This window comes from Serratia sp. CY81684, from assembly GCF_052166595.1.
Classification (GTDB): Bacteria; Pseudomonadota; Gammaproteobacteria; order Enterobacterales; family Enterobacteriaceae; genus Serratia; species Serratia nematodiphila.
Genome location: NZ_JBJNOO010000003.1, coordinates 111,155 through 560,207, shown reverse-complemented (window position 1 = coordinate 560,207; position 449,053 = coordinate 111,155). Strand labels below are relative to the sequence as shown.

Genomic DNA, 449,053 nt, shown 5'->3' with positions numbered 1-449,053 from the left:
ATTGAAACAATTAGCAAAAAAGTCGTTTCTTCTTAGCTATGTCATTTTTATACTGAGAACAATTGACTATTAGGCTTGCCGTTCGGCATGCCGGGGATCGGGCTGGATATTGACGGCGCGATACAGCAGGCGCCGCAGTCGCTGCGACAGTCCATCAGCGCTACTCCTGGTGGGCTGGGGGGAAAGAAGCGCGACAATAGCAGCCGCAAGCGGCCACCCCCAGCAGAATCCCTGCGGCCCCGCGATCTTTACACTCAGCGCTCTGCGCCGGCCGGCTGCACCCGATGGCGAATAAACGCCCAGCAAACCTTGATTTAAAGAAAAAAACGCGTGAAACGTGCAATTCCTTCGCTTTACATGCGCCATGCGCCCATGTACTATTGAGCTAGTACAAAAGAACTTCTTCCCTCAGGAGCACGCATGTCTACGGACACCATTCAGAAGCTGGCCCGCCCTTCCGTCCTCGGCGGCGCGATGATCATTGCCGGAACCGCCGTTGGCGCCGGCATGTTTTCCATTCCGATCGTCACTTCCGGTGTCTGGTTCAGCGGCTCCGTCGCGCTGCTGGTGTATACCTGGGCCTGCATGCTGCTGTCCGGCCTGATGATCCTCGAAGCCACGCTGCACTACCCGAGCGGCGCCAGCTTCAACACCATGGTCAAGGATCTGCTGGGCAAAGGCTGGAACGCCGTGAACGGCCTGTCGGTGGCGTTCGTGCTGTACATCCTGACCTACGCCTATATCTCCGCCGGCGGCTCGATCATCGCGCACACGCTGGAGGGCATCGTCGGCGTCGGCCAGACTACCGCCGGCCTGGTGTTCGCGTTGGTGGTGGCGTTTATCGTCTGGCTCTCCACCCGCGCGGTCGACCGCCTGAGCACCATTCTGATCGGCGGTATGGTGATCACCTTCGTGATGTCGGTGGGCGACATGTTTACCCACGTGCAGCCCGCGGTGCTGTTCAACACCGGCGACGATCGGGCCAGCTATCTGCCTTACGCCCTGGCGGCGCTGCCTTACCTGCTGACCTCGTTCGGCTACCACGGCAACATTCCCGGGCTGGTGAAGTACTACCACAAGGACAGCGGCTCCGTGGTGCGCAGCCTGGTGTACGGCACCCTGCTGGCACTGGCGATCTACATCCTGTGGCAGTATGTGATTCAGGGCAATATCGCGCGCGACGCCTTCAAGCAGGTGATCGCCGAGGGCGGCAATATCGGCAGCCTGCTCAAGCAAATGGGCAACGTCTCCAGCAGCCAGACCGTCAGCCAACTGCTGAACGCCTTCTCCTATATGGCGCTGGCCAGCTCGTTCCTCGGCGTGTCGCTGGGCCTGTTCGATTATCTGGCGGACTTCTGCAAGTTCAAGGACGACGCCGTCGGGCGCAGCAAGACCGCGCTGGTGACCTTCGTGCCGCCGACCCTGGCCGCGCTGCTGTTCCCGAACGGTTTCCTGTACGCCATCGGCTTCGCCGGGCTGGCGGCCACCGTCTGGGCGGTGATCGTGCCGGCGCTGATGGCGCGCGCCAGCCGCCGCCGCTATCCGCAGGCCGGTTACCGTGCACCGGGCGGCAACGGCGTGCTCCTGTTCGTGATCCTGTTCGGGTTGATCAACGCCGCCGCACATATTCTGTCGCTGTTCGGCCTGCTGCCGGTCTTCCGGTAATCCTCGAAGGGAGAGCGCCTGCTCTCCCTTTCCTGCACTGTTTTTACGCCGGGCTATTGCCTGAAATCGGCGGCGCGAGTACCTTGTCGCAACTTCTCTAATACTCTTCATTGCGGATGAATTGAAATGGCAAGAGCTAACGAAATTAAGCGCGGCATGGCGATCAGCTACAACGGCAAGCTGCTGCTGGTAAAAGATATCGACGTGCAGAGCCCGAGCGCCCGCGGCGCCAGCACCCTGTACAAAATGCGCTTCTCCGACGTGCGCACCGGCCTGAAAGTGGAAGAACGCTTCAAGGGCGACGATATCCTGGACACCATTTCCCTGTCGCGCCGCAAGGTGAACTTCTCCTATATCGACGGCGAAGAATACGTGTTCATGGATGACGAAGACTACACCCCGTACATTTTCAAGAAAGACCAGATCGAAGACGAGCTGCTGTTCATTCCAGAAGGTGGCCTGCCGGGTATGCAGGTGCTGACGCTGGATGGCCAGGTGCTGGCGCTGGAGCTGCCGCAGACCGTGGATATGGAAATCGTCGAGACCGCGCCGGGCATCAAAGGCGCTTCCGCCAGCGCCCGCAACAAACCGGCCACCATGGCGACCGGCCTGGTGATCCACGTGCCGGAATACCTCAGCGCCGGCGACAAAATTCGCATTCATATCGCCGAACGCCGCTACATGAGCCGCGCAGACTAGTCGCGCCTACGGGGCCGATACTCGGCCCCGTTTCATTTTCCGCTACGGCAATTCCGGGAAAAAGCGCCGCTTGAGCGCCAGCTCGACGCCGCGCAGCTCCGCCAGCCCTTTCAACCGCCCGATGGCCGAATAGCCCGGATTGGTTTTCTTTTTCAAATCGTCCAGCATCTGATGCCCATGATCGGGGCGCATCGGGATCGGCCGCCGATCGCCCGCCCGCTGCCGACGCTGTTCTTCGGTCAGGATCGCTTCGATCACCGCCACCATGTCAACATCGCCCTGCAGATGCGCCCCCTCGTGGAAGCTTTTCGGGTTCTCCTCGCGGCAGGTGGCGCGTAAGTGGGTAAAGTGAATGCGATCGCCGAAGGTTTCAATCATCCGCACCAGATCGTTGTCGGCGCGCACGCCGTAGGAACCGGTGCACATGGTGAAGCCGTTATGAATGCTGTCGACGGTCTGCTTCAGCCACTGCATGTCTTCGATCGTGGAGACGATGCGCGGCAGGCCGAGGATCGGCCGCGGCGGATCGTCGGGATGCACCGCCAGCCGGATGCCGGCCTCTTCCGCCACCGGCACGATGGCGCGCAGAAAGACCGCCATGTTTTCGCGCAGTTGCGCCTTGTCGATGCCGTCGTATTCCGCCAGGCGGCGACGGAACTGCTCCAGCGTGTAGCCTTCTTCCGCACCCGGCAGCCCGGCGATGATGTTGCCGGTCAGCGTGGCTTTCTCCTCCTCGCTCATGGCGGCGAAATAGGCCGCCGCCTGACTGCGCTCTTGCGCCGTATAGTCCGCCTCGGCGCCGGCGCGCTGCAGGATGTGCAGCTCGAACGCGGCGAAGGCTACCTGATCGAAACGCAGCGCTTTGGAACCGTCCGGCAGCGGATAGGCCAGATCGGTGCGCGTCCAGTCGAGGATCGGCATGAAGTTGTAGCAAACGGTGTCGATGCCGCAGGCCGCCAGATTGCGCAGTGACTGCTGGTAATTGGCGATGTACCGCCGCCAGTCGCCGCTGTGGGTTTTGATCTCCTCATGTACCGGCACGCTCTCCACCACCGACCACACCAGCCCCTTTTCCGCCAGCAGCGCCTGCCGCGCGCGGATCTCGTCGATCGGCCAAACTTCGCCGTTCGCAATATGGTGCAGCGCCGTGACCACCCCGGTCGCCCCGGCCTGACGCACGTCATCCAAAGAGACCGGATCGTTCGGGCCATACCAACGCCATGTTTGTTCCATGTTGTGTCCTTATGCCTGTCTCGCATCGCGATGTTGTTATACCAGTTTAATTTAGATGTCAGCTAGCTTTAACTTACTATTTCGCCGCGCGCTGTCAAAATTGAACCGTTCATTGGTTGATCCGCTTCACGATTCTGGCTTATTTTGGCCTGACCAATTCCCTTAACCTGCCGACAACTTTAGACTGGTGGCAGTTTTTTATCGTCAGCGCGCCCTTGTTGATGGGGCGACAAACTGGTCCGCTAACTTGACGCAAGTGGCCCGCCAGCTGTCTACTCGCTTTGGAGATGAGATGAATACGATCGCCAACACCCCGCTGCCGGGCGCCGTCCGGCAACCGAATTATGATCGCCGGGCCCTGCGCAGCCGCATCGTGCACCTGGGTTTCGGCGCGTTCCACCGCGCGCATCAGGCGCTGCTGACCGATCGGGTGCTGAACGCCCACGGCGGCGACTGGGGCATTTGCGAGATCAGTCTTTCCGGCGGCGTGCCGCTGTTTGAGGCGCTGCGGCAACAGGATCATCTGTACAGCGTGCTGGAGAAAGGCGCGGACGGCCATCAGGCCATCGTGATCGGCGCGGTGCATGAGAGCCTGCACCGCAGACTGGAGGGCATCGCCGCGGTGCTGGAGAAGCTGGCCGAACCGCAGGTGGCGATCGTCTCGATGACCATCACCGAAAAAGGCTACTGTATCGAGCCCGGCAGCGGACGGCTGGACCGACAGCATTCGGGGATCGTCGCCGATCTGGCGTGGCCGCATCAGCCGCAGACCGCGCCCGGCATTTTGGTGGAAGCGTTGCGGCTGCGGCGCGAACGCGGCCTGTCCGCCTTCTCCCTGCTTTCCTGCGACAATATTCCGGAGAACGGCCACGTGTTGCGCCGGGCGGTGCTCGATCTGGCGCAGGCGCGGGATCCGTCGCTCGCCGACTGGATCGCCACCGCCGCCACCTTCCCCTGCACCATGGTGGATCGCATCGTGCCGGCCGCCACGCCGGCCACGCTGGATGAGATCGCCGCCGCGCTGGGCGGCGTGCGCGACGAATGCGCCATCGCCTGCGAGCCCTTCATTCAATGGGTCGTGGAAGACAACTTCACCGCCGGACGCCCGGCGTGGGAGTTGGCCGGCGCCCAGTTGGTCAGCGATGTGCTGCCGTTTGAACACATGAAGCTGCGCATGCTGAACGGCAGCCACTCGTTCCTGGCTTACTTAGGCTACCTGGGCGGCTACCGCTATATCAACGAGTGCATGGCGGATGAGCACTACCGCCGCGCCGCCCTGCGGTTGATGCTGGACGAACAGGCGCCAACGCTGAGCGTCACCGGCATCAGCCTGCCCGATTATGCCGCACAGCTTATCGCGCGCTTCAGCAATCCGGCGCTGCAACACCTCACCTGGCAGATCGCCATGGACGGCACGCAGAAGCTGCCGCAGCGGCTGCTGGATGCCGTGCGCTGGCATCTGCGGCACGGCGGCGACTATAGCGGGCTGGCGCTGGGCGTGGCGGGCTGGATGCGTTACGTCGGCGGCGTCGATGACGCCGGTGAGCCGATCGACATTCGCGATCCGCTGGCAGACCTGCTGCAGCAGACGATCGCCGCAACGCAGGACGATCGACGGCGCGTAGCGGCGCTGTTGGCGTTGAAATCGGTATTCGGCGAAACGCTGGCGGCGCATGCGGCGTTTAGCGAAGCGGTGACGCAAGCCTATTTATCGCTGCGCGATCGCGGCGCGCGTGAAACGGTGAAGGAGTGGGTGATGCGGTGAGGAGCCTGCAGGGCCGAGAATAACCATGCCGGCGTAACGTTACGCCGGCATGGCGGAACGACTTAACGATAAACGACCGTCATAACAGCGAGTTTCTTCTGTTGGTCTACCCACTTCATTTCGGTTGTGCCTAGATTTAGCGGAAGTTCTTTGCGTGTAGTATCAAAACCTGACAACGCTTGCTGGGCCTGATAATGCTGGCCGTTGCGGTAACATTGCGTATTCGCCTTAGAATCTGCAATCTTGACCGTGCAAGGACTTTCAACGATAGAGCCGACGAAGCGAATTACCCCGCCGGCCACTCCTGCCTGACTCACTGCCGTCCATGAAAACAACATTCCTACGATCAAAAATAACCGAAAGGTATTCATGGCAACCTCATTTTTAGTTAAGCCAATTTAACCATAGAGGATCTTGTTAGGAATAATCGCAAGGAAAGGGACGAGATTTGATCGTTAATCTCGTCATTAACAATGTAAAAACAAGCTACTAACAAAAGTTAACCGCATCTAATACAGGGTTTTATCTAAGAATTTTCTTGTTATAAACGGTGGATTTTGTCGGTTGAAAAGCGCATGGTGACGTGCAAAATTTGCGAGATAGAGCACAAATTAAATCGCGGCCGTTTCACCGACACGGCTGCGTAACTCATTTATTAAGCAGGTTAATTTTTGCGCCAGGAATTATTAATGACCAAAACCAATTTGATTACCGGTTTCCTCGGCAGCGGCAAAACCACCACTATCCGCCATTTGCTGGCTCATAAGCCCGAACATGAACGCTGGGCGGTATTGGTCAATGAATTCGGCGAGATCGGCATCGACGGCGCGCTGCTGGCAGACAGCGGCGCAGTGCTCAAAGAGATCCCCGGTGGCTGCATGTGCTGCGTCAACGGCCTGCCGATGCAGGTGGGCTTGAATATGCTGTTGCAGCAGGCCAAACCGGATCGGCTGCTGATCGAGCCGACCGGGCTCGGGCATCCGAAACAAATCCTGTCGCTGCTGACCCAGGAGAGCTATGCCGGCTGGATCGATCTGCAGGCCACCCTGTGCCTGCTGGATGCCCGCCAGCTCAGCCAGCCGCGCTACCGCGACAACGAAAACTTCCGCGATCAGCTGGCCGCGGCCGACGTTATTTTGGCCAGCAAAAGCGATACCTACCGGCCGGAAGACAGGCTGGCGCTGGAGGCCTGGAAGGCGCAAGACCCGCTGCAGCGGCCCTGCTACGCCATCGCGCAAGGCGAAGCGGATGTCGCGCTGTTGTCACTTCCGCGCACGAATCGTACAGAATTGCCGGACGCGCAGCATCATCATGGTCAGGCGAAAAAGCAGGGGCTGGCGGCGCTGCGGCTGCCGGAGCACGCCCGCTGGCGGCGAGCGTTGAATGAAGGGCAAGGCTTCACCAGCTGCGGCTGGATTTTTGACGGCGATACCCGGTTCGACACCGTCGGCTTCATGGAATGGGTGCGACTCGCGCCGGTCGAACGCGCCAAAGGCGTGGTACGCATCCCCGAAGGCACATTGCTGATCAATCGTCAGGGGCAGGATCTCAACATCGAAACCCGCCCGGTCGCGCCGCTCGACAGCCGAATTGAGCTTATCCACAGCGAAAATGCCGATTGGAATGCCCTGCAATCCGCCTTGTTTAAGATTCGTTTAAGTTAGACCCCGTACCGTTGCCCCCCGGTTGCCGCAGGGTAGCCGGGTTTTATTTCGTTTTCATTTTTCCAACAGGTTATGTCATGACACGCCGCAATTTACCCCTCATTCTCTTCTTCAACTTACTGGGCGTTGCGCTGTTTCTGTCCTGGTTCCTGCCGGCCAATCACGGCGGCTGGTTTACCCTGGATTCGGCGATTTTCTTCTTCTTTAACCGCCATCTGGCCACCGACCCGGCGTTTTTACACCTGGTCGCCATCACCAACAACCGCGCGTTCGATGTGATTTCGCTGCTCGCCATGGGGCTGCTGTATCTGTACTTTTATCTGAAGCAGGACGCCGCCGGCCGCCGCCGTCTGGTGATCACCGGCGTGGTGATGCTGCTGACCGCCGTGGTGCTGAACCAGCTTGGCCACCTGCTGCCGGTAAAACATCCAAGCCCCACCCTGACCTTTGACAATATCCATCGCGTCAGCGAGCTGACCGGCATCCCCACCAAGGACGCTTCCGGCGACAGCTTCCCCGGCGACCACGGCATGATGCTGATTATTTTTTCCTGCTTTATGCTGCGCTATTTCGGCCGCGGCGCCTTCGCCGTCGCCCTGCTGATTACGTTGGTCTTCTCATTGCCGCGCGTGATGATTGGTGCCCACTGGTTTACCGATATCGCCGTCGGCTCATTGTCCGTGGTGCTGGTTGGCGCCAGCTGGGTGCTGATGACGCCTTGCAGCGACTGGATCGTCGATCGGTTGAATCGCCTGTTGCCCGGTAAGCACCGCCCCGGCCAACCATAATTTGTGTCTATGACTCATGCCGGGAGGCTTACGCCTCCCGCCCTCTTCCCCTCGCCGCGCGCAAAAATTTCCCCGCCGTTCGTTAACGCTTTTGCAACCTGATTTCACGCCAGATTCATACATCGGACAATTGGCGTTTTTTATATGAAGATTTACATTATGTTACATCACAAATTCATATAAAAAAGACGGGAAAAAGGCTCGCAATCCCCTATTGGTTCCGGTAATCTCAGATGCGTTTGTGCCTGGTTTAAGTCGAATCAGTATGAAATCCGATAAAAATGTGCGTTCTCGCACGTTTTCAACGGTAACTGGTTGTCGATGCAACAGGTGCGGACTAGGCTCGTTTCGTTTGGCATTTTTCAGGTAGCGACTTTCGTCGTTAAGGACTTCAAGGGAAAACAACAACAATGGTCAAATCTCAACCGTTTCTGAGATATTTTTTGCGGGTAGTCCCTGCAATTGCCGCTGCGGTTATGCTGTCAGCGTGCAGCTCGACTCACACTTCGAACTTGAATAACGCACAAACTGAGATGCGTGCAGTTAATGACAAAGACGGTCTTTTACTGCAAGCCTCTCAGGATGAATTCGAAGCGATGGTCCGCAACGTTGACGTCAAGTCAAAGATTATGGATCAGTATGCGGATTGGAAAGGCGTTCGCTACCGCTTAGGCGGTGACACCAAGCGCGGCATCGATTGCTCGGCGTTTGTACAGCGCACCTTCCGCGAACAGTTCGGCATGGATTTACCGCGTTCGACCTATGAACAGGAAGATCTCGGCAAGAAAATTCAGCGCACCAAGCTGCGCGCCGGCGATTTGGTGCTGTTCCGCGCCGGTTCTACCGGGCGCCATGTCGGCATCTATTTAGGCAACGATCAGTTCGTTCACGCCTCCACCAGCAGTGGGGTCATGATTTCCAAGCTGACCGATAACTATTGGAATAAACGTTATCGAGAAGCGCGCCGGGTGCTGACCAACGGTTAACGGCGCAACGCCCTGAAGATCCTGAATACCAAACGAGCGATAAGCGCCGCCCACGGGCGGCGTTTTTTTTGGTTGTCGAACAGGTATCATCAAAATTGATCCCTGCCTTATCGTCACCTTTCCCTGCTTAACGCCGCCGCACGCCATTATTTTGATAAACTGTTGGCGGGAAATCGCCCCGTCGAGGAAAAACTCGCCTATTATCGTCAGATGACGGCAACGGCGCCCCGGCGTTATTTAAAACGTTTCCGCTGATATTATGCGCATGATATTTCTGTCGGCGACGCCGCATATTTAAATGGCGCCGCCGGTTGGTACGGGATAAAAAGGCAAAAATGAAAAAAAAGCCGTTGGCACAATCCATTAACTGGCTGCGCGACACGCCTGACGCCCGGTTGCAGAGGACTCGGTTATGGGCTTGAAAAGAGCTTTCGCCCGCAGCGTGTCTCACCGACAACGCAGCCTGGCTAAAAGCGTTGTCGCCGCCCTGGTATTTTTTACGCTATTCACCGCGGTCACGCTTTCTTTGATCAACCACCAGCGCACGCAATATCAACATAAGGTCGAAGCGCGCACGCAAAAGTTCACGCTGGGTTATATCTCGCATCTGACGGCGGTGATGCGGCAAATGATGCCGCTGCTGGACAAGCCTTGCCTCTCCAGCCAGTCGGATATTACCTACCAGGCGGCCTTTACCAGCGGCGTGCGCACCTTCCTGTTGGTGAAGGACGGCTACGCCTATTGCTCCTCCGCCACGGGCGACATGATGTTGCCGATGAAAAATATCTACCAGGATATCGACTGGGATCTGTCTCTGGATCTCAAGCTGCAGCAGGGTACGCCGATGGTGCCAAATAAACCGGCGGTTGCGGTTTGGCTGCGACATCCCGGCGAAAAGGCCACCGGCATCCTCGCTACGCTGGACATCGATCTGATGCCCTACCTGCTGTTCACCTCGCACGACGAACAGGCGCCGGGCATCGCCATCGTGATGGGCAACCGCGCGCTGACCACTTTCAGCCCGAACCTGATGCCGGTCAATCAGCTACCGAAGGGCAAGGCGGATACCCTGACGCTGCCCAATCTGCCGCTGACCATCCTGTTCTACAACGAGAAACTGACCCCCAACGACATTCGCCTGACGCTGCTGGGCAGCCTGGTGCTGTCATTGATGACCGGCGTACTCTGCTACTACATGCTGCTGCTGCGGCAAAGCCCGGAACGCGCGCTGCTGCGCGGCATCAAGCGCAACGAGTTCTTTATCGAATACCAGCCGGTGTTCCATACCGATAGCAACAGCATCGGCGGGCTGGAAGCGCTGATCCGCTGGCAGCATCCGATCGAGGGCCGCATCCCGCCCGATGTCTTTATCCCCTACGCCGAAAGCAACGGGCTGATCGTGCCGCTTACCCGCCACCTGTTCAGGCTGATCGCCGAAGATGCGCCACAGCTCGCCAAAGCGCTGCCACGGGGAGGTAAAGTCGGCCTCAACATTTCCCCCGCCCACCTTAGCGCACCGTCGTTTCACCAGGACGTGTATGAACTGTTGACGCAGCTGCCAGGCGATTACTTTACGCTGGTGTTTGAAATCACCGAACGCGGCATGGTGGAAGAAGAGAGCGCGCTGACGGAGTTTGACTGGCTGCACAAACAGGGCATCGAGATCGCGGTGGATGATTTTGGCACCGGGCACAGCGCGCTTATTTATCTTGAGCGCTTCACCATGGATTATCTGAAGATTGACCGTGGCTTCGTCAACACCATCGGCCAGGATACGGTCACCGCACCTGTGCTGGATGCGGTGATCTCGCTGGCGAAAAAGCTGAAAATGCTGACGGTGGCCGAAGGCGTGGAAACCGCCGAGCAGATGCAGTTTCTGCAAGAACACGGCGTCAACTTCATGCAGGGGTACTACTTCAGCAAGCCGCTGAGCATCGATGATTTCGTCGCTTACTGCAATGCTAATCAGGTCTTTGATTATCAGGAAAAAAATAGTTAATCTTTAAGCATCTTTACCCTGCGCCCGTCCGAAGAATGTTATGCTGGGCGCAGGTTGTACCTTATTCCACAGCAGGAGCTTACCGTCTGATGTCCGTGCGCATTTTCGCTGCTCTGGTGCTCTCGGCACTGAGCTTCGGTCTGCGGGCCGAAGCCCTCAACGAAAGCTACGCTTTCGCCCTTCTCGGTGAACCGAAATACGCCACCGACTTCAGCCATTTTGACTACGTCAATCCGGCGGCGCCCAAGGGCGGCGACGTGCGACTGGCGGCCATCGGCACCTACGACAACTTCAACCGCTTCGCTACCCGCGGCGTGCCCGGCGAGCGCACGATGGAGCTGTACGATACGCTGTTCACCAACTCCGACGACGAACCCGGCAGCTATTACCCGCTGATTGCCGAATCGGCCCGTTTCCCGGCCGACATGCGCTGGATGGAATTGGATATCAACGCCCGCGCGCGCTTCCAGGACGGCAGCCCGATCACCGCCGCCGACGTGGCCTTTACCTTCAATAAATTCATGACCGAAGGCGTGCCGCAGTTTCGCTCCTATTACAAAGGCGTCACGGTCAAGGCCATTTCCCGGTTGACGGTGCGCATCGAGCTGCCTAAGGCGAACCGTGAGCAAATCCTCAGCCTGCTCAGCCTGCGCGTATTGCCGGAAAGCTTCTGGAAAAACCATAAGCTCAACGAACCGCTCAGCACCCCGCCGCTCGCCAGCGGCCCGTATAAAATCGGCGATTATCGCCTCGGCCAGTACATCACCTATCAGCGGGTGCGCGACTACTGGGCCGCCAATCTGCCGGTAAACCGCGGCCGCTACAACTTCGACAGCATTCGCTACGATTATTATCTGGACGATAAGGTATCGCTGGAAGCCTTCAAGGCCGGCGCCTACGATTTCCGCATCGAGCCGTCGCCCAAGAGCTGGGCCACCCAATATCAGGGCGGCAACTTCGCGCGCAACTACATCATCAAGCAGGACGAGACCAACCAGGCGGCGCAGAATACCCGCTGGCTGGCGTTCAATCTGCAAAAACCGCTGTTCGCCGATCGTCGGGTACGGGAAGCGATCGGCCTGGCTTTCGATTTTAACTGGATGAACAAGGCGCTGTATTACAACGCCTATCAGCGCGCCGACAGCTATTTCCAAAACACCGCCTACGCCGCCCGCGGCTACCCGGACGCCGCTGAACTGGCCTTGCTGGCACCGCTCAAGGGCCAGATACCGCCGGAGGTATTTACCAGTATCTACCAACCGCCCTCTTCCGACGGTAGCGGCAACGATCGACAAAATCTGCTGAAGGCGACCCAACTGCTGAAAGAAGCCGGTTGGGTGGTCAAAAATCAAAAGCTGGTCAACGCCAAAACCGGCCAGCCGTTCACCTTTGAACTGATGCTGCTGAGCGGCAGCAACTTCCAGTACGTGCTGCCGTTCCGCCACAACCTGCAGCGGTTGGGCATCGAGATGCAAATCCGCGAGATTGACGCCTCGCAGTACACCCGCCGCATGCGCGAGCGCGATTTCGACATGATGTCGACGGTGTATATGGCGATGCCGTTCCCCAGCGCCGATCTGCAAATTCTGTGGGATTCGCAGTACATCGATTCCAGCTATAACACCCCCGGCGTCAAAGATCCGGCGGTCGACAGCCTGGTCAGGCAAATCGCCGCCCATCAGGGCGACGAAAACGCCCTGCTGCCGCTCGGCCGCGCGCTGGACCGGGTGCTGACCTGGAACAACTACATGCTGCCGATGTGGTACTCCAGCCACGATCGCTACGCCTATTGGGACAAGTTCTCCACGCCGTCGGTCCGCCCGGCCTATGCGATCGGCTTCGACAACTGGTGGTACGACGTCAACAAGGCGGCGCGCTTACCGGCTCAGCGGCAATAAGGAGTCGGAATGGCGGCCTATCTGATACGCAGACTGTTATTGGTGATCCCCACGCTGTGGGCGATCATCACCATCAACTTTTTTATCGTGCAAATCGCCCCCGGCGGTCCGGTCGATCAGGCCATCGCCGCCATCGAACTGGGTCAGGGCAGCGGTTTTGGCAGCGGCGGCGTGAGTGAAGGCCTGGGCCACGCCCGGACGGGCATCGCGGCTGGCGACGGCCAATATCGCGGTTCGCGCGGCCTGGATCCGGAGGTGATCGCCGAGATCACTAAGCGTTACGGCTTCGACAAACCGCTGCACGAGCGCTACTTCACCATGCTGTGGAACTATATGCGCTTCGACTTCGGCGACAGCCTGTTTCGCGGCGCTTCGGTGATGCAGCTGATCGGCCAGAGCCTGCCGGTCTCCATCACGCTGGGCCTCTGGAGCACGCTGATCATCTATCTGGTGTCGATCCCGCTCGGCATCCGCAAGGCCGTCCACAACGGCAGCGCGTTCGATACCTGGAGCAGCACGCTGATTATCATCGGCTACGCCATTCCGGCTTTTCTGTTCGCCATTCTGATGATCGTGCTGTTCGCCGGCGGCAGCTACCTGGACTGGTTCCCGCTGCGCGGCCTGGTATCGAGCAACTTCGACACCCTCTCCTGGCCGGCGAAGATCGCCGACTACCTGTGGCACATCACCCTGCCGGTGCTGGCGACGGTGATCGGCGGTTTCGCCACCCTGACCATGCTGACCAAGAACTCATTCCTCGACGAGATCCGCAAACAATACGTCACCACCGCCCGCGCCAAGGGGCTGGACGAGAAAAAAATCCTCTACCGCCACGTGTTCCGCAACGCCATGCTGCTGGTGATCGCCGGTTTTCCGGCCACCTTTATCAGCATGTTCTTCACCGGCTCGCTGCTGATCGAAGTGATGTTCTCGCTCAACGGCCTGGGGCTGCTGGGCTACGACGCCACGCTGCAGCGCGACTACCCGGTGATGTTCGGCACGCTGTATATCTTCACCCTGATCGGCCTGCTGTTGAATATCCTCAGCGATATCACCTACACCCTGGTCGATCCGCGCATTGACTTCGAGGCCCGCCAATGAGCCGCCTTAGCCCGATCAACCAGGCGCGCTGGGCGCGTTTTCGCCGCAACCGCCGCGGCTACTGGTCGCTGTGGATCTTTTTGGTGCTGTTCACTCTGAGCCTGGCCGCCGATCTGATCGCCAACGACAAACCGCTGTTGGTGCGTTATGAAGGCCGGTTGTACCTGCCGTTTATGATTAGCTACAGCGAAACCGCCTTCGGCGGCGAACTGAATACCGAAGCCGACTATCAGGATCCGTTCGTGCAGCGGCAGATCGAACGGCACGGCTGGGCGGTCTGGGCACCGATCCGCTTCAGTTACGACACCATCAACTTCGCCACTGAGGTGCCCTTCCCTTCGCCGCCTTCGCGGCACAACCTGCTGGGCACCGACAGCAACGGCGGCGACGTGCTGGCTCGGGTGCTGTACGGTTTTCGCATTTCGATGTTGTTCGGTCTGGCGCTGACGCTGTTTTCCAGCCTGATCGGCGTGTGCGTCGGCGCGACGCAGGGGTATTACGGCGGGCGTTTCGATCTGTGGGGACAGCGCTTTATCGAAGTGTGGTCGGGCATGCCGACGCTGTTTCTGATCATTCTGCTGTCGAGCATCGTCCAGCCCAATTTCTGGTGGCTGCTCGGCATCACCATCCTGTTCGGCTGGATGAGCCTGGTGGGCGTGGTGCGCGCCGAATTCCTGCGCACCCGCAATTTTGACTATATCCGCGCCGCGCGCGCCATGGGCGTGCCGGATCGGGTAATCATGTCCCGCCATATGCTGCCCAACGCCATGGTGGCGACGCTGACCTTCCTGCCGTTTATCCTCTGCGGCTCGATCACCACCCTGACGTCGCTCGATTTCCTCGGTTTCGGTCTGCCGATAGGTTCGCCGTCGCTCGGCGAATTGCTGCTGCAAGGCAAAAACAATCTGCAGGCGCCGTGGCTCGGCATCACCGCCTTCCTGGTATTGGCTGTGCTGCTGTCGTTATTAATCTTTATCGGCGAAGCGGTGCGCGACGCCTTTGACCCCAGCAAGGCGCATTGATATGGCCACTCCTTTGCTCGCTATTCAGGATCTCAGCATCGCCTTCCGTCAGGGCGACACCGTCACGCCGGTGGTCAACGAACTCTCGCTGCAAATAGCGCCGGCGGAAACGCTGGCGCTGGTAGGGGAATCCGGCTCCGGCAAAAGCGTCACCGCCCTGTCGATACTGCGTCTGCTGCCCGCGCCGCCGGTGGTGTACCCTGCCGGCGATATTCTGTTCAACGGCGAGTCGTTGCTGCATGCGCCGGAGACTGACCTGCGCAAGGTGCGCGGCAATCAGATCGCGATGATCTTTCAGGAACCGATGGTGTCGCTTAACCCACTGCACACCATCGAGAAACAGCTGGCGGAAGTGCTGATGCTGCACCGTGGCCTGCGGCGCGAAGCCGCGCGCGCAGAGATCGTCGAATGCCTGGAGCGCGTCGGCATCCGCCAGGCCAAAAACCGGCTGCAGGACTATCCGCATCAGCTGTCCGGCGGCGAACGCCAGCGGGTAATGATCGCCATGGCGGTGTTGACCCGCCCGAAACTGCTGATCGCCGACGAACCCACCACCGCGCTCGACGTGACTATCCAGGCGCAGATCCTGACGCTGCTGCAAGAATTGAAGCAGGAGATGGGCATGGGGTTGCTGTTCATCACCCATAATCTGAATATCGTGCGCCGCCTGGCAGACAACGTGGCGGTGATGCGCCAGGGGCGCTGCGTAGAGCAAAACGGCCGCGCGCAGCTGTTCAGCCGGCCGCAGCATCCCTACACACAGCAGCTGCTGGCCGCCGAAGACGTCGGTGAGCCGCTGCCGCTGCCCACCGCGCGCCCCGGCGACGAGCGGCCGCTGCTCAAGGTGGAAGATCTGCAGGTGCGCTTCCCCATCCGGCGCGGCCTGCTGCGCCGCGCGGTGGATTATCACTATGCGCTGAAATCGTTGAGTTTCGAGCTGTGCGCAGGGGAAAGCGTGGGGCTGGTGGGAGAATCCGGCTCGGGTAAAAGCACCACCGGGCTTGCGTTATTGCGTCTGCTGGCCTCGCAGGGCGCCATCTGGTTCGACGGCGAACCGCTGCACCCGCTCACGATGAAGCAGATGCTGCCCTACCGCAGCCGAATGCAAATCGTCTTCCAGGATCCCTATTCCGCCCTGAATCCGCGCCTGAACGTGCAGCAGATCATCGCCGAGGGGCTGGAAGTGCACCAGCGGCTTAGCGCCGAGCAGCGGGAACAACGCGTGATCGAGGTGTTGCGGGAAGTCGGCCTGGATCCGCAGCTTCGCCACCGCTATCCCACCGAGTTTTCCGGCGGCCAGCGCCAGCGTATCGCCATCGCGCGCGCGCTGATCCTGCAACCGCAGCTGCTGATCCTCGACGAGCCGACCTCTTCACTGGATAAATCGGTGCAGGCGCAGATCCTGACGCTGCTGAAATCGCTGCAGCAACGCCACCGGTTGGCTTATCTGTTCATCAGCCATGACCTGCAGGTGGTGCGTTCGCTATGTCACCAGGTCATCGTACTGCGACAGGGGGAAGTGGTTGAACAGGGAGACTGCCGGGCGATTTTCGCGGCGCCCGCAGCCGACTATACCCGTCAACTGCTGCAGTTGGCGGATTAGCGGCGAATTCAGAAGGGGTATTGCGCGCTGAGCGGTTCGGCGATCGCGGCACCGACGTTTTTCAGGCGGCACATGGTGGCGCTCTCGTCGCTGCGCTGCACGAACAGGCAAGGTTCCCCTTCCCATTCGACGATCGCACAGTCGACCTGAATCTCCTGCAGCGACAGATTGAGCTGTTGCATGACCTGCCAGGCCTCGGCCCCTTCATGGCTGAGCAGCTTCAGCCCAATCAGGTTGTTATCTTCGTCTATTCCGTTAAACGGAATCGGTTCGACCTTCACGCCGGTGAAACCGGATAGCCAACGATAACTTTGCGGCAAGCGATGCACTACCGAAAGTTGGATACTCTCCACATGAAATCCCTAGTTTGAAAAGGTGAAACACTTTTACCTGACAGGGTTACTAAGTTATAGCCGTTGACTCCCGACTCTGCCGCGCACAAATGTTATTTAAATGTAAATTTTGCCGCAAGCCATTAACCTGACCCCGTGCTTGCCGATGCCGTGCCACTTTTTGGCGCGCCGTGCGGTGTTATTTCACGGCATTTTGCGACTCAGCTCGCATTTTTGCGTTATATGTAACCCTTTCCCGCAGCGATCTCAACTCTTTTTTCTTGCAATGCGACTACTTTTTCGTCGCCATATTTTTACAATGAAGAAACATCTTACCCGTCACGTTAGCGCCGCCACCGCTGCTAATACCTTGATTTACATCAATCCTAATACAAACCCCCCGCGCGGCTCAGCCGACAGCGCACTGCGCCTCCCGGGGAATATTGGGCGGCACGACGGCGGAATTTTTTAACAAAAAGCACACAGGTGAGAAAGTGGCCAGTTGATTAGCTTGCGTATATTTAGCAACAAATTTTTCATTGCCGGTTGCACCCTGAAATGGCAGGGCGCAACCCCGTGATGATGCGGAGCGACACGCCCCGAATCGGGAGAACGTCAGGCTGCGCGATCGCGCGGCCGGCGGGCGTAAACATAGAACAGCACCGCCACGATGCTGCACAGCGCCATCGAGGTGACCATTGGCCAAGCGCTTTTGCCCGGCGCCATCGACAGCACCGCCCCCACCAGCGCACCGATGCTGAAGCGCAACGTGCCGGCCAGGGAAGAAGCGGTGCCCGCCATATGCGGAAAATCATCCAGGATCACCGCCATGGCGTTGGAGGAGATCATCGCGATGCACCCCAGATAGACCGCAACGCCGATCACCAGCGCCCAGAAGCCCAGGCCCACGGAACTCACCGCCATTAGCCACAGCCCCATCGCCAGCTGTACCAGCAGCCCCAGCTTGAACATCTTGACCGCGCCGAAGCGCCGCACGTTGCGGCTGTTGATCAGCGTCGTCAGGAACAGGAAGACGATGTTCAGCGCAAAATAGTAACCGAAATGCTGCGGCGAAACGTGGTTCAGTTCGATGTAGACGAACGGCCCGGCGCTGAGGAACGAGAACATGCCCGCAAACGAGAAGGCGCTGGCCAACATGTAACTCAGCACCCGCTTATGGCGGAACAGCGAACCGAAGTTGCCCAGCGTGGTGCGCAGGTGGAACCGCTGGCGCCGCTCTTTCGGCAGCGTCTCCTTGATGAACAAGGCCACCAGCAGCGAACCGATCAGCGCCGCGGCGCCCATGGTCCAGAAGATGGCGTGCCAGCTGAACCACAGCAGCAGCGCACCGCCGATCATCGGCGCCAGCAGCGGCGCAATGGTCATCACCAGAATGACGAACGACATCATGCGCGAGAACTCATCCTTGGTGAACATATCGCGCATCAGGGCGTTGATCACCACGCTGGCGGCGGCCGCCGCCAAACCGTGCAGGAAACGCAGCCCGATCAGTTGATCGATCGACTGCGCCATGGCACAGGCGCAGCCGGCGATGGCGAAGATCAGCGTTCCCCACAGGATCACCGGCTTGCGGCCGATGCTGTCCGACATCGGCCCATAGAACAGCTGCCCGAAGGCAAAGCCGAGCATATAGGCGCTGAGCGTCATCTGCACGCTGCCGGACTCGACGCCAAACTGAGCAGCGATCACCGGCATACTGGGCAGGTACATGTCGATGGCCAACGGCATCAACATGGACAACAGGCCCAGAATGAAAATCAAACCGAGATGAGAGGTTCGGTTCTGTTGCACGTTCCACGACTCCTTAATCGGCCGCAATCAATGATCGGTTATCAGTCCTGCAGGTGCGGCGCGCCCACGCTGGCGATCTCTTCTTCTGTCAATGGGCGGTATTCGCCCGGCACCAGATCGTCATCCAGCACGATGGCGCCGATGCGCTCACGGTGCAACGCGATCACCCGGTTGCCGACGGCGGCGAACATCCGCTTCACCTGGTGGTAGCGCCCTTCGCTGATGGTCAAGCGCACCACGTGTTCGTCGACCTGCTCCAGCGTCGCCGGCCGCGTCAGATCTTTCTCGTTGTGCAGTTGCACCCCTTCAGCGAAACGCTGCGCGGTGTCTTCCGCCAACGGGTGCTCCAACGTGACCAAATAGGTTTTCTCGCAGTGGTGGCGCGGCGACGTGACACGGTGCGACCATTGACCGTCGTCGGTCATCAGCACCAGCCCGGTGGTGTCGATATCCAACCGCCCGGCGGCGTGCAGCTTGTACGCGACCGGCTCATCGAGGAAATACAGCACCGTCGGATGATCGGGATCGTCGGTAGAGCAGACGTAGCCCTGCGGTTTGTTGAGCATGAAATAGCGCGGGCCGTTCTGCTGCTGCAGCGGATTGCCGTCGAACGCCACTTCTTGCTCCGGGCTCAGTTTGACAGCCCCGCTCTTCACTACCTCACCGTCCACGGTGACGCGTTTAGCCCGAAGTTCGCGCGCGACCAGCGCACGGCTGATGCCTAACTGCTGAGATAAAAACTTGTCCAATCGCATGGGATCTGCTTTGCCTGTCGTTGTTATGATCGCATTGATCGTATTGCCAAAATATGACGCCCGCCGTTGCACCGGGTGCAAATAGCAGGTTCAGGGGGGGAATCGCGTGGGGGAACAGCGATTGCTGTCACACAAGTATAGCGACACAACGCGTTGCCCGACAGAGGTAATTTTCACGCTTCTCGCACCGCGCGTGCGCAGAAGGCATAATAGTAGAAATTTTTCGGCCGCCCGGGGCGTAAAATGTCGCTGTTTCTGTGGGAACGGGGGCGACAAGACCTGTACCCGGCGGCCCATTCCACTCTACGGCGTTCATTTTATGGCCTTTACCCTACGCCCCTACCAACTGGAAGCGGTCGAAGCCACCATCAACCATTTCCGGCGGCGTCCCGAACCGGCGCTGATCGTGCTGCCGACCGGCGCCGGCAAAAGCCTGGTGATCGCCGAACTGGCGAAGCGCGCCCGTGGGCGGGTGCTGGTGCTGGCGCACGTCAAGGAACTGGTGGCGCAAAACCACGCCAAATACTGCGCCTACGGCCTGGAGGCGGACATCTTCGCCGCCGGTCTGCAACAAAAAGAGAGCGCCGGCAAAGTGGTGTTCGGCAGCGTGCAGTCGGTGGCGCGCAACCTGCCGCTGTTCGACGGCGCCTTTTCGCTGCTGATCGTCGATGAATGCCACCGCATCAGTGACGACGACGACAGCCAGTACCAACAAATCATCCAGCATTTGCAGAAAACCAACCCGCAACTGCGGCTGCTGGGGTTGACCGCCACGCCCTATCGTCTGGGCAAGGGCTGGATTTACCAGTATCACTACCACGGTTTTACCCGCGGCGACGGCGCCAGCCTGTTTCGCGACTGCATCTATGAGCTGCCGCTGCGCTATATGATTAAGAACGGCTTCCTGGTGCCACCTGAGCGGCTGGACATGCCGATTGTGCAGTACGATTTCAGCCGGCTGGAGGCCAGAAGCAACGGCCTGTTCAGCGAAGCGGATCTGAACCGCGAGCTGAAGCGGCAAAACCGCGTCACGCCGCACATTATCAGCCAGATTGTGGAGTACGCCGACGATCGCAAAGGGGTAATGATCTTCGCCGCCACCGTCGAGCACGCCCGCGAGATCCACGGCCTGCTGCCGAACGGCGAGGCCGCGCTGGTCAGCGCAGAAACGCCGCCCGCCGAGCGCGATGCGCTGATCGAGGCGTTCAAACAACAGCAGTTGCGCTATCTGGTCAACGTAGCGGTATTGACCACCGGTTTCGACGCGCCGCACGTCGATCTGATCGCGATCCTGCGTCCGACCGAGTCCGTCAGCCTGTATCAGCAGATCGTCGGCCGCGGGCTGCGGCTGGCGCCCGGCAAGGAGGATTGTCTGATCCTCGACTATGCCGGCAACCCACACGATCTGTTCACGCCGGAGGTCGGCGTCAGCAAGCCGCACGGCGACAGCCAGCCGGTGCAGGTGTTCTGCCCGGCCTGCGGCTTCGCCAATCTGTTCTGGGGCAAGTGCACCGAGAACGGCGATATCATCGAGCACTACGGCCGCCGCTGTCAGGGCTGGCTGGAAGACGACGACGGCCACCGCGAACAGTGCGATTACCGCTTCCGGTTCAAGAGCTGCCCGCACTGCGGCGCGGAGAACGACATCGCCGCACGCCGCTGCCATCAGTGTCAGGAGGTGCTGGTCGATCCCGATGACATGCTGAAAGCGGCGCTGAAGCTGAAAGACGCGCTGGTGCTGCGCTGCGGCGGCATGGAACTGCAGAGCGGCCGCGATGACAAGGGCGAATGGCTGAAGGCCACCTATTACGACGAGGACGGCACCAGCACCAGCGAGCGCTTCCGCCTGCAGACGCCGGCGCAGCGCAAAGCGTTCGAGATGCTGTTCCTGCGCCCGCACCAGCGTGCGCCGGGCGTGCCGTTCGCCTGGCACACCGCCGCCGACGTGCTGGCGCAACAGCAGGCGCTGCGCCATCCGGATTTCGTGGTGGCGCGCAAACGCGGCCAGTTTTGGCAGGTGCGCGAGAAAGTGTTCGATTATCAAGGCCGTTTCCGCCGCGCCAATCAATTGACCTGAGCGAACGGTCCCCAATCTGGACAGGTTTTCGTTGCCCTGCAGGCGGCTTTCCGTTAAAATGCCGCGCGCTTTACCTGGGCCTGCCCAGCGTTAAAGTGGATTTCCGAACTTGCTACTTGGGTCGCCTGTAGCAGGGTAAATTTTCTTTTAAGAGAAAAAACAATGTTCACTATCAATGCAGAAGTACGTAAAGACCAGGGTAAAGGTGCGAGCCGCCGCCTGCGTGCAGCAAACAAATTCCCAGCTATCGTTTACGGTGGCAAAGAAGCTGCAGTTTCCATCGAATTGGACCATGATTCTGTTAAGAACATGGAAGCTAAACCAGAATTCTACAGCGAAGCAGTAACTCTGGTTATCGACGGTAAAGAAACCAAAGTTAAGGTTCAGGCTGTACAGCGTCACCCGTTCAAGCCAAAACTGGCTCACATCGACTTCGTTCGCGTTTAATCGCTACGTTTTCGAACCTTTCGGGACGCCGAAATAAAGAACGCCGCAATTGCGGCGTTTTTTATTGTCTGCGATCCGGCGCGCTTACTTGCCGCTGCCGGTCCGGCGCTGCAGCTGATCGCGCAGGTTCGGCGGCGTGCCTCTGATGGTCAGCGTGTCGGTGGCCGCATCCCAGAAAATGCGCTCGCCCAACAGCATGGCGTCGAAATTCAGGCTGATGCCGCCGCCGCTGCCGGCAAATTTGGTCAGCTGGCGCAGCGTGCCGCGATCCGCCGGGAAGCTTTCCTCCAACTCATACCCTTGCTCGCTGGAGAACTGCATGAAGTCTTTCTCACCGACCGGCGACAGCTCCTGCGACAAGGCCTGCAGTTCAATCTCTTCGCCCGCCTGCAGCTGTTCGTTGCAGTAGCTGTACACCTGTTGGCGCACCGACTGGCGCTCGTTCTTGTCCAACTGCGCATCGGCACAGTAGTCGTCCACCGCCTGCAGCAGCCCGCGGTTTTGCGCCTTGGTGTCCAACCCTTCGGACGCCGCCAGGAAATCCATGAAGAAGTCGGCGACCTTGCGGCCTACGCGCCCGCGCAGGAAGGTCAGATAGCGGGTCGATTCCGGGTTGGTTTCCCATTCGGTCAGATCGATGCGCGCGACGATATCGGCGTTGTTGATGTCCAGATAGTGCGTGGTGTTGATATCCAGCTCTTCGTTGACGCGCATGCTGTTACGGCTGTTCAGCACCGCGATCAGCAAGTACTCCACCGCCAGATAACGGTATTGGCCGAACAGCACCACGCCGCCTTCGGCAAACGGATACTTCGCCAGTTCGTCGCGCAGGCGGCCGGTCGCCGCGCGGCTGAAGGCCAGAAAGTCCTTATCGTCCTTGCGGCAAGTGCGCAGCGCTTCCGCCAGTTCGCTGCCTTCGTTGAACAGGCCCAAGGCCTTGCTCTTGGCGCTGTAGACGCGATGCAGTTCCGTCATCATTTCTTCCACCGCCGCGTTGGTGGGAAGCAAGGTATCGCGCAACACCACGTCCAGCGTTTGCTCGTCCCGTTTCACCAATTGGTGCAGAGCGATCTGGTCGATATCCAGACTCATGATAAATCCTCCTGTTCTTTAGGCGCGTATTCAAACACTGAAGACCCCGCCCTGCAATACTAAAAAGCTGTGGCCAACCGGAAAGGCGCAGCGGGGCCCCGCCCCGGCGCGGGCGAACAATTTCCCGAATGACAGGAAGTGATAAAAGAGCGGAAAATCACTGCCCTATACGGTAAGATAGGGCACTTTGCAGATTACTAAGCGCAATTTTATGCCACAATCATCCCGTTACAGTGACGAACACGTTGAACAACTGCTCTCAGAGCTGGTCAATGTTCTGGAAAAACACCATACCCCCACCGATCTTTCCCTGATGGTGCTGGGCAACATGGTCACTAATTTGATCAACACCAGCGTTGCCCCCGCGCAGCGGAAAACCCTGGCGAGATCGTTCGCGGAAGCCTTGCAGGCTTCTGTCCGTGAAGATAAAGCACATTAATATTGACTTATGGTGACAAACCGTCAGCGTTATCGTGAAAAAGTCTCCCAGATGATCAGCTGGGGGCACTGGTTCGCCTTATTCAACATCCTGCTCGCCCTTGGGCTGGGCAGCCGCTACCTGTTTGTCACCGACTGGCCCGCATCCCTGCTGGGCCGGGTCTATGCCTTTGTCAGCCTGCTGGGGCATTTCAGCTTTATCGTGTTCGCCGGCTATTTGCTGGTGATCTTCCCGCTCACCTTCGTGGTGATGTCGCAGCGGCTGCTGCGATTTATTTCCGCCGCGTTGGCCACCATCGGGCTCACGCTGTTGCTGGTCGACAGTGAAGTGTTCTCCCATTTCCACCTGCACCTCAATCCGGTGGTGTGGGATCTGGTGGTCAACCCGGATCAAAGCGAGCTTTCGCGCGACTGGCAGCTGATGTTTATCTGCGTGCCGGTGATCTTCCTGGTGGAGATGCTGTTCGGCACCTGGAGCTGGCAGAAGCTGCGCAGCCTGAACCGCCGCCGCTTCGGCAAGCCGCTGGCGGCGCTGTTTATCAGCGCCTTTTTCGCGTCGCACCTGATTTATATCTGGGCCGACGCCAACTTCTATCGCCCGATCACCATGCAGCGGGCCAACCTGCCGCTCTCGTACCCGATGACCGCGCGCAAGTTCCTCGAGAAACACGGCCTGCTCGACCAGCAAGAGTATGAACGCCGTCTGGTGCAACAGGGCAACCCGGAAGCGGTGTCGGTAGAGTATCCGCTCAGCGATCTCAGCTACGGCGATAAAGGCAGCGGCTATAACCTGCTGATGATCGTAGTGGACGGCATTCGCGCCAAAGACGTGGCGCAGGACATGCCAACCCTGACCCGCTTCGCCCAGGAAAACGTGCGTTTCAGCGATCACTACAGTTCGGGCAACCATGCCGATACCGGGCTGTTCGGCCTGTTCTACGGCATTTCCCCGACCTATCTGGACAGCGTGCTCGCCGGCCGTAAGCCGTCGGCACTGATCAATGCGCTCGGCGATCGGGGCTACCAGCTGGGGCTGTTCTCCTCCGATGGCTTCAATGCCAGCCTGTACCGCCAGGCTCTGTTGACCGACTTCTCGCTGCCGACGCCGGCGCCGCAAAGCGATGCGCAAACCACGCAGCAATGGCAACGCTGGCTGACGGATCAGGGCGACAAAGAGCCGTGGTTCTCCTATATCAACTTCAGCGGCGCCGAGCCGACCGAAGGCGACAAAAAACCGGTTCCTGCCGACTTTATTCGGCGCTACCGCACCGGCGCGCAAGATGTGGACGCCCAGATAGGCCAGGTGCTGGACACGCTGAAACAGCGCGGCCTGCTGGATAAAACCGTGGTGGTGATCACCGCCGAGCACGGCGTCGAGTTCAACGACAGCGGCAAAGGCCAATGGGGCGCCGGCACCGCCTTCAACCAGGCGCAGCTGCAGGTGCCGTTGGTGATCCACTGGCCGGGCACCCCGGCGCAGACCATCAGCAAGCTGACCGGCCATAACGACGTCATGCGCACCTTGATGCAACGCCTGCTGCACGTGAAAACCGCGCCGAAAGACTATTCGCAAGGCGAGGATCTGTTCACCGCCCAGCGCCGCAACAACTGGATCGCCACCGGCGATGGCAACCAGCTGGTGATAACCACGCCGACACAAACGCTGATGCTGGACAACAGCGGCAACTATCGCGTCTACGATCAGAACGGCGATGAAATAAAAGACGAGAAACCGCAGCTTGCTCTGCTGTTGCAGGTGTTGACCGATGTAAAACGCTTTATCGCCAACTAACTGCTTAAAACTAAAGCAATCAAATGGCGAGGCGCTTGCATTAACATCGGGAATCGGTAGTATGATTTTTCATAGCGTCGGCATGTAGCGCAGCCTGGTAGCGCACCGTCATGGGGTGTCGGGGGTCGGAGGTTCGAATCCTCTCATGCCGACCAAATTCAAGAAAACCTGCTGTTACAGCAGGTTTTTTTTTCGTCTGCACTTTGAGAGGATGAGAATCTCCGAAGGAGGTTTAAGCCGAACGAAGTAAGACCACGTTGCTTTAGCAACGGCCCGCAGGGCAAGCATCGAAGATGCGCAAAGAACCAACAATCAAGATCTGGCGGGGGCGGTCGACGTGCCGGCGCTAGCGCCCCCATCGGCGACACGAACGCGCTACAACACGGCGAGCGAAGCCGGCGGGCATTCTTGCCGCTGTTCGATGGCGAGACATTACTCCGCTGGAGTCCTGCGAATTTGCCATCTGGTAATTGCCGAGTGTGTGGAGGGCTGTGGCGTAATATCCCCATCCCCTGCCTCTGACTCGCAGCCTGTCGCGTACCGATGCTGCTGGACGGCATCATGCGGCAACATACCAATGGCATGGTTCGGCTGGAGAAATCCGAGGCCAAATTAACGCCTGACATAGCCAGATTGGAATTGGTGCGGACAAGGGTTCGCCTTGCTCAAGCAAAAGCCGCCAGGCGCTCAGTAATATTTTGATCGAAGTCTGACAGGGCGCGAAGCCCCTCCGTAGCATAATGAGTGCGAATTCCCTTTTGTTACTTTTAAGCCCCCCTTTAATGCGGTTGCCTAACTTAATTCATTCATTTTGGTACGCGCACCGAAGCAAATGATAAATATGAGTACGATACCTACCAGCTGCGGCCAAGTTACACCACAAAAGAGTTAATTCATAAAATACTTTTATACTTAACGCAATAATATTTCGTGATAGCTATGAGCAATTAATTTAAATTTGACTACCCGCTGAAAATAGCTAATCATAAAAAGCCTTACAAAGGTTTGTACAAGGTAAACTTATTAATCAAAAGGAGTTATTTATGAAAGTCATTGATTTCTCAATGCTGGATTATATTGCTGGTGGCCGTGGCAATAATGGCGGTGACCGTGTTGATAATGGTGGCAGAACTAGCAACGGAAAAAGTGGGAGAAGTAACAATAGCAACGGTAACTATTACTCAAAACAAGGTGATGCCATAACCAATTGTAATAACGGCATTATCGGTGGGATGATTGCAGGATCGCTCGGAGGAGTACCGGGTCTCGCTGTTGGGCTTATCGGCGGCGCAATAGCTGGCGGTTGCTTCAATAATCAAGGTTCCAATGGGGGGCAGAGTAACAATGCAGGCAGTAAAAACAATTGCAACAACTCAATAGGCGGTTCTTGTAAGGTTTAACTTTACCTTCAAGAACATAACATTACAATATCAGACAGGACTAAGACGGTGACAAGGATTATCAGTTCATTAATTGTGTTTTTATCCATCCTGGCCGGTTCTTTTTTTCTGAGTGGTGCTGGGGTAATTGGTTACCAACCGTGGTTTTCTGCACCCGTGAATTTGTCAAAATTTGTGATTATCGTTGTCACCTACTGCTCTTTTGTTTACGGCGCATTAAGTATTTATAGAAAACTTAAAAAATAAACCCCATAAGAAAGCCATAAAACAGGCATGCCATTTAGTTTTGGGTTAAAGAATAGAATTAACTATAAATTAACCCTCGATAATTCAGTTTTTCGTCTGCCGTTTACGCGGAAAGTTTGACGATCGCCGCCGGAATACCCTGACGCACCGCCGCACCGGTCACCCAATCCAGCCAGGTATTCGGCACTTCGCGCGTCGGATCGGCAAACCCCAGATCGTTGAGGTTGATGCCGGCGGCGATGCGCTCATCCATCGCCAGCGGTTCGCCATCCAGGTAGTGCTGGCTGGCCCCCATCTCCCGGTGGCCGTAGCCGTGTTCCACCGCGATCACGCCGGGCATCACCCCCGCCAGCAAACTGATCTGCGCCTCGCGGCTGCCGCCCGGCGTGCTGATGCGCACCCAATCACCGTGTTGAATGCCGAAACGCGCTCCGTCCGCCGGGTTCAAGGCCACCAGGTTCACCGGCTTCACGTCGTGCAGGCGCCGGATCACTGCGGTGGAGCTGCTCATCACATTCGATTTGAAGGACATCAGGCGCAACGGCCACTGCCGTTCTGGGTAGAGCGCTTCCACCGCGCGGCCGTCCGACAAACGCGCCGGGTAGCAGGTGGGGCAGCCGCTGAAACGCTCGCCGGTGATCGCATGCCGGTGCTTCGCCACTTCCGCATTCCAGATCTGCAGCGGTTTCTCCCAGCGGTTGCCCACGCTGCCGTCGCGGCGGCCACTGTCGTGATCGGCGAAGCGGCCGCCGCGGCTGTAGATAAACGCCACGCGGTCGATCTCATCGGCGCGCAGCGTCTGCGCCAGCTGCGGCAGCAAGCGATCGACACCGCTCAGCGCCAGTTCGTCCGCCCTCGCGGCCGGCACCGGCGCCTTGCCGGCAAACGCCACGTTGGCGGCGGCGCGCAGATAATAATCCTCGGCACGGTTGAGCGGCAGCAGCCCGCCCTGGCCGTCGCCGATAGCGCGATCGCCGAACCCCGGCAATGCCAGGCGTTTGGCGACGGCAATGCAAAACGCCTCCATGGAAATCGGCTGCCCTTGCGCCGTTTGCGCAGTCGCCGGCGTCACTATCGGCCAGCGCGCGGTGGTAGTCTTACTGGCGACGCCGCCCCAGGGGGCGCTGAATCCCCAACTCTCAAAATTATGGGTGTCCGGGACGATATAGTCGGCCAGCGCCGTCGTTTCGTTGATAAACGCATCGATAGCGATAAACAGCGGCAAACGCGCCGGATCTTTCAGCCGCTCCTCCGCCACGCCGCGCAACCCGGCGATACCGTACAAGGGGTTGGTCATGTTCGAGATCCAGGCTTTCAGCCCATACGGGTACCCTGCCAGCGCCGAGGTCAGCAGCTCGGTCAACTGCCCGGCGACGAACGGATACCAGGGCGCCCTGGCCGGCCAGGGCGAAACGCCCGCCGCCACTTTTTCGCGGTATTCGTCGGAGGTTTCATAGGCGGCCTTGCTGCGCGCGATATTCAGCCCTTTCGGTTTTACCAGGCCAGGAAACTCGACCAGGTTATAGCGCGGCCCCTCGGCGAAGCCGTTGAATTTACCACCGCCGACGAACACGCCCCCCGCCAGGCTCAGGTTGCCGATCAGCACGTTAAGCATCATCACCGCCCAGGTATTGTAAAACCCGTTCGCCGCCATCATCCCGCCATGGGCGATCACTGCCGCCTTGCGCCCGTGGCCGGTAAAGGCCTCGGCCAGTGCCGCGATGCGTGCCACCGGCACGCCGCATTGCCGGCTGTACACCTCCGGCGACAGCTTGTCCGCGGCCTCTTTCAAACACTGGAAGCCGCTTTTCACCTCCACCTGCGCGCCATCGTGCAGCGTCACCGTACGGGTTACCCACAGCTCGGCGCTGTCGCACGTCTCGGCCGCCACCAGCTCACCCGCGCCGTTGACCACCAGCGGCGACGCCGACCCGGCGCCGTTGAGATCGGCCAGCGTCAGATGCTGCCCCGCGCGCGGATGCTCGCTCTCGGCGATCACCAGATGCGTGGCATTGGTCCAGCTCTTCTCGCCGGCGCGTTGCATGGCGGCCTCCGACGGGATGGCGAGATAATCGGCCTGATAACGCCGGTGGTCGAGGATCCAACGGATCATCGCCATCGCCAGCGCCGAGTCGGTACCCGGCAATATCGGGACCCAATGGCCATGATCGTCCGCCAACGTGGTGGTCAGCGGCAGCGCCGGCGCCACCACCGCATAACGGAATTCACTGCGCAATCTGGCGCTGGCCAATTGCCGGGCCTGGCGCTTGAACGGGTTGCCGGACTGCGCCGGTGAGGTCCCCATAAACAGCGCGAATTCGACCTGTTCCCAGTCCGGTTTCACGTGCGGGTTCTTGTCCAGATCGTTCATCAACGCGCCGGAACCGGCACGGTAGGCCAGCCCGCAGTAAGCGCCGTGCGCGCCGAAGTTTTTGCTGCCGAAACTGTTCTGGGCGAAGCGCCGCAGGAAGCTATCGCGCCCGTCGTCACCGGCGTTGGTCACCAATAGCTGGTTGGCTTTCGGCCCCAGCCCCGGCCGTCGGGCATCGATCGGCGTCTCCAGATCGCGGATCGCCCGCAGGCCGTCCACATGCCCCTCGCCGAACAGATTGCCGCCCTCCACCACTTCGGCGATCAACTGCTCAAAGCTGATGCGCTGCCACTTGCCCTCGCCGCGTTTGCCGACGCGCTTCATCGGCTCCAGCACGCGCATCGGGCTGTAAAGCCCCTCCAGCAGCGTGGCGCCGCGTGCGCAGGCGGTGGAGCGGGCATCGAGGCCGCGTTCGCCACCCAACTGCGCCAACGCCTCCTGCAGCGGCAACGCAGAGTCGACGTGCCGTTCCTGAGACAGCGGATGATAAGGGTTGCCGGCAATGCGCAATACCCGGTCGGTCTGCCTGTCCACCCGTACCCGCACGCCGCATTGCGTCCAGCAACCAAAACACTGGGTCATCGAGATGGCCTGTTGCGGATTGCCTTGCCATTCCGGCATTGCCCGCCCTTCGGGCGGCAGGGAGTTACCGTTGATGCGATCCAGAGTCACCCACCCTGAGGTGCCGTGAATCAAGCCGTCGATCGCCCGTTTGGCGACTTCACGATAGCTCAGGCCGAAAGCGGACAATCCGCCGAAGGCCAGGCCCACTTTCAACCACTGACGCCGGGTGAGTTTAGCCATGTTGTTTTCTCCGCAGTAAAAACGCCTGTGCTTCACGCACCATGATCATTAACGCCAGCCACAAGCCGAAGGTGCCGACGATCGCCAGCAAACCGTCGGTGCCGAGCGGCAGGCTATAAGGGGAGTTAGACGCGTTGTATTTCGGAATGGTTTGTACCTCGATCAACAGCGTCCAGCGCATCAGCCAGCTCAGCACCAGAGCACCGGCCACCAGCAGCGGCGCGCCGCCGCGCGGCAAGCGCCGATAGCCGGCCCAGGCGGCGCACGCCAGCGTCAGCCCCCATAGCGCAATCCATCCCGCGGCATACCGGCGCGCCATCGCCTGCGTCTGCAGCCAGTGGCGTACCGCCGCGCCGGATAACATATCGCCGCATACCCACAGCAGGATCGCCCCGCCGAGCAGCAGCAGTGTCAGCAACATCCCGCGCGCCAGCGGCGCCTGCAGACCGGGCCGTTCGCGCATCGCCAGCAGCAGCAAAGCCAAGAGCGCCTGCAGCGCGCTGAGGAACATCACGATCGGAAACCCGTAGCTGAACCAAATTGGGCGGGCGCGCACGATGGAAACCTCTCGCCCGGTGTACAACAGCAGGCCGATAGCCAGCAGCGCGCAGGCGGGCGCTATCCCACGCAACAGCGCAACCGGTCTGCCCGTCAGCCGCGTAAATTCAATCGCGATAAACCACAGGCCGATCAGCAGGGTAAACAGCGGCAAGAACAGCGCGCCCCACGGCATCCACGACCAGGGCGTCGGGTAGGCGTAGAAATGCCAGAAACGGGCGGTTTGATGCAGGTCGGCGGTCAACGCCAGCGGCGCGGTAATGGCACACGTCAGCCCGATAAACAGCGCCATGCGCTCCAGATGCGCGGCGTTATCTCCACCGCGCCAGCGCCACACGCAGGCCAGCAGCGCGGCGCAGGCGGCGATGCCGATAAAGAAAAAATATTGCACGGCCCACGGCAGCCAGCTCACCGCCTGCGGCTGGCTCAGCACTTCTGCGATCATCAGTTGGCGGCTCATCGTCTTTCTCCCCATAAGGCGACCTGCGCCCGCCCCGGCAGCGGCGTGACGAAGGCATCATCCAGCCCCAGATAGAACACGTGGGGCGCGGTTTGGTTCTCCGGCTTGAGGACTTTTATCTCGGCCTCGTGGCGCCGCAGCAGCTTGCTCAGCGTGCTGTGCGGATCGCGCATATCGCCGATAATCCGCGCTCCTCCCACGCACGACTCCACGCATGCCGGCAACAATCCCGCCTCCAGCCGGTGCACGCAAAAGGTGCATTTGTCCGCCGTTTGGGTCGTGTGATTGATAAAACGGGCATCGTACGGACAGGCCTGTACGCAATAGGCGCAACCCACGCAGCGTTTGTTGTCGACCACCACGATCCCGTCCTCGCGCTGAAAGGTGGCCTGTACCGGACATACCGGCACGCAGGGCGGGTTGTCGCAGTGATTGCACAGCCTGGGCAACAGCACGTTGGTCGCAGCGGCTTCGCCTTCGAGGCTGACCTGATACTGGTTTACCGTGGTGCGAAACTCCCCGTGCGGCGTCTGGTTTTCAATGGCGCAGCTCACGGTACAAGCCTGGCACCCTACGCAGCGCCGCAGGTCGATCAGCATCGCGTAACGGCGGCTCGCATCCCCCTCGCGCCGCGTCGGTGCTAACGTCAGCCCGGCCTCCGCCACGGAGATCAGCGAAGCCCCCGCCGTCAACACGCCCAGCCGCTGTAAAAACTGCCGTTTACCGAAATCCATGCGCCTCTCCCACGTCCTGGGCATCACCCCGATCACGCTATTGATGCCCGTTAGATGAATAAACAATGTCGATGATTTACAGTGTAAAAATGACATTGGGCTCAGCTCTATTGTGGTTAACCACATACCGGACCTAACGTTGATCTAAAACAAGTGACGGCAGGCAGATTGCCCATCAGGAGGGGCCGTGAGGGTCGTGTTATTACTGCTGCTCAGTCTCGGCTGGGGGATGGCGGCACAGGCGGGCGAGTGGTCGGTCGGCGTACTGGCGATGCGCGGCGATGCGGCGACCGCGCGTGACTGGCAGCCGCTGATCGACAGGCTCAACGGCAGCGTCGGCGGTGAGCGCTTCCGCCTGCAGCCGCTCGATCTGGCGCAGATGCGCGAAGCGGTCAATCGGGGCAGCGTGCAGTTCGTGGTCACTAATCCGGCGCAGTTCGTGCAGTTGAACAGCCACTATCATCTGCGCTGGCTGGCGTCGTTGCGCGCCGCCAACGGCGATCGGGCAACGGGCAACATCATCGGCAGCGTGATTTTGGTGCGGCGCGACAGCGGCATAACGACGCCGCAGGCGCTGATGGGCAAAACGGTGGGCGCCATCGATCCGCAGGCCTTCGGCGGCTATCTGACCGGCTATAAGGCGCTCAGCGATGCCGGTATGCGGCCCGAGCGCGATTTTCACCTGCGCTTTACCGGTTTCCCTGCCGACGCCCTGCTCTATCTGTTGCGCGAGCGCGCCATTCAGGCCGCTATCGTTCCCGTCTGTCTGCTGGAGAAAATGGGTCAGGAAGGCTTGATCAACCCGTCGGATTTTCGCCCGCTGTTGCAACGGCCCACATCGGTTCCCTGCGTCACCAGCACGCCGCTTTATCCCAACTGGTCGTTCGCCGCCCTGCCCGGTCTGGATAACTCACTGGTGGATGCGGTGGCAAGAGCCTTGCTGACCGCACCGCCGCAGTCTCCCTTTCAGTGGGGCGCACCGGCCTCGACCAGCGCGGTGGAAGCGCTGCTGCGCGCCGTCAATCAGCACCCGGAACAGCGGCGCCTGTGGCTGGATATCAAGAGCTGGCTGATCCAGCATCAGACGGCCGTCAGCCTGTCGCTGGCGGTGCTGGCGCTGTTGATCGTCAACCATATCTGGATCGCGCTGCTGGTGCGCCGGCGTGGGCGACAGCTGCTCCATGCCGGAGAACAACTGCGCCGTCAGGAGCAGGCGCTGGAGAACGCCAGGCAGTTGAACGTGCTGGGAGAGATGGCCTCCGGCTTTGCGCATGAGCTCAACCAGCCGCTGGCAGCCATTCGCCACTATGCGCAAGGGTGCCTGATCCAACTGCGCAAAACGGACGCCGGGCACCCGCTGCTGACGCCGCTGGAAAATATTGATCGGCAGGCGCAGCGCGGCGGCGAGACGATTCATAACCTGCGCCAGTGGGTGCAGCCCCCCACCGAGAAGGTAGACAAGGCGAGCTGGCGCCCCATCGCGGTGAACGAAACCGCCGAGCGGGTGTGGGCGCTGCTGCGCCTGACGCAGCGCTATCCCGACCTGAAACTGTTCAACAACGTGGCGCCTTCGCTGACGCTAACCCTGCCGCCGGCGCTGCTGGAACAGCTGCTGGCGAACCTGCTGCTGAATGCGGCGCAGGCCGGCGCCAACGCCGTCTGGCTTTCCGCCGACGAGCACGAACGGGCGCTCGATGTGCGTTTGCAGGACAACGCGGGCGGGATGAGCGCGGCCGGGCTGGAGCAGGCTTTCCGCCCCTTCAACACCACCAAGACCGGCGGCATGGGGCTGGGGTTGGCCATTTGCCGCCGCCTGGCCCGGTATGGCGGCGGCGAGATCCAACTGGCTAACCGCCCCGCCCCCGACAGCCGCAATGGGCTATGCGTCACCCTGCATTTCATATTTAACGATGAGGAAAACCATGTCGCTAATTCATCTGGTGGATGATGACGTCGCCGTCACCGACGCCTGCCATTTTTTACTGACCAGCCTCGGCCACGACGTGCAATGCTGGAATGACAGCACCGACTTTTTGGCGCAGGCCGATCTGTTTCAGTCCGGGATCGTCTTGCTGGACATGCGGATGCCGAAGTTCGATGGCCACCAGGTTTACGGGGAGCTGCGCCGCCGCGGCGGCACGCTGGCGGTGGTGTTCCTGTCCGGCCATGGCGACGTGCCGATGGCGGTGGAGCAGATGAAGTACGGCGCGGTGGACTTCCTGCAAAAACCGATCGCCGCTGAACCGCTGATCGCCGCCCTCGAACGGGCGCGGCAGGTCTCGGCCAAAGCCTGGCGACGCCATGAAACTTGCGGCCGCTACCGCACGCTCACGCCGAAAGAACGCGACATCGCGCAGCTGGTGGTGCGAGGCATGATGAACAGGGAAATGGCGGAGCGGTTGAATATCGCCCTGCGCACCGTAGAGGTTCACCGGGCGAAAGTGATGGAGAAAATGCAAGCCGCCAGCCTGGCGGAATTAGTGATTCAGTTGCAGGGGTTACCGCACGCCGCGCAAGAATGATCGCATCATGCAAAATTCCGCCCCCCTCTTGCCAACCGGCCTTCCTCAGGCCAGAATACTGTACATTAATTCAGTGTTTACAGGTGAGTCATGTTTGTAGAATTGGTGTACGACAAACGCAACGTCGCTGGGCTGCCCAACGCCGCCGAGATTATTCGCAACGAGCTGGAAAAACGCGTGCATGCGCTGTTCCCGGAAGCTGACGTGCGCGTGAAACCGATGCAGGCCAACGGCCTGAACTCCGACGCCAGTAAAAGCGATCGTGAGAAGCTGAACCGAATGTTGGAAGAGATGTTCGAAGAAGCGGATCAGTGGCTGGTCACTGATATTTGACGGGCAGTAACCCCCAGCGGGAACCTTGCCAGGCGGAACGGGCTGCGTGTTTGCCCGAGCCTCTCGGTGATAATGCCGGCGCCGATGCATTAGGCGGCCAATAACCTACTGCACCGGCATTTTACCTGGCATCCACTTTATTTATGAAACCGCGTTGGTTTCCGATGACGTGTCATCGTTTGATACCAGCGCCTCCGGCGGCAGCACTTCCACCCTTTCGCGCGCCGGCATGGCGAGTCGCAGATCGATCCAGCGCCCTTCAGGGATATCCATCGCTTCGCCAGCCACGACCGTTGCGGTATCGATGTCAAAACGACGTTTGCTGATTTTCACCGTAATGACGCCGTCGTTATCGGTGGCGGTTTCCACAAAGCACAGGCGGTTGCCGTTCACGTCCTGCGGCACTTCGATAGTCCAGCCCTCCTTTGCCAACCCCAGTGAGCCATTCAACTGATAAAGGCCGGTAGCGATTCGTTCCGCGCTCACCCCGTCCGCCTCACCATTAACCGCCGCGCAACCGGCCAGCGCAAAGCCGCCTTCCAGATAGTCAGCCTGCATATGCTCAGGCGCAGCGGACAATCTGGCGATCGGCGAGGCTTTCTTGATAAAACCGTTGGCGTCAACGGTAGTATTGCGCTCTCCCCATAGATACTGCCAAGTGATGGTCTTTACAGAACCAAACGAACTTCCAACCCACGCACCACGTGTAGCATTAATTGCAAAATAAGCGCAGCTCGGTTCTCCACTCATCGGTAAAGCCAGTACAGCGCCGATATCTTTTATTGGCGCGTTGACTGATGCCGCATTAAACCGGTTGATGAACGATGTGTTTTCTTGTGCGTATACATCAGCACGATGAATTGGCCCGGAACCAAAGCCCGCACTTGTTACAGGTTTCACGCTGTTTGCCGCGTTCTGCTCGCTGACTTTTGCCGCTGCTGCTGATGCTGCTGATGTGTCGGCGGACAAAGCCGCCTCTGCGCGTAGGCGATCGACGGTTTGCACAATCTCAGGCGTAACATCATTTTCTCCAGGGCGGCGCAGAAAATCATTGAGCGTGCCGGGCAAGGAATCGTTATAAACCTCGATAACTCCCACCCGTTCCGGCTGTGCGCCGTACACAGAGATAATGACCTCGTAAGCTCCCGGCTCCACGGATAGAGAGTATTTACCGCTATCATTCGTAACCGATTGTGATTTAGCCAGGCCCAATACCGTTGACGAGGTTCTGACTGCACGCATGGTAATGGTTACGCCGGAACGGGGATCGCCGTAAGGCCCTTTTAATACGCCGCTGATTAATGTCATTCGATTTCTCCATGAGAATTACTAGAGGATTTTATATTATTAACCTCAATAGACAGCTCTTTAACCGCTTCAATCAATAACGCAACAACACCATTTATATTAATATTAAGACAGTCATCAATGATCTCTCCATTTTTCTTATGAAGCGGCGATGTGGAAACAGACTCCGGGACAACCCTCTGTACCTCTTGCGCTATAACTCCAGCCTCTGGCCGCCCCTCTTTTAAATATGTATAACCCCCTATGCTTTTGAGCTTATTTAGCGCATTAGATATGTTATTTATTTCTGTTTTTAACCTTCTATCTGAAGATACATTCCACGAACCTGGTGCATACGCATCACCGCCATTTCTAAATTCATAATAAGAATTCGCACCACCGCCATAGACATGCATCCCAAAGAGATGGTGCTGACCAACTCTTTCATAATGGTATAGATCAGCTCGCAAATCGCCGTTACCAATAAATCTAAACCCACCGACTATATTGGTTCTATCTGATTCTTTTATTACATGGGACTTCGATACATAATCCCAACCGTCAATAGATAGATTTCCGGATAGAGCAACATCTGATGTTACTCTCCCTCCGCTCTTATTATTAACGGTTCCAAGTCTGCCATCATCACCAGCTGCAACGGTTCCAGATGTTGTGCCAACGTTTCTCGTCGCAGAGTTGCCAAGACCAAGGTTTGCACGTGCAGTCGCTGTGTCTTTTGCTCCCGTCCCGCCTTGAGCAACGGTGATAGCCGTGCTCAGCGCAGACAATTGAGTTATGTCGTTGTTTACCCCTTTAGCGGCTTTATTTTCCAATGCAGCAGTAATGCCATTCCAGGGCGGGCCGGTAAACGTGCTGCCGTCAGGTAACGTAACCGTAATGTTTCCGGTGCCGCTGAATACCTGCTGCCAGTTGCTTTTATCGAGATTCAACCCACGCAAGGCTTTTGCCGTCTCGGCAGCCAACTGGGCGGTGATGGCGTTCATCGTGTCGCGCGGAACGCCATACCATGCTGCGCCCGCCTGCGTTGGGCCATCATAGGCTTTAATCAGCGTGACCTGGGTGGCGCTATCAACGGTTTTTACCGGCAGCGTATAGGTGACACCACCGACCACGCTCACGATGAAATCACCGGCTTTCATCTCGGTGTTAAACGCCGTACCTGTGCCTTTCACTACGGCGGAATTGTTCGTTAGGGTAAGAGTGCCTGCGGGCATAATACTCTCCTGAATTTGGCAAAAAAAAACCGGCGGCAGGCCGGGTTGTTAAAGGTCTTTAGGTGTTAGAAATATTTGTCCGAGTCCAAAATTATCATGCGGTGATTCAGTGTCATTGTTCTTCCGATTAGGTTTTTACCTTCGCCAAACTTTGCCCCTTTTCTTCCATAAACTCTGCCACCTTGCATGCCTACGCCGAGATAGAAAAGATAAGTCCAGTTAGATGTCCCCTCGCCCAGAAAGCCATAATTCAGCACCGGAACCATCGGGCGGGATAATCCCGTTTCAATAGAACCCGTTCCATTCATTATTTGATAGGAACTATATGAAACTGGGGTATAACCCGTAGTGAAAACCAAGTCCCCAGCATTATTCCAGATAGCAATCCCATAATCAGGCATCTGCAAATCGGGTACAGTCGCCACAACACATATTCGCATCGTGGCACTAATGCCGTCACTGGTAGCGCCGTGACCATTATTGATGATCCGCCAGCCTCGGATTGCGTCTGTATATAGACCATTCCCATCTAGCATAATAGTTAATTCACCGTTTGCATTGAACCAGCTAACATAGATTACAGAATTTTCACGCCCCTGAACCCAGTCAGGTATACGCCAATATCCCGTAAAGTTAATTTCTTCCATATGTGTAATATATGAAATCTGAGATTTACCCAGTGTTGCAAACTGAACTGAATCTGTCATGAGCATGCCGTACTCCGGCGGGTCACTCGCAGGCAACGTTTCGAATACCTTTCCTCGAAATGAAATATTAGTTGCACCACCTCTGTAACTGTCAGACCACGTCTTGATACCGTCATTCTCCCTGACATAACCGGTGAGGTTACTTATGTTAGGTATTTCATAATAATACCGTTCCATCGGAACTAAAAAAATGTCGCTGCCTGGTGAAATTCCCGGCAATGGCGTCCATGCGTTACCATCGCGAAGGTTTACATTGATTGGGCCATCATAAACCTGCCTGATCATGCGCAGCCCGGAGTTAAACTCAATCATTTTCCCGTTTTGCGCGCGAGTCAGAATGCCGTACTCTTCCGCCATACCTGTTACCTCAGTTTACCGATACGCAATACCAGCTGATTCGAGCTGTTGTAATAATCATCACGGATGTTCGTCATCACTCGGCGTCCCTGACCAGGGCTATTGCCGTTCATCTCAAATTCACCATTTCTGAAGTTAATGCTCAACCCCTGCTGGCCCGGCTGATAGTTATCAGATGACAGACGATCTGATAGTTTCGCCGTCCCAATTGAGGCATCCGCAATTTTTGCTGACGTGATTGAAGCATTCCGAATAAACGCGTCGCTAATAAACACCTGCCCATCCACAACAGCAAACGGCGAATACTGATTGCTGTTGTTGCCGCTCATCAGCACGAACTGGTTGGCGTTAAAGCCGACGCGGGTGGTGACCGGCCTGCCGTTTTCCGCCAATACCGCGATCGACATGCCGGCGTTATAGAAGGTGCCGTTCACCCGCACGCCCGCTTTCAGCGTATGGATGGCCGTGGCGCCGTCGGCGTCTACCGTCGCCGTCAGTTTGTCTTCCAGCACCGCCGCCACGTCGTCAATCTGCGCCTGCACCTGGGTTTTCATCTCGGCCAGCCCGCGATCGACCTCCGCGATGGTGGTTTTCACCACCATGATATCGGCGCGCACCGTGCCGTACTGCGCCCACTGGTGATCCACCGTCGCCTTGTTGGCCAGCGCATTCTGTAAGATGGCGTCGATGTTGGTGTCGATATCGCCCACCAGCCGCTCGCCGTCTTTCGCGGTCAGAAGATCGTCGCCGATGTTCTCGAGATAGTCGCCGGCGTCCGCGTTCGCCTGCCCGGCGCTCCAGCCTGTCCAGTCGCCCTGATTGCCCGTGCGGTCTTGCAGGCGCGCGCGGAACCAGAAGCCCTGTCCCGCTTTCAGCCCGGTCATGGCGTGGGTGTGCAGCGGATACGGGATATCGGCCAGCAGCATCGCATTATTCCCGGCGACGTTGTCCGCATACTGAATTTCGGTCTTGAGCGTATCTTCAGCGCCGATGGGGAACGCCCAGTCGAGCTGGATGCCCCACAGCAAAGGCGATGCCTTGAAGTCGACCGGCATCGGCGGTTTACCCTCTTTGCCCTTGAGGTAGGTTTCCATCGAGGTCGCCCAGACAGACGACACATTGCTGGCGTTGATGGCCCGCACCCGCACCCGATAACGACCGGCGTAAATCCCCGGCACTTCAAAGCCGAGCGCCGAGGTGCGCGGCACCGACACCCAGTTGCCGTTATCTTTGCGCCATTCCGCCTCATAGGCGATGGCATTTTCAACCGCGCCCCAGGCGGCGCGCAGGGTGGTAATGGCGATACCCTGGCTCACCGAGGAGTAGCTGTCGATGGTGATGTTTTTCGGCGGCGCCTGCACGCCGGGCGGAATGATGGAGATCGGACGATCGTCGATACGCGCGCCGGTATCGATGCGGGCGTACTTGTTCGGATCGTGTTCCGCGGCGTTGACGGTATAGGTGTTATCGCCGTTGTCGGCGATGCCCACCACGCGGTAAAGCTGCACCGCCAGGTCGTCCGCGTCGATGGACCAGGCCGCTTCCGGCGTCGGCGTCTCGCTGTAGGCCGTGGTGACGGTCACTACGCGTTCATTCACCGCCTGCACGGTGCGCGCCTGCGCCCGGCCGGAAGGCAGGTTGACGATCAGGCGATCGCCGGCTTTAGCGCCCGGCTTTCTGTCCAGCGTCAGTTTACGTCCGTCCACGCCGCTGAGGCGCCCGCCAATCACTCGTCCGGCCAGCATCTGGTCCGCCACGCCGACGATATGCCCCGGCATGGGGATCATACCGTCCAGCCCCACGGAGAAGCTAACCGTACGATCCTTGCTGTTAGTCAACAGCGCCCAGCGGCCGCGGCGGTTCGCTTCACTCGGCGTGGTGCAGCCGATAGCCGTCAGCTCGGTCTGGTTCACGTCGTAGCGGCGCACCAGATCGCTGTCGAATACCGCCTCTATCGCATCGGCGTAATGGTTGCCCGGATCGGACCAGCTGACCATCGCCGTACTGTAGCGGGTGCGTTCGCTGGCGGACGAGTAGGTAAACTTGCCGTCGATCACGTTGGCGCGGGTGTAGGTGAAGTCCATATCGCGCGGCATGTCCGCCAAGGCGACCATTTGGTTTTGCCCCCAATAGGTCATGCCGCGGAAGATGCCGGCCAAATCGCTCAGCACCGTCCAGGCCTCTTCCCGTGACTGCAGATAAACGTTGCAGGTGAAGCGCGGCTCCATGCCCTCGCCGCCGCGCCCGTCCGGCACCGGCTGATCGCAATACTGCGCGATGCGGTACAGTTCGGACTCGGAGACCTGGGAGGCGTCGATGCGATCGCCCAGGCCAAAGCGCTCGGCCAAAATAATGTCGTAAAACACCCACGCCGGGTTATCGCTGTAGGCCCACTTAAAGCCGCCGCTCCAGATGCCGGTATAGCTGCGCGTTTGCGGATCGTAATTGTCCGGCACGCGGATCAGGCGGCCGCGCGGTTTACAGGTGATCTTCGGGATGTTGGGGAACTGCTTTGAATCAAACTCAACGTAAAGCAGCGCAGTGTTCGGGTAGCGCAGCTTGGCGTCGATGATTTCGGTCAGCGCCACGATGTTCATCCGGTCGGCGATCCGGGCGCTGTTGGCGTTAGGCGTCAACCGGCGCACGCGCAGCTGCCATCCCGTGGTGGCCTTCGGCAAATTGATGCGGTGCGAGCGTTCATACAGCGAGGTGGTTTTATCGTCGATCGCCGCCGTTAACACCTCCTGGTAACTGCCGCCGTCGGTCGCCACGTCGATGGCGTACTCGATGCGATAGCCGTTGACGTCGCCGTTGTCCGCCTGCTTTTGCAGCATGGGCCAACCCAGGCGCAGGCGGACGGCGGAAAGTTGCAGGTTAGAGACGGAGCGCACCCACGGCGCGCCGCTTTTCAGTTCGCTGCCGACCGAGATCTCATTCTCAACGGCGGGAATGCCCTGGATATATTCCTGCGCCTGCGAGCCAGGGCGGAACTCCCAGCGGAAACCGGGAAAGTTTTCCGTTCCATCGCTGCCCAGCACCGGCGTGCCATCAACAAAAATGTTTGTGCCATCCAGCCCGCCGGCAAACTCCCCTTCCCCCAGTGCGAACAGCATCTTCGCTCTGGCGATCGACTGAATGCTGTCCGGCGATTCTACCGGCGTGTGGCCGCCACCGCCGCCGCCTTTTCGCCCACGGATCATGTTCTGTGCCATATTTCGCCCATAAAAAAAGCCGCTATTGCGGCTGTCTGTTCAAACGGATGTCGTTATTGCTGGTCTTCGGTATAAATACCTGCGGAGATAATCGCCCCGCCAATTTCACGCGTGCCGTACAGCACGCCGACGGGGTTGCCCTGCGCCGTGGTGTTGACCGGCCCGCCAAAGGCATAGCTCGGTTTATTTTCCGGGCCTTGCCGCATGCGCAGCCCGCCCATTTGCGGGGAAAGCATTTGGACGACGCCGCCGAGGGCCATTGCGGCACCGCTCATTGCCAACACCCCACCGAACGTACCAGTCGAACCAAAAGCCGCCCACCCAGCAGGGCCGGTTAGCATCGCAGCCCCAATCAAAGCGATACCTAAAATAGTTTGGAATAGACCTGCACGTTTGCTCCCAATCACGACAGGAACAAGGTGAATATCTTCCGTCCCTTTGGTTAACTCCAGTTCCTCCTGCCCGACATTGCGCTTACCAACGAAAACTGAAAATGTCAGACCGCGTTTGTGAGCTTCAAGCATGTAGCGCTCAAAGCCGGGCAGCAGATTTTTCATGGCATCAATAGCCTTTGGTACATTGCGAGCACGATACTCAAATTTTTTTCCAAATATGCCAACCATCGGGCCATGGAATCGTATTGTTCTCAATGGTATTTCAATAAAAGTCATAAGGCCTCGAAAAAATATTTTTAAATCCCTACAAGCAAGATTTAATCGCTATTAAGGTCACTTTTATTCTCCGCTCAGGAAAAAGAACGGACCTTGTCCCTTCGCCATAATAAACAACTTTCGTTCCGGTATTAATCTTAAGTAAATCGATAAACTCCAGCCCAGCCAGTGGAACTAAAGTTACTCCATTTTCTAAAGGCTTAACTGTCGTATTAATTGCAGGCCCATTATAAGTTTCACTATCTAATTTTGGAATTAAACATGTTTCCATTTGCTCCAGTGTTTTGGTTGTCGAAAAGGTTTGCGTTGGATTTTTTCTAATGTCTGTATAACTCATTGCACATCCCGCCAAACCCAGTACCACCAGCCCAATCATTAACTTTTTCATTACCTTTTCCTTAAGCTGAAAAGTGGAATGATAGCATCACATCAGGGCTTTGTGGCGCAACACCTTCACCGTTCGCTCCTTCCAATAACCACCGTAAGGCACCCGCTGGCTGAGCATGCCATACATATGGTGCAGCAACAGGCCATCTGCCAGCAGAATGCCGGCGTGGTTGGCCACCGGCGCCGAAACCTGCATGACCGCCATGTCGCCTGGGCGCGGCGGGCCATCGAACTCGCGAAAGCCGCAGGCATGCCAGTTATCCAGATAGCGGTTTTCACCCCGCTCCCACCACGGATAATCAACCCGATAATCATGCAGCGCCAAGCCGTGCTCCTGCCGGTAATAGCTCATGATCAGCCCCCAGCAGTCGGTATGCCCCAGCACGAACTGGCGGCCCACCAGCGGCAGTTCGCCGCGCGGCAAAATGGTGCGCAAATCCCCCTCCGGCCAGCTGACTATCGCCCAGGGCAACTCCATCGCGTCGCACTGCGCCTTGTCCAGCTCACTCGGCTGCGTGGTGGCGTCCGGGTGGCTGTGCACAATAAGGGTGATGGTGCCCCATTCGGCGGCGGCCACGTAGTCTTCCGGCGCCAGATGAAACTGTTCGGTGGGGTTGTCCGCCAGGTTGCGGCACGGGAAATAGCGCTCCACGCGGGACTTTTGCGCCACCACACCGCAGCATTCGCGCGGATACTCAGCCCTGGCGTGCGCCATAATGGCCGCCGCGGTTTTTTCTTTCATGCTCGCCCCCTACTGCCGGATCAACGCCGCGCCGGGGAAGCCGCCGAACGGCAGCGGCTCGTGCTCGCCAAAGCGTTTTTGGCAGTCGCTCAACAGCCCGCCGCAGCGATCCTGGCTCGGGTCATCCACCGGGTTGCCCTTGTCGTCAAAGTAACGGCTACCGGCGTAATCGCAGCCCTTGCCGGTGCGATAGCCACCGCGCGAGCACCAGGTGCACAGGCTGTGGATTTGCCGGGTCGGGATGCGCAATCCCCGCAGGTCCGCCGGGCTGGAGAGTTCGAACTCCACCGCTTCGTCGCTTTCTGTCGCCTTGCGATCGATGTAGAACACCTGCAGCTTTTCCTGCAGCGGATCGGCCGAAGAGTTCCCTTGCGGGAAGTTGCGGGCATCAAGGTAGTGCACCAGCGTGTCGTGGATCCGCACCTTGGCCTGCGCCATGTCCTCAAACTGCAGGCAGAGCGCGCTGATCAGGCCGTTGATATTGGCGACCGACAGCTTAGGCGCGTTGCCCTGGCTGTCGGCGGAAATCTCCAGCCCTTCAACGCTAAACGGCCACGGGCCGTACTCCAGCCCCTGCCACCAGACCGATTTCGCCGGCAGTTTGCTTTCATCACCGCCGGCGGCGGCCAGCTCTTGCGGCGTAAACGGCAGGGTATCGCAATGAAAGCGCAGAATATCCGCGCCAAACCGGGTGCCGTCCACCTCAATCAGGCGGATGCGGTTGCCCGGCTCCAGCTTTTGCAAATCTGAATTCAGCATCATCTCCCCCGGTTAAACGTGAAAAGCCTCGGTAAACGTGGCCGTCAGTGAATAGTTGTCCCCGCCCATGGCGACAGGCTTATAGCCCTCGCAGCGGTACAGGCCGGGAACCTGCGTTGGTGGCGTCCATTGGAAGGACTTCACCCCGTGATGATTTTCCAGAAAGACGATGATCGGCGTGATGTAGTCATACTTGCCGACAAAGGTCAGATCCCAGGAGCGTACGATCGGGTTAATGCCGTCGCCGGAGACCTGCGCATAGCCGTCGCCGAACTGCGCCTTTCTGACGCGAAAGCGCATATCGCCGGCGGCATTGACGCGCGCCGGAAATTCAAATGTCTGAATGCCCATTACATCCCCTTGATTGCTTTCCAAATCGGCTGGCCCGGCATCAGGTTACGGTTGATTACCTTTTGGCTTTCCTGCGCAGCAATATTGCCCATCCGTTTACCGAACTCGCCCCATCCCGGATCGGCCTGCGAACTGACGTTGCCGCCGTTCTCGATGGTGATGTAGACATTCGGCGCCGCCGCAGACTGTTGGCCGCCGCCGATCGCCCGCACGCCGAGCGAACCGTCCGCGCCGCGTTTGAGCGGCATGATGGCCTCCGGCCCGGCTTCGCCCATCAAACCGGCGCCTCTGGCGAACGCGAACAATGTAGGATTGCTGACGATCTGGCCGCTGAATGCGCTCAGCGAAGGCGAGGCGTATACGCCGCCTTTGGCGTTGGGGACATAGCCTTGCCAACCGGTCGGCATGCCCATCGCGCCTGAACCGGCCGCGCCCGCGCCGGCGCTTGCAGCCCCGCCCAGCAAACCGCCGCCGATGCTCATAAAGGTAGAAAGAATGGTTCTGGTCAACAGCGCCTGCATCGCCAGATCGATCAGTTGCTGAATGATGGACTGCGTCATGGAGGTCATCAAACCGAGCATGCTTTGCTTAAAGTTTTGCGTCCCGGTCAGCAGATCGAACATCATGCCGGAGGTCCGTTCCCGCGTCATGTCCACCAGCCCCAGCGCCATCTTGTGCACGCGGCTCTGCCCGCCGAACAGGCTCAGCGCCTGCTGATACTGAGCGTCCGACGATTCTTGCGTCGCCGCCTGCATCAGCTGTTCATAGCGCTGTTTATCCAGAATGCCTTGCTGGTAGTAAGCCTGGTATTGCGCCTGCTGCTGCACTAGCTGGTTGTTAAGGCGAGCGACCGGATCCACATCACCGGCAATGTTCATACGCGGCGCGGCAAGCGCGTCGGTTTCGGCCTTCAGCCGCTGGCGCGTCGTTTCTTGCTGTTGCATCCGGCTGGCGGTATGGTACTCGCGTTCGGTCAACAGCCGCCCGTCATACAACGCCTTCAGCTCCTTGCCGACCTCTTGCTCTTTACGCACCGCCGCCTGCCCTGGCGCGTATTGTTCAGCGAGCTGTTGCCGCTGCCGCTGGTACTTCTCGGCGTTCAGCGCCATCGCACGCTGCACATCGGCCTGCCCGGCACCGGCCGCCTTGGCCGTTGACGCCAGCTTGGCCTGCGCGCTTTGTTCATCCTGGGTGATTTTTTCGAGGCTGCTCAGATGCGCCTGCTCGATTTCCTGACGCAGCTGTTGGTACTGATCAAGAGCCTGCTGCTTACCGTTATCGTTTAAAATACGACCGACAGGAGGAGCGCTAGTTTGATGGCTCTTAGGCTTAACAGGTTTGATCTCAACATGGCTATCATTGCCATTCTGTGCATTAACGGCATTGCTTCGCCGAAGCCGGATCGCTTTCTCGCCCTTAATGACATCTTCCAACTGCGCTTGCAAGGCGTTCCGTTCTTTCTTCACCTCTTTGGGATCAGAATAGAGGAATCCCAACAACCCTTTGCTTCGCCGCTCTAAGCCAGCAATTCGGATATCGCTCCTGCGCGCCAGTTGGTTTTCGATCTTGGCTTTTTCCTCACTGAGCGTCTTTAGCTGATCGTCGAAGGTATCAATTTTGACGGCGAGCTTTGCCTTGGAGAGCTTGCTGAGATCTTCGGCCGTCTCGACCGCCGCATCTTTCAATGCCAAAGCCGATTGACGGGCCAATTGGTTTTGCTCATGGAAGTACAGCATCGCCAATCCCGCCTGGATGGCGACACCGATCGGGCCGCCAAGCGCCCCCAGCGCGACATTGGCGACACGAGACGCCGCGCCGACGCCCGATGTCGCCTGAGCCGCCCCGCGCGCTGCCGCAGCCTGATCGCGCCAGGCCGCCGCGCTGTCATTCAGGCCGCCGGCCAGTTTCAGCATCTCCTCCGCCCGGCTGCCGCCTTCGCCGGAAGCGCTGCTCGCCTGGCGGGCCGCATCGTCCAACTGTTTCATCTGCGCCGTCGCGGCGACGGTGATGGACGCAAGTTCGGTGAGCGCCTGCCCATACTGGCGCGAGGTGGCGGCGAGGCCCTGCAGCGACAGCTCAACGCCGGCCAGCCCAGCCAGTTTCCCCGCCAGGCCGCCAAGCGTGCCGTCGATGCGTTGATACGACTCGTCGGTCTTCTTCGCATCCTGCTGAGCCTGGCGGTTAAATTTGGCGGATTGTTCCCCGGCGGTGCGGTAAGCCGCCGTCAGTTTGTTTTTAAAGTTGGTGTCATTCAGTTGCAACCCGACGACCAACTGTGCGGTATCAGCCATTTCCCAGCACTCGCATAACGTCAGCACACTGCATATCAATACTGCTTTGCGCGGGCTGACCGGATTGATGAACGGGGGCACTCTCCGCCGCATCGGCCGTCATGCCTTGCAGTTTGAAGTATGCCCGCCAGTGATTCAGGATGTGCGCCGGCATCGCGGCGATCTTGCGAGGATCCGACTCACCCCAGCGATCGGCCAGTTGGAACACCAACATCAGCCAGGGCGAGTCAGTCAGTTTTTTTCCGCTTCCTCCAGGCTACCGACCGCATGGCGCTTGACGGCACCGATGGCTTCGACCAGCGTTGGGTTGTCGTGCGCCGCCAGCAGATCGTCAACGCTCGGCAAGGTGCCGGCCGGGATGCGTTTGCCGTCCGGCGTCATCAGGCAAGACAGCAGCAGCTGCACGTTGAGCTGCGCGGCTTTGCTCATGTCACCGCTGTCGATGGCGGCCTTCATGCCGTCTTCGTTTTCCTGCAGTTCCGCCGCTTTCAGGCGGCGAATAAAGGCTTTGGCGCCAAAGATCTGCGTTTCAATCACGTGATCGTCGGATTTCAGCAGCGCCGCTTTCAGCGCTTTCAGATCGTATTTCTCACTCATCGGTTTTTCCTTGTTCAATTCGGTTTACTCTGTACATCAGCGGGTTGCCGCAGACCGCATAGCCCGCGGCGGAGGCGATCGCGCCGAACGCCCTCAGGCGTTAACCCAGCGCGATCGTCGGCTCGTCACACTTTCGGGGTGACCGTGCCCCAGGTGTTGCTGTTTTGCTTGCCCTGGACGGTAATCTGAATGACTTCGCTCGCCGGGGCGGTGATCTCATTCATTTTCCAGCCGGACAGCGACAGGATGGAGGTGGAGGTGCGGCCGTTCGGCAGCTCGACGTAGAACTGCACCGTTTCACGTTTGTCCGCCGCATTCAGCAGAGCCGCGAAATCGGCGTTGGACGGATCGTCGATGAAACCGATGGATTTCTCCGCGCCTTCCGGCAGGTCGGAAATAAACTGCTTGGCGGTATCCAGCAGCGTGGTGCAATCGACAAAACCGCCGGTTTGCCCCATTTCACCCACCGCTTTACAGTTGGTCAGCGCCTTCATAGCCGTCGGTGCAGCCCCAACGGTGCCCCATTTGACGATAGTGCCGGCAGGCAGCATGGCGTATTCTGGCGAAGTTTTATCAGCCATAGTTTTTCTCTCTCTTTTTTGATGATGGATGGTAGCGGTCGCTACCGGTTTTCGATGCCATAGCGGACGTTAGCCGCCAGGATGCGTAACATTTGGTGTTTGTGGTGATCCAGCGCAGGGCGAATAAACGGGGCGGCGGCCTGCGTTGCCGTGCCGTACTCCTGCGCCAGGGCTCTGTGGTAATGCTGTTTACTGGGGCCGACACACAACGTCACCGCGTTCCATCCGGTAACGGCCGGACGTATCGCGATGCCGGCGCTCAGCGATGGCTCGCTGTTTGACGCCCCCCGCTCGGCACACTGCCGCATCGTGCTGAGCAGCGGCGCCAGCGCGGCGTGGCCTGCCTCCGGCAGAATGTGACTGGCGACCTCGCGCCGAATCGCTTCCAGGCGGCGAGCCAATTCCGCCATGCCGGAAACGTTTATGGCGATCACGCCGCCACCTCGGAATGGGTAATGAGGTAATCGCGCGCCATCCGATACTGAACGCGGTTATCCGCCAAGGGCGTGGCGCTCTGCAAAAGGGTGCTGCGCATAACCGCCTGTACCGGCCATTGGCCGATGTGGCCATGCCGAACCCCTTCCCAGGCGTTCAAAACCGCCTTATCCAGAGCGATCAGCCGGGAGTAATCGTCGATCACGTACAGCACGATCTGAAAACGGCTCTGCACCAGCGAGCTGTCAACCAGACCGGTGTTCACTTTCAGATCGCTGATCTTCTGATAGGTCGCACCTTCTTGCTGCGGATCCGGCAAGATCAGCGGATGAACCGCCAGGTGGGTTAGCGCGGCCAGCGAGCGTTGGATTTCATCTTCAATCATTTGGGCAAGGTCTCCGTCGTTTTGAGGGGGAATCGTTTTACAGACGCATTCAGGCATCAGGAAAGGAACAGCGCGCGTTCCGCCGCACGCCGGGCAACCAGCCCATCGAGCCGCACACCGCCCGCATTCACCCATCGGCCGAACTGGTCGGCCGCCCCCTGCCGATCGCCGGCGTTCAGCCGGCGCAGCAGCGTCGATTTCTCCAGCGCGCGCAAGCCCAGGTTATAGGCGAAGCTCACCAGCGCATCGAACTGCCCCTGCGTGATCGTCACCGCCACCAGCCGTTCGACGCCCTGTTCGAATTGGGCGACACCGCACACCAGCAAACGCTCGGCCGTTGCGGCATCGATCGCCATGCCGGCACCCACTTTTCGTCCCGCTACCGGTTGAGTCCACCCGTAGCCGATGGTCCAAACGCCGACCGAGTCCTGATAAGCCTGCAACCGCAGGCCTTCGAAACGCTTAATCAGCGCCATGCCGTCGTCACTTATCTTCATGGTTTCCTCCTGACGCTTTATTGAGAAATCGGCGTTCCAATGCCTTGATCAGCGATGCTCCCGACCACCCCGCCATGCCGCATACGCCGCCCATCACCTCCGAAGGCCAGTCGTAATGCAGCGCAATCATCACCATGGTCAAGCCGGCGAAAATAGAGACGAACAGCTGCAAAAACAGCGTCCTCCAGCTAAAGGTTTCGCCGTTCAAAACCTTGAAGGAATAGCTGGCGATCGCCCCCAGCAGCGTCATACCGAAAGCAAGCAGCATTGAAAGGATGTTTGGTTCATTTTTCCAAGGCATAGTCATCACCCTCCCCTTACCGGGGCATAGCCCGATCGTCGGGAGTCATGGAAAAGAGCGGCGAAATGCGGCCCCTAACCGTCATTCCTGTTCCATTTAAAAAACGGCCATTTACGCTGTCGAAAATGGCTTATCCGTTCTGCCCAACCTGAGCAGATAAATAAGGATTGCGCCGTTTTATAAAGGAGAAGGATTAGCCTCCCGTCGTGGCCATTCAACGACAGTCATTATTCAGTGAGTGATTGACCGTTTTGACAAGGAGGCTAAAAATGAAAAACCCCGCCGAAGCGAGGTTTATTTTTCGTGCGGCGGCGCCGGCAACAATTCAGTTTTATCAGATTACGCGCTTATTTGCGTACGCGTGAGTCTTTTATTATAAAAAAACAAAACCCCGTCAGAGCGAGGTTTAGTTATCGCGCGGCGGCGCCGGCAACGACTCAGTTTTATCAGATTACGCGCTTATTTGCGTACGCGTGAGTCTTTTATTATAAAAAAACTAAACCCCGCCGGAGCGAGGTTTAGTTATCGTGCGGCGGCGCCGGCAACGACTCAGTTTTATCAGATTACGCGTTTATTTGCGTACGCGTGAGTCTTTTATTATAAAAAACAAAACCCCGCCTGAGCGAGGTTTAGTTATCGTGCGGCGGCGCCGGCAACGATTCAGTTTTATCAGATTACACACTTATTTGCGTACGCGTGAGCCTTTTATTAATTATTGCAACGCGCATGCGCTATTGTTATTCCTGACGCAATAGGGAAACGAGAAATAAACCCTCATCAACTTCAACGACAGCAGTTTCAGCGATCCATACTCAACTTTATATCCAGCATCGCCAGGCATCCCCCGATGAATCCCTCAGCCGTTTGCATCTCTTTGCGTATCGTACCGTCTGAACATTTCCTTTTCAGGGCGATCTTACGCAGAGATATGCCATAAACATGGTGGGCAATGATGAGATCGAACTCTTCGGGTTTGTATTTCTTCAATCTGCCCACGCAACCGTCGATCACTAGGCCATCATCATCGCAGCAGGAACGTTCACCTTTCGATTTATAGGACAACAGCCCTCTGAACCCGGCAGCAATGGGGGAATAATCGATGCCGCTATTATCCCTGGCCCATACGCCCCACCGCTCCAACACTTCATTCATATCTCTCATGCTTCCACCTCCTTTGGGCGTTTGCCACATCGCCAGGGCTCCATGTCGTTGACCGACGTCGGTCGAGCCGCTCTTCTGCTCGGCGTGCGCCAACACGCAACAACCGCTCCGCCCGGCGTGCTCGCCGAGGGTATTACACCAAATACTGTATAAATAAACAGTACCAAGTATACCCAGAGGTATCTTTTTTTCAATAGCGAAAATCCATTTACCTATAGGTAAATTTAGGTACGATGGCCTCATGAAAAACGAGCAAAAAATGCACCTCCAGGAGATGCGGCGAGAGCGCCTGATCATCCTGATCGATAACCTCGGCGTCGGGGGGCAAAAGCGCCTTGCGGAGGCGCTCGGTATTGCCGCAGACTATGTCTCTCGCCTGCTCTACCCGCCGGGCAAGAAAGGCAAAAAGGGCATCAGTGGCGATATGGCGCGAAGGATTGAACAGTACTTTGCCGTGCAAATCGGCTGGCTGGATGGCCTGGAGCAAATCGGGCTACGCCCCGCCAGGCAGAAGACTTCGCAGACCTTGGGTAAAACGCTGCCGCTGCTGGCGTGGACATTGCCGTTGTCTCATGAACAGCTGCGCAAAGGAACGACCGTCCACTACCCGGCGATGGTGCAATGCAGCGCTCAGGCCTACTGGTTGCCGGTGCGGGATGACACGATGAACGGCTCTGCCGGCGCCAATTACCCAAAGGGCGCCTTGATACTTGTCGAACCCGTTACTGCCGGCATAACCGAGCTCATGTCCGGCGATAAGGTGATAGCGAAACGCTGTGACAGCGCGGAACTCATCTTTAGAAGGTATGTCGAGGAAGCCGGGCATCGATGGCTTAAGGGAAGCATGCCGGGTTGCCCGGCGCAGAATGCCGATGAGTACGCGATTATCGGGGTGGTGCTTGGCGCCTGGCTGCCCTAACCCATGCGTGCCGCGTTGAGAACCGCATAAAGCAAAAAACCGCCAACCTTGCGGCTGACGGTTTTTTGGCACTCATGGTGCCGGCTACCGGAATCGAACTGGTGACCTACTGATTACAAGTCAGTTGCTCTACCTACTGAGCTAAGCCGGCTGAATTTGGCGGAAGGACAGAGATTCGAACTCTGGGAGCTGTTACACTCGACGGTTTTCAAGACCGTTGCCTTAAACCACTCGGCCATCCTTCCAATGGGCGCTGATATTAGCGATACCGTTATGAAATGTCTATCATTTTGATGCAAAAAAATGGCATGGGCGGTGCAGTTGCCTAAACTTCAGGCCTTAAACGCTTAAAAAATGAAAAGCCCCGCAAAAGCGAGGCTTTTATGTTCGGCTGAAACGCGATTACTTCGGCTGCGAATCGTAGTCGGAACAGGTTTGATAGCCCTTGTTCATGACATGGCCCGTGTCGTTGTAGCTGACAAAGTACGTTTGCACTTTGCCATCGCGCGGCGCGACCGCATAGGTATCGCAAGTGCCTTGCGCATGAATCAGCGTGGCAGACGTCGACGGCGGACCGGCAATCGCCCGCACCTGCTGCTTGGTCATCCCTACTTTGACATCGCTGACCACCGGCTCATTGACATAACTGGTTGCACGGTCATAGGCGGTGCAGCCGGCAAGAATGGAAAATACCGCTGCAGTACCGACGGCCAAAACCAACTTCTTCGTCATAGCTTGTCCTCTTGGAGTACGTTTGTTGTCCCCTAAGTCTAGAAGTGGAAAGGCTTTTCTACAAATTCCCGTTTGTCGATCGGTGCGGTTTACGCTCGTCGATCAGCGTTTGACGTTTTCCTGTCGTTTCAGCTGCTCTTCAAACCCCTGCTGTGACTCCTGCACGTAACGCTGCAGCCCTGCGGGATCGATAAATGCCTGCGTATCGCCGGCCTGCAAACGCCGCCATTTGTCGGCTAAAGCGAAACGCGTCCCTTTATTGGCGATAAATATATCCGCCTGCACCCGCGCCAAACGGGCGAAACTGCCGCGAATGTCCTCAATCAGCTGCGGATAGTTTTTGTTGCCGATCAGGTAGTAATCCGGTGTAGCCAGGCTGTCAGCATAGATAAAGCGATACAGCTTGCCGTTATGCCGTAGCGTGGTCAACCACGACGTCGCGCCCGGCAGATGCCCCGGCGTCATCATCGCGGTCAGCGTCAGGCCGCCAAGGGTGATGCTGTCGCCATCGGCAACCACAATATCCGTTTGCACGGCCGGGAAAGTGAGCGTATCCCCCAACGCGAAATCCTGCCGTCCACCTAACGCCAACTGGCGCGCATTGGCCGCGCTGGCCACCAGCCTCGCGCCGCTCCAGCGTTTCAGCTGCGCAATGCCGCCGGCCTGATCGAGCCTTGCATGGCTGTTCAGGATATATTTCAGATCCTTAATGCTGAACCCCAGCCGTTCGATATTCGCTTTGATGCCCGGCGCACTGCTCTCCAACCCCGCATCGATCAAAATCAATCCCTGCGGCGTGCTCAACAATACCGACGACAGGTTGCTCGTGCCGACGTAATACACCTGCTCAAAGATCTGGAACGGCGCTATCGGCTGCGCCCACTCTTCAAACAGCGAGTATGGCGGAGCGCTAGACAACGGCTGCGCCGGGTCTAACTTCGCCTGCGTGGAGAAGCTCAAGGAAAAGGCCATCGCCATCAGATAATGCATGCTTTTTTTCATTTTTCTCTTCTGTCTGTGTCAACCGGGCAGGAGTATACTCGGCCTGATATTGAACAGTATTCAATAAAAAAAAGGACAATTGATGAATATTCTACAAATGGACATGAATCTGCTGAAAGTGCTGTATCTGCTGATGGTAACGGGTTCCAGCCGTAAAACCGCCGAGCGGCTGGGCATCAGCACCTCCGCCGTCAGTCATGCGCTGGCTCGCCTGCGGGAAGTGTTGGATGACCCGCTGTTTCGCCGAGAAGGACATCGCCAGGTTCCCACCCTGTTTGCACTGTCGTTGAAAGACAAGTTGGCGCCGCTGTTCTCCTCGCTGGACAGTGAAATGTTCGGCCAACAACCGCAGGCGCCGCGTCGCTTCACGCTGGTGGCGCCCCCCGCTCTGCACCCTATTCTGTTGCCTTTGCTGGCGGAAAAGGGCGCCGCTTGCCATGCCGATATTCACTGCCAAAACTTTGAACGACGCGCCTGGCGCGAAGAGCTGCTTGAGGGGAGCGTCGATCTGGTGCTGGCGGTGGGCGATCATCAACAACGCACCAGCGCACTGCATTATGAAGCGCTTGGGCGCACTCGCCTGATTGCGCTGTATGGCCCGCCGCTATACCCAGTCCTGCAAGATAAACGCGCGCTGGCCTTCAGCGAACTGGCGGATTACGCGCATTATTATTGCCATCCGTGGCCACAAACGGAAAACGAGCTGGATCGGCAGCTTGAGCGCCAGGGGTTGCACCGCCGCATTGCCCTGAACTGCGCCGACTACGCACAACTTCCACCGGTGCTGCGCCGCGCGCCGTTGCTGGCGGTAGTGCCTCAACCATGGTTTACCGCCCAGCCCGACAAGCACGGGTTAAGCGCGCTGCCGATTAGCGATAACCTGGCTATCGGTCACCTTTTTTCTCAATACCGAAAAGGCGAGCCGGAGTGGCGAAAGCGGCTGATTTCCGCCATCCACGCCGAGCTGCGACACTACTACCGCTAAGTAGGATCAGAAACCGAAATCGCTCAGCGCCGGGACATCGTCCGGGCGCCGACCGAACGGCCAATGAAAACGCCGATCCTGTTCGCGAATCGGCATGTCGTTGATGCAGGCATGGCGGTTAATCATCAATCCATCCTGATTAAACTCCCAGTTTTCATTGCCAAAGCTGCGATACCAGTTGCCGGAATCATCGCGCCACTCATAGGCGAAACGCACCGCGATGCGCGCGCCGTCAAACGCCCACAGTTCCTTAATCAGCCGATACTCCAGCTCTTTCGCCCACTTGCGTTGCAAAAATGCGACCACCGCCGCGCGGCCGTCGACAAACTCTGCGCGATTACGCCAATGGGTATCGAGAGAATAGACCTGCGACACCCGCTCAGGATCGCGGCTGTTCCAGGCATCCTCCGCCAACCGCACTTTTTCGCTGGCCGATTCACGGGTGAAAGGCGGCAATGGGGGTTTAATGCTCATGATCATCTCCTGCGTAATAATGTAGACAACTCTGTCTACATTATTACGCTAGCGAATGTAGACAGAGTTGTCTACAATCACTCGAAAATAGCTTGGAGAAAATGATGACCGCCGATCGCAATACCTTACCCGCCCGCCAGCGCATCCTGCTAACGGCTCACGATCTGTTTTATCAGGAAGGGATCCGCGCCACCGGCATCGATCGCATCATCAAGGAATCAGGCGTCACTAAGGTGACGTTTTATCGCCACTTTCCCAGCAAGAACGATTTGATTACGGCGTTTTTGGCCTATCGCCACCAGCAGTGGCTCACCTGGTTCAGTACAGCGCTGGATCGCCATGTGGCACAAACCGGCGGGTTGCTGCCAGCGCTGGCGCCCTGCCTGGCGGAATGGTTCGACGATCCGCGCTTTCGCGGCTGCGCGTTTATCAATACGGCGGTGGAAATCGCCGATCTGCTGCCGGAAAGCCTGCAAATCGCCGGCCGGCATAAACGGCAAATGGAGGATGAACTGGCGCGTCACCTGCCCGCCGGCCCACAGCGGGAACAGCGGGCGGCAATGCTGGCGATGCTGATCGACGGCGCCATCGTCAGAGTGCAGATAGAGCGGCAACCGCAGGCCGCGCTGCAGGTGCTGAATGCCGCGTTGGACATGTTGGCGCAAGGCGGGTTCGATCAGTAATTGGCCCAAATGCCCGGCGTCACCAGTTCCAACAGATGGGCGTCGGGATCGCGAAAATAAATGCTCTCCCCGCCGTGTTCCCAGCGCATCCGCCCCTCAATCTCCACGCCGTTGGCCACCAGATACCGTTCCCAGTGCGGCAACTGCTCTTTCGCCACCGCCAGCCCGATATGCGCCGGCCCCACGCCATCGTGCGCAGGAATAAACCCGGTCGGATAGTGCGCCCCGCGCAGCGAATCACCTTCGATAAACAACAACAGTACGCTCCGATCGCCGACGTTGTAGGCGCGAAACCGTTCGTTGGCGGCCATCGTCGGCAGCTTCAGCACCTCCTGGTAAAAAGCGTCCGCGCGTTCAATATCGCTGACGTACAGCACCGTTTCTATCACCCTGTCGATCTTGAGTTCCATAATAGCCTCCGCTCTGTTTTCCGTTCTGACAGCGTAGGTCGAACGGAGGCGAGCCGAAGCGCTTCCCGAGCCGACAATGGATCAATCCGTGCTTTTTACCAGCAAAAAAAAACGCGGCCCGAAGGCCGCGCTGTGTGATTCACACGCTGGTGCTTAGAACTGGTAAACCAGGCCCACGGCAACCACGTTGTCGGTGTTGATGCCGGCAGCGTCGGTGAAATCGTTGTTGTCCACCAGGTTGATTTTGTAATCAACATAGGTAGACATGTTTTTGTTGAAGAAGTAGGTCGCACCCAGGTCGACGAATTTGACCAGGTCTTGATCGCCGTAGTCCTTGCCGTTGCCGGCGCGGCCCAGGTCTTTACCTTTGGTCTGGTTATAGCCCACAAACGGACGCAGACCGAAGTCGAACTGGTAGTGCGCATAGGCTTCGAAGCTCTGAGCCTTATTGGCGTAGCCGTAAACGCTGCTGTCGGAGCTGCCGAAACGCGCCGCGTTATAGGACTGGGTGAACATCACCGCCAGGTAGACATCGTTGGCGTCATATTTCAGACCGCCGGAGTAACCTTCAGCCTTGTCGCCGCGGCCCATGATGTTCTGGTGACCGTTAGCGCCGTTCTGCTCGCTGGTGCGGCGAGAGTTGAAGAAGGCGCCCGCGGCGCTGATGCCGTAGCCCATGTCATAGCTCATGGACATGCCGTAGCCTTCGCCGTTTTGGCCCAGAACGTCACGACCGTTGTTGGTCTCTTCGCCGTTGCCGTTTTTACCCTGGTACTGCAGGGCGAAGTTCAGGCCGTCAACCAGACCGAAGAAGTCGTTGTTACGGTAGGTCGCCAGGCCGCTGGAACGCTGGAACATGAACTGGTCGGCGCCGTAGGTCATACCGTCGAACTCGGGCTGCAAGTCGGTATACGCCGCGACGTCGTACAGCACGCCGGTGTTACGGCCGTAGTCGAAGGAGCCGTAGTCGCCGAATTTCAGACCGGCGAAGCCGTAACGGGTGAAGTTCTTGTTGTCCTGGCTTTCAGCGTGGTTCAGGTTCGCCTGATATTCCCACTGGCCGTAACCGGTCAGCTGATCGCTGATTTGCGTTTCGCCGCGCAGGCCAAAACGCATATAAGACTGATCGCCGTCCACGCCGTTGTTGCTGGAGAAATAGTGAAGCCCGTTTACTTTACCGTACAAATCCAGTTTATTACCGTCTTTGTTGTAGATTTCCGCCGCGCCTGCTGTGCCTGCAACCAGCAGTGCGGGTACCATCAGAGAGAGTACTCGAAGTTTCATCGTTATTATCCTCGTTAATTATGTCGAGCTACGGCCACTGCCCTTTTCGAGCATTATTAGCACGACTGTGCATTACCATTCTGGTAACAAGGGTTATATTAATCCAGAAAGAAAATGATACCAAGTATCCGATAGTGTTTCATTGTAATTAATAAAGGTTTCAAAATGTAAATACGCGCGAACTTTCACAAAACATTACCGACAAACAAAATAAAGCACTTAAAGATAAAAAATAGACTAATTGATAAAAAATCATGTAGTTATACATATCTTTAAGAAAAAAAAGCCAACCATACAATTGAGCGAAGCAATAAGCACATTGTGCCAAAACGCGAACCATGCGCAGCCGCTATAATCACCTCGCTATCATCATTATTTTCATTATTACCTTCATTATCCGAAGATAATTTCTGCATTCCTTTAACCGGCTTCTGGCCGGTTTTTTATTTTCCTCCCTACTCTCCTCACAATTTCGGCCCGTACAAATAGCACGCAAATAAATAACCTAATGATATAGTTTCATTAATTTACTTTCGCACTAATTGCTAATCTTTTTCCTTATTTTAGTCTACAAATTGAACTTGCTTTTCATTTCGTGCTTTATCTCATCGATTATTTCCCGCCGCAGGCACAATTAGCCGCAGAGATTCAGTTCTGGTAATCTGAAAAAAGCGCACCTTCAGCGAGTAAAATTCATGATGCCCTTTCAACCCGACGTGCTGTGGCGGCGGCTGCAAAGTTCCCCCTTCCGCGCTCGCTTCCGTTTAAATGCCAAGGACCAGACTTATCTCGAGGGTAAGGGATTGCCGCTGATCCTCAGCCATGCCCGCGATTTTATCGACCGCCGCCTGGCCGCCGCCCACCCTAAAAACGACGGCAAGCAAACCCCGATGCGTGGCCACCCGGTGTTCGTCGCCCAGCACGCCACTGCCACCTGCTGCCGCGGCTGTCTGGAAAAGTGGCACGGCATACCGCAGGGCGTCGCGCTGGACGAACAGCAAAAGGACTATATTGTCCAGGCTATCGCGCTGTGGCTGGTGCGCAGAGGCGGCGCCAGGGATGTGTCAGGCACGAATATTTTCGACCCGGATCGCGGATTGTGATAAAAACTGTCAGTAACTTTCACCATTCTTTTGACCCAAGATCCTGACGCTTACATGACAGCCACCTTGTGCAATGAACAGCAAACGCCCGGCGTTCCTCAACAGATCGCCACCCGCCTGGCCTTTTTCGTCGCCGGTCTCGGCATGGCCGCCTGGGCGCCGCTGGTCCCCTTCGCCAAAGCGCGCATCGGTATCGATGACGGCTCGCTCGGCCTGTTGCTGCTCTGTATCGGCGCCGGCTCCATGTTGGCGATGCCGCTGACCGGTTTCCTGACCGGCAAACTGGGTTGCCGTGCGGTGATCCTGATGGCCGGGCTCGGGTTGTGCATCGATCTGCCGCTGTTGGCGCTGATGGACTCCCTCGGCGGCATGGCCGCGGCGCTGCTGCTGTTCGGCGCGGCGATCGGCATGATCGACGTAGCGATGAACGTGCAGGCGGTGATCGTCGAACGCGCCAGCGGCAAGGCGATGATGTCCGGTTTTCACGGTTTCTTCAGCATCGGCGGCATTGCCGGCGCCGGCGGCGTCAGCGCGCTGCTGTGGCTGGGGCTGACGCCGCTGCAATCCACCCTGCTCACCGTGCTGGCGGTGATCGCGCTGCTGACGCTGGCCAGCCGCCATCTGCTGCGTGAGAGCGGCGCCGATGACGGCGGGCCGATGTTCGTCTTGCCGCGCGGCTGGGTGATGTTCATCGGCATTTTGTGCTTTATCATGTTTTTGGCGGAAGGATCGATGCTCGACTGGAGCGCGCTGTTTCTCACCACATTGCGCGGCGTCGAACACAGCCAGGCCGGTCTAGGCTATGCGCTGTTTTCCATCACCATGACGCTTGGCCGGCTCAATGGCGATCGGGTGGTTAACTCGCTGGGCCGCTACCGGGTGCTGCTGCTGGGCAGCCTGTGTGCCGCTCTCGGCCTGAGCCTGGCCATCGCCTTCAATCACGCTACCGTTTCGCTGGTCGGTTTCATGCTGGTCGGCCTGGGCGCCTCGAACGTCGTGCCGATCCTGTTCAGCGCCGCAGGCAACCAGCGCGACATGCCGGCCAACTTGGCGATCGCTTCCGTCACCACCGTCGGCTATGCCGGTATTCTGGCCGGCCCGGCGCTGATCGGCTTCATCGCTCAGTTTTCCAGCCTGACGGTGGCCTTCGCTTGCGTAGCCGCTCTGCTGTTGGCGGTGGCCGCCAGCGCCAGGGCCGTCACTCGCTGATTCAGGAATGCGCAGCCACTATGCAAAATAAACAATTGACTATAAGCTCCAGCAACATTACCCGCTGCTTCCTGCTGTTTATCGTGCTGCTGACGATCGGCATCGGCCTGTATGGCTACAACTACACCAACGCCTGGCTGGCGGAAAAGAAGTACACGCTGAACAGCATCGCCGGTTCGCTGCAAAAGCGTATCGATGCCTACCGCTATATGACCTATCAGGTCTATGACAAATTCGGCAATGCGCCGGCGCAGAATGTCGATCCCGGTTTGCAGGAAACCCGCCTGCGGCCCGATGTCTATTATGTCGAGAAACCGCACAAGAAAACCGACGCGGTGATCTTCGGCAGCCATGACGAAAACACGCTGGCGATGATCGCCAACATCTCGGACTACCTGGACACCCGCTGGGGCGCCAAGACCGAGAACTACGCCATGTATTACCTCAATGGTCAGGACAATAGCCTCAGCCTGATCACCACCCAGCCGCTCAAAGAGCTGGCTTCGCGCTTTCGGGAAAGCTACCTGACCACCTCGGCGGACGAACGCCGCGCCGAGATGCTGCAACAGGCCAATATGCTCGACGAACGCGAGAGTTTTTCCGACCTGCGCAAGCAGCGCTTCCAGAACGCCTATTCGTTCTCGATTCGCACCACTTTCAATCAGCCGGGGCATCTGGCGACGGTGATCGCCTTCGATTTGCCAATCAACGACATCATTCCGGCCAATCTGGCCCGCGCCAATTTCCTGCTGCTGCCGGACGATGTCGATCTCGACGATAGCGCCATCCCGGCGGAAACCGTCCTTGGTACCCATGCAACGATGAGCGGCGGCTGGGTGGAGTTCAGCGCCGCTCTGCCCAATGCGCCGCTGAAGGTGATGTATCGCGTTTCGGCCATCAATCTGGCCATCGATCTGCTGCGCAACAATATTTGGCTGATCGCAGTCAACTTGCTGCTGCTGGCGCTGTCGATGCTGAGCATCTACTTTATCCGCCGCCAGTACATTCGCCCGAGCGAAAACATGGCGGTAGAGCTGGAGGCCGAGCGCGCGCTGAATCAGGAGATCGTCTCCAGCCTGCCCTCCGGCCTGCTGGTCTACAGCTTCGCCAACAATACGGTGATCGCCAGCAACAAAATCGCCGAGCACCTGCTGCCGCACCTCAGCCTGCAAAAGATCGCCCATATGGCCGAACAGCATCACGGGGTGATCCAGGCGACGGTCAACAACGAGGTGTATGAAATCCGCATTTTCCGCAGCCAGCTGTCGCCGGACACCTACCTGTTCCTGATGCACGATCAGGATAAAGAGGTGATGGTGAACAAGCGGCTGCAGCAGGCGCGGCGCGAATACGACAAAAACGTTCAGGCGCGCAAGCTTATGCTGCACAATCTTGGCATCGAACTGAATCAGCCGGTGCGCCAGATGCACGATCTGGTCGACAGCCTGCGCAACCAGCCTGATGAGGAACAACAGCAGGCGCTGCTGGGCCAGCTGACGGCGGCGTCGGCTTCGGTGCTGGAGTTGATCGATAACATCACCCTGCTGACCCGGCTGGAAACCCAGGACTGGCAACCCACGCGCGAACCGTTCAACCCGACGGCGATGATCGACGAGTTGCTGCTTGAGGCCCTGCCTGCCCTTAATCAGAAGGGGCTGGCGCTGTTCAAGCATTTCCAGCTGGACGTCGAGCAGAACTATATCGGCGACGCCAACGCGCTGCGCAAGGTGATCTCGCTGCTGGTGCATTACGCCATTATCACCACCGCCTGCGGCAAGGTTTCTCTGGTTATCGACCATGAGCCCGAGCACCCTGACCGCCTGATTTTCCAAATCAACGACACCGGCTCCGGCATCTCCAACGAAGAGATCAGCAACCTTAACTATCCGTTCCTCAGCCAGACGCTGGTGGATCGCTTCAACCACGGTTCCGGCCTCACTTTCTTCCTGTGCAATCAGCTGTGCAAGAAGCTTAACGGCCAGTTGGACATTCGCAGCAAGGTGGATATCGGCACTCGCTACACCATCCGCGTCGCCATGGAGATGGAGAAAAAAGAGCCGCAGGAGCAGGAAAAGCTGCTCGACGGCGTCACCGCCCTGCTGGACATCACGTCAGATGAAGTGCGCGGCATCGTGACCCGTCTGCTGCAGGCCTATGGCGCCGACTGCCTCGTCGCCGAAGATCGCGCGGTCAATCGCGATTATGACGTGCTGCTGACCGATAACCCGCAGCGCGCCGATGATTACACCCTGTTGCTGGCGACCGATGAGCCGGGCTGGCAAGCGCTGGATAAACGCTACATTCGGGTGAACTATAATCTGAACGGCGCATTAATCGACGCCGTGCTGATGCTGATCGAACAGCAAATGGCCGCGCTGGAACAGGAAGAAAGCCCGCTTTCATTGAGCTCAGAAGATATCCAACTCTATGAAAAACAATTGAAATCAAGTGATTACTATGGGCTGTTTGTCGATACAGTACCCGACGATGTCAAAAAACTGTATACTGAGGCGGGCAGCAGTGATTTCAATGCGCTGTCACAAACCGCACACCGCTTGAAAGGCGTGTTTGCCATGTTAAATCTGCTTCCCGGCAAGCAGCTGTGCGAATCGTTAGAACAGCGCATCGCAGAAGGTGATGCGCCCGAGATCGAGAATAACATCAGTCAGATTGATTTTTTCGTCAGCAGACTGCTGAAGCAAGGTAGCCAACAACATGAATAACCTGAACGTAATTATTGCTGATGACCATCCTATCGTACTGTTTGGCATCCGGAAGTCACTTGAGCAAATTGAATGGGTGAATGTCGTTGGGGAGTTCGAAGACTCAACCGCACTGATCAACAATCTGTCCAAGCTGGACGCCAACGTGCTGATCACCGATCTGTCGATGCCGGGTGACAAATATGGCGACGGCATCACGCTGATTAAATACATCAAGCGTCATTATCCGCAGTTGTCGATCATCGTGCTGACCATGAACAACAACCCGGCGATCCTGAGCGCGGTATTGGATCTGGATATCGAAGGCATCGTGCTGAAACAAGGCGCGCCGACCGATCTGCCGAAGGCGCTGGCCGCCCTGCAAAAAGGCAAGAAGTTCACGCCGGAAAGCGTCTCCAAACTGCTGGAGAAGATCAGCGCCAGCGGCTATGGCGACAAACGCCTGTCGCCGAAAGAGAGTGAAGTGCTGCGTCTGTTTGCCGAAGGTTTCCTGGTGACCGAAATCGCCAAGAAACTCAACCGCAGCATCAAAACCATCAGCAGCCAGAAGAAATCGGCGATGATGAAGCTGGGCGTCGAAAACGACATTGCCCTGCTCAACTACCTCTCGTCCGTCAGCATGACGCCGTTGGACAAAGACTAAAGCCCGCCTCACGGCAGGTTAACGCCAAACAGGCACGGCATCCGCCGTGCCTGTTTGCTTTTCAGACCTCGCTGCGGTTGTAGCGTACCTGCTGGCTGTAATAAGCCAGCGTCTGCTCCAGCGTCTCCAGCGTAACCGGCTTCGACAGGCAATTATCCATGCCCGCCTCGAGGCAGCGCTGTTTCTCTTCCGCCAACGCGTTCGCCGTCACGCCGATCACCGGCGCGCTGAACTGCATCTGCCGCAAGGCCTGCGTCAGACGATAGCCGTCCATGTTCGGCATATTGACGTCGGTCAGCACAATATCGACGTGGTGCTGTTTCAGCACGCCGAGCGCGTCGACGCCGTCGTTGGCGGTCACCACCTGATACCCCAGCGACCCCAGCTGATCGGAAAGCAGGCGACGGTTGATCGGATGATCGTCAACCACCAGCAGATAGATATCGCCGTTGTCCGCCGCACTGGCCTTGGCGGGCACCGGCAGCTGTACCAGCGCCTCTGCCGCGCCGTTGCCGACGCCGAACAACCGGTTGATTAAGGTCAGCGTTTCACGCGGCGTAGAGGTGCTGTGCATCCAATAGCCCGGCCGGGTTTCCTGCGATGGACCGATATGTTCGGTGGAGAACTGGATCTGAGCCAGCAGCGGCGTGTTCAGCATCAGCGGGTAATCGCTGAGCATCACCTCGCCGGCGGCGGTATCCTGCCCGTCATAGCGCTGGATATCGGCGCCGTAGCCGCCCAGAATCGCCATCAGGTAACTTTCCAGGCGCTGATTGCGGATATCCAGCCACAGCCGCCGGCCCTGCCAGGTATCGCTGGCCTGCGGGATCGGGAACTGGGCGTTAAACAATGGAATGCGAATGCTGAACAAGCTACCCAGCCCCGGCTCGGACTCGACGGAGACGTCACCGTCCATCAGGTTGACCAACTTCTCGCAGATCGCCAGCCCCAAACCGGTTCCCTGGAAGTGGCGCTGCACGCCGGTTCCCACCTGGAAGAACGGATCGAACAGGCGCGAGATTTCCTTCTCCGGGATACCGACGCCGGTATCGCGCACGCTGAACTCCAGGTAACTGCCGCGGGTGCAGACCTGCAGCACGATACAGCCGGTATCGGTGAACTTGATGGCGTTGTTCACCAGGTTGGAGAGCACCTGCTGCAGCCGCACCGGATCGCCGAAAATGCGCTCCGGCACGTTCTGTTCGATAAAGCAGTACAGTCCCAGACGTTTCTTCACCACCAGCGGCAAATAGTTGCCGGCGATATGAGTGATCACCTCCAGGCAGGAGAACTCGCGCGGTTCAATCTTCAGCTGCTCGGACTCGATTTTGGAGAAATCGAGAATATCGCTGATGATTTTCAGCAGCAGGCCGGAAGAGTTATTCATCGCATTGACCAGCCGATCGACCCCTTGCGGCAGCGCCTTGGTCTGCAGCAAATCGAGGTTGCCGATAATGCCGTACAGCGGCGTGCGCAACTCATGGCTGACGGTAGCCAGGAACATCGATTTGGACTGGCTGGCCTGCTCCGCCGCCGCCGCCATCTCCTGCAGCGACTCTTCCATCTTCACGCGCGCGCTGACGTCCACCAGTACGCAGATCGCCACTTCTTCGTTGCGGTAGCGCGAGTGGACAAAGCTGATCTGCAGGTTGTTATTATTGCTGGTCATCACATCGACGAAATTCGCCTGCTGTTCGCAAATGATGCGCGTAATGCGATCGCGATCTTCGTGGGTCAACAGGTTGATGTAGTTGTGCGCCAGTTCGTTACTCAGGATATTGGTGCCGTCGCTGATACGCAGGATGCAGATGCCCACCGGCGCCGAGGCGACAATCTTGCGGTTGAACTGCTCGTGTTCTTCCAGACGGAAGGCGTTCTCCTCCGCCGGCAAGAACATCTTGCGCTCAAACAGCCAGGCCAGCGTGAACAGCACGATAGCCGATAACAGGTTCAGCAACAACGCGTTGAGGATCAGCATCTTGAAGCGTTCCACCACGCTTTTCACCGGCAGCGCATAAACGATGCTCAATGACGAAGGCGGCAACGCTTTCTTCAGGATCAGGTCGCGGTAATTGTCGACATAGCCGAAGTAGGCATGATCTGCGGGATAGTGGTTCAGTGAGGCGGCATAGCGATCGCCGTCCGCCAGGCGCAGCACCGGCTCGTTATTCTCATCCAGCAGCGTGACGCCGATCGGCAGGCTGCCGGCGGTGACGAAATCTTCCAGCCGGACGGTTTGCTCGATGCCCAGCAGCGCCTCCAGCTTATTACCGATATAGAGAGGCGTCAGCACATACAGATAACCGATGTCGGGCCGCTGCGCACTGGGGCTGATCCAATACAGGTTGTTGTCTTTGTCCAGATTCTTGGCGTTGCGGTATTTCAGAATGCGCTCATGCAGGGACTTCAGCACGTTTTCCCGATTGGCGCTCGCGTTGCCGCCGCCGAATTCCGCCATGCACAGGCTGTCGCCGCCGATGAAGAACACCCGGTTAAGATCGTAGGCCGCCACGAAGTTCTCTTTCCAGTACTGGATCAGGCCACTCAGCGAATCGAGCGAACTGCGGTAGGTGGTGCTCAGCGTGCAGTTGGACTCCGGATACAGCGGAAAGAATTGCGGCGGGCTGCCTTTGCCGGGAAACACGCCGCTGAACATGTCCAGGCTGCTGACCGAACCGTTGAGGCGATTCTCCGCCATATACTTGATGTCGCGGATGATGTCGGCGGAGTGACGGATGTAGCCCTGCGCCTGATCGAAGTTGAGGTTGTACTCCTGCCGGATGTCAGATTCTTTCTGATGCAGGATATTCAGAATATAAAAGGTGGTGAGCAGCGCCCCCAACGACCACAGCAAAATCGCCAGTACCCGGAACAGATAGCGGGATATCTTCAGCGTAGTTCGAAAAGAGGCTAAGTATTTCAATCGGATACCATACGAAAGTCAGTGGCGGCGCGCGTTGTCGCCGGCGCGGCGGCCGGCGGCTCGGTGCGCCAATTAAACCATATAACTGAAAAAGGGCCTAGCATCGCTGCCAGGCCCTTTCGTCTCAGTGCATTACGGTGTCGGCATGCCGACGCCCTCACCTTGCTTAAACGTTGTCGTCGTCCATCGGCTCAGCCGCGTCGTCGCCATCGTCCAGCGGCGTGGTGTCTTCTTCCACCGCTTCCGCGCCCGGTTCCAGGCTGTCCAGCTCTTCGTCTTCCACCGGTTCGGCCACGCGCTGCAGACCGACGACGTTTTCGTCTTCCGCCGTGCGGATCAGCGTCACGCCCTGGGTGTTACGACCGACCACGCTGACTTCCGAAACGCGGGTACGCACCAGCGTGCCGGCATCGGTGATCATCATGATCTGGTCGCTGGTTTCCACCTGTACGGCGCCGACCACCTGGCCGTTACGCTCGCTCACCTTGATGGAGATAACCCCCTGGGTGGCGCGTGACTTGGTCGGATATTCGGTCACCGCGGTGCGTTTACCGAAGCCGTTTTGCGTCACGGTCAGGATGTCACCCTCGCCGCGCGGCACGATCAGGGAGATCACGCTGTCGCCTTCGCCGAGGTTGATGCCGCGCACGCCGGTTGCGGTACGGCCCATCGAACGCACCTGCGTTTCCGGGAAGCGCACCACTTTACCGTTGGCGGAGAACAGCATCACTTCGTTGCTGCCGTCGGTCAGATCGACGCCGATCAGCTCGTCGCCCTCGTTGAGGTTGACGGCGATGATGCCGGCGCTGCGTGGGCGGCTGAACTCGGTCAGCGCGGTTTTCTTCACGGTACCGCTGGCGGTGGCCATGAACACGTGGCGCCCTTCTTCATACTCGCGCACCGGCAGAATGGCGGTGATACGCTCGTCGGCTTCCAGCGGCAGCAGGTTGACGATTGGGCGACCGCGCGCGCCACGGCTGGCTTCAGGCAGTTGGTACACCTTCATCCAATACAGGCGGCCACGGCTGGAGAAGCACAGGATCGTATCGTGGGTGTTGGCCACCAGCAGGCGATCGATAAAGTCTTCTTCTTTAATACGCGCGGCGGACTTGCCTTTGCCGCCGCGGCGCTGCGCTTCATAGTCGGACAGCGGCTGATACTTCACGTAACCCTGGTGAGACAGGGTCACCACCACATCTTCCTGGTTGATCAGGTCTTCGATGTTGATGTCGGAAGTATTGGCGGTGATCTCGGTGCGACGGCCGTCGTTGTACAGCTCTTTGACCGCCACCAGCTCTTCGCGGATCACTTCCATCAGGCGCTCTGGGCTTTCCAGAATAAAGATCAGCTCGGCGATAAAGTTGAGCAGTTCTTTATATTCGTCCAGCAGCTTCTCGTGCTCCAGGCCGGTCAGTTTCTGCAGGCGCAGATCCAGAATCGCCTGAGCCTGCTGCTCGGTCAGGTAGTATTTGCCGTCGCGGATGCCGAACTCCGGCTCCAGCCACTCAGGGCGAGCGGCGTCGTCACCGGCGCGTTCCAGCATGGCGCTGACGTTGCCCAGATCCCACGGCTGCGCCACCAGCGCGACTTTCGCTTCCGCCGGGGTCGGCGCACGGCGAATCAGCTCGATGATCGGATCGATGTTAGCCAACGCGATAGCCAGCGCTTCCAGGATATGGGCGCGGTCACGGGCCTTGCGCAGTTCGAAGATGGTGCGGCGGGTGACCACTTCGCGGCGGTGACGCACGAAGGCTTCGAGGATATCTTTCAGGTTCAGCAGCTTAGGCTGCCCCTGATGCAGCGCGACCATGTTGATGCCGAAGGTAACCTGCAGCTGCGTCAGCGCATACAGGTTGTTCAGCACCACTTCGCCAACCGCGTCGCGTTTGACTTCGATCACGATGCGCATGCCGTCTTTATCGGACTCGTCACGCAGCGCGCTGATACCTTCCACGCGTTTTTCTTTCACCAGCTCGGCGATCTTTTCGATCAGACGCGCCTTGTTCACCTGATACGGGATCTCGTGAACGATGATGGTTTCGCGCCCGGTTTTGGCGTCGGCTTCCACTTCCGCGCGCGCGCGCAGGTAGACTTTGCCGCGCCCGGTGCGGTAGGCCTCTTCAATGCCGCGACGTCCGTTGATGATCGCCGCCGTCGGGAAGTCCGGCCCTGGGATGTGTTCCATCAGCCCTTCGATGCTGATGTTTTCATCGTCGATATAGGCCAGGCAGCCGTTGACGACTTCCGCCAGGTTGTGCGGCGGAATATTTGTGGCCATGCCCACGGCGATGCCCGACGAGCCGTTGACCAGCAGGTTCGGGATCTTGGTCGGCATGACGGCCGGGATCTGCTCGGTGCCATCATAGTTAGGCACGAAGTCGACGGTTTCTTTTTCCAGATCCGCCAACAGTTCGTGAGCAATCTTGGACATGCGCACTTCGGTATAACGCATCGCCGCCGCGGAGTCGCCGTCGACGGAACCGAAGTTACCCTGGCCGTCCACCAGCATGTAGCGCAGTGAAAACGGCTGAGCCATACGCACGATAGTGTCGTAAACCGCGCTGTCACCGTGCGGGTGATATTTACCGATCACGTCCCCGACGACACGGGCCGATTTCTTGTATGGTTTATTCCAGTCGTTACCCAATACGCTCATCGCGTACAGAACGCGGCGGTGAACCGGCTTCAGTCCATCACGAACATCTGGCAGCGCACGTCCGACAATAACGGACATCGCATAGTCCAGATACGAGTTTTTCAACTCGTCTTCGATGTTTACCGGTGTGATTTCTCTGGCAAGGTCGCTCATGGAGCTGCTATCCCTCTACTAATGATTCATCTGCCCGCTGCCATAGTGGCAAAGGTGTAAAACTATATCACAAAGCACGCTTTACGGGAAAATAACCGCCGCTGTTTCACGGAAATTGTGCAGATAAGTGCGCTAAAAACGCATCGGCACAGACGATGCCGCGCCGGAACATGTATAATCCGCGCAACGAGAACAAGGAGCCAGACAAGCCCATGAACGCAGAATCATCCAGCCGAGTGCAAAACGTTGACCACCAGGAAATCGCCAAGTTCGAGGCCGTCGCCTCCCGCTGGTGGGATCTGGAAGGCGAGTTCAAACCGCTGCACCGCATCAACCCGCTGCGCCTGAACTACATCATGCAGCGCGCCGGCGGCATTTTTGACAAGCAGGTGCTCGACGTGGGCTGCGGCGGCGGCATTCTGGCGGAGAGCATGGCGCGCGAAGGCGCCAAGGTAACCGGGCTGGACATGGGCGCGGAGCCGCTGCAGGTCGCCCGGCTGCACGCGCTGGAAAGCGGCATGGACGTCACCTATGTGCAGGAGACGGTGGAAAGCCACGCTCAGGCCAACCCGCAGCGCTACGACGTGGTCACCTGCATGGAGATGCTGGAGCACGTGCCGGATCCGGCCTCGGTGGTGCGCGCCTGCGCCCAACTGGTGAAACCGGGCGGCCACGTGTTCTTCTCCACCATCAACCGCAACACCAAAGCCTGGCTGATGGCGGTGATCGGCGCGGAGTACGTGCTGAAGATGGTGCCGCAGGGCACCCACGATCATAAGAAGTTTATTCGCCCTTCCGAATTGATCGGCTGGGTCGACGGCACGCCGCTGCGCGAAAAGCACATGATCGGCCTGCATTACAACCCGATCACCGATCATTTCAAGCTTGGGCGCAACGTTGACGTGAACTACATGGTGCACACCCAGCACGAAGGCTGAGCGCTGTAAACCGCGCCGGCCCTGCGTTATCGGGGTTCGGCGCCAACGCGCTGTTAGGAAAAATACCTAATTTCCGCGACTTCGATCAAAATCGTGGTTGTAGACAGTTTTTTAGAATATTAAATCAGATCAATATGCCGTTTTTTTCTAACGTTTAATAAAGCGCCAAACGATCGGTTTTTTCAGTTTTTCAGTAAAATCTGATCTCGCTTATTGACAAGCTTGTCGCGCCAGTCACGGCGCGCACTGCGAACGGCAAGTTACATTTCACCCCCAAGTTATCCACAAATTAGGCCGGTTTTGTTCACTTGCAAACGCCGTTTTTTCTCACTATCTTGTTACCTCACCGACATACAACCCCTATATATAGTGTTTACATACTGAGCAGAGCGACTACACTTCTGCTTAGGGGCACCATACGGACAGGTAAAACACCACATGAACCAAAGTCTGCTTGTAACTAAACGCGATGGCCGTAAAGAGCGCATCAACCTCGACAAAATCCACCGGGTCATCGATTGGGCCGCAGAAGGATTGCACAACGTCTCGGTTTCTCAAGTAGAGTTGCGTTCCCACATTCAGTTTTATGACGGCATCAAAACCGCCGACATTCACGAAACCATCATCAAAGCCGCTGCCGATCTGATCTCCCGCGATGCGCCGGACTATCAGTACCTGGCCGCTCGCCTGGCGATCTTCCACCTGCGTAAAAAGGCTTACGGCCAGTTCGAACCGCCGAAGCTGCACGCTCACGTGACCCGCATGGTCGAGATGGGCAAATACGATAAACATCTGCTGGAAGACTACAGCGCTGAAGAGTTCGAGCAGATGGACTCCTTTATCGATCACTGGCGCGACATGAACTTCTCTTATGCCGCCGTCAAGCAGCTGGAAGGCAAGTATCTGGTGCAGAACCGCGTCAGCGGCGAGATCTACGAAAGCGCCCAGTTCCTGTACATGCTGGTGTCTGCGTGCCTGTTCTCCAACTACCCGCGTGAAACTCGTCTGGACTACGTCAAACGTTTCTACGACGCGATTTCCACCTTCAAGATTTCGCTGCCTACGCCGATCATGTCCGGCGTACGCACCCCAACCCGCCAGTTCAGCTCCTGCGTGCTGATCGAGTGCGGCGACAGCCTGGACTCCATCAACGCCACCTCCAGCGCCATTGTGAAATACGTTTCGCAACGCGCCGGCATCGGCATCAACGCCGGCCGCATCCGCGCGCTGGGCAGCCCGATCCGTGGCGGGGAAGCTTTCCATACCGGCTGCATCCCGTTCTACAAACACTTCCAGACCGCCGTCAAATCCTGCTCGCAGGGCGGCGTGCGCGGTGGCGCGGCAACGCTGTTCTACCCGATGTGGCACCTGGAAGTGGAAAGCCTGCTGGTGCTGAAAAACAACCGCGGCGTTGAAGGCAACCGCGTGCGTCACATGGACTACGGCGTGCAGCTGAACCGCCTGATGTACCAGCGTCTGATCAAGGGCGAAGACATCACCCTGTTCAGCCCGTCCGACGTGCCGGGGCTTTATGACGCATTCTTCGCCGATCAGGACGAATTCGAGCGTCTGTACACCCAGTACGAAAAAGACGACAGCATTCGCCAGAAGCGCGTGAAAGCGGTTGAGCTGTTCTCGCTGATGATGCAAGAACGCGCCTCTACCGGCCGCATCTACATCCAGAACGTCGACCACTGCAACACCCACAGCCCGTTCGATCCGCAGATCGCGCCGGTGCGTCAGTCCAACCTGTGCCTGGAAATCGCCCTGCCGACCAAGCCGCTGGAAGACGTCAACGACGAGAACGGCGAAATTGCGCTGTGCACCCTGTCCGCCTTCAACCTGGGCGCGATCGACAGCCTGGACGATCTGGAAGAGCTGGCGACCCTGGCGGTGCGTTCACTCGACGCCCTGCTGGATTATCAGGATTATCCGATCAAGGCCGCGCACCGTGGCGCGATGGGGCGTCGCACCCTGGGCATTGGCGTGATCAACTTCGCCTATTACCTGGCGAAGAACGGCGTGCGCTACTCCGATGGCAGCGCCAACAACCTGACCCACAAAACGTTCGAAGCCATTCAGTACTACCTGCTGAAAGCCTCCAACCGCCTGGCTCAGGAACAAGGCGCTTGCCCGTGGTTCAAAGAAACCACCTATTCGCAGGGTATCCTGCCGATCGACACCTACAAGAAAGACCTGGATGCGATCTGCAACGAACCGCTGCACTACGACTGGGAAACCCTGCGTAAAGAGATCCAGGAAACCGGTCTGCGCAACTCGACGCTGTCCGCCCTGATGCCGTCGGAAACCTCTTCGCAGATTTCCAACGCCACCAACGGCATCGAGCCGCCGCGCGGCCACATCAGCATCAAGGCGTCGAAAGACGGCATCCTGCGCCAGGTGGTGCCGGAGTATGAGCGTCTGAAAGACAACTACGAGCTGCTGTGGGAAATGCCGAGCAACGACGGCTATCTGCAGCTGGTGGGGCTGATGCAGAAATTCATCGACCAGTCGATTTCGGCCAACACCAACTACGATCCGACCCGCTTCCCGGGCGGCAAGGTGCCGATGAAGCAGCTGTTGAAAGACCTGCTCACCACCTACAAGTTCGGCGTGAAAACGCTGTACTACCAAAACACCCGCGACGGCGCGGAAGACGCCCAGGAAGATTTGCAGCCTGCCAAGGCCGGCGATGACGACTGCGAAAGCGGCGCCTGCAAGATCTAAAGTTTGACCTAGCGGGCCGGAATTTTCCGGCCCCTTCATTTAGCCACGTTACGATGGATTCAGGCTTATGGCTTACACCACTTTTTCTCAGACCAAAAACGATCAGCTGCAAGAGCCGATGTTCTTCGGCCAATCGGTAAACGTTGCGCGTTTCGACCAGCAAAAGCATGAAATCTTCGAAAAACTGATCGAAAAACAGCTCTCCTTCTTCTGGCGCCCGGAAGAGGTTGACGTCTCTCGCGATCGCATCGATTATCAGGCGCTGCCGGAGCACGAGAAGCACATCTTCATCAGCAACCTGAAGTATCAGACGCTGCTGGACTCCATTCAGGGCCGCAGCCCGAACGTCGCCCTGCTGCCGCTGATCTCGATCCCTGAACTGGAAACCTGGGTGGAAACCTGGTCGTTCTCCGAGACCATCCACTCCCGTTCCTACACCCACATCATCCGCAACATCGTCAACGATCCGGCGCTGGTGTTCGACGACATCGTCACCAACGAAGAGATCAAGAAGCGCGCGAAAGACATTTCCGGCTACTACGACGATCTGATCGAGATGACCAGCTACTATCACCTGCTGGGTGAAGGCACCCACCAGGTGAACGGTAAAACCGTCACCGTCAATCTGCGTGCGCTGAAGAAGCAGTTGTACCTGTGCCTGATGAGCGTGAACGCGCTGGAAGCGATCCGCTTCTACGTCAGCTTTGCCTGCTCCTTCGCGTTCGCCGAGCGCGAATTGATGGAAGGCAACGCCAAGATCATCAAACTGATCGCCCGCGACGAAGCGCTGCACCTGACCGGCACCCAGCACATGCTGAACCTGATGCGTTCCGGTGCGGACGATCCTGAAATGGCGGAGATCGCCGAGGAGTGCCAGCAAGAGTGCTACGATCTGTTCGTGCTGGCCGCTCAGCAGGAGAAAGAGTGGGCGGAATACCTGTTCCGCGACGGCTCGATGATTGGCCTGAACAAAGACATCCTGTGCCAGTATGTGGAATACATCACCAATATCCGCATGCAGGCGGTCGGCCTCGGTCTGCCGTTCGAAACCCGCTCCAACCCGATCCCGTGGATCAACGCCTGGTTGGTGTCCGACAACGTGCAGGTAGCGCCGCAGGAAGTGGAAGTGAGCTCCTACCTGGTTGGCCAGATCGACTCGGAGATCAACGCCGACGACCTGAGCGACTTCGAACTGTAAGCGATGGCGACGCCAACCGTAACGCTGCGCGCCGCCGGCACGCAGCTCTCTTGCCCTAACAGTGAGAACTGCCTGCTCGACGTGCTGGAACGGCACGACGTGCAGGTGGAGTACCAATGCCGCTCCGGCTATTGCGGCGCCTGCCGCCTGAAGCTGGTGAAAGGCGAAGTGGCCTACCGCCAACAGCCGCTGGCGTTTATCAACGCCGGTGAAATCCTGCCCTGCTGCTGCATGCCGCTGACGGATATCGAGCTGGAAATGTAAAGTCGGGTGCCGGAAACCGCGCCTGGAGACCAGAAGGCGGGGTTGCCCCCGCCCTAGGATTACCGCTTCACCTCACACGCCAACCTGATCAGGATAGTGATATTTTCCTGGTAGATTTTCAGCTCGCACAGCGAGTCTCTTATCATCCAGATAAATAACAAAACCGTAATACATACAACGGTTAGCGAGTGAAACACATGCCTTAAGCGCATGCTTGCCTCCTTGCTGTGAAGGGGCTACCATACCGGTGTCTAGGCGGTATGTGCAGCCCCATTCTGATTGAGAGTCAGTCTGGGGCTTTCATCTATCCGCCTTGTCACACAATGCCCAAGACGAACAGTCTCAAGCACCCGTCAAGAGAGTAACAGCATTCCCTCACCGCGAATATCCCCTATAAGATTATGATTAATCAGGGATATATAACTATCCTCAAAGTATCTCGCTTAGCGCCCCTTTCCCGCCGATGTGGAAAAATAACGCGCCGGGGAATCGCCGAAGGCTTTACGAAACATGGCGATAAAATTGCTCGGCGAGGCATACCCCAGCGCCTCCGCAATCTGCAGCACCGTTTCGCCTTCGGCCAGCTTCGCCAATGCATATGACAACCGGGCCTGCTGACGCCACTGGGCAAAACTCAACCCCGTCTCGCCGATCATCAGCCGCCGCAGGGTACGCGGCGACATCGCCCCCCATTCAGCCCACGCCTCCAGTGAACGTTCGCTCCCCGGTTGCGCCAGCAAGGCCTGCAGAACGCCGGCCAGGCGCGGATGGGACGACATCGGCAAATACAGCGGCTCCGTCGGCGCCTGACGTATCTCATCCCGCATCACCTGCGCCATACGATCCTGCTCCAGGGTAAGCGCGCAGCGTTTATCCCAGCCTTCCGCACGCTGAGCCAGCGCCTGCAGCACGGCGCTGATGCCGATAACGCAAGGTGTATTCGACAGATCGTGGCAGGCCTCCGGCGCCAGCAGCAAACTCCAGCCGCTCAGCGCGCCGCAGACCTGCACCCGGTGCTCCGTCGCCGGCGGGATCCAACCCGCCCGCTGCGGCGGCAGCACCCAATCACCCTGCGCCGTGCGTACATGCAGCAAGCCGCTTTCGACGCACAGCAACTGCCCGCGCACATGCTGATGCCAGTCGTATTCTCGCGTGCCCAACCGATACTCCCGGCCTGCCGCGTCGCGGCCGCCAAGAGCGATAAGCCAGGGGCCCGCGGACCATTCGCTGCAGTCAGCGTCGAGGGCGTGAAGGTTCGCATTCATATTGGCCACTAATCACTATTTTTAGTCCAGATACCGTTATACCAACCTTTTCCCGCGCCGACATAATGAAATGCTTCCGGCCGCGACCGTCTGTGGCCACTGTTTCACGAGGGAACATGATGACAACACTCAGCATTGGCATTATCGGCGCAGGGCCCGGCGGCCTGTGTCTGGCTCAGGGACTGCGCCGCTTCGGCATCCACGCCACGGTATTTGAACGCGACGCCACACCGCAGGCGCGCGATCAGGGCTACCGGCTGCGCATCGATCCGTCGGGCCAGCAGGCGCTGGCCGCCTGCCTGCCGCCGGCACACTACCGGTTGCTCTGCGCCGGCAGCGCGCAAAACAGCGGCGAGAGCAATCTATGGGATCCGCAGCTTGCCCCGCTCATCGGCCGGCGCCCCGAGCACTGGTTGCCCTCCAGCCAGCACCAAACGCAAGAACCGGGCGGCGATCTCGGCATTCATCGCCAAACGCTGCGCGAGATCCTGCTTGCCGGCCTGCAAGACCGGGTGCGTTTCGGCCATACCTTGCGTGAATTTGCACAAACGCCGCAGGGTGTGGAACTTCAGTTCGCCAACGGCGAACACGTGCGGGTCGATGTGCTGATCGCCGCCGACGGCGTCAACTCGCTGGTGCGGCGGCGCTGCCTGCCTGAGGCAGGGCCCAAAGACAGCGGCGCGGTCACCCTTTACGGTAAAACGCCGCTAGATGCGGCGACCCGGGCCCAATTGGCCCTTGAGCTGCTGAACGGCGTATCGGTGATCTTCGCCGACGGCGTGTCGCTGGTGGTTGAACCGATGCGCTTTCAGGCCCCCATGGCGCAACTGGCGGCCGACTACGCGCCCGATTGCCGCCTCTCGCCGGTCGACGACTATCTCTATTGGGCCTGTATCGGTTCGGCTGAACGTCTCGGCGGAGCCCCGGGACTGGAGGAGAACACCGCGTTGCAGGCGCGCGTACGGCATATCTCGCAAGGATGGGCGCCCGCCTTGCAAACGGCGTTAGCGCTGGCGGATCCCCTGTCGCTCAGCGTGCGGACGGTACAGGTTACGGCGGCGATGCCGGAATGGCACAGCGAACGCATCGCCTTTCTCGGCGACGCCGTGCACGCCATGAGCCCGGCGGGTGGGCTCGGCGCCAACACCGCACTGGTAGACGCCGCCAGCCTGGCGGCGCATCTGGCGCACTCAGACAGCGCCGCGCAGGCGCTCAGGAACTACGGTACAGAGCTGCAAACGCGAGGCGCCGCGGCAATACGTCTTTCACGCCTGGCGTCCGAACGGCTACAACAAAACAGTGAGGCAGACAACTCAGCGCCATGAGCGTCACTCGATAATTTCCACCACCTCCAGCCAGGCGTTTTTACCGCACGCCTGGCCCCCATTCAGCCAGCGGCGCAGCATATCCAACGCCAGCATCGCCACCGACTCCTGACGCAGCCGCAGGCCGTGGCGCGACGCGCGATAACGCACGGTCTGGCCAATGCCGCCGCGAGGCGTGTGCAGCGCAATACTCACCTGCTCATCGCGCATGGCGCTGACCGCCAACGCCAACGGCGCGCCGGTCAATTCTGCCAGCGAGCGGGCGCGCGCCAGCGTCGTTTCCAGCGTTTCGATGCAGTGCGCCGGCAGCAGCTCGCCACCCGCCAGCGGCGCCCCTTCGCTCTGCAGTTGCAGATTGATCAAACCACCGCTGAACTGCTCGCTCAACGCCAGCTTCAGCCCTTGCTGATTCAGACGCTGCGTCAGCGTCGCCGGCAACCCGTCGGTGCCTTCAAAGATGCAGTTGTCCCCCGCCACTTCGCGCACGCGTCGCCAGGCCAGCTCCATCTCCGCACGCCGGCTTTCCGGCCCGGTCAGCTTCAGTTCGATGATCGGGCTGGAGGAACGGTAACCCAACACCACGTCCGGCGGCAGCGGCATGCCGTCCAGCTCGGCGGCCAGATCGCTCTCGGAGGTGCCGAAGGTCGTCAGGCGCAGGCACAGCGGCGGCGCCGGCAAGGTGAAGCGCTGGCGCAGACGCGGCACGATCTGCTGTTCAACCATCACTTTGAATTCCGACGGCACGCCGGGGGTGAAGAACATCAGGCATTGGTTCAGCTGCAGCGCGAACCCGCAGGCGGTGCCCACCGGGTTATCCAGCATTTCCGCGTTGGCCGGGATCTGCGCCTGCTTGCGGTTGGAAGGGGCCATCGGCCGCCCGCGCTCGGCGAAATAGGCTTCCATGCGCGCCACCCAGTCGGCCCGTTCGACCAGCTCTACGCCGCTGGCTTTCGCGGCGGCCAGCGCGCTGAGATCGTCGCTGGTCGGCCCCAGGCCGCCGTTGACGATCAACACATCGGCGATGTGGCTGCGTTCCTGCAGGATCTCGATCAACGCAGAGAGGCTGTCCCCGACCGTTTCCCGCCCGCTCATCGGCACCCCCTGCTGGAACAGGTAGTCCGCCAGCCAGGCGGCGTTGGTATCAATAATTTGCCCGTGCAGCACCTCATCGCCGGTGCTGAGCATCTCCACCCTTAACATTGATCTCTCCCACATTTTTTGGTCATTCCACTATAGAAGCCCGTAAATAACTTTTCACTAGCCGCCTGCGGATAATTTCAGCCATGGGTTCGTTTCTCATGTGCCATGCCGGTCGCCACGATGTAAACATTTATGTACACCGTGCGTAACGCCGGTTTGACACAAATTAGGGCTTCCACTATCCTGCCATCCTCATAAATCGTTACCTATAATTTTCAAAATCTTTCGGCTGGTAGAGAAAAAACGTGAAGAATCGCACTCTTGGCAGTGTTTTTATCGTGGCGGGCACCACCATTGGCGCCGGGATGCTGGCGATGCCACTGGCGGCGGCCGGCGTCGGCTTCGGCGTCACGCTGGCCTTACTGGTCGGGCTGTGGCTATTGATGTGTTACACCGCGCTGCTGCTGGTAGAGGTTTACCAGCATGAGCAGGCGGATACCGGTCTGGGTACCCTCGCCAAACGTTATCTCGGCGGCGGCGGCCAATGGCTGACCAGCTTCAGCATGATGTTCCTGATGTACGCCCTCACCGCCGCCTACATCAGCGGCGCCGGCGAATTGCTCGCCACCAGCATCAGCCAATGGACATCGCAGGACTTCCCGGTGTCGCTCGGCGTTCTGTTGTTCACCCTGGTGGCCGGTGGCGTAGTGTGCATCGGTACCCACTCGGTCGACTTGTTCAACCGTATCCTGTTCAGCGCCAAAGTGGTATTTCTGGTGGTGATGCTCGGCCTGATGTTGCCGAATATCCACCAAACCAACCTGATGACGTTGCCGCTGGAGCAAGGCCTGGCGCTGTCGGCCATTCCGGTGATCTTCACCTCCTTCGGCTTCCACGGCAGCGTGCCGAGCATCGTCAACTACATGGGCGGCAACATTCGCAAACTGCGCTGGGTGTTTATCATCGGCAGCGCCATCCCGCTGATCGCCTATATCTTCTGGCAGCTGGCGACGCTGGGTAGCATCAGCTCCGACACCTTCGTCGGCATTCTGGCGCAGCAGGCCGGGCTGAACGGCCTGTTGCAGGCGGTGCGTGATGCAGTAGCTTCGCCGCACGTTGAACTGGCGGTGCACCTGTTCGCCGATCTGGCGCTGGCGACCTCGTTCCTCGGCGTGGCGCTTGGGCTGTTCGATTTCCTGGCCGACCTGTTCAAGCGGCAAGATAACGTGCGCGGCCGCCTGCAAACCGGCGCCATCACCTTCCTGCCGCCGCTGGCCTTCGCGCTGTTCTACCCTCGTGGTTTCGTGCTGGCGTTGGGATTCGCCGCCATCGCCCTGTCGGTGCTGGCGCTGCTGCTGCCTTCGCTGCTGGTGTGGAAAACCCGCCAAAAACATCAGGCGCAGTATCGCGTCTGGGGCGGCACCCCAGCGCTGGCGTTGGTGTTTGTCTGCGGGGTAACGGTGATCGCCATCCAACTAGGCATCGCCAGCGGCATGCTGCCGGCGGTCGGGTAAGCGACGAAAGACAAGAAATGATAAAGAGAAAGGGGCCGCAATGGCCCCTTTTTGCTGAGCGTCAGAAGCTCAGACCGACACCGACATAAGGGCCATCGGCCAGGGTGTTGTCGCGACGCCCGTCTTTGCCTTCCATCTGCATGTAACGGTAGCCCACATCCACGCTCAGCGGACGGAACTTCCAGCGCAGGCCGCCGCTGGCTTCGTTATAGGCCTTCACGCCGCTGGTGAAAGACTCAGGGGCAAAGTAACCTTCGCCGTGCAGGCTGAAGTAACGGTTAATCTCCCACTCCAGGCCGCCGCCCAGCGCCACCGCCCCGCCGCTCTTCCCGTCTTTCGGGCTGAGGTACAGCGCTTTGGCGCCCACGGTCGCCGTCAACGGCCCCAGCGGCACGCCGAAGTTCAACCCCACGCTGCCGACGTTGCCGTCATGGTCGCTGCGCGCCCAGTTGCCGGTCAGGCCCAGACCTGAAGAGCCGGTGCTCATGCCAACGCCCAGGTTGGTGTAGTGCTGCCCGGCTTCGCCCGACACGCTGATGGCGTTCGCCGCGCCGGTCACCAACAGCAATCCTGCCGCGCACGCGACCCAAGTCTTTTTCATCATCTTTCCCTCTGGTTTGTCATCCGTACCGAATGATCGAATCAACGCATAATAATAACGTCACGAGTCTATACCAAAGCGCAATGCGTATTTAAGGGATAAAAGCGAAAAAATTCTTCAATAATCAAATAAATGTAAAAATTTGCAAACAAAAATCCATATTCGTCAAGGCGATGCCAACGATAACCGAGACCTATTTGCCGTCGCTCGGCAATAGGGCTACAACTAGTAGTGGCTTTGACCAAGGTCAGGGGAAGAAGCCCCGCCAAAGGACTATGCTGATGAACGCTTAAACCGCCCGAGTCTTTACTTAACTGCACTACGATAAGGAGCAAGTGATGAGCAAGAAAGGACTGACCACCGCAGCCGGCGCCCCGGTTGTCGATAACAATAACGTGATCACCGCAGGCAAACGCGGCCCGATGCTGTTGCAGGACGTGTGGTTCCTGGAAAAACTGGCCCACTTCGACCGTGAAGTCATCCCCGAGCGCCGCATGCACGCCAAGGGATCCGGCGCCTACGGCACCTTTACCGTCACCCACGACATCACCCGCTACACCCGCGCCAAGATCTTCTCCGAAATCGGTAAGCAGACCGACATGTTTATCCGCTTCTCCACCGTCGCCGGTGAACGCGGCGCCGCCGACGCCGAACGCGACATTCGCGGCTTCGCCATGAAGTTCTATACCGAAGAAGGCAACTGGGATCTGGTGGGTAACGATACGCCGGTGTTCTATCTGCGCGATCCGCTGAAATTCCCCGATCTCAACCACGTGGTGAAACGCGATCCGCATACCAACCTGCGCAACCCGGTCTACAAGTGGGACTTCTTCTCCCACCTGCCGGAATCACTGCACCAGCTGACCATCGACTTCAGCGATCGCGGTATTCCGAAGTCCTACCGCCACATGCACGGCTTCGGCAGCCACACCTTCAGCTTTATCAATGCCGCCAACGAGCGCTTCTGGGTGAAATTCCACTTCCGCTGCGAACAAGGCATTGAAAACCTGATGGATGAAGAAGCGGAAGCGATCATCGCCAAGGATCGCGAAAGCTCACAGCGCGATCTGTTCGAGGCGATCAAACGCGGCGACTTCCCGCGCTGGAAGCTGCAAATTCAGATCATGCCAGAACACGAGGCCTCGCAGACGCCGTATAACCCATTCGATCTGACCAAGGTGTGGCCGCACGGCGACTACCCGCTGATCGACGTCGGTTATTTCGAGCTGAACCGCAATCCCGACAACTACTTCTCCGAGGTCGAGCAGGTGGCGATGAACCCCGCCAACGTGGTGCCGGGCATCAGTTTCTCGCCGGATAAAATGCTGCAGGGCCGTCTGTTCTCCTATGGCGATGCGCACCGCTACCGTCTGGGCGTCAACCACCACCAGATCCCGGTGAACGGCGCCAAATGCCCGTTCCACAACTATCATCGCGACGGCGCGATGCGCGTGGACGGTAACAGCGGCAACGGCGCCACCTACGAGCCGAACAGCTTCGGCCTGTTCCAGGAGCAGCCGGACTTCAGCGAACCGCCGTTGAGCATTGAAGGGGCGGCCGACCACTGGAACCATCGTGAAGACGACGATTACTACAGCCAGCCGCGCGCGCTGTTCAACCTGCTGAGCGCCGAAGAGCACCAGCGCATGTTCACCCGCATCGCCGGCGAACTGTCGCAGGTGCCGGAACAGATCCAGCGCCGTCAGGTCGAGCTGTTCACCAAGGTGCACCCGGACTACGGCGCCGGCGTCGCCAAGGCGTTGGGGCTGAAATAACCTCCTGCTGCCATCCACTCAGCCGCCCTTTCGGGCGGCTTTTTTATGCCTGGGAGAGACGCTGCGCCACCCACTGCTGCAACTGGCGGCGCGAAATCTTGATGCCGCCGTTTTTCAGCTCCTCAGGCAGCGGAAGCAATGCCGCCGGGCGTTGGAAATTGGCCAGCTTATCCTGCGACCAGGCGAGCAGCGCCCCCAACGACAGCCCCGGTTCGCCGTCGATCACCGCCACCGGCCGCTGGCCGAATTCAGCGTCCGCCATCGGCACCACAAACGCCTGCGTGATCTGCGGGTGCGCCGCCAGCACGCGTTCGATATCCTCGGGCTGCACCCCTTCGCCGCCGCTGAAAAACAGGTTGTCCAGCCGGCCGAGAATGCGCAGTTCCCCCTCCGCCATCACGCCGCGATCGCGGGTCGCGAACCAGCCCTGCTCATCGGCCAACGGCTGCAGATGCCCATGACGCCAATAGCCGAGCGCCAGGCTGTCGGCGCGGATCCAGACCTCTTCGTCCACCAGCTTTACTTCGCGGCCGCCGAGCGGCAGGCCGACGCCCGGCCGCGCATCGGCGCGCTTGGCGCACACCGTGGAGGCCAGTTCGGTCAGCCCGTAGCCGCACCAGCAGCGGATCCCCGCCGCCTCCGCCCGTTCGGTCAGCTCCACCGGGATCATCGCGCCGCCGAGCAGCACCGCTTTCAACGTCATGCCCGTCAGCGGTTGCGCCAACAGCCGCCAGAGCTGCGTCGGCACCAGCGAGGCGTGCGTGCAGCCAGTCAATGCCTCGGCCAGCGGATGCATTTCGCGCACTGCCAGCCGCGCGCCCGCCGCCAACCAGCGCCAGACGATGCCCTGGCCGGAGACGTGAAACAGCGGCAGTGACAACAGCCAGCAATCCTCGCGTTGAAAATCCATCAGCTGCAACACCCCGGCGGCGCTGGCCAGATGGTTGGCGTAGCTGTGTGCCGCCGCCTTCGGCATGCCGCTGGAACCGGAAGTCAACGTCAGCGTCGCCAGACGCTGCGCATCCCACGTCGGCAGGTCTGGCCAACGCGGCTCGGTCGAGGGCGGGGTCAATCGAATCACGTCCTCCGGCAGCGCCGGCAACGAGTCCGGGCCGAAGACAAAGGTCATATCCAATTCCGGCAACAGCTGCGCCAGCAGCGGTGCTGGCAAGGCGGGATTGAGCGGCAACAGACGCGCGCCGCACTGCAGCAGCGCCAGATAGGCCAGCAGCAGCGGATAGCTGTTTTTACCACACAGCGCCACGCCGCAGCCCGGTTCTACGCCCTGGTGCTGAAAATCCGCCGCCAGTTCATCCACCTGGCTTTGCAACGCCAGCCAGCTCAGCGGTTGTTCGTCGAGCAACAGCGCCGTCGCCTGCGGCTGAAGGCGCGCCCAGTGCCGCCACGGCCAATCGTTCAACGGCGCCATAGGCACTCCAGCGCCGAAACATCCAGCAGCGGCAACGCGCTGCCCGGCCACGGGCGCAGCACCTGCGCCTGCATCAACCCCAGCGTGTCCAGCCCCGGCACGGTGTCTGGCGTCAGCCAATGGGCGATGCGCGCCAGCTGGGTCAACCCCAGGCTGGATTCGAGGCTGGAACTGATCACCGCCGTCAGGCCCGCCGCGTGCGCCTGCGCCACCAGCGTCTGGCAACGCGCCAGGCTGCCGACCAGCGTCGGCTTGATCACGATGGCCGCCACGCCCGGCTCGGCCTGCACCACAAAGTCCGCCTCCCGCACGCTCTCATCCCAGGCGATGGCGATACCGGTCGCCCGGGCGAAGTCGCGCGATTCATCACGGGTCTTGCAGGGCTCTTCCAGGAAGGCGATGCGATCGCGCCACGCTGGGTTAACGTACCTGGCGAAGCCGTCGGCCTTGGCGCGGGTCCAGCTGCGGTTGGCGTCCAGCCGCAGCCGCAGATCCGGCAGCGCCTCCAGCAGCACGTTGACGATCATGCCGTCGCGCACCGCCTCATACAGCCCGACTTTCACCTTGGCGACTTTCTCGCCCGGCAAAGCGCTCAATGTCTCGAACAGCTCGTCCGGATCGCCAGTACACAGCGGCGCCTTGCGGAAATCCGCCTGCGTCGGCAAACGCTGCTCCAGCTCGGCCTGCGCACAGCTGAGCCCAAAGGCCACCGAGGGCAGCTCGCTGTCATCCGGTTCGTTGCCCGCCAGCCACGCCTGCAGCCAGTCCAATGCGGCTCGTTCGGCCTGTTCCAGCGTTTCCCGGCTGAACTCCGGCAGCGGCGCGATCTCGCCCCAGCCTTCACGATCGCCCTGACACAGCTGCACCACCCATCCGTCACGCGTTTTCAACCGCTGATTGCGCAGCACCACGCCCGCCTCCATCGGCAGGCTGTAACGGTATAGCGCCGCGCTGCGGTTTGCCCCGCTCATTACGGGTTACGCTTGAATTTGCTGAAATCCGGCTGGCGCTTCTCGTTGAACGCGTTGCGCCCTTCCTGCCCTTCGTCGGTCATGTAGAACAGCATGGTGGCGTTGCCCGCCAGCTCCTGCAAACCGGCCTGGCCGTCGCAGTCGGCGTTCAGCGCCGCCTTCAGGCAGCGCAGCGCCATCGGGCTGTTCTGCAGCATTTCGCGGCACCAGCGCACCGTCTCTTTTTCCAGATCGGCCAGCGGCACCACGGTATTGACCAGCCCCATGTCCAGCGCGGCGGCGGCGTCGTACTGGCGGCACAGGAACCAGATTTCGCGCGCCTTCTTCTGGCCGACGATGCGCGCCATGTAAGACGCCCCCCAGCCGCCGTCGAACGAGCCCACTTTCGGGCCGGTCTGGCCGAAGATGGCGTTATCCGCCGCGATGGTCAGATCGCACATCATGTGCAACACGTGGCCGCCGCCGATCGAATAGCCGGCCACCATCGCCACCACCGGTTTCGGGCAGGTGCGGATCTGGCGCTGAAAATCCAGCACGTTGAGGTGGTGTACGCCGCTGTCGTCGCGATAGCCGCCGTAGTCGCCGCGCACTTTCTGATCGCCGCCGGAGCAGAAGGCCTTATCGCCGGCGCCGGTGAGAATAATGACGCCGATGCCGTCGTCGTAACGGGCGTTGGCCAGCGCGTCGATCATCTCTTTGACCGTGCGCGGGCGGAACGCATTGCGCACCTGCGGCCGGTTGATGGTGATTTTGGCGATGCCGTCGGCGGACTTGTGATACAGAATGTCTTCGAAATCGCCGGTGCAATCCTGCCAGGCGATGGCGGCATACAGCTGTTCTTCATTCGGATAAAGCATGTTCGGTTCCTTTAACCAGGGTTAACGAGAAAGGTCTGCAGCTCGGCGACGAACTCCTGCGGATTGGCCAGATGCGCGTTGTGGCCGGCCTGCGGCACGATGCGCAACGGCAACCCGGCGTCGCGCGCCAGCCGTTGAAATTTGGGGTCGTTCTCACCGCACAGCACCCGCAGCGGCACGGTCAGTTGGCGCAGCTGCGGCGCCAGATAGGGCTGCCGCCCGAGCGATGTGGCTTCGAGCATGTCGGCGATCGCCGGGCCGTTGTTGACCGAGCGCGCGGCGATCAGCGCCTGGCGGTGCACGTGGCTGAGCTCTTTGAACACCGGTTGCTGATACCAGTCCGCCAGGACTTCGGCAATCGGCTCACTGCGAAAACGCGCCGCCCACCGCGCATCCTGCTCGCAACGGTCGCGGCGCAGTTGTTCGTCCTCTAGCCCTGGATTGCCGCCCTCGACCAGCACGCCTTGCAGACCGTCGTGGCGTCCGTGGCAAGCGTGATACATGGCGATGCGCCCGCCAAGCGAGTAGCCCACCAGCCAATAACGTTCGATATTGCGCAGTTGCAGGGTCGCGGCGATTTGCGCGCTGATGTCGTCGAAGCCGCGGCAGCTCACCGCCACGGAATCGCCGTGGCCGGGCAGATCGATGGCCAACGACGGCCATTCCGGGCAGCGCGCGGCGATCACCCGCCATTCATTGTTGTTGCCGAGCAGGCCATGCAACCATATCAGCCAGGGGCGGCCCGCTTCGCCCTGTTGCAAAATTCGCGTCGCCAGCATCATTGCACCGCCATCTGTTGCACCAGGTCTTGCAGGCTTTCGGCCCCTGCGCTCGGCGACACCTGCAGCTCTATCAACGTGGCGCCGCCGCGCCGCCAGCCTTGCTCAACCGCCTGTTGCAGCTGGCTCCAGTTTTCCGGCCGCGCATAGTCAAGCTGGAACATCGCCGCCGCGTGGCTGAACTCAACGTTCTGCGGCATGCAGTAAAAGCGCTGACGCTCCTCTTCCGGCGTCGGCAGCAGCGAGAAAATTTGGCCGCCATTGTTATTGACGACGATCAGCACCGTCGGCGCCGAACAGTGGCGCAGCAGCGCCAGCGCATTGAGGTCATACAGGGCGGAAAGGTCGCCCACCACCGCCAACGTCGGCCTGGCGGTGGCGCGCTGTACGCCGGCGGCGGTGGAAATCAGACCGTCGATGCCGCTGGCGCCGCGGTTGCTGAATACCGGGTAAGCGGCAGGCAGCATCGTTAACGCGTCGATCAGTCGCACCACCAGGCTGTTGCCGAGAAACAGCTGGCCGTTCTCCGGCAGCAGTTCCGGCAGGCGGTGCGCCAGCTGCGCTTCGCCAAAGTTATCGTGCAGATGCGTGGACGCCGCCGTCAGCGCTTTATCCGCCAGCGCTGCCAGCCCGGCGGCCCACGGCGCGCGCGGTTGCGCGGGATGCTGCGCCAACCACTGCGCCACGCCGGCGCGCAGGCGCCGCCCCCGGTGTTGGGCCGGATCGAGCCGCCCCGGCAGCTCGTCGATAATCCAATATTCTTCCGGCTGACACTGCGCCTGCCATTGCAGCAGGCGTTTGCCGGTCAGGCTGCCGCCGAACTGCACCACCAGCTGCGCATCTTGCAGTACGCGCTGCGCCTGCGGATGCGCGAGCCACAAATCGGCGCAGGGCAGCGGTTGCCCGGTCTGCGACAGCACATCGCCGATCAGCGGCCAGCCCAGCGTTTCGGCCCAGTCGGCCACCTGCGCGCCCTCTTGTGCGCTCATGCGACCGGCCAGCACCACGCCGCGCTTTTGCCGCCAGGAGAACCAGTCCGGCTGCGGCGACGGCGCCGTACGCGTCTCGCTTTCCTGCAGCCACGGACGATCGCTCTGCCACCAGTCGCCCAGCGCGGCGGACCAATCGGCATAGTGACGCTCATCGCCGCCGTACAGCGGTTCGGCGAACGGGCAGTTGATATGCAAAGCGCCATGCTGCAGGCGCGCCATCGCGCTGTCGATGCTGGAGGCCAGCCACGCGGCCGGAATATCCGGCGTCGGACGCGGCAGATCGATCGCCAACATCGGGTGGCTGCTGTAGAGACCGTTTTGACGGATCGCCTGATTGGCGCCGCAGTCGATCAATTCCGGCGGCCGATCGGCGGTGAGAAACACCAGCCGTTCACCGGTCAGGCCGGCTTCGATCAACGCGGGATAAAGGTTCGCCGCCGCGGTGCCGGACGTAACGATCACCGCCACCGGCTCACGCGCCGCCTTCGCCAGCCCGAGCGCCAAATGGCCGAGCCCGCGCTCATCAAAATGGGTATGGCAGATAAACGATCGGTTGGCCGCGGCGGCCAGCGTCAGTGGCGTGGAGCGCGATCCCGGAGCGATACAAACATGCCGCACCCCATGGCGGGCCAGCGCCTCGAGCAGCACAGCCGCCCACCGGCGATTAAAAACACTTGTCGACATAGTTCGCTCACAAGTCAGTTAGCAGAGATCGTCCCCGGCGCAGCCGACGGACGCCGCGCCTGTAGTTACGTTCTGTATTATATGAGGTGTTATTTTCACGGCTTTTGCGCCAGCGCAAGAACGCCGTATATCCCTGGGTGTTTACACCAGATAATTGTTTGATTTAGAACAAAAAACAAACAATTAAAACACAAATACTTTACACTTGCGGCGACGCCGGCTCAATCCGTCCATACAAAAACAAGGGAGATAAAGGCGCTCCAACGGCGGCCAGCGGGAAGTATAGGCGGGATAAGGGAAAGCCAGCGGGGAAACAGCGAGATGAACAACACAGTCTGCAGAAAAGCACGAGGCGGCCTGCGCCGCCCCGATGCCGTCATTATTTACGGGCCAGCAGCAGCCCCAGCACCAGCCCGACGGTGGCACCGATGCCTACGCTGTGCCAGGGTTTATCCCGCACGTAGTCGTCGGTGCGGTGCACCGCTTCTTTGGCGCGCGCATAGTAGGATTCGCCGGTGTTCGCCCAGCGCGCCTTGACCTCACTCAGCGCCTGCTCGGCGTGCGACTTGATGTCAATGTAGGCCTGATCCGCGCGATCGCCGGTGTATTGCAACACTTCTTCCAGCGTCTCGGTCAGCATTCTCAGATCGTCATCCAGCGTAGTTTGCTCAGCATCCGAATGTCTTGCCATAGTGAGATCTCCGTGGTTGAAAAATTAAGCGTTCCTACACTATAGACAAGGATCGTCGCCTGCGGCCATCGGACTTTTACCCTAAAACACCAATTGCACCTTGGCGGCCTGGCGCTTGTCGCCGGCAAACTCCAGCGCCTGCGCCAGTTGGTCCCCGGCGAATTCCGCCGACAACAGCGGCAGCGGATCGACCACATCGCCGGCCAGCCAGGCCACCGCCAGCGCGAATTCCGCCACGAAGCGAAACGATCCGAGCAGGTTCAACTCTTTGGCGATCAACAACATCAGCGGGAAATCAGGGAAACCGCCGCCCATGCCGACCTGCACCACGGTGCCTTTGGCGCGGGTGATCTCCAGACAGCGCTGCAGCGACAGCGGATGTCCCGCCACTTCGAAGGCGACATCGAAATAGCCCTTGTCCTGCTGATAGTCGCTAAAATCGTCGTCCGCGGCATGCAGGCACCGATTGGCCCCCATTTGGCTGGCGATCGCCAGGCAGCGCGGACTGAGATCGGCGCAGACAATCTCGGCGGCGCCCAGCGCTTTCAGCGCCGCCACCAGCAGACAGCCGATCGGGCCGACGCCGGACACGAAGATCTTTTTCCCCGCCACATCGCCGGGCTGCTTCGCCGCGTGAACAGCCACCGCCAGCGGTTCGGCGAACACCATCACCCTGTCGTCGCGATCGGCGGCGTAAGGAATGCACTGCGCGCTATCCACCACTTTGTATTGGGTAAAAGCGCCGTCGACGTGCGGAAAATACATCGCGCTGCCGAAAAAGCGCATCTCGACGCATTGATTGCTTTGCTGCTCCAGACAGTATTTGCACTGCCCGCAGGGTTTGCTGGGATTGAGCGCCACCTTCTGCCCGGCCGGCAACTGCGGCGAATCGCTGGCGACCACCTCACCGATCACCTCATGGCCCAGCACCATCGGCTGACGCACCTGAAAATTGCCGACCTTGCCTTCCTGGAAGTAATGCAGATCCGAGCCGCAGATGCCGCCGCGGCTAATTTTCACCAGCGTTCCCTGCCCTCGATAATCCACTTCTTGCGCGATCACCGCCACGTCTCGCTTGCCTTTGACCACGCAGGACTGAGTTTGAATTTTCATCGCAAGACTCCACGGAAAAAGATTACACCGCCGCCGACATGCCGCCATCGACAAACAGCAGTTGCCCGTTGACGAAGGCGGAGGCGTCGGCAGCCAGGAACACCGCCGCGCCGATCAGCTCCTGCGGATCGCCCCAGCGCGCGGCGGGCGTGCGTTGGGTCAGCCATGCGGTGAAGGCCGGATCGTCGGCCAGCGCCTGCGTCATCTCGGTTTTGAAGTAGCCGGGGGCAATGCCGTTGACCTGAATGTTGTAGCGCGCCAGCTCCACGCACATGCCGCGCGTGAGCATTTTCACCGCCCCTTTGGACGCCGCATAAGGGGTGATGGTGTCGCGGCCCAGCTCACTTTGCATCGAGCCGATGTTGACTATCTTGCCGCGCCGGCGCGGCACCATGTAACGCGCCACGGTCTGCGACACGATGAAGACCGCCTTCTGGTTGACGGCAATGATGTCGTCCCAGTCTTGCTCCGGAAACTCGGTGAACGGGTGGCGGCGCTGGATGCCGGCGTTGTTGATCAAAACGTCTATCGCGCCGATGTCCGCTTCGATACGGTCGATGGCGGCATGCACCGCCTGGGAATCGGTGACATCGAACGCCGCCGCCTCGGCGCGCAGCCCCTCTTCGCGCAAACGTTCGGCGGCGTGCCGGGCATGCTCTTCGGTGGTGGCGTTGACCAGAATATGCGCGCCTTGCTGCGCCAGGCCGCGTGCCAGCAGAAAACCGATGCCGCGCGAGGCGCCGGTGATCAAGACGGTCTTGTTATCCAGTGAAAACAGATTGTTCATAGTGATTCCCGGCCATCAGGCCTCCAATCGGACAGGCTTCTATCTCAGCCGATTGTTACCGGTAAAAACGTGATGGAAATCACTGAAAATCATGTTACGAAACCCTGTTACCCTTAACGTGATCTCACGCAGGCAGTCAGCGGGTAAAACTTATCTATCCGATTGAAAAACGGTTATTTTCAATAGAAGTACATTCATTGTTATCGCTAAATTGATGGGTTAACATGCCGCTATCCCCCTTGCCGCGCCGCCCGTGAAGGCCACCGAATGAAACACCTCCGCGTTACGCGACAGGACATCGCACAATGGGCCGGCGTAACCCAAACGCCGGGTAACCAAACGCTGGTGGTGAACTGCCGTCTCTCACTCGGCGGCACCGTTTGAGCCGGCATTCGGACCAATCTGCGGCGTAGCGCGGGCTTTTTCGCTGCGCGCCGCCCACCACAGACCGCTGTTTTTCATCGCATAGCCGAATAGCAGGCCCACCAGCAGGGAAAGCGTCACCAGCGGCCAATCACCGCCGCCGGCGAAGGTCGCACAGGCGCCGATAAAGGTGCCGGGCACGAACCCCAGCCACTGCTGTTTGGCCTGAATGCACATCAGGAACGCCACGACGCCGGTCAGCAGATACCCCAGCAGATTCCACTGCGGCGCCAGTTCGCTGCCGTGGATGATCGCCATTGCCCAGAAGACGCCGCTGCAGCAGGTCAACGCGCCGATCAACAGCCCTTTCAGCCCGCCCTGCGGGCAGGCGAAATATGCCGTGCAGCCGAGAAAACCGGCCCAACCGATCAGCCCCAGGCTGACGGCAACCCAGCCCCAAACGCCGGAGAGGATCCCGGTAGTAACGGCAATGGCGAAAAGAACGTTCATAAAGTGACCTGCGGAAAAAATAAAGCGCGCAGTTTACCCGAAGCGAGTGATTTTTTCGTGACTAAAATCACGAAAAAAATGCAAATAAGGAAATGTAAATATCAAAAAAGCAATTTGTATCACAAAAAAAGCCAGCGTGACGAGCACGCTGGAATAACACAACACCAGGGAAATCACGATCTCAAATGAAATGCCTACATGCGACGCCTGTCGCCCCCCTCCCGAACGCCGGTTTCAGCGAGGGAAGCCCGCACGCGTTACCATGACGCTCAACATCAAACAAATCACGGCGCTGCTCAGGAATAACAAGTGGGTCGCCAAATGCAAATCGGCGTGGTCGATCACAACGCCCAACAGGATCGGCACCCAGTTAGCGATATACGCGATCACGTAGAACAGGGAGATCAAACGCGCATGGCTGGCTTTCGGTGAAATCAGATTCACCAGCGTGGCGCTGCCGACGAAGATCGCGCCATAGGCGTAACCGGCGATCACCATGCCTGCGGCGGCCAGCGCCAGCGAATGGATCTGAATCGCCACGGCGAACACCCCGACCGACAAAGCCTGAGCCAGGCAGCCGAACATCAGCGAATGGCGGGCGTTGATGCGACGACTCAAAATCTGGCTGATGCCGGCAATCACCAGATAGACGGCGACCACATAGCCAAAGACGCCACGGCTCTGCATATCCAACAGTTTTTCGGCGACGCTCGGCCCTATCGCCAGAATGCTGGCGGCAACCGCCCAACAAATGAACAATGCCCCGGCGCACAGGAAGAATTTGCCGCCGGTCGCGCGCAGGCCATCCGCCAGAGAGCTTTTCGCCACCGGCGCGTTATCCGCCGCTGCACTATCGGCCTGCGCCGCCACCGCCTCTCGCGGCCAGCGCAGCATCACGCCCAGTGCGGCGACGGCGGCAATGGCCATGATGATGATGAACGGCAATGACGTGGTATGAAAACCGGTTTGCAGTGCGACGCCGCTAAAGATCGGGCCCAGGGCCAATCCGGTGGTAAAGGACAGCGTCGCGATCAACGCCGCATTTTTTCCGCCGTCCTGCGGCCCGAAACGCACCAACGCGATATTCGCCGCACCGGTCAGGGCGCCGGTGCCGACGCCGGCCAGCAGCCGTGCCATAAACATCATGAAGAACGACGACGCCACCGAAAACAGCAGCGCGCCAAGCAACACCACCAACAGCGCCGGCACGATCATGCTGCGCAGGTCTTTTACTTTCCCCGCCATATTGCCTACGCCGAACAGCGAAATCAGCACGCCGGCGGCATAAGCGCCGTAGATGATCGTCAGGCTGACCGAGCTCAACGCCAGCTCATGTTGATAAAGCGGATAAAGCGGCGTCGGCGCGCTGCTGTTCAACAGCGCTGACATCAATGCCAACGCCAGAAACAGCAAGATAGCGAAATGCGATGTACCCGCCTTCGCTTTAGCCGTTTCTTCAACGGCGATACTTTCTGACATGTTCAACTCCCGAATCGATCAGGCATTCGCCCTAAATAAATGCGTCTTCCCGCATGCCTCGCGGCTTCAGGAAGCGCGCTTATCATAGCGTTGGGCTATCACGCCCAAAATAACCAAGAATGCATCATCGTGATTCATTAATGCAGCATCGCAGCGTCAGGCATGCATTTCTGCAGCATGCGACACCGCCAAGCGATGGCGCAACCGCCCAATGCCACGCCATACACTGCATGGTTGGCCAGGCTGGCGATCAGCAAAGCCGGATTTTTGCCGGCCATTCCCCAAAGCCCCAACCCCACCGAGGGATAAATGAAGCACAGCGAGATCAGCGAACAGGCCAGGCCATACGTCAGCGCCCCGACGAGCAGGCCGCCCCCCGACTTAACGCGCGGGCAGATCAGGCAATAGAACGGGATCGCCAGGCTAATGCCGGCAAAATAGTGCGCGCCGTAGCCCATCATCAGAGCCTCTGGCACATCGGGAATGTCGCCAGGCCGCAAAAACCAAAATCGCCCCTGCAGCCATTGATTCATCAGTTTGCCGATGAAGGCCAGGTTGAGCTTGCCGATGAGACCGACGCTGGAGGCAACACTGTTCACCCCATCCATCGTCAGCGTCGCCACTATGCCAAACAAGACCGCCATCGCCATGACGCCAACCGGACGCATGTTCATTGTTTCGTTCCTTATCACGTTATGCCACCGCCGCCTGCTCGGACTTGGCCGAAGCACGCTTGCGCACCGCCAACGCGCCGGACAACACGATCAGCGCCATACCGGCGGCGGCGATATAAGACAGCTGCTCGCCAAATATCAGATAGCCAAGCAGCGTAGAGAAAATAATGGTGCTGTAAGAGAGAATGCTGACAATCACCGCATTGCCGCCCCCGTAGGCGCGAGTCATGGCGATCTGCCCCAGACTGCCGAAGACGCCAATGGCGCAGACGCACAGCAGCATTGCGCCGTCCAGCAAGGAAAAGCCCAGCAACGCAGTCATCAGGCCGCCAACCAGCGTTCCCACCAGCGAGAAATAGAACACCACGCGCAGTTCCGGCTCACCGCGCCGCACCAGCTTGCCGACGTTAAAGTAAGCCAGCGCGGTCAACAAACCGGCCGCCAGCCCGACCAGCGTGGCAACGTACTCCCCGTTGGGGGCGTCGGGGCGCAGCAAGACCAAAATGCCGGTAAAGCCCAACAGCACGGAAAACAACAGCCGACCGGTCAGCTGCCCTCGGGTCGTGATGAACGCGATCGCTGACTGAAAGAGGGGGTTGGTATAACCCAACGTGGTGGCGGTGGCGATCGGCAGATGTATCAGCGAATAAAAACCGCAGTACATCGCCGCATTGCCTATCGCCGCCCGCTTCATATGCAATCCGAGATGACGGGTGCGAAAACCGAGGCGCTGGATCTTGATCAGCGCCGCGACGATCAGCACATTGATGAGAGAACGATAAAAAATGATGTCGAAAAATCCGACCGTCGTCGACGCCAACTTGATGCAAGCACCCATCAGCGCAAAGAATCCGCTGGCGACGACCATCCACAAAGCTACCATGATCTTCTCTTATTAACGGCCTTTGGACAGGGCCGTATCAACACTACCCGGCGGCTTTCACCGTCAACGGTTTATCGTCCGCGCAAGCGAAGAACACCAGCATTTCGGCGCCTTGCTCGCCGGAAACGCCCTGATGCACGATATCCACGGTATCGGTAAACGAATCCCCCTGCCGGAACGTGCGGCGTTCACCGGTTTTCCTGACGGTGAGCGAAACGCTGCCGCCGCTCATGTACACTGCGCTGATGCAAGGATGCGTATGCCAGGCCAGTACCTTGTTCGGCTCTACCGTCACCTTCAGCATGGTGATCTGCGGCGCGCCTGCGGGATACTGACGATATGCCGAGCCCTCCCATGCGCTGTCGGTCTTGAGCAACGTCGTTTTGACGATGCCTTCGCCATGCCCCTCGGCAGCCTGAACCGGCCCCTGAAATACTGCCAACAATGCCAAAATGCCCCACTTAACCATCTTATCGCTCCCTGACTGCCGCGAGTAAAAATGCCAGGCGCCGCGCGCGGTGAACCTGGCGAGTTGAAAAAACAGCGTTGTGCTACAGTCCTTTGATGCGCTGCTCGTATTCTGCGATGCTCTCGGCGTAGTAGCGGTTAGGCGCCGCAAAGTTGCCCACCATCACTTCGATGAGGTACGGCCCCGGATGTTTCGCTGCGGCGCCGAGGGCCTCGTCCAGATCCTCCAGCGTCTCCGCCTTCGCGGAGGCGACCCCCAGGCTGTTGGCAAACGCTTTCCAGTCATGGTTGGGCAAGGCGGTATAGTCGGCGGAAATGCCGCGATTTTGCAGCGTGTCGATGTGCATGGCGCCGTGCGCGCTGTTGTTCATCACCACGAACACCACCTTCACGCCATAACGCGCGGCGGTCTGAATTTCGATGCCGTGCATCAGCATGCAACCGTCGCCGGTCACCACGAGGCAATCCCGCTGCGGTGCCGCCAGCTTGATGCCGATGCCCGCGCAAATGGCCCACCCCATCGGCGCCAGGGAGCTGGAGGTGTGATAATCCCCCCGCCCGGCCGCCAGCCAGTGATGCGCCATGAAAATGCGGTGTGCGCCCGAATCGACCACGACGTTGGTATCCGGGTTCATGCGGCTGCGAATGTGTTTAATCGCATCGCCGGGATACAGCCGGCTTTCGCCCTGGGCGATGCGCGCCTGCAACGTCGGCTGCGGCTGTTCCAGCGGCAGTGCGCGAACCCCTTCCAACCAGGCGTCACGCAGGTGAGCCGCGTCGCCAAGACGCGCGTCCTCATCGCCAACCGCGGCCAACAAACAGTGCAACGTACCGCTCAGGCTGGAAAATATCTGCAGATCCGGCTGGTAATGCGAGCTCACTTTGTCGAAGTCTTCATCGATCGCCACCAGCGTTTTATTGCCGTGCAGTCTCGGGTTCCAGTTCAGACTGTCGCGCTGGCTGAGATCGCAGCCCAGCACCAGCAGCACGTCAACGCCTTCACCGTTGAGGGTTTCTACCGCGCGGGCATGGCCGGCAAAACCGTAGACCCCTAATGCCAGGGCGTGCCCTTCGGGAAACGCGCCCTTGCCGGACAACGTCGTGGCGACAGGCAAGCGGTATTTTTCCGCTACCCGCAACAACAGCGCGGCATCCTGCGGATTGTTCATCCGGTTGCCCACCAGGCAGGCGACGTTGAGACCGCGCAGCAGATAATCATGCAGCAGCTGTTCCACCGCTTGCACATCCACGGCCGCTTCACGGTGCTGCGGCACTCGCTCAGGCTGGTCGCGACGATCGCCGAACGCGGTTTTCTTCTGCATGTCGACCGGCACGCTCAGATAGGCGCGCCCTTTCCGCTGTGGGTTCAGGCTGGAGAGGCTGCGGCGCAGCTCATGCTGCAAGGTCAGGTTGTTTTTCGTTTCTATCGCGGCGCAAAGCAACGGTTTGACGATGGTCAGCTCATCGATGCCGCTGTTGCTGCCGTCCTGAAAAGCGCCCTGCGCCTCATGATAGGTGGCGATGCTGCCGGCCAGGTACAGCACGGGGATCTTATCGGCTTGCGCGGCGGCCATCGCCGGCAGGAAATTCATGGTGCCGGGGCCTGAAATGCCCAAACAGACGCCAAACTTTCGGCTGGCGCGGGCATAGCCATCGGCCATAAATCCGCATGCGGTTTCATGGGCACCGACGATGCCGACAATCTCGGAACGGTCAATAGAAGTGATTAACGGATAAACCAGTTTGCCAGGGACCAAAAAGATATGTTGAATGCCGCGCGCTGCAAGGCCTTGAATAATGACATCGGCGTTGTTGCGTTCCATCTTCTCGGCGCCTGGCGCCACGGTAACTCTGACTCCGTCCTCCGTCGCCAACGCAACGGGGGGGCACAGCATCTCTGCGTGAGACTCCATTTTTTTATATCCAGTCATATCATCGTGAGCTAACTTGATTCAGAGTCGATCCCACTTGGCGGTCGCCCAGAAATAACGGGAACCGGCTCTTATTCGTATTGCTTATGCATTAGGGTGGCCTTGGTGTAAAATGTGCGTCGGGTCGCAGCATAAGCGCCGATAAGAATAAGCATTACCAGACAAAAATAAAGGTGCAAAACCGCTTCACGGTGATGCATTTATACATATCCTGAAACATTATAAATAATGATGATACGAAGCATTTTTTTCGGTCTCCACACCAGAATAAACACCGCATCACACCGCTTCCTTCCCCCTCCCGCCAGTCTGTACAGAGGAGGTGCGCAATGAACTGGGACGACGCCCGATTTTTTCTCGCCGTTGCGCGCTGCGGCACGCTACGCAAAGCCGCCAGCCAGCTGCATGTCGATCAGGCGACCGTCGGCCGACGGCTTTCCGCTTTCGAAGATGCGCTCGGCTCCAAGCTGTTTATCCGCACGCCGAAATCCTTCGCCCTCAGTCCGCTGGGGGAAGAAATGCTGGCGGACGTGATGAAGATGGAAAATGCGGTGCAGGCGATCAACCGTAAAGCCGCCAGCGGCGACGAAAGCCTGTGCGGCAACGTGCGCATCGCCACCACCGATACCCTGGCCGAAGCCTTCGTGATGCCTGCGCTGCAAGATCTGCGGGAACGCTATCCGGCCATCACCGTCACGCTGCTGACGGCGGTCAACATCGCCGATATTTCTTACCACGGCGCAGATCTGGCGATCCGCGGCGCCCGTCCCGATGACGATGAGCTGATCATCAAACGGTTAGCCACCATCGAAATGGGCCTGTATGCCACTCAGCACTACTTGGCACGGCGCGGCATGCCGGTCAAGGGCGAGCAGTTGCGCGGCCACGATCTGCTGATGTTCCCGCGCGAGCTGGTGCCGCGTCACTGGAACAATTTCTGCGGCGAGGCCCTGCACGAGCCCAACGTCGTGCTGCAATGCAATTCGCAGCTGCTGCTGCGTTCCGCCACCCGCAGCGGGCTGGGCATCGGCCTGCTCTCCGCTTTTTTGGCGGACAAAGACCCGGAACTGGTGCGTCTGTTCCCGGAGAACAAAGACTGGGTGGATATCTGGCTGGTGCTGCATCCCGATTTGCAACGCGCCGCCCGCGTGCGCGCGGTGGTGCAGGCGCTGGAAACGTCGTTTAGCGCCCATTACGGCTGAGTGCCGTTTCGCCCATAAAAAAAGGCCGCCGAAGCGACCTTTTTACCGTCTGAAGCGTTATCAGAACGTCGGCTGCGCCATCTGCACCAGCGAAATCAGCGGCTGCGGATAAACACCCAACAGCAGCACCAGCGCGGCGGAGATCAGCACCACGACGCCACCGGCGGTCAACGCCCAGTTGTTCGGGGTGTCGCGCTGCAGCGATTCCGGCGCGCTGAGGAACAGGCTGACGGTCACGCGCAGGTAGTAGTACAGACCGATGGCGCTGCCTACCACGACTGCGCCGGTCAGCCACCACAGGTGTGCGCTGACGCCCATCGCGATCACGAAGAACTTACCGATAAAGCCCAGCGTCATCGGAATACCGGCCAGCGACAGCATCATCACCGTCATCACCGCGGACAAGATTGGCTTATGCCAGAACAGACCGCGGTAAGAGAACAGCGAATCCGCATCCGGGCCGCGGTACGGGCTGGACATCAGGCTGACCACGCCGAAGGCGCCCAGGCTGCTGAACAGGTAACCGGCCAGGTAAACGCCGGCGGTTTCCAGCGACAGCTGATGGGTTTGCACCGCAATCAGCGCCACCAGCAGGTAGCCCAGGTGAGCGATCGACGAGTAGCCCAGCAGACGCTTGATGTTGGTCTGGCTGATGGCCATCAGGTTGCCGAACAAGATAGAGCAGAACGCGATGATCGACAGCACCATGCGCAGCGCTTCGTTGTCGGCGGCCGGGGCATACAGGAACAGACGCATCACGACCGCGAAGATTGCGATCTTGCTGGCGGTCGCCAGGAAGGTCGAGACCGGCGCAGGCGCGCCCTGATACACGTCAGGCGTCCACAGTTGGAACGGCACCAGCGACAGCTTGAAGCCCAGACCGACGATCATCATGCCCATGCCGGCCAGGATCAGCGGCTGGTGCATCATGTTTTCCTGCAGGCTCTTGCCGAGGCCGGCCAGCGACAGATCGCCGGATTCAGCATACAGCAGCGCCATGCCGAACAGCAGGAACGACGACGCGGCGGCGGACAGCAGCATGTACTTGATGGCGGCTTCCAGCGGGCGCTTCTGGCGATAGGCGTAGCCCACCAGGCCGAACAGCGGCAGCGAGATAAGCTCGATACCGATGAACAGCGAAGCCAGATGGTTGGCGCTCGCCAGCAGGATGCCGCCCAGGGCGGCGATCAGCACCAGCAGGTAGAACTCTTCGCGGTTATCCGGATAGCCGACCAGCCACGGATAGGCGAAGGTGCAGGTCGCCAGACTCGCCAGCAGCACCAGCCCGGTGTAGAACATCGAGTAGCCGTCAACCCGCAGCAGCGGGGTGACGTCCATTGGGCCTGCCTGGCCGACAAAGTACAGCGAAAGCAGCGCCAGGTTGAGACCGATCACGGTCAGGGTGGCGTTGATAAAGTGGTCGCGTCGCCACGCAATGCCTAGCATCACAACCACCACCGTCAATCCGACGATCAACAGCGGCAGCAGTGCGATCAGTTGTTGAGGAGTTATTGTCATGGCGAATTACGGCCTTGTTGTTGAAATTGCTGAAACTGACGAACCAAACCAGTGTTGCACGTTGCTCATCGCCGCGTTGGAAGTATCCAGAATCGGCTGCGGGTAAACCCCCAGCAGAACCAGCAACACCACCAGCAGCAGAATGATGAACAGTTCGCGCGCGGTCATGCCCTGCAGCGGCTGGTCTGACTTAGGCGCACCGTAGTAAGCGCGCTGCATCATGATCAGCGAGTAAACCGAAGCGAACACCAGACCGAAGGTGGAGATCACGGTGATCACCGGCACCACCTGGTAGCTGCCGAACAGAATCATGAATTCGCCGACGAAGTTACCGGTACCCGGCATCCCCAGCGTAGCCACGGCGAAGAACAGCGACAGCGCAGGGATGAACTTGATACGCCCCCACAGGCCGCCCATCTGACGCATGTCGCGGGTGTGCAGACGTTCATACAGCTGGCCGCAGATGATAAACATGCCGGCGGCGGACAGACCGTGCGCGATCATCTGGATCACGGCGCCCTGGTAAGCCAGCTGGCTGCCGGTGTAGATGGCGATCAGCACGAAGCCCATGTGCGAGACCGAGGTGTAAGCGATAAGACGCTTGATGTCGGTCTGCGCGAACGCCATCCAGGCGCCGTAGAAGATACCGACCACGCCCAGCCACATGGCGATTGGGGCGAACTCGTGTGAAGCCTCAGGGAACAGCGGCAGGCTGAAACGCAGCAGGCCGTAGGCCGCGGTTTTCAGCAAGATGCCCGCCAGGTCGACGGAACCTGCGGTCGGCGCCTGGCTGTGCGCGTCCGGCAACCAGCCGTGCAGCGGCACCACCGGCATTTTCACCGCGAAGGCGATGAAGAAGCCCAGCATCAGCAGATATTGCACGTTGTGGGACATCGGCGTTTGCAGCAGGTCTTCGTAATCGAAGGTCCACACGCCGGTGGCGTTGTAGTGCACGAACACCAGGCCCAGGATCGCAATCAGCATCACCAGACCGCTGGCCTGGGTGTAGATGAAGAACTTGGTCGCCGCGGTGATGCGGGTTTTACCGTCCGACGCCTTGTGGCCCCACAGCGCGATCAGGAAGTACATCGGCACCAACATCATTTCCCAGAAGAAGAAGAACAGGAACATGTCGATGGCGAGGAACACGCCGATAACGCCGCCCAGGATCCACAGCAGGTTGAGGTGGAAGAAGCCCTGATACTTCTGGATTTCACGCCAGGAACAGAGGATCGCCAGCACGCCCAGCAGACCGGTCAACACCACCATCAGCAGCGACAGACCGTCCAGCGCCAGGTGGATGGAGATGCCGAAGCGCGGGATCCACGGCAGCAGGAATTCGCTCTGCCACTGCGGAATGCCTTTCGGCGTGGTCAATGTATAGCCGCCCTGCATCCACAGCTGCAGAGAGAGCGCCAACGTCAGCCCCATTGCGATCAGCGCTATCCAGCGCGGCACCTTAGTACCGAAGCGCTCAAGCTGCCAGCACAGCAGACCGCCGATAAAGGGGATAAGAATTAGCCAAGGTAATAGCATGGCGTTTTGTGTCCCTTATACGAATAATTTCAAACTTTGTACGTAGCGCCTGCCCGGCGCTACGCCCGAAAAATGCGTCTGTTTAAATTATTCAATTAAACCAGAATCAACAGAGCCAATACGACCACTGCACCCACACCCATAGACGCTATATACCAACGCACCTGGCCGTTCTCGCTCACCGTCAGACCGCGGTTCCCCCAGCGGGAGAAGACGGCCGGCAGGTTCATCAGCGAGTTCAGCGGATCGCGTTGCAGCAGCTTCGCAATGCCCAGATACGGCTTGACGAATACTTTGTCATACAGCCAGTCGAAGCCCCAGGCATGGAACCACCAGGTCGAGAAGAAACGCCCCGGCGCGCTGTTGGCGATGCTGTTGACCAGGCTGCGTTTGCCCAGCCACAGCGCGGCCGCCAGCAGAATGCCGACGATAGCCACCACGCCGGAGGTGATTTCAAGCCGCAGCACGCTGCCGTGCGCCAGCTCGGTCGTCTCCGGCAGCACGCCCTGCAACGGCGGCACGATCATCGCGCCGACGAAGGTGGACAGCACCAGCAGAACCAGCAGCGGCAGGTGGTGAGTGATGCCTTTACCGGCATGCGCTTTGATTTTCTCTTCGCCATGGAACACGATGAAAATCATACGGAAGGTGTACAGCGAGGTCATGAACGCACCGACCAGGCCGGCAACCATCAGGTTGATGTGGCCGTTGGCCATCGCGCCCGCCAGGATCTCGTCCTTACTGAAGAAGCCGGCCGTGACCAGCGGCAACGCAGACAGCGCCGCGCCGCCCACCAGGAAGCAGACGTACACCAGCGGGATGCTCTTGCGCAGGCCGCCCATCTTGAAGATGTTTTGCTCGTGGTGGCAGGCCAGGATCACCGAACCGGACGACAGGAACAGCAGCGCCTTGAAGAACGCGTGAGTCATCAGGTGGAAGATCGCCGCGTCCCATGCCTGCACGCCCAGCGCCAGGAACATGTAACCGATCTGGCTCATGGTGGAGTAAGCGAGCACGCGCTTGATGTCGGTCTGCACCAGCGCGGCGAAGCCGGCCAGCAGCAGAGTGACCGCACCGACGATGCCCACCAGGTGCAGCACTTCCGGCGCCATCAGGAACAGGCCGTGCGTGCGGGCGATCAGGTAGACGCCTGCGGTCACCATGGTTGCCGCGTGGATCAGTGCGGAAACCGGGGTTGGGCCCGCCATCGCGTCCGCCAGCCAGGTTTGCAACGGCAGCTGCGCCGATTTACCGACCGCGCCGCCCAGCAGCATCAGCGTCGCCCAGGTGATGGCCGTATCGCCCACCGCCAGTTTCTGCGGCGCCAGGATCATCAGCTCGCGGATGTTCAGCGTGCCCAGCTCGTTGTAGAGGATGAACAGCGCGAACGCCAGGAACACGTCGCCCACGCGGGTGACGATAAAGGCTTTCATCGCCGCCGCGCCGTTGGCCGGATCTTTGTAGTAGAAGCCGATCAACAGGTAGCTGCACAGGCCCACGCCTTCCCAACCCAGATACATCAGCAGCAGGTTGTCCGCCAGCACCAGGACCACCATGCTGGCGATAAACAGGTTGGTGTAGGCGAAGAAGCGCGAATAGCCCTCTTCACCGCGCATGTACCAGGAAGCGAACATGTGGATGAAGAAGCCGACGCCGGTGACCACCGACAGCATGGTCAGCGACAGGCCGTCCAGCACCAGAGTCACGCCGATATTGAAGTTGCCGACGGCCATCCAGGTCCACAGGCTTTGCTCGAACAGCTGCACGCCGGCGGCTTTCTGGGCGAAGAAATCCATCGCCACATACACCGTGACCAGCGCAGCCAGGCCGATAGAACCCACGCCGACGGTGGCCGCCGTGTTCTCAGACCAGCGACCGCGGGAAAATGCCAACAGCAGGAACCCGATCAGCGGTAGCAGAATTGTTAAATATAATAGGTTCATCCGCGCATCTCACTGACAGTATCAATATTCAGGGTATGACGACGACGGTAGAGCTGCAGCAGCAGCGCCAGGCCGATACTGGCCTCGGCTGCCGCCAGGCTGATCGCCAGGATGTACATCACCTGCCCGTCCGCCTGGCCCCAGTAGCTTCCCGCCACGATAAACGCCAACGCCGCAGCGTTGATCATCACTTCCAGGCTGATCAGCATAAACAGCAGGTTGCGGCGCACCAGCAGCCCGGTCAACCCGAGCACAAACAGGATAGCCGCCAGGATCAGGCCGTGTTGAAGAGGGATCATGCTTGCTCCTCCGATTTTCTTCTCGCCATTTCGCCACCCACCGGCGCGTTGCTCAGCACCTCGCCAGGCTTGTGCTCGCGGCCGATATGGAAGGCGACAACCAGACCCGCCAACAGCAGCATTGAAGCCAGCTCAACCGCCAGTACGTAAGGCCCGAACAGGCTGATGCCCACCGCCTTCGCGTCAACCATCTCACCGCTGATGCCCTGATCGGATACGCTGCGGATCGCAACGATCAATACCACCAGCAGCGCCAGTGACAGCAGGCCAGGCCCGATCCACACCGTCGGCTTCATCCAGTCGCGCTCTTGCTGCTGCACGTTGCCGAGGTTCAGCATCATCACCACGAACACGAACAGCACCATGATGGCGCCCGCATAAACGATGATTTCCAATGCGGCGGCAAAGTAGGCGCCGAGAGAGAAGAAGACTGCCGAGATCGCCAATAACGAGACGATCAGATACAGCAGCGCATGCACAGGGTTGGTATGGGTGATCACGCGAATCGTCGCGGCCACCGCAATCAAACCTGCCAGATAAAATGCAATTTCCATGCTTGCTGGCTCCTTAGGGCAACAGACCTTTGACGTCGATCGGTTTGGCTTCGTTTTCGGCTTCGCCTTTGGCTTTGCCGTCAATCGCCATACCGGCCATCCGGTAGAAGTTATATTCCGGATATTTACCCGGCCCCGAGATCAACAGATCTTCTTTTTCGTACACCAGATCCTGACGCTTGTACTCGCCCAGTTCGAAATCCGGCGTCAGCTGGATAGCGGTAGTCGGGCAAGCCTCTTCGCACAGGCCGCAGAAGATGCAGCGCGAAAAGTTGATGCGGAAGAACTCCGGATACCAACGGCCGTCTTTCTGTTCTGCCTTTTGCAGCGAGATACAGCCGACCGGGCAGGCAACCGCACACAGGTTACAGGCGACGCAGCGCTCTTCGCCGTCCGGATCGCGCGTCAGCACGATGCGGCCGCGGTAGCGTGGCGGCAGGTACACCGGTTCTTCCGGATACATCTGGGTTTCGCGCTTGGCGAAGGCATGCATGCCAATCATCCAAATGCTGCGCATCTGGGTGCCGAAACCAACCACTAACTCTTTCAATGTCATGGTTTATTCACCCCTTATTGAGCGTTGTACAAAATGACCGCGGCGGTTGCCAGCAAGTTCAGCAGCGTCAGCGGCAGGCACACTTTCCAGCCGAAGGACATCACCTGGTCATAACGCGGACGCGGCAGCGCGGCGCGGATCAGGATGAACATCATCATGAAGAAGGCCGTTTTCAACGCGAACCAGATGAATGGCGGCAGGAACGGACCCTGCCAGCCGCCGAAGAACAACGTCACAATCAGGGCGGACACGGTGACGATACCGATGTATTCCCCCACGAAGAACAGACCGAACTTCATGCCGGAATATTCGATGTGGTAACCGTCGGCCAGTTCCTGCTCGGCTTCCGGCTGGTCAAACGGGTGACGGTGACACACCGCCACACCGGCGATCGCGAAGGTCACGAAGCCGAAGAACTGCGGAATGACGTTCCAGACGTGCGCCTGAGATTCAACGATGGCCTGCATGTTGAACGAATCCGCCTGCATCACCACGCCCATCAGCGACAGGCCGATGAACACTTCGTAGCTCAGGGTTTGCGCGGAGGCGCGCATCGCGCCCAACAGCGAGTATTTGTTGTTGCTCGACCAGCCGGCGAACAGCACGGCGTACACCGCCAGGCCAGCCATCATCAGGAAGAACAGAATACCGATGTTGAGATCGGACACCGCCCAGGTCGGGCTGACCGGCACGATGGCAAATGCCAGCAACAGGGAAGTAAAGGCGATCATCGGCGCCAGGGTGAAGATCACCCGGTCGGAGAATCTCGGCACCCAGTCTTCCTTGAAGAACATTTTGATCATGTCGGCGACCAGCTGCAGCGAGCCGCCCCAGCCTACGCGGTTCGGTCCGTAACGGTTCTGGAACAGGCCGAGCAGGCGGCGTTCGCCGAAGCTCATGAATGCCCCGCACGCCACGACCACCAACAGGATCACGACCGCTTTAAGAATGGCGATCAAGATGTCGATCACCTCAGGGGTAAACCAGCTCATCGTGCCGCCTCCCGCAGATTGTCTACCTTAGCACCCACCAAAATCGGCGGGATCCCTGGCAAGCCGAGCGGCAAACCAACCTGGCCCTGGGTCAGGGTTTCACTCAGACGCACCGGCAGACGCAAGGTCTGGCCCGCACAGCTGAACTCCACCAGGCTGCCCGCGTTGACGCCAAGCGTCGCCGCGTCGGCCGGGTTGACCATCACGTAGGCTTCCGGCATGCGCTGCTGGATCACGTGAGAGCGCTGCGACATTTCATCGCTGCCGAACAGGTGGTAGTAAGGCGCGACACGCCAGCCGTCGTTCGGATTGAAGGCGGCTGGCACGCGGTCGAAGTAACCGAGGCTGCCCTCCCCCGCTTCGATCAGGCGCACGCCCGGATCGCCGTGGCGCAGTTTGCCGCCCACTTCGGCCTGGAACTTGTTCCATGCCTGCGGTGAGTTCCAGCCTGGCGCCCAGGCGAACGGGATCTGCTGACGATCGGCCAGCGGGCTGTTGTTCCCTTCCATCGAGAAGGCGAACATGGTGTCTTTATCCTGCGGCTGACGCGGCTCGTGCACGCTGATGTTGGCGCGCATGGCGGTACGGCCGCTGGAACGGTGCGGCGAACGCGCCAGCTTCTGACCGCGAATGCGGAACGTCGCGTCCGGCGCGGCATCGACGATGCCCTGCAGCTGCGGCAACGCGGCGACGCAAGCGGCGATCACGTCATCGAGCTGGGTCCAGTCCACGTGGCGGCTGGTGTAGGTGGAGTGCAGCGAGTGCATCCAGCGCCAGCTTTCCAGCATCACGGTGAACTGATTCTTCTTGGCGTCGTCGTAATAAGCCGGATCGTATACCTGGAAGAAGCGCTGCGCGCGGCCTTCCTGGTTGATCAGCGTACCGTCGCTCTCGGCGAAGCTGGCCGAGGAGAGGATCAGATTGGCTTTGTCCATGATCGCGGTGCGCTGGTGATCGGCGACGATCAGGTTATTGACCTTGGCCAACGCCGCGTCCACCTGCGCCGCCGGCGCATGGCGATAGAGATCGTTTTCCATCACGATGGCGGTGTCGGCTGCGCCGCTCGCCAGCTGTTCCAGCGCCTGATCGAGCGAACCGCCGCCGATCATCGCCAAACCCATGCTGTTGGCTGCGCCCGCCACGAAGGTGATGCCGACATCGGAACCGCGGCCCTTCAACGCTTTGGCGATGTTGGCCGCCGCTTCGATGATGGCTTCGCTGCCGGCGTTGCTGCCGGTCACGATCAGCGGTTTGCGTGCGCCGGTCAGCGCCTGCACGATGATGTCGACTTTCTTGTTCAGGCCTTCAGCCAGATCGTTCACCGCCGGTGCCGCGCTATCCAGCGCGTGCGCGATGGCGAAGCCGAAGCGCGCCTGCTCGTCTACCGGCGCGCGGTAGTTCCAGGCGGCGATGTCGTCCAGGCGGGTGTTGTCGACGTTGGTGGTAAACAGCGGGTACTTGGCGTGCTGACCGATGTTCTGCACCGCCGCGATCTGCCAGTCGGCCACGCGTTGCGCCGCCGCCATCGCGCGGGCTTTGCCCTTGACGGCCTGGCGCACAGACAGCGCGATGCGCGCGCCGGTTTGCGTCAGGTCTTCGCCCAGCACCAGCACCGCGTCGTAATCTTCGATCTCACGCAGCGCCGGCGTATGAACGCCGCCGTTCTTCAGCACGTTCAGCATCAGCGCCAGGCGTGATTGCTCCGCCTGAGCGATACCGGTGTAGTAGTTCTCGGCGCCGACCAGCTCGCGCAGCGCGAAGTTGCTTTCCAGGCTGGCGCGCGGGGAGCCGATGCCGATGGTTTTCTTCGCCTGACGCAGGATGTCCGCCGCGCCCTGCATCGCCTGCTCGGCGTTCAGGATGATCCAGTCGTCGCCGCGCAGCTGCTGCGGTTGACGCGGACGATCTTTCTGGTTGACGTAGCCGTAACCGAAACGGCCGCGGTCGCACAGGAAGTAGTGGTTCACGCTGCCGTTGTAACGGTTTTCGATACGGCGCAGCTCGCCATAGCGCTCACCCGGGCTGGTGTTACAGCCGATGCTGCACTGCTGGCAAATGCTCGGTGCGAACTGCATGTCCCATTTACGGTTGTAGCGTTCGGAGTGCGTTTTGTCGGTGAAAACGCCGGTCGGGCACACTTCCACCAGGTTGCCGGAGAACTCGCTTTCCAGCGTGCCGCTTTCCGGGCGACCAAAGTAGACGTTGTCGTGCGCGCCGTACACGCCGAAGTCGGTGCCGTCCGCATAGTCTTTGTAGTAACGCACGCAGCGGTAGCAGGCGATGCAGCGGTTCATCTCGTGCGAGATAAACGGCCCCAGTTCCTGGTTGTTGTGGGTGCGCTTGGTGAAGCGGTAGCGGCGGAAGCTGTGGCCGGTCATTACCGTCATATCCTGCAGGTGACAGTTACCGCCTTCTTCACACACCGGGCAATCGTGCGGGTGGTTGGTCATCAACCACTCGACCACGCTTTCACGGAACTGCTTCGCTTCGCCATCATCGATAGAGATGAAGGTGCCATCGGATGCCGGGGTCATACAGGACATCACCAAACGGCCGCGCGTATCTTCCGCGTTTTGGTATTGCTTTACCGCACATTGGCGGCAAGCGCCGACGCTTCCCAGCGCCGGATGCCAGCAAAAGTAAGGAATATCAAGGCCGAGGGAGAGACAAGCCTGCAGCAGGTTGTCCGCCCCGTCTACCTCATACTCTTTGCCGTCTACATGAATCGTAGCCATAGTCAGCATGCTTCCAAGTGGCCTGCCTTGCGGCAGGCGTTAATCAAAAATTCTGGCCGTGTTCGGGCGAATTCGGCTTACCAGCGCTGCTTCAGCAGATTGTTCGGCTGAATGCCGCCAATCGCATGGGCGTTGCCGAAGTGCTGCACGGCGATACCCGCCTCGAACTCTTCACGGAAATATTTAATCGCGCTTTGCAGTGGCTCTACGGCACCTGGCGCGTGGGCGCAGAAGGTTTTGCCCGGGCCGAGGGAACGGCACAGCTGTTCGAGGGTTTCGATATCCCCCGGCTGCCCTTCGCCGTTTTCCAACGCACGCAGGATCTTCACGCTCCACGGCAGGCCGTCGCGGCATGGCGTACACCAGCCGCAGGACTCGCGGGCGAAGAACTCTTCCAGGTTGCGCACCAGCGGCACCATGCCGATTTCGTGGTCTACCGCCATCGCCAGCGCGGTGCCGAGACGGCTGCCGGCTTTGCCGATTGCGCCGTATTCCATCGGCAGATCGAGGTGATCGGCGGTCAGGAAGTCGGTGCCCGCGCCGCCCGGCTGCCAGGCTTTGAAGCGCAGACCGTCGCGCATGCCGCCGGCGTAGTCTTCCAGAATTTCACGCGCGGTGGTGCCGAACGGCAGCTCCCAGACGCCCGGATTTTTCACCCGGCCGGAGAAGCCCATCAGCTTGGTGCCTTTGTCTTCACTGCCGGAGATGCCGGTGTACCACTCCACGCCGTTCGCCAAAATGGCCGGCACGTTGCACAGCGTTTCGACGTTGTTGACGCAGGTCGGCTTGCCCCACACGCCGGCGCTGGCCGGGAATGGCGGCTTGGAGCGCGGGTTGGCGCGGCGGCCTTCCAGCGAGTTGATCAGCGCGGTTTCTTCGCCGCAGATGTAACGGCCGGCACCGGTGTGCACGATCAGCTCGAAATCAAATCCGGTGCCGAGAATGTTCTTGCCCAGATAGCCGGCTTCGGTGGCTTCCGCGATGGCGCGACGCAGGTGCGCCGCCGCTTCGATGTACTCACCGCGCAGGAAGATGTAGCCACGGTAGGCTTTCAGCGCGAACGCGGAGATCAGCATGCCTTCCACCAGCAGGTGCGGCAGCTGCTCCATCAGCAGGCGGTCTTTATAGGTGCCCGGCTCCATCTCATCGGCGTTACACAGCAGGTAACGGATGTTCATGGATTCGTCCTTCGGCATCAGGCTCCACTTCAAACCGGTGGAGAAGCCCGCGCCGCCGCGGCCCTTCAGCCCGGAATCTTTCACCAGGCTGACGATCTCGTCGGGCGCCAGGCCCTTCAGGGCCTTTTCCGCACCGGCATAGCCGTTTTTGCTGCGGTATTCATCCAGCCACAGCGGCTGCTTGTCATCGCGCAGACGCCAGGTCAGCGGATGCGTTTCGGGAGTGCGTACAATGTGCTTGGTCATTGATACTGCTCCAGTAGCGTCTCGATATCTTCAGGCTTCAGCTGACTGTGAGTGTCCTCATCAATCATCATGGTCGGCCCTTTATCGCAGTTGCCCAGACAGCAGGTCGGCAACAGCGTGAAGCGGCCATCAAAGGTGGTTTGACCCGGTTTGATGTTCAGCTTCTTCTCGATAGCGGCCTGAATGCCCTGGTAACCGGTGATGTGACAAACAACGCTGTCACAATAACGGATCACGTGACGTCCTACTGGCTGACGGAAAATCTGGCTGTAGAACGTGGCCACGCCTTCTACGTCGCTGGCGGGGATGCCCAGCACTTCCGCGATGGCGTAAATCGCACCGTCCGGAACCCAGCCGCGCTGCTTCTGCACAATTTTCAGTGCTTCGATGGAAGCGGCGCGCGGATCCTCGTAATGGTGCTTTTCGTGCTCGATCGCATCACGTTCTTCCGCGCTCAGTACAAATGCATCAACGCCGCTCTGAGGAGCGGCTGCGTTGATGGGCTCGAGCGCATCATTGACTGCGTGATTGTCTTTTTGATCATGCATAGTTAGCGGTCCACATCTGACATTACAAAATCGATACTACCCAGATAGACGATCAGGTCGGAAACCAGGCTGCCTCGGATGACCGATGGGATCTGCTGCAGGTGCGCAAAGCTCGGCGTACGTACCCGGGTGCGGTAGCTCATGGTGCTGCCGTCGCTGGTCAGGTAGTAGCTGTTGATCCCTTTGGTGGCTTCAATCATCTGGAATGATTCGTTGGCTGGCATCACCGGGCCCCAGGAAACCTGCAGGAAGTGGGTGATCAGCGTTTCAATGTGCTGCAGCGTGCGCTCTTTCGGCGGCGGCGTGGTCAGCGGGTGATCGGCCTTGAACGGGCCTTCCGGCATGTTGTTCAGGCACTGTTCGAGGATGCGCAGGCTCTGGCGCAGCTCTTCCACCTTCAGCATCACGCGGGTGTAGCAGTCGCTGGTGCCGTCGCCGACCGGCACTTCGAAGTCGAAGTTCTCGTAGCCGGAGTACGGACGCCATTTACGCACGTCGAACTCAACGCCGGTCGCGCGCAGGCCGGCACCGGTCACGCCCCACTCCAGCGCTTCTTTGGCGTTGTAAGACGCGACGCCGATGGAGCGGCCTTTCAGGATGCTGTTCTTCAGCGCCGCTTTCACGTAGGAGTCCAGACGCTTCGGCATCCAGTCGAGGAATTCACGCAGCAGGCGATCCCAGCCGCGCGGCAGATCGTGCGCGACGCCGCCGATGCGGAACCAGGCCGGGTGCATACGGAAACCGGTGATCGCTTCCACCAGATCATAAATCTTCTGACGGTCTGTAAACGCGAAGAACACCGGGGTCATCGCGCCGACGTCCTGAATGAAGGTGGAGATGTACAGCAGGTGGCTGTTGATGCGGAACAGCTCGGACAGCATCACGCGGATGGTGTCGACGCGCTCAGGCACCTTGATGCCGGCCAGCTTTTCAACCGCCAACACGTAAGGCATTTCGTTCACGCAGCCGCCGAGGTACTCGATGCGATCGGTGTACGGAATGTAGCTGTGCCAGGATTGACGCTCGCCCATCTTCTCGGCGCCGCGGTGGTGATAGCCGATATCCGGCACGCAGTCGACGATCTCTTCGCCGTCCAGCTGCAGAATGATGCGGAACGCACCGTGCGCGGACGGGTGGTTCGGGCCGAGGTTGAGGAACATGAAGTCTTCGTTCTCGGTGCCGCGCTTCATGCCCCAGTCTTCCGGCTTGAAGGTCAGCGCTTCCATCTCCAGATCTTCTTTCTGCTTGGTCAGCACGAAAGGATCGAATTCAGTGGCGCGCGCCGGGTAGTCCTTACGCAGCGGGTGCCCTTCCCAGGTCTGCGGCATCATGATGCGCGACAGGTGCGGGTGGCCGTCGAAGGTGATGCCGAACATTTCCCAGGTCTCGCGCTCATACCAGTTGGCGTTCGGGAACACCTTGGTCGCCGTCGGCACGTGCAGGTCTTTTTCAGACAGCGCCACCTTCAGCATGATGTCGCGGTTGCGTTCGATGGAAATCAGATGGTAGAAAACGGAGAAATCCGCAGCGGGCAGGCCGTCGCGGTGGGTGCGAAGACGTTCGTCCACGCCATGCAGATCGAACAGCATGACATACGGCTTCGGCTGTTTTCTCAGGAACGTCATTACTTCCAGTAACTGGTCAGGTTTAACCCATACCACGGGCATGCCGGTGCGGGTGGCCTGAACAGTAAAGGCTTCCGGCCCAAAACGGTTGCGCAGTTCGCCGATCACCGGGTCGTCAAGGTGATCTCGGGTCTGCCAGGCAGGCAAGGCGTCGTGCGTCGTCAAATCTGTCATAATTTTTTTTCACCACACTAAAGGGTTATTCGCCGCAAGTTTCACTTTTCGCTGTGTTAACCAATAGCGCACTAAGATGGACGTTAAATGAACGTCTTAAATCTCGTCAGGCGTCCGGAGGTTGGTCACCGCGATGCGCTCGCCGTGTTTACGCTCTCTTTCAGACTGCATATTGGCGCGGTAAACGCCCTGATCGCCGACAACCCACGACAGCGGGCGACGTTCTTTGCCGATGGATTCCTGCAGCAGCATCAGCGCTTGCATGTAAGCTTCCGGACGCGGTGGGCAGCCGGGAATGTACACGTCGACCGGCAGGAACTTGTCCACGCCCTGCACCACGGAATAGATGTCGTACATACCGCCGGAGTTGGCACAGGCGCCCATCGAGATCACCCACTTGGGCTCCAGCATCTGCTCGTACAGGCGTTGGATGACCGGAGCCATCTTGGTGAAGCAGGTGCCGGCCACCACCATCAGGTCAGCCTGACGCGGGGAGGCGCGCAACACTTCCGCACCGAAACGCGCCACGTCGTGAACGGCGGTAAACGACGTCACCATCTCCACGTAACAGCACGAAAGGCCGAAGTTATACGGCCAAATAGAGTTTTTACGCCCCCAGTTCACCATGTCATGCAGCGCATGTTCGAGTTTACCCATGTAAACCGTGCGGTGAACCTGTTGTTCCAGGGGATCGGCGACGATCTCCTGTTTTTGCAGGGGATAACGGTCGTTCTCACCGTTCGGGTCTATGCGGGTGAGCGTATAGTCCATCTTAATGCCTCGCTGTTACTGCGGATGACTGTTGGTGTTAGTGATCGTGCTCGGTTTGCTGCGGCGTTGGGAACGCGCCGGAGTCCAATCCAACGCGCCGATGCGCACCAGATAAACCAGACCGGCCAATAGCACCAAAATGAAAATGGCGGCTTCGATAAAGCCCACCCAGCCGCTCTCGCGAATCGAGACCGACCAGGCATACAGGTATAAGGCTTCAACGTCGAAAATAACGAAGAACATGGCCACCAGGTAAAACTTGGCGGACAAGCGCATGCGCGCCGTGCCGACGGAGTCGATACCTGATTCAAACGGGGTGTGTTTGGCGCGCGCCCGGGCTCTCCCGCCCAAGAAGAACGCACCCAGCAGCATTAAGCCGCAAAGCCCGATAGCCACGACGAGAAATACGGCGAGCGCCCAGTGATGAGCGATAACTTCAGTGGTTGTTGACATACTCTATGCTTACTCATCAAAAGTGGCGTCGATCGCACTGCTCTTGTCACCGGCAGTTAGTGCGCCACATCGATTTAAGGGAAGGATAAATAACCACACAAACAAACTGCTTTTACAGCGAGTTAGGCAGCGTTTTTCTGTGGGCTTTTTACTCCTTTCTATAACCTTTTGTCAACTTTGACAAAAGTATCTACACACTAGTTTACATACGTATCATTTGATTAACATTTGATGCGCCAGGGACAGGCTAAATCGTGTCAGTTAATTTTTGTGTAGAAACAGATAGATATAAACCAACATGCACATTTCAGTTTTACTATACCATTGTCTCAGGAATTCCCTGTTCTTCCACTCACTACCTAGGGGTATTTTTTTGATCCAGGACACGTTTTCAGCATAAATCCTCAAAAAAAGTGTGGCCCTTTAACAATTTTCCTCAAATTAAGCCGCAAAAACGGCCGTCATAAGCTAACAAAATAACCCTGCTATTACCATGCCTTTAACTCATTCAATCTTATTGTTCAAAAAATAAACCCAGCATCTTAAACCCGGTCAAATTCTCTTTTCAGCAACGCTTAAAAGTTAACAAAACAGCCAACTCATAACAAAATCGTCATTAAACCCCTATAACAGTAAAAATCGCCAAAAAAAGGGCAAAAAAAACCTCCGCCGAAGCAGAGGTTTTTCATCAGATATCACGCCGCGGCGTTATTCTTCTTCGTCCACCAGGCTGGCATCATCCTGATCGCCCTGGAGACCGGCTTCCGCGCCGTTGAAGCCATAGCTGTCATTGCCGCCCTGCATCGCGCTGAAGATGGCCATTGCCAGTTCGTTGCTGCACTGCGCGTTTTTGCACAGCGCATACTGGGTATCCGGCAGCGGCGGCAAACCTTCCACCGCGCCCAGCACCCGCAGATCGGGGCTCATCATCTCGATCGGCCGCGCGGTCACGCCCAGGCCAGCCTTACAGGCCGCCCGCACCGCAGACAGCGTGGAGGCGACGTAGGCGATACGCCACGGGATACCGGCTTCGTCCAACTGTTTGATCGCCAGCGCGCGGAACGGGCTTGGTTCATCCATCACCACCAGCGGGATAGGTTCGCCGGCCTGATAGTGGTAATCGGCAGCGCAGTACCACAGCGTCGGCGACGTGCGCAGCACGATGTGCGGGTGCCCGGCCGGATCGGCCGTGGTCACCGCCAGATCGATCTCACCCTCTTCCAGCAGATCGACCATCGTCGTGCTGCGCTTTACGCGCACGTCAATGGCCAGCTTCGGATAGATGGCGGTCACGCGGTTCAACAGGAAAGGCAGAATGGTATCGGCGGTGTCGTCGGAAGCGCCGATGGTCAGAACACCTTTAATATTGTTGTACATCAGCGAGGTACAGGCTTCGTCGTTAAAGCGCAGGATCTTCCTGGCATAACCGAGAAGCTGAATACCATGCTCAGTCAGGAGTTTGTTGCGCCCATGGCGGGCAAACAATTCTTTGCCGACCAGTTGCTCTAATCGCTGCATTTGTTGGCTGACGGCTGATTGCGTACGGCAAACGGCAACAGCCGCCGCCGCGAAGGTATTCAAATCAGCAACCGCAACAAAGGTTCTTAGCAGATCGAGGTCGAGATTAAGTATCGGACGATTTGCAGTTGTCATAGTGTATTCTTCACTTTTTTAAATTCTAATTTACGAACTACTACCCTGGTGTGTTTCTCAGACGCCGTTGAAAAGGACGGAGCCTGTTATGACAGTACCCCACTCATAAGTGGAGGGCAAAAAAATTACTTATGATTCGTTACCTCTATCGCCTTTTAAAATGCGATCTATCGATGGTGCTTATAGAACGCGGGGGACTGAATACCGGTGGAAAGGGAAAACCCCCACCGAACCTGAGATTTTACTCATTGATACCGCCTAATTTCCACTCCATTCGTGCTACTGAGAATCCTTATCAACCGGCGTTCAGACTGCATTTACGAGCAAGAAATATAAATAATTAACGGCACCCACTTCGTGTTATCACTCAATGAATTTAATAAATTCAATCAGTAAGATTTTTACTTTAAATAATAATCCTATAACCACATAAACAATGCTTAAGCTGAAATATAAAGTAAAGCTAATGTAAATATGCCATTTTCTTAGTGTGGTGCGCTAACCGGCAACCCGCTATCAGACAACTCCGGTATTATCGTTCCTTTACAGTTTATTGAAGCCCATTCTCACTTTCGGCTTATCATTTCACTGCTACCGGCCGCGATCGCCGGCACGTCTCGTTTATCGACACGCAATTTCACAGAACAAAACCCTAGTAAAATTATAGTTCATGAAATTATGAACCACAAAATAACTTTACCTTTGCTTATCATAACTAAAATCCCCCGTTACGACATGCATTTGCACCAAAGGCGTGCAAAACCCTTCAAAAGCAACTACGCCAGGAGTACATTGGGCGGGTTGCGGCGTCCCACGGTAGGAGCGCCCCTATCCCAGCAAAAGGCTCAACTTTTTATGTCCCCCATTGAGAAATCCAGCAAACTGGACAACGTCTGCTATGACATTCGCGGCCCGGTGCTTAAAGAAGCTAAACGTCTTGAAGAAGAAGGCAACAAAGTCCTGAAACTGAACATCGGCAACCCTGCCCCGTTCGGTTTCGACGCCCCGGACGAAATCCTGGTCGACGTGATCCGCAATCTGCCCACGGCGCAAGGTTACTCCGATTCCAAAGGCCTCTTCTCGGCGCGTAAAGCGATCATGCAGCACTATCAGGCGCGCAACATGCGTGACGTGACCGTTGAGGATATCTACATTGGCAACGGCGTCTCCGAGCTGATCGTTCAATCCATGCAGGCGCTGCTCAACAGCGGCGACGAAATGCTGGTGCCGGCGCCGGACTATCCGCTGTGGACCGCCGCGGTCTCGCTGTCCGGCGGCAAGGCCGTACATTACCTGTGCGATGAGCAGGCCGGCTGGTTCCCGGATCTGGACGACATCATCAGCAAGATCACCCCGCGCACCCGCGGCATCGTGATCATCAACCCGAACAACCCGACCGGCGCGGTGTACAGTAAAGCGCTGCTGGAGCAGATCGTCGAGATCGCCCGCCAACACAACCTGATCATCTTCGCCGACGAAATCTACGACAAGATCCTGTATGACGAAGCGGAGCATCATTCGATCGCTGCGCTGGCGCCGGATCTGTTGACCGTGACCTTCAACGGCCTGTCGAAAACCTACCGCGTGGCGGGCTTCCGTCAAGGCTGGATGGTGCTGAACGGGCCGAAGAAGCACGCCAAAGGCTATATCGAAGGGCTGGAGATGCTGGCTTCGATGCGCCTGTGCGCCAACGTGCCGATGCAGCACGCCATTCAGACCGCGCTGGGCGGTTATCAAAGCATCAGCGAATTCATTCAGCCCGGCGGCCGTCTGTACGAACAGCGCAACCGCACCTGGGAACTGCTCAACGACATTCCGGGCGTCTCATGCGTGAAGCCGCAGGGCGCGCTGTATATGTTCCCGCGCATCGATGCCAAACGCTTCAATATCCATGACGACCAGAAACTGGTACTGGATCTGCTGCTGCAGGAAAAAGTGCTGCTGGTGCAGGGGACCGCATTCAACTGGCCCTACCCGGATCACGTGCGTATCGTCACCCTGCCGCGCGTAGACGAGCTGGAAATGGCGGTCGGCAAGCTGGGCCGTTTCCTTGAAGGTTACCATCAGTAATCGCCTGGGGTGCAGCGCCTTGCTGCGCCCTTCTCTCATTGCCCGGTTGCAAAATTCGCCGTCACTGCTTCACAATGGGGCCCTCACTTGCCGTTAAAGAGAGCACCATGAGCCAGAGCCATTTCTTCGCCCATCTGTCCCGCCTGAAACTGATCAACCGCTGGCCACTGATGCGCAACGTGCGTACCGAGAACGTCTCCGAACACAGTCTGCAGGTGGCCTTTGTCGCCCACGTATTGGCGGTGATCAAGAACCGCAAATTCAACGGCAATCTCAACGCCGACCGCGTTGCCCTGCTGGCGATGTACCACGACGCCAGCGAAGTGATCACCGGCGACATGCCGACGCCGATCAAGTACTACAATCCGCAGATCGCCCACGAGTACAAGAAGATCGAGAAGATCGCCCAGCAAAAGCTGCTGGACATGATCCCCGCTGAGCTGCGCAACGACTTCCGCACCATTCTCGATGAGCACTACTACAGCGAAGATGAAAAACAGGTGGTAAAGCAGGCGGACGCATTGTGCGCCTACCTGAAATGCCTGGAGGAGCTGTCCGCCGGCAACAACGAATTCACCCTGGCCAAGGCGCGGCTGGATAAAACCCTGGAGCAGCGCCGCAGCCCGGAAATGGACTACTTCATGGAGGTGTTCATTCCCAGCTTCAGCCTGTCGCTGGACGAAATCAGCCTCGACAGCTCGCTGTAACCCCGCCGGCGCAGCCTCGCTGCGCCGTTAAAAACCGTAGAGCCACGGCACCACAATCACGCTGACCGCCATCACCAACAGGGTGAACGGCACGCCGAGCCGCACGAAATCGCCGAACTTGTAATTGCCCGGCCCCAGCACCAGCGTATTGACCGGTGAAGAGACCGGCGTCATAAAGGCGGCGGACGCGGCGACGGCGATAATCATCGCGAACGGGTATGGCGAGACGCCCATTTCGCGCGCGGCGGCAATGGCGATCGGCGCCATCAGCACCGCCGTCGCGGTATTGGAAATAAACAGGCCGATGGTGGCGCACAAGACGAACAGGCACAGCAGCATCACGCGCGGCCCCGCGCCACCGGCGACGTCCATCAGCCCGCTGACGATCAGATCGACCCCGCCGGTCTTTTGCAGCGCCTGCGCGAACGGCATCATGCCGACGATCAAAATAATGCTCGGCCAATGGATCGATTTATAGGCGCTCTCCATGTCGATGCAGCGGAACTTGCCCATCAGCAAACAGGCGATCAGCGCCGCGATTGGGTTGGGGATTTCGTCGGTCAGCATCATCGCCACCATCAGCGCCAGACAAAACAGCGCGTGCGGCGCCTGCGTGATGGCCGGTGCCACTTCGTCCACCTCGGCCGGCAGATTGAGCACGATAAAGTCGTGGGTTTTGGCCTGCAGCTGACGGATCGCCTTCCAGTCGCCGATCACCAGCAAGATGTCGCCCAGTTCCAGCGGCTCGTCCACCAATTTGCCGCCCAGCGTCTCGCCGTGACGGCGGATACCCACCACGTTCAGATCGTAGCGGCTGCGGAACGCCGCTTCGCGCAGGCTTTTACCCAGCAGCGCCGAGTCCGGGATCAGCGAGACCTCCGCCATGCCGACGTTGCGCGACTGTTCAGAGAAGTAATCACCGCGCAGCACCATCGGCTCCAGCCGCTGTTCGCCGCAGAATTCGCGCAGATCGACCTGGCTGTCCGACATGTCGATCAAGAGGACGTCGCCCTCGCGCAGCTCGGTGCTGCCGGAGGCGCTGACCATCACCCGCCGGAAGCGTTTCCAGCGCTCGATGCCCACCACGTTGGCGCCATAGCGCGCACGCAGGTGCAGCTCGTCCAGCGAACGCCCGATCAGCGGCGAAGCGCTGCGGACAGCCAGCCGCCGCGCACGGCCGGTCAGCTTATAATCGCGGATAAGGTCACGGAAGGAGCGGCGCTGCCAGTCGTCGCCGGCTTTACCCGTGTCACTGCTGCCCAGCCAACGGCGGGCGATCAGCATGTAGCCGACACCCAGCGCCAGCACCGCCAGGCCGATCGGCGTCACGCTGAAGAAACCGAAACCATGGATGCCTTCGCGCACCAGTTCGCTGTTGACCACCATGTTGGGCGGCGTGGCCACCAGCGTCATCATGCCGCTGATAAGCCCGGCGAAACTGAGCGGCATCATCAGCCGCCCCGGCGCGATCTTCATTCTCGCCGTCACGCTGAGCACCACTGGGATAAAAATCGCCACCACGCCGGTCGAGCTCATAAATGCCCCCAGCCCGGCGACCGTCACCATCAGCAGCATCAACATTTTGGTTTCGCTGCTGCCGGCGACTTTGACCAGCCAGTCGCCCACCTGATAAGCCACGCCAGTGCGCACCAGCCCTTCGCCGATAACGAACAGCGCGGCGATCAAAATCACGTTGGGATCGCTGAAACCGACCGTCGCCTCCTGCAGGCTGAGCGTGCCGCTCAGCACGAAAGCGATGATCACCAACAGCGCCACCACGTCCATACGCAGCTTGTTGGTGGTAAACAGCACGATGGCAATCAGCAGTAAACTCAGCACCCACAGTAATTCGCTGTTCAAAACGGCCTCATCCGGCAAATGTCCAAAGGCCTAAAAAATAGCATAAAAAAACCCCGCCGAGGCGGGGTCTAATCAATTAGGGTGAAGATAATGCCACTCAGGCCAGCCGGCGAACGATCGCGCCCTGCGCCGTTTTATCGACGGCGATCTGCGCCAGCGAATCCAGCCGCAGGTCGACCTGCTCCAGCTTCGGCGCATCGGCCGGGGCGTTGACCGCAATCACCTGGCAACCCGCCGCCAGGCCGGAGAGAATGCCGGCCGGTGCGTCTTCGACCACCACGCACTCGTGCGGCGCCAGGCCCAGACGCTCGGCGCCCAGCAGATAGGCGTCGGGCTGCGGCTTGCCATGTTTAACCTGCTCGGCGGTGATAAACACCGCCGGCTGCGGCAAGCCGCCGGCCTGGCGGCGAGCGCCCGCCACCGGCACCGAACCGGAGGTGACGATCGCCCAAGGGATGCCGAGCGCGTTCAGGCGCTCCAGCAATGCAATGGCGCCCGGCAGCGCGCGAACGCCGTCGGTATCCTGCGCTTCCACCTGCTCCAGCAATTGGAATTCACGCTGAATTTCCGCTTCGCTTTCGCCCGGCATAAAGTGGCGCAGAGAAGTAATGGCCTGTTTACCGTGAATGAAGTCCAGCACCGCTTGCGGGTCGACGCCGCGGCGCTCGGCCCAGTGCGTCCAGGCGCGCTCTACCGCCGGCAGCGAATCCACCAGGGTGCCATCAAGATCGAACAGAAAACCCTTACACTCCACAGAAAACCTCTTCTTAATCAAGCATTGATGATTTGCGCTATCTCAACGGCGCTCAAGTGATACTGGCGCGGGCAGGCCTGCCAAATCGCCAGCATACGCTGATATTTTTCCCACATTTTGGTTTGGGCGTTAAAACCGTGGCTGCCGGAATCAAAGTGAGTATAGCGCCCCTCGGTGCTGACCAGGAAACGCACGTAACTCAGGTAGCGCGCCTCGGTCGCGGCATCGAAACCGAGAAACGCCAGGCGGCGCTCGTCCAGATCCTGCTTCTCTTTCAGGTTGCCCCAGGAAACCTGCAGCGCATGATGCATCTCCATCACGTTGATGATGGTGCGGCACACCTCTTCGCTCAGTTCGCCGAAGTCGCGATCCAGCTCGCGCATTTGCAAACCGAAGCCGCGTTCGACGATGGTTTGCAACCGGCGATAACGATCGCCGTTGTCCGGATCGAGCAGGGTCATCATCTTGTACTGATTCGACAGGATCAGCCGCTGGGCGTTGGTCATTTCCATCAGGATTTCCTCATTTCTGTGTGATGGCGGGAGCATCGCACAGCGCAAGAACGCAGGAAATCACAACTCGACCGTTCTTTGATTTAAACCGGGGTTATTGCCGCTTAGACGAAAAAGGCCGCACAGCGCGGCCTTTTTTCATTTACAGATCGTCGAGGAAGGTTTTGTCCAGCTGCTTGAAGGCACGCTTGAGCAAATCAGCCAACGTCTGATAGGTCGGCGTGCCTTCGAGCGGCGCCACCGCCTGCCCGGCTTCCGTCAGCTTGTTGCGCACCTCATGGAACCATTGCAGCAGCGTCGGCGGCAGCGGCGTGACCGAACGGCGCCCCAGCCACCACAAGCCCTGCATCGGCAGGCTGCAAGCGAACAGCGCGGTGGCGATCGCCGGGCCGAGCTGGCCGCCGAGCGCGATCTGCCAGGTCAGCGTGAAAATCGCCAACGGCGGCATGAAACGAATAGCGAAACGGGTGGCACGCGCAACGCGGTTCTCCGGAAAGACCGGTGCCAGACGTTTGTCTGACGGCCAGGTTTTCATATAATGCTGCCCGCGCTGGAAGACCTGAAACCAGCTTACGGAACCGGACGGTTTGCTCGTCATTGCGTACCTCAACGTCACGTAAAGAAACTAAAAGCGTGCTGCCAGAGACCATACTAAAAAATTTGAAGCTTTAAATTTATTTTGTGTTTGCACCGGGCTATCGGTATCCTAAGCCGGCCTTGTGGCCGGTAGAAGATGACGTAAATTTTGTCAACTTTTAGCCCTATAAAAATCAAGATTATTTAAACCGCAGAGAAATCATCGGTTTTTCCATCATCCTGTGATTTGTGCACTTCACATGATGTTAATCATAAATGTCATCGGCACTATGCGCTACGCTTGTTGTCTGATTGACGATTAATTCACCACGTGTGTTCGATTTTCTTTTAACAACACGACTATTTAAGTAGGTACTTCCATGTCGAGTAAGCTAGTACTGGTTCTTAACTGCGGCAGTTCTTCTCTGAAATTCGCCATCATCGATGCCGTTAACGGCGACGAATTCCTCTCCGGTTTGGCCGAGTGTTTCCACCTGCCTGAAGCTCGCATCAAGTGGAAAATGGACGGCGCCAAACACGAAGCTGCCCTGGGGGCCGGCGCTGCACACAGCGAAGCGCTGAACTTCATTGTTAATACTATTCTGGCACAAAAACCAGAGCTTTCCGCGCAGCTGACCGCCATCGGCCACCGCATCGTGCACGGCGGCGAGAAGTTCACCGCCTCCGCCGTGATCAACGACGAAGTTCTGCAGGGTATCAAAGATTCCGTGCCGTTTGCACCACTGCACAACCCAGCTCACCTGATCGGCATCGCGGAAGCGCTGAAATCCTTCCCTCACCTGGCTGACAAGAACGTTGCCGTGTTCGACACCGCGTTCCACCAGACCATGCCGGAAGAATCTTACCTGTACGCCCTGCCGTACAGCCTGTATCGCGACCACGGCGTTCGCCGCTACGGCGCACACGGCACCAGCCACTTCTACGTGACTCAGGAAGCCGCGAAGATGCTGAACAAGCCGGTGGAAGAAGTGAACGTGATCACTTGCCACCTGGGCAACGGCGGTTCCGTCACCGCAGTGCGCAACGGCCAGTGCGTTGACACCTCCATGGGTCTGACCCCGCTGGAAGGCCTGGTAATGGGCACCCGCAGCGGTGACATCGATCCGGCTATCATCTTCCACCTGCACGATTCTCTGGGCATGAGCGTTGATCAGATCAACAAGATGCTGACCAAAGAATCCGGTCTGCTGGGCCTGACCGAAGTCACCAGCGACTGCCGTTACGTTGAAGACAACTACGACAGCAAAGCCGACGCCAAACGCGCCATGGACGTGTTCTGCCACCGTCTGGCCAAATACGTCGGCGCCTACAGCGCGCTGATGGAAGGCCGTCTGGACGCGGTGATCTTCACCGGCGGCATCGGCGAGAACGCCGGCATGGTGCGTGAGCTGACCCTGAACAAACTGGGCCTGCTGGGCTTCGAAATCGACCACGACCGCAACATGGCCGCTCGCTTCGGCAAATCCGGCGCCATCACCAAAGACGGCAGCCGCCTGGCGCTGGTGATCCCGACCAACGAAGAGTTGGTCATCGCGCAGGACGCATCCCGCCTGACCGCGTAATGCTCTCAAAACACCGTCAGCCCAGGCTGACGGTGTTGTTTTAGCCTCATGTTAATCGTGAAGAGGACTATTCTGTGTCACGTACTATTATGTTGATCCCCACCGGCACCAGCGTCGGCCTGACCAGCGTCAGCCTGGGTGTCATCCGCTCCATGGAGCAAAAAGGCGTTCGTCTGAGCGTGTTCAAACCTATCGCTCAACCGCGCACCGGCGACAACGCACTCGACCAGACCACCACCATCATCCGCAGCAACTCCACCATCCCGGCGGCCGAACCGCTGCGCATGGATTACGTTGAGGGCCTGCTGAGCTCCAACCAGCAAGACGTGCTGATGGAAGAGATCGTGGCGCGCTACCACGAGAACACCAAAGACGCGGAAGTGGTGCTGATCGAAGGCCTGGTGCCGACCCGCAAACACCAGTTCGCCAACGCGCTGAACTACGAGATCGCCAAAACCCTGAACGCCGAGATCGTCTTCGTGCTGGCGCTGGGCAACGACTCCCCGGCGCAGCTGAAAGAGCGCATCGAACTGGCGCGCACCAGCTTCGGCGGCAGCAAGAACAAAAACATCACCGGCGTGATCATCAACAAGCTGAACGCACCGGTCGACGATCAGGGCCGCACCCGTCCTGACCTGTCCGAAATCTTCGACGACTCCACCAAGGCCAGCATCGCCCATGTCGATCCTGCGCAGCTGTTCGCCAACAGCCCGCTGCCGGTTCTGGGCTGCGTGCCGTGGAGCTTCGATCTGATCGCCACCCGCGCCATCGACATGGCTCGCCACCTGAAGGCCCGCGTGGTCAACGAAGGCGACATCATGACCCGCCGCGTGAAGTCCGTGACCTTCTGTGCGCGCAGCATTCCGCACATGCTGGAACACTTCCGCCCAGGCTCCCTGCTGGTGACCTCCGCAGACCGTCCTGACGTACTGGTCTCCGCCTGCCTGGCGGCGATGAACGGCGTGGAAATCGGCGCTATCCTGCTGACCGGCGGCTACGCCATCGACGAGCCGATCAAGAAGCTGTGCGAACGCGCCTTCCAGACCGGCCTGCCGGTGTTCATGGTCGACACCAACACCTGGCAGACCTCGCTGAGCCTGCAGAGCTTCAACCTCGAAGTGCCGGCGGACGACCACCAGCGCATCGAGAAAGTGCAGAACTACGTGGCCAGCCACATCAGCACCGAGTGGATCGATTCGCTGACCGCCACCTCCGAGCGTTCACGCCGCCTGTCTCCACCGGCGTTCCGTTACGAGCTGACCGAACTGGCGCGTAAAGCCGGCAAGCGCATCGTGCTGCCGGAAGGCGACGAGCCGCGCACCGTGAAAGCGGCGGCCATCTGTGCCGAACGCGGCATCGCGGAATGCGTGCTGCTCGGCAACCCGGACGAGATCCAGCGCGTCGCGGCGGCGCAAGGCGTTGAGCTGGGCAAAGGCATCGAAATCGTCGATCCGGTCGCCGTGCGTGAAAACTACGTGCCGCGTCTGGTTGAGCTGCGCAAGAGCAAGGGCATGACCGAAGTGGTCGCGCGCGAGCAGCTGGAAGACAACGTGGTGCTCGGCACCCTGATGCTGGAACAAGGCGAAGTCGACGGTCTGGTCTCCGGCGCGGTTCACACCACCGCCAACACCATCCGTCCGCCGTTGCAGCTGATCAAAACCGCGCCGGGCAGCTCGCTGGTATCCTCCGTGTTCTTCATGCTGCTGCCTGACCAGGTACTGGTCTACGGCGACTGCGCGATCAACCCGGATCCGACCGCCGAGCAGCTGTCTGAAATCGCCATCCAGTCTGCGGATTCCGCCGCCGCCTTCGGCATCGAGCCGCGCGTAGCGATGATCTCCTACTCCACCGGCAACTCCGGTGCGGGCAGCGACGTCGAGAAAGTGCGCGAAGCGACCCGTCTGGCGCAGGAAAAACGCCCGGACCTGATCATCGACGGCCCGCTGCAGTACGACGCCGCCATCATGGCCGACGTTGCCAAATCCAAGGCGCCGAACTCACCGGTGGCCGGCCAGGCGACCGTGTTCATCTTCCCGGATCTGAACACCGGCAACACCACCTACAAAGCGGTACAGCGTTCCGCTGACCTGGTCTCCATCGGGCCGATGCTGCAAGGCATGCGCAAGCCGGTGAACGACCTGTCGCGCGGCGCACTGGTTGACGATATCGTCTACACCGTTGCGCTGACGGCGATCCAGTCTTCCCAGGCTGACGCTGCCGCCGCCAAGGCCTGATATTCTTCAGGTTGAGCGATAAAAAAGCGCCGGTCATTGACCGGCGCTTTTCTTTTGCGTTCCCTAACGCGCCAGCAACTGCCCGGCGGCCTCCAGAATATGTTCGGCGGTTAGGCCGTACTCCTGCTGTAAAAACGCCTGAGTGCCCACCTGGCCGTAACGCTCCTTCACCCCCACGCGCCGCATCGGCGTCGGGCACTCCTCCGCCAACACCTCCGCCACCGCCGATCCCAGCCCGTTATGAATGCTGTGGTTTTCACAGGTGACGATGCGTCCGGTCTTGGCCGCGTAGGTTGTGATCAGTTCACGGTCGATAGGCTTGAGGGTGAACATATCGATCACCGCCGCGCTGACGCCCTGCCGCGCCAGCATCTCCGCCGCCTTCAGCGCCTCCGCCACCATGATGCCGTTGGCGATCAGCGTGATATCGTCACCGTCGCGCAGCAGGTTGCCCTTGCCGATGGTAAAGCGCGAGCCTTCCTGGTAGATGCGCGTCGCCTGCTTGCGGATGGTACGCACCCAGTAGAAGCCGCGCAGATCCATCAGCTGGCGCAGAACGTCGGCGAACATGGTGGCGTCGGTCACCTCCAGAACCACCGAATGCGCCAGCCCGCGCACGATGCCCATGTCTTCGAACGACATGTGGGTGCCGCCGTTGTGGCAGGCGCTCACCCCCGCGTCGGAGGCGATCACCTTGACGTTGTTGCGCTGGTAATCCAGCGACATGAACAGCTGATCGAAACAGCGGCGGCTGGCGAAGGCGGTGAAGGTGTGCACGAACGGCACCCGGCCGGTCAGCGACAGCCCGGCGGCGACACCGATCACGTTGGCCTCCATGATGCCGCAGTTGATCACGTGCTGCGGGTGATCCTGGTGCACGCCGTCCATCGCCATCGAGCTCATCAAATCCGCCTCCAGCGCGATGATCGGCGCGCCCGCCTCAATCTGCCGCCGCACCGCGCCGGCGTAAACTTTGCGCATTTCGACGGTGTCGTTTTCCAACTTCGTCACTACGTTAAACATGGGCGGCCTCCAGTTCGGCGATGGCTTTTTCGATCTCCAGCTGCACGTCCGGCGTCAGGCGCAGGTGGTGTGAGTTCGACAGGTTTTCCAGATAGGTCACGCCCTGTCCCTTGATGCTGTCGAGCACGATCGCCAGCGGCCGCTGTTCACCGCCGCGCGCCGGCGCTACCGCCGCCAGCAGCGCCGCGATGTCGTCGCCCTTGACAGTCTGCACCTCAAAGCCGAAGGCGCGGAACTTGGCGGCCAGATCGAACGGTTGGATCACCTCGTCCAGCGCGCCGTCCAGCTGTTGCTTGTTGTAATCGATGAACAGCGTCAGGTTGTTCAGGTTGTGGTGGGCGATAAACTGGAACGCCTCCCAGCACTGTCCTTCGTTCAGCTCCCCGTCGCCGAGGATGCTGAACACCCGGTTGCGCCGCCCCGCCAGCCGATGGGATAACGCCATGCCGGCGGCGATCGACACGCCCTGCCCCAGTGAGCCGGTGGTGGCGTCCACGCCGCGCGTACGCAGCCGGTCCGGGTGGCTCGGCAGGCGCGTGCCGTTCTGGTTGAGGGTCTTCAGCTCCGCCAGCGGGAAGTAGCCCTTGATCGCCAGCGTGCTGTACAACGCCGGGCCGGCGTGCCCTTTCGACAGCACAAAGTCATCGCGCTCCGGCCAGTCCGGATCCGCCGGATCGATACGCATCACGCCGCCGTACAGCACCGCCAGCGTCTCCACCACCGACATGCAGCCGCCATAGTGGCCGAAGCCCAGCCCGGTCAGCGCTTTCAGCGTTTCCAGGCGGATCGCGCGCGCCAGGGCACGCAGCTCTTCAATCTCCGTTTCGCTCGTTGTGTCGTTCATCAGTCTGCCCTCGTTATTTCTCGACGCGGTCAGCGGCCGGCGCGCCTTTGCGTTTTCCCAGGAAGTTATGCGCCACCAGCAGCGCGAACACGGCGACGATCGCCAGCATGATCATCTCCTTCGACATAAAGCGCGCCATATTGCCCAGCAGGATGCCGATCGCGCCGAAGTCGGCGTCGGAGAAGGTGGTGTTGGCAAAACCCAGCGCCCCCAACACCGGCAGCAGCAGCACCGGCAGGAAGGTGATCAGCAGCCCATTGGCAAAGGCGCCCAGCATCGCGCCGCGCCGCCCGCCGGTCGCGTTGCCGAACACCCCGGCGGTAGCGCCGGTGAAGAAATGCGGCACCACGCCGGGCAGGATCAGCACCATCTTCAGTTGCCCCAGCAGGAACAGCCCGGCCAACCCGCCAAGGAAGCTGAACAGGAAGCCGATCAGCACCGCGTTGGGGGCATAGGGATAAACCACCGGGCAATCCAACGCCGGCCGCGCGTTAGGCACCAGTTTTTCCGAGAAGCCGGTGAACGCCGGCACGATCTCCGCCAGAATCAAGCGCACGCCCTGCAGAATGATGAACACCCCGGCGGCGAAGGTGATGGCCTGGATAATCGAATACACCAGGTAGTTCTGGCCGCCGCTGAGCTCGCTTTCCACATAGGCCCGCCCGGCGCAGATCGCCAGGATCAGGTAGATGACGATCATGGTCATCGAGATCGAAATGGAACTGTCGCGCAGGAAGCTGAGATTTTTCGGCAGGTTCATCTCCTCGGTTGAGCGCGAATTTTTGCCCACCTTCGAGCCGATCCAGCCGGACAACACATAGCCCAGGGTGCCAAAGTGGCCGAAAGCGATATCGTCGTTGCCGGTGATGCGGCGCATATAGCGCTGGGCAATCGCCGGGAAGAACGCCATCACCAGCCCCAGGGTCAACGCGCCGGTAAACACCAGCTGCACGCCCTCGAAGCCTGCCACCGTCAGGATGATGCCGATCATGCAGGCCATGTAGAAGGTGTGGTGGCCGGTGAGGAAGATGTATTTCAGCCGGGTGAAGCGCGCCACCACGATGTTTGCCACCATGCCAAACGCCATGATCAAGGCGGTGGAAGCGCCGTATTTCTCCAACGCGATAGAGACGATCGCTTCGTTGTTCGGAATGATGCCCTGAATATTAAACGCGTGTTCGAACATGCCGCCCAACGGATTGAGCGACCCGACCAATACCGTGGCGCCGCCGCCCAAAACGATAAAGCCGAGAATGGTTTTTACCGTGCCTTTCACCACGTCGGAAAAGGATTTCTTTTGCGCCAGCAAACCGATCAGCGCAATAAGCCCGACCAGCACCGAAGGCACCTTTAATATATCCACCACAAACTTGAGCGTTTCCTGGATAAACATATCCACCTCGCCAATCGTTTTATTCAGAGGATTGAGTGGGCTTCGAAGTAAGCGCGCAGCTTGGCTTCCAGCTCATTGATGTCGATGATGTTGCTGATCACCACCAGCTGCTCGGCCGGCACGCTGGCGCTGTCGGCAATGTCTTTCGCCATCACGAACACGTCGGCCGCGCCGGGAGTGGCGGACGACAGATCGGAGTGTTCAACCTCGGCCTCCACCCCCATCTTTTTCAGCACCTTTTTAATGTTCATTTCCACCATAAAGCTGCTGCCGAGACCTGAACCGCAAATCGCCATGATTTTCATGATATCCACCTGTTGAATTTAGCGTGTAGGGTAGCGCCGCCGGTCATATTCCCGGCGTTGTTAGCATTAATAATGTTCCTGGTGATTAAACGTTAATAGCGGGCGATAATATCCTCGATTTGCCGTTTATCTTTGGCGTGAAATAACGCCTCCATGGCCTGGTTATCGGAAAATAATTCCGCCAGTTGCGAAATCAATTCGATGTGGCTGTTGCCGTCGGGTGCGGAAAGCATCACCACCACCTGAACCGGATCGTTATCCGCGGAATGAAAGTTCACCCCCTGATGGATCTTCAACAGCGATAACCCCAGCGCGCTGGCGCCTTCCTCCGGCCGGGCGTGTGGCATGGCGATGCCCGGCGCCAGGACAAAGTAAGGGCCGAGCTTCTCCTGCTGATGAAAGATGGCCGTCAGGTAATTCGGCGTAATCACACCGTCTTGCAGCAGCGGCTGCGCGCTCAGCGTTACCGCCTGGCGCCAGTCCTCCACCCGTTCGCACAGCTGTATATGATCGGCGGTCAGCCACTCTTTCAGCACGTTACCCTCCCGAGAGTCGATGATTGCGGCCGGTGATTAATTCACCGGCGACGGTAAAACTTTAATCAACCCCTCCTGGCCACACAGTGATGGATATCACAAAGATAGCGCTACCAAAGCGCTATCATGCAGATCTGTGATAGCGCTATCAAAACGCCGTGCTGCGGTATGACGTTAACCACAATTTTTTCTCGCTCTTTCGGGTAACGGGGTAGAATGTGCCGCATACGGGGATCGTCGAAGCCGCGCCGTCGGCTTCCCACCCTCACCATTTTTATGCGCCGCGCGCGCATTTCAGTCGGGATTTGGCATGTCGATCGGTAAAAAACGACGCAGCACGGGCAGGGTGACGTTGGCTGATGTAGCGCAGCTGGCGGGCGTCGGCACCATGACGGTGTCGCGCGCGCTGCGCACGCCGGAGCAGGTTTCAGACAAACTGCGCGAGAAGATTGAAGCCGCGGTGAGCGAGTTGGGGTATCTGCCCAACCTGGCCGCCAGTTCGCTGGCGTCGGCCTCCTCTTACACCATCGCCATGGTGGTGCCCAGCCTGTCCGAATCCGGCTGCGCCGAGATGTTCGCCGGGCTGCAGAAAGTGCTGCAGCCCGCCGGCTATCACATCATGCTGGCGGAGTCGCAGCACCACCTGGAACGCGAGGAGAAACTGCTGGAGACCCTGCTCTCTTACAACCTGGCGGCGGCGGTGCTGCTCAGCGTCGAGCATTCGCAAAATGCCCGCAACGCGTTGATCGCCGCCAACATTCCGGTGGTGGAGATCGGCGCCGTGCGCGCCGATCCGATCGACATGAGTATCGGCATCGATTACGTGGCGGCCATGTATCAGCTGACGCAAACGGTGATCGCCAGCGGCTATCAGAACATCGGGCTGCTGTGCGCCAATCAGGAACAGTGGATTTTCCAGCAGCACCTGCAGGGCTGGCACAAGGCGCTGCTGCGCAACCATATGTCGCCGCATCGGGTGATCAACGCCGCGCAGCCCGCCAGCTTCAGCACCGGCGCGCAGCAGCTGCCGGAATTCTTGCTGGCCTGGCCGGAGCTGGACGCGCTGGTGTGCGCCTCGGACGAACTGGCGGGCGGCGCGCTGTATGAATGCCAGCGGCGGCGCATCAAGGTGCCGGACAATCTGGCGGTGGTGGGATTCGGCAACAGCGAGTTCAGCCGGGTGTGCCAGCCGCCGCTGACCACCATGACCATTCCGCATCGCGATATCGGTATTCAGGCCGGCCAGGCGCTGCTGGCGCGGCTGAACGAGCAACCCTGGCAGCCGGCAGGTTCCCTGCCCGCCACGCTGTGCCGCCGCGACAGCTGCTGAATCCGCGCCATAAAAAAAGCCGGTCGATGACCGGCTTTCTCACGCGTTGGCGTCTCAGTGGTTGTCGAGCGGCTTACCGTAATCCTGCTCGTTGTTGCGCGTCAGCCACAGCGACAGCGCCTTCAGCGAATCCGGGGTAAATTCGTCGCAGCGCGCGGTGATCTCTTCCGGCGTCAGCCAGCACACCTCGGCCACTTCTTCTTCCTGCAGCGCGAACGGGCCGTGGGACACGCAGCTGAACAGCGCGCCCCACACCCGGCACTGCTCTTCTTCGAAGTAGAACAGACCGTGTTCGGCGAAAGGAACGCCGGCGATGCCCAGCTCCTCTTCCGCCTCGCGGCGCGCCGAGTCCAGCACGTTTTCACCGCTTTGCACTACGCCACCCGCCGTCGCGTCCAGCCAGCCCGGGTAGAAGTCCTTGTTCTCGGTGCGACGCTGCACCAGAATTTTTCCCATCCCATCATGCACCACAATATAGGTAGCACGATGACGCAGCCGCTCCGCCCGCATCTGTTGACGACTGGATTGCGCAATCACCTCGTTTTGCTCGTCGACGATATCAACCCATTCGGTATCTGCAGCCTGACCCTGTTCCGCCATCCTCTAAAACCTTCTATTTTGGCGCGATGCATCCCGCGCGCTGGTTAATCAATGAGTGTTTTTCAAAGATTTTTATTGTGTGTGTATAAATTAGTGCGTTTAGCGTGTTAACGCCACCTCCGCGACGACCTTGCCGTCGTCGAGCGCCAGCACGCGCAAAGTGCCCCGATCCAACATGCCGTAGCTGGCCGGAAAACCCCCTTTCGGGATGCTGACCGAGCCCGGATTGAAGTAATAGATCTCACCCTGCCGCTCCGCCTGCGGCAGATGCGTATGGCCGTAGGCCAGGACGTCACCGCGGGATAACGGCGGCAGTGCCGAGGGATGATAAAGGTGACCGTGGGTCAAAAACAATCGTCTTTTTTGCAGTACAACCTGTTGCCAGGGCGCCTCGATAGGGAACGTCAGCAGCATCTGATCGACCTCGCTGTCGCAATTGCCGCGAACGGCGATGATCTTGTCGCTATAGCGATTCAATCGTTCGGCAACCTGAGCGGGCTGATACCCGGCCGGCAGCGCGTTGCGCGGGCCGTGATTCAGCAAATCGCCCAGAAGAATCAGCCAGTCGGCGCCCTGTTGTGCGAACAATTCCAGCACGCGTTCGGTAGCCGGCAGCGATCCATGGATATCCGAGGCGAACATCAGCTTCATAACCTTGTCCTATAGAGGGAAATAAGCGCCATTTTACCGCGCCGGCGCCGTGCGGCAAACCGCCGCCCGCTCCGGTGGAGAATTGTGATCCAACTGCGCAGATAGCATCGGACGAATCCCACATAGCCTGCTATCCTTAGCTGCTATTGTTGGATCTCTGATATACCTTTGTGCGCGGCGAAGACCGCAGCAACGTGTAATGAATTACAGATCACCTTACCGCAGGAGGCAACATGATTGACCTGTATTACGCGCCTACTCCCAATGGTCACAAGATCACCTTGTTTCTGGAAGAGGTCGGCTTGCCCTACCGTATCCATCGCGTAAACATCAGCGCCGGCGAGCAGTTCAAACCGGACTTTCTGAGCATTTCTCCCAACAACAAAATCCCGGCGATTGTCGATCAGCAACCGGTGGACGGCGGCGCGCCAATCAGCCTGTTCGAGTCCGGGGAAATCCTGCTGTATCTGGCGGAGAAGACCGGCAAGCTGCTGAGCAAGGGCCTGCGCGAACGCGCCGCCACCCTGCAGTGGCTGTTCTGGCAGGTGGCCGGGTTCGGGCCGATGCTCGGGCAGAATCACCACTTTAACCACTACGCGCCGCAGCCGGTGCCTTACGCCATCGAGCGTTACCATCTGGAAACCAAACGGCTGTACGGCGTGCTGGACGCTGAACTGCAAAAACACCCGTACCTGGGCGGCGATAACTACAGCATCGCCGATATCGCCACCTACCCGTGGGTGGTGTCGCATCCGCGCCAGCGCATCGATCTGGCAGATTACCCGGCGGTGCGCAACTGGTTCGAGCGCATCAGCAACCGCCCGGCGACCGAGCGCGCCTACAAACTGGCCGAACAAGCCTAATCGCCTCCTCCGACTCCCCGTCGGCCGGGGAGTCACATCGTCCTCACGTTATCATTTCCTTACTTTCCGTGTATTCTGAACGCTAATAATCAGACCTATGGAGAATCTCTGATGTCTTTCAGTCAACCCGACGCCGTTATTCGCATTAAAAATCTGCGGCTGCGCACGTTCATCGGTATCAAGGAAGAGGAAATCAACAACCGGCAGGACGTTCTGATCAACGTGGTGATCCACTACCCGGCGGACAAGGCGCGCAACAGCGAAGACATCGCCGACGCGCTCAACTACCGCACCATCACCAAAGCGATCATCCGCCATGTGGAAGATAACCGTTTCGCGTTGCTGGAAAAATTAACGCAGGATGTGCTCGACATCGTAAAAGAACACGCCTGGGTAACCTATGCTGAAGTGGAGATAGATAAACTTCTGGCTCTGCGCTACGCCGATTCGGTCTCCATGACCATGAGCTACCGCCGGGGCTAACTCAGGGAGGTAGACCATGCGGATCCTGATCACCGGCGCAACGGGATTGATAGGCAGCAGCCTGACGGCAAGACTGCTGGCGCTTTCTCACCACATTACGGTACTGACCCGCGACGAGCGGCGCGCCCGAGCCAAACTGGGCGACCGGCCGAGCTATTGGCAAACGCTGGACGACCGGCAGTCGCTGGATGACTTCGACGCGGTGATCAACCTGGCCGGCGAACCTATCGCCGACAAGCGCTGGAGCGCGCAGCAGAAAGAGCGCCTGTGCCGCAGCCGCTGGGATCTGACCGAACGCCTGGCACAGCTGATCAAAGCCGGCAGCACACCGCCCGGCGTGCTGATTTCCGGTTCCGCCGTCGGCTACTACGGCGATCAGGGGCAGGCGGTGGTCACCGAAGAGGAGCCGCCGCACGACGAATTCACCCACCAGCTGTGCCAGCGCTGGGAAACGCTGGCGCTGCAGGCGCAGAGCGACGCCACCCGCGTCTGCCTGCTGCGCACCGGCGTGGTGCTGGCGCCACAGGGCGGCGCGCTGGCCAAAATGCTGCCGCCGTTCCGCTTCGGGCTCGGCGGCCCGATCGGCGACGGCCGCCAATATCTGCCGTGGATCCATCTCGACGACATGGTCAACGGCATTATTTATCTGCTGGATCACGCCACGCTGACCGGCCCGTTCAACATGGTCGCCCCCTACCCGGTGCATAACGAACAGTTCGCCGCCCAATTGGCCAACGTGCTCGATCGCCCGGCGTTTCTGCGGGTGCCGGCATTCGTCATGCGTTTGTTGATGGGGGAAGCGGCGGTGCTGGTACTCGGCGGCCAGCGGGCGGTGCCGAAGCGCCTGGAAGAAGCCGGCTTCCACTTCCGCTATCTGGAGTTGGAACAGGCGTTGGATGACGTTGTCAATCAGCGGGCCGAAGCCCGCTGATCTGAGGTTACTTCAACGCGCCGGACAGGAACTGCTGCAGGCGCGGGCTTTTGGGGTTGCCGAACAGCTCGGCCGGCGGCCCCTGTTCTTCAATCAACCCTTTGTGCAGGAAGATCACGTGGTTGGAAACGTGGCGCGCAAACTCCATTTCGTGCGTCACCACCACCATGGTTTTTCCCTCCTCCGCCAACTTCTGCATGATGCGCAGCACCTCGCCCACCAGTTCGGGATCCAGCGCCGACGTCGGTTCGTCAAACAGCAGCACCTCCGGCTCCATCGCCAATGCGCGGGCGATAGAGACGCGCTGCTGCTGGCCGCCCGACAGGTGCACCGGGTATTTTCCGCGCGCCCGCTCGTCGATGCCCACTTTGTCCAGGTAGCGCACCGCGCGCTCGTGCGCGTCGGCCTTGCTCAGCCCCAACACCTGCACCGGCGCTTCCATCACGTTCTCCAGCACCGTCATGTGGCTCCACAGGTTAAAGTGCTGGAATACCATGGTCAGGCGGGTACGCAACAGCTGCAGCTGCTTCTTATCGAATACCTTCAGCTGGCCGTCCTTGTCGCGCACCATGCGAATATCTTCGTTGTTCAGACTGATCGAACCTTCGCTCGGCTTCTCAAGGAAGTTGATGCAGCGCAGAAAGGTGCTTTTGCCGGAGCCGGAGGAGCCGATGATGCTGATCACATCCCCGGCGTTGGCCGCCAGCGAGACGCCCTTTAGCACTTCGTGGTCGCCATAGCGTTTGTGCAGTTCCGTGACGGCTAATTTATTCTCAGACATGGTTTTCTTCCCGTCATTTATCAGTGACTAACGTGTGCCATCCAGCGTTTCTCAGCCTTGCGGAACAGGCTGATTAACACGTAGGAGATGATCAGATACAGCACCGCCGCGATGCCGAAGGCGTAGAACGGCTGATAGGTCGCGGCGTTGATGTCGCGCGCGATCTTCAGCAGATCCGGCACGGTGGCGGTAAACGCCAGCGCGGTGGAATGCAGCATCAGGATCACCTCGTTGCTGTAAGCCGGCAGCGCGGTGCGCAGTGCCGAAGGTAAAATGATGCAGCGGTACATCTTGAAGCGCGAGAAACCGTAGGCGTTGGCGGCCTCGATTTCACCGTGCGGCACCGAGCGGATCGCCCCGGCGAAGATCTCGGTGGTATAGGCGCAGGTGTTGAGCGTCAGCGCCAGGATGGTGCAGTTGAGCCCGCTGCGGAAAAACGCATTGAGAAACTCGCTGCCGCGCACGATCTCAAGGCTGTACATGCCGGAGTAGAACACCAGCAGCTGCACGTACAGCGGCGTACCGCGAAACACATAGGTGTAGAGCCACACCGGGAAACGCACCCAGCGAAGGGAAGACACGCGCGCCACCGCCATCGGGATCGCCAGCAGCCCGCCCATCACCACCGAGGCGATCAGCAGCCACAGCGTGATCGCCACGCCGGTGAAGCGGTAGCCGTCGCTCCACAGCAGCGACTGCCAATACTGTTGCAGGATCTCAATCATAGCTCGGCCCTCTTGACGCCCAGTGAGTAACGCCGTTCAAGCCACAGCAGCACGCCGTTGGAAACGGTAGTGAAGACCAGATACACCACGCCGGCCACGATGGCGAAGAAGAACGGCTGATAGGTGCCTTTCCCCGCCAGCTGAGTGGCTTTGACCACGTCGTTTAGGCCAAGGATCGACACCAGCGCCGTCGCCTTCAGGATCACCTGCCAGTTGTTGCCGATGCCCGGCAGGGCAAAACGCATCATCGCCGGGAACAGAATGCGCCGGAAGATCTGCACGCCGCTGAAGCCGTAGGCCGTCGCCGCTTCGATCTGCCCTTTCGGCACCGCCAGATAAGCGCCGCGGAAGGTCTCGGTAAAATAAGCGCCGTAGATAAAGCCGAGGGTTATGATGCCGGCACCGAGCGGATCGATATCGATCTGCGCGAAGCCCAGCAGCGTGGTGATATTGTTCAGCGCGATTTGCAGACCGTAAAAGATCAGCAGCATCAGCACCAGATCGGGCACGCCGCGGATCAGCGTGGTATAGGCGCCGAACAGGCCGGAGATAAAGGGGTTATGAGACAGTTTGCCACCGGCGCCGATCAGGCCGATCACCACCGCCAGCAGCACGGAACTGAGGGCCAGCTCCAGCGTCACCAGAGCCCCCTCGAAAATCAGTTGGGAATAGCCTTGCAGCATCTACTTCACCCTGTGGTCTAGGATCCGAACCATCGGGGCCGGCACGCCGGCCCCGCAGTCACAGCATGGAACGGTAAGCGGATTACCCGCCGTAGACGTCAAAGTCGAAGTACTTTTTCGCGTATTTGTCGTAGGTGCCGTCTTTGCGCATCTCGGCGAAGGCTTTGTCCAGCGCCGCTTTCAGCTCGGTATCGGTCTTGCGCAGCCCCATGCCGGTGCCGACGCCGAAGAACTTGTCATCCTTCACCGATTCGCCGGCGAACGCATAGTCTTTGCCCGGCGGCTGTTTCAGGAAGCCGTCGCTGCCCGCCACTTCATCCTGGAAGGCGGCATCGATACGGCCGGAAGCCAAATCGGCGTAAACCAGATCCTGGTTCTGGTAAGGCACGACGGTGATGCCCTTCGGCTGCCACATGGCGTTGGCGTAGGCTTCCTGGGTAGTGCCCTGCAACACGCCCACGCTCTTGCCTTTCAGGGCGTCCACGGTAGGCAACAGCTTGGATCCTTTCGGCGCGATCAGACGCGCGTTGGCGGCATACAGCTTGTCGGTAAAGGCGATTTCCTGCTGGCGTTTTTCGGTGATGGACAGCGAAGAGATGATGGCGTCGATTTTCTTCGCCTTGAGGGATGGGATCAGCGCGTCGAAGTCGCTCTCCACGAAGGTGCATTGGGTATTGATGCGTTTGCACAGCTCTTTGGCCAAATCGATGTCAAAGCCAACCAATTCGCCTTTGGCGTTTTTGGATTCAAACGGTGCGTAAGTCGGATCGGTGCCAATCTTCAGCGTGGAAGGAATGGCGGCAAAGGCGCTGCTGGCGGCGCTCAAAGCCAGAACTAACGGCAAAATCAAAACCCGCTTTTTCATAAATTACCCTCAAATTGATTTTTTTGATGCCACTACGGGCATTACTTTTCCCCACCAAATCAATTTGCAGTAATCGTGCCACATTAGGTGCTACGGGCGGAGGGAACGGCTCCGGCCTTCACAATACTGTTTCCTGGGACGATAACCGCAAAATTAAATCGGCCGCTCGGGGCCGCGCCACTGGCAGCCGCGATAAGGCGGCGCCATGAAACAGTGAACGTGATGAAGTGGGATCATTATGGTGCATGCGCCGCCCTAATTCAGTGCGGTGTTGCACAAATGTACCAATTTGGGGATGAAAATGTTAATCAGCACCCTGCCAGCGGGTGAACAGATCGGCCGGCAGTTCGATATCAAACTGATCGATCACCCGATTGACGGTCTGATCGATGATGTCTTCCACGCTTTTCGGCTGGTGGTAAAACGCCGGCACCGGCGGCATGATCACCGCCCCCATCTCCGCCGCCTGCGTCATCAGCCGCAGGTGCCCAAGGTGCAGCGGCGTTTCCCGCACGCACAGCACCAAACGGCGGCGCTCTTTGAGCACCACGTCGGCGGCGCGGGTCAGCAGCCCGTCGCTGTAGCTGTTGACGATGCCGGACAGGGTTTTGATCGAACATGGCAGGATCGCCATACCCAGGGTTTTGAAAGAGCCGGAGGAGATGGCGGCGGCGATATCGCGCGCATCGTGCACCACGTCGGCCAGCGCCTGCACTTCACGCAGGCTGTACGGCGTTTCCAGCGCCAGCGTCTGCCGTGCAGCGTTGCTCATCACCAGATGGGTTTCCACCTCTGCGACGTCGCGCAAAACCTGTAACAGGCGCACGCCGTAGATAGCGCCGCTGGCGCCGGAAATGCCGATGATGAGTCGTTTCATGGAAAATGGCCTCTGCCGTAAAAAGTAAGATCAGGCAGACTTTGCCGCAATGGCGAGGGATAAGCAAGTTCACAGGAGCAAGGCGCACCGCCGCAGACGCGGCGATGCCCCCTGATGGATCAACGCAGGCGGTTAGCCTTCGTTATGCAGTTCCAGATTTTCCGCTTCGGTTTGTCCCCGCAGCGCCTTGGCGTCGTCGCTGCGCAGCGACTCCAGGTATTCCAGATAGCTTTGATCGACGTCTTTGGTCACGTAGATGCCGTTGAACACCGAGCATTCGAACTGGGTGATGTCCGGGTTCTCTTCGCGCACCGCTTCGATCAGATCGTCCAGGTCCTGGAAGATCAGCCCGTCGGCGCCGATGATCTGGCGGATTTCATCCACTTCACGCCCGTGGGCGATCAGTTCGTTGGCGCTCGGCATGTCGATGCCGTAGACGTTAGGGAAACGCACTTCCGGCGCGGCGGAAGCCAGATAGACGCGCTTGGCGCCCGCTTCGCGCGCCATTTCGACGATCTGCTCCGAGGTGGTGCCGCGCACGATGGAGTCATCCACCAGCAGCACGTTCTTGTCGCGGAATTCGGCGCGGTTGGCGTTCAGCTTGCGGCGCACCGACTGACGACGCGCCTGCTGGCCCGGCATGATAAAGGTGCGGCCGACGTAGCGGTTCTTCACAAAGCCCTGGCGGTAGGGCTTCTCGAGAATACGCGCGATCTCCAGCGCGATGTCGCAGGAGGTTTCAGGGATCGGGATCACCACGTCGATGTCCAGATCTTCCCATTCGCGGGCGATCTTCTCACCCAGCTTCTGGCCCATGCGCACGCGGGCGCTGTAGACCGAGATCTTGTCCATAAAGGAGTCCGGGCGAGCGAAATAGACGTATTCGAACAGGCACGGGTTGGTTTTCGGGTTCTCTGCGCACTGGCGGGTGAACAGCTGGCCCTTGGTGGTGATGTACACCGCTTCGCCCGGCGCCACGTCGCGCAGGAACTCAAAGCCCAGGGTATCCAGCGCCACGCTCTCGGAAGCCACCATGTACTCGCTGCGGCCATCCTCCAGCGTGCGCTTGCCGATCACCAGCGGGCGAATGCCGTTCGGATCGCGGAACGCCAGCAGGCCATGGCCGATGATCATCGCCACGCAGGCGTAAGCGCCGCGCAGTTGCTGATGCATGGCGGCGACCGCGGTAAAGATGTTGTCGGCCTCCAGCGGGTAGTGCGGGAAGCGATCCAGCTCGCTGGCCAGCACGTTCAGCAGGATTTCCGAGTCGGAGGTGGTGTTGACATGGCGGCGGCCGCTTTCGAACAGCTTTTGGCGCAGCTCATGGGCGTTGGTCAGGTTGCCGTTGTGGGCCAGCGTAATGCCGAACGGCGAGTTGACGTAGAAAGGCTGGGCCTCAGAGGCGCTCGAGCTGCCGGCCGTCGGGTAACGCACATGGCCAATGCCCATGTTGCCCTGCAAGCGTTGCATATGGCGCGCCTCAAACACATCTTTCACCAGGCCGTTGGCTTTACGCAAACGGAACCCGTTGTGGGCGTCAATGGTGACGATGCCTGCGGCATCCTGGCCACGGTGCTGAAGCACCGTCAGCGCATCATAAATCGACTGGTTTACCGGCATGAAACCGGCGATACCGACAATACCGCACATGTTGTCTTTTCCTCATCAGCGCTACCGCCCCGGCAATTGGGTCGGCAAGAAACTCGACGTGCTCTGCAGGTAGTCAAAGAACCACCTGATGACGTAACTGAACTGGGGAATGAGCTGCGACTGTTTCCAGTCGGCACTCTGTGAAAAGCCGGTAAAGGTATCCAGGAAGAACAGGATCGCTGCGACGATCAATACTCCGCGCAGCGCGCCGAAGCAGATGCCCAACACCCGGTCGGTGCCCGACAGCCCGGTTTTCTCTACCAGTGAGCTAATCACATAGTTAACAATAGCCCCTACGATCAAGGTCGCGATGAACAAAATCGCGATCGCGATGCCGTTTCGCACCAGTTCATCTTCAAAACGAGTGAAATAGACCGCAAGGTAAGAGTAGAAATGGCTGGCAACAAAAAACGCACATCCCCATGTCACAAGTGACAATGCTTCGCGAACAAACCCTCGGATCAGGCTCACCAGAGCCGAAAATCCAATCACCGCTATAATGACGTAATCAATCCAGACCATGAACTATTCCAATGATGAATCGCCCCTGCATCCAATTCGCGGCGAATTCTAACAGAAAAAGAAAACGTTTGCGTAGGGGATTTCCTACCACGTTACAAATAAAAAGCGGCGATCAAAAAATTCCCAATCGCCGCGCCTACATAGGTGATTTCGCCTGTAAAAGGCGCGGTTTTTCTCGCTTTCTCTCCACCACTCCTTAATTCAGGGGCGCATCGTGCTGCGCCCCTGCGGGGTTTAACGGCCGTACGGCTTCACCTGCCCGCTCAGCCCGCTGATCGAGTTCAGCGACGGCAGCGCCGCCTGCAGCTTCTGCTTGGAGGCATCCGGGCCGACGTAGATGCGGGTGATCTGCCCCTGCACCGGCGTTGACGGCACGGTAAAGGCGCGATAGCCCGAGAGGCGCAGCGAGGCCACAATCTCGTTCGCCTTGGCGGCATTTTTCAACGCCCCGAGCTGCACGACGTAGGCTTGCCCGGCCGGCGCTTTTTCTTCCGCCGGTTTCGGCTGCGGCGTCGGTTCAGGTTTCGGCGTCGGCTCCGGCTTCGGTACCGGCTTCACTTCCACCGGTTTCGGTTGCGGCGCCGGTTTCGGTTTCACTTCCACCGGTTTGGTTTCTACCGGTTTCGGCTTGGGCTGCGGCACCGGCTGAGGACGCGTCTCGACCGGCGGCGGCGCCACCTGCGCCGGCTGCTGAGCACCTTGCCGCACCGCCTGTTGCGCCGCCGCTTCATTGGCCGCCTGCTGTTCGACCAGCGCGCCCGCCCCTTCCGGCGGCTGCGCCGGCAACGGTTGCGTCACCGGTGGCAGCACGTCGTTCTCTTCGACGTCGCCCGCCTTCGGCACCAACGGAATGGCCGCGAATTCATCCTCGTAATGCTTCTTTTTACCGTCCAGCAACCCTGGCAGGATGATCACCCCCAGCGCCACCAGAATCACGGTTCCGACCAGTCGGTTCTGAAATTTACTCGCCACTCACACTCCCCGCATCTCGTCTGACGCCGCCATCACCTGCGCCACGGTGTGGAACGATCCACAGACGATCACAATATCCTGTTTATCAGCATCCTGCATAGCCTGCCGCCAGGCAGTTTCGACATCATTAAAGCGGCGCGGTTCCGTCAGATGTTGCGCCAGCTGTTCGACGCTGGCGCCGCGCGGCCCGTCGAGCGGCGCGCAGTACCATTCATCCACCTGCTCGCTGAGGCAGGCCAGCGTGCCGGCGATATCCTTGTCCGACAGCATGCCCACCACCGCGCGCACCTTGCCGCCGTTGCGCGGCAGTTTGGCCAGACGCCCGGCCAGGTAGCCGGCGGCGTGCGGATTGTGCGCCACATCGAGGATCAGCGTCGGCTCACGCCGCACGATCTGGAAGCGCCCCGGCAGCGTCGCCTGCTGCAGCCCGGTGAAAATCGCGCGTTCGTCGATTTCCAGCGGAGAACAGTTGAGCGCCGCCAGCGCGGTAGCGGCGTTGGCCAGCGGTACGTTCGGCGTCGGCAGATCGGTCAGCAGCGTGTCGCCGCCCTGCCACTGCCAGCGATCACCCTGCTCGCTGAAGCGCCAGGCTTCGCCGCGGCGAGACAGCGGCGCGCCCAGCGTTTCGGCAACCTGGCGAATGCTGTCCGGCATGTCGGGTTCACCGACCACCGCCGGTTTGCCGCTGCGAAAAATACCGGCCTTTTCACGGCCGATGCTTTCGCGATCGTTGCCCAGCCAGTCGGTGTGATCGAGCGCAATACTGGTGATCACCGCCACGCTCGGATCGACGATGTTAGTGGCGTCGAGGCGCCCGCCCAGGCCCACTTCCAGGATCACCACGTCGAGCCGCGCCTGTTTGAACAGCTGCAGCGCCGACAGGGTGCCAAATTCGAAATAGGTCAGCGACGTTTCGCCGCGGCCGGCTTCAATGGCGGCGAACGAGCGGCTGTGCTCCGCTTCGCTCAGCTCTTCCCCCTGAATGCGCACGCGTTCGGTATAGCGCACCAGATGCGGCGAACTGTAGACGCCGACGCGCAGGCCGGCGGCCAGCAGAATAGCTTCAAGGGTGCGACAGGTGGTGCCTTTGCCGTTGGTGCCGGCAACGGTGAACACCGTGGGTGCGGGGGTCAGTAAATCCAGATGCGCCGCGACGCGCTGTACGCGCTCAAGGCCGAGTTCGATCGCCTGGCTGTGCAGACGTTCCAGATAATAAAGCCACGAGCTCAATGGCGACGTGGCTTGGGGAATTTGGTGGTTTTGCATGAGTCCCATCACTGAACTTGGGTTCATTAATCCATCAGGGCACCACCCTCACCGCGGTAAAGGCGATGCGCTTCGTGACTGCCGCCAGCCTGCCAACCGCAGCGGATAGGCTACGGCCGGCGGAGAGCGGGCATCAGCCGTCACTTAGCCACAAAGTGGCGGCTGAACCCGGGCGGGATCTGTCTTTGCCTCAGGCGTCGGCCTGCTGCTCCGGCTCAATGACCGGCGCGGCCTCATCGAAATGCGGCTGCGGCTGGTTGGTCAGCTTGGACAGAATGCTCGCCAACGTTTGGCGCATTTCCGGACGGCGAACGATCATGTCGATCGCGCCTTTTTCGATCAGGAACTCGCTGCGCTGGAAGCCTGGTGGCAGTTTCTCGCGCACGGTTTGCTCGATAACGCGCGGGCCGGCAAAACCGATCAGCGCTTTCGGCTCGGCGATGTTGATGTCGCCCAGCATCGCCAGGCTGGCGGAGACACCGCCCATGGTCGGGTCGGTCAGCACGGAGATATACGGCAAGCCGCGCTCCTGCATTTTGGCCAACGCCGCGCTGGTTTTCGCCATCTGCATCAGCGACATCAGCGCTTCCTGCATACGCGCGCCGCCGCTGGCGGAGAAGCACACCAGCGGACAGTTGTCCTCCAGCGCCTGCTCAACCGCACGCACGAAACGCGCGCCGACCACGGAAGACATCGAGCCGCCGATGAAGGCGAATTCGAAGGACGCGGCGACGATCGGCATACCGTACAGCGTGCCCTTCATCACCACCAGCGCGTCTTTCTCGCCGGTCGCTTTCTGTGCGGCGACCAGACGATCTTTATAGCGCTTGGAATCCTTGAATTTCAGAACGTCCTTCGGCTCCAGATCGCTGCCCAGCTCCACTTCGCTGCCTTCATCCAGCAGGGTATGCAGACGCGCGCGCGCGCCCATACGCATGTGATGGTCGCACTTCGGGCACACTTCCAGATTCCGCTCCAGCTCGGCGCGGTAGAGAACCTGGCCGCAGCTGTCGCATTTAGTCCAGACCCCTTCAGGAATGCTCGCCTTACGGGTTTGTGTGATATTGCTCTTGTTAAGAATTCGTTCAATCCAGCTCATCGATGACCTTTCTGTTTGAACCTGGCACACGCCAGTCCGCTGTTCATGCTTTAACAATCCCCCCGAAAACACCCCAATGAAAAAATGCCCGTTCGCGGCGCGGCAAGCGCGGCGACTGAGGCATCGGCTTCAGGGTTGTTCGCAGGAACAGACCATAATGTCGCTCATTAAACCATATCGGCCCGACGCTGTGGACAAAAAACTGGTCGAACCGACAGGTTAAGCGATGTTTTTACTGTTTTTGCTGGCGGGCGGCCGCGCGCTTGTGGCGCCAAATTTCAATCACGCCCGGCAGAATCGAAACGATGATGATCCCGACGATCAACAGTTTCAGGTTCTCCTGCACCACCGGCAGATCGCCGAACAGGTAGCCAGCATAAGTGAAGAGCAGCACCCAAACCAGTGCGCCAATCACGTTGTAGGCGGCGAAGTGGCGATAGGACATATGCCCCATACCGGCGACGAACGGCGCAAAAGTACGCACGATCGGCACGAATCGCGCCAGAATAATCGTTTTCCCGCCGTGCTTCTCATAAAACTGATGCGTTTTATCCAGGTAGCTGCGGCGGAAGATTTTCGAATTCGGGTTGCTGAACAGCTTCTCGCCGAACAACCGCCCGATAGTGTAGTTCACCGCATCGCCGATGATCGCCGCCACGGCCATCAACGCCACCATGGTGTGCACGTTCAGATCGTTGGTCGGCAACGCCGCCAGCGCGCCGGCGACGAACAGCAAAGAATCCCCCGGCAGGAACGGCGTCACCACCAGACCGGTTTCACAAAACAGGATCAGGAACAGAATAGCGTAGACCCACATGCCGTATTGTGCGACCAGTTCGGCCAAGTGCACATCAATATGCAGAATGAAATCAATAATAAACTTGATGATATCCATAAATTCTCTCATTGATGCCGGGCGTTTCAATCACCCGGCAGAAGCACAAGGGAGCGACGCTTTCAGGCGTGCCGGCGTTTAATCGTCGGGCAAAAACAGCGGCCCCATCGGCGGCCGCGGCAGACCAAAGTGGTCAGGGTAATCCACGGCAACCAAATACAGCCCCTCGGCTCGCGCCGTCGCCGCCGCCAGATTGCGATCCTTCAGCGCCAGCAACTCGGCCATCCAGTTCTCACCCTGATTGCCACAGCCGATCTCCATCAGGCTGCCGACGATGTTGCGAACCATATGATGCACAAAGGCATTCGCCTTGATATCTACCACAATATATTCGCCGTAGCGCGTAACCTTAACGTGTTTTACGCAACGCCACGGGGTGCGCGACTGGCATTGCACCGCGCGGAACGACGTGAAATCGTTCTCGCCCAGCAGCGCCTGCGCCGCCCGATGCATGCGATCGGCGTCCAGCGGGTGATAAAAATGCGTTACCCCCTGCTGCAGCACCGCCGGCCGGTAGCGATGGTTGAAAATGATATAGCGGTAGCGGCGCGCGGTGGCGCTGAAACGCGCGTGAAAATCGTCGGCGACGGGGCTCACCCAACGCACCGCGATGTCCGGCGGCAAATGGGTATTCACCCCCATCGTCCAGGCGGCATCCTTGCGGCGCGCAGTGGTTTCGAAATGCACCACCTGCCCGGTGGCGTGCACCCCGGCGTCGGTGCGCCCGGCGCACAGCACGGTAATCGGCGCATCCGCCACCTTGCTCAACGCCTGCTCCAGGCGTTCCTGCACGCTGGCCACTTCTTGCTGCCGCTGCCAGCCGTAGTACCGGCTGCCGTCATATTCGATGCCCAGCGCTACCTTCAGCGTCGGCTGAGCGGGCGAGACCACCTCAGACATCAGTACATCTGCTCCTGCACCAGACGCTCGGCGGTTTCGATAGCCATCAACGCGCCGCCGAAGCGCACGTTGTCCGCTACCGTCCAGAACTGCAGCAGCTCGGGGATGCCGTAATCGTTACGCAGGCAGCCGATGCTGAGCGCATCGCTGCCGGAAGCGTCGGTGACCTGGGTCGGGTAATCGTCCTCTTCGCTCAGCTGAATGTCTTCAACCTCTTCGAGCTCGCTGCGCGCCTCTTCGGCGGACAGCGGGCGCAGCGCTTCCAGGTGCACCACCTGCGCGTGGCCATAAAACACCGGCGACTGAACGCAGCTCACCGAAATCGGCAGCCCTTCATCCTGCAGCACCTTGCGCACCTGATCGACGATCAGGCGCTCTTCGCGCACGCTGCCCTGCTCGTCGGCGACAAGCGGCAGCAGGTTGAACGCCAGCTGTTTACCGAAAACGCCTTCCTCGGCCGGAATGCCGTTCAGCAGGCGCGCGCTCTGGCCGGCCAAGTCGTCCACCGCCACCTTGCCGCGCGACGATACCGACATCAGCGTGGTGACGTGCAGACGCGACAGCCCCGCCTGTTCGGTCAGCGGTTTGATCGCCGTCAGCAGTTGGCTGACCATGCTGTCGGCCACCGCCACGATATTGCGGTTACGGTAATCCGCCAGCACCTGCGGGTTCACGCCCGGCACCACCAGCGGCACATCCGGCTCCATGGCGAACAGGCCGCTGGTGTCGATCACCAGGCAGCCCATGTTGCCGGCTTCTTCGGCATAGCGCGCGGAAGCGTCGCTGCCGGCGACGAAGAAGGCCAGCTGCGCCTGCGACCAGTCGAACTCTTCGGCGTTTTGCACCAGAAGAGACTTGCCGTTGAAGCGCACATTGGCGCCCGCGCTGCGCTCGCTTGCCAGAGGATAGAGCTCACCCACCGGGAACTGGCGTTCCTGCAACAATTCCAGCAACGCTTCACCTACCGCGCCAGTGGCGCCGAGCAGCGCGATATTCCAGCCGTCAGACATCGGGTTTTCTCCAGAGTATTTCATTCATAAAAGCACACGGGCAGTGCAATCACCGCCCGATAATCTTTACCGCTCACTGTAGCGGCGTTGGCTTAAGACAACCTTACGCCCTACGCCACGCTGAAGCCCAGCTTGCCGAGCAGCTCGGCGCTGGCGCTGTCATCGCATTGCACGACCAGCGAAGACCACTCGCGGCGCTCCTGGTAGTGCTTGCGCAGGCGATCGAATTCGCCCGGTTGCCCGGCGACTTTGCGCAATGGCGCATCATCGCGGCGCACATCATACACCAAGTGCATCAATCGTTTTAACCGCGCTTCATCCAGCGGCCCGTTGAGGCGGATCTGGCTGAACTCCGGCACCGGCAGCAGCGAGGCCAGCGCCACCTGCTGCGGCTGCCCCAGATGGCGGCTGAACGCTTCGAACACCTGGGTGGTGCCGCGCGCCTTGCCTTCCAGCGTATACCCGGCGATGTGCGCGGTACCAATATCCACCCGCGCCAGCAGCGGCAAGGCGAGATCCGGCTCCGGTTCCCACACGTCCAGCACCGTGCTCAGCTTTTTGCCCTTTTCCAGCACCTGCAGCAGCGCGGCGTTATCCACCACCGGCCCGCGGCAGGCGTTGATCAGAATGCGGTTGTCCGGCAGCGCCGCCAACAGATCCGCATCCGCCAGATGCAGCGAATGGTAAGGGCCGGATTTATTCAGCGGCGTATGGAAGGTCAGCACATCGGCCTCGGCCACCAGCTTCTCCAACGGCCAGAACTCCCCGGCGTCGCCGCGATCGGCGCGCGGCGGATCGCACAGCAGTGTGCGCACGCCCAACGCTTTGAGGCGCGCGTCCAGGCGGGAACCGACGTTGCCCACGCCGACGATGCCGACGGTTTTATCCCGCAGGTGGAAGCCGTCGCGTTCGGCCAGCAGCATCAAGGCGGAGAACACATACTCGACCACCGCGATGGCGTTGCAGCCCGGCGCGGCGGAAAACCCGATGCCCTGCCGTTGCAGCCAGGCGTCATCGACGTGATCGGTGCCGGCGGTGGCGGTGCCGACAAAGCCAATGCGGCTGCCGGCCAACAGGGCTTCATTGACCTTGGTGACCGAACGCACCATCAGCGCATCGGCATCCGCCAGCGCCTCAAGCGGGATCGGACGCCCCGGCACCGCCTGCACGTCGCCCAGGCGGCTGAACAGCTCGGCCGCGTACGGCATATTTTCATCAACCAGAATTTTCACTGCGTTCTCCGACGGTTTACGGCTATTGGTCTGCGAAATAGTGTGCCACTGAATCAGGCACGGCGAAAGCGCTCAGGGGTGGTGCCGGCGATCTGCTGGAACATGACGATAAAGGCCGACGCGGAGCTGTAGCCGACGTCCAACGCCACGTCCTGCACGGTTTTGCCCTGCTCGAGCAACGACACGGCATGCAGAAAACGCAGGCGCTGGCGCCACTCGCTGAACGACATGCCCAGATCCTGCTGGCAGCGGCGCGACAGCGTGCGCTCGGTGGTGTAGACCCGCGCCGCCCACGTCGCCAGCGAGGTGTTGTCCGCCGGGCAATGCTCCAGCGCTTCCAGCACCGGCGCCAAAAATTTGTCGTCCGACGACGGCAGATAGGTTTGCTGACGCGGCGACAGGCGCAGCTGGTCGATCAGCACCTGACAGAGGCGCAAATCCTCCTCCGCCTGTGGGATGTACTGCTTGCGCGCATAGAAATCCTCGGCGATGGCGCGGAAGATGGGCGTTACGCTCACCAGACAGGGGTCGGCCGGCATGCCGGCGCACAGCGCCGGCATGATGTCCACCATGCGGCACTGCGCCAGTCGCTGGTTGTAGCAGGAGTGTTCGATGCCCGCCGGCGCCCACAACACGAACTCCGGCGGCGCCAGAAAGCGCTGCCCGCCGATGCGCAGCACCATCACCCCGGCTTTGACCCACATCAACTGGCCCCAGGTGTGGCTGTGCGGCTGGAATTCGGTGCGCGCGTTAAACTCTTCACAGCGGAACTGCACCGGGTTGGGCGCCGGGATCAGCGACTCAGGGAAATGGCGGATTTCTGGCATGGTTTCGTCCCGTGATTTGTCTTGTTTACGCCGATTTTTGTCTGGATATCGCTATATATGATAAACCGGACACGCGTAGACTAGCCAGCATGTTGGACGTTATTGAGAATAATTATCATGAATATGCTCTTCCCGCTGTTGGCCGTGCTGATATGGTCGATTAACGCCGTCGTCAGCAAACTCTCCGCCACCGCCATCGATCCGGCGGCCATTTCACTTTACCGCTGGCTGCTGGCGCTGATCGCCCTGACGCCGTTCGTGCTGCCGGGCGTGCTGCGCAATTGGGCGCAGGTGCGCGCCAACTGGTGGAAACTAATGATCCTCGGCTTGCTGGGCATGGTGCTGTATCAAAGCCTGGCCTATTACGCGGCGCACAGCGTCAGCGCGCTGTTTATGGGCATCATCGTGTCGCTGATCCCGCTGCTGACCATCCTGATCAGCATCGTCCTGCTGCGCATTGCGCCGACCGTCGGCGTGCTGCTCGGCAGTATTCTCTCCTTCGGCGGTTTAATCTGGCTGGTCAGCGGCGGCCAGCCCGGCGTGCTGCTGCAGCACGGTATCGGCAAGGGGGAATTGATGATGCTGCTCGCCACCGCCTCTTACGCGCTGTATGGCGTGTTGACCAAACGCTGGGCCATCGCGCTGCCGAACTGGCAATCGCTGTACGTGCAGATCCTGTTCGGCGTGCTGCTGCTGCTGCCTAATTTCCTGATGGCGCAGGATGTCGGCTTGAACGGCCATAACCTGCCGCTGGTGCTGTTCGCCGGCATTCCGGCTTCGATCATCGCCCCGTTCCTGTGGATCCAGGGCGTGATGCGCCTGGGCGCCAACACCGCCTCGATCTTCATGAACCTGGCGCCGGTGTTTACCGCCGCTATCGCCGTACTGTTCCTGCATGAGCAGTTGCACGGTTATCACTTGATCGGCGGCGGCATTACCCTGCTGGGCGTTATCCTGTCGCAGCGGCTGCGCACGCCGCTGACGCGTAAAGCCAAAGCCCCGGCGGCCGACGTCGAGTCCTGCAAAGAACAGGCTTAAGGCAACAGCCTGAAACGCACCCGCACCAACAGGCCGCCCAGCGCGGCGGAGCTCAACAGCTCCGGGCGGGTGCCGTGATAGGCGGTGATGTCCTTCACCAGCGCCAGCCCCAGGCCGGCGCCCGGCTGATCGCCCACGTTGTCCAGCCGGTGAAACGGCTGCAGCGCCAGCGCCTTGTCCTGCAAGGCGATGCCGGGGCCGCTGTCTTCAATCTCCAGCACGCCTTCCCCCGTCGCCTTCTCCTGCGTGAGGCGAGCGGTGACCACGCCCTGACGCGGTGTGTATTTCAACGCGTTGTCCAACAGGTTGGCGCACAGCTCGGCCAACAGCAGCGGTTCCCCCGCCACCTGACACGCCGCTTCACCTTCGAAGCCGAGATCGATCTGTTTGCTGCGCGCCTGCGGCAAGCGGGAAAAACAGGCGTCGCGCAGCACCTGCGCCAGGTTGACCGGCTGCAGCTTGCGCTCGGCCTGGTGCTCGCTGGCCTTCAGGCGTGAGAGATACAGCAGGCGGTCGGTCAGTGCCACGGTATTGTCCAGCGTCGCGCTCATCGCCTGCAGGCTTTCGCGCCACTGCTGCGGCCGATCGCTGGCCAGCGCCACCCCGACCTGAGTCTTCAACACCGCCAGCGGCGTGCGCAGCTGGTGTGAAGCGTCGGCGCTGAAACGTTCCTGACGCGCTACCATCAGCCGCAGCCGTTCGATATAGCGATTGAACGCCACCAGCAGCGGCTGCATCTCCGACCACGGCAATACCCGCGGCAAGGGCGTCAGCTCGCCCGGATCGCGGCGCAGCATGATGCCGGAGAGTTTACGCATCGGCTTCAACACCCGCTTGAGCAGCGCGAACGCCAGGATCAGGGTCAACACCACCACCGTGCCCTGGCTCAGCAGCGCCGCGATCATCATCTGCCGCGCCAGGTAACGGCGCGACTCCAGGGTTTCCGCCACCAAAATGGTCGCCATGCCGCTCACCCCCGACTCGTTGACCGGCTGAAACAGCGCCGCCACGCGGATCGGCCGGCCGAGGTATTCCGCATCGTAAAAATGCACCAGCGCCGGGTAGAGCGTGGAGCGCGGGATATGGGGCGGCAGCGACGGCAAATCGTCATAACCCGAGATGCTTTTTCCCTGCGGCGAAATCACCTCGTAATACAGCTGATCGTTCATGTTGCGCTCGAAGCTGTCGAGCACCACATAGGGCACATCGACCGCCAGCTTGCCTTCGCGCACCACCAGTCGCTCCGCCACGGTGCGCGCCGACGCCAGCAGCGTGCGATCGTAAGCCAGAGTGGCGGCGCTCATGGCGCTGAAGTAGTGGGTGTAGATAGAGATGCCGCCCAACGCCAGCAGCGGCAGGCCAAAAAACAGCAGCAGTTGATAGAACAGCGAACGCGGGGCGTTAAACCACCGCATTGCAGAGCTCCAGGCTGTAGCCCAGACCGCGCAGCGTGACGATCGCCACGTCGCTGCCCTGCAGCTTTTTCCGCAGGCGGTGTACGTAAAGCTCGATGCTCTCCGGATTGGCCTCGTCGGACAGCGTAAACACCTGCTCGAACAGCTGTTGTTTGGCCACCGGGCGGCCGCGCCGATGCATCAGCGCGGTCAACACCGCCAGTTCGCGCGGCGTCAGCGCCAGCGGCTTGCTCTCCAGCAGAAAATAGCCTTCGTCATGGTAGGTCAACGCGCCGTACTGCAACGCCGGCTGCGGGGCACCGACGCTGCGGCGCAGCAGCGCCCGAATGCGCGCCTCCAGCTCGTCCAATTCGAACGGCTTGGTGAGGTAATCGTCCGCCCCCAGATTCAGGCCCCTTACCCGATCGGCCACGTCGGTGCGCGCCGTCAGCAACAGCACCGGCAGATCCTGCCCACGCTTGCGCAGGCGCGCCAGCAAATCCAGGCCGTTCAAACGCGGCAGCGCCACATCCAACACCGCCAGCGCATAACGCTCGTTGAGCAACAGATGATCGGCCGCCACGCCGTCCGGGGCGACGTCGACGGCAAACCCGGCACCGGTCAGCGCCTTTTGCAACCAGTGAGACAGCTCGGGGTGATCTTCAACCAATAACAGTCGCATGTTCCCATTCCATTGATTTACCTGAACAACCTGGCGCCGACACGGCGTCCGTTAACAGGCTGATAACAAAGGATGGCATGGAAAATAAGGGGATAAAAGAGCGCCGCGCCGCCAGTTTTGGGAGCTGGCACACAATTATGCGTATGGAGCGCGATCGCAGGGCGGCGTCAGATCAGCGGAATGGGGCTATCGGCAACGGCAATGTCCAGCACCGGGCGCAGCTTGTCGGAGGTAAACGGCGAAGAAACCAGCACGGAGCGGTTGTTGGCGGCAAACACCAGATCGATGCCGGTCACGCAGGCGGTCATCTGACAGGCATACTTTTCACCGTCGGCGTTAACGAAATGCAGCTCAAACACGCCAACCTCGGCGCGCAGGCGCTTCAAACGACACTGCCCGCTTTCTCCCGCCATCTCGGCGTAGACCTCAGGCAACCGTTTAATTGCGCATACTTTGGCGCTGTCCCTGCCACCAAACAATTTCCCTAACGAAAACATATTACTGCGTCTCTATTCATTTCACTGATCATGATTTTATCGCAAAAGCAGAACGGCAAACCTGATATTACGCAGGATTTTGGCCGGTTTAGCGCCCTGTTCTTGCCCTCGTTTCTATGGTAGCGCACCCGCCATTCGCTGGCGACAAGAGACCCTAATCACAGACTGGAAACTTTTCCGGCCACTGAAAGGTAAATGAAAGGTTGTTGTTTTAACAATCCTGCAACCGCACCCGGCGGGATTTCACAACCAGAACAATACCGAGGGCAAGTCACAATGAAAAAAATAATGACCCGAACCTTTACCGCCGCCGCCCTGTTGCTGGCGGCCTCTCAGTCCTTTGCCGCAGAGGCGCCCAAACGCACCGAATGCATTGCGCCGGCCAAACCCGGCGGCGGCTTCGATCTGACCTGCAAACTGATTCAGGTGTCGCTGCAGGATACCAAGGCCATCGATAAACCGATGCGCGTCACCTATATGCCCGGCGGCGTCGGCGCGGTGGCCTACAACGCCATCGTCGCGCAGCGCCCGGCGGAGTTCGGCACCGTGGTGGCCTTCTCCGGCGGCTCGCTGCTCAATCTGGCCCAGGGCAAGTTCGGCCGCTACAACGTGGACGACGTGAGATGGCTGGCGGCGGTCGGCACCGACTACGGCATGATCGCAGTGCGCGCCGACTCGCCTTACAAAACCCTGAAAGACCTGATGGACGCTTTCCAAAAAGATCCCAACAGCGTGGTGTTCGGCGCCGGCGCCTCCATCGGCAGCCAGGACTGGATGAAAACCGCGCTGCTGGCGCGCGAAGTCGGCGTGGATCCGCGCAAGATGCGCTACGTGGCGTTCGAAGGCGGCGGCGAGCCGGTCACCGCGCTGCTGGGCAACCATATTCAGGCGGTTTCCGGTGACCTGAGCGAGATGGTGCCTTACCTGCAGGGCGACAAGATCCGCGTGCTGGCGGTGTATGCCGAGCAACGCCTGCCGGGCCAGCTGGCCGACATTCCGACCGCCAAAGAGCAGGGATACAGCCTGGTGTGGCCGATCATTCGCGGCTTCTACGTCGGGCCGAAAGTCAGCGATGAAGAGTATCAGTGGTGGATCGACACCTTCCAGAAAATGATGGCGACCGACGAATTCAAACAGCAGCGCGATCTGCGCGGCCTGTTCGAATTCAACCTGACCGGCAAAGAGCTGGACGCCTACGTGAAGAACCAGGTTGCCCAATACCGTGAGCAGGCGAAAGTGTTCGGCCTGGCCAAATAACCGCAGGGGAAAACCATGAGCGATCGTATTTTTGCCGGCTTTTGGCTGCTGCTGTGTATCGGCGGGCTGTTCATCGGCTGGGGTATCCAGAGCGAATACAGCTATGAACCGCTGGGGCCGCGCCCGTTCCCGCTGGCGATCCTCAGCCTGATGGCGCTGTGCGCGGCCCTGCTGTTGCTGCGCCACCCGCAGGCGGTGGAGTGGCCGCACAGCAAGGTGTTGCAGCGGCTGCTGGTGCTGGTGATCACCCTGGTGCTGTATGCCTGGGGCTTTGAATGGCTCGGCTTCCCGCTGGCGACCGCGCTGCTGACGTTCAGCATCGGCCTGTTGTTTCAGGCCAGCCTGCCGGCGGCGGCCATCTCCGGCGTCATCATGGGCGCAGCGTTGTACTACGCCTTTGACCAACTTCTCGATGTCACACTGCCGCTCGGCGCCTGGCTGAGCTAACGGGAGCGATGATGGATACCTGGATGTATTTGACCCAAGGGTTTGAAGTGGCGCTGGTGCCGCAGAACCTGATTATCGCCCTGATCGGCTGCTTCGTCGGCACCATCGTCGGCCTGTTGCCGGGGCTGGGGCCGATCAACGGCGTGGCGATCCTGCTGCCGCTGGCGTTCGCCCTCAAACTGCCGGCCGAATCGGCGCTGATCCTGCTGGCGACGGTGTATATCGGCTGCGAATACGGCGGGCGCATCTCGTCGATTCTGCTCAACGTGCCGGGCGACGCGGCGGCGATCATGACCGCGCTGGACGGCTACCCGATGGCGCAGCAGGGGCGCGCCGGCGTGGCGCTGTCCATCTCGGCGGTCAGCTCGTTCGTCGGCTCGATGATCGCCATCGGCGGCATCATTCTGTTCGCGCCGCTGCTGGCCCGCTGGTCGCTGGCCTTTGGCCCGGCGGAGTATTTCGCCCTGATGGTGTTCGCCATCGCCTGCCTCGGCAGCATGATGAGCCAGAACCCGCTGAAATCGCTGCTGGCGGCGCTGATCGGCCTGGGGCTGGCGACGGTGGGCGTCGACGCCAACACCGGCGTTTACCGCTTTACCTTCGACAGCGTGCACCTCTCCGACGGCGTGCAGTTTATCGTGGTGGTGATCGGCCTGTTCTCGGTCAGCGAAATCCTGTTGATGCTGGAAAGCACCAGCGCCGGGCAAAAGCTGGTGCGTAAAACCGGCCGGTTGCTGTTCAACCGCAAAGAGGCGGCGCAGTGCGCGGGCCCGACCCTGCGTTCGTCGGTGATCGGTTTCTTCGTCGGCATTCTGCCGGGCGCCGGCGCCACTATCGCCAGCGCGCTGACCTACATGACCGAGAAAAAAATCAGCGGCAACAGCGATACCTTCGGCAAGGGCGATATCCGCGGCGTCGCGGCGCCGGAAGCGGCCAACAACGCCTCGGCCTGCGGTTCGTTCATTCCGATGCTGACGCTGGGGGTGCCGGGTTCCGGCACCACGGCGGTGATGATGGGCGCGCTGACGCTGTACAACATCACCCCCGGCCCGGCGATGTTCACCGAACAGCCGGATATCGTCTGGGGGCTGATCGCCGCGCTGCTGATCGCCAACGTCATTTTGTTGATCATGAACCTGCCGCTGGTCGGTCTGTTCACCCGCATGCTGACCATCCCGCTGTGGTTCCTGGTACCGGCGATCGCCGCGGTTTCGGCGGTGGGGGTTTATGCGGTGCACAGCACCACCTTCGACCTGCTGTTGATGGTCGGGTTGGGCGTGTTCGGCTACATTCTGCGCAAAATGCATTTCCCGATGTCGCCGCTGATTCTGGGCTTTGTGCTGGGTGAGATGCTGGAACAAAACCTGCGCCGCGCGCTGTCGATCAGCAACGGCGAGTTCGGCATCCTGTGGAGCAGCAGCATCGCGCAAACGCTGCTGGTATTGGCGGTCGCGGTGCTGGCGTTGCCGCCGCTGCTGCGCCTGATGCGCAAACGCCGCCAACCGGCGGCCGAGGCCAAGGCCGAGTAACGCGAAACGGGCGGGGATCCCCCGCCCGTAGTGTTTAACGGCGCAAGGCCGCCATTCCCCTTTCCAGCGCCCCGATATCGTTATCGGCAAGCAACGGCTGGATCGCCGCAAACTCCGCCTCGGACAAGTCATAGAGGCGCAAGGCAAGCAACCGTGCGATGACTTCCGGCGCGAACCGCCAACGGATAAACCTCGCCGGGTTACCACCGACGATGGCATAAGGCGCAACATCGCCGGCCACCACGCTACCGGCGGCGACGATCGCCCCCTCGCCTATCGAGATCCCCGGCATCAGCATCGCCCGCATGCCGATCCAGCAGCCGTCGCCCAGCCGGGTATCACCTTTGGGACGGTATGCCTGCTTGATGGTTGCCATAAACGGGTACAGGCTCAGCCAGTCGATGCGATGGGTGTGATTACCGCCCATCAGGATCACCGCTTCGGCCGCGATGCACACATAATCGCCGATCAGCAGGCGATCTATTTCGCCCAGCGGCTGCCATTGGCGGCTGACCGCGTCGCCGTGCAGATAGCGCACCACCGAGCGTTCGAAGCCGTTATCCCAGCAGTCGCTGTAGTAGCTGTGGGTGCCTTTGACGATGATATTCGGGTTGGTCACCGTCTGATGCAACAGTTCGGTTTGGGACCAGTGTTTTTCGGACATGGCGTATTCTCTTGTTACCGGAATAAAAGCCACGGAACGGAATGTCTGTGGCCGTGTTGTCGTTCACTCAACACGGCCATTCAAGCGATAAGCGCTCGTTTCAATCTCGGGTTATTCATCATTAGTGCCTCCCTTGCGAGGCACAAGGGTAACCGATCACGCCTCGGCGGTCTTGCTTTTCAACAGCAGCACCCCGCCCATCACCAATGCGCTGCCCAGCAGCTGCAGCTGATTCATGCTTTCCCCCAGCAGGAAATAGGCGATCACCGCGGTGAACACCAGTTCCAGCGACAGGATCAGGTTGGCCACCGCCAGCGGCAGCGTTTTCAGGCTGATGTTATACAACCCGAAGCCCAACAGCGTCGGCCCGGCGGCCAGTGCCAGCAGCAACAGCCAGCCGCTCCACTGGATGCCTTGCGCGCCGTGCGACAGGAACCACAAATCGCCGGCCATGCCGTGGAACGCCGCCAACGGGAACGCCGTCAGCGCCGCGTTGAACGCCAGCTGATACAACGCCGAAAAACCGAACACGTACAGGATGGTGTTCCACACCGGATAGCCGCGTTCGCTGGCCACCCGCCCGCCGAGGGTATACAGGGTATAGCCGATGCCCGACAGCATCCCTACCAGCAGCCCCAGCAGATCGAAGTGGCTGTTCCCCATGCTGTCGCCGTTGCTGACCAGGAAGCAACCGCCCAGGCTGATGGCGATCACCAGCAGTTGGCGCAGCGTCAGGCGCTCGCTGTACATCACCCAGCCGAGGAACACGGTAAAGCCCACCGAACAGTAGGTCAGTATGGTCGCCACCGACGCGCCATTCAGCGCTACCGACAGCGTCCACAGGCTGTTGAACAGCGCCAGCAGCAGCCCGTAAAGCGCGTAGAACACCACCTGCTCACGGCGCAGACGCGCCCACTGCGGTTTCACCAGCAACAGCAGCGGCAACAGCACCAGCGCCACCAGCGCCGCGCGCCAGAACGCCAGCACGAAGGTCGGCAGCTGATAGTACTCGGTCAGCGCGCGGATGATGATAGCGGTAAAGGCCAGCAGCATGGCGCTGATAATGGCGATGACGTAACCCTGGTGGCTGCCCTGCAAGAGGCGCGCGCCGGGCAACGCCGGCCGGGCGGAAACGCCTGACGGTAATGACATGAGATCCTCGGGAAAATGGCGACATAAATGCTCAGGCGCACAGTGTAACGCGGCCATTTTTTCCCACTATAGCCACTTTTTGGCGTTGTCATGCAGGCCACTTTTCTGCGCTTGAAGCCCTGTTGACATGGGGTATAGTAAAAAGCCATCTCCCTAACCGGGCCAATTTCGCATGCACATCCCGTTAGATCGCGAACAGGACGTTCCGCTGTATTTGCAGATCGAAGAAGCGCTGCGGCGCGCCATCCTCACCGGCGTGTTCGTGGATGGCGACAAGCTGCCCTCGACACGCACGCTGGCTGCCGAATTGGCGGTCAGCCGTTTGACGGTGGATAACGCCTATGCCGAACTGGCGGCCAAGGGCTTTTTGCACCAGCGGCGCGGCAGCGGCGCCTATGTCGCGCACCCGCAGGCGCAAACGCGCCCGGCCCGGCCGACCAGCAACGCCCCTTTCCCGCTGGAGAGCTTCACCACCCTCACCTCGCGGCTGGACGGCTACGCCGACGCCCCGCTGCCGGAGGGGCTGATCAACTTCGCCGCCGGCGTCGGCAGCCCCAAGATATTTCCGCTGGAGGCGTTTCGCAAAGTGCTGCTGTCGGTGCTCAGCCGCCACGCGGAAGAAGCCTTCAGTTACGGCGAATACTGCGGCTACTACCCGCTGCGCGATACGCTGAGCCGCATTCTCAGCGCCCAGGGCATCCCCACGCAGGCCGAACAGGTGCTGATCACCAACGGTTCGCAGCATGCCATCAGTCTGGTGGTACAAAGCCTGCTGGCGCCGGGTGATACGGTGATCGTCGAAGAGCCGACCTACGCCGAAGCGCTGGGCCTGCTGCGCCAGCACCGCATCAATATCGTCTCCGTGCCCGGCGATCGCCACGGCATGCTGGTCGATCGACTGCCCGAACTGCTGGAACGCCACCGCCCTAAACTGATCTACACCATCCCCAACTTCCACAACCCGACCGGCCGCTGCCTGAGCGAGGCCCGCCGGCGGCGCCTGCTGGCGATCGCCCAACAGGCCGGCGTGGTGATCCTGGAGGACGACTTCGTCGGCGATCTGCGTTATCAGGGCAAACAGCTGCCGTCGCTGCGAGCGCTGGCGCAGCCGGGCGCGGTGATCTACGTCAGCACCTTCTCCAAAATGCTGCTGCCCAGCATGCGCATCGGCTATCTGGTGGCAGACAGCGAACACTATCAGCGTTTCGCCAGGCTGAAACACGTCGACAGCTTCACCAGCTCCAGCCTGATCCAGCGCGCACTGGACGCTTTCGTCACCGTCGGCCGTTACGACAAGCAACTGCGGCGCGCCGGACGCGTCTACCGCCTGCATCTGGAAGTAATGATCGACGCGTTGCAACGGCGGTTGCCGCCGGGGTGCCGTTTCGAAACGCCGCAAGGCGGCTTGTTTATCTGGCTGACGCTGCCGGAGGCGGTGACCACCACCGAGCTGATGCCGGTGGCCTGGCGACACGGGGTGACCTTCGCGCGCGGCGAATGCTTCTATGCGCAGGAACAGCTGGGCGCACACGGCCTGAGGCTGAATTTTGCCGCCAACTCGCCGCCGCAGATTGAAGAAGGTATCGCCCGGCTGTGCCGGGCGATTGAGGAGGTAATAACGGAGAAAAACGCGGGTTAGACGGCGGCCCACCACAGCCGCAGCTTCATCCCCCAGTAGCTGGTCCAGCCGGTGGTGCTTTGCACCACCTTGCCCTGCGAGATCACCACGAAGGTCGGCGTGACGCCAATCCGCCACTGCGCCGACAGCGCCCCGGCCGGATCGTTGACCACCGGCAGCGCCAGCCGTTTACGCGCCAGCCACTGCTTCACCTGGGCATCATCGCCCGATCGCAGCGCGACGGTCAGCACGTTGCCGCCCGCCGCCTGCAAGCGGGCGACGTCCGGCGTGGTGAAGCGGCAAACGCCGCACCAACTGGCCCAGAAGTAAACCAGCAGCGGCCGATCGTGGCTGAGCTGCGCCAACGACACCTTCTCGCCGTCCAGCGTGGTCAGCGTCTGAGCATCGAAGGCTGGCGGCGCCTGCGGCGCGTTCAGCCAATCCATCACCGTCACCACCGCCAGCGCGATCAGCGCCAGCAGCAACAACTCGCGCCCCCAGCGCTTGAGCTTAGCCATTTTTGGCCTTCGCCAGCTGCTGTTTCACCATCGCTTCCAGCTCTTCATACGACACCGCCCCCGGCAACATCCGATCGCCGATCAGTGTCGCCGGCGTCCCCTGCACGCCCAATTGCTCCGCCAATTCCATATTGGTGCGCAGCGTGGTCATGCTCTGTTCGCTGGGCGCCTCCGCCTTGACGCCGGTTTTCTCTTGCGCAGCGGCGATGCTGGCATTGTCGTGGAAGCCCTTTTTCGCCATCAGCCGCTGGTGCAGGGCCCAGAATTGATCCGGGTGCTGCTGCCAGGTGGTGAGCGCCACGCGCGCCGAACTGACCGAGCTTTCGCCCTTGAACGGCAGCAGTTTCACCACCAGCGCCACATCCGGGTATTGCTTGACAATCTTCTCCAGCATCGGATCAAAACGCTTGCAGTACGGGCAGTTATAGTCGGTAAAGGTCACCAGCGTCAGTTTGGCGTTGGCGGCGCCCAGGCGCGGGCTGGCCGGATCCTGGTACAGCGTTTTGGCGTTCTGCTTGATAGCCTGGCTGATTTGCTCGCCGGCGGTTTGCTGCTGCCAGGCGTCCACCGCCTGCGCCAGAATGTCCGGGTTGGACACCAGCGTTTCGCGGATCATCTCTTTGATACGCGCCTCTTGCGCCGGAGTGAAAGGTTCGGCGGCCCACGCCGGGGCGGCGATAATCATCAGTAAAATCAGTAATTTTTTCATTTTTCGGTTCCTTTGGCATGGGAAAGCGTTTGCAGCACGGCGTCACGGGTCAACAGCGGGGATAACACCTCGCCGTCCGGGCTGCCGGGGCCATAGACTTGGTTGAAGGGCACGGCGACGCTGCCGCGCTTTTGCAGGAAGGCGCCGATGTCGGCCGACGGACGGCTCCAGTCGCCGCGCAGCGCGACCACATCGTCGGCGCTCAGCGCGCGCTGTACGTCATCACGCAGCAGCACATTGAACTTGTTGGCTTTACAGGTCACGCACCAGTCGGCTGTCACGTCGACGAACACCCGCTTATGCTGCGCCAGCGCCTCGGCGATCGCTTGCTCGCTCAGCGGTTGCCACTGCACCCGATCTTGCAACGGTTGGCGCCACAGGCCGGCGGTCAGCGATCCGGCCAGCAGAACCACGCCCGCCAGCACCACAGTGCCTGCCGCCAGCTTGGCCGCCAAGCGTGCCCCCTGTTGGCGCCACACCGCCAGCAGCAACGCCAACAGCGCCAACGCCCCCAGCCACAGCGTGGCCTGCACGCCGATATGGTTGCTCAGCAGGCTCAGCAGCCACAGCGACGACGCCAGCATCAGCAGCCCCATCGCCAGCTTGACGGTATTCATCCAGCGGCCGGGGCGCGGCAATCGCAGCGCCAGCGACGGCCAGGCGGCGATCAGCAGCCACGGCAGGCTCATGCCGATGCCAAGCGCGATGAACATGCCCCACAGCACCGGCAGCGACGCCGCCAGCGCGAAGGCCACCGCCGTGCCGAGAAACGGCGCCGAGCACGGCGTCGCCAGCAGCGTGGCGAACGCGCCCTGCCAGAAATGGCCGCTCAGACCGCGCCCGTTATGGGTCGCCAGCGAGGTATTCAGATCGGACGAGAGACGTAAATGGAACAGGCCGAACAGGTTGGCGCTGAACAGCAGCGTCACCAGCACCATAAAGCCGATAAACCACGGGTTCTGGAACTGAATGCCCCAGCCGAGCGCGTGGTTGCCGAGCCGCAGCAGCGTCATCAGCAGGGCCAGCGCCATAAACGAGGCGACGATGCCCAGCGACGACGCCAGGAACTGCAGACGAACGCTGCGCCGATCGCGCCGCTCCACCTGCAGGATGGAGCCGAGCTTGATGCCCAGCACCGGCAGCACGCATGGCATCAGATTGAGGATCACCCCACCCGCCAGCGCCATCAATACCGCCTGCCACAACGGGAACGCCGCACCGGCGGGCGCGGCCAACGCATCGCCAATCGGCAGCGTAATCTGCTGCGCCATGCCGCCGTCGTCGATCACCAGCGTCAGCGTTTTGCCGCGCAGATCCGGCGCCGCATCGCCCCAGCCATCGCTGACCGGCACTCGCGCCAACAGCTGATCGCCGTCGGTTTCAACCTGCGGCTTGCCGAGATCGGCATCCGCCAGCGTATCGAAAAACAGCGCAGGTTGTTGCCAGCCGGCGGCGCGTTCGGCGGCAATCTGCAGCTCGCCGCTGCGATACCCGGCCTTGACGCTTTCCGTCAACCCGGCGGCGATCGGCACCTGCCCCATCGCCTGCGCGAAGTCGTGATTAAACTGCGGATCGTTCGGCGTCGTCAGATCCAGACTGAACGGGTAGTCGGTCAGAATGCAGACGTTGCTGCAGGTGGACAGCGTCAGCGTACCCGCCAGCGGGCCGGATACCTGGCCTGACATCACGATCGGCAACGTGACCCGATCGTGATAGCCCTGGGTGGAAATGCCGGCCACCTCGAAACGCTGCGGCGTCGGCCAGTGCCAGGTCGCCGGCGGTGGGTTGCCTTGCCAGACGATAGCCGGCGCGATGCCGCCTTCGCCCGGAGAGCGCCAATAGGTTTTCCAGCCTTTTTGCAGCTCGACCGACAGCAGCAGGCGGGTCTCCCCCGGCTGTGACGTGTCGGCGCGCAGCCGCACCTTGGCATGATCGTTGGCCGGATTTTGCAGCCAGCCGCTGTCCGCCGCCTGCAAGGCAGGCAACCACAGCATAAACAGGCAAGCGCAGGCCAGCCTGATGATTTTCAACATGTTAATTCTCCATAAATGATTAATTCACCACGAAAAACGGGCGATTAACTCATTCACGGAAGACGCATAATCGAAGGTGCACCCTGAGGGTGGGGGGTGAAATGGCGCGAGGAGGAGGAATGCGCAGACGCGCGGCAATGGTCGGCGCCAACAGAGCCAGCAGCAGACCCAGCCCGAACAGCACGGCTTCGAACATCACCGGCGGCGCGGCCAGCAATGACTTGGCGCTCAGCTCACAGGGTGTCGGCTGCGCTTCGGCGGCCTCATCGCCGGATTGAACGGCGGTGGCGGCCGGGATCCCCAGCGTTTGCTGCAGCGCATGCAGGCCCGCCATGCGCTGGGTCATGCACGTCAGCACCACCAGGCAAGCCAGGCATAAAAACCATTTTGCAATCCGCTGCCGTTTAACCATGCCATCCTCATGTTCAGATCTGGGGTTATCTTAGCGGCGCAGACGCGATTAGCAACGTTTTGTCGGTAAAGAAATGTCTGAGCGGCGGTATTGATGGCGGCGATTTACAGGTATCATAGTGGGTAAGCCTGCGCTTTTCGCCGGGTACGATGACGATTCTCTCCTCCAGGCATTCTGCGGGGATACACAGCGAAGGACTGGTGATATGCAACCTTTGAGTGGGCCGGGCACCCCAATCGCCGGCGAACGCCCCCCCTCCCCGGGCAAAACGGCGGCCACTGACGATCAACCCCTCTCTCCGGCGCAGCGCACGACGCTGGAAAAACTGATCGTGAAAATCATGACGCTCAGCCCGGTCAAATCGGCGGAGATCTGGGCGTCTCTGCGTCACGATCTCGGCGCCGACAAAGGCGGCGAACTGCTGGCGCGCCATTTTCAACCGGCGGAACAGCTGCTGCAAACGCGCCTGACGCAGGCGCAACAAAACCATGCCGGGCGCCAACTGCTGCAACAGCTGGCCGAATTGCTGCCGCAGGGCAATAACCGCCAGGCGGTCAGCGACTTTATTCGCCAGCAGTTCGGCCATACGGTGTTGAGCCAACTGAGCCCACCGCAATTGCAACAGGTACTTAATCTGTTGCAAACCGGCGGCCTGACCATTCCCCAGCCGCAGCAAACCGCCACCAGCGATCGCCCGCTGCTGCCCGCAGAGCATCAAAGCCTGCAGCAGCAGATCACCAAACTCAGCGCCGCCACCGGCGAAGCGCCGGCTAAAATCTGGCAAACGCTGTTCGATCTGGCGGGCGTGAAAACCAACGATCCGCTGCCGGCGCGCCACTTCCAGCTGCTGAACCAGTTTTTACAGGTGAAGGTGGCGCTCAGCCCGCAGAACGCGCCGACGCTGAACAACCTGCTGGCGGCGCTCAAGCAGCCGGCGGACGAGCGAGAACTGCAGCAGATGAACGACTATTGCCAGGCGCGCTTCAACTGCGGCGCCAATGCGCCGCTGACGCATCCGCAAATGAGCGACGCCATTCATCAGCTGTTTGCCCGCCGTCTGGATAAAGCCGGCCAGGCGCAGCCGATCGCCAGCCACCCTGTCGAACCGCAGCCGCTGCTCAACCCGCTGATCGCCGCCTTGCCTCTGCCGCTGCAAAAAGCGCTGAGCAAGCCGGCCGTGGCGCTGATCCTGCTGCTGTTGGCGTTGGCGATCGTGCTGGCGCTGGTGTTTTAACGCCTCAGGCGCAGCCGCAGTCCTCAGCAGCCGCCCGATCGCGCAACGATCCCGGCTGTTCTCCGATGGCCAATGGATGGCCATCGCGCAGCCAGAAGTCCAGCCCGCCGATCAGCTCCTTCACCCTGAATCCCAGTTTCGCCAGCTTGTAAGCGCCTTTGGTGGATCCGTTGCAGCCAATGCCGTCGCAGTAGGTCACATACACTTTCCGGCGATCCAGCTGCGCCGTGCCAGCTTCATCCATCAGGCGATGCGGCAAACTGAGCGCACCGGGGATATGCCCGGCGGCGTACAGCGCCTCCGCGCGGGTGTCGATCACCACCATCCCGTCCACGCCATTGCGCAGATCTTCCGCCACGTCCCAGGCATCCGCATAGCGGCTCAGTTTGGCCGCCAGATAAGCCAGGCTTTCTTCCGGCGCCGCCGGCGGAAAAGCCAGCACCAATGATTCTTTCGACATATCACTTACTCCCGTGCATCAGACAGATGACAATAGTGCCCCATTTTGGTCTTATGATTGATACCCATTATCCACAGATGATAAGACCCATTATGCGGCACACGCTGATCACGCTGTTTCAGCAATCGCCCCAGGCCATCGGCACGCTGCGCGAACGTCTTTGTGCGGCATTGCGGCAGGCCATCCACCACGGCGCATTGAGCGTTGGGCAACGCCTGCCCTCCAGCCGAGTGCTGGCTGGGGATCTGAAACTCTCAAGGGTGACCGTCGAAGCAGCGTACGGCCAGTTGGAGGCGGAGGGGTATTTGCAGCGCCGCGTCGGCCAGGGCACATTTGTGGCTATCCGCATCGCCAAATCGCCGCCGCCGCTGCCCCGCACCGCCATGCCGCGCCTTTCGCAACGCGGCCAACAGATCGTGCAAACCGGCGGCTGCCGCGATCCGCAGCAGCCACAGGCGTTTGCCGCCGGCTCGCCGGATCTGCGCGCGTTTCCGCTAGCCTTGTGGAAGCAACTGACCGCACAGCGCCTGCGGCTACAGGGAGAAAGCCTGCTGCGCTACGGCGACCCGCAGGGCTATTTGCCGCTGCGTGAAGCGATTGCTGCCCACGTCAACCAAACGCGCGGCGTAATCTGCGATGCAAACCAGGTTATCGTGCTGACCAGTTCACAGCAGGCGCTGCAGCTGATCGCCACGTTGCTGCTGGACAGCGGCGACAGCGTCTGGATGGAAGAACCGGGTTACGCCGGGGCGAGAAACGCCTTTATCAGCGCCGGCGCCGCCCTGACGCCGGTGGCGGTAGACGGCGACGGCCTGCGCGCTGAGCCCTCCTTGCCCGAGCCGCGTTTGATTTATCTGACGCCCTCGCACCAATACCCAACCGGCGCAGCGCTCAGCCTGGCGCGCCGCTTGGCACTGCTGACGCTGGCGGAAAAGCAGCAGGCCTGGATCATTGAGGACGATTACGACAGCGAGTTTCATTACGACGGCCTGCCGATACCGGCGATGCAGGGTCTGGATCGCCGTGGCCGGGTGCTGTACCTCGGCACCTTCTCCAAATCGCTGTTCCCTTCGCTGCGGTTGGCGTACCTGATCGTACCGCCCACGCTGGTTGAAGCGTTCGTCACCGCACGCACGGTGTATGACGGCCACAGCGCCCAACTGATGCAGGCGGTCACCGCCGAATTCATCCGCCAGGGGCACTTCGCCGCGCATATCCGCTACATGCGCCAACTCTACCATAGCCGGCGCGATGTGTTGCTGGCGGCAGTACGCGAAAAACTCGACCACTTCGCCACCCCCGCTCCCGCCGCCGGCGGCCTGCAGCTCAGCGTCTGGCTGCCGCCCGGCCAGGAGGCGGCGCTCAGCCGGCAGGCGCGGCGGCTCGGCATCCTTACGCCCGGGTTAACAGCGCAATACCAAACGGTTCAGGCGCAGCGCGACGGGTGGCTGCTGGGCTTTTCGGCGCTGACGCCGGGCGAGATCCGCTGCGCCGTCGAGCGGCTGGCGCGGATCACCGTGGCTTAGCCTGGCCCCAATGGGACGCCGATCGGCTTATTGTTCGGTCAGGCGCATCTCCGCCACCAGCGGCAGGTGGTCGCTTACCGCCGGCCAATGCACGCCGTTCCAGTCGCCGCTGGCGTTCGGCACCGTCAGGCTGTCCAGATGCCAGCGCTGCGCGTTGCCGGTGAAGATGTAATCCACCTTGATCTCGGCGTTTTCCGCCGGCCAGCTGCGGCCGTCCTGCCCGTTGGGCATGATATCGTTCCAATAGCGGCTCAGCTCCAGCCAGGTGACGCTGCCCGGCACATCGTTCATATCGCCGAACAGCAGCTTGATGCCGCGCACTTCGATGGTGCGATCGTTCAGCTCCCGTACCTGATCCAGACGCATCGTCGGATCTTCCTTGGTATCGAGGTGGGTGTTGAACAGGGTGATCGGCGTCGGGAACTCCGGCACATCGACCTTGGCGCTGAAGGCGATGCGCTGTTCGCGCTGGCCGGACGGCAGCGGATAGATCACGGCATCGTGCAGCGGATACTTCGAGAGAAACGCCAGGCCGTATTCGCCGCCGTCGAAATCGATCGCCCGGCCGAACACCGCCTGCATGCCGGTCAATTTCGCCAGTTCCGCCGCCTGATCGACCCGCCCGCTGCGGGCGGTGAGTTTATCCACCTCCTGCAGCGCCACCACGTCGACATTCATCGCGCGAATCGCCTTGGCGATGGCGGTCATGTCGCTGACCTTGCCGGCGGCGATATTGAAGCTGGCGACGCGGATCTTCGGCGCCTGCTCCAGTTCGTAGGTTTTGTTCTTCAGGCCGCCCAACGCGCTGGCCACTTCGCGGCTGTTGGCGTTGCTGTTGGCGTGCCCGGTATCGGCAGACGACCAGGCGCTGTGAGAGATGCCCAGGGACAGTAAGGTGATAAGCAGAGCGTGACCGGTGTGCATGAATTCTCCTTGAGGGACAGATAAGTGTTATGTGGGCGCTTCCTGGCCCACAGCTAACACCGATTTTGCCGCAGAAACCTGCGACTATTTCCTAGTTGCACCGCTATTTTTCGTTTCTGCGCGATGCTTCGCATTCTGGCGGTTTACGCATTGCACCGTTGGACAAACGGCTGATTTCGTTTTAAAACCGGTAGATTGCCAACCGCGAGGAGTTCCGATGACCAGCCCGATTGCCGAACAGCTTACCGAACGTTTCTTACGCTATCTGGCGGTGACCAGCCAGAGCAACGCCGCCGCAGCCACCCTGCCCAGCACGCCGGGGCAGCATGAGATGGCGCAACTGTTGGCCGACGAGCTGCGCCGGCTCGGCCTGGCTGACGTGCAGATCGACGAGCACGCCACCGTGACCGCCCGCAAGCCCGGCACCCAACCCGGCGCGCCGCGCATCGGCTTCATCACGCATATCGACACCGTGGACGTCGGCCTGTCGCCCGAGATTCGCCCGCAGCGCCTGCGCTTCACCGGCGAAGATTTATGCCTGAACGCCGAGCAAGGCATCTGGCTGCGTACCGCCGAGCATCCGGAGATCCTGCCCTACCGAAACGAAGAGATCCTGTTCAGCGACGGCACCAGCGTGCTGGGCGCCGACAATAAGGCGGCGGTCACCGTGGTGATGACGCTGCTGGCCAACCTGACCGCGGCCGATCGCCACGGCGATATCGTGGTGGCGTTCGTGCCGGACGAAGAGATCGGCCTGCGCGGCGCCAAGGCGCTGGATCTGCAGCGTTTCCCCGTCGATTTCGCCTACACCATCGACTGCTGCGAACTGGGTGAAGTGGTGTACGAGAATTTCAACGCGGCGGCGGCGGAGATCCGCATCGAGGGGGTGACCGCCCACCCGATGTCGGCGAAAAACGTATTAATCAACCCGATACGCATCGCCAACGACATCATCAACCGATTCGACGTGCAGGATACCCCGGAGCACACCGAGGGGCGCGAGGGCTATTTCTGGTTCACCGATCTGGCCGCCAACGCCAATCAGGCGACGCTGAAGGTGTCGATTCGCGACTTCGATCGCGCGGCGTTCGAGGCGCGCAAGGCCCGCCTTGAGGAGACGGTGCGCCAGGTGGCGGCCAACTACCCGCGCGCCAACGTCAGCTGCAGCGTCAGCGACATCTACAGCAACATCAGCAACGCCATCGGCGAAGACCGGCGCGCTATCGATCTGATCTTCGGCGCCCTCGCCGCCCACGGCATCCCGCCGAAGGTGATCCCGATGCGCGGCGGCACCGACGGTGCGGCGCTCTCCAGCCGCGGCATCCTGACGCCCAATTACTTCACCGGCGCGCATAACTTCCACTCGCGCTTCGAGTTTTTACCCGTCAGCGCCTTCGTGAAATCCTATCAGGTGACCCGCAGCATTTGCCTGCTGGCCGCGCGGCAAAGCGGCCAACCGGCTTAGCTCATCACCCAGCCGAGCAACGCGGCCCATGCCAACAGCGGCAGCGAATAATAGTGGAAGCGCAACCAGATCTTGCGCTCCCCCGCCATGCGCAACGCAATCAGGTTGGCGAGCGATCCGATCGCCAACCCGAAGCCGCCGGCGTTGACCGCATAGGCCAGCTGAGCGCTGGAGGGAACATAGTTGAGTAACAGTATGGTGGCCGGCACGTTGCTGACGATCTGCGACAGCCCGACGCCCAACGCATACACGCTCCCCTCGCTCAGCCCGGCGATGGCGGCGAACGCCGGCTGAAGCGGCGGCAAACGGGTAAACAGGCCGACATCGATGAACATGGCGGCGAACACGAAAATCAGGCTCCAGTCGATCTGCAACAGCACCCGGCGCGCCAGCAGCAAGAAACCGGCGAACACCGCCAGCAGCCCATACAACGGCAGATCGAAATCGAGACACAGCAGGAAAACCGCATACAGCCCTACACAGCTCAGCAACAGCGGCCGCTGATAGGGATAGCCCTCGGTATTCGGTGCTTTCACGATGTCGCGCGCCGGGAAGCTGAACCAGGTCAGCGCCAGCAGGCTCAACATCATTGCGGCACCAAACGGCGCCATCTGGCCGATGAAACCGAGGAAAGAGAGGCCGGAGCGGCTCCACAGCAGGATATTTTGCGGGTTGCCGATCGGCGTCAGCAGCGAACCGGCGTTCACCGCCAGCGCCTGGAAGATGATCAAGCGGCCGACCGGCAGCGCCGACAGCTTTTTCAGCGTGATGGTGAGCGGTATGACGATAAACAGCGCCACGTCGTTGGTAAGAAATGACGACAACAGCGCGGCGGAGAACACCAGGAACAGCGCCAGCCGCCGTTCGCTGTGCAAGCGATTGATAATCTTGCGGCCGACAAAATCGAAGTAGCCGCTGACCTCCACCCCTTTGGTCAGCAGCATCAGCCCCAACAGGGTGATAAGGGTGCGGCCGTCGATGAAACCACCCAGCGCTGCCAGCGGCTGCGGATGAAAGGCGAACATCGCCACGCCGGCCAGCAGCAATGCATGCAAGAAACGGTCTTTGGCAAAGGGATGGATGAGCCGGGAAATGGCGGTTGAACTCATAGCGGCAGTGTGAACCTCACCGAAAAGAATGGGCAGACGTTAGCTCAGACGCGGCTTCAGCGCCAGCAAAATGCTATTTTACCTTTATCCGCTTTTCATTTGCCGCGCTTTACTTTATTTGTAGCGGCTTTCACGGTTTCAAAGGACATGTTATGGCTTCCCTGTTCGCCAAAGGAGCGCTGTTGAGCGCCTTATGCGCCCTGCTCGCCGCCTGCGACGACGCCTCCTCCCGCCCGCAAATCGATATTGACGGCAAAACCATGGGCACTTTCTACAGCGTAAAAGTCAGCGGTGACGTCGCGATCGGCAAACAAGAATTGCAGCGGCAGATAGACAAAGTGCTCGAGCAGGCCAACGACGATATCTCGACCTACCGCGCCGACTCGGTGCTGTCGCGGTTTAACCACAGTGCCAGCCTCGAGCCGCAGCCGATCCCGCGCGGCATGGCGGACATCGTGCTGATGGCTCAACGCATCGGCCGCGATACCGGCGGCGCCATGGACATCACCGTCGGCCCCTTGGTGAACCTGTGGGGGTTCGGTCCCGACAAACATCCGGTCAAGGTGCCGGAACAGGCGCAGATCGACGCGGCAAAGCTGCGCACCGGCCTGCAGCACCTGAAGCTGATCAGCGACAACCGCGGAGAGTGGCTGCAAAAAGATCTGCCGGGCATGTATGTCGATCTCTCGACGCTGGGCGAAGGCTATGGCGCCGATGAGTTGGTGCGCCTGATGAACCGTCACGGCATTACCAACTACCTGGTATCGGTCGGTGGTGCGGTCTCTTCACGCGGCGTCAACGGCCAGGGCAAGCCCTGGCGGGTGGCGATCCAAAAGCCGACCGACCGTGAAAATGCGGTACAGGCGCTGGTGGATCTGCACGGTTACGGCATCAGCACCGCCGGCAGCTACCGCAACTACTTTGAACAAAACGGCCAGCGCTACTCTCATGTCATCGATCCGACCACCGGCAGGCCGATCAACCACCGGCTGGTTTCCGCCACGGTGATCGCCCCGACCGCGCTCGAGGCCGACGGCTGGGATACCGGTTTGATGGTGCTGGGCCCGGAGAAAGCGTTGCAGCTCGCGGAAGAGAAAGGGCTGGCGGTCTACCTGATCAGTAAAACCGACGACGGTTTCAGCGCCGTGATGACGCCGCAGTTCAAAGCGTTTTTGGTGCAGTGAGATAAAAAAAGCCCGGCGCGCAATGGCCGGGCTTTGTCCTGTTCCGCGCCGATCACTTGGTCAGCGCGATGATGCCGAGGGTCAGACCGGCAACCGCCGCCGCGCCGCCGGCGATCGCGCCCGCGGTTTCCCAGTTATCCTGAGTGGTGCCCTTCATGCAGGTGTTGGTGTGCACCAGACGCCCCTGGTCATCATAGACCGGCACGCAGGGAGAATCGGTGGCGCATCCGGCCAACACGGCCGACAGTAACCCAACCGCAATTAACTTTTTCATACTTCTTGCCTCAATGTTCGATCACTTTAGAAAGCTACGCCGAGCGATAATCATGCTACCAGGCTATTGTATGCCCAACGCATGTAATGGCGAGGTAATGATGTGTCAGGGGATGTGATTTGGGAAAACTCCGAGCGCCCGTCAAATGGGCTTAGGGCAGTAAAAAGCCCGCGAAAACGCGGGCTTGATGGCGAGGTGAAGCTCAGGCGGAATTATTTCGCCAGTTTGCGCATCACCAGGGTGGCGTTGGTGCCGCCGAAGCCGAAGCTGTTGGACATCACGGTGGTCAGCTCGCGCTGAGTCGGCTGAGTCACGATGTTCATGCCGACCGCCTGTTCATCCAGGGTTTCGATGTTGATGCTCGGTGCGATAAAGCCGTGCTCCAGCATCAACAGGCTGTAGATCGCTTCCTGCACGCCCGCGGCGCCCAGCGAGTGACCGGTCATCGCCTTGGTGGAGGAGATGGCCGGGGTATTGTCGCCGAACACTTCGCGAATGGCGCCCAGCTCTTTCACGTCGCCCACCGGTGTGGAGGTGCCGTGCACGTTGATGTAGTCGATCGGCGCGTCCAGATCCTGCATCGCCATCTTCATGCAGCGCACTGCGCCTTCGCCCGAAGGTGCAACCATGTCGGCGCCGTCAGACGTTGCGCCGTAGCCAACGATTTCTGCGTAGATATGTGCACCGCGCGCCAGCGCGTGCTCCAGTTCTTCAACCACCACCATGCCGCCGCCGCCGGCGATGACGAAACCGTCACGATCGGCGTCGTAGGTGCGGGAGGCTTTTTCCGGCGTGTCGTTGTACTTGGTGGACAGCGCGCCCATCGCATCGAACTCGCAGGCCATTTCCCAGCACAGCTCTTCGCCGCCGCCGGCGAACACGATGTCCTGTTTGCCCAGCTGGATTTGCTCAACCGCGTTGCCGATGCAGTGTGCGGAGGTCGCGCAAGCGGAGCTGATGGAGTAGTTCACGCCGTGGATTTTGAATGGCGTCGCCAGGCAGGCAGAAACGCCGGAAGCCATGGCTTTGGTGACCACATACGGGCCAACCGCTTTCAAGCCGCGCGGGCTGCGCATCGCATCGGCGCCGAACACCTGGAAGCGCGGAGAACCGCCGCCGGAACCGGCGATCAGGCCTACGCGTGGGTTGTTTTGATACTCTTCTTCCTTCAAACCGGAAGAAGCGATCGCTTCTTGCATCGCCAGGAAGGCATAAATGGAAGCATCGCTCATGAAACGCACCGCCTTGCGGTCGATCAGGCCGGTAGTGTCGAGCTTAACTTGCCCCCATACGTGACTACGCATGCCGGAATCTTTCAGCTCCTGGGAGAAAGTGATCCCAGAACGTCCTTCCTGCAGGCTTGCCAGGACCTCCTGCTGGTTATTACCAATGCTGGAGACAACTCCCAGGCCAGTAATCACTGCACGTTTCATTCAATACCTCTTCCACTATTAACCTACGGGATTTTGCATCGCACTTTAGCGTACAGATGTAAGCCGAACAAGTCCGATCAGCGTTTTTCAGCTTTATTGTTGTCCAGTTTGCGCCGGGGCGCCAGCGCCGTTAGAATTCGCGGCATCCCTTGAATTTCGAGCCATTGACCGTGAACCACGCCCCCATCCAAACCGCAACGCTAACCTGGAACGAACAGGGTACACCTGTTTCGAAACAGTTTGATGACGTCTATTTTTCCAATCAGGATGGGCTGGAAGAAACCCGCTACGTCTTCCTGCACGGCAATCGGCTGCCGCAGCGTTTCGCCGCCCACCCGCGCTCGCTGTTTGTCGTGGCGGAAACCGGGTTCGGCACCGGGCTCAATTTCCTCACGCTGTGGCAGGCCTTCGCCGGCTTCCGCCAGGCCGAGCCGGACGCGACGCTGCAGCGCCTGCACTTTATCAGCTTCGAAAAATTTCCCCTGCAGCAGGCTGACCTGGCGGCGGCGCATGCGCGCTGGCCGGAGCTGGCGCCTTACGCCGACGAACTGCGCGCCCAATGGCCGCTGCCGTTGCCGGGGTGCCATCGCCTGCTGTTGGCCGAAGGCCGCATTACGCTCGATCTGTGGTTCGGCGACGTCAACGATCTGCTGCCGCAGTTTGACGCCAGCATGAATAACCAGGTAGATGCCTGGTTCCTCGACGGCTTCGCGCCGGCAAAAAATCCCGACATGTGGACCGATCAACTGTTCGCCGCCATGGCGCGTTTCGCCCGGCCGGGAGGCAGCTTCGCCACCTTTACCGCCGCCGGCTTCGTGCGCCGCGGCTTGCAACAGGCCGGTTTTCAGGTCAATCGCTGCAAAGGCTTCGGCCAAAAGCGTGAGATGCTCGCCGGCGAGCTCCCGGCCGATGCGCAGCCCGCTCCCCACCCGGCCCCCTGGTATCAGCGGCCGGCGGCGGACAACACCGCCGATATCGCCCTGATCGGCGGCGGCGTTGCCAGCGCGCTCACTGCGCTGGCCTTGCTGCGGCGCGGCGCCACCGTCACGCTGTACTGCGCCGACGAGCAGGCGGCCGAAGGCGCATCCGGCAACCGCCAGGGCGCGATTTATCCTTTGCTGAACGGCAGCGGCGACGCGCTGGAGAGTTTCTTCAGCGCCGCGTTTCCCTTCGCCCGCCGACAATACGACGCCCTGTTGCAACAAGGCGTCGCCTTTGATCACCAGTGGTGCGGCGTCAGCCAGTTGGCCTATGACGAAAAGAGCGGCGCCAAGATCGCCAATATGCTGAAAACCGACTGGCCGCAGGCCTTGGCGACGGCGGCCGACCGCGAGACGCTCAGCGATCGGTGCGGCGTCGATACCGGCTTTGGCGGCATCACCTACCCGCTAGGCGGCTGGCTGTGCCCGGCCGAGCTGACGCGCGGCGCTATCGCGCTGGCGCAGCGTCAGGGCTTGGTCTGCCACTACCGGCACGATGCACAGAGGCTGACGCAGGAAGAAAACGGCTGGCGCATCGATTTCGCCAACGGCGACAGCCGGCGCCATGCGACGGTGATCCTGGCCAACGGCCACCGGTTGGCCGAACTGGCGCCGACGGAAGCCCTGCCGCTGTATTCGGTACGCGGGCAGGTGTCGCATATCCCAAGCTCGCCGGCCCTCGGTCAATTGAAACAGGTCTTGTGCTACGACGGCTACCTGACGCCGGCCAACGCCAACAACGGCCAGCACTGCATCGGCGCCAGCTATCAGCGCGGCGACACCGCCACCGACTACCGCGAGCAGGAACAGCAGGATAACCGCGAGCGTCTGCTGCGCTGTCTGCCGGAACAGGCCTGGCCGCAGCAGGTGGACGTCAGCGCTCATCAGGCGCGCTGCGGCGTGCGCAGCGCCACCCGCGATCATTTGCCGATGGTCGGCGCACTGCCGGACTATCAGGCCACGCTGGCGCAGTATCAGGATTTGCAGCGGCAGAACCAGCGCGGCGAAACCGTCGCCGATGCGCCGGTCTATCCCGGCCTGTTCGCTATCGGCGGGTTAGGCTCGCGCGGCTTGTGCTCTGCGCCCCTGGCGGCGGAAATTTTGGCGGCGCAGCTGTTCGGCGAGCCGTTGCCGGGCGATGCGCGCCTGCTGGCGGCGTTGAATCCGAATCGGATGTGGGTGCGGAAATTGCTGAAAGGACGTGCAGTTTAATCAACCTTGAGGGGCGCGGCGACGCGCCCCGGTATGACGATCAGGCGGCAGGGGTTGCAGCCTGATAGAGGTTTTCCCACATGCCGCGCACCAGGATCTGATCCGGCGGCGAGAGTTCCCCGGCGGCGATCGCTTTGTGCAGGCTCTCCTCCACCCGCGCTTTCAGCGCTGCGGCGGTGTGTTCGCCCTGCTCTTCCGCTTCGGCCACCGCCAGCGTCAGATGACCGCGCAGGTAGCCACCGGCAAACAGTTCATCATCGCTGGCGTGCTCTACCATGTCATCAATCAGCGCCAAAATGCGCGCTTCAAATTCTGCGATCATCAAATTTCCTCATTAAATAACGGGCTGTGGCGTCAGTTGAGATCTTCCGGATACGGAAAATGCTCGGCCGCCAACGGTGGCGTATTGTAGAACGATTGCAGCGCCTGAATAAAGCGCGCAGGCCTTGTGGGTATTCCCTGCTCCAGCAGCGCCAATACCCGGGCGCGCACCTTGCGTTGGAACGCAATGCGATCCGGCTCGCAGTCGCCGTTCAGGTTGTCGCAGCTGACGTTGAACGGGAAACCGGCCGCCACGCAGAACATCCATTCCAGTGCCTGCGGTTTGATCTCCACGGCTTCGAATTCGCTCTGGGTCTGCGCGTCGCGCCCGTCCGGGCAATACCAATAACCGAAGTCCACCAATTGACGGCGCGCTTCACCGGCGATGCACCAGTGCGAGATTTCGTGCAGGCCGCTGGCGTAGAAACCGTGGGCGAACACGATGCGGTGATACGGCAGTTCATCATCGGCCGGCAGGTAAATGGGTTCGTCGTCGCCCTTCACCAGGCGGGTGTTATAGTCATCGCTGAAGCAGCGATTGAAGATCGCGATCAACTGCTCATAGTGATGACGGGTCTGCGTGTCTGACATAAAAACTCTATAACCACAAAAATAAAGAGGCCATTATACCCGATAAGACAGGGCGCGTAAGCAGCGCACCCTCTTCATCTTTAACCGTGCAAGAAGGCGGACAGCCACTGCTGAATCTCTGCGCCGTGATTGTCGTAAAGCAGCTTGAGGCTCATCACCAGCGAGACGATCACGATCATCGGCCGAATCAGTTTCTGCCCGCGGGTCAGCACCATGTGCGCGCCCAAACGCGCCCCCAGCACCTGCCCCACCAGCATCACCAGACCGATGCTCCACACCACCTTGCCGCCGATGATGAACAGCGCCAACCCGCCGACGTTGGAGGTAAAGTTCAGCACTTTGGCGTGCGCCGTAGACTTGGCGAGGTTGAAACCGCACAGCGTCACGTAGGCCAGCGCGTAGAATGAGCCGGCGCCGGGGCCGAAGAAACCGTCGTAAAACCCGACGCAGCCGCCGGCCACCAGCCCGAACGGCAAGGCGCCGAGGCGGCGTTGACGATCTTCCTCACCCAGACGCGGCATCAGCAGGAAGTAGAGACCGATGCCGATCACCAGCAGCGGCAACATCTGCCGCAGCATATCGGCGCGCATATGCTGCACCAGAATGGCGCCGGCGATCGAGCCGATCAGCGTCAGAAAAATCGTCAGCTTCTGGTCGTTGAGGTTCACCGCTCGCCGACGAATGAAGTACAGACTGGCGGAGAAGGAGCCGCCGACCGACTGCAGCTTATTGGTCGCCAGCGCCTGCGCCGGAGGAACCCCCACTGCCAGCAAGGCCGGCACCGTCAGTAATCCGCCGCCGCCGGCGATGGAGTCGATAAACCCCGCCAGCAGCGCTACCGCAAACAACACCCCGAGCATCTCGGGGCCAATGACGAACCAGTCCATGTGTTATTCCGCTGAGAAATGGTGATCCAGCAATGCCTGACAGGTCGGCGGTAACGGCGGCGGCACGGGTTTGCCCGGCTTCGCGTTCGGCTGATGCGGCACGAACCAGCTCGCCAGTTCGGCGCCGCAGCCATCGCCCGGCGGCGGCGTATCCTGCTCCTGGCACTCCAGGCTGCCGGCCGGGCAACGCAGGCGCACGTGCATGTGCGCACGGTGGCCGAACCACGGCCGCACCTTGTGCAACCAGGCGCGATCGGCGCCGGCGTCCAGACACAGACGCTGCTTGATCGCCGGGTTGACGAAGATACGCGTCACCTCCGCATCCTGCGCCGCCAGCTTGATCAGCGACTCAATTTGCGGTTGCCATTGGCTCGCCACCACCTGCTTGCCGTCGCCCGACACCAGGTCGATCGGCTGCGGCTTGAGCAATTGCTGCGCGCTCCAGCGCTGGCGCGGCAGCTGCAGCCAGATGTCGACGTCGAGCCCAGACTGGTGGCTGGCGTGGCCGCTGCTGAAGCGCCCGCCGGCCGGCATTGCCATGTCGCCGATCAGCACCGTGCCCAGCGCTTTCTGGTTCGCTTTGCTGCTGAGGCGCTGTATGAACGCCAGCAGATCCGGATGGCCGAAATAGCGGCGCTGGTCGGTACGCATCACCTGATAATCCGGTGAATTCAGCGGCAACGGCTGCGCGCCGATGACGCAGCCGTTGGCGAAACCGCCCACCGCCTGCGGCGCGCCGGCCACCGGATGATCGATTTTCTGCCACGGCGTCAGCGCCATGGCAGAGGCGGAGGCCGTCAGGGCCACCAGGCCCAACATCCAGTTTTTCATGGCGATTACCAGCGCGGTACGTCGGAAACCACATCACCGTTTTGCGCGCGCTGGCGCAGCAGGTGATCCATCAACACGATCGCCATCATCGCTTCGGCGATCGGCACGGCGCGGATGCCCACGCACGGATCGTGGCGACCGCGGGTGACCATTTCCACCGCTTCGCCCTGGCGATTGATAGTGCGCCCCGGCACCATAATGCTGGAGGTCGGCTTCAGCGCCAGATGCGCGATCACCGGTTGGCCGCTGCTGATGCCGCCGAGAATGCCGCCGGCATGGTTGCTCTGGAAGCCTTCCGGGGTGATTTCATCGCGGTTTTCGCTGCCGCGTTTGGTCACCACGGCGAACCCGTCGCCGATCTCCACGCCTTTCACCGCGTTGATGCTCATCAGCGCGTGCGCCAGATCGGCATCGAGGCGGTCAAACACCGGCTCACCCAGGCCAACCGGCACATTTTCAGCAATCACGCTGACCTTGGCACCGATGGAGTCACCCTCTTTTTTCAGCGCGCGCATCAGTTCGTCCAGCGCTTCCAGCTTGTCCGGATCCGGGCAGAAGAACGGGTTCTGTTCGACCTGATCCCAGTCTTTCAGCTCGCAGGTCACGTCGCCAATCTGCGCCAGATAGCCGCGCACCTGCACGCCGAACTTCTGCTGCAGGTATTTCTTGGCGATAGCACCCGCCGCGACGCGCATGGCGGTTTCACGCGCCGAAGAGCGGCCGCCGCCGCGATAGTCGCGCAGACCGTATTTCTGTTCGTAGGTGTAGTCGGCATGCCCGGGACGGAACACGTCTTTGATGGCGCTGTAGTCTTGCGAGCGCTGATCGGTGTTTTCAATGATCAGACCGATGCTGGTGCCGGTGGTCACGCCTTCGAATACGCCGGAGAGAATGCGCACCTGATCCGGTTCACGGCGCTGGGTGGTGTAACGCGAGGTGCCCGGACGACGGCGGTCCAGATCGTGTTGCAAATCGGCTTCGGTGAGCGGGATGCCGGGCGGCACGCCGTCGACGATACAACCCAGCGCCACCCCGTGAGATTCACCGAAGGTGGTGACGCGGAAAATCTGCCCAATACTGTTTCCTGCCATCACGGCTCCTTACCGTTAGTCTTTTATCGTTATGAGGCCCGCCATGCGGGCCTTGGAAATGCGGCTTAGCTGCGATAGAGGCTGAAGTGATCCTTGCAATCCACCAGCTGCTGTTTGGTCAGCATGAACACGCCGTCGCCGCCGTTTTCGAATTCCAGCCAGGTGAACGGGATGTCCGGATATTGTTCCATCAGATGTACCATGCTGTTGCCCACTTCACAAATCAGCACGCCGTCGTCGGTCAGGTAGTCCGGCGCGCACGCCAGGATGCGGCGCACCAGCTTCAGGCCATCGCTGCCCGCCGCCAGCCCCAGTTCCGGCTCAAAGCGGAACTCCTGCGGCAGATCCGACATGTCTTCCGCATCGACGTACGGCGGGTTGGTGACGATTAGATCGTACTGGATCGCGGGAACGTCGCGGAACAGATCGGAACGGATCGGGATCACCTGATGTTCGACGCCGTGCGCCTGAATATTGCGCTCGGTTACCGCCAGCACGTCGCTGGAGATGTCCACCGCGTCCACTTCCGCTTCCGGGAAAGCGTAGCCGCAGGCGATGGCGATGCAGCCGCTGCCGGTGCACATGTCGAGGATATGGCGCGGCGGGTGCGGGATCAGCGCGCTGAAACGATCGTTGATCAGCTCGCCGATCGGTGAACGCGGCACCAGCACGCGCTCGTCGACGTAGAATTCCATGCCGCAGAACCAGGCCTTGTTGGTCAGATAGGCGACCGGGATGCGTTCGTTGACGCGGCGGATCACGCGCTCAACGATGCGATGGCGCTCGCTGGAAGTCAGACGGGCGGTGTGCATGTCCTCCGGAATGTCCAACGGCAGGAACAGGCTTGGCAGCACCAATTGCACCGCTTCGTCCCACGGATTATCGGTTCCGTGACCATAATAGATATTGGCGGCGTTGAAGCGGCTTACCGTCCAGCGCAGCATATCTTGAATGGTGTGCAGTTCGTTCACTGCTTCGTCGACGAAAATTTTGTCCAATTTGCCCTCCGGCAGGCGCTGTGTTTCATGATTTAGCCGCATAGTTTGCCATGAAGCCCGCGACAAATCACGCTTGCCCCTCGCGCTTTTCACTCTGGCCCGAGTTTTGCGTCGACAGCGCTCATTCACAAGGTAAACTAGCGAAATAAACGATTTCCGGTGAATGAAGCATGAAGAACAAGCCCCCTCTGAGCAAAGACGAACAACAGCTCTTCAGAGAGTCGGTGGCGGGCGCGAAAAAGCTGCGCCAGGACACCATCGTCCACCGTCCGCCGAAGCCCAAGGTCAAACAGATTGCGCCGCAGCGATTGCTGCAGGAGCAGGTCGATGCCAGCTATTATTTTTCAGATGAATACCAGCCGCAGCTGGAAGAGGAAGGCCCGACGCGCTACGTGCGCCCCGGCAGCAGCCCGTATGAGCTGAAGAAGCTGCGGCGCGGCGATTACTCGCCGGAGCTGTTTCTCGATTTGCACGGCCTGACCCAACTGCAGGCCAAGCAGGAGCTGGGGGCGCTGATCGCCGCCTGCAAACGCGAGCACGTGCACTGCGCCTGCGTGATGCATGGGCACGGCAAGCACATCCTCAAGCAGCAAACGCCGCTGTGGCTGGCGCAGCACCCCGACGTGCTGGCGTTCCACCAGGCGCCGAAGGAATGGGGTGGCAACGCCGCCATCCTGCTGTTGGTGGAGCTGGCTGAGTAACCCCCCACAGAAACGACTCAGGGCGATGTCAGACATCGCCCTGAGTTTATTCCGCACCGCATCCGCGGTTCACACTTTGGCCATCACCTGCGATGGGCTGACCTGCCATTCAAACTTGCCGTAGCTGCCGTCCGCCGGCAGATCGACGTTGGCAATCGCCGAGGTCGCGAACATCGGCGGGCACTCGCCCGGGCACAGTTCGGCCACCAGATACCCCACCAGCGGCAGGTGCGACACGATCAGCACCGAGCTCACCCCTTGCATCGCCAGCGCCTGCAGATAGCTGCCGACCTGTTCGGCGTTGCCGCCCGGCGTCAGCTCGGGCAGCACTTCTTCGCCCTCCGGCAGCGTCAAGGCTTCACGCACCGTCGCCAGCGTCTGTTCGGCCCGCAGATAGGGGCTGACCAGCACGCGTTCAATATCCACAGACTTGGTGTTCAACCAGGCCGCCATCTGACGGGACTCGTCGCGGCCGCACAGGGTAAGGGGCCTTACCGCATCGCTGGCTGCCTCGAGCGCCGCCTCTCCGTGACGCATAATCAAAACTTGCATATTGCACCGCTGTTGTTGACAAAGTAACGCTATACAGAAACGCCGTGCGTGCTGTACCGCCGAGTTTTCCAACCCAAAGCCAAAGCTTTAAAACGATAACGCGCCGTCTCTTTATGGCGGCCGGGCATTTTGCCTGAAAGTTTGCCTAAAGAAAACGCTGTTTTTTACAGCAACCCTCCCCGGGCAAACCTCGATTGCTCACAGAACAATCAATTCAACGGGTTAAATTTTAACCTTGCCGCCATGAAATTTATTGATGGCGGTCAAGCTAACTTACCGCTGCCTCAGCCTTGCTGTACAGCCTCACCGGCTGACGCTGTCGCAAGGAGTGATGGCGATCACAACGCGACCCTGTTGCAACTATAGTGCAAATCGGGCCGCCCTGCGTTCAGCTCCCCAGCGGGTAAAAGCGCTCGCCCTGCTGCGCCATGCGCTGCAAGCGCTCGCACGGCGCGAAGTGCTCGCCGTGCTGCTGGCGCAGGTAGTCCAGCGTCTTCACCACTTTCTCGGCGCCGAGCTCGTCCATATAGCGGAACGGGCCGCCGAGGAACGGCGGGAAACCGATGCCGAACACCGCACCGATATCGCCGTCGCGCGCGCTGCGGATCACGCCTTCATCCAGGCAGCGCGCCGCTTCGTTCAGCATCATCATCACGCAGCGCTGGGCGACGGTCGCCGGCAGCATGTGCGCCTTCGGCGTGACACCGAGCAACGTATACAATGAGGTATCCGCACGTTTACGCCGCTGCCGCTGCTGCCCTTCGCTCGGGTAGAGATAGAAGCCGCGGCCGTTCTTGCGCCCTTTACGCCCGTCCTTCAGCACCGCATCGAACGCGGCCGGCGCGGCGAAACGCGGCCCCAGCGCCTCAACCAGCACCGGAATGATTTTGGTGCCGACGTCGATGCCCACTTCATCCAGCAGGGTAATCGGGCCGACCGGGAAACCGAAGTCCACCAGCGCCTTGTCCAGCGACTCAATCGGCTCGCCTTCCAGCAGACAGCGCGCCGCTTCGTTGATGTACGGCGCCAGGATGCGGTTGACATAAAAACCGGCGCTGTCGCCCACCACGATGGCGGTCTTGCCCTGCTTGTGCGCCAGCGCCACGGTGGTGGCGATGGTCTCTTCGCTGGTGCCGGCGTGCGGGATCACTTCCACCAGCGGCATTTTGTCCACCGGGCTGAAGTAGTGCAGACCGATCACCTGCTGCGGCCGCTGGGCCTGTTCGGCGATGTGGCCGATAGGCAGCGAAGAGGTGTTGGAAGCGAACACGGTATGCGGCGCGCAGTTCGCTTCGACCTCGGCCACCATTTTCTGCTTCAGCGCCAGATCCTCAAACACCGCCTCGACCACAATATCCACCTGCTCAAAGCCGGTGTAATCGGTAGAGCCGGAGATCAGCATCATCTGCTTTTGCCGCTCCGCCGGGCGCATGCGCTTGCTGCGTACCCGTTTGCCGAGCACGTCCCAGCTGTATTTTAGCGCGTGATTGATGCCGGTTTCATTGATGTCTTTGATGCGCACCGGCAAACCGCCGCGCGTGGCGGTGACACAGGCGATGCCGCCGCCCATCAGGCCGCCGCCGAGAATGCCGACGCGATGCAGGGCATGCGGCTGAGCATTGCCGCCCCGCTCTTTTTTCAGCGCGGTGGAGGCGAAGAACAGGCTGCGCAACGCCGCCGACTGCGGCGTCATCGCCAGCTCGCCAAAGGCGCGCGCTTCGGCCTCATAGCCGCTGGCGCTGCCGTGATCCAGCCCGGTTCGCACCACCTGAATAATGCGCTCCGCCGCCGGGTAGTTGCCGTGGGTTTTCGCCAACGTTTTCTTGCGCACGATGCTGAACAGCAGATTTCTACCCAGCGGGCCATTGAGCAGGCGATCCTGCCACGGCAGCTCGCGCTGATGTTTCCAGCCCTGTTTCACCCGCTCGATGGCGGTCTGCAACAGGATCGATTGCGGCACGGCGTCGTCCACCAGCCCCATGCGCAGCGCCTGGCGGGCGCGAATGTGCTTGCCGGTCAGGATCATGTCCAGCGCCTTGGCAGCGCCTATCAGGCGCGGCAGGCGCTGAGTGCCGCCAGAGCCCGGCAGCAGGCCCAGCTGCACTTCCGGCAGACCGAGCGCGGTTTTGTCATCCAGCGAACAGACGCGGCCGTGGCAGGCCAGCGCCAATTCCAGGCCGCCGCCCAGGCAGGCGCCGTGGATGGCCGCGACCACCGGCACCGGGAAAGCGGCGATCTGCGCCAGCGTGCTCTGCCCTTTCTTGGCCAGCGTTTCCGCCTCTTTGGCGCTGGTGCAGGCGGCAATCATGGTGATGTCGGCACCGGCGATAAACGAGTCCGGCTTGCCGGAAACGATCACCAGCCCTTCCAGTGCAGTGTGCTGCTGCGCCCGGATCAGCACGTCGTTGACCTGTTCGACGAACTCGGCCTTGAGCGTATTGACCTTGTCACCCGGCACGTCGATGGTGATCACCCCGATGTTGTCGGGGCGGATCGTCAGTTGAAAGGCCGACGGTTTGGCGCGCTGTTCATGCAATGCGTTTTCGAAACTCATTATTCCACCTCCACGATCATCGCGGCCCCTAACCCGCCGGCGGCGCAGGCGGTGGTCAGGCCCAGCCCGCCGCCGCGGCGTTTCAGCTCACGCAGCGTCTGGGTGATCATGCGCGCGCCAGTGGCGGCGAACGGGTGGCCATAGGCGATGGAACCGCCCAGGACGTTGAATTTGTCCATGTCCACCTCGCCGATCGCCTGGCTGCGGCCAAGCTTCTCGCGGGCGAACGCTTCGCTGGCGAACATCTTCAGGTTAGCCAGCGTTTGCGCGGCGAAAGCTTCATGCATATCGATGAGCGTCAGATCGGCCAGACCGATGCCGGCGCGATCCAGCGCCAGCGGCGTGGCGTAGGAAGGCCCCAGCAGCATGTCTTCCCACACGTCGATGGCGGCGAAAGCGAAACTGCGCAGATAGCCGAGCGGCTGCAGGCCCAGCTCTTTGGCGCGCGATTCGCTCATCATCAGTACCGCCGCCGCGCCGTCGGTCAACGGCGTGCTGTTGGCCGCAGTAACGCTGCCGTGTTTGCGATCGAACGCCGGTTTCAGCTTGGCGTAAGACGCCAGGCTGGAGTCTTTACGGATGTTGTTGTCTTCGGAAAGCTGTGCGCGGTATGGCGGCACGTAGGCGGTCATCACCTCATCGCGCAGCCACCCCTCCCGCCAGGCCTTGGCCGCCAGCTCGTGGGAACGGTGCGCCAGCGCATCTTGCGCTTCACGGGTGATGCCGTGGCTTTTCGCCATCTGTTCGGCGGTATCGCCCATGCGCAGGCCGGTGGAATACTCCGCCACCGCCGGCGGCACCGGCATCAGATCACGGAATTTCAGCCGGCTGAACAATTTGAGGCGCTGCGACAACGTGCGCGCCTTGTTGACGTCCACCAACGTGCGCGCCAGCGCCTTGCTGACGCCGATCGGCAAGACGGAAGAAGAGTCCGCCCCGCCGGCGATGCCGACGCTGATGCTGCCGGCCATGATGCTCTCCGCCACGTTGGCGATCGCCTGGAAGCTGGTGGCGCAGGCGCGCGACACGCTGTAGGCGTCGGTATGGACGCTCATGCCGGTGCCCAGCACGATTTCACGCGCGATGTTCGGCGCCTCGGGCATTTGCACCACCTGGCCGAACACCAGCTGCTCGATAAGCTGCGGATCGATACCGCTGCGCGCCAACAGCTCGCTCACCGCCGTTTTCCCTAAATCCACCGCCGGAATGCCGTGATAGGCGGTCGCCTGTTTGGCAAAGGGGGTACGCAGTCCATTCACAATCGCAATGCGGTCACCATGACGGGTCACCAACGGCAGTGCCTTACTCATAAATGCTCCTGAAGAAAATAACGTCAGCGCAATGGGCAGAAAGAGGTCTGACCTGATGAGGTCATTGTTAACCAAACGGTTACATTTGGCAAACCGGCAGAGATCAAAACTGCGAGCAGGCGCACTTTCTATCGGGAGGGGGCACGGGAAAGGAAATCCCCGGCGCGCAACAGGCGGCGCCGGGGGTAAAGCCGGGATTAACGCAGGCCGAGCTGGAAGATCAGAGTTTCCGCCTGGCAGGCGAAGGTGAAATCAGCCTCCAATTGCACGCCGCCGTCAACCGGTTTAATGCTACTGCTGATGTCACAAGGGTCGGATTCGACCGCGCGCGCCTTTTCGCTCAGGGCCGCCAACATCGCCTCCGCATCGTGTTGATTACTGAACACCTGGCTGTAGGATGCGGTGCAATCGGTGTTATCCATTACGGTGCCGACATCCACGCAGCAACACGCGGCGGTTTCCTGGGCGCTGCATTTATTAATTGCATCTGACATGATTGGTTCTCCTCAAGGGCCTCGGTTATCAGCCCAAATTGCCGTTTCACTCACCGGCACAAAGCCACAAAATTCTGCAGGTATTTTACGCTTCCGCGCCGGCAATCACTAGCACTTACTTTTACTGGGTGTTTTAAGTGATGGAAATCACAAATAAAAATGAGCGACTGCTAAGGAATGGTAAGAATTTTGTTATTTACCGCTGGCTTTTTGTTAAGCAGATCTCTTTTTTGATATCAGGTTGGAAATATTTCAAAAACAAACTTGCAACATTTTCACAGGTCAGACCTATACTTCAGCCACTGGTCTGATTTGTCTGAACGATAACGGACCCTACAATCCCGCGCTCCTTGTTACTTCGTGTAACAATAGTTTAAATAATAAACACATAATGAGGTTTTGGTCATGAGCCAGAAAAACCTATTGACTAAATCAGCTCTCGCAGCTGCAGTGGCAATTATTTCTTCAAACGTGTCTGCCGCAGGATTCCAGCTGAATGAGTTCTCATCAGCTGGTTTAGGACGTTCGTATTCTGGCGAAGGCGCCATGGCGGATACGGCGGCTTCCGCAAGCCGCAACCCGGCGTTGTTGATGATGTATACCCGCCCGGAACTTTCTTTCGGCGCAGTCTTCATCGATCCGGACGTCGATATCAGTGGCCGGTCCCCTTCCGGCGCCAGCCTGGATGCGAAAAACATCGCGCCGACAGCCTGGGTGCCAAACCTGCATTATGTTCACCCGATTAACGATCAATTCGCCGTAGGCGGCTCGGTCACCAGCAACTTCGGTTTGGCGACCGAATACAACGACGGTTACGCGGCGGGTTCCATGGGCGGCAAAACCGACCTGGAAACCTTGAACCTTAACCTGAGCGGCGCTTATCGCCTGAACAAGAACTTCAGCTTCGGCCTGGGCTTTGACGCCGTTTATGCCAAGGCCAAACTCGAGCGCTATGCCGGCGATCTGCCAAAACTGATCGCCGGATCGGGCAAGTTACCGCCACAGTTGGCCGGCCCGGTTTCGCAGATCCCGGCAGATACCCAGATTTCGCACCTGAAAGGCGACGAATGGGGCTTCGGCTGGAACGCCGGTATTCTGTACGAAGTGGATGAAAACAACCGTTACGGCTTCACCTATCGCTCAGAAGTGAAAATCGACTTTGACGGCGATTACAAAAGCAGCCTGCCTTCAGCCTTCAACCCGTTGCTGGCCTCTCAAGGTCTGCCGTGGGGCACCAACGGCACCACCATTCCGGGTTCTCTGAGCCTGCACCTGCCGGAAATGTGGGAACTGTCCGGCTACAACAAAGTGGCGCCGCAGTGGGCTATCCACTACAGCCTGGCCTACACCAGCTGGAGCCAGTTCCAGGAGCTGAAAGCCACCGGCAACAACGGCCAGACCCTGTTCCAGAAGCATGAAGGCTTCAAAGACGCTTACCGTATCGCGCTGGGCACCACCTACTTCTACGACGATAACTGGACCTTCCGTACCGGTATCGCCTTCGATGACAGCCCGGTGCCTGCCCAAAACCGTTCGATCTCCATTCCGGATCAGGACCGTTTCTGGCTGAGTGCCGGTACCACCTATGCGTTCAACAAAGACGCCTCGGTTGACGTCGGCGTGTCCTACATGCACGGCCAGAAAGTCACCATCAATGAAGGTCCTTACACCTTCACCTCCGAAGGCAAGGCCTGGCTGTACGGCGCCAACTTCAACTACCGCTTCTAATCTCGCCTGAGATGGATGCCAAAGCGCCCCGCGGGGCGCTTTTTCTTTGCCTGTCGCTCGCCGCGGGCGTAAAAAAACCCGCCAGACGGCGGGTTTTCATGGGCATAAGGCCGGTGGTTACTGCGAGTCGATCTCGTCCAGATCGCCCTGAATCGCCTTGGCGTTCGGATTCTCTTCCGGCTTGAGCGAACCGCCGTTGGCAATGAAGTCGTGGCGCTGGAAGTAAGCTTCGCGCACCATGACATAAGGATCGGAGGAGTTGCGCAGCAGGCCGTCGGAATCCAGCAGTTGAGCGCGAGTTTCGATCCCCTCGACCACCCATTTGCCCGCCGACATCCAGAAAGTCAGGTAGCTCAGCATCGGATACAGCGTATCCGCAAAGTCGCCGCCGTCTTCACGCAGGGTAAAGCTGCCGTAGCCCGGCAGCATCACGTACGGACCGTAGCCCACATCGTAATGGCCCAACGTGCTGCCGAAACGGTTCGGCTCTTCGCGCGCCAGTTTCGGGTTGGCCATGCCGGCCACGTCGATCAGGCCGCCCATCCCGAGCAGGGTGTTCAGGAAGAAACGGTTGAAGTGGATCATCCCGCGGTAGGGATCGCCCTTCAGGAAGGCGTTGACCATGCTGGCCGGCTCTTCCAGGTTGGAGGTGAAATTGCTGATGCCGTTACGCGCCGGCATCGGCACGTAGTCGCGCCAGGCCACCGCGACCGGACGCAGGATATAAGGATCCAGGACGTTGTAGTTGAAGTCGAACATCGTCCGGTTAAATCCTTCCAGCGGATCGGAACGCCCTTGCGGATCGTTGTCTGGCGCGCTGGCACAGCCCACCAGTAATACCGTTGCGAATGCCACCCCAGTCAGGCGAAAGTTCATATTTTTCTCCATAAAAACACGTTCGGTCTTATTTTTCAGGGACCTGCTTGTTTATCTGAACGCTAACCTGCTCTTTACCGCTGAATGTCTGCAGCGAGCTTTCGCCGAACCAGTCCCCCGGCTGCGGCGTGGCCAATCCGTCCTGTGAGAGGCGCACACGCACCTGCACCTGATGCTGCGCCGAGAGCAGACGCTCGGGCATCATGGCGTTGCTGTCATCCAGTGAGAAAGACAGCGGAAAACGGCTCAGCGGCAATTGTTTTACCGCGACCGGCACCGGGCTGACGCCGTCGGTGACCGAAATGACCAGCGTCCCCTGCGGCGGCATGGCTTTCGCCGCCTGCGGTGACAGCGCAACGGTCACATTCAGTTTAACATTTTCTCCGCCTGCCTGGGCTTTTGCTTGTGCAATACTGCGCTTTATCACTTCCGCGCGCGGATCGTTGGCCGGCAGCAGCTGCAGCATCACCTGCCAGGCGCCGATCGCCTGCTTGAAATCGCCCTGTTCGAAGGCATTGAACGCCAGCAGGCTCAGCACCCGCGGATCGCCGTGGTTTTCCGCGATCATGCGCCGCAACAGCTGCGCCGCCTGCTTGTTATCCTCCGGATCGTTGGAGCGCGTCAAGACCTCGGCATAGCCGAGCCGCACTTCCAGACTATTCGGATCCAATTGATAAGCATGAGCAAACGCCTGCGTAGCGGTGGTGGCATTATTCAGCGCCATGCCGACGCGCCCCAGCATCATCCAGTCATTGATGTTGCGATCGTCCTGTTGCAGCGCGGTGCGCAGCCCCAGCCCGAGGCGAGCAATCTCTTCCATGCTCAGCGGTTTGGCGCGCTCATTGGCAACGCGCTCGCGCAATTCCGGCATTTGCGCCTGCACCAGACGCCAGTCCAGCACCTGCGCCAGCCCGCCGGTTTTCAGATAAAAGCCAACGGTCACCGCCAGCAGTAACAGCACGCCCGGCACCAGCGCCCAGCGGTTGATCGGCTTCGCCTGCGCCATCTGCTCGGCCGGGATGTCGTTCAACAGGTTCTGTTGCAGCTCTTTGACCAGCTCCGGGCGCTCGGCTACCACGCCCTGCTGCTCATCCTGCTCCAACTCGCTGAGGCGATCCTGATAAAACGCCTTGTTCAGCGCATCGCGCGTGGCGGCGCTCTGCTTGCCGCGGCGCATCGCCGGCACCACCAGCAACGCGGCAGCGCCGGCCAGCAACACGCAAATAATCAGCCAAAAAGCCATTAGGGTTTCTTCCTGTCAGTCTCTTGCAACAGCGCCGCCAGGCGCTGCCGTTCCCGTTCGGAGAATGCATCGTCCACCGCCGCGTCGGGCTTGCGACGGGTGCGCAGGATCACCACTGCCCCGCCGATCAATACGAACAGCAGCGGGCCGATCCACAAGATCAGCGTCGCCGGCGTTACCGGCGGCTCGTAGGTGACGAAGTTGCCATAACGCGCCACCATGTAATCGATGATCTGCTGCTTGCTTTGCCCCTGCATCATCAGCTCGTACACCTTGGTGCGCATGTCGGCGGCGATAATGGCGTTGGAATCGGCAATGCTGTTGTTTTGGCATTTCGGGCAGCGCAGCTGTTCGGTCAACTCGCGATACTGCTGCTCCTGCTCGACGGAGTTGAAGCGATAGGTATCGATCGCCGCGGCGGCGCTCCAGCTCAGCAGCGCGGCGCACAGCAGAACAATCAGCCTCATGCCTCACCCCCGTACTTTTTATACAGCGGCAGCACTTCCTGCTGCCAGACGCGCTCATTCATGTCGCCGGCGTGGCGATAGCGAATAATCCCCTGGCCGTCGATAAGGAAGGTCTCAGGCGCGCCGTACACCCCGAGATCCAACCCCAGCATGCCGTCGCCGTCGTACAGACTGAGGGCGTAGGGATTGCCGAGAGAGTTGAGCCAGGTCACCGCCTTGGCGCGATCGTCTTTGTAGTTCAGGCCGACCACCGGTACGCCGCGCGCCGCCAGCGTATTGAGATACTGATGTTCCGCGCGGCAGGTTGGGCACCAGGTGGCCCAGACGTTGAGCAAGATCGGCTTGCCGTCGCGCAGCACCGCCTGATCGTAGGTTTTGCCAGGCTGATCCAGTGATTCCAGCCTGAAGGTCGGCACCGGCTTACCGATCAGCGCCGACTCCAGCATGGTCGGATCTTCGCCGCCCGCGTTGCGCGTGAGCTGCACCATCAGAGCCGCCACCAGCAGCAGGAAGAGCACCAACGGGATAAACAGCAGCTTACGCTTCATGATTGCGCCTCCAGTTTGCCTTCACGCTTGAGCTTCTTGCTCATGCGATAACGCGGGTCGAGAATGCACAGCAGGCCGCCGATCGCCATAAAGACACCGCCGAACCAGATCCAGCGCACGAAGGGTTTGTAATACAGACGCACCGCCCAGGATCCGTCTTCCAGCTCCTCGCCCAGCGCCGCGTACAGATCGCGGCTGAACCCGCCGTCGATCGCCGCCTCGGTCATCATGCTGCGCGCCACGCTGTAGTAGCGTTTCTCCGCGTGCAGCGTCGCCTCCGGTTTGCCGTTGCGCGTGACGTCGATGATGCCGACGCCGCCGCTGTAGTTCGGGCCACTAATGTCGTGCACGTCGCGGAACACGAAGTGATAGTTGTGGATATCCACGCTGTCGCCGGCCTTCATCCGCACGTCGCGCTCCACGCTGTAATTCTGGCTGAAGGCGATGCCGATTACCGTCACCGCCACGCCGAGGTGGCCGAGCACCATGCCCCAGTGGCTGCGAGACAGCTGCCGCAGACCGCGCCAGAAACCGTGGCGGTGGGTGGCGCGCTCATGCAACTCCATCAGCGTCAGGATGATCACCCACAGCGCCATGATCAGGCCCACCACCGTCATGCCGGCGATGCTGTCCTGCAGCAGCCACGGCAGCAGAATCGACAGCACCAGCGTCACCAGCAGCGCCACGCCGAGGCGGCGCCACAGCTTGCCCGGCTCATCGCGGCGCCAGCGCACCAGCGGCCCGATGCCCAACAGCAGCGCCAGCGGCGCCATCAGCCAGGTGAACATGGTGTTGAAGAACGGCTCGCCGATCGAGATGCTGCCCAGCCCCAGCTGTTTGTGCACCAGCGGCAGCAGCGTGCCCAACAGCACCACCAGCATGGCGGCGATCAGCAACACGTTGTTGCCCAGCAGGAAGGTCTCGCGCGAGAAAGTCTCGTGCTGTACCCGGCTGCGCACCTGGCCGCCCTTGACCGCATACAGCAGCAGCGAGCCGCCGATCACGATCACCAGATAAGCGAGGATAAACATGCCGCGCGCCGGATCGGAGGCGAAGGAGTGCACCGAGACCAGCACGCCGGAGCGCACCAGGAAGGTGCCCAGCAGGCACAGCGAGAAAGCGGTGATCGCCAGCAACACCGTCCAGGCTTTGAACGTGCCGCGTTTCTCGGTCACCGCCAGCGAATGCATCAGCGCGGTGCCGGCCAGCCACGGCATAAAGGAAGCGTTCTCCACCGGATCCCAGAACCACCAGCCGCCCCAGCCCAGCTCATAGTAGGCCCAGGCCGATCCGAGCACGATGCCCAGCGTGAGGAACACCCAGGCAGCGGTGGTCCACGGGCGTGACCAGCGCGCCCAGGCGGTGTCGAGCCGGCCGGCCATCAGCGAGGCGATGGCGAACGCGAAGGCGACCGAGAAGCCGACATAGCCCATGTACAGCAGCGGCGGGTGGAAAATAAGGCCGATATCCTGCAGCAGCGGGTTGAGATCGCTGCCGTCGATCGGAAAGTTCGGCAGCGTGCGGGTGAACGGATTGGAGGTCATGATGATGAACAGCAGGAAACCGGCGGTGATCATGCCCATTACCGACAGCACCCGCGCCACCGCATCCTGCGGCATCGCCCGGCTGCACAACGCCACCGCCAGCGACCAGCAGCTCAGCAGCAGCACCCACAGCAGCAGCGAACCTTCATGCGCCCCCCAGGTGGCGGCGATGCGGTAATACACCGGCAGTCGGGTATTGGAGTTGGTGGCCACGTAGGCGACGGTAAAATCGTTGACCACGAAGGCATGCACCAGGCACAGGAACGCCAGCGCAATCGCCGCGAACATGCCATAGGTCAGCGGCCGGGCCACCGCCATCATGCGGCTGTCCTGCCGCGCCGCGCCCCACTGCGGGTAAATACTCAGCAGCAGCGCGATCGCCAGCGCCAGGCACAGCAGAAAACTGCCCAGTTCCGGCATCATGACTTGGCGCCCTCCGCCTGCGGCGCGTTATACGCTTCCGCCGGCCCTTTGTGATTCTCTTTCATCGCGTCGGCCACTTCCGGCGGCGTGTATTTCTCGTCGTGTTTGGCCAGCACTTCGCGCGCATTGACCACGTTGCCCTCGCCCAGCACCCCTTGCGCCACCACGCCCTGCCCTTCACGGAACAGATCCGGCAGAATGCCGGTGTAGGTTACGCCGATCGCGCCACGCGCGTCGTAAATCTTGAAGCTGACCTGCAGCGTATTGGGATCGCGTTTCACCGAGCCGGGCATCACCATGCCGCCGATGCGCAGCCGTTGGCCGACCTCGGGCTTCTCGTGGTTTTCGCCCTTGCCCTGCAGGATTTCCCCCGGGGTATAGAACAGATCGATGTTGGAGCGCAGCGCGTACAGCATCAGGGTTGCGGTCAGCGCGATGCCGATCAGCACAACGATCGCCAGATAAAGGCGGCTTTTACGACGTGGATTCACAATGATTTCTCCCGCGGTGCGGCGGATTTTTGTTTTGACTGTTGCGCATGGCGAATGCGCCGTTCGCGCGCCTGACGGCGGCCGATCTCGGCGAGCAACTGCCGCCGCTGCCAGACGGTGTGCGCCACCAGCCCCAACAGCGAAATCAGCGTGGCGGCGACCGCCAGCCAGACATAAAAGGCATAACCGCCCATGGCGAAAAACGCCGACCAGGAATCGAATGCGGCATTCATGACTGACGCTCCTTATTCACCAGCCCGGCGACCCACGGGCGCTGGCGCTCCTGGAACAGGATCAGATTGCGCAGGCGCATCAGCGTCAGCGTGACGAACAACAGCAGATAGCCGAGGATCGCCCAGCGCAGCGGGGTGCGCATGCTTGGCGCGATGGATTGCTGCATATTGGTCGAACCCTGATGCAACGTATTCCACCATTCGACGGAGAAATGGATGATCGGGATATTCACCACGCCCACCAGCACCAAAATGCCGGCGGCGCGGCCCGCCAGGCGGCGGTCTTCGAAGGCGTTATACAACGCGATGACGCCCATATAGAGGAACAGCAGCACCAGCTCGGAGGTCAGCCGCGCGTCCCACACCCACCAGGTGCCCCACATCGGCTTGCCCCAGGCGGAGCCGGTCACCAGCGCGATAAAGGTGAACACCGCGCCGATCGGCGCCATCGCCGCCACCACGGTATCGGACATTTTCATCTGCCACACCAGGCCGATAAACGCCGCCACCGCCATCGAGGCGTAGATGCCCATCGACCACATGGCCGCCGGCACGTGAATATAAATGATGCGGAAGCTGTCGCCCTGCTGATAATCCTTCGGCGCGAAGCCAAAGCCCCATGCCCAGCCAAGCAGCAGGCAGGCCGCCGCCGCCAGCCCCAGCCAGGGGATAAAGCGGCCGCAGACGTGATACAGCCGTTCAGGCCGCGCCAGTTGATGTAACCATTTCCACATTGTCGTCAGTGCTCACGGTAATTTTTATGCGTCGGCCGCCTCGAGCGTTCGAAACGGCGAAAATCTTCTGCGGGGTACGCTCTTGCCGGCCTTGCCCCGTCTGTTCATTCAATTTGTTAGCTAGTGCACGCTCACTCGCAGCGCCGCTGCGGCGGCAAACGGCGCCAATGTCACGCTGCCCGCCAGCATCGCGCCGAGTATCGCCAGGTAACCATCAATCGGCATGCCCATCGCGGCGGCGTCGATCGCGCCGGTGGCGAAGATCAGCACCGGGATATACAGCGGCAGCACCAGCAGGCTGAGCAGCACGCCCCCTTTGCGCAGGCCGACGGTCAGCCCCACGCCGATAGCGCCGATCAGGCTCAGCGTCGGCGTGCCGAGCAGCAGCGTCCCCGCCACCGCCAGCCAGGTTTGCATATCAAGCGACAACAGCAGCGCCACCAGCGGCGACAGGATCAGCAGCGGCAATCCCGTCACGACCCAGTGAGCACACACTTTGCCCAGCACCGTCATCGGCAGCGGCGTCGGCAGCAGCAACAGCTGCTCCAGCGAGCCATCGAGGAAATCGTCGCGAAACAGCCGCTCCAGCGACAGCAGCGAGGCCAACAGCGCCGCCACCCATACGATGCCCGGCGCAATGCGCGCCAGCAACTGCGGCTCCGGGCCAATCCCCAACGGGAACAGCGTGATCACAATCAGGAAAAACCACAGCGGGTTGACGATCTCCGAACCTTTACGGCAGGCGATCTTCAGTTCGCGACGCACCAGGGTCAAAAACATCACAAACTCCCCGCGTCGTGTTCCGCCAAACGAATTTTGCCCACCGTTTGGCTGACGCCGGCCAAATCCTGATGGGTGGTCAACAATACCATGCCGCCCCGCTGTGCATGTTGCTCAAAAAGGCTAATCAACTCGGCCACGCCCTGTTTATCGATCGCCGTTAACGGTTCATCGAGGATCCACAGCGGCGCCGCGCTGAGCCACAGGCGCGCCAACGCCACGCGCCGCTGCTGCCCGGCGGAAAGCTGCGCCACCGGCAGATCTTCGTAGCCCACCAATCCCACCTGCTCCAGCGCGCGCCAGATGGCCTGCTGCTCGGCCGCGCCGCGCACCGCCTGATAAAACTGCAGATTTTCGAAGGGTGTCAATACGGCTTTGATGCCCGGTTGATGGCCGATAAACAGCAAATCTTGCTGATACGCCGCGCGATCGCGCAGCGTGTTACGCCCGCGCCAGCACACCTCACCGCCGTCCGGCCGCGCCAGACCGGCGAGGATGCGCAGCAAACTGGTCTTGCCCGCGCCGTTCGGCCCTTCTACCTGAATGATATCGCCCGGCTGAACTGAAAAGCTTAGCTCGCTAAACAGGATGCGTTCATCGCGCACGCAACTCAGACTTTTGGCTTCCAGCATCGGGGAACTCATATTTTTCTTTGGGATAGCGAATCATAGCATAAGCCTTTCCCCACACGCAGCCTGCGGCGGGCGCGCCGGGAGGCCAATATGGCGAGCAGGATCAAGAATGCGCGGAAAAAAGCGGCGGATTTTAACTCTTGTTACCTTTTTCTGTATTTCGCCGCATTTAGGCTGGGCAACTACGCTTAATGACGTGACCTCACCCTTATTGAGCAGGAGCGACAGCATGAACGAACAGCAACACCAGGAGCACGAGCAGGATGAGACGATGCGGGTAGAGAGCGAAGAGCAGGAACAGGGCAAGCGCGAAATCGAAGTCAGGGAAGAGAATCTGCCGTCGCGCGCGGCGGCGGTGCATGAACAGATCCGGATGGAAGGCGAAAAAGAGCTGGAGCGCGACGGGCTGGCATTGCTGTGGTCGGCGATCGCCGCCGGGCTGTCGATGGGCGCCTCGCTGGCGGCGAAGGGCATTTTCCACGCCCGCCTACCGGACGATCCCAGCCGTTTCTTCCTCGAGAACCTCGGCTACACCTTCGGTTTTATCATTGTCATCATGGCGCGCCAACAGCTGTTTACCGAAAATACCGTCACGGGGGTATTGCCAATCATGCATAAGCCCACGCCGCGCAACCTGCTGATCCTGCTGCGTCTGTGGGGCGTGGTGCTGCTCGGCAACCTGATCGGCACCGGGCTGGCGGCGCTGGCGTTTACCCATATGCCGCTGTTCGACGCCGGGACGCGCGGCGCCTTCATCAGCCTGGGCGAAGAGGTGATGCGCCATACGCCGGGAGAAATGTTCGCCAACGGCATCCTGGCCGGCTGGATCATCGCCACCATGGTGTGGATGATCCCGGCCGCCGGCGCGGCGAAAATCTGGGTGATCGTGCTGATGACCTACCTGGTAGCGATTTGCGATTTGACCCATATCGTGGTCGGTTCGGTAGAGATCCTCTATCTGGTGTTCAACGGCGCGATTGGGTGGCAGGAATTCGTCTATCCGTTCGCCCTGCCGACGCTGGCGGGCAACATCATCGGCGGCACCTTTATCTTTGCGTTGATAAGCCATGCGCAGATCCGCAACGATTTGAGCGCCCAAAAACGGGCGGAGCGGCAGCAAGAGGAAAAACGGCGCCACAGCGGGGAAAAACCGTGATCGCCGTCGGTCAGGCGAGGAAATTTCGGCGCTAACTGGCGAGGTATTGAGCAAACGCACCGCTAAGCGCTTATTCTGCGGGTAAAAAAAGGTATAATGCCCCGGCAGCTTCGGTTGCCGGCCCGCAGCGTCCCCGTAGTTAAACGGATATAACAAGCCCCTCCTAAGGGCTAGTTACTGGTTCGATTCCAGTCGGGGACACCATTATTTATTATCAAGCCATTCCCCAGCATCGGCACCCGCAATCCCCCTTCTCCACGCCTCAGATCCGATTTCCCCCGCGTTATGATGGGCGTTAATTGAAAAACTTAATATCCGTCGGCGTTGAGATCGTCGCCGCCTCACCTCTGGCCTTCAACTCGCCCGTCTCATCATCGAAATCGAACAGCGTAACGGTATTGGTGAACACATTCGTGACATAAAGATGCTTGCCGGTGGCATCGAAAGCGAGCGCACGCGGTTCAATGCCGCCAGCCTCATAGCGCGTCGTCTCCCCTGGCAGCCCATCCCCACCAATTTTTAATACCAGCAAATGGTTATCGGCACCGCGATTGGTGGCAATAAGATATCTGCCGCTCGGGCTGAGGATAATGGCTCCGCCGCTTTTCGCCTCCGCTGAATCCTGCCCGCCGTTCAGTTTCACTTTCCCTTGTTGCGTCAATCGATGGTCGCTGACGGTAAACACCTCGATTTCACCCGCCATTTCGGTGATGACATAGGCATACTCGCCTTTCGGCGAGAATACCATGTGCCTTGGGCCGGCGCCTGGCGCAAAGCTGACATCGCGCGATGCATCCGCCTGCAGCGGCTGTGCGCTATCCGAGCGATAGCGATAGGCGTGCAGCTTGTCCCCGCCGAGATCCGCCGCATACAGATATTTACCATCGCGGCTGAAGGTGGTTGAGTGCGCATGGCCCCCTTCCTGGCGCCCCTGCACGGTGCCAGAACCTGATATAAACGGATAATGCTGCACCTGTTCACCCAGTTTGCCGTCACTGCCAATTGGCAATACCGTCATCCCCGCGCCGCCTTTGGCGACGGAGTAGTTGGCGACAAACAGAAACTTGCCATCCGGACTGAGGGTGGCATGCGTCGGCTGCTGGCCCGCACTGCTCACCGTATTCAGCACCCGCACGCTGCCAGCTTCGTCTATTGCCAAGGCGGTCACCGTTCCCGCGTTCTCCTCATTGGTGGCATAGGCGAAACGGCCATCGCGAGATTTTACGATCCACGATGGGCTGTTCATTTTAACCACGTCGAGCAGCGTTAACGTGCCGTCGCCATTAACCGCCAGGCGATAGAGCCCTTCACTGGGTCTTGCCGGTTTCTGCACCGCAGGCGCATTCGGAATATGGGTCCAGGTACCGACTAACGCTATTTGCTGATGTTCCCGATTATTGGCCATCGCATTTCCTGAAAACATGAGAGAAATTAACACCGCAGTTAATTGAATGGCTTGCCGGCCTGAGCCGGCAACGATTGTTCGACCAAGTTCAGACAATATAGAAGGTAGCATAAAGCGAGCTGGATGGCGCTTATTAATCGAGTCGAGAGTTTTTTCTCTATTCATGATGTCTTCTTGCCTCATCACTATGTCACAGGAATAAGTATATCGACATTGACAACCTTGCCATTTAGATCCTCTTGCCTATATAACTCTATAAAAAAGCTCTCCCTCATTTTGACATTGATGGCAGGCAGATAAGCGTCATACATTACATCGAAAAAGTCAATATATTCTGAAAACTCCCCCGTAAAGGGGATGACAATATATTTACCCATAGGGATATAGAAGTTAAAGATGGAATGAAAAACCTCTTGCCCTTTGCTGTTGGAATGCCATTTATTACTCCTGTTCTTTTCCACATTACATCCCCCCCGCTGCTTGCTTAACCATTTTTCATTGGTCCGTGCAATGTCGCCGGTATCTCTGAATTTTCTTATAGAATGAAAAATCAGTGATTTGTAATGCTTTAACATCTCAATGTCATCCGGCATGACCGTGTGGTAGAAGTAGGGTTTCTTATCGTTGCCATACGGCGGGATCTGCGTGGAAAAATCCCATCCCCGGCTGTTTCTAAAGCTGTTGGGCGTTTCGCCAAAGAAACGTTTGAATGCCCGCGTGTAACATTGCTGAGAGGCAAACCCGGATGCCAGGGCGACATCCAATATGTTCCCTTGGTGCTGTTTGAGCAAAATAGCAGAGCGACTCAGTTTTCTATTCCTTATATAAGTCCCTAGCGTTATACCAAAATAATGCTTAAACAGCCGTTGCAAATGCCATTTAGAGTAACCTGAGATAATGGAAACCTTTTCAACTGTCAGCCCCTCGACAATATTCTTTTCCATATACTCCAACACCTGCAAAAGAATATCTTTTCTGTAATCCATATGTGCTCCTTGCTTTTATAAGATTTGCGTCCTTTTTATTAAAATCGTTAACCAACCAAACCAAGTCATTAAGATTAATCCTAAAAAAAACCAGCCTGTCAATTCATTTTTTTCGGCATAGGAAAAACTATCGCATAAATAACTGAAAATGATCATGTTATATAAATCTCTCCGCAAGAAACCCATAAAACAAAATCAACTCGCGTAAAGTGCACTCATCAAAGATGCACTTGACACACCAGGCAGAATCACACTTTTTGCTAATTGTTTTACCTTAAAGTGTTTTTTTACAGCCAGATTGCATGGCCGAATAGGAATTTCATCATCACAAATGAAAACGCATTTTATATGCCTGGCCCGCCGATAAAACGTACTGCGAAAGAGATATAAAGTATGACCGACAGCAAAAGAAGACGGGAGGGATAAGCTCAAGGCTGAACATCGGTCTCAATAATCTCGCGTCGCAATAGCGCGTTTCTTTTTTATCGTTCCTGCGCAGAGAAAACGGATATTTTAACAAACCTTGCTCGATGCCCTGTTTTACAAACCGCGCCCATTGGGAACCCTGCCTACTCCCATGAATCGCCCATCTCTCCCCCGGTAAAATGCCGAGCCGACTCGCCCGCGCCTTGTTGTCAGAACGGCCTGCGGCCGCAAACAAAAAGCCCAGCACGCGAGGCTGGGCTTTTCATTAACGGCCTGATTAATCAGCCAGGTTGTCGATCTCTGCGGACCTGTGCTTGCGCAACAGGTACAGCAGCAAAGATACCCGCCGCTCGGTGCGTTCCGGGGTATCCGGCGGCAGGTTGTAGCGCAGGGTATAACGCTCGTTGTTCTCGTTGCAGAAATCGATGACGAGCACGGGAGCAGAGGCCCCCGCTACTTTTCGATAATTCAGCGAGATGCACGACAGGTTTTTTTTCATCTCAACTTACCGCGACAGTGCGGCGGGTTGATTCGGCAATCCGCCCCACGCCGGCGCTCAACGCAGCGCCCAACAGCAGCACCAACAGCGAACCCCACGCGGCGCGAGACAGCTGTTTGGCCGCTTCATCGGCCGCTTCACGCGCTTTCTGCTCGGCCTCGGCCTTGAGTTTTTCCACCTTCTGCACCGCCTGCTGGTAAGCCTGGGCGTAGTTATCGACGATTTGGCTCGCTTCATCGCGGCTCTTGCCGGTGCGTGCCGCAACGATATTCACCAGCGCGTCCTTATCGGCGGCGCTCAACGCCGGCTCACCGGACTGCTTGACGCGCTCGAACCACTGCTTAAGCTCGGTGGCGGCCTGCGCCGGATCGGCCGCGGCATCCACGGCCGACTGTTTGCCGTCGGCGGCCGCCCGATTGGCTTTCTGCTCCAACCGAGCAGGATCCAGCTCCGGCTTACCGCTCTGCTTAAGCGTGGCGTTCAACTGATTTTCCAGGCTTCCCCAGTCAAGGCTGATGCCCTTTTTATCCAGCTGTTGCTTGAGGCCTTCGCCTACGTTTGGCGCTGCCGCCGCCAGGCCGCTGCCTGCCAGCGAAAGCCCTTTACCCACCGCGCTTCCCGCCAGCCCCACTACGCCGCTCGCCAATGAAACCATCAGCCAGGTGGTCAACAAGGTGGTGATCGCCCAGCTCAGCAAGCCATGCAAGCCGCCGCGATTCGGTGCGGAGCGGCCGGCGACGAACGCGCCTGCGGCCAGCGATGCCAACGTTGAAACCAGCAGCCAGATCCCGGTGCCGGTGCCAAAGCCGCTCAGAGGGTTGCCCTTTTGCATCATATCCACGGCCTGGGCACCAATAGCCGTGCCCAGCACGCTGAAGGTCAGATAAGTCACCAGCGCCACGGCACTCCCGGCCAATATCGAGCCCCATGACACCTGAAACGCTAAGCGATTTGATTCATAGACAGTGGTCATCGTTGTTCCTTATATTTTCTGGACAAGTGATTGCACGCACGGCGGGTAACCGCGCAGACAAATTCAGTCTGCCGCGCGGCGTCGTCGGCCGTCCCGGTTCATTTGCATCAGAATGCCTGGTGCATTCACACCCTGCGAATACGCACGTTATGCACTAAGCTGCTCAGCGAATAGCGTAACCCGCGGCCGCCTTAAGAGGCCGCCCCCCTTCTGTCTAGCGGAGAACACATGAGCCAATCCGTTTTGGCCAGCGAAACCCACAGCGGCCACCTGCAGCAAATCATCTCCGGCTTGTCCGACGGCGTGATCCTGACGGATACCGATCAAACCTTGCTATGGGCCAACGAGGCCGCGTTGACCATGCATGGCGTGAGTCATCAGAAAGCTCTGGGGGCCAATGCCGGCGAGTACGCGGCGCGTTTTGCCCTGCGCTATCGCAACAATCATCCGCTGGTTTTGGAACAGTACCCGCTGAACCGGGTTGCCGAAGGCGAAACATTCACCGATGTGGTGGTGGAGGTTCGGCAGGTCGACGATCCGGACAGCTTCTGGGTGCACCGCCTGCGGAGCCTGATTATCACCGATGCGCAGGGGCAACCGGAGCTGCTGGCGCTGATCCTGAGCGACGCGACAGAGTGGGCCAGCGCCGAACAGCGCTTTGAAAAAACCTTCAACGCCAATCCGGCACCGGCAGTCATTTGTCGACTAAGCGACCTGCGTTACGTCAAGGTCAACCAGGGGTTCCTTGATATGACCGGTTACCAACGTGAACAGGTCATGGGGCGTTCGGTTTATGAACTCGACGTTTTGGAACAGGCGGAGCACAAAGAACTGGCCGTTCAGCGCCTGGGGGAAGGCGCTACCATTCCGCAGATGGAGGCCGAGCTGAAGCTGCCCGGCGGCGGAAGCAAGCTGGTGGTGGTTGCCGGCCAACCCTTGGATATCAATGAAGACGACTGCATGCTGTTCACGTTTACCGATCTCGAACCCCGGCGCCAGGCGGAATCGGCGCTGCGAGAAAGTGAAGAACGGTTTGCCAAGGCATTTCGCCTGAGCCCGGTGCCGACGTTGTTATGTACCGCGCACGAGCGGCGCGTGCTGGATGTCAACGAAGCCTTCACCCGCACTACCGAGTACGACGCCGAAGACTTGATCGGCAAGACGGTCGGAGAGATCCCGTTTATTGACGATCCGGAGGCGAACCGCCGTTTGTTTGCCGCCCTGGAAAAAAGCGGCAACGTCGAAGGGCTGGACATCCGGGTGCGCAAGAAAGGGAGCGAGTCGATTGACTGTGTGGCCTCGGCGGATGCCGTCAGCATCCACAACGCGCCCTGTTATCTGCTGGTGCTCATGGACATTACCGAACGCAAACGCTCGGAGCTGGAGCTGGTAAGCGCCATCGAAGAAGTGATGCAGGACGCCTCCTGGTTCAGCCAAACCCTGATCGAAAAACTGGCCAACGTGAAAAGCATCAACCGGCCCGACCAGGCTGGATTTACCGCCAGCGATCTCACGCCACGCGAGCGCGATGTGCTGGAATTGATTTGCGAGGGGCTGCCGGACAAGAAAATCGCGGCGCGTCTCAATCTGGCGCTCAACACCATCCGCAACCATGTCGCGACAGTCTATTCCAAACTCGGCGTGCATAGCCGCAGCGAAGCCATCGTCTGGGCCAGAGAACGCGGGCTGTTTACCGGTGGGCTGGCCTTCAGGAATGGCAAGTAGCCTGCAAATGCACTACCCAAACCGATGCAAACGCCCCTTATAGGCCAAAAGTGAAGTGCATAACATGGCGGTACAAATGCAGGCTTCCGTCCTGTGCGGAAGCCAAACGGATCGAACCTTAGGAGCGCATCACAATGAACAGCGAAAAAGCCAATGGCATGATGGAAAAAGTGGCGGGCAAGGCGCAGGAAATCGCGGGCGACGTCACCGGCAACGAACGTTTGCAGGCCGAAGGCGCCGCGCGCCAGGCAGCGGGCGTGCTGCAAGAAAAATACGGCGATGCCCTGAGCTGCGCCGGCAACATGATGAAGAAAAACCCCCTCGCCGCATTGGCCCTCATTGCCGGCGCAGGCCTGTTGACCGGCCTGCTGCTGCGCCGCCGTTGATACGCGCCGGCGAACAAACCGCTTTTCCCTGAATGCCGCGCCCGGTGGGTAGCCACCGGGCGCGGTTCTATCGGCCTGAGGGACGCAGTATTATCGATTGATGCCTACGCTCGTTTGCCGCTGGGATTAACGCGTATTCTGTGTCGCCATGCGACGAATTATCGCGGTGAAACCGCTATATCCCGCAGAGAACATGAGCCTTTATCGTTCAGGCTGCCGCACAGCGTCTTTACTCGCTGCTTATACGGCACGTCTTTTTATTATATTCGTCCTATTGCAGATTATCATCACCCTCTCACTCAACGCGCCCACCGTCTGTTATTTCCGGTTGTTATGCAAGCCAGTTAATTTCCCTGCAACATAACGATATTTCTCAGCGTAAAAACTGAATATATCAATCAGCCTGGGTTTATCCTCCGCGCCATTAAATGTTAATATTGCCGGATTATGCGCACGGAGAAATAGCATGTTCCCCAGTAAAAAACATTCGCAGCGGGCAACCCCGCTGACCAGCTATCAATTTTCCCGGCTGCATACTTTCGAATGCGTCGCCCGTCATTTATCTTTTGCGCTGGCGGCGCAAGAATTGTCGATCACCCCCAGCGCCGTGAGCCACCGCATTAATTTGCTCGAAAAGGAATTGGGTTTTCTGCTATTCCAACGCTTTCATCGCCGGATTACGCTGACGCCGGAGGGCGAGCGCATGCAATGGGCGCTGGACAGTTCCTTCAACACCTTGAATCAGGAAATTCTGGACATCAAAAATCGCGAGTTGACGGGGACCTTGACCCTCTACTCGCACCCGTCCCTGGTGCAATGTCTGCTGCTGCCGCGCATCGGCGACTTTATCGCCCAGCACCCCACCATTCACCTCAATATTCTGACCGGGCAGGAAATCATCAACCTGGCCAACCGCGGCGTGGATCTGGCGATGTACTTCGGCAAACTGCCCTCGGGGCGGCATCTGGACGAAGCCTTTATGCAGGAATCAATGGTGCCGATCTGCACGCCGCAGTACGCCGCCACGCATAACCTGTACGATGCGCCGGAAAACCTGGCCCACTGCACGCTGCTGCACGATCGCTACAACTCCGGCGAAGATGAGTGGCAAACCTGGTCGCAACACTTTGCGCTGGGGCTGGATACCGACAGTAAAAGCATGGAGTTCGACCGTTCCGATCTTGCAGTGCTGGCCGCGACGCGGCACCTTGGCGTCGCCATGGGGCGGCTCAATCTGGTGCAGGACTGGATCAAAAGCGGCGAACTGATCATTCCGTTCACCGACATGACCGTGCCCTGCGAGCACTGCTATTTTACCTCGACCATCTCCGAGCGGCAGTGGCCGAAGATCCTCGCATTTAAGCAGTGGATCATGAAAATCTCCCCTCTGGTCTGATGGCCAGAGGATTATCGCCATACTTTGGGGGAATAAGAAAAATGCAGCGCGCAGGCGTAGAGCCGGCCAGCCTTTGAATAAGAGATATTTTTGCGGTTTTTATCCCAGGCCAGCAGAGAATTATTGGCAAAATAATAAACCTCCAATTGCATCCCATTAGCCAACCTCGACCAGCCTCGGCTTCTTATCACGGTAAAATCACCGTTATCGCTGAGCGTAATCAGCGGCACGCCCCAGGCATAGCGGGATATTTGCAGCTGAATAATGAATTGGCTTTCGCAGCTTATTTGGTAGTTCTGTACATCAACATCCATAATTTATATTTTTGGTGCCACCCTTCGGTCAACATAAATAAGATATGAACAACTCACTACGATTAACCCCAGTACGATCAACACAGCACCCAATACAAATTCAATTTGCAACGGTTCGCCGAGAATGACGGCCCCCGCCAGGATGCCGAATACCGGCGTCATAAAGGTGAGAATGCCCAGCGAGGAAGCCTGATAACGGCGCAACAGTGAAAACCAGATCAGGTAGCTGAAAAACGACACGATCACCGTTTGGAACAACAGGCTGCTCCAGGCCACGGGGCTCAGGACGACGTGCAAATTGTCCGTCGCCAGCGCCAGCAGCGACAGCAGCACACAGGCGCCCGTCAACTGGAACAGCAGCGTCTGTTTGGCCGGGCACTCCGCCAGGCGCGTGGTACGGATCACCAGGGTAGAACCGCCCCAGGCGATCCCCGCCAGCAGGCCATAAAAATCGCCTTTCAGCCGATCGGCCCCGCCGCTGCCCTCGGCCATGCCCGATATGGCCAGCACCACACCGCCAAAGGCGATGAGCATGCCCAGCCACTGCACCGGCGACAGGCGTTCCTGGCGAATCAGAAAATGCAGGCCGAGAGCGGAAAACAGCGGCGCGGTGTACAAAAACACCGCCATATGCGAAGCGCTGGTATAGCGCAGCCCTTCGGAGACAAAAAAGAACTCCAGCGCGAACAATGCTCCTACGCTCAGACCGGCGCTCAGCGTGGCGCGATCCCAGGTGAAACACTCGCCGCGGCAACGCGCCAACAGGTATACCCCCAGCGCGGCGAGCCCCGAACGAATGGCAATTTGCAGCACCGCCGACACATCCGCCTCGGCAGCCTTGATCGCCACCTGCTGCATTCCCCAGATGGCGCAAAGCATCACCATGGCGGCGGCAGCCCTGCCGTCAATACCGATTCTTGCATTCATAATAGGGTTCTCGTCGCCGTTGAAATAATAACAGGCTGCCGTCGCGTTATTCTTTATACACCACGATTTCCTGATAAAGTTTAATAACCTCGCCGTCGCTGTCGACAGAGTCGGTATATTCAGTTTGCTGCGCCAAATGAATCACCTTCCATCCTTTGCGCGCCAGTTCCGGGATCGTCAGGCGCCCCACGCCGCGGCAGGAAAACAGGGTGTCGTCAGACAACCTGAGTTTACTAACCTCTGCATAATCATAAGCTTGAGAATGACAAACGTGCGATTCCGCCGCCATCGCCGGTAATGAAAACAGCCCCACCAACAACATTAACAGATTCCTCATGGCGACCTCCCAATCGCTTATTCCTGCCGACCGATTACGCAGAAAGCGGCTAACGTTAATACGGCGGTGACAGGCTTTAATTAATTATCTCTTGCACGGATAAAATTACAGGCTGACGCCGATGACTGACAAATGAAAAATATAAACCTTGGCGTTAGATGAATTCATCCGAATCGAAAGGCATGAAAAGCGGCCCTTTTCACCGCACGAAATGGTCAAAAACCGGCCAATAATTAGCAAGAAAAGTAATTATTTATTTTACCGTTTATGTTACAAATGCCGCCCGCCGCTAAAACACCAAAAAAACCGTCAAAATGCGTGAAAACGCAGCGTTCTGCGCAAAACATCGGCATGGCGGCGCTGATGGGGGCGGTCATACATAAAACAGGGATAACACATGGCAATGAAATTGCGCGTATTGACTCAAGCGGTGGCGCTGGGTCTGGCGATCGGCAGCGCGTCGTTCGCCGCTCAGGCGGAAATCACCCTGCTGAAGCAGGATCCGCAGGCTGGCGATCCGCTCAGCCGCCTGAACTTCACCGTTGGCGGCAGTATCCGTCCGCAGTTCAACAACATGACGGGCGACGGTGACAAGGGCTCCTACAAGCGTAACGGCTTCGACGGCGGCACCCGCTTCCGCTTCGCGGCGGACTACTACCTGTTCGACGATATCAGCTGGATCAGCTACTACGAGCTGGGCGTGAACATTCCGGCGCTGTTCGACTGGGATCACCACTATGCCGACGGCGCGAGAAACACCAGCCGCCGCATGCTGTACACCGGCCTGAAAAGCAACACCTGGGGCCAGATGACCTTCGGTCAACAGAACAGCGTTTATTATGACGTGGTGGGCGCCAAAACCGATATCTGGGACTACGACATGCTGGCCCAGGCACCGGGCAACGGCATCAACGGTGACTACGACGGCTCTTACCGCTCACGCAAAATGCTGAAGTACAAGAACCGCTTCGGCGATGCGGACGTTTACGCTTCGTACCTGTTCAGCGACAGCGACTATCTGCCGGGCAACGGCCTGCGCTACAAGCGCAAAGGCGGCGGCTCACTGGGCGTGGATTACCACATTACGCCGGACCTGACCTGGGGCACCGCCTGGAACTACACCCGCGCCGAAATGCGCAATCCGTCCACCAACGGCAGCAAGAGCTATGACCAGAACATTTTCGGTACCGCCATCAGTTGGAAACCGGACAACTGGACCCTCACCTTCGGCGGCGGTTACTACAACGACTTCCTGACCACCAAGAAAGCCGACATCAATAATTACTTCGCCGGCGACGCATGGGGTATCGAATACCTGGCCGGTTATACCGTGCCGGTTGGCCAGTACGCGGTGAAATCGGTGATGCCGTACTTCATGGGCGATCGCCTGGAATACATCACCGGCCGCAACTACCAGCGCATCGACAACGGCCTCGGGGTTACCGTGCAGTTTGACTACGGTTTCCGCGTTGACGTGGAGCACGTGCTGACATCGAGCACCGACAACCTCGGCGATATGACCGTGGTGCGTCTGCGCTACGATTTCTGATTGCTCTGAACGCAAAAAAGGCCGCGCAAGCGGCCTTTTTCGTTATTGACGCAGCGTCAGAAGCCGCCGCGCGCCGAGCGCCCGACCGCCTCGCCCAGCTGCCATACCGCCATGGCGTAATGGGTGCTGTGGTTATAGCGGGTGATGACGTAGAAGTTCGGCAGGCCATACCAATACTGGTAGCCGGTGCCGATGTCCAGCCGCAGCAGGCTGGCTTCCTGATTATCGCCGAGCGAGCCCTGCGGGCTTAGGCCGGCTTCCGCCAGCGCGGCAACCGAGTAGCGCGTCTTGAAGCCGTTTTCCAGCCCCGGCGCCTGGCCGTTGGCCTGAATGGCGACCGGTTCGCCTTTGGACCAGCCGTGCGCCTTGAAGTAATTGGCCACGCTGCCGATGGCATCGACCGGATCCCACAGGTTGATATGCCCATCGCCGTTGAAGTCGACCGCATAGCTTTTGAAGGAAGAAGGCATGAACTGCCCATAGCCCATCGCGCCGGCAAAGGAGCCGCGCAGTTCGAGCGGATCGTCGCCTTCGGTGCGCGACATCAGCAGGAAGGTTTCCAGCTCTCCGGCGAAGTAATCGGCGCGGCGCGGGTAGTTGAAGGCCAGCGTCGCCAGCGCGTCGATAATGCGGGTTTTACCCATTACGCGGCCCCAGCGGGTCTCCACGCCGATAATCCCCACAATGATCTCCGGCGGCACGCCGTACACCTGCCAGGCACGCTGCAGCGCATCCTGATATTGATTCCAGAACACCACGCCGTTTTGCACGTTATCCGGGGTGATGAACTTGTTGCGGTAGCGCAGCCAGGAACCGTTCGGCCCGGTTGGGCCCTGGGTAGACGGCGTCGGCGCCTGCCTGTCCATCAGCCGCAGCACCGAATCCAAACGCCGTGCCTGCGCCAGCACGTCGTGCAGCTGCTGCCGATCAAAGCCGTGTTCCTGCACCATCTTATCGATAAAGCGCGCGGTATTCGGGTTATTGGCGAAATCCCCCCCCAGCGGCGCGCCGCTGTGCGCCGGGCTCAGCAAAAAGCCGCCCTTTACCGGGGTGCTCTGCGGCGTAGCGGTGGTACTGGGTTTCGGCGTGCTGCTACAGGCAGCAAGCAAGGTAATCAGCGGTAAAAGCGCAACCAGGTGACGCATCGGATATCCATATAGCCATGCAAGAGATAAGTGGGAGTTATGTTAATGCATTGTTCAACGCGAACAAACAGGATTATGCCGCCAATTACCGCGCCAGGTAGCCAAACGTGCCAAATTGTGACGTTTTGCACGGTGAAGGGACGCCCGATGCGGCCGCGTGGAATCTCAACCGCAACTAAATGAGAAAAATTATCACCTTGACGCCCGCATTTACCCCGATAAAATGCCCGGCTGCTTGCCATCCGGCCACCGCCGGGCGGTCAATGATTACGACAACGGATTGTGATGGACTCTCTCGGACAACTCGCCAAAGACCTTTATCGTGGGCGCATCTCGCGCAAACCCTTTGTTTTTTCGCTGGCGATCTTCGCCGTTGGCATCGTGCTACTGTCGTTTCTGTCGACCTATCTGGATAAAAACCATTTTCGCGCCCATGCGCACGGCGATACCGAGGAATTCGTCTCGGTGCTGCTGTATCTGCTGTGCATCATGGTGTGGGCGCTGTTCTGTTTTGGCCTGGTGGCGTGGTTTATGGCCAAAACCGCGTTTCGGCTCAACGATATCGGCCTGCCCGGTTGGGCGCTGGCCGTGGCGTGCTATGTGTGTTCGGTGCTGAACAATTACTCTCCCGGCCCGGTGGCGCGTTGGCTGCCGCTGTTCAGTCTGGCGGGGATGATCTGCGCCCTGCTGTTGCCGCCGGGCGGGCTGCGCCGCAAGCCGCGTGAACATGCCGATTGAGCGCCATTCTGCTCAAGGCTATGGCTATCCGCCGGCCGCGCCGTCACAATAGCGCCTCATTCTGGTTTCAATCAGGGATTGCCATGTACAGCCACTACCCCGCCCATTACACCTTCGATAGCGACAGCGACGCCTGGCAGATCGGTTTCCACGACTTCCCCGAGTGGCAATCTGCCTGCTATAAACGCGAAGACATCGAGCTGGAAGCGCAGGAAAGCCTGCTGGCCGCCATCGCCGCCGCGATGGATGAAGGGCTGCCCCTGCCCGCCCCTTCTCCTTCGCAAACCGATGACTTGAGGGTACATCTGCCGGCGCTGGTGGCGCTGAAGATCGAACTGCACAACGCGATGCTGCGCAAAAACACCGGCAAAGCGGCGCTGGCGCGCAAGCTGGGTTTCAACGGCGGGCAAATGGAGCGGTTGCTGGATATCGGCTACGCCTCGAAGGTGGAAGCGCTGGAGCAGGCGTTGTATCTGCTGGGCTACGAAGTGCGCGTGACGATAAGTGAAGTTTGCCAATAAGTTAGCGGCAGGTAAGCGAAATATTATCCAAGGGGGCTAAATTTCCCCCGTTTTGCGCCGATATGATGGCTACCTAATCACTTGTCGCAACAACGAAGGCTAAAAATGGAGTGGAGTCGCCGTCATATTTGGGCCGTTATTCTGCTGTCTTGTCTCGTTTTTTGGGTCATTTTGGCGACCGGCATCAACGCCGTCGCCTGAGCGCCTGCCACCGTATTGCAATACCCGATTTTAAAGCCCGCCACACGGCGGGCTACTTCCTGTCGCTTGCTTATAAAAAGCGTTATAAAACAGCGCGCCCTGTTCAAAAAACAGCCTAAAATTGTGATCAAAAACACAGTATTGAAATCAGACCAGTATTGAGAGTACATTAGCGCCGATCCTGTCGCGGTTCGGATTTTACCTCACGGAGCATGAGGCGCGACAACCGGACAACCCGCGCTCGAGGACGTTGTTCTTTCGCTTGGAAGAATCCGCCCGACAAGCAGGTTGCCCATAAAATACTCAGCACAACAATCGGGATCATTGCTGGCGAGGACTCCAGACAGGAGTTGTTCAGTGAAATATTTTTTGATGGGCGTGTCATTCATGCTGGTTGCCTGGGTTGGCACCTTCATGTTGATGGTTGCCTGACAGCAGCCACACCAGGAACACAGACAAAGGGACGCGCAAGCGTCCCTTTGTCGTTTCGGCTAGCGCTCATTTGCCCGGCATCATGCGGCGCAGGGTGTCGTCCTTGCGCAGGTAGTGGTGATACAGCGCCGCCAGCGCATGCGCGCCAATGATAAAGTAGCCAACGTTTGCCAGCGTCTCATGCACCGTTTTGACCAGCCTGCGCATCACCGGATCCGGCGTCACCCACTGCGGCATCGGCCAGCCCAGCAAAGACCACGATTTCCCGCCGTAGGCCAGGGTTAACATGCCCAGCAGCGGCAACATCAGGAAGACCACGTACAGCAGCCAATGGAAAATCTTCGCGCCTACCTCCTGCCATTCTTCCAGCGGAGGCGTGGTTGGCGGCGCAGCGTGGAAAGAGCGCACCGCCAACCGAATCAGCATCAGGGCAAAGACCGATGCCCCAAAGTTGAAATGCAGATTTTTGACCATCGGCGCCCACGCCTCCGGCACCGAATCTTTCAGCAACATCGCCGCATAGGTGAGGATCACCATCAGCAGCGTCAGCCAATGTAAAACGATCTGCGATCGCGCGTAGCGGTTGCTCATACACTCTGTCCAAAAAATAAAATTCAGCGTAGATGAGCATAATGGGGAAATAATGAAGAAAACCTTGGGACGGAAAAAATAAGGCCGGGCGAACGCCCGGCCTGACAGGGTTATTTGGCGCTGCCGGCTTTGCCCGGCTTCAGCAGCCCGTCCGCGCGGAACATCGCCTTGATGCCGCGCACCGCCTGGCGGATACGATCCTGATTCTCGATCAGCGCGAAGCGCACGTGGGTATCGCCGTAGTCGCCGAAGCCGATGCCCGGCGAGACGCAGACCTTGGCTTCCGCCAGCAGGCGCTTGGCGAACTCCAGCGAACCGAGGTGGGCATAAGGCTCGGGAATTTTCGCCCACACGTACATCGACGCCTTCGGGTTTTCCACCATCCAGCCGGCCTCGTGCAGCCCCTTCACCAGCACGTTGCGGCGCTGCCGATACTGCTCGGCGATATCGCGCACGCACTGCTGATCGCCTTCCAGCGCGGCGATGGCCGCCACCTGCAGCGGCGTGAAGGTGCCGTAGTCGTGATAACTTTTGATGCGCGCCAGCGCGCTGACCAGCTCAGGGTTGCCGACCATGAAACCGATGCGCCAGCCGGCCATGTTGTAGCTTTTCGACAGGGTGAAGAACTCCACCGCAATGTCTTTCGCCCCCGGCACCTGCATGATCGACGGCGCTTTCCAGCCGTCATAGACGATGTCGGCATAGGCCAGGTCGTGGATCACCAGCACGTTGTACTGTTTGGCCAGCGCCACCACCCGCTCGAAGAAATCCAGCTCCACGCACTGCGCGGTCGGGTTGGACGGGAAGCCGAGGATCATCATTTTCGGGCGCGGAATGGTTTCCCGAATGGCGCGCTCCAGTTCACTGAAGAAATCCACGCCGTCCACCAGCGGCACCGAACGCACCTGGGCGCCGGCGATCACCGCGCCGTAAATGTGGATCGGGTAACTGGGGTTCGGCACCAGCACGGTATCGCCGTGATCCAGGGTCGCCAGCATCAGGTGCGCCAGCCCCTCTTTCGAACCGATGGTGACGATGGCTTCGCTTTCCGGATCGATATCCACCTGATAACGATCGGCATACCAGCGCGAGATGGCGCGGCGCAGGCGCGGAATGCCACGCGAGGTGGAGTAACCGTGGGTGTCGTCGCGCTGGGCGACGGCGCACAGTTTTTCCACGATGTGCGGCGGCGTCGGGCCGTCGGGGTTACCCATGCTGAAGTCGATAATATCCTCACCGCGACGGCGTGCGGCCATCTTCAGTTCGGCGGTGATGTTGAATACGTAAGGGGGAAGGCGTTCAATGCGCGTAAAACGGCGCTGTGGACTGTTATCAGCCATAGGGGATTCCTCGATAAACGTTAGCGCCCGGACCGTCCGAGCGACGCTGGCCAGCGAACTGACCGAATATCGAACATAGCGCAGCGCCGGCGAGCTTGTCGATACCCGGCGCGATATTTTTATTTGCCGCCCTGAAACTCCGCCGCCAACAGCCCGAACAGCCAGTCGTCGCGCCACTCTCCCGCCAGGCGGAAATTATCGCGCAGCGTGCCTTCCAGCTGAAAACCGCACGACTCCAGCAGGCGGCGCGAGGCGAGGTTGCCGGAAGTCACGGTAGCGGTCAGCTTATGAAAACCGCAGGCGTTCACCGCAAAATCCAGCACCGCCCGCAGCGACTCCTTGCCATAACCCTTGCCCTGGCCGGAGGGCAAACTGCCGTATCCCACCTCCGCCTGCCGATACGGCAGCCACTGCGGGCGAAAGCCGGTAATGCCCACCGCCTCCCCGCTGTGCTTCTCACGCATCACCAGACACAGCCACTGATCGCCGTGTTTGTCCCAGGCCGGCAGCCGCGCGTCGAAACGCTCGCGGATCGCCGCTTCGCTGAGCGGATCGGCGATATAGCGGATCACCTCAGGATCCTGGTAAAGGCGCAGAAACAGCGGCCAGTCCTCGGCGGTTATCGACTGCAAGATCAGGCGTTCAGTGACCAGCTTCATAAAATCTCCGAAAAACGAAAATGAGGAACTTACGAATGAAAGATATCTCTTTATTTTCCCCGATTGGTTGCCGATAATCATTCACGTTAAAACCACAAAACCATAACGTCTTGCCCGATTCCCTACAACTGCCCGCCGCAGTAACTCACGCGGCACCAGGAGAACACCATGGCCTCTTTAGTCATCGACGATATTCCGCAGACGATCGTTAACGTCAAGCGCCAGCTGCGCCAGGCCTTGCCGAACTACCGCGAAGTTTTTCTGGCGCTGGAGGAGAACATCCGCGGCCAGGTCGAACAGATCCGCCGCGAACTGGCCGCCGGCCATAATCCGGTGCCGCAGATCGACGCGGAAGATATCCTGCAGCAGCGCGTCAGCGATCAACAGATAGCGCTGATCAAACAGCGCGGCGCCTGCGCCATTCGCGGCGTGTTTCCGCGCGCCAAGGCCGAAGGCTGGAACCGGGAAATCGGCGACTATCTCGAGCGCAACAACTTCGTCGAGCGGTTGAAAAACGCTGCCGAAGACAACTATTTCGGCAAGCTGGCCGCCAGCAAGCCACAGATTTATGGCATCTATTGGTCAAAGCCGCAGGTCGAAGCGCGGCAGGATGCGCGTATGCATGCGGTGCAGGTGTTCCTCAACAGCCTGTGGGCCACCGAAAGCAACGGCAAGCAGCATTTCGATCCGACCCGCGTCGCCACCTACGCCGATCGCACCCGCCGCCGCCCGCCGAACTCCTCGTCGCTGGGCCTGTCGCCGCACGTCGACAGCGGCACTATCGAGCGCTGGCTGGACGAGAACTTCCGCTATGTGTATCGCCACGTCTTCTCCGGCGACTGGCAACAGTACGACCCCTTCGCCGCCGACGGCCGCACCGAAGTGCGCGAAATAGCCTCCCCGGCGGTCTGCTCGATGTTCCGCACCTTCCAGGGCTGGACGGCGCTGACGCCGCAACGCACCAACGCCGGCACGTTGAACCTGGTGCCGATCGCCAACGCCATGGCCTATGTGTTGCTGCGCGCGCTGCAGGACGACGTCGCCGACGACGATCTTTGCGATGCGGCGCCGGGCCGCGCGCTGTCGATCTCGGAAAAATGGCATCCCCTTTTATTAAGTGGGATTTCCCCTATTCCCGATCTGGAGCCGGGCGACACGGTATTTTGGCATTGCGACGTGATCCACGCGGTGGAGAACGAGCATAACGGCGAGTTCGACAGCAACGTGATGTACATCGCCGCCGCGCCGGGCTGCGCAAAAAACGACGCCTACCTGCAGCGTCAGCTGCCGAGCTTTATCGATGGCAGAACGCCGCCGGACTTCGCTCCCGACGATTTCGAAGTGGATTTCGCAGGCCGCGCCACCGTCGAGTTGCTGACGCCGCTGGGCAAAGCGCAGCTCGGTATGCGCTGACCGCCGGCCTGAGCCACGGGCCTCTCTCGCTGTGGTATACTGCCGCCATCCGTAGGCCGCAGCGAGAACCCGTCGTGCACCCTTTTTTTGAAATGCTGTTGGCGGTGTTTGATCGCGCCGCGCTGATGTTGATCTGTCTGTTTTTTCTGACCCGCACCCGGCTGTTCCGCCAACTGCTGCAAAAAGAAGACCATACGCCGCTCGAGCTCGGCATCGTCACGGCGATCTTCTCGCTGTTCGCGCTGTTCAGCACCTACTCCGGCATCAACGTTGAGGGATCGCTGGTCAACGTGCGCGTCATCGCCATCATGGCCGGCGGCATTCTGTTCGGCCCCTGGGTGGGGATCGTCACCGGCATCATCGCCGGGGTGCACCGCTATCTGATCGACATCGGCGGCATCACCTCGGTGCCCTGCCTCATCACCAGCATCATCGCCGGCATCAGCGCCGGCTACATCAACCTCAAGGTGAGAAAAGAGCAGCGCTGGCGCGCCGGCATCGTCGGCGGCATGCTGTGCGAATCTCTCACCATGCTATTGATCGTGCTGTGGGCCAAGCCGACCGAGCTTGGGCTCGACATCGTGTCGCAGATCGCGCTGCCGATGATCCTCGGCACGGTGTGCATCGGCCTGATCGTGCTGCTGGTGCAGAGCGTCGAAGATGAAAAAGAGGTGATCGCCGCACGCCAGGCCAAGCTGGCGCTGGATATCGCCCACAAGACGCTGCCCTATTTTCGCAACATCAACAGCGAATCGCTGGCCACCATTTGCGATATCATTCGCCAGGACATCCGCGCCGACGCGGTGGCGATCACCGATACCCATCAGGTGCTGGCTTACGTTGGCGTGGGGCGCGAAGCCTACCCGATCGGCCGCGAAGGGCTGAGCCGCGTTACCCGCGAAAGCATTCGCCACGGCAAAATCATCATCAAAAACAACCTGGAAAACCCGGCCGCGCCGCAGATCCATTCGCAGCTGGTGGTGCCGCTGTGGGAAAAGGGCGAAGTGACCGGCGCGCTGAAAATTTACTACTGCCACGCTCACCAGATCACCAACACGCTGAAGGTGATGGCGGTCGGGCTGTCGCAGATCATCTCCACGCAGATGGAGGTTTCGCGCATCGAGCATCTGCGCCAGATGGCGGATAAAGCCGAAATGCGCGCGCTGCAGAGCAAGATTAACCCGCACTTCCTGTTCAACGCGCTGAACGCCATCTCTTCCTCCATCCGCCTGAATCCGGACACCGCGCGCCAGCTGATCATTAACCTGTCGCGCTACCTGCGCTACAACCTGGAGCTGAACGACGAACTGATCGATATCCGTAAGGAACTGCATCAGATTCAGGACTATATCGCCATCGAACAGGCGCGCTTCGGCGCCAAGCTGACGGTGATTTACGACATCGACGACGACGTCTCGGTGCGCATTCCGAGTCTGCTGATCCAGCCGCTGGTGGAGAACGCCATCGTGCACGGCATCCAGCCCTGCAAGGGTAAAGGGGTGGTGGTGATCGCGGTGAAAGATCAGGGCGATCGGGTGAAAATTTCGGTGAAGGATACCGGCCACGGCATCAACCAGGAAACCATCGACCGGGTGGCGCGCAACGAGATGCCGGGCCACAATATCGGCCTGCTCAACGTGCATCACCGCGTGTCGCTGCTGTACGGTGAAGGGTTGCATATCCGCCGCCTGGAGCCGGGCACCGAAATCGCATTCTACATCAGCAAAAACGGCGGCAAGCTGCATCAGGAACCGAGCGCGCCGCCGGTCGGGGAGGCCTCATGAAAGCCATCATCGTGGAAGACGAATTCCTCGCGCAGGAAGAACTCAGCTACCTGATCAAGAAACACAGCAATATCGATATCGTCGCTACCTTCGAGGATGGCCTCGACGTTCTGAAATACCTGCAAACCCACCAGGTCGACGCCATTTTCCTCGACATCAACATCCCGTCGCTGGACGGCGTGCTGCTGGCGCAAAACATCAGCAAGTTCGCCCATCGGCCGTCGATCGTATTCATCACCGCCTATAAAGAACACGCGGTGGAAGCCTTCGAGATCGAGGCGTTCGACTATATCCTCAAGCCCTATCACGAAGCGCGCATCGTCACCATGTTGCAAAAACTGGAGGCGCTGCACCATCGCCCCGCCGGCGCGGCGGAACCGACCAGCGCGCCGAGCCGCGGCAGCCACAGCATCAACCTGATCAAAGACGAGCGGATCATCGTTACCGACATCAACGACATCTATTACGCCGCCGCCGATGAAAAGGTGACGCGGGTCTATACTCGCCGGGAAGAATTCGTGATGCCGATGAACCTCACCGAGTTTTACGGCCGGCTGCCGGAAGAGCATTTCTTCCGCTGCCACCGCTCTTACTGCGTTAACCTGGCCAAGATCCGCGAGATCGTGCCCTGGTTCAACAATACCTACATTCTGCGGCTGAGCGACCTTGAGTTTGAAGTGCCGGTCAGCCGCAGCAAGGTGAAAGAATTTCGCAAGCTGATGCGCCTGTAAGCGCTTACCAGCGCGGGCCCGGACGGTAGTAATAGCCGGGCGGCGGCGGTGGCGGCATGCGGTAATGCGGCCGATCTCGCCAGTCGCGCCGCGGCGGCCCGTAGTAAATCACCCGGGGCGGCGGGCCGTAATAGTACCCGCGCGGGCGTTCATACCGGTGATGATCGGCCCACCAACGCGGATCGCGCCAGCGATAGCCGTCCCAGTAGTGGCCGCGATGATCGCGATCGCCGATATGCAACGACAGGCCCGGCACGTTCACGCCGATGGACACGTCGGCCTGGCTCGCCAGCGGCAGCGCCAGCAGCGCGGCCAGTAACAACAGCGTTTTTTTCATTTCATGGACTCCTGCAGAGCGGACCTCGTCCGATCGCAGATAACATAGTCCCGCGCTCGCCGCCGCTCTATAGGCGCAATGCCGATTTACGCCTTGCAGACGCATCCTTCACAATTTCACCACAATCGTTCACCGGCGATTAATAATAAATCGTTGATATCTTTGATGTAGATCACGTGTTACTCCCGGCATTTCACGCGCTTTTCGGCGTAAAAACGGCAACTCACGCCGTATAAAATGCATTTCATTCCTTCCATCGTGCAACTCATTCCCGATCCGCCGCCCGCCGGGGGCGCCGGCCATATAATAAGCCCATACCGCGGGAACGCTGATTCACCCCGCAAATTTCAGCCAGCGGCTCACGCCCGGCAACGCACACACAGGAAGGAGACCGGCCATGAACACCAAACCGGCAAATCGCAGCTTAATCGTTCTCGGCACTATCATCTGTCAGATGGGTCTGGGCACCATCTACACCTGGAGCCTGTTCAACCAGCCGCTGGTCGACAAGTTCCACTGGGGACTGGCGGACGTCGCCACCACCTTCTCCATCACCAGCTTCTTCCTGGCCTTCGCCACGCTGTTCGCCGGCAAGCTGCAAGAGCGCTTCGGCATCCGCAACCTGACGCTGTGTTCCGGCATCCTGGTCGGCCTGGGCCTGATCGCCAGCGCCCATGTCAGCTCGCTCGACATGATCTACCTGCTGGCCGGCGTGGTGGTGGGCTTTGCGGTCGGTATCGCCTACATCTCCACCCTGTCCAACCTGATTAAGTGGTTCCCGGCCAACAAAGGCCTGATTTCCGGCATCTCCGTCGGCGCCTTCGGCAGCGGCAGCTTGCTGTTCAAATACGTCAACGCCGCCCTGATCGCCGACGTCGGCGTTTCAGGCGCCTTCTTCTACTGGGGTGCCATCGTGATGGGCCTGATCGTCGTCGGCTCCCTGTTGCTGAAAGAGCCGGTGCTGGCGACCAGCGCCGCACAGCCAGGCGCCAACGGTCTGGGCAACGACTTCAGCGTGCGCCAGATGCTGGCCACCAAAGAAGCTTACCTGCTGTTCACCATCTTCTTCGCCGCCTGCATGAGCGGCCTATACCTGATTGGCATCGTGAAAGACATGGGCGTTCAGCTGGCCGGGATGGATTTGGCCACCGCCGCCAACACCGTGTCCGCCGTCGCCATCTTCAACACCGCCGGCCGCATCATCCTGGGGACGCTGTCCGATAAAGTGGGCCGTATGCGCGTCATCAGCTTCACCATGCTGGTTACCGTGCTGGCGATTGTCGCCCTGAGCTTCATGACCCTGAACCACACGCTGTTCTTCATCTGCGTCGGCGCGGTGGCCTTCTGCTTCGGCGGCAACATCACCGTGTTCCCGGCGATTGTCGGCGACTTCTTCGGCCTGAAGAACCACAGCAAGAACTACGGCATCATCTATCAGGGCTTCGGCCTGGGCGCGCTGGCCGGTTCGTTCGTCGCCAAATACTTCGGCGGCTTCCACGCCACCTTCATGGTGATTGGCGTCCTGTCCGCCGCTTCTTTGCTGATTACACTGTTCATCAAAGCGCCGAAAGCGGTGGAAATGGAAAGCGAAGAAACCGCACAGGCGGCGGAGCTGGCCAAAGCCTGATACCCCGCGAAAACGACAAGGGGCGCAACCTGTGGGTTGCGCCCCTTTTTTATTGCCCTGCCGCGCGGCTTACAGCCGCATGCCCAGCGTCTGGCGCAGATGCGCGCCGGCCCCCAACAGGCCCGGTTGGCCATGGGTTATCATGAACACCGGAATGTCTCGCACATAGTCACGGAAACGCCCTTTGTCTTCGAAGGCGGCACGGAAGCCCGAGGCCTTGAAGAATTCCATAAAGCGCGGCACGATGCCGCCGGCGATGTACACGCCGCCAAAGGTGCCCAGATTCAGCGCCAGGTTGCCGCCGAAGCGCCCCATGATCACGCAAAACAGCGACAGCGCACGGCGGCAGTCGATACAGCTGTCGGCCAGCGCCCGCTCGGTGATGTCCTTCGGCTCCAGTTTCTCCGGCAGGCGGTTGTCCGCCTTGACGATGGCGCGATACAGATTGACCAGGCCCGGCCCGGACAGCACGCGCTCGGCGGAAACGTGCCCCACTTCACCGCGCAGCACCTCCAGAATAATGTCTTCTTCTTCGCTGTTCGGCGCGAAATCAACATGGCCGCCCTCGCCCGGCAGGCTGACCCAGCGGCGATCGACGTGCACCAGGTGGGCGACGCCCAGCCCGGTGCCAGCGCCGTACACCGCGATCGGTTTGCCCGGCTGCGCATCGCCGCCGCCAAACTGCAGCACGTCGTCCGGCGAGAGCATCGGGATCGCCATCGAGACGGCGGTGAAATCGTTGATCACTTCCAGGTGACTCAGCCCCAGACTGGCCTGCATTTCTTTGATCGAGAACGCCCAGCTGTGATTGGTCATCGCCACCCAGTCTTCCGTCACCGGGCAGGCGATCGCGATGCAGGCGTCCTGCACCTCGATCTCGCACTCTTTCAGGTATTGGCGGATCACCGCCTCCAGGCTGTCGAACTCCAGGCCGGAATAGGTTTTCGCCTGGGTAATCTCACCCGTCGCAACAGTGCACAACGCCAGGCGGGCATTGGTGCCGCCAACATCACCCACGAGGGCATAGGTCATTGATTTCGTCTCCGCAAAATGAAAAATAAAACGCTGCCCACACTGTAAAATCCTGCTGCGAAAACAACAATCACCCGCCTCGGATCTGCACCTCAATAGCGATCCGGATCACAAAAAACGTTTCAGCTTGTCCGCTATGCCGCGATTTGAAACAAATTGCGGCAAAAAACGCCCCCCGGCGACTGTTAACCGTCATCGCCGCCGGGCAATATCAATGCGTGCCTGCGCGCCGATAGTCTGGCAAGCTGTGGCCACTGCCCAACCACCCGCTCTCCCTGCCCCGCAGGGAGGCATCGACAAGGGATTATTCATGCTGCATCCGCGCGCCAATGCCATGTTGGCCTTTGCTTTGCCTGCGCTGATTATCGGTTCCGTTTCCAGTCTGGTGCTGCTGTTGGTGATGAAAATTGCCGCCGCATTGCAGCAATTACTGTGGGTGACGCTGCCCGATGCGCTGAGCCTGGACGCCCAGTCGCCCTGGTGGCCGGTTGCGATGCTGACGCTGACCGGCGTGGCGGTCGGCCTGATCGTGCGTTATATGCCGGGTCACGCCGGGCCGGATCCGGCGACGGAATCGCTGATCGGCATGCCGCTGCCGCTCTCCGCCCTGCCGGGGTTGGGGTTGGCGCTGATCGTCGGCCTGGCCGGCGGCGTCAGTCTGGGGCCGGAGAACCCGATCACCGCCATCAACATCGCACTGGTGGCGGCGGCCGGCGCGCGCCTGCTGCCGAAGGTGCCGCACATGGACTGGATCATCCTGGCGGCGGCAGGCACTATCGGCGCAATGTTCGGCACACCGGTCGCCGCCGCGCTGATCTTCTCGCAAACCCTGGCCGGCAATAACGAAACGCCGCTGTGGGATCGTCTGTTCGCCCCGCTGGTGGCTGCCGCCGCCGGCGCGGTCACCACGCAGATGTTCTTCGTGCCCAATTTCGCCCTGCAGCTCGATGCCTACGACGTGACGCGGCTGCCGGACATTTTCAGCGGCGCCATCGTGGCGCTGATCGCCATCGCGCTCGGCATGGTGGCGCTGTGGTGTTTCCCGCACGTTCACCGCCTGTTCCATTCAATGAAGAATCCGGTGTTGATGTTAGGGCTGGGCGGCTTTGTGCTGGGGCTGCTGGCGCTGTTGGGCGGAGAGATTACCCTGTTCAAGGGGCTGGATGAGATGAAACGCCTGGCGGTGGACGACAGCTATTCGGTGCCGGCGCTGTTGACCATTACCCTGACCAAGCTGGCGGCGCTGGTGATCGCCGCCGCCTGCGGTTTTCGCGGCGGGCGCATCTTCCCGGCGGTGTTCGTCGGCGCGGCGCTGGGCCTGATGCTGCATCAGCATGTTCCGGCGGTGCCGGCGGCGATCACCGTCTCCTGCGCCATCATGGGGCTGGTGCTGGTGGTGACGCGCGACGGCTGGCTGAGCCTGTTTATGGCGGTGGCGGTGGTGCCGGATCTGCACCTGCTGCCGGTGTTGTGCATCGTGATGCTGCCCGCCTGGCTGGCGCTGGCGGGCAAACCGCTGATGCTGGTAAACCGCCGGCAACCGCCGCGCGACGATTAGGCCAGCGCGAACGCCGCGGCGGCGCGGGCGTGGATTGCAGTGGTGTCGAACACCGGCACCGACGCATCCCGCTCGCTCACCAGCAAGCCTATTTCGGTGCAGCCGAAAATAATCCCCTGCGCCCCCTGCTGTTCCAGATCGCTGATAATCCGGCGATACTCGTCGCGCGAGGCGTCGCGAATTTTACCGAGGCACAGCTCGTCATAGATGATGCGGTGTACGATGTCGCGATCGGCACTGACCGGCGTCACCACGTCGATGCCGTGCAATTCCTGCAGGCGGCCGCGGTAGAAGGTCTGCTCCATGGTAAAGCGCGTGCCCAGCAGCCCGACGCGGCGAATATTTTTTTCCCGCACCTGCAGCGCCGTGGCATCGGCGATGTGAATCAGCGGCAGGCCGCTGGCCTGCTCGACCGCCTCCGCCACCTTGTGCATGGTGTTGGTGCAGATCACGATAGCTTCGGCGCCGGCGGCGCGCAAAGCCACCGCGGCGGCGGCCAACAGCCGGCCGGCGCCGTCCCAATCGCCCTGGTGCTGCAAGCGCTCAATCTCCTGGAAATCGACGCTGTAGAGCACGATTTTGGCCGAATGCAGCCCGCCAAGGCGCGCCTTTACCTGCTCGTTGATGGTGCGGTAATACGGAATGGTGGATTCCCAGCTCATGCCGCCCAGCAAGCCCAACACTTTCATCCTTCGTTCCTCAGCATTTCCGACGATCCTCTGACCTTACCTGAGAATCGTCGGTCTGACGACGCCTTATTTGGCGCCGGAATTGATCGGCTGGCGCACCTCGAACCAGCGCTGACGCAGCATGTCGTACAGCCAGTTATAGGCCATGGTGTACGGCAGGAAGAACAGGAAGAAACCGATTTCCAGCATAAACGCCTGCGTCCAGGAGATGCTCAGCATCCAGGCGGCGATCGGCACGCCGATCAGGATAAAACCGGCTTCAAAGCCGACGGCGTGCAGCGCACGCACCTTCAGGTTACGCACCACCCGGCTGACCGGCCACAGGCGGTCGAACACCGTGTTGTAAACCATGTTCCACAGCATCGCGACGGTGGAGAGCATTACCGCCAATGCACCGACCTGCACCATTGAACGGTTCAGCAGCCACGCGCCCAGCGGGGCGCAAACCATCACGGCGATGGCCTCGAAACCGACGGCGTGGACGATACGTTCAATGAGAGACTTGTTTTGCAGTTGCATACATCACCTTTTTTTCAACAGTTGTTGCGAAAGCCAGGTGATTATCATCGCTTTTTTGGGTAGATTAAAAATAGGTTCCATCTATAAAGTAGATAGATCATGCACTATTCCCCGGAAGCGTTGCACGCGTTTGTCGAAGCCGCCGCCCTCGGCTCGTTTTCCGCCGCCGCGCGCAAACTGCGCAAAAGCCAATCCACCATCAGCACCGCCATCGCCAATCTGGAGGCGGACCTGGCGCTGACCCTGTTCGATCGCGGCGCGCGCCAGCCGGTGCTCACCGCTGCCGGCCGCAAAGTGCTGGGACATGTGCAGGCGATCCTGGCCGCCAGCGAACGCCTCGACGCCCTGAGCATTCAGTTGGCGGGCGAGGTTGAACCGCGCCTGAGCATGGTGTTTTCCGATACCTACCAGCCCAAGCATCACGATCGGTTGATGCAACTGTTCGAACAGCGCTACCCGGAGATTGAGCTGGAATGGATGATCGCTGAGGAAGGCGACGTTATCGATCTGCTGCAAAGCGGCCGCGCGCATTTGGGCATGGTGGAAGTGCAAAAAAGTTATCCGCCGGATATCGCCTTCTCCCGGCTGCCTGAGCAGACCGAAATGGGGCTGTTCGTCGCCCATCAGCATCCGCTGGCGCAGGTCGCTGCGCCGACGCCGGAGCAATTGTCCAGCACCCGCCAGTTGATCCTGAACACCTACACCGGCGCCGAGGCGGCCAGACAGGGTGGCCTGGTCTGGTCGGCACCCAGCTATCTGCTGCTGCTGGAGATGGCGGAACAGGGATTCGGTTGGGCGGTGTTGCCGCACTGGCTGGTGCAGCAATACGGCCACGACAGACTCACCCAACTGCGGCCGCGCGGCTGGCCCAAACTGATTTCGGTGGATGCGGTCTGGTCCAAACTGACCCCGCCGGGCCCGGCGGGGTTCTGGATGCTGGAGCGCCTGCTGGGCGACACCCTGCCTTAAGCGGCGGCGTTGCGCGCCTGAATGGCGCGAGAGACGGTATCGAGGAGTTCCGGAATGTCCATCTTCGGCAGCATCACTTCGATGAAGGCCAGCCGCTCGTCGTCCGCTACCTCGCGCAGCGCCTGACGCAATCCGTCCGGATCGCTGACCCGCAACGCCTTCACCGGCCGATCACCGGCCAACGCCATCGGCAACTGCGTCCAGTTCCAGCGCGCGATGTCGTTATAACTTTGCTCAGGCCCGTGGATCGCGCGCTCAACGGTATACCCCTGATTGTTCAACACGAAGATCACCGGTTTAAGCCCGTCGCGCAGCATCGATCCCAGTTCCTGCACGGTTAACTGCGCGGCGCCGTCGCCGATCAGCAATACTGCCCGGCGCTGCGGTTCGGCGGTCTGCACGCCGAACGTCGCCGGCAGGGTATAGCCGATCGATCCCCAGAGCGACTGCACGATCAGGCGGCAGCCACGCGGCAACGTCAGCGCCGCCGCGCCGAAACAGGCGGTGCCCTGATCGGCCAGCACGATATCCCCCGGCCGCAGGAAATCCTGTACTTGCCGCCAGAAGGCGTGCTGATCCAGCCCTTCCCCATCGCCTTCCGGCAGCGCCGGGCGGACGATCGGCGGCAACGGCCAATGCGACGCCAGCGACAGGCTCAGGCGGTGCAATGCCTGCACCGCCTCGCGCATCGGAATGCGGCTAAAGCGCTGCCGCCCGACCCAGGCTTCGAACGGTTGAATATCGATGCATTTTTCCACCGGCAGATGATGCGTGAATCCCGCGGTAATGGTGTCGGTCAAGCGTACGCCGACGTTGATCACCACATCAGCGTTTTCGATCAATTGTTTCACCGCCGGATCGCTGGCGCCGCCGCAGTAGGTACCAACGAAACCGGCGCGATTCTCGTCCAGCAGGCCCTTGCCGAGCAACAGCGTCGCGTGCGGCATATCGACCTCCTGCAGCCACTCGTCCAGCGCCGCTTCGGCGCCGAAGCGATCGGCCAGGAAGTCCGCCAGCAGCGACACCCGCCGTGCCGACAGCAGCTTTTCACGCGCCGCGGCGATAAACGCCTGCAATGCGCTCTGCGACAGTTTGGCCTGGCGCAGCATCAGCGGCGCCGGTTTACTCGGCAGCGGCGCCTGCGCGACGTCGCTGGGCAACATCAGGTAAACCGGGCGATGCTCCAGCAAGGCGACGCCGATCAGGCGGTCTATCTCCAGCGCGGCGTTGTCGGCGGTCAGGTCGGCCTGCGCGACGGTCACCTCTTTGGCGATCCGGGCGAAATGAGTGAAGTCGCCATCCCCCAGCGAATGATGCAGCAAATCACCGGCGCGCTGGGCGCGCTGCGCCGGCGTGCCGACCACGTGGATCACCGGCAGGTATTCGGCGTAGCTGCCGGCCACCCCGTTCAACGCGCTCAGCTCCCCCACGCCGAAGGTGGTAAGCAGCGCGGCCGCCGGTTTGCAGCGCGCATAGCCGTCAGCCGCATAGGCGGCGTTCAACTCGTTGGCGCAGCCTACCCAGGTGATTTGCGGATGCGCGAGGACGTGATCGAGAAATTGCAGGTTGTAATCCCCCGGCACGCCGAAGAAATGACGGATGCCGATTTGGGCCAGACGATCGAGCAGATAATCGGCCACCGTATAGGTCTGAGTCATGATCATCACCTGTCTGCAGCTGAAGCGATTATCTTAATTATCGAAGATGCCGTTCAAATTTCGAACAATCATCCCGGCATCGAACGGCAACCTGGCGTTACATGCCGGCGTCGTGATCGCTCCCGCGGCAACGCGGTGTGGAAACGTATACACTCAAAGCACTTCACCTCTCGCCGACAAGGATAACTATGTCTTACCCAGCCTCCCCCTCGCGTTATCAAGATATGGAATACCGGCGCTGTGGCCGCAGCGGGCTGAAGCTGCCCGCCGTCTCACTCGGCCTGTGGCACAACTTCGGCGACGCCACTTTGTACGATAACGCCCGCGGCCTGATCCGCTGCGCCTTCGATCGCGGCATTACCCATTTCGATCTGGCCAATAACTACGGCCCGCCGCCCGGCGCCGCCGAGGAGAACTTTGGCCGCATTCTCAACGCCGATCTGCGGGCCTGGCGCGATGAGCTGATCGTCTCCTCCAAAGCCGGTTACACCATGTGGCCCGGCCCCTACGGTGATTGGGGCTCGAAAAAGTACCTGGTCGCCAGCCTCGATCAGAGCCTGAAGCGCATGGGGTTGGAGTATGTGGATATCTTTTATCATCATCGGCCGGATCCGGACACGCCGCTGGAAGAAACCATGGCGGCGCTGGATCTGCTGGTACGCCAGGGCAAAGCGCTGTATGTCGGCCTGTCCAACTACCCGGCCGAGCGCGCGCGACAGGCCTTCGCCATTCTGCAGCAGCTCGGCACGCCGTGCGTGATCCACCAACCGAAGTATTCGATGTTGGAACGCGGGCCGGAGACGGCGTTGCTGGATACGCTGGAGGAACATGGCGTCGGATCTATCGCCTTCTCGCCGCTGGCGGGTGGCCTGCTGACCGATCGCTACCTGCACGGCATCCCGCAAGATTCCCGCGCCGCCAGCGGCAGCCGCTTCCTGCAGCCGGAGCAGTTGACCGCCGAGCGACTGGACAAGGTGCGCCGCCTCGATGCGCTGGCGCGGCAACGCGGGCAAAAGCTGTCGCAGATGGCGCTGGCCTGGGTGCTGCGCGGCGATCGCGTGACCTCAGTGCTGATCGGCGCCAGCAAGAATGCGCAGATAGAAGACGCGGTGGGCATGCTGGCCAATCGTCACTTCAGTGAAGAAGAGCTCGCGCAGATCGAGAACATCTTATTGTAATCGCTTACAAATTCCGCCGTTCAATCGAGCGGCGATACTCCAGAAAAATCTCAAATCTTAACCTCCTGCATCATTTTCAGAGTGGCTCTCAGATTCAACCCTATGCGCCGGCGCTATGATGCCGATATTGCAGCAAAAATAACGATAAGGCCGCTTTTAAACTGATGAACGCGCTTCATAAAGTGACAAACGGCCAGGCCGCGCAAGCGGGAAGGAGAAGCCATGTTTAAACCTCTGCTCTTGGCCGCCATTTTGGCGGCGACGGTACTGCCCGCCGCACAGCAGGCGCATGCCGAAGGGATCAGCATCGATCTGATGCCGGGCGTTTCATTGCGCATCGGCGATCAGGATAACCGCGGCCGCTATTGGGATGGTTACGATTGGCGGGATCGCGACTGGTGGCAAGGCCATCAGGGCCGTTATCTCGGCGACCGCAGCCGTCGCGGTTACTACTGGGACGGCTATCGCTGGCGCGATGGCGACTACTGGCGTAAACACTATTACTATCATGAAGGACGCTATCGTAAATACGACAAACACTACGATAAGCACCACTGGAAGAAAGAGAAAAAGCACCATCACGATCATGACCGCGATCGCTGGCGCCGCCACGGCGATGACGACCGCGATTAACGACGACGGGCCGGCGCAACGCCGGCCCGCACTGTTTTCGCTTACAGCACGCTGCCGATCAACAGGTAGCCGTTCAATCCCACCACCACCAGTACGATCAGCTTGCCCAGATTTTGCACCAGCGGGCCGTTGACCATTTCCCCCATCAGCGCCCGATTGCCGGTGAAAGCCAGCAGCGGCACCAGCGCCAGCGCAATGCCGAAGCTGAGCAGCACCTGGCTCAGCACCAGAATGCGCGTCGCATCCATCCCCAACATGATGACGATAAACGACGGCAGCATGGTCACCGCGCGCCGCAGCCACAGCGGAATATGGAAACGCACGAACCCCTGCATCACCACCTGCCCCGCCAGCGTGCCCACCACGGTAGAAGAGAGGCCGGCGGCCACCAGGCTCAGGCCGAACACGGTGGCGGCGGCTTGCCCGAGCAGCGGTTGCAGCGTCAGGTAAGCCACGTCGAGATCGGCGATGCCGCTGTGGCCGCTGAAATGAAACGCGGCGGCGGCGGTGGCCATCATCGCCAGATTAACGAAACCGGCGATGGTCATAGCCACGGCGACGTCGACTTTGGTGGCGGCATAGCGTTCCGCCTTGTCGTGCTCGCCGCCGATTTGGGTGAGCGACGAATGCAGATAGATCACGTGCGGCATGATGGTGGCGCCCAATACCCCGGCAGCCAGGAATACCGCATCGCCGTTAGGCAAATCGGGCAGCGCCATCCCCTTCAGCAGCGGCGCCAACTGCGGCTGGGAGAACGCCAGCTCGACGATGTAAGCAGCGGCGACGAACAACAATAGCCCGCCGATCACCAGCTCCAGCGGCTTTTGCCCGCGTTTTTGCAGCATCAGAATTAAAAAGGTGGCGATGCCGGTCAGCACTGCGCCCTGCAACAGAGAGACACCGAGCAGCAGCTTGAAGCCGATCGCCGCGCCGATAAACTCAGCCAGATCGGTCGCCATGGCGATGATCTCCGCCTGTACCCAATAGGCCCATACCGCCGGCCGCGGAAAGCGATCGCGAATATGCTCGGCCAGATTTTTCCCGGTGGCGATGCCCAGCTTGGCGGACAACAGCTGGATCAGCATCGCCATCACGTTGGCCCAAACCACCACCCACAGCAGGCTGTAGCCGAATGAGGCGCCGGCCTGGATGTTGGTGGCGAAGTTGCCGGGATCGATATAGCCGATAGCGGCGATGAAGGCGGGCCCCATGAGCGAGAGTTTGATTTTTCTGGCGGAGCGACCGGAGGTGGTTTCAACCACGCGACTGTTCAGCATATGTTGAACCCTTACTGAAATTACGTTTATCTCCACTCTATATAAATGATAATAATTATCAAGCGCATTTAGAGCGGTAAAACTTATCTCTGTAATAGCCAACATTAACGGTTTTATCGAAGGGTTCAGCGCGGAGCTTGCCGATTTCCGTGCTTTTCTGATGGGATTTTGGCTGCAATACCCCTGAAAGACAGGTTAGCACAAGAATACGAATTTCCTATTGCTGCTTTAACATCTTGATTTTTTATGCTTTTGCGCAACACTTTAGGAGAACTCCCACTATGATTTTCCATATTTGCAATAGAAGTCTCGTTTTTAAACGTAGCGTTACATAAAATGACAGCCGAAATTCAGCCTGCCTCAAATTTGGAGCAAACATGTCCCATATTGCGCACTTTGCGTTGGCGATAGTGGTGGTAGCGATCCTGGCCCTGTTGGTGTGCCGCGATCGTAAAAGCATCCGCATTCGCTATGTTATTCAACTACTGGTTATCGAAGTACTGCTGGCCTACTTTTTCCTGCATTCGGAAGCGGGTTTGGGCTTCGTAAAAGGATTCGCCGCGCTGTTTGACAAACTGCTCGGGTTTGCGGGACAAGGGACTGATTTCGTGTTCGGCGGCATGGGCGACAAAGGCCTGGCGTTCTTCTTCCTGAAGGTGCTGTGCCCGATCGTCTTCATTTCGGCGCTGATCGGTATTCTGCAGTACATCAAGGTGCTGCCGTTCATCATCCGCATTATCGGCACCGTGCTGTCGAAAGTGAACGGCATGGGCAAGCTGGAGTCGTTTAACGCCGTCAGCTCGCTGATCCTGGGGCAATCCGAAAACTTCATCGCCTACAAGGATATCCTGGGCAAGATGTCGGAAAAGCGCATGTACACCATGGCGGCGACCGCGATGTCTACGGTATCCATGTCCATCGTCGGCGCCTATATGACCATGCTGGACGCCAAATTCGTGGTGGCGGCGCTGGTATTGAACATGTTCAGCACCTTTATCGTGCTGTCGCTGGTCAACCCGTACGACACCAATAAAGAAGAAGAGCTGCACCTCGGCAACCTGCACGAAGGCCAGAGCTTCTTTGAAATGCTGGGTGAATACATCCTGGCGGGCTTCAAAGTAGCGATTATCGTCGCCGCGATGCTGATTGGCTTCATCGCCCTGATCGCCGCGCTCAACGGTGTGTTCAGCGCCATTTTCGGCCTGAGCTTCCAGGAAATCCTCGGTTACTTCTTCTATCCGTTCGCCTGGATCATGGGCATTCCTAAGCACGAAGCCCTGCAGGTTGGCAGCATCATGGCCACCAAGCTGGTTTCCAACGAATTCGTGGCCATGATGGAACTGCAGAAAGTCTCTGCCGAGCTGTCGCCGCGCAGCCTGGGGATCCTGTCGGTGTTCCTGGTGTCCTTCGCCAACTTCTCTTCCATCGGCATCGTGGCCGGTGCGATTAAGGGCCTGAACGAACACCAGGGCAACGTGGTGTCACGCTTTGGCCTGAAGCTGGTGTACGGCTCTACGCTGGTCAGCATCCTGTCCGCTTCCATCGCGGGTCTGGTGCTGGGCTAAGCCTCGAACCGACTGCGATAACAAGGCGCCTGCGGGCGCCTTTTTTATTGGCCGGCATTCGGCGAAGGTTAAATGACACAAAGCAAAAAGCCGACCCTAAGGTCGGCTTTTTAAATGGTGGTGGAGCTAGACGGGATCGAACCGTCGACCTCTTGCATGCCATGCAAGCGCTCTCCCAGCTGAGCTATAGCCCCACAAAAGTGGTACGCTTTGACCGGCGTTACGGTGTCCTCAACCTTTCTGAGAAGAAGGTTGGTGGAGCTAGACGGGATCGAACCGTCGACCTCTTGCATGCCATGCAAGCGCTCTCCCAGCTGAGCTATAGCCCCGTTCCACAATCACTTTGTGCTGTGAACGGGGCGCATAATATGAAACCCGCTCAAAGCTGTCAACGGCTAAATTGAATTACTGAATCAAGCGTTGAAAAAGCCGCCAAATCAGCATCTTTGGCGCCAAAAAATCATCACTTTGCGCAGAGTTCATCCATTTTGCGCGCTACATCTCAAAATGGCGAAAGACCCTGCATATCACGTTGATTTTTAATTAACGGAATGTTAGCGAAATGCGCTTGAGTCGGACTCCCGAGCGGCATAGACTGCCCGCGCCATAAACTTCATTACTATAAACCGAGTCCGTCATGTCTTTGCATTCACCAAAAGAAATCGCCGCCCTCGCCGTTCAGGCCGGGGTAAACAAAAGCCGCGCCCCGCTCGCTAATCTGCTGATTCTGGGCTTTCTCGCCGGCGCCTTTATCGCCACCGGCTTCCTGCTGGATATTCACGTCATCGGCACCCTGCCGGCCGAATGGGGCTCTTTCGGCGCGCTGTTGGGCGCCGCGGTGTTCCCGATCGGCCTGATCCTGACCATTCTGGCCGGCGGCGAACTGCTGACCGGCAACATGATGACCTTGCCAATGGCCTGGTTCGCTCGTGAAATCCCCGCCATCGCCGTGCTGCGCAACTGGTTTTGGGTCACCCTGGCCAACCTGGCCGGCAGCGTGGCCGTCGCCTACTTTTTCGGCCACCTGCTGGGCCTGACCGAAGGCGCGTTTTTGCATAAGACGCTGGCGATCGCGCAGGCCAAAGTGGATGCGGACTTCCTGCACGCCTTCATCTCCGGCGTCGGCTGCAACTGGCTGGTGTGCCTGGCGGTGTGGTTAGCCTTCGCCAGCAAGGATGTGCCGGGCAAAGTGATCGGCATGTGGTTCCCGGTCATGGCTTTTGTCGCCATCGGCTTCCAGCACGTGGTGGCGAACATGTTCATCATTCCGGCGGCCATCTTCGCCGGCGGCATGGGCTGGGAGCAGTACCTGCCTAATTTCGTCGCGGTATTTCTCGGCAATGCGCTGGGCGGTGCCGGCTTTGTCGGGCTGATGTATTTCCTCGCCTATCGCCCCGGTTTGCCTGCCAGCGAACACGCCTGACAACCGCCATGAAAAAAGCCCCGGGATTGCTCCTCGGGGCTTTTTCTTTATGGCGTAGCAGCGAATCAGGCTTGCGCTTCGCGCTCGGCGATATAAGCCAGCGCCATGTCGATGCGCTGCAGCGAACGCTTCTGGCCGATCGCATGCACGGTCACGTCCATGCCCGGCGACTGGCCGGCGCCGGTCACCGCGACGCGCAGCGGCATGCCGACTTTGCCCATGCCGACACCCAGCTCATCCGCCGTGCCCTGAATGGCGTCATGCACGTTTTCCGGCGTCCAGACGGTGATGGCGGCCAGCTTGGCGCGTACCGCTTCCAGCGGCTGACGCGCAACCGGACGCAGGTGCTTCTTGGCGGCGTCGGCGTCGAACTCGCTGAAGTCTTCGTAGAAGTAACGGCAAGACTCCGCCATCTCTTTCAGCGTCTTGCAGCGCTCGCCCAGCAGCTTGACGATGTCCTTCAGTTCCGGCCCGTTGCGGGTTTCAATGCCCAGTTGCTCAACGTGCCATGCCAGATGCACCGCCACTTCTTCCGCCGGCATATGGTTGATGTAGTGATGGTTGAGCCACTGCAGCTTCTCGGTGTTGAAGGCGCTGGCGGATTTGTTGATCGCTTCCAGCGTGAAGAACTCTTTCATCTCGTCGATGGAGAAGATCTCCTGATCGCCGTGGGACCAGCCCAGACGCACCAGGTAGTTCAGCAGCGCCTGCGGCAAATAGCCGTCGTCGCGGTACTGCATCACGCCCACGGCGCCGTGACGTTTGGACAGTTTTTTACCGTCGTCGCCGAGGATCATCGACACGTGCGCGTATTCCGGCACCGGCGCGCCCAGCGCTTTGAGAATGTTGATCTGGCGCGGGGTGTTGTTGATGTGGTCTTCACCGCGGATCACATGGGTGATTTCCATGTCCCAGTCATCGACGACGACGCAGAAGTTATAGGTTGGCGAACCGTCGGTGCGGCGGATGATCAGATCGTCCAGCTCCTGGTTGCTGAATTCGATCGGGCCGCGAATTTTATCGTCGAAGATCACCGACCCTTCCTGCGGGTTGCGGAAGCGCACCACGTGCGGCTCGTCGTCGGTGTGGCTGCACTGGCTGTCGCGGCAGTGGCCGTCGTAACGCGGCTTTTCGCCATTTTCCATCTGCTTCTCGCGCAGCGCTTCCAGACGTTCCCTGGAGCAATAGCATTTATAGGCCGAACCCTGCTCCAGCATCTCATCGATGACCGCGTTGTAGCGATCGAAACGCTTGGTCTGGAAATACGGGCCTTCATCCCAATCCAGGTTCAACCAGTTCATGCCATCCATAATTGCGTCGATCGCGTCCTGGGTAGAACGTTCCAGATCGGTATCTTCGATACGCAGAACGAACTCACCGCCCGCATGGCGGCTGAACAACCAGGAATAAAGTGCGGTACGCGCGCCGCCGACGTGAAGATAGCCGGTCGGGCTCGGTGCAAAACGGGTTTTGATTTTCATTGGGTTCACTGCCTTATTACGCAATGCGTGTCGGCGGTTGCCGACGATTGCTCGGAATTGAAAAAAGAGTGGACGACATTGTATCACCACGCGCTAATTCCTCAACGCCGACACGATATTGCACCGGTCGATTTCGCGCGTTTTGCGGCGAGTTTCGCATAGCATCGCGCAAAGAATCGGCGCTGCTGGCGATTATTATCGCGCCCTGCCTAAATTTGCGGCGAACGATTGAAATCATTTTAAAAACCGTTGACTCACTTTGAACTATCCCTATAATGCGACTCCAACAAGACGGGGCGATTAGCTCAGTTGGTAGAGCATCTCCTTTACACGGAGGGGGTCGGCGGTTCGAGCCCGTCATCGCCCACCATCTTGTTGAGAAAAAATGAGAACGAATGAGGGTGATTAGCTCAGTTGGTAGAGCATCTCCTTTACACGGAGGGGGTCGGCGGTTCGAGCCCGTCATCACCCACCATCATTCTCTCATTTAGCAGTAACCTGGAAGTCCTGAAGTGGGTGATTAGCTCAGTTGGTAGAGCATCTCCTTTACACGGAGGGGGTCGGCGGTTCGAGCCCGTCATCACCCACCACTTCTGCGGGTCGTTAGCTCAGTTGGTAGAGCAGTTGACTTTTAATCAATTGGTCGCAGGTTCGAATCCTGCACGACCCACCAATTCAGAAAAAAGCGCCTTTTGGCGCTTTTTTCGTTTCTGCGCCACCCACCTGTGACTTCATCTTCTCGCAGGCATAGTTTACCGAGTCGTGCAGGATGAAGAACCGCAGAGGTTCGAGCATCGCGCAGCGATACGACAACGCGCAGCGTTGCCCGCAGGGTGAGGCCACAGGCCGAATCAATCCTGCACGACCCACCCATTCAGAAAAAAGCGCCTTTTGGCGCTTTTTTCGTTTCTGTCACTCAGTTTCCTCCGCTTCTTCTTTCTATTCTTTCCTTCACCACGCGCTGAGATACGAATGGTTATCATTTTGGCGGCTTGAATGGTAAATTAGCCGGCATCCACCACGCAGCCAATCCTCAACCGGATTGATACGCCTTAGTTCAAGGAAAGAAAGAGCCCGCTCATGACCCTATCCTTACGCCAGCTGTTCATTGCATTTATCGCCACTTCCAGCCTGTTGCTCAGCGGCTGCGGCCCGGACGACAAGAGCGACGGGCAGAAACCGTCCGCCCCCGCAGCCGACGGCAGTTGGCCGCGCACCATCGACAGCGTCAAAGGGAAATTCACGCTGGAAAAACCGCCGCAGCGCATCGTGTCCACCAGCGTCACCATCACCGGCACGCTGTTGGCTATAAACGCCCCGGTGGTCGCCAGCGCCGCCACCAGCCCAAATCCCCTGGTGGCCGATAAACAAGGTTTCTTTACCCAGTGGAGCGAGGTGGCCAAACAGCGCCACGTCGAGCGGCTGTACCAGGTGGAGCCCAATGCCGAAGCCGTCGCCGCCGCCGCGCCGGATTTGATCGTCGTCGCCGCGACCGGCGGTGATTCGGCTTTGAAACTGTATGACCAGCTGTCCGCCATTGCGCCGACGCTGGTGCTCGATTACGGCGACAAAAGCTGGCAACAGCTGGCCAGCGAGCTCGGCGAGATCACCGGTCACGAAGCCGGCGCCAAACAGGCGGAAGATCGTTTCGAGCAGCGCGTGGAGCAAGTGAAACAGGCGATCGCGCTGCCGCCGCAGCCCACCACTCCGCTGGTGTATGCCGACAACGGCCGCGAGGCCATGCTGTGGACGCCGGGTTCCGCCCAGGGCAAACTGCTGACCCAGCTCGGCTTCCAACTGGCCACCCCGCCGGAAAGCGCCAAAGGCAACACCAGCATGGGTAAACGCCATGACATCATCCAGATCTCCGGCGAAAAAATGGCCGAAGGTCTGAATGGCAAAACCCTGATCCTGTTCGCCACCAATGAGCGCAAAGTGCAAGAGGTGCTGACCAACCCGTTCCTCAAACATCTGGAGCCGGTGGAACAGCGGCACGTCTACGCCGTCGGCAACGACACCTTCCGCCTCGATTACTACAGCGCCACCAACATGCTGAATCAAATCGAACGGTTGTTCAAAAAGCCCTGAATCACGCCGTCGGCAGGTCAGCCCCCTGCCGACACTTTCCGCAAGCAGGGCGAACGTTCACATTCAATCAATTGAAATATCAATAGTTATTAACATCGTCAACGCACCTTTGCCACCAACCGGCGGGTGCATGCGGGCGTAAACTCGTGCTACTATTGCCCCCCGCATGAACGCAAATAACAATGAGAATAAAAATCATACAGGAGTTACCGGTGTGAACGTACCCACTCCGACTGAGCGGACGCTTTCGTCCGCACCGCACGCAGCTTACGCCAGTGGCTTCAAACGCATCGCCGGGTTCGGTATCGGTTTGGCGCTGTTGCTGCTGTGCATCATGGCCAGCCTGATGCTGGGTTCCAAAGCCATCCCCTTCCATACCGTCTGGCTCAGCCTGCAGGGCGCCGCGAGCGGTTCCGACAGCACCATCATTCTCAACGCCCGGGTACCCCGCACGCTGGCGGGCATCCTGGCCGGCATGGCGCTCGGCGCCGCCGGCGCGCTGATTCAGGCGCTGACGCGCAACCCGCTGGCCGATCCCGGCGTGCTCGGCATCAACGCCGGCGCCAGCTTCGCCGTGGTCATCGGCATCATGTTTTTCGGCGCCGCCACCACCGAAAGCTACATGGCCTACGCCTTTGCCGGCGCTGCCCTCACCACCCTGCTGGTCTACCTGATCGGCACGCTGGCGGGCGGGCGCATCAACCCGGTGCGGCTGACGCTGGCCGGCGTGGCGATCGGCGCGGTGCTGCTCGGCATCACCACCGGGCTGTCGCTGATCGATCCGCAAACCTTCGACCAACTGCGCTTCTGGCAGGCCGGCACGCTGGATATCCGCACGCTGTCCACGCTGCCGGTGACCGCCCCCGCCATTTTGCTCGGCTGCCTGCTGACGCTGCTCATCGCCCGGCCGCTGAATACCATCGGTATGGGGGAAGATCTGGCTATCGCACTCGGCGCGCGCGTGGTGCTGACTCAGGTAATCGCGGTGATCGCCATCACGCTGCTGTGCGGCGCGGCAACCGCCACCGTCGGCCCAATCAGTTTCATCGGCCTGATGGTGCCGCATATCGCCCGCTGGTGGGTCGGCCCCGACCAGCGCTGGATCCTGCCCTACTCCATGCTGCTGGCGCCGATTTTACTGCTGTGCGCCGACGTGGTCGGCCGCTTGCTGGCGGCCGGTGAACTGCGGGTTTCCATCGTGGCGGCCTTCATCGGCGCGCCGGTACTGATCTGTCTGGTGCGCCGCAAGAAAACGCTGGGGGGTCTGTGATGAGTCTGCCGCATACGCTGCATATCGGCCGCCCGGACGGCGTCATCAACGGGCGCCTGCCGCTGCGCCTGCTGTTGGTCAACCTTTCACTGTTGGCGCTGTGTCTGGCGATGGCCGTCGCCGCCCTGTGCTACGGCACGCTGCAACTTTCGCTGGAGCAGGTTTTTGCCGCGCTGACCGGCGAGGCGCCGAAAAACCTGGTGACCGTGGTCACCCAATGGCGCTTGCCGCGCATCGCCATGGCGCTGTTGTTAGGCGCCGCGCTCGGCATGAGCGGCGCCATTTTCCAGTCAATTATCCGCAACCCGCTCGGCAGCCCGGACGTGATCGGCTTTAACATGGGGGCTTACACCGGCGCGCTGATCGCCATCACCCTGTTCAACGGCGGCTACTATTACATCGCCGGCGGCGCGCTGGCCGGCGGCATTCTCGCCGCGCTGGCCATCTATCTGCTGGCCTGGCGGCAAGGCATCGCCGGCTTCCGGTTGATCATCGTCGGCATCGCCATCAGCGCGGTGCTGGTCTCCACCAACACCTGGCTGATCATCACCGCTTCGCTCGAGCGCGCCATGGACGCCGCCATGTGGCAGGCCGGTTCGCTCAACGGCATGACCTGGCAAAAAGCCCAGCCCGCCACGGCGTTCATCGTGCTGGCGGCCGCGGCCGCGCTGCTGATGGGCAAACGGCTGCAGCTGCTGGAAATGGGCGATGACACGGCGCGCGCGCTGGGCGTTAACGCCGAAGGCAGCCGGCTGTGGCTGATGCTGTTCGGCGTTACCCTCACCGCCGCCGTCACCGCCACCGCTGGGCCGATTTCCTTTATCGCGCTGGCGGCGCCGCAGATCGCCCGTCGCCTCGCCGGCCAATCCTCGGTCACCCTGACCTCCTCGGCGCTGATGGGCGCGGCGTTGCTGCTCGGCGCCGACGTGGTGTCCCAACATCTTTTCGCGCCGATCCAACTGCCGGTCGGGGTTGTGACCGTCTGCATCGGCGGCCTGTACCTGATTTGGCTGCTCATCCGAGAGGCCCGCAGATAATGAAGAGTGATAATGCCATGAGCCACCGCCTGCACGCCTCGCACCTGAAGCTGGGCTACGACAATAAAACCATCGCTGACGATCTGAGCGTGGCGATCCCCGACGGCGCCTTCACGGTGATTGTCGGGCCGAACGCCTGCGGCAAATCGACGCTGTTGCGCGCCCTGTGCCGCCTGCTGAAACCCAGCGCCGGCGAGGTGATGCTGGACGGCAAGAACATCAGCAGCTTCGCCACCAAGGCGCTGGCGCGCGAGCTTGGGCTGCTGCCGCAAACTTCGATCGCGCCGGACAGCATCACCGTGGCGGACCTGGTGTCGCGCGGCCGCTATCCGCACCAAAGCCTGCTGAAACAGTGGACGCAGGCCGACAAACAGGCGGTGGAAGCCGCCATGGCGGCCACCAACGTCAGCCAGCTGGCGGATCGCAGCGTCGACGAGCTGTCCGGCGGGCAGCGTCAGCGCGTCTGGGTGGCGATGGCGCTGGCGCAGCAAACCCCGCTGCTGCTGCTGGATGAGCCGACCACCTATCTGGACATCGCGCACCAGATCGAGCTGCTGGATCTGTTCCGCCAGCTCAACCGCGAGCGCGGTCAAACCCTGATCGCGGTGCTGCACGATCTCAACCACGCCTGCCGCTATGCCGACCACATCATCGCCATGCGCGACGGCAAGATCGTGGCGGAAGGGAAACCGGCGGAGATCATCACCGCCGAACTGGTGGAGCGGGTGTTCGGCATGCCGTGCATGATCATCGACGATCCGCTGTCCCACACGCCGCTGGTGATCCCGCGCGGCCGCTACCACTGCGACGCGCCGCAGGCATGAAAAAGGCCGGGTTAACCCGGCCTCTTGGTTATTTCTCCAGCGACACCTGTTTGAAGATGTGTTTGCCGAACGGGTCTATCTCGTAGCCTTTCACTTCCTTGCGCACCGGTTCGAAGATGGTCGAGTGCGCGATCATCAGCGCCGGCATCTGATCGTGCATCACCACCTGCGCCTGCTGATACATCGCCACCCGTTTGGCGTGATCGTTCTCCTCGCGCGCCTGCAGGATCAGCTGGTCGAACGGTTTGTAGCACCATTTCGCCGAGTTGGAGCCGCCGAGCGAAGCGCAGGTGAACAGCGGGCCGAAGAAGTTGTCCGGATCGCCGTTGGCGGTGGTCCAGCCCATCAGCGCGGTCTGGTGCTCGCCGTTTTTAATCCGCTGCAAATACTCGCCCCACTCGAAGGTGACGATTTTGGCCCGCACGCCGATCTTGGCCCAGTCGGCCTGGATCATCTCCGCCATGCGCTTGGCGTTGGGGTTATAGGGCCGCTGCACCGGCATCGCCCACAGATCGATATCGAACCCCTGCCCCAGCCCGGCCTCCTGCAGCAGCTGCTTCGCCCGTTCCGGCGAATACGGATAATCTTCAAGCTGCGCGTTGCTGCCCCATTGGGTCGGCGGCAGCAGATTCTTGGCCGGCTGGCCGGCACCGTGGAACACCGCGTCGATGATCGCCGGCTTGTTGACAGCCAGCGCCAACGCCTGGCGCACCTTGACGTTATCCAACGGCTTCTTCTGGGTGTTGAACGCCAGGAAGCCGATATTCAGGCCGGATTTTTCCATCACCTGCAGGTTGCCGTCCTGCCGCATGCGCGCCAAATCCGCCGGGTTGGGGAACGGCATCACCTGGCACTCGTTCTTTTGCAGTTTAGCGTAACGCACCGTCGCATCCGGCGTGATCGAGAACACCAGCCGATCGATCTTCGGTTTGCCTTCCCAGTAGCGGTCGAACGCCTTGTAGAGGATTTTTGCGTCCTTCTGGTACTGCACCAGTTGGAACGGCCCGGTGCCGATCGGATCGTTGTCCACCCGCTGCGGCGTGCCGGCCTTCAGCATCGCATCGGCATATTCCGCCGATAAAATGGTGGCAAAATACATGCCAAGATCGGCAACGAACGGCGCCTCGGCGCGGGAGAGCTCAAAGCGCACGGTGTGGTCATCCACCTTGACGATCCGGTCAATCAGCGTGCCGAACTCCATCGACTCGAAGTTGGTGTAGGCACCGTTGGAGACCTTGTGATACGGGTTGTTGGCGTCCTTCTGGCGCATAAACGAGAAGATGACGTCATCGGCGTTGAAATCGCGGGTGGGGGTAAAATATTTATTGCTCTGGAATGCCACGCCCTTGCGCAGGTGGAAGGTATAGCGCTTGCCGTCTTCGCTGACCTCCCAGCTTTCCGCCAGGCTGGGTTGCAGCTCGACGGTACCGGGTTTGAAATCCACCAGCCGGTTGTAGATCGCCGCCGAGCTGGCATCCACCGTGGTGCCGGAGGTGAACAGCTGCGGGTTGAAGCCTTCCGGCGAGCCTTCAGAACAGTAGACCAGCGTATTGGCCCGCGCGCCGCCGGCAATCGCCAACGCCAGCAGCCCGATCGTTATTGCTTTTCTTTTCATTGCGCTATCCCCAGTGGTGAAAAAACAGCCCAACGGATAGCAATAAATCATGCAGTTAGCGATGTAAAGGACAAATTCCGCGCATAAAAACGGGCAGGCGCGCAAGCCGCCTGCCCTGGTGAAACCACGCGATGATGAAATTAAATCATCTGGCTGAAGTTCATCTGCGCCATCAGCTTATAGTTGTCGGCGTAGTCGACCGGAATGGCCACCACCACCGGCCCCTGGATCGCCATCGCCTTGCGCAGCATCGGCCGCAGATCGTCCACCGACTGCACGGCGAAACCGACCGCGCCGCAGGATTCCGCATAGGCCTTGAAGTCAATCGGCCCAAACTCCACGCCGGATTTGCGCTGGTATTTGTTCACTTCCTGCATCTCCACCATGTTGTAGGCGTTGTCGACCCAGATCACGTGCACGATGTTGTTTTTCAGCCGCACCGCGGTCTCCAGCTCCATGCTCGACTGCATGAAGCCGCCATCGCCGGAGATCGATACTACCTTGTCGCCGGGGCGCACCAATGCCGCGCCGATGGCCCACGGCAACGCTACCCCCATGGTTTGCTGGCCGTTGGAGATCAACAGCTGGCGGGCGCGGAAGCTGTAAAGATAACGGGCGATCCAGATGTGGAAGCTGCCCATGTCCACGCACAGCGTCACGTCGTCGCTGACGATGTCCTGCAGCTCCTTGACGATGCGCAGCGGGTGGATCGGCATGCCGCCGCGCCGCGCGGCGCGTTCCGCCAGTTCAGTGCGCTGGCGGCCGAGATCGGTGAGGATCAGCTCCACCTCCGGCGGCACGCAGACCGCCTCATTGAACGTTTCGGTCATCATGTTCAGCGTGGCGCTGATGTTGCCCACCAGTTCGACGTCCGGCCGATAGCAGGTGTCGATATCCGCCGGCAGCACGTCGATGTGCACCAGTTTCAGCCGCCCATGACTGTTCCACATGCAGGGATCGTATTCGATCGGATCATAGCCGACGCTCACCACCAGATCGGCCTTCTGCAACAGCTGATCGGCCGGCTGATTGTTAAACAGGCCAACGCGGCCGGCGAAACGGGCGAAGTGGTTGACGTCGATCACCCCCGCCGCCTGATAGGTGCCGACCACCGGCATGTGGGTGCGGTACAGCAGATGGCGCACCGCCTCGCTGTTCTCCGGCCGGCTGGCCTGCAAACCGAGCAGCAATACCGGGCATTTGGCCTGGCGGATCAGCTTCACCGCCGCCTGGATGTCGTCCGCCGCCGCGGCCCCCATGCGCGGCAAGCGACAGCCGGCCAGCACCGGCGCGCTGACCGGTTCATTGACGATATCCATCGGCAGGCTGACGAACGAGGCTCCCGGCCGGCCAAACTCGGCGCGGCGGAAGGCGTTGGCGATCACCTCGGAAATCGCCGAGCCGGCGTGCACTTCGGCGCAATACTTGGTCACCGGCCGGAACATGCTGACGGTATCCATGCTCTGGTGTGTCTGCTTCAGGCTATCGGCGCGCTTCACCGCCCCGCCAAAGGCCACTACCGCGTCCCCCTCCGAGGTGGCGGTGGCCAGTCCGGTGATCAGGTTGGAGCTGCCCGGCCCGGAGGTGACCAGCGCCACCCCGGCCTTGCCGGTCAGGCGGCCGACCGCCGCCGCCATAAAGGCCGCGTTGGCCTCATGCCGCACCACCACCGTTTCAATCGATGGCGCGTCCTCCAGCGAGTCGAACACCCGGTCGATCTTGGCGCCCGGAATGCCGAAAACGTGTTTGACGCCCTGTGCTTCCAGATTTTTCACCACCAAATCGGCGCCGCATTGCCAGTCATTGCCTGTTTTTTCCTGTGCCATGGTTCCACCTCCTAAGAAAACGATCGCCGGGGTTAGCCCTCGGCGGAACGAATCGCGCGATCCAAATCCTCTGGGCAGAGGTTGGCGCGCAAGAAATCCGCATCATGCGGCAACTGAAGATTGAGACGGGTGATGACGCCGAACTGCAGGCGGCCGTGATCGAGCTGGTAATCCAGCACGTGGCCGCCGCCGCTGCGGTCGTCGGTAACGAAATGTTCGTGATAGCCGGCCACGCCGATGCCCTGCATGTAATCCGGCGAGCGGAATCCAACCAGCGTGCCGCGCCGTTGATGAAACGAGAAGGTCGGCTGCTCTTCTATCGCTTCCAGCATCGGGCGATAGGGCCGTTCCTGACGCGGCACGGTGCGGGTTTCCACGTGGCTGAACTCACCGTCGACCCGCACCGCGCAAAACAGGTTCGGCGAGGCGACCTGTTCATCGATGCATTGGTGCAGCTGCGCCTTGGTGATCGGCCGGTCGAACTGCTGGCTGATACTGGGCTGGAAAAAGGTGACGACGGCGAAAGGGGTTTTCTGTTGCAAACCGGCTGGGCGGGCGCTGCCGTCGGCGCGCAGCTGGTGTATTTCCTGGTCGAAAGCGATCAGTTCGCCATCCAGGTGATTGAAGGTGCCGAGGCCGAAATCACCGTGTTTGAGCAACTCGGCAATGGTGGTTTCACCCTCGTAGACCCCGTCGATGAGCGCGCTCATCAGCGAGATTTGATAGATTTCGCCCTCCCCGGCGTTGATCGACTGCCTGGCAAAACCCTGCGCCAAATGGCGCGCACAGGAACACCCGTGTTTTTCGTTCATGACTCACTCCTCCACCAGCGCGGGATCGCGATTCCGCGCGTTCAAAAGACCCACCGACGGTGGGCCAAGATGCCCCCCAAGGCGCGTTCATCAGTTGGAACGATTCAGCCTGAGGCGACAAAAAAACCGGCACGGCTGGCCGGCCGATATCCAGAACCCACGGCATGACGTGTGAAAGTAAAGGCTCACTAATCATTAATGCCGAGTCGGATATCAAATTGAACGGTTAATCTGGTGTTGGAGCGACAATCAACTCCGCAGGCGGCTCATGCAGCCTGGGAAAAACATCTGTTATTTAGTGCTAAGCGCCGCGAGGTTTATGCGTTTTCTCTCTATACGGCCGGGATGCAGCGGCGTTGAAGCCCGCCGTCAACCCGCAGCCAGAGTAGCCGCAGCGCCGCCGACAGAGAAGCGGGTATTCATAAGAAACGCTTTTGCATATAATGCAAAAATGAATGACGCCCGTTATGTTGAACATCTGCCGATCTTTCTCGACGTGGCCCGCCTGGGCAGCTTTTCCGCCGCCGCTCGCCGGCTGGGCATGGTGCCCTCCTCGCTGGTGCGCCATATCGACGCCCTGGAAAGCGCGCTCGGTGCCACGCTGTTCGTCCGCTCCACCCGTGGGCTGCTGCTGACCGACGCCGGCGAGCTGCTGCTGACGCGCGCCGCCGCGCTGATGACGGACATTACCGGCATTCACGCCGAGCTGAACGCGCTGAACGAAACGCCGCAGGGCACGCTGCGCATCAGCTGCCTGCCGACCTTCGGCAAAACCTATGTGCTGCCGCTGCTGCCGACGCTGGCGGAACGCTATCCGCAGCTGTCTATCGATCTCGATCTGACCGAACGCCAGACCGATCCGACGCAGGAACGGCTGGATGCCGCCCTCCGCATCGGCGAACAGAAGGACAGCGCGCTGTACGCCAGCCGCATCGCCACCCAACGCTGGGTGATGTGCGCCAGCCCCGCCTACGTCGCCCGCTATGGCCTGCCGAGCGATCTGGAAGCGTTGCCGCAGCATCGGCTGATCGCCCGCTACCACAAACAGCAGCCGGCCTGCTGGGCGCAGATCCTCGACGCGGCGCTGATGAGCCGCTGCACCATGGCGCTGCGTTGCGACGACTTCACCGCGCAGCGCCAGGCGGCGCTGCTCGGCCTAGGCATTGCCTTCCTGCCCAACTGGGTGGTGGGGCCAGACGTGCAGAATGGGCAACTGGTTCAGATGCTCGAAGATCCGCGCCATGAGCAGCAAGGCATCTATCTGCTGCGCCCGATGGCGAAGGTGTCCGCCCGGCTGGCGGCCTTCACCGCCCTGCTGCAGCAAACCCTCGGTCAGCCGCCCAGCTGGGGGTAAAGCGGTGTCACCCGGTTGTGCAGCGCCGGATTGTCGCTCTCGTCCTTCAGCTCGATGCCGCTCAGCCGCCGCTGGAACGCCTGCTCCAGCAGCCAGGCCAGACGGAACGCCGCCTGCGGGTAATCCAGCCCCTCCGGCCGCACGTTGGAGATGCAGTTACGTTCGGCGTCCGTTCTGCGCGCATTCGGCTCCCAGGTCAAATAAATGCCCAGGCTGTCCGGCGACGACAGCCCCGGCCGTTCGCCGATCAGCACCGCCACCGCCCGGGCCTGCAGGCATTCGCCAATCTCATCCCCCAGCGCCACCCGCGCCTGATGCGCCAACACCACCGGTGATACGCTCAGCCCCAGCGTATCGAGATAGGGCCGCAACGCCTGCAGCAGCGGCAGCGCCTGGCGGTGCACCGCTTTGGAGGAGAGGCCGTCCGCCACCGCCAGCAGCAGATCGACACGGCGCGATGGTGAGCCGAGCAGCAGGCTGCGGCTGTCCGACGCCAATCGCCGCCCCAGATCCGGACGGCGCAGATAGGCGGCGCGGTCGGCGGCCTGGCTGTGCACCGCCAGCGAGGGCCAACCGGCCTGATGCAAATCCGCCGCCAACCGCTCGCTGTCGAAAGGCTGATGCACCGCGTCGCGCGCCTGGGCATGGGCCAGGCCGAAGCGCAGCAGCTCGTCGGTCGGCAGGCTGGCGCCGGTGCGCCCCAACGCGATGCGCGCGTCGGTAAAGGCGCGCAGCGAGTCCCAACTGTTGACGTGAACCGGTTTGCTCATGTGCGTTCTCCCTGCAGCGCCAGCAACAGCGGGTGATTGGCGGCGGCGTCGCGCAGCCGCCCGCGCTCGTCGGTGATGTTCATCGCCGCCAGCCAGGCGGCGAACTCCGGCGCGTGCTTCAGCCCCAGCAGTTCACGGATATAGAGCGCATCGTGGAACGAAGTGCTTTGGTAATTGAGCATGATGTCGTCCGCGCCCGGCACGCCGATCAGGAACGTCAGCCCGGCGGCGGCCAACAGCGTCAGCAGCGTGTCCATGTCGTCCTGATCGGCTTCGGCATGGTTGGTGTAGCAGACGTCGCAGCCCAGCGGCAGGCCGAGCAGCTTGCCGCAGAAATGATCCTCCAGCCCGGCGCGGATAATTTGTTTGCCGTCATACAGGTATTCGGGGCCGATAAACCCCACCACGGTATTGATCAGCAGCGGTGAGAAATGGCGCGCCACCGCATAGGCGCGCGCCTCGCAGGTCTGCTGATCGACGCCGTGATGGGCGTTGGCCGACAGGCAACTGCCCTGCCCGGTTTCGAAATACATCACGTTATCGCCCAGCGTGCCGCGCCTGAGGCTCAGTGCCGCCTGCTGCGCCTCCGCCAGCAGCGCCAGGCTGATGCCGAAACCGCGGTTGGCCGCCTCGGTGCCGGCGATCGACTGAAACACCAGATCCACCGGCGCGCCGCGCTCCATCAGCCGCAGCGTGTTGGTCACGTGGGTCAGCACGCAGGATTGGGTGGGTATGGCGAAGCGCTGGATCACGTCGTCCAGCATGTAGTTGAGCTTTTCCAGCAGCGGCAGGCTGTCGCTGGCCGGGTTGATGCCGACCACCGCGTCGCCGCTGCCGTACAGCAGACCGTCCAGCATGCTGGCGGCGATGCCCTGCAGGCTGTCGGTCGGGTGATTGGGCTGCAGCCGCACGCTGAGGTGGCCCGGCAGGCCGATGGTATTGCGAAAGCGCGTCACCACCCGGCATTTCTTCGCCACCAGGATCAGATCCTGATTGCGCATGATCTTGCTTACCGCCGCCGCCATCTCCGGCGTAATGCCGGCGGCCACCTGCGCCAGCATGGCGCTGTCCGCCTGCTCGCTCAGCAGCCAGTCGCGAAAATCGCCGACCGTGAGGTGCGAGATGGGCTCAAAGGCGGCGGCGTCGTGGCTGTCGATGATCAGGCGCGTCACCTCGTCCTGTTCGTACGGCACCAGCACCTGCTGCAGGAACGCCTTGAGCGGCACATCCGCCAGCGCAATGCGCGCCGCCATGCGCTCTTCGGCGCTCTCCGCCGCCACCTCCGCCAGATAATCGCCGGAACGCGCCGGCGATGCTTTCGCCATCAGCTGGCGCAGATCGCCAAAGCGATAGCCGCGTTGGCCCACCGTTGCCTGAAACATAGCCCCCTCCCTTGCCCTGCGTGACGAGATAAAAGCCCTGCACCAAGTGTAGTCAGTGGGAAAAGAAAATTATTTTGCACGCGATCGCCACCATCACGCTTTCCCCCATTTCACCCGTTGCCGCTTCGGGTTACAGTAGCCGCGAAAACAGGAGGGGTGATGGATCCGCAACGGCAAATTATCGACTGGCTGCAACAAGATAACGCACGCATGGCCGCCCTGCGCACTGTGCGCCGGCTCGGCCTGAATGACTGGTGCCTCGGCGCCGGCTTTGTGCGCAATCTGGTGTGGGATCGGCGCCATGGCTATACGGAGCCCACGCCGCTCAACGATATCGACGTGATCCACTTCGATGCGGAGCGTGCGGACGCTGAGCGCGATCGCATGCTGGAGGCGCGGCTGCAACAGTGGCTGCCGCAGCCGTGGTCGGTCAAGAACCAGGCGCGCATGCACCTGCGCGGCGGCCGGGCGCCTTATCGCGACAGCGAAGAGGCCATCAGCTTCTGGACCGAAGTGGAAACGGCGATCGGCGCGCGCCTGAACGCCGACGACAGCATCACGCTGGTGGCCCCCTTCGGGCTCGCGGCGCTATTCGACGACACCATTACCTTTAACGCGAAAAACGGCGATCGCGCGGCCTATGCCCAGCGCGTGCTCGACAAAGGCTGGCTGCAGCGTTGGCCGCGCCTGCGGCAGGTAAAGATTTAGCCGCCGCTGCCGATACCCTGAACAGCGATATACCGACTCAGGGAGAGCATTCATGTCGACCACCATCACCATGATCGTACCGATCAAAAATACCGTTCCCGGCGTCAGCAACGTGTTCAGCGCGCCGGGCCATCAGGGCGAACTGCTGATGGCCAAACCGGTCAACAACCAGCCGCAAGGCGGCAAGATGGAGAAAAACGAACGCGCCAACGGCAATGACGAACCGGTCAACCTCAACGAAAGCCGCGCCTCGGCCCGCATCAAGGCGCTGAACCGGCAGATTCAGTCGCTGCAGCAAAAGTTGGTGGAGCTAAAGGACTCCGACGCCGATCCTAAGGAAATCGAAAAACAGAAGCAGCTGATCGAAGCGCAGATCAAGATGTTGCAGGCCGAGATCGCGCGCATCCAGAAAGAAGAAATGGAAAAGCAGCAGCAGGAGCAGATGGCAAAAGCCGCGGCGCAAGCCGGCGACGGCGTAAACCGCCCAACGCCGCTCAACGCGGTGGACGTCTATATCTGAGTCAATATGCTGCGTTTTCCTGCCGGCGCTGGTGCAGCAGCGCCGCCTGCTGACGCGCCACCTGCCAGATGGCCTCCGCCGCCGGCGTCAGCGAGCGGTTCTTGCGCCGCACCAGCATCAGAGCACGGTTGATCTCCGGCACCAACCGCCGCACCCGGAGCCGCCCCCCTTCCGGCAACGGCAGCGCCAACGCTGGGAAAATGCTGATGCCAATCCCTTCCGCCACCATCGGGAACAGCGTCGCCGGATGGCCGATTTCCTGCACTACCTGCGCCTCCACGCCCTGCTGCCTCAGCGCGCTGTCGATCAGCGGTCGGCTGCCCGACGCATAGTCCTGCAACACCAGGCGGCAACCGTTCAGCGCCGACCAATGCACCGCCTGCTGCGCAGCGAACGGATGATCGTCGCGGCACAGCAACAGGAACGGCTCGTGCAGCACCGCTTCGCACTCCAGATCCACCGCCTGTACCGGATCGACCACGATGCCGAAATCCACCTCCGCGTTGCGCACGCTGTGCAGCACCTGCTGCTGCGCCTGATCGCGCAGCATGATGCGGATCTCCGGGTATTCGCGCTCGCCGGCGGCGATGCACTGCGGCATCAGATGGGCGGAAATGGTCTGGCTCGTCGCCACCCGCACCGTACCGCTGCGCTGTACGCCAAAGCTGCGCACATCCAGCAGAGTGGTCTGCAGCTCGTCCAGCAACCGTTCGACCCGGTTGGCCAGCCGCAGGCCGGCATCGGTCAACACCACTTCACGCGTGGTGCGATCCAGCAGGCGAACCCCGACCTCCGCTTCCAACTCTTTCACGCTGTGGCTGACCGCCGATTGCGTCAGGCCGATCGCCTCACCGGCGCGGCTGAAACTGCCGTGGCGGGCGATGGCGACGAACACCCGCAGCTGTTTGAGTGAGTAATTCATGTGTTTTATTCATATATGAATTAAATAAATCAATTTAATTATTATATCCCCGCGCGGGAGAATAGCCCCATCGATTTTCTACCCTGAGCGCACCGCCATGAGATTTCTGCCCGATCGTTTTACCCTGACGCTGATCGCCACCGTACTGCTGGCGTCGTTCCTGCCGGCGCGCGGCGAGTTCGTCGGTTGGCTCAACGCCCTGACCATCGCCGCCATCGCCCTACTGTTCTTCATGCACGGCGCCAAGCTTTCGCGCGAGGCCATCCTGGCCGGCAGCAACAACTGGCGGCTGCACCTGTGGGTGATGTTCAGCACCTTCATCATTTTTCCGGCGCTGGGCATGCTGTTCGCCTGGTGGGCGCCGATCGACGTCAGCCCCGAGCTGTATGCCGGTTTCATCTACCTGTGTATCCTGCCCGCCACCGTGCAGTCGGCCATCGCCTTCACCTCGCTGGCGGGCGGCAACGTGGCGGCGGCGGTGTGCAGCGCCTCTGCCTCCAGCCTGCTGGGGATCTTCGTGTCGCCGCTGCTGGTCGGCCTGCTGATGAATGTGCACGGCGATACCGGCAGCCTGCGGCAGGTGGGCTCGATCGTGCTGCAGCTGCTGGTGCCGTTCGTCGCCGGCCACCTGCTGCGGCCGCTGATCGGCGGCTGGATCGAACGCCATCGCCCGCTGATCGGCAAAACCGACCAGACCTCGATTCTGCTGGTGGTGTACGCCGCCTTCAGCGAAGCGGTCACGCACGGTATCTGGCATCAGGTAGGGGTCGGTTCGCTGGCGTTTATCGTCGGCGGCAGCATCGTGCTGCTGGCGATCGTACTGGTGGTGAACACTTACATGGCGCGCTGGCTGGGGTTCAGCAAGGCGGACGAGATCACCATCGTGTTCTGCGGCTCGAAGAAAAGCCTGGCGAACGGCATTCCGATGGCCAATATCCTGTTCCCGGCAGCGGCGGTGGGGATCATGGTGCTGCCGCTGATGGTGTTTCATCAGGTGCAGCTGATGACCTGCGCAGTGTTGGCGAAAAGGTACCAGCGCAAGCAGCGGGCGCAGCAGGCGGTGCCCAACGCACAGACGTCGCGCGGGTAAAAAAAGACGGGCCGAGGCCCGTCAGATCAGCTTTTCTTCAGCGGCTTGACCAGGTGATCAAGCCCTTCGATTTTAATCGCCAGCGTCATCTCCATCAGCATGCCGAGCTTGCCTTTGGGGAATTCGCCCTTACGGGCGAACCACAGCAGGTACTCTTCGGGCAGGTCGATCAGCACCCGCCCCTGGTACTTGCCGAACGGCATCACGGTATTGGCGATCTCCAGCAGGTTTTCCTTTTCCATCAGTCACCCAGCAGGCGGATCATTTCCGCTTCGTCGATCACGGCGATACCCAGCTCCTGCGCCTTCGCCAGCTTGGAGCCGGCCGCCTCGCCGGCGATCACCAGATCGGTTTTCTTCGACACGCTGCCGCTGACCTTGGCGCCCAGAGCCGTCAGGCGATCTTTAGCCTCGTCGCGCGACAGCTGGCTCAGCGAGCCGGTCAGCACCACGGTTTTGCCGGCGAACGGGCTGTCTATCTCTTCCGCCACCACCACCACCGGCGCCGGCCAGCGGATGCCGATCTCGGCGCCCACCAGCTCGTTGATCACCTGCTGATTAAGCGCTTCATCGAGGAAATTGCGGGTGTGTTTGGCCACCACTTCACCGACGTCCGGTACTTCTTTCAACGCCTCGATATCGGCGGCGAACAGCTTCTCCAGCGAACCGAAATGCGCCGCCAGGTTGGCGGCGGTCGCTTCACCGACCTCGCGAATGCCGAGCGCATACAGGAAGCGAGCGAAGGTGGTCTGCTTGGATTTCTCCAGCGCGTTGACCAGATTCTGCGCCGATTTCGGCCCCATGCGATCCAGGCCGGTCAGAATGCCGGCGGACAGGCGGAACAGATCGGCCGGGTTCTTCACGTACTCCTTGTCCACCAGCTGCTCGATGATCTTGTCGCCCATGCCCTCGACGTCCAGCGCGCGACGGGAAACGAAATGCTTCAACGCCTCTTTGCGCTGCGCGCCGCAGATAAGACCGCCGGTGCAGCGCGCCACGGCCTCGCCTTCCACGCGCTCAACGTCGGAGCCGCACACCGGACAGTGCAGCGGGAACACCACTTCGCGCGCATCCTGCGGCCGACGGTCTTCCAGCACCCCCACCACCTGCGGGATCACGTCGCCGGCGCGGCGCACGATCACCGTATCGCCGATGCGCAGCCCCAGACGCTCAATTTCATCGGCGTTATGCAAGGTCGCGTTGCTGACGGTCACCCCGGCCACCAGCACCGGCTCAAGGCGCGCCACCGGCGTAATCGCACCGGTGCGGCCAACCTGAAACTCTACTTCGCGCACCACGGTGATCTGCTCCTGCGCCGGGAATTTGAACGCCGTCGCCCAACGCGGCGCACGCGCCACAAAGCCCAGCGTTTCCTGCAGATCGATATCGTCAATCTTGATCACCACGCCGTCGATGTCGAACCCGAGCTGCGCGCGGTCCTGCTCGACCTGGCGATAAAACGCCAGCACTTCCTCGCTGCCGGTGCGGCGCTGGGCACGATCGCTGACCGGCAGGCCCCAGGCCTTGAACTGCATCAGGCGCTCAAAGTGGCTGCGCGGCAGCTCGCCGCCTTCCAGCAGGCCAACGCCATAGCAGAAGAAGGTCAGCGGGCGTTTGGCGGTAATGCGCGGATCGAGCTGGCGCAGCGAGCCGGCGGCGGCGTTGCGCGGGTTGGCGAATACCTTGCCGTCTTTGCGCCGGGCTTCTTCGTTCATCTGTTCGAAACCGGCCTGCGGCATGAACACTTCGCCACGCACTTCCAGCCGGCGCGGGATGTTGTCGCCGGTCAGGCGCAGCGGGATGGCGCGAATGGTGCGCACGTTGGTAGTGATGTTCTCGCCGGTGGTGCCGTCGCCGCGCGTCGCCGCGCGCACCAGCTCGCCGTCTTCGTACAGCAGGCTGACCGCCAGGCCGTCCAGCTTCAGCTCGCAGCAGAAGGTCAGCGGATCGCTGCTCTTGAGCCTGTCCTGCACGCGCTTGTAAAACGCCAGGAAGCTCTCTTCGTCAAACACGTTGTCCAGCGACAGCATCGGCACTTCGTGGCGCACCTGGTCGAACGCCGCCAGCGGCGCCGCGCCCACGCGCTGGGTCGGCGAATCGGCGGTGATCAGCTCCGGATGCTCGCTCTCCAGCTCGCGCAGCTCGCGCATCAGGCGGTCATATTCCGCATCCGGCACTTCCGGCGCATCCAGCACATGATACTGGTATTCATGATGGCGCAGTGTGGCTCGTAATTGATTGATTTGTTGGATTATCGATTCCATGGCTCACCATCAAAGATAAAAAACCCCCGGCTAGCGGGGGCTTTGTTGTTACGGATGTTCAGTGCGCGCGGCAATCCGGTCAGGCGTTGTTTTCCAACACTTCACGGATACGCGCTTTGTAGGTTTCCAGCTTCTGCGGCGTCATCATGCGACGCTCGTCGTCCAGCACCACGCCGCCCACGTCGTCGGCGATGCGCTGTGCCGACTGCAGCATCAGCTTGAAGTTCTGATTGGCGTCGCCGTAAGACGGCACCATCATGAACATCGACACGCCCGGCGTGGAGAAGTCGGACATCATGTCAGGATCGAACGACCCCGGCTTGACCATGTTCGCCAGGCTGAACAGCACCGGGCCGCTGCCGGCCGGGCTGATATGGCGGTGGAAGATGCCCATCTCGCCAAACTGGAAGCCCGCCTGCAACACGCTCTGCAGCAGCACTTCGCCGCCGATTACGCCGCCCTGATGGGCCGCGACGTGCAGCACCAGCACGGTCTCTTTCAGCTTGGCCTGAATTGGCGCAGCCGCCGGCTGTTGTGGCTGTGGCGCAGGCTCCTGCGCCGGCTTCACTTCCGGCGCGGGCTGCACAGGGGCCGGCTCGGCGTGGAATGCCGGTTCAGCCCCCTGCGGCGCCTCATGTTCATGCGGCAGATCGTCGACGCGCGGCTCACGGCGCGCGGCCGGTTGCGGTTGCTGCGGTTCGGCCGGTTCTTCGTCCGGCGCGTAGTTGTTCAGCAGGATGTCATCGTACTCCGGCCGCTGAGACAGCGGAGGCGGCGTCTGATGAGCAGCCGGCTGAACGGCGCGGGGCGCAGGCGCAGCCGCCGGAGCGGGCTTCGGCGCGGCCACGGGTTCTTCGCGTGCGGCATCGAAATGGCCGAATGACGGCTCGTCTTGCGGGTGAGCGGCGCGTACGCGCACCTCACCGACGCCTTCTTCGAGATCGTCGATCGGAGTTTGTTCACGTTCCTTTTGGGAACGTTTGGCTGGGCGATCGCGGAAGAGCGCTGACCGTTCTTTGCGACTGGTCCACAGACCGTGCAATAACAGCGCTATTATGGCGATCGCGCCAACAACGATTAATATCAGACGCAAATCCTGCATCATTGCTATCTCTGTTGTTCCAATACATTGCCACCGCGGCAAACATTCACTCTTTAACTCTATTTGCCCGCGCACACAAGTGCAAGTCCGTGCTGAACTTTATGCCAATAAAGATGATTATACTGCCTTTTTCTGCTGGTTTTTCAGCCAACCCTACCCTAGCCAGTGGAAAATCATCCCTATATGATAATGATGCCTGTTCAGACAACGAGATAACTTAAGATATGTCCTATACGCAGCCCTCTCCCCGATCGACCAGCGGCATTCACTATTTCGCCGAAGGCTGGCGTCTGATTTCGCGCCCGGGGATTAAACGCTATGTGGTTCTGCCGTTGCTGGTCAACGTGCTGCTGATGGGTTCCGCTTTCTGGTGGCTGTTCAGCCGCCTCGGCGACTGGATCCCGGCGATGATGAGCCACGTTCCCGACTGGCTGCAATGGTTGAGCTACCTGCTGTGGCCGCTGGCGGTCATTTCGGTGCTGCTGGTGTTCAGCTATCTGTTCAGCACCCTCACCAATCTTATTGCCGCGCCGTTCTGCGGCCTGCTGGCCGAACAGCTCGAAGGCAGCCTGACCGGCAAACCGCTGCCGGATACCGGCCTGCTCGGCATCGCCAAAGACCTGCCGCGCATCATGGCGCGTGAATGGCGCAAGCTGATGTATTACCTGCCGCGCGCGCTGCTGCTGCTGGCGCTGTACTTCGTGCCCGGCATCGGCCAGACGGTGGCGCCGGTGCTGTGGTTCCTGTTCAGCGCCTGGATGCTGGCGATCCAGTATTGCGACTATCCGTTCGACAACCACAAGGTGAGCTTTGCCGACATGCGCCGCGCATTGCGCCAGCACAAAACCGACAATCTGCAGTTCGGCGCGCTGGTCAGCCTGTTCACCATGATCCCGATCCTCAATCTGGTGATCCTGCCGGTCGCCGTCTGCGGCGCCACCGCGATGTGGGTCGATCGCTACCGCTCGCAATTCGTCCGATAACCGCCGTTTTTTGCCGCCGATAGCGCGGAAATTTTCGACAGGGCGCGCATTTCGCGCCCTTATCATTGTGCTTAAAACTTATTTCCTAATAACATATAGATATACCAATTCTTTACTTCCCTGCCGGTACTGTTAGCGTATGCTTTCGATGTTCCCCACATTTTCATAGAGTTAAAGGACGGGCTATGAGCAAGATATATGAAGACAACTCATTAACAATCGGCCATACGCCGCTGGTTCGTCTGAACCGTATCGGCAACGGACGCATTCTGGCCAAGGTTGAATCACGCAACCCGAGCTTCAGCGTCAAATGCCGCATCGGTGCCAATATGATTTGGGATGCGGAACAACGCGGCGTGCTGACCGCCGGCAAGGAACTGGTGGAGCCGACCAGCGGCAACACCGGCATCGCGCTGGCCTTCGTGGCCGCCGCGCGCGGTTACAAGCTGACGCTGACCATGCCGGAAACCATGAGCATTGAGCGCCGCAAGCTACTCAAGGCGCTGGGCGCCAACCTGGTGCTGACCGAAGGGGCGAAAGGCATGAAGGGCGCCATCGCCAAGGCGGAAGAGATCGTCGCCACCGATCCGAACCGTTACCTGATCCTGCAACAGTTCAGCAACCCGGCCAACCCGGCGATCCATGAAAAAACCACCGGCCCGGAAATCTGGGAAGACACCGACGGGGAAGTCGACGTGTTCATCTCCGGCGTCGGCACCGGCGGCACGCTGACCGGCGTCAGCCGCTACATCAAAAACACCAAAGGCAAAGCCATCACCACCGTGGCGGTAGAGCCGACCGACTCGCCGGTCATCAGCCAGGCGCTGGCCGGTGAAGAGCTGAAGCCGGGCCCGCACAAGATCCAGGGCATCGGCGCCGGCTTCATTCCGGGCAACCTCGATCTGGATCTGGTGGATCGCGTCGAGAAAGTCTCCAACGACGAAGCCATCAGCATGGCGCGCCGTCTGATGGACGAAGAAGGCATCCTGGCGGGCATCTCCTCCGGCGCAGCGGTCGCGGCGGCGGTGAAACTGGCCGAAGAACCGGCGTTCGCCGACAAGACTATCGTGGTCATCCTGCCCTCTTCCGGCGAACGTTATCTCAGCACCGCGCTGTTCGCCGATCTGTTCACCGAGCAGGAATTGCAGCAGTAATTCCGCCACTGCACAAATCGCTAAAAAAGCACCCTGTGGGGTGCTTTTTTGTGGACTGGATCAAACTTTATAGCAGTCCAAGATTGCTTTTGCCCGTCGCCTTTAGTATTTAACGGTGCATTATTTCGATGCGCAAAATTAATCACCCCCCGAGCCCGGTCGAGGCTGAATCGATTTACTCATCTGTCGCCGACGCGGCGAATCGGGCATAATGGGGAGCGGATTGGAACGACGTCTAAAGCCGAGTTTTTTGATCTGAAGTGCCTAACGCGTCGTTTTCTGTTGCATCAACGTTCGCCCCTGTCCATAGTCAGGCGCTATAACCAGACAAGTTAAAGTCAGCCCCCTGGGCTAAACTTTAACTCCACAACATTAATCCAATAAGTTGGGGAAACATCAATGTTCCAGCAAGAAGTTACTATTACCGCTCCGAATGGTCTGCATACTCGCCCTGCCGCTCAGTTCGTTAAAGAAGCCAAAGGCTTCACGTCTGACATCACCGTGACCTCCAACGGCAAAAGCGCCAGCGCTAAAAGCCTGTTCAAACTGCAAACTCTGGGGCTGACTCAAGGGACCGTAGTGACCATCTCCGCTGAAGGTGAAGACGAGCAGAAAGCCGTTGAGCACTTGGTAAAACTGATGGCAGAGCTTGAGTAATCGGCCCGTCTTTTTAGTTAACACCAGTCAAGAGTAAGGTAGGGTTATGATTTCAGGCATTTTAGTATCACCGGGCATCGCTTTTGGTAAGGCTCTCTTGCTGAAAGAAGACGACATCGTCATCAACCGGAAGAAAATCTCTGCTGATCAAGTAGAGCAGGAAGTCTCGCGTTTTCTGGCCGGCCGCGCGAAAGCGTCCGAACAGCTGGAAGCGATCAAGACCAAAGCTGGCGAAACCTTCGGCGAAGAGAAGGAAGCTATCTTCGAAGGCCACATCATGTTGCTGGAAGACGAAGAGCTTGAGCAGGAAATCATAGCCCTAATCAAAGACGATCTGGCCTCCGCAGACGCCGCCGCCTACACCGTGATCGAAGGTCAGGCGAAAGCGCTGGAAGAGCTGGACGACGAATACCTGAAAGAACGCGCCGCCGACGTGCGCGACATCGGCAAGCGCCTGCTGCAGAACATCTTGGGCATGCCGATCGTCGATCTGGGCTCCATTCAGGACGAAGTGATCCTGGTGGCCACCGATCTGACCCCGTCCGAGACCGCGCAGCTGAACCTGGACAAAGTGCTGGGCTTCATCACCGACCTCGGCGGCCGCACCTCCCACACCTCTATCATGGCGCGCTCCCTGGAGCTGCCGGCGATCGTCGGCACCAGCGACGTGACCAAGCAGGTGAAAAACGACGACTACCTGATTCTGGACGCGGTTAACAACCAGATTTACGTTAACCCGACCGCTGACGTTATCGATCAGCTGAAAGCCGCCCAGAACCAATACATCACCGAGAAAAACGATCTGGCCAAGCTGAAGGACCTGCCGGCGATTACGCTGGACGGCCATCAGGTTGAAGTCTGCGCCAACATCGGCACCGTGCGCGACGTCGCAGGTGCAGAGCGCAACGGCGCGGAAGGCGTCGGCCTGTATCGTACCGAATTCCTGTTCATGGACCGCGACTCGCTGCCGACCGAAGACGAGCAGTTCCAGGCTTATAAAGCCGTGGCGGAAGCCATGGGCTCGCAGGCGGTGATCGTCCGCACCATGGACATCGGCGGCGACAAAGACCTGCCGTACATGAACCTGCCGAAGGAAGAGAACCCGTTCCTCGGCTGGCGCGCCATCCGCATCGCGATGGACCGCCGTGAAATCCTGCACGCCCAGCTGCGCGCCATCCTGCGCGCCTCGGCGTTCGGCAAACTGCGCATCATGTTCCCGATGATCATCTCCGTGGAAGAAGTGCGCGATCTGAAAGGCGAAATCGAGACGCTGAAGGCGCAGCTGCGCGAAGAAGGCAAGGCGTTTGACGAGAGCATCGAAGTGGGCGTGATGGTGGAAACACCGGCCGCGGCGGTCATCGCTCACCACCTGGCGAAAGAAGTCGACTTCTTTAGTATTGGGACAAACGATCTAACCCAGTATACTCTGGCGGTAGATCGCGGCAACGAGCTGATTTCTCATCTCTATAACCCGATGTCCCCATCAGTGCTTGGCCTGATCAAACAGGTTATTGATGCATCTCACGCGGAAGGCAAGTGGACCGGCATGTGCGGCGAACTGGCTGGTGATGAGCGTGCTACACTGTTGTTATTGGGCATGGGGCTGGATGAGTTCAGCATGAGTGCGATTTCAATCCCGCGCATCAAGAAAATTATTCGTAACACGAATTTCGAAGATGTGAAGGCGTTGGCAGCGCAGGCCTTGGCACAGCCAACGGCACAAGACCTGATGAATTGCGTCAATAAATTCATCGAAGAAAAAACGCTCTGCTAAACTTCCACGACACTGGAACGCCGCCCAATTTAATGCTTAGGAGAAGATCATGGGTTTGTTCGATAAACTGAAATCTCTGGTTTCTGATGACAAGAAAGACACGGGCACTATCGAGATCGTCGCTCCCCTTTCTGGCGAAATCGTCAATATCGAAGATGTGCCGGACGTAGTGTTCGCTGAAAAAATCGTTGGCGACGGTATCGCTATCAAACCGGCCGGCAACAAAATGGTTGCTCCGGTTGACGGCACCATCGGCAAGATTTTCGAAACCAACCATGCATTCTCTATCGAATCCGACAGCGGCATTGAGCTGTTCGTCCACTTCGGCATCGATACCGTAGAACTGAAAGGCGAAGGCTTCAAACGCATCGCCGAAGAAGGTCAGCGCGTCAAGAAAGGCGACGTCGTTATCGAGTTCAACCTGCCTCTGCTGGAAGAGAAAGCCAAGTCGACCCTGACGCCGGTCGTTATCTCCAACATGGACGAGATCAAAGAGCTGATCAAACTGTCCGGCAGCGTAACCGTTGGCGAAACCCCGATCATCCGCATCAAGAAGTAATCGAAGTTATCGCGAATGAGCAGTAAAAAACGGCGCCCTCGGCGCCGTTTTTTTATCCCTTCGGGGTATCCCCATCTCGCTGCGTCATGACGACCAGCGCGGCACGCGCAGAGTGATGATCAGCCCCTCTTTGTCGCCGTTGCGAGCCTCAACCTGGCCGCCGTGCGCCAGCACCACCTTGCGGGTAATCGCCAGCCCCAGGCCGTAGCCCTTGCCCGACAGCGCCGATTTCACGCGTACGAAAGGATCGAAGATGCTCGACAGCTTCGACTCCTCGACGCCCGGCCCCTGATCGCTGACGGCGATCTGAAACTGATTGTCGACGCGCGACAGCGCCACCGTCACCCGCTGGCCGTGGCTGGAGAAGCGCAGCGCATTACGCACGACGTTATCCACCGCACGCCGCATCAGCTCCGCATTGCCCTTGACGGTATACTCCACATCCGATTCGGCCTGCAGCACGATATCAACGCCGGGCACCTGCGCCTCGTAGCGCGCATCGCTCACCACCGCGTCCACCAGGCCGTACAGATCGAAATACTCTTCGTCCGGCAGGCTGCTGTGTTCGGTACGCGACAGCGCCAGCAGTTCGCCGATCATTTTGTCCAACCGCCCCGACTCATGTTCGATGCGCTTCAGCGAGGTTTCGACGTTGCCGGCATTCTGCCGCGCCAGACCGATGGCCAACTGCAGGCGCGCCAACGGTGAACGCAGTTCGTGCGAAACATCGTGCAGCAACTGCTCGCGGGCGCTGACCAGCAGCTCCAGCCGCTCGGCCATGGTATCGAAATCGCGCGCCACGTCAGACAGCTCGTCATGACGCCGCCGCATATTCGGGTACAGCCGCACCGACAGATCGCCCTGCGCCACCCGATCCAGGCCGCCGCGCAGCTGGCGCATCGGCCGGGTCAGGTTCCAGGCCAGCACGGCGCTGAACAGCAAACCGCCCAGCCCGCCGACCCACAGCATCGGTGCTGGAATGTTGAAGAAGTGGGAACGCCGCTCCGGCCGATACTCTTCCCGCAGCCCGCGCACGTTATAACTCAGCCAGTAACCCTGCCCTTCTCCGGTCTGCACCCAGGCGGAAATCGCTTTCGTCATCCGTCGCCCTTCAAACACTGGTTCTTCCGGCTCAGGCGGCGGTTGGGTCATCGGCGTAACGGACAGCAGACGCCGATCGTCCTCCGGCCAGTCGCGCATCAGGGCTTCCAGCGCCGGCATGCCGCCGCGGCGCAACTGAGTGGCGGCGGAGGTCAGCTGCAGGCCGATCGCCCGCCGCGCCATGGCGTTCTCCGGCGGCACATAGCGATCGCCATAAAGAGAAAACGCCACCCACAGCGCCTGCGTCATGATGAGAAAGGTCAGCCAAAAGCCGAGCAAAATTTTCCAGAACAGTCTTCCGCGCATGTCAGGTTACCGGATGCGATAGCCGATGCTGCGCACCGTCTCGATGCTCAGCTTACTGCCGGCCAGCGCGCTTAGCTTCTGGCGGATATTGCTGATATGCACGTCCACGCTGCGATCATAGGCCTCGCGCGGGCGCCCCAGTCCTTTCTCGGACAGTTCGTCCTTCGACACCACGCGGTCCGGCGCGCGCAGCAACAGCTCCAGCAGATTGAATTCCGAAGCCGTCAGATCAAACGCCTTACCGCGCCATTCGCTGCTGCGGGTTGAAGGGTTCAGCGTCAGCTCGCCGAAGCTGATGGCGGCCTCGTCCTCCGCCTCTTGCGGCCGCTCTTCGAAGCGGCGCAGCACCGCGCGCAGACGCGCTACCAATTCGCGCGGATAGCACGGTTTGGGCATGTAATCGTCGGCGCCCATCTCCAGGCCAATCACCCGATCGATGTTGTCGCCTTTGGCGGTCAGCATGATGATCGGCAGCCGGCTCTTTTTACGCACGTCGCGCAGCACGTCGATGCCGCTCATATCCGGCAGCATGATGTCGAGGATCATCGCGGTATAGTCGCCCGACAGCGCGCCCTCTACCCCCGCCTTGCCGGTCAGCACCAGCGTGGCGTCGAAGCCTTCGCCCGTCAGGTATTCGCTCAGCATGGTGCCAAGCTCCAGGTCATCGTCGACCAGTAAAATTTTCATGCCTTGCTCCTTCACCGATTTTCGCTATTTTCCCGCCAATTCCGCCGGCCCGCAGCCGGTTTTACTCAATCCTTACACATCGCTCTTGGCGTCTCGCCACCGTTAGTGTGGCCGCTGTCGCGCGATTTCTCTACTTCAGTCATGGCATTGGCGCACGAGCAAGCGGCAGCTACCACGCAAGCGAGGCTGCCGTCTGTCGGAAGGAAAGGGGGAAAGATTCTCCCGACGGAACATACCGCCGGGAAGGAACGGTCAGTCGAACACGCCGGTGGAGAGGTAACGGTCGCCGCGATCGCAGACGATCGCCACCACCACGCTGCCGGGATTAGCCGCCGCGACGCGCAGGGCGCCGGCCACCGCACCGCCGGAGCTGACGCCGCAGAAAATGCCTTCACGCTGCGCCAGCTGGCGCATGGTCTGCTCGGCATCGCGCTGCTCGATATCCAACACCTGATCCACCAGCTCCGGGCGGAAAATACCCGGCAGGTAAGCGGGCGCCCAACGGCGAATGCCGGGGATGCTGCTGCCTTCCGCCGGCTGCAGGCCAATGATCTGCACCTGCGGATTCTGGCTCTTCAGGTAACCGCCCACGCCGGTAATGGTGCCGGTGGTGCCCATGCTGGAAACGAAGTGTGTGATACGCCCTTCGGTCTGGCGCCAGATCTCCGGGCCGGTGGTGGTGAAGTGGGCATAGGGATTGTCGAAATTGTTAAACTGATCCAGCACTTTGCCCTGCCCCTGGCGCTGCATCTCCAGCGCCAGATCGCGCGCCCCTTCCATCCCCTGCTCACGGCTGACCAGGATCAGTTCCGCACCGTAGGCGCGCATCGCCGCCTGCCGCTCCAGGCTCATGTTCTCCGGCATCAGCAGCTTCAGCGCATAGCCTTTCAATGCAGCGATCATCGCCAGTGCAATGCCGGTGTTACCGCTGGTAGCCTCGATCAGCACGTCGCCGGGCTTGATCTCACCGCGCAGCTCCGCCTGCTGGATCATCGCCAACGCAGCGCGATCCTTCACCGATCCCGCCGGGTTATTGCCTTCCAGTTTGACCCATACCTCGCTGCCCGCCTGGGCGGCCAGCCGTTGCAGTTGTACCAGCGGGGTATTCCCGATGCATTGTTCGAGCGTTGTCACGATCTTTGCCTGTGTGTTGGTGTGCGTAAAGTAAAAAGGCAACCCCGGGGTTGCCTTAAAGAAAAGGACTGCTAAAACCTATCAGGCGCTTTTGGCTAACGCAACAGGTTGCAGCAGTTGATCGCCGGCATACAGCCGCGCATTGAGGCTGCCGACGTAATAACGGCCGCCGCGCACCGGCGTGGCGTTGCCTTCCGGCAACACTATGCTTATCGGTTCCTGATGCCAGCCGATCGGCTGCACCGTCAGCTGCCAGAAATGGCCGCGCGGGCTGACTTCCAACACCTGAACCGGCAGTGGGCAGCGTTCGCTGCTCTCGGTCGCCACTTCCATTTCCCACGGGCGCAGGAACAGATCGACGCTGCCCTGATGCATCGGCTGGAACGACAGCGGCCACTGGTGCGCGCCGACGAACAGCTGGGAGCCGCGAATTTCGCCGTTCAGACGGTTCACTTCCCCCATAAACTCCAGCACGAAGCGGCTGGCCGGCTCGCGCATAATCTCCTCCGGCGAGCCAACCTGTTCGATATTGCCCTGACTCATCACCACGATGCGGTCGGCCACTTCCATCGCCTCTTCCTGATCGTGGGTGACGAACACGCTGGTGAACTTCAGCTCTTCATGCAGCTGACGCAGCCAACGACGCAGCTCTTTGCGCACCTGCGCATCCAGCGCGCCGAACGGTTCGTCCAGCAGCAGAATTTGCGGTTCCACCGCCAGGGCGCGCGCCAGCGCCACGCGCTGTTTCTGGCCGCCGGACAGCTGCGACGGGTAGCGATTGGCTAAATGGCCAAGCTGCACCATGTCCAGCAACTGAGTGACTTTCTGTTTAATCGCCGCGGCGTTCGGCCGCTCGCGGCGCGGCAGCACGGTCAGGCCGAAGGCGATATTGTCGAACACCGTCATGTGGCGGAACAGCGCATAGTGCTGAAATACGAAGCCCACGCGCCTGTCGCGCGCATGCATGTGGCTGACGTCGGTGCCGTGGAAGCCCAGCTTGCCGCCGCTCTGGCTTTCCAGCCCGGCGATGATGCGCAGCAGCGTGGTCTTGCCGGAGCCGGATGGCCCGAGCAGCGCCACCATCTCGCCGGAAGCAATATCGAGCGAGATATCGTTCAATACCTTGGTGCGACCGAAGTACTTGTTGATGCCGTTAATCTCAATGCTCATGATTTTCCTCCCGCTCGAGACGCGCGTTTTGACGTTCCAGACGCCACTGCAGCGCGCTCTTCAAAAATAGGGTAACGATCGCCATCAGGGTCAACAGGGCGGCGGCGGTAAAGGCCCCGACGGTGTTGTAATCCTGCTGCAACAGCTCGACCTGCAGCGGCAGGCTGTAGGTTTCGCCGCGAATCGAACCGGACACCACCGACACCGCGCCGAACTCGCCGATGGCGCGCGCGTTGGTCAGCACCACGCCGTACAGCAGCGCCCAGCGAATGTTGGGCAGCGTCACGCGGCGGAACATCTGCCAACCGGACGCCCCCAGCAGAATGGCGGCCTCGTCTTCCTGGCTGCCCTGGCTGAGCATCATCGGCACCAGCTCGCGCACCACGAAAGGACAGGTGACGAAGATGGTCACCAGTACCATGCCCGGCCAGGAGAACATGATCTGAATGTTATGCGCATCCAGCCAGCCGCCCAGCAGGCCGTTGCTGCCGTAAAACAACAGATAAATCAGCCCCGCCACCACCGGTGAGACGGCGAACGGGATATCGATCAGCGTCAGCAGCAGCTGGCGGCCGGGGAAGGTGAAACGCGTCACCAGCCACGCCAGCAACGTGCCGAACACCAGGTTGAACGGCACGGTGATCAGCGCGATCAAGACCGTCAGCCAGATGGCGTGCAGCATGTCCGGATCGAGCAAGTTGCTCCACATCGCGCCAACCCCTTTGGAGAAGGCCTCGGCGAAAATCGACATCATCGGCACCACCAGCAGCAGCACCGAAAACAGCGTGCCGATGGCGATCAACGCCCACTTGCCCCAGTTGACGCGCGGGCGCTCGGCGCCGTTGAAGGCGGAAACATCAGCCATCAGTGCCCTCCTCCCAAACGTCTGCCGAAGCGGCTTTGCAAGACGTTAATGCTGAACAGCAGCAGCAGCGACGCCGCCAGGATCACCGAGGCGATGGCGCTGGCCGCCGGGTAATCAAACTCCTGCAAACGCACAAAAATCATCAGCGAGGTCACTTCCGTCTTCCAGGCGATATTGCCGGCGATGAAAATCACCGCGCCGAACTCGCCCAGGCTGCGGGTAAAGGAAATGGCGGTGCCGGCCAGCAGTGCCGGCGCCACCTCAGGCAACACCACGCGGCGAAAGCTCTGCCAGCGCGTGGCACCCAGCGTCTCGGCCGCCTCTTCGTATTCCGGCCCCAGCTCTTCCAAAACCGGCTGCACGGTGCGCACCACAAACGGCAGGCTGGTGAACGCCATCGCCACCGCGATCCCAAGCCAGGTGAAGGTGACCTTAATGTCAAAGTGCGACAGCCACTGACCGTACCAGCCAGTGGTGGAAAACAGACCGGCCAGCGTCAGGCCGGCCACCGCCGTCGGCAGCGCGAACGGCAGATCGATCAGGCCATCCAGCAGCGAACGGCCGGGAAAGCGGTAGCGCGTCAGGATCCAGGCCATCAGCATGCCGAACACCGCGTTGAACAGGCTGGCGACAGCGGCCGCCAGCAGCGTCACTTTATACGCCGCCACCACCTGCGGGTTGGAAATCACTTCCCAATATTGCGCCAGGCTCATCTGCGCCAGCTGCATCACCAGCGCGGTGAGCGGCAGCAGCAGGATCAGACAGGTATAAAACAGGCTGCTGCCGAGGCTGAGGCCAAATCCAGGCAGCACCCGTTTACTGGACGACAACGCCAACATTTACTTGCGCCCTGCCGCTAACAGCTGATCCAACTCGCCGCCGGTGGCGAAGTGAGTTTTCATCACCTGCGGCCAACCGCCGAACTGGTCTTCCACCCGGAACAGTTGGGTGTCCGGGAATTGCCCTTTCGCCGCCGCCATCGCTTTCTGGTCATAGACGCGGTAGTAGAAGCTGGTGATCACCTGCTGCGCCGCCGGGCTGTAGAGGTAGTTCAGATAGGCTTTGGCCGCCTGCTCGGTGCCGTTGCGCTCTACGTTTTTGTCGACCCAGGCCACAGGAAACTCCGCCAGAATATCGACCGGCGGCACGATCACTTCGTACTTGTCTTCACCGTATTGCTTGCGGATGTTGTTCACTTCGGACTCGAAGCTGATCAGCACGTCGCCCAAACCGCGCTCGACGAAGGTGGTGGTCGCGCCGCGGCCGCCGGTATCGAACACCAGCACGTTTTTCAGGAAGCGGGTCATGAAGGCGCGGGTCTTGGCCGCATCGTTGCCGTCAGCCTGGTTGGCGGCGCCCCAGGCAGCCAGATAGGTGTAGCGGCCGTTGCCGGAGGTTTTCGGGTTCGGGAACACCAGCTTCACGTCGTCACGCACCAGATCGTTCCAGGTGTGGATGCCCTTCGGGTTGTCCTTGCGCACCAAAAACGCCATGGTGGAATAGAACGGCGAGCTGTTGTTCGGCAGGCGCGCCTGCCAGTCTGCCGGGATCAACTGCCCGCGATCGTGCAGGATCTGCACGTCGGTGATCTGGTTGTAGGTCACCACGTCGGCCCGCAGGCCCTGCAGGATCGCCAGCGCCTGCTTCGACGAGCCGGCGTGCGATTGTTTGATGGTCAGCTTGTCGTTCGGATGCTGTTGATTCCACTGCTGTTCAAAGCCGGGATTCAGCGCGACGAACAATTCACGGGAAACGTCATAAGAGCTGTTCAGCAATTCCGCCGCCGACGCGGCGCCGCTCGCCAACAGCGCAGCCGCCAGCCAACCTTTCAGCACGAGATTTTTAACCCGGTTTTGTTTCATTCTGCACCTTATCACTGAGTCATTCCTTCAGGCTTTCGCCTTATTGACGACCAGTGTATTTATAACTCGGTGCGGAGCTGTAACGCTTTTATATACCGTTTAGTGATTTACAAGCATCAAACGCTATAAGGCAGGGAATGCGAGGCGTTTTAGGAAGGGAAAACAGACCGAAGCCGGACGCGCCGGCTTCGGCGACGGCGTCAAAGTGACAGCAGGCGCGTCAGCGATGGCGCAAAGTAGTAGCTGCCGGTGACCGCACGGCTGAAACGCAACATCGCGTCACGTTTGCCGTCCAGATCGCCGAACATGCTCAGCAGCTGCTGCTCGATATTGTGCAAGCGCGCACAATAGGCGATGAAGAACAGGCCGTGCTTGCCGCTGGCGGTGCCGTAAGGCAGGCTCTGGCGCAAAATTTTCAGGCCCTTGCCGTTCTCTTTCAGATCGACGCGGCTGACGTGCGAGGTATCCGGGCGCTGATCGGCCGGCAGCTCTTCGCTGTCGTGCTTGGTGCGGCCGATGATCTGCTCCTGCTGTTCAGTGGTAAAACGCTGCCACTGGCGCAGGTTGTGCTCGTAACGTTGCACCAGCACGTAGCTGCCGCCGGCGTCCTCTTCACCCTCGGCGATCGTCGCCACTGCCGGGCGCTGGTCGCCGTGCGGGTTTTCGGTGCCGTCGATGAAGCCGCTCAGATCGCGCTCTTCCACCCAGCGGAAGCCATGGGTTTCTTCTTCAATTTTGATGACATTGCCGAACGCCGCCAACGCGGCCTGCGCCAGCGTAAAGTTGACGTCGTGGCGCAGCGACTGGATGTGGATCAGCATATCGCGCTGGGTGGCCGGCGCCAGCCCTTTGCCGAGCGGCGTGAACGGCTTCAACTCTTTCGCACCCTGGTCGCTGGAGAGATCGTGCCAAACGTCGTAACCGAAAGCGATCACCGCGCCGAGGCGCGCATCGGGGAACTGCTGCTGCAGCTCGCTCAGGGTCTGACAAAACTGCTTGCAGCCCTGGCGCAAGTCGGCGAATTCGCCCTGTACGCTGGCTTCCATAAAAATGGCGAAACGGCAGTGCTCCAGCAGAATGCCGCTCTGAACCTGTGTCATGTTGTTATCCTCAATACCAAAACCAGGCAACAGGTATGGCGGTTGACGCGCGGGTTCCCTGTTACAAACGCGCGCTATCATACCGCAAGCACAGGCGATTGCCTTGCAGCAGCGCAAAGAAAATAGGGGTAATGGCTTGAAAAGGCAGGCGCCGCGAACCGGCGCCCGTTGAACACGTTACTGCTGCGGCTTGGCGTGCCAGATGATTTTGCTGACCGTCCAGCTTTTCAGGGTGTCGTCCGGCGGAATGATATCCTGCGCCCCGGCCCACTTGCCGCTGAAGATGTAGGTGACGTACTTGCTCTGCTCCGCCACGCACTCCACTTTACCGGCGTCTTCGCCGCTGCCCGGCTTACAGGAGCCGAACGCCTTGCTGTACATATCGCCGAACGGCGTGCCGAGCTTGTTGCCCCACTCCGTCGCCACTTTCGGATCCAGCACGTCCACGCGCTGCAGGCGCCCTTTCGGTTCGCCGGTGATCACCAGTTTCACTTCGTCGCCGGACAGCGCCTGGTAATAAGAGACGATCTGGCCGTTGTTGGTCGCCATGCCGCCGCGCAGGCGGTAGTTGCCGTCCAGCCCGTCATTGATGGCGCTTTCCGACATCGGCGTGCCGGCGTTGAGCTTGCCGACGCCCTTGGCGCCGACCTCCAGGCTGCTGCCGAACCAGTTGAACGGCGACAGGCTGGACCAGGAGAAATTGGACATGCTCGAACAGCCGGTCAGTAACAGCGGAAGCCCTAACAACAGGGGGCGAATATTCATCTCTAGCTCCTTAGACATCAATGGCACGGCGCGGTAGCCCGCGCCTGCCGCACTCGGCGTTTTGCTGCATGCCAGCCTCTCACAACGGCCCGCACTACGCCAACGGTTGCCAGCTTGGAGTGCGGAAAATGCGAAAAGTGCCGCACTTCTCGGCAATTAGTCGGTATGCTCCGGCGGCGCGAAACAGGCTTTCAGGCGCGCATTCAGCAGCAGATAGCTCAGCGCCAGCGCGTCGAGCAACACCAACGCCAGCTCCAGCCCCGGCGCATCGCCGTCCTGGCGCCACAGGCTGAACAGCGAGCCGCCGAGCGACGCCAGCAGCGAGACAGCCAGCCCCCAGCGCCAGCCGCGCCACAGCCGCGGCCATTGGTGGCGACGGCCGCTCAGCAAAAACGCCAGCGCCGCCGGCAGGCCGAGCAGCATGCCGTACCAAAAGCGTTGGGTATCCGGATAAAACAGCGCCAACAGGCTTTCGCCCTGCTCGCGCGAAACGCCGGCCATCACGAACAACAGCCAGGTGCGCGCCTGCAAAATCAGCACGGCCCAAAATCCCAGCGGCAGCCGCAGCGCGCCATGCTGGTCGTAATCGTCCGGGGAAAACCGGGGGGAGAATGGCTTCAACGCTCGTTCCTTGCCACAGAATAAAGACTATGGCTACAGATGGGCGCCGCCAGCGAGAATTTCAATGCGTCGGCTTAAGAAGCTCTTAAGATCGGCGTGTTTTAATCCTTATCACCAAGCAAGCACCCGATATCAGCGGGATGTGATTTTCGATAACGATAAGGAAGCGCAACATGAAAAAACTGACTCTGGCCGCTCTGATCGCGCTGTGCAGCGCACCGGTACTGGCGCAACAAGGCGGGTTCCTCGATCCGGCCGCGCCGCAGGCGCAAACTCAGCCTGCTCCGCAGGGCGGTTTCTCCGGCCCCAGCGCGGCGCTGACCACCGTGGACAAGGTGAAATCGCTGAGCGACGACACCTGGGTGATGCTGCAGGGCAACATCGAGCAGCGCATCGGCGACGATACCTACACCTTCCGCGACGCCACCGGCACCCTGACGGTCGAGATCGATCGCAAGCGCTGGAACGGCCAAACCGTCACACCGAAAGACAAGGTGCAGTTGGAAGGGAAAGTGGATAAAGACTGGAGCAGCGTGGAAGTGGACGTAAAAACCGTCAAAAAGCTGCCGTAATGCGCTGCGGCGGGCGGGCTATACCGCCGTCCGCCGCTCGATCAATATTCCTGATCTTCGATCAGCCGCTTGCCCAGGCTGGTGATGCCCTGGATCTCGTAGCCGAGCTTCTCATACATCTCAACCACCGTGTCGTTGTCTTCGCGCACCATGATCTGGATTTTCGGGCAGCCGCGGGCGATCAGCTTCTTCTCCAGACGGTTGATCAACGCATTGGCGATGCCGCGCCCGCGATAGTCGGGATGCACCCCGAGGTAATACGCCGAGCCGCGGTGCCCATCATAGCCGCCCATCACCGAACCGACCACTTCGCCGCCGACTTCCGCCACCAGAAACAGCTCCGGATCGTGGTTCAGCTTGCGCTCGATGTCCATCTCCGGATCGTTCCAGGGCCGCAGCAGATCGCAGCGCTCCCACAGGGTAATGACTTCTTCAAAGTCGTCTTGTCGAAATACGCGAATTTCCATCGATGTTGGCCGCTGTTAATTAAGGTGTTTATCTGATTATCGCGTGATTATTCACTTACGCAATATCAAACTGCGATTTAGCGCGCTATTTGCCCCGAAATCGCCGGTAACAAGCGTAATAAATGGAAATAGTTATCGGGTCGATTAATGATTATCAATACGATATAACGTCGCAAAATAGAAACGTCGACGGAGCGTTGCGTAATGAAAAAGCAGGGTAAACCCTTCCTCAATTTTAAACCGCTTACCGTTTCCCCGACGCGACGCCAACTTTTGCTTTCCGGCCTGGCGGTGGCGCTGTTCGGCGTGAAAAGCCAAAACGCCAAGGCGGAAGGCCTGCTGCGCAATCAGCACAGCAAACCGGCGGCGAAACCGGCCGGCGGCAAAAAGCGGGTGATGATCGATCCCGGCCACGGCGGCATCGACTCCGGCGCTGTCGGCCACGAAGGCTCGCAGGAAAAACACATCGTGCTGGAAATCGCCAACCACGTGCGCCGTTTCCTGCATGAGCACGATCACGTCGAGGCGCGCCTGACGCGCGAAGAAGACGAATTCATTCCGCTGTTCCAGCGGGTGGAGATCGCCCACCAGCACCAGGCCGATCTGTTCATTTCGATTCACGCCGACGGTTTCACCAGCCCGTCGGCCTCCGGCGCTTCGGTGTTCGCCCTCTCCAACCGCGGCGCCAGCAGCGCCATGGCGCGCTACCTGTCCAACCGTGAAAACGCCGCGGACGACGTGGCGGGCGGCAAGTACAAGGATCAGGACAACTACCTGCAGCAGGTGCTGTTCGATCTGGTGCAAACCGACACCATCAACAACAGCCTGACGCTCGGCCGCCACGTGCTCGGCCAAATTCGCCCGGTGCACCATCTGCACAGCGACAGCACCGAACAGGCGGCGTTTGCGGTGCTGAAATCCCCGTCCATCCCCTCGGTGCTGGTGGAAACCTCGTTCATCACCAACCCGAACGAAGAGCGGCTGCTGGGCACCACCGCGTTTCGCGAGAAAATCGCCCGCGCCATCGCGGACGGCATCATCAACTTCTTCGACTATTTCGACGCACACCAACGCAAACCCCGCTGATGCCGCGGGCGGCGAATAAGAGTATACTCAGCGCCTTGTTCAGCCAGACGCTATAAAGACCCCGCATGAGTTTACCTAACATCGCTGAAGTAAAATCCTTCCTGCTGGCGCTGCAGGATCACATCTGCGCGCAGCTCGCCCAGGCCGACGGCGGCGCCGTGTTCACCGAAGACCAATGGACGCGTGAAGAAGGCGGCGGCGGCCGCAGCCGCGTGCTGACCAACGGCGCGGTGTTCGAACAGGCAGGGGTCAACTTCTCGCACGTCTCCGGCGCCACTCTGCCGGCCTCGGCGACCGCGCACCGTCCGGAACTGGCCGGGCGCAGCTTCCAGGCGATGGGCGTCTCGTTGGTTATCCACCCGCTCAGCCCCTATGTACCCACCAGCCACGCCAACGTGCGCTTCTTCATCGCCGAAAAACCGGGCGAGGCGCCGGTGTGGTGGTTCGGCGGCGGTTTTGACCTGACGCCGTTCTACGGTTTCGCAGAGGATGCCGTGCACTGGCACCGCACCGCGGCCGAGCTGTGCGCGCCGTTCGGCGACGAGGTTTACCCTAAATACAAGCAATGGTGCGACGATTACTTCTTCATCAAGCACCGCAACGAAGCGCGCGGCATCGGCGGCCTGTTCTACGACGATCTGAACACCCCTGATTTCGACCATTGTTTCGCCTTCACCCGCGCGGTGGGCCAGGGCTTCCTCGACGCCTATCTGCCGATCGTCGAAAAACGCAAGGCCTTGACCTGGGGCGAGCGCGAGCGCCAGTTCCAGCTGTACCGCCGCGGCCGCTATGTGGAGTTCAACCTGGTGTGGGATCGCGGCACGCTGTTCGGGCTGCAAACCGGCGGGCGCACCGAGTCCATCCTGATGTCGATGCCGCCGTTGGTGCGTTGGGAATATAACTACCAGCCGGAGGCCGACAGCCCGGAAGCGGCGCTGACGCGCGATTTCCTGCCGGTGCGCGACTGGCTGCAGGAGCCGAAATGATGCAGATTTGGGTCGATGCGGACGCCTGTCCGAACGTGATCAAAGAGGTGCTGTTCCGCGCCGCCGATCGCACCGCCATCACCGTCACGCTGGTGGCGAACCAGCCATTGCGCACGCCGCCGTCGAAGTACATCCGTTCGCTGCAGGTGGCGGCCGGTTTCGACGTGGCCGATAACGAGATCGTGCGCCGCTGCGAAGCGGGCGATCTGGTGATCACCGCCGACATCCCGCTGGCGGCGGAGGTGATAGAGAAAGGGGCGGTGGCGCTGAACCCGCGCGGCGAGCGCTATACGCCGGACACCATCCGCGAGCGCCTCAACATGCGCGATTTTATGGATACCCTGCGCGCCAGCGGCATTCAGACCGGCGGCCCGAACGCCCTGAACCAGCGCGACCGCCAGCAGTTCGCCAACGAGCTGGACAAATGGCTGCTGCAGGCGAAACGGGCGCAGTGACTGCGCCCTGCTTCGCTGCGGTTTAGAAGCGCACCTCCCCGCCGAAGATATAAGTCCGCCCACGGGCGGTGTTGGTCGGCGTCTCATACTGCGACTGCGACGGCAGCGAGTTCATCTTGTTCAGCGCGTCCGAATAGTCTCTGTCCATCAGGTTCTGCACGCTGAGCTTCAGCAGCAGATTGCGATTCACCTGATAGGTGCCGTACAGATCGATAATGGTCGGAATATGCGGCGCCGGCTCTTTCAGCAACTGCTCATTCTCATCGTAATCAGAGTCCGGCGACAGGCGCACCGACTTGCCGGTGTATTTCACCACCCCGCCCAGCGTCAGTTTCTCGTCCAGCAGGCGCACCCCGCTGTCCAACGTGAAGTAAAATTCCGGCAGCTCGCTGATATCGCCCGCGCCGAATACGTTGCTGGCCTGGTTGGTCGGCTGGGAGGTATGCTCCTTGCTTAACGACAGTTTGGTGAAGGCGAAACCGGCGTCGTACAGCGCTTCAAGTTCCACCCCGCGCGTTTTGACCGGATCGGGAGCATTGCTGTACATGGTCATGCTGACGTTGATGTCCGCGTTATCCCACTCTTCCTGCGTCGCCTGCGAACGGTTGCACTTCTGACGGTTTTTACACACCAGGTAGGTTTGGCTGGATATGTAGTTTTTGATCTTGGTTTCGAAATAGACCGCTTTCAGCTGGAAGCTGTCCTGCTTGAACAACAGATCGTGGGCATTGGCGTTGAACCCGCCCTGCCAGGTCTCCGCTTTTTCGCCCTTCAGGAACGGGTTCATCGACTGGCCGCCGCTGTTGGCGAAGAACACTTCCTGGATATTCGGCCCGCGCATCGACTTGCTGTAGCTGACGAACGGCTGCAACCACGGCGTCACCTGCGCCGACAGCATGACCGACGGGTTGAAGCCGTGTTCGTTGCGGTTGATAGTGCCGGCGCCCTGCGGGAAGCACTCTACGCGCTCATCACAGGCCGGCTTGTAGCCGGAGAGGCGATAGGCGGTGTAGTTCAGGTCGAAATTCCCCTGCCAGATGCCGTAGTTGGCCTGCAACCCGCTGTACAGGCTGGAGATATCTTGTTTGCCGGCAATGCCCACCGGCATGCTTTCCGCCTGATCCTGATCCGTCACCAGCCCGGATGCCTTTTTCTTATACTCGTTGCGCACCAGCTTGCCGCCGTAGCTGAAGGCGAAATCAATATCCCGCAGGCTGAAACGGCTGGTGTTATTGATATCCAGCGCATCGGAAATGTTTTTCGCCGTGCTGTCGCTGAACCCCGCCATGTTGTTGGACATGAATTTCTGCTCACCGCGGCTGGTGCTGGCGGTCAATTTGAAATCGATCAGTTCCGAGAACGGCGCGTAGTGGTATTTGAGGTAAAAATCGTCGCTGTCGATGTGGCGGCGGGTGATTTTATTCTGGTAGCTGCGCGCCGACAGTTCGATGCTGTTGAAGGCATCCGGCTTGATGTCCACTTTGAACAGCTGGGATTTCGGGTTCTGACGGTAGGTTTGATCGACGTTGAACATCTCGCTGTCGAAACCGGCGCCGTTTTTGTAGTTGGAGGTGATGGAGCTGCCGCTGATCGCCGCCATCGCCCCCAGGCTGCCGCCGTCGGCAAAGGCGGCGGTTTTGGCGCCCACGGCGATCATGCCGCTGCGGCCGATGCCGTTATTGCCCACCGAGAACTTGGTGCGCACGCCGAAGGGGTTGTCGGAAAACACCACGTCATCCACGCCGATGGTGCGGAAATTGGCGCTGCCCGCCAGGGCATTCACCCCGTCGGAACCGGTGGCGTTGCCGCGCGCCACGTCGACGCCGACGATAAAGTTAGGATCGATCAGCGCCCCAAACTGGCTGGTGGGCATGCCGCCGTGCGCTGCATCGCTCGGGGAGTTGCCGTAGTAGTTTTGCGTGATGCCGTCGACCATGGTGTTAACCCGGCCGAAGCCGCTCAGGCCGCGGATATTGACGCTGACCGATCCCTGGCCGGGGTCAATCTGGGTATAGGTGCCCGGCATGCTGCGCAGAATGCTGTCTACCGACTCCAGATTTTTGTTTTCATCGCGCGAGCTGAATGCGCCAGGCCTCGCCAACGCCTCTTTTTCACTGCTCTTGCCGCCGTCGGCGGCCGAGACGTTAAGCGGGCTGAACGCCACGCTGCCTTTATTATTTTCCGCCTGTTCCTGTGCGGCCGCAGCCGGCCCGTGCAGCGCCAGTCCCGCGCCGATCAGGCTCGCTATCATTTTGATTTTCATATATCCCCAGAAATAGCCAATAAGGTTTGATGGCCGACAATGCCCAGCAAAAAGCCCGCCGAAACGCGCGGTAAAAGATTGTTATTGTTTTATTGCGCCGCAGCGTGCCGCGGCGCTGAAGGTTATTTCTGCGTCTGCCGATCCGCCGCCAAAATAAAGGCGTACTCCAGCGCGCCGTTTTCCAGCCGCGCCAGGCGGCCCGATTTGCCGCCGTGGCCGGCGGTCATGTCGGTGGAGAGCAGCAACAGCGAATCGCCCTGTTTGAAACGCCGCAGCTTCGCCACCCATTTGGCCGGCTCCCAATACTGCACCTGCGAGTCGTACAAACCGCTGGTGACCAGCAGGTTCGGATAATGCTGCTTGCGCACGTTGTCGTACGGGCTGTAGGACTTCATCAGCGCATAGGCGGCCGGCTGGTGCGGGTTGCCCCACTCCTCGTATTCCCCGGTGGTCAGCGGAATGCTGTCATCCAGCATGGTGGTCACCACGTCGACGAACGGCACCTGTGCCACCACCGCGTTGTACAGCTGCGGTGCCTGATTGATCACCGCCCCCATCAGCAAACCGCCAGCGCTGCCGCCCATGGCGTAGATGCGTCCCGGTTGGCCGTAGCCGCCGTTGATCAACGCCTGAGTGGCGTCGATGAAATCGTTGAAACTGTTCGGTTTGTGCGTCAGCTTGCCCTGTTTGTACCAGCTCTGCCCCAACTCGCCGCCGCCACGCACGTGGATCAGCGCATAGACGAAGCCGCGATCCAGCAGGCTGATACGGTTGGCGCTGAACGCCGGATCCATGCTCATGCCGTAAGCGCCATAGCCGTAGACCAGCAGCGGGTTATGGCCGTTTTTGAACAGCGATTTGCGATATACCAGCGAGACCGGCACCTTCACGCCGTCGCGCGCCGTGATCCAAATGCGTTCGCTGTGATACAGGCTGGGATCGACGCCTTTCACTTCCTGTTGCTTGAGCAGGGTGCGCTCGCCCTTGTTCAGATCCCACTCATAGGTGCGGGTCGGCGTGGTCATCGCCGAATAGCCGTAGCGCAACCGATCGCTGTCCGGCTCCGGGTTATAGCCCAACCAGGCCATGTAGCTGGCGTCGTCGAACGGGATGGCGCGCTCGGTTTTACCGTCCCAGCTGATTTGCCGCAGCTGCACCAGCCCGTTGGCGCGTTCCTGCACCACCAGCCAGTCGCGGAACAGGCTGAAGCTCTCCACCTCGTGCTGCGCCTGCGGCGCAATCAGCGTCTGCCAGGGGTTGCCCGCCGCCGCCGTGCGGTACAGGCCGAAGTTCGGATCCTGATGGTTGGAACGCAGATAGAACTCGCCGCGGTAGTGATCGAGATAATACTCGCGGCCGTTTTGCCGGGCGGCGAACAGCTGCGGCTCGCGCTGCGGCTGGTTGGCGTCGATCAGGCGCACTTCAGAGGTGGTGTTGCCGCTGATGGTGAGTATCAGGTAGTCACGCGAAGAAGAACGGCTGAGGCTGAGGTAGAACGCCGGATCGTTCTCCTGGTACACCAGCTTATCTTCCGCCGTCGGCGTGCCGTACCGATGGCGATAGACCTGGTACGGCAGCAGCGTTTGCGGGTGGTTGCGCACGTAGAACAGAGTTTGGTTGTCGTTGGCCCACACCATGTTGCCGGAGGTGTTTTCCAGCGTTTCCGGCGACCAGCGTTCGCTGTCTATCTCGCGCAGGGAAATGCGGTATTGGCGGCGGCCCTGCAGGTCTTCGGCCACCGCCTGGCGGCGGTTGTCCAGGCTAATGTCCATCGCCCCCAGGCGATAGTAGGCGTGGCCGGCCGCGCGCTGATTGGCGTCCAGCAAGGTTTGCCACGGCGCGTCGGCGGTGAGCGCCTGGCGTTGATACAGCGCGAAATCTTTACCGGCGGCGTAGCTTTCCTGATAGCGATAGCCGTTGAGCTGATACGGCACCGAACGATCGTCTGGGTTCATGCGGCCCAGCATCTCCTGATACAGCGTGGCGCGCAGCTTTTGGTACGGCGCCATCATCTGCTCGGTGTAGCGGTTCTCCGCCTTCAGGTAGTCCAGCACCTTCGGCTCTTTTCGGCTGTCGTCGCGCAGCCAGTAGTAATCGTCGGTGCGCGTCTCGCCGTGCGCCGTCAGCACTTTCGGCGCCCGTTCCGCCAACGGCGGCTGCGGTTGCGCCAGCGCGGCGCCGGCGAGGCCTAAAGAAAGCCAGAGCGCGGCCGCGATGCGACGGCGCGGGGTGAATAACAGCGGATTCATAATCCCTCACGAAGTTTGAAAAGGCGGACGGCGGCGAGGCGGCGTCTGCGGGCATTAACGGCGGGCGTTCAGCTCCGCCAGATTGAAATCGATCGGCATCCTTACCCTGACGGCCCCCTGCTGGAGCATCTCCGGCGGCGGCGGCGGCAACGGCTGCGCGCGCGACACCACCGCTACCGCTTCCCGATCCAGCGACGCAGTGCCGGAACGCGCCAGCAGGATCACGTTCGATACCCGCCCCTGCGCGTCGACGCTGAAACTGACCTGCGGCATGCCGCTGCGCCGGCGGTTGCGGGCATCCGGGGGATATTCCTTGATGCGGTTCAGCTTACCTTTCACCAGGCTCTCCCACGACAGCTTGGCCTGCGCGCTGCTGTTGGCATCGCTGTTGATCGGCGCGGCGGTTTGGTGGGAGAGCGTCTGCGCCTGCGGCGCGGCGGCGCTGGACGCGGCGGCGTTGCGCGTCTCTTTGGCCTGTTCCTGCGGTTTCGGCTGCGCTTTTTGCGGGGGGCGGTGTTCGGCGCGCTTCTTCTGCGCCGTCACGATCTTCGCTTTATCGGCGCGCGCCAGCTTGGGCAGATCCGGCTGTTGCTGCTGCTCAGCGGGCTGCGCCGCGGCGGACTCCGCCTGCTGCACACCCAGCGGCAGCGGTTTGCTTTCCGGCGCTTCAATCTGCGCCGCCCAGCTCATCATCACCGCCGGCGGCGGCAGCGCCACCGGCTCCAGCGCCGTCTGCGGCCAATAAAACAGCAGCACCAACGCCGCGTGCGCCGCCAGGGCGAGCAGCAGGCCGCGCGCCCAGCGCGGCTGCGGCAGCTCAAAGGCCGGAAGGGAATAAGACTGACTTAACATAGGGGCATTAGCTTGCTTAATTGCGAATGATTGCAGATCACATTTACTAATGATAATCATTTGCAACTATAATTAACACCCCTTTTCACTGCCTTAACGTATTCATTTCACTGATGGTGTGATCCACAGGTAGTCCGCCGTGTTCGCATCGACCTGTACGCCCGGCTCCGCCAGCATCAGCACCGTCGGCGCCGCCGCCGGTTGCAGATCCCGCACGTGCAGCGGCACGCCCACCGATTTGGCGGCGTGATAGCCGCCGGCGATCAACAGCGCGGGCGTGGGCGCCGCCAGCAAACGTTCCGCCATGCGCCGATCGCGCTGCTGCTGGATCGCCAACATCGCGTGCAGTTGGTCGGCCTCAATCTTGCCGCCGTGCGAAGTGCGGATGGTCTCTTCCAGCGCCTTGCGCACCGCCGGCTGCGCCGATAGCTGCCCCGCCGGGAACTGCGGCTGCTGATAGAACGCCGTAATCTCGCTGCGATCCAGGTTGGCTGACCACAGCGGGTATGGCGCGCGCATCGCCGCCATCGTCACCCCGCCATACAGTTCCCACTTCCAGCCCGGCTGCCAGGCGATCAGCTCCGCCACGCGGCCGCCACGCACTGTGGGGTCGCTCTGCAGCCACTGCTTGACTTTGTCCACCTGCACCTGCTGGTTCGGGTTGATCATCTCCATCAGCACGCTGCCCTGCGGCCGCCGCTGCGGCAGTTGCTGCACCAGCCATTGCTCAACCTGATGGTGGTAAGGATTGTCATGTTTTTCCCCGACGATCACCCGCGGCTGCTGCGCCAATCGCGTCAACAGCTGCTCCGACGTCAGGCTCGCACCGCTGTGCAGATCGGTGATGCTCCCCAAACTCGCGACGTCATTGGCCGGCGCCTTCACCGGCGTTTGGCTGCAGGCGCCGAGCGCCAAGGCCGCCAATAAAATCAGATATCTCATCATGTTGCCCCATTATCGAAAATGGCGACATTATAGATAATAATTATCATTTGCATATAGATCCGACTTAACGATTTTTTACGCGGCGATCGCCGGTGGCGCATTGCGTTAAAAAGGCATTACGGGTATAACCAATAGCCATTCAGATATTTAGACGTCTATACGGATGGATTATTATGCACGCATCGGCGCCCGCCGCAGGGCAGTTCAAACGCAGCATGAAGGCCCGGCACCTGGTGATGTTGTCGCTGGGCGGCGTGATCGGCACCGGGCTGTTTTTCAACACCGGCTACATCATCTCCACCACCGGCGCGCTCGGCACCCTGCTGGCCTACCTGATTGGCGCGCTGGTGGTGTATCTGGTGATGCTGTGCCTGGGTGAGCTATCGGTGGCGATGCCGGAAACCGGCGCCTTTCACGTCTACGCTTCGCGCTATCTGGGGCCGGCCACCGGCTATGCCGTCGCCTGGCTGTATTGGCTCACCTGGACGGTGGCGCTGGGCTCCAGCCTGACCGCCGCCGGATTCTGCATGCAGTACTGGTTCCCGCAGTCGCCGGTGTGGCTGTGGTGCCTGATCTTCTGCGCGGCGATTTTCCTGCTCAACGTCGTGACCACCCGTTTTTTTGCCGAAAGCGAATTCTGGTTTTCGCTGATCAAAGTGGTGACCATTCTGGCGTTCATCATTCTGGGCGGCGCCGCCATGTTCGGCCTGCTGCCGATGAAAGACGGCACGCCGGCGCCGTTCCTGCATAACCTGACCGCTTCCGGCTGGCTGCCGCACGGCACGCTGCCGATCCTGATGACCATGGTGGCGGTGAACTTCGCCTTCTCCGGCACGGAACTGATCGGCATCGCCGCCGGTGAAACCGAGAACCCGGAGAAAGTCGTGCCGCTGGCGATCCGCACCACGGTGATCCGCCTGATGCTGTTCTTTATCGGCACGGTCTTCGTGCTGGCGGCGTTGATCCCGATGGATCAGGCGGGGATCGTCAAAAGCCCGTTCGTGCTGGTGTTTGAACGCATCGGCGTGCCTTACGCCGCCGATATCTTCAACTTCGTGATCCTGACCGCCATCCTGTCGGCGGCCAACTCCGGCCTGTACGCTTCGGGGCGCATGCTGTGGTCGCTGGCCCACCAGCGCACCCTGCCGGCCTACTTTGCGCGCGTCAATGCGCGCGGCATTCCGATCAACGCCCTGACCTTCAGCATGCTCGGCGGCGTGCTGGCGCTGCTGACCAGCGTGATCGCGCCGGACACGGTGTTCGTCGCCCTGTCGGCGATCTCCGGCTTTGCGGTGGTGGCGGTGTGGCTGAGCATCTGCGCCGCCCACTATGCTTTCCGCCGCGCCTATCTGCGCAGCGGCCAGCCGATAAGCGGCCTGAAATACCGCGCGCCCGGCTATCCATTGACGCCGATCCTCGGCTTTGCGCTGTGCCTGCTGGCCTGCATCGGGCTGGCGTTCGATCCGGAGCAGCGCATCGCGCTCTACTGCGGGCTGCCGTTCGTCGCCCTATGCTACCTCACCTATTTCCTGACCCGGCGCGCCGGGCAAAAAAACGCTTTGGGAGAACAACATGTCGGTTAACAACCCCGTCGCCCACCTGCTGGCCGAACGGCCGACGCTGATCCTGGACGGCGCGCTGGCCACCGAACTGGAAGCGCGCGGCTGCGATCTGACCGATCCGCTGTGGTCGGCCAAGGTGCTGATTGAAAATCCCGAGCTTATCTATCAGGTGCATCTCGATTATTTCAACGCCGGCGCCCAATGCGCCATTACCGCCAGCTATCAGGCCACGCCGCAGGGCTTCTCGCGCCGCGGCCTGGATCAGGAGCAGTCGCTGGCGCTGATCGCCAAAAGCGTGCAGCTGGCGCAACGCGCGCGGGGCGATTATCTGGCCGCACACCCGCAGGCGGCGCCGCTGCTGATCGCCGGTTCGGTAGGCCCGTACGGCGCCTATCTGGCCGACGGCTCGGAATACCGCGGCGACTATCGGCTGGCGCAGGATGACTTCATTGCCTTCCACCGCCCGCGCCTCGCCGCGCTGGCCGCCGCCGGCGTCGATCTGCTGGCCTGCGAAACGCTGCCGTCGTTCGCTGAACTGCAGGCGCTGCTGACGCTGCTGCAGGAGTTCCCGACGCTCGGCGCCTGGTTCGCCTTCACCCTGCGCGACAGCCAACACCTCAGCGACGGCACGCCGCTGACGGAGGTCCTGTCCGCGCTGCGCGGCAACCCGCAGGTGTTGGCGATCGGCATCAACTGCATCGCGCTGGACAAGGTCGCCCCGGCGCTGCGTCAGCTGGGCGCGCTGGCCGACAAACCGCTGCTGGTCTACCCGAACTCCGGCGAGCACTACGATGCGGTGAGCAAAACCTGGCACGCCTGCGGCGGCGAACACGGCAGCCTGGCCGATCAGGCGACAGAGTGGCGCGCGCTCGGCGCGCAATTGATCGGCGGCTGTTGCCGCACCACCCCGCAGGATATCCGCGCCATCGCCGCGCGCTGCAAGGCATAAAAAAGCCCCCGGCGCCAAGGGCGCAGGGGGCCAGTCACTCATCCCGGCCTTACAGCGGTTCGGTCTGGGCTTCCACCACCGCCAGCGCCACCATGTTGACGATGCGGCGCACCGAGGCGATCGGCGTCAGGATGTGCACCGGCTTGGCGACCCCCATCAGCACCGGCCCGACGGTCACCCCTTCCGAGCAGGAGACGCGCAGCAGGTTGTAACTGATGCGCGCCGCTTCCATGTTCGGCATGATCAGCAGGTTGGCCGAGCCTTTCAGCGGGCTGTCCGGCATCAGATCGTGACGAATGCTTTCCACCAGCGCGGCGTCGCCGTGCATTTCGCCGTCGATCTCCAGCTCCGGCGCCAGCTCGTTCACCAGCTCCAGCGTTTTGCGCATCTTGCGCGCCGCCGGGCAATCAGACGAGCCGAAGCTGGAGTGAGACAGCAGCGCCACCTTAGGTTCGATACCGAAGCGGCGCACGGTTTCCGCCGCCATCAGGGTGATCTCCGCCAGCTGTTCCGGCGTCGGATCGTCGTTGACGTAGGTGTCGGCGATAAAGGTGTTGCCGCTTGGCAGCAGCAACGCGTTCATCGCGCCGGCGACGTGCGCGCCTTCACGGAAGCCGAACACGTTCTTCACCACGTCGTAATGCTCATGGTAGCTGCCGATGGTGCCGCAGATCATCGCATCCGCTTCGCCACGGTGCAGCATGATGGCGGCGATCAGCGTCGGGTTGCCGATCACCGCGCGGCGCGCCTGCTCTTGCGAAACGCCACGGCGTTTCATGATCTGGTAGTACTCGCCCCAGTATTCGTTGAAGCGCGGATCCGACTCGTTGTTCACCACTTCGAAATCTTTGCCCGGCGTCAGCTGCAGGCCCAGCTTTTTCAGGCGCATCTCGATCACACTCGGCCGGCCGACCAGGATCGGGAAGGCCAGCCCTTGCGACACCAGCTCTTGCGTGGCGTGCAGCACGCGTTCCTCCTCGCCTTCCGCCAGCACCACCCGCTTCATCTCTTTGCGCGCCTGCGAGAAGATCGGTTTCATGAACAGGTTGGTTTTGTAGACGAACTCCGCCAGCTTCTCCACATAGGCGTCGAAGTCTTCGATCGGGCGCGTCGCCACGCCGGAATCCATCGCCGCCTTGGCCACCGCCGGCGCGATCTTGACGATCAGACGCGGATCGAACGGTTTCGGAATGATGTATTCCGGCCCGAAGGAGAGATCCTGATCGTCATACGCGGAAGCCACCACGTCGCTCTGCTCCGCCAGCGCCAGATCGGCGATGGCATGCACGCAGGCCAGCTTCATCTCTTCGTTGATGGTGGTGGCGCCCACGTCCAGCGCGCCGCGGAAAATGAACGGGAAGCACAGGACGTTGTTCACCTGGTTCGGGTAGTCGGAACGGCCGGTACAGATGATGGCGTCCGGGCGCACCGCTTTGGCCAGCGGCGGCAGAATTTCCGGTTCCGGGTTAGCCAGCGCCATGATCAGCGGATCGCGCGCCATGGTTTTCACCATATCCTGCGTCAGGACGCCCGGGCCGGAGCAGCCGAGGAAGATGTCGGCGTTCGGGATGGCATCGCCCAGCGTGCGCTGGCCGTTATCCTCGATGGCGTAGGCGGCTTTGGTCTGTTCCATATTGGCGTCGCGGCCTTTATAGATGACGCCCTTCGAGTCGCAGACGGTGATGTTCTGCTGACGCAGCCCCAGCGCCACCAGCAGGTTCAGGCAGGCGATGGACGCCGCGCCGGCGCCGGACACCACCAGCCGCACATCGGAGATGTTCTTCTTCACCACGCGCAGGCCGTTGAGCACCGCGGCGGTGGTAATGATCGCCGTGCCGTGCTGGTCGTCGTGGAACACCGGGATCTTCATGCGCTCACGCAGTTTCTGTTCGATGTAGAAACACTCCGGCGCCTTGATGTCTTCCAGGTTGATGCCGCCGAAGGTCGGTTCCAGCGCGGCGATAATGTCGATTAATTTGTCAGGGTTATGCTCATCCACTTCGATATCAAATACATCGATACCGGAAAACTTCTTGAACAAAACGCCCTTGCCTTCCATCACCGGCTTACCGGCCAACGCGCCGATATTGCCCAGACCCAGTACCGCCGTGCCGTTGGAAATCACCGCCACCAGGTTGCCGCGCGCGGTGTATTTGTAGGCCGCCAGCGGATCTTCGGCGATCTCGAGGCAAGGCGCGGCGACGCCCGGCGAATAGGCCAGCGCCAGATCGCGCTGAGTCGCCAACGGTTTGGTAGGGGAAACCTGGATCTTCCCTGGGACAGGAAACTGATGGAAATCAAGGGCACTCTGTTTGAGCTGTTCGTCCATTATGGATTCCTTTGTTTTTTGCTTTTATGTTGAGGTAAGGCTTTGAGGCTGCGCCCTGCCGTGGGCCATGGCGCCCAATTACAATGACAGGGCACAGCCTTGAAGTATAGTGAGAGAAACATCACAAACTTTGAAGCGCGCCATAACCTTGGTCGAAAGAGCGTTTTAAAAGTAAAAAAAGAAGGCCTGCGGGACGAGCAGAGAAACGCCGCCGTCAGCGCGGCGGCAGCGTGGCGCGCCAGGCGTTGAGCGTCTCCACCTGGCCGGCGCAAATGTGTAACGAGGTTTGTAACGCCAGGGCATAGCTCACCGCATCGCCCCAGGTCTCCCCCTGCAGCTGCGGCTGCTCACAGGGCGCGAACACCGACTCAGGGGGCAACAGCGGCACGGCCTGCGGCGCCGGCGGCCGGGCGCAGGAGCTCAAGCACAGCGCCAGGCAGAGGCCGAGCGGCGCAGGGATCGTTTTTAATCGCTTCACGGTATTTCCTCTGATAAGCCTCGTGTTGCTGGCGCAGCTGCTGTTCCTGCCGCTGCTGCGCCGCCATCAGCGCACGATTTTGCGCATCTTGGGTCTGCAGGGTGGCGATCAGCCCCGCCTGCTGCGCCAGGCTTTTTTGCAGTTCCGCCGCCTGTTGCCGCGCGGACGCCAACTGGTGCGACAACAGCGAGCTGTAGCCGCCGAGGCAGATAGCCGCCAGCAACAGCAGCAGCAACCCGCCCTGCATCAGTTTCTGCAGCCAGCCGCTCATGCCGGATAGTCCCGAAACGCCAGCTGGAAGTGCGGACCATCCTTGAGGGTTTTCCATTCACCGCCCCATTCGACGTTGATGCCGCATTCACGCGCCGCGCGCCGCACCGCCACCGCAATTTGCGCGTAGTAATCCCACTCCCAGGAGACCACGCCCGCCGGCATCGCCACCACGTCCACCGCGTGCCCGGTCAGGTGGCGGCTGCGCAGCGTTTGGCTGTTGCCGGCGCGCACCATTTCCCGCTGGCGCGCCATGCTGCGCAGCCCCTCGCTGACGGAAAACGGCACCAGCGAATAGCGCAGCGCCAGACGAATAACGCGCACCAGATCCGGATGCACGCCGCGCAGATTCTCTTCGCTGCGGGCGGTAAAGCGAATCTCTTCGATGTCATTTAACATTTTTAAACCCCGTCTTTTTGCCGATGAATTTTTTAATTAAGGCGTTGATGTAATCCGCCCCCATAAAGCCAATCAATACGCTGGCCAAATTCGCCCAGTTTAATTCCAGGCCCATCAACGCCAGCGCATCGCGCACCGTCCAGGCCAATAACGCGCACATCGCCGCATTCAATAAACGTCGCCGAATACCCACGTTGCGATAGGCGCCATGTAATAGCGCCATCACGCCGGCCAGAATGGCGTTCAATACCGGCTGAAGATATTCACATACTCGCTGGACTATTAAGCCAACAGCGTCAGGCTCTATGCTGGACATAGCTCATCTCCTTTTTTATTTTTAATTAAATGCCAATCACGGCCGGTGGGACATCGGATACTCAGAATCTAGTTAAGGATGCTATTACAAAGCAAATGAATAAATACAGGCCCTATGGTCGAATTCATTCATGCTGAATGCTGGCACAACACATAAACGCCAAGACAGGCGGCAGTGAATAAAAAATTCATTCTTATGGTGATTTATTTCGACTTTTGTTTTTACGAAAAATAAACATTAATGGCGGTGGGAAATACTTCCCCATCATAAAAACATCCACTCTGGAGAAATACCATGTCCACACGCAAAGCCGTTATTGGGTATTATTTTATTCCAACCAACCAAATCAATAATTACACCGAGACCGATACGTCCGTCGTGCCATTCCCGGTTTCCAACATTACGCCGGCCAAAGCCAAACAGCTGACGCACATCAACTTCTCGTTCCTGGATATCAACAGCAATCTGGAATGCGCCTGGGATCCGGCCACCAACGACGCCAAGGCGCGTGATGTGGTCAACCGTTTGACCGCGCTCAAAGCGCACAACCCCAGCCTGCGCATCATGTTCTCCATCGGCGGCTGGTACTACTCCAACGATCTGGGCGTGTCGCACGCCAACTACGTCAACGCGGTGAAAACCCCGGCGTCGCGCGCCAAGTTCGCCCAATCCTGCGTGCGCATCATGAAGGATTACGGCTTCGACGGCGTGGACATCGACTGGGAGTATCCGCAGGCGGCGGAAGTGGACGGCTTCATCGCCGCGCTGCAGGAGATCCGCACCCTGCTTAATCAGCAAACCGTCGCCGACGGCCGCCAGGCGCTGCCGTATCAGTTGACCATCGCCGGCGCCGGCGGCGCCTTCTTCCTGTCGCGCTATTACAGCAAGCTGGCGCAGATCGTCGCGCCGCTCGATTACATCAACCTGATGACCTACGATCTGGCCGGCCCCTGGGAGAAGGTAACCAACCACCAGGCGGCGCTGTTCGGCGATGCGGCCGGGCCGACCTTCTACAATGCGCTGCGCGAAGCCAATCTGGGCTGGAGCTGGGAAGAGCTGACCCGCGCCTTCCCCAGCCCGTTCAGCCTGACGGTCGACGCCGCCGTGCAGCAGCACCTGATGATGGAAGGCGTACCGAGCGCCAAAATCGTCATGGGCGTGCCCTTCTACGGCCGCGCCTTCAAGGGCGTCAGCGGCGGCAACGGCGGCAACGGCGGCCAGTACAGCAGCCACAGCACGCCGGGCGAAGATCCGTATCCGAGCACCGACTACTGGCTTGTGGGCTGTGAAGAGTGCGTTCGCGACAAGGATCCGCGCATCGCCTCCTATCGCCAGCTGGAGCAGATGCTGCAGGGCAACTACGGCTATCAGCGGTTGTGGAACGACAAGACCAAAACGCCTTATCTGTATCATGCGCAGAACGGGCTGTTCGTCACCTATGACGATGCCGAGAGCTTCAAATACAAAGCGAAATACATCAAGCAGCAGCAGCTGGGCGGCGTGATGTTCTGGCATTTGGGGCAAGACAACCGCAACGGCGATCTGCTGGCCGCGCTGGATCGCTATTTCAACGCCGCGGACTACGACGACAGCCAGCTGGATATGGGCACCGGGCTGCGCTACACCGGCGTCGGCCCCGGCAACCTGCCTATCATGACCGCGCCGGCCTATGTGCCGGGCACCACTTACGCGCAGGGCGCGCTGGTGTCCTACCAGGGCTACGTCTGGCAGACCAAGTGGGGTTACATCACCTCTGCGCCGGGTTCAGACAGCGCCTGGCTGAAGGTGGGCCGCGTAGCGTAAACCATAAAAAAACCCCGTAGCCGAATGCTGCGGGGTTTTCATTGAGTTAACCGTTTGATTTTCGCGTCCCTTCGTCTTTATTCCTTCAGTTGTGGCACCATGGATAACCGCCATCCCGCACCACTTCGCGGCCCATCAGGCTGTAGACATCGCTTTTGCGCGTCAGCCGCTCATGCCACCAGTTAAACCCGGCGCCCTTGCTGGCCGGATGCCACGCCAGCCAAATCATTTCGTCGCCCTTTTGCATCTCCACCGGCACCGTCACCAGTTCGCCGCTGGCCAATTCCTTTTCGATCAGCGCAGGCGGCAAAAAAGCGTGGCCGATGCCGCGCTTGAGCAGCGCCAGGTTGCTTTCCACGTCGCATACCACCAACTGACGCTGCAAGGGCAGCGTGCCGTGATTGCGCTTGGGCAGCTCATGGCTGCTGTCGGCGATCACCACCACGATGTCGTTCAACCGCTGTTTCTTGCACACCGGCTTTCTCTGCGCCGCGAACGGGTGCGAAGGCGATACGCACAGCACAAAGTTGAGCTTGCCGAGCATCAGGGTTTTGGCCTGCACGCTGTCGGGAATTTGGCCGATGGCGATGATCAGATCCGCCCGGTTGTTTTTCAGCGCATCCCAGGTGCCGTTCAACGCTTCCCGCTGCACCGAGATATTGGCGTTCGGGCAATGCTGAATATAGTCGCGGATATCCTGCGTCAGCGTTTCCAGCGGGAAGAAGGTGTCTACCGCCAGGCGGATATTATTGTCCAGCTTGGGAATGTTGCGCACCCGGCTTTCCAGATCCTGCACCGCATTTAAAATCCAACTGCCTTCCTGCAGGAGAAATTCCCCTTCATCCGTCAGGGTAATCATGGGGCCATTGCGATGAAAAAGTTTCACGCAGAGTTTGCTTTCAATATTGGAAACCCGATAAGAGATCGCCGAAGGCGTTTTATGCAGCGCCTCCGCGGCCATAGAGAAAGATCCGGTGTTCTTGATGGTGCTGATTATTTTAATCGCGTCCAGGGATAATCTAGTCATACAAATTCCTCTTTAAAATAAAATAAGAAAAATGACACTAAATTCCCAAGGTGGTGGCGCACAAAAATCGATCAAATCGAACAAGGGTACTCAACGCAACAAGCAATATACTTCATAAATGAGAGCGCTATCTTAAATACTATTCATCACTACTTGATATAAATTTCATCATAGCGCCGTGCTTTTACACTGTGACAGTTAAATAAATTCGGCCTAACGATCAAAGATTGTCATCATAATATTTTTCGTTAATAGCCGGTAAAACATTCCGATCTACGGCCAAATCAGAATGGTAAAAATAAAACAAGCCGACAGAAATGGTTATTTCCAATTGCGTTATTAGTCTCTCATTTTGTCGGTGAAATACGCTCAACTTACAACATAATTTCAGTCAGGAGTGACTTATGAACAAAACTTCCCGTACCCTGCTCTCTCTGGGCCTGCTGAGCGCGGCCATGTTCGGCGTTTCGCAACAGGCGAATGCCCACGGTTATGTCGAGTCGCCGGCCAGCCGCGCCTATCAGTGCAAACTGCAGCTCAACACCCAGTGCGGCAGCGTGCAGTACGAACCGCAGAGCGTCGAAGGCCTGAAAGGCTTCCCGCAGGCCGGCCCGGCTGACGGCCATATCGCCAGCGCCGACAAGTCCACCTTCTTCGAACTGGATCAGCAAACGCCGACGCGCTGGAACAAGCTCAATCTGAAAACCGGCCCGAACTCCTTTACCTGGAAGCTGACCGCCCGTCACAGCACCACCAGCTGGCGCTATTTCATCACCAAGCCGAACTGGGACGCTTCGCAGCCGCTGACCCGCGCTTCCTTTGACCTGACGCCGTTCTGCCAGTTCAACGACGGCGGCGCCATCCCTGCCGCACAGGTCACCCACCAGTGCAACATACCGGCAGATCGCAGCGGTTCGCACGTGATCCTTGCCGTGTGGGACATAGCCGACACCGCTAACGCCTTCTATCAGGCGATCGACGTCAACCTGAGTAAATAATCGGTCAAATGAGGAGATCGTTGAGGGTTCAGCCTGGCGCTGAACCCTTTTTTGCAGGTGCCGCTATTGCGACATGTTGAGGATAGTGCGCACATTGAGCGCGCTGGTGGCGATAATGTCGATGGCGCCGGTGCGCAAAGCGCCCAAAATCGCCAGCGCCTTGGTATTCTCGGAAGCAATGGCGATCACACAAGGGATTTTGCGCAGCTCATCAATGCTCAGCCCGATCACTCTGTCATTCATCACCGTGTCGACATGCTGCCCCTGAGCATTGAAAAAGTCATAGCCGGCGATGTCGCCGATCACGCCCTGATTGAGGCTGGCGTCGATAATCTCGTGCGGCGTAAACCACCCCAATTTCACCATATAACTGTTTTCATTCATGTCGCCAATGCCGACTAACGCCACATCGGCCTTACGCGCACGATCCAGCGTTTCCTTAATCGTGCCGTTCTGCATGAAGGCGTCTTTCAGCGCGCGATTTTCGACGTAGGCCGGCGCATAGAGCGTCTCGCTGCTGCCGCCAAACTTCTTCGCCAGACGCCGGCTGATATGGTCGGCGTTGATCGCGTCGCCCGGACGGTGGGTGCCGCCGATGCCGCAGATGAACTTGCAGTTGCGTTCCGTCACGCTGCCGACATGATCGGCGATCGCCGCCACGTTGCGTCCCTGGCCGACCGCCAACACCATATCGTCTTTCAGCGACATCGCCAGATAATTGGACACCAGCGCCGCCACCTGCCGACGCTGTTCCTCTTCGTCCTGATGGTCGAGCGCGATCAACGCGCGGCTGATGGGAAAACGTTCCATCATCTGCTGTTCCAGCCGGGTGCTGAATACCGGGTGATAACGCACGTTGATCTCGACGATGCCTTCTTCCTTGGCGCGCTTGAGCAAACGACCGACTTTGATCCGTGAGATGCCGAACTTTTTGGCGATCTCTTCCTGCGTGATCTCATCCTGATAATAAGCAACGGCGATTTCGGTCAGCAGTTCGTTATCCTGGGACACAGTTTGTTTTTCCATCCGTTAGACGTTTCCCCACGGCAGGCCGGTTGATGATGGCGGAGGGACGATACACGCCCCTCCGACAAGGCTGAATGCCCGCTAGTATAACGCGTTCAGGCGGCAACGGTATTCAGTCGTTGCTCCACCTCGTCCGCCAATCGGGTCAAGAGCAGGCAGCAAGATACCGCGCCGGCGTCCAGTACGCCGCGCGAACGCTCGCCCAGACGGCTGGCGCGGCCGATTTTCGCCACCAGCTCGCGGGTGGAGTCCCGCCCGCGCTCTGCGGCGATTTTCATTTGTTCCAGCGCAGCGGCGAAGTCGTCACCGCGTCCCACCGCCTGCTCAAATGCCGCCACCGCCGGTATCAGCGTATCCATCAGACACTTGTCGCCCACGCCCGCGCTGCTGATGTCCTGCAGTTCGCGCAACCCGCCGTGCAACATCGCCAAAAATGCCTGCTTGTCCAGCACGCTGCGCTCACGGACGCTCTCCGCCATGCCCATGAACAGGCTGCCGTACAGCGGCCCCATCGAACCGCCGATGCCCTCCATCAGCGCATCCGATACCGCATCGAACGCCTGCGCCAGCGTGAGCTCGCGGCCGCGAATGGCATCGCCGCACATCGCGAATCCCTTCGACATATTAATGCCGTGGTCACCGTCGCCGATGGCGCCGTCGATTTCGCTCAGATATTCGCGGTTGCTGACAATGGTTTCTATCAGCCCCGTAACGATCTCACTGCCGTACCGGGTTGAAATTTGTTCCGTCATGATTCACTCCACCTGGGTTAAGCCTAAAGATTGCGCCGGCATGTCCAGCAGCGTTTTCAGTTCGTCATCCAGCGTCATCAGCGTCAGCGTCACGCCCATCATTTCCAGCGACGTGAAGTAATTGCCGACGTAGCGCCGATGCACCCGCACGCCTTTCGCCGTCAACCGACGCTCTATTTCGGCATAATAGATATACAGCTCCATCACCGGCGTGGCGCCAAGCCCGGAGATCAGCAACGCCACCTCCTGCCCCTGTTCCAGCGGCATGTCGTTGAGCACGAAATCGAGCATGGTGCCGGCCATCGCCGACGCCGACTGGATCGGCGATACCTCAATGCCCGGTTCGCCGTGATGGCCGATGCCGATCTCCATCTTGCCGTCTTCGATATGAAAATTGGGTTTGCCGACCGCGGGAATGGTGCAGGAACTGAGGCCGACGCCGATCGAACGACACCGGTCGATGGCTTTTTGCGCCGCGCCGATCACGCCGTCCAGATCGTACCCTTTGGCCGCCGCCGCCGCGCCAACCTTCCACATCAGAATTTCTCCGGCCACGCCGCGCCGTTTATCGATCTCACTGGCCGGCGCCGAGGCGACGTCATCGTTGGCCACCACGGTTTTCACCCGTATGCCGGCCGCCGTGGCCTTCTTGATCGCCATCTTGACGTTCATGTTGTCACCGGCGTAGTTGCCGTACAGACAAGCGACGCCCGCACCGCTGTCCGCCGCCTTGAACGCGTCGAGAAAAGCCCCCGCCGTAGGCGATGAAAAAATCTCGCCAATCGCGACGGCATCCAACATGTTTTTGCCGACATAGCCCAGGAACGCCGGCTCATGGCCGGAACCGCCGCCGGTGACGATGCCCACTTTGCCGGCGATTGGCGCCGGCGGATATTTCAACACCCGCGCATTATCGGTGGCGGCATAATAGTTCGGGTGGGCCAGCCTGTAGCCCTGAATGGCGTCTTCTACTACGTGATCGGGATCGTTAATGATTCTGTTCATCGCGGCCTCTCTGTCGCCTGAATAAGAAATTATTGAATGGTGTAACCGCCGTCGACCACCAGGTTGGCGCCGGTGATCATCGCCGCCGCGTCGCCGGCCAAAAACAGGGCGCTGGCGGCGATATCTTGCGGCTCGGCGAAACGCCGCAGCGGGATTTTCTGCTTCATTTGTTCCGCCACCTCGCCTGACCAGGCCTTACGGCCCAGCTCCGTCAAAACCACGGTGGGCGAAATGGCGTTAACCCGCACGTTGTGCGGCCCCCACTCCAGCGCCAGCACCTGGGTCAGACCGATCACGCCCGCCTTGCTGGCGCAATAGGCCAGGTGATTAGGCAAAGCCACCACCCCGGCCTGCGAGGCGAGATTGATGATGCTGCCGCCGCGCTGGCGAATGAAACGGCGCCCCACCGCCTGGCAGGTAAGAAACACGCCTTTCAGATTGACCGCCAGGGTTGCATCCCACGCCGTTTCCGGCAGCTCCTCGGCCGGATGCAGCGCGACGATGCCGGCGCTGTTGACCAGCACGTCCAGCCGCCCGAAATGCGCCTCAATCTGCGCCACCGCCCGCTCCACCGATGCGGCATCGGTGACGTCGGCCACGACGCCCAGCGCCGCCTCGGCGTCCAGCTGTCGCGCCACTTCCGCAACCTGCGGCGCCCGATCGAGCAGCGCCACGCGTGCGCCGTTTTGCAGATAGCGTTCGGCAATAGCGAGACCGATCCCCGCAGCGCCGCCGGTAATCAGCGCCACCTTGCCCTGCAGCGAGAGCTCACGCGGCGCCGTAGTTTGATGATTAATCATAAATTTCCCCTTAAAACTGTGAACTTCACCCTCGGTCAGGATATTTTCGCCAAACTCGCGCCGCGTTCTTCCTGCACCGTCGCGCTTTCTTTCGGCAGCGTGACAAATTTCATCAGCACACCGCTGAACAGGTACAAACCGGTAAAGATCCAGATCACGCCAACGGTGCCGAGGCTGCCGATAAACAGCCCCACCACCGCCGGGCCGACAAAGGTGCTCAGGCCGGCGCCCAGATTGAGAATCGACATCGCCGCCCCCTTATTGTCCGGCGCCAGCGACGGCATGATGGCCGACAGCGGCACGAACGCCGCCAGGCAGGCGCCGAACAACCCGGCGGCGCAAACGGTCAACAGGTAGTTGGCGCCGAAGAATTGCGGCACGTAGTAGAACATCAGCGTGGTCAAGGCACAGCCGACGCAGCCAAACCACATCACCACATTGCGCCAGCCGAGCCCGTCGCTGATCACGCCGAAAATCAGGTTGAAAATGATGTTGACCGTCCACAGCGCGGCGTACATCTGCAGCCAATGCGTGCGGGTGAACCCCATATCCATCATGTACATGGGCATGAATACGACGAAACCGTAAGCCGCAGAGGTATTAATGGTGCGCACGATGCCGCCCAGGCCAATCTTCGGGTTTTCAAACGCGATGGTGATGCCCTTCAAGACATAACCCAGCGACGCTTTTTCCCGGTTGCCGCTCTGTGCCGCGCCGTCGTCGCGATTGAGCATCAGCGCAATCACCGCGCCCAGCACGACGAAAATCAGCGCGCTCCACAGCGTGTGGATCTCGCCGAGATAAGGCAGCATGATGCTGGAATACAGCACGCCCAGCACGCTGAGCCCGCCGCTGTAGACAAACCAGAAAATCCCCACCGCCGACCCCAGCCTTTCCGGCGGCGCCTCATACGCCACCCACACCAGAAAACCGTAGGCGAACAACGGATAACCCAAGCCGCGCAGCGCATAGGTCGGCACCATGATCGCCAGGTTGTTGCTCGGCAGGCCGAACGTCAAAAAACACACCGAACCGAACAGAAACAGCAGCAGGCCGGCCAACATCACCCGCCGGGCGGTAAAGATTTCCGCCAACACGCCGGAAAACCAGGCGGCGATGGCGGCCGCAAAGCCATAAACGCTGAACAGCAGCGCCGATTCCTGAATGCTCAGCCCTTTGCCAATCAAATAAGGCGACAGCCAGCCCTGTTCCAGCCCTTCGCCCATCATGAACACCAACACGCCGGCATAGCCCAGCAGCAGTTTCGGTGACAGACCAATGCGATGAATCAGTCCATGCAACATAGAACACCCCAGCACATGTGATTATGGAGGCGCAGGCTCGCCCGCACCCGAGTAACGACGCAGGTTTCAGAGGTTTGGATTAAGCACCACTTTGATTGAACCGATACCGCGCTTCATCAGCTCGAAACCTTCGGCGAACTGTTCCAGCGGCAACGTATGCGTCACCACGCCTTCGGTCGGCAGATCGCCATTGGCGATGCCTTCGATCACCAGCGGATAGCAGTAAGGGCCGAGGTGCGAACCGAGCACGTCCAGTTCCTTGCGGTCGCTGATGATGCTCCAGTCGACGGTCACCGGATCCTTAAACACGGAAAATTCGACGAAGGTGCCGAGCTTGCGGATCAGCGTCAGGCCCTGTTCCACGGACTTCTGTGCGCCGGTCGCCTCGATGTAGATGTCGCAGCCGTAGCCCTCGGTCATCGCTTTAACCGCGGCGGGCACGTCGTCACGGGTGGGATTGAGCGTCACATCCGCGCCGAAGCGCTTCGCCAAGGCCAGACGTTCGTCGGACAGATCCAGCACCACCAGCTTCGAGGGCCCGGATTTCTTGATGGCCCCGATCATGCCCAGCCCCAGGGTGCCGGCGCCGGCCAACACCACCACATCGCCCAGTTTGATATTGGCGCGTTGCACCGCATGGAAGGAGCAAGCATAGGGTTCGATCAGAATGGCTTTTTCGATCGGCAGGTCGGCCGGCACATGATAGTTAATTGCCTCTTTGGTGAACTTCATGTACTCGGCCATGCCGCCGTTAACGTTTTTCTGGAAACCGTACAGGTCATGCTTTTCGCACATCCAATACTGACCGCGGTTGCAGAAGCGGCATTGCCAGCAGGGAACGATTTGTTCTGATATCACGCGATCGCCGAGATTGAAGCCCTCGACGCCTTCACCGTACCCCACGACATGGCCGATGAATTCATGGCCGGGGATCATCGGCGCCTTGATGTACGCCGGTTGTTTTTCATCGCCCCAGAAACTGGGCGCCCCTTCGAACGCTTTAACATCACCGGCGCAGATGCCGCAGGCTTCGATCTTCACCAGGATCTCTTTCGGGCCGATCGTCGGTACCGGCACCTGTTCCAGGCGGTAATCTTTCGGGGCGTACGCCACAACCGCCTTCATGATCTCGGGGATACCGGCCGCCATTTTCGCCTCTGTTATGCAGGTCTGACACATAGCACTCTCCTCTGGTAGGGAAACTTCTCTTGATCATTAACACAAACAAAGAACAAATGAACACTAACGCCATGCGTTCAATTTGCCCACAGTGAACTTATCAAAGTGTGATATCGCTCAAAAACCCGTCTTCACTAGAGTGAATAACGATTAAAAGCCCTTTTTTAGTGACTAAGATCACCTTTTGCAGTGGCAAACTGAAAATCCAGACAAAAAACAAAAGAACATCGATTGAACATTTGATTAAACAGGGATACGGTAATGAACGTGGCACCACCGAGGATCGCCACCCTTTTCGTTACCAATCAGGAGACCGCTATGCTGCCTATCGCCATCGGCGCCGATGATGCCGCCATTGAACTGAAAGATCTGATCGTTGCCCACCTGCAACAACGGGACATCCCCGTCATTGACTACACGACGGATCGCGCCGCAGAAACGGGGATCTATCCCGATATCGCCTATCGCGTCGCGCAGGCGATACGGGAGGAAAAACATCGGCGGGGCATCCTGCTGTGCGGCACCGGCATCGGTATGAGCATCGTGGCCAATAAAGTGCCCGGCATTCGTGCGGCGCAATGTCACGATACCTACTCCGCCCAGCGGGCGCGCAAAAGCAATGATGCTCAGATCATCACGCTGGGCGCGCGGGTCATCGGTGCCGAACTGGCGAAAACCATCGTCGATGCCTGGCTGGAATCGGAGTTTGAAGGGGGAGGATCGGCGCCGAAAGTCGAGCGGATCGGCTATTACGAAAACGCGGCCGGACGGCGTTAAACCGCCTGCCGTCTCGATGGCGGTCGCGCGCAAGCCGCGCTCCGCCTGGGTTTATTCGGCATTCATTGTTATTATCCATCGCAACAATCAGAAAAAGCGCATTTTCATTCTCGATCCGATGATGCAGTGTGTTCCCCCTATGATGAAAAAGGTTCTCATTTCCCTACATTGAGCTTGGTCAAGGAGCTTATCAATGAATCAATTAGACGCACTCAAGCAGCTGACCACGGTGGTCGCCGACAGCGGCGATATCGAATCCATCCGCCAGTTCGAACCCCAGGACGCCACCACCAACCCTTCGCTGATCCTGAAAGCCGCCGCGCTGCCGCAGTACAAGGCGCTGATCACCGAAGCGTTGGAGTATGCCCGCCGCCAGGGCGGCAGCAAGGAAACCCAGCTGATCAACGCCAGCGATAAGCTGGCGGTCAATATCGGCGTCGAAATCCTCAAAAGCGTGCCGGGCCGCATCTCCACCGAAGTGGACGCCCGCCTGTCGTTCGACCGCGGCATGTGCGTCGCCAAAGCGCGCAAGCTGATCGCCATGTACCAAGAACAAGGCATCGACAAATCGCGCATCCTGATCAAACTGGCTTCCACCTGGGAAGGCATCAAAGCCGCCGAAGAGCTGGAAAAAGAAGGCATCAACACCAACCTGACGCTGCTGTTCTCCTTCGCCCAGGCCCGCGCCTGCGCCGAAGCCGGCGTGTATCTGATCTCGCCGTTCGTCGGCCGCATCTATGACTGGTACCAGGCCAAACAGCCTGCCGCCGACTACGACGCCGATCAGGATCCGGGCGTGAAATCGGTGCGCACCATCTATGAATACTACAAGCGTCATCGTTACCAGACGGTGATCATGGGCGCCAGCTTCCGCAAGGTTGAGCAGATCCTGGCGCTGGCCGGCTGCGATCGCCTAACCATCGCGCCAAACCTGCTGGAACAGCTGAAAAACAGCGAGCAGCCGGTCGAACGCAAGCTGACCCCGTCTACCGAAGGCTTCCACCAACCGGCTCCGCTGGCCGAAGCGGAGTTCCGCTGGCTGCACAACCAGGACGCCATGGCGGTGGAAAAACTCGCCGAAGGCATTCGCCTGTTCGCCGTCGACCAGCAGAAGCTGGAAGACATGTTGGCCGCTCAACTGTAATCGCACTGGAGTTTCGTTATGTCTTCTCGTAAAGAGCTTGCCAACGCCATCCGCGCACTCAGCATGGACGCCGTACAAAAAGCAAATTCCGGCCACCCGGGGGCCCCTATGGGCATGGCGGACATCGCCGAAGTCCTATGGCGTGACTACCTCAACCACAACCCGACTAACCCGCACTGGGCTGACCGCGACCGTTTCGTGCTCTCCAACGGCCACGGCTCCATGTTGATTTACAGCCTCCTGCACCTCACCGGCTACGACCTGCCGATGCGCGAGCTGGAAAACTTCCGTCAGCTGCATTCCAAAACCCCGGGCCACCCGGAGTACGGCTACACCCCGGGCGTTGAAACCACCACCGGCCCGCTGGGCCAGGGCATCGCCAACGCCGTCGGCTTCGCCATTGCCGAACGCACCCTGGCGGCGCAGTTCAACCGCCCTGGCCACGACATCGTCGACCACCACACCTACGCCTTCATGGGCGACGGCTGCATGATGGAAGGCATCTCGCACGAAGTCTGCTCCCTGGCCGGCACCCTCAAGCTCGGCAAGCTGACCGCCTTCTACGATGACAACGGCATCTCCATCGACGGCCACGTCGACGGCTGGTTCACCGACGACACCGCCCTGCGCTTCGAAGCCTACGGCTGGCACGTGGTGCGCAACGTCGACGGCCACAACCCGGACGCCATCAAGGCGGCGATTGAAGAAGCCCGCAAGGTGACCGACAAGCCGTCGCTGCTGATGTGCAAGACCGTTATCGGCTTTGGTTCGCCGAACAAGGCCGGCACCCATGACGTGCACGGCGCCGCGCTGGGCGCCGCCGAAGTGGCCGCCACCCGCGAAGCACTGGGCTGGAAATACGCCGCCTTTGAAATCCCGCAGGACATCTACGCCCAGTGGGACGCCAAAGAAGCCGGTCAGGCCAAGGAAGCGGCCTGGAACGACAAGTTTGCCGCCTACGCCAGGGCCTTCCCGGAACTGGCCGCCGAGTTCAAGCGCCGCATGAACGGCGAGCTGCCGGCCGACTGGAAAGCCGACGCCAGGGCGTTCGTGGAAAAACTGCAGGCCAACCCGGCCAACATCGCCAGCCGCAAGGCGTCGCAGAACGCGCTGGAAGCGTTCGGCAAGGTGCTGCCGGAGTTCCTGGGCGGCTCCGCCGACCTGGCGCCGAGCAACCTGACCCTATGGTCCGGTTCGAAAGCGCTGAACGTTGACCCGGCGGGCAACTACATTCATTACGGCGTGCGCGAGTTCGGCATGACCGCCATCACCAACGGCATCGCGCTGCACGGCGGCTTCCTGCCGTACTCGGCGACCTTCCTGATGTTCGTGGAATACGCCCGCAACGCGGTGCGCATGGCGGCGCTGATGAAGCTGCGCAATGTGTTCGTCTACACCCACGACTCCATTGGTCTGGGCGAAGACGGCCCGACTCACCAGCCGGTGGAGCAGTTGGCGAGCCTGCGCGTGACCCCGAACATGAGCACCTGGCGCCCGTGCGACCAGGTGGAATCGGCGGTGGCGTGGCAGTACGGCATCGAGCGCAACGACGGCCCGACCACCCTGGTGTTCTCGCGCCAGAACCTGACCCAGCAGCCGCGCACCGCAGAGCAGCTGGCGAACGTGTACCGCGGCGGCTACGTGCTGAAAGACTGCGCGGGCACGCCGGACGTTATCCTGATTGCCACCGGCTCCGAAGTGGGCATCACGGTGGAAGCGGCGGACAAACTGACCGCGGCGGGCCGCAAGGTGCGCGTGGTGTCGATGCCGTCGACCGACGCGTTCGACAAGCAGGATGCGGCGTACCGTGAGTCGGTGCTGCCGGCGGCGGTGACGGCACGTGTGGCGGTGGAAGCGGGTATCGCGGACTACTGGTACAAGTACGTGGGGCTGAACGGCGCCATCGTGGGCATGACCACCTTCGGTGAGTCGGCGCCGGCGGAGCAGCTGTTCGCCGAGTTTGGCTTCACCGTGGACAACGTGGTGGCGAAGGCGCAGGCGCTGCTGAAGTAAGCGGCCTGGCGCCAGCCGATAAAAAAGCCGGTCATCATGACCGGCTTTTTTTATTCCATCACCCGATGAATCTGCAAATACTGCAGCAGCATGATGGTCTTGCCGTCTTTAATGCGGCCATCGGCGATCATCGCCACCGCTTCGCTGAACGGCAGTTCGATCACTTCGATATCTTCATCTTCAATGCCGCCGCCGGCCGCGCGCCGCTCATCGTCATGGTATTCGGCGATAAAGAAGTGCACGATCTCGGTCACGCCGCCCGGCGACATGTAGGCTTCGAAGATTTTTTTGACCTCGCCCACCTGAAAACCGGTCTCTTCCACCGCTTCGCGGCGCGCGCACTGCTCCGGCGAATCGGCGTCCAGCAGGCCGGCGCAGGCCTCGAGCAGCATGCCGCTTTCGTTGCCGTTGACGTAGGTCGGCATGCGGAACTGGTTGGTCAGCACCACCGTGCCCTTGGCGCGGTTGTACAGCAAAATGGTGGCGCCGTTGCCGCGATCGTAAACCTCGCGCATCTGTTGCACCGAACCGCCATTTTTGCGTTGCAGATCGAACGTGTACTTGTGCAGCACATACCAGTTGTCCGACAACAGCTCTTTCTTCACATTCTCAATTTTCGACGACATGACCCTTTTTCCTTGAGTTGCAACGTGAAAATCATACCGCGATTACGCTGCGCCGCAGCAGACGATTTGCAACAAAAATCACAACGCCTCTCCGGGCAAACCAGGATTAAAAATACATCGTGGGCGGACGCATAATCTGACAGACGAATTGCATCCGCAAAGGCAAATCCTCAGTGGAAACCGAGCTGCAGCTGAACATCGGCGGGCATTTCGCTATTCATTTGATTACACGACGACAATTGTTCCCGTTTTGTTGACAACTTGATACAAATCGCGGTGCAATTTAGTTGCAAAAGTTATAGTTTTGCTTTCGAATGAAACTGGCGCAGCCCTCACCTGAGAGAAAAGGATTCCGTGATTGCTTGTTAAACGTTCCGTGACCGGCAGCCTGGCCAGGGCGCTGTTCGGCATCGTGATACTGTCGGTGCTCGCCACCGGGTTGGCGTTGACGACCGTCGCCGGCAGCCAGAGCGATGCCGAGGCGATCAACATTGCCGGTTCGCTGCGCATGCAAAGCTACCGCCTGGCCTTTGATCTCGATCGACAGAGCCCGGAGCTGGAGCTGCATCTGCAGCAGTACCGGCAATCTTTGCAGGCGCCGGCGCTGCAAAAGCTGGCGCGCTTTTACGTCCCGGCCGAGGTGCGCAACCACTATCTGGCGCTGCAACAAACATGGCAAGCGATGGAGCGGCAGATCCGTGACGGGCAAGCGGCCGCCTACCGGGCGGAGGTCGCCGGCTACGTCAACCGCGTCGATCATTTTGTTTCCGCTCTGCAGCGTTATTCCGAGTTGAAACTCACCCTGGTGGCCGCCGTCAGCGTGCTGGGCTACGCCGCCATCATCGGTCTGGTGCTGTTCTGCATCCGCTTTATGCGCCGCCAGGTGGTCATGCCGCTGCAGCATCTGGTCGACGCCAGCCAGCGCGTGCAACAGCGCGACTTTCGCCACCCGCAGCTGGACGTGGCGCTGCCGAACGAGCTCGGCGTGCTGTCGCAAACCTTCAGCGCCATGTCTGACGAGCTGGCCCGGCTCTATCAGTCGCTGGAGCTGAAAGTGCAGGAAAAAACCCGGCGCCTGCAGCAGGCCAACGAAACGCTGGAGGTGCTGTATCGCTGTTCACAGGCGCTGAGCGTGCGCCAGATCGATCAGCAGGCATTCGAGAATGTGCTGCGCATCGTGCGCCAAAGCGAACGACTGCGCTGCATCCGGTTGAACGTGGCGGACGATCATGGCCAGTGGCAACTGAACGAAGGAGAGCCGGCGCCGGCGCAAACCTGGAGCGCGCTGCCGATCACCCAAGGCGATAAACTGCTGGGTGAATTGCGATGGCAGCCCGAAGCGCAGCCGCCGCATCCTCACCTGATGCAGAGCCTGGCCAACATGCTGGGGCGTGGCGTCTACTTCAACCGGGCGCAAAAGCAGCACCAATATCTGCTGTTGATGGAAGAACGTGGGACCATCGCCCGCGAGCTGCACGATTCGCTGGCGCAGACGCTGTCGTTCCTGCGCATCCAGCTGACGCTGCTCCGGCGCGCCGCCGACGATCCGGCGGCGCAGACGATTATCGACGATTTCGATCGCACGCTGGCCGATGCCTATCGCCAGCTGAGAGAATTACTGGCCACCTTCCGCCTCAACATTCAGGAGGCGGATCTGAATGCCGCGCTGGAGCAACTGCTGCAGCCATTAAAGGCGCTAACCACCGCGCGGATTCAGTTACACTGTCGGCTGCCCTCGCAGGCGCTCAACGCCCAGCAGCAGGTGCACGCGCTGCAGATCGTGCGCGAGGCGGTGCTCAATGCCGTCAAGCACGCAGGAGCGAGCGAGATCGCGGTGTGTTGCGAGGTCAACGCCGCAGGCGACAACGTATTCAGCATTACCGACGACGGTTGCGGCATCGCCAGTCTGGAAGAACCGGAAGGGCATTACGGCTTGACCATCATGAGCGAACGCGCGGCGCGACTGGGAGGAACGCTGCGCATCCGGCGCAGAAGCCGCGGCGGCACGGCGGTCTGCCTGACATTCTCGCCCTGACCTTGCGGCTGTTCACTCTGCGTTACGGTTGCCGCCGGGCAGAAGGCCGCCCGGAGAGGTTTGCGGTGCAGAATGCCGCTATTTTTGAAGAGACAGTCCCACTGTGAAGCACGCCTCCGGGCGCGTTTGAGTGGCTTTACTTGCTACAGGGAGCATATTTCATGGTGATGAAGCAATACCGAGTCATGATCGTTGACGATCATCCGTTGATGCGGCGCGGCATCAAACAACTGCTGGGACTGGATGCGCGATTTGGCGTGGTGGCAGAGGCCGGCAACGGCAGCGAGGCGGTTGCGCTGGCGCTGCAGCACGCGCCGGACGTGATCTTGTTGGATCTGAACATGAAGGGCATGTCCGGGCTGGATACGCTGCGGGCTCTGCGCGACGAAGGCGTGGACGCACGCATCATCGTGCTGACGGTCTCCGACGCGCGCAGCGATCTGTATGCGCTGATCGACGCCGGCGCCGACGGCTATCTGCTGAAAGACAGTGAACCGGAGCAGCTGCTGGAACACATCAGCGCCGCCGCCGAGGGGCAAAACGTGATCAGCGACGCCATGGCCGACTATTTGCTGGCGCGCAGCGAGCAGCGCGATCCCTTCACCGCCTTGACCGAACGCGAACTAGACGTCTTGCAAGAGGTGGCGCGCGGCCTGTCCAACAAACAGGTGGCGGCGCAATTGCATATCTCTGAAGAAACCGTGAAGGTGCACATCCGCAACATACTGCGCAAGCTGGACGTGCGTTCTCGCGTGGCGGCGACGGTGATGTACCTGGAGTACAAAAGCCACTGATCGCCCCGCCCCGGCCAATACGCCGGGGCCGCTTACTCGATGGCGCTGAGCAGCGCCTGATGGTGCTGATGCACCCAACTCTTGTTGAACGGCCCCCAGCTTTCCAACTGATAAAAACCGTCGTTGTTGCGCACGCCCTGCTGCACGAACTGCAGCTCGACGCCCATGCCGGGCAGCGCCTTCAGCACATCCTGCAACGTGCGGCGCGGCCAGCCGGTCAGCGCCATCAACCGCGGCACATTGGGCCGCTCACTGTGGCTGATCAGCCAGCATAAATAAAGCCGACGGGCAAATACCGGGTTAATTCCCATGCCAAGCTCCTGCTGTAAGGTGGATCTAGTTTTTACTTTTCGGCTCCCTGCGGCGAAGACATGCGCAAGGCCTTTGATAGTAATAAAAATGTCTTAATAGCGTACAATTATCGACACCGGGGCACCCACGCCGTTTCCCGCTACCGTTATTTACACTATCTCCTTTTTTTCTCCACGCTTTCCTCGACTATCCCGAGTAAAGTGCAATAGCGCCGGAATCCTTCCCTGCCGCTGAAATGCATATTTCCGATGCGTTTTAAAGATAGAACAAGTCATAACGAGGTTCGCGCTGCATGGCCAATTTTTTTATTGATCGCCCGATTTTCGCCTGGGTGCTGGCAATTATTCTTTGCCTAACCGGGGCATTGGCGATTTTTTCTTTACCGGTAGAACAATACCCGAATTTGGCGCCGCCGAACGTGCGCATCAGCGCAACTTACCCAGGCGCCTCGGCGCAAACGCTGGAAAACACCGTCACCCAAATCATTGAGCAAAATATGACCGGCCTCGACAACATGATGTATATGTCGTCGCAGAGCACCAATACCGGCCAGGCGACCGTCACGCTGACGTTCGAAGCCGGCACCGATCCCAACGAGGCGATGCAGCAGGTGCAAAACCAGCTGCAGGCGGCGATCAAACGTTTGCCGCAGGCGGTGCAGAATCAGGGTGTCACGGTCTCGAAATCCGGCGACACTACGCTGATGATGGTGGCGTTCGTCTCCACTGACAACAGCATGGACAAGCAGGACATCGCCGATTACATCGTCTCCAACCTGCAGGATCCGCTCAGCCGCATCAACGGCGTCGGCAGCATGGACGTGTATGGCTCACAATACGCCATGCGCATCTGGCTCGATCCCAACAAGCTCAACAGCTATCAGCTCACGACCCAGGACGTGGTCAAGGCCATTCAGTCGCAGAACGCCCAGGTGGCGGTCGGCCAGTTGGGCGGCACGCCGTCGGTCGATAAACAGGCGCTGAACGCCACCATCAACGCCCAGTCGCAGCTCCAGACGCCGGAACAGTTCCGCCAGATCACCCTGCGGGTCAATCAGGACGGCTCGCTGGTGACGCTGGGCAACGTCGCCACCGTCGAACTGGGCGGCGAGAACTACAACTACCTCAGCCGCTACAACGGCATGCAGGCCGCAGGCATGAACATCAAACTGGCCTCCGGCGCCAACGAACTGCAGACCGACCAGTTGGTGAAGGACAAGATCGCCGAGCTGTCGCAATACTTCCCGCACGGGCTGGAGGCCAAAGTAGCCTATGAAACCACCCCGTTCGTCAAAGCCTCGATCAAGGACGTGGTGAAAACGCTGCTGGAGGCCATCCTGCTGGTGTTCCTGGTGATGTATCTGTTCCTGCAGAACTTCCGCGCCACGCTGATCCCCACCATCGCCGTGCCGGTGGTGCTGATGGGCACTTTCGCCATCCTCTCCGCCTGCGGCTTCAGCATCAACACCCTCACCATGTTCGCCATGGTGCTGGCGATCGGCCTGCTGGTGGACGACGCCATCGTGGTGGTGGAGAACGTCGAGCGCGTGATGAGCGAGGAAGGCTTGCCGCCGCGAGAGGCCACGCGCAAATCCATGGGGCAGATCCAGAGCGCGCTGGTCGGCATCGCCCTGGTGCTGTCGGCGGTGTTCGTGCCGATGGCGTTCTTCGGCGGCACCACCGGTGCCATCTATCGCCAGTTCTCCATCACCATCGTCTCCGCCATGGTGCTGTCGGTGCTGGTGGCGATGATCCTGACCCCGGCCCTGTGCGCCACGCTGCTTAAACCAATCGCCAAAGGGCACCATCACGGCAAGCGCGGCTTCTTCGGCTGGTTCAACCGCATGTTCAACCGCAATGCCGATCGCTATGAGCGCGGCGTGGGGCGCATTCTGCACGCCAGCGGCCGCTACATGGTGATTTATCTGCTGTTGCTCGGCGGCATGGCGCTGCTGTTCATCAAGCTGCCGACCTCGTTCCTGCCGCAGGAAGACCGCGGCATCTTCACCGTACAGGTGCAGTTGCCGGCGGGATCAACCCTGCAGCAAACCTCCAAAGTGGTGGAAAAGGTCGAGCGGTACTTCCTCACCGAAGAGAAACAGGACGTTTTGTCGGTGTTCGCCATCATCGGCTCCGGGCCCGGCGGCAACGGCCAAAACGTGGCGCGCCTGTTCGTGCGGCTGAAAGACTGGGATCTGCGCACCTCGGGCGCCAACAGCTCGTTCGACATCATCGACCGCGCCACGCTGGCATTCAACAAGATTAACGAAGCCCGGGTGATCGCCAGCAGCCCGCCGGCGATCACCGGTCTCGGCAACTCCTCCGGCTTCGACATGGAGTTGGAAGACCACGCCGGGCTCGGCCACGCCAAACTGATGGCGGCGCGCGATCAGCTGCTGCAGCTGGCGGCGCAAAACCCGCTGCTGTCGCGCGTGCGCCACAACGGCCTGGACGACAGCCCGCAGCTGCAAATCGATATCGATCAGCGCAAGGCTCAGGCGCTGGGCGTATCGATCGACGACATCAACAATACCCTCTCCACCGCCTGGGGCTCGACCTACGTCAACGACTTCGTCGACCGCGGGCGGGTGAAAAAAGTCTACGTGCAGGCCGCGGCGCCATTCCGCATGCTGCCGGATGACATTAACAAATGGTATGTGCGCAACAGCGCGGGCGGCATGGTGCCGTTCTCGGCCTTCGCCAGCTCGCACTGGGAGTACGGTTCGCCGCGGCTGGAGCGCTATAACGGCAGTTCGGCGCTGGAGATCGTCGGCGAGGCGGCCAACGGCGTCAGCACCGGCACCGCCATGGCGGAAATGGAAAAACTGGTCAGCCAACTGCCGACCGGCTTTGGTCTGGAATGGACGGCGATGTCCTATCAGGAACGGCTGTCCGGCTCGCAGGCGCCGGCGCTGTACGCCATCTCGCTGCTGGTGGTGTTCCTGTGCCTGGCGGCGCTGTACGAGAGCTGGTCGATACCGTTCTCGGTGATGCTGGTGGTGCCGCTGGGGGTGATCGGCGCGGTCGCCGCCACCTGGCTGCGCGGCCTGGAGAACGACGTCTATTTCCAGGTTGGCCTGTTGACCATCATTGGGCTGTCGGCGAAAAACGCCATTCTGATCGTCGAGTTCGCCAATGAGCTGAACCATAAAGGGCAGGATCTGATGTCGGCGACGCTCGACGCGTCCCGCATGCGCCTGCGGCCGATCCTGATGACCTCGCTGGCGTTCATCTTCGGCGTGCTGCCGATGGCTACCAGCAGCGGCGCCGGTTCCGGCAGCCAGCATGCGGTAGGCACCGGGGTAATGGGCGGCATGATTTCCGCCACCCTGCTGGCGATTTTCTTCGTGCCATTGTTCTTTGTGCTGGTTCGCCGCCGTTTCCCGGGTAAAGCGCATCCGGCAGGCAATACGCCGGCCACCGGGGACTGATCCGCGAGATATAAAAAAAGCAGCGTCGGGTTACCGATGCTGCTTTATTTCGAACGAAAATCTCGTTCCCAAGGTGTTTCAGTGACTTTCCAATGACTCAACCTTGCCATCTGCTTCAACGCTGTGTCAGTTGCCCAACATCTCATCAATGAAGTCTTTCCAGTTTCCTAATTCACGATCAACCATAATACTTTACAACCTCAATTATTTGACGAAGCGGATTCTACGCCTGTTTTTTGACCATGTGAAGGGAAACGGGAACGATGCCGGGCTCGGAAACCGGGCTTAGCGCACATTTTCGTATTTATCTGATCAATGTTCAGTGCAGCTATTCCCTTGTGATATCAATTTCTCCACGGTAGCGTGTAAAAGGTATAAAAATACGCCAATGGAGCCCAGATCATGTCCACTTCTTTGTCTCTCTTAGAGTTAAAAACGCACGGCCGCTATCAGGAAGCCACTGCGCTGGCGTTACGGCAGCTGGCGGCGGAGCCGGAAGCGGCAACGCTGCACTTTCAGCTGGCCTGCCTGTATGACGTACAGGGCCTGGAGCAACAGGCCATTCCCTGTTACCTCGCGGCGTTGGCTCGCGATTTGCCGCCCGCCCAACGCCGCGAGGCCTGGCTGGGTCTCGGCAGCACCTACCGCGCCCTGGGAGAATATCCGGCGTCGCTACGGGCTTTCGACGACGGCCTGGCCGAGTTCCCGCAGGCCAACGAGCTGATGCTGTTTCGCGCCATGGCGCTGTACAACCTGGGTGAAAATAAACGGGCCGTGACCGATCTGTTGCTGCTGCTGGCGGAAACCTCGTCAGACCCCGACATCCGCGGTTATCAACGCGCCATTCGGCACTATGCCGCCGATCTCAGTCTTATCGGTTAGAGGAAAACGATGGAAATTATCACCGACCCGAGCCGCCGCGCCATCGACTGGCAGCGGCTGTGTGAATTGCTGGAGGCCGCCGGGCTGGGCAAGCGCGATCCGCACACCTTGCGGCGCGTTTACCAACACAGCCAGTTTTGCTATTGGGGGTTTATCGGCGACGAGTTGATCGCCACTGCACATGCCATCAGCGATCTGACATCGGTCGCTTATCTGGCGGACGTGGCGATCGATCCGCGCTTTCAGGGACAAGGGCTGGGGCGCAGGTTGATGGATCGGGTGATGCAAGATCTGGCGCCGCTCGGCAAGATTTTCATCTATTCCGTGCCGGAAAAGCTCGCCTTCTATAAAAAGTACGGCTTTCACGATTTGACCACCGGCATGGTGTATGCGGACGGCGCTGCGCTGCAGCGCCTGCAACAAGGAGGCTACGTGCGTTAAACGTGCATCACAAGGTTTTGCTCATAAAGATACGGCGGGTTCCCGGCGGCAAGCAAGGCACTTCACCCATACGCTGCCAGCCATGCCGTTGATAAAAATCCGGCGCCTGAAAGCTGATAGTGTACAACACGGCGGAAAGGCAACCGCGCCGGCGGCCTTCCTGCTCGAAACGGCGCAACAGTTCGCTGCCCAACCCCGCGCCGCGCAGCGCTTCCGGCAGATAAAAGAGCTCGAGAAACAGCAGCCCTAACGATGAGCGTCCGGTAATCCCTCCCAGAACTTCCCCACTGTCGGGATCTCTTACCACCACCGCCAGCGGCAGACGATCGCCGTAGCCGATATGTTGATCGTTAAAACGATCCAATCCCTCCGCGATACAGGACGTTATTTCCTGCGTTACCCGCTCGGAAATTTCGATATGACATTTTTTCACGCCGGCTCTCCGGATCAATCATCCATGCTCACACTCTGATTACAGCTTAAAACATCGCAGTTTCTTTGTTTAGAATTATCTTTGTCTCAATTTCAACGTTAATTTTTTCATGACCTCAGCGCCGACTCTGGTGACGTTCAAAATAAAGCCACTCATCGTGATAAAACCAAGAAAAATCTTAGTTATTAATTCGTTAAGCCTAAACAGTCACCCTCAAACGATCGTCAAAAACGATCATTTTACATATTTTGATAGCCTTGAACTATGTTAATTCCTTTTAATTACCGCGGTATTAATAGAAGATGTCTATTCTATTAACCTTACCTTGCTTAAAAATTCGGTTGAAAAAAAGATTTACTCTTTATAAATCATGCTAGTATATAACCTTCCCTTCAAAGCTCGCGCCCAGATAACGCTCATTCATTTGCGGCGCAAGAAAAGTTCAACATGCAATTATTTGGATTATTTCTTTTTTTATGTTTTAAGATAGCCATCCTCACCGGGAAATAAAAAGTAAAGGATTATAATAAAATGGAAATTGATATTTTCAGCGAGTGTGCTTATACCACCGTCGGCATCCGACAACTCATTAACCAAACCTGGGCGGAAAAACGCGCGCCGGCCGGCTTTAGCCGCAGAAGGGTCTGCTTTATCGATGTCACCATCGCCAACTTTGAAGCACGTTACCGCGATGAATATGCCAACCCCAATACCTACAAAATAATCATTATCACCGACTGTCTGCATGAGATGGTGATTGTCGACAATAAGACCATTATATTATCAAACCTTATATCATTGAGCCGCTTCAGCCACCTGATCGGCGACTTATATAAGCGTTACAGTCACTATACCGAGCCGCCGCAACTCTCTCAGCGCGAATCGCATTTTCTCTCGGAGTGGTCGACGGGAAAATCGCTGGCCGACATCAGCAATGCCATGAATATCAGAAATAAAACCGCCAATCATTACAAATCACGAATCATGAAAAAACTCGGCACCAGCAGGATAAAACCACTGTTGCATATTACCCGCGTACGGTGTTTGACCGAGCGTTTAAACATAAGAATCAATAAAGATTAGTTCTCTCTCCCCCGCGCCGCATTGGCGGCAGAACGCGTTCGCCGGCGTCTTTTAACAGCGCCGCCGGCGAAGATCGCCGTTTCATCAATTTGCCAACCTCTCTCCCTGGCGCCCAATCGTCTCTCGCGCGCATCGTTGTCTGGATCTCGCCGCCGCTTTACTGGCATTATCTCTGCTATCGCCGGGCGGCGAGAAGGCCTAAGACCGCGCCCGCCGCTCAGTATCGACTCGACGAGACAGGTAGCTTTACGCCATGGCAAATAAACCGCAACAGACAACGCTGACGATGTACGGCATCAAAAACTGCGACACCATCAAAAAAGCCCGCCGCTGGCTGGAAGATCAAGGCATAGCCTATCATTTTCACGACTACCGCGCCGACGGCCTGACCGAACAGCAACTGCGCGGTTTCGTCGCGCAACTGGGTTGGGAGCCGCTGCTCAATACCCGCGGCACCACCTGGCGCAAGCTGGATGAAGCGCAGCGCAACGCCTGTGATAACGCCGACGCCGCCATCGCGCTGATGCTGGCGCAGCCGGCAATCATTAAACGTCCGCTGCTGGACGACGGCAACGGCCACGCTCTGCTCGGTTTCAACGCCGACGCTTACCAACAATTTATCGCCGAGGTTGCCGTATGACTTGCCCGGTTATCGAACTGGCCCAGCAGTTGATCAAACGCCCTTCCCTCAGCCCGAATGACGAAGGCTGCCAGCAACTGATGATCGAACGCCTGCAGGCGATCGGCTTCACCGTCGAAGCCATGGACTTCGAAGACACCCAAAACTTCTGGGCCTGGCGCGGCGAAGGGCAAACCCTGGCGTTTGCCGGGCACACCGACGTAGTGCCGACCGGCGATGAAAAACGCTGGGACAACCCGCCGTTTGAACCGGCAATCCGCGATGGCATGCTGTATGGCCGCGGCGCGGCGGACATGAAAGGCTCGTTGGCCGCGATGGTGGTGGCCGCGGAACGCTTTGTCGCCGCCAACCCGAATCACCGGGGCCGCCTGGCATTTCTGATCACTTCGGATGAAGAAGCCAGCGCCACCCACGGCACGGTTAAAGTGGTCGAAGCGCTGATGGCGCGCAACGAGCGGCTGGATTACTGCCTGGTCGGCGAGCCGTCCAGCACCGAACGCGTCGGCGACGTGGTGAAAAACGGCCGTCGCGGCTCCATCACCGCCAACCTGCATATCCACGGCGTACAGGGGCACGTCGCCTATCCGCATCTGGCAGACAACCCGGTGCACCGCGCCATGCCGGCGCTGAATGAACTGGTGGCGATCGAATGGGATCGCGGCAACGAGTTCTTCCCGCCGACCAGCATGCAGATCGCCAACGTGCAGGCCGGCACCGGCAGCAACAACGTGATCCCGGGCGATCTCTACGTGCAGTTCAACTTCCGGTTCAGCACCGAACTCACCGACGCGATGATCAAGCAGCGCGTGGAAGAGCTGCTGGAACGCCACCAGTTGAATTACAGCATCGAATGGCGGCTGTCCGGTCAACCGTTCCTCACCTCGCGCGGCGCGCTGGTGGATGCGGTGGTCAACGCCGTCGAGCACTATTCTGAATTGACGCCGCAGCTGCTGACCACCGGCGGCACCTCCGACGGCCGCTTCATCGCGCAGATGGGCGCGCAGGTGGTGGAACTGGGGCCGGTCAACGCCACCATCCACAAGGTCAACGAATGTGTCAACGCCGCGGATCTGCAGCTGCTGAGCCGCATGTATCAACGCATCATGGAGCAATTGGTCGCATGATCACCGCAGAAATGCTCACCGGCCGTTCGACCGAACACCTGGCGCCGCTGAGCGGCAACCATCGGCTGCAGCCGCAGGCGGTCAATGCCTTCCTGGCGATGCAGCAGGCCGCGCGTGAAGCCGGATTCGATCTCCAGCCCGCCAGCACCTTCCGCGATTTCGATCGCCAGTTGGCGATTTGGAATGGCAAATTCTGCGGCCAGCGGCCAGTATTAGATAAGGACAGTCAACCGATCGACGTCGCGCCGCTGTCCGCCGCCGAGCGCTGTGAGGCGATCCTGCGCTGGTCAGCCCTGCCTGGCGCCAGCCGCCATCACTGGGGCAGCGATTTGGACGTGTACGATCCGTCGCTGTTGCCGGAAGGGCAAAAGCTGCAGCTGGAGCCGTGGGAATATGAAGAAGGCGGTTACTTTGCGCCGCTCAACCAGTGGCTGACGGCGCATATGGCCGAGTTCGGTTTCTATCGCCCCTTTACCGAAGACAGCGGCGGCGTGGCGGTGGAGCCGTGGCATCTGAGCTACCGGCCGCTGGCGCAAGAGGCTGAACATTTGCTGACCCCGGCGCTGTTGCTGGCGGCCTGGCAAGACAAGGAGGTCGCCGGTGTCGAATGGCTCGAACGCCATCTGCCCTCGATTTTTTCGCGTTTCATACGCAGTGAAGGAAAGGAGTAGCTATGCAATGGTTAGCTGATTACTGGTGGATTATTCTGCTGGTTCTGGTGGGGATGGTCGTCAGCGGCATCAAGGAACTGCGCCGCGTCGACGTGAAAAGCTATCTGGCCAACAAGCCGGAGATACCGCCGCACCGCGACAACAACGCCCAGTGGGATGACGAAGACGACTGGCCGAAAAAGAAATGACATCAGGGCGCTCATCGGCGCCCTGAGTTTTTAGCGAAAGGCGATCAGCTCGCCGCGCTTGCCGGACAATGCCTCGTCCCAGTAGCGCTGCGGCACGTAATAATGCAGCCTTTCCAGCGCGGCGTTCATCATGCCCTGATTGATCGCATGCCCGACGTTCTCTTCCACGTCGAGCGTGAAATCCACGCCGTTGGCCCGTAACGCTTCTGCCGCCGCGTGAGCGTGTTGCACCGCGATCACTGCGTCCTCTTCACCGTGGATCAAATGCACCACGCTGTCGCCGAAAGCCTGCTCAGGCAACTGGGCGAAACGCCCGCTGAACGCGACCACGCGCCCGGCCAGCCGGGTTTCCGCTTTTAACGCCTCAAGCGCCATGATCGCCCCCTGCGAGAACCCCACCAGAGCAGTGCCGGCATAGCCCACACCGCTCAGCTGCTGCCAATGACGCACCACGGCCACAAACTGCGGCATCACGTCTGCGATGCGGGCCGCGCGGTTCTCTTCGGTCACGTCCTGTACCGAGAACCACTGGCGCCCGGCGCCGTTGCCAAACGCTTCGGGGCCACCGATGCTCACCACCTGTGCCTGAGGAAAGTCTTTGGCGAAGTAGCTGCCGATCTCCCCCATCGCCACCGGGTTGTCGCCGACACCGTGAAACAGCAAGATCAGCTGCGCCGCCGGGGTCGCCGGGCTTTGGACAACGAAATGCTCATGTTTCATCGATGACTCCTTAATAGTAACCAAACCTGGTGTGGCGACAGTCGCCGCCACACCGCTGACAGTGACTATACGCCGTTGAGAAATCGGGAAAATCGGGTTTTATTGAGCGAGTTATTCAATTTATTGCAACGACTGCACCCAGTCGCGCCAGTAGCGGCAGTGTTGCGCATTCAACTGTTCCAGCGCCTGCGCCGTTTCGTGCCGCCAGTGGCGCAGCAAGGCTTTCTGGCCGCTTACGCCCGCCTGCTCCACGCAGGCCGCCGGGGATTGCCGCCGTTGCAGGTGGCCGCGCAGCGCGGGCAGCGGCAGACTGCTGGCCAACAGCAAACGCTGCAATGCCCCCAGGCTGGCCTCCAGCGGCCGATGGGCGAAAGCGAACCCGGCCAGTTCGCGCCAGTCCTCTTCGCCGAGCGACGTGTCGCCGTCATCGCCCGGGATCGCCAGCACGAGTTCGATGCGCTGCCGCAGCCAGGGCCAGTCGCGCGCCAGGTGCTTGTGCGCCGCGTGCCGCAGCGCCTCCCCTTGCTCGCTCAGGGGCAAGATAGCCATCGCGGTATAACAGCCGCTGCTGGCCTCCGGCTTGCTGCCGATGCGCACCAGCTCGAAACCGCAGGATTGCCAAAAGCGCCACAGCGGCTCGGTATAGCCGAAGCTGACCGACAGGAAATCCAGCCCCTGCGCCTGGCGGCGTTGCCGCTCGACCAGCTGACGCGCGATACCCTGCCGCCGCAGCGTCGGCAGCGTCGCGATGCGGGTAATGCGCCGTGACCGCAGCGTCGGCGCCCACCACTGGCCGCCATGCGCCGCCAGCGACTGCGCCACCAGGTTGCCGCGCGGCCGGCGGCGGCCGGCCCACACGTCGTGCGCCAACTCGGCGCTCAACCCGCCCTCTTCCGCCAGCCACACGGCGCCGACTACCTCCTGTCCGGCCTGCGCCAGCCCGAAATGCATGCCGGGCGCGTCCATCAGCCGGCGTAAGTCCAGCGGCGAGGTGCGGTAATGCGCGCTGCTCAGCAGAGCATAGAAACGCGCCAGCCGCTGCGGATCGGCGCACAGTTCACGCTGCTCCGCCTGGCTGTAATCGATCGCCTGGCCATCCACCGGCCAGGCGGGCAGCTCGTTGAACAACAGCGCATTGTCCGTGACCCGTTCCAACGCATCCCCCTGCGCCCAGCGCATCGGCTGTTGCAGACTCAACGCCTGATAGGACGGCAGCCCGGCGCAAAACTTCAGCAGAAAACCGCGGCCGGTGCCTTCATAGCCCTGCACCGTGGTGGTCAGCAACACGCGTGGGAAATAGCCGATCAGCTGTTGCAACAACGGCGCGGGGATCGCCGCCGCTTCATCCACCAGCAGCCAGCCCACGTCACTGACGTCCCCCTCCCGGCACTGCGCCAGCAAGGCATCGGGCGCCCAAAACTGTGCGCGCCCCTGCGCCCATTCCCCGGCCACCTCTGTGGCGGCGCGGCTCGGCCCGGTGATCCAGCAGGTCAGCGGCGACTGCGCCATCAGCATGCCGGCCAGCGTCGATTTACCGCGGCCGCGGGCGGCGGTCAGCACCCACACGCCGGACTCGGCCTGCAATAACGCCGTCAAGATCGCCTGTTGTTCCTCGGTCGGCCCGCCATCCGGCGGCTGCCAACCCTCACGCGCCGGCAGCGCGGCCAGCGTCATGGGCTCATCCTGCCGCCAGACAGTCACTTCGCTGTCGTCGGCCAAATGATGCTGCAGATGATGAATGAAATGCGGCGTGGTGATCGGCTGCGGACAATCGCTCCAGCGCAGGCTGTCGCCGTCCGGCAACTGAGGCCATTGCCGCCAGGGCGGCGTCAACAGCAGCAGCCAGCTGCCGGCGCGCAATGCGCCGCACAGCGCCGCCAGCGCCTCTACGTCCAGCGAGTGACCGGCGTCGAACACCGCGTGCAGCCGCTCCTGCCCCAGCAATTGGCGCACCGCGCGGCTCGGCAAAGCCGCCTGGCCGGGCGGCGGATTCTCCCCGACCCACGGCCAGTCGCCCGGCAGCGCCGCCGCCAGCCGCTGCGCCTGTTCGCGGCACCACTCGGGTTCACCGCTGAGCACCAGCAGGCGCCGGATGCCCTGCCGCCGCATGAGTTGTTGCGCTGCCTGTAGCATAAGGCTGTATCTCAATCCGAAAAAAATGCCGGAGTCAGGCTCCGGCACTTGAGGCGTTAACGGGATGCAAAGGTGTTGCAGGTATTGGGATCGCCGCTGTCGAAGCCCTGTTTAAACCAGGTGTAGCGCTGCTGCGAAGTGCCGTGGGTGAAGCTGTCCGGCACAACGCGGCCCTGGCTCTGCTGCTGCAACCGGTCGTCGCCAATCGCCTGCGCGGCATTCAGCGCCGCCTGCAGGTCGCCCTCTTCCAACATCTGCTGCTTCTCGGCGTATTTGCCCCACACGCCGGCGAAGCAGTCCGCCTGCAGCTCCATTTTCACCGACAGGCGGTTCACTTCCGCCTGGCTGACGCCTTGCTGCATCTGGCGCACCTTCGGCTCGATGCCCAGCAGGTTCTGCACGTGGTGGCCGACTTCGTGCGCCACCACATAGGCCTGAGCGAAATCACCGCCGGCGCCCAGCTTGGTCTTCATGTCCTGATAGAAAGACAGATCGATATACACCGTTCTGTCGCCCGGGCAGTAGAACGGCCCCATCGCCGACTGACCGGTGCCGCAGCTGGTGCGCGTTACGCCGCGATACATCACCAGCTTCGGCGGTTGATAGGTTTTGCCCATGCGCTGGAAAATCTCTTTCCAGTTATCCTCGGTCGAGGCCAGCACCACTGAGGTGAATTTGGCCAGTTCATCGTCTTTCGGACTGATGTTGGCGCTCTGTTGTTGACCCTGCGGTGCGACGTTACCGCCGTTCAACAGCGGCGACAGATCGATGCCGTAATAACCGGCCACCAGCACCACCACCAGAATGACGATGCCGCCCTTGCCACCCACCGGCACGCGGAAACCGCCGCCACCGCCGCCCAAACCTGAAGACTGCCCGCGACGATCCTCAACATTGTCACTTTCCCGACGCCCTTGCCAACGCATAAATACACTCCAGATATTTCCCTTGCTCGTTGAAGTTGCGCCGCGATCGTAAGCGCAAAGGCAGCTTCAAGCCTGAGTGGGATAGGTTTTAGTCATCTCACATCCATCATTATAAATGGTCTGCCGCGGAGGAAATGTAGAAATTTTCTGGAAAAACGCAGAATAGCGGGACGATCCGGCCGGATCGCCCCGAATGGCGGTGCCGACGCTTAGTCGAGTTTCACGCCGATGCGGCGCGCCACTTCTTCGTAGGCTTCGATCAGGCCGCCCAGGCTTTGACGGAAACGGTCTTTGTCCATCTTGTCCAGGGTGTTTTTGTCCCACAGGCGGCTGCCGTCCGGCGAGAACTCATCGCCCAGCACTACTTCACCGTTGAACAGACCGAACTCCAGTTTGAAGTCGACCAGGATCAGGCCGGCGTCGTCGAACAGCTGGGTCAACACGTCGTTGGCGCGGTAGCTCAGCTCGCGCATGCGCGCCAGATGCTCTTTGCTCACCCAGCCAAAGGTTTCGCAGTAGGATTCGTTCACCATCGGATCGTGCATGGCGTCGTTTTTCAGGAACAGATCGAACAGCGGCGGGTTCAGCACCAGACCTTCTTCAATGCCCAGACGCTTCACCAGCGAACCGGCGGCGCGGTTGCGGATCACGCACTCCACCGGCACCATGTCCAATTTCTTCACCAGCACTTCGTTGTCGGACAGCAGACGCTCCATCTGGGTCGGGATGCCGGCTTCTTCCAGTTTGCTCATGATGAAATGGTTAAACTTGTTGTTCACCATGCCTTTGCGATCGAACTGCTCAATGCGCTGACCATCCAGTGCTGACGTATCGTTGCGGAACTCCAACACCAACAGATCGGGATTCTCGGTGGTGTAAACGGTTTTTGCCTTTCCGCGATACAGCTCAGCTAGCTTTTGCATCTTACTTACTCCAGTGATGTATCCCCGTTGTCTCCCGAGCGCGGCCCGAAATTAGGGGGTATAGAATTGACCTAATGAATTCTTTGGCGTGCCGGACACTATTGTGCCAAACCTGCGACGCAAACGATACCGTATAGACAAAACAAAAAGGGGCCGAAGCCCCTTTTTGATTAGTTAACGCTGGTTTTGCTGAAGGCTGACTGGAATGCCGCCACCAGTGCGTCGTTTTTCGACTGGGTGAGCGGTTTGCCTTTCGGATCGATGAATTGCAGGCTGGTGCGGTTGTTGAGATCGCCGACCTGCAGTTTGTAATCGCCTTCCGTCAGTTCAGGATCCTTGACGCCCAACGCATCCCAATCGCTGCTGCTCAGGGACTTGTAGGTCACGGCGAGGGTGCCCTGCGGACGGCTGCGGTCACCCACTTTCATCCCCAGTTTTTCGAGCGCCGGCGGCAGGCGATCCCACACGACGGTGTACGGGCCGCGCACCACCAGCATCGGCAGGCCGGTATCATCGGCACCGCTCTGCACGTCCAGCGCGCCGAAGCGGCTGGCCGTCTGGGAGCTCGCCAGGTTATCCTGCTTGTCCAGGCCTTCGATCAGGGTGTTGATCATCATGCCGTTGTAGCGCTGGATCTCAGACTGATCGGTCACCTGTTCGGTCTTGCCCTGCTGCTGCAGGCCAACGCTTTTCACCACCAGCGCCTGCTGATAGCCCTGCTGCTGCACGCTGATCTGATAACGGCCTTCGTACTGGTTGTCTTCGTCCAGACGGTTCCACTTCACCCAGTCGGTGGTCAGGGTCTGACCGGCGTCCTGACGGGAAGCGATCGCGATGTTCTTCGCCTGCAGCAGGCTGACCACGCGCGACCACAGGTTCTGGTTCTGCGGGCTGTTTTCCAGCAGCAGCGTGCCGCTGTCGCCGGCGTATTGCGCGCGTGAACCGCTCAGCAGCGCCAACGGCTGCACCGGCGGACGAATGTCTAGCTGCTTGCCGACGTTGCCTTGCACCGTTGTGGCCGGCACGTCATAGTTGCCGCTCTGCACCGGCAGGATCATGCCGGACGGCGCGTTCAGCGCCTTGAGCGGAGCCGCGTCGAGGTAGGCCTCGTCGCCGCTGACCTGGCGCTTGTAGCGCTGATCGCTGCTGCAGGCTGCCAGCATCATCACCAATGAGATGCCCACTACTTTTGCTACCGTCGACTTTTGCAATGAATAAGCCATCAAATTTCCCTTAGAGTTACAGCAAACCGACGCTTTTCAGCGCGCGCTCCACCACCGGGCGGGCGGCTTCGCTCAACGGCGTCATCGGCAGACGCAGCGTATCGGTTGCCATCAATCCCAACGCCTTACAGGCCCACTTCACCGGAATTGGGTTTGCTTCTACAAATAGATCCTGATGCAACGGCATCAAGCGCTGATTTAAGCGGCGCGCTTCGGCAAATTTGCCCTGCGCCGCCAGCGCGCAAAGTTCCGCCATCTCGCGCGCGGCCACGTTGGCCGTCACGGAAATCACCCCTTTGCCGCCCAGTTGCATGAAGTCCAGCCCGCTGGCGTCGTCGCCGCTCAGCAAAATGAAATCTTCATCGTCAACCAGCACTTGGATCTGACTAACGCGACTTAAGTTCCCCGTCGCTTCTTTTACAGCAACAATATTCTTGATTTTCGCCAGCCGAGCGATGGTCGGCGGCAGCATGTCGCAGCCGGTGCGCGAAGGCACGTTATACAGGATCTGCGGCAGTTCGGTGCTCTCGGCGATCGCCTTGAAGTGCTGATACAGCCCTTCCTGCGTCGGCTTATTGTAGTACGGCGTTACCGTCAGGCAGCCCACCACGCCGGTGTTGGCGAAGCGGGTGGTGAGCGCGATGGCTTCGGCGGTGGCGTTGGCGCCGGTGCCGGCGATCACCGGAATGCGGCCATCGGCCAACTCCAGCGTCTGCAGCACCACGTCAACGTGCTCGTCATGGGCAAGCGTTGCGGACTCGCCGGTGGTCCCTACGGAAACGATCGCCGCGGTGCCACTGGCTACATGATAATCGATCAATTTTTTCAGGCTCGCGCGATCGACAGCACCTTTGTCGTCCATCGGCGTAACCAGTGCAACAATACTTCCCGTAAACATTGGCCGTCCCCTCCACAAACAAGTCACTCATGGTACTTTTGCTGCCTATCCAAAAGCAAGCGCACAACCGCGTTGTAAGCGCTTGGCAGGCGGTTTTTTTTATGTTTACCATGGTAACCCCATTAAGCACGACAGGAAGCGCTATTTTGCCTCAGTCAGACGAACACTATCTCGTGATTACCGCGCTCGGCGCCGACCGCCCCGGAATCGTCAATACCATCACCCGCCACGTCAGCAGTTGCGGATGCAATATCGAAGATAGCCGTCTGGCCATGCTGGGAGAGGAGTTCACGTTCATCATGCTGCTGTCCGGCAGTTGGAACGCCATCACCCTGATCGAATCCACCCTGCCGCAAAAAGGCGCGGAGCTGGATCTGCTGATCGTGATGAAGCGCACAAACTCGCACGAAAGGCCGCCGATGCCGGCCACTGTGTGGGTGCAGGTGGAAGTGAAGGACTCGCCGCACATCATCGAACGCTTTACCGATTTGTTCGACTCCAGCCAGATGAATATCGCCGAACTGGTCTCGCGCACGCAGCCGGCGGACGGCGACCTGCCGCCGCAGCTGTATATCCAAATTACCGCCCACAGCTCCGGCGATCGGGACGCCTCAAATATTGAGCAAGCCTTCCATCGCCTATGTACAGAATTGAACGCGCAAGGCAGTATTAGCGTGGTGAACTATCCACAGCATGACGAGAAAGATGGAGAGTAGTGATGAGCCCATTGAAAGCCGGTGACACAGCGCCGAAATTTAGTTTGCCTGACCAGGACGGTGAGGAAATTAATTTGGCCGACTTCCAGGGACAGCGAGTATTGGTCTATTTCTATCCGAAGGCGATGACGCCGGGCTGCACCGTGCAAGCCTGCGGCCTGCGGGACAACATGGACGAATTAAAAAAGGTCGGCGTCGAAGTGCTGGGCATCAGCACCGACAAACCGGAAAAACTGTCGCGCTTCGCCGAAAAGGAGCTGCTCAACTTCACGCTGTTGTCTGATGAAGATCATCAGGTGTCACAACAGTTTGGCGTGTGGGGCGAGAAAACCTTCATGGGCAAGACCTACGACGGCATTCACCGCATCAGCTTCCTGATCGATGCCAACGGCAAGATTGAAAAAGTGTTTGATGATTTCAAAACCACCAATCACCACGACATCGTTCTGAACTACCTGCAGCAATAATTCTCACGAAGCGCAGCGGCCTGCTGCGCTTCGTTTCTTCCCTGTCAGTCGGCCTTGCCTTCCACCTCGACCCGCAGTTCATCCGGCCAGGCATGGATCACCGCCTTCACCAGCGTCGCCAGCGGTATGGCAAAAAACACGCCCCAAAAGCCCCACATCCCGCCGAACACGATCACCGACAGGATAATCACCAGCGGATGCAGGTTGACCGCTTCGGAGAACAAAATGGGCACCAACAGGTTGCCGTCCAGCCCCTGCACCACCAGGTAGGCGACGATCAGCGTCCAGAAATCGGCGCCGACGCCCCACTGGAACAGCGCCACCACCACCACCGGTATGGTGACCAGCACCGCGCCGATGTAGGGGATCAGCACCGAGAACCCTACCAGCACCGCCAGCAGCAGCGAGTAGCGCATGTCCAGCACGGCGAACACCAGGTAAGTCGCCACGCCGACAATCACCATCTCCAGCACCTTGCCGCGAATGTAGTTGGTGATCTGCTGATTCATCTCGTTCCAGACCTGCCCCGCCAGGCCGCGATTGCGCGGCAGCACGCGGCGCACCGCGTTCAGCAGCTGTTCTTTGTCCTTCAGCAGGAAGAACATCATCATCGGCACCAGGATCAGATAGATAGCCAACGTCAGCAGGCCGACCAGCGACGCCAGCGAGAATTTCACCACCGATTCGCCCATGCCGGACAACCGGCTGCGCAGGTTTTCCGCCATCATGTCGATGATGCCGGCATCCACCAGCGCCGGATAACGCTTCGGCAGCGTCGCGGCGAAGTTATAGAACTGATTGAGCATACCCGGCAGATCGCTCATCAGATTGATGCCCTGCTGCCAGGCGGTCGGCGCGACGACGAACACCAGCAGCATGGCGACGCCCGCGAACACCAGCAGCATGATGCTCGCCGCCCAGGTGCGCGAACAGCCGATGCGCTGCAGGCGCGCGGTCGGCCACTCGAGCAGATACGCCAGCACGATGGCAACCAGCAACGGGGTCAGAATGCCGTGCAAAAAATAGAGAATAAGGAACCCGGCAACCAGGATCACCAGCAGCGCGATGGCCTGAGGATCGGTGAAGCGGCGGCGGTACCACTGTAATAACATCTCCAGCATCAGAGCGAGCTCCTTGAGATTTGGCGGGCGGGCATGGCGATTCCTGTGATGGGCCTGATTAAAGCATAGATAGAACGGGCGCACGCGGGATGTGCAAAGCACTCAGAGTACTCAAAGTTCGCCATACATCAACAGCGATTTGGCTGATTTTATCGCGCGGGCAGGCGATCGACGCAAAAATCCGCAGACGCGGCGACGGGCTCGATGAGCGGCCCCGAGCGGGGCCGCGGAAGATTACAGCGAAGTAGCGATAGAAAGGGGCGAACCGACCGCCAATGCGAACAACAACACACAGCCAATCGCGATCGCCGCCGCCAGATCATTTTTCATTGTCCCGTCCCCTGATGCTTAAACTGGTTATCGTCACGAACTCTGTCGGTTCTACGTTCACGGCCTTTTCCGATGCACGTCATTAAAAACCCCCGCCTAAGCGGGGGAGAAAACGTTCTGGTGCATCAAGTGTTACAAGGAGGTCATGAGGGATTGCTAACCCTAAATGACTATTTCAAGCTAGGATTATTCCCAGAACATGGCAAGCGATCGCGTCGAGGTTATCCGCACTTTGAGATAAACCTCATAAAAAAATCCCGCACGGCAGCGGGATGAAGGGATGATAACGTCATGAATTTTTTATGCGGACAATGAGGCGGTATTGTCGTCATTTGGCGACAATACCGCGCCGGCACGGTGGTCACAAGGGAAATTTGGCCACGGTGAGGAAATCAGAATTTCGCCAATGCCCGCGATCGTACGCCCGTCAGCATCAACGAAAAAATGGGATTTTCGTCAGACAGCCACCGGGAAAAAACCGGTAGCATGGCCGATATAATCCCAAATGCCGTAGGGGGAAAAATGAACAGCAAACCGTGTGAATTTGATGAAGCCATCTGTCTGGCGATCGGGCGTGGCGTTTGCGAAGTCGTCAAGATAGGAGATGAAATCAGCATCTTCTCCCTGCTGGAAGCCATCGAGAGCTTCATCGAACGGCAGGCGCTCAGCGAAAGCGAAATCGCGGCGGCGGACGACGCGCTGGATTTGATCACCGGTTTGGTCCGCCGCCAGTGCTGACGCCTGTTACGAGGCGCGGCCGATGAGCCGTTGCTCTACCGTGACGCCGGGCATCATTTGCCGTAAACCGGCAATCAATTCGTCGCCCGCCTCGTGCAGCGCCGCCAACGGCATCGCCGGCAGGCTCTCCAGGATGAACCACATCCGCTCGGCCTCGGCGCTCAACCGGGTTCTGACCCCCTGGCGCCAATTCCAGCGGCGGCAGGTCACGCCGCGATCGTCGCGCCAAACCACTTCACCCGCCTCCGGCGATTCATGGATCACCGCCCCCTCCTTGACGGTATCAAACAGTTCGCTGCCATCCGCGATAATCAGCCGCGGCTCGCCGACATAGGCCGCGATATTCTCCCCCCCCACCGGCACCGCATAACGAATGCTGACGGCGTTGTAGAGATCGACTACCGGATCGATGCTGGGTATCGTGCCGTCGCGCAACGCGCGCTTGCGCAGGGCGTCGGCGGAACAGGGCGTACGCTTGGGTTTGGCGCCAAACTGCATGAAAACCTCGCGCCAGGCCGTGAGATGCGCCTCTGCCCAGGGGGCGTCTTCCTCGGCGAGAGCGCGACAGGCTTGCGTCAACGCCAATGCCCCTACGTTCGGATGGGCCATGGGAGCCGCAACCGCGGTAATGCTTAACGCCCGGAAACCGGGTGCCAGCGCAGCGACGGCCGGATCGATTGACGGATCGACTAAAATCATTGAATAATCCTATATTGACCATTTTATTGCATAATATTGACCGATGAACGCAAAAGTCAACAGACCGACCGAGTTCGGCGCCGACGTGCAAACCGTCAGCGAAGCGGTGTCGCACCGCATCAAGCAACAGAGAAAAAGCCAAAAGCTATCGCTGGATGAACTGTCGCGCCGGGCGGGCGTCAGCAAAGGCATGCTGGTGGAGATCGAGAAAGGCACCGCCAATCCCAGCATCGCCATCCTGTGCAAACTCGCGGCGGCGCTGGGCCTGTCGGTGGCGGACATCGTCAACGTCACCCGCGCGCCTGCCGCCTACCTGATTGAAAGCCAAGATATTCCCACGCTGTGGCATGGCGATCGCGGCGGCTCGGCACGTTTGCTCGCGGGCACCCAAGGCCCGAACATGATAGAACTGTGGCGGTGGGAAATGGCGCCGGGGGAAGCCTATGCATCGGGCGGCCACCCGACGGGCACCTTCGAGCTGCTGCACGTTGAGCGAGGCGTCTTGAGCCTTGCCGTCGAACAGACCGAGCTCAGGATTGCGCCGGGCTGTTCGGCGGTCGCCAAAACGGACGGCCCACATCGGTACGCCAACGAAGGCGAAGACACGCTGATTTTCACCATGACGGTCGCCGAACTGCACGCCTGAACGGCGACCCTGACCTGAACGCTTGCATAGGAGAAGAGCCATCATGACAACCCCTGCCCCACGGGAGTGGCAGCGTGCGGACTATCTCATCAGCACCGATCCTGCCCTGCTGGATCTCGATGCCATCCATGCATTTCTGACCCGTTCGTCATGGGCAGAGGGCATTGACAAAGAGACCGTTCGCCAGTCCCTCGCCCACAGCTTGTGTTTCGGTTTGTATCACGGCGCCAGGCAAATCGGTTTCGCCCGGCTGGTCACCGATTACGCCACTTTCGGCTATCTGTGCGACGTGTACGTGCTGGAAACATTCCAAAAAAGCGGGCTGGGCCTGTGGCTGGCGGAATGTTGCCAGGCCCATCCGCTGATGGCGACGCTGAGGCGAGTCATGCTGGTCACCAGCACCGCCCCCTGGCTCTATGAAAAAGTGGGCTATAGCGCCATCAACCGCCCCGACTTTGTCTGGCAGATCGCCCGGCCGGACATCTACCGACGGTAATGCTATTTCAGCGCCTGCTCGGCCAGCAACCCGAGGGCGATGACGATCATCGCCGCGCCTGAGATGCGCCCCACCACCTTCGCGGCCTGCGGACGCGTGCGCAGCACCGACTGCGAACCAAACCCCACCAGCAGATACACCAGGCCGCAGCTGATCAAATGCACGACGCCCAATGCCAGCATCTGCATCGGCACCGACCATTCGGCTCGGGCGTCGGTAAATTGTGGCAGCAGCGCCAGAAACAGTAGAAACACCTTGGGGTTCAGCCCGCTGACGCACACGCCTTTGCCGGCCCAGCGCAGCCAGGAATCGGAACGCTGATCTTCACCGGCGCCGGGCACCGGCGGGTGCAACAGCATGTTGAAACCGATCCACAAGAGGTAAGCCGCCCCCAACAGGGTGAGCGCCGTCAGCGCCAGCGGGTTACCGACCAGCAGCGCGCCGACGCCCGCCACCACGATCGCAATCATCAACAAATGGCCAAACAGCAAACCGGCGACGGCAGGTACCACCACGCGGCCGCGAATACCCGCCGAGATCACATAGGCCCAATCCATACCCGGCGTGATCACCAACAAAATCGACACCGCCCAAAACGCGGCGAACAGAGCGAGCGTCATGCCGGCGCCCTCTCAAACGCACCGCGCCACACCGAACAGAGAACCATTGCGCTTTCCTCGTGGAAGAAGAACGGCCTCCGCCTGCCGCGGCGGCCGTCAAAACCGTTCAACAGATGGCAAGAATATCCTCATGACGTTAAAATGTGCTTTCAATTACTTGCCTGAAATCGGCATAAACGGGGAAATTTTTCCAAATGGATAAGATTGATCGCAAGATTCTTGCTGAACTGCAGGCCGACGGCCGGTTGTCGGTGACCGAGCTGGCCGAGCGGATCGGTTTGAGCGTGTCTCCCTGTCACCGCCGGGTGCGGGCATTAGAGGAGTCCGGGGTGATCAGGGGTTACCGCGCCCAACTCGATCCCGGCAGCCTGGGCTATAACTTTTCCGCCCTGGTGTTCGTCACCATGCGCGAAGGCGATCGCCGCGCCGTTGAAACCTTCGAAAACGCCATGGTGGACATTCCGCAGGTGGTGCAGGCACAGCGGTTGTTTGGCGATCCCGACTATCTGCTGCACGTTATCGCCCGCGATCTGCCCGCCTTCCAGCAGCTTTACGACGAGAAGCTCTCCGCCCTGCCGGGCGTGCAGCGCCTGAGCTCCACGCTGGTGATGAAAACCGTGGTGCCGGAACGCTCGTTCCTGCCGTTGGGAAAATGACGACGGGAGCGTTGCCGCTCCCGTTTTGACGACCTTAAGGCACAATCACGAAATCCGGATTGGCGATGGCGAACAGCGCCTCGCGATCCGCCGCCGGTGGATAAATCCACTGCGTGTTGATCTCCTGCTTAATCTTTTTGCCTTCCTGGCGGGTAAAGCGCACCTGGCGCTGCCAGCCTTCGGTATAGAGCGCGCCCCAGGGCCCCAGATCCAGGCAGGTCACATACTTCGGCTGGCTGTATGGATGCGTCGGCAACCCCGCCAGCTCCGCCGCCGCATTATGGCCGGCCACGCGGCCAAGGCTCATCGCATGCTGGCAGGTCATCAGGTTGTGATTACCGAGATCGTCGGTCGCCGCCTTCACCGTATCGCCGGCCACGAAAATGCCCGCCGCCGCCGGCGCACGCAGGAAGGCATCGCCGATCACCCGGCCGCTGCCGTCGCGCTCGCCAGGGATCTGCTCGGTCAGCGGATGCGCCCGCACGCCCGCCGCCAGGATCACCGTGTTGGCAGCGATACGCTCACCGTTCGACAGCATCACTCCCTCAGCGTCGATGGCCGAGACGCGCAGGCCGGCCCGCGCTTCCACGCCGCACTCCGCCAACGCCTGGCGTATCACCGCCCCCGGCTCTGCCCCCATCCCCGCGCCTACTTCCGGCGCGGTATCGACGATCACCACGCGCACGTTCTCGTCTTTACCCAGCGCATCCCGCAGCCGCTGCGGCATCTCCGCCGCGCTCTCCAGCCCGGTCAGCCCCGCGCCCACCACCACGGCGGTGTTGCGCGCAGGCGTCGAAGGTTTGGCCGCCAGCGCATTGATATGGGCGCCCAAACGCTGAGCGCTTTCCAGCGTATCGACGTTGAAACCGTATTCGGCAAAGCCCGGCACCGCAGGCACGGACAGCCGGCTGCCGGTGGCCCACACCAAACGATCGTAGGCCAACTCAAGGGGTGCCCCCGCCGTCGGCGCCACCGTGAGCGTTTTAGCAGCGGCATCGATACGCTCAACAACCCCGGCCAGGTGCCGCACGCCAACGGCGGCGAGCTGCGCGGAAATGTCCGGGTTCATGTTTTCTAACACCGCTTCATACAGGCGCGGGCGGATGGTGAGCGTTGGGGTCGGCGAGACCATGAGCACCTCGATATCGTCATGCTTACCGGCGAGGGTAATGGCGCGCATGGCGGACACGGCGGCCCAAAAACCGGCAAAACCGGAACCGGCAATCACTATTTTCTGCGTCATGGGATGACTCCTTCATACAGGGTTAACCGGGCAATAAGGCTTGCCCGCAGTTTTTTCGGATGAACGATGCCGTTCCGCTCCCGTAGCAGGGTGCAGAAGGCCCGCCCGCCCCTTCCGAGGAGGCGGGAAAAAGTGTGTTTCGCTTTTTTAAGGAAAGGCGGAGCTTAGGTTTTGGCCCGCGCCGTTTTGCCGCTGCGCGCGGTGCGTTCCGTCATGCGTTCGTCGAGCCAGAGGTTGACCTCACCGAAGAAGCCTTGCGGCGCTTTGTGGCCAAAGCGGGCCGCGACGGCGCCGAGGGTCTGCGCCGCCAGCGCATCGCGCATCGCCTTCTCCGCCTGCAGCATCACCGCATGGATAGCGCATTTGCCGGAGACCGCCCAATCCGGCGGGGAATCATCGAACACCGCACAGCGCCCGCGCACCTCCTGGCAATCGAACAGCGGCTTGTGCCCCTCGATGGCGTCGATAATTTCCAGAAAACTGATCTCGTCCGCCGGACGGGCCAGCCGGTAACCGCCGCGCACCCCTTCGCTGGCGGCGACGATCCCCGCCTTTTCCAGCTTGGGAAAAATCTTGGCCAGAAAGCTGGGGGAGATGCCTTGCAGCTCGGCGAGTTCGCGGCTGCTGAGCGCGCGCTGATTATCGCCGACCAGCCACAGCAGGCAGTGGATGCCATATTCAACGCTGGTTGTGATGTACGCCATATGTCCGTTTTCGACCGTCAGTGAATCTTCAATAACGCAGACTATATGAGTCTGCGTTTATCTTGTCAATAAAACGCGGATCAACTTTGTCCGCGTTTAATCCAAAATGCATGTCGCCAGCGACGAAAAAGCGCCCTTCAAAATGAAAAATAAAACTTCTTTGCTCGATTCGCGCTCGGCTAACGTTTCCTTGTCGCCTGCGGCTGACTATGATGTGATGGGTGCCGCCGCCGCGGTTTGTGAGCCGCCGCACTTTCGCGCGGATTGCGCCGCGGGAATAAAGAACTCTTGTCTGCTGCTGACGTCTTAGAAATGATTATTTAAGGGAAACGCCTGACTATGACCAACCGGTTGACCAAAACCGCGTTAGCGGTGCTGCTGCTCAGCACGCTGAACGCCACCGCCCTGGCGCCAGCACAGGCGGAAAGCCAGGACCAGTTGCCGGATATGGGCACCTCCGCCGGCGGCACCCTGAGCATCGGACAAGAGCTGGCGATGGGCGATTTCTATGTGCGCCAACTGCGCGCCAGCGCCCCGCTGATCAACGATCCGCTGCTGAGCCAGTACATCAATCAGTTGGGCAACCGGCTGGTGGCCAGCGCCTATTCGGTGCGCACGCCGTTCCATTTCTATCTGGTGCGCAACGACGAGATCAACGCCTTCGCCTTCTTCGGCGGCAACGTGGTGCTGCACTCCGCGCTGTTTCGCGTCAGCGACAACGAAAGCCAGCTGGCTTCGGTGCTGGCGCACGAAATCTCGCACGTTACCCAGCGCCACCTGGCGCGCGCCATGGAAGATCAGCAGCGCAACGCCCCGCTGACCTGGGTGGGCGCACTCGGTTCCATTCTGCTGGCGATGGCCAACCCGACCATGGGCATGGCGGCGCTGAGCGGCACCATGGCCGGCACCCAGCAAGGCATGATCAGCTTTACCCAATCGAACGAACAGGAAGCCGACCGCATCGGCATTCAGGTGCTGCAGCGCGCCGGTTTCGATCCGGAAGCCATGCCCGACTTCCTGCAGAAACTCTCGGATCAGTCGCGCTACGCCTCCAAGCCGCCGGAAATGCTGCTGACGCACCCGTTGCCGGACAGCCGCCTCTCCGACGCGCGCAACCGCGCCAACCAGATGCCGAAACACATCGTGCAGTCTTCGCAGGACTACCTGATGGCCAAGGTGCGCGCCCTGGGCATGTACAGCTCGGAAGGCTACGGCCTGAACGAAGAGTTGCTCGGCTCACTCAGCAAGGGCAACGTGCGCGAACAGGCGGCCGCCAAATACGGCCGCGCCATTCTGTTCTATGAAGCGAAAAAATACGACGACGCGCGCAACATCATTCAGCCGATGCTGGCGCAGGATGCGAAAAACGTCTGGCTGATCGACCTGATGACTGACATCGATCTCGGTCAGAAACGCGCGCCGCAGGCCATCGCACGCCTGCAGGCGGCCAACGCCGCCCAGAACAACAACCCGGTGCTGCAGCTCAATCTGGCCAACGCCTATGTCGAAGGCAACCAGCCGGCGCAGGCCTCGAAGATCCTGAACCGCTACACCTTTGCCCATCCGGACGATCCGAACGGCTGGGATCTGCTGGCGCAGGCCAGCGCCGCTCAGGGGCTGCGCGATGAAGAGCTGTCGGCCCGCGCTGAAAGCCTGGCGCTGACCGGCCGGCTCGATCAGGCCATCGGCCTGCTCAGCAATGCCAGCTCGCTGCAGAAACTCGGCAGCCTGAAACAGGCGCGCTACGATGCGCGCATCGACCAGCTGCGCCAACTGCAACAGCGCTTCCGCCAATACCAGCGCAGCTGATTCAACAAGGAATGAACGCCATGAAAAACGTCACGATTTACCATAACCCGCGCTGCTCCAAGAGCCGTGAAACCCTGGCGCTGCTGGAGCAGCACGGTGTCGATCCCAAGGTAGTGCTGTACCTCGATACGCCCCCTACGGTCGATGAGCTGAAAAAGCTGTTGAAGGAACTGGGCTTCACATCGGCGCGCGAGCTGATGCGCAAAAAAGAAGATCTGTACAAGGAATTGAAGCTGGCGGACGACAGCCTGAGCGAAGAGCAACTGCTGGCGGCGATGACGGCGAACCCGAAACTGATCGAACGCCCGATCGTGGTGAAAGGCAGCAAGGCGCGCATCGGCCGGCCGCCGGAGCAGGTGCTGGAGATTTTGTAAATTCGAATTCGGGCGCGGACTATTGCGCCCTTTCTTTTACGGTAGCGGCTACAGCCCCAGGATCTCTTTAACGAACGGAATGGTGAGCTTGCGTTGGGCAGTGATCGAGGCGCGATCGAGCTGATCGAGGGTCATAAACAGCGTGCGCATCTCGCGATCCAGCCGCTTCAGCAGGAAGCGGCCCACGTCTTCCGGCAGCTCGAAGCCGCGCAGTTTGCCGCGCAGCTGCAGCGCCAGCAGTTTCTCTTCGTCCGACAGCGGCTGCAACTTGTAGATCTGCCCCCAGTCCAGGCGCGAAGCCAGATCCGGTAAACGCAGGTTCAGCTGACGCGGCGGACGATCCCCGGTGATGAACAAACGGGTGCGGCCGGTTTCCAGAATGCGGTTGTAGAGGTTGAAGATCGCCATCTCCCACTCTTCGTCGCCGGCGATGCATTCGATATTGTCGATGCAGACCAGCGCCAGCTGCTCCATGCCGTCCAACACTTCAGGCACGAAGTAGGCGCGCTTGTCGAGCGGCACATAGCCCACCGCTTCACCTTTCTGCGAAAGCTCGGCGCAGGCCGCATGCAGCAAATGGCTGCGCCCGCCGCCTTCACGCGACCAGAAATAGATATAGCTGCCATGTTCCTGACGGACGGCGGATTGGATCGCGGCTAATAGGGATGGGTTCTCGCCCGGATAAAAACTGGCGAAAGTTTCATCATCGGGAAGATAAAGTGGCAGTGAAAGCTGTGCCGGCGTATTCAGAGAAGCACCTCAACCAAAACTGGCAGAAAAACGTGGGCAGTTTAACACAGAAAACGGGCGCTGTTGAACCGGCAGGATCTTATGCCGCAATAGTGAACAATGCCTAAGCGCCGCTTGATTGGCTGCTGCGCCCGCCAAGGCGAGAATTATCCGATATCATTCCCTAACCCCATGCCTGCGCAGGTTAAATTTGTCATTTAAGCCAAATCTGGCCTAGTATAGGTAGGCTAAATGCAATCACCATCAACAAGGTTTCTGCAAGGATATAGACGATGAAAGTATGGAATAAAGTGCTGTTGGCCTCCTTTATCGGGTTGTTGGTTGCCGGCTGTGATGACTCGTCCAAGGTTGACGCCAACCTGGATAAAGCCAAAGACAGCGCCGAGCAGATGAAAGACGCCGCCAAGAAAAAAGCGGACGATCTGACGGACAAGGCGAAAGCGACGGCGGATGAAATCAAAAAAGAGGCCGCCACGCAGGCTGACCAGCTGAAGGACAAAGCTTCGGCGATTAAAGATGAAGCCGCCAAGCAGGCGGACGCCATCACCAACGACGCCAAGGCCAAGGCCGCCGCGATCAAAGATGACGCCGGCAAGCAGAGCCAGCAGTTGGTGGATCAGGCCAAGGCCATCAAAAACGACGCCATCAACGGCGCCAACGATCTGACCGAGCAGGCCAAGGCCAAGACCGAAGCCATCAAGAACAGCGCCGAAAACAAAGCGCAAGAGTTGAAACAAGAGACCGATGCGGCGGTGAACGGCAATACTCAGACTCAGCCGGCCACCCAGCAGTAAGCTATTCTCAGCCACCAAAGAAAGGAGCAGTAAATGGGGATTATTTCCTGGATTATCTTCGGCCTGATCGCCGGTATTTTGGCTAAGTGGATCATGCCCGGCAAAGACGGCGGCGGCTTTATTCTGACCGTCGTGCTGGGGATCGTCGGCGCCGTGGTCGGCGGCTATATCAGCACCTTCTTCGGCTACGGCAAGGTTGACGGCTTCAACTTCGGCAGCTTCGTGGTGGCGGTTATCGGCGCCATCGTGGTGCTGTTCGTGTACCGCAAAATTCGCAGCTGAGGCGAATGCCATCAGTCAAAAGGGCAGCCCCATGGGCTGCCCTTTTCGTTACTTCTGCTCTGCCGGTTCGTCCGGCGCGTCGAGCACCTCTTCTTCCTTGCGGAACAGGCTGATGACCTTGAACAGCAGGCTCAAGCCAATGCCGACGATGGTCGCCAGCGCCATGCCTTTCAGCTCCGCCGCGCCGATATGCACCTTGGCGCCGCTCACGCCGATAATCAGGATCACCGAGGTTAAAATCAGGTTTTGCGCTTTGTTGTAGTCCACTTTGGACTCGATCAGCACGCGAATGCCCGAAGCGCCGATCACACCGTACAGCAGCAGCGAAACTCCGCCCATCACCGGCACCGGCACCGCCTGGATCGCCGCCGCCAGCTTGCCGATGCAGGACAACAGGATCGCCAGCACCGCCGCGCCGCCGATCACCCAGGTGCTGTAGACCTTGGTGATGGCCATCACGCCAATGTTCTCGCCGTAGGTGGTGTTCGGCGTGGAGCCGAAGAAGCCGGAGAATACCGTCGAGATGCCGTTGGCGAACATCGAGCGGTGCAGGCCCGGATCGCGGATCAGGTCTTTTTTCACGATGTTGGCGGTCACCACCAGGTGGCCGACGTGCTCGGCGATCACCACCAGCGCCGCCGGCAGAATGGTGAAGATGGCGAACCACTCAAAGCGCGGGGTGTAGAAGGTCGGCAGCGCGAACCAGTGCGCCTCGCGGATCGGAGTCAAATCCACCACGCCCATGAAGAACGACAGCGCATAACCCACCAGCACGCCGATCAGGATCGGGATAATCGCCAGGAAGCCGCGGAACAGCACCGAGCCGAGCACCGTGACCGCCAGCGTCACCAGCGAAATGGTGATGGTGATCGAGTCGGCGCTGGCGCCTTCAGCCGGCAGCAGCCCCGCCATATTGGCCGCCACGCCCGCCAACTCCAGGCCAATGACGGCGACGATCGCCCCCATCGCCGCCGGCGGGAACATCACATCCAGCCAGCCGGTGCCGGCCTTTTTCACGATCAGCGCCACCAGGCAGAACAGCACGCCGCACATGATGAAACCGCCTAACGCCACTTCATAACCGAGCGGCAACAGCAGCAGCACCGGCGAGATAAACGCGAAGCTGGAACCGAGGTAAGCCGGGATCTTGCCTTTACAGATGAACAGATACAGCAGCGTGCCGATGCCGTTGAACAGCAGCACGGTCGCCGGGTTGATCTTGAACAGGATAGGCACCAGCACGGTGGCGCCGAACATGGCGAACAGGTGCTGGAAGCTGAGCGGAATGGTCTGGAGCAGCGGCGGGCGCTCGCTGACGCCGATGGCGCGACGGGTCATGTATGTTTTTCCTCGGTTTATTGGTTTTATAGGTTTTAGTCAAAAAAAAGCCGACTCATTAAGTCGGCTCAAATGTTTACTTGGTACCAAATATCTTGTCGCCCGCATCGCCCAGGCCAGGCACGATGTAGCCCTTATCGTTCAGACACTGATCGATGGAGGCGGTGTACAGCTCAACGTCCGGATGCGCTTTCTCCAGCGCGGCGATCCCTTCCGGCGCCGCGACCAGAACCAGCACCTTGATGCTATGGCAGCCGGCTTTCTTCAGTAGATCGATAGTGGCGATCATCGAACCGCCGGTGGCCAGCATCGGGTCGACGACCAGCGCCATGCGCTCTTCGATGTTGGAAACCAGCTTCTGGAAATACGGCACCGGCTCCAGGGTTTCTTCGTCGCGGTATACGCCCACCACGCTGATGCGCGCGCTCGGCACGTGCTCCAGCACCCCTTCCATCATGCCCAGACCGGCGCGCAGGATTGGCACTACGGTAATCTTTTTCCCTTTGATCTGATCCACTTCAACTGGCCCGCACCAGCCTTCGATGGTGACTTTTTCCGTCTCCAGATCGGCGGTCGCTTCATAGGTCAGTAAACTACCCACTTCTGAGGCCAGCTCACGGAAGCGTTTGGTGCTGATGTCATTTTCGCGCATCAGGCCAAGCTTGTGTTTTACCAGCGGGTGTTTCACCTCAACGATCTTCATCATTTTTCTCCTATTAAGGTGGTTGCGGCCAAAAAAATCGCGGGATTATACCTCCTTTTTTTCGCTGCGCCACCCACAATAGCCCGATCGGGATCAACAAAAGTTTGAATATCAGTATAGATGACGAAAAAGCGGAGCCGGTTCACAAGCCGCTCGCAAACGTTTGCCTGCGCTGTTAGAATTGCCGCGCCTTATTCCGGAATCAACATCGGAAGCACAGTTTTCAAACCGCAAACCGTCGTGGGGAATCGCGCAGTGACCGACAAAACCTCTCTCAGCTATAAAGACGCAGGTGTCGATATCGATGCAGGCAACGCATTGGTAGATCGCATCAAAGGTGTAGTTAAACAGACCCGTCGCCCGGAAGTGATGGGCGGTCTAGGCGGGTTTGGCGCCCTGTGTGCGTTGCCGCAGAAATACCGCGAGCCGGTGCTGGTTTCCGGTACCGACGGCGTGGGCACCAAGCTGCGTCTGGCGATGGATCTGAAACGCCACGACACCATCGGCATCGATCTGGTGGCGATGTGCGTCAACGATCTGGTGGTTCAGGGCGCCGAGCCGCTGTTCTTCCTCGACTACTACGCCACCGGCAAACTGGACGTAGACACCGCGGCCAGCGTGATCACCGGCATCGCCGAAGGCTGCAAGCAGTCCGGCTGTGCGCTGGTGGGCGGCGAAACCGCTGAAATGCCGGGCATGTACCACGGCGAAGATTACGACGTGGCCGGTTTCTGCGTCGGCGTGGTCGAAAAATCCGAGATCATCGACGGCAGCAAAGTGCAGTCCGGCGATGCGCTGATCGCCCTGGGCGCTTCCGGCCCGCACTCCAACGGCTACTCGCTGGTGCGCAAGATCCTGGAAGTGAGCAACACCGATCCGACCGCCACCCAGCTGGAAGGCAAACCGCTGGCCGACCACCTGCTGGCGCCGACCAAGATTTACGTGAAGTCCGTGCTGGAACTGATCGAGAAGGCGGACGTCCACGCCATCGCTCACCTCACCGGCGGCGGCTTCTGGGAAAACATTCCGCGCGTGCTGCCGGAAGGCATGCAGGCGGTGATCGACGAAGCCAGCTGGCAGTGGCCGGCGGTGTTCACCTGGCTGCAGCAGGCCGGCAACGTCAGCCGTCATGAAATGTACCGCACCTTCAACTGCGGCGTAGGCATGGTCATCGCCCTGCCGGAAGCCGAAGTGGAAGCGGCCATCGCGCTGCTGACCGCGGCAGGTGAAAAAGCGTGGAAAATCGGTAAACTGACCGCCTCTTCCGACGAACAACAAGTGGTCATCAACTGATGAAAAAGATCGTGGTGTTGGTCTCCGGCCAGGGGAGCAATCTCCAGGCGCTGATTGACGCCTGCCAGCAGGGCCGCATCGCCGCCGAAATCGTGGCGGTGTTCAGCAACAAGGCGCAGGCATATGGCCTGCAACGCGCCGAAGCGGCGGGCATTGCCGCCCAGGCGCTGGATGCCAAGGCCTACGCCGATCGCACGGCGTTCGACGCCGCGCTGGCGGACGCCATCGACCAGTACCAGCCCGATCTGGTGGTGCTGGCCGGCTACATGCGCATCCTCAGCCCGCAGTTCGTGCAGCGTTATGCCGGCCGCATGCTGAACATCCACCCTTCCCTGCTGCCGAAATACCCAGGGCTGCATACGCATCGTCAGGCCATCGACAACGGCGACAGCGAACACGGCACCTCGGTGCACTTCGTGACCGAACAGCTCGACGGCGGCCCGGTGATTTTGCAGGCCAAGGTGCCGATTTTCGCTGACGACGAAGAGGATGACGTGGTTGAACGGGTGCAAACCCAGGAACACACGATCTATCCGCTGGTGGTGAGCTGGTTCGTCGACGGCCGCCTGGCAATGCGCGATGGCGCCGCCTGGCTGGACGGCGAACGCCTGCCGGAGCAGGGTCACGCCGCCGACTGATGCGCGCAGCCTGAACCTTGCCTAAACGGCGCCCACGCGGCGCCGTTTTTTTTCGCCTTCATCCATTCTGTGAAGTTATACTTTGCACAATTTCACGGTACAGAGGAGCCCACATGTCCAGCACTGCCAGCGTCAGATTACGCCCATTGGAACGGGACGATCTGTCGTTCGTCCACCAGATGGACAACAATGCCAGCGTTATGCGCTATTGGTTTGAAGAACCCTATGAAGCCTTTGTCGAACTTTCCGATCTCTACGACAAACACATCCACGATCAGAGCGAGCGCCGCTTTATCATCGAGCACGAAGGCGCCAAGGTCGGCCTGGTGGAGCTGGTGGAGATCGATCACATCCACCGCCGCGCAGAATTCCAGATCATCATCGATCCTGCCCACCAGGGCAAAGGCTATGCCAGCACCGCCGCCCGGCTGGCGATGGACTACGGCTTCTCGGTGCTGAACCTGTACAAGCTGTACCTGATTGTCGACAAGGAGAACCCGAAGGCGATCCACATCTACAGCAAGCTGGGCTTCAACGTGGAAGGCGAGCTGATCGACGAGTTCTTCGTCAACGGCGAATACCGCACCGTGCTGCGCATGTGCATTTTCCAGCCGCAATATCTGGCGAAGTTCAAAACGCCTAATGATAAGCCGCTGGTGAAGTGACGCTTAGCGAGAAAAAGAGAAAACCCGCCCAGGCGGGTTTTTTATTGGGAAATAAGCGACTAGTATTAATGGATGCTATTTTATCGTCAGGAAATAATCTGATGAATACGAAAGTAAATAATATCCCTCAAGATAATTAATCGAAAAATACTTAATAGTAAGAATTACCCTCTACCTCTACCTCTACAAAGGAAAAATGCCATGACGACCGTCTCAAACCTGCTGCTTTTTATCGGTCTGGCGATGATCGCCATCGCCGCCGGCCTGAATACCTATAGCGGCTACGCGCCTGCAGATCCCAATAGTACCCCGCTGTTTTCCCCGCTCTGGTGGACGCGCTGGTTCCCGCTCTATGCCTCGGGCGCTGCGTTGCTGTTGGTGGGGCTGGTGCTGCGGGTTTCGGGGCGGGGACGATAAAAATAGAAAACGGCTCCGAAGAGCCGTTCAAGGAAAAAATATTACCGAATTACAATATTACTTACACTGTTCCAGTAACCCAAGTAGCTCCATGTCATAAAGCAAGTCGTTTTTTTCTTCTTCGCTAGCGTCCAGCAGTAACTCTTCTAGAGATCTATCCTTTAATATGTCCGATATGTTATTTCTGACATTAATTTCTACCTCCTCTGGCCCTCTACCAGCCATTAAAACAAGCTTAAACACATTTAACATTAAATTTTCCATGGGTATAAAAGGTACATGCTCATATTGATATGATGCATATCCTATTTCTATACCGTCATACAAAGGCTTCTCGCCTGACTTATTACTCATATCTAAAATATTTCGGCAACAGCCGTAGAAACAGTCTAAAAAATCAGTTCGTATGTCCTTATAACTCATACGTTCGTCATCTATCATTTCAACCTCCGCGGTATCAGAAGTATATTATTGTTATCGAGCACTTCCACCTTGATTCCTGGATATTTTTTCTGAAACTGTTCCACGACACCAAGGCAACTGTCGCAAGCTACGCGCTCAGTAAAAATGGTAACCTTTCCCTTAGCGGCAATGTTCCCCCCCAATTTATCAGCCAGATTATCCAAAATTTTATATTCAGAATCTAGGTTTCTGGGGATTGGGTTACCATCACTATTCTTGATCGTTTCATATGTGAAGTTTCCACCACCTTTCCCAACAAAACTTTTTTCAGCCTTGTCTACACGGCTATGTGCCGCAAGAGTTTTCGGCATGCCTGGGATATCGATTTGTGCAACTGCGGCATTCCCACTTTTTCGAATGTTTTGCGGAAACGGCGCCCTAGCATCCAATACTTGCTGTCTTAATGTAGCAGCCTGCTGAACGGTCTTCTCATTGACCAAATACCCTTTCCAGGCGCTGGTTGGCCCTACCAGTTTGGATGACAGGTATTGGTTGCCGACGTTCGCTTTGCCCATACCGGCAAACGTGCTGGCGATAGAGACCGCCATCACCGAGGCATTCACCCAGTCCGGCGACCACCCGGTCAACTTGCTGATTTGTTCTATCTGCTGGTTGCGTGCAAACAGCTGGCCGTCGGTTATCTGGTCGCCCAAATCATACGTGAATAACTTTTCGCTGTCATAACCGGCAAACGCCGGATAGTTGCCGAAGCGCTGGCGCTCTTTTTGTACCCAGTAATTGGCAATGAGGCCATCTTCATCCCGCGTTGACGGGTACTTATTCATCAGGGCTTCAAACTGCTTGCGTTCGTCTGAGTTCAACGCTTCTTGCGTGGTGCAAGCTACTTTTCGGCATGAAGCCGCCATCAGACGCGCTTCTTTTTCCTTGTCACCCTTAGCCAACGCTTTAATGGCGTTGAGTTCTTCCTGGTGCAGCTGTCGATTGAAACGCTCAACAAACTCACCCGCATTTGCACCGCTGGTGGCACCTGCTGCTTTGGCGGTTACGATGGCCCCTGCAAAGGCGCCCGCTACGCGGCTGATTTGAGCCTGACGCTCTTGCCAGCCTTCACTTCTGACCAAATTATCATTGATGATCACCCCGGCCAGCTCCGCCGCCAGCGCCCCTGCCGCCGCGCCTTTGGCATTGCCCTTGCCGATTTCTGCGGCCACGCCCGCCAGAACCGCATGGCTGACTGACTTCCCGGCCGCACCCAGGACTTCGCCGTTATCCCCGATCAGATTGGCGCCCTCGGCCTGCACCTGGCTGCCGATATTCGCCAGCAGCGCATTGGTCAGGTTGTCTTTGAAGCTGCCGCCATTGATGGCGGTATTCAGGCTGGAGCTGATGACCGATTGCCCGGCCACCCGCTGCGCCACCTTGCTCCAGTCGCCATTGCTCAGCTGCGGCAGTTTGACGTTGTTTGGATTGAGCGGTTTGCCCGCCGCGTCCTTGCTCCAACCCATAGCGCTGTCGAAGCCGTTGAGCGCGCCGCCGATCGCCATCGCCGTGGCGGTCGCCTTGACGTTTTCATTGCTGCCCAGCGCCTGCAGGGTTTTCGACAGGTTGCCCTGGTTTTCCACCAGCGCCACCGCCGCCTGGGAGGCCAGCGAAGACATACCAGCGGTGACTGCGCCGCTGGTTACCGCCCCGCCGCCCACGGCGCCGGAAACGCTGGAGGCCGCCGTGGCCGCCAGTGAACTGCCTGCGGTCACCGCCGCGGCCGCGATGGCGATCACCGCCGCCACCGCCGGGTTCAGGTGCTGGCTCTTGTAATCCCAGCTGTCGTAGGCGTCTTTGACCTTGCTCCACTGCACGTCGTTGCGCTTGTTCAGATCTTTGACCCAGGTGGTGCCCGGCGTATTGCCCAGCGCGTCGATGGCGCTTTGCAGCGCCTGGCCGTTTTTCACCTTCACATCGGCGCTAACACCCTTGGCGGCTTCCACGGTCAGGGCGCCACCGGTATGAATGCTCGGCAGCACCCACTTATTGTCTTCGTAGCCTTTATTGGCCTGCTTGATAAAGAAGCCTTTCGAATTACTGACGGTCTGTTCGAAGCTAGTGTTCTTCACTGCCCTGAAGTTAACCTGACCATGAGTACTGATCAGGCGCGCGTTTTGCCCGGCGGCGATTTTGCTGGCTTCATAGGTGCTGTCGTCGCGGCTCATCAGCGTGATATTGCCGGCGGCGGTAAACTCGGTAACCTTGTTTGTCACGTCATGGCGGGTCTGCTTAACCTCGGTTTTCTTGCCCCACCATTTGCGCTTGGTTTCCTTTTTCTCGTAGTGGCTGGACTCTTCCATCGCCTGGGCGTAGAGATAGCCGCCCTTGGCGGCGATATCCATATTCCCGGCGCGCATGGCTTCAGCCTGGTTGTGGGCGTCGACCTGAGCTTTTTGTTTGGCCTCGTCAATGCCTTTGCTTTGGGCTTCCTGGCGCAGGGCGGCAAGACTGCGCTCCGTCTCACCTTTTTCTCGCTGAGACTGTTCGATACGTTGCTGCGCCTGACTAACCTGATTGACGGCCTGATTGACCTCGTTTTGTGCCTGTGTCAGCGCCGTCTCGCGACCCGCAATTTCCCGTCTCAGATGGTCTTTAATATTCTGACTGCCGGGGAACCCCTGATTACCGATGTTTTTGAGCTGTTGGCGGAATTTGTCCAGCTCGGCCTGCCGTTTGGGCACTTCAGCCTGTTTTGCGACCACTAACTGCTCTGCCTGATTTTTATCGTTTACCGCCTGCTGTATGCGTTGCTGCGCTGCATTCACCGCCTGCTCCGCCGCCGCTATCCGACTCCCCCAATCCGTCACCGCCACCGGCGATTTCCAGTTTGCCCCCAACCCTTTCACTACCAGCTTGGTCGCCTGGAATAGAATGCTGCCACCGGAAATCACCGTCATCAGGCCACCGGCATTCAGCTCGGTCCCTTGCTGGGCACGGGTTTCGGTAAATTCGTTGCCACCTTCTCGGTAAGTGTGGTTTTGCACCGCCTCGAAGCGCATATCGCCGCCGGAGGTCAGCGTCATATTGGCGCCCGAAGTCAACCTGGCGCCGTAAGTCAGCAGTTGGTTATTCGCCGCCGCGGTCAGGTTTTTCCCGGCGCTGAGAGTAGTGACCACATGGCGGTCGTCTTTATTGTTGTCGTTGGCGGCATCAATGGCGGAATAGGCCAGATTCGATAACCATAGATTCTGCCCGGCCAGCAACGTGATGTTGCCGTTAGCGGAAAGTGCGCCGCCCTGGGTGCCGATGTCGCGGGCCGAGTTAATCAGCAAATTGCCGCCGGCGTGTACCCGGCTGCCCAGTTCAGGCGTGCGGGACACAGGGAAAAGCGCATTGAATCGGCCGTCAAGCTCACGGTAGTTAAGATCGGCGTTATGGGCGGCTAACAGCGTAACGTCCTTGTCCGCATTAATCTTGGTGCCGCGTAGCGCCAGATAGCCACCGCTATTGAGCAGCACCGAACCCGTTGCCCTCATTTGGCCACTGGCCAACAGTTGGTTGAAGTATTCTTGCCGTTTAGCCGGAGAAACCGGTCCCCCCAATAGCGGCCCCTCCAACAACGCGCTGTTTTTGACGATTGCAATGCTGCCGTTAGCCGTCATGGCGATATTTCGGCTTTGTGGCGCCAACAGCGTATTCAGCAACGTAATGGTGCTGCCAGCCGTGAGAGACAAATCGCGTGCAGCCTCAAGGCTGCCCAACCAGCGAGAACCGTCAGGGCGGAAGTAGTGAGGTTTCTCACTGGAATGTATTTTTATCTCACCGTTTTTGGCGTTTAACGTGACGTCCTGCCCTTTCAGCTCACTTTGCCACGCGTCGATAGTGTTGACTGCCGTCAGAGACAGCTCTTTTCCGGCGGCCAAAATGCCTTGCCCAAGAACAATTCGATCTTCGGCAATCGCGGTGATATTGCCGTCAGCACGAATCGCATCAGTGCCGACGATGTTTTTGGCATGCAGCAGAACATTCCGCGCCTTAAGCGACTCAGGTCTGCCGGAGGTGACCACTTCATTCAGCTGATTTTCATGAGGCGTCGGCGTACTGATTTCTATCTTATTTTTAAAATCCGCAGTGAGATTATTACCGGCGGTAATCGATGATTTTTGCTGCCCCTTTGCTTGCCAGACAACAAGCTCCTGCTGCTTGGTATAAGGGGCTTTTTCCGTGACATACAGCAGATCCCAATCTCCGGGAGGCGCATCTTCGTCACGGGCAAACTCCCCAACGCCAAACGTGTTCGTTCCCAGGCGCCAGTACCGATCTTTCTGACCGAGTTGAATGCTCTTGACGGTAAAATCATTCCCCGTCAGGATTAGATCTTTGGCCGCGCTGATATTCGACTGATCGTTCCATAGCGTTGTCGCGTTGATATAAGCGTTGTTGCCTGAATTTATCACTCCCGGCGCCTGTGATTTCACCAAGAGATACTCGTCTTTCCCCACATTAACCTTGTCGCCTTTCGACAGGTTGATTTCGCCAAACCAACTGCCGATGCCAAAGTCCTTCAGTTCAGGTTCCAACAGCACAATAGCGTCAACACCTTGCCGTGAGTCGTAATAACTTCCCACCAAGGATTTATTGAATGCTTTGGAGTTACCGGGGGTACTTTTCCAAACGGCTTGAACCTCTTGCCTCACATTGTTCAAACTCTCCGTGCGTATCACCAAGTCGCCGCTGTTGGTCAGGATTTTCGCCGAACGGTTCTCGACGGATTTAGCCTTGTTGCCCTGCGCATCCTTTTGGATCCACATATTTTTATTGGCGTGCAGCTTGGCATTTTCCCCGGCGTTGCGGATGTGGTCGCCGAAGATGCGCATATCGCCGCTGGTGCTGGTTTGCCCGTCATTCACCAGCGTCGTTGTCGCTAACGTGGCGTTACCGTCCGCCTGCACGATAGCGCCCGGCGTAATGTGCAATCCCTTGGCGCTGACATTGAGGTCCCCCTTGCTGTGCGTAGTGCCGTTAAGCACCAGGTTGCCATTAACGCTCAGCGTAATATCCCGCTGCTTGCTGGTGAGGTCTTTCAGGTTCACCCCTACTCCATCCTCATTGGCCACCAGGCGGATTTTGTTGGCGTACATGCCGCCCAGCGCCTTGGTATCCACCGCCAGCACAGGTTTTACGCCTTCACCGGCGATCGGTTTGATGCTGCCGTCCTTGAAGCTGATGCGGTTGGCGCCCTGGGTCAGCGACAGATTTTGCGCATTGATTTTGCCATTCAGCTCGGTGGCGCGGCTGATGATATCGACGTAGTCGGCGCCGCTGCCGTCCAGCCCTTTACCGCCGATGGTGACACCGCCTTTTTTCACCTCCAGCGCTTCCAGCGCGCCCTGCTTGTCGAACTGCGGTTTGCCGGTAGTCAACGTCACGCCCGGCGCATTGATAAAGCCGCAGCCGTCGCAGGTGATGCCATTCGGGTTGGCGATCATCACGTTGGCCTTGTTGCCGAATACCTCGAGTTTGCCCTGCAGCTCGGAACGACTGCCGCCGATCACCTCATTGATGATCAACTCCGCCGGCTTTCCCTTCAGGTAGGTGTTGCCCTGCGCGCTGTAGATCTCCACGCCCAGCTGCGTTTTGCCACCGTGCGTGGCGTTATTCAACACGGCGCCCTGTGGCCCAACGTTGAAATCTTTATAGGTGTTGTGCGAGATGCCTGCTCCGTTCGGCGTGGCGATATTCACCACCGGTACGTTACCCGGCTTGATAACCACCTGCGTATTGCCGTTGGCGGCGGTGATACCGGCAGCGAATGCCGGGTGCAACGGCTGGAAAGCCGTCAGGTAGATCAGCAAATAGCTGGCGCCCCGCGCCAACGGAGGGTTGAGCTTATCCATATTCATTCCTTCGAAAGGATGGTGTTGTGAACGCCGAGGGCGTTCCTGCTGTGTGCTGGCGTTATAACGTGACGGTGGCTTGCCAGTAGGCCACCCAACGATCCGGTTGCAGGCTGTCTGGGTGCGTCAGCGGTTTACCGACGGTGACCGCCTGATTGAACCAGCGGCCGCTTAACGTGGCACCCAGCGCTACACCGGTGACGTTGCCGCCGTCTATCTGCCCGGCGCGCCCCTGCAGCCAGCCGGCGTCTAACGCGCCGGTCAAAGAAAGTTCCCCCAGTCCCGGCAAGGTCTGCCATTGCCAGTTGAGTTCATTGCGCCAGTAGGCGCCGCGATTGCCAGTCAGGTACTGCTCTTTAAAGCCGCGCACCGAGTATTGCCCGCCGATGGAAATGCGCTCGCCGGCATACAGGTTGTCTGCGCTGGTTTGCCCGTAAGCCGAGGTCAGGTAGTAGAGGGAGGGTGCGAGCGGATAGAAATAGCTGGTGCTGAGACCAAGCTTACGGAACTCGCTGCGCGGCGCCCCGTTGCGCTCAGGATCGTCGGCGGTGGCGCCCAGCATGCGCAGCCCGCGGCTTACCGTCGGGTTCAGCGTCATATAGCCGCCGCCCGCGACCGCACTGTAATTGAGGCCCAGGCTGACGATGCTGAGCGTTGGGCTGCTGACGCCCAACCGTTCCCCCGCCAGCTTATTTTCCGTGGTGCGCCGCGCCAGCCCGATATCGACGGCCAGCTTACGTTTGCCATCCCGCAGCAACGTGCGGTTGGCGCCCAAACGCTGGGTCTGGTTATTGCCCTGATAGCGGTAAGCGGCGCCGCTGAACGGCACCTGCTGGAAAAAATCGTTCCAGGCATACTGGTAGCTGAACAGCCAATAGCCATAGGGTAAGGTGACGCTGCCGTTCAGGCTGCGGCTGCGATGATGCGGGCTGAAATCGTTATTGCGCGCTGCGGAAAGCGACCATTGATCGGCGAGACGCAGCGGATTATCCAGCGTGAAGGCGGCGTTCATCTGCCCGGTGCCGGTGCTTTTCTGGCCGCTGTTATCCGCGCCGAAAGAAAAAGAAACCGGCGCGCGCGTGGCGCCACGCAGCAAAACCACGTTGGAAAAGCCGGGTTGCTCACCAGGTTGGATATCGATAGTCACCTGTTGCGACGGCAGGCGGTTGAGCTGCTCCATGCCCTGCTCGATATCGCGCAGATTCAATACGCCACCAACCAGACCGGGGAACGCCATCTTCAACGCCGGCGTCTGCTCACCGTTTTGCGTGATGGACTCGATCCGCCCTTCGCTGGCGCTGACGGTCAACACGCCGCGGGAGATATCCTGCTCCTTTAGCCAGGCCTGTGAGGTGACATAGCCGCGCTGCAAATAAGCATTGGTGGTTTCGCGCACCAGGCGGTTAATGTGCTCCAGCGTCAGACAGCGCCCCTGATACGGGCGCGCCAGGCTTTCTTTCACCGACCAGGAAAGATGCTCGGCGCCCTCAAAAACAATCTGCCGCACCGGCTGGCAAACCGCCCCTGCGGCGGCCGGCACAGGCAGCGGTAACGCCGGTAATTCAACGTTATTCTGCAGCGCCTCGCGCTGTTGCTGAGCCTGTTCCAGCAACGTTTTCTGCTGTTGGGTAATGCTGTCGCGATCGGCAGGGCTGGTGATTTCCGCGCACCACGCAGAGCTGCAAAACGCCAAAAGCACAGGCCAAATCCTCGGCTTCCATGTACACATTTAAATACATCCATTTACGTTAACTTACACACCTTAGCGAAGTATATACATTTTATGCCGCCAATCAATGATAATGAGAATTATTTTTGTTTGATCAAAATCACAATGCGGGAAAAATATACGGATATGCCACAACCACTGCGTCTTATTACCCAGAGTGCATTTAATTAATATTAAAATTAAAAAAAAGAATAATAAAAACAAATAAATTCAATATAAAAATAACATGCTCAATATCGACAAAAACAAACAAGCAGAGTTTACAAAGTTAATTCCCCCTTTTATCTTGGTAGTTCTATTCGCATAATTAATTCATAAAAAACATAGTTATTAGTTAACCAATAAAGAAAAACAATATCGGGAATAACCTCATGTTTAACCGTGATATAGAACTGTTTATTCGTGATTACGTTAATGATATTAAGGCTGGCAGCGCTGCGCTGTTTGCCGGCGCCGGGCTGTCCATCCCCGCCGGTTTCGTCAGCTGGAAAGAGCTTATCGGCGATATCGCTTATGAACTGGAGCTGGATATCGAAAAAGAGAGCGATCTTATTTCCCTGGCGCAATATCACCTCAATGAAAAAGGCAACAGACATAAGATAAATCAAAAAATCATTACAGAGTTCGCTGAACAGGCGGAAGAAACAGAAAACCACCGGATTATCGCCAGATTACCGATAGCGTCACTTTGGACCACCAACTACGACGACCTGATTGAAAAAACCTATGCCCGTTATAATCGCGTATGCGACGTTAAAACCACACCGGAAAGCCTGACCAATAACATTCACAAACGTGATGTTGTTTTATATAAAATGCATGGTGACTATAGAAATCCCAACCAGGCGATTATCACCCGCGAACAATACGAAACTTACTCCCGAACACACCTTCCCTTTATCAACATGCTGATGGCGGAACTGACCGCTAAAACGTTTCTGTTTATCGGTTTCAGCTTCGAAGATCCCAATCTGCAGTATGTGTTGAGCCGCCTCTATGCACAGTATGCCGAAGGGAAAAGAAATCACTACTGCATTATGCGGCGCGTTCAGCTCGGCGACAGCGGCAGTGAAGATCAGGCGTCCTGTGACTACAACAGCCGTAAACAAAGCTTGATGATCAACGATCTGCGCCGTTACGGCATTCAAACGCTGCTGGTGGATGACTATCGGCAAATCACCGACCTGCTGTATGCCATCGAAACGCAGTTCAAGAAAAGCACGGTGTTTATCTCCGGCAGCGCCGACAACTACCATCCTTATGCCCGTGAAGAGTCCATCCAGTTCATACATCGTCTGGCGCGCCTGCTTATCCGCAAACAGCACCGCATCGTCAACGGCTTCGGCTGGGGCGTAGGCACGGCGGTGATCAACGGCGCACTGGAAGCCATTTACGACAGCCAAGGGAAAATCAGCGAAAGCCAACTGGTGCTGCGTCCGTTCCCCCAATTCGCCAGCGGGGGCATAGCGTTGCCAGAGCTTTGGCGGGAATACCGCCAGAACATGATTTCGCTCAGCGGCATCGCAATCTTTTTGTTCGGCAACAAACGCAACGCCGAGGGCGAATACGTGCTGGCCGACGGTTTATTGCAAGAGTTCCAAATCGCCACGGAACAAGGTTGCGTCTGTATTCCTATCGGTTGTACCGGCAGCGCATCCGCCGAGATCTACCGGAAAATCAAGGAGGAAATGAAAGAAACCCTCTACCACCGCCACCCCGCCGCCATGAACCTGCTGGATCAGCTTAACGAACCGGGCAGCCTGGCGGAGAAGAAAAAATGCCTGTTGGCACTAATCGATATCATTGCTAAGGATAACCCCCGATGACCAGAAAATGCTTTTACAGTTTCCATTATGAGCCGGACAACTGGCGCGCCTCTCAGGTACGCGAAATGGGCGCGCTGGACGGTAACCGGCCGGCCACGGATAACGATTGGGAGGAAGTGAAAAAAGGCGGTGACGCCGCCATCGCCGCTTGGATCAAGGGCCAGTTGGACAACCGCAGTTGCGCCGTGATTCTCGCCGGTAAAGATACCGCTAATCGCAAATGGATTAATTTCGAAATATGCGAGGCCTGGAAAAAAGGCATGGGCGTACTGGTGGTGTATATCCACAATTTGAAAGACAGCGCCGGCGACCAAACCACGAAAGGTAAAAACCCGTTGGATCACATCAAGCTGGGTGAAACAAAACTCTCCGCTATCGCCAAAGCCTATGATCCGCCTTACCTGACCAGCACCAATGTCTATAACCACATCAAAGAAAATCTGGCTGAGTGGGTAGAAGAAGCGATCCGCATCCGCGAAAATTACTGATGCCCCTGATAGACGAAAGGCTGCATGGTTATGCAGCCCTTCGTTTGTTTATAGCCCAAACGCCTCACCCATACCGCCCGGTAATATAGTCTTCGGTGCGGCGCTGGCGCGGCGAGGTAAAAATCGCGTCGGTATCGTTGTATTCCACCAGCCGCCCCTGATGAATAAAGGCGGTGTAGTCGGAGACGCGCGCCGCCTGCTGCATGTTGTGCGTCACCAGCACCACGCTATAGCGCTGCTTGAGTGCGGAAATCAGCTCTTCGATGGTCAGCGTGGAGATCGGATCCAGCGCCGAGGTCGGCTCGTCGAGCAGCAACACCTCCGGCTCGATGGCGATGGCGCGCGCGATCACCAGGCGCTGCTGCTGGCCGCTGGACAAGCGGAACGCGTTTTCGCGCAGTCGGTCCTTCACCTCATGCCACAGCGCGGCGGCGCGCAGCGAACGCTCCACCGCCTCATCCAGCAAACGCCGGTCGCGCACGCCCTGCAGCCGCAGGCCGTACACCACGTTTTCATAGATCGATTTTGGGAACGGGTTCGGCCGCTGGAACACCATGCCCACCCGCCGCCGCAGCGCCGCCACGTCGATCTGCGCGCCGGAGATCGCCGCGCCGTTCAGCTGCAGTTCGCCCTCGATGCGGCAGTTGTCCACCAGATCATTCATGCGGTTGAAACAGCGCAGCAGCGTCGATTTACCGCAGCCCGAGGGGCCGATCAAAGCCGTCACCCGGTGCTTCGGGATACGCAGCGAAATATCGTGCAGCACCTGTTTGTCGCCATAAAACAGGTTCAGGCCGTTGACCGCCAGCGCGGTCTGTTCATCGTCGAGATGCTGGACATCCAGCCGGGGCAAACTGCCTGGCGTCATCAAACCCATTACGCACTCCCCAAAAATAGCGTCATTGTTACTGCGACCATGCTCGGTACCGCTCCCTCAACGAATGGCGGATACCCATCGCCGCCAGATTCAAACTCACCACGATCGTCACCAGCAGGAAGGCGGTGGCGAACACCAGCGGCCGCGCCGCCTCTACGCTCGGGCTCTGGAATGCCATATCGTAGATCTGGAAGCTCAAATGCATGAACTGCCGCTCCAGGTGCAGATACGGGAAAATCTCGTCTACCGGCAGCACCGGCACCGATTTCACGACCCCCACCAACATCAGCGGCGCGGTCTCCCCGGCGGCGCGCGCCACCGCCAGGATCAGGCCGGTCATCATCGCCGGCGCCGCCATCGGCAGCACGATGCGCCACAGCGTCTCGGCCCGGCTGGCGCCCAGCGCCATCGAGCCCTGCCGCAGCGAGGCGGGAATGCGCGACAGTCCTTCCTCGGTGGCGACGATCACCACCGGCAGCGTCAGCAGCGCCAGCGTCAGCGCCGCCCACAGCACGCCGGGCGTGCCGAAGGTCGGGTTGGGCAAGGATTCAGGATAGAACAGCTGATCGAGCGTGCCGCCAATCATGTAAACAAAGAAGCCGAGGCCAAAGACGCCGTAGACGATCGAAGGCACCCCGGCCAGGTTGACCACCGCGATGCGGATCACCCGCGTCAGCAGATTGTTGCCGGCATACTCGTGCAGATATACCGCCGCGATCACGCCAAACGGCATCACCACGATCGACATCAGGATCACCATCAACACCGTGCCGAAAATGGCCGGGAACACCCCGCCTTCGGTATTCGCCTCGCGCGGGCTGTCGGTGAGGAACTTCTTCACCTGCTCGCCCCAGTGTGCCAGCTTCTCGGTGGTGTTCATGGCGTTCGGGTACCAGGCATCGCGCACCTGGCTGAGCGGAATGGTCAACGTCTGCCCGTGCATGTCGCGCAGCAGCAACGCGTCACGCTGGCGATCGCGGTTCAGCCCCGCCAGACGTTCGGACAACAGCTGATACTGCCGCTGCAGCTCCAGCCGTTCGGCCTTGATGGCGTCCTGTGCGCGAGCGTCCAGCTTATCGTCGCGCTGCAGGCGTTTTTCCCGCAGCCGCAGCGCGTCAAACTGCTGATTGATGCGCGCCATGTCGCGGAATTGAATGTCGTGCGCCTGGCGCGAGAGCGCGGCTATTTGCGGCAGGCGCTGCTGCAACGCCTGCCCCAGATGGCGACCGGTCAGCGGTTGCCCGTCTTCCAGCAGCCCCGCCAGATAGCCGTAGGCGGTGCCGTGGCTGTCGCGTTCCAGCACCAACAGGCTGCGCGGCGTGCTTTGGCTGCGGATATCACTGGCCAGCAAGGTGCGGAAATCCTGCCCCTCGCGCTCGCGGTTGCCGACCTTAATCAGAAAGCGTTCGACGCTCTGCGCCTCGCCCGGCGGCGTTATGCCCGCGTCAGTCAGCTGGCGGCGAGGAATGCTTTGCTGCTGATACAACTCGCCAATCACCGTCACCGGTCCGGCGCCGTTCTGATTCAGTTCGAACTGATAAACCGGGCTCGGCCAGAAATAGCGCATCCCCTGTCCGGCCAGCAGCAACAGAATGCCGATCAGCGCCAGCAGGCTGACGGCCACCGAACCGGCGGTCAGCCATATCCACGGCGACCCGCTCTTCACCCAGTTCTTCATGGCGCCTCCTGATTCGGCGTGTAGCGCTTGCGCAGCCGCAGGCGCACCGCCTCCGCCAGCGTGTTGAACACGAAGGTGAAGACAAACAGCACCAGCGCGGTCAGGAACAGCACGCGGTAATGGCTGCTGCCGGAGACCGCCTCCGGCATTTCAATGGCGATGTTGGCCGCCAGCGCGCGCAGCCCCTGGAACAGGCTGCCGTCGATAATCGGCGTGTTGCCGGTGGCCATCAGCACGATCATGGTTTCCCCCACCGCACGGCCAAAGCCGATCATCAGCGCGGAGAAAATGCCGGCGCTGGCGGATGGCAGCACCACCTTGATCACCGTCTGCCACTGGGTAGCGCCCAGCGCCAAAGAACCCTGGCTCAGGGTCGCCGGCACGCTGAACAGTGCGTCCTCCGCCAGCGAGAAGATGATCGGCACCAGCGCGAAGCCCATCGCTACACCTACCACCAGCGCATTGCGCTGGTCATAATTATCCCCCAGCCAGAAATGCAGCGGCTCACCGAACAACGCCACCTCCAGCCGCGGCCCCAGGTTGAGCGCCAGCCACACCGTCAACGCCAACAGCGGCAGCAGCAACAGCAGATCGACGCCCGGCCGGCAGCGCGGCATCAGGCGATGGGTCAACGCGCCGCACAGCAGCACCGCCGCCGCCAGCAGCAGCGGCAACGCCAGCACCGCCAACAGATACTGCTCGATGATCGGCGCCAGCCAGATGCCGGCCACCAGCCCGATCACCACCGTCGGCAGCGCGCCCATCACTTCGATAGCCGGTTTGATCACCCGCCGCAGCCCCGGCGTCATAAAGTAAGCGGTATAGATGGCGCCGGCCAAGGCCAGCGGGATGGCGAACAGCATCGCGTAAGCCGCCGCCTTAAAGGTGCCGAAGATCACCGGCATCAGGCTGAATTTGGGTTGGTAACTGTCTTCGCCGGAGGTGGACTGCCAGACATAGGCCGGCTGCGGGTAGTTCTCATACCACACCTTGCCCCACAACGAACGCCAGGTGACGTCCGGATACGGGTTGTCGAGCGCATAGCGCTGCCAGCCCTGCGCGCTCTCCAGCAGCAGGCCATCGCCGCGCGGCGCGAACGCCATCTGCCGCACCTCGGCGCCCAAACGGGTATTCAGCAGCGGCTGCGGTTGAATGGCGGAGAACAGCGAGAAGCCGCCATCGGGCCGCAGGGTGGCGAACACCCGGCGGTAAGGCTCAGCCGCCGTCAGCTCCTGCCCGTCGGCGCCGTGGTCGAAATGCTGCACCGGCGTCAGGCGCCAGCGCCGATCTTTTTCCACCTCGAACCACTCGCGCAGATTGCCGTCGGCGCCCTTGATCAGCAGCGCGCTGCCGCCGGGCAGCGCCGTCATCTGATACGGGGCATGTTCGCCAAGGGTACGCGTTTCACGCAGCTGCAGCTGTGCGCCGTCGATCTGATAACGCGCCAGCCGGTTGCCGGTCAGCAGATAAAGCTGGCGGCCATCCGGCGTCAGCACCAGCTGCTCCCCGTCGTGATCCAGCAGCCGCTCGCTGAACTGCGGCGGCCGGTCGGGGCTGAAGCGGCCGAACACCAGCCGCCGATCGTCGGTCACTCCGGCCAGCAGATACTGCCCGCGATGCGCATCCGCCAGCGACAGCAGCTTCAGCGGCTTGCGCTGTGGATCCAGCGCCAATGGCTGCTGCCCGAGCGGGAACTGCCACTGCGGCCGGCCGTTTTCCGCCGTGGCGAAATCCGCGCGCGCCACCACCAACCGGCCGTCGGCCTGCGCCAGCGCAAACAGATCGCGCTCGCCGGCGGCCTGCGCGAGCAGCGTCGGTTTGGCCAACAGCATCTGCTGCGCCAGCGGCGTCTGGGCCTGGCCGCTCGGCGCTGGCGTCAGACGATAAAATTGCCCCGCGCCCTGCGCGTCGATGCGATAACCGACGCGCTGCTGCACGTCCATGCCCAGCGCCAGCGCCGGGGCCGATACCGTGAACGGCAGCGGCTGCACCTGGCCGAGCGAGGCGGGTTTGAACAACGGCAGCACCGCAAACAGCAGATAAACGAAGATCAGCATCAACGTCATCAGCACCATCAGCCCGCTGGCGGTCACTGCCGCCTGCACGCCGCGGTCGATGCGCCCGCGCATGCGATCTCGGGGATGTTGATTGGCCGTCGTCTGTGTCATGTGTCTCGCTGTCGCTGATGTAATCGGGCTTGCGCCGTAAGATAACCGGGCATCTTATGTCAGTTTTATGACGTTTGCATGACAAAGTTACCCGCCATAACTCAGGTTTTTTACACTGCCATCAGACAATATGAATTTGATATATTGCTGAAAAATGACCATAAACACGCTTTATAACGCCAAGAATAAGCCTGCTAACCGTCATTTCATGCTGATCGTTTCACTGCCGGGCATCCCGCCGCGGGGAAAATTTATTGCCGCCGAAAAACGCCGCGCGCCAACGCAATGGATATGTTGGACTTTCCTGTCAATCTCTCGCAATAATGATGAAGGACACTAGAGCGGCATCCGGGCGCTGCGTCCCGGATCCTATTCTAAATTTGAACTGGAGTGGCAATGGGTCAGGAAAAGCTCTACATCGAAAAAGAACTAAGCTGGTTATCCTTTAATGAGCGCGTGTTGCAGGAAGCCGCAGATAAGAGCAATCCCCTGATTGAACGTATGCGTTTTCTGGGCATTTACTCCAACAACCTCGACGAGTTCTATAAAGTCCGCTTCGCCGATCTCAAACGGCGCATCCTGATCAGCGAAGAGCAAGGTTCCGCCGGTTCCTCACGCCATCTGCTGAAAAAGATCCAGGCCAAGGTGCTGAAAACCGATCAGGAGTTCGACGGTCTGTACAACGATCTGCTGCTGGAAATGGCGCGCAACCAGATCTTCCTGATCAACGAACGCCAGGTGTCCGAGAACCAGCAAATCTGGCTGCGGCAATATTTCAAACAGCACCTGCGCCAGCACATCACGCCGATCCTGATCAACCACGACACCAACCTGGTGCAGTTCCTGAAAGACGATTACACCTATCTGGCGGTGGAGATCATCCGCGGCGCGCGCATCGACTATGCGCTGCTGGAAATCCCGTCCGACAAGGTGCCGCGCTTCGTCAATCTGCCGCCGGAAGCGCCGCGCCGCCGTAAGCCGATGATCCTGCTCGACAACATCCTGCGTTACTGCCTGGACGATATCTTCAAGGGCTTCTTCGACTACGACGCGCTCAACGCCTATTCGATGAAGATGACCCGTGACGCCGAATACGATCTGGTCACCGAAATGGAATCCAGCCTGCTGGAACTGATGTCCTCCAGCCTGAAACAGCGCCTCACCGCCGAGCCGGTGCGCTTCGTTTATCAGCGCGACATGCCGAACGAGATGGTGGAGCTGCTGCGCGGCAAGCTGGGCATCTCCAACTACGATTCGGTGATCGCCGGCGGCCGCTATCACAACTTTAAAGACTTCATCAGCTTCCCGAACGTCGGCAAGGCCAATCTGGTCAACAAGCCGCTGCCGCGCCTGCGCCACATCTGGTTCGACGGTTTCCGCAACGGCTTCGACGCCATTCGCGAAAAAGACGTGCTGCTCTACTACCCGTACCACACCTTTGAACACGTGCTGGAGCTGCTGCGCCAGGCGTCGTTCGATCCGAGCGTGTTGGCGATCAAAATCAACATCTACCGGGTGGCGAAAGACTCGCGCATCATCGAATCGATGATCCACGCCGCGCACAATGGCAAAAAAGTCACGGTGGTGGTCGAGCTGCAGGCGCGCTTTGACGAAGAGGCCAACATCCACTGGGCGAAGCGCCTGACCGAGGCCGGCGTGCACGTGATCTTCTCGGCGCCGGGGCTGAAAATCCATGCCAAACTGTTCCTGATTTCACGCCGTGAAGGCGATGAAATTGTGCGCTATGCTCATATCGGTACCGGCAACTTTAACGAAAAAACCGCGCGCATCTACACCGACTATTCGCTGTTGACCGCCGACTCGCGCATCACCAACGAGGTACGCCGGGTATTCAACTTTATCGAGAACCCCTACCGCCCGGTCACCTTCGATAACCTGATGGTGTCGCCGCAGAACTCGCGCCTGAAGTTGTATGAGCTGATCGACAACGAAATCGCCAACGCCCAGGCCGGGGAACAGGCCGGCATTATGTTGAAAATAAATAATCTGGTGGATAAAGGGCTGGTAGATCGGTTATATACCGCGTCCGGCGCCGGCGTGAAGATCCGTCTGCTGGTGCGGGGCATGTGTTCCCTGATTCCCAACCTGCCGGGGATCAGCGACAATATTCAGGTGATCAGCATCGTCGATCGCTTTTTGGAACACGATCGGGTTTACGTTTTCGACAACAAAGGTGACAAACGGGTGTATCTGTCCTCCGCCGACTGGATGACCCGCAACATAGATTACCGTATCGAAGTGGCGGTATCGCTGCTGGATCCGGCGCTGAAACAGCGCGTTCTGGACATTCTGGAGATCCTGTTCAGCGATACGGTCAAGGCCCGTTATGTGGATAAAGAACTGAGCAACCAGTACGTGCCGCGCGGCAACCGCCGCAAAGTGCGCGCCCAGGTGGCTATTTACGAGTATTTAAAAGCTCTGGAACAACCAGGACAGTAGGCCAGCAACTATGCCGCTAAAAAACACTGCAACGAACAAACCGCAGGAAATCGCCGCCATCGACCTCGGGTCGAACAGTTTCCACATGGTGATCGCCCGCGTCGTCAACGGCGCCTTACAGGTATTGGGCCGTTTAAAACAGCGGGTGCACCTCGCCGACGGATTGGACAGCAACAACGTACTCAGTGAAGAGGCGATAGAACGCGGCCTGGCCTGCCTGGCGCTGTTTGCCGAACGGCTGCAGGGCTTCCCGGCGGATAACGTCACCATCGTCGGGACCCATACCCTGCGCCAGGCGGTGAACGCTGAAGTGTTCCTCAAGCGCGCCGCCAAAGTGATCCCCTACCCGATCGAAATCATCGCCGGCCAGGAAGAAGCGCGCCTGATCTTCATGGGCGTGGAGCACACTCAACCGGAGAAAGGCCGCAAGCTGGTGATCGACATCGGCGGCGGCTCCACCGAGCTGGTGATCGGCGAAGACTTCGAGCCGCTGCTGGCGGAAAGCCGCCGCATGGGCTGCGTCAGCTTCGCCCAGCTGTTCTTCCCCGGCGGCGAGATCAGCAAAAACAACTTCCGCCGCGCGCGGCTGGCGGCGGCGCAGAAGCTGGAAACGCTGGCCTGGCAGTACCGCATTCAGGGCTGGCAGTATGCGCTGGGCGCCTCGGGCACCATCAAGGCCGCCCACGAAGTGCTGGTGGCGATGGGCGAAAAAGACGGTCTGATCACCCTCGAACGCCTGGAAATGCTCGCCGAACAGGTGCTGCAGTTCAAAAGCTTCGGCTCACTGAGCCTGCCGGGGCTGTCGGAAGATCGCCAATCGGTGTTCGTGCCGGGGCTGGCTATCCTGTGCGGCGTGTTCGACGCGCTGGCGATCCGCGATCTGCGCCTGTCCGACGGCGCGCTGCGTGAAGGCGTGCTGTATGAAATGGAAGGCCGTTTCCGCCACCAGGACATCCGCAGCCGCACCGCCAAAAGCCTGGCCGATCACTACAACATCGACCGCGAACAGGCCAAGCGGGTGCTGGAAACCACCGAACTGCTCTATTCGCAGTGGATGGCGCAAAACACCAAGCTGGTGCATCCGCAATTGGAAGCCCTGCTGAAATGGGCCGCCATGCTGCACGAAGTGGGGCTGAGCATCAACCACAGCGGCATGCATCGCCATTCGGCCTACATTCTGCAAAACTCCAACCTGCCTGGCTTCAACCAGGAACAGCAGCTGCTGTTGGCGGCGCTGGTGCGTTTCCACCGCAAGGCGATCAAGCTGGAAGAGCTGCCGCGCCTCAACCTGTTCAAAAAGAAACACTACCTGCCGCTGATCCAGCTGCTGCGTCTGAGCACCCTGCTCAACAACCAGCGCCAGTCGACCACCACGCCGGAAACGCTGCGCCTGACCACCGACGACAACCACTGGACGCTGCGCTTCCCGGCCGGCTACCTGGCGCAAAACAACCTGGTGCAGCTGGACTTCGAGCGCGAGCAGGCCTACTGGAACGACGTCGTCGGCTGGAAGCTGCTGATCGACGAAGAAGGCTCGCAAGACGAACAGCGCTCCGCCTGATCCCCCGCCCCCTGCCAGCCAGGGGGTTTTCTTTCCGCCCCGCCCCGTCAACCTAAACGAAACCCTAATACGCCGCGCCGCGCGCCGGAAAAAAATGGACAACTTTTGTCATCAGCGCCTAAAATCCGGTTACAAATTCTCGAGCGAATAACACAGGACACCGGCATACCGGGTGATATATGCGCAAGAAAACCACCGGACAGATGACGAAGATAGTGTTGTTTATCAGCTTTATCATTTTAGTCGGCCGACTGCTGTACGCCGCCGTGGTGGCGGTGCCTCATCATCAGGAAAAAAAGCAGGCCGCTGCGCAAAACGCCGCCGAAGTCAGCGCGCCGCAACAGGACGCCTCCTCTGAATAACCGCCGCGCCCCGTCCGTTTCATAAAAATGACTCCGGCACTCGCTATGCTCTATCTTTTAATGAGCCTGCGTCAGGAACGTCGAGCGCCCGTTAAGGAACACCATGTCAGCCGCAACCCATAACGTCAAAAAAGTCGCTGAACACCGCCAGCGCATTCTCACTCTGCTGTTGAACAATAAGGAATTGGTCGACGGCATTCTCGGCCGGCCAGGGGATGAACACGCCCTCAGCCAAAGCGAACTGCTGAACCAGACGGCGGAAATCACCGGCCTGCTGGACGACATGCACGCCGCCGACCTGGCGGACCTGCTGGAGGCGCTGCCGCAGGACGAACGTATGGCGCTGTGGCGGCTGGTGGGCAACAGCAAGCGCGGCCAGACGCTGGTGGAAGTCGCCGAACCGGTCTGGGACAGCCTGATCGAAGAAATGAGCGATAAAGACCTGCTCAAAGCGATCAAAACGCTGGACGTGGACGAACAGGCCTATCTGGCGCAATACCTGCCGCGTAACCTGATGGGCCGGTTGCTGACCTCGCTGGAGCCGGAGCAGCGCGCCCAGGTGCGCGAGATGAGCCAGTACGCCAAAGACAGCGTCGGCTGGATGATGGATTTCGAACTGGTGACGGTACGGCCGGACGTCACGCTCGGCGCGGTGCACCGTTTTTTGCGCATGCGCAAAACCATTCCCGACGCCACCGATAAACTGTTCGTCACCGATCGCAAAAACACCCTGCTGGGCGAACTGCCGCTCACCGCGGTGCTGCTGAACGACCCGGAGATCCCGGTACGCGAAGTGATGGACAGCGATCCCGCCACCTTTCAGCCTGAGGACAAGGCCGATGAAGCGGCCGGCGCATTCGAACGTTACGACCTGATCAGCGCCCCGGTGGTTGACGCCAAGGGCAAACTGATGGGCCGCCTGACCATCGAAGAGATCGTCGACGCCGTCAACGAAGAGAGCGACACCAACCTGCGCCGCATGGGCGGTTTGAGCCCGGAAGAAGACGTGTTCGCCCCGGTCAGCAAGGCGGTTAAAACCCGCTGGGCCTGGCTGGCGATCAACCTCTGCACCGCGTTTGTCGCCTCGCGGGTGATCGGCCTGTTCGAGCACACCATTTCCCAGCTGGTGGCGCTGGCGGCGCTGATGCCGATCGTCGCCGGCATCGGCGGCAACACCGGCAACCAGACCATCACCATGATCGTGCGCGCGCTGGCGCTGCACCAGATCGAAGTCGGCAACATCTCGCGCCTGATGCTCAGAGAGCTGGGCGTCGCCATCATCAACGGCGTGGTGTGGGGCGGCATCATGGGCGTGATCACCTGGCTGCTGTACGGCGACGCGGCGATGGGCGGCGTGATGACGCTGGCGATGCTGCTCAACCTGCTGCTGGCGGCGCTGATGGGCGTGGTGATCCCGATGACCATGCTCAAACTGGGCCGCGATCCGGCGGTCGGCTCCAGCGTGCTCATCACCGCGCTGACCGATACCGGCGGCTTTTTCATCTTCCTCGGCCTCGCCACCCTGTTCCTGCTGTAAGACGCTCAAAGCCGGCCCCGCGCCGGCTTTTTCGTCATTCTGTCGCCGGGTTTGCGCTAACGCAGTAAAGTCGGCCCTCCCGATAGGTTTTCCTCCCGCGCTGTACTACCCTTTTTCAATAAATCATCTTGATTCATCCACGTCATGAATCCAATCACAGGCAGAGGTCATCGGTAAGGATGTCTATGGATATCAGCGCGCCGAACGCGTTCGGCACACACAAAGGCGTTATGCTGACACATTCTCTGTTCGTGGCGCTGGCGACATTTTTGCTCGCCTTGCTGAGCCTGTCGTTATCCAGTGAGGCTCATCACTTCACGCCGCTGTGGTTCCCGACCGCCGCCGCGATCGCCGTGCTGTATCGCCATCCTCCGCGTCATTGGGGTTTGCCGCTGCTGGCCAGCGGCACAGGCATCGTACTCGCCAGCTTCCTGCTGTTCGGCTTCAGCGCCATTCCGGTCAAGCTGGCCGCCATCAACCTGCTGGAAGCGGCAGTGTGCGCTCTGCTGCTGCGCCGCACGCTGCCGGCGATCGATCCGCTGAGCGATCTGGGCTGTTGGCTGCGCTTCGTGGTCTGCGCGGTGATCTTTACCCCGTTGTTCAGCGCGCTACTGGCCGCCGGACTGACCCCCTCGCCGGACCAAACGTTTTGGCAATCGTTCGGCACCTGGTTCATCTCTGAGGCGATAGGGGTGCTGTCGCTGGCGCCGCTCGGGCTCACCTATCACCGCCGTCTGTTGGCCGGGCTGAATCCGTATCCGCTGCTGTTGACCCTGATGGGCTCGCTGGCCTTCAGCTATCTGGCGCTGACGCATCTGCCCTTCCCCTTTACCTTCGTCATCCTGCCGCTGCTGTGGGCGGCTATCGCGCTGTCACGCTTCGAAACCTTCACCGTCTGTTTCTGCACTCTCCTGCTGATCACCGTCCTGCTGTCGCTGGGCCTGCTGCGCCTTACGTCTTCCCGGCACACTTTCCTGGGCGAACTCGGCCTCTATCTGCCGATGTTGCTGATCCTGATCCCGGCGCACGCCATGGCGATGGTGATGCACACCTTCCGGGTGGAAAAGCAACATATCGTCGAGAGCGAAAGCCGCTTTCGCAGCGCGCTGGAGTATTCCGCCATCGGCATGGCGCTGGTGTCGCCGGAGGGCAAATGGCTGCAGGTTAACCAGGCGCTGTGCAAGCTGCTCGGCTATCCGCCCGAAAGACTTTATCGCCTGACCTTTCAAGAGATCACCCACCCGGACGATCTGAACGCCGACCTGACCCAACTGCACGAACTGCTCGACGGCCATATCAGCAGCTACACCATGGAGAAGCGTTATATCCGCAGCGACGGCCAGACGGTCTGGGCGCTGCTGGCGGTCTCGCTGGTGCGCGACGGCGAAGGCCGGCCGTTGTACTTCATCTCTCAGGTGGAGGACATCAGCGACCTTAAGCGCAGCGAGGCGGAGAACAACCGGTTGGTGGAGCGCATCACGCTGGCCAACCAGGTGGGCGGCGTCGGCATCTGGGAATGGGTGATGAGCCAGGAAAACTTCACCTGGGATCAGCGCATGTTCGAACTTTACGATCTCAGCCCTGACCAAGCACCGACGCTGGCGCTGTGGCGCACCCTGCTGGTGCCGGAAGATCGCGAGCGCACCGATCGCGAGCTGGCCGAGATCCTGGCGCAGCCGCGGCCGTTCGTCATGGAGTTTCGCATCATCACGCGCAGCGGCAAACTGCGCCATATTCGCGGCCAGGGCAACGTGATCCTCGACGATCAGGGCCGGCCGCTGCGCCTGATCGGCACCAATATCGACATGACCGAACTCAAGAGTCTCGCCGAGGCGCTGCACGAAGAGAAAGAGCGCCTGCACATCACCCTCGACGCCATCGGCGAAGGGGTGATCTCCACCGACAGCCACCTGCGCATCACCTTTATGAATCCGGTGGCGGAACAGATGTGCGGCTGGCCGCTCGACCTGGCGATCGGTATGCCCGTCGCCGGCGTGGTGCGCCTGACCAACGGCAAAGACGGCCCGGAAATCGAAAACCTCACGCAATACCCACGGCAATGGCCGGCGGATTATGCGCTGGTGCTGCACAGCCGCGACGGGCGTTATTTCGACGTACAGCAGTCGGTCTCACCGCTGAAAACCCTCGACGGGGAAACCATGGGCGCGGTGATGGTGCTGCAGGACGTCACCGCTTCGCGCGAGCTGATGAAAAAGCTCAGCTACAGCGCCTCGCACGACGCGCTGACCGGCCTGCCGAACCGCACCCGCTTCGAGAAACAGCTGAAAGCGGCGATCGTCGCCGGTGGGGAACCGTCGCCGCCGCATTCGCTGGTGTTCCTCGATCTGGATCGGTTCAAGGCGGTGAACGACACCGCCGGCCATGCGGCGGGCGATGCCCTGCTGCGGGATATCGCCCAGCTGATGCGGCATCAGCTGCGCGGCAGCGACTGCCTGGCGCGTTTGGGCGGCGACGAGTTCGGTCTGATCCTGTACGACTGCCGGCTGGAGCAGGCCAAATCGCTGATGCAGCAGGTGGTCAACCAAATCAGCCAGCACCCGTTCTACTGGGAAGGGAAGATTTACCGCGTCGGCGCCAGCGCCGGCATCACGCGCATCAGCGCCGACGCCAAAAGCAGCGAACTGTTGGCGCAGGCCGATATCGCCTGCTATACCGCCAAGCACCAGGGGCGCGGCCAGGTTTATCTGTACGAAACGCGGCAGAAACAGCTGCTGGAGCGGCAGCACGAGGTACTGAGCCAGCAGGAAGTGCAGACGATCATCAGCGAGGGGCAACTGCGGCTGCTGACTCACGCGGTCGCGCCGCCGGCGACGCCGCTGTCGGCCGCGTTTCACCAGGTGAAGCTGCAGGTGATGGCGCCGGACGAGCGCCCGCTGTCGCACGAGGCGTTCATCGCCGCCGCGCAGCTGTACGGCCTGATGCCGGACATCGACCGCTGGACGGCGGCGCAACTGCTGGTGAAATATGCCGACGACATCAAACGCAAAGGGCTGTCGCTCGCGCTGCCGCTGGCCATCGACAGCCTGCTGAGTGCCGACTTCCAGCGCTACCTGACGGAAACGGTGCGCGCTTCCTCGCTGCCGCCGCAGGCGCTGCTGTTCAGCGTCGATGAGGCCGCGATACTGGAGCACGCTGCGCAGTGTCGGGCATTTCTCCGCGAACTGCAGCAGCAGGGCTGCCGGCTGATCGTCAACGGCTTCGGACATAACATCAATGCGTTCGATGAACTCAGCGATCAGAAGATCGACATCATTCGCATCGATGAGCGCTTTATCACCAACGTGCACTGCAACCAGATGGACGAGCTGATGGTCTCGATGCTCAACGGCGCGGCGCATCGCATTAAAGCGCAGACCTTCGCCGGGCCGGCTCACCAGCCGGTGACGCTGCAGGCGCTGCGCGACATCGGCGTCGATCTGGCGGACGGCGACCAGGTGGCGCTGGAGCAGCCGCTGGCGGTGTTGCTCAGCGACGGCTATTTCGGCATCCGTTAACCTTCTCCCCCCTCTCAGGCGCCGTCTCCCGGGCGGCGCCTCGCATCTCGTTCGTTACATGATATTAACCAAGACAAGATTAGTGATATAAATAACACCTGAAGCTTAAACGATTAAGTAAGATGAAGCGCCCATGCGACTATCAGCGTATCCGTTGATTTTCCTCGGCATGTGATGGCTCAGGGATAAGGGACTATGGAAAAGAAATGGTTTTCCGCCAGGGAACTGATGGGTAAGGCGGGGTTGCCTTCAACTCCGCAAGGGGTCAATTTGATGGCCCGGCGTGAAGGCTGGGTCAGCCGCCGCCGCAGCGGCGTACAGGGCAAAGCGCTGGAATACCATATCGACAGTCTGCCGTTCGGCGCGCGCAGCCTGTCGGCGTTGCGCGAAACCGACCATCCGGATTACGACGTCAAACGCCAGGATCCGATACGGGTCTGGATCGAGTATTACTACCACCTGACGCCGGCCGAGCGGGAAAAGCTGCTGGCGTTCCTGATGCGCGAGGGCATGAGCCGCCTGCTGCAGCTGATCGACACCCCTCGCTAGCTCTGCGTTCAACTCTCCCCTTCCGGCGCCCAGCCGTCGTTGTGCCACAGATGCAGCGTGGCGTAAGAACGCCACGGGCGCCAACGTTCAGCGTAGCGTTCTATCTGGCGCGGCGTCATGCCGGGAAAACGCTGTTTGATCAGGTAATCACCGGCCAGGAACACGTCCGGCCACGACCAGGCGCGCATCGCGATATAGCTGGCGGTCCAGCTGCCGATGCCCGGCAGCGCGGTCAGCGCCTTGATGCCCTGTTCGATATCCAGCACGTTATCGAGCTGCAGCCGCCCTTCGCCCAGCGCGCGGGCGATCTCGATCAGCGCCGCCGCGCGCTTCAGCTGCACCCCGAGCGGGCGCAGTTCTTCGGGCTGCAGCTGCGCCACCCGTTCTGCGGTGGGGAAGACATGGGTGATGCCCTCATGCGGCGTCGCCAGGGCTTCCCCCCAGCGTTCAGCCATCCGCCCGGCGAAGGTCGCCGCCATTTTTACGCTGACCAACTGGCCCAGCACCGCCCGCGCCGCCTGCTCGAAACTGTTCACGCAGCCCGGCAGGCGCAGCCCCGGCGCATCGGCCGCCAGCGAGCCCAGCGCCTCATTGATGCGATCCGGCGCGGCATCCAGATCAAACAGCAGGCGCACCCGGCGCAACACCTCCGTCGTCACCAGACTGAGCGCAGGCGCGATCTCTACCCGAACCCGATTGCGCGCCTCTTCCGGCTGCACGCTGACCCAGCCGCGGTGTTCCGTGCCGCCCAGGCTGACGGCGATCGAGCGCAGGTAGCGGCGTCCGTCGACCCGCTCCACGCCCTGCACGGCGCGCGCCTGCAAGAAATTCAGCATGCGCTCCCAGTCATAGGGCGGCCGATAGCCCAGGTGAAACACCAGCCCGCTGGCGGCGGCCCGTTCACCGCGCGCGCCGCCGCTGCGCAGCGCTGACGGGATCAGGCGGTAGCGCGCCTTGAACAGCTCGTTGAAACGCCGCAGGCTGCCGAATCCGGCGGCGAACGCCACCTCGCTGAGCGGCAGATCGGTATCCGCCAGCAGGCGTTTGGCCTGCAGCAGCCGGTGCGACTGCGCGTAATCGATCGGTGAGGCGCCAAACTGTTCGGCGAAGATGCGCCGCAGATGGCGATCGGAAATGCCCAGCCGCGCCGCCAGCGCTTCGCAGCTGTGTTCAGACAGATACCCCTGCTCGATGAGCTGCACTGCCACCTGCGCATAGCGGTTGCCCAGATCGATCAGCGCCAGGCCGGGCGCCAGTTCCGGCCGGCATTTGAGGCAGGGGCGAAATCCCGCCAACTCTGCCGCCGCCGCGCTCGGATAGAAGGTGCAGTTTTCCAGCTTCGGCGTGCGGGCGCTGCACACCGGGCGGCAATAGATACCGGTTGAAGAGACGCCGACGAAAAAGCGTCCGTCGAATTTGCGGTCACGCGCGCGCAGCGCGTCGTACAACGCTTGCTGTTGAGTATTCATGGCAACGCTCGGGGTCGGTTTTTTCTGCATTATGGGGCTCGGCTGGCGTGCTGACGTGCGGAATTCGGACATTAAGTTAAGCACGCCGCAGCCGCGCCCGCTAAATTTTTCGACACTCGCGCATTGGCGCATTGCCCGCCGGCCCCGTCTCGGGTAAAGTCGCCCCCCTTCATTGGCATGGGGACAAAAAAGAGATGTTTATTGGATTCGATTACGGGACCGCCAACTGTTCCGTTGCAGTGATGCGCGACCACGGCCCCGAGCTGTTGACGCTGGAAAACAACGCGCCCTATCTACCTTCGATGCTGTGCGCGCCGACCCGCGAAGCGGTGAGCGAATGCCTGCACCGCCATTGGCAGATCCCAACCGGCAGCGAAGAAAACCAGCAGTTGCTGCGCCGCGCCATCAGTTACAACCGCGAAGAAGACATTCCGGTCAACGGCGACAGCGTGCTGTTCGGCCTGCAGGCGCTGGCGCACTACATGGAAGATCCGGAAGAGGTGTACTTCGTGCGCTCGCCGAAATCCTTCCTCGGCGCCAACGGCCTGAAGCCGCAGCAGATCGCGCTGTTCGAAGACCTGGTGTGCGCCATGATGTTCCACATCAAACGCCAGGCGGAAAATGTGCTGCAGACCGGCATCGATCAGGCGGTGATCGGCCGGCCGATCAACTTCCAGGGCATCGGCGGCGACGAAGCCAACCGGCAGGCGCAGGGCATTTTGCAGCGCGCCGCCGAACGCGCCGGTTTCAAGGACATTGAATTCCAGTTCGAGCCGGTGGCGGCGGGGCTGGACTTCGAGGCGACGCTGAGCGAAGAGCAAACCGTGCTGGTGGTGGACATCGGCGGCGGCACCACCGACTGCTCGGTGCTGCTGATGGGGCCGCAGTGGCGCGACCGCGCCGATCGCCAGCAGAGCCTGCTGGGCCACAGCGGCTGCCGGGTCGGCGGTAACGATCTGGACATCATGCTGGCCTTCAAACAGCTGATGCCGCTGTTCGGCCTCGGCGGCGAAACCGCGAAGGGCATCGCCCTGCCGGCGCTGCCTTACTGGAACGCGGTGGCGACCAACGACGTGCCAGCGCAAAACGATTTCTACAGCGCCGCCAACGGCCGCGTGCTGCGCGATCTGATCCTCGACGCGGCGGAGCCGGAAAAGGTGAAACGCCTGCTGAAAGTGTACCAGCAGCGCCTGAGCTACCGACTGGTGCGGGCGGCCGAAGAGAGTAAGATAGCCCTGTCCGGCCAAACGGCCATCAGCGCACCGCTCAATTTCGTGCAGGCCGATCTGGCGGAGAGCATCAGCCAGGATCAGCTCGCCGACGCCATCTCGCAGCCATTGATGCGCATTCAGGAGCAGGTCAGCGCCGCGCTGGCCAGCAGCCAGACCGCGCCGCAGGTGATCTACCTGACCGGCGGCAGCGCGCGTTCGCCGCTGCTGCGCGCCGCGCTGCAACAGCAACTGCCGGGCATTCCGATCGTCGGTGGCAACGACTTCGGTTCGGTCACCGCCGGGCTGGCGCGCTGGGCGCAAACGCTGTTCCGTTGACAGCCCAAAGGCGCGGCTCGCCGCGCCTTTGTTTATTGGAGGCCCTATCATGTCCACCTTGCTTACCCTCGATAGCGCCAGGCTGCGGCTGCGCCCCTGGCGTGACGACGATCTGCCGGCCTTCGCCGCGCTTAACGCCGATCCGCAGGTGATGCGCTATTTCCCGGCGCCGATGACGGCCGAGGAAAGCCGCGCGCAGGCCGAACGCATCCGCGCCTTCATGCAACAACACGGCTGGGGGCTGTGGGCGGTGGAAGTGAAAGACGGCGCGCCTTTTATCGGCTTTGTCGGGCTGGCGCGGCCAGGTGACGACCTGCCCTGCTCCCCCTGCGTGGAGATTGGCTGGCGGCTGGCGGCGGCTCACTGGGGCAACGGCTACGCCGCTGAGGCGGCGCGCGCCGCGCTGGCGTGCGCCTTCGACACGCTGCACCTGCCGGAAGTGGTGTCCTTCACCGCCGAAGATAACCAGCCGTCGCGCCGGGTGATGACGCGCATCGGTATGCGCTTCGACGGTGAAACCTTCCTGCACCCGCGCCTGCCGGCGGGCCATCCGCTGCAACAGCACGTCTTGTACCGGCTTAACCGGCAAACGTGGCGCGAACGCCACGGCGATTAATACAGCGTATCCTTCAGCCGCTGCGGCAGCGCGCTGTCGTACTCCTCACCGTCGAAGCGCGTTTGGCTCACCGCGGCCAAGATTTGGCCGGGGCTGGGCAGCGCCGAACGTTCGAGGCGGCGGCCCTCCTCCCACAACCCCGAACGCAAGATCGCCCGGCTGCACTGGAAGAACACCGCCTCCACCCGAATGCGCAGCACCGAACGCGGCAGCTGGTTGCGGTGGGCGAAGCGCTGCAACACCGCCGGCGCAACCACGATCTCCGCCCGCCCGTTAATCCGCAGCGTTTCGCCGATGCCGGGGATCAGCAACAGCAGCGCCACCCGGTTATCGTGCAGGATATTGCGCAGGCTATCGATGCGATTATTGCCGCGCCGGTCCGGCAACAGCAGGGTTTTCTCGTCTTCGATCTGGATAAAACCGGCCGGATCGCCGCGCGGGGAGACATCCATGCCGTCCGGCCCGACGGTCGAGAGGGCGGCAAACGGCGCCGCCTCGATAAACGGACGGTACGCCGGGTGGATATAGCTGACTTCTTTAAAAACCGAGGGCGCGGCAGGTTTGCCGTAAAGCTGTTCCAGCGCCGCGAGGTCGTTGATGATATCGCCAGACATTGCAGTTTCCTGAATAAGTCATATTGACCCCTTCAGCATAGAGCAAAATCGCCGGCGGCTCTTACTCAGCGCTGGCGTGGTTCAGCGTCTGAATGTCGTCCGCATCCAGCGTCAGGCGGGTGGCGCTGACCAACTCATCCAGCTGCGGCAACGAGGTGGCGCTGACGATCGGCGCGGTGATGCTCGGACGCGCAATCAGCCAGGCCAGCGAGACCTGCGCCGGAGAGCTGCCGTGTTTACCCGCCACCTGATCCAGCGCCGCCAGAATGCGGAAACCGCGCGGGTTCAGGTAGCGTTCGACGATGCGATCGCCGCGCTGGCTTTTGCCCTCGTCCGCTTTGCTGCGGTATTTGCCGGTCAGAAAACCACTGGCCAGCGCGAAGAAATTGATCACCCCGAGCCCGTGGCGCTGCGCCACGCCTTCCAGCTCGGCTTCATACCCTTCGCGCGCATACAGATTGTATTCCGGCTGCAGGGTTTCGTAGCGCGCCAATCCGTTGCTTTCGCTCACCCGCAGCGCTTCTTCCAGGCGATCCGCCTGATAGTTGGAGGCGCCGATCGCCCGCACCTTGCCGGCCTTGATCAGCACATCGAACGCCGCCAGCGTCTCTTCCAGCGGCGTATCGCGGTCATCGTCGTGCGACTGGTAGAGATCGATATAATCGGTTTGCAGACGGCGCAGCGAATCTTCCACCGCCTGCTGAATATAGCGCGGCGACAGCCCCTGTTTGCCTTCGCCCATCGGTTTGCCCACCTTGGTGGCGATGATCACCTGGTCGCGCTTGCCGCTCTTCTTCAGCCATTCGCCGATGACGGTTTCCGATTCGCCGCCCCGGTTGCCCGGCGCCCAGCTGGAATAAACGTCGGCGGTATCGATAAAGTTGAGCTGATTGTCCACCAGCGCATCCAGCAGATTGAACGAGGTCGCCTGATCCGCCGTCCAGCCGAACACGTTGCCGCCAAAGGTCAACGCCGGCACCTGAATGCCCGAACGGCCCAGTTGTTTCTTGCTCATCACAAAGGCTCCATGGGTTAAATGATTTGCCTGTTAATTATTAGCGCCAAATGCAGGAAATCGTTAAAACGTATTGGCTATAAGCCGGAATAAATCACTTATAAACATAGCACGCGCAAATCACCCACTTATTAAGACAATGCTGACGGTTCCTCCATATTTCCTTCATTTTTATGCCGTCCCTGCTGGCTAAACTAGTATCCTGTAAGGAGTGTCATTTTTGTGGCAATGAGTGCCCGCGCCCCTGCCTTTTGGAGAGAATTTTCACCACCATGAATGCAAAACCCCAACGTCGTTCCCTGCTGCTGCGCCTGCTGGCTGCGGCGATTGCGATCATCGTCGCCGTTCTGGCCTGGCGCCATTTCAGCGCAGCCCAACCGACCGCCGGGACGACGCCGGGCGCGCACCAGGCCGCCGGTAAAACGGGAGCGGGCCGCGCGGCGGGCGGCAGACGCGGCGCGCCGATGTCGCCGGTGCAGGCGGCGACAGCCACGCAACAAACCGTGCCGCGCTATCTTTCCGGCTTGGGCACCGCCACCGCCGCCAATACCGTCACCGTCACCAGCCGGGTCGATGGCCAGCTGATGGCGATCCACTTTACCGAAGGCCAGCAGGTCAAAGCCGGCGATCTGCTGGCGGAGATCGATCCCCGGCCGTTCCAGGTGCAGCTGACCCAGGCTCAGGGGCAGTTGGCAAAAGATCAGGCCACGCTGGCCAACGCCCGGCGCGATCTGGCGCGCTATCAGCAATTGGTGAAAACCAATCTGGTTTCCCGTCAGGAGTTGGATACGCAGGCCTCGCTGGTACAGCAAACCGAAGGCGCCATCAAGGCCGATCAGGGCGCGGTCGACAGCGCCAAACTGCAGATCACCTACAGCCGCATCACTGCGCCAATCGACGGCCGCGTCGGGTTGAAACTGGTCGACGTCGGCAACTACGTCACCAGCGGCAGCACCACCGGTCTGGTGGTGATCACGCAGACGCACCCGATCGACGTAGTGTTCACGCTGCCCGAAGGCAACATCGCCGATCTGCTCAAGGCGCAAAAAGCCGGGCCGGTGAGCGTCGAAGCCTGGGATCGCACCAACCAGAACAAGCTGACGACCGGTTCGCTGCTGAGCCTGGACAACCAAATTGATACCGCCACCGGCACCATCAAGCTGAAAGCGCGCTTCGCCAATGAAGATGACGCGCTGTTCCCCAACCAGTTCGTCAACGCGCGGCTGCAGGTGGATACCCTGCACGATGCGGTGGTGATCCCAACCGCCGCGCTGCAGATGGGCAACGAAGGCAACTTCGTCTGGACGCTCAGTGAAGACAACAAGGTCAGCAAACATCGGGTCACCGCCGGCGTGCAGGACAGCCGGCAGGTGGTGATCAGCGCCGGCCTCAACGCCGGCGATCGGGTGGTGACCGACGGCATCGATCGCCTGACCGAAGGCATGCAGGTGGAAGTGCTCGCGCCGAACGACGCGCCTGCGACGTCAAAAGCCAAGCGCGAACCTGACGTTCAGAGGAAGTCCTGATGCAGGTGATGCCTCCCAACGCCGGCGGCGGTCCGTCCCGCCTGTTTATTCTGCGCCCGGTCGCCACCACGCTGCTGATGGTGGCGATATTGCTGGCGGGGATTATCGGCTATCGCGCGCTGCCGGTATCCGCGTTGCCGGAAGTGGATTACCCCACCATCCAGGTGGTGACGCTATACCCCGGCGCCAGCCCGGACGTAGTCACCTCCGCCATTACCGCGCCGCTGGAACGCCAGTTCGGCCAGATGTCCGGCCTGAAGCAAATGGCGTCGCAAAGCGCCGGCGGCGCCTCGGTGGTGACGCTGCAATTCCAGCTGACGCTGCCGCTCGACGTCGCGGAGCAGGAAGTGCAGGCGGCGATCAACGCCGCCACCAACCTGCTGCCGAACGATCTGCCCTACCCGCCGATTTACAGCAAGGTTAACCCCGCCGATCCACCGATCCTGACGCTGGCCGTGACCTCCACCGCCATGCCGATGACGCAGGTGGAAGACATGGTGGAAACCCGCGTAGCGCAAAAAATTTCTCAGGTGACCGGCGTCGGCCTGGTGACCCTGGCCGGCGGCCAACGCCCGGCGGTGCGCGTAAAATTGAACGCCGCGGCGGTCGCCGCCTATGGCCTGAACAGCGAAACCATCCGCGCCGCCATCAGCAACGCCAACGTCAACTCGGCGAAAGGCAGCCTTGACGGCCCGACCCGATCGGTCACCCTGTCCGCCAACGACCAAATGAAATCCGCCGACGACTATCGCCAGCTGATCGTCGCCTATCAGAACGGCGCGGCGATCCGCCTGCAGGATATCGCCACCATCGAACAAGGGGCGGAAAACACCCGGCTGGCGGCCTGGGCCAACCAGCAGCAGGCCATCGTGCTGAACATCCAACGCCAGCCCGGCGTCAACGTCATCACCACCGCCGACAACATCCGCGAAATGCTGCCGACGCTGATTAAAAGCCTGCCCAAGTCGGTCGATGTCAAGGTGCTGACCGATCGCACCACCACCATCCGCGCCTCGGTCAGCGACGTGCAGTTCGAGCTGCTGCTGGCAGTCGCGCTGGTGGTGATGGTGATCTACGTGTTCCTGCGCAACGTGCCGGCGACCATTATCCCCAGCGTAGCGGTGCCGCTGTCGCTGGTGGGCACCTTCGCCGCCATGTACTTCCTCGGCTTCTCCATCAACAACCTGACGCTGATGGCGCTGACCATCGCCACCGGCTTCGTGGTGGACGACGCCATCGTGGTGATCGAGAACATCTCGCGCTACATCGAGAAAGGGGAAAAACCGCTCGACGCCGCGCTGAAAGGGGCCGGCGAGATCGGCTTCACCATCATCTCGCTGACCTTCTCGCTGGTGGCGGTGCTGATCCCGCTGCTGTTCATGGGCGACATCGTCGGCCGCCTGTTCCGCGAGTTCGCCGTCACGCTGGCGGTAGCGATTTTGATCTCCGCCGTGGTGTCGCTGACGCTGACGCCGATGATGTGCGCGCGCATGCTCAGCCACGAATCGCTGCGCAAGCAGAACCGTTTTTCCGCCGCCTCCGAACGCTTTTTCGAGCGGGTGATCGCGCGATACGGCCAGTGGCTGAAAACGGTGCTTAACCATCCCTGGCTGACGCTCGGCGTGGCCGTGGGCACCCTGGCGCTGACGGTGCTGCTGTACCTGCTGATCCCGAAAGGTTTCTTCCCGGTGCAGGACAACGGCATCATTCAGGGCACGCTGGAAGCGCCGCAGAGCGTCTCGTTCAGCAACATGGCCGAGCGCCAGCAGCAGGTCGCGGCGCAGATCCTCAAGGATCCGGCGGTGGAAAGCCTGACCTCGTTCGTCGGCGTCGACGGCAGCAACGCCACGCTCAACAGCGGCCGGCTGCAGATCAACCTGAAGCCGCTGAGCGAACGCAGCGACCGCATTCCGGCGATCATCAGCCGCCTGCAGCAGCAAACGGCGCAGTTCCCCGGCGTGAAGCTGTACCTGCAACCGGTGCAGGATCTGACCATCGATACCCAGGTCAGCCGCACCCAGTACCAGTTCACCCTGCAGGCGATGTCGCTGGACGATCTCAGCCTGTGGGTGCCGCAGCTGATGGATGAGCTGAAACAAACCCCGCAGCTGGCGGACGTCACCAGCGACTGGCAGGATCAGGGGCTGGTGGCCTACGTCAACGTCGATCGCGATTCGGCCTCCCGCCTTGGCGTCACCATGAGCGACGTGGACAATGCGCTGTACAACGCGTTCGGCCAGCGCCTGATCTCCACCATCTACACCCAGGCCAACCAATACCGCGTGGTGCTGGAGCACGACGTCAGCGCGACACCGGGGTTGGCGGCGCTCAATGAGATCCGTCTGAGCGGCAACGACGGCGCCGTGGTGCCGCTGAGCGCCATCGCCAAAATCGAAGAGCGCTTCGGCCCGCTGTCGGTCAACCATCTCGATCAGTTCCCGTCGGCCACCGTTTCGTTCAACGTCGCCGACGGCTACTCGCTCGGCGAAGCGGTGGACGCGGTCACCCAGGCGGAAAAAAATCTCAACATGCCAAGGGACATCACCACCCAATTCCAGGGGGCGACCCTGGCCTTCCAGGCGGCGCTCGGCAGCACGCTGTGGCTGATTTTGGCGGCGGTAGTGGCGATGTACATCGTACTGGGCGTGCTGTATGAAAGTTTCATTCACCCGGTGACCATCCTCTCCACCCTGCCGACCGCCGGGGTCGGCGCACTGCTCGCACTGATGATGGCCGGCAGCGAGCTGGACGTGATCGCCATCATCGGCATCATCCTGCTGATCGGCATCGTGAAGAAGAACGCCATCATGATGATCGACTTCGCGCTGGCGGCGGAACGCGAGCAGGGCTTATCGCCGCGCGACGCCATCTATCAGGCCTGCCTGCTGCGTTTTAGGCCGATCCTGATGACCACGCTGGCAGCCCTGCTCGGCGCGCTGCCGCTGATGCTGAGCACCGGCGTCGGCGCGGAGCTGCGGCATCCGCTCGGCGTCTGTATGGTCGGCGGTTTGATCATGAGCCAGATCCTGACGCTGTTCACCACGCCGGTGATCTACCTGCTGTTTGACAAACTGGCGCGCAACACGCATCGCCAGCCGGATACGCAGGAGTTGCCGTGAGATTCTTCGCCCTGTTCATTCACCGGCCGGTGGCCACTACCCTGCTGACGCTGGCCATCGCCATCAGCGGCGCGATCGGCTTTCGCATGTTGCCGGTGTCGCCGCTGCCGCAGGTGGATTTTCCGGTGATTTCGATCAGCGCGTCGCTGCCGGGCGCCTCGCCGGAAACCATGGCGTCCTCGGTGGCGACGCCGCTGGAGCGCGCGCTGGGCCGCATCGCCGGGGTTAACGAAATGACCTCGATGAGCTCGCTCGGCAGTACCCGGGTCATTTTGCAGTTCGATCTCGATCGCGATATCAACGGCGCCGCGCGCGACGTGCAGGCGGCGATCAACGCCGCGCAAAGCCTGCTGCCGACCGGCATGCCGAGCCGCCCCAGCTACCGCAAGGTCAACCCATCCGACGCGCCGATCATGATCCTGACGCTGACCTCGGACACCTACAGTCAGGGGCAGCTTTACGATTTCGCCTCCACCCAGCTGGCGCAGAAGATCAGCCAGACCGAGGGCGTCGGCGACGTTTCCGTCGGCGGCAGCTCGCTGCCGGCGGTGCGGGTGGAGCTGAACCCTTCGGCGCTGTTCAATCAGGGCGTGTCGCTGGACACCGTACGGCAGGCCATCGCCAACGCCAACGTGCGCCGCCCGCAGGGCGCCGTGGAAAACCCGCAGCAGCGCTGGCAGATCCAGGCCAACGACGCGCTGAAAACCGCCGATGCTTATCGTCCGCTGATCATTCATTACAACAACGGCTCGGCGGTGCGTTTAGCCGACGTGGCCGAGGTCAAAGACTCGGTGCAAGACGTGCGCAACGCCGGGATGACCGACGCCAAACCGGCGATCATTCTGGCCATCAGCCGCGCGCCGGACGCCAACATCATCGAAACCGTCGATCGCATTCGCGCCGAGCTGCCCGCCCTGCAGGAGAATATCCCGGCTTCGATTCAACTCAACGTCGCACAGGATCGTTCGCCGACCATCCGCGCGTCGCTGGCCGAGGTGGAGCAGTCGCTGGCGATCGCCATCGGGCTGGTGATCCTGGTGGTGTTCATCTTCCTGCGCTCCGGGCGCGCCACGCTGATCCCGGCGGTCGCCGTACCGGTGTCGCTGATCGGCTCGTTCGCCGCCATGTATCTGTGCGGGTTCAGCCTCAACAACCTGTCGCTGATGGCGTTGACCATCGCCACCGGCTTTGTGGTGGACGACGCCATCGTGGTGCTGGAAAACATTTCCCGCCACGTCGAGGCCGGCATGAAACCGATCAACGCCGCGCTGCTGGGCGCGCGGGAGGTCGGTTTCACCGTGCTGTCGATGAGCGTTTCGCTGGTGGCGGTGTTTATCCCGCTGCTGCTGATGGAAGGCCTGCCCGGCCGGCTATTCCGCGAGTTCGCCGTCACTCTGTCGGTGTCGATCGGGCTGTCGCTGATCGTCTCACTGACGCTCACGCCGATGATGTGCGCCTACCTGCTGCGCCACCAGCCGCCGCGTTCGCAGCGGCGGGCGCGCGGCTTCGGTAAAATGCTGCTGGGGCTGCAGCAGGGCTACGGGCGCTCGCTGAACTGGGTGCTCGGCCACTCGCGCTGGGTGCTGGCGGTGTTCCTCGCCACCGTTGCGCTCAACGTTTGGCTGTATATCAGCATCCCGAAAACCTTCTTCCCGGAACAGGATACCGGGCGTCTGATGGGCTTTATCCAGGCCGACCAAAGCATTTCGTTCCAGGCGATGCGCGGCAAACTGGAAGACTTCATGAAAATCGTGCGCGAAGATCCGGACGTGGAAAACGTCACCGGTTTTACCGGCGGTTCGCGCACCAACAGCGGTTCGATGTTCATCTCACTGAAACCCCTGTCGGTACGCAGCGACGACGCGCAGAAAGTGATCGCCCGCCTGCGCGCCCGCCTGGCCAAAGAACCGGGCGCCAGCCTGTTTCTGATGGCGGTGCAGGATATCCGCGTCGGCGGCCGGCAGGCCAACGCCAGCTATCAATATACGCTGCTGGCGGACGATCTCGCCGCGCTGCGCGAATGGGAGCCGAAGATCCGCACCGCACTGGCCGCATTGCCCGAGCTGGCGGACGTCAACTCGGATCAGCAGGATAAAGGCTCGGAGATGGATCTGGTCTACGATCGCGAAACCATGGCGCGCCTCGGCATTTCGGTGTCCGACGCCAACAACCTGTTGAACAACGCCTTCGGCCAGCGACAGATTTCGACCATCTACCAACCGCTCAACCAATACAAAGTCGTGATGGAAGTGGCGCCGCCCTATACCCAGGACGTGAGTTCGCTGGACAAAATGTTCATCATCAACAACGAAGGCAAAGCGATACCGCTCTCCTACTTCGCCAGTTGGCGGCCGGCCAACGCGCCGCTGTCGGTCAACCATCAGGGGCTGTCCGCCGCCTCGACCGTCTCCTTTAACCTGCCGGACGGCGGCAGCCTGTCGGACGCCACCGCGGCAGTCGAGCGCACCATGACTCAGCTCGGCGTGCCGTCTACGGTGCGCGGCGCGTTCGCCGGCACCGCCCAGGTGTTCCAGGACACCCTGAAGTCGCAGCTGATCCTGATCCTGGCGGCGATCGCCACGGTGTACATCGTGCTCGGCGTGCTGTACGAGAGCTATATCCATCCGCTGACCATCCTTTCCACGCTGCCTTCCGCCGGCGTGGGGGCGCTGCTGGCGCTCGAGCTGTTCGGCGCGCCGTTCAGCCTGATCGCGCTGATCGGCATCATGCTGTTGATCGGCATCGTGAAGAAAAACGCCATCATGATGGTCGACTTCGCGCTCGAGGCGCAGCGCAACGGCGGCATCAGCGCCCGCGAGGCGATTTTCCAGGCCAGCCTGCTGCGTTTCCGGCCGATCATGATGACCACGCTGGCGGCGTTGTTCGGCGCGCTGCCGCTGGTGCTGACCCGCGGCGACGGCGCGGAGCTGCGCCAGCCGCTCGGCATCACCATCGCCGGCGGCCTGGTGATGAGCCAACTGCTGACGCTGTACACCACCCCGGTGGTCTACCTTTACTTCGACCGGCTGCAGGCGAAGTTCCGCCGCAACAAGCAACTGGCCCCGCTGCCCCATTAATGGCCGACCGATGCTGATGAAACACGCCGCCACCGTACGCTGGCAACTCTGGATAGTGGCATTCGGCTTCTTTATGCAGACGCTGGATACCACTATCGTCAACACCGCCCTGCCCTCAATGGCCGCCAGCCTGGGGGAGAACCCGCTGCGCATGCAGTCGGTGATCGTCTCCTATGTGCTGACGGTGGCGGTGATGCTGCCGGCCAGCGGCTGGCTGGCGGACAAGATCGGCGTACAGCGGGTGTTTTTCAGCGCCATCGTGCTGTTTACCCTCGGCTCCCTCCTCTGCGCCCGCTCGGAAACCCTGAACGAGCTGATCGCCTCGCGCGTGATTCAGGGCGTCGGCGGCGCGATGATGGTGCCGGTCGGGCGCCTGACGGTGATGAAGATCGTGCCGCGCGAGCAGTACATGGCGGCGATGACCTTCGTGACGCTGCCGGGCCAGATCGGCCCGCTGATGGGGCCGGCGCTGGGCGGTTTCCTGGTGCAATACGCCAGTTGGCACTGGATTTTCCTGATCAATATTCCGGTGGGCATCGTGGGCGCCATCGCCACGCTGCTGCTGATGCCCAACTACCAAATGCAGACCCGCCGCTTCGATCTCAGCGGCTTTATCCTGCTGGCGATCGGCATGGCGTCGCTGACGCTGGCGCTCGACGGCCATAAAGGCATGGGGCTGTCCGGCGGCGCCATCGCCGGCCTGGTGGCGCTGGGCGCAGCGGCGCTGTTGGGGTATGTTTGGCATGCCAACGGCAATAGCCGCGCCCTGTTCTCGCTGCGGCTGCTGCGCACCCCGACCTACAAAATCGGGCTGCTGGCCAGCCTGCTGGGGCGCATCGGCAGCGGCATGCTGCCGTTCATGACGCCGCTGTTCCTGCAGGTGGGCATGGGTTTCTCGCCGTTCCACGCCGGGCTGATGATGATCCCGATGATCATCGGCAGCATGGGCATGAAGCGCATCGTAGTGCAGGTAGTCAACCGCTTCGGCTACCGCAACGTGCTGGTAGCCGCCACGCTGCTGCTGGCGCTGGTCAGCCTGAGCTTCCTGCTGGCGGCGATGCTCGGCTGGCTGTGGCTGCTGCCGGTGGTGCTGTTCTTCCAGGGGATGATCAACTCACTGCGCTTCTCGGCGATGAACACCCTGACGCTGAAAGATCTGCCGGACCGGCTGGCCAGCAGCGGCAACAGCCTGCTGTCGATGGTCATGCAGCTGTCGATGAGCCTCGGCGTCAGCGTCGCCGGCATCTTGATCGGCAGCTTCGCCCATCACCAGGTGGTGGCCGATAGCCCGGCCATCCACAGCGCATTTATTTACAGCTACGGCTGTATGGCGTTGATTATCGCTCTGCCCGCGCTGGCCTTCGCGCGCGTGCCGGCCGATAGCGCGCCCAACCGCACGCTGACCAAAGAGCCGGGTACCGGCTCAACGAGGTTGCAATGAGGATAGGCATTACCGGAAAACTGTTCCTGGCCATTTTCGCTACCTGCATGCTGGTGTTGATCACCATGCATTGGGGGGTGCGCGTCAGCTTTGAGCGCGGCTTTATCGATTACATCAAGAGCAGCAACGAGCAGCGCATCAACATGCTGAGCGAAGCGCTGGAAGAACAGTACAGCCATCATGGCAACTGGATATTCCTGCGCAATAACGATCAGGTGGTCTACCAGATCATGCGTTCGTTCGAGCAGAATAGCGACAGCAGCCACAATCTGCCGCCCAAGGGGTGGCGCACCCAGTTTTGGGTGGTGGACAGCCAGTTCAATCGCTTGGTCGGGCATTCGGGCCCCTTGCCGAAGGAGGGGCCGCGCCACCCGATCCGCTACAACAACGAGATCGTCGGCTGGGTGCTCACCACCCCGGTCGAGCGCCTGACGCGCAATACCGACATCAACTTCGATCGGCAGCAGCGGCGCACCAGCTGGATTATCGTCGCGCTCTCCACCCTGTTGGCGGCGGCGGTGACCTGGCTGCTGTCGCGCGGCATGCTGGCCCCGGTCAAGCGCCTGGTGGCGGGCACCCACCGCCTGGCGGCGGGCGATTTCACCACCCGCGTGGCGGTCAGCAGCCAGGATGAACTGGGCAGGCTGGCGCACGACTTCAACCAGTTGGCCACCTCGCTGGAAAAAAACGAGCAGATGCGCCGCGCCTTTATGGCCGATGTATCACATGAGCTGCGCACGCCGCTGGCAGTGCTGCGCGGCGAACTGGAGGCGCTGCAGGACGGCGTGCGCCAGCCGACGCCGGCGTCGCTCAGTTCGCTGCAGGCCGAGGTATCCACCCTGACCAAGCTGGTCGACGACCTGCACCAGCTGTCGCTCTCCGATCTCGGCGCGCTGGCCTACCGCAAGGCGTCGGTGGACTGCGTGCACCTGGTGCAGATCGCCGTCGCCGCCTTTCGCGAACGCTTCCGCGCCAAAGGGCTGGAGATCGTCACCCATCTGCCGGCCCAGGCGCCGCTGTTCGGCGATCCCGATCGCCTGAACCAACTGTTCAATAACCTGCTGGAAAACAGCCTGCGTTACACCGACGCCGGCGGCCGGTTGGAGATCGGCGTCGAACTGCAGCCGGGGCGGCTGCTTCTTTACTGGCAGGACAGCGCGCCGGGCATCAGCGATCAGCAACTGACGCGCATTTTCGAACGTTTCTACCGGGCGGAAGGTTCACGCAACCGCGCCAGCGGCGGTTCCGGGCTGGGGTTGGCGATCTGCCACAACATCGTGGAAGCGCACGACGGGAAAATCCGCGCCGAGCATTCGCCTTTAGGCGGCGTGCGCATTACAGTAGAATTTGCTACCCCGATAAAAAATAAGGCGCCCTGATGGACATTCAGAATCAACCCGTGCAGATCATGATTGTTGAAGATGAGCCCAAGCTGGGCCAGCTGCTGGTGGATTATCTCCAGGCGGCGGGCTACGCCACCCGCTGGCTGACCAACGGCAATGAGGTGGTGCCGACCGTGCACCAGCATCCGCCGGCGCTGATCTTGCTCGACCTGATGTTGCCGGGGGCCGACGGCCTGACGGTGTGCCGCGAGCTGCGCCGCTTCAGCGACGTGCCCATCGTGATGGTGACGGCGAAAATTGAAGAGATTGACCGCCTGTTGGGGCTGGAGATCGGCGCCGACGATTACATCTGCAAACCCTACAGCCCGCGCGAAGTGGTGGCGCGGGTGAAAACCATCCTGCGCCGCAGCTATCGGCCGCAGGAGAACGCGCGGGAAGATGACCTGCTGCATATCGATGAACCGCGCTTCCAGGCCAGCTATCAGGGGCAGTTGCTGGATCTGACGCCGGCGGAGTTCCGACTGCTGAAAACGCTGGCCAGCCAGCCGGGCAACGTGTTTTCACGCGAGCAGCTGCTGAACAACCTGTACGACGACTACCGGGTGGTCACCGACCGCACCATCGACAGCCACATCAAAAACCTGCGCCGCAAGCTGGAACTGATCGATGGGGAAAAATCCTTTATCCGCTCGGTATACGGCGTGGGCTACCGCTGGGAAGCCGAGCCCTGCCGGCTGATGAATGGGGTTTAGGGAGAAATCAGCGCGTCCAGTCTTCAACCGCCAACCCGGGCACCATGGCGAATGCGCGATCGTTGGTCACCAGCGTCGCGCCACGGCTCTGCGCGTGAGCGGCGATCAGTTGATCCATCGCGCCCATGACTTTGCCCTTTCTCTCCATGTTTGCCCGCATTTCACCGTAGCAGCGGGCGGCCTCGCTATCCCATGCATAGACCGTCACCGCAGCAAGAAAGGCCTCGACCATGCTTTGCAACGCCTTGTTCCGCCGTTTAGCCACACCATAACGCAGTTCCGCCTCCGTGACGCTGGAAATACATACGGCAGAAGGCGGGAGCTTTTCCATGACGTTAAGCACCTGCGGATGCTGCCGAAACAAGTGGCTGACGGTGTTGGTATCAAACATGTACATCGCCTACTCTTCCTCTGAGAAGGGATCGCGGTCGGCAACCCCTTGCTGACGATCTTCCGCGCCAAGAAACTCTTGCGGCACCGGCGTTTGGGCGATAATGCTCAGCAGCGGTGCCCAGCTGTCCGGCTTTGCCGGATATTTGGATAAAATCACGTTGCCCTCCCGATCGCGACGGATATAGACACGATCCGTATCAAATTCAAATTCCACCGGTAACCTCACCGCCTGATTTCTGCCGTTTTTAAACAGCTTTGCGATCCTTTCCATCTCGACACCTCCACAGCAGGCATAGGCCAAAGCATATGCCTGTAGCGTGTCGATGCCAAGATGTATCGCTCATTTTTCATCCACATTGACGAAACGGCCAAACAGTAACGCACAATCTCACGAGGTGACACCCTGTTCCCCTCGTTATGCGGCGCACTGCGCAATCACGCCTTCTCCCTTAGCTTCCCGTGCGGCGCTGTGCCTCTCGGGCGAAAACTCCGCGCCGGCGCAAAAAAACTGCGCATTTTTTCAACTAAGCTGCTGTGAGGTTTAGCCGCCGATTTTCAAGCGATTGGCTACACTTACATCACGAATCGGAACCTACAGGAGAAGAACCATGGCAATCGGTCATTACGAGCTGAAAAAAGCAAAGAACGGACAGTACCACTTCAACCTGAAAGCCAGTAACGGCGAGATCATTCTGGCCAGCGAGATGTATGCCAGCAAAGCCTCGGCGGAGAACGGCATCGCCTCGGTGCAGACCAATTCACCGCACGAAGCGCAGTACGAACTGAAGCACAGCGCCAGCAATCAGCCCTACTTTGTGCTGAAGGCCAAGAACCATCAGGTGATCGGCGTCAGCGAAATGTACAGCTCCGAAAGCGCGGCCAAAAACGGTATCCAGTCGGTGATAAAAAACGGCCCGACCACCGATATCCGCGATTTGAGCGCCTGATCCCCCGTTTCACCCGCGCGGTGGCGGCCACCGCGCGTTTTCCGTTTGACCGGGATCAATCTCCCTTGAATAAATCCGGTTAACTGCTGATTTCTTGCCGCGCTGCGGCTACAATCCCCCGCTTTTACTGCGCCATCAGGTGGCGTGGTGCTGACCTGAAATCAGACCGAGACACACTATGTTTACACCAGAACTTCTCTCCCCGGCCGGCACGCTGAAAAATATGCGTTACGCCTTCGCCTACGGCGCCGATGCGGTTTACGCCGGCCAGCCGCGCTACAGCCTGCGGGTGCGCAACAACGAGTTCAACCACGAGAATCTGGCGCAGGGCATCAACGAAGCGCATGCGCTGGGCAAAAAGTTCTACGTGGTGGTGAACATCGCCCCGCACAACGCCAAGTTGAAGACCTTCCTGCGCGATCTGAAGCCGGTTATCGATATGGGCCCGGATGCGCTGATCATGTCCGATCCCGGCCTTATCATGATGGTGCGCGAAGCCTTCCCGCAGATGGACATCCACCTGTCGGTGCAGGCCAACGCCGTTAACTGGGCGACGGTGAAGTTCTGGAAGCAAATGGGCCTGACCCGCGTGATCCTGTCGCGTGAACTGTCGCTGGAAGAGATCGCCGAGATCCGCGCCGAAGTGCCGGACATGGAGCTGGAGATCTTCGTCCACGGCGCGCTGTGCATGGCCTACTCCGGCCGCTGCCTGCTGTCCGGCTACATCAACAAGCGCGATCCCAATCAGGGCACCTGCACCAATGCCTGCCGCTGGCAGTACAAAGCGGAGGAAGGCAAAGAGGATGACACCGGCAATATCGTGCACCTGCACGAACCGATCCCGGTGCAAACCGTCGAGCCGACGCTGGGCATCGGCGCGCCGACCGACAAGGTGTTCATGCTGTCTGAAGCGCAAAAGCCAGGCGAATATATGAGCGCCTTCGAGGACGAACACGGCACCTATATCATGAACTCGAAGGATCTGCGCGCCATCCAGCACGTGGAGCGTCTGACGCAGCTCGGCGTGCATTCGCTGAAGATCGAAGGGCGCACCAAGTCCTTCTACTACTGCGCCCGCACCGCTCAGGTCTATCGCCGCGCCATCGACGACGCGGCCGCCGGCAAACCGTTCGATCCGACCCTGCTCACCACGCTGGAAGGCCTGGCGCACCGCGGCTATACCGAAGGCTTCCTGCGCCGCCACGTGCACGAAGCGCAGCAGAATTACGACTACGGCTCCTCGCTCTCCGAGCGCCAGCAGTTCGTCGGCGAATTCACCGGCGTGCGCCGTGATGGCTGGGCGGAAGTCGACGTGAAGAATAAGTTCGCGCTCGGCGACAGCGTCGAAATGATGACGCCGGGCGGCAACGTGGTGTTCACCCTCGAGAGCATGCAAAATAAGAAAGGCGAATCGATTGAGGTGGCGCCGGGCAACGGCCATATCGTTTATTTGCCGATCCCGCAGGATATCGATCTCAATTATGCGTTGCTGATCCGCAATTTGGCGGAAGAAAATAGCGCCGGGGCATAAAAATGAATCGCCGTCATTCGGCGGCGATTTTTAGCAAATATTAGAATTGGATCACATCAATGCGCGCGCAGCTTGGTTACTATCACGCTGCTTAAAACGAACAACGAAAATATTTGCATAGCAATACTAGGAACCACCTCCTTAGCCGGCCCAATCTCCCTTGGGCTGGCTTTTTCTTTATGGGTGCACCTATTTTTTCCACCATGCCTATTTCCATAACTTATTCCCGGTATCCGTTTTAATAATAATAATCACGCCGCTTCGATATATAAATAATGCTACAGCGATTAATCCTCGCTTCTTTAACACTTCGCTTATTTCTGCGTAAAATTCAGATAAATTCGCATTGCTTCATATTCACTGAGCGCCGGGAAATAAGCGGAATTAGCTGAATATTCTGATGGCCTGGTGGCGGCAGCTGGTTTATCTTGAGGCATTCTTGGTTTTCCGCCGGAGGATATCGGCAATGCCTCAACACTCACATGCGTCCGCCCTGCTTATCATCAACGGCAAAGGCGCCGGTAACGAAGAGCTGCGTCAGGCGGTCAACCGGCTGCGCAAAGAACAGATAACGTTGCACGTGCGCGTCACCTGGGAGCACGGCGATGCCGCACGCTATGTCGCGGAAGCCGCGCAGCTCGGCGTCGGTACCGTCGTCGCCGGCGGCGGTGACGGCACCATCAACGAAGTGGCCGCCGCGCTGGTGCAGCTGCCGGCGCACAACCGGCCGGCGCTGGGCATCCTGCCGCTCGGCACCGCCAACGACTTCGCCATGGCGTGCAATATCCCTCCGTCCCCCGAACTGGCGCTGCAGCTGGCGATCAAGGGCCGTTCAGTGCCGATCGATCTGGCGAAGGTCAACGGCGAGCGCTACTTCATCAACATGGCCACCGGCGGCTTCGGCACCCGCATCACCACCGAAACGCCGGAGAAGCTGAAAGCGGCGCTGGGCGGCGTGTCCTACTTTGTGCACGGCCTGCTGCGCATGGATACGCTGCAGGCCGACCGCTGTGAAATCCGCGGGCCGGACTTCCGCTGGGCCGGCGAGGCGCTGGTGATCGGCATCGGCAACGGCAAACAGGCCGGCGGCGGCCAGGAACTGTGCCCCAGCGCGCTGATCAACGACGGCCTGCTGCAGCTGCGCCTGCTGATCGCCGATGAACTGCTGCCGGCGCTGGTCGCCGCCCTGTTCAACGACGAAGAGAGCAACAGCATCCTCAGCGCGGCGCTGCCGTGGCTCGAGATCGACGCGCCGCATGAGATGACCTTCAACCTCGACGGCGAACCGCTCAAAGGCCGCCATTTCCGTATCGAAGTGTTGCCGCAGGCCATCGAATGCCGCCTGCCGCCTAACTGCGCCCTGCTGGGCTGATCTTGTCGGGCGCAGCCGCTGCGCCCCGCTTCTTCCCCTCTGTTCACCCGTTTCCGCGCACGATCAAATGTGATCCTCTCCGGCAAATTCATTAATTAATACTTGTATGGTAGTTAGTTCATGACGTATTTTCGCGCTATCTCTCCGCAGCTACAGGATGTGAAGGTTATGAAAATCGTCAACGCCGAGGTGTTCGTCACTTGCCCGGGGCGCAACTTTGTCACGCTGAAAATCACCACCGATGACGGCATCATCGGCCTCGGTGACGCCACGCTGAACGGGCGCGAATTGCCGGTGGCCTCTTACCTGAAAGATCACCTCTGCCCGCAGTTGATCGGCCGCGACGCGCAGCGGATCGAAGACCTCTGGCAATTCTTCTACAAAGGCGCTTACTGGCGGCGCGGCCCGGTGACCATGTCCGCCATTTCCGCCGTCGACATGGCGCTGTGGGACATCAAGGCCAAGGCCGCCAACATGCCGCTGTATCAGCTGTTGGGCGGTGCCTCACGCTCGGGAGTGATGGTGTATTGCCATACCACCGGCCACTCGATCGACGAAGTGCTCGACGACTACGCCAAACATAAAGAGCAAGGCTTCAAGGCGATCCGCGTTCAATGCGGCGTGCCGGGCATGAAAACCACCTACGGCATGGCCAAGGGCAAAGGCCAGGCTTATGAGCCGGCCACTAAGGGCGACTGGCCGGAAGAGCAGCTGTGGTCGACGGAAAAATACCTCGACTTCACCCCCAAACTGTTCGACGCGGTGCGCAACAAGTTCGGTTTCAACGAGCACCTGCTGCACGACATGCACCACCGCCTGACGCCAATTGAAGCGGCGCGCTTCGGTAAAAGCGCCGAACCATATCGCCTGTTCTGGATGGAAGATCCGACGCCGGCGGAAAATCAGGCCTGTTTCCGCCTGATCCGCCAGCATACCGTCACGCCGATCGCTGTCGGCGAGGTGTTCAACAGCATCTGGGACTGCAAACAGCTGATCGAAGAACAGCTGATCGACTACATCCGCACCACCCTGACGCACGCGGGCGGCATTACCGGCATGCGGCGCATCGCCGACTTCGCCTCGCTGTATCAGGTGCGCACCGGTTCACACGGCCCTTCCGATCTGTCGCCGATCTGCATGGCGGCGGCGCTGCACTTCGATCTGTGGGTGCCGAACTTCGGCGTGCAGGAATACATGGGCTATTCCGAGCAAATGCTCGAGGTGTTCCCGCACAGCTGGACGTTCGACGACGGCTATATGCATCCGGGCGACAGGCCGGGCATCGGCATCGAGTTTGATGAGAAGCTGGCGGCCCGTTACCCCTATGAACCGGCCTACCTGCCGGTCGCGCGTCTGGAGGATGGCACCTTATGGAACTGGTAAACACCATGCGCAGCGTCGTGATCGAACAGCCCGGGCGCCTGGCGCTGCAGACGCGCGCGCTGCCGCAGCCGGCGGCCGGCGAGGTGCGGGTCAAGGTGAAATTCGCCGGCATCTGCGGCTCCGACGTCCATATCTATCACGGCCATAACCCGTTCGCCCGCTACCCGCGGGTGATCGGCCACGAGTTCTTCGGCCTGATCGATGCACTGGGCGAAGGCGTCGATCCGGCGCGCCTCGGCGAACGCGTCTCGGTAGACCCGGTGGTGAGCTGCGGCCACTGCTATCCCTGTTCGGTCGGCCGCCCCAACGTCTGCACCTCGCTGCAGGTGATCGGCGTGCACCGCGACGGCGGCTTCAGCGACTATGCCTGCGTGCCGGCGCGCAACGCCTATCCGGTTCCGCCGGCCATCAGCGATCGCCACGCCGCGATGATCGAGCCCTTCAGCATCGCCGCCAACATTACCGCCCATCTGCAACCGCGCCCCGACGACATCGCGCTGATCTACGGCGCCGGGCCGATGGGGCTCACGGTGATCCAGACGCTGAAAGGGGTGTACGGCGTCAGGCAGGTGTGGGTCGTCGATCGCATCGCCGAGCGGCTGGAGATGGCGCGCGCCAACGGCGCCGACCAAACATTCAACAACGCCGAGGCCGCATTGCCGCAGGCGCTGCAACAGCGCGGCGTTCAGCCGACGCTGATCGTCGATGCCGCCTGCCACCCCGCCATTTTACCGGAGGCGATCGCGCTGGCTTCGCCGGCGGCGCGCATCGGCATCATGGGCTTTTCCGGCGACGCCTGCACCCTGACCCAGCAGAGCATCACCAGCAAGGAGCTGTCGATCTTCTCCTCGCGCCTGAACAGCGCGCGCTTTCCGCAGGTGATCGCCTGGATGGCGGACGGCAAGCTAGACCCGCAGCGGCTGCTCACCCACTGCGTACCCGCCGACGACGTCGAACGGGCGATGCAGATGTTCGAGCGGGATCAGCGCACCTGCTGCAAGGTGCTGCTGCAGTTCGAGTAACGCCAAGGCGGCATCGGGGCATGGGCGGCGCCCGCCGCCCGTGCAAACAACGAAGCATCACGATTAAAACGACACCCAGTGGAGCGCTTTATGTTTAAAAACCTGCGTTGGACCATCGTGTTCCTGCTGTTCATGGTCTACATGATCAACTACCTCGACCGCGTGGCGCTGTCGATCACCGTGCCGATGATCGAACAGGATCTGATGCTGAACGCCGAACAGTTCGGTCTGATCTTCGGCAGCTTCTTCTTCGGCTACGCCATTTTCAACTTCGTCGGCGGGCTGGCGGTCGACCGCTTCGGCCCGACGCTGGTGTTGGGCGTGGCGGTCGGCCTGTGGTCCATTTTCTGCGGCATGACGGCGATCGCCACCGGTTTTTACTCAATGCTGATCTTGCGCGTCCTGTTCGGCATGGCCGAAGGGCCGATCTGCGCCTCGGCCAACAAGATGATCAACGGCTGGTTCCCGAAGAAACAGGCGGCGACCGCCGTGGGCCTGCTCAGCGCCGGTTCGCCGTTGGGCGGCGCGGTGGCCGGGCCGATCGTCGGCTATCTGGCGCTGGCGTTCGGCTGGCGGCCGGCGTTTATGATCATCTGCGCCATCGGCATCGTCTGGATGCTGGTGTGGTTCTTCGTGGTGGCGGATAACCCGGCGAAAAGCCAACGCGTCAGCAACGAAGAACGGGCGCTGATCGCACGGTTGAAACAGGAAAATCTCGGCGAGGAAAGCGCCTTGAGCGACGCCCCGCACGGGCTGGGTTACTACCTGAAGCAGCCGATCATTCTGGTCACCGCCTTCGCCTTCTTCTGCTACAACTACATCCTGTTCTTCTTCCTGAGCTGGTTCCCCTCGTATCTGGTGCAGGCGCACAACCTGAACATCAAAGAGATGAGCCTGACCACGATGATCCCGTGGATCGTCGGCTTCGTCGGGCTGGCGCTCGGCGGCTATATTTCCGACAAGATCTTCAACATCACCGGCAAATTGCTGCTGTCGCGCAAGATCGTGCTGGTCACCAGCCTGCTGGCGGCGGCGGTGTGCGTGGCGTTGGCGGGCACCGTCAGCAGCGTGGTGCCAGCGGTGATGCTGATGTCGGTGTCGATCTTCTTCCTCTACATTACCGGCGCTCTCTACTGGGCGATCATCCAGGACGTGGTGCATAAATCCCGGGTCGGCGGCGCCAGCGGGTTCATTCATTTGATCGGCAGCGTCTCCGGCATCATCGGGCCGATCGCCACCGGCTACATCGTGCAGAACACCGGCAAATTCGACAGCGCCTTTATGCTGGCGGGCGGCGTCGCCGCGCTGGGTGCGCTGCTGGTGCTGTTGGTGATCAAGGCGCCGCGCGCAACGGCGGGCGTGCAAATCTTAAAACCCTAACGCCAGACGGGGCGGCTTCGCCCCTTTGCTTACCTCTCCAGGGACATTGAACATGAGACTTTCCGACCACAGCGCGCTGCCGGCCGCCGTTATCCGGCCCGGCTACGCACGTGAGCGCGTGAAACCGCGCATGGCGCATATCGGCTTCGGCGCGTTTCACCGCGCGCACCAGGCGATGTACGCCGACAGACTGGCCAGCGAACACGGCAGTGACTGGGGCTACTGCGAAATCAGCATGCAGCACGGCCGGCAAAAGATCGCCGATCTACGGCAACAAGACCTGCTGTTCTCGGTGGCGGAGATGGACGACGACGGTTGGCGGGGCCGGGTCATCGGCGTGGTGCGCCAGGCGCTGCACCTGCAAACCGACGGGCTGGCGGCGGTGCTGGCGGCCCTGACGCAGCCCGAGATCGCCATCGTCTCGCTGACCATCAGCGAAAAGGGCTATTGCCATCACCCCGCCAGCGGCCGGCTGATGGCGGAACACCCGGCGATCGCGCATGATATCGCCCACCCGGCACAGCCGCAGTCGGCGCCGGGGCTGCTGCTGGCGGCGCTGCGCCTGCGCCGTGAACGCGGGCTGCCGCCGTTCGCCGTGATGTCCTGCGATAACATGCCGGCCAACGGCCGGGTCACGCGCCAGGTGCTGGTCGAGCTGGCGCAGCGGCAGGATCCGGCGCTGGCCGACTGGGTGCGTCAAGAGGTCGCCTTCCCTTCCACCATGGTGGATCGCATCGTGCCGGCGGTAACGCCGGAGACTCGCCGGCAACTGCGCACCTGGCTGGGCGGCGTCGAAGATGAGGTCGGCGTGGCCTGCGAGCCGTTCAGCCAGTGGGTCATTGAGGACCGATTTCCCCAGGGGCGCCCGGCCTGGGACAAGGTCGGCGCCGAACTGGTGAGCGACGTGCTGCCGTACGAGGAGATGAAGCTGCGCATGCTGAACGGCAGCCACTCGTTTCTCGCCTACCTCGGCTACCTGGCCGGTTATCAGCACATCGGCGACTGCATGCAGGATGCGGATTTTGTCCGCGCCGCCCGTCACCTGATGCTGGCGGAACAGGCGCCGACCCTGCAGGTGCCGAACGTCGATTTGGCGCAGTATGCCGACTCGCTGCTGCAGCGTTACCGCAACCGCGTGTTAAAACACCGCACCGCGCAGATCGCCATGGACGGCACGCAGAAGCTGCCGCAACGGCTGCTGGACGCGATCCGCTGGCATCTGGCACGCGGCAGCCGCTTCGACTGCCTGGCGCTGGGCGTCGCCGGCTGGATGCGCTACGTCGGCGGCCGCGATGAACAAGGCGAGCCGATCGCCATCAGCGATCCGCTGCGCGAGCGCCTCGCCGCGTTGGTCGCCGGCAGCGAGGAAGGCCGGCCCCGCGTCCTGGCGCTGCTGCAACTCGACAGCGTCTTCGGCCGCGATCTGCCCGATTCGCCTGACTTCGTCCACGCCGTCAGCCACGCTTATCACCAACTGCTGAGCCTGGGGGCCAAAGCCGCCGTCGCCGCTCTGCCGCTTACCGACCGGGAGGTTTCCGATGACCGTCACCACGCATAACGCCGTCAATACCGGCAATCAACCGCTGCTGCGGCGCGTCGCCAGCGCGTCGGCCATCGGCACCGCCGCCGAATACTATGATTTCTTCGCCTACGGCACCGCCGCGGTGCTGTTCTTCGGTCAGCTGTTTTTCCCCAGCGCCGATCCGCTGATCAGCACGCTGGCGGCCTTCGCCACCTACGCGGTCGGTTTCCTGGCGCGCCCGCTGGGCGGCATCGTGTTCGGCCATATCGGCGACAAAGTCGGCCGCAAGAAGGCGCTGGTGATCACCATCCTGATCGTCGGCCTCGGCACCTTTTGCATCGGCCTGCTGCCTACCTATGAGCAGATCGGCATCTGGGCGCCGATCGCGCTGATCTTTATCCGCGTGCTGCAGGGCTTCGGCGTCGGCGGCGAACAGGCCGGCGCGGTGCTGATGACCGCCGAATACGCGCCGCCGCCGCGGCGCGGTTTCTACGCCAGCTGGGTGCAGATCGGCGCGCCTGCCGGTTTCCTGCTGCCGTCCGGGCTGTTCGCGCTGCTGACCGCCCTGCTGTCGCCGGCGCAGATGCTGGACTGGGGCTGGCGCATTCCGTTCCTGCTCAGCCTGCTGCTGGTGCTGGTCGGGCTGTTTATTCGCCTGAAGATCGACGAGTCGCCGGTGTTTACCCAGATCCGCGCCACCAAAGCAGTGGAGAGCCGGCCGGTGGTGGAAGTGGCCCGCCGCTATCCCGGCCTTATCGCCAAAGGGGTGTGCGCCAAGCTGATCGAAGCCTGCGCCTTCGCCATGTTCACCGTGATCGTGCTGGCCTACGGTAAGGCCAACCACCTCAACGAAAGCATTTTGCTGGAGGCGATGATCGTGGCGGTGCTGCTGGAGATTTTCGCTATTCCGCTGATGGGCCGCCTCTCCGATCGGCTGGGGCGCAAACCGGTTTACATCGCCGGCGCGCTGCTGCAGGTGGTGTGCATCGTGCCGTTCTTTATGGCGATCAACCTCGATAATTTCTGGGTGACGCAGATCGCCATGATCGTGGTGCTGACCTTCGGCCACAGCATGTGCTACGCGCCGCAGGCCTCCTACTTCCCGGAGCTGTTCCCCACCCGCGTGCGCTGCAGCGGCATCGCGCTGATCTGGCAGATCGGCTCGCTGATCGGCAGCGGCATTCTCGGGCTGCTGGCGGTGAAGATCCTGCAGGTGACCGGCGGCCATTACTACGGGCTGGCCGGTTACATGATGGTGCTGGGCGTGGTATCGGCCCTCGGCCTGAGCCTGATGCCGGAAACCGCGCCAGAACGGCGCAAGCAGGAATATCAGGATTGGCATCACTGAGTTCCCCTGCCTGGCGGGTGGATTTATCCCCCCGCCCTCAACCAATAATCTGCTAGTATGGTGGCATTCGAATTCCAGCCAGATGCCTGATTGTCGCCATGTCTGAAACGTACAGTCTCACCAACAACGTCCCGGTCAACCAGCAGATCTATCGCTTTCTGCGCAAAGATATCGTCGATTGCACCATCCCCCCCGGCACCCTGCTGTCCGAGAAAGAGATCTCCACCCGCTTTTGCGTTTCGCGCCAGCCGGTGCGCGAAGCCTTCATCAAGCTGGCGGAGGCCGGCCTGGTGCAGATCCTGCCGCAGCGCGGCACCTTCGTGATGAAGATTTCCGCCAAGCGCGTGGCCGACGGGCGCTTTATCCGTCAGGCGGTGGAATGCGCCATCGTTCGCCGCGCGGCCGAGCGCGCCACTCCGGCGCAGCTGATGACGCTGGAGCATAACCTGCACCGTCAAGAGCTGGCGGCGCAGAACGGGCAAACGCGCGAATTTTTGGCGCTGGACGACGAGTTCCACCAGCTGCTGACCCAGTTTGCCGACTGCCCGCTGGCGTGGGAGACCATCGAAACCATCAAGGCCACCATGGATCGGGTGCGTTTCCTCAGCCTGAGCGAAGTCTCGCCGCCGGAGAGCCTGATCAAGCAGCACTACCGTATCTACGAAGCGCTGAAAGCGCGCGATGCCGAGGCGGCGGAGCGCGCCATCCACGATCATCTGCAGGAGATGATCTACTCCATCACCCCGATCGCCCAACAGAATACCGCGTGGTTCGAGATCGAATAATCAACCGCTTAGCGCGCCGGGGGCGATCGCCCCCGCGTATTTGGCCACGCAAATGGCATTTCCTCTCAATCGCATCTATTGTTTGTCCTTGCCGGAGCAAGTTCGGTAGCATCGCTTTACAGCTTCAATCACCGCTTTTTACTGCGCCGGTGGTCAAAAACCCTTGCATTGCCGGTGTATGAAGAAGCTTAATCGGGAGTGAATCATGACTGATATTGTGCAGTTGCTAGGAAAGGAAGCGGAAGATCTGCTGCAACACCGCTGTACCACTATCCCCGCCGAGAATCTCTACCTGCCGGGCGCCGACTTCGTCGACCGTGTAATGATCGATAACAACCGCCCCAACAGCGTGCTGCGTTCGATGCAAACCCTGTTCAACCACGGCCGCCTGGGCGGCACCGGTTATCTGTCTATCCTGCCGGTCGACCAAGGCATCGAGCACTCCGCCGCCGCCTCGTTCGCCGCCAACCCGCTGTATTTCGATCCGAAGAACATCGTCGAGCTGGCGATTGAAGCCGGCTGTAACTGCGTCGCCTCCACCTACGGCGTGCTGGCGTCGGTATCGCGCCGCTATGCGCATAAAATTCCGTTCCTGGTCAAACTCAACCACAACGAAACGCTGAGCTATCCGACCCAGTACGACCAGACCCTGTACGCCAGCGTCGAGCAGGCGTTCAACATGGGGGCAGTGGCGGTCGGCGCCACCATTTACTTTGGTTCAGAGCAGTCGCGCCGCCAGATCGAAGAGATCTCGATCGCCTTCGAGCGCGCGCATGAGCTGGGCATGGTCACCGTGCTGTGGGCCTATCTGCGCAACCCGGCGTTCAACAAAGACGGCGTGGACTACCATTCCAGCGCCGATCTGACCGGGCAGGCCAACCACATCGCCGCCACCATCGGCGCCGACATCGTCAAACAGAAAATGGCGGAAAACAACGGCGGCTACCGCGCGGTGAAATTCGGCTATACCGACGACCGCGTCTACACCAAGCTGACCACCGATCACCCGATCGATCTGGTGCGCTACCAGCTGGCCAACTGCTACATGGGCCGCGCCGGGCTGATCAACTCCGGCGGCGCCGCCGGTGAGAACGATCTGCAGGAATCGGTGCGCACCGCGGTGATCAACAAACGCGCCGGCGGCATGGGCCTGATCCTGGGGCGTAAAGCCTTCAAGAAATCGATGAAAGACGGCGTGGCGCTGATCAACGCCGTGCAAGATGCCTATCTGGACAAGAAGGTCACCATCGCCTGATGTGACAGACCGCCTGTCCCAAAGCCCGGTTCGCCGGGCTTTTTTGTGCCCGCCCCCCACTTTTCAAGCCGCACACCTTCTCTTTCTTTCACTTTAAACTTTCAAAATAAAATATTTATCTTTCAAATTGTGATCTATTTAAAACAAATAGCCCAACAAAGTGACTACTGTAAGGCCCATGGCGACAGAGCCGCCGTTCGCTCCAGGCCATAACAGTCCATTACAGGAGAACATAATGATTGAGCTAATCACCCACGGCGCCGAGTGGTTTATCGGCCTGTTTCAGAAAGGCGGTGAAGTGTTTGTCGGCATGGTGACCGGCATTTTACCTTTGTTGATCAGCCTGTTGGTTATCATGAACGCGCTGATCAAATTTGTTGGCCAGGAACGTATCGAACGATTGGCGCAGCGCTGCGCGGGCAACCCCGTTTCGCGTTATCTGCTGCTGCCGCTGATTGGCACCTTTGTCTTCTGCAACCCGATGACCCTCAGCCTGGGGCGCTTCATGCCGGAGAAATACAAGCCGAGCTACTACGCGGCGGCCTCCTACAGCTGCCACTCGATGAACGGCCTGTTTCCACACATCAACCCCGGCGAACTGTTCGTCTACCTCGGCATCGCCAGCGGCCTGACCACCCTCGGCCTGCCGCTCGGCCCGCTGGCGGTGAGCTATTTTCTGGTGGGGCTGTTCACCAACTTCTTCCGCGGCTGGATCACCGATCTCACCACCAGCCTGTTCGAACGCAAGATGGGCATCCGTCTGGATCGCCAGGTGCAACTTTAATTCGTGGAGTGCAGCATGAGTGCTTATATCCGTATTGAAAAAGGCGCCAGCGGCTGGGGCGGCCCTTTGGAACTGCCGATCGAACCCGGCAAAAAAGTGGTGTACATCACCGCCGGCACCCGGCCTTCCATCGTCGATCGCCTCAGCGAATTGACCGGCTGGCCCGCCGTCGACGGTTTCAAAGAGGGCGAACCGCCGGCGGAAGAGATCGGCGTGGCGGTGATCGACTGCGGCGGCACCCTGCGCTGCGGCCTGTACCCGAAACGCCGCATTCCGACGGTCAACATCCACGCCACCGGCCAATCCGGCCCGCTGGCGCAGTTTATCCTCGAAGACATCTATGTCTCCGGCGTGCGCGACCACAACATCAGCCGAATCGAAGCGGCAGATAGCCAACCCGCCGCCGCCGATGCAGCGCCGCCCAAGGCGCGCGACTACGACACCAGCAAGAAGATCACCGAGCAAAGCGACGGGCTGCTGGCGAAGGTCGGCATGGGCATGGGATCGGTGGTGGCGGTATTTTTCCAGGCCGGGCGCGACACCATCGACACCGTGCTGAAGACCATCCTGCCGTTTATGGCGTTCGTCTCGGCCTTGATCGGCATCATCATGGCCTCCGGCCTCGGGGACTTTATCGCTCACGGCCTGACGCCGCTGGCCAACAGCCCGATCGGCCTGGTGACGCTGGCGCTGATCTGTTCATTCCCGCTGCTGTCGCCGTTCCTCGGCCCCGGCGCGGTCATCGCCCAGGTGATCGGCGTGCTGGTCGGGGTGCAGATCGGCCTTGGCCATATTCCGCCGCAGCTGGCGCTGCCCGCGCTGTTCGCCATCAACGCGCAGGCCGCCTGCGACTTTATTCCGGTCGGCCTGTCGCTGGCGGAAGCCAAACAGGACACCGTGCGGGTCGGCGTGCCTTCAGTGCTGGTCGGCCGCTTCCTGACCGGCGCGCCGACGGTCCTGATCGCCTGGGCCGCCTCGGCCTTCATTTATCAATAATGTGATCCCCAGGGAGACGTTTATGCACACCATTTTTCACACCACCATCACGCAGATCGGCGGCTGCGCCCGCGACGCGTTGCTGGACAACATGCTGATCACCTTCCGTGAAGGCGCCCCGGCGGATATCGAAGAGTTCTGCTTCATCCACCGCCACGGCGCGACCGCCGGCGAGCTGCAGGTCGGCGGCGTGATGGAACTGGCGCAGCAGCGCTACGCCATTACCGCCGTCGGCAGCGTCGCCACGCAGAATCTGCGCGAGCTGGGCCATATCACCGTGCGCTTCGACGGCGAAGCCGAAGCCGAATTTCCCGGCTCGATCCACGTATCCGGCCCGACGCCGACCGATATCCCGTTGGGCAGCACGCTGTCATTTATCGCATAAGGAGTAGACCATGTCTGAAGTAGCTGTAGTGATTGGCGGCGGCCAAACGTTAGGCGCCTTTTTGAGCCACGGGCTGGCGCAGGCCGGTTATCGGGTAGCGGTGGCCGATCTGAACGCCGACAACGCCAGTCTGGTGGCACAGCAGATCAACGAAGAGTACGGCACAGGCAGCGCCTGCGGTTTTCAGGCCGACGCCACCGACGAGCAGAGCGTGATCGCGCTGGCGGCGGCGGTTGACCGGGCGTTCGGCCAGGCCAATCTGCTGGTGTACAGCGCCGGCATCGCCAAGGCGGCGCCGATCACCGATTTCCCGCTGGGCGACTTCGACCGCTCGCTGCAGGTGAACCTGGTGGGCTATTTCCTCTGCGCCCGCGAGTTCTCGCGCCTGATGATCCGCGACGGCATCGCCGGGCGCATCATCCAGATCAACTCCAAGTCCGGCAAGGTCGGCAGCAAGCACAACTCCGGCTACAGCGCCGCCAAGTTCGGCGGCGTGGGGCTGACGCAGTCGCTGGCGCTCGATCTGGCGGAGTACGGCATCACCGTGCATTCGCTGATGCTCGGTAACCTGCTGAAGTCGCCGATGTTCCAGTCGCTGCTGCCGCAGTACGCGCAAAAACTGGGCATCGCGCCGGATCAGGTGGAGCAGTACTACATCGACAAGGTGCCGCTGAAGCGCGGCTGCGACTACCAGGACGTGCTGAACACCCTGCTGTTCTACGCCAGCGACAAGGCCTCTTACTGCACCGGCCAATCGATCAACATCACCGGCGGCCAGGTGATGTTCTGACGCCACCGGCGCCCCCTTCCGCGGAAGGGGGCGTAAGGAGAACCCCATGACACAAGCTTTGATCGCCTTCGCGCTGCTGGCCTGGCTGATGCAAATCGCCTTCGGCTGGTGGCAACTGCAACGTTTCAACCGCGCCTTCGATGGTTTATGCCGGCTGGGCGCCGTGGGCGTCGGCCGTTCCGGCGGCCGTTTTCGCCCGCGAGTGGTGCTGGCGCTGGCCTTCGACGCCGACCAGCGGGTGTGCGGCAGCCTGTTGCTGCGCGGCCTGACCGTTTTCGCCCGGCCACGCCCGCTGCCTCATTTACACGGGTTGCATCAGCGGAATTTGCGCCCGGATGTGATCTTCCCCGAGGATCGCGCATGCCAGTCTGCACTATCGTTAGCGATTGAACCCAAATCGTGATATTTTCACATTAAAAGACATTACCTTTCATAGTGAATTATTCAGCGAGGGGAAATGCCCAACTCTTGTGAACGGGAATCGCGATGAAACCAAAGCAGCGGCAGGCCGCTATCCTTGAATATCTGCAGCAGCATGGCAAAACGGCAGTGGACGCCCTGGCCGAGCATTTCTCCACTACCGGCACCACCATCCGCAAGGACCTCACCCTGCTGGAAGAAGAAGGCGAGGTGATCCGCACCTACGGCGGCGTGGTGCTCAGCCGCGACGACGGCGATCAGCCGATCGACCGCAAAACCCATATCAACACCGAGAAAAAACGCCAGATCGCCAGCGCCGCCGTGGCGCTGATCGCCGACGGTGACTCGCTGATCTTCGACGCCGGCAGCACGGTGCTGCAGATGGTGCCGCACCTGGCACAGTTCAACAACATCACGGTGATGACCAACAGCCTGACCATCGTCAACGCGCTGGTGGAGCTGGACAACGATCAGACCATCCTGATGCCCGGCGGCACCTACCGCAAGAAGTCGGCCTCGTTCCACGGCAGCCTGGCGGAATCGGCGTTTCAGCAGTTCAGCTTCGACAAGCTGTTTATCGGCGCGGACGGCGTCGATCTCAACGCCGGCGTCACCACCTTCAACGAAGTGCACAACGTCAGCAAGGCGATGTGCGAAGCCGCCGGCCGCATTATTCTGTTGGTAGACTCCTCGAAATTCGGCCGCAAGAGCCCGAACGTGGTGTGCGAGCTCAGCGCCGTCGATACGCTGATCACCGACCGAGACATCAACCCCGATTACCTCGCCGCCCTGCAGGCGAAAGGCATCAATATCCTTCTGGTAGGAGACCCCGATGAGTAACGCCAACGCCCTGCTCGCCTTCGCCCGCGAAACGCTGGAGATCGAGCTGACCGAAGCGCAGCGCCTGCTGGCGCGCCTGGATGACAACTTCGTCTGCGCCTGCGAGCTGCTGCTGAACTGCCGCGGCAAAGCGGTGATTTCCGGCATCGGCAAGTCCGGCCATATCGGCAAAAAAATCGCCGCGTCGCTGGCCAGCACCGGCACGCCGTCGTTCTTCGTGCATCCGGCGGAGGCGCTGCACGGCGATCTCGGCATGATCGGCGCCGACGACGTGGTGGTGTTCATCTCCTATTCCGGCCGCGCCAAAGAGCTGGACTTGATCCTGCCGCTGCTGGCGGAGAACGGCATTCCGGTGATCGCCATCACCGGCGGCAAAGAGTCGCCGCTGGCGCTGGCCGCCGCCTGCGTGCTGGATATCGGCGTTGAGCGCGAAGCCTGCCCGATGGGGCTGGCGCCCACCTCCAGCGCGGTCAACACCCTGATGATGGGCGACGCTCTGGCGATGGCGCTGATGCGCCAGCGCGGTTTCAACGCGGAAGACTTCGCCCGCTCGCACCCGGGCGGCAGCCTGGGCGCGCGCCTGCTGAACCGCGTGCATCACCTGATGCGCACCGGCGATCGCCTGCCGCGCGTGAGCGAAAGCGCCAACGTGATGGAGGCGATGCTGGAACTGAGCCGCACCGGGCTGGGGTTGGTGGCGGTCTGCGACGCGCAGCAGCGTGTGGTGGGCGTATTTACCGACGGCGACCTGCGCCGCTGGCTGGTGAAGGGGAATAGCCTGCAGGATCCGCTCAGCCCGGCGATCACCCGCCCCGGCTATCGGCTGCCGGAGCAGTGGCGCGCCGGAGAGGCGCTGGAAGCGCTGCACGAACAGCACATCAGCGCGGCCCCGGTGGTCAACATGGACGGCGTGCTGGTGGGGGCGCTCAACCTGCACGATCTGCATCAGGCCGGCATCGGCTGATCGGTGCCGGGGGTGCCAGCAGCGGCGCCCCCGGTCAGATCATTTCCAGTCGGGATTGTTCTCGAACTGCTGCTTCAGCAGCGCTTTCATATCGTCATCCGGCTTGCCGAGCCACTGGTACTTGGCGTATTTCTTCGGATGATCGACGGCTTCCGGCCGATCTTCCACCTCCACCCGCACGCCCCAGGCCTGGGATTTGTCCGCGCTGAACGCCACGATCAAAAAGTTGTTGCCGCAGTCGTGCGGTTTGCACAGATTGCCGACCAGATACTCTTTGCCTTTCCAGTTCAGATTCTGCGCCGGCGTAGAGGTGCCGACGCCCTTGCGCGCCCAGCCCGGCATCCGCGCCTGGCCTTTGACCATGTTTTGCCAACTGGCCTGATACCCCGGCTGCTGAATCAAATCCGACGTGGTGACGATCTGCTGGGCAAAGCTGCCCGCGCTGAAGCTGAGCAGTGCGCCGAAGAGGGCGCAACGCAGCGCCTGGTGTCCCGTCATAGTCCTTCTCCCTAGGTTAAATCAGGTTTCGCCCATAAAACCGGGCCTGAACTAGTCAGACCACGGTTGCGGCAAAAAGTTGACTCACCACCAAGCGTGAAAATGATGCACCGGCCCAATGCCGTGCCCCACTTCCAGCGTATCCGCCTGTTGCAGCGCTTGTTGCAGGTAGTCCTTGGCGGCGGCCACCGTGGCCGCCCAGTCGGCATGGCGCGGGCGCAGCGCCGCCAGCGCGGCCGAGAGCGTGCAACCGGTGCCGTGGGTATGGCGGGTGGCGACGCGCGGCGCGGTAAAGCGCTGCTCGCCTTCGGCGGTAAACAGCCAGTCCGGGCTCTCGCTTTCGCTCAGGTGGCCGCCCTTCATCAGCACCGCCCGGCAGCCCATCGCCAGCAGCGCCCGCCCCTGCTCGCGCATCTGCGCTTCATCTTCCGCCGGCGCGCACGCCAGCAGCGCCGCCGCTTCCGGCAGGTTCGGCGTAATGATCGACACCAGCGGCAACAGCTCGCGCCGGATAGACTCTACCGCCTCCGGCGCCAACAGCGGATCGCCGCTTTTCGCCAGCATCACGGTATCCAGCACCACGAATTCCGGCCGGTAATGGCGCAGGCGTTCGGCCACCGCCTGCACGATATCGGCGTTGGCCAGCATGCCGATCTTGACGCTGTCGATGCGCACGTCGCTGAACACCGAATCCAGCTGCGCGGCGACGAACGCCGGATCGATGTAATACACCGACTGCACGCCGCGGGTATTCTGCGCCACCAGCGCGGTGATCACCGAAGTGCCGTAGGCGCCAAGCGCCGAGAAGGCCTTCAAATCGGCTTGAATGCCGGCGCCGCCGCTGGGATCGGTGCCGGCGATGGTCAGCGTGTTAATACGTTTCATCACAGATCCTCTCCGCGCAGTTGATACAGGGCGTCGAGGAACGCCGGCGTAAAGCTGCCCGGCCCGGCGGCCTGCCTGGCAGCGAGGCCGCCGCAGTGTGACATCACCCGACAGGCGGTCGCCACGTTGTCCAGGCGATCGCCCGGCAGGGCGCAAAACGCCGCCGCCACCGCCGACAGCGCGCAGCCGGTGCCCACCACCCGCGTCATCAGCGGGGAGCCGCCTTCGATCGCCCAGTCGCGTTGGCCGTCGGTGACGTAATCCACCGCGCCGGTGACCGCCACCACCGCGCCGCTGCACCGCGCCAGCTCACGCGCGGCGGGCAATGCCGCCAGGGAATCGTCGCCGCTGTCCACGCCGCGGCCGCTGGCCAGCAACCCGTTGAGCGCCATGATTTCCGAGGCGTTGCCGCGTATCGCCGCCGGTTTTTCGTCCAGCAGCTGTTTGGCGAAGGCGGTACGGTAGGAGAGCGCGCCGACCGCCACCGGATCCAGCGTCCAGGGCTTGCCGGCCTGATTGGCGGCGGCCACCGCCGCCCGCATCGATTCGGCGCGCAGCGCATTGAGGGTGCCGACGTTGATCAGCAGGCCGTCGGCCAGCGCGCTGAACTGCGCCGCCTCTTGCGGCTCCACCACCATCGCCGGGGAGGCGCCGAGCGCCAGCAGCACGTTGGCAGTCAGCGATTGCACCACTTCGTTGGTCAGGCAGTGGATCAGCGGAGGCCGCTGTTGGAATTGGGTCAGGCAGGCCGCGGCGCGGGCGCCGGGTAGTGCATCAGGTCGAGCGATCATATTCCTCCCAACCGGCGTTCAAGAAGGCGGCGCCGGTTGAGCGGCCGTGACTTCCCTACGCTGGCATTATCCAGATCAGGTAATACGGGTATTTCTCAGCCTTCACGCGGAAGGGCACCCCGAGTCATGAAAATCAATAGGTTGTGATCAACGCTGCGTTAATCCCTGCAGGGGATCATGCCAGCGGCGGCGCGGACAAACAAGCGATTAAATTGGCTCGCGCCTAAGCGATGCTTCCCTCTTTTCCCGCCAGATACAGGCTCAGCACACCGGGCAGCTCCGCCAGGGTGAACGCCACGTTCTGCGGCGCCGTTTTGAAGATGTGGTGCAAGGTGCCGGCCACCAGGCTTTGCAACAGCCGGGTTTGCTGCAGGATCTCCGCTTCGGCGGTCTCGGGGCGGCGCAGCTGCAGCACTCGGGCGATCAGCGCCAGGAAGCTGGACTTTTCATCCGGCAGGTTCATTTCCCGCATCACCGGCAGGTAGTCGGCGTGCTCGCGCAGGTACTGCGCATAGGGAGAAAACAGCCGCTGGATCACCTCTTCAGCGGAGAGGCGCCGCCACTCGTCGTCGCTGGCCAACGCCATGTCGCGCACCAGCGCCTCGATCGATTCGGTGTGCCGATCCGCCAGCGCCTTGATCACCGCGTGGCGATCGGGGAAAAAGTGATACATCGAGCCGATGGAGGTTTTGGCGTGCTTGGCGAGCCGCTGCATGCTGAGCGCCGCCAGCCCGTCCTGCGCCACGATCGCCGCCGCCGAATCCAGAATGGTTTGTACGCGTTGCCGCCCTCTTTCCTGCTGCGGCTCTCGCCCGGTGATGTGTTCGTCGATTTGCATATTCGTTTCTGCCCGCTGTCATCAACGCATTATACCCATTTGCCGCCGCGAAGGCAGGGTGACACAAAAAACTAGATTAACTCCTCTAGTTTAGAGTAGAGTATTTATTCTAGTTTCTCCTTGCGCAAGCGTGGGGAAGACAAACAGTGACCTCACTCACTGAAAAAGAGTCATTCCATTCGGCCCGTCGACCAAGCCAATCGCCAGAGAACGCCCTATGCCCGACAAAAAACTGCTTATCACCTGCCTGACCGCGCTGCTGCTCACCGGGTGCTCACCGGCACCGTCCATGGTGGTGTTCGGCGCTTCGTTCCCCGACTGGCTGTTTTGCCTGTGCGGCGGCGTGGCGGGCATGGTGGCGATCCACCTGCTGCTGCGCACCCCGGAAAAACGCGCCTGGCTGGCGCCGCAGCTGCTGACCTATCCGGCGCTGACCGCGCTGATCGCCATGCTGACCTGGTTACTGGTTTTCCCCCACTGAGACTGACGCCATGACCCAACCACAAACCTCCAACAAGCGCAGACTGCTGGTGCTTACCCTCCTGGCGTTGACGCTCATCGTGGCCGCCGTCGTCGTCTGGCGGGTGGAAAACGCCCCCACTACCGACGATGCCTACGCCTATGCCGACACCATCGACGTAGTGCCGGAGGTGAACGGCCGCATCGTCGAGATGCCGATCCGCGACAACCAGGAAGTGCGGCAAGGCGATCTGCTGTTCCGCATCGATCCGCGCCCTTACCAGGACGCGCTGGCGGCCAGCGAAGCGCGCCTGATCACGCTGAATGAACAGATCAAACTGACGCAGCGTTCGGTCAACGCGCAGCAGTACAACGCCGAATCGATGAACGCCATCGTCAAACGCTCGCAGGCGCTGGTGGCGCAGGCGACCGACACCCTCAACCGCCGGCAGAAGCTGCTCGGCAAGAACTACGTTTCGGCGGAAGAAGTGGAAACCGCCCGCACCTCCCAGCGCTCGGCGCAGGCGGAACTGCAGGCCGCATTGCTGCAGGCGAAACAGGCGGAAGCCGCCGTCAGCGGCGTCGAAGCCCTGGTCGCGCAGCGCGCCGAAGTGCAGGCCGACATCGCCATCGCCAAGCTGAATCTGGAATTTACCGAGGTGCGAGCGCCGTTCGACGGCCGCATCGCCTCCCTGAAAACCACCGTCGGCCAATATGCCTCCAGCGCCAAACCGGTGTTCACGCTGATCGACACCCGCCACTGGTACGTGGTCGCCAACTTCCGCGAAACTGACCTGAAAGGCGTGCATCCCGGCGTGCCGGCCACGCTGTATTTAATGAGCGACGCCGGCCAGACCTTCAGCGGCAAGGTGGAGTCGGTCAGCTACGGCGTGCAGCCCGACGACGGCGGCAGCGTGCTGGGCGGGCTGCCCAACGTGTCGCGCAACATCAACTGGGTGCACGTTTCTCAGCGCTTCCCGGTCAAGATCGCGGTAGAGGCCCCCAACCCGGCGCTGTTCCGCGTGGGCGCTTCGGCGGTGGCCAAGCTGAACCTGCGCCATGAAGAGTAAAACGATGTCTCGCGGCTGGCTGTCCCGGTTGATCGACGAGCTGCGCCCTTCGGACAGCCGCATCAACCTGGTGATCCGCGCCCTGCTCTCCAGCGCGATCGCCATCGTGATCTCGCAGACGCTGCAGGTACCGTGGCTGGCGCTGTCGCTGATCGCTGTCTTCTTTATCACGCAGTCCAATATCGTGATCACCCGCGCAATCGGCATCCTGTTTTTCGTCAGCTCCACGCTGGCGATCGGCGCCGCTATCCTGGTGCTGAAGTTCACCTACGACTACCCGATGCTGCGCATCTTGCTCTCCAGCGCGCTATTTTTCCTCAGCGTGTTCCTGATGCGGGTGACCAAGGTTGGGGTGCTGTTCTTCCTGATGGCGCTGGTGGTGATCTACACGCAAAGCTTTGTCGATCTCACTCCGCAGGCGGAAGTGGTGATACGGCTGGTGCTGTGGGTATGGGTGGCGATCAACTACGCCATCCTGCTCACCCTGATCGTTAATACCCTGCTGCTGCCGGCCGAACCGCTGAAACAGCTAAAGGGCCGGATGAACGCGGTGTTGGACGAAACCCGCGCTATGTTGATCAACGGCGGCGAGACGCGCGATCTGAGCGCCATCTCCCAGCACGCCACCGAGCTGCATAAGCTGCTGCGCTTTTCGGTGATGCGCAGCGATCGCTGCCGCGCCAACGAGCCCGGTTATCTGGCGCTGATCACCCTGGTGTTACAGCTCAATATCCTGGCCTACCAGCTGCCGCCGGCTTTCGGCGCGGCCGCGCGTCATTTGGCGCAAGAGATAGATGCCGCCTGCCGCGCACTGCAAACCGCGATAAGCCACGACAGCGCGCTGCGATTTTCCGTCGCGATCGCCGGCAGCGACGATCCGCAGGTGCCGGCGCCGCTCAATGAAATGGCCGGCCTCCTGCAGGTCTACGCCAACCGCAGCGACTACGCCGACGCCCTGCAGGCCGCGCCGCCGCCGAAAGTGCCCTTCTTTACCCCCGACGCCCTGACCAACCCGGTTTACATCCAGTTTTCGTTGAAAACGCTGCTGACCGTGCTGGTCGCCTACGTGTTTTATACCGCCGTCGATTGGTCCGGCATTCATACCATCATGCTGAGCTGCCTGATCGTGGCGCAGCCCAGCCTCGGCGCCACACAGCGGCGGGCGCGGCTGCGTCTCGGCGGCGCGGCGATCGGCAGCCTGCTGGCGCTGATCTCGGTGGTGTGGATCATGCCTCACCTCGACAGCCTCGTCGGCTTGCTGCTGCTGACGCTGCCGGTGATCGCCCTCTCCGCCTGGATCGCCGCCGGCTCCGAGAAAATAAGCTATGCCGGGGTACAGATCCTGTTCACCTTTTCTCTGGCGCTGCTGGAAAGCTTCAGCCCGGTCACCGGGCTGACCGAGATCCGCGATCGCCTGATCGGCATCGTGCTGGGGGTAGGGTTCGCCACCTTCATTCACGCCACGCTGTGGCCGGAATACGAAGGGGAGTCACTGCGGCAGCAGGTTGCCAACGTGCTGCGGGAACTGTCGCGCTTCCTCGGCGGCGAGAACACAAACGCCATCGGCATCTGGCAAAAGATCGAGGGCTGCGAAGCGGTAGTGGCCCGGGTGACGCTGGAGCCCACCTGGCAGCTGGCGGACGATAACCATGAAAGCTTCACCCGGCATATCCAACTGATCTTTAACCAGACGCGCAGCCTGTTGCTGACCAGCGAAAAGCTCAACACCTATCTGGCAGGCAGTGGCGCGGCGCTGTCCGCGCAGGAACGCCAGGCGCTGTTCGAGGTGCAACGTCAGGGCGGGCGCGTTCTCGCCGAGTATGCGGCGCAGCTTTCACGTGCGCCGCAAGCGTTGCGGGCGCCCGACTTTCATCCACCGTTGGCCGCCCTGCACGCCGACACCGTGCGCCACCTGGCTCAGGAGCTGAGCGACGGGGTCAATCGCCTGCCCGCCTGGGGCGACGCCTAGCATTTTCCGTTTGTGGCCATGCACGCCCGGCGCCATGCGCTATAGTGAGCAAAAACCACCGGGAGATGCCATGCAAATAAGACCTTACCAAGAGGCCGATCGCCCCTTCCTGCGCACGCTGTACCTGGCGTCACGCAAGGCGGCGTTCGGTTGGCGCGATACCTCGAACTATCAGTTGGAAGATTTCGACCGCGCGACGCTGGGCGAAGCGATTTGGGTGGCGGAAGACGGCGGCGTGCTGCTGGGATTCGTCTCCATCTACCGCGAAGACAACTTCATTCATAACCTGTATGTCGATCCCCATCAGCCGCCGCGCGGCGTCGGCAGTGCGCTGCTGCAAGCGGCGCAAGCCACCTTCACCGCCACCGGCTCGCTGAAATGCCTGGTGAAGAATGAAAAGGCGCTGGCGTTCTACCGCAAACACGGCTGGCGCATCATCTCCACCGGCAACGACGGCGAAGAAGATTATTACCTGATGCACTCACCGGCACGCTAGCTCTTACCCGCGGCATCCGGCATGCCGCGCAGCGTCAGCCGCCAAAACAGCAGTGCGCTCAGGCTGACGCCCGCTCCCAGCCAGCAGACGCCGCTCCAGCCCGCCCAGGCGTACATATGGGTGCCGGCAAAGGCACCCAGCCCGCTGCCGACGGCGTAAAACAGCATGTAGCAGCCCACCAGCCGGCTGTGCGACTGCGGGTGCGCGCTGAAGATCATGCTCTGGTTCAGCACGTGGATCGCCTGGCCCGCCAGATCCAGCAGCACAATGCCCGCCACCAGCCAAACCAGGCCGCTGCCGAGCAAACCGAGCGGCAGCCAGGCCAGCGTCAACAGCAGCAGACACGCGCCGCTGGCCGCCTGCCCCAGCCCGCGATCCGCCAGATGCCCGGCGCGCACCGCCGCCAGCGCGCCCACCGCGCCGACCAGGCCGAACGCTCCCACCGCGGCATGGGTGAAGTTGAACGGCGGCCGGCTCAGCGGCAACACCAGCGAACTCCAAAAGAGGCTGAAAGCGCCGAACATCAGCAGCGCCAGCATGCCGCGAATTTGCAGCGTGCGGTCACGCAGCAACAGGCTCAGCATTGAACGCAGCAGCGCGGGATAACTCAGCGTGCTGGGCGCGGTGCGCGGCGCAGGCAGCAGGCGCGACAGGATCGGCAGCAATACCAGCGTCACTCCGGCTGAGAAGAAGTACACCGTGCGCCAGCCGCCGACGTCCGCCAGCGCGCCGGAGAGAGTGCGCGCCAGCAACAGCCCCAGCACCACCCCGCCCTGCGCCGCGCCGACCACCCGCCCGCGCTCCTGCGGCGCCGCCAGGGCGGCGGCGAATGCGATCAGCCCCTGCGTCATGGCGGTGCCCAGTAGCCCCACCAGCAACATCCCCGCCAGCAGCCAGGGCGCGCTGTGCGCCCAGCCCACCAGCAGCAGCGCACCGATCAGCCCCAGCTGTTGCCCCGCCAGCAACCGATGCCGGTTCAACCGATCCCCCAGCGGCACCACCAACAGCAACGCCAGCGCGCAGCCCAACTGAGTCACGGTGATCACCATGCCGACCGCCGCCAGGCTGATGGAAAAATCGCGGGCGATGGCGTCCAGCAGCGGCTGCGCATAGTAAACGTTGGCCACGCTAAAGGCGCTGGCACCGGCCAACAGCAGCACCAGGGCGGCCGGCAGACGCCCCAGCGCCGCACAGGGGGGATCCAGCAGTTTGTCGCTCATCGCACACCTCAATCTGGTTTCATAATTAAACCCAATGAACTTTAGATGCGAAGGTTTTATAATGCAACCAGAATATGTCGCTGGAGATAAACGCCGTGAAACGTAAAAGCCTGGAAGACGCGCCGTGCCCGGTAGCGCGCACGCTGGATGTGATTGGCGACTGGTGGTCGCTGCTGATCGTGCGCGACGCCTTCGACGGCGTCACCCGTTTCAGCGAGTTTCAAAAAGGGCTGGGGATGGCGAAGAACATTCTTGCCACCCGGCTGCGCGCCCTGGTGACGCACGGCGTGCTGGAGATCGTGCCCGCCGCGGACGGCAGCGCCTATCAGGAGTATGTGCTGACCGAGAAAGGCCGCGCGCTGTTTCCGGTGATCGTTGGCCTGCGCCAGTGGGGGGAAGATCATCTGTTCGCCGAGGGAGAGGCGCACTCAACGCTGGTGGAAAGCGACAGCGGCCGCCCCGTGCCGCGCCTGACGCCGATCGGCAGCGCCGGGCAGACGCTCACCCCGCTGAATACCCGGGTGGTGAAGGTGGGGGAACGGTTTGAGCCGTCTTTTAACAATCCCCAATTAGCGATAAAAGAAACACTTCCAACCGAAATCGCCGCACAGATCGACGCCGCATGCAACGTGCTGACAGAGCAACTCGGCGAGACACTCTTGGGCATCCATCTGTATGGATCCGCGGCCGATGGCGGTCTTAAACCCAACAGCGATATCGACATCTTGGTCGTCATCAGCAAGCCGCTGATGTCAACCACTCGGGCCGCCCTCATGAAAGCTTTGCTGACCGTGTCGGCTCCGCCAGGTGCCGACAGTATTTTTCGCCCGCTGGAAGTCACCGTGCTGGTACAGACCGACATCAAACCCTGGCGCTATCCGCCACGACGTGAGTTACAGTTTGGTGAGTGGCTGCGTGAAGAGTTGCTGGTGGGAATTGTCTCCCCCGCCACCTTGGATCCTGATGTGGCGATCCTGCTTACCAAAGCCCGGCAGCATCATCGACATCTGTTCGGCGCCTCCTTTGAACTCCTGTATGACAGCGTCCCTCGCAGCGACTTCATCGCCGCGCTCACCGATACCCTGAGTCAATGGAACGAGCCTGATGACTGGCATGGCGACGAATGCAACATTGTGCTGGCGCTGGCGCGCATCTGGTTCAGCGCGGCGACCGGTCGGATCGCCCCCAAAGATGTGGCCGCCGAATGGCTGCTGGAACGCTTGCCATCTGAACACCAGCCGGTACTCAGCACCGCGCGGCGAATTTATCTCGGACAAGCGATAGATGATCTGCCTCAGCATCAGCAGCCGTTGGCGGCATTCATCGGCTATGCCAAAACGACGATCGCAAGTCTATTGACGACAACAGCATCGCAATAAGACGCAGGCCTGTCGACACCACTTATTGATGCAGGGACGGATTTTGTTCATGGCCGCCGCCCCCTGCATGATTCACTTCGCAGCGCCATCCGGGTAATGTATAGTCCGCGTTTTACGGAGAACCCATGCTGACTAACTCATCCATTCGTCTGAACAAATACATTAGCGAGAGCGGTATCTGCTCACGCCGCGACGCCGATCGATACATCGAACAGGGCAACGTTTTCATCAACGGTAAACGCGCCACCGTTGGCGCCCAGGTATTTGCCGGCGATGTGGTGAAGGTTAACGGTCAGCTGATCGAACCGCGCAATGAAGAAGATCTGGTGCTGATCGCGCTGAACAAACCGGTCGGCATCGTCACCACCACCGAAGACGGCGAACGCGACAACATCGCTGACTTCGTCAACCACAGCAAGCGCATCTTCCCGATCGGCCGCCTGGACAAGGATTCGCAGGGGCTGATCTTTCTGACCAACCACGGTGACCTGGTCAACAAGATCCTGCGCGCCGGCAACAATCACGAGAAAGAGTATCTGGTGACGGTCAACAAGCCGGTGACCGACGAGTTTATTCGCGGCATAGGCGCCGGCGTGCCGATGCTTGGCACGGTGACCAAAAAGTGCAAGGTGAAGAAAGAGGCGCCGTTCGTGTTCCGCATCACGCTGGTGCAGGGGCTGAACCGCCAAATCCGCCGCATGTGCGAACACTTCGGCTATGAGGTCACCAAGCTGGAACGCACGCGCATCATGAACGTCAGCCTGAAAGGGTTGCCGCTGGGCGAGTGGCGCGATCTGACCGATGACGAGCTGATTGAACTGTTCAAGCTGATTGAAGGCTCCTCGTCCGAGGCCAAGCCGGCGAAAAAAGCCCCGGCCAAATCCGCCGCGGCGAAAAAGCCGAGCGCCGGCGGGCCAAAAAGCGCCGACAAAGCCGCTGCGCCGGCCGGCCGCAAGCGCTTTACCCAGCCGGGGCGCAAGAAAAAAGGGCGTTAAACGCCTTCCCCCGTTCAGCCCGCCGTTGCGCGGGCTTTTTTATCGTGAAAGTCAGCCACAGGCCGCCACTGAGTTCTCACCATAAAAAAGGCCCGCATCAAGCGGGCCCGTCGGTACCAGAGAAGTCTAGAGGGAAAATCAGAACGACCAGCGCAGGTTGGCGTTGACCGAATTAACGCGGGTATCGGCGCCGAATTGCCCCTGATAGCCGACATCCAGCGTCGCAGCGCGCGACAGCTTCACGCTCACGCCGATATCGCCCACCATCACGTTGTCATCCACGGCCTGGCCCTGCGTGACGAACGCGTCGCTGCCGGCAAACGCCATGCGCGATGAGGTGTTCTTATCGCCGTAGGCATGTTGCCAGCCGAGCGAGCCGTAAAGGCTGACGTTCTTCGGCAGTTCGGTCACGCCGCGCACCCCGAGCGTGGAGTAGAAGGTGTTCATCGTTTCATTGCGCACGCTCAGCGCCGCCGCGCCACCCGACTCCTGGAAGCTGTCGGTATGCAGGCGGATGTAGCTCAGGTTGATGAACGGTTCGACGTTCATCTCCGGCTGGCCGAAACGGTAACCCGCTTCGGTGAACGCCAGCAGCGAGTTGGCGTCGTAATCCGACTTCAGCCGATCCGAGAAGCCGCTGAAATCGACGTTGCGCTTGCCTTCAATCTTGTGCCAGGTGTAACCCAACGCGCCGCGCAGCGAGAACGCATCCTGCTGCCCGGCCGCATACAGGCCGAGGTGGTAGTTGTCGGTATCGGCCTTGGAGCGGCGGCTGTCGACGTCATAGTCGCCGCGGCTGTAACCGAAGTAACCGCCGATGCGCACGTTATGGTCCGCCAGTTTGCGATCTGCGCCCAACAGGAAGCCGGTGGTGTTGCCATCCAGCTTGCCCACGTTGCCGTTGCCGCTGTTTCTGCCCCAGGAACTGAAGGTCTGCCCCCAGACGCCGCTGTTTTGCGCCTGCGCCGGTTGCACCAGCGACATCGCCAACGGCGGTACCGGCAGACTGTCGTTGTCGAACAGGCGCAGCATGCGCTGGTTCAGCACATTGAACAGCTGGGTGCTGCCGGCGATCAGGTTAGACTGCATCGACGGATAGACTTCGCCGGACAGCTGATTGAACGCCTCGCGCGCTTCCGGCGCGCTCAGCAGCAGCAGCGAGTTGTACAGCGCCAGCGAAGGACCGCGCTGCGCCAGCGTCGAGAGCGCACCGGCGGTATTCCACTGGTTGCCGCTCTCGGCCACCGTTTGGAAAATGCCCGGCTTGCCGCTGCCTGGATTCTCGCCCCCCGGATTTTCCCCGCCTGGGTTTTCTCCGCCCGGGTTTTCTCCGCCCGGGTTTTCTCCGCCCGGGTTCTCGCCCCCTGGATTCTCACCGCCTGGGTTTTCCCCGCCCGGATTCTCACCACCCGGATTTTCACCGCCCGTGTCTTTCTGCGCGATGGTCAGATCCACGGCGTTGGCGCTGTGCTTCAGCGCCACATCGAGGAAGGCAGACTTGGAGACCGCCGCCGCGAACTGGCCGTCAATGCCGCCGTCCGAGGTCAGAATGCGGTAGCTTTGGCCGGTTTTATAGCTGGTTTGCGGATCCAGCGCCGTCACCTGCACCTTGGCCTGATCGCTGATGGTGGTTTTGCCCGCCACCAGCAGCTGGTCGCTGCGGCCGTCGCCGGCGATATCGACGTCATAGAAGGATTCGCCGATAAAATTCAGGTAGCGTTTCAGCGTCAGCGTGCCGATATTGCCATCGCCGGGCGAGATATGACCGCCGGACTGGATCTCGGTCTGGCCCAGCGTGCCGTTGCCGCCCAGCGTGCCGCCGGCCTTGATCGAGGCGGCGCTGCTGTAGCCCAGCCCGTTATTAACGTCGGTACCCGCCGTCGCGTTCAGGATCAGCGTGCCGCCGTTCTCGGCGCCTAGGGTTTGGATCTCGAAGATGTCGTCTTCTTTCTGGGTATTGATGTCGCTGGCGATGATGAGTTTGCCGCCGCGCGCGGTGACGTTGGCCTGCAACCCAGTGAGATCGCCGTTCAGCGTCGTGTGCCCGGCGGTGTTGATCACCTCGCCTTCGCCGCTCATCTTGTTGCTGAAGACGTAATTGCCGTCGGTATGGTTAAAGTACACATAGCTGCGGAACAATCCGCCCCGCAGGGCGATCGCCGTCTGGGCATCGATGGTGCCTGCGGCGCCCGCCGCGCCGAGCGTCGGCTCGGTCAACCCAGTGCCGGTGTCCATATTGCCGCGGCTGCCGATAATCAGCGCGCCGCGGTTCGAGCCGGAACCGGTCTTGCCCAGCACCACTTCGTTGCCGCCGGCGGAGAATGTCCCGCCGTCCATGACCGCCAACACGCCGTTGCCGTAATCGCCGACGTTGACGCTGCTGCCGCTGGTAAAGCGCGAGCCGTTGCCGGCGACCACCAGCTCGGCGGTTTTACGCGCGCCCGAGACACCCGCCACCTGGATGTTGCCGACGTTGACCGCAGCGCCGTTCAGCACGTCCAGATCGCCGTAGAGCGTGAGCGCGCGGCCGACGTTCCACTGGGAATTGGCCCCGGTGACCGTGGCTTTCGGGCTCAGCGTATCGGTCTCACCCGGTCCGCTGCCATTGCCGATGCGCGCGTCAAAGGCGGTGTTCAGCACCGCGCCGTCTTCGATCGCCAGCGTGGATCGCGCCCCTAAATCGGTGCCGACACTGAGAAAATTGCTGGTGACGCGAGAACCGGCGCCGGTGGCGATAAGGTGGCTGTCGTAGCCACGGGTGGTGCCGACCACGATCTCTTTCGCGCTGGCCAGCGCGCCGTCTTCAACCCGCAGCGTGCCCCGCCCCAGATTCAGGCCGCCGCGCAGCACGAACTGATCGTTCACCGCGTTCAGCTCGGCGTTCGGCCCACGAACCGTGACCACGCTGTCGTGAATTTGGCCGTTGAACATCCGGCCGATATTGATGTTATAGGCGCTGATCTTGCCATTCTCGATCAGCAGGTTGCCGCTTTGATTACGGCCGACGTAAACGTCCCCGGTGTAGGCCAATGATTCGGTAATTTTTGAGTCGCCGTCAAAAATGGCATCGTCTGCGCGAGCGAGATCGGCGGGCGCCAGCATCAACAACGGCGCGGAAAATAGAGCGAGGTAAAGTTTGGAAAGCGGTGTTCTAACCGCTAAAGGGTGCGATGTTTTGTCATTCACGGGCTATCTCCGTACTCGTTAGCGTGATGTCGCGAAATTTATTGTTATAGGGAACTCAATACACTAGAGGAGAAGTGAGGCGTTATTTCGCGCACGCCGGTTTAGTGATCGTCGAAGCAAAAGCTTATTGCCCCCCGGCGCTGACGCTCCGACGATGAAAAACCAGGAAGCGGTAATACCGCCCCCAAAGCGAATTATTTATGCGTTACCACCGGCGTACAGGTCGGCGCGCTCAGCGACGGCGACGAACCTAAAATTCCCGGCATCATCAGCGACGAGCAATCGAAAATGCGGCCTTTTTCCGTGGTGGCGCGATAAGAAAGTTTTTGGCCGCCCAGCGCATCCGGCTGCGCGCCATTGACATTGGTCACGGTAATTTCGTCCGACGATCCCAGCCCCAGCATTTTGGCGGTTTCCGCCTGCAGTAATGGAATGGCCTGATCGGTTTTCAGGGTGGAACAACCGGCTAGCATCATCGTAACGGTTAAAGCGATAAGTGGTTTCTTCATAAATTATCCTTTATAACCAATCAGTTAAAATTACCAATTGGCTTTATGTTTTCTCTTATCCAAATCCTCGAATAATATATTTCCCTTTCCTAAACGAAAAAACCCTCCTAAAGTAGGGAGGGTTGATAATAATTCATCAGGCCTATCTGATATTTGAAGGCGAAAGGAGAATCCTTTGGGGCAGGATTATGCGTTGGTCGTTGATGACCATCCATTGGTAGCAAGCGGCATCGCCAATTTTCTCAGCACGCATTGCCGATTCAAACAGGCGCATGTGGTGACTAATGAAGAGAATTGCTACCGCCATATTAGGGAAAATGGCCCACCGCGTTTACTGGTGATCGATTTTTGGCTTTCTTCCGGTACAGCGTTGAAATTACTCAAAGAAGTAAAGCAACTTTACCCTCAGGTGCGGATCTTGGTGGTTAGCGGCGACGAGAATAACGATATCTGGCAGAAAGTGCACACTGCCGGCGGGCATGGATTTGTATTAAAAAACGAACCGCCTGAATTATTCGCCAGGGCGGTTTTTGCGTTGAATAATAATCAGGATTGGTTCCCTGACGGTAATGAAACCTGCATTAAAAGCCATCATGAGCACTTAAATAAGTTCAATTTAACGCCGAGGCAAATCGACGTATTAACTATGATGCTGCGCGGCCTGCCAAATAAAAGAATTGCGACGCAACTGTCTATTTCCGAACCCACCGTCAAAGAACATATCAGCAATATATTGAAAAAGATCGGCGTCAACAGCCGGGTGGAAGCCATCACGCTGTTGCACGGCAAACGGGATCCGTCGTCATGAGGTTTTTCCAGCATTTACAAAATGATGGCATCTCCCCACGCGCGCAGATCCGCCTGCTGGACAACACCTTCATGCGGCTGGTGTTCAGCTTTACCGCCGTGCCTTTCGTCGGCATCCCTTTCGCCATCTGGATTTATTTGCTGGGGGATGAACTTGGCCCAACCATTGCCTGGATCATGGTTTACCTGCTATGCGCCGTGGCGATCAGAATATGGCATCGGCGCTACCTGCGCGAGGCCAAAGAAAATGATGAAGACACCGTGCTGCGCCGCTGGCTGCCGCGCATTAATAAGGTAGCCTTTATTCACGGCTTGGGGATCTCCTCACTCTATTTAATTACGCCGCAGACCCATAACTTTGACTTTTTTCTGCTGCTCAATATCAGCATCGCCGCGATCGTCGCCGCCAACGCAACGCACCTGACGCCGGTTATCAGCACCTTTACCCGCTTTTTCTTCGCTTCCTGGGGGCTGCTGAACCTCGGCATCATCTGGCGGCTGGAAGACGTGATGTTCATCGTGCTGATGCTGAACTTGCTGTACGGCTTCGCTATTTACCGCCACGCGTTAACCTCGCATGCGTTCTTTATTCAGCAGGCGCTGCTCGAAGAACAAAGCTCGCGCCTGGCGGAGCAGTTCCGTCAGGCCAAAGAAGAGGCGGAACAGGCGCTGCTGGATAAGAACCAATTCCTGACCACCGCCAGCCACGACCTGCGCCAGCCGGTGCACGCCATGGGCTTTCTGATCGAGGCCATCATCCACAAAAACCGCGACGACAGCCTGACGCCGCAGCTGCTGGATCTGCAGCAGAGCGTACGTTCGGTGCATTTGATGTTCAATTCGCTGCTCGATCTCAGCAAGATCGAATCCGGCAACGTGCGCACCGCCGCCACCCATGTGGATATCGGCGCCCTGCTCGACTCGGTGGTCACCCTGTTCCGCGAAGAGGCCAACAGCCGCGCCCTGGCGCTGCGCACCTGGCGCCCCAGACGGCGCATCAGCGTGATGGGCGATCCGCTGCTGGTGCGGCAATCGCTGATCAACCTGATCCAGAACGCCCTGCGCTACACGCAACGGGGGGGCGTGCTGATCGCCATCCGCCCTCGCGGCGCCGAGTGCCTGGTGGAAGTGTGGGACACCGGCGTGGGCATCGCCGACGAAGAGAAAAGCAAAATCTTCTCCCCTTACTACCGCCCCGAGCTGGCGTGGAAAATCGACAGCGCCGGCCACGGGCTGGGGCTGGCGGTGGTGGCGCGCTGCGCCAAGCTGATGAAGGTGAAGTACGGCATGCACTCCGTCGAAGGCAAAGGCTCACGCTTCTGGATGCGCTTCACGCAATACATCGGCGAAGATAAAGCGCCGGAAACCGCCGCCGCCTACGACAACACCGCCACGCCTACCCGCTATGCACCGCTGCGCGGCGCCTGCCTGGTGGTGGACGACGATCCCTTGGTGACCTCCGCCTGGGAGAGCCTGATGAGCACCTGGGGCATCACCGTGCGCTGCGCGGCCTCCGCCGAGGAAGCCTTCGCCATTGTCGACGGCGGCTTCACGCCGTTCGCCGTGCTGTGCGACCAGCGCCTGCGTTCCGGCGAGAGCGGCTTCGACATCCTGCAGGCGCTGTTCGAACGCCTGCCGGACGTAAGCGGTGCGATGGTCAGCGGCGAGTTCAATTCGCAAATATTGCAAGAGGCCGAGCAGGAAGGCTATCTGGTGCTGCGTAAGCCGCTGGAGCCGGCCAGGCTGCATGCGCTGCTGACGCAGTGGGGGGCGGGCTAGCGCGATGCGGTACCTTAGCGGGCAAGATGGCGCAGCAGGCCTTCAAGGTTGCGCTCCCCCTCCGGGGTTTGCGCCCCGGCCTTCAGCCCGCCGCGAATCAACTGTTCCGCAGCCGGGCGGGCGAACAATCCCGCCCAGGCGTCGTGCTCACGATAAAAACCGGCCTGCAAATCCGGTGCGGGCATCGCCTGTTTGGCCGCCGCAATCACGCCCTCAGGCAGTGCCGCGATATTGCGCGCTAGCCGATCGACGAAATCATCCAGCTCGGCGGCGGGCAAGGCGCGGTTAATCCAGCCATACCGCTCTGCGGTAGCGGCATCGATAAGGTCGGCGCCCAGGATCACTTCCAGAGCGCGGCCGCGAGTCATTCGGCTCGTCAGATACTGCGTCGCGCCACCGCCGGGCGTAATGCCCATCAAGGCTTCGCACTGGGCCAGCCCCGCCAGCTCTTGTGCGGCGAAAGCCATATCGGCCGCCGCAACAAACTCGGCCCCGCCGCCGCGCGCCAGCCCGGCCAGCTTAACGAGAGTGACCTGCGGCTGGCTGCGTAGCAGTTCGCCAAACGCCTGGAACGGATTTAGCCCCTCCGGCGCGTTGCTCGCCAGTTCGTCGAAAGCGTGCGGCTCATCGATCAAGGTCATGTCGACGTGAGCGATGAAAAACGCTGGGTTCGCGCTCTGGAACACCAACACGCGCGTATCCGGATCGTCACGCACCGCCAGCAATAAACGGCTGATTTCCGACATCAGCGCTACATCAAGCACGTTTACCGGCGGGTTATCGATAGCGATGGTCATCACGCCGTGCGCATGAGACAGCCTGAGTTTGCTGAAATCTGTATCTGTCATCTCAATGTCCTTTTACCTGGGGGTACAAGTGCGGGTTTTTCGCGCCGTGTGTCGAATGGTATACTTTGCATACCTGGCGTCAATTACGCATCTTAAGCATCCCAAGGATGCAGGAGGATACCGATGGATAAGAGCGACCTTGTTTACCGCGCTGACTGCCCAAGCCGCATCGTGCTCGATCAGATTGCCGATAAATGGTCCATGATGGTGCTGGAAGTGCTGCGCGAGCCGCAGCGCTTCAACGCCATCAAGCGCCGTTTGGATGGCGTCACGCAACGCGTGCTGACCCAGACGCTGCGCAAGCTGGAACGCAACGGCATGGTGCATCGCAAAGTGTTGGATGGGCGGGTGCTTGGCGTCGAGTATTCGCTGACGCCGCTTGGCAAATCCCTTCAGGGGCCGTTCTCGATACTGTTCGACTGGACGTTAGGGAATATTGAGGCGATTCAGGAGTGCCAAAAAAGATACGACGAGCAAAACCTATAGGGTGAAAATTGAGGCTAGCTGTGACTATTGCGTAGAGCCGCCTGATTGATCTCTTCCGGATCTCTGATTTATCCTGGCACCGATATTGGGAGGAGATCAAGAAGACGGAAAACTCAAAAAGTGGGTGGAACTAAAACGGGTGTGCTTGCATGGTCACTTCCTGAAAATATAAGTTATTGGAATATATATCATGCTTTATGAAGAACTACCTCAATAACATACTATAATTTATAGTAAAAATAATAAGTTAATTAGTGCCCATATGTGAATTAAACATTACGTACCTTTCATATATCCTAAACGCACAAAGTATTATTTTTTAAGTGAAAGCCATACTTACACTACTAGATAAAGATTGAAATGGCTAACACGATGAAGCTTAAAAAGCTAATTACTGAGGATATTTGTACAAAATGGCACGTAATCAAGACAATTTTAATCAGCGAACCCAAACGATTTGGCGCTATGAACCAGATATTCTTTCATTGTGTAAATACTTAGCTGTAGAATCCAGAGACTAAAGTGAAAACACAGCAGAAATAATTCGAATCTACTGCATATATCTGTGCTACAGCATCGAATCTAAATGTGTGTCGTGATGATATAAGCTTAATATGCTGTAGAACGGTCTCATATCAACAACAGCATATGGCTATGTGAATATTGCTGCATTGAATATACCTTTATTAAAAAAGAGCTCCTAATACGGCGCTTTGAAATTCACCTTTTTTAATAGACTTCTTTATATCATCCATTGCTATACTTCTAACTTCATCCGGAATATCCATCTCTATTAAAGATAATAATTCTTGTTTGAATATATCAATTTGTTTTTTTCTCGCACTATTTAAAGATCCGTGAGTCAAATTTAAAACCCTCAATGTCTCTCTCGCTTTAATAACATTTTCATCAGAAATGCTTTCTTTTATTTTTATGCTCCCGGTTTGTAAAAAGTCAAAGTAATCATTTGGATCATCCCTATCTGGTTTAATAATTTCATTTGGTTCATAGTCCCCTGGGCCATTTTTACCCAGCCGATCTTTATAGTGACCACATGTATCTCCAGATGTGAAACCACAAGATGCAAATAAATTACCCCAATCAAAAGTCAAATGTTGATAGAGCGCGTCCCCACCCTTTTTTGCACCTTTATGATAAAAATGCTCAATATGCCCATTCCCTTTTTCAGCAATAGATTCACAATAGCAACAATATTTACCTTGCATATTCTCCAAGGCCCGCCAAATGATAATTCTATCTTTACTTTTAGGACTTTTTTTGGACCATTTATCAATTTCATAATTATATCTTGCCAAACACGCTGGCGCAAGCTGAGGCCTATTCAACTTTCTCATTTCATTTACCCTCCTCAGACTTTACCCATCTACTTTTCATTTCCATGATACGTATTTGACTTTGACATTCAATTACAACAGGATGATTTTCCCCAAAGTGTCCTAAAATCATTTTAAAATAAAGATCTCTTTCTGAGCTATTTCCATTCAGTAACGACTCTGAGAATTTTTCAACCCACTTTGCCTCCTCAAGATTTTCAGGTATTGAATTAATCCCCATTATTCTTGCCAAAACATCAGCACTTGTAACTCCTTTTGTTTGGAATGATGGTGTACCAACAATAGGTTCACCATTGTCATCTAAATAAATCTTACGAATACAAGTGTTATCAACTGTCGATAATACTTGTGGGCTATGTGTCGTCACAATAAATTGAATGTTTGGGAATGTTTCATGCAAACCTAATAATATTTCTTGCTGCCATTTAGGATGCAAATGTAATTCAACCTCATCAATTAATACAATGCCAGGCCCACTTAACGGATCTTTTGAATCTGGATTAAGAGTAACGAGTCTACGTGCTAGATCCCCAGCCAATGCAACCATTGTTTTTTGACCTTTTGAAAGTTGCGCAATATTTACTTCCACCCCAAAATTCTCTAGTAAAATCCTTGACTTACCAGTACTCCTGTCAACTTTTAAATTTTTAACATCTGATACTAATTTCTCTATAGCCGAATTAACATATTTTAGATGCTTCTGATATTTCCCAGATGAAGAGTTATTTATAAGCCTATTAAGCTCCTCTTTTTTGTCAGATAAAGTAACAAGAAGTCGGTCACCCGCAAAAGGTAATTCTTGAGCATAAACATCAACAATAACTTTTTCAAGGCTGGCGATCTGCTCCCTTAATTCTTTTATTTCTTTAGTTTCTTCACCTTCGGCCAAGTTTACTAGTTCAATATATATACTTGAAAAAGACTCAAATTTACCACTTCCCTCTAGAGCATCTTTTAATGCTTCATATCTGTTTACCGATGAGTCTAAAAAGGCCACTTCCGATACCGATTGCTTTAAGTCAAAAGCAGAGCGTTCAGCAGAGTAGAATGCTAGAAGTGGTAGCATAATAGATGTATTATGTGCAGTTTTTCTATACATTGTAGCAAACTGTTTTATGGTTGAGACTTGTGTAGGGGAACTTCCTGAAAAACCTGGAACAATACGGCCTAAAGAGGCCACAAAAAAATTGGTCTCATCGAGCTCAAACGTGCTGGACATTTCTGCATAGTCATTTGCATGAACATTAATATCAGCCATTGTGATAGGTTTTCCATTTACATCATCTTTTTCTAAATTATTATTAAACCAAGAAAAAATCTTTGAAATCCCATCCAGTATGCTTGTCTTTCCTGTTCCATTATCACCAATTATCACCGTCAGGTAACTATCAAAATCAATATTTATATTTTTAAATCTTCTAAAATTATGAATATTGAAACTCTTCAAGTGCATTCTTTTTTGAGGAAGTAAACATTGCAATTCTTGAAAGTATTTATCAGCCAGCTCGATATCCTTTTGTTCAACATACTTCCCTTCAGTATAGTTCTCATACAGCTGAAATTGCGCTTCTAGTAACCCTTTCTCCGCTTTACTGGTTAATGATTTTATCGCTTTACTATACTCTTTATGTGGCTTGTTCATTTCATCTCCCAGTTATTTTATTAATAGTTTCAGCCGAGTATTTATAAATAAGCGCCTGAATAAAAACAGGTTCAATATGATGTGAAAATGCCAACAATCCCTTTAGATGAGAAAGGTTATCTTCATTTAATCTATTCAACTTATACTGATAAATCAGGTGTTTAATATATCTTTTCCTTTCCCTCCCAAGGGATAGCTCTCCGTCATTATTTAATGTAACACCTGTAACATGCCGATTATGAGCTTTGGAAGAAAAAATAGTTTTCTTTTTATTAATCTTTAATGCCCCTTCGAAATGCAACAAAAGATACTTCTCTACCATATCTGGAATGTCAAATAGCACATTTTTCACATCTGTAGAAAAAGTCAAGTCATCTGCGTAACGCGTATAAGTCACATTGAGAAGAGAACATTCTCGCGAAATTATCTCATCAAATCTATGCATTATAAAATTAGATAAGAGTGGCGAACTCGGAGCCCCAATGCTCAAAATCAGTTTACCGCCTAAAGCCTTACTCGGTGCCCAAAAAAGAAGATTTTCAAATGCCAATTTATCTTCATGACCAGGTAATGGATAAAAATTTAGCCACTCTTTCCAAAAAACAGAACAATTAATAGAGTTAAAGAAATTTTCCAAATCAATTTTTAGTAAAAAATTATTTTTCTGATGAGACTGTGCATTATTCTTAATACTTAATTTTTCACGATACGCCATTGCGGCCTTGTGAACAGGAAGTTCATACAACTCCATGAACTTACGTTGAAAAACCTTAAGTTCTTTTGATGGTTGTGCAATAACTCGATGTCCAGACGTACGTTTTGGAATTGTATAAACTTTATATTTTTTTGGCGCGTTGACTAGAAATTTAACTATATCAGCCTCAGTTCTACCAAGTCCCAAAGCCAGCTGCTTAATTATAGTCATACGTACCCCTATAGAAAAAGCCCAAAAATCATATTCTTGGGCTTAGTTTAGCTCTTTACTAGAGGAAGCGATAGTCTCGCAACCTAAACGAGGAACGAGATTAGGTTGCGAGACTATCGCAACCATAATGCCGTTCAATAACTTAGAGTCTGGCTAAACACCCGACTAGACGTAATTGTCCAACACTAAAGAGCTTCATATATATACCACAATTAGAGAAGCCTTCTCAACCCCCAGCAACGAAAAAAAAACTTATTCATTTGTGAATCTACATCACTCATTTGGCCATTAAGCATAATGAGTAAATGCCCTCTGCGCTCAGATGGCTAGTGTCTCGTGGGATAAATAAGGTTACCGAATTTGATTTAATATTCTGAGAAGGATTAGCAATATTTGTTTAAATAGAAAAATATGCCGATGATGCTATCGTAAACCTATATTTTTACAGTTGATAACTAAGTTAAGTAATACGATAAATTAAATCTCTAACCACCTAAGAGTAATCTCATTCAACAATATCACAACACAGCCACACCATAAATTTCATAATTAACCCATCCGTGACAGAAATACAACCTCATGATAGTTTTCTGTACAGAATTCATCTGAGATAACTTGTAGTTTAATCAAAACACCATAGTTTACATCTTAAAATGGCTCGGACTAGCTTAGTGATTTAAAGTAACCCTCTATAAAATAGAGGGTTACTTTTATTTTTTTTCATTCTCTGACAGTTGTCAAATCACTCCCACTCAATCGTCGCCGGCGGCTTGCCGCTGATGTCGTACACCACGCGGGAAATGCCGTTCACTTCGTTGATGATGCGGTTAGAGACGCGGCCGAGGAAGTCATACGGCAGGTGTGCCCAGTGCGCGGTCATGAAGTCGATGGTTTCTACCGCACGCAGGGAGACCACCCAGTCGTATTTGCGGCCGTCGCCCATCACGCCGACCGAACGCACCGGCAGGAACACGGTGAACGCCTGGCTGACTTTGTTGTACAGATCGGCTTTGTGCAGCTCTTCGATGAAGATGGCGTCGGCGCGGCGCAGCAGATCGCAGTACTCTTTCTTCACTTCGCCCAGCACGCGCACGCCCAGACCCGGGCCCGGGAACGGGTGACGGTACAGCATGTCGTACGGCAGGCCCAGCTCCAGGCCGATCTTGCGCACTTCGTCTTTGAACAGCTCTTTCAGCGGCTCAACCAGGCCCAGCTTCATCTCTTTCGGCAGGCCGCCCACGTTGTGGTGCGACTTGATCACGTGCGCTTTACCGGTGGCGGAAGCGGCGGATTCGATCACGTCCGGATAGATGGTGCCCTGCGCCAGCCATTTCACCTGCTCTTGCTTGCAGGCTTCTTCGTCGAACACTTCAACGAACACGCGGCCGATGATTTTACGCTTGGCTTCCGGTTCGTCCACGCCCGCCAGTGCGGTCAGGAAGCGGTTTTCCGCCTCGACGTGCACGATGTTCAGGCCGAAGTGGTCGCCGAACATTTCCATCACCTGCTTGGCTTCGTTCAGGCGCAGCAGGCCGTTGTCGACGAACACGCAGGTCAGGCGCTTGCCGATGGCGCGGTGCAGCAGCATCGCGGTGACGGAGGAGTCAACGCCGCCGGACAGGCCGAGGATCACGTGGTCTTCCCCCACCTGCTCGCGGATGCGCTCAACCGCATCTTCGATAATGGTGGCCGGCGTCCACAGGGCTTCACACTGGCAGATGTCCAGTACGAAGCGCTCCAGCATGCGCTGCCCCTGACGGGTGTGGGTCACTTCCGGGTGGAACTGCACGCCGTAGAAGCGTTTTTCTTCGTTGGCCATAATGGCGAACGGGCAGGTATCGGTGCTGGCGACGGTCACGAAGTCGGACGGGATCGCGGTCACTTTGTCGCCGTGGCTCATCCACACGTCCAGCAGCGGTTTGCCGGCCGGGCTGATGGCGTCTTCGATGTCGCGCAGCAGCGCGCTCTCGTTGACGATTTCCACCTGCGCGTAGCCGAACTCGCGTTCGTTGGAACCCTGCACATGGCCACCCAGCTGCATCGCCATGGTCTGCATGCCGTAGCACACGCCCAGCACCGGCACGCCGGCGTTGAACACGTAGTCAGGGGCGCGCGGGCTGCCGGCTTCGGTGGTGCTTTCCGGGCCGCCGGACAGGATGATGCCGCTTGGGTTGAATTCGCGGATCTGCGCTTCGCTAACGTCCCAGGCCCACAGTTCGCAGTAAACGCCGATTTCGCGCACGCGGCGGGCGACCAGTTGGGTGTATTGCGAACCGAAGTCCAGTATCAGGATGCGATGCTTATGGATATTTTGTGTCATGTGAGGCGAATTCCAGCAACAAGAGAAAAAGAGCGAAAATGTATGTTTTCGGGATGGGGCTTGGCGCCCCACCCCGGCCTCTCACTCAGGAGAGGTTAAGGCATTAGCCCATGCGGTAGTTCGGTGACTCTTTGGTGATGGTCACGTCGTGCACGTGGCTTTCCTGAATGCCGGCGCCGCTGATGCGCACGAACTCCGCCTTGGTGCGCAGATCGTCGATGGTGGCGCAGCCGGTCAGGCCCATGCAGGAGCGCAGGCCGCCCATCTGCTGGTGCACGATGGCTTTCAGCATGCCTTTATAGGCCACGCGGCCTTCGATACCTTCCGGCACCAGTTTGTCGGCGGCGTTATCGGTCTGGAAGTAACGGTCGGAAGAGCCTTTGGACATTGCGCCCAGCGAGCCCATGCCGCGGTAAGATTTGAACGAACGGCCCTGATACAGCTCGATTTCGCCCGGAGATTCTTCGGTGCCCGCCAGCATGGAGCCGACCATCACGCAGGATGCGCCTGCGGCGATCGCTTTGGCGATGTCGCCGGAGAAGCGGATGCCGCCGTCGGCGATAACCGGAATGCCGGTGCCTTCCAGCGCTTCCACCGCGTCGGCGATGGCGGTGATCTGCGGTACGCCCACGCCGGTCACGATACGGGTGGTGCAGATGGAGCCTGGGCCGATACCCACTTTCACCGCGCTCACGCCGGCTTCAGCCAGCGCTTTGGCGCCCGCTGCGGTCGCGACGTTGCCGCCGACGATCTGCAGATCCGGGTATTTGGCGCGGGTTTCGCGGATGCGCTGCAACACGCCTTCGGAGTGGCCGTGCGAGGAGTCGATCAGCAGGACGTCAACGCCCGCCGCCACCAGCGCGTCGACGCGTTCTTCGTTGCCGGCGCCGGCGCCGACCGCCGCGCCCACGCGCAGACGTCCGTGCTCGTCTTTACAGGCGTTCGGCTTACGTTCCGCTTTCTGGAAGTCTTTAACGGTGATCATGCCCAGCAGGTGGAAGCTGTCGTCCACCACCAGCGCTTTCTCTACACGCTTTTCGTGCATCTTCTGCAGCACCACGTCGCGTGCTTCACCTTCTTTCACGGTGACCAGGCGATCTTTCGGCGTCATGACTGCGGTGACCGGCTGGGTCAGATCGGTCACGAAACGCACGTCGCGGCCGGTGATGATGCCGACCAGCTCGTTGTCTTCGGTAACGACCGGGTAACCGGCGAAGCCGTTGCGCGCGGTCAGCTCTTTCACTTCCTGCAGCGTGGTGGCCGGAGTAACGGTCTGCGGGTCAGTGACTACGCCGCTTTCATGTTTCTTCACGCGGCTGACTTCTTCAGCCTGGCGCTCGATGGACATGTTTTTGTGGATGAAGCCCAGGCCGCCTTCCTGCGCCAGCGCGATGGCCAGGCCGGATTCGGTAACGGTATCCATGGCTGCGGACAGCATAGGGATGTTCAGGCGGATGGTTTTGGTCAGTTGAGTGCCGAGCTCTGCAGTGTTAGGCAGAACCGTGGAGTGGGCTGGAACCAGGAGGACGTCGTCAAACGTCAGAGCTTCTTTAGCGATACGTAGCATGGGCAATATCTCACCAGGGTGGGCTGTGAAAAAGATAAAATATTGCCGCGGCATTATACAGAGCGGAATCGGTTGCCTCCAGCACTTTCTTACAAAAAGTCTTGATTACCTTTTTCAGCCATGTAGTATCGACCAATTAAGTGATTGTTTTGAAATTTGATCTGGGTCACATGTCGCTACCTGTTTCGCCTTCCATTTTTACCGTAAGCCGCCTGAATCAGACGGTTCGCCAACTGCTGGAAAGGGAAATGGGGCAGATTTGGCTCTCCGCCGAGATCTCCAACCTCTCCCAGCCCGCCTCCGGCCACTGGTATTTCACGCTGAAAGACGATCGCGCCCAGGTGCGCTGCGCGATGTTCCGCAACAGCAACCGCCGCGTCACCTTCCGGCCGCAAAACGGCCAGCAGGTCCTGGTGCGCGCCAGCATCACGCTGTATGAACCGCGCGGCGACTACCAGCTGATCGCCGAGAGCATGCAACCCGCCGGCGACGGCCTGCTGCAGCAACAGTTCGAGCAGCTGAAACAGCGCCTGAGCGCCGAAGGGCTGTTCGATCAGCAGTTCAAGCAGCCGCTGCCCGCGCCGGCCAAACGCGTCGGGGTGATCACCTCCGCCAGCGGCGCGGCGCTGCACGATATTCTGCAGGTCTTGCAGCGCCGCGATCCGTCGCTGCCGATCGTCATCTACCCCACCTCGGTGCAGGGCGCCGAAGCGCCGATGCAGATCGTGCGCGCCATCGAGGCCGCCAACCGCCGCGATGAATGCGACGTGCTGATCGTCGGCCGCGGCGGCGGTTCGCTGGAAGATCTGTGGAGCTTCAACGACGAACGCGTGGCGCGGGCGATCTTCGCCAGCCGCATTCCGATCGTCAGCGCCGTCGGCCATGAAACCGACGTCACCATCGCCGACTTCGTCGCCGACCTGCGCGCGCCAACCCCATCCGCCGCCGCCGAACTGGTCAGCCGCAATCAGCTCGAGCTGTTGCGCCAGCTGCAGTCGCAGCAGCAGCGGCTGGAGATGGCGATGGATTACTACCTGGCGCAGCGTCAGCAGCAGTTCACCCGCATTCATCACCGTTTACAGCAGCAGCATCCGCATCTGCGCCTGGCGCGTCAGCAGACGCTATTGTTCAAGCTGCAGCGCCGGATGGAAGACGGCATGCAGCAACAGCTGCGCCTGGCCGCCCGCCGCAGCGAGCGCGCCCAGCAGCGGCTGGCGCAGGTGCAGCCGCAGGGCCGCATTCACCGCTACCAACAGCGCGTGCAGCAGCAGGAATACCGCCTGCAGCAGGCGTTGGAGCGCCAGCTCAACGCCTACCGCCAGCGCTTCGGCGTGGCCTGCAGCCAGCTGGAGACCGTCAGCCCGCTGGCGACGCTGGCGCGCGGCTACAGCGTGACGCAAACTCCGCGCGGCGAGCTGCTGAAAACCACCAAGCAGGCGCAGGTCGGCGAACTGCTGAAAACCCGCCTGCAGGACGGCTGGGTGGAAAGCGAGGTGAAAACCATCACCGTCGCCAAAAAGCCGCGCAAGAAGCGCGCGGCTGAATAACCCCTATTCCAGCGTAAAACGCTCGCCCGGTTCGCCGTTCACCCACAGCGCGCGCGTTTCGCCTTCCGGCAGGCTGAGCGTCAGCGTGCGCCAGGCCGGACGAAAACGCCCTTCCGTCGCGATGTCCAGCATGACGCGCTGATGGTCGCAGCGCATTTCCCAGCGCAGCCACAGCGCATCGCCCTGCCGCCAACCGTCGCTTTCGCCGTCGTCCTCAAACAACAGCCCGCTGCTCACGCCGCAGCCCTTGAGCGGAAACAGCCGCAGCTCGCGCCGATCGTCGGCGGCCACGTCGACATGCGCCAGCCGCTGCGACAGCGGCAGCGCCGCCCCGGCGCGCACCAGCAGCGGCAGACGCTCCAACGGCGCCGCCAGCGTCACCGTCTGCCCGCCGCCGAACCACTGGCCGCTGTAGAAGCAGTACCAGCCTTCGCCGTTATCCGGCAGATACACCGATCGGCGACGCTGCCCCGGCTCCACCACGCTGGCCACCAGCAGATCGCGGCCGATCAGAAAATCGTCGTTTTCGCCGAAGGTGCGCGCATCCTGTTCGTGATCGAGAAAAGTCGGGCGCAGCATTGGCTCGTCGTCGGCGCAGGCCTGCCACAGCAGAGTGTAGAAATACGGCAGCAGCCGGTAACGCAGGTTGATCGCCTCACGTACCGCCGGGGTAGCGGCCGGGTACATCCAGGGTTCGTTGACCGTGGCGTCGTCGTTCCAGGAGTGTATGGTGAAACGCGGATGCATCACGCCGTTTTGTACCCAGCGCACCAGCAGCTCGGCGTCCGGCTTGTCGCCGGAGAAGCCGCCGACGTCGTGGCCGAGGTTATACAAGCCGGACAGGCTCATGCCCAGCCCCATGCGGATGTTGTAGCGCAGCGTCTGCCAGCTGGTGCGGTTGTCGCCGCTCCAGGTCTGCACGTAGCGCTGCATGCCGGCGCAGCCGGAGCGCGAGATCAGGTACGGCCGCTTCTGCGGCGCGAAGCGCTGCTGGGCCTCCATCGAGGCGCGCATCATCAGCAGCGGCATCACCGGGCGGATGTGCTTGATGGCGATCGGCCGCCCGAAGCCATGGCAGCGCGCTTCGCCATCCCACACTTCGTACTCGTTGTTGTCGTTCCAGGTGGAATCGATGCCCATCTCCAGCAGCTGCTGCGTGACGCCCTGCTGCCACCAGCGCACCGTCGCCGGGTTGGTGAAGTCGAGGTGCGAGCCTTCGTCGTCCCAGAAGCTGGAGCGTTCCGGCGCGTCGCTTTGCGAATCGCGGATAAACAGCCCCTGCGCCGCCACCTCTTGATACTGCGGATGATCCTGCAGCAGGCACGGCTTGATGTTGGCCGCCAGCCTGAGGCCGGCGTCGTGAAACGCCTGGCTCAATTGCTTGGGCTGCGGCACTTTGTCGTAATTCCAGTTGAACACGTAGCGCTTGTTGTTAATCGAGGTGTAGCCCGACGACAGCTGGAAGGAGTCACAGGGGATGGCGTGCTGGCGGCACAGCGCAATGAACTGTTGCAGCTGCTGCTGGGCGTCCGGCGCGTCGGTATAATGCATGGTCGAGCCGCTGTAGCCCAGGCTCCACTTCGGCCCGAAGTGGGTGCGGCCGGTCAGGCGCACGAAGGCCTTGGTGACGTCCAAAACCTTCGGCCCGAGGAACAGGTAGTAATCCAGATCGCCCGCTTCGGCCTGATAGCGGCGATAGGCCGCGTGGTAATTGTCGATCTCGTTGCCCAGATCCAGCCAGCAGCTGCTCAGGTTGTCGTAGAACAGACCGAAGCTCGCCTCCGGCCCACGGGTGATGGTGAACGGAATGTGCTTGTACAGCGGATCGGTGCTGGCGGCGTTGTACCCCATGGCGTCCAGGTTGCGCATCTCGAAGCGGCGGCCGGTGCGCTCCAGATCGCCGGCTTTCTCCCCCAGGCCGTAATAGCGCTCATCGGCGAAGCGGCGCTGGTAGTGCGCCACGCCGTCGCCGTGCGCATTGAGCAGGTAGGCGCTGGTCGGCCGATCCGCCGCCAGCGGCCGCCACTCGCCGGCGGCATTGCAATGCTCCCATTCCAACCACAGCGGCTGATGCACCGTCACGCGCAGCAGCGGCGTGCTGACCACCAGCCGATCGCTCTCCTGGCGCAGCTGATAGCCCGGCAGGCTGAAACCGGCGACGCTGAGCCGATCGCGCCCCTCCCAGGGCACATCCTCCTGCGGCGCGATGCTCCAGGTACGATCCAGCGCCAGCTCACCCTCACGTTTGATCAACACGCGGAACAGACCGTCTTCCAGCACGTACAGGCAGAAACGGTGGCGTTCATCGACCAGCAGCTCGACGTGGTCGGCATGCTGCGCCGCCAGCGTCCAATTTTTCAAGGTTTTCATAAATATTCCACTTAGCTGTGTGAAGGGGTTTTCTTACCGCCGCGCTCGGCGATCAGGGCAATCAGGAACACAGCGCCGATCAGATCGAAGAAGCCCATCGCGATGAACAGCGGGTTGAAGCCGATGGTGTCGGACACCGCGCCGATCAGGAGCGTGAACAGGAAGCTGGCGATCCAGGCGCTGGAGCCGCGCATGCCGTTGACCGTCGCCATCTGGTTTTTATCGAACGACTCCACCACCAGCGCGCTGAGCATGCAGGAGATCACCTGATGGCCGAAACCGCCGATCGAGATCAGCGCGATCGCCACATAGGGATCTTGGGTGATCGCCACGAACGCCAGCGACACCATCAGGAAAGCGCCGGTCACCGAGCTGGCGACCACCGAGTTGACGCGGCTGCAGCCGAACCATTTGCGGTACAGAGTGGTGAGATAGCCGCTGGCGACGCTGCCGATATCCGCCGCCAGGAACGGCAGCCAGGCGAACATCGCGATCTGCTTCAGATCCATGCCGCGTTCGGTGGCCAGGTACAGCGGCACCCAGAAACTGAAGACCGCCCAGGCCGGCTCGGCGAGAAAGGCCGGGATGGCGATGCCGTAAAACTTCTTGTTCTTGCACAGGCTGGCCAGCGAAGTGAAAAACGGCAGCTTCGGCAACACCGGCTCGTTGTCTTCGCGGATCAGATCCAGCTCTTGCTGGCTGAGGTTCGGGTGCTGCTGCGGCGAGTGGTAGAACAGCCACCACAACACGACCCAGATCAGCGCCAGCCCGCCGGAGAACAGGAACGCCCCCTGCCAGCCGAAGGAGACGTGAGCGATAACGATGATCGGCGGCGCCAGCATGGCGCCGATGGAGAAACCGACGCCCGCCCAGCCGGCGGCGATCGGCCGCTCCTTTTTCGGGAACCAGTCGGAGATCGCCTTGGCGTTAGCCGGGGTAGCCGCCGCCTCCGCGCCCCCCATGAAGAAGCGCAGAATGGCCAGTTGCAGCCAGCTGCCGGCGCCGGCGTGCAGCATACACACCACCGCCCAAATGCCGGCGCAGATCAAAAAACCCATCTTCAGGCCGATAACGTCGATCAGCCAGCCGCAGATCGGCTGGAACACCGTGTAGGCCAGCTGGAACGACGCCACTACCCAGGCATATTGCTCGGTGCTCATGTTCAGGCTGGTTTTCAGTTCCGGCGCCAGAATGCCCAGCGAGTTGCGGGTGATGTAGTTGACCGTGACGCCCAGCAAGAACAGCGCCAGCATCCACCAGCGCAGCGATTTAAACTTGCGCCGCCCGCTCTGCGCGACCGCCTGATTGATCTCCACACTCATCAGTTCTCTCCCCGCGGCCGCCGGCTATGGCGACGCGCGTTTTGGTAGGGTACGTTGTGCTAGCAAACACGGGACGGTGAAAACGGATCGGTGCCACATCATTGGCCGACAGACAATCACAACCCCATGATTTATTTTTTGTTTTCTTTTTCGCACACCGTTAAAATTGGACTGACAGGTCGTTAAAATTGGTGTACCAATGCAGACTACTCAGCGATAGCGCACAGCGAAACGGGGTTTTTTGCAAAGATTTTCACGAGAGGGTGAAAAAATAGCCATAATGACCGATAAATCCGGTCAAGACGCTGAAAATCCGCAGTGAAAATATTCTCATGGACGAATTTGAAGGAGATCACAGAATGAACGGAAAGCTGAAAATCCAGGAGATCGCCCGCCAAACCGGGCTGTCGATCAGCACCGTTTCCCGCGTGCTGGCCGGCAAGGCTAACACCAGCGCCGAGGCGCGCCGCAAGGTGCTGGACTGTGCGCAGCAAAACGGCATTCTGCAGGGCATTTCCAGCGGCCGGCTGATGCTGAACAACGTGATGGTGTTCGCGCCGCAGCGCGCGTTCGACGTGCGCACCGACATCTTCTACTACAAGGTCATTCAGGGCATTGCCGCCGCGCTGATGGAGCACGAGGTGCGCATCCGCTACTGCGGGCTGGAAGAGCAGCGCAGCGACGGCGCGCTGTTTCTGGAAAAGATGAGCGATCCGCACACCGAAGCGGCGCTGATCATCGGCATCGACGACGAGCATATCCACACCCTGGCGGCCGATCTGCACAAACCTTGCGTGCTGATCAACTGCAGCGATCGGCAGATGCGGCTGGACAGCGTCTCGCCGGATCATCAGTTGATCGGTGATTACTCCGCCAGCTACCTGTTCCAGCAGGGGCACAGCCATATTCTCAACCTGCAGTGTCTGCGCCGCCACACCATGGAGCTGCGTCTGGCGGGCATCCGGCAAGCCTACGCCCGGCATCATCTGCCGTTCGACGACGGCCGCCATCTGGTCACCACCTCCGGCTTCGGCAGCGAAGAGGCCGAGCAGGCGCTGACCACCTATCTCGATGGCATCCACGGCCACGCCCCGCTGCCGACGGCGATCCTGGCCGGCGGCGACTACATGGCGGTCGGGGCGGTCAAGGCGCTCAACAAGCGAGGGCTGAACGTGCCGGGCGACGTGTCGGTGATGAGCACCGACGGCTTCAACCTGGCGGAAATCCATGATGTGCCGCTGACCTCGGTGCAGGTGCCGCGCGACGAACTGGGTTACGAGGCGATCCAACTGCTGCAGCGGCGCATGCTGCGCGCCGACGCACCGCCGTGCAATCTGCTGCTGCACGGCCGGCTGGCGGTACGCGCCTCGGTGCGGCGCATCAGCCCGCACAAGACTGCGCCGGCGGTGAGCACGCATGACCACAGGCTTTATGACGAGTAGGCTACACTTAGGCACAGTGCATTCATTCGATGAGGTAAAATTTTTTGCCTAAGGAGAGCCACTATGCCAGCCCAGCGCATGCGTTCCGTCATTCCTCCCTACATGCTGCGCCGCATCATTGAACACGGCAACGCCCCGCAGCGCGACTGCGCGCTGCACACCCTGAACCACGTGCAAAGCCTGCTCGGCAACAAGCCGCTGCGTTCACCGACCGAGAAAAACGCTCGAGCCGGCGAAGCGCTCCGCGATATCTACGACGCCCAGAACGGCACCCAACTGCCCGGCAAACAGGTGCGTAAAGAGGGCCAGCCCAGCAACCACGACGTGGCGGTGGACGAAGCCTACGACTACCTCGGCGTCACCTACGATTTCTTCTGGCAGGCCTACCGACGCAACTCACTGGATAACCAGGGGCTGCCGCTGGTCGGCAGCGTACACTACGGCAAGGAGTACCAGAACGCTTTCTGGAACGGCCAGCAGATGGTGTTCGGCGACGGCGACGGCGAGATTTTCAACCGTTTCACCATCGCCATCGACGTAGTCGGCCACGAGCTGGCGCACGGCGTGACTGAGAGCGAAGCCGGGCTGATCTACTACCAGCAGTCCGGCGCGCTCAACGAATCGCTGTCCGACGTGTTCGGTTCGCTGGTCAAGCAGTTCCACCTGCAGCAAACCGCCGATAAAGCCGACTGGCTGATCGGCGCCGGGCTGCTCGCCAAGGGCATCAAAGGCAAAGGGCTGCGTTCGATGTCGGCCCCCGGCACCGCCTACGATGACCCGCTGCTGGGCAAAGACCCGCAGCCCGCCAGCATGAAGGATTATATCCAGACCAAGGAAGACAACGGCGGCGTGCACCTCAACTCCGGCATCCCCAATCGCGCCTTCTATCTGGCGGCGACGGCGCTGGGCGGCTTCGCCTGGGAGAAAGCCGGCTACGTCTGGTATGACACGGTATGCGACAAAGCGCTGCCGCAAAATGCCGATTTCGCCACCTTCGCCCGCGCCACGGTGAAACATGCGCAAGCGCGTTTCGACCAGAGCGTGGCGGACAAGGTGCAGCAAGCCTGGCATCAGGTGGGGGTGGAATAATGAAACCGCTGCCGACGCTCAATCAGGATACGGTCATTGAGCTGGCGCGCGAGGGAGGCTTCGCCTACATTCCTAAACTGGCGGGCCAGCGCCGCATCGCGCTGGCCGATATCACGCCGGAGCAGCGGCAGCGCCTGAATCAGCTGCTGAACCAGACGCTGCCCTATGCGCAGGAAGAAGGCCAGCCCAACTCCCCCGGCTGCGGCGACCAGCGCTACTACCGCATACAGATCAACTACACCAGCCCCACCCTGAGCACCGAGATCGTGCTGTTAATCCCGGAAAGCAGCGCGCCGCAGGCGCTGGTGGATCTGTGGAAAACCGGCCAGGTGGATGAGTGAGGGCTTACAGCGGCTGATAGCTGAAATTCACCCGCTTTTTGGAGATCAGCCCGTGCCCGTTCTGGCACAGATAATCCACCGCCCCGCAGGCTTTCAATTCTTGCAGCGGCTGCCCGCACTCCGGGCAGCTCGCCAGCTGCCGATAATCGCGCTGACAGGCGGCACAATGGTAGTGACCCGCTACCCAATTCATGGTCTGACGACAGTGCGGACAATGCGCGTCCATAACGACTCCCAGGTTAAATCGCGCCCCATGAGCGCAAAAAATAGATCCCCAACGCGGTGGTGAAGAACGATCCGACGGTGGTGATGGCGATAATATTGGCCGCCAGCGTGGCGTTGCCGCCCATGGCGCGCGTCATCACATAGCTGCCCGAGGCAGTTGGCGTGGCGGAAAACAGGAAGATAATGCCCAGCGCCGCGCCCTGGAACCCGCACAGCCAGCCGGCCAGCGTCATCAGGCACGGCACCAGAAATAGCTTGGCCGCCGACGACAGCGCCGCCACGTTGGACGAACGGAACATGGCGCGAAAATCCAGGCTGGCGCCGGTGCACAGCAGCGCCAGCGGCAGCGACAGCGCGGAGATATAGCTGCCGGTCTGGCGGATCACGGCCGGGATGCCCAGCCCGGTTTGCGCATACAGCAACCCGCACACCAGGCCGATGATCAACGGATTGGTGACGATGCTGCGCAGCAGCGACAGGTGGCTGATTTTCTTGCCCTGCCCGCCCTGCAGGCTGCGCGTGAGGGTGATGACCGACAGTATGTTGAACAGGATCACCGTCACCGTAAGGTACAGCGAGGCGAGCGCAATGCCTTCGCTGCCGTAGGCGGTCATGGCGTAGGCCAGGCCGACGATGGCGGTATTGGCGCGGAAGCCGCCCTGCACGAACACCCCGCGCTCACGCGGTTCTTTCACCAACCACCTGGCCGCCAGCTCCAAAAGCAGGAAGGTCGCCAGCGTGCCGACCGCGCCGAACAGCACCAGCGGCAGGTTGCCGAGCAGCTGCGGATGGTTGGTGGCAATGCTGAAAAACAGCAGGCACGGCAGCGCCAGATTGAACACCAGGCGGGTCGCACCGTCGACGAAGCGGTCATCCATCAGGCGCCAATGGCGCAGCAGGATCCCCAGCAGCATCATCAGCAGATTCGGCACGGTGACGTTAAACGCAAAACTCCAGGTTTCCCAGGACATGGTGTTCCTTCAGGCAGGCGAGGTAATCTTCAGATAATAAAACGATTTCGGGCCAATAAAAAAGGGCGCGGCATCACTGCCGCGCCCCTCATGAGCGATTACTTGCTCTTTTTCAGGTGGCTCATCAGGCGCTTGCGCTTACGCATCTGGGTTGGCGTCAGCAGGTTGCGTTTGCCGGCGAACGGGTTGTCACCCTCTTTGAACTGGATGCGGATCGGCGTCCCCATCACATTCAGCGAGCGGCGGAAGTAGTTCATCAGATAGCGTTTGTACGAATCGGACAGATCGCTGACCTGGTTGCCGTGGATCACCACGATCGGCGGGTTGTAACCGCCGGCATGGGCATATTTCAGCTTCACGCGGCGGCCGCGCACCAACGGCGGCTGGTGATCGTCAACCGCCATCTGCATGATTTTGGTCAGCATCGAGGTGTTTACGCGGCGGGTTGCGCACTCGTAGGCTTCCTGTACCGATTCGAACAGGTTGCCGACGCCGCTGCCGTGCAGGGCGGAAATGAAGTGCACGCGCGCGAAGTCGACGAAGCCCAGACGCAGATCGAGCATCTCTTTCACGTGCTCGCGATCTTCTTCGCTCATGCCGTCCCACTTGTTGACCGCAATCACCAGTGAGCGCCCACTATTGAGGATAAAGCCGAGCAGCGAGAGGTCCTGATCGGAAATGCCTTCACGCGCGTCAATCACCAGCAGCACCACGTTGGCGTCTTCAATCGCCTGCAGGGTCTTGATCACCGAGAATTTCTCGACGGTTTCGGTCACCTTGCCGCGTTTACGCACCCCGGCGGTGTCGATCAGCACGTACTCGCGTTCGTCGCGCACCATCGGAATGTAGATGCTGTCGCGGGTGGTGCCCGGCATGTCGTACACCACCACGCGCTCCTCGCCGAGGATGCGGTTAGTGAGCGTAGACTTACCGACGTTCGGGCGGCCGACGATCGCCAGTTTGATCGGCAGATCCTGCGGATTGAACGCTTCTTCCGGCTCTTCGTCTTCTTCGCCTTCCAGCGTTTCGCCGTTTTGCTCAGCCCAGTAAGCGGCGTTGGCCTCTTCCTCGGTCAGCTCGACGTCTTCCGGTTTTTCCGGCACGAACGGCACCAGCACGTGTTCAATCAGCTGGGTCACGCCGCGGCCGTGAGAAGCGGCGATAGCGAACACTTCACCCAGGCCAAGCGAGTAGAAATCGGCGGTGGCGGTGTCCGGATCCAGGCCGTCGGTCTTGTTGGCCACCAGGAAGGTCGCCTTCTGGCGGCTGCGCAGGTGCTGGGCAATGCCCTGATCCGCCGGCATCAGGCCGGCGCGGGCGTCGACCATGAACAGCACGATGTCCGCTTCTTCGATCGCCAGCAGCGACTGACCGGCCATGCGCGTTTCTACGCCGTCTTCGGTGCCGTCGATGCCGCCGGTATCGACGATGATGAATTCATTGCCTTCGATTTCAGCACGACCATACTTGCGGTCACGCGTCAGCCCCGGGAAATCCGCCACCAGCGCATCACGCGTATGGGTTAAACGGTTGAACAAGGTGGATTTACCCACATTCGGGCGCCCGACCAGCGCGACGACAGGTATCATTGTTGAAGCCTCATTACTTAATAATCAATGCGTTACTGCACTGTGGATAGACACCAGCGGTGCAGCTTATAAAAATACGAAACGGCCCCTGAACATTCAGGAGCCGTTTTCAAGCCATGCGACGAGCGGCGTTAGCGGGTGAAAGCGTAAACTTTCCCACCGCGAGCCTGGATGATCAGCTTGTCGCTGGCCACCATCGGCGCAGACAGGAAGCCGGAGCTGTCCACTTCCTGCTGGGCGACAAAACGGCCATCGGTGGTGTTGATCCAGTGCAGATAACCTTCGGCGTCACCGGTCACCAGATAACCATTATACATCACCGGCGGCGTCAGGTTGCGGTGCAGCAGATCGCTCTGCGTCCACACGGTCACGCCGCCTTCGGTGCTGAGTGCCACCACGCGATCGTTCTGGTCGATCAGGTAGATGCGGCCCGCGTCGACGATGAAATCATTCACCGAACCCAGCTCGCGTTTCCAGATAATCTGGCCGGAACGCAGATCCAGCGCCGTCAGGTTACCGTTGTAACCCAGCGCGTAGACCACGCCGTCAACGATCACCGGCGTGGTGTCCACGTCGTTCAGACGATCGATTTCGGTCGCGCCGCTCGGCTGAGAAATACGCTGTTGCCAGATAATCTGGCCCTGCTGCATCAGCACCGCACTGACGCGGCCGTTGTCACCGCCGACGATGGCGGCGCCAAAAGCGACGGCCGGCGCGGATTCACCGCGCAGCGACAGCGAAGGCATGTCCAGGTTAACCGTCCACTTCACCGCGCCGTCGGCTTCGTTCAGCGCCTGCAGCATGCCGTTGGAGGTGTGCACCAACACCATGCCGTCGCTGACAACCGGACGGGAGATCGCTTCGCCGGCCACTTTGGTCTGCCAGGCGATGGCGCCGTCGGCGGTGTTCAATGCGTAAACCACCGCTTTTTCGCTGCCGACGTAAACCTTGTCACCCGCGACCGTCAGGCCGCCCGACAGCAGCGCAGACAGGTTGCTGGAGAAGAAACCGGTCTTCTCGGAGAGATTGACCTTCCACTTCTCGTTACCGCTGTCGGCGTCCATCGCTTTCACGATGCCGAAGCGATCGGCGGCATAAATGGTGCTGTCCTGATAGGCCGGACGCAGGTGGGAGTAATACTCACCGATACCGTCGCCCACCGAGGTGCTCCACGCCTTGCTCGGCGTAAACTGATTTTCAACTTTCGGCAACGGCGACATGGTAACCACGTCTTCTTCGCTGTTAAACAGCGAGCAACCACTCAGCAAGGCAGCGGAAACCAGTCCGACCAAGAGTGTTTTACGCAATTGCATGGGAATTCCCCTTAGCTGGACAAGTTATTCAATTTCATGCGCAGCAGAACCTGCAGCGCCTGAGAAGCATTGGACTCAATGCCTTTGCTGTAAGCTTCGCGCGCGCCCTTGGCGTCGCCCTTGGCCAGTAGCACATCGCCGCGCACATCCTGCATCATCGCCGCCCAGCCTTCGCCTTTCACGCCTTCCAGCGTTTTCAGCGCTTCATCCAGCTTTTTCTCCTGCAGCTGGACGCGCGCCAGACGCAGATCGATCATCGCCAACAGGTTGTCGTCTTTGGTCTGGCCCTGCGCCAGCGCCAGTTGTTGTTCCGCCTTGGCGAAATCATTCTGTTCGACAAAATGCTTGGCCAACTGCAGCGCGGCCAATACGCCGTAGCTGTTGCCGTTAGCCTGGACAAATTTCTCCGCGGCAGCCACGTCATCCGGCTTACCGGCCGCCAGACGATCGCTGGCTTCCTGATAGGATTGCGACGCAGCCATCATGTTGGAGTTTTCATGGCTCTGCCAATAACGCCAGCCAACCAGGGCACCAATTCCGAGCACCACGCCCACCGCCAGCGCTTTGCCGTTCTCGGCAAAGAACCGACGCAGTGCGTCGACTTGTTCGTTTTCAGTGGTATAGACTTCCACGGTGTCCTTCTCCTTAACCTAACATCAAAGCCAGACGCGCAGCGACTTCGCTTTGCGCCAGCGTTTCTTGTTCACCACTGCGCAGGTCTTTCACCACCACCTGCTGCGCCGCCACTTCGCTCTCACCCAGGATCAGCGCAATGCGCGCGCCCCATTTGTCCGCACGGGTGATCTGCTTCTTGAAGTTGCCACCGCCGTAATTGGTCATCAGCTTCAGCTGCGGCGCCGCGTCGCGCACCTGTTCAGCCAGCCGCATTGCCGCACTCTGGGTGCCCGCGCCGGAAGAAATGACGTACACGTCGATAGCCGACGGCGCCTTGAATTCCGGGTTGACCGCCTGCACCAGCAGCACCAGACGCTCAAGACCCATGGCGAAACCGACCGCCGGGGTGGCGCGGCCGCCCAGTTGCTCGACCAGGCCGTCGTAACGGCCGCCCGCGCAGACGGTGCCCTGCGCGCCCAGGCTGGTGGTCACCCACTCAAACACGGTGCGGTTGTAGTAATCCAGACCGCGCACCAGGCGCTCGTTAACGGTATATGGGATACCTGCCTGCGCCAAAAGTTCACACAGACCGGCGAAGTGAGCACGGGATTCTTCATCCAGGTACTCGGACAGGCGCGGCGCGTCGTTCAGCAGCGCCTGCACCTCAGGATTTTTGGAGTCCAGCACGCGCAGCGGGTTGCTGTACATGCGGCGTTTGCAGTCTTCGTCCAGCACCTCAACGTGCTGCTCCAGGAACGCCACCAGCGCATCGCGGTAGTTGGCGCGCGCCTCCAGCGAACCGATGGAGTTCAGCTCCAGCGTGACGTGCTCGGCGATGCCCAGCGCTTTCCACCAGCGGGCAGTCAGCAGGATCAGCTCGGCGTCGATATCCGGGCCTTGCAGGCCGAACACTTCCGCGCCCAGCTGATGGAACTGACGGTAACGCCCCTTCTGCGGGCGCTCGTAGCGGAACATCGGGCCGATGTACCACAGACGCTGTTCCTGATTGTACAGCAGACCATGTTCGATGCCGGCGCGCACGCAGCCAGCCGTCCCTTCCGGACGCAGCGTCAGGCTTTCGCCGTTGCGGTCTTCGAAGGTATACATCTCTTTTTCCACGACGTCGGTCACTTCGCCGATCGCGCGTTTGAATAACGGGGTCTGCTCTACAATCGGCAACCGGATTTCGCTGTAACCGTAGCCGCCCAGCACCTGCTTGAGGGTGCCTTCAATACGCTGCCATAATGCCGTTTCTTCCGGCAGGTAGTCGTTCATGCCGCGAATGGCTTGAATGTTCTTTGCCACGTGAGTTCTCTGTCCGTTGTCTGTAAAAATGAACCCGATTATAGGGACTTTGCCGCCCGGTATTCAACGCGGATGCGGTTTTCTGCCCTTCAGGTGCATAAACAAGCGGGCCAACAGGCCCGCCGTGTAGCGATAACGCTTATTTTTCCAGCAGGTTGACCGTGATACGGTTGCTTTCGTCCATCATCGCGGCCTTGGCGCGAATTTTCGCTTCCAGCTGGTCGATCATCTGTTCGTTGTCGAAACGCTCTTTCTGGCGCACGCCGTCTTCATAGAAGCCGCTCTTCTTGTGGCCGCCGGTTACGCCCATGGTGGACACCAGCGCTTCGCCCGGGCCGTTCACCACGCAGCCGATGATCGAAACGTCCATCGGCGTGATGATGTCTTCCAGGCGCTGCTCCAGCGCGTTCACCGTGCCGATCACGTCGAACTCCTGACGTGAGCAGGTCGGGCAGGCGATGAAGTTGATGCCGCGCGCGCGAATGCGCAGCGACTTCAGGATGTCGAAACCGACCTTCACCTCTTCGACCGGATCCGCCGCCAGCGAGATGCGCAGGGTATCGCCGATGCCTTCAGACAGCAGCATGCCCAGGCCGATGGCCGATTTGACCGAACCGCTGCGCGCGCCGCCGGCTTCGGTGATGCCCAGGTGCAGCGGCTGATCGATGCGCGACGCCAGCAAGCGGTAGGATTGCACCGCCAGGAACACGTCCGACGCCTTGACGCTGACCTTAAACTGGTCGAAGTTGAGGCGATCGAGGATGTCCACGTGGCGCATGGCGGATTCCAGCAGCGCTTCCGGCGTAGGTTCGCCGTACTTTTCCTGCAGGTCTTTTTCCAGCGAGCCGCCGTTGACGCCGATGCGGATCGGGATGTTCTTGTCGCGGGCGCAGTCCACCACCGAGCGAATGCGCGATTCGTTGCCGATGTTGCCCGGGTTGATGCGCAGGCAGTCTACGCCATATTCGGCCACCTGCAGTGCGATGCGATAATCGAAGTGGATATCGGCGACCAGCGGCACGTTGACCTGCTGCTTGATCAGTTTGAACGCCTCGGCGGCGTCCATGGTAGGAACCGAAACGCGGACGATGTCGACGCCCACGCGCTCCAGCGCTTTGATCTGATTAACCGTTGCTTCAACATCGGTGGTACGGGTGTTGGTCATCGACTGCACGGCAATCGGCGCGCCATCACCAATAGGCACCTTGCCGACGTAAATGCGTGTAGATTTTCGACGGTTGATGGGCGCTTGGTTATGCATTACTTACTCTCCATTGCTGCTCTGACATCACGACCGCTGCCGCGCGATTACTGCGCGGCGACGGTCAGGCGAGCAACACGGTTTGACTTAACGAACCGGCTTAGATCAACCGGTTTACCCTGATACTGGATCTGTACTGCCGCCGGCGCGCCGATGGTCAGTTTATACGGCGCAGTGCCGGCCAGGTTCAGCTTGCCGCCTTGCTTCTGGGTGCCGCTGAACAGCGTTTTACCGCTCGCGTCGGTCACCTGCAGCCAGCAGTCGGCGGAGAAATCCATCACCAGCGCGTTCGGATCGGCCGCCGGCGCAGCCACGCCCGCATCGGCGGTCGGCAACGGCGCTTGTGCCGCCGGCGCGGTTTCCGGCAGGGTGGTCTGGCTTGGCGACACCACGGCAGGCTGCTGCTGAGCCGCGCTCGGCGCCTGGGCGGTCGCCGCCGGCGCCTGAGCCGCTGCGCCGGTATCAGCCGGCGCGGCGCTGTTGTCGGTCAACGGCACGTTGGTGCCGGCGTCGGCATTGCCGTCGGTCAGCGGCACGGACTGCCCTTCGTTATTCTGTGAAAGCTGCGCCGAGGATTGATCGGCCATGGTGGCGATCTCTTCCTGCTGCGCCTTGTGGTTTTGCCACCACCAGGCGCCGGTCAGGCCGATCACCACGAACACGATAAGCCAGGTGAAGCTCATCAGCCAGCCGTCGCGTTTCTTGCGACGCTTGCCCAGCGAGAAACTTTGCATCGGCGCCACTTTCGCCATCTTCAACGGCGCCTGCTTGGCCAGCATCGGCAGCAGTTCGTCTTCCGGCAGATGCACCAGCTTGGCGTAGGAACGGATGTAGCCGCGCACGAAGGTGGACGCGAGGTCAGCGGACACGCTGTCTTCCTCGATATCGCGCACGGTGGACATTTTGAGACACAGGCGTTCTGCAACGGTCTGTTGGCTCAGCCCGAGTTGCTCACGGGCCTGACGCAGGCGCTGGCCCGTCGTCATGGATACGGTTTTATCTTGGGAGGCTTCAGTATTCATTAGCTAAGAACTGCTGGTACTGTTTGGATTGTGGAAAACTTCGCGCTAGCTGCTTGCCATAGCGTTGAACGCTATCCTGGCGGCCGGCTAACGCGGCGAAACGAATCTGTAACCATAAGCTGCTGGCGCTGGCCGGCAGAACATGCTGATAAACATCCAATAAAAGTTGCGACTGGGCGCGCTTCCCTTCTCCAAATTGCTTTTCGGCCTCCGCCAGCAGCGGAGTGCCTTTGTCCGGATCGACTTTCAGCGCGCGGCTCAACAGCGTGCGCGCTTCGTCGTTTTGTCCGGCCTTGAGAAAACAGTAACCTGCGTTTTCCAGGCTGTCGGCGACCTGGCCATAATCGGGCGCCAGCGCCGCAGCGCTAAACTGCTGTTGCGCCGGTACATACTGCCCTAAACCGCAAAGAAACGCACCGTAATTATTCAGTACGGTGCCATTGCCCGGCGCAAGTTTGAGCGCTTGCCGATAACGCTGTTCGGCCTCGGCGTTTTCACCGCTGCGCTGCGCGTAGAGCGCCATGCCCAACTGCGTGCGGTAATCCTGCGGGGCCGCGTCCAGCGCCTTTTCCAGGTTCTGGCGCGCGGCGTCCATGTCGCCTTGCTGCAGGTACTCCAGCCCCAGCTGCAGGCGCGTCTGGCCCGCCTCAGAGACCTGTGCTTCCTTTTCCGGCGCTGAACCGGAACACCCGGCCAACAACCCGGCCGCCAGCCACATACCCCACAGTTTCAGCTTCATGCCCGCATTCATTTCCTTATCGGCCGTCAGCTAACGCCCGCCAGCGACACGCTTTCGCATAACAGGCTGTTAGATAACAAAAAATGGTGCTATAGGATTCAGACCGCCCGTACGTTGATAGGTTCCCCGGCCATTTTCTTCTTCAGGGTACGCTTGGTACGGTCGATCACTTCACCCGCCAGTTGCCCGCAGGCGGCGTCGATATCGTCACCACGGGTTTTACGAACAATAGTCGTAAAGCCGTATTCCATCAACACCTTGGAGAAACGATCCACCCGGCTGTTGGAGCTGCGGCCGTACGGAGCGCCCGGGAACGGGTTCCATGGGATCAGGTTGATCTTGCACGGCGTGTCTTTCAGCACTTCCGCCAGCTGATGCGCGTCGTCGGTGCTGTCGTTGATATGATCCAGCATCACGTACTCGACGGTGACGCGGCCCTGGTTGGCGTTGGATTTCTCCAGGTAGCGACGCACCGCGGACAGGAAGGTCTCGATGTTGTACTTGCGGTTGATCGGCACGATCTCATCGCGGATGGTGTCGTTCGGTGCGTGCAGCGAAATGGCCAGCGCCACGTCGATCATGTCGCCCAGCTTGTCCAGCGCCGGCACCACGCCGGAGGTAGACAGGGTCACGCGGCGTTTGGACAGGCCAAAGCCGAAATCGTCCAGCATGATTTCCATCGCCGGCACCACGTTGTTCAGGTTGAGCAGCGGCTCGCCCATGCCCATCATCACCACGTTGGTGATCGGGCGTTGGCCGGTCACCTTCAGCGCGCCGATGATCTTCGCCGCGCGCCACACCTGGCCGATGATTTCCGACACGCGCAGGTTGCGGTTGAAGCCCTGCTGCGCCGTCGAACAGAATTTGCACTCCAGCGCGCAGCCTACCTGCGAGGAGACGCACAGCGTCGCGCGGTCGGCTTCCGGGATATACACGGTTTCGACCTGCTGATCGCCCACCTTGATCGCCCACTTGATGGTGCCGTCGGCCGAACGCTGTTCTTCAGCCACTTCCGGCGCGCGGATTTCCGCCACGCGCTGCAGCTTGCCGCGCAGGACTTTGTTGATGTCGGTCATCTGCTCGAAATCGTCGCAGCAGTAGTGATAAATCCACTTCATCACCTGATCGGCGCGGAACGGTTTTTCGCCCATTTCGGCGAAGAACTCGCGCATTTGCTGGCGGTTCAGATCCAGCAGGTTAATTTTGGCCGCAGCCGGTTGCTCCACGTTAACGGAGGGGGTAGTCAGCGAATTATTTTCAGACACGGTGTGCTCGGACGTGATGGGTTCTAACATAATGATCTCTGGCCTCGTTATTACACGTTATGGCGCTAAAGAATGGAAAGTAAGTTGTGCATTTCAGCCCGCATGATTCGGGTGGCGGCACTAAAAACACGCCCCTGACAAGTCGTCTTATCAGGGGCGCGGCATTGTACAAATTTTAGTAGCGGGTTTCTATGGCTGAAAGGCATTCAGGGCATTTTTATTGTTTCAGCCGGTGAATGCCTGGTTATCAGCAACGGCACGATTAACGTGCGCAGATTTCGCTTTCGTTGAAGAAGTAAGCGATTTCACGCTGTGCGGATTCAACGGAGTCGGAACCGTGAACGGCGTTAGCGGTGAAGCTGTCCGCGTAGTCGGCGCGCAGGGTGCCGGCCAGTGCGTTGTCCGGGTTGGTTGCGCCCATGATGTCGCGGTTGCGCTGCACGGCGTTTTCAGATTCCAGAACCTGCACCATGATTGGGCCGGAGGTCATGAACTCAACCAGACCGTCGAAGAATGGGCGGCCTTTGTGCTCAGCGTAGAAGCCTTCAGCTTGCTCGCGAGTCAGACGCAGCATTTTAGCGGCGATGATTTTGAAGCCGGCGCGCTCGAAACGCGCGTAGATAGCGCCGATGTCGTTGTTGGCTACAGCGTTTGGTTTAACGATGGAAAAGGTACGTTCTACGGTCATGATGGCCTCTGTATGACTTCCAAAACAGGCCGGTCTGCAATGTTGCCGGCCTTCTCAAGTGGCGCAGATTATATGTGCGCCGTTAACGCTTGCCTACGGGAAAATCAACATTTCATTAAAAAAATATGATCTTCATTCGCCACTTTCAGCGGCACGCCGACGTTATTGGGTCTTGTCGGTAGACGGGATCACATTGCGCAGCCAACTGCCCCAGCGGCGCTGATAAAACGGCTGCGTATGGGCGATCAGGTAGTGGCTGATGCCCCGCTCTTTCTCCGATACCAGGCAGAAATCCACCGGTTCGTCATTCGGCGCCGTTTCGCTGGCGACGCTGCCGGCCTCGTTGATCAACGCCTCGATCTCCGCCGGCTCGGCATCCACTTCCAGCCCGATCAGCAGATTCGGCTTCTCGTCCGCCGCCTGGTCGTGCATCAGCGCCAGAAACGCGCGGCGCACCGGCTTACGCTGGCTGAACAGCGTGGTCAGCGCATCCACCATCGCCGACGGATACTCTTCGGGCTGCCCCAGCAGGATTTGGGTCTCTTTATCGACGTAGTGCTCCACCGGTTTGACGACGCCACCGGTCGCCAGCAGCATCGCCACCTCTTCCGGATAGAACTCTTTGCCGTACTCCGCCTTCGGGTTGAGGAACAGATCCGCGCCCTGGGTGATTTCAAACAGCACCCGCGCCGGCATGGCGATGAACGGCTGTTCGTCCTCAACGGCCTTCTGCAACGCTTCCAGCGAAGTGAAGAACGGAATGATGCTGCCGCCGTCCTGTTTTTCCCAATGCTGGATATTGACCGGCGTATCCGCGTTCAGCGTGATGTCGCCGTCCTGCTGCACCTGCTCGCTGTCGCCGAGGATCAGCACCGTGGCGTCGAGCAGTTCACGGAAGAACGCCGGGCGATGGGCCGGCTCCGTCACCGCCAGCTTCAGCAGGCGTTCAAGTTCGTTCTCGCTCGGGGCGGCATCGTGATGATGGGCACTCATGGCAAACTCCAGGGATCAAAGAGCGAGGCCCAGCATGCTGGGCCTCGAAGATAATGCGCATTCTAGCGCCCGACGCGGCGGGCGTTCAATTATTTGGCTTTGCTCAGCAACAGATTGGCCAGGGTGCGAACGCCCAGCCCAGTCGCGCCGGCCGACCACTGATCCACCGCGCCTTTGCGGTAAGTGGCTGAGCAGTCGATGTGCAACCAGCCTTGCTGGTAGTTCTTGACGAAGTGCGACAGGAAGGCCGCCGCGGTGCTGGCGCCGGCGGTGTAGGCCGGGCCGGCCACGTTGTTCAGCTCGGCGAAGTTGGACGGCAGCTGGCTGCGGTGGAACTCGGCCAGCGGCAGACGCCAGAACGGCTCTTGCTCGGCGGCGGCGCTGCTCAGCAGCTCCTGCGCCAGCGCGTCGTCAAAGCTGAACAGCGCGTGATAGTCGTTGCCTACCGCCGTTTTCGCCGCGCCGGTCAGGGTGGCGCAGTCGATAATCAGCTGCGGGTTCTGCTCAGAAGCGTCGATCAGGCCGTCGGCCAGCACCAGGCGCCCTTCCGCATCGGTGTTCATCACCTCAACGGTTTTGCCGTTGCGGTAGCGAATGATGTCACCCAGTTTGAAGGCGTTGCCGCTGACCATGTTGTCGGCGCAGCACAGGTACAGCTTCACGCGCTGCTTCAGGCCGCGCGCCGCCGCCAGCGCCAGGGCGCCGGTGATGGTGGCCGCGCCGCCCATGTCGGATTTCATCGAATCCATAAAGGCGCTTTGCTTCAGGCTGTAGCCGCCGCTGTCGAAGGTGATGCCCTTGCCGACCAGGCATGCGAACACCGGCGCATCCGGGTTGCCGGTCGGGTTGAAGTCCAATGCCAGCAGCACCGGCGGGCGCTCGGAGCCGCGGCCGACGGTGTAGATGCCGGCATAGTTCTGCTCGCGCAGATCTTCGCCCTTGGTGATGCGGTAGCTGACGGCATCGCAGCCGACGTCGCACATCAGATCGACGGCGCGGGTCGCCAGTTGCTCCGGCCCCAGCTCTTCCGCCGGCATGTTGATGGTGTCGCGCACCCAGTCGACGATTTTCAGACGCTTATCCAGTTCCTGACGCGCGGCTTCCGGCAGCTCGGGCCATTCGACGTTGCGCTGCCCTTTCGGCCCGCGATAGCCTTGCCAGAACGCCCAGCTGTTTTCCAAATCCCAACCGTCGCCGGCCAGCTTGACGTTTTTGATGCCCTGGCCATCAATTTTGCGGCCCGCGCGCTGGATCGCGCCCAGCTTGTCGGCGCCGGTCAGGTGAATGGTCATCCCTTCGCCGTTGGTGCTCAGCAGCGCTTTTTCGCCCCAGCGGGCGTCGGCAGGTTGTTGCGACAGCGTGACCTGCATGAATTCTGTTGTCATAGCCTTCTTACTCCGGATTATTCTTTTATTAATCTTGTCGGATACAAAATAAACGGGCCGCCCATGGCAGCCCGTTACGCTATTTACTCCGCTTCATCTAACCAGACCAGCAGGATCGCTTCCAGTATTTTTTCGTTGGAAGCCTGCGGATCGTCATCGAACTCTTCCAGATCGCAGATCCACTGATGCATGTCGGTAAAACGCACGGTTTTCGGATCGGTATCCGGGTATTGGTCGTACAGGGCTTCGCCGATTTCACGGCTGTCGGTCCACTTCAGTCCCATTATGATCTCCGGGTTGACGCTGCGGCTAACAATTAATGCTCACGCGCGTGGTTGACGGTGTAGCGCGGCATTTCGACCACCAGATCTTCGTCGGCGACCAGCGCCTGGCAGCTCAGACGGCTTTCCGGCTCCAGCCCCCACGCTTTGTCCAGCATGTCGTCTTCCAGCTCGCTGCTCTCTTCCAGCGAATCGAAGCCTTCACGCACGATGCAGTGGCAGGTGGTGCAGGCGCAGGATTTCTCGCAGGCGTGCTCGATTTCAATGCCGTTGCGCAGCGCAACGTTGAGGATCGACTCCCCTTTTTCGGCTTCCAGAACCGCCCCTTCCGGGCAAAGATCTTGATGGGGCAGGAAAACAATTTTAGGCATGGTTAAACCTCATCCACAGAATGGCCAGCCAGCGCGCGGCGAATGGAAGCGTCCATGCGGCGCGCGGCAAAATCTTGCGTTTGTGCATCTAATGTTTTGATGGCGTCTTCGATAGCGGCGGGATCTTCACCCTGCGCCGCCTGCTGCAACGCCTGGGTCGCGGCGGCGATCGCCTGGCTTTCCGCCTCGCTCAGCAGCGCGGCGTCGGTGGCCAGCGCGCCCTGCAGGCTTTCCAGCACCCGCGCGGCTTCCACGCGTTGCTCCGCCAGCTTGCGCGCGCCCACGTCGCTTTGCGCGTTGGCCATCGAGTCTTTGATCATGCCGGCGATTTCGCTGTCCGACAGGCCGTACGACGGCTTGACCTGGATCGACGCTTCAACGCCGGTGGATTTCTCCATCGCGGTGACGCTCAGCAGGCCGTCGGCATCCACCTGGAAGGTGACGCGAATGTGCGCGCCCCCGGCAGGCAATGGCGGCAGGCCGCGCAGCGTAAAGCGCGCCAGCGAACGGCAATCCTGCACCAGCTCGCGCTCGCCCTGCAGCACGTGGATCATCATCGCGCTCTGGCCGTCTTTAAAGGTGGTGAACTCCTGCGCGCGCGCCACCGGGATAGTGGTGTTGCGCGGGATCACTTTCTCCACCAGGCCGCCCATGGTTTCGAGGCCCAGCGACAGCGGGATCACGTCCAGCAGCAGCATATCGCTGTCCGGCTTGTTGCCCACCAGGATGTCGGCCTGGATCGCGGCGCCGATGGCGACCACTTTATCCGGATCGATCGCCGTCAGCGGCGTGCGGCCGAAGAAGGCGCCCACTTGCTCACGCACCAACGGCACGCGGGTGGAACCGCCGACCATCACCACTTCCAGCACCTCGTCGGCGGCGACGCCGGCGTCTTTCAGCGCCCGGCGGCAAGCCATCAGCGTGCGTTTCACCAACGGAGCGATCAGCGCTTCAAACTGGGCGCGGGTCACCTCGCCCTGCCAGCCGGCCACCTCGACGCGCACGCTGTCGGCATCGCTCAACGCGATTTTGGCGGCGATGGCGGCATCCAGCAGTTGGCGCTGCACGCCGTGGTCGCTGCGATCGGCCACGCCGGCCTGCTCGCGCAGCCAGTCGGCCAACAGATGATCGAAGTCGTCGCCGCCCAGCGCGGAATCGCCGCCGGTGGCCAGCACTTCGAACACGCCGCGGCTGAGGCGCAGAATGGAGATATCAAAGGTGCCGCCGCCCAGATCGTAAACCGCGATCACCCCTTCCTGGCCGGAATCCAGCCCGTAGGCGATCGCCGCCGCGGTCGGTTCGTTCAACAGGCGCAGAACGTGCAAGCCGGCCAGACGCGCCGCGTCTTTGGTGCCCTGGCGCTGCGCGTCGTCGAAGTAAGCGGGAACGGTGATCACCACGCCGTCCAGCTCGCCTTCCAGCGCCGCGCGCGCGCGCGCGGACAGGGCCCGCAGGATATCGGCGGAGACGCCGACCGGGTTAACCGGGCCGGCGGCGGTGACGATCAGCGGCAGGCCGTTGTCGCTGGCCTGAAATTGATACGGCAGGTTCGGGTAACGTTGCTGCACGTCCGCCAACGAGCGGCCCATCATGCGTTTGATGGAGCTGACGGTATTGGCCGGATCCTGCGCCGCCTGTTGGCGCGCCTCCCAGCCGACGCGCTGCGCGTCCGCCTGATAATGCACCACCGAAGGCAGCAAATGGCGGCCCTGTTCGTCGGCCAGCGTTTCCGCCTGCCCGCTGCGCACCGTGGCGACCAACGAGTTGGTGGTGCCTAAGTCGATGCCGGCGGCCAAGCGTCGCTGGTGCGGCGCGGCGCTGAGGCCAGGCTCACTAATTTGTAATAAGGCCATGTTGAAGCTTCCACAATCAGAATCAGAAGGTGTTACTCAAAACCCAGCAGTTTTTCTTCGAGTTGTTCAACCTGTTGCTGGAGTTTGTCCAAAAAGCGCAGCTTGCGCACGGTGTCGGCGGCGTCCGCCCACTGCTCACTGTCCAACTGCTGCAGCATCAGCGCGCTGCGCTGTTTGATGGAGACGGCCAGCCGCGCGCCGAAATCGGCCAGCAGGCTTTCCGCCTCCGGCTTGCGCTCAATGGCGTCGAGCTCTTCGCGCAGTTCCAGCTGTTCCATCAGGAACGCGGTGTCGCGCATCGTATGCTGTTCGTTGCCCAGATCGAAGCCGTGCAAAGATAGCATATACTCCGCGCGTTTTAACGGGTGCTTCAGCGCCTGGTAGGCTTCGTTGATGGTCGCCGCCTGCTGCAACGCCATCAGGCGTTCGCGCTCCGGCTGGTTGGCGAAACGATCGGGGTGGAATTGGCGCTGCAGATCCTGGAAGCGGGACGCAAGCAGGCTGCCGTCCACGGTGTAGCGAACTGGCAGCCCGAATAAAGTAAAGTAATCCATAGCGTGCTCTGGGCGTTAGCGGATGAAGTTCCCCCGCCGAAACGGGGGAGCACGATGGACTGTCAGACGTTGAAACTCTCGCCGCAGCCGCACTCGCTTGAGACGTTCGGGTTGTTGAACTTGAAGCCTTCGTTCAGGCCTTCCTTAACGAAATCAAGCTCGGTGCCGTCAAGGTAGACCAGGCTCTTGCCGTCGATGATCACCTTGATGCCTTTGTCTTCAAACACGATGTCGTCATCGTTGGCTTCGTCAACAAATTCCAGCACGTACGCCATCCCGGAGCAGCCGGAAGTTCGCACTCCCAGACGCAGGCCGAGACCTTTGCCGCGGTTCGTCAAAAACGCCTGAACACGCTGCGCAGCGCTGTCGCTCATGGTAATAGACATCACAACCTCACACTTCACATCAAAGCCCGGCGCGGCCGGGCCGACTCAGACAAATTACTTGGCGCTATGCTTGCTCTTATAGTCGGCAATCGCTGCTTTGATGGCGTCTTCGGCCAGGATCGAGCAGTGAATTTTGACCGGCGGCAATTCCAGCTCTTCGGCGATCTGGGTGTTTTTGATCGCTTCAGCCTGATCGAGCGACTTGCCTTTCATCCATTCGGTCACCAGCGAGCTGGAGGCGATGGCGGAACCGCAGCCGTAAGTTTTAAAGCGCGCGTCTTCGATGATGCCTTCATCGTTAACCTTGATTTGCAGCTTCATGACGTCGCCGCAAGCCGGCGCCCCTACCATGCCGCTACCGACGGTAGGATCTTCGTTGTCGAAAGAACCCACGTTGCGCGGGTTTTCATAATGATCGATTACTTTTTCGCTGTAAGCCATGACCTTGCTCCTGAAACCTGAGAATTAATGATGCGCCCATTCGATGCTGTTGATGTCCACGCCCTGCTTGAACATTTCCCACAGCGGGGACAGATCGCGCAGACGGCCGATGGATTTACGCACCAGTTGAATGGTGTAGTCGATCTCTTCTTCCGTGGTGAAACGCCCCAGGGAGAAACGGATCGAGCTGTGCGCCAATTCATCGCTCATGCCCAGCGCGCGCAGCACGTAGGACGGCTCGAGGCTGGCGGAGGTACAGGCTGAACCGGAAGAAACGGCCAGGTCTTTCAGCGCCATGATCAGCGACTCGCCTTCAACGTAGTTGAAGCTGACGTTCAGGATGTTCGGTGCGCCGTGCTCCAGATCGCCGTTCAGATACACTTCTTCCATATCTTTCACGCCGTTCCACAGACGATCGCGCAGGGTGCGCAGACGCGCCATCTCTTCGGTCATCTCTTCTTTGGCGATGCGGTAAGCTTCGCCCATGCCGACGATCTGGTGGACAGGCAGGGTGCCGGAACGCATGCCGCGCTCGTGACCGCCGCCGTGTACCTGCGCTTCGATGCGGATGCGCGGCTTGCGGCGCACGTACAGCGCGCCGATGCCTTTCGGGCCATAGATTTTGTGGCCGGAGAACGACATCAGGTCGACTTTCAGCTTGCTCAGATCGATAGGCAGTTTGCCCACGCTCTGGGTAGCGTCAACGTGGTAGATGATACCGCGCGCGCGGCACATTTCGCCGATCGCTTCGATGTCCTGCACTACGCCGATTTCGTTGTTGACGTGCATGATGGAGACCAGAATGGTGTCATCGCGCATCGCCGCTTCGAGATCCTGCAGGCTGATGATGCCGTTGCTCTGCGGCGCCAGGTAGGTCACTTCAAACCCTTCGCGCTCCAGCTGACGGCAGGTGTCGAGCACGGCTTTGTGTTCGGTTTTGCTGGTGATGATGTGCTTGCCTTTTTTCTGGTAGAAATTGGCAGCGCCTTTGATCGCCAGGTTGTCGGATTCGGTCGCCCCGGAGGTGAAGACGATTTCGCGCGGGTCAGCACCCACCAGTTCGGCGATTTGGTTACGGGCGATGTCTACCGCCTCTTCCGCCTGCCAACCGAAACGGTGGGAACGGGAAGCCGGGTTGCCGAAAGTGCCGTCCAGGGTCAAAAACTGCATCATCTTCTCAGCAACGCGCGGGTCAACCGGCGTCGTTGCTGAGTAATCCAGATAAATCGGTAATTTCATTGCTCTTGTGCTCCGTACATCACTTCCAAAAACTAAAATAATTTCGCCAGCTGCTTATGCGCGCAGATTAACGTTGATAGTTTCTTGCGGACGGCCGTTGGCCGTGCGGCGCGTATCGTTGTTTTGACGATCCGCCACCACCAGCACTTCCTGGTTGTTGACCAGTTCTGCCAGCGTAATGTTGTTCAGGAACCCGCTGATGCGCTCGCTCAGATCGCGCCACAGGGCGTGGGTCAAGCAGCGATCGCCGCCCTGACAGCCTTCTTTGCCCTGGCAACGGGTTGCATCTACCGATTCATCGACAGCAGTGATGACAGCGCCAACGGCGATCTCACCCGCGTCTTTACCCAGCAGATAACCACCGCCCGGACCGCGCACGCTGGCCACCAGGCCATTCTTGCGCAGACGGGAGAATAATTGTTCCAGATAAGAGAGCGAAATACCCTGGCGTTCGGAAATGTCCGCCAGTGGCACCGGCCCTTCCTGAGAATGCAGCGCTACGTCGAGCATAGCGGTTACGGCATAACGGCCTTTGGATGTCAGTCTCATAGCTCAATGGTTACCTGTTGGTCAAATATGGCCGAAAGTCTGACATTCCTGAGTAAAACAGTCAACTATTTAACCCAGTAATTAACTCAAGTATTAGCACGTTTTGAACTTAGCAAGAACAAAGGTATATAAAATACATGTTATAACCTTTGGATAACTAATACTATTGTCGCCCACCGTGATGCCACATCAATTAATTACCTTGATGTTTATCCTGTTTCTCGATCGACGTCAGCATGCCGCGCAGGATATTCAGCTCCTGCCCTTCCGGGCGCGCGCGGGTGAACAGCCGGCGCAGGCGGCTCATCACCTGGCCCGGATGCGACGGGCGAATGAAACCGGTGCGCTGCAGCGTCTGCTCCAGATGCTGATAGAAACGCTCGAGGTCGTCCACCAGCGGATACGGCGTCTCTTCCAGCTGCGGCGCACCCGCCTGTTGGCGATCGAGGTAAGCCACGCGCACTTCGTACGCCAGGATCTGCACTGCCATCGCCAGGTTCAGCGAGCTGTAGTCCGGGTTGGCCGGAATGGCGACGTGGTAGTGGCACTTCTGCAATTCATCGTTGGTCAGCCCGACGCGTTCGCGGCCGAACACCAGCGCCACCGGCGCGTGCTCGCCCTCGTGCACCGCGCGCACGCCGCATTCGCGCGGCTCCAGCATCGGCCACGGCAGGGTGCGAGAACGTGCGCTGGTGCCCACCACCAGGCTGCAGCCGGCGATGGCGTCATCGAGGGTATCGACGATAGTGGCGTTGCCGATCACGTCGCTGGCGCCGGCGGCCAGGGCGATGGCCTGAGAATCGGGTTTGATCAGCGGATTAACCAGATAAAGGTTGGTTAAACCCATGGTTTTCATGGCTCTGGCGGTCGAGCCCATGTTGCCGGTATGTGAAGTCTCTACCAGAACAATGCGGATATTGTGCAGCATACAAACTCTGAGCGTGGCGGAAAATCGCAGCATCTTAACACAGCCGTAGGCAATTTGCCGAACAGCTGCTATACTTCGCGCCGTTTCCTGTTCTTTAACATCCTAGTTGGAAGATACCCATGCATCCGATGCTGACTATCGCCGTGCGCGCTGCGCGCAAGGCCGGTAACCTGATTGCCAAAAACTACGAAACCCCGGACGCTGTAGAAGCGAGCCAGAAAGGGACCAATGACTTCGTCACCAACGTCGATCGCGATGCAGAGCATCTGATCATCGACGTCATCCGCAAGTCTTATCCGCAACACAGCATCGTGAGCGAAGAACGCGGTGAGCTGATCGGCGAAGATCGCGATGTGCAATGGGTGATCGATCCACTGGATGGCACTGCAAACTTCATCAAACGCTTCCCTCATTTCTCCGTTTCCATCGCCGTACGTATCAAAGGCCGTACTGAAGTGGCCGTGGTTTACGATCCGATGCGCAACGAACTGTTCACCGCCACGCGCGGCCAGGGCGCACAGCTCAACGGTTACCGTCTGCGCGGCACCAACGCCAAAGATCTGGATGGCACCATCCTGGCGACCGGCTTCCCGTTCAAAGTCAAACAGCACGCCACGCCTTACATCAACATCGTCGGCAAACTGTTCACCCAGTGCGCGGACTTCCGCCGCACCGGTTCCGCTGCGCTGGATCTGGCCTATGTCGCCGCCGGCCGCGTAGACGGTTTCTTCGAAATCGGCCTGAAGCCGTGGGACTTCGCCGCAGGCGAACTGCTGGTGCGTGAAGCCGGCGGCCTGGTCACCGACTTCGTCGGCGGCCACAACCACTTCAGCTCCGGCAACGTGGTCGCAGGCAACCCGCGCGTGGTGAAAGCCATGCTGGCCACCATGCGTGAAGAACTGAGCGAAGCGCTGAAGCGTTAATCGCCAGAAGCGAATCGAAAAAAAGCGCTGCCGATGCAGCGCTTTTTTTATGCCCGTTAGCGGGAGAAGGGGCGGATGCCGCCGCCGAATTCCGGCTGCGCGCTGACGTACAACAGCAGCCCGGCGGCCAGCAGGATCAGGCCACCGGCCAGCGCCAACGCCCCCCAGGCCACCGCGCTCCAGGCGGCGGGCGCGCGCGAACGGCTGAGGCGCACCGCCAGCCGGCGGCTGTAATGCACCAGCAGCGCCAGCATGGAGATGGTCAACGATGTGCCGAACGCCATCGCCAGCGCGGAGAGCACGCCCCAGCCAAACACGCCGATCACCTTGGAAAACAGCAGCACCAAAATCGCCCCCGAACAGGGACGCATGCCCATCGCCAGCACGATGGCGGCCTGAGTGCGCCAGTCGCTTCCCGCCTGCAGCTCGCTGTCGCTCGGCAGATGCCGGTGGCCGCAGCCGCAGTCGGCGCTGTGCACATGATCCGCCGCCAGCGGCGTCAGGCTGTTGATGCGCAGCGCCGGCGCCGGGCGCATCGCCTTGATCGCCGCAAACAGACGTTTCAGCGCGCGCCAGCTCAGCAGCACGCCAAGCAGCATCACCAGAATAAAACTGCCCTTCTCCAGCCAAAAGCTGCTTTGGTGCAGCTGGCGCGAAGAGAGCTGCAACACCACCAGCATCAACGTGACCAGCGCGATCGCCACCAGCCCCTGCACCAGCGAAGCGGCGAAGGTCAGCTTCAGGCTGCTTTTCAGCCGCGCCGGGTGGGTGGCCAGATAGGTGGCGATCACCACTTTACCGTGGCCGGGCCCAAGCGCATGCAAAACGCCATAACCGAGGCTGAACAGCATCAGCGCCAGCCCGGCCTGCTGCGGCGCGGCCTTCACCTGCTGCAACAGCCCCGCCATCTGTTGATGCAGCGCTTTTTGCCATACCACGCTCTGCATCAGCAGCTGCGGCCAGTAGTGCCACGCCAGCAGCGCGGCGGCCGTCAGCGCCAGCGTGAACGGCAGCAGCGGCCACAGGCCAAAGGCCCAATGGTGTCGGCTTGTCGTCGGCGGCGAGAAATTTAGCGACATTGCAGCGTCACCCGCTGGGCAAACTGTTGCCCCAGCGCCAGGTCTTCGCCGGGCGAGTCGTTCTTGTCGAGCGACAGCGCATAGGCCTGCAGCGACGCATTCGGCTTCGGCGTCATCAGCTTGTAGCTGCACAGCTGCGCCATCTCCGGCGGCAGATGCAGCGCATTTTGGTCTTTATAGGTCATATCCACGAAATAAGTCGGATCGTAAGTAGAAAGTTGAAACGGCTTACCCGCCAACGGCTGCGGCTCGGCCAACGGCAGCACGAACTCCAACACCGCCTGGTTGCCCTGGCGCGACAGGTGATATTCGCTGGGCAAGTTCAGGTATTTCACCGGCTTGCCGTCGCGGTAAAGATCGGTGAAATAGTGCTGCCCCAGCACATTGGCCATCACTTCCGCCGCCAGCTTTTTCCACACTTCCGAATCGCTCTTGGCGTTTTTCGCATCGTAGAGCAGATCCGCCGAGGTAATTTCATCCATCACCCACACCATTTTCAGGCCAACCAGCCGCTGGTCTTTGGCGACGAAGGTGGTGTTCATGTCGATAAAGCTGTGCGGATGAGCGATCGCACCGGCGCTGAACACGGCGCCAAAGGCAGCCAAAAGTCGACGTAACTTCATCATTATCCTGCCTTACCTGCATTTGTTATAACGTAACACAAATAACTGCCGAACGGTCCGCCTCTCCCGGCGATATTTGTGACGAAAGTTGTAAGCCGAAGTAAAAGCCGCGCTGTCATCCTGACGTTACAAAGCCTTTTGCTATGCTTAGGCATAATCGCAACCTTTTATGCCGGAAGGTGATAATGAGCCTGGACACCTCTCCCGTGCCCGAGCTCTCCGGACAACAACGGCGCTGTCATCTGCTGCTGATGCTGTACACGCCGGAGCCCGAGTTACAGCTGGAGACCTTAAGCCGAATCAATGGCGTCGCCCCCCCGATAACCCGGCAAGATATAGCCGAGGTGGCCAGTGAAATCCAGCGTTTCCATCACCTGGAGATCGCCGTCGATCCCGACCATGGCTACCAACTGCGGGGCAGCGCGCTCGACCAACGCCTGTGCCTGATCCATTGGCTGCGGCGGGCCCTGCGCTGCAGCCCGCAGTTCGTCGAAAGCGACTTCGCCCCGCGCCTGCGGCTGGCGCTGACGGCCGATGCCGGGTCGGCGTCGCAGCTGGCTCAAGTGATAGATGCCTGCGAGCCGCTGCTCAACCGCCACTTCGACGCGCGCGA

General features: G+C 60.0%; 417 protein-coding genes, 10 tRNA genes, 2 other RNA genes, 2 pseudogenes and 1 riboswitch (2 of these 432 cut by a window edge). Of the genes and pseudogenes, 178 read left to right on the top strand and 253 right to left on the bottom strand.

Annotation, left to right across the window (positions count from 1 at the left end):
* Positions 1–36 carry the end of a DUF4236 domain-containing protein gene (locus ACJ8QF_RS10525; RefSeq protein WP_154871035.1) on the top strand. The gene continues 1,056 nt to the left of window position 1, outside the view, so 36 of the gene's 1,092 nt are visible here — the last part of the coding sequence; its start codon lies off the left edge, out of view; its stop codon occupies positions 34–36.
* A gap of 35 nt (positions 37–71) precedes the next feature.
* Here the strand turns inward: ACJ8QF_RS10525 and ACJ8QF_RS10520 are convergent.
* A pseudogene (locus ACJ8QF_RS10520) lies at positions 72–155 on the bottom strand (YkgJ family cysteine cluster protein); the annotation flags it as partial.
* Positions 156–420: 265 nt separating this feature from the next.
* Between ACJ8QF_RS10520 and mtr the strand changes: the two are divergent.
* Together mtr and yeiP are read left to right on the top strand one after the other, a co-directional pair.
* A complete protein-coding gene (gene mtr, locus ACJ8QF_RS10515; RefSeq protein WP_154871034.1) occupies positions 421–1,665 on the top strand; it encodes a tryptophan permease in 1,245 nt (414 codons plus the stop codon).
* A gap of 126 nt (positions 1,666–1,791) precedes the next feature.
* Positions 1,792–2,364, top strand: coding sequence for an elongation factor P-like protein YeiP (gene yeiP / locus ACJ8QF_RS10510; protein WP_004935725.1), 573 nt, complete (start codon positions 1,792–1,794; stop codon positions 2,362–2,364).
* A 42-nt stretch (positions 2,365–2,406) separates the two neighbouring features.
* Here yeiP and uxuA read toward each other — a convergent pair whose 3' ends face one another.
* The gene (gene uxuA / locus ACJ8QF_RS10505; RefSeq protein ID WP_154871033.1) at positions 2,407–3,597 is read right to left on the bottom strand and encodes a mannonate dehydratase; all 1,191 of its coding nucleotides are present in this window, start codon (positions 3,595–3,597) and stop codon (positions 2,407–2,409) included.
* 292 nt (positions 3,598–3,889) lie between these two features.
* Here uxuA and ACJ8QF_RS10500 point away from each other — a divergent pair, with 292 nt between their 5' ends.
* Positions 3,890–5,362 (top strand): mannitol dehydrogenase family protein, encoded by a 1,473-nt coding sequence (locus tag ACJ8QF_RS10500; protein ID WP_442537503.1) that lies wholly within the window; start codon positions 3,890–3,892, stop codon positions 5,360–5,362.
* Positions 5,363–5,424: 62 nt separating this feature from the next.
* Here ACJ8QF_RS10500 and ACJ8QF_RS10495 read toward each other — a convergent pair whose 3' ends face one another.
* A complete protein-coding gene (locus ACJ8QF_RS10495) occupies positions 5,425–5,733 on the bottom strand; it encodes a type 1 fimbrial protein (protein ID WP_004935734.1) in 309 nt (102 codons plus the stop codon).
* Between the two features lie 318 nt (positions 5,734–6,051).
* Here ACJ8QF_RS10495 and ACJ8QF_RS10490 point away from each other — a divergent pair, with 318 nt between their 5' ends.
* The 8 genes from ACJ8QF_RS10490 to yejF all read left to right on the top strand — a co-directional run bounded on the left by ACJ8QF_RS10490 (position 6,052) and on the right by yejF (position 16,423).
* Positions 6,052–7,026, top strand: coding sequence for a CobW family GTP-binding protein (locus tag ACJ8QF_RS10490; RefSeq protein ID WP_171454421.1), 975 nt, complete (start codon positions 6,052–6,054; stop codon positions 7,024–7,026).
* 77 nt (positions 7,027–7,103) lie between these two features.
* Complete coding sequence (locus ACJ8QF_RS10485) at positions 7,104–7,814, top strand: phosphatase PAP2 family protein (RefSeq protein WP_004935741.1); 711 nt, start codon at positions 7,104–7,106, stop codon at positions 7,812–7,814.
* 410 nt (positions 7,815–8,224) lie between these two features.
* Positions 8,225–8,800, top strand: a complete 576-nt coding sequence (gene mepS / locus ACJ8QF_RS10480) for a bifunctional murein DD-endopeptidase/murein LD-carboxypeptidase (protein ID WP_025303553.1) — start codon at positions 8,225–8,227, stop codon at positions 8,798–8,800.
* Between the two features lie 412 nt (positions 8,801–9,212).
* Entirely contained in the window at positions 9,213–10,799 is a 1,587-nt protein-coding gene (locus tag ACJ8QF_RS10475) for a cyclic di-GMP phosphodiesterase (protein WP_442537502.1), read from the top strand.
* Between the two features lie 89 nt (positions 10,800–10,888).
* Positions 10,889–12,697, top strand: coding sequence for an extracellular solute-binding protein (locus ACJ8QF_RS10470; protein ID WP_021505924.1), 1,809 nt, complete (start codon positions 10,889–10,891; stop codon positions 12,695–12,697).
* 9 nt (positions 12,698–12,706) lie between these two features.
* Positions 12,707–13,798: a microcin C ABC transporter permease YejB gene (locus tag ACJ8QF_RS10465; RefSeq protein ID WP_433991092.1), complete on the top strand. Its 1,092-nt coding sequence runs from the start codon at positions 12,707–12,709 to the stop codon at positions 13,796–13,798.
* Positions 13,795–14,820: an ABC transporter permease gene (locus ACJ8QF_RS10460; RefSeq protein WP_015378535.1), complete on the top strand. Its 1,026-nt coding sequence runs from the start codon at positions 13,795–13,797 to the stop codon at positions 14,818–14,820. The genes ACJ8QF_RS10465 and ACJ8QF_RS10460 overlap by 4 nt, the downstream gene beginning before the upstream one ends.
* A 1-nt stretch (position 14,821) precedes the next feature.
* Complete coding sequence (yejF, locus tag ACJ8QF_RS10455) at positions 14,822–16,423, top strand: microcin C ABC transporter ATP-binding protein YejF (RefSeq protein ID WP_442537501.1); 1,602 nt, start codon at positions 14,822–14,824, stop codon at positions 16,421–16,423.
* An 8-nt stretch (positions 16,424–16,431) separates the two neighbouring features.
* Here the strand turns inward: yejF and ACJ8QF_RS10450 are convergent, their stop codons facing one another.
* The 3 genes from ACJ8QF_RS10450 to rsuA form a co-directional block, all read right to left on the bottom strand.
* The gene (locus tag ACJ8QF_RS10450; RefSeq protein WP_004935763.1) at positions 16,432–16,776 is read right to left on the bottom strand and encodes a YejG family protein; all 345 of its coding nucleotides are present in this window, start codon (positions 16,774–16,776) and stop codon (positions 16,432–16,434) included.
* A 594-nt stretch (positions 16,777–17,370) separates the two neighbouring features.
* Positions 17,371–18,567, bottom strand: coding sequence for a Bcr/CflA family multidrug efflux MFS transporter (locus ACJ8QF_RS10445; RefSeq protein WP_442537500.1), 1,197 nt, complete (start codon positions 18,565–18,567; stop codon positions 17,371–17,373).
* Positions 18,568–18,608: 41 nt separating this feature from the next.
* Entirely contained in the window at positions 18,609–19,322 is a 714-nt protein-coding gene (gene rsuA / locus ACJ8QF_RS10440) for a 16S rRNA pseudouridine(516) synthase RsuA (RefSeq protein ID WP_265261011.1), read from the bottom strand.
* A 319-nt stretch (positions 19,323–19,641) separates the two neighbouring features.
* Between rsuA and ACJ8QF_RS10435 the strand changes: the two genes are divergently transcribed.
* Both ACJ8QF_RS10435 and rplY read left to right on the top strand, forming a co-directional pair.
* A complete protein-coding gene (locus tag ACJ8QF_RS10435; protein WP_004935773.1) occupies positions 19,642–21,399 on the top strand; it encodes a DEAD/DEAH box helicase in 1,758 nt (585 codons plus the stop codon).
* Positions 21,400–21,561: 162 nt separating this feature from the next.
* The gene (gene rplY, locus ACJ8QF_RS10430; protein WP_004935776.1) at positions 21,562–21,846 is read left to right on the top strand and encodes a 50S ribosomal protein L25; all 285 of its coding nucleotides are present in this window, start codon (positions 21,562–21,564) and stop codon (positions 21,844–21,846) included.
* Between the two features lie 84 nt (positions 21,847–21,930).
* Here rplY and yejK read toward each other — a convergent pair whose 3' ends face one another.
* Positions 21,931–22,938, bottom strand: a complete 1,008-nt coding sequence (yejK, locus tag ACJ8QF_RS10425; RefSeq protein ID WP_004935779.1) for a nucleoid-associated protein YejK — start codon at positions 22,936–22,938, stop codon at positions 21,931–21,933.
* A gap of 211 nt (positions 22,939–23,149) precedes the next feature.
* Between yejK and ACJ8QF_RS10420 the strand changes: the two genes are divergently transcribed.
* From ACJ8QF_RS10420 to ACJ8QF_RS10400, 5 genes are all read left to right on the top strand, one after another.
* On the top strand, positions 23,150–23,377 hold the full coding sequence (locus tag ACJ8QF_RS10420) for a YejL family protein (protein WP_004935782.1): 228 nt from the start codon (positions 23,150–23,152) through the stop codon (positions 23,375–23,377).
* Between the two features lie 9 nt (positions 23,378–23,386).
* Positions 23,387–25,168, top strand: a complete 1,782-nt coding sequence (yejM, locus tag ACJ8QF_RS10415) for an LPS biosynthesis-modulating metalloenzyme YejM (protein ID WP_280631381.1) — start codon at positions 23,387–23,389, stop codon at positions 25,166–25,168.
* 78 nt (positions 25,169–25,246) lie between these two features.
* Positions 25,247–25,323: transfer RNA gene (locus ACJ8QF_RS10410), tRNA-Pro, on the top strand.
* 41 nt (positions 25,324–25,364) lie between these two features.
* A non-coding RNA gene (locus tag ACJ8QF_RS10405) (RtT sRNA) lies at positions 25,365–25,483 on the top strand.
* Between the two features lie 728 nt (positions 25,484–26,211).
* A complete protein-coding gene (locus ACJ8QF_RS10400) occupies positions 26,212–26,568 on the top strand; it encodes a hypothetical protein (RefSeq protein WP_154871026.1) in 357 nt (118 codons plus the stop codon).
* Between the two features lie 349 nt (positions 26,569–26,917).
* Here the strand turns inward: ACJ8QF_RS10400 and ttrA are convergent, their stop codons facing one another.
* From ttrA to ttrB, 3 genes are read right to left on the bottom strand one after another with little or no spacing between them, the layout of a single operon-like run.
* Complete coding sequence (gene ttrA, locus ACJ8QF_RS10395) at positions 26,918–29,989, bottom strand: tetrathionate reductase subunit TtrA (protein ID WP_442537499.1); 3,072 nt, start codon at positions 29,987–29,989, stop codon at positions 26,918–26,920.
* On the bottom strand, positions 29,982–31,007 hold the full coding sequence (gene ttrC, locus ACJ8QF_RS10390) for a tetrathionate reductase subunit TtrC (RefSeq protein ID WP_442537498.1): 1,026 nt from the start codon (positions 31,005–31,007) through the stop codon (positions 29,982–29,984). The genes ttrA and ttrC overlap by 8 nt, the downstream gene beginning before the upstream one ends.
* Positions 31,004–31,741, bottom strand: a complete 738-nt coding sequence (ttrB, locus tag ACJ8QF_RS10385) for a tetrathionate reductase subunit TtrB (RefSeq protein ID WP_131164960.1) — start codon at positions 31,739–31,741, stop codon at positions 31,004–31,006. The genes ttrC and ttrB overlap by 4 nt, the downstream gene beginning before the upstream one ends.
* Positions 31,742–31,970: 229 nt before the next feature.
* Between ttrB and ttrS the strand changes: the two genes are divergently transcribed.
* The 3 genes from ttrS (at position 31,971) to ACJ8QF_RS10370 (ending at position 34,596) form a co-directional block, all read left to right on the top strand.
* Entirely contained in the window at positions 31,971–33,689 is a 1,719-nt protein-coding gene (gene ttrS / locus ACJ8QF_RS10380) for a tetrathionate respiration histidine kinase TtrS (RefSeq protein WP_265261053.1), read from the top strand.
* Positions 33,664–34,263 (top strand): tetrathionate respiration response regulator TtrR, encoded by a 600-nt coding sequence (gene ttrR / locus ACJ8QF_RS10375; RefSeq protein ID WP_265261008.1) that lies wholly within the window; start codon positions 33,664–33,666, stop codon positions 34,261–34,263. The genes ttrS and ttrR overlap by 26 nt, the downstream gene beginning before the upstream one ends.
* A gap of 90 nt (positions 34,264–34,353) precedes the next feature.
* On the top strand, positions 34,354–34,596 hold the full coding sequence (locus ACJ8QF_RS10370) for a DinI family protein (RefSeq protein WP_004935803.1): 243 nt from the start codon (positions 34,354–34,356) through the stop codon (positions 34,594–34,596).
* Between the two features lie 141 nt (positions 34,597–34,737).
* Here ACJ8QF_RS10370 and ACJ8QF_RS10365 read toward each other — a convergent pair whose 3' ends face one another.
* The 18 genes from ACJ8QF_RS10365 to ACJ8QF_RS10280 form a co-directional block, all read right to left on the bottom strand.
* Positions 34,738–35,904 carry a phage tail fiber protein gene (locus ACJ8QF_RS10365; protein WP_442537497.1) on the bottom strand — a complete coding sequence of 389 codons (1,167 nt, stop codon included), beginning with the start codon at positions 35,902–35,904 and terminating at the stop codon, positions 34,738–34,740.
* A complete protein-coding gene (locus tag ACJ8QF_RS10360) occupies positions 35,901–37,118 on the bottom strand; it encodes a tail fiber domain-containing protein (RefSeq protein ID WP_442537496.1) in 1,218 nt (405 codons plus the stop codon). The genes ACJ8QF_RS10365 and ACJ8QF_RS10360 overlap by 4 nt, the downstream gene beginning before the upstream one ends.
* 65 nt (positions 37,119–37,183) lie before the next feature.
* Positions 37,184–38,182, bottom strand: a complete 999-nt coding sequence (locus tag ACJ8QF_RS10355; RefSeq protein WP_442537495.1) for a DUF6453 family protein — start codon at positions 38,180–38,182, stop codon at positions 37,184–37,186.
* 5 nt (positions 38,183–38,187) lie between these two features.
* Positions 38,188–41,394, bottom strand: coding sequence for a host specificity protein J (locus ACJ8QF_RS10350; protein WP_442537494.1), 3,207 nt, complete (start codon positions 41,392–41,394; stop codon positions 38,188–38,190).
* 53 nt (positions 41,395–41,447) lie between these two features.
* A complete protein-coding gene (locus ACJ8QF_RS10345) occupies positions 41,448–42,065 on the bottom strand; it encodes a tail assembly protein (RefSeq protein ID WP_080116077.1) in 618 nt (205 codons plus the stop codon).
* Positions 42,066–42,093: 28 nt separating this feature from the next.
* Complete coding sequence (locus tag ACJ8QF_RS10340; protein WP_131164966.1) at positions 42,094–42,453, bottom strand: hypothetical protein; 360 nt, start codon at positions 42,451–42,453, stop codon at positions 42,094–42,096.
* 36 nt (positions 42,454–42,489) lie between these two features.
* Positions 42,490–43,194 carry a C40 family peptidase gene (locus tag ACJ8QF_RS10335; RefSeq protein WP_131164967.1) on the bottom strand — a complete coding sequence of 235 codons (705 nt, stop codon included), beginning with the start codon at positions 43,192–43,194 and terminating at the stop codon, positions 42,490–42,492.
* Positions 43,195–43,203: 9 nt separating this feature from the next.
* Entirely contained in the window at positions 43,204–43,956 is a 753-nt protein-coding gene (locus tag ACJ8QF_RS10330) for a phage minor tail protein L (RefSeq protein WP_033639816.1), read from the bottom strand.
* A 9-nt stretch (positions 43,957–43,965) separates the two neighbouring features.
* Entirely contained in the window at positions 43,966–44,304 is a 339-nt protein-coding gene (locus ACJ8QF_RS10325; RefSeq protein WP_004935824.1) for a phage tail protein, read from the bottom strand.
* On the bottom strand, positions 44,304–46,595 hold the full coding sequence (locus ACJ8QF_RS10320; RefSeq protein ID WP_131164968.1) for a phage tail tape measure protein: 2,292 nt from the start codon (positions 46,593–46,595) through the stop codon (positions 44,304–44,306). The genes ACJ8QF_RS10325 and ACJ8QF_RS10320 overlap by 1 nt, the downstream gene beginning before the upstream one ends.
* Complete coding sequence (locus ACJ8QF_RS10315; protein ID WP_004935830.1) at positions 46,588–46,809, bottom strand: hypothetical protein; 222 nt, start codon at positions 46,807–46,809, stop codon at positions 46,588–46,590. The genes ACJ8QF_RS10320 and ACJ8QF_RS10315 overlap by 8 nt, the downstream gene beginning before the upstream one ends.
* Positions 46,810–46,826: 17 nt before the next feature.
* Positions 46,827–47,192, bottom strand: a complete 366-nt coding sequence (locus ACJ8QF_RS10310; protein WP_265260998.1) for a phage tail protein — start codon at positions 47,190–47,192, stop codon at positions 46,827–46,829.
* Between the two features lie 125 nt (positions 47,193–47,317).
* Positions 47,318–47,773 carry a major tail shaft subunit gene (locus tag ACJ8QF_RS10305; RefSeq protein ID WP_004935838.1) on the bottom strand — a complete coding sequence of 152 codons (456 nt, stop codon included), beginning with the start codon at positions 47,771–47,773 and terminating at the stop codon, positions 47,318–47,320.
* Between the two features lie 41 nt (positions 47,774–47,814).
* On the bottom strand, positions 47,815–48,207 hold the full coding sequence (locus ACJ8QF_RS10300; protein WP_131164970.1) for an HK97-gp10 family putative phage morphogenesis protein: 393 nt from the start codon (positions 48,205–48,207) through the stop codon (positions 47,815–47,817).
* Positions 48,204–48,593 (bottom strand): hypothetical protein, encoded by a 390-nt coding sequence (locus ACJ8QF_RS10295; RefSeq protein WP_004935844.1) that lies wholly within the window; start codon positions 48,591–48,593, stop codon positions 48,204–48,206. Before ACJ8QF_RS10295 ends, ACJ8QF_RS10300 begins: the two co-directional genes overlap by 4 nt.
* A gap of 56 nt (positions 48,594–48,649) precedes the next feature.
* Positions 48,650–49,090 (bottom strand): lysozyme, encoded by a 441-nt coding sequence (locus ACJ8QF_RS10290; protein WP_004935847.1) that lies wholly within the window; start codon positions 49,088–49,090, stop codon positions 48,650–48,652.
* On the bottom strand, positions 49,077–49,397 hold the full coding sequence (locus ACJ8QF_RS10285) for a phage holin family protein (RefSeq protein WP_033652509.1): 321 nt from the start codon (positions 49,395–49,397) through the stop codon (positions 49,077–49,079). Before ACJ8QF_RS10285 ends, ACJ8QF_RS10290 begins: the two co-directional genes overlap by 14 nt.
* Before the next feature lie 792 nt (positions 49,398–50,189).
* On the bottom strand, positions 50,190–50,552 hold the full coding sequence (locus ACJ8QF_RS10280) for an antiterminator Q family protein (RefSeq protein WP_033632532.1): 363 nt from the start codon (positions 50,550–50,552) through the stop codon (positions 50,190–50,192).
* A gap of 241 nt (positions 50,553–50,793) precedes the next feature.
* Between ACJ8QF_RS10280 and ACJ8QF_RS10275 the strand changes: the two genes are divergently transcribed.
* Complete coding sequence (locus tag ACJ8QF_RS10275; RefSeq protein WP_049189214.1) at positions 50,794–51,471, top strand: S24 family peptidase; 678 nt, start codon at positions 50,794–50,796, stop codon at positions 51,469–51,471.
* A gap of 75 nt (positions 51,472–51,546) precedes the next feature.
* Here ACJ8QF_RS10275 and ACJ8QF_RS10270 read toward each other — a convergent pair.
* The 4 genes from ACJ8QF_RS10270 to blaSPR form a co-directional block, all read right to left on the bottom strand.
* Positions 51,547–51,622 (bottom strand) — tRNA-Thr (locus ACJ8QF_RS10270).
* A gap of 6 nt (positions 51,623–51,628) precedes the next feature.
* A tRNA-Ser gene (locus ACJ8QF_RS10265) sits at positions 51,629–51,716 on the bottom strand.
* A 157-nt stretch (positions 51,717–51,873) separates the two neighbouring features.
* Entirely contained in the window at positions 51,874–52,203 is a 330-nt protein-coding gene (gene osmE / locus ACJ8QF_RS10260) for an osmotically-inducible lipoprotein OsmE (protein WP_004935874.1), read from the bottom strand.
* 102 nt (positions 52,204–52,305) lie between these two features.
* Entirely contained in the window at positions 52,306–53,205 is a 900-nt protein-coding gene (gene blaSPR / locus ACJ8QF_RS10255; RefSeq protein WP_131164971.1) for an SPR family subclass B3 metallo-beta-lactamase, read from the bottom strand.
* A gap of 82 nt (positions 53,206–53,287) precedes the next feature.
* Here blaSPR and ACJ8QF_RS10250 point away from each other — a divergent pair, with 82 nt between their 5' ends.
* Positions 53,288–54,190, top strand: a complete 903-nt coding sequence (locus ACJ8QF_RS10250) for a LysR family transcriptional regulator (protein ID WP_015378549.1) — start codon at positions 53,288–53,290, stop codon at positions 54,188–54,190.
* Between the two features lie 6 nt (positions 54,191–54,196).
* Here ACJ8QF_RS10250 and ACJ8QF_RS10245 read toward each other — a convergent pair whose 3' ends face one another.
* Positions 54,197–54,664 carry a nuclear transport factor 2 family protein gene (locus ACJ8QF_RS10245; protein WP_131164972.1) on the bottom strand — a complete coding sequence of 156 codons (468 nt, stop codon included), beginning with the start codon at positions 54,662–54,664 and terminating at the stop codon, positions 54,197–54,199.
* Between the two features lie 104 nt (positions 54,665–54,768).
* On the opposite strand from ACJ8QF_RS10245, the gene ACJ8QF_RS10240 reads away from it, so the two are divergent.
* The gene (locus ACJ8QF_RS10240; protein ID WP_049189216.1) at positions 54,769–55,347 is read left to right on the top strand and encodes a TetR/AcrR family transcriptional regulator; all 579 of its coding nucleotides are present in this window, start codon (positions 54,769–54,771) and stop codon (positions 55,345–55,347) included.
* Here the strand turns inward: ACJ8QF_RS10240 and ACJ8QF_RS10235 are convergent.
* Positions 55,341–55,757: a VOC family protein gene (locus ACJ8QF_RS10235; RefSeq protein ID WP_442518316.1), complete on the bottom strand. Its 417-nt coding sequence runs from the start codon at positions 55,755–55,757 to the stop codon at positions 55,341–55,343. The genes ACJ8QF_RS10240 and ACJ8QF_RS10235 overlap by 7 nt on opposite strands.
* A gap of 153 nt (positions 55,758–55,910) precedes the next feature.
* Positions 55,911–57,041, bottom strand: coding sequence for a porin OmpC (gene ompC / locus ACJ8QF_RS10230; protein ID WP_004935890.1), 1,131 nt, complete (start codon positions 57,039–57,041; stop codon positions 55,911–55,913).
* 695 nt (positions 57,042–57,736) lie between these two features.
* Between ompC and ACJ8QF_RS10225 the strand changes: the two genes are divergently transcribed.
* Genes ACJ8QF_RS10225 through rcsB form a run of 4 tightly spaced genes read left to right on the top strand, consistent with a single transcriptional unit; the run spans position 57,737 to position 62,719 of the window.
* Positions 57,737–58,144, top strand: coding sequence for a DUF4186 domain-containing protein (locus tag ACJ8QF_RS10225; RefSeq protein WP_015378553.1), 408 nt, complete (start codon positions 57,737–57,739; stop codon positions 58,142–58,144).
* A 54-nt stretch (positions 58,145–58,198) separates the two neighbouring features.
* On the top strand, positions 58,199–59,353 hold the full coding sequence (locus tag ACJ8QF_RS10220; protein ID WP_031300733.1) for an MFS transporter: 1,155 nt from the start codon (positions 58,199–58,201) through the stop codon (positions 59,351–59,353).
* Positions 59,354–59,373: 20 nt separating this feature from the next.
* Positions 59,374–62,076 carry a phosphotransferase RcsD gene (gene rcsD / locus ACJ8QF_RS10215; protein ID WP_442537493.1) on the top strand — a complete coding sequence of 901 codons (2,703 nt, stop codon included), beginning with the start codon at positions 59,374–59,376 and terminating at the stop codon, positions 62,074–62,076.
* On the top strand, positions 62,069–62,719 hold the full coding sequence (gene rcsB / locus ACJ8QF_RS10210; RefSeq protein ID WP_004935900.1) for a response regulator transcription factor RcsB: 651 nt from the start codon (positions 62,069–62,071) through the stop codon (positions 62,717–62,719). The genes rcsD and rcsB overlap by 8 nt, the downstream gene beginning before the upstream one ends.
* Positions 62,720–62,780: 61 nt before the next feature.
* Here the strand turns inward: rcsB and rcsC are convergent, their stop codons facing one another.
* Both rcsC and gyrA read right to left on the bottom strand, forming a co-directional pair.
* Positions 62,781–65,642 (bottom strand): two-component system sensor histidine kinase RcsC, encoded by a 2,862-nt coding sequence (rcsC, locus tag ACJ8QF_RS10205; protein WP_049189220.1) that lies wholly within the window; start codon positions 65,640–65,642, stop codon positions 62,781–62,783.
* Positions 65,643–65,808: 166 nt separating this feature from the next.
* A complete protein-coding gene (gyrA, locus tag ACJ8QF_RS10200; RefSeq protein ID WP_004935906.1) occupies positions 65,809–68,451 on the bottom strand; it encodes a DNA topoisomerase (ATP-hydrolyzing) subunit A in 2,643 nt (880 codons plus the stop codon).
* Between the two features lie 212 nt (positions 68,452–68,663).
* Between gyrA and ubiG the strand changes: the two genes are divergently transcribed.
* The 4 genes from ubiG (at position 68,664) to yfaE (ending at position 73,578) form a co-directional block, all read left to right on the top strand.
* The gene (gene ubiG, locus ACJ8QF_RS10195; protein WP_004935909.1) at positions 68,664–69,389 is read left to right on the top strand and encodes a bifunctional 2-polyprenyl-6-hydroxyphenol methylase/3-demethylubiquinol 3-O-methyltransferase UbiG; all 726 of its coding nucleotides are present in this window, start codon (positions 68,664–68,666) and stop codon (positions 69,387–69,389) included.
* 438 nt (positions 69,390–69,827) lie between these two features.
* Positions 69,828–72,116, top strand: coding sequence for a class 1a ribonucleoside-diphosphate reductase subunit alpha (gene nrdA, locus ACJ8QF_RS10190; RefSeq protein ID WP_004935912.1), 2,289 nt, complete (start codon positions 69,828–69,830; stop codon positions 72,114–72,116).
* Between the two features lie 67 nt (positions 72,117–72,183).
* Entirely contained in the window at positions 72,184–73,314 is a 1,131-nt protein-coding gene (nrdB, locus tag ACJ8QF_RS10185) for a class Ia ribonucleoside-diphosphate reductase subunit beta (protein WP_004935915.1), read from the top strand.
* Positions 73,315–73,317: 3 nt separating this feature from the next.
* Positions 73,318–73,578 (top strand): class I ribonucleotide reductase maintenance protein YfaE, encoded by a 261-nt coding sequence (yfaE, locus tag ACJ8QF_RS10180; protein ID WP_004935919.1) that lies wholly within the window; start codon positions 73,318–73,320, stop codon positions 73,576–73,578.
* A gap of 59 nt (positions 73,579–73,637) precedes the next feature.
* Here the strand turns inward: yfaE and ACJ8QF_RS10175 are convergent, their stop codons facing one another.
* Both ACJ8QF_RS10175 and ACJ8QF_RS10170 read right to left on the bottom strand, forming a co-directional pair.
* On the bottom strand, positions 73,638–73,790 hold the full coding sequence (locus ACJ8QF_RS10175; protein ID WP_004935921.1) for a Hok/Gef family protein: 153 nt from the start codon (positions 73,788–73,790) through the stop codon (positions 73,638–73,640).
* Positions 73,791–74,021: 231 nt separating this feature from the next.
* Positions 74,022–74,738 carry an AraC family transcriptional regulator gene (locus tag ACJ8QF_RS10170; protein ID WP_228392533.1) on the bottom strand — a complete coding sequence of 239 codons (717 nt, stop codon included), beginning with the start codon at positions 74,736–74,738 and terminating at the stop codon, positions 74,022–74,024.
* A gap of 221 nt (positions 74,739–74,959) precedes the next feature.
* Here ACJ8QF_RS10170 and ACJ8QF_RS10165 point away from each other — a divergent pair, with 221 nt between their 5' ends.
* Positions 74,960–76,168: an FAD-dependent oxidoreductase gene (locus ACJ8QF_RS10165; RefSeq protein ID WP_257214276.1), complete on the top strand. Its 1,209-nt coding sequence runs from the start codon at positions 74,960–74,962 to the stop codon at positions 76,166–76,168.
* 3 nt (positions 76,169–76,171) lie between these two features.
* Here ACJ8QF_RS10165 and ACJ8QF_RS10160 read toward each other — a convergent pair whose 3' ends face one another.
* Positions 76,172–77,368, bottom strand: coding sequence for a nicotinamide mononucleotide deamidase-related protein YfaY (locus tag ACJ8QF_RS10160; RefSeq protein ID WP_004935929.1), 1,197 nt, complete (start codon positions 77,366–77,368; stop codon positions 76,172–76,174).
* A 245-nt stretch (positions 77,369–77,613) separates the two neighbouring features.
* Between ACJ8QF_RS10160 and tyrP the strand changes: the two genes are divergently transcribed.
* Positions 77,614–78,822: a tyrosine transporter TyrP gene (gene tyrP, locus ACJ8QF_RS10155; RefSeq protein ID WP_004935940.1), complete on the top strand. Its 1,209-nt coding sequence runs from the start codon at positions 77,614–77,616 to the stop codon at positions 78,820–78,822.
* Between the two features lie 61 nt (positions 78,823–78,883).
* On the opposite strand, the gene ACJ8QF_RS10150 is transcribed toward tyrP, so the two are convergent.
* On the bottom strand, positions 78,884–79,423 hold the full coding sequence (locus ACJ8QF_RS10150; RefSeq protein WP_004935943.1) for a YfaZ family outer membrane protein: 540 nt from the start codon (positions 79,421–79,423) through the stop codon (positions 78,884–78,886).
* A 338-nt stretch (positions 79,424–79,761) separates the two neighbouring features.
* Between ACJ8QF_RS10150 and katA the strand changes: the two genes are divergently transcribed.
* On the top strand, positions 79,762–81,198 hold the full coding sequence (katA, locus tag ACJ8QF_RS10145; protein ID WP_015378563.1) for a catalase KatA: 1,437 nt from the start codon (positions 79,762–79,764) through the stop codon (positions 81,196–81,198).
* 43 nt (positions 81,199–81,241) lie between these two features.
* Here the strand turns inward: katA and menE are convergent, their stop codons facing one another.
* From menE to ACJ8QF_RS10075, 14 genes are all read right to left on the bottom strand, one after another.
* Positions 81,242–82,627, bottom strand: a complete 1,386-nt coding sequence (gene menE, locus ACJ8QF_RS10140) for an o-succinylbenzoate--CoA ligase (RefSeq protein WP_131164978.1) — start codon at positions 82,625–82,627, stop codon at positions 81,242–81,244.
* Positions 82,615–83,598 carry an o-succinylbenzoate synthase gene (gene menC / locus ACJ8QF_RS10135; RefSeq protein WP_131164979.1) on the bottom strand — a complete coding sequence of 328 codons (984 nt, stop codon included), beginning with the start codon at positions 83,596–83,598 and terminating at the stop codon, positions 82,615–82,617. Before menC ends, menE begins: the two co-directional genes overlap by 13 nt.
* The gene (menB, locus tag ACJ8QF_RS10130) at positions 83,598–84,455 is read right to left on the bottom strand and encodes a 1,4-dihydroxy-2-naphthoyl-CoA synthase (RefSeq protein WP_004935954.1); all 858 of its coding nucleotides are present in this window, start codon (positions 84,453–84,455) and stop codon (positions 83,598–83,600) included. The genes menC and menB overlap by 1 nt, the downstream gene beginning before the upstream one ends.
* An 11-nt stretch (positions 84,456–84,466) precedes the next feature.
* Positions 84,467–85,237 (bottom strand): 2-succinyl-6-hydroxy-2,4-cyclohexadiene-1-carboxylate synthase, encoded by a 771-nt coding sequence (gene menH / locus ACJ8QF_RS10125; RefSeq protein ID WP_004935957.1) that lies wholly within the window; start codon positions 85,235–85,237, stop codon positions 84,467–84,469.
* Positions 85,234–86,910 (bottom strand): 2-succinyl-5-enolpyruvyl-6-hydroxy-3-cyclohexene-1-carboxylic-acid synthase, encoded by a 1,677-nt coding sequence (gene menD / locus ACJ8QF_RS10120; RefSeq protein ID WP_131164980.1) that lies wholly within the window; start codon positions 86,908–86,910, stop codon positions 85,234–85,236. Before menD ends, menH begins: the two co-directional genes overlap by 4 nt.
* A 379-nt stretch (positions 86,911–87,289) precedes the next feature.
* Entirely contained in the window at positions 87,290–87,601 is a 312-nt protein-coding gene (gene elaB / locus ACJ8QF_RS10115; protein WP_004935964.1) for a stress response protein ElaB, read from the bottom strand.
* A gap of 81 nt (positions 87,602–87,682) precedes the next feature.
* Complete coding sequence (idnD, locus tag ACJ8QF_RS10110) at positions 87,683–88,714, bottom strand: L-idonate 5-dehydrogenase (protein ID WP_049189225.1); 1,032 nt, start codon at positions 88,712–88,714, stop codon at positions 87,683–87,685.
* A gap of 22 nt (positions 88,715–88,736) precedes the next feature.
* Entirely contained in the window at positions 88,737–89,501 is a 765-nt protein-coding gene (gene idnO, locus ACJ8QF_RS10105) for a gluconate 5-dehydrogenase (RefSeq protein ID WP_033632515.1), read from the bottom strand.
* 363 nt (positions 89,502–89,864) lie between these two features.
* Positions 89,865–90,374, bottom strand: a complete 510-nt coding sequence (locus ACJ8QF_RS10100) for a DUF1097 domain-containing protein (protein WP_049189226.1) — start codon at positions 90,372–90,374, stop codon at positions 89,865–89,867.
* A gap of 234 nt (positions 90,375–90,608) precedes the next feature.
* The gene (locus tag ACJ8QF_RS10095) at positions 90,609–91,853 is read right to left on the bottom strand and encodes an MFS transporter (protein WP_004935980.1); all 1,245 of its coding nucleotides are present in this window, start codon (positions 91,851–91,853) and stop codon (positions 90,609–90,611) included.
* A 137-nt stretch (positions 91,854–91,990) separates the two neighbouring features.
* Positions 91,991–92,527, bottom strand: a complete 537-nt coding sequence (locus ACJ8QF_RS10090; protein WP_197753381.1) for a DUF2938 family protein — start codon at positions 92,525–92,527, stop codon at positions 91,991–91,993.
* A 19-nt stretch (positions 92,528–92,546) separates the two neighbouring features.
* The gene (locus tag ACJ8QF_RS10085; protein ID WP_033645752.1) at positions 92,547–93,410 is read right to left on the bottom strand and encodes a DMT family transporter; all 864 of its coding nucleotides are present in this window, start codon (positions 93,408–93,410) and stop codon (positions 92,547–92,549) included.
* 43 nt (positions 93,411–93,453) lie between these two features.
* Positions 93,454–93,879: a cupin domain-containing protein gene (locus ACJ8QF_RS10080; protein WP_004935988.1), complete on the bottom strand. Its 426-nt coding sequence runs from the start codon at positions 93,877–93,879 to the stop codon at positions 93,454–93,456.
* A gap of 82 nt (positions 93,880–93,961) precedes the next feature.
* Positions 93,962–95,791, bottom strand: a complete 1,830-nt coding sequence (locus ACJ8QF_RS10075; RefSeq protein ID WP_015378575.1) for a thiamine pyrophosphate-binding protein — start codon at positions 95,789–95,791, stop codon at positions 93,962–93,964.
* A gap of 347 nt (positions 95,792–96,138) precedes the next feature.
* Here ACJ8QF_RS10075 and ACJ8QF_RS10070 point away from each other — a divergent pair, with 347 nt between their 5' ends.
* Positions 96,139–97,011, top strand: coding sequence for a LysR family transcriptional regulator (locus ACJ8QF_RS10070; RefSeq protein ID WP_004935995.1), 873 nt, complete (start codon positions 96,139–96,141; stop codon positions 97,009–97,011).
* Positions 97,012–97,071: 60 nt separating this feature from the next.
* On the opposite strand, the gene nuoN is transcribed toward ACJ8QF_RS10070, so the two are convergent.
* From nuoN to lrhA, 14 genes are all read right to left on the bottom strand, one after another.
* Positions 97,072–98,529, bottom strand: a complete 1,458-nt coding sequence (gene nuoN / locus ACJ8QF_RS10065) for an NADH-quinone oxidoreductase subunit NuoN (protein WP_004936000.1) — start codon at positions 98,527–98,529, stop codon at positions 97,072–97,074.
* A gap of 6 nt (positions 98,530–98,535) precedes the next feature.
* Positions 98,536–100,065: an NADH-quinone oxidoreductase subunit M gene (gene nuoM / locus ACJ8QF_RS10060; RefSeq protein WP_004936002.1), complete on the bottom strand. Its 1,530-nt coding sequence runs from the start codon at positions 100,063–100,065 to the stop codon at positions 98,536–98,538.
* A 95-nt stretch (positions 100,066–100,160) separates the two neighbouring features.
* Positions 100,161–102,008, bottom strand: a complete 1,848-nt coding sequence (gene nuoL, locus ACJ8QF_RS10055; RefSeq protein ID WP_004936005.1) for an NADH-quinone oxidoreductase subunit L — start codon at positions 102,006–102,008, stop codon at positions 100,161–100,163.
* Positions 102,005–102,307 carry an NADH-quinone oxidoreductase subunit NuoK gene (gene nuoK / locus ACJ8QF_RS10050; RefSeq protein WP_004936014.1) on the bottom strand — a complete coding sequence of 101 codons (303 nt, stop codon included), beginning with the start codon at positions 102,305–102,307 and terminating at the stop codon, positions 102,005–102,007. The genes nuoL and nuoK overlap by 4 nt, the downstream gene beginning before the upstream one ends.
* Complete coding sequence (nuoJ, locus tag ACJ8QF_RS10045; RefSeq protein ID WP_004936018.1) at positions 102,304–102,861, bottom strand: NADH-quinone oxidoreductase subunit J; 558 nt, start codon at positions 102,859–102,861, stop codon at positions 102,304–102,306. Before nuoJ ends, nuoK begins: the two co-directional genes overlap by 4 nt.
* Before the next feature lie 13 nt (positions 102,862–102,874).
* Positions 102,875–103,417 carry an NADH-quinone oxidoreductase subunit NuoI gene (gene nuoI / locus ACJ8QF_RS10040; RefSeq protein WP_004936019.1) on the bottom strand — a complete coding sequence of 181 codons (543 nt, stop codon included), beginning with the start codon at positions 103,415–103,417 and terminating at the stop codon, positions 102,875–102,877.
* A 14-nt stretch (positions 103,418–103,431) separates the two neighbouring features.
* The gene (gene nuoH / locus ACJ8QF_RS10035) at positions 103,432–104,409 is read right to left on the bottom strand and encodes an NADH-quinone oxidoreductase subunit NuoH (protein ID WP_004936022.1); all 978 of its coding nucleotides are present in this window, start codon (positions 104,407–104,409) and stop codon (positions 103,432–103,434) included.
* Positions 104,406–107,144, bottom strand: coding sequence for an NADH-quinone oxidoreductase subunit NuoG (gene nuoG / locus ACJ8QF_RS10030; RefSeq protein WP_442537492.1), 2,739 nt, complete (start codon positions 107,142–107,144; stop codon positions 104,406–104,408). Before nuoG ends, nuoH begins: the two co-directional genes overlap by 4 nt.
* Positions 107,145–107,221: 77 nt before the next feature.
* The gene (nuoF, locus tag ACJ8QF_RS10025) at positions 107,222–108,568 is read right to left on the bottom strand and encodes an NADH-quinone oxidoreductase subunit NuoF (RefSeq protein ID WP_004936030.1); all 1,347 of its coding nucleotides are present in this window, start codon (positions 108,566–108,568) and stop codon (positions 107,222–107,224) included.
* Complete coding sequence (gene nuoE / locus ACJ8QF_RS10020) at positions 108,565–109,116, bottom strand: NADH-quinone oxidoreductase subunit NuoE (RefSeq protein ID WP_004936034.1); 552 nt, start codon at positions 109,114–109,116, stop codon at positions 108,565–108,567. Before nuoE ends, nuoF begins: the two co-directional genes overlap by 4 nt.
* 2 nt (positions 109,117–109,118) lie before the next feature.
* Positions 109,119–110,915 carry an NADH-quinone oxidoreductase subunit C/D gene (gene nuoC / locus ACJ8QF_RS10015; protein WP_004936036.1) on the bottom strand — a complete coding sequence of 599 codons (1,797 nt, stop codon included), beginning with the start codon at positions 110,913–110,915 and terminating at the stop codon, positions 109,119–109,121.
* Between the two features lie 96 nt (positions 110,916–111,011).
* On the bottom strand, positions 111,012–111,686 hold the full coding sequence (locus tag ACJ8QF_RS10010; protein ID WP_004936039.1) for a NuoB/complex I 20 kDa subunit family protein: 675 nt from the start codon (positions 111,684–111,686) through the stop codon (positions 111,012–111,014).
* Between the two features lie 15 nt (positions 111,687–111,701).
* A complete protein-coding gene (nuoA, locus tag ACJ8QF_RS10005; RefSeq protein ID WP_004936040.1) occupies positions 111,702–112,139 on the bottom strand; it encodes an NADH-quinone oxidoreductase subunit NuoA in 438 nt (145 codons plus the stop codon).
* Positions 112,140–112,847: 708 nt separating this feature from the next.
* A complete protein-coding gene (lrhA, locus tag ACJ8QF_RS10000) occupies positions 112,848–113,792 on the bottom strand; it encodes a transcriptional regulator LrhA (protein ID WP_197753383.1) in 945 nt (314 codons plus the stop codon).
* A gap of 855 nt (positions 113,793–114,647) precedes the next feature.
* On the opposite strand from lrhA, the gene ACJ8QF_RS09995 reads away from it, so the two are divergent.
* Both ACJ8QF_RS09995 and yfbR read left to right on the top strand, forming a co-directional pair.
* Positions 114,648–115,862 (top strand): pyridoxal phosphate-dependent aminotransferase, encoded by a 1,215-nt coding sequence (locus ACJ8QF_RS09995; RefSeq protein ID WP_004936047.1) that lies wholly within the window; start codon positions 114,648–114,650, stop codon positions 115,860–115,862.
* A gap of 107 nt (positions 115,863–115,969) precedes the next feature.
* The gene (yfbR, locus tag ACJ8QF_RS09990; protein WP_197753384.1) at positions 115,970–116,569 is read left to right on the top strand and encodes a 5'-deoxynucleotidase; all 600 of its coding nucleotides are present in this window, start codon (positions 115,970–115,972) and stop codon (positions 116,567–116,569) included.
* Positions 116,570–116,596: 27 nt separating this feature from the next.
* On the opposite strand, the gene ACJ8QF_RS09985 is transcribed toward yfbR, so the two are convergent.
* From ACJ8QF_RS09985 to yfbV, 4 genes are all read right to left on the bottom strand, one after another.
* Positions 116,597–118,447, bottom strand: a complete 1,851-nt coding sequence (locus tag ACJ8QF_RS09985; protein ID WP_071591449.1) for an SLC13 family permease — start codon at positions 118,445–118,447, stop codon at positions 116,597–116,599.
* Positions 118,448–118,526: 79 nt separating this feature from the next.
* Positions 118,527–119,183 (bottom strand): sugar phosphatase, encoded by a 657-nt coding sequence (locus ACJ8QF_RS09980; protein WP_004936056.1) that lies wholly within the window; start codon positions 119,181–119,183, stop codon positions 118,527–118,529.
* 17 nt (positions 119,184–119,200) lie between these two features.
* Entirely contained in the window at positions 119,201–119,695 is a 495-nt protein-coding gene (locus ACJ8QF_RS09975) for a YfbU family protein (protein WP_004936059.1), read from the bottom strand.
* Positions 119,696–119,837: 142 nt separating this feature from the next.
* Positions 119,838–120,293, bottom strand: a complete 456-nt coding sequence (gene yfbV, locus ACJ8QF_RS09970; protein WP_004936061.1) for a terminus macrodomain insulation protein YfbV — start codon at positions 120,291–120,293, stop codon at positions 119,838–119,840.
* Between the two features lie 358 nt (positions 120,294–120,651).
* Here yfbV and ackA point away from each other — a divergent pair, with 358 nt between their 5' ends.
* Positions 120,652–121,854, top strand: a complete 1,203-nt coding sequence (ackA, locus tag ACJ8QF_RS09965; RefSeq protein ID WP_004936063.1) for an acetate kinase — start codon at positions 120,652–120,654, stop codon at positions 121,852–121,854.
* Positions 121,855–121,928: 74 nt separating this feature from the next.
* Positions 121,929–124,088, top strand: coding sequence for a phosphate acetyltransferase (pta, locus tag ACJ8QF_RS09960; protein ID WP_004936066.1), 2,160 nt, complete (start codon positions 121,929–121,931; stop codon positions 124,086–124,088).
* 63 nt (positions 124,089–124,151) lie between these two features.
* Here the strand turns inward: pta and ACJ8QF_RS09955 are convergent, their stop codons facing one another.
* From ACJ8QF_RS09955 to ACJ8QF_RS09935, 5 genes are all read right to left on the bottom strand, one after another.
* Complete coding sequence (locus ACJ8QF_RS09955; RefSeq protein ID WP_280631360.1) at positions 124,152–125,111, bottom strand: transketolase family protein; 960 nt, start codon at positions 125,109–125,111, stop codon at positions 124,152–124,154.
* On the bottom strand, positions 125,104–125,955 hold the full coding sequence (locus tag ACJ8QF_RS09950) for a transketolase (protein ID WP_004936071.1): 852 nt from the start codon (positions 125,953–125,955) through the stop codon (positions 125,104–125,106). Before ACJ8QF_RS09950 ends, ACJ8QF_RS09955 begins: the two co-directional genes overlap by 8 nt.
* Positions 125,956–125,968: 13 nt before the next feature.
* Positions 125,969–127,348 (bottom strand): PTS ascorbate transporter subunit IIC, encoded by a 1,380-nt coding sequence (locus tag ACJ8QF_RS09945; protein ID WP_004936074.1) that lies wholly within the window; start codon positions 127,346–127,348, stop codon positions 125,969–125,971.
* Between the two features lie 23 nt (positions 127,349–127,371).
* A complete protein-coding gene (locus ACJ8QF_RS09940) occupies positions 127,372–127,653 on the bottom strand; it encodes a PTS sugar transporter subunit IIB (protein ID WP_015378585.1) in 282 nt (93 codons plus the stop codon).
* 92 nt (positions 127,654–127,745) lie between these two features.
* Positions 127,746–128,189, bottom strand: coding sequence for a PTS sugar transporter subunit IIA (locus tag ACJ8QF_RS09935; RefSeq protein ID WP_021505562.1), 444 nt, complete (start codon positions 128,187–128,189; stop codon positions 127,746–127,748).
* 310 nt (positions 128,190–128,499) lie between these two features.
* Here ACJ8QF_RS09935 and ACJ8QF_RS09930 point away from each other — a divergent pair, with 310 nt between their 5' ends.
* A complete protein-coding gene (locus tag ACJ8QF_RS09930; RefSeq protein ID WP_004936083.1) occupies positions 128,500–129,519 on the top strand; it encodes a LacI family DNA-binding transcriptional regulator in 1,020 nt (339 codons plus the stop codon).
* A gap of 54 nt (positions 129,520–129,573) precedes the next feature.
* On the opposite strand, the gene yfcD is transcribed toward ACJ8QF_RS09930, so the two are convergent.
* Entirely contained in the window at positions 129,574–130,119 is a 546-nt protein-coding gene (gene yfcD / locus ACJ8QF_RS09925) for an NUDIX hydrolase YfcD (protein ID WP_442537491.1), read from the bottom strand.
* Positions 130,120–130,218: 99 nt separating this feature from the next.
* Positions 130,219–130,770, bottom strand: coding sequence for a phosphodiesterase (gene yfcE, locus ACJ8QF_RS09920; protein ID WP_442537490.1), 552 nt, complete (start codon positions 130,768–130,770; stop codon positions 130,219–130,221).
* Positions 130,771–131,003: 233 nt separating this feature from the next.
* On the opposite strand from yfcE, the gene yfcG reads away from it, so the two are divergent.
* The 3 genes from yfcG to ACJ8QF_RS09905 all read left to right on the top strand — a co-directional run bounded on the left by yfcG (position 131,004) and on the right by ACJ8QF_RS09905 (position 133,047).
* A complete protein-coding gene (yfcG, locus tag ACJ8QF_RS09915) occupies positions 131,004–131,633 on the top strand; it encodes a GSH-dependent disulfide bond oxidoreductase (protein WP_004936091.1) in 630 nt (209 codons plus the stop codon).
* Between the two features lie 111 nt (positions 131,634–131,744).
* A complete protein-coding gene (folX, locus tag ACJ8QF_RS09910) occupies positions 131,745–132,116 on the top strand; it encodes a dihydroneopterin triphosphate 2'-epimerase (RefSeq protein WP_004936094.1) in 372 nt (123 codons plus the stop codon).
* 16 nt (positions 132,117–132,132) lie between these two features.
* Positions 132,133–133,047 carry a TIGR01777 family oxidoreductase gene (locus ACJ8QF_RS09905; protein WP_004936096.1) on the top strand — a complete coding sequence of 305 codons (915 nt, stop codon included), beginning with the start codon at positions 132,133–132,135 and terminating at the stop codon, positions 133,045–133,047.
* Positions 133,048–133,054: 7 nt separating this feature from the next.
* Here ACJ8QF_RS09905 and hisP read toward each other — a convergent pair whose 3' ends face one another.
* The 15 genes from hisP to ACJ8QF_RS09830 all read right to left on the bottom strand — a co-directional run bounded on the left by hisP (position 133,055) and on the right by ACJ8QF_RS09830 (position 147,351).
* Positions 133,055–133,828, bottom strand: coding sequence for a histidine ABC transporter ATP-binding protein HisP (hisP, locus tag ACJ8QF_RS09900; protein WP_004936098.1), 774 nt, complete (start codon positions 133,826–133,828; stop codon positions 133,055–133,057).
* Positions 133,829–133,848: 20 nt separating this feature from the next.
* Positions 133,849–134,553 (bottom strand): ABC transporter permease, encoded by a 705-nt coding sequence (locus ACJ8QF_RS09895; protein WP_004936100.1) that lies wholly within the window; start codon positions 134,551–134,553, stop codon positions 133,849–133,851.
* Entirely contained in the window at positions 134,550–135,236 is a 687-nt protein-coding gene (locus ACJ8QF_RS09890) for a histidine ABC transporter permease HisQ (RefSeq protein ID WP_004936105.1), read from the bottom strand. The genes ACJ8QF_RS09895 and ACJ8QF_RS09890 overlap by 4 nt, the downstream gene beginning before the upstream one ends.
* Before the next feature lie 82 nt (positions 135,237–135,318).
* The gene (gene hisJ, locus ACJ8QF_RS09885; protein ID WP_004936109.1) at positions 135,319–136,101 is read right to left on the bottom strand and encodes a histidine ABC transporter substrate-binding protein HisJ; all 783 of its coding nucleotides are present in this window, start codon (positions 136,099–136,101) and stop codon (positions 135,319–135,321) included.
* Positions 136,102–136,405: 304 nt separating this feature from the next.
* Positions 136,406–136,978, bottom strand: a complete 573-nt coding sequence (locus ACJ8QF_RS09880) for a UbiX family flavin prenyltransferase (protein WP_004936112.1) — start codon at positions 136,976–136,978, stop codon at positions 136,406–136,408.
* A gap of 132 nt (positions 136,979–137,110) precedes the next feature.
* A complete protein-coding gene (gene purF / locus ACJ8QF_RS09875; RefSeq protein WP_004936117.1) occupies positions 137,111–138,628 on the bottom strand; it encodes an amidophosphoribosyltransferase in 1,518 nt (505 codons plus the stop codon).
* A 21-nt stretch (positions 138,629–138,649) separates the two neighbouring features.
* A complete protein-coding gene (gene cvpA / locus ACJ8QF_RS09870; RefSeq protein WP_004936119.1) occupies positions 138,650–139,150 on the bottom strand; it encodes a colicin V production protein in 501 nt (166 codons plus the stop codon).
* Positions 139,151–139,384: 234 nt separating this feature from the next.
* Positions 139,385–140,122 carry a cell division protein DedD gene (dedD, locus tag ACJ8QF_RS09865; RefSeq protein WP_015378591.1) on the bottom strand — a complete coding sequence of 246 codons (738 nt, stop codon included), beginning with the start codon at positions 140,120–140,122 and terminating at the stop codon, positions 139,385–139,387.
* Entirely contained in the window at positions 140,123–141,388 is a 1,266-nt protein-coding gene (folC, locus tag ACJ8QF_RS09860) for a bifunctional tetrahydrofolate synthase/dihydrofolate synthase (protein ID WP_033632498.1), read from the bottom strand. It lies immediately after the preceding gene.
* 190 nt (positions 141,389–141,578) lie between these two features.
* A complete protein-coding gene (accD, locus tag ACJ8QF_RS09855; RefSeq protein ID WP_004936126.1) occupies positions 141,579–142,487 on the bottom strand; it encodes an acetyl-CoA carboxylase, carboxyltransferase subunit beta in 909 nt (302 codons plus the stop codon).
* A gap of 232 nt (positions 142,488–142,719) precedes the next feature.
* A complete protein-coding gene (locus ACJ8QF_RS09850) occupies positions 142,720–143,382 on the bottom strand; it encodes a DedA family protein (protein WP_004936130.1) in 663 nt (220 codons plus the stop codon).
* Between the two features lie 78 nt (positions 143,383–143,460).
* A complete protein-coding gene (gene truA / locus ACJ8QF_RS09845; protein WP_004936132.1) occupies positions 143,461–144,282 on the bottom strand; it encodes a tRNA pseudouridine(38-40) synthase TruA in 822 nt (273 codons plus the stop codon).
* The gene (locus tag ACJ8QF_RS09840) at positions 144,282–145,292 is read right to left on the bottom strand and encodes an aspartate-semialdehyde dehydrogenase (protein WP_004936134.1); all 1,011 of its coding nucleotides are present in this window, start codon (positions 145,290–145,292) and stop codon (positions 144,282–144,284) included. The genes truA and ACJ8QF_RS09840 overlap by 1 nt, the downstream gene beginning before the upstream one ends.
* 110 nt (positions 145,293–145,402) lie before the next feature.
* Positions 145,403–146,524 carry a 4-phosphoerythronate dehydrogenase PdxB gene (gene pdxB, locus ACJ8QF_RS09835; RefSeq protein ID WP_131164985.1) on the bottom strand — a complete coding sequence of 374 codons (1,122 nt, stop codon included), beginning with the start codon at positions 146,522–146,524 and terminating at the stop codon, positions 145,403–145,405.
* A gap of 53 nt (positions 146,525–146,577) precedes the next feature.
* Positions 146,578–147,351, bottom strand: coding sequence for an AraC family transcriptional regulator (locus ACJ8QF_RS09830; protein WP_049189233.1), 774 nt, complete (start codon positions 147,349–147,351; stop codon positions 146,578–146,580).
* Between the two features lie 117 nt (positions 147,352–147,468).
* On the opposite strand from ACJ8QF_RS09830, the gene ACJ8QF_RS09825 reads away from it, so the two are divergent.
* Positions 147,469–148,389 carry a DMT family transporter gene (locus ACJ8QF_RS09825; RefSeq protein WP_004936141.1) on the top strand — a complete coding sequence of 307 codons (921 nt, stop codon included), beginning with the start codon at positions 147,469–147,471 and terminating at the stop codon, positions 148,387–148,389.
* Here ACJ8QF_RS09825 and ACJ8QF_RS09820 read toward each other — a convergent pair.
* The 3 genes from ACJ8QF_RS09820 to ACJ8QF_RS09810 all read right to left on the bottom strand — a co-directional run bounded on the left by ACJ8QF_RS09820 (position 148,386) and on the right by ACJ8QF_RS09810 (position 150,878).
* Positions 148,386–149,804 (bottom strand): sensor histidine kinase, encoded by a 1,419-nt coding sequence (locus tag ACJ8QF_RS09820; protein ID WP_004936144.1) that lies wholly within the window; start codon positions 149,802–149,804, stop codon positions 148,386–148,388. The genes ACJ8QF_RS09825 and ACJ8QF_RS09820 overlap by 4 nt on opposite strands.
* Positions 149,791–150,465, bottom strand: coding sequence for a transcriptional regulator TctD (gene tctD, locus ACJ8QF_RS09815; protein ID WP_004936146.1), 675 nt, complete (start codon positions 150,463–150,465; stop codon positions 149,791–149,793). Before tctD ends, ACJ8QF_RS09820 begins: the two co-directional genes overlap by 14 nt.
* Positions 150,466–150,632: 167 nt before the next feature.
* Positions 150,633–150,878 (bottom strand): hypothetical protein, encoded by a 246-nt coding sequence (locus tag ACJ8QF_RS09810; protein ID WP_275095015.1) that lies wholly within the window; start codon positions 150,876–150,878, stop codon positions 150,633–150,635.
* 360 nt (positions 150,879–151,238) lie between these two features.
* On the opposite strand from ACJ8QF_RS09810, the gene ACJ8QF_RS09805 reads away from it, so the two are divergent.
* Genes ACJ8QF_RS09805 through ACJ8QF_RS09795 form a run of 3 tightly spaced genes read left to right on the top strand, consistent with a single transcriptional unit; the run spans position 151,239 to position 154,195 of the window.
* Complete coding sequence (locus tag ACJ8QF_RS09805; protein WP_015378599.1) at positions 151,239–152,219, top strand: Bug family tripartite tricarboxylate transporter substrate binding protein; 981 nt, start codon at positions 151,239–151,241, stop codon at positions 152,217–152,219.
* Positions 152,220–152,234: 15 nt separating this feature from the next.
* Positions 152,235–152,666: a tripartite tricarboxylate transporter TctB family protein gene (locus tag ACJ8QF_RS09800; protein ID WP_004936154.1), complete on the top strand. Its 432-nt coding sequence runs from the start codon at positions 152,235–152,237 to the stop codon at positions 152,664–152,666.
* An 11-nt stretch (positions 152,667–152,677) separates the two neighbouring features.
* Positions 152,678–154,195 (top strand): tripartite tricarboxylate transporter permease, encoded by a 1,518-nt coding sequence (locus tag ACJ8QF_RS09795; protein WP_016926872.1) that lies wholly within the window; start codon positions 152,678–152,680, stop codon positions 154,193–154,195.
* A 34-nt stretch (positions 154,196–154,229) separates the two neighbouring features.
* On the opposite strand, the gene ACJ8QF_RS09790 is transcribed toward ACJ8QF_RS09795, so the two are convergent.
* Positions 154,230–154,859, bottom strand: coding sequence for a CatB-related O-acetyltransferase (locus tag ACJ8QF_RS09790; RefSeq protein WP_442537489.1), 630 nt, complete (start codon positions 154,857–154,859; stop codon positions 154,230–154,232).
* Positions 154,860–155,015: 156 nt separating this feature from the next.
* Positions 155,016–156,011: an EamA family transporter gene (locus ACJ8QF_RS09785; protein ID WP_197753394.1), complete on the bottom strand. Its 996-nt coding sequence runs from the start codon at positions 156,009–156,011 to the stop codon at positions 155,016–155,018.
* Between the two features lie 172 nt (positions 156,012–156,183).
* Here ACJ8QF_RS09785 and pdxR (ACJ8QF_RS09780) point away from each other — a divergent pair, with 172 nt between their 5' ends.
* Positions 156,184–157,650, top strand: coding sequence for a MocR-like pyridoxine biosynthesis transcription factor PdxR (pdxR, locus tag ACJ8QF_RS09780; RefSeq protein ID WP_442537488.1), 1,467 nt, complete (start codon positions 156,184–156,186; stop codon positions 157,648–157,650).
* On the opposite strand, the gene ACJ8QF_RS09775 is transcribed toward pdxR (ACJ8QF_RS09780), so the two are convergent.
* Genes ACJ8QF_RS09775 through ACJ8QF_RS09760 form a run of 4 tightly spaced genes read right to left on the bottom strand, consistent with a single transcriptional unit; the run spans position 157,647 to position 161,301 of the window.
* A complete protein-coding gene (locus ACJ8QF_RS09775; RefSeq protein ID WP_019453759.1) occupies positions 157,647–158,147 on the bottom strand; it encodes a protein disulfide oxidoreductase in 501 nt (166 codons plus the stop codon). The two genes, pdxR (ACJ8QF_RS09780) and ACJ8QF_RS09775, sit on opposite strands and share 4 nt — an antisense overlap.
* A complete protein-coding gene (locus ACJ8QF_RS09770; protein WP_442537487.1) occupies positions 158,140–158,856 on the bottom strand; it encodes a DsbA family protein in 717 nt (238 codons plus the stop codon). The genes ACJ8QF_RS09775 and ACJ8QF_RS09770 overlap by 8 nt, the downstream gene beginning before the upstream one ends.
* Positions 158,853–160,889: a protein-disulfide reductase DsbD family protein gene (locus tag ACJ8QF_RS09765; RefSeq protein WP_442537486.1), complete on the bottom strand. Its 2,037-nt coding sequence runs from the start codon at positions 160,887–160,889 to the stop codon at positions 158,853–158,855. Before ACJ8QF_RS09765 ends, ACJ8QF_RS09770 begins: the two co-directional genes overlap by 4 nt.
* A 49-nt stretch (positions 160,890–160,938) precedes the next feature.
* Complete coding sequence (locus ACJ8QF_RS09760; RefSeq protein ID WP_021505578.1) at positions 160,939–161,301, bottom strand: hypothetical protein; 363 nt, start codon at positions 161,299–161,301, stop codon at positions 160,939–160,941.
* Between the two features lie 205 nt (positions 161,302–161,506).
* Here ACJ8QF_RS09760 and flk point away from each other — a divergent pair, with 205 nt between their 5' ends.
* Entirely contained in the window at positions 161,507–162,535 is a 1,029-nt protein-coding gene (flk, locus tag ACJ8QF_RS09755) for a flagella biosynthesis regulator Flk (RefSeq protein WP_044030780.1), read from the top strand.
* A gap of 4 nt (positions 162,536–162,539) precedes the next feature.
* Here the strand turns inward: flk and ACJ8QF_RS09750 are convergent, their stop codons facing one another.
* A complete protein-coding gene (locus tag ACJ8QF_RS09750; protein ID WP_049239810.1) occupies positions 162,540–162,995 on the bottom strand; it encodes a rhodanese-like domain-containing protein in 456 nt (151 codons plus the stop codon).
* 92 nt (positions 162,996–163,087) lie between these two features.
* Here ACJ8QF_RS09750 and pdxR (ACJ8QF_RS09745) point away from each other — a divergent pair, with 92 nt between their 5' ends.
* Entirely contained in the window at positions 163,088–164,521 is a 1,434-nt protein-coding gene (gene pdxR / locus ACJ8QF_RS09745; RefSeq protein WP_325961556.1) for a MocR-like pyridoxine biosynthesis transcription factor PdxR, read from the top strand.
* Positions 164,522–164,548: 27 nt separating this feature from the next.
* Here the strand turns inward: pdxR (ACJ8QF_RS09745) and ACJ8QF_RS09740 are convergent, their stop codons facing one another.
* Entirely contained in the window at positions 164,549–165,445 is an 897-nt protein-coding gene (locus ACJ8QF_RS09740; RefSeq protein ID WP_015378611.1) for an endonuclease/exonuclease/phosphatase family protein, read from the bottom strand.
* 217 nt (positions 165,446–165,662) lie between these two features.
* Between ACJ8QF_RS09740 and pepT the strand changes: the two genes are divergently transcribed.
* Positions 165,663–166,910, top strand: coding sequence for a peptidase T (gene pepT / locus ACJ8QF_RS09735; RefSeq protein ID WP_442537485.1), 1,248 nt, complete (start codon positions 165,663–165,665; stop codon positions 166,908–166,910).
* Here pepT and ACJ8QF_RS09730 read toward each other — a convergent pair.
* On the bottom strand, positions 166,907–168,019 hold the full coding sequence (locus ACJ8QF_RS09730; RefSeq protein ID WP_049189242.1) for an SLC13 family permease: 1,113 nt from the start codon (positions 168,017–168,019) through the stop codon (positions 166,907–166,909). The genes pepT and ACJ8QF_RS09730 overlap by 4 nt on opposite strands.
* 152 nt (positions 168,020–168,171) lie before the next feature.
* On the opposite strand from ACJ8QF_RS09730, the gene apbE reads away from it, so the two are divergent.
* Positions 168,172–169,203 (top strand): FAD:protein FMN transferase ApbE, encoded by a 1,032-nt coding sequence (gene apbE / locus ACJ8QF_RS09725; RefSeq protein WP_197753399.1) that lies wholly within the window; start codon positions 168,172–168,174, stop codon positions 169,201–169,203.
* A 52-nt stretch (positions 169,204–169,255) separates the two neighbouring features.
* Here apbE and ACJ8QF_RS09720 read toward each other — a convergent pair whose 3' ends face one another.
* Both ACJ8QF_RS09720 and fabB read right to left on the bottom strand, forming a co-directional pair.
* A complete protein-coding gene (locus tag ACJ8QF_RS09720; protein WP_004936201.1) occupies positions 169,256–169,477 on the bottom strand; it encodes a hypothetical protein in 222 nt (73 codons plus the stop codon).
* A gap of 212 nt (positions 169,478–169,689) precedes the next feature.
* The gene (gene fabB / locus ACJ8QF_RS09715; protein ID WP_004936203.1) at positions 169,690–170,910 is read right to left on the bottom strand and encodes a beta-ketoacyl-ACP synthase I; all 1,221 of its coding nucleotides are present in this window, start codon (positions 170,908–170,910) and stop codon (positions 169,690–169,692) included.
* Between the two features lie 170 nt (positions 170,911–171,080).
* Here fabB and mnmC point away from each other — a divergent pair, with 170 nt between their 5' ends.
* Positions 171,081–173,102 carry a bifunctional tRNA (5-methylaminomethyl-2-thiouridine)(34)-methyltransferase MnmD/FAD-dependent 5-carboxymethylaminomethyl-2-thiouridine(34) oxidoreductase MnmC gene (gene mnmC / locus ACJ8QF_RS09710; RefSeq protein ID WP_442537484.1) on the top strand — a complete coding sequence of 674 codons (2,022 nt, stop codon included), beginning with the start codon at positions 171,081–171,083 and terminating at the stop codon, positions 173,100–173,102.
* A gap of 40 nt (positions 173,103–173,142) precedes the next feature.
* Here mnmC and ACJ8QF_RS09705 read toward each other — a convergent pair whose 3' ends face one another.
* From ACJ8QF_RS09705 to prmB, 6 genes are all read right to left on the bottom strand, one after another.
* Positions 173,143–173,424 carry a YfcL family protein gene (locus ACJ8QF_RS09705; protein WP_004936209.1) on the bottom strand — a complete coding sequence of 94 codons (282 nt, stop codon included), beginning with the start codon at positions 173,422–173,424 and terminating at the stop codon, positions 173,143–173,145.
* A gap of 32 nt (positions 173,425–173,456) precedes the next feature.
* Positions 173,457–174,014 carry an elongation factor P hydroxylase gene (locus tag ACJ8QF_RS09700; protein ID WP_015378615.1) on the bottom strand — a complete coding sequence of 186 codons (558 nt, stop codon included), beginning with the start codon at positions 174,012–174,014 and terminating at the stop codon, positions 173,457–173,459.
* Positions 174,015–174,094: 80 nt separating this feature from the next.
* The gene (locus ACJ8QF_RS09695) at positions 174,095–174,901 is read right to left on the bottom strand and encodes a sulfite exporter TauE/SafE family protein (protein WP_442537483.1); all 807 of its coding nucleotides are present in this window, start codon (positions 174,899–174,901) and stop codon (positions 174,095–174,097) included.
* Between the two features lie 3 nt (positions 174,902–174,904).
* A complete protein-coding gene (mepA, locus tag ACJ8QF_RS09690; protein ID WP_442537482.1) occupies positions 174,905–175,732 on the bottom strand; it encodes a penicillin-insensitive murein endopeptidase in 828 nt (275 codons plus the stop codon).
* A gap of 5 nt (positions 175,733–175,737) precedes the next feature.
* On the bottom strand, positions 175,738–176,823 hold the full coding sequence (gene aroC, locus ACJ8QF_RS09685; RefSeq protein WP_004936219.1) for a chorismate synthase: 1,086 nt from the start codon (positions 176,821–176,823) through the stop codon (positions 175,738–175,740).
* A 65-nt stretch (positions 176,824–176,888) separates the two neighbouring features.
* The gene (prmB, locus tag ACJ8QF_RS09680; protein WP_004936224.1) at positions 176,889–177,821 is read right to left on the bottom strand and encodes a 50S ribosomal protein L3 N(5)-glutamine methyltransferase; all 933 of its coding nucleotides are present in this window, start codon (positions 177,819–177,821) and stop codon (positions 176,889–176,891) included.
* A gap of 170 nt (positions 177,822–177,991) precedes the next feature.
* On the opposite strand from prmB, the gene smrB reads away from it, so the two are divergent.
* Positions 177,992–178,522: an endonuclease SmrB gene (smrB, locus tag ACJ8QF_RS09675; protein ID WP_004936226.1), complete on the top strand. Its 531-nt coding sequence runs from the start codon at positions 177,992–177,994 to the stop codon at positions 178,520–178,522.
* A 69-nt stretch (positions 178,523–178,591) separates the two neighbouring features.
* Here smrB and sixA read toward each other — a convergent pair whose 3' ends face one another.
* From sixA to ACJ8QF_RS09655, 4 genes are all read right to left on the bottom strand, one after another.
* Positions 178,592–179,074: a phosphohistidine phosphatase SixA gene (gene sixA / locus ACJ8QF_RS09670; protein WP_004936230.1), complete on the bottom strand. Its 483-nt coding sequence runs from the start codon at positions 179,072–179,074 to the stop codon at positions 178,592–178,594.
* A gap of 388 nt (positions 179,075–179,462) precedes the next feature.
* Complete coding sequence (fadJ, locus tag ACJ8QF_RS09665; protein WP_088381818.1) at positions 179,463–181,628, bottom strand: fatty acid oxidation complex subunit alpha FadJ; 2,166 nt, start codon at positions 181,626–181,628, stop codon at positions 179,463–179,465.
* The gene (gene fadI, locus ACJ8QF_RS09660; protein ID WP_004936237.1) at positions 181,628–182,938 is read right to left on the bottom strand and encodes an acetyl-CoA C-acyltransferase FadI; all 1,311 of its coding nucleotides are present in this window, start codon (positions 182,936–182,938) and stop codon (positions 181,628–181,630) included. The genes fadJ and fadI overlap by 1 nt, the downstream gene beginning before the upstream one ends.
* Positions 182,939–183,135: 197 nt before the next feature.
* A complete protein-coding gene (locus ACJ8QF_RS09655; protein WP_004936240.1) occupies positions 183,136–183,432 on the bottom strand; it encodes a YfcZ/YiiS family protein in 297 nt (98 codons plus the stop codon).
* 405 nt (positions 183,433–183,837) lie between these two features.
* Between ACJ8QF_RS09655 and fadL the strand changes: the two genes are divergently transcribed.
* On the top strand, positions 183,838–185,160 hold the full coding sequence (gene fadL / locus ACJ8QF_RS09650) for a long-chain fatty acid transporter FadL (protein WP_004936243.1): 1,323 nt from the start codon (positions 183,838–183,840) through the stop codon (positions 185,158–185,160).
* A gap of 117 nt (positions 185,161–185,277) precedes the next feature.
* Here the strand turns inward: fadL and mlaA are convergent, their stop codons facing one another.
* From mlaA to ccmA, 10 genes are all read right to left on the bottom strand, one after another.
* Positions 185,278–186,036 carry a phospholipid-binding lipoprotein MlaA gene (gene mlaA / locus ACJ8QF_RS09645; protein ID WP_004936247.1) on the bottom strand — a complete coding sequence of 253 codons (759 nt, stop codon included), beginning with the start codon at positions 186,034–186,036 and terminating at the stop codon, positions 185,278–185,280.
* Between the two features lie 28 nt (positions 186,037–186,064).
* A complete protein-coding gene (gene ccmI / locus ACJ8QF_RS09640; RefSeq protein ID WP_049189245.1) occupies positions 186,065–187,279 on the bottom strand; it encodes a c-type cytochrome biogenesis protein CcmI in 1,215 nt (404 codons plus the stop codon).
* Entirely contained in the window at positions 187,279–187,746 is a 468-nt protein-coding gene (locus tag ACJ8QF_RS09635; protein WP_015378622.1) for a cytochrome c-type biogenesis protein, read from the bottom strand. Before ACJ8QF_RS09635 ends, ccmI begins: the two co-directional genes overlap by 1 nt.
* Positions 187,743–188,294, bottom strand: coding sequence for a DsbE family thiol:disulfide interchange protein (locus ACJ8QF_RS09630; RefSeq protein ID WP_442537481.1), 552 nt, complete (start codon positions 188,292–188,294; stop codon positions 187,743–187,745). Before ACJ8QF_RS09630 ends, ACJ8QF_RS09635 begins: the two co-directional genes overlap by 4 nt.
* Positions 188,291–190,261 carry a heme lyase CcmF/NrfE family subunit gene (locus ACJ8QF_RS09625; RefSeq protein ID WP_442537480.1) on the bottom strand — a complete coding sequence of 657 codons (1,971 nt, stop codon included), beginning with the start codon at positions 190,259–190,261 and terminating at the stop codon, positions 188,291–188,293. Before ACJ8QF_RS09625 ends, ACJ8QF_RS09630 begins: the two co-directional genes overlap by 4 nt.
* Positions 190,258–190,752: a cytochrome c maturation protein CcmE gene (gene ccmE, locus ACJ8QF_RS09620; RefSeq protein ID WP_004936264.1), complete on the bottom strand. Its 495-nt coding sequence runs from the start codon at positions 190,750–190,752 to the stop codon at positions 190,258–190,260. Before ccmE ends, ACJ8QF_RS09625 begins: the two co-directional genes overlap by 4 nt.
* Positions 190,749–190,985 (bottom strand): heme exporter protein CcmD, encoded by a 237-nt coding sequence (ccmD, locus tag ACJ8QF_RS09615; protein WP_004936267.1) that lies wholly within the window; start codon positions 190,983–190,985, stop codon positions 190,749–190,751. Before ccmD ends, ccmE begins: the two co-directional genes overlap by 4 nt.
* A complete protein-coding gene (locus tag ACJ8QF_RS09610; RefSeq protein ID WP_004936270.1) occupies positions 190,982–191,719 on the bottom strand; it encodes a heme ABC transporter permease in 738 nt (245 codons plus the stop codon). Before ACJ8QF_RS09610 ends, ccmD begins: the two co-directional genes overlap by 4 nt.
* A 120-nt stretch (positions 191,720–191,839) precedes the next feature.
* On the bottom strand, positions 191,840–192,499 hold the full coding sequence (ccmB, locus tag ACJ8QF_RS09605) for a heme exporter protein CcmB (protein ID WP_016926839.1): 660 nt from the start codon (positions 192,497–192,499) through the stop codon (positions 191,840–191,842).
* Positions 192,499–193,131, bottom strand: a complete 633-nt coding sequence (gene ccmA, locus ACJ8QF_RS09600) for a cytochrome c biogenesis heme-transporting ATPase CcmA (RefSeq protein WP_004936275.1) — start codon at positions 193,129–193,131, stop codon at positions 192,499–192,501. Before ccmA ends, ccmB begins: the two co-directional genes overlap by 1 nt.
* Before the next feature lie 229 nt (positions 193,132–193,360).
* Here ccmA and ACJ8QF_RS09595 point away from each other — a divergent pair, with 229 nt between their 5' ends.
* Together ACJ8QF_RS09595 and ACJ8QF_RS09590 are read left to right on the top strand one after the other, a co-directional pair.
* Complete coding sequence (locus ACJ8QF_RS09595) at positions 193,361–194,287, top strand: formate/nitrite transporter family protein (protein WP_442537479.1); 927 nt, start codon at positions 193,361–193,363, stop codon at positions 194,285–194,287.
* 129 nt (positions 194,288–194,416) lie between these two features.
* Positions 194,417–194,491: transfer RNA gene (locus ACJ8QF_RS09590), tRNA-Arg, on the top strand.
* Between the two features lie 91 nt (positions 194,492–194,582).
* Here ACJ8QF_RS09590 and ACJ8QF_RS09585 read toward each other — a convergent pair.
* From ACJ8QF_RS09585 to ACJ8QF_RS09570, 4 genes are all read right to left on the bottom strand, one after another.
* The gene (locus ACJ8QF_RS09585; RefSeq protein ID WP_280631345.1) at positions 194,583–195,857 is read right to left on the bottom strand and encodes a lactonase family protein; all 1,275 of its coding nucleotides are present in this window, start codon (positions 195,855–195,857) and stop codon (positions 194,583–194,585) included.
* Positions 195,858–195,877: 20 nt separating this feature from the next.
* Positions 195,878–196,678, bottom strand: a complete 801-nt coding sequence (locus ACJ8QF_RS09580) for a helix-turn-helix domain-containing protein (protein WP_021505596.1) — start codon at positions 196,676–196,678, stop codon at positions 195,878–195,880.
* 703 nt (positions 196,679–197,381) lie between these two features.
* Positions 197,382–197,603: a hypothetical protein gene (locus ACJ8QF_RS09575; RefSeq protein WP_004936288.1), complete on the bottom strand. Its 222-nt coding sequence runs from the start codon at positions 197,601–197,603 to the stop codon at positions 197,382–197,384.
* Position 197,604: 1 nt separating this feature from the next.
* A complete protein-coding gene (locus ACJ8QF_RS09570; RefSeq protein ID WP_088381821.1) occupies positions 197,605–198,576 on the bottom strand; it encodes a hypothetical protein in 972 nt (323 codons plus the stop codon).
* A 228-nt stretch (positions 198,577–198,804) separates the two neighbouring features.
* On the opposite strand from ACJ8QF_RS09570, the gene ACJ8QF_RS09565 reads away from it, so the two are divergent.
* The 3 genes from ACJ8QF_RS09565 to dsdC all read left to right on the top strand — a co-directional run bounded on the left by ACJ8QF_RS09565 (position 198,805) and on the right by dsdC (position 202,083).
* Positions 198,805–200,301: a helix-turn-helix transcriptional regulator gene (locus ACJ8QF_RS09565; RefSeq protein WP_033632462.1), complete on the top strand. Its 1,497-nt coding sequence runs from the start codon at positions 198,805–198,807 to the stop codon at positions 200,299–200,301.
* A 134-nt stretch (positions 200,302–200,435) separates the two neighbouring features.
* Entirely contained in the window at positions 200,436–200,687 is a 252-nt protein-coding gene (locus tag ACJ8QF_RS09560; protein ID WP_004936297.1) for a CsbD family protein, read from the top strand.
* 466 nt (positions 200,688–201,153) lie between these two features.
* On the top strand, positions 201,154–202,083 hold the full coding sequence (gene dsdC, locus ACJ8QF_RS09555; RefSeq protein ID WP_004936301.1) for a DNA-binding transcriptional regulator DsdC: 930 nt from the start codon (positions 201,154–201,156) through the stop codon (positions 202,081–202,083).
* 11 nt (positions 202,084–202,094) lie between these two features.
* Here dsdC and ACJ8QF_RS09550 read toward each other — a convergent pair whose 3' ends face one another.
* The 3 genes from ACJ8QF_RS09550 to ACJ8QF_RS09540 are packed head-to-tail and all read right to left on the bottom strand — an operon-like array spanning position 202,095 to position 203,661.
* Complete coding sequence (locus ACJ8QF_RS09550) at positions 202,095–202,397, bottom strand: hypothetical protein (protein WP_197753404.1); 303 nt, start codon at positions 202,395–202,397, stop codon at positions 202,095–202,097.
* Positions 202,398–202,400: 3 nt separating this feature from the next.
* A complete protein-coding gene (locus tag ACJ8QF_RS09545; protein ID WP_197753405.1) occupies positions 202,401–203,324 on the bottom strand; it encodes an EamA family transporter in 924 nt (307 codons plus the stop codon).
* Positions 203,325–203,370: 46 nt separating this feature from the next.
* Entirely contained in the window at positions 203,371–203,661 is a 291-nt protein-coding gene (locus ACJ8QF_RS09540; protein WP_015378635.1) for a hypothetical protein, read from the bottom strand.
* Positions 203,662–204,058: 397 nt separating this feature from the next.
* Here ACJ8QF_RS09540 and ACJ8QF_RS09535 point away from each other — a divergent pair, with 397 nt between their 5' ends.
* Complete coding sequence (locus ACJ8QF_RS09535) at positions 204,059–205,210, top strand: porin (RefSeq protein ID WP_442537478.1); 1,152 nt, start codon at positions 204,059–204,061, stop codon at positions 205,208–205,210.
* 56 nt (positions 205,211–205,266) lie between these two features.
* Here the strand turns inward: ACJ8QF_RS09535 and mltB are convergent, their stop codons facing one another.
* Positions 205,267–206,355: a lytic murein transglycosylase B gene (mltB, locus tag ACJ8QF_RS09530; RefSeq protein WP_015378637.1), complete on the bottom strand. Its 1,089-nt coding sequence runs from the start codon at positions 206,353–206,355 to the stop codon at positions 205,267–205,269.
* Between the two features lie 285 nt (positions 206,356–206,640).
* Between mltB and ACJ8QF_RS09525 the strand changes: the two genes are divergently transcribed.
* The 3 genes from ACJ8QF_RS09525 to ypdK all read left to right on the top strand — a co-directional run bounded on the left by ACJ8QF_RS09525 (position 206,641) and on the right by ypdK (position 208,247).
* A complete protein-coding gene (locus ACJ8QF_RS09525; RefSeq protein WP_197753406.1) occupies positions 206,641–207,093 on the top strand; it encodes a DUF805 domain-containing protein in 453 nt (150 codons plus the stop codon).
* 83 nt (positions 207,094–207,176) lie between these two features.
* A complete protein-coding gene (locus ACJ8QF_RS09520) occupies positions 207,177–207,614 on the top strand; it encodes a hypothetical protein (protein WP_004936322.1) in 438 nt (145 codons plus the stop codon).
* Positions 207,615–208,172: 558 nt separating this feature from the next.
* A complete protein-coding gene (gene ypdK / locus ACJ8QF_RS09515) occupies positions 208,173–208,247 on the top strand; it encodes a membrane protein YpdK (protein ID WP_099782600.1) in 75 nt (24 codons plus the stop codon).
* 66 nt (positions 208,248–208,313) lie between these two features.
* On the opposite strand, the gene ACJ8QF_RS09510 is transcribed toward ypdK, so the two are convergent.
* The 3 genes from ACJ8QF_RS09510 to ACJ8QF_RS09500 form a co-directional block, all read right to left on the bottom strand.
* Positions 208,314–208,838, bottom strand: a complete 525-nt coding sequence (locus ACJ8QF_RS09510; protein WP_197753407.1) for a cytochrome b/b6 domain-containing protein — start codon at positions 208,836–208,838, stop codon at positions 208,314–208,316.
* 110 nt (positions 208,839–208,948) lie between these two features.
* Positions 208,949–210,178 (bottom strand): alanine transaminase, encoded by a 1,230-nt coding sequence (gene alaC / locus ACJ8QF_RS09505; RefSeq protein ID WP_004936329.1) that lies wholly within the window; start codon positions 210,176–210,178, stop codon positions 208,949–208,951.
* A gap of 119 nt (positions 210,179–210,297) precedes the next feature.
* Positions 210,298–210,837, bottom strand: a complete 540-nt coding sequence (locus ACJ8QF_RS09500) for a GNAT family N-acetyltransferase (RefSeq protein ID WP_197753408.1) — start codon at positions 210,835–210,837, stop codon at positions 210,298–210,300.
* Between the two features lie 168 nt (positions 210,838–211,005).
* Here ACJ8QF_RS09500 and ACJ8QF_RS09495 point away from each other — a divergent pair, with 168 nt between their 5' ends.
* The 3 genes from ACJ8QF_RS09495 (at position 211,006) to ACJ8QF_RS09485 (ending at position 214,765) form a co-directional block, all read left to right on the top strand.
* Entirely contained in the window at positions 211,006–212,250 is a 1,245-nt protein-coding gene (locus ACJ8QF_RS09495) for a DUF1479 domain-containing protein (protein WP_197753409.1), read from the top strand.
* Between the two features lie 92 nt (positions 212,251–212,342).
* Positions 212,343–214,034: a sensor histidine kinase gene (locus ACJ8QF_RS09490; protein WP_033632451.1), complete on the top strand. Its 1,692-nt coding sequence runs from the start codon at positions 212,343–212,345 to the stop codon at positions 214,032–214,034.
* Complete coding sequence (locus tag ACJ8QF_RS09485; protein WP_004936341.1) at positions 214,031–214,765, top strand: LytR/AlgR family response regulator transcription factor; 735 nt, start codon at positions 214,031–214,033, stop codon at positions 214,763–214,765. Before ACJ8QF_RS09490 ends, ACJ8QF_RS09485 begins: the two co-directional genes overlap by 4 nt.
* Before the next feature lie 4 nt (positions 214,766–214,769).
* On the opposite strand, the gene ACJ8QF_RS09480 is transcribed toward ACJ8QF_RS09485, so the two are convergent.
* A complete protein-coding gene (locus tag ACJ8QF_RS09480) occupies positions 214,770–215,102 on the bottom strand; it encodes a DUF2502 domain-containing protein (RefSeq protein WP_016926814.1) in 333 nt (110 codons plus the stop codon).
* A gap of 397 nt (positions 215,103–215,499) precedes the next feature.
* Between ACJ8QF_RS09480 and ACJ8QF_RS09475 the strand changes: the two genes are divergently transcribed.
* Positions 215,500–216,729 carry an L-lactate MFS transporter gene (locus ACJ8QF_RS09475; RefSeq protein ID WP_004936347.1) on the top strand — a complete coding sequence of 410 codons (1,230 nt, stop codon included), beginning with the start codon at positions 215,500–215,502 and terminating at the stop codon, positions 216,727–216,729.
* Between the two features lie 69 nt (positions 216,730–216,798).
* On the opposite strand, the gene glk is transcribed toward ACJ8QF_RS09475, so the two are convergent.
* On the bottom strand, positions 216,799–217,761 hold the full coding sequence (gene glk, locus ACJ8QF_RS09470) for a glucokinase (RefSeq protein ID WP_197753410.1): 963 nt from the start codon (positions 217,759–217,761) through the stop codon (positions 216,799–216,801).
* 310 nt (positions 217,762–218,071) lie between these two features.
* Here glk and ACJ8QF_RS09465 point away from each other — a divergent pair, with 310 nt between their 5' ends.
* Positions 218,072–219,319 carry an ion channel protein gene (locus ACJ8QF_RS09465; protein WP_306377601.1) on the top strand — a complete coding sequence of 416 codons (1,248 nt, stop codon included), beginning with the start codon at positions 218,072–218,074 and terminating at the stop codon, positions 219,317–219,319.
* Here the strand turns inward: ACJ8QF_RS09465 and ACJ8QF_RS09460 are convergent.
* Together ACJ8QF_RS09460 and ACJ8QF_RS09455 are read right to left on the bottom strand one after the other, a co-directional pair.
* Positions 219,316–220,008, bottom strand: coding sequence for an aspartate/glutamate racemase family protein (locus ACJ8QF_RS09460; protein ID WP_044030750.1), 693 nt, complete (start codon positions 220,006–220,008; stop codon positions 219,316–219,318). The two genes, ACJ8QF_RS09465 and ACJ8QF_RS09460, sit on opposite strands and share 4 nt — an antisense overlap.
* Positions 220,009–220,074: 66 nt before the next feature.
* Positions 220,075–220,527, bottom strand: a complete 453-nt coding sequence (locus ACJ8QF_RS09455; RefSeq protein WP_442537477.1) for a multidrug/biocide efflux PACE transporter — start codon at positions 220,525–220,527, stop codon at positions 220,075–220,077.
* Positions 220,528–220,626: 99 nt separating this feature from the next.
* Here ACJ8QF_RS09455 and ACJ8QF_RS09450 point away from each other — a divergent pair, with 99 nt between their 5' ends.
* Positions 220,627–221,496: a LysR family transcriptional regulator gene (locus ACJ8QF_RS09450; RefSeq protein ID WP_031300563.1), complete on the top strand. Its 870-nt coding sequence runs from the start codon at positions 220,627–220,629 to the stop codon at positions 221,494–221,496.
* On the opposite strand, the gene ACJ8QF_RS09445 is transcribed toward ACJ8QF_RS09450, so the two are convergent.
* Positions 221,493–223,154 (bottom strand): alpha-keto acid decarboxylase family protein, encoded by a 1,662-nt coding sequence (locus tag ACJ8QF_RS09445; RefSeq protein ID WP_442537476.1) that lies wholly within the window; start codon positions 223,152–223,154, stop codon positions 221,493–221,495. The two genes, ACJ8QF_RS09450 and ACJ8QF_RS09445, sit on opposite strands and share 4 nt — an antisense overlap.
* A 188-nt stretch (positions 223,155–223,342) precedes the next feature.
* On the opposite strand from ACJ8QF_RS09445, the gene mgrA reads away from it, so the two are divergent.
* Both mgrA and ACJ8QF_RS09435 read left to right on the top strand, forming a co-directional pair.
* Positions 223,343–224,332, top strand: coding sequence for an L-glyceraldehyde 3-phosphate reductase (mgrA, locus tag ACJ8QF_RS09440; protein ID WP_049189262.1), 990 nt, complete (start codon positions 223,343–223,345; stop codon positions 224,330–224,332).
* Positions 224,333–224,554: 222 nt separating this feature from the next.
* Complete coding sequence (locus ACJ8QF_RS09435; RefSeq protein ID WP_004936369.1) at positions 224,555–224,965, top strand: DUF2502 domain-containing protein; 411 nt, start codon at positions 224,555–224,557, stop codon at positions 224,963–224,965.
* Between the two features lie 41 nt (positions 224,966–225,006).
* Here the strand turns inward: ACJ8QF_RS09435 and ACJ8QF_RS09430 are convergent, their stop codons facing one another.
* Positions 225,007–226,242, bottom strand: coding sequence for an Nramp family divalent metal transporter (locus tag ACJ8QF_RS09430; RefSeq protein WP_197798935.1), 1,236 nt, complete (start codon positions 226,240–226,242; stop codon positions 225,007–225,009).
* Between the two features lie 377 nt (positions 226,243–226,619).
* Here ACJ8QF_RS09430 and ACJ8QF_RS09425 point away from each other — a divergent pair, with 377 nt between their 5' ends.
* Positions 226,620–227,807, top strand: a complete 1,188-nt coding sequence (locus tag ACJ8QF_RS09425; RefSeq protein ID WP_004936373.1) for a NupC/NupG family nucleoside CNT transporter — start codon at positions 226,620–226,622, stop codon at positions 227,805–227,807.
* Between the two features lie 118 nt (positions 227,808–227,925).
* Here the strand turns inward: ACJ8QF_RS09425 and ACJ8QF_RS09420 are convergent.
* Positions 227,926–228,001: transfer RNA gene (locus ACJ8QF_RS09420), tRNA-Ala, on the bottom strand.
* A 59-nt stretch (positions 228,002–228,060) separates the two neighbouring features.
* Positions 228,061–228,136, bottom strand: a tRNA-Ala gene (locus ACJ8QF_RS09415).
* Positions 228,137–228,444: 308 nt separating this feature from the next.
* Between ACJ8QF_RS09415 and ACJ8QF_RS09410 the strand changes: the two genes are divergently transcribed.
* Positions 228,445–229,230: a formate/nitrite transporter family protein gene (locus ACJ8QF_RS09410; RefSeq protein WP_049189264.1), complete on the top strand. Its 786-nt coding sequence runs from the start codon at positions 228,445–228,447 to the stop codon at positions 229,228–229,230.
* Positions 229,231–229,295: 65 nt separating this feature from the next.
* Here the strand turns inward: ACJ8QF_RS09410 and gltX are convergent, their stop codons facing one another.
* The gene (gltX, locus tag ACJ8QF_RS09405; RefSeq protein WP_280631337.1) at positions 229,296–230,711 is read right to left on the bottom strand and encodes a glutamate--tRNA ligase; all 1,416 of its coding nucleotides are present in this window, start codon (positions 230,709–230,711) and stop codon (positions 229,296–229,298) included.
* A 294-nt stretch (positions 230,712–231,005) separates the two neighbouring features.
* Between gltX and ACJ8QF_RS09400 the strand changes: the two genes are divergently transcribed.
* The 9 genes from ACJ8QF_RS09400 to ACJ8QF_RS09360 all read left to right on the top strand — a co-directional run bounded on the left by ACJ8QF_RS09400 (position 231,006) and on the right by ACJ8QF_RS09360 (position 235,930).
* Positions 231,006–231,081 (top strand) — tRNA-Val (locus ACJ8QF_RS09400).
* Between the two features lie 29 nt (positions 231,082–231,110).
* Positions 231,111–231,186, top strand: a tRNA-Val gene (locus tag ACJ8QF_RS09395).
* A gap of 39 nt (positions 231,187–231,225) precedes the next feature.
* A tRNA-Val gene (locus ACJ8QF_RS09390) sits at positions 231,226–231,301 on the top strand.
* 7 nt (positions 231,302–231,308) lie between these two features.
* A tRNA-Lys gene (locus tag ACJ8QF_RS09385) sits at positions 231,309–231,384 on the top strand.
* A 75-nt stretch (positions 231,385–231,459) separates the two neighbouring features.
* A non-coding RNA gene (locus tag ACJ8QF_RS09380) (RtT sRNA) lies at positions 231,460–231,583 on the top strand.
* Between the two features lie 208 nt (positions 231,584–231,791).
* Positions 231,792–232,799 (top strand): Fe2+-enterobactin ABC transporter substrate-binding protein, encoded by a 1,008-nt coding sequence (gene fepB / locus ACJ8QF_RS09375; protein ID WP_280631336.1) that lies wholly within the window; start codon positions 231,792–231,794, stop codon positions 232,797–232,799.
* A 214-nt stretch (positions 232,800–233,013) separates the two neighbouring features.
* Entirely contained in the window at positions 233,014–234,069 is a 1,056-nt protein-coding gene (gene fepD, locus ACJ8QF_RS09370; protein ID WP_280631335.1) for a Fe(3+)-siderophore ABC transporter permease, read from the top strand.
* Positions 234,069–235,106: an iron-enterobactin ABC transporter permease gene (fepG, locus tag ACJ8QF_RS09365; RefSeq protein WP_004936405.1), complete on the top strand. Its 1,038-nt coding sequence runs from the start codon at positions 234,069–234,071 to the stop codon at positions 235,104–235,106. The genes fepD and fepG overlap by 1 nt, the downstream gene beginning before the upstream one ends.
* Positions 235,107–235,123: 17 nt before the next feature.
* Entirely contained in the window at positions 235,124–235,930 is an 807-nt protein-coding gene (locus ACJ8QF_RS09360; protein WP_442518398.1) for an ABC transporter ATP-binding protein, read from the top strand.
* 28 nt (positions 235,931–235,958) lie between these two features.
* Here ACJ8QF_RS09360 and ACJ8QF_RS09355 read toward each other — a convergent pair whose 3' ends face one another.
* From ACJ8QF_RS09355 to budA, 3 genes are all read right to left on the bottom strand, one after another.
* On the bottom strand, positions 235,959–237,545 hold the full coding sequence (locus ACJ8QF_RS09355; RefSeq protein WP_004936411.1) for an ABC transporter substrate-binding protein: 1,587 nt from the start codon (positions 237,543–237,545) through the stop codon (positions 235,959–235,961).
* 140 nt (positions 237,546–237,685) lie between these two features.
* Positions 237,686–239,371: an acetolactate synthase AlsS gene (gene alsS / locus ACJ8QF_RS09350; protein WP_004936413.1), complete on the bottom strand. Its 1,686-nt coding sequence runs from the start codon at positions 239,369–239,371 to the stop codon at positions 237,686–237,688.
* A gap of 32 nt (positions 239,372–239,403) precedes the next feature.
* A complete protein-coding gene (budA, locus tag ACJ8QF_RS09345) occupies positions 239,404–240,183 on the bottom strand; it encodes an acetolactate decarboxylase (RefSeq protein ID WP_004936416.1) in 780 nt (259 codons plus the stop codon).
* A gap of 451 nt (positions 240,184–240,634) precedes the next feature.
* Here budA and ACJ8QF_RS09340 point away from each other — a divergent pair, with 451 nt between their 5' ends.
* Entirely contained in the window at positions 240,635–241,537 is a 903-nt protein-coding gene (locus tag ACJ8QF_RS09340; protein ID WP_049188764.1) for a LysR family transcriptional regulator, read from the top strand.
* On the opposite strand, the gene eutC is transcribed toward ACJ8QF_RS09340, so the two are convergent.
* Together eutC and ACJ8QF_RS09330 are read right to left on the bottom strand one after the other, a co-directional pair.
* Positions 241,516–242,307, bottom strand: coding sequence for an ethanolamine ammonia-lyase subunit EutC (gene eutC, locus ACJ8QF_RS09335; protein WP_060560010.1), 792 nt, complete (start codon positions 242,305–242,307; stop codon positions 241,516–241,518). The two genes, ACJ8QF_RS09340 and eutC, sit on opposite strands and share 22 nt — an antisense overlap.
* Positions 242,304–243,689: an ethanolamine ammonia-lyase subunit EutB gene (locus ACJ8QF_RS09330; protein ID WP_004936427.1), complete on the bottom strand. Its 1,386-nt coding sequence runs from the start codon at positions 243,687–243,689 to the stop codon at positions 242,304–242,306. Before ACJ8QF_RS09330 ends, eutC begins: the two co-directional genes overlap by 4 nt.
* Positions 243,690–243,848: 159 nt before the next feature.
* Between ACJ8QF_RS09330 and ACJ8QF_RS09325 the strand changes: the two genes are divergently transcribed.
* Positions 243,849–244,397 (top strand): nucleotidyltransferase family protein, encoded by a 549-nt coding sequence (locus ACJ8QF_RS09325; RefSeq protein WP_049188768.1) that lies wholly within the window; start codon positions 243,849–243,851, stop codon positions 244,395–244,397.
* A gap of 52 nt (positions 244,398–244,449) precedes the next feature.
* Positions 244,450–244,917 carry a FlxA-like family protein gene (locus ACJ8QF_RS09320; protein WP_004936433.1) on the top strand — a complete coding sequence of 156 codons (468 nt, stop codon included), beginning with the start codon at positions 244,450–244,452 and terminating at the stop codon, positions 244,915–244,917.
* A gap of 1 nt (position 244,918) precedes the next feature.
* Here ACJ8QF_RS09320 and ACJ8QF_RS09315 read toward each other — a convergent pair whose 3' ends face one another.
* Positions 244,919–245,839 (bottom strand): LysR family transcriptional regulator, encoded by a 921-nt coding sequence (locus tag ACJ8QF_RS09315; RefSeq protein ID WP_004936437.1) that lies wholly within the window; start codon positions 245,837–245,839, stop codon positions 244,919–244,921.
* 97 nt (positions 245,840–245,936) lie between these two features.
* Between ACJ8QF_RS09315 and ACJ8QF_RS09310 the strand changes: the two genes are divergently transcribed.
* The gene (locus ACJ8QF_RS09310; RefSeq protein ID WP_280631334.1) at positions 245,937–246,929 is read left to right on the top strand and encodes a bile acid:sodium symporter family protein; all 993 of its coding nucleotides are present in this window, start codon (positions 245,937–245,939) and stop codon (positions 246,927–246,929) included.
* A gap of 26 nt (positions 246,930–246,955) precedes the next feature.
* On the opposite strand, the gene ACJ8QF_RS09305 is transcribed toward ACJ8QF_RS09310, so the two are convergent.
* The 3 genes from ACJ8QF_RS09305 to zipA form a co-directional block, all read right to left on the bottom strand.
* A complete protein-coding gene (locus ACJ8QF_RS09305) occupies positions 246,956–247,171 on the bottom strand; it encodes a DUF3820 family protein (protein ID WP_004936441.1) in 216 nt (71 codons plus the stop codon).
* On the bottom strand, positions 247,171–249,192 hold the full coding sequence (ligA, locus tag ACJ8QF_RS09300) for an NAD-dependent DNA ligase LigA (RefSeq protein ID WP_280631333.1): 2,022 nt from the start codon (positions 249,190–249,192) through the stop codon (positions 247,171–247,173). The genes ACJ8QF_RS09305 and ligA overlap by 1 nt, the downstream gene beginning before the upstream one ends.
* A gap of 79 nt (positions 249,193–249,271) precedes the next feature.
* Complete coding sequence (gene zipA, locus ACJ8QF_RS09295) at positions 249,272–250,297, bottom strand: cell division protein ZipA (protein ID WP_004936446.1); 1,026 nt, start codon at positions 250,295–250,297, stop codon at positions 249,272–249,274.
* A gap of 221 nt (positions 250,298–250,518) precedes the next feature.
* Here zipA and cysZ point away from each other — a divergent pair, with 221 nt between their 5' ends.
* The 5 genes from cysZ to crr all read left to right on the top strand — a co-directional run bounded on the left by cysZ (position 250,519) and on the right by crr (position 255,421).
* Positions 250,519–251,277 carry a sulfate transporter CysZ gene (gene cysZ / locus ACJ8QF_RS09290; RefSeq protein WP_015378670.1) on the top strand — a complete coding sequence of 253 codons (759 nt, stop codon included), beginning with the start codon at positions 250,519–250,521 and terminating at the stop codon, positions 251,275–251,277.
* 185 nt (positions 251,278–251,462) lie between these two features.
* Positions 251,463–252,431 carry a cysteine synthase A gene (gene cysK / locus ACJ8QF_RS09285; RefSeq protein WP_004936453.1) on the top strand — a complete coding sequence of 323 codons (969 nt, stop codon included), beginning with the start codon at positions 251,463–251,465 and terminating at the stop codon, positions 252,429–252,431.
* 399 nt (positions 252,432–252,830) lie between these two features.
* Positions 252,831–253,088 (top strand): phosphocarrier protein Hpr, encoded by a 258-nt coding sequence (gene ptsH / locus ACJ8QF_RS09280; protein ID WP_004936458.1) that lies wholly within the window; start codon positions 252,831–252,833, stop codon positions 253,086–253,088.
* Between the two features lie 46 nt (positions 253,089–253,134).
* Positions 253,135–254,862 carry a phosphoenolpyruvate-protein phosphotransferase PtsI gene (gene ptsI, locus ACJ8QF_RS09275; RefSeq protein WP_004936461.1) on the top strand — a complete coding sequence of 576 codons (1,728 nt, stop codon included), beginning with the start codon at positions 253,135–253,137 and terminating at the stop codon, positions 254,860–254,862.
* 49 nt (positions 254,863–254,911) lie between these two features.
* A complete protein-coding gene (gene crr, locus ACJ8QF_RS09270) occupies positions 254,912–255,421 on the top strand; it encodes a PTS glucose transporter subunit IIA (protein ID WP_004936467.1) in 510 nt (169 codons plus the stop codon).
* An 84-nt stretch (positions 255,422–255,505) separates the two neighbouring features.
* Here the strand turns inward: crr and ACJ8QF_RS09265 are convergent, their stop codons facing one another.
* From ACJ8QF_RS09265 to ACJ8QF_RS09220, 10 genes are all read right to left on the bottom strand, one after another.
* Positions 255,506–256,828, bottom strand: a complete 1,323-nt coding sequence (locus ACJ8QF_RS09265) for an ATP-binding protein (protein ID WP_265260956.1) — start codon at positions 256,826–256,828, stop codon at positions 255,506–255,508.
* 6 nt (positions 256,829–256,834) lie between these two features.
* Positions 256,835–257,515 carry a response regulator transcription factor gene (locus ACJ8QF_RS09260; protein ID WP_021505622.1) on the bottom strand — a complete coding sequence of 227 codons (681 nt, stop codon included), beginning with the start codon at positions 257,513–257,515 and terminating at the stop codon, positions 256,835–256,837.
* 252 nt (positions 257,516–257,767) lie between these two features.
* Entirely contained in the window at positions 257,768–258,649 is an 882-nt protein-coding gene (gene cysM / locus ACJ8QF_RS09255) for a cysteine synthase CysM (protein ID WP_004936477.1), read from the bottom strand.
* Between the two features lie 81 nt (positions 258,650–258,730).
* Positions 258,731–259,819 carry a sulfate/thiosulfate ABC transporter ATP-binding protein CysA gene (gene cysA / locus ACJ8QF_RS09250; RefSeq protein ID WP_025303786.1) on the bottom strand — a complete coding sequence of 363 codons (1,089 nt, stop codon included), beginning with the start codon at positions 259,817–259,819 and terminating at the stop codon, positions 258,731–258,733.
* On the bottom strand, positions 259,809–260,684 hold the full coding sequence (gene cysW, locus ACJ8QF_RS09245) for a sulfate/thiosulfate ABC transporter permease CysW (RefSeq protein WP_442537475.1): 876 nt from the start codon (positions 260,682–260,684) through the stop codon (positions 259,809–259,811). Before cysW ends, cysA begins: the two co-directional genes overlap by 11 nt.
* A complete protein-coding gene (gene cysT / locus ACJ8QF_RS09240) occupies positions 260,684–261,523 on the bottom strand; it encodes a sulfate/thiosulfate ABC transporter permease CysT (protein ID WP_442537474.1) in 840 nt (279 codons plus the stop codon). The genes cysW and cysT overlap by 1 nt, the downstream gene beginning before the upstream one ends.
* The gene (locus ACJ8QF_RS09235) at positions 261,524–262,546 is read right to left on the bottom strand and encodes a sulfate ABC transporter substrate-binding protein (RefSeq protein WP_049188786.1); all 1,023 of its coding nucleotides are present in this window, start codon (positions 262,544–262,546) and stop codon (positions 261,524–261,526) included.
* A 200-nt stretch (positions 262,547–262,746) separates the two neighbouring features.
* Complete coding sequence (locus ACJ8QF_RS09230; protein ID WP_280631329.1) at positions 262,747–263,646, bottom strand: Dyp-type peroxidase; 900 nt, start codon at positions 263,644–263,646, stop codon at positions 262,747–262,749.
* 177 nt (positions 263,647–263,823) lie between these two features.
* Positions 263,824–264,411 (bottom strand): RpoE-regulated lipoprotein, encoded by a 588-nt coding sequence (locus ACJ8QF_RS09225; RefSeq protein WP_004936494.1) that lies wholly within the window; start codon positions 264,409–264,411, stop codon positions 263,824–263,826.
* A gap of 156 nt (positions 264,412–264,567) precedes the next feature.
* A complete protein-coding gene (locus ACJ8QF_RS09220) occupies positions 264,568–265,032 on the bottom strand; it encodes a DUF2919 domain-containing protein (protein ID WP_004936498.1) in 465 nt (154 codons plus the stop codon).
* Positions 265,033–265,205: 173 nt separating this feature from the next.
* On the opposite strand from ACJ8QF_RS09220, the gene ACJ8QF_RS09215 reads away from it, so the two are divergent.
* On the top strand, positions 265,206–265,604 hold the full coding sequence (locus ACJ8QF_RS09215; RefSeq protein WP_004936500.1) for a YgiW/YdeI family stress tolerance OB fold protein: 399 nt from the start codon (positions 265,206–265,208) through the stop codon (positions 265,602–265,604).
* 41 nt (positions 265,605–265,645) lie between these two features.
* On the opposite strand, the gene ACJ8QF_RS09210 is transcribed toward ACJ8QF_RS09215, so the two are convergent.
* Entirely contained in the window at positions 265,646–266,071 is a 426-nt protein-coding gene (locus ACJ8QF_RS09210; RefSeq protein ID WP_004936504.1) for a GNAT family acetyltransferase, read from the bottom strand.
* 204 nt (positions 266,072–266,275) lie between these two features.
* Between ACJ8QF_RS09210 and amiA the strand changes: the two genes are divergently transcribed.
* The 3 genes from amiA (at position 266,276) to ACJ8QF_RS09195 (ending at position 268,598) form a co-directional block, all read left to right on the top strand.
* Entirely contained in the window at positions 266,276–267,157 is an 882-nt protein-coding gene (gene amiA / locus ACJ8QF_RS09205; protein ID WP_033632425.1) for an N-acetylmuramoyl-L-alanine amidase AmiA, read from the top strand.
* 65 nt (positions 267,158–267,222) lie between these two features.
* Positions 267,223–268,143, top strand: a complete 921-nt coding sequence (gene hemF, locus ACJ8QF_RS09200; RefSeq protein ID WP_015378680.1) for an oxygen-dependent coproporphyrinogen oxidase — start codon at positions 267,223–267,225, stop codon at positions 268,141–268,143.
* On the top strand, positions 268,143–268,598 hold the full coding sequence (locus ACJ8QF_RS09195; RefSeq protein ID WP_004936514.1) for a YaiI/YqxD family protein: 456 nt from the start codon (positions 268,143–268,145) through the stop codon (positions 268,596–268,598). Before hemF ends, ACJ8QF_RS09195 begins: the two co-directional genes overlap by 1 nt.
* Before the next feature lie 22 nt (positions 268,599–268,620).
* On the opposite strand, the gene ACJ8QF_RS09190 is transcribed toward ACJ8QF_RS09195, so the two are convergent.
* The 4 genes from ACJ8QF_RS09190 to ACJ8QF_RS09175 form a co-directional block, all read right to left on the bottom strand.
* Positions 268,621–270,861 carry a TonB-dependent receptor domain-containing protein gene (locus ACJ8QF_RS09190; RefSeq protein WP_442537473.1) on the bottom strand — a complete coding sequence of 747 codons (2,241 nt, stop codon included), beginning with the start codon at positions 270,859–270,861 and terminating at the stop codon, positions 268,621–268,623.
* 122 nt (positions 270,862–270,983) lie between these two features.
* Complete coding sequence (locus ACJ8QF_RS09185) at positions 270,984–273,110, bottom strand: S9 family peptidase (RefSeq protein WP_442537472.1); 2,127 nt, start codon at positions 273,108–273,110, stop codon at positions 270,984–270,986.
* 54 nt (positions 273,111–273,164) lie between these two features.
* Positions 273,165–273,962, bottom strand: a complete 798-nt coding sequence (locus tag ACJ8QF_RS09180) for a TonB family protein (protein WP_082996519.1) — start codon at positions 273,960–273,962, stop codon at positions 273,165–273,167.
* A 102-nt stretch (positions 273,963–274,064) separates the two neighbouring features.
* Positions 274,065–274,904: a ChaN family lipoprotein gene (locus ACJ8QF_RS09175; protein ID WP_442537652.1), complete on the bottom strand. Its 840-nt coding sequence runs from the start codon at positions 274,902–274,904 to the stop codon at positions 274,065–274,067.
* Positions 274,905–275,080: 176 nt separating this feature from the next.
* On the opposite strand from ACJ8QF_RS09175, the gene mmuP reads away from it, so the two are divergent.
* Together mmuP and mmuM are read left to right on the top strand one after the other, a co-directional pair.
* Positions 275,081–276,490, top strand: a complete 1,410-nt coding sequence (mmuP, locus tag ACJ8QF_RS09170; protein ID WP_033639696.1) for an S-methylmethionine permease — start codon at positions 275,081–275,083, stop codon at positions 276,488–276,490.
* Positions 276,480–277,418, top strand: coding sequence for a homocysteine S-methyltransferase (mmuM, locus tag ACJ8QF_RS09165; protein ID WP_442537471.1), 939 nt, complete (start codon positions 276,480–276,482; stop codon positions 277,416–277,418). Before mmuP ends, mmuM begins: the two co-directional genes overlap by 11 nt.
* 49 nt (positions 277,419–277,467) lie before the next feature.
* Here mmuM and maeB read toward each other — a convergent pair whose 3' ends face one another.
* From maeB to ACJ8QF_RS09140, 5 genes are all read right to left on the bottom strand, one after another.
* Positions 277,468–279,747: an NADP-dependent oxaloacetate-decarboxylating malate dehydrogenase gene (gene maeB, locus ACJ8QF_RS09160; RefSeq protein WP_004936542.1), complete on the bottom strand. Its 2,280-nt coding sequence runs from the start codon at positions 279,745–279,747 to the stop codon at positions 277,468–277,470.
* Between the two features lie 214 nt (positions 279,748–279,961).
* The gene (gene lysC, locus ACJ8QF_RS09155) at positions 279,962–280,135 is read right to left on the bottom strand and encodes an Rz1-like lysis system protein LysC (protein WP_004936544.1); all 174 of its coding nucleotides are present in this window, start codon (positions 280,133–280,135) and stop codon (positions 279,962–279,964) included.
* Positions 280,116–280,496, bottom strand: a complete 381-nt coding sequence (locus ACJ8QF_RS09150) for a DUF2570 family protein (RefSeq protein ID WP_197778117.1) — start codon at positions 280,494–280,496, stop codon at positions 280,116–280,118. The genes lysC and ACJ8QF_RS09150 overlap by 20 nt, the downstream gene beginning before the upstream one ends.
* A complete protein-coding gene (locus ACJ8QF_RS09145; protein ID WP_004936549.1) occupies positions 280,493–280,894 on the bottom strand; it encodes a M15 family metallopeptidase in 402 nt (133 codons plus the stop codon). Before ACJ8QF_RS09145 ends, ACJ8QF_RS09150 begins: the two co-directional genes overlap by 4 nt.
* Entirely contained in the window at positions 280,884–281,210 is a 327-nt protein-coding gene (locus ACJ8QF_RS09140) for a phage holin, lambda family (protein WP_033643982.1), read from the bottom strand. The genes ACJ8QF_RS09145 and ACJ8QF_RS09140 overlap by 11 nt, the downstream gene beginning before the upstream one ends.
* A 294-nt stretch (positions 281,211–281,504) precedes the next feature.
* Here ACJ8QF_RS09140 and ACJ8QF_RS09135 point away from each other — a divergent pair, with 294 nt between their 5' ends.
* Complete coding sequence (locus ACJ8QF_RS09135) at positions 281,505–283,013, top strand: glycosyl hydrolase family 18 protein (protein WP_442537470.1); 1,509 nt, start codon at positions 281,505–281,507, stop codon at positions 283,011–283,013.
* Positions 283,014–283,098: 85 nt separating this feature from the next.
* Here the strand turns inward: ACJ8QF_RS09135 and ACJ8QF_RS09130 are convergent, their stop codons facing one another.
* The gene (locus ACJ8QF_RS09130) at positions 283,099–284,040 is read right to left on the bottom strand and encodes a LysR family transcriptional regulator (protein WP_033645764.1); all 942 of its coding nucleotides are present in this window, start codon (positions 284,038–284,040) and stop codon (positions 283,099–283,101) included.
* Between the two features lie 404 nt (positions 284,041–284,444).
* On the opposite strand from ACJ8QF_RS09130, the gene ACJ8QF_RS09125 reads away from it, so the two are divergent.
* On the top strand, positions 284,445–285,038 hold the full coding sequence (locus ACJ8QF_RS09125) for a lytic polysaccharide monooxygenase (RefSeq protein WP_004936574.1): 594 nt from the start codon (positions 284,445–284,447) through the stop codon (positions 285,036–285,038).
* Positions 285,039–285,101: 63 nt separating this feature from the next.
* Here the strand turns inward: ACJ8QF_RS09125 and ACJ8QF_RS09120 are convergent, their stop codons facing one another.
* The 6 genes from ACJ8QF_RS09120 to ACJ8QF_RS09095 all read right to left on the bottom strand — a co-directional run bounded on the left by ACJ8QF_RS09120 (position 285,102) and on the right by ACJ8QF_RS09095 (position 291,104).
* Complete coding sequence (locus tag ACJ8QF_RS09120) at positions 285,102–286,064, bottom strand: sugar-binding transcriptional regulator (protein ID WP_004936575.1); 963 nt, start codon at positions 286,062–286,064, stop codon at positions 285,102–285,104.
* Positions 286,065–286,159: 95 nt separating this feature from the next.
* Positions 286,160–286,816, bottom strand: a complete 657-nt coding sequence (gene dhaL, locus ACJ8QF_RS09115; protein ID WP_004936578.1) for a dihydroxyacetone kinase subunit DhaL — start codon at positions 286,814–286,816, stop codon at positions 286,160–286,162.
* 3 nt (positions 286,817–286,819) lie between these two features.
* Positions 286,820–287,821 carry a dihydroxyacetone kinase subunit DhaK gene (locus ACJ8QF_RS09110; RefSeq protein ID WP_004936581.1) on the bottom strand — a complete coding sequence of 334 codons (1,002 nt, stop codon included), beginning with the start codon at positions 287,819–287,821 and terminating at the stop codon, positions 286,820–286,822.
* 29 nt (positions 287,822–287,850) lie between these two features.
* The gene (locus tag ACJ8QF_RS09105) at positions 287,851–288,621 is read right to left on the bottom strand and encodes an SDR family oxidoreductase (protein ID WP_004936585.1); all 771 of its coding nucleotides are present in this window, start codon (positions 288,619–288,621) and stop codon (positions 287,851–287,853) included.
* A gap of 35 nt (positions 288,622–288,656) precedes the next feature.
* The gene (locus ACJ8QF_RS09100; RefSeq protein WP_033632417.1) at positions 288,657–289,925 is read right to left on the bottom strand and encodes an MFS transporter; all 1,269 of its coding nucleotides are present in this window, start codon (positions 289,923–289,925) and stop codon (positions 288,657–288,659) included.
* Between the two features lie 66 nt (positions 289,926–289,991).
* Entirely contained in the window at positions 289,992–291,104 is a 1,113-nt protein-coding gene (locus tag ACJ8QF_RS09095) for an MDR/zinc-dependent alcohol dehydrogenase-like family protein (protein WP_031300581.1), read from the bottom strand.
* Between the two features lie 318 nt (positions 291,105–291,422).
* Here ACJ8QF_RS09095 and rpiB point away from each other — a divergent pair, with 318 nt between their 5' ends.
* The 3 genes from rpiB (at position 291,423) to tkt (ending at position 295,038) form a co-directional block, all read left to right on the top strand.
* Entirely contained in the window at positions 291,423–291,881 is a 459-nt protein-coding gene (gene rpiB, locus ACJ8QF_RS09090; RefSeq protein ID WP_004936593.1) for a ribose 5-phosphate isomerase B, read from the top strand.
* A 193-nt stretch (positions 291,882–292,074) separates the two neighbouring features.
* Positions 292,075–293,025, top strand: coding sequence for a transaldolase (gene tal, locus ACJ8QF_RS09085; protein WP_004936597.1), 951 nt, complete (start codon positions 292,075–292,077; stop codon positions 293,023–293,025).
* A gap of 18 nt (positions 293,026–293,043) precedes the next feature.
* Positions 293,044–295,038 carry a transketolase gene (gene tkt / locus ACJ8QF_RS09080; protein ID WP_442537469.1) on the top strand — a complete coding sequence of 665 codons (1,995 nt, stop codon included), beginning with the start codon at positions 293,044–293,046 and terminating at the stop codon, positions 295,036–295,038.
* Positions 295,039–295,088: 50 nt separating this feature from the next.
* Here the strand turns inward: tkt and nudK are convergent, their stop codons facing one another.
* Positions 295,089–295,664, bottom strand: coding sequence for a GDP-mannose pyrophosphatase NudK (gene nudK / locus ACJ8QF_RS09075; protein WP_004941760.1), 576 nt, complete (start codon positions 295,662–295,664; stop codon positions 295,089–295,091).
* Positions 295,665–296,022: 358 nt separating this feature from the next.
* Here nudK and narQ point away from each other — a divergent pair, with 358 nt between their 5' ends.
* Both narQ and ACJ8QF_RS09065 read left to right on the top strand, forming a co-directional pair.
* Complete coding sequence (gene narQ / locus ACJ8QF_RS09070; RefSeq protein ID WP_049186660.1) at positions 296,023–297,699, top strand: nitrate/nitrite two-component system sensor histidine kinase NarQ; 1,677 nt, start codon at positions 296,023–296,025, stop codon at positions 297,697–297,699.
* A 161-nt stretch (positions 297,700–297,860) separates the two neighbouring features.
* Positions 297,861–298,493, top strand: coding sequence for a response regulator (locus tag ACJ8QF_RS09065; protein ID WP_004941753.1), 633 nt, complete (start codon positions 297,861–297,863; stop codon positions 298,491–298,493).
* Positions 298,494–298,525: 32 nt separating this feature from the next.
* Here ACJ8QF_RS09065 and ACJ8QF_RS09060 read toward each other — a convergent pair whose 3' ends face one another.
* Positions 298,526–298,804 (bottom strand): winged helix-turn-helix domain-containing protein, encoded by a 279-nt coding sequence (locus ACJ8QF_RS09060; RefSeq protein ID WP_004941750.1) that lies wholly within the window; start codon positions 298,802–298,804, stop codon positions 298,526–298,528.
* Positions 298,805–299,097: 293 nt separating this feature from the next.
* On the opposite strand from ACJ8QF_RS09060, the gene acrD reads away from it, so the two are divergent.
* A complete protein-coding gene (gene acrD / locus ACJ8QF_RS09055) occupies positions 299,098–302,235 on the top strand; it encodes a multidrug efflux RND transporter permease AcrD (RefSeq protein WP_004941747.1) in 3,138 nt (1,045 codons plus the stop codon).
* A gap of 126 nt (positions 302,236–302,361) precedes the next feature.
* Here the strand turns inward: acrD and ypfM are convergent, their stop codons facing one another.
* Positions 302,362–302,421 carry a protein YpfM gene (gene ypfM, locus ACJ8QF_RS09050; protein ID WP_100396732.1) on the bottom strand — a complete coding sequence of 20 codons (60 nt, stop codon included), beginning with the start codon at positions 302,419–302,421 and terminating at the stop codon, positions 302,362–302,364.
* A 216-nt stretch (positions 302,422–302,637) separates the two neighbouring features.
* On the opposite strand from ypfM, the gene ACJ8QF_RS09045 reads away from it, so the two are divergent.
* Both ACJ8QF_RS09045 and ACJ8QF_RS09040 read left to right on the top strand, forming a co-directional pair.
* A complete protein-coding gene (locus ACJ8QF_RS09045) occupies positions 302,638–303,117 on the top strand; it encodes a tetratricopeptide repeat protein (RefSeq protein ID WP_154870963.1) in 480 nt (159 codons plus the stop codon).
* A gap of 9 nt (positions 303,118–303,126) precedes the next feature.
* Complete coding sequence (locus ACJ8QF_RS09040) at positions 303,127–303,558, top strand: GNAT family N-acetyltransferase (RefSeq protein ID WP_004941740.1); 432 nt, start codon at positions 303,127–303,129, stop codon at positions 303,556–303,558.
* Positions 303,559–303,565: 7 nt separating this feature from the next.
* On the opposite strand, the gene ACJ8QF_RS09035 is transcribed toward ACJ8QF_RS09040, so the two are convergent.
* Positions 303,566–303,991 (bottom strand): GNAT family N-acetyltransferase, encoded by a 426-nt coding sequence (locus tag ACJ8QF_RS09035; RefSeq protein ID WP_004941737.1) that lies wholly within the window; start codon positions 303,989–303,991, stop codon positions 303,566–303,568.
* Positions 303,992–304,522: 531 nt separating this feature from the next.
* On the opposite strand from ACJ8QF_RS09035, the gene ACJ8QF_RS09030 reads away from it, so the two are divergent.
* The 5 genes from ACJ8QF_RS09030 (at position 304,523) to ACJ8QF_RS09010 (ending at position 307,697) form a co-directional block, all read left to right on the top strand.
* A complete protein-coding gene (locus tag ACJ8QF_RS09030; RefSeq protein ID WP_004941733.1) occupies positions 304,523–305,074 on the top strand; it encodes a LuxR C-terminal-related transcriptional regulator in 552 nt (183 codons plus the stop codon).
* A gap of 253 nt (positions 305,075–305,327) precedes the next feature.
* Complete coding sequence (locus tag ACJ8QF_RS09025; protein WP_004941730.1) at positions 305,328–305,714, top strand: ArsC family reductase; 387 nt, start codon at positions 305,328–305,330, stop codon at positions 305,712–305,714.
* On the top strand, positions 305,711–306,838 hold the full coding sequence (dapE, locus tag ACJ8QF_RS09020; protein ID WP_004941726.1) for a succinyl-diaminopimelate desuccinylase: 1,128 nt from the start codon (positions 305,711–305,713) through the stop codon (positions 306,836–306,838). Before ACJ8QF_RS09025 ends, dapE begins: the two co-directional genes overlap by 4 nt.
* Positions 306,835–307,509 (top strand): M15 family metallopeptidase, encoded by a 675-nt coding sequence (locus ACJ8QF_RS09015; RefSeq protein ID WP_004941723.1) that lies wholly within the window; start codon positions 306,835–306,837, stop codon positions 307,507–307,509. Before dapE ends, ACJ8QF_RS09015 begins: the two co-directional genes overlap by 4 nt.
* A gap of 2 nt (positions 307,510–307,511) precedes the next feature.
* Entirely contained in the window at positions 307,512–307,697 is a 186-nt protein-coding gene (locus ACJ8QF_RS09010) for a YpfN family protein (RefSeq protein ID WP_004941720.1), read from the top strand.
* 30 nt (positions 307,698–307,727) lie between these two features.
* On the opposite strand, the gene ypfH is transcribed toward ACJ8QF_RS09010, so the two are convergent.
* From ypfH to dapA, 6 genes are all read right to left on the bottom strand, one after another.
* Positions 307,728–308,417, bottom strand: coding sequence for an esterase (gene ypfH / locus ACJ8QF_RS09005; RefSeq protein ID WP_015378704.1), 690 nt, complete (start codon positions 308,415–308,417; stop codon positions 307,728–307,730).
* A 120-nt stretch (positions 308,418–308,537) separates the two neighbouring features.
* Positions 308,538–310,550 carry a tRNA(Met) cytidine acetyltransferase TmcA gene (locus tag ACJ8QF_RS09000; RefSeq protein ID WP_442537468.1) on the bottom strand — a complete coding sequence of 671 codons (2,013 nt, stop codon included), beginning with the start codon at positions 310,548–310,550 and terminating at the stop codon, positions 308,538–308,540.
* Positions 310,551–310,606: 56 nt separating this feature from the next.
* Complete coding sequence (gene ypfJ / locus ACJ8QF_RS08995; RefSeq protein WP_442537467.1) at positions 310,607–311,476, bottom strand: KPN_02809 family neutral zinc metallopeptidase; 870 nt, start codon at positions 311,474–311,476, stop codon at positions 310,607–310,609.
* Positions 311,477–311,685: 209 nt separating this feature from the next.
* On the bottom strand, positions 311,686–312,399 hold the full coding sequence (gene purC, locus ACJ8QF_RS08990; protein ID WP_004941708.1) for a phosphoribosylaminoimidazolesuccinocarboxamide synthase: 714 nt from the start codon (positions 312,397–312,399) through the stop codon (positions 311,686–311,688).
* A gap of 170 nt (positions 312,400–312,569) precedes the next feature.
* The gene (gene bamC / locus ACJ8QF_RS08985; protein WP_442537466.1) at positions 312,570–313,622 is read right to left on the bottom strand and encodes an outer membrane protein assembly factor BamC; all 1,053 of its coding nucleotides are present in this window, start codon (positions 313,620–313,622) and stop codon (positions 312,570–312,572) included.
* A gap of 16 nt (positions 313,623–313,638) precedes the next feature.
* Positions 313,639–314,520 carry a 4-hydroxy-tetrahydrodipicolinate synthase gene (gene dapA, locus ACJ8QF_RS08980; RefSeq protein ID WP_004941701.1) on the bottom strand — a complete coding sequence of 294 codons (882 nt, stop codon included), beginning with the start codon at positions 314,518–314,520 and terminating at the stop codon, positions 313,639–313,641.
* A gap of 110 nt (positions 314,521–314,630) precedes the next feature.
* On the opposite strand from dapA, the gene ACJ8QF_RS08975 reads away from it, so the two are divergent.
* Both ACJ8QF_RS08975 and bcp read left to right on the top strand, forming a co-directional pair.
* Entirely contained in the window at positions 314,631–315,236 is a 606-nt protein-coding gene (locus tag ACJ8QF_RS08975; RefSeq protein ID WP_369783268.1) for a glycine cleavage system transcriptional repressor, read from the top strand.
* A 2-nt stretch (positions 315,237–315,238) separates the two neighbouring features.
* Positions 315,239–315,703, top strand: coding sequence for a thioredoxin-dependent thiol peroxidase (gene bcp / locus ACJ8QF_RS08970; RefSeq protein ID WP_015378709.1), 465 nt, complete (start codon positions 315,239–315,241; stop codon positions 315,701–315,703).
* A gap of 44 nt (positions 315,704–315,747) precedes the next feature.
* Here the strand turns inward: bcp and ACJ8QF_RS08965 are convergent, their stop codons facing one another.
* The gene (locus ACJ8QF_RS08965; protein ID WP_442537465.1) at positions 315,748–316,824 is read right to left on the bottom strand and encodes an AI-2E family transporter; all 1,077 of its coding nucleotides are present in this window, start codon (positions 316,822–316,824) and stop codon (positions 315,748–315,750) included.
* 852 nt (positions 316,825–317,676) lie between these two features.
* On the opposite strand from ACJ8QF_RS08965, the gene ACJ8QF_RS08960 reads away from it, so the two are divergent.
* Positions 317,677–317,892, top strand: coding sequence for a hypothetical protein (locus tag ACJ8QF_RS08960; RefSeq protein ID WP_004941687.1), 216 nt, complete (start codon positions 317,677–317,679; stop codon positions 317,890–317,892).
* Between the two features lie 6 nt (positions 317,893–317,898).
* Here ACJ8QF_RS08960 and ACJ8QF_RS08955 read toward each other — a convergent pair whose 3' ends face one another.
* Positions 317,899–318,591 carry a B3/B4 domain-containing protein gene (locus ACJ8QF_RS08955; RefSeq protein WP_004941683.1) on the bottom strand — a complete coding sequence of 231 codons (693 nt, stop codon included), beginning with the start codon at positions 318,589–318,591 and terminating at the stop codon, positions 317,899–317,901.
* Positions 318,592–318,634: 43 nt separating this feature from the next.
* Here ACJ8QF_RS08955 and ACJ8QF_RS08950 point away from each other — a divergent pair, with 43 nt between their 5' ends.
* The gene (locus tag ACJ8QF_RS08950) at positions 318,635–319,237 is read left to right on the top strand and encodes an XRE family transcriptional regulator (RefSeq protein WP_131165024.1); all 603 of its coding nucleotides are present in this window, start codon (positions 318,635–318,637) and stop codon (positions 319,235–319,237) included.
* A gap of 43 nt (positions 319,238–319,280) precedes the next feature.
* On the top strand, positions 319,281–319,733 hold the full coding sequence (locus tag ACJ8QF_RS08945; protein ID WP_004941678.1) for a GNAT family N-acetyltransferase: 453 nt from the start codon (positions 319,281–319,283) through the stop codon (positions 319,731–319,733).
* Between the two features lie 2 nt (positions 319,734–319,735).
* Here ACJ8QF_RS08945 and ACJ8QF_RS08940 read toward each other — a convergent pair whose 3' ends face one another.
* The gene (locus tag ACJ8QF_RS08940) at positions 319,736–320,353 is read right to left on the bottom strand and encodes a LysE family translocator (RefSeq protein WP_004941674.1); all 618 of its coding nucleotides are present in this window, start codon (positions 320,351–320,353) and stop codon (positions 319,736–319,738) included.
* A 194-nt stretch (positions 320,354–320,547) separates the two neighbouring features.
* Between ACJ8QF_RS08940 and ACJ8QF_RS08935 the strand changes: the two genes are divergently transcribed.
* Positions 320,548–321,009 (top strand): Lrp/AsnC family transcriptional regulator, encoded by a 462-nt coding sequence (locus ACJ8QF_RS08935; protein ID WP_004941672.1) that lies wholly within the window; start codon positions 320,548–320,550, stop codon positions 321,007–321,009.
* 34 nt (positions 321,010–321,043) lie between these two features.
* On the opposite strand, the gene ACJ8QF_RS08930 is transcribed toward ACJ8QF_RS08935, so the two are convergent.
* Together ACJ8QF_RS08930 and ACJ8QF_RS08925 are read right to left on the bottom strand one after the other, a co-directional pair.
* Positions 321,044–322,252 carry an NAD(P)/FAD-dependent oxidoreductase gene (locus tag ACJ8QF_RS08930; RefSeq protein ID WP_004941669.1) on the bottom strand — a complete coding sequence of 403 codons (1,209 nt, stop codon included), beginning with the start codon at positions 322,250–322,252 and terminating at the stop codon, positions 321,044–321,046.
* 164 nt (positions 322,253–322,416) lie between these two features.
* Entirely contained in the window at positions 322,417–322,956 is a 540-nt protein-coding gene (locus ACJ8QF_RS08925; protein WP_325961525.1) for an RrF2 family transcriptional regulator, read from the bottom strand.
* A 339-nt stretch (positions 322,957–323,295) separates the two neighbouring features.
* Between ACJ8QF_RS08925 and ACJ8QF_RS08920 the strand changes: the two genes are divergently transcribed.
* Both ACJ8QF_RS08920 and arsC read left to right on the top strand, forming a co-directional pair.
* A complete protein-coding gene (locus ACJ8QF_RS08920; RefSeq protein ID WP_004941664.1) occupies positions 323,296–324,765 on the top strand; it encodes a beta-barrel assembly-enhancing protease in 1,470 nt (489 codons plus the stop codon).
* Positions 324,766–324,785: 20 nt separating this feature from the next.
* Entirely contained in the window at positions 324,786–325,139 is a 354-nt protein-coding gene (gene arsC / locus ACJ8QF_RS08915) for an arsenate reductase (glutaredoxin) (protein ID WP_151265253.1), read from the top strand.
* Between the two features lie 48 nt (positions 325,140–325,187).
* On the opposite strand, the gene hda is transcribed toward arsC, so the two are convergent.
* The gene (gene hda / locus ACJ8QF_RS08910; protein ID WP_025159568.1) at positions 325,188–325,889 is read right to left on the bottom strand and encodes a DnaA inactivator Hda; all 702 of its coding nucleotides are present in this window, start codon (positions 325,887–325,889) and stop codon (positions 325,188–325,190) included.
* A 272-nt stretch (positions 325,890–326,161) separates the two neighbouring features.
* Between hda and ACJ8QF_RS08905 the strand changes: the two genes are divergently transcribed.
* Complete coding sequence (locus ACJ8QF_RS08905) at positions 326,162–326,683, top strand: E3 ubiquitin--protein ligase (protein ID WP_171404126.1); 522 nt, start codon at positions 326,162–326,164, stop codon at positions 326,681–326,683.
* A 33-nt stretch (positions 326,684–326,716) separates the two neighbouring features.
* A complete protein-coding gene (locus ACJ8QF_RS08900) occupies positions 326,717–326,965 on the top strand; it encodes a GlsB/YeaQ/YmgE family stress response membrane protein (protein ID WP_004941647.1) in 249 nt (82 codons plus the stop codon).
* A 48-nt stretch (positions 326,966–327,013) separates the two neighbouring features.
* Here the strand turns inward: ACJ8QF_RS08900 and uraA are convergent, their stop codons facing one another.
* A complete protein-coding gene (gene uraA, locus ACJ8QF_RS08895) occupies positions 327,014–328,303 on the bottom strand; it encodes a uracil permease (RefSeq protein WP_442537464.1) in 1,290 nt (429 codons plus the stop codon).
* 76 nt (positions 328,304–328,379) lie between these two features.
* Complete coding sequence (upp, locus tag ACJ8QF_RS08890; RefSeq protein ID WP_004941642.1) at positions 328,380–329,006, bottom strand: uracil phosphoribosyltransferase; 627 nt, start codon at positions 329,004–329,006, stop codon at positions 328,380–328,382.
* Positions 329,007–329,261: 255 nt separating this feature from the next.
* Between upp and purM the strand changes: the two genes are divergently transcribed.
* The 4 genes from purM to ACJ8QF_RS08870 all read left to right on the top strand — a co-directional run bounded on the left by purM (position 329,262) and on the right by ACJ8QF_RS08870 (position 332,019).
* Positions 329,262–330,299, top strand: coding sequence for a phosphoribosylformylglycinamidine cyclo-ligase (gene purM, locus ACJ8QF_RS08885; protein WP_025303843.1), 1,038 nt, complete (start codon positions 329,262–329,264; stop codon positions 330,297–330,299).
* Entirely contained in the window at positions 330,299–330,937 is a 639-nt protein-coding gene (purN, locus tag ACJ8QF_RS08880) for a phosphoribosylglycinamide formyltransferase (protein ID WP_004941635.1), read from the top strand. The genes purM and purN overlap by 1 nt, the downstream gene beginning before the upstream one ends.
* A 113-nt stretch (positions 330,938–331,050) precedes the next feature.
* A complete protein-coding gene (gene speG, locus ACJ8QF_RS08875) occupies positions 331,051–331,602 on the top strand; it encodes a spermidine N1-acetyltransferase (RefSeq protein ID WP_004941631.1) in 552 nt (183 codons plus the stop codon).
* Between the two features lie 201 nt (positions 331,603–331,803).
* Complete coding sequence (locus tag ACJ8QF_RS08870) at positions 331,804–332,019, top strand: hypothetical protein (RefSeq protein WP_049186687.1); 216 nt, start codon at positions 331,804–331,806, stop codon at positions 332,017–332,019.
* 57 nt (positions 332,020–332,076) lie between these two features.
* Here the strand turns inward: ACJ8QF_RS08870 and ACJ8QF_RS08865 are convergent, their stop codons facing one another.
* The 3 genes from ACJ8QF_RS08865 to ACJ8QF_RS08855 form a co-directional block, all read right to left on the bottom strand.
* Positions 332,077–332,460: a hypothetical protein gene (locus tag ACJ8QF_RS08865; RefSeq protein ID WP_442537463.1), complete on the bottom strand. Its 384-nt coding sequence runs from the start codon at positions 332,458–332,460 to the stop codon at positions 332,077–332,079.
* A complete protein-coding gene (locus ACJ8QF_RS08860) occupies positions 332,457–338,321 on the bottom strand; it encodes a DUF637 domain-containing protein (RefSeq protein WP_442537462.1) in 5,865 nt (1,954 codons plus the stop codon). The genes ACJ8QF_RS08865 and ACJ8QF_RS08860 overlap by 4 nt, the downstream gene beginning before the upstream one ends.
* Positions 338,322–338,382: 61 nt before the next feature.
* Positions 338,383–340,050 (bottom strand): ShlB/FhaC/HecB family hemolysin secretion/activation protein, encoded by a 1,668-nt coding sequence (locus tag ACJ8QF_RS08855; RefSeq protein WP_442537461.1) that lies wholly within the window; start codon positions 340,048–340,050, stop codon positions 338,383–338,385.
* Positions 340,051–340,421: 371 nt separating this feature from the next.
* Here ACJ8QF_RS08855 and ACJ8QF_RS08850 point away from each other — a divergent pair, with 371 nt between their 5' ends.
* Positions 340,422–341,876, top strand: coding sequence for an SIR2 family protein (locus tag ACJ8QF_RS08850; RefSeq protein WP_442537460.1), 1,455 nt, complete (start codon positions 340,422–340,424; stop codon positions 341,874–341,876).
* Positions 341,873–342,364, top strand: a complete 492-nt coding sequence (locus tag ACJ8QF_RS08845; protein ID WP_004941616.1) for a TIR domain-containing protein — start codon at positions 341,873–341,875, stop codon at positions 342,362–342,364. The genes ACJ8QF_RS08850 and ACJ8QF_RS08845 overlap by 4 nt, the downstream gene beginning before the upstream one ends.
* Before the next feature lie 64 nt (positions 342,365–342,428).
* Here ACJ8QF_RS08845 and pstB read toward each other — a convergent pair whose 3' ends face one another.
* Genes pstB through ACJ8QF_RS08830 form a run of 3 tightly spaced genes read right to left on the bottom strand, consistent with a single transcriptional unit; the run spans position 342,429 to position 347,087 of the window.
* Positions 342,429–343,241 (bottom strand): phosphate ABC transporter ATP-binding protein PstB, encoded by an 813-nt coding sequence (pstB, locus tag ACJ8QF_RS08840; protein ID WP_004941613.1) that lies wholly within the window; start codon positions 343,239–343,241, stop codon positions 342,429–342,431.
* A gap of 28 nt (positions 343,242–343,269) precedes the next feature.
* Positions 343,270–344,919 (bottom strand): phosphate ABC transporter permease PstA, encoded by a 1,650-nt coding sequence (gene pstA / locus ACJ8QF_RS08835; protein ID WP_442537459.1) that lies wholly within the window; start codon positions 344,917–344,919, stop codon positions 343,270–343,272.
* On the bottom strand, positions 344,916–347,087 hold the full coding sequence (locus ACJ8QF_RS08830) for an ABC transporter permease subunit (protein WP_442537458.1): 2,172 nt from the start codon (positions 347,085–347,087) through the stop codon (positions 344,916–344,918). The genes pstA and ACJ8QF_RS08830 overlap by 4 nt, the downstream gene beginning before the upstream one ends.
* 396 nt (positions 347,088–347,483) lie before the next feature.
* On the opposite strand from ACJ8QF_RS08830, the gene ppk1 reads away from it, so the two are divergent.
* The 6 genes from ppk1 (at position 347,484) to ACJ8QF_RS08800 (ending at position 357,071) form a co-directional block, all read left to right on the top strand.
* Complete coding sequence (ppk1, locus tag ACJ8QF_RS08825) at positions 347,484–349,547, top strand: polyphosphate kinase 1 (protein WP_004941606.1); 2,064 nt, start codon at positions 347,484–347,486, stop codon at positions 349,545–349,547.
* A gap of 10 nt (positions 349,548–349,557) precedes the next feature.
* On the top strand, positions 349,558–351,108 hold the full coding sequence (ppx, locus tag ACJ8QF_RS08820; RefSeq protein ID WP_004941603.1) for an exopolyphosphatase: 1,551 nt from the start codon (positions 349,558–349,560) through the stop codon (positions 351,106–351,108).
* Between the two features lie 179 nt (positions 351,109–351,287).
* Positions 351,288–351,470, top strand: coding sequence for a YfgG family protein (locus ACJ8QF_RS08815; RefSeq protein WP_004941600.1), 183 nt, complete (start codon positions 351,288–351,290; stop codon positions 351,468–351,470).
* Positions 351,471–351,573: 103 nt separating this feature from the next.
* A complete protein-coding gene (gene mgtE, locus ACJ8QF_RS08810; protein WP_015378729.1) occupies positions 351,574–353,007 on the top strand; it encodes a magnesium transporter in 1,434 nt (477 codons plus the stop codon).
* Positions 353,008–353,192: 185 nt separating this feature from the next.
* Positions 353,193–356,522: a diguanylate cyclase gene (locus ACJ8QF_RS08805; RefSeq protein ID WP_442537457.1), complete on the top strand. Its 3,330-nt coding sequence runs from the start codon at positions 353,193–353,195 to the stop codon at positions 356,520–356,522.
* 195 nt (positions 356,523–356,717) lie between these two features.
* Positions 356,718–357,071, top strand: coding sequence for a DNA-binding protein (locus ACJ8QF_RS08800; RefSeq protein WP_004941591.1), 354 nt, complete (start codon positions 356,718–356,720; stop codon positions 357,069–357,071).
* Positions 357,072–357,079: 8 nt separating this feature from the next.
* On the opposite strand, the gene alkA is transcribed toward ACJ8QF_RS08800, so the two are convergent.
* A complete protein-coding gene (alkA, locus tag ACJ8QF_RS08795) occupies positions 357,080–358,570 on the bottom strand; it encodes a DNA-3-methyladenine glycosylase 2 (protein WP_033645943.1) in 1,491 nt (496 codons plus the stop codon).
* A gap of 164 nt (positions 358,571–358,734) precedes the next feature.
* Here alkA and yegD point away from each other — a divergent pair, with 164 nt between their 5' ends.
* Together yegD and ACJ8QF_RS08785 are read left to right on the top strand one after the other, a co-directional pair.
* Positions 358,735–360,087, top strand: a complete 1,353-nt coding sequence (gene yegD, locus ACJ8QF_RS08790; RefSeq protein ID WP_033632391.1) for a molecular chaperone — start codon at positions 358,735–358,737, stop codon at positions 360,085–360,087.
* A gap of 49 nt (positions 360,088–360,136) precedes the next feature.
* Complete coding sequence (locus ACJ8QF_RS08785) at positions 360,137–360,703, top strand: GNAT family N-acetyltransferase (RefSeq protein WP_154870952.1); 567 nt, start codon at positions 360,137–360,139, stop codon at positions 360,701–360,703.
* Here the strand turns inward: ACJ8QF_RS08785 and ACJ8QF_RS08780 are convergent.
* Together ACJ8QF_RS08780 and ACJ8QF_RS08775 are read right to left on the bottom strand one after the other, a co-directional pair.
* On the bottom strand, positions 360,700–361,317 hold the full coding sequence (locus ACJ8QF_RS08780) for a pyridoxamine 5'-phosphate oxidase family protein (RefSeq protein ID WP_004941582.1): 618 nt from the start codon (positions 361,315–361,317) through the stop codon (positions 360,700–360,702). The two genes, ACJ8QF_RS08785 and ACJ8QF_RS08780, sit on opposite strands and share 4 nt — an antisense overlap.
* Positions 361,318–361,378: 61 nt before the next feature.
* On the bottom strand, positions 361,379–362,332 hold the full coding sequence (locus ACJ8QF_RS08775) for an aldo/keto reductase (protein ID WP_369324193.1): 954 nt from the start codon (positions 362,330–362,332) through the stop codon (positions 361,379–361,381).
* A gap of 272 nt (positions 362,333–362,604) precedes the next feature.
* On the opposite strand from ACJ8QF_RS08775, the gene ACJ8QF_RS08770 reads away from it, so the two are divergent.
* Genes ACJ8QF_RS08770 through baeR form a run of 6 tightly spaced genes read left to right on the top strand, consistent with a single transcriptional unit; the run spans position 362,605 to position 373,590 of the window.
* The gene (locus ACJ8QF_RS08770; RefSeq protein WP_004941577.1) at positions 362,605–363,858 is read left to right on the top strand and encodes an MdtA/MuxA family multidrug efflux RND transporter periplasmic adaptor subunit; all 1,254 of its coding nucleotides are present in this window, start codon (positions 362,605–362,607) and stop codon (positions 363,856–363,858) included.
* A complete protein-coding gene (locus tag ACJ8QF_RS08765; RefSeq protein ID WP_442537456.1) occupies positions 363,858–366,977 on the top strand; it encodes an MdtB/MuxB family multidrug efflux RND transporter permease subunit in 3,120 nt (1,039 codons plus the stop codon). Before ACJ8QF_RS08770 ends, ACJ8QF_RS08765 begins: the two co-directional genes overlap by 1 nt.
* Positions 366,974–370,054 (top strand): multidrug efflux RND transporter permease subunit MdtC, encoded by a 3,081-nt coding sequence (mdtC, locus tag ACJ8QF_RS08760; protein ID WP_442537455.1) that lies wholly within the window; start codon positions 366,974–366,976, stop codon positions 370,052–370,054. The genes ACJ8QF_RS08765 and mdtC overlap by 4 nt, the downstream gene beginning before the upstream one ends.
* A gap of 10 nt (positions 370,055–370,064) precedes the next feature.
* The gene (gene mdtD / locus ACJ8QF_RS08755) at positions 370,065–371,495 is read left to right on the top strand and encodes a multidrug transporter subunit MdtD (protein WP_187212328.1); all 1,431 of its coding nucleotides are present in this window, start codon (positions 370,065–370,067) and stop codon (positions 371,493–371,495) included.
* Positions 371,492–372,874, top strand: coding sequence for a two-component system sensor histidine kinase BaeS (gene baeS, locus ACJ8QF_RS08750; RefSeq protein WP_004941570.1), 1,383 nt, complete (start codon positions 371,492–371,494; stop codon positions 372,872–372,874). The genes mdtD and baeS overlap by 4 nt, the downstream gene beginning before the upstream one ends.
* On the top strand, positions 372,874–373,590 hold the full coding sequence (gene baeR / locus ACJ8QF_RS08745) for a two-component system response regulator BaeR (protein ID WP_004941568.1): 717 nt from the start codon (positions 372,874–372,876) through the stop codon (positions 373,588–373,590). The genes baeS and baeR overlap by 1 nt, the downstream gene beginning before the upstream one ends.
* 7 nt (positions 373,591–373,597) lie before the next feature.
* Here baeR and ACJ8QF_RS08740 read toward each other — a convergent pair whose 3' ends face one another.
* Both ACJ8QF_RS08740 and ACJ8QF_RS08735 read right to left on the bottom strand, forming a co-directional pair.
* Positions 373,598–373,987, bottom strand: a complete 390-nt coding sequence (locus tag ACJ8QF_RS08740) for a type II toxin-antitoxin system VapC family toxin (protein WP_004941566.1) — start codon at positions 373,985–373,987, stop codon at positions 373,598–373,600.
* Between the two features lie 3 nt (positions 373,988–373,990).
* The gene (locus ACJ8QF_RS08735; protein WP_004941563.1) at positions 373,991–374,254 is read right to left on the bottom strand and encodes an antitoxin; all 264 of its coding nucleotides are present in this window, start codon (positions 374,252–374,254) and stop codon (positions 373,991–373,993) included.
* 337 nt (positions 374,255–374,591) lie between these two features.
* On the opposite strand from ACJ8QF_RS08735, the gene ACJ8QF_RS08730 reads away from it, so the two are divergent.
* The 17 genes from ACJ8QF_RS08730 (at position 374,592) to gutQ (ending at position 391,707) form a co-directional block, all read left to right on the top strand.
* Positions 374,592–374,930 carry a YegP family protein gene (locus ACJ8QF_RS08730; RefSeq protein WP_004941561.1) on the top strand — a complete coding sequence of 113 codons (339 nt, stop codon included), beginning with the start codon at positions 374,592–374,594 and terminating at the stop codon, positions 374,928–374,930.
* Between the two features lie 178 nt (positions 374,931–375,108).
* The gene (gene trhP, locus ACJ8QF_RS08725; protein ID WP_004941558.1) at positions 375,109–376,461 is read left to right on the top strand and encodes a prephenate-dependent tRNA uridine(34) hydroxylase TrhP; all 1,353 of its coding nucleotides are present in this window, start codon (positions 375,109–375,111) and stop codon (positions 376,459–376,461) included.
* A gap of 466 nt (positions 376,462–376,927) precedes the next feature.
* On the top strand, positions 376,928–377,833 hold the full coding sequence (yegS, locus tag ACJ8QF_RS08720; protein ID WP_015378742.1) for a lipid kinase YegS: 906 nt from the start codon (positions 376,928–376,930) through the stop codon (positions 377,831–377,833).
* 168 nt (positions 377,834–378,001) lie between these two features.
* Positions 378,002–379,216: a D-mannonate dehydratase ManD gene (gene manD / locus ACJ8QF_RS08715; protein WP_154870949.1), complete on the top strand. Its 1,215-nt coding sequence runs from the start codon at positions 378,002–378,004 to the stop codon at positions 379,214–379,216.
* A gap of 5 nt (positions 379,217–379,221) precedes the next feature.
* Positions 379,222–380,238 carry a Zn-dependent oxidoreductase gene (locus ACJ8QF_RS08710; RefSeq protein ID WP_161800768.1) on the top strand — a complete coding sequence of 339 codons (1,017 nt, stop codon included), beginning with the start codon at positions 379,222–379,224 and terminating at the stop codon, positions 380,236–380,238.
* Between the two features lie 90 nt (positions 380,239–380,328).
* Entirely contained in the window at positions 380,329–381,618 is a 1,290-nt protein-coding gene (locus ACJ8QF_RS08705) for an MFS transporter (RefSeq protein ID WP_015378745.1), read from the top strand.
* A gap of 52 nt (positions 381,619–381,670) precedes the next feature.
* A complete protein-coding gene (locus ACJ8QF_RS08700) occupies positions 381,671–383,176 on the top strand; it encodes a mannitol dehydrogenase family protein (RefSeq protein WP_049186711.1) in 1,506 nt (501 codons plus the stop codon).
* The gene (locus ACJ8QF_RS08695; protein WP_004941539.1) at positions 383,157–384,488 is read left to right on the top strand and encodes an MFS transporter; all 1,332 of its coding nucleotides are present in this window, start codon (positions 383,157–383,159) and stop codon (positions 384,486–384,488) included. The genes ACJ8QF_RS08700 and ACJ8QF_RS08695 overlap by 20 nt, the downstream gene beginning before the upstream one ends.
* 98 nt (positions 384,489–384,586) lie before the next feature.
* Positions 384,587–385,273 carry a GntR family transcriptional regulator gene (locus ACJ8QF_RS08690; RefSeq protein ID WP_004941533.1) on the top strand — a complete coding sequence of 229 codons (687 nt, stop codon included), beginning with the start codon at positions 384,587–384,589 and terminating at the stop codon, positions 385,271–385,273.
* A 205-nt stretch (positions 385,274–385,478) separates the two neighbouring features.
* Positions 385,479–386,528 carry a class I fructose-bisphosphate aldolase gene (fbaB, locus tag ACJ8QF_RS08685; RefSeq protein WP_015378749.1) on the top strand — a complete coding sequence of 350 codons (1,050 nt, stop codon included), beginning with the start codon at positions 385,479–385,481 and terminating at the stop codon, positions 386,526–386,528.
* A gap of 235 nt (positions 386,529–386,763) precedes the next feature.
* Positions 386,764–387,312, top strand: coding sequence for a PTS glucitol/sorbitol transporter subunit IIC (gene srlA, locus ACJ8QF_RS08680; RefSeq protein WP_020828107.1), 549 nt, complete (start codon positions 386,764–386,766; stop codon positions 387,310–387,312).
* A 15-nt stretch (positions 387,313–387,327) separates the two neighbouring features.
* Positions 387,328–388,308 (top strand): PTS glucitol/sorbitol transporter subunit IIB, encoded by a 981-nt coding sequence (gene srlE, locus ACJ8QF_RS08675; protein ID WP_033632370.1) that lies wholly within the window; start codon positions 387,328–387,330, stop codon positions 388,306–388,308.
* A gap of 22 nt (positions 388,309–388,330) precedes the next feature.
* Complete coding sequence (gene srlB / locus ACJ8QF_RS08670; protein ID WP_004941520.1) at positions 388,331–388,693, top strand: PTS glucitol/sorbitol transporter subunit IIA; 363 nt, start codon at positions 388,331–388,333, stop codon at positions 388,691–388,693.
* Between the two features lie 10 nt (positions 388,694–388,703).
* Positions 388,704–389,483, top strand: coding sequence for a sorbitol-6-phosphate dehydrogenase (gene srlD / locus ACJ8QF_RS08665; protein ID WP_015378751.1), 780 nt, complete (start codon positions 388,704–388,706; stop codon positions 389,481–389,483).
* 46 nt (positions 389,484–389,529) lie between these two features.
* Positions 389,530–389,886, top strand: a complete 357-nt coding sequence (gene gutM / locus ACJ8QF_RS08660; protein WP_442537454.1) for a transcriptional regulator GutM — start codon at positions 389,530–389,532, stop codon at positions 389,884–389,886.
* An 83-nt stretch (positions 389,887–389,969) separates the two neighbouring features.
* On the top strand, positions 389,970–390,743 hold the full coding sequence (gene srlR / locus ACJ8QF_RS08655; protein WP_076741105.1) for a glucitol operon DNA-binding transcriptional repressor SrlR: 774 nt from the start codon (positions 389,970–389,972) through the stop codon (positions 390,741–390,743).
* A complete protein-coding gene (gene gutQ / locus ACJ8QF_RS08650) occupies positions 390,736–391,707 on the top strand; it encodes an arabinose-5-phosphate isomerase GutQ (protein WP_004941509.1) in 972 nt (323 codons plus the stop codon). The genes srlR and gutQ overlap by 8 nt, the downstream gene beginning before the upstream one ends.
* A 39-nt stretch (positions 391,708–391,746) precedes the next feature.
* Here the strand turns inward: gutQ and ACJ8QF_RS08645 are convergent, their stop codons facing one another.
* The 4 genes from ACJ8QF_RS08645 to ACJ8QF_RS08630 form a co-directional block, all read right to left on the bottom strand.
* A complete protein-coding gene (locus ACJ8QF_RS08645) occupies positions 391,747–392,205 on the bottom strand; it encodes an inhibitor of vertebrate lysozyme family protein (RefSeq protein WP_025303880.1) in 459 nt (152 codons plus the stop codon).
* An 84-nt stretch (positions 392,206–392,289) separates the two neighbouring features.
* Positions 392,290–393,090 (bottom strand): bifunctional hydroxymethylpyrimidine kinase/phosphomethylpyrimidine kinase, encoded by an 801-nt coding sequence (gene thiD / locus ACJ8QF_RS08640; RefSeq protein ID WP_004941504.1) that lies wholly within the window; start codon positions 393,088–393,090, stop codon positions 392,290–392,292.
* Entirely contained in the window at positions 393,090–393,881 is a 792-nt protein-coding gene (gene thiM, locus ACJ8QF_RS08635) for a hydroxyethylthiazole kinase (RefSeq protein WP_442537453.1), read from the bottom strand. The genes thiD and thiM overlap by 1 nt, the downstream gene beginning before the upstream one ends.
* Positions 393,882–393,916: 35 nt before the next feature.
* Positions 393,917–394,013: riboswitch (TPP riboswitch) on the bottom strand.
* A 91-nt stretch (positions 394,014–394,104) separates the two neighbouring features.
* Complete coding sequence (locus ACJ8QF_RS08630; protein ID WP_004941499.1) at positions 394,105–394,719, bottom strand: TetR/AcrR family transcriptional regulator; 615 nt, start codon at positions 394,717–394,719, stop codon at positions 394,105–394,107.
* 217 nt (positions 394,720–394,936) lie between these two features.
* On the opposite strand from ACJ8QF_RS08630, the gene ACJ8QF_RS08625 reads away from it, so the two are divergent.
* The 4 genes from ACJ8QF_RS08625 (at position 394,937) to ACJ8QF_RS08610 (ending at position 398,713) form a co-directional block, all read left to right on the top strand.
* Entirely contained in the window at positions 394,937–395,200 is a 264-nt protein-coding gene (locus ACJ8QF_RS08625) for a YtcA family lipoprotein (RefSeq protein WP_004941494.1), read from the top strand.
* A gap of 10 nt (positions 395,201–395,210) precedes the next feature.
* Positions 395,211–396,248 (top strand): multidrug transporter subunit MdtN, encoded by a 1,038-nt coding sequence (gene mdtN, locus ACJ8QF_RS08620; protein ID WP_004941492.1) that lies wholly within the window; start codon positions 395,211–395,213, stop codon positions 396,246–396,248.
* 4 nt (positions 396,249–396,252) lie between these two features.
* Positions 396,253–398,217: an FUSC family protein gene (locus tag ACJ8QF_RS08615; protein WP_442537452.1), complete on the top strand. Its 1,965-nt coding sequence runs from the start codon at positions 396,253–396,255 to the stop codon at positions 398,215–398,217.
* A 70-nt stretch (positions 398,218–398,287) separates the two neighbouring features.
* Positions 398,288–398,713 carry a GNAT family N-acetyltransferase gene (locus ACJ8QF_RS08610; RefSeq protein WP_004941487.1) on the top strand — a complete coding sequence of 142 codons (426 nt, stop codon included), beginning with the start codon at positions 398,288–398,290 and terminating at the stop codon, positions 398,711–398,713.
* Here the strand turns inward: ACJ8QF_RS08610 and ACJ8QF_RS08605 are convergent.
* A complete protein-coding gene (locus tag ACJ8QF_RS08605; RefSeq protein WP_442537451.1) occupies positions 398,710–399,933 on the bottom strand; it encodes an MFS transporter in 1,224 nt (407 codons plus the stop codon). The two genes, ACJ8QF_RS08610 and ACJ8QF_RS08605, sit on opposite strands and share 4 nt — an antisense overlap.
* A 95-nt stretch (positions 399,934–400,028) precedes the next feature.
* Here ACJ8QF_RS08605 and ACJ8QF_RS08600 point away from each other — a divergent pair.
* The 3 genes and pseudogenes from ACJ8QF_RS08600 to rluF form a co-directional block, all read left to right on the top strand.
* Positions 400,029–400,466, top strand: a pseudogene (locus ACJ8QF_RS08600) (winged helix-turn-helix transcriptional regulator); the annotation flags it as partial.
* A 42-nt stretch (positions 400,467–400,508) separates the two neighbouring features.
* Entirely contained in the window at positions 400,509–401,312 is an 804-nt protein-coding gene (locus ACJ8QF_RS08595; protein ID WP_442537651.1) for an aminoglycoside adenylyltransferase family protein, read from the top strand.
* Between the two features lie 125 nt (positions 401,313–401,437).
* The gene (gene rluF / locus ACJ8QF_RS08590; RefSeq protein WP_442537450.1) at positions 401,438–402,307 is read left to right on the top strand and encodes a 23S rRNA pseudouridine(2604) synthase RluF; all 870 of its coding nucleotides are present in this window, start codon (positions 401,438–401,440) and stop codon (positions 402,305–402,307) included.
* Between the two features lie 138 nt (positions 402,308–402,445).
* Here rluF and ACJ8QF_RS08585 read toward each other — a convergent pair whose 3' ends face one another.
* Together ACJ8QF_RS08585 and ACJ8QF_RS08580 are read right to left on the bottom strand one after the other, a co-directional pair.
* Positions 402,446–405,493, bottom strand: coding sequence for an autotransporter outer membrane beta-barrel domain-containing protein (locus ACJ8QF_RS08585; RefSeq protein WP_442537449.1), 3,048 nt, complete (start codon positions 405,491–405,493; stop codon positions 402,446–402,448).
* 194 nt (positions 405,494–405,687) lie between these two features.
* The gene (locus ACJ8QF_RS08580) at positions 405,688–406,002 is read right to left on the bottom strand and encodes a lipoprotein (protein ID WP_004941478.1); all 315 of its coding nucleotides are present in this window, start codon (positions 406,000–406,002) and stop codon (positions 405,688–405,690) included.
* A gap of 175 nt (positions 406,003–406,177) precedes the next feature.
* On the opposite strand from ACJ8QF_RS08580, the gene ACJ8QF_RS08575 reads away from it, so the two are divergent.
* Positions 406,178–406,810: a response regulator transcription factor gene (locus ACJ8QF_RS08575; protein ID WP_015378765.1), complete on the top strand. Its 633-nt coding sequence runs from the start codon at positions 406,178–406,180 to the stop codon at positions 406,808–406,810.
* Positions 406,807–408,588 (top strand): hybrid sensor histidine kinase/response regulator, encoded by a 1,782-nt coding sequence (locus ACJ8QF_RS08570; protein WP_166445318.1) that lies wholly within the window; start codon positions 406,807–406,809, stop codon positions 408,586–408,588. Before ACJ8QF_RS08575 ends, ACJ8QF_RS08570 begins: the two co-directional genes overlap by 4 nt.
* Before the next feature lie 14 nt (positions 408,589–408,602).
* Here ACJ8QF_RS08570 and ACJ8QF_RS08565 read toward each other — a convergent pair whose 3' ends face one another.
* Complete coding sequence (locus ACJ8QF_RS08565) at positions 408,603–409,436, bottom strand: enoyl-CoA hydratase/isomerase family protein (RefSeq protein WP_442537448.1); 834 nt, start codon at positions 409,434–409,436, stop codon at positions 408,603–408,605.
* Between the two features lie 123 nt (positions 409,437–409,559).
* Here ACJ8QF_RS08565 and ACJ8QF_RS08560 point away from each other — a divergent pair, with 123 nt between their 5' ends.
* Positions 409,560–409,922, top strand: coding sequence for a winged helix-turn-helix transcriptional regulator (locus ACJ8QF_RS08560; protein WP_442537447.1), 363 nt, complete (start codon positions 409,560–409,562; stop codon positions 409,920–409,922).
* A 686-nt stretch (positions 409,923–410,608) separates the two neighbouring features.
* Here ACJ8QF_RS08560 and ptuB read toward each other — a convergent pair.
* The 5 genes from ptuB to guaB form a co-directional block, all read right to left on the bottom strand.
* Complete coding sequence (gene ptuB / locus ACJ8QF_RS08555) at positions 410,609–411,277, bottom strand: retron Ec78 anti-phage system effector HNH endonuclease PtuB (protein WP_442537446.1); 669 nt, start codon at positions 411,275–411,277, stop codon at positions 410,609–410,611.
* A gap of 1 nt (position 411,278) precedes the next feature.
* The gene (gene ptuA, locus ACJ8QF_RS08550; RefSeq protein ID WP_308318279.1) at positions 411,279–412,919 is read right to left on the bottom strand and encodes a retron Ec78 anti-phage system effector ATPase PtuA; all 1,641 of its coding nucleotides are present in this window, start codon (positions 412,917–412,919) and stop codon (positions 411,279–411,281) included.
* Position 412,920: 1 nt separating this feature from the next.
* The gene (locus tag ACJ8QF_RS08545) at positions 412,921–413,844 is read right to left on the bottom strand and encodes a retron St85 family RNA-directed DNA polymerase (RefSeq protein WP_308318280.1); all 924 of its coding nucleotides are present in this window, start codon (positions 413,842–413,844) and stop codon (positions 412,921–412,923) included.
* Positions 413,845–414,586: 742 nt separating this feature from the next.
* Positions 414,587–416,164 (bottom strand): glutamine-hydrolyzing GMP synthase, encoded by a 1,578-nt coding sequence (gene guaA, locus ACJ8QF_RS08540; protein ID WP_164123706.1) that lies wholly within the window; start codon positions 416,162–416,164, stop codon positions 414,587–414,589.
* Positions 416,165–416,267: 103 nt separating this feature from the next.
* On the bottom strand, positions 416,268–417,731 hold the full coding sequence (gene guaB / locus ACJ8QF_RS08535; RefSeq protein ID WP_004941460.1) for an IMP dehydrogenase: 1,464 nt from the start codon (positions 417,729–417,731) through the stop codon (positions 416,268–416,270).
* A gap of 170 nt (positions 417,732–417,901) precedes the next feature.
* On the opposite strand from guaB, the gene xseA reads away from it, so the two are divergent.
* Entirely contained in the window at positions 417,902–419,278 is a 1,377-nt protein-coding gene (gene xseA / locus ACJ8QF_RS08530) for an exodeoxyribonuclease VII large subunit (protein ID WP_131165058.1), read from the top strand.
* Positions 419,279–419,281: 3 nt separating this feature from the next.
* Here the strand turns inward: xseA and ACJ8QF_RS08525 are convergent, their stop codons facing one another.
* Together ACJ8QF_RS08525 and ACJ8QF_RS08520 are read right to left on the bottom strand one after the other, a co-directional pair.
* On the bottom strand, positions 419,282–421,648 hold the full coding sequence (locus ACJ8QF_RS08525) for a glycoside hydrolase family 31 protein (protein WP_369324200.1): 2,367 nt from the start codon (positions 421,646–421,648) through the stop codon (positions 419,282–419,284).
* A gap of 11 nt (positions 421,649–421,659) precedes the next feature.
* Positions 421,660–422,970 (bottom strand): MFS transporter, encoded by a 1,311-nt coding sequence (locus ACJ8QF_RS08520; protein ID WP_015378771.1) that lies wholly within the window; start codon positions 422,968–422,970, stop codon positions 421,660–421,662.
* 359 nt (positions 422,971–423,329) lie between these two features.
* Between ACJ8QF_RS08520 and ACJ8QF_RS08515 the strand changes: the two genes are divergently transcribed.
* The 3 genes from ACJ8QF_RS08515 to ACJ8QF_RS08505 all read left to right on the top strand — a co-directional run bounded on the left by ACJ8QF_RS08515 (position 423,330) and on the right by ACJ8QF_RS08505 (position 425,842).
* A complete protein-coding gene (locus ACJ8QF_RS08515) occupies positions 423,330–424,412 on the top strand; it encodes a LacI family DNA-binding transcriptional regulator (RefSeq protein ID WP_004941451.1) in 1,083 nt (360 codons plus the stop codon).
* Between the two features lie 63 nt (positions 424,413–424,475).
* Positions 424,476–425,501: a M4 family metallopeptidase gene (locus ACJ8QF_RS08510; protein ID WP_015378772.1), complete on the top strand. Its 1,026-nt coding sequence runs from the start codon at positions 424,476–424,478 to the stop codon at positions 425,499–425,501.
* Entirely contained in the window at positions 425,501–425,842 is a 342-nt protein-coding gene (locus ACJ8QF_RS08505; protein WP_004941448.1) for a protealysin inhibitor emfourin, read from the top strand. The genes ACJ8QF_RS08510 and ACJ8QF_RS08505 overlap by 1 nt, the downstream gene beginning before the upstream one ends.
* Positions 425,843–425,846: 4 nt before the next feature.
* Here the strand turns inward: ACJ8QF_RS08505 and ACJ8QF_RS08500 are convergent, their stop codons facing one another.
* The 22 genes from ACJ8QF_RS08500 to trmJ all read right to left on the bottom strand — a co-directional run bounded on the left by ACJ8QF_RS08500 (position 425,847) and on the right by trmJ (position 445,815).
* Positions 425,847–426,068 (bottom strand): zinc ribbon domain-containing protein, encoded by a 222-nt coding sequence (locus ACJ8QF_RS08500; protein ID WP_004941446.1) that lies wholly within the window; start codon positions 426,066–426,068, stop codon positions 425,847–425,849.
* 13 nt (positions 426,069–426,081) lie between these two features.
* Complete coding sequence (locus ACJ8QF_RS08495) at positions 426,082–427,038, bottom strand: AEC family transporter (RefSeq protein ID WP_004941444.1); 957 nt, start codon at positions 427,036–427,038, stop codon at positions 426,082–426,084.
* 98 nt (positions 427,039–427,136) lie between these two features.
* Positions 427,137–428,627 carry a ribosome biogenesis GTPase Der gene (der, locus tag ACJ8QF_RS08490; RefSeq protein ID WP_015378774.1) on the bottom strand — a complete coding sequence of 497 codons (1,491 nt, stop codon included), beginning with the start codon at positions 428,625–428,627 and terminating at the stop codon, positions 427,137–427,139.
* Between the two features lie 131 nt (positions 428,628–428,758).
* Positions 428,759–429,940: an outer membrane protein assembly factor BamB gene (bamB, locus tag ACJ8QF_RS08485; protein ID WP_004941440.1), complete on the bottom strand. Its 1,182-nt coding sequence runs from the start codon at positions 429,938–429,940 to the stop codon at positions 428,759–428,761.
* Between the two features lie 11 nt (positions 429,941–429,951).
* Positions 429,952–430,572 carry a YfgM family protein gene (locus ACJ8QF_RS08480; RefSeq protein ID WP_004941438.1) on the bottom strand — a complete coding sequence of 207 codons (621 nt, stop codon included), beginning with the start codon at positions 430,570–430,572 and terminating at the stop codon, positions 429,952–429,954.
* A 13-nt stretch (positions 430,573–430,585) separates the two neighbouring features.
* Positions 430,586–431,860 (bottom strand): histidine--tRNA ligase, encoded by a 1,275-nt coding sequence (gene hisS, locus ACJ8QF_RS08475; RefSeq protein WP_004941437.1) that lies wholly within the window; start codon positions 431,858–431,860, stop codon positions 430,586–430,588.
* Between the two features lie 139 nt (positions 431,861–431,999).
* Positions 432,000–433,121 carry a flavodoxin-dependent (E)-4-hydroxy-3-methylbut-2-enyl-diphosphate synthase gene (ispG, locus tag ACJ8QF_RS08470; RefSeq protein WP_016929756.1) on the bottom strand — a complete coding sequence of 374 codons (1,122 nt, stop codon included), beginning with the start codon at positions 433,119–433,121 and terminating at the stop codon, positions 432,000–432,002.
* A 47-nt stretch (positions 433,122–433,168) separates the two neighbouring features.
* On the bottom strand, positions 433,169–434,143 hold the full coding sequence (rodZ, locus tag ACJ8QF_RS08465; RefSeq protein ID WP_060457263.1) for a cytoskeleton protein RodZ: 975 nt from the start codon (positions 434,141–434,143) through the stop codon (positions 433,169–433,171).
* On the bottom strand, positions 434,133–434,882 hold the full coding sequence (gene pilW, locus ACJ8QF_RS08460) for a type IV pilus biogenesis/stability protein PilW (RefSeq protein WP_044031999.1): 750 nt from the start codon (positions 434,880–434,882) through the stop codon (positions 434,133–434,135). The genes rodZ and pilW overlap by 11 nt, the downstream gene beginning before the upstream one ends.
* Before the next feature lie 98 nt (positions 434,883–434,980).
* Positions 434,981–436,177: a bifunctional tRNA (adenosine(37)-C2)-methyltransferase TrmG/ribosomal RNA large subunit methyltransferase RlmN gene (locus tag ACJ8QF_RS08455; protein ID WP_004941426.1), complete on the bottom strand. Its 1,197-nt coding sequence runs from the start codon at positions 436,175–436,177 to the stop codon at positions 434,981–434,983.
* 232 nt (positions 436,178–436,409) lie between these two features.
* The gene (gene ndk / locus ACJ8QF_RS08450) at positions 436,410–436,835 is read right to left on the bottom strand and encodes a nucleoside-diphosphate kinase (protein WP_004941424.1); all 426 of its coding nucleotides are present in this window, start codon (positions 436,833–436,835) and stop codon (positions 436,410–436,412) included.
* Between the two features lie 162 nt (positions 436,836–436,997).
* Positions 436,998–437,828: an enhanced serine sensitivity protein SseB gene (gene sseB / locus ACJ8QF_RS08445; RefSeq protein ID WP_004941422.1), complete on the bottom strand. Its 831-nt coding sequence runs from the start codon at positions 437,826–437,828 to the stop codon at positions 436,998–437,000.
* 89 nt (positions 437,829–437,917) lie between these two features.
* Positions 437,918–439,213: an aminopeptidase PepB gene (gene pepB / locus ACJ8QF_RS08440; protein WP_442537445.1), complete on the bottom strand. Its 1,296-nt coding sequence runs from the start codon at positions 439,211–439,213 to the stop codon at positions 437,918–437,920.
* Between the two features lie 83 nt (positions 439,214–439,296).
* Positions 439,297–439,497, bottom strand: a complete 201-nt coding sequence (gene iscX, locus ACJ8QF_RS08435) for a Fe-S cluster assembly protein IscX (protein ID WP_006327336.1) — start codon at positions 439,495–439,497, stop codon at positions 439,297–439,299.
* 32 nt (positions 439,498–439,529) lie between these two features.
* A complete protein-coding gene (fdx, locus tag ACJ8QF_RS08430) occupies positions 439,530–439,865 on the bottom strand; it encodes an ISC system 2Fe-2S type ferredoxin (RefSeq protein ID WP_004941417.1) in 336 nt (111 codons plus the stop codon).
* A gap of 2 nt (positions 439,866–439,867) precedes the next feature.
* Positions 439,868–441,718: a Fe-S protein assembly chaperone HscA gene (gene hscA, locus ACJ8QF_RS08425; protein WP_442537444.1), complete on the bottom strand. Its 1,851-nt coding sequence runs from the start codon at positions 441,716–441,718 to the stop codon at positions 439,868–439,870.
* A 32-nt stretch (positions 441,719–441,750) separates the two neighbouring features.
* Entirely contained in the window at positions 441,751–442,272 is a 522-nt protein-coding gene (hscB, locus tag ACJ8QF_RS08420) for a co-chaperone HscB (protein WP_004941412.1), read from the bottom strand.
* 62 nt (positions 442,273–442,334) lie between these two features.
* On the bottom strand, positions 442,335–442,658 hold the full coding sequence (gene iscA, locus ACJ8QF_RS08415; RefSeq protein ID WP_004941410.1) for an iron-sulfur cluster assembly protein IscA: 324 nt from the start codon (positions 442,656–442,658) through the stop codon (positions 442,335–442,337).
* A gap of 54 nt (positions 442,659–442,712) precedes the next feature.
* Entirely contained in the window at positions 442,713–443,099 is a 387-nt protein-coding gene (gene iscU, locus ACJ8QF_RS08410; protein ID WP_004941408.1) for a Fe-S cluster assembly scaffold IscU, read from the bottom strand.
* 24 nt (positions 443,100–443,123) lie between these two features.
* Positions 443,124–444,338 carry a cysteine desulfurase gene (gene iscS, locus ACJ8QF_RS08405; protein ID WP_015378780.1) on the bottom strand — a complete coding sequence of 405 codons (1,215 nt, stop codon included), beginning with the start codon at positions 444,336–444,338 and terminating at the stop codon, positions 443,124–443,126.
* A gap of 54 nt (positions 444,339–444,392) precedes the next feature.
* Complete coding sequence (gene iscR / locus ACJ8QF_RS08400; RefSeq protein WP_004941404.1) at positions 444,393–444,887, bottom strand: Fe-S cluster assembly transcriptional regulator IscR; 495 nt, start codon at positions 444,885–444,887, stop codon at positions 444,393–444,395.
* A 193-nt stretch (positions 444,888–445,080) separates the two neighbouring features.
* Positions 445,081–445,815, bottom strand: coding sequence for a tRNA (cytosine(32)/uridine(32)-2'-O)-methyltransferase TrmJ (gene trmJ, locus ACJ8QF_RS08395; RefSeq protein WP_025303916.1), 735 nt, complete (start codon positions 445,813–445,815; stop codon positions 445,081–445,083).
* A gap of 119 nt (positions 445,816–445,934) precedes the next feature.
* Here trmJ and suhB point away from each other — a divergent pair, with 119 nt between their 5' ends.
* Positions 445,935–446,738: an inositol-1-monophosphatase gene (gene suhB, locus ACJ8QF_RS08390; RefSeq protein WP_004941400.1), complete on the top strand. Its 804-nt coding sequence runs from the start codon at positions 445,935–445,937 to the stop codon at positions 446,736–446,738.
* A gap of 56 nt (positions 446,739–446,794) precedes the next feature.
* On the opposite strand, the gene ACJ8QF_RS08385 is transcribed toward suhB, so the two are convergent.
* On the bottom strand, positions 446,795–447,817 hold the full coding sequence (locus ACJ8QF_RS08385) for a nickel/cobalt transporter (protein ID WP_442537443.1): 1,023 nt from the start codon (positions 447,815–447,817) through the stop codon (positions 446,795–446,797).
* Positions 447,808–448,443 carry a DUF1007 family protein gene (locus ACJ8QF_RS08380; RefSeq protein ID WP_442518373.1) on the bottom strand — a complete coding sequence of 212 codons (636 nt, stop codon included), beginning with the start codon at positions 448,441–448,443 and terminating at the stop codon, positions 447,808–447,810. Before ACJ8QF_RS08380 ends, ACJ8QF_RS08385 begins: the two co-directional genes overlap by 10 nt.
* Positions 448,444–448,625: 182 nt before the next feature.
* Here ACJ8QF_RS08380 and csiE point away from each other — a divergent pair, with 182 nt between their 5' ends.
* On the top strand, positions 448,626–449,053 hold the beginning of the coding sequence (gene csiE / locus ACJ8QF_RS08375) for a stationary phase inducible protein CsiE (RefSeq protein WP_442537442.1). It continues 838 nt past the right edge of the window; 428 of the gene's 1,266 nt are visible here — the first part of the coding sequence; its start codon is at positions 448,626–448,628; its stop codon lies beyond the right edge, outside the window.

What these genes read in the sequence shown, in the direction of transcription:
- ACJ8QF_RS10150 (WP_004935943.1), bottom strand. Translation starts at nt 79,423, where the DNA reads ATGAAAAAGACTTGGGTCGCGTGCGCGGCAGGATTGCTGTTGGTGACC.
- ACJ8QF_RS09975 (WP_004936059.1), bottom strand. Translation starts at nt 119,695, where the DNA reads ATGGAAATGACCAACGCCCAGCGGCTGATCCTGTCGAATCAGTACAAG.
- thiD (WP_004941504.1), bottom strand. Translation starts at nt 393,090, where the DNA reads ATGAAACGTATTAACACGCTGACCATCGCCGGCACCGATCCCAGCGGC.
- ypfJ (WP_442537467.1), bottom strand. Translation starts at nt 311,476, where the DNA reads ATGCGTTGGCAAGGGCGTCGGGAAAGTGACAATGTTGAGGATCGTCGC.
- ACJ8QF_RS09475 (WP_004936347.1), top strand. Translation starts at nt 215,500, where the DNA reads ATGAACACCAAACCGGCAAATCGCAGCTTAATCGTTCTCGGCACTATC.
- ACJ8QF_RS08515 (WP_004941451.1), top strand. Translation starts at nt 423,330, where the DNA reads ATGAACGGAAAGCTGAAAATCCAGGAGATCGCCCGCCAAACCGGGCTG.
- ptuA (WP_308318279.1), bottom strand. Translation starts at nt 412,919, where the DNA reads ATGAACAAGCCACATAAAGAGTATAGTAAAGCGATAAAATCATTAACC.
- iscA (WP_004941410.1), bottom strand. Translation starts at nt 442,658, where the DNA reads ATGTCTATTACCATGAGCGACAGCGCTGCGCAGCGTGTTCAGGCGTTT.
- ACJ8QF_RS10485 (WP_004935741.1), top strand. Translation starts at nt 7,104, where the DNA reads ATGACACGCCGCAATTTACCCCTCATTCTCTTCTTCAACTTACTGGGC.
- ACJ8QF_RS09230 (WP_280631329.1), bottom strand. Translation starts at nt 263,646, where the DNA reads ATGACACAGGTTCAGAGCGGCATTCTGCTGGAGCACTGCCGTTTCGCC.
- ACJ8QF_RS09260 (WP_021505622.1), bottom strand. Translation starts at nt 257,515, where the DNA reads ATGAAAATTTTACTGGTCGACGATGACCTGGAGCTTGGCACCATGCTG.
- ACJ8QF_RS10080 (WP_004935988.1), bottom strand. Translation starts at nt 93,879, where the DNA reads ATGGTTAAGTGGGGCATTTTGGCATTGTTGGCAGTATTTCAGGGGCCG.
- nuoF (WP_004936030.1), bottom strand. Translation starts at nt 108,568, where the DNA reads ATGACCAAGCACATTGTACGCACTCCCGAAACGCATCCGCTGACCTGG.
- yeiP (WP_004935725.1), top strand. Translation starts at nt 1,792, where the DNA reads ATGGCAAGAGCTAACGAAATTAAGCGCGGCATGGCGATCAGCTACAAC.
- nuoM (WP_004936002.1), bottom strand. Translation starts at nt 100,065, where the DNA reads ATGCTATTACCTTGGCTAATTCTTATCCCCTTTATCGGCGGTCTGCTG.
- arsC (WP_151265253.1), top strand. Translation starts at nt 324,786, where the DNA reads ATGAAAAACGTCACGATTTACCATAACCCGCGCTGCTCCAAGAGCCGT.
- uxuA (WP_154871033.1), bottom strand. Translation starts at nt 3,597, where the DNA reads ATGGAACAAACATGGCGTTGGTATGGCCCGAACGATCCGGTCTCTTTG.
- ttrA (WP_442537499.1), bottom strand. Translation starts at nt 29,989, where the DNA reads ATGGCTAAACTCACCCGGCGTCAGTGGTTGAAAGTGGGCCTGGCCTTC.
- srlR (WP_076741105.1), top strand. Translation starts at nt 389,970, where the DNA reads ATGAAACCAAAGCAGCGGCAGGCCGCTATCCTTGAATATCTGCAGCAG.
- ptsH (WP_004936458.1), top strand. Translation starts at nt 252,831, where the DNA reads ATGTTCCAGCAAGAAGTTACTATTACCGCTCCGAATGGTCTGCATACT.
- ndk (WP_004941424.1), bottom strand. Translation starts at nt 436,835, where the DNA reads ATGACCGTAGAACGTACCTTTTCCATCGTTAAACCAAACGCTGTAGCC.
- ACJ8QF_RS10100 (WP_049189226.1), bottom strand. Translation starts at nt 90,374, where the DNA reads ATGAACGTTCTTTTCGCCATTGCCGTTACTACCGGGATCCTCTCCGGC.
- ACJ8QF_RS08775 (WP_369324193.1), bottom strand. Translation starts at nt 362,332, where the DNA reads ATGAGCAAGAAACAACTGGGCCGTTCGGGCATTCAGGTGCCGGCGTTG.
- tal (WP_004936597.1), top strand. Translation starts at nt 292,075, where the DNA reads ATGAATCAATTAGACGCACTCAAGCAGCTGACCACGGTGGTCGCCGAC.
- nuoJ (WP_004936018.1), bottom strand. Translation starts at nt 102,861, where the DNA reads ATGGAAATTGCATTTTATCTGGCAGGTTTGATTGCGGTGGCCGCGACG.
- ACJ8QF_RS09145 (WP_004936549.1), bottom strand. Translation starts at nt 280,894, where the DNA reads ATGTTAAATGACATCGAAGAGATTCGCTTTACCGCCCGCAGCGAAGAG.
- ACJ8QF_RS10095 (WP_004935980.1), bottom strand. Translation starts at nt 91,853, where the DNA reads ATGTCAGAAAGTATCGCCGTTGAAGAAACGGCTAAAGCGAAGGCGGGT.
- cysA (WP_025303786.1), bottom strand. Translation starts at nt 259,819, where the DNA reads ATGAGCATTGAGATTAACGGCATCAACAAGTACTTCGGTCGCACCAAG.
- ACJ8QF_RS09495 (WP_197753409.1), top strand. Translation starts at nt 211,006, where the DNA reads ATGGCCTCTTTAGTCATCGACGATATTCCGCAGACGATCGTTAACGTC.
- ACJ8QF_RS09585 (WP_280631345.1), bottom strand. Translation starts at nt 195,857, where the DNA reads ATGAATAGAGAAAAAACTCTCGACTCGATTAATAAGCGCCATCCAGCT.
- ACJ8QF_RS08905 (WP_171404126.1), top strand. Translation starts at nt 326,162, where the DNA reads ATGAAAGTATGGAATAAAGTGCTGTTGGCCTCCTTTATCGGGTTGTTG.
- ACJ8QF_RS10285 (WP_033652509.1), bottom strand. Translation starts at nt 49,397, where the DNA reads ATGACTATGCCTTGGAAAAATGAACCAAACATCCTTTCAATGCTGCTT.
- mgrA (WP_049189262.1), top strand. Translation starts at nt 223,343, where the DNA reads ATGTCTTACCCAGCCTCCCCCTCGCGTTATCAAGATATGGAATACCGG.
- ACJ8QF_RS09720 (WP_004936201.1), bottom strand. Translation starts at nt 169,477, where the DNA reads ATGAAAAAGTTAATTGCGGTTGGGTTACTGTCGGCCGTGTTGGCCGGA.
- ACJ8QF_RS10420 (WP_004935782.1), top strand. Translation starts at nt 23,150, where the DNA reads ATGCCACAATCATCCCGTTACAGTGACGAACACGTTGAACAACTGCTC.
- ACJ8QF_RS09095 (WP_031300581.1), bottom strand. Translation starts at nt 291,104, where the DNA reads ATGTGTCAGACCTGCATAACAGAGGCGAAAATGGCGGCCGGTATCCCC.
- gltX (WP_280631337.1), bottom strand. Translation starts at nt 230,711, where the DNA reads ATGAAAATCAAAACCCGTTTTGCACCGAGCCCGACCGGCTATCTTCAC.
- srlA (WP_020828107.1), top strand. Translation starts at nt 386,764, where the DNA reads ATGATTGAGCTAATCACCCACGGCGCCGAGTGGTTTATCGGCCTGTTT.
- ACJ8QF_RS09880 (WP_004936112.1), bottom strand. Translation starts at nt 136,978, where the DNA reads ATGAAACGACTCATCATCGGCATTTCCGGCGCCAGCGGCGCTATCTAC.
- ACJ8QF_RS09235 (WP_049188786.1), bottom strand. Translation starts at nt 262,546, where the DNA reads ATGAAACAAAACCGGGTTAAAAATCTCGTGCTGAAAGGTTGGCTGGCG.
- nrdA (WP_004935912.1), top strand. Translation starts at nt 69,828, where the DNA reads ATGAACCAAAGTCTGCTTGTAACTAAACGCGATGGCCGTAAAGAGCGC.
- pepB (WP_442537445.1), bottom strand. Translation starts at nt 439,213, where the DNA reads ATGACAACAGAATTCATGCAGGTCACGCTGTCGCAACAACCTGCCGAC.
- fbaB (WP_015378749.1), top strand. Translation starts at nt 385,479, where the DNA reads ATGACTGATATTGTGCAGTTGCTAGGAAAGGAAGCGGAAGATCTGCTG.
- tctD (WP_004936146.1), bottom strand. Translation starts at nt 150,465, where the DNA reads ATGCGACTGTTATTGGTTGAAGATCACCCCGAGCTGTCTCACTGGTTG.
- ACJ8QF_RS08630 (WP_004941499.1), bottom strand. Translation starts at nt 394,719, where the DNA reads ATGCAAATCGACGAACACATCACCGGGCGAGAGCCGCAGCAGGAAAGA.
- ACJ8QF_RS10345 (WP_080116077.1), bottom strand. Translation starts at nt 42,065, where the DNA reads ATGACTTTTATTGAAATACCATTGAGAACAATACGATTCCATGGCCCG.
- ACJ8QF_RS09510 (WP_197753407.1), bottom strand. Translation starts at nt 208,838, where the DNA reads ATGAGCAACCGCTACGCGCGATCGCAGATCGTTTTACATTGGCTGACG.
- ACJ8QF_RS10435 (WP_004935773.1), top strand. Translation starts at nt 19,642, where the DNA reads ATGGCCTTTACCCTACGCCCCTACCAACTGGAAGCGGTCGAAGCCACC.
- ACJ8QF_RS08380 (WP_442518373.1), bottom strand. Translation starts at nt 448,443, where the DNA reads ATGATGAAGTTACGTCGACTTTTGGCTGCCTTTGGCGCCGTGTTCAGC.
- ACJ8QF_RS08645 (WP_025303880.1), bottom strand. Translation starts at nt 392,205, where the DNA reads ATGACGGGACACCAGGCGCTGCGTTGCGCCCTCTTCGGCGCACTGCTC.
- rcsB (WP_004935900.1), top strand. Translation starts at nt 62,069, where the DNA reads ATGAATAACCTGAACGTAATTATTGCTGATGACCATCCTATCGTACTG.
- ACJ8QF_RS09225 (WP_004936494.1), bottom strand. Translation starts at nt 264,411, where the DNA reads ATGAATATTCGCCCCCTGTTGTTAGGGCTTCCGCTGTTACTGACCGGC.
- dhaL (WP_004936578.1), bottom strand. Translation starts at nt 286,816, where the DNA reads ATGACGGAACAAATTTCAACCCGGTACGGCAGTGAGATCGTTACGGGG.
- ACJ8QF_RS08615 (WP_442537452.1), top strand. Translation starts at nt 396,253, where the DNA reads ATGTCTCGCGGCTGGCTGTCCCGGTTGATCGACGAGCTGCGCCCTTCG.
- ACJ8QF_RS09800 (WP_004936154.1), top strand. Translation starts at nt 152,235, where the DNA reads ATGAGCGATCGTATTTTTGCCGGCTTTTGGCTGCTGCTGTGTATCGGC.
- rodZ (WP_060457263.1), bottom strand. Translation starts at nt 434,143, where the DNA reads ATGAATACTGAAGCCTCCCAAGATAAAACCGTATCCATGACGACGGGC.
- ACJ8QF_RS08560 (WP_442537447.1), top strand. Translation starts at nt 409,560, where the DNA reads ATGGATAAGAGCGACCTTGTTTACCGCGCTGACTGCCCAAGCCGCATC.
- dsdC (WP_004936301.1), top strand. Translation starts at nt 201,154, where the DNA reads ATGTTCCCCAGTAAAAAACATTCGCAGCGGGCAACCCCGCTGACCAGC.
- ACJ8QF_RS09560 (WP_004936297.1), top strand. Translation starts at nt 200,436, where the DNA reads ATGAACAGCGAAAAAGCCAATGGCATGATGGAAAAAGTGGCGGGCAAG.
- nuoE (WP_004936034.1), bottom strand. Translation starts at nt 109,116, where the DNA reads ATGCATGATCAAAAAGACAATCACGCAGTCAATGATGCGCTCGAGCCC.
- mtr (WP_154871034.1), top strand. Translation starts at nt 421, where the DNA reads ATGTCTACGGACACCATTCAGAAGCTGGCCCGCCCTTCCGTCCTCGGC.
- ACJ8QF_RS09695 (WP_442537483.1), bottom strand. Translation starts at nt 174,901, where the DNA reads ATGGACTGGTTCGTCATTGGCCCCGAGATGCTCGGGGTGTTGTTTGCG.
- ACJ8QF_RS08920 (WP_004941664.1), top strand. Translation starts at nt 323,296, where the DNA reads ATGACCAACCGGTTGACCAAAACCGCGTTAGCGGTGCTGCTGCTCAGC.
- sseB (WP_004941422.1), bottom strand. Translation starts at nt 437,828, where the DNA reads ATGAGTGCCCATCATCACGATGCCGCCCCGAGCGAGAACGAACTTGAA.
- ACJ8QF_RS09730 (WP_049189242.1), bottom strand. Translation starts at nt 168,019, where the DNA reads ATGAGTTCAACCGCCATTTCCCGGCTCATCCATCCCTTTGCCAAAGAC.
- ACJ8QF_RS09330 (WP_004936427.1), bottom strand. Translation starts at nt 243,689, where the DNA reads ATGTTTCAGGCAACGGTGGGCCAACGCGGCTATCGCTTTGGCGATCTG.
- ttrB (WP_131164960.1), bottom strand. Translation starts at nt 31,741, where the DNA reads ATGGATTTCGGTAAACGGCAGTTTTTACAGCGGCTGGGCGTGTTGACG.
- nudK (WP_004941760.1), bottom strand. Translation starts at nt 295,664, where the DNA reads ATGTCGTCGAAAATTGAGAATGTGAAGAAAGAGCTGTTGTCGGACAAC.
- pstB (WP_004941613.1), bottom strand. Translation starts at nt 343,241, where the DNA reads ATGGGTTTGATGACGCCAGGCAGTTTGCCCCGGCTGGATGTCCAGCAT.
- ACJ8QF_RS09635 (WP_015378622.1), bottom strand. Translation starts at nt 187,746, where the DNA reads ATGAGGCTGATTGTTCTGCTGTGCGCCGCGCTGCTGAGCTGGAGCGCC.
- ACJ8QF_RS08730 (WP_004941561.1), top strand. Translation starts at nt 374,592, where the DNA reads ATGGCAATCGGTCATTACGAGCTGAAAAAAGCAAAGAACGGACAGTAC.
- pilW (WP_044031999.1), bottom strand. Translation starts at nt 434,882, where the DNA reads ATGAAGCTGAAACTGTGGGGTATGTGGCTGGCGGCCGGGTTGTTGGCC.
- ACJ8QF_RS09015 (WP_004941723.1), top strand. Translation starts at nt 306,835, where the DNA reads ATGATCACCGCAGAAATGCTCACCGGCCGTTCGACCGAACACCTGGCG.
- ACJ8QF_RS09480 (WP_016926814.1), bottom strand. Translation starts at nt 215,102, where the DNA reads ATGAAAAAAACGCTGTTGTTACTGGCCGCGCTGCTGGCGCTGCCGCTG.
- guaA (WP_164123706.1), bottom strand. Translation starts at nt 416,164, where the DNA reads ATGACACAAAATATCCATAAGCATCGCATCCTGATACTGGACTTCGGT.
- ACJ8QF_RS10165 (WP_257214276.1), top strand. Translation starts at nt 74,960, where the DNA reads ATGATGACAACACTCAGCATTGGCATTATCGGCGCAGGGCCCGGCGGC.
- ACJ8QF_RS09435 (WP_004936369.1), top strand. Translation starts at nt 224,555, where the DNA reads ATGTTTAAACCTCTGCTCTTGGCCGCCATTTTGGCGGCGACGGTACTG.
- idnD (WP_049189225.1), bottom strand. Translation starts at nt 88,714, where the DNA reads ATGAAAATTCAAACTCAGTCCTGCGTGGTCAAAGGCAAGCGAGACGTG.
- ACJ8QF_RS08900 (WP_004941647.1), top strand. Translation starts at nt 326,717, where the DNA reads ATGGGGATTATTTCCTGGATTATCTTCGGCCTGATCGCCGGTATTTTG.
- ACJ8QF_RS09890 (WP_004936105.1), bottom strand. Translation starts at nt 135,236, where the DNA reads ATGCTGCAAGGCTATTCCCAACTGATTTTCGAGGGGGCTCTGGTGACG.
- ACJ8QF_RS09140 (WP_033643982.1), bottom strand. Translation starts at nt 281,210, where the DNA reads ATGTCCAGCATAGAGCCTGACGCTGTTGGCTTAATAGTCCAGCGAGTA.
- nuoI (WP_004936019.1), bottom strand. Translation starts at nt 103,417, where the DNA reads ATGACATTGAAAGAGTTAGTGGTTGGTTTCGGCACCCAGATGCGCAGC.
- nuoL (WP_004936005.1), bottom strand. Translation starts at nt 102,008, where the DNA reads ATGAACCTATTATATTTAACAATTCTGCTACCGCTGATCGGGTTCCTG.
- baeS (WP_004941570.1), top strand. Translation starts at nt 371,492, where the DNA reads ATGAGGATAGGCATTACCGGAAAACTGTTCCTGGCCATTTTCGCTACC.
- cvpA (WP_004936119.1), bottom strand. Translation starts at nt 139,150, where the DNA reads ATGGTCTGGATTGATTACGTCATTATAGCGGTGATTGGATTTTCGGCT.
- ACJ8QF_RS10320 (WP_131164968.1), bottom strand. Translation starts at nt 46,595, where the DNA reads ATGGCTGATACCGCACAGTTGGTCGTCGGGTTGCAACTGAATGACACC.
- ACJ8QF_RS09060 (WP_004941750.1), bottom strand. Translation starts at nt 298,804, where the DNA reads ATGGGAATTAACCCGGTATTTGCCCGTCGGCTTTATTTATGCTGGCTG.
- ACJ8QF_RS09130 (WP_033645764.1), bottom strand. Translation starts at nt 284,040, where the DNA reads ATGACTAGATTATCCCTGGACGCGATTAAAATAATCAGCACCATCAAG.
- rplY (WP_004935776.1), top strand. Translation starts at nt 21,562, where the DNA reads ATGTTCACTATCAATGCAGAAGTACGTAAAGACCAGGGTAAAGGTGCG.
- ACJ8QF_RS08610 (WP_004941487.1), top strand. Translation starts at nt 398,288, where the DNA reads ATGCAAATAAGACCTTACCAAGAGGCCGATCGCCCCTTCCTGCGCACG.
- ttrR (WP_265261008.1), top strand. Translation starts at nt 33,664, where the DNA reads ATGTCGCTAATTCATCTGGTGGATGATGACGTCGCCGTCACCGACGCC.
- gutM (WP_442537454.1), top strand. Translation starts at nt 389,530, where the DNA reads ATGACACAAGCTTTGATCGCCTTCGCGCTGCTGGCCTGGCTGATGCAA.
- ACJ8QF_RS09065 (WP_004941753.1), top strand. Translation starts at nt 297,861, where the DNA reads ATGGTGATGAAGCAATACCGAGTCATGATCGTTGACGATCATCCGTTG.
- mmuM (WP_442537471.1), top strand. Translation starts at nt 276,480, where the DNA reads ATGTCGGTTAACAACCCCGTCGCCCACCTGCTGGCCGAACGGCCGACG.
- yfbV (WP_004936061.1), bottom strand. Translation starts at nt 120,293, where the DNA reads ATGACGAGCAAACCGTCCGGTTCCGTAAGCTGGTTTCAGGTCTTCCAG.
- yfbR (WP_197753384.1), top strand. Translation starts at nt 115,970, where the DNA reads ATGAGCCAGAGCCATTTCTTCGCCCATCTGTCCCGCCTGAAACTGATC.
- ispG (WP_016929756.1), bottom strand. Translation starts at nt 433,121, where the DNA reads ATGCATAACCAAGCGCCCATCAACCGTCGAAAATCTACACGCATTTAC.
- iscU (WP_004941408.1), bottom strand. Translation starts at nt 443,099, where the DNA reads ATGGCTTACAGCGAAAAAGTAATCGATCATTATGAAAACCCGCGCAAC.
- ACJ8QF_RS09705 (WP_004936209.1), bottom strand. Translation starts at nt 173,424, where the DNA reads ATGATCGCAGAATTTGAAGCGCGCATTTTGGCGCTGATTGATGACATG.
- ACJ8QF_RS09190 (WP_442537473.1), bottom strand. Translation starts at nt 270,861, where the DNA reads ATGAAAATCAAAATGATAGCGAGCCTGATCGGCGCGGGACTGGCGCTG.
- ACJ8QF_RS09325 (WP_049188768.1), top strand. Translation starts at nt 243,849, where the DNA reads ATGGATCCGCAACGGCAAATTATCGACTGGCTGCAACAAGATAACGCA.
- pepT (WP_442537485.1), top strand. Translation starts at nt 165,663, where the DNA reads ATGACCAGCCCGATTGCCGAACAGCTTACCGAACGTTTCTTACGCTAT.
- menB (WP_004935954.1), bottom strand. Translation starts at nt 84,455, where the DNA reads ATGCTTTATCCGAATGAAGAACAGCTGTATGCCGCCATCGCCTGGCAG.
- pdxR (WP_325961556.1), top strand. Translation starts at nt 163,088, where the DNA reads ATGCGGCACACGCTGATCACGCTGTTTCAGCAATCGCCCCAGGCCATC.
- ACJ8QF_RS09125 (WP_004936574.1), top strand. Translation starts at nt 284,445, where the DNA reads ATGAACAAAACTTCCCGTACCCTGCTCTCTCTGGGCCTGCTGAGCGCG.
- ACJ8QF_RS10220 (WP_031300733.1), top strand. Translation starts at nt 58,199, where the DNA reads ATGACAGCCACCTTGTGCAATGAACAGCAAACGCCCGGCGTTCCTCAA.
- yegS (WP_015378742.1), top strand. Translation starts at nt 376,928, where the DNA reads ATGCCTCAACACTCACATGCGTCCGCCCTGCTTATCATCAACGGCAAA.
- ttrC (WP_442537498.1), bottom strand. Translation starts at nt 31,007, where the DNA reads ATGAGCCGCCAACTGATGATCGCAGAAGTGCTGAGCCAGCCGCAGGCG.
- ACJ8QF_RS09210 (WP_004936504.1), bottom strand. Translation starts at nt 266,071, where the DNA reads ATGGAAATTCGCGTATTTCGACAAGACGACTTTGAAGAAGTCATTACC.
- folC (WP_033632498.1), bottom strand. Translation starts at nt 141,388, where the DNA reads ATGCAAAACCACCAAATTCCCCAAGCCACGTCGCCATTGAGCTCGTGG.
- ACJ8QF_RS09540 (WP_015378635.1), bottom strand. Translation starts at nt 203,661, where the DNA reads ATGAGGAATCTGTTAATGTTGTTGGTGGGGCTGTTTTCATTACCGGCG.
- nuoH (WP_004936022.1), bottom strand. Translation starts at nt 104,409, where the DNA reads ATGAGCTGGTTTACCCCTGAGGTGATCGACATCTTGATCGCCATTCTT.
- maeB (WP_004936542.1), bottom strand. Translation starts at nt 279,747, where the DNA reads ATGGACGAACAGCTCAAACAGAGTGCCCTTGATTTCCATCAGTTTCCT.
- ACJ8QF_RS08960 (WP_004941687.1), top strand. Translation starts at nt 317,677, where the DNA reads ATGAACAGCAAACCGTGTGAATTTGATGAAGCCATCTGTCTGGCGATC.
- ACJ8QF_RS09180 (WP_082996519.1), bottom strand. Translation starts at nt 273,962, where the DNA reads ATGTTAAGTCAGTCTTATTCCCTTCCGGCCTTTGAGCTGCCGCAGCCG.
- ACJ8QF_RS09995 (WP_004936047.1), top strand. Translation starts at nt 114,648, where the DNA reads ATGTCCCCCATTGAGAAATCCAGCAAACTGGACAACGTCTGCTATGAC.
- ACJ8QF_RS10085 (WP_033645752.1), bottom strand. Translation starts at nt 93,410, where the DNA reads ATGGTAGCTTTGTGGATGGTCGTCGCCAGCGGATTCTTTGCGCTGATG.
- ACJ8QF_RS10280 (WP_033632532.1), bottom strand. Translation starts at nt 50,552, where the DNA reads ATGAGAGATATGAATGAAGTGTTGGAGCGGTGGGGCGTATGGGCCAGG.
- ACJ8QF_RS09450 (WP_031300563.1), top strand. Translation starts at nt 220,627, where the DNA reads ATGCACTATTCCCCGGAAGCGTTGCACGCGTTTGTCGAAGCCGCCGCC.
- hemF (WP_015378680.1), top strand. Translation starts at nt 267,223, where the DNA reads ATGAGTTTACCTAACATCGCTGAAGTAAAATCCTTCCTGCTGGCGCTG.
- bamC (WP_442537466.1), bottom strand. Translation starts at nt 313,622, where the DNA reads ATGGCTTATTCATTGCAAAAGTCGACGGTAGCAAAAGTAGTGGGCATC.
- ACJ8QF_RS10475 (WP_442537502.1), top strand. Translation starts at nt 9,213, where the DNA reads ATGGGCTTGAAAAGAGCTTTCGCCCGCAGCGTGTCTCACCGACAACGC.
- bamB (WP_004941440.1), bottom strand. Translation starts at nt 429,940, where the DNA reads ATGCAATTGCGTAAAACACTCTTGGTCGGACTGGTTTCCGCTGCCTTG.
- ACJ8QF_RS09565 (WP_033632462.1), top strand. Translation starts at nt 198,805, where the DNA reads ATGAGCCAATCCGTTTTGGCCAGCGAAACCCACAGCGGCCACCTGCAG.
- cysT (WP_442537474.1), bottom strand. Translation starts at nt 261,523, where the DNA reads ATGTTGGCGTTGTCGTCCAGTAAACGGGTGCTGCCTGGATTTGGCCTC.
- ACJ8QF_RS08505 (WP_004941448.1), top strand. Translation starts at nt 425,501, where the DNA reads ATGAAACCGCTGCCGACGCTCAATCAGGATACGGTCATTGAGCTGGCG.
- ACJ8QF_RS09775 (WP_019453759.1), bottom strand. Translation starts at nt 158,147, where the DNA reads ATGGCTAAGCTCAAGCGCTGGGGGCGCGAGTTGTTGCTGCTGGCGCTG.
- ACJ8QF_RS09430 (WP_197798935.1), bottom strand. Translation starts at nt 226,242, where the DNA reads ATGCTGAACAGTCGCGTGGTTGAAACCACCTCCGGTCGCTCCGCCAGA.
- ACJ8QF_RS09805 (WP_015378599.1), top strand. Translation starts at nt 151,239, where the DNA reads ATGAAAAAAATAATGACCCGAACCTTTACCGCCGCCGCCCTGTTGCTG.
- mlaA (WP_004936247.1), bottom strand. Translation starts at nt 186,036, where the DNA reads ATGAACTTTCGCCTGACTGGGGTGGCATTCGCAACGGTATTACTGGTG.
- ACJ8QF_RS09595 (WP_442537479.1), top strand. Translation starts at nt 193,361, where the DNA reads ATGAACGAACAGCAACACCAGGAGCACGAGCAGGATGAGACGATGCGG.
- dapA (WP_004941701.1), bottom strand. Translation starts at nt 314,520, where the DNA reads ATGTTTACGGGAAGTATTGTTGCACTGGTTACGCCGATGGACGACAAA.
- yejM (WP_280631381.1), top strand. Translation starts at nt 23,387, where the DNA reads ATGGTGACAAACCGTCAGCGTTATCGTGAAAAAGTCTCCCAGATGATC.
- alaC (WP_004936329.1), bottom strand. Translation starts at nt 210,178, where the DNA reads ATGGCTGATAACAGTCCACAGCGCCGTTTTACGCGCATTGAACGCCTT.
- rcsD (WP_442537493.1), top strand. Translation starts at nt 59,374, where the DNA reads ATGCAAAATAAACAATTGACTATAAGCTCCAGCAACATTACCCGCTGC.
- truA (WP_004936132.1), bottom strand. Translation starts at nt 144,282, where the DNA reads ATGTCTGAGGTGGTCTCGCCCGCTCAGCCGACGCTGAAGGTAGCGCTG.
- ptuB (WP_442537446.1), bottom strand. Translation starts at nt 411,277, where the DNA reads ATGAGAAAGTTGAATAGGCCTCAGCTTGCGCCAGCGTGTTTGGCAAGA.
- purN (WP_004941635.1), top strand. Translation starts at nt 330,299, where the DNA reads ATGAAAAAGATCGTGGTGTTGGTCTCCGGCCAGGGGAGCAATCTCCAG.
- smrB (WP_004936226.1), top strand. Translation starts at nt 177,992, where the DNA reads ATGAAGAACAAGCCCCCTCTGAGCAAAGACGAACAACAGCTCTTCAGA.
- hisJ (WP_004936109.1), bottom strand. Translation starts at nt 136,101, where the DNA reads ATGAAAAAGCGGGTTTTGATTTTGCCGTTAGTTCTGGCTTTGAGCGCC.
- nuoA (WP_004936040.1), bottom strand. Translation starts at nt 112,139, where the DNA reads ATGTCAACAACCACTGAAGTTATCGCTCATCACTGGGCGCTCGCCGTA.
- menH (WP_004935957.1), bottom strand. Translation starts at nt 85,237, where the DNA reads ATGATGCTGGCGACGCGAATTTTGCAACAGGGCGAAGCGGGCCGCCCC.
- iscS (WP_015378780.1), bottom strand. Translation starts at nt 444,338, where the DNA reads ATGAAATTACCGATTTATCTGGATTACTCAGCAACGACGCCGGTTGAC.
- ACJ8QF_RS09625 (WP_442537480.1), bottom strand. Translation starts at nt 190,261, where the DNA reads ATGATGCCGGAACTGGGCAGTTTTCTGCTGTGCCTGGCGCTGGCGATC.
- ACJ8QF_RS09525 (WP_197753406.1), top strand. Translation starts at nt 206,641, where the DNA reads ATGGACTCTCTCGGACAACTCGCCAAAGACCTTTATCGTGGGCGCATC.
- ACJ8QF_RS09830 (WP_049189233.1), bottom strand. Translation starts at nt 147,351, where the DNA reads ATGCCAGAAATCCGCCATTTCCCTGAGTCGCTGATCCCGGCGCCCAAC.
- srlD (WP_015378751.1), top strand. Translation starts at nt 388,704, where the DNA reads ATGTCTGAAGTAGCTGTAGTGATTGGCGGCGGCCAAACGTTAGGCGCC.
- idnO (WP_033632515.1), bottom strand. Translation starts at nt 89,501, where the DNA reads ATGAACAATCTGTTTTCACTGGATAACAAGACCGTCTTGATCACCGGC.
- nuoN (WP_004936000.1), bottom strand. Translation starts at nt 98,529, where the DNA reads ATGACAATAACTCCTCAACAACTGATCGCACTGCTGCCGCTGTTGATC.
- hscB (WP_004941412.1), bottom strand. Translation starts at nt 442,272, where the DNA reads ATGGATTACTTTACTTTATTCGGGCTGCCAGTTCGCTACACCGTGGAC.
- srlE (WP_033632370.1), top strand. Translation starts at nt 387,328, where the DNA reads ATGAGTGCTTATATCCGTATTGAAAAAGGCGCCAGCGGCTGGGGCGGC.
- ACJ8QF_RS08955 (WP_004941683.1), bottom strand. Translation starts at nt 318,591, where the DNA reads ATGATTTTAGTCGATCCGTCAATCGATCCGGCCGTCGCTGCGCTGGCA.
- yfcG (WP_004936091.1), top strand. Translation starts at nt 131,004, where the DNA reads ATGATTGACCTGTATTACGCGCCTACTCCCAATGGTCACAAGATCACC.
- ACJ8QF_RS10090 (WP_197753381.1), bottom strand. Translation starts at nt 92,527, where the DNA reads ATGAACATGCGTCCGGTTGGCGTCATGGCGATGGCGGTCTTGTTTGGC.
- ACJ8QF_RS08545 (WP_308318280.1), bottom strand. Translation starts at nt 413,844, where the DNA reads ATGACTATAATTAAGCAGCTGGCTTTGGGACTTGGTAGAACTGAGGCT.
- yejF (WP_442537501.1), top strand. Translation starts at nt 14,822, where the DNA reads ATGGCCACTCCTTTGCTCGCTATTCAGGATCTCAGCATCGCCTTCCGT.
- fabB (WP_004936203.1), bottom strand. Translation starts at nt 170,910, where the DNA reads ATGAAACGTGCAGTGATTACTGGCCTGGGAGTTGTCTCCAGCATTGGT.
- menE (WP_131164978.1), bottom strand. Translation starts at nt 82,627, where the DNA reads ATGGCGCCGTTGAACGATTGGCCGTGGCGGCACTGGGCGCGCCTTCAG.
- ACJ8QF_RS10275 (WP_049189214.1), top strand. Translation starts at nt 50,794, where the DNA reads ATGAAAAACGAGCAAAAAATGCACCTCCAGGAGATGCGGCGAGAGCGC.
- ACJ8QF_RS08930 (WP_004941669.1), bottom strand. Translation starts at nt 322,252, where the DNA reads ATGACGCAGAAAATAGTGATTGCCGGTTCCGGTTTTGCCGGTTTTTGG.
- ACJ8QF_RS10335 (WP_131164967.1), bottom strand. Translation starts at nt 43,194, where the DNA reads ATGAAAGAAAAAACCGCGGCGGCCATTATGGCGCACGCCAGGGCTGAG.
- ACJ8QF_RS10330 (WP_033639816.1), bottom strand. Translation starts at nt 43,956, where the DNA reads ATGATGCTGAATTCAGATTTGCAAAAGCTGGAGCCGGGCAACCGCATC.
- eutC (WP_060560010.1), bottom strand. Translation starts at nt 242,307, where the DNA reads ATGAGCAAACCGGTTCACGTCAACAGTTGGGACTCGCTGCGCGCCTTT.
- ACJ8QF_RS09305 (WP_004936441.1), bottom strand. Translation starts at nt 247,171, where the DNA reads ATGGAAAAGGAAAACCTGCTGGAGATCGCCAATACCGTGATGCCGTTC.
- ACJ8QF_RS08710 (WP_161800768.1), top strand. Translation starts at nt 379,222, where the DNA reads ATGCGCAGCGTCGTGATCGAACAGCCCGGGCGCCTGGCGCTGCAGACG.
- trhP (WP_004941558.1), top strand. Translation starts at nt 375,109, where the DNA reads ATGTTTACACCAGAACTTCTCTCCCCGGCCGGCACGCTGAAAAATATG.
- ACJ8QF_RS08385 (WP_442537443.1), bottom strand. Translation starts at nt 447,817, where the DNA reads ATGTCGCTAAATTTCTCGCCGCCGACGACAAGCCGACACCATTGGGCC.
- ACJ8QF_RS09545 (WP_197753405.1), bottom strand. Translation starts at nt 203,324, where the DNA reads ATGAATGCAAGAATCGGTATTGACGGCAGGGCTGCCGCCGCCATGGTG.
- ACJ8QF_RS08815 (WP_004941600.1), top strand. Translation starts at nt 351,288, where the DNA reads ATGCGCAAGAAAACCACCGGACAGATGACGAAGATAGTGTTGTTTATC.
- gutQ (WP_004941509.1), top strand. Translation starts at nt 390,736, where the DNA reads ATGAGTAACGCCAACGCCCTGCTCGCCTTCGCCCGCGAAACGCTGGAG.
- ACJ8QF_RS09105 (WP_004936585.1), bottom strand. Translation starts at nt 288,621, where the DNA reads ATGATTAATCATCAAACTACGGCGCCGCGTGAGCTCTCGCTGCAGGGC.
- ACJ8QF_RS08950 (WP_131165024.1), top strand. Translation starts at nt 318,635, where the DNA reads ATGAACGCAAAAGTCAACAGACCGACCGAGTTCGGCGCCGACGTGCAA.
- ACJ8QF_RS09750 (WP_049239810.1), bottom strand. Translation starts at nt 162,995, where the DNA reads ATGTCGAAAGAATCATTGGTGCTGGCTTTTCCGCCGGCGGCGCCGGAA.
- accD (WP_004936126.1), bottom strand. Translation starts at nt 142,487, where the DNA reads ATGAGCTGGATTGAACGAATTCTTAACAAGAGCAATATCACACAAACC.
- mepS (WP_025303553.1), top strand. Translation starts at nt 8,225, where the DNA reads ATGGTCAAATCTCAACCGTTTCTGAGATATTTTTTGCGGGTAGTCCCT.
- ACJ8QF_RS10305 (WP_004935838.1), bottom strand. Translation starts at nt 47,773, where the DNA reads ATGGCTGATAAAACTTCGCCAGAATACGCCATGCTGCCTGCCGGCACT.
- mepA (WP_442537482.1), bottom strand. Translation starts at nt 175,732, where the DNA reads ATGAAAAACTGGATGTTGGGCCTGGTGGCCCTGACGGCCTCCGCCTCT.
- yfaE (WP_004935919.1), top strand. Translation starts at nt 73,318, where the DNA reads ATGGCGACGCCAACCGTAACGCTGCGCGCCGCCGGCACGCAGCTCTCT.
- ACJ8QF_RS08860 (WP_442537462.1), bottom strand. Translation starts at nt 338,321, where the DNA reads ATGGATAAGCTCAACCCTCCGTTGGCGCGGGGCGCCAGCTATTTGCTG.
- ppx (WP_004941603.1), top strand. Translation starts at nt 349,558, where the DNA reads ATGCCGCTAAAAAACACTGCAACGAACAAACCGCAGGAAATCGCCGCC.
- ACJ8QF_RS08925 (WP_325961525.1), bottom strand. Translation starts at nt 322,956, where the DNA reads ATGGCGTACATCACAACCAGCGTTGAATATGGCATCCACTGCCTGCTG.
- ACJ8QF_RS08935 (WP_004941672.1), top strand. Translation starts at nt 320,548, where the DNA reads ATGGATAAGATTGATCGCAAGATTCTTGCTGAACTGCAGGCCGACGGC.
- mmuP (WP_033639696.1), top strand. Translation starts at nt 275,081, where the DNA reads ATGCACGCATCGGCGCCCGCCGCAGGGCAGTTCAAACGCAGCATGAAG.
- ACJ8QF_RS08570 (WP_166445318.1), top strand. Translation starts at nt 406,807, where the DNA reads ATGAGGTTTTTCCAGCATTTACAAAATGATGGCATCTCCCCACGCGCG.
- ccmA (WP_004936275.1), bottom strand. Translation starts at nt 193,131, where the DNA reads ATGCTGGAAGCCAAAAGTCTGAGTTGCGTGCGCGATGAACGCATCCTG.
- tkt (WP_442537469.1), top strand. Translation starts at nt 293,044, where the DNA reads ATGTCTTCTCGTAAAGAGCTTGCCAACGCCATCCGCGCACTCAGCATG.
- ACJ8QF_RS09100 (WP_033632417.1), bottom strand. Translation starts at nt 289,925, where the DNA reads ATGTTGCATGGACTGATTCATCGCATTGGTCTGTCACCGAAACTGCTG.
- ACJ8QF_RS10500 (WP_442537503.1), top strand. Translation starts at nt 3,890, where the DNA reads ATGAATACGATCGCCAACACCCCGCTGCCGGGCGCCGTCCGGCAACCG.
- apbE (WP_197753399.1), top strand. Translation starts at nt 168,172, where the DNA reads ATGGCTTCCCTGTTCGCCAAAGGAGCGCTGTTGAGCGCCTTATGCGCC.
- ACJ8QF_RS08565 (WP_442537448.1), bottom strand. Translation starts at nt 409,436, where the DNA reads ATGACAGATACAGATTTCAGCAAACTCAGGCTGTCTCATGCGCACGGC.
- ACJ8QF_RS08695 (WP_004941539.1), top strand. Translation starts at nt 383,157, where the DNA reads ATGACCGTCACCACGCATAACGCCGTCAATACCGGCAATCAACCGCTG.
- ACJ8QF_RS10160 (WP_004935929.1), bottom strand. Translation starts at nt 77,368, where the DNA reads ATGTTAAGGGTGGAGATGCTCAGCACCGGCGATGAGGTGCTGCACGGG.
- ACJ8QF_RS09500 (WP_197753408.1), bottom strand. Translation starts at nt 210,837, where the DNA reads ATGAAGCTGGTCACTGAACGCCTGATCTTGCAGTCGATAACCGCCGAG.
- pstA (WP_442537459.1), bottom strand. Translation starts at nt 344,919, where the DNA reads ATGAAGAACTGGGTGAAGAGCGGGTCGCCGTGGATATGGCTGACCGCC.
- hscA (WP_442537444.1), bottom strand. Translation starts at nt 441,718, where the DNA reads ATGGCCTTATTACAAATTAGTGAGCCTGGCCTCAGCGCCGCGCCGCAC.
- ACJ8QF_RS10310 (WP_265260998.1), bottom strand. Translation starts at nt 47,192, where the DNA reads ATGAGTGAGAAATACGATCTGAAAGCGCTGAAAGCGGCGCTGCTGAAA.
- ACJ8QF_RS09520 (WP_004936322.1), top strand. Translation starts at nt 207,177, where the DNA reads ATGTACAGCCACTACCCCGCCCATTACACCTTCGATAGCGACAGCGAC.
- yegD (WP_033632391.1), top strand. Translation starts at nt 358,735, where the DNA reads ATGTTTATTGGATTCGATTACGGGACCGCCAACTGTTCCGTTGCAGTG.
- amiA (WP_033632425.1), top strand. Translation starts at nt 266,276, where the DNA reads ATGAAAAAGCAGGGTAAACCCTTCCTCAATTTTAAACCGCTTACCGTT.
- ACJ8QF_RS09840 (WP_004936134.1), bottom strand. Translation starts at nt 145,292, where the DNA reads ATGTCTGACGGCTGGAATATCGCGCTGCTCGGCGCCACTGGCGCGGTA.
- nuoG (WP_442537492.1), bottom strand. Translation starts at nt 107,144, where the DNA reads ATGGCTACGATTCATGTAGACGGCAAAGAGTATGAGGTAGACGGGGCG.
- ACJ8QF_RS08945 (WP_004941678.1), top strand. Translation starts at nt 319,281, where the DNA reads ATGACAACCCCTGCCCCACGGGAGTGGCAGCGTGCGGACTATCTCATC.
- ACJ8QF_RS09215 (WP_004936500.1), top strand. Translation starts at nt 265,206, where the DNA reads ATGAAAAAACTGACTCTGGCCGCTCTGATCGCGCTGTGCAGCGCACCG.
- ACJ8QF_RS09310 (WP_280631334.1), top strand. Translation starts at nt 245,937, where the DNA reads ATGAGATTTCTGCCCGATCGTTTTACCCTGACGCTGATCGCCACCGTA.
- fepB (WP_280631336.1), top strand. Translation starts at nt 231,792, where the DNA reads ATGACCCTATCCTTACGCCAGCTGTTCATTGCATTTATCGCCACTTCC.
- ACJ8QF_RS10360 (WP_442537496.1), bottom strand. Translation starts at nt 37,118, where the DNA reads ATGCCCGCAGGCACTCTTACCCTAACGAACAATTCCGCCGTAGTGAAA.
- fepG (WP_004936405.1), top strand. Translation starts at nt 234,069, where the DNA reads ATGAGTCTGCCGCATACGCTGCATATCGGCCGCCCGGACGGCGTCATC.
- ACJ8QF_RS09790 (WP_442537489.1), bottom strand. Translation starts at nt 154,859, where the DNA reads ATGTCCGAAAAACACTGGTCCCAAACCGAACTGTTGCATCAGACGGTG.
- ACJ8QF_RS10225 (WP_015378553.1), top strand. Translation starts at nt 57,737, where the DNA reads ATGATGCCCTTTCAACCCGACGTGCTGTGGCGGCGGCTGCAAAGTTCC.
- ACJ8QF_RS09410 (WP_049189264.1), top strand. Translation starts at nt 228,445, where the DNA reads ATGTCTTTGCATTCACCAAAAGAAATCGCCGCCCTCGCCGTTCAGGCC.
- srlB (WP_004941520.1), top strand. Translation starts at nt 388,331, where the DNA reads ATGCACACCATTTTTCACACCACCATCACGCAGATCGGCGGCTGCGCC.
- gyrA (WP_004935906.1), bottom strand. Translation starts at nt 68,451, where the DNA reads ATGAGCGACCTTGCCAGAGAAATCACACCGGTAAACATCGAAGACGAG.
- ACJ8QF_RS08690 (WP_004941533.1), top strand. Translation starts at nt 384,587, where the DNA reads ATGTCTGAAACGTACAGTCTCACCAACAACGTCCCGGTCAACCAGCAG.
- ACJ8QF_RS09355 (WP_004936411.1), bottom strand. Translation starts at nt 237,545, where the DNA reads ATGAAAAGAAAAGCAATAACGATCGGGCTGCTGGCGTTGGCGATTGCC.
- iscR (WP_004941404.1), bottom strand. Translation starts at nt 444,887, where the DNA reads ATGAGACTGACATCCAAAGGCCGTTATGCCGTAACCGCTATGCTCGAC.
- ACJ8QF_RS09360 (WP_442518398.1), top strand. Translation starts at nt 235,124, where the DNA reads ATGAGCCACCGCCTGCACGCCTCGCACCTGAAGCTGGGCTACGACAAT.
- zipA (WP_004936446.1), bottom strand. Translation starts at nt 250,297, where the DNA reads ATGATGCAGGATTTGCGTCTGATATTAATCGTTGTTGGCGCGATCGCC.
- cysZ (WP_015378670.1), top strand. Translation starts at nt 250,519, where the DNA reads ATGTCCTATACGCAGCCCTCTCCCCGATCGACCAGCGGCATTCACTAT.
- alkA (WP_033645943.1), bottom strand. Translation starts at nt 358,570, where the DNA reads ATGCAGAAAAAACCGACCCCGAGCGTTGCCATGAATACTCAACAGCAA.
- ACJ8QF_RS10400 (WP_154871026.1), top strand. Translation starts at nt 26,212, where the DNA reads ATGAAAGTCATTGATTTCTCAATGCTGGATTATATTGCTGGTGGCCGT.
- ubiG (WP_004935909.1), top strand. Translation starts at nt 68,664, where the DNA reads ATGAACGCAGAATCATCCAGCCGAGTGCAAAACGTTGACCACCAGGAA.
- ptsI (WP_004936461.1), top strand. Translation starts at nt 253,135, where the DNA reads ATGATTTCAGGCATTTTAGTATCACCGGGCATCGCTTTTGGTAAGGCT.
- hisP (WP_004936098.1), bottom strand. Translation starts at nt 133,828, where the DNA reads ATGTCTGAGAATAAATTAGCCGTCACGGAACTGCACAAACGCTATGGC.
- trmJ (WP_025303916.1), bottom strand. Translation starts at nt 445,815, where the DNA reads ATGCTGCACAATATCCGCATTGTTCTGGTAGAGACTTCACATACCGGC.
- ACJ8QF_RS09135 (WP_442537470.1), top strand. Translation starts at nt 281,505, where the DNA reads ATGTCCACACGCAAAGCCGTTATTGGGTATTATTTTATTCCAACCAAC.
- ACJ8QF_RS09320 (WP_004936433.1), top strand. Translation starts at nt 244,450, where the DNA reads ATGTCGACCACCATCACCATGATCGTACCGATCAAAAATACCGTTCCC.
- ACJ8QF_RS09030 (WP_004941733.1), top strand. Translation starts at nt 304,523, where the DNA reads ATGGAAATTGATATTTTCAGCGAGTGTGCTTATACCACCGTCGGCATC.
- ACJ8QF_RS09905 (WP_004936096.1), top strand. Translation starts at nt 132,133, where the DNA reads ATGCGGATCCTGATCACCGGCGCAACGGGATTGATAGGCAGCAGCCTG.
- ACJ8QF_RS09630 (WP_442537481.1), bottom strand. Translation starts at nt 188,294, where the DNA reads ATGAAGCGTAAGCTGCTGTTTATCCCGTTGGTGCTCTTCCTGCTGCTG.
- ACJ8QF_RS10070 (WP_004935995.1), top strand. Translation starts at nt 96,139, where the DNA reads ATGAACTGGGACGACGCCCGATTTTTTCTCGCCGTTGCGCGCTGCGGC.
- ACJ8QF_RS08830 (WP_442537458.1), bottom strand. Translation starts at nt 347,087, where the DNA reads ATGACACAGACGACGGCCAATCAACATCCCCGAGATCGCATGCGCGGG.
- suhB (WP_004941400.1), top strand. Translation starts at nt 445,935, where the DNA reads ATGCATCCGATGCTGACTATCGCCGTGCGCGCTGCGCGCAAGGCCGGT.
- speG (WP_004941631.1), top strand. Translation starts at nt 331,051, where the DNA reads ATGTCCAGCACTGCCAGCGTCAGATTACGCCCATTGGAACGGGACGAT.
- ACJ8QF_RS09265 (WP_265260956.1), bottom strand. Translation starts at nt 256,828, where the DNA reads ATGCGCGGAAGACTGTTCTGGAAAATTTTGCTCGGCTTTTGGCTGACC.
- ACJ8QF_RS08605 (WP_442537451.1), bottom strand. Translation starts at nt 399,933, where the DNA reads ATGAGCGACAAACTGCTGGATCCCCCCTGTGCGGCGCTGGGGCGTCTG.
- ACJ8QF_RS09770 (WP_442537487.1), bottom strand. Translation starts at nt 158,856, where the DNA reads ATGAAAAAATTACTGATTTTACTGATGATTATCGCCGCCCCGGCGTGG.
- der (WP_015378774.1), bottom strand. Translation starts at nt 428,627, where the DNA reads ATGATACCTGTCGTCGCGCTGGTCGGGCGCCCGAATGTGGGTAAATCC.
- ligA (WP_280631333.1), bottom strand. Translation starts at nt 249,192, where the DNA reads ATGGAATCGATAATCCAACAAATCAATCAATTACGAGCCACACTGCGC.
- ACJ8QF_RS09465 (WP_306377601.1), top strand. Translation starts at nt 218,072, where the DNA reads ATGCTGCATCCGCGCGCCAATGCCATGTTGGCCTTTGCTTTGCCTGCG.
- ACJ8QF_RS09795 (WP_016926872.1), top strand. Translation starts at nt 152,678, where the DNA reads ATGGATACCTGGATGTATTTGACCCAAGGGTTTGAAGTGGCGCTGGTG.
- ACJ8QF_RS10295 (WP_004935844.1), bottom strand. Translation starts at nt 48,593, where the DNA reads ATGATTGAAGATGAAATCCAACGCTCGCTGGCCGCGCTAACCCACCTG.
- ACJ8QF_RS10350 (WP_442537494.1), bottom strand. Translation starts at nt 41,394, where the DNA reads ATGGCACAGAACATGATCCGTGGGCGAAAAGGCGGCGGCGGTGGCGGC.
- ACJ8QF_RS10250 (WP_015378549.1), top strand. Translation starts at nt 53,288, where the DNA reads ATGAATATTCTACAAATGGACATGAATCTGCTGAAAGTGCTGTATCTG.
- ACJ8QF_RS08780 (WP_004941582.1), bottom strand. Translation starts at nt 361,317, where the DNA reads ATGTCTGGCGATATCATCAACGACCTCGCGGCGCTGGAACAGCTTTAC.
- ACJ8QF_RS10175 (WP_004935921.1), bottom strand. Translation starts at nt 73,790, where the DNA reads ATGCGCTTAAGGCATGTGTTTCACTCGCTAACCGTTGTATGTATTACG.
- ccmD (WP_004936267.1), bottom strand. Translation starts at nt 190,985, where the DNA reads ATGAATGCCGCATTCGATTCCTGGTCGGCGTTTTTCGCCATGGGCGGT.
- menC (WP_131164979.1), bottom strand. Translation starts at nt 83,598, where the DNA reads ATGAGCGGGGCAAACCGCAGCGCGGCGCTATACCGTTACAGCCTGCCG.
- mdtD (WP_187212328.1), top strand. Translation starts at nt 370,065, where the DNA reads ATGCTGATGAAACACGCCGCCACCGTACGCTGGCAACTCTGGATAGTG.
- ACJ8QF_RS08705 (WP_015378745.1), top strand. Translation starts at nt 380,329, where the DNA reads ATGTTTAAAAACCTGCGTTGGACCATCGTGTTCCTGCTGTTCATGGTC.
- ACJ8QF_RS08625 (WP_004941494.1), top strand. Translation starts at nt 394,937, where the DNA reads ATGCCCGACAAAAAACTGCTTATCACCTGCCTGACCGCGCTGCTGCTC.
- ACJ8QF_RS09120 (WP_004936575.1), bottom strand. Translation starts at nt 286,064, where the DNA reads ATGGAAAAACAAACTGTGTCCCAGGATAACGAACTGCTGACCGAAATC.
- ACJ8QF_RS09550 (WP_197753404.1), bottom strand. Translation starts at nt 202,397, where the DNA reads ATGGATGTTGATGTACAGAACTACCAAATAAGCTGCGAAAGCCAATTC.
- osmE (WP_004935874.1), bottom strand. Translation starts at nt 52,203, where the DNA reads ATGACGAAGAAGTTGGTTTTGGCCGTCGGTACTGCAGCGGTATTTTCC.
- ACJ8QF_RS09825 (WP_004936141.1), top strand. Translation starts at nt 147,469, where the DNA reads ATGAATATGCTCTTCCCGCTGTTGGCCGTGCTGATATGGTCGATTAAC.
- ACJ8QF_RS09485 (WP_004936341.1), top strand. Translation starts at nt 214,031, where the DNA reads ATGAAAGCCATCATCGTGGAAGACGAATTCCTCGCGCAGGAAGAACTC.
- ACJ8QF_RS10340 (WP_131164966.1), bottom strand. Translation starts at nt 42,453, where the DNA reads ATGAAAAAGTTAATGATTGGGCTGGTGGTACTGGGTTTGGCGGGATGT.
- upp (WP_004941642.1), bottom strand. Translation starts at nt 329,006, where the DNA reads ATGAAGATCGTTGAGGTGAAACACCCGCTGGTAAAACACAAGCTTGGC.
- purC (WP_004941708.1), bottom strand. Translation starts at nt 312,399, where the DNA reads ATGCAAAAGCTAGCTGAGCTGTATCGCGGAAAGGCAAAAACCGTTTAC.
- ppk1 (WP_004941606.1), top strand. Translation starts at nt 347,484, where the DNA reads ATGGGTCAGGAAAAGCTCTACATCGAAAAAGAACTAAGCTGGTTATCC.
- ccmI (WP_049189245.1), bottom strand. Translation starts at nt 187,279, where the DNA reads ATGGCTTTTTGGCTGATTATTTGCGTGTTGCTGGCCGGCGCTGCCGCG.
- acrD (WP_004941747.1), top strand. Translation starts at nt 299,098, where the DNA reads ATGGCCAATTTTTTTATTGATCGCCCGATTTTCGCCTGGGTGCTGGCA.
- ACJ8QF_RS08785 (WP_154870952.1), top strand. Translation starts at nt 360,137, where the DNA reads ATGTCCACCTTGCTTACCCTCGATAGCGCCAGGCTGCGGCTGCGCCCC.
- ACJ8QF_RS08740 (WP_004941566.1), bottom strand. Translation starts at nt 373,987, where the DNA reads ATGTACATGTTTGATACCAACACCGTCAGCCACTTGTTTCGGCAGCAT.
- ACJ8QF_RS10465 (WP_433991092.1), top strand. Translation starts at nt 12,707, where the DNA reads ATGGCGGCCTATCTGATACGCAGACTGTTATTGGTGATCCCCACGCTG.
- uraA (WP_442537464.1), bottom strand. Translation starts at nt 328,303, where the DNA reads ATGACCCGTCGCGCCATCGGCGTCAGCGAGCGCCCGCCGCTGCTCCAG.
- fadI (WP_004936237.1), bottom strand. Translation starts at nt 182,938, where the DNA reads ATGAGTAAGGCACTGCCGTTGGTGACCCGTCATGGTGACCGCATTGCG.
- ACJ8QF_RS08870 (WP_049186687.1), top strand. Translation starts at nt 331,804, where the DNA reads ATGACGACCGTCTCAAACCTGCTGCTTTTTATCGGTCTGGCGATGATC.
- ompC (WP_004935890.1), bottom strand. Translation starts at nt 57,041, where the DNA reads ATGAAACTTCGAGTACTCTCTCTGATGGTACCCGCACTGCTGGTTGCA.
- ACJ8QF_RS10245 (WP_131164972.1), bottom strand. Translation starts at nt 54,664, where the DNA reads ATGAGCATTAAACCCCCATTGCCGCCTTTCACCCGTGAATCGGCCAGC.
- ACJ8QF_RS08850 (WP_442537460.1), top strand. Translation starts at nt 340,422, where the DNA reads ATGTTTAACCGTGATATAGAACTGTTTATTCGTGATTACGTTAATGAT.
- ttrS (WP_265261053.1), top strand. Translation starts at nt 31,971, where the DNA reads ATGGCGGCACAGGCGGGCGAGTGGTCGGTCGGCGTACTGGCGATGCGC.
- ACJ8QF_RS09945 (WP_004936074.1), bottom strand. Translation starts at nt 127,348, where the DNA reads ATGTTTATCCAGGAAACGCTCAAGTTTGTGGTGGATATATTAAAGGTG.
- ACJ8QF_RS09025 (WP_004941730.1), top strand. Translation starts at nt 305,328, where the DNA reads ATGGCAAATAAACCGCAACAGACAACGCTGACGATGTACGGCATCAAA.
- ACJ8QF_RS09610 (WP_004936270.1), bottom strand. Translation starts at nt 191,719, where the DNA reads ATGTGGAAATGGTTACATCAACTGGCGCGGCCTGAACGGCTGTATCAC.
- iscX (WP_006327336.1), bottom strand. Translation starts at nt 439,497, where the DNA reads ATGGGACTGAAGTGGACCGACAGCCGTGAAATCGGCGAAGCCCTGTAC.
- yfcE (WP_442537490.1), bottom strand. Translation starts at nt 130,770, where the DNA reads ATGAAGCTGATGTTCGCCTCGGATATCCATGGATCGCTGCCGGCTACC.
- cysK (WP_004936453.1), top strand. Translation starts at nt 251,463, where the DNA reads ATGAGCAAGATATATGAAGACAACTCATTAACAATCGGCCATACGCCG.
- ACJ8QF_RS09740 (WP_015378611.1), bottom strand. Translation starts at nt 165,445, where the DNA reads ATGCACACCGGTCACGCTCTGCTTATCACCTTACTGTCCCTGGGCATC.
- ACJ8QF_RS09570 (WP_088381821.1), bottom strand. Translation starts at nt 198,576, where the DNA reads ATGACCACTGTCTATGAATCAAATCGCTTAGCGTTTCAGGTGTCATGG.
- ACJ8QF_RS08770 (WP_004941577.1), top strand. Translation starts at nt 362,605, where the DNA reads ATGAATGCAAAACCCCAACGTCGTTCCCTGCTGCTGCGCCTGCTGGCT.
- ACJ8QF_RS09045 (WP_154870963.1), top strand. Translation starts at nt 302,638, where the DNA reads ATGTCCACTTCTTTGTCTCTCTTAGAGTTAAAAACGCACGGCCGCTAT.
- ACJ8QF_RS08865 (WP_442537463.1), bottom strand. Translation starts at nt 332,460, where the DNA reads ATGATAGATGACGAACGTATGAGTTATAAGGACATACGAACTGATTTT.
- ACJ8QF_RS10470 (WP_021505924.1), top strand. Translation starts at nt 10,889, where the DNA reads ATGTCCGTGCGCATTTTCGCTGCTCTGGTGCTCTCGGCACTGAGCTTC.
- thiM (WP_442537453.1), bottom strand. Translation starts at nt 393,881, where the DNA reads ATGATCGCTCGACCTGATGCACTACCCGGCGCCCGCGCCGCGGCCTGC.
- ACJ8QF_RS09655 (WP_004936240.1), bottom strand. Translation starts at nt 183,432, where the DNA reads ATGTCAGATGCAATTAATAAATGCAGCGCCCAGGAAACCGCCGCGTGT.
- mltB (WP_015378637.1), bottom strand. Translation starts at nt 206,355, where the DNA reads ATGCGTCACCTGGTTGCGCTTTTACCGCTGATTACCTTGCTTGCTGCC.
- ACJ8QF_RS09010 (WP_004941720.1), top strand. Translation starts at nt 307,512, where the DNA reads ATGCAATGGTTAGCTGATTACTGGTGGATTATTCTGCTGGTTCTGGTG.
- mgtE (WP_015378729.1), top strand. Translation starts at nt 351,574, where the DNA reads ATGTCAGCCGCAACCCATAACGTCAAAAAAGTCGCTGAACACCGCCAG.
- ACJ8QF_RS09765 (WP_442537486.1), bottom strand. Translation starts at nt 160,889, where the DNA reads ATGTTGAAAATCATCAGGCTGGCCTGCGCTTGCCTGTTTATGCTGTGG.
- ACJ8QF_RS10240 (WP_049189216.1), top strand. Translation starts at nt 54,769, where the DNA reads ATGACCGCCGATCGCAATACCTTACCCGCCCGCCAGCGCATCCTGCTA.
- menD (WP_131164980.1), bottom strand. Translation starts at nt 86,910, where the DNA reads ATGTCGACAAGTGTTTTTAATCGCCGGTGGGCGGCTGTGCTGCTCGAG.
- yfcD (WP_442537491.1), bottom strand. Translation starts at nt 130,119, where the DNA reads ATGGCGGAACAGGGTCAGGCTGCAGATACCGAATGGGTTGATATCGTC.
- ACJ8QF_RS10365 (WP_442537497.1), bottom strand. Translation starts at nt 35,904, where the DNA reads ATGACATTAATCAGCGGCGTATTAAAAGGGCCTTACGGCGATCCCCGT.
- ACJ8QF_RS10490 (WP_171454421.1), top strand. Translation starts at nt 6,052, where the DNA reads ATGACCAAAACCAATTTGATTACCGGTTTCCTCGGCAGCGGCAAAACC.
- ACJ8QF_RS09535 (WP_442537478.1), top strand. Translation starts at nt 204,059, where the DNA reads ATGGCAATGAAATTGCGCGTATTGACTCAAGCGGTGGCGCTGGGTCTG.
- ACJ8QF_RS09580 (WP_021505596.1), bottom strand. Translation starts at nt 196,678, where the DNA reads ATGGATTACAGAAAAGATATTCTTTTGCAGGTGTTGGAGTATATGGAA.
- ACJ8QF_RS09425 (WP_004936373.1), top strand. Translation starts at nt 226,620, where the DNA reads ATGTCCCATATTGCGCACTTTGCGTTGGCGATAGTGGTGGTAGCGATC.
- budA (WP_004936416.1), bottom strand. Translation starts at nt 240,183, where the DNA reads ATGAACGAAAAACACGGGTGTTCCTGTGCGCGCCATTTGGCGCAGGGT.
- ACJ8QF_RS09185 (WP_442537472.1), bottom strand. Translation starts at nt 273,110, where the DNA reads ATGAATCCGCTGTTATTCACCCCGCGCCGTCGCATCGCGGCCGCGCTC.
- ACJ8QF_RS09000 (WP_442537468.1), bottom strand. Translation starts at nt 310,550, where the DNA reads ATGCTACAGGCAGCGCAACAACTCATGCGGCGGCAGGGCATCCGGCGC.
- yejK (WP_004935779.1), bottom strand. Translation starts at nt 22,938, where the DNA reads ATGAGTCTGGATATCGACCAGATCGCTCTGCACCAATTGGTGAAACGG.
- ACJ8QF_RS09700 (WP_015378615.1), bottom strand. Translation starts at nt 174,014, where the DNA reads ATGTCAGACACGCAGACCCGTCATCACTATGAGCAGTTGATCGCGATC.
- crr (WP_004936467.1), top strand. Translation starts at nt 254,912, where the DNA reads ATGGGTTTGTTCGATAAACTGAAATCTCTGGTTTCTGATGACAAGAAA.
- ACJ8QF_RS08845 (WP_004941616.1), top strand. Translation starts at nt 341,873, where the DNA reads ATGACCAGAAAATGCTTTTACAGTTTCCATTATGAGCCGGACAACTGG.
- nuoC (WP_004936036.1), bottom strand. Translation starts at nt 110,915, where the DNA reads ATGACAGATTTGACGACGCACGACGCCTTGCCTGCCTGGCAGACCCGA.
- flk (WP_044030780.1), top strand. Translation starts at nt 161,507, where the DNA reads ATGCAACCTTTGAGTGGGCCGGGCACCCCAATCGCCGGCGAACGCCCC.
- ACJ8QF_RS09490 (WP_033632451.1), top strand. Translation starts at nt 212,343, where the DNA reads ATGCTGTTGGCGGTGTTTGATCGCGCCGCGCTGATGTTGATCTGTCTG.
- ACJ8QF_RS08765 (WP_442537456.1), top strand. Translation starts at nt 363,858, where the DNA reads ATGCAGGTGATGCCTCCCAACGCCGGCGGCGGTCCGTCCCGCCTGTTT.
- ACJ8QF_RS09150 (WP_197778117.1), bottom strand. Translation starts at nt 280,496, where the DNA reads ATGAGCGGCTGGCTGCAGAAACTGATGCAGGGCGGGTTGCTGCTGCTG.
- ACJ8QF_RS09930 (WP_004936083.1), top strand. Translation starts at nt 128,500, where the DNA reads ATGTCGATCGGTAAAAAACGACGCAGCACGGGCAGGGTGACGTTGGCT.
- lrhA (WP_197753383.1), bottom strand. Translation starts at nt 113,792, where the DNA reads ATGACAACTGCAAATCGTCCGATACTTAATCTCGACCTCGATCTGCTA.
- ACJ8QF_RS08855 (WP_442537461.1), bottom strand. Translation starts at nt 340,050, where the DNA reads ATGTGTACATGGAAGCCGAGGATTTGGCCTGTGCTTTTGGCGTTTTGC.
- ACJ8QF_RS08500 (WP_004941446.1), bottom strand. Translation starts at nt 426,068, where the DNA reads ATGGACGCGCATTGTCCGCACTGTCGTCAGACCATGAATTGGGTAGCG.
- purF (WP_004936117.1), bottom strand. Translation starts at nt 138,628, where the DNA reads ATGTGCGGTATTGTCGGTATCGCCGGTTTCATGCCGGTAAACCAGTCG.
- ACJ8QF_RS08495 (WP_004941444.1), bottom strand. Translation starts at nt 427,038, where the DNA reads ATGTCCTGGGAAACCTGGAGTTTTGCGTTTAACGTCACCGTGCCGAAT.
- glk (WP_197753410.1), bottom strand. Translation starts at nt 217,761, where the DNA reads ATGACCTATGCCCTCGTGGGTGATGTTGGCGGCACCAATGCCCGCCTG.
- ACJ8QF_RS09850 (WP_004936130.1), bottom strand. Translation starts at nt 143,382, where the DNA reads ATGGATATCATCAAGTTTATTATTGATTTCATTCTGCATATTGATGTG.
- sixA (WP_004936230.1), bottom strand. Translation starts at nt 179,074, where the DNA reads ATGCAAGTTTTGATTATGCGTCACGGAGAGGCGGCGCTCGAGGCAGCC.
- ACJ8QF_RS08800 (WP_004941591.1), top strand. Translation starts at nt 356,718, where the DNA reads ATGGAAAAGAAATGGTTTTCCGCCAGGGAACTGATGGGTAAGGCGGGG.
- ACJ8QF_RS10235 (WP_442518316.1), bottom strand. Translation starts at nt 55,757, where the DNA reads ATGGAACTCAAGATCGACAGGGTGATAGAAACGGTGCTGTACGTCAGC.
- ACJ8QF_RS10075 (WP_015378575.1), bottom strand. Translation starts at nt 95,791, where the DNA reads ATGGAGTCTCACGCAGAGATGCTGTGCCCCCCCGTTGCGTTGGCGACG.
- ACJ8QF_RS08520 (WP_015378771.1), bottom strand. Translation starts at nt 422,970, where the DNA reads ATGAGTGTGGAGATCAATCAGGCGGTCGCGCAGAGCGGGCGGCGCAAG.
- ACJ8QF_RS09760 (WP_021505578.1), bottom strand. Translation starts at nt 161,301, where the DNA reads ATGGTTAAACGGCAGCGGATTGCAAAATGGTTTTTATGCCTGGCTTGC.
- ACJ8QF_RS10325 (WP_004935824.1), bottom strand. Translation starts at nt 44,304, where the DNA reads ATGGGCATTCAGACATTTGAATTTCCGGCGCGCGTCAATGCCGCCGGC.
- folX (WP_004936094.1), top strand. Translation starts at nt 131,745, where the DNA reads ATGTCTTTCAGTCAACCCGACGCCGTTATTCGCATTAAAAATCTGCGG.
- alsS (WP_004936413.1), bottom strand. Translation starts at nt 239,371, where the DNA reads ATGGCACAGGAAAAAACAGGCAATGACTGGCAATGCGGCGCCGATTTG.
- xseA (WP_131165058.1), top strand. Translation starts at nt 417,902, where the DNA reads ATGTCGCTACCTGTTTCGCCTTCCATTTTTACCGTAAGCCGCCTGAAT.
- ACJ8QF_RS08455 (WP_004941426.1), bottom strand. Translation starts at nt 436,177, where the DNA reads ATGTTAGAACCCATCACGTCCGAGCACACCGTGTCTGAAAATAATTCG.
- ACJ8QF_RS09455 (WP_442537477.1), bottom strand. Translation starts at nt 220,527, where the DNA reads ATGCAACTGCAAAACAAGTCTCTCATTGAACGTATCGTCCACGCCGTC.
- ACJ8QF_RS10370 (WP_004935803.1), top strand. Translation starts at nt 34,354, where the DNA reads ATGTTTGTAGAATTGGTGTACGACAAACGCAACGTCGCTGGGCTGCCC.
- baeR (WP_004941568.1), top strand. Translation starts at nt 372,874, where the DNA reads ATGGACATTCAGAATCAACCCGTGCAGATCATGATTGTTGAAGATGAG.
- ACJ8QF_RS08735 (WP_004941563.1), bottom strand. Translation starts at nt 374,254, where the DNA reads ATGGAAAGGATCGCAAAGCTGTTTAAAAACGGCAGAAATCAGGCGGTG.
- ccmB (WP_016926839.1), bottom strand. Translation starts at nt 192,499, where the DNA reads ATGTTTTTGACCCTGGTGCGTCGCGAACTGAAGATCGCCTGCCGTAAA.
- ACJ8QF_RS08510 (WP_015378772.1), top strand. Translation starts at nt 424,476, where the DNA reads ATGCCAGCCCAGCGCATGCGTTCCGTCATTCCTCCCTACATGCTGCGC.
- fadL (WP_004936243.1), top strand. Translation starts at nt 183,838, where the DNA reads ATGAGCCAGAAAAACCTATTGACTAAATCAGCTCTCGCAGCTGCAGTG.
- ACJ8QF_RS10460 (WP_015378535.1), top strand. Translation starts at nt 13,795, where the DNA reads ATGAGCCGCCTTAGCCCGATCAACCAGGCGCGCTGGGCGCGTTTTCGC.
- fdx (WP_004941417.1), bottom strand. Translation starts at nt 439,865, where the DNA reads ATGCCTAAAATTGTTTTCCTGCCCCATCAAGATCTTTGCCCGGAAGGG.
- ACJ8QF_RS09940 (WP_015378585.1), bottom strand. Translation starts at nt 127,653, where the DNA reads ATGAAAATCATGGCGATTTGCGGTTCAGGTCTCGGCAGCAGCTTTATG.
- fadJ (WP_088381818.1), bottom strand. Translation starts at nt 181,628, where the DNA reads ATGAGTTTCGAAAACGCATTGCATGAACAGCGCGCCAAACCGTCGGCC.
- ACJ8QF_RS09175 (WP_442537652.1), bottom strand. Translation starts at nt 274,904, where the DNA reads ATGAGATATCTGATTTTATTGGCGGCCTTGGCGCTCGGCGCCTGCAGC.
- ACJ8QF_RS08805 (WP_442537457.1), top strand. Translation starts at nt 353,193, where the DNA reads ATGGATATCAGCGCGCCGAACGCGTTCGGCACACACAAAGGCGTTATG.
- ackA (WP_004936063.1), top strand. Translation starts at nt 120,652, where the DNA reads ATGTCGAGTAAGCTAGTACTGGTTCTTAACTGCGGCAGTTCTTCTCTG.
- ACJ8QF_RS08940 (WP_004941674.1), bottom strand. Translation starts at nt 320,353, where the DNA reads ATGACGCTCGCTCTGTTCGCCGCGTTTTGGGCGGTGTCGATTTTGTTG.
- ACJ8QF_RS08700 (WP_049186711.1), top strand. Translation starts at nt 381,671, where the DNA reads ATGAGACTTTCCGACCACAGCGCGCTGCCGGCCGCCGTTATCCGGCCC.
- nrdB (WP_004935915.1), top strand. Translation starts at nt 72,184, where the DNA reads ATGGCTTACACCACTTTTTCTCAGACCAAAAACGATCAGCTGCAAGAG.
- aroC (WP_004936219.1), bottom strand. Translation starts at nt 176,823, where the DNA reads ATGGCAGGAAACAGTATTGGGCAGATTTTCCGCGTCACCACCTTCGGT.
- ACJ8QF_RS09340 (WP_049188764.1), top strand. Translation starts at nt 240,635, where the DNA reads ATGAATGACGCCCGTTATGTTGAACATCTGCCGATCTTTCTCGACGTG.
- ACJ8QF_RS09315 (WP_004936437.1), bottom strand. Translation starts at nt 245,839, where the DNA reads ATGAATTACTCACTCAAACAGCTGCGGGTGTTCGTCGCCATCGCCCGC.
- ACJ8QF_RS08975 (WP_369783268.1), top strand. Translation starts at nt 314,631, where the DNA reads ATGGTAACCCCATTAAGCACGACAGGAAGCGCTATTTTGCCTCAGTCA.
- mdtN (WP_004941492.1), top strand. Translation starts at nt 395,211, where the DNA reads ATGACCCAACCACAAACCTCCAACAAGCGCAGACTGCTGGTGCTTACC.
- manD (WP_154870949.1), top strand. Translation starts at nt 378,002, where the DNA reads ATGAAAATCGTCAACGCCGAGGTGTTCGTCACTTGCCCGGGGCGCAAC.
- ACJ8QF_RS09110 (WP_004936581.1), bottom strand. Translation starts at nt 287,821, where the DNA reads ATGAACAGAATCATTAACGATCCCGATCACGTAGTAGAAGACGCCATT.
- cysW (WP_442537475.1), bottom strand. Translation starts at nt 260,684, where the DNA reads ATGGCTGATGTTTCCGCCTTCAACGGCGCCGAGCGCCCGCGCGTCAAC.
- rluF (WP_442537450.1), top strand. Translation starts at nt 401,438, where the DNA reads ATGCTGACTAACTCATCCATTCGTCTGAACAAATACATTAGCGAGAGC.
- ACJ8QF_RS10010 (WP_004936039.1), bottom strand. Translation starts at nt 111,686, where the DNA reads ATGGACTATACGCTCACCCGCATAGACCCGAACGGTGAGAACGACCGT.
- rsuA (WP_265261011.1), bottom strand. Translation starts at nt 19,322, where the DNA reads ATGCGATTGGACAAGTTTTTATCTCAGCAGTTAGGCATCAGCCGTGCG.
- ACJ8QF_RS09040 (WP_004941740.1), top strand. Translation starts at nt 303,127, where the DNA reads ATGGAAATTATCACCGACCCGAGCCGCCGCGCCATCGACTGGCAGCGG.
- ACJ8QF_RS09820 (WP_004936144.1), bottom strand. Translation starts at nt 149,804, where the DNA reads ATGCGGTGGTTTAACGCCCCGCGTTCGCTGTTCTATCAACTGCTGCTG.
- ACJ8QF_RS09195 (WP_004936514.1), top strand. Translation starts at nt 268,143, where the DNA reads ATGCAGATTTGGGTCGATGCGGACGCCTGTCCGAACGTGATCAAAGAG.
- ACJ8QF_RS10315 (WP_004935830.1), bottom strand. Translation starts at nt 46,809, where the DNA reads ATGTTGGTGTTCCAACTGGCCGATCGCTGGGGTGAGTCGGATCCTCGC.
- ACJ8QF_RS08525 (WP_369324200.1), bottom strand. Translation starts at nt 421,648, where the DNA reads ATGAAAACCTTGAAAAATTGGACGCTGGCGGCGCAGCATGCCGACCAC.
- dapE (WP_004941726.1), top strand. Translation starts at nt 305,711, where the DNA reads ATGACTTGCCCGGTTATCGAACTGGCCCAGCAGTTGATCAAACGCCCT.
- nuoK (WP_004936014.1), bottom strand. Translation starts at nt 102,307, where the DNA reads ATGATCCCTCTTCAACACGGCCTGATCCTGGCGGCTATCCTGTTTGTG.
- bcp (WP_015378709.1), top strand. Translation starts at nt 315,239, where the DNA reads ATGAGCCCATTGAAAGCCGGTGACACAGCGCCGAAATTTAGTTTGCCT.
- ACJ8QF_RS09575 (WP_004936288.1), bottom strand. Translation starts at nt 197,603, where the DNA reads ATGAAAAAAAACCTGTCGTGCATCTCGCTGAATTATCGAAAAGTAGCG.
- ypfH (WP_015378704.1), bottom strand. Translation starts at nt 308,417, where the DNA reads ATGAAACATGAGCATTTCGTTGTCCAAAGCCCGGCGACCCCGGCGGCG.
- ACJ8QF_RS09810 (WP_275095015.1), bottom strand. Translation starts at nt 150,878, where the DNA reads ATGGCGGGAGAAAGCGGGCAGTGTCGTTTGAAGCGCCTGCGCGCCGAG.
- ACJ8QF_RS09895 (WP_004936100.1), bottom strand. Translation starts at nt 134,553, where the DNA reads ATGATTGAGATCCTGCAACAGTATTGGCAGTCGCTGCTGTGGAGCGAC.
- katA (WP_015378563.1), top strand. Translation starts at nt 79,762, where the DNA reads ATGAGCAAGAAAGGACTGACCACCGCAGCCGGCGCCCCGGTTGTCGAT.
- blaSPR (WP_131164971.1), bottom strand. Translation starts at nt 53,205, where the DNA reads ATGAAAAAAAGCATGCATTATCTGATGGCGATGGCCTTTTCCTTGAGC.
- pdxR (WP_442537488.1), top strand. Translation starts at nt 156,184, where the DNA reads ATGCACATCCCGTTAGATCGCGAACAGGACGTTCCGCTGTATTTGCAG.
- ACJ8QF_RS10495 (WP_004935734.1), bottom strand. Translation starts at nt 5,733, where the DNA reads ATGAATACCTTTCGGTTATTTTTGATCGTAGGAATGTTGTTTTCATGG.
- ACJ8QF_RS10355 (WP_442537495.1), bottom strand. Translation starts at nt 38,182, where the DNA reads ATGGCGGAAGAGTACGGCATTCTGACTCGCGCGCAAAACGGGAAAATG.
- ACJ8QF_RS08965 (WP_442537465.1), bottom strand. Translation starts at nt 316,824, where the DNA reads ATGCTGGAGATGTTATTACAGTGGTACCGCCGCCGCTTCACCGATCCT.
- ACJ8QF_RS09785 (WP_197753394.1), bottom strand. Translation starts at nt 156,011, where the DNA reads ATGTCATTACCGTCAGGCGTTTCCGCCCGGCCGGCGTTGCCCGGCGCG.
- ACJ8QF_RS09460 (WP_044030750.1), bottom strand. Translation starts at nt 220,008, where the DNA reads ATGAAAGTGTTGGGCTTGCTGGGCGGCATGAGCTGGGAATCCACCATT.
- ACJ8QF_RS09950 (WP_004936071.1), bottom strand. Translation starts at nt 125,955, where the DNA reads ATGAACGACACAACGAGCGAAACGGAGATTGAAGAGCTGCGTGCCCTG.
- ACJ8QF_RS10290 (WP_004935847.1), bottom strand. Translation starts at nt 49,090, where the DNA reads ATGAAGATAAGTGACGACGGCATGGCGCTGATTAAGCGTTTCGAAGGC.
- rpiB (WP_004936593.1), top strand. Translation starts at nt 291,423, where the DNA reads ATGCTGCCTATCGCCATCGGCGCCGATGATGCCGCCATTGAACTGAAA.
- ACJ8QF_RS09445 (WP_442537476.1), bottom strand. Translation starts at nt 223,154, where the DNA reads ATGACTCAGACCTATACGGTGGCCGATTATCTGCTCGATCGTCTGGCC.
- ACJ8QF_RS08580 (WP_004941478.1), bottom strand. Translation starts at nt 406,002, where the DNA reads ATGAAGAAACCACTTATCGCTTTAACCGTTACGATGATGCTAGCCGGT.
- ACJ8QF_RS09955 (WP_280631360.1), bottom strand. Translation starts at nt 125,111, where the DNA reads ATGTTTAACGTAGTGACGAAGTTGGAAAACGACACCGTCGAAATGCGC.
- elaB (WP_004935964.1), bottom strand. Translation starts at nt 87,601, where the DNA reads ATGGCAAGACATTCGGATGCTGAGCAAACTACGCTGGATGACGATCTG.
- guaB (WP_004941460.1), bottom strand. Translation starts at nt 417,731, where the DNA reads ATGCTACGTATCGCTAAAGAAGCTCTGACGTTTGACGACGTCCTCCTG.